Here is a 461373-nt window from a genome sequence, read left to right as displayed (position 1 = left end):
AAAATTGAAAACCTTCATTACACTTACCCAGAGTCGAATTTTGTCCTGGACATCCCGGAGCTGACTTTTTCTCCCGGCTTGATCTGCCTGGTTGGCCAGAACGGGTCTGGCAAATCCACCCTTTTGAAGCTTTTAGCTGACCTCTTGCCAGCTGGCAAGGCTATTTCCGCTGATGGCCAAGTTTTAGCGGATTACCTTGCTTCCGGCCGCTTGAGCAAGATTGCCTATGCCTTTCAAGACCCAAATGACCAGCTGTTCAACTCCAGCGTGGAAAAAGAGCTGGCTTGGTCCATGAGGCAGGCTAAATTGCCGGAAGCTGAAATTGCCAGCCGTACTGAAGCCACCCTTAAAGAATTTGGTCTGGCTGAATTCCGGGACTTGAATCCATATGACCTCTCTCTTTCCGGGAAAAAATTATTGACCATCGCCAGCGCCCTGGTCCTTGACCCAGAGGTCTGCCTGTTAGACGAGCCCTTGATGAGCCTGGATTATCCCGGCCGCTGCCTGGTCACCCAGTTAATCCAAAAAAGGGTGGCCCGGGGCAAAACCGTGATCATGATCACCCACGACATGGACTGGCTGGCTGAAGAAAGCCAGGAGGTCTACGCAATGAGCCAGGGCCGCTTGATCTACCATGGACCAGTTCACCAGCTCTTTAGCGACCAGGAAATGTTGGACCGGCTGGGCCTTTTGCCGGCCAAGACCTGGCAGCTCAGCCAGTTGCTTGGGCTCAAGCCGGAATTGCTTACGTTAAAATAAACCGCCGCATTGACAAAAATATCGTAAATATTATGTATGCGCTTCATCTCACTCTCATTTACCTAACTTCTTCTTAGGCCCGGCACTATAACTTTTAGTTTGCTTTTCCCGCTTTTTAACCTAAAAATCCTCTTAAAGGCAGGTAAAATCAAGCTTAACTTTATACGAAAGCGTTTGCAAAATCATCCCCACTTTCTTACAATTAATTGTGTAAGGAAAGCAAAAGCAAACAAGGAGGATGATTTTGATGCTTTTTCACCGCAGTGGGAGCAAGAAACGCAAGCATGAATTTCCGACCGCTTATTCGGTCATCATTATCGTTTTGGTGCTCGTCCAGCTTTTAACCTTTTTCATACCGGCCGGCAACTATGCCACGGTCTCTTATGACCAGTCGGCCAAGGATTTTGCCATCACCATGCCTTCTGGCAAGGTCAAGCATGAGCCAGCAACGCAGAAGACTCTTGACCGCTACAAGGTCAAGATCGATGCTAAAAAATTAATCGACGGCACTATCTACAAACCGGTGGCTATTCCAGACTCTTACGAAAGAGTCAATGTCAAAAAGCCTAATTTCCGGGAAGCTGTCGTCCAGTTTTTGACTTCCCAGGTGCAAGGGATTGCCGATTCAATCGACATTATCACCTTTATCTTGATCCTCGGTGGGATTATCGGGGTTGTCTACGCCAATGGGGCCATTAATTCTGGGATGCAGGCCTTGTCTGAACATATCAAGGGCAAGCAGATCCTCTTGATCGTCATCGTCATGGGCTTGATCGCCCTGGGCGGGACCACTTTTGGTCTGGCTGAAGAAACCATGGCCTTCTACCCGATGTTGATCCCGGTCTTCTTGGAGGCTGGCTATGACACGATGACCGTGGTCGCCACCATCTTCCTGGGCACGACTTTGGGGACTTTAGGTTCAACCATCAACCCCTTCTCAACCGTTATTGCTTCAAACACGGCTGGGGTCAACTTCGCTCGGGCCCTGCCTTTGAGAATCGTCATGCTCCTGGTTTCCCTGGGGGCCGGGATGCTCTACACCATCATCTATGCGGAAAAAGTCCGCAAGGATCCAAGCAAGTCCTTGGTCTACGACCAATACGAGGAAAACAAGAAGAAGTACCTTGCTTTTGACTCACAAGCCGACAAGGGCAACTTCACCTGGCGGCAAAAATTAACTTTGCTCACCTTCGTGGCCGGCTTTTTGGTCATGATCTGGGGCGTGCAGAGCCAGGGCTGGTACTTTACTGAGATCGCGGTCGTCTTCCTGGCCGTTTCCTACCTGCTTTTCCTGGTTTCCGGCTTAAGCGAGCACCGCTTCATGGAAAGCTTTGTCAGCGGTGCGGCAGACCTTTTAGGAGTTGCCTTGACGGTCGGTTTGGCCCGGGCTGTCTCCATCGTGATGGATGAAAGCCACACCAGCGACACGATCATGTACTTCTTCAGCAAGCAGATCACTGGCATGAACAAGCTGGCCTTCGTCTGGGTCCTCTTCTTGATCTACATCGTCCTCGGCTTCTTCATCCAGTCATCATCTGGTTTAGCTGTGCTGTCCATGCCAATCATGGCGCCGCTGGCCAACATCGTCGGTGTCGACCGGGCCAGCGTGATCGATGCCTACAACTGGGGGCAGGGCTATATCGGCTTAATCGCACCAGTTGGCCTGATCTTGATGTCCCTGGCCATGGTCAACATCAGTTTTGACCGCTGGTTTAAGTTCATATGGAAGCAACTGGTCATCCAGTTCGTGATCTGTCTGATCTTCCTGGGAATCGGCCTCCTGGTCTACTAAACAGTTAACACTTTACAACTGCTTCAAAGAAGCAAGGCAAGGGAAATTCTTTTGCCTTGCTTTTTTGGTCAATATTTGACTTTTTCCACTTTTACCGTTTCACGCTGTCGCAATTTTTTAGCCTTTCTTTTTTAAAGGCCATAAAATGCTTGGTATGACTAGCTTTATCGTTAAATTTATGCTTTTAACAGCCTTGGTGCACAAATGATTTTTGTCCAGTTTTTAAAAGAAAAAGCTTGGTATTACGTGATTTCTTCTCTTTTACTTGTAACCGGTTAAAGTGGCGTTTTTGTTTCACGAGGCCATGACAAAAAGACTTTTTGCTGGTAAAATCGCCCTAAAAGCGTTGAAAACTCGAGGTAAACTATGGAAATTCTTGATATTGTGGATAAAGAGGGCCGGCCAACCGGGCAGACCATTGAACGGAATGAAGCCCACCAGATTGGGGCCTGGCACCGCTGCGCCTCTGTTTGGATCATCCGGCAAAAAGAGGGCAAGTGGCAGGTCCTCCTGCAGAAAAGATCAGCCAATAAGGACTCCTACCCAGGCTGCTTTGACACCTCTTCAGCTGGCCACATTGATGCCGGAGACGAACCCCTGGAGACTATCATCAGAGAGCTGGAAGAAGAACTAGGCATCAAGAGCCAGGCCGCTGACTTCACCTTCATCGGCACCTTCCACAACTGCTATGACGAGGTCTTCCACCATGCCGAATTCAAGAACCGGGAAGTTTCCTTTGTGCATGTCTACTCTAAGCCTGTTGACGAAAAGAAATTGCACTTGCAGGAAGAAGAAGTTTCAGCTGCCTCTTGGTTTGACTTGGATGAAGTCTGGAAAAAGTCTTTGGCCAAAGACCCGGCTTTCTGCACCCCGGTGGGCGGATTAAAGCTTTTACGGGAATACCTGCAAAAACTATCGACGAAAGAAAAGCAAGAAAAGAGAAAAAACTAGCTGATTTTTCAGCTAGTTTTTCTTTCCTATATCAGTTTATTCCATCCGCCAAATGCTGATGCCGACCTTTTTCCCGCTGGCCTTGTCCAGGGTCTTGGCCCACAGCTGCAGGGTAGTTTGATCCGCATACCAGACGGTATGGGTGCCATATTTGAAGTAGAGGGCGCCGCTTTTTTTGTCACGGACGGCCTTGGCCTTGTATTTCTTTTTAATTTGCTGAGCTTCAGGGCCTGTCACGGAAGTTACTTCATCCCCGTTAAAGTCAAAGCCCCCGTTTGACAAGGCATAAGAAATATTGCCTAAGCTGGAGAAGTCCTTGACCGTCTTCTTCAAGAACTTGTAGTCAGCCTTGGGTCCTGGATTCGTCCCGTAGCCATAAAGGTTGTAGCACATCACGACATATTCCGGTCCCTTAGGGAAGTTGATCTTGCTTACCGGCGTTGATGGCTCAAGCACGATCCGCAAGTCCAGTCCTGCCTTCTTAGTCCGGGCGTAGAGGGCTTTTTCAAAGACTAAAAACTTCTTCCACAGGCTGAGATTGTCCCTAATCTGCTCATAGTCGATTTCCACCCCGGTAAAATTGTACTTTTTGGCCAGAGCCACGACTTCTTTAGCATGCTTGTCCGCGTTTGACTTGCTGGACAGGAGGGTCTCCAAGAGCTCGGTGCTCTTGTCTGCCGTCCGGGTGTCATTAACCACGGTCATGTAGCGCTTGATCTTGCTGGTCTTGGCCGTAGTCCGCATTTCCTTGCCCAGCTTCTTGCTGCCATCTGCTAAAAAAAGCTCGTAGTTCTTGTTTTCATCGTAAAAAGCCGCGAAGGTCCCGACCGCGTCGATATTCTGGCTTTCTTTTTGAATGGTCTGCCAAGGCTTGTCTACGTCCCAGTAGACCGTCCAGGCAAACAAATCCCGGCCCTGGCTGAGTTTCGCCAAAGTCCCGGTCGCCTTCTTACTGGTCTGACTGGTCTTTGTCTCAGTTTTGCTCTTAGTCTGCTTTGCCTTTTGCCCCTGGCTGCATCCCCCGACTAACAGGCCCAGGGCCACAATACTCAAAAATTTGCTGATTTTCTTCATGACTGCTCCATTCTTACCGTTAAATTTCAGCAAAAAAGCTCTCCAGCTTTTTTCCTGGAGTAAAATAAAAGTGATATAAGGAGGACTGACACTTTTATGCAAGAACCCAAAATTTCCCGTGACCAGAGCAAGACTCTGGCCGCTACCAAATACGTCAAGCTTTACGACCTGGCTTATGAAAACGGGGTCCACTACTATGACGCTTCCAGAAGAAATCCTGACCAGCTCTTTGCCTTCAAGCAGGACCCAGAGCTTGGCAGCGCCCTGCCCGACGCGGCTTGCGCCTACGTCATCGTCAAAGAAGCAGGCCAGGAAGACAAGCTCCTGCTCTTTTATGAGTACCGGTATCCAGCCGGCAGCTACCTGCTCGGCGTGCCTGCAGGCTTGATTGACCCAGCTGACCTGGCCAGCCCCGACCCAGTCAAAACAGCCATGATCCGCGAGGTCAAGGAAGAAACCGGTTTAAGCGTCGGCGAAAATGACACGGTTGAAGTCATCAATCCCTTGGTCTTCACGGCTTCCGGCTTTAGCGATGAAAGCAACGCCATCGTCAAGGCTGTTATCCATGTCGATGACTTGTCCGCGCTTAACCACAAGGGCGCGGAAGGGACTGAAGTCTTTGGCGATTTCAAATTGGTTGACAAGGAAGAAGCCCGTCGCCTTTTAAAAGAAGGCAGAGACGACTATGGCCACTACCTGCCCTTGGTTGCCTGGGCAGCCCTGTGCTACTTTGTCAGTGACCTCTGGAAATAATTGTAGCAAGCCTTTGTTACATAGATATTACAAGACGAAAGCCACGGCAGAAAATGCCGTGGCTTTTTAGCGCAGTTGTATTTTTGAGAAGAGTTTATCAATGAGTAAGCTATGCCGTCAGCCCCAAATATGCCGTGGCGATGATGCCAAGTACAATAAAAGCAATGATGCTCCAATAAGTCAGCTTGGGCTTGTCCGGTTTGCATAAAACGTACCGTGTCATGCTTTTCCGCCCCCTTTAGTTAACAGAATAAACTAAGGAAGTAAAATCAAGTAAAAGGCTCTTATTAAATTAATGTAAATTTTAGGGCAGAAGGACTTTTTTTGCAAGCTATAAAACTGCCTGCAAGCTGACCTTTTGCTCTGCTACCGCGTCGATAAAGGCCTGGTCGTGGTCGACCAAAAGCATGGCTGGCCGCTCTTTTTTCAGCAGGTCAATCAGCTGGTCCTGGTTGAAAAGGTCCAAGTAGTTGGCCGGCTCATCCCAAAGATAGAGGCTGGCTTCTTCAGTTAAGGACTTGGCCAGGGCCACCCGCTTCTTCTGCCCTTGACTCATCTCCTCAATCTTTTGTTTAAAGGCCTCCCGCTCCAGGCCTAATTTTTTCAGCTGGTTTAAAAAGTTCTCATAATTCAAGTCATGTTCTTTAGCAAAATCCTCCAGCCGGCCCCGGTAACTTGACAGGTCTTGAGGCAGGTAGCTGATTTTAAGCCCCGCTTGCAAATCCCAATCCCCTTGGCAGGTCAAATCTTTATTACCCAGAAGCCAGGACAAAAAGCTGGTCTTGCCGCTGCCATTTGGCCCGGTCAAGGATACGATCCCCCGGCTGGACAATTCCAAATTCAGCCCCTTAAACAAGGTCCGGCCGGCAATCTCTAAGCTTAGATCGCGCCCGGTAAAGATGGTCTGGTGGTAATTGGGGTTAAAATTCAAGTTTAATGCCGGTGCTTTTTCAATATTGGCCAAAAGCCCCTGCTTAGCTGTCTCTTCTTTTTCCTGCCGGCGGGCCACATTTTTCGACCGCTTCATTACTTTTGCGGCCCGCTTGCTCAAAAATCCCTTATCACTCAATTCTGCCCTGCGGTCGGGCTTGATTTTTCCCTTAGCATGGATGCTGCTCTCTGCCTTCTGGGCATTGGCCGCCAGCTGTTTGCGGCTCTTCTCCAGGCTCTTGATCTCCCGGCGCAGCTGCTGGTCTTTCTCTTGATTGGTCTGGTCTCGCTGCTTTTTGGTCACTTGGTAGCCGGCAAAGTCATCCTGGTAAAGGTGAATTTCCCCGTTCTCCAGGGCCAGGACATGGTCGCTGACTTCTTCTAAAAAAGTCCTGTCGTGGCTGACCACGATATAGCCGGTCTTGGATTTTTTCAGGTATTCAGCTACTTCTCGCCGGCTGGCGCTGTCTAAGTGGTTGGTCGGTTCATCCAGCAAGGGAAAGACGCCATCTTGGCTGAAGGCCAGGGCCAAAAGCAGCTTGCTCTGCTCTCCCCCGCTGAGAAGGCCAAAGGGCTGGTAGAGAAGTTCTGGCTCTAAGTTCAGCCGGTTCATTTCTTTTTCCAAGCGCCAGAGTTCAAAACCTGCTTCGTCCATCAAGCTGAAGTAGGCCGCTTCATCTTTTGGCAAAAAGCGAGGATAGTAAGTAAAGGTCAAAGGAGACTTGACTGCTCGCTGGTCTCCCAATTGTCCGGCCAAAAGACGGAGAAAGGTTGTTTTGCCCCGGCCGTTCCGGCCAACCAGGGCCAGCTTCCAGCTAGAGTCTAAATCCAGCGACAAATCACTAAAAATCGCTTCTGCCTGGCTGGGATAAGTGTAGGAAAGGTGCTTAATCTGAATATTTGTCATAATTTATACCTCGAAAAGAAAAAAGAGAGTCTGCACCCCTGCAATGGACAGACTCTCCGCGGCAAAAGCAGCGTCAATCTTGCAAAAGTGCATAGTAACCCCCTTGACCGCGCAACAAATAAAGCTGCTTGAATCATGATGGTTGCCTATGGAAAATGCAAGATTACAGACGCACCGCTTTCGCCTCCTTTTCGATCATTTATTTGCCTTGTATACTACCATAACTTGCGCAGGGCGAGCAAGCACTTTTTTAAACAGTTTTGCTAATATTCTAATTCTAAGGATTATTGCCCTATTTTTTATTTGTTTTATTATATTTCTCTCTACTAAAATTTAAGTAATTTTGCTTTCCTTTTCCGGTGAAAAGTTCTACAATAACGTTAACAGGAGGTATTTATATCATGTGTACAGCAATTACTTTCGCAACTGACGACCACTACTTTGGCCGTAATTTGGACCTGGACTTTTCTTACAATGAAACAGTCACCATCACTCCAAGAAACTATGTTTTCCCAATGCGGAAAGTACCGGACCTGGACAGCCACTATGCCATTATTGGGATGGCAACAGTTGTCGGCGACTACCCGCTTTACTATGACGCCGTCAACGAAGAAGGGCTGGGCATGGCCGGCTTGAACTTCGCGGGCAATGCCTACTACTTCCCTGACCAGGAAGGCAAGGACAACATTACTTCCTTTGAATTCGTCCCATACATTCTGGGGACCTGCAAGAGCGTGGCTGAAGCCAAGGAAGCCTTGAAGAACATCAGCATCTCTGCCGAAGACTTTTCAAAAGACTTCCCAACCAGTACCCTGCACTGGATGATCGCCGACAAGGACGCTTGCATCGTGGTTGAATCAATGGAAGACGGCCTGCACGTTTACGACAACCCAGTCGGCGTCATGACCAACAACCCGCCATTCCCGATTATGAAGTTCGCCTTGAATGACTACTACGCCCTTTCAGCTCACCGTCTGGACCACAAGTTTGCTGACGGCGTTGAACTCACTGAATACTCCCGCGGCATGAGCGGTTTAGGCCTGCCGGGCGACTTGTCCAGCAAGTCCCGCTTCGTCCGCTGCGTCTTCACCAAGTACAACAGTCTCTGCGACAAGGATGAAGCCAGCTCAGTCAACCAATTCTTCAAGATCCTGGGCTCAGTTGAACAAGTCAAGGGCCTGTGTGAAGTTACCCCAGGCGAATATGAATACACCATCTACTCATCCTGCATGAACCAGGAAAAGGGGATCTACTACTACACCACCTATGGCAACCCGGATGTCCACGCCGTAGACATGCACAAGACCGACCTGGACAGTAAGGAACTGACCAGCTACAAGCTGCAAAAGGACCTGCAATTCCACTTCGACAACTAAACTTATTTTTTAAACATATAGTAAAAACCAGTCCACTGCTTACAGTGAACTGGTTTTCTTCTGTCATTCTGCTTTATTTGCTATTTTCTTCTGCTTCCGCTGGCATAGCCGGGAAAATAACCGTAAAGGTTGACCCCTTGCCTAACTCACTTTCCAGGCGGATGGTCCCGTGGCACTGCTGAACGGCATGCTTGACGATCGACAGGCCCAGGCCCGTCCCCCCAGTCTTGCGGCTGTGGCTCTTATCCACCCGGTAAAAGCGTTCAAAAATGCGGCTCTGGGCTTCTTGGGGAATCCCAATCCCAGTATCTGCCACCTGCAAGATTGCCTGGCCCCGGTGCTTCTTAACCGTGACCTTGGTCTTGCCCTTTTCCTTGTTGTAGCGGATGCTGTTGTCAATCAAGTTGTAGGCAATTTCATAGACGAGACGGAAGTTGGCAATAATCATGCAGTCGCCCAAGTCAGTTTCCAGCTTGATTCCGTGCCGGTCAGCTGACCCCTGCAGGGCTTCCAAAGCCTCCGTCACCGGACTCTTCAAATTAAGCTTGATTTCTTCAAAGCGCTGGTTTTCATCCAGGTGGGACAAGCGAATAATGTCGTCAATCAAGGTCAAGAGCTGGGCTGAAGATTCGTGGATCTTCTTGTAAAAGCCGTCCCGGTCCTCTTCTTTGACCAAATGGTTTTCCAAAAGCTCTGCTGATCCCATGATCGACTGGAGAGGCGTCTTCAGTTCATGCGACACGTTAGCCGTGAATTCCCGCCGGACCTGCTCTTCATGGTACTCTTCCGTCACGTCAACCACCAAGATCGAAGTCCCCTTCAAAATCTTGCGACTGGTAATCGGACTGGCGCTGATCTGAATGTTGCGGCCATTTCTTTCAACAATTCCCTCAGCATGGGCCAAGCGGCTGTTTTGATCAATAATCTCCTTGACGTCAGCTGGCAATGGATCGCTGTCGTGCAAACCCAAAAGCGAAACGACAGCTGGGTTAGATAGAAGGATCTTGTCTTCCAGGTCAATCAAGATCAAGCCCTCTTGCATGGCATCAGTCACTGTCTTAAATTCCTTCTCCCGATGGTGCAGCTGTTCCATTTGATCAGCAATCTGCTTGTTTTGGCTGTCCAGCCGGGTCAAAAGCGGCTTAATTTCATCATAGGCCTTGCTTTCCAGCGGTTTGTCCAAATCCATCTCATTCAGCGGCTTGACAATCGACTGTGAGATTGTCTTAGCCAGGAACCAGGAAACCAAAACAGCCAAGAGCATGATCAGCAAAAGTGGCGACAAGAGCCGGAGCAGCATTCGCCAGAAGGAGTTTCTGGTGATTGCCACCCGGATGACCCCGCCGTTTTTGAGCCGCTCCGCGTAGTACATGGTCACGGTTGACAAAGTAGTGCTGTAGCGTTCACTTGTCCCCGTGCCATTTTTCATTGCTTCAGCGACTTCCTCGCGGTGGGCATGGTTGCCCATCTTCTTTGGATTCTCTTCATTGTCGTAGAGAACCTTGCCCTTGGAATTTATCCAAGTAATCCGGTAGTTCTCTCCTTTAAGGCTCTTGAGATACTTCTTGCCGCTGGTATTTACCCCGCTGGCCGCCAGGTCAGCCTGAGAAGCCAGGGCTGCCATCTCATTATGGTCAAAGTCAATGCTCAAGACAATAGCGCTCAACAAGACAGCAAAGAAGAGAACCAGGGAAGTCAGCAAAAAACTTGCTCGAAATATCTTCTTAAACATTAGTCTGCTTCATGGTAGCGATAACCGACCCCGCGCACTGTTTCGATATGCTTACCAGCCTCACCCAGCTTTTGTCTCAAGGTTCTCACGTGAACGTCAACCGTGCGCGTTTCACCGTAAAAACCAGTCTCCCAGATCTGATCCATGATTTCTTCCCGAGAAAAGACGGTTCCCGGATGAGTGATCAAGAGCTTCAAGAGTCCATATTCTTTCAAAGTTAAATCGACTTGGTGGCCGTTTTCGAAAACTTCATGCCGTTTCAAGAGAATCTTGATCCCGTCTTTCTCGATCTTGTCCTCCTTCTTGTGGTTGGTCCGCCGCAAGACGGCCTTGACCCGGGAAACCATTTCCATCATCCCGAAGGGCTTGGTTAAGTAGTCATCTGCCCCAGAGTCCAGGTTCTTGACCTTGTCATATTCAGCCGTCTTAGCACTGGCAATGATGACCGGCAAGTCTTCGGTCGCGGAAGTAGATCTGATCTGGTGGAGGATTTCACTGCCGTCTTCATCAGGCAGCATCAAGTCCAAAATCACCAAATCAGGCCGGTTATTGTCCAGGGCCTTGAAAAAAGATTGTCCATCTTCAAAGCCGCGGACCTTGAAGTTCATTGATTCCAGCGTGTACATTTCGATTTCGCGGATGCTTTCGTCGTCTTCTACGCACCAAATTTCAGTCATAAAAAATCCCCTTAACCTTTCTTAAACTTAATTATAGTTGACAACCATAATCATTCACAAGAGTGGTAAGGGGAATTTCATGGACTTATCTGCCAGCCTTGCCGGTAGTTACAAATAAGGACCATTTAGCAATATTGACGGCGTGATCGCCGATTTTTTCAAAGTACTTAGCGACCATCATCAAATTGATCAAATATTCCGGGTTGCCATCCTTGTTGAAGTTATCGATCAAAAATGCCTTCGCTTTGTCAAAGCTTTCGTCGACTTGGTCATCGCGGCTGATAACCGCCTTGGCCAATTCATCATTTTTCGTAGCCAAAGCAGTTACCGCGTCGTTGACCATGCCAGTAGCGATTTGGGACATGCTCTTCAAGTTCAGCATGTCGTTGGCCACTGAAAGGTGCTCATTAAGTACCAGGTCAGCAATGTCCGCGCCGATTTCACCGATTCTTTCCAAGTCATAAACTGCCTTCAAAGATGCGCTGATTACCCGCAGGTCGGTGGCAACCGGCTGCTGCTCCATCAAAAGGCGCAGGCAGGTGTCTTCAATATCACGCTCACTCTTGTGGATGCGGTGGTGCAGGTTGATCGTGTCCTCTGCTTCATGGTAGTTGCCGGTAAACAGAGTATCAGTTGATTCAGAAATGGTTTCCTTGCAAAGCTGGCCGATTTCTTCCATCGCTTCTTGCAAGTGGTCCAATTCTCTATCAAATCTTGTTCTCATTTTTGGCCTCCTCTAGCCTTAACCGAACCGACCGGTGATGTATCTTTCAGTTCTTTCATCCTTTGGCATGGAGAAGAGCTGGTCAGTTTCACCGAATTCAACCAGGTCACCCAAGAGGAAGAAGCCAGTCTTGTCAGAGATACGTACAGCTTGTTGCATGTTGTGCGTAACGATGACGATCGTGTAGTTCTTCTTCAGTTCCAAGGCCAATTCTTCAATTTTAGAGGTTGAGATCGGGTCCAGGGCACTGGTCGGTTCGTCCATCAACAATACTTCTGGCTTGACAGCCAGGGCCCGGGCGATGCAGAGTCTTTGCTGCTGACCACCGGACAGGCCCAGGGCTGACTTCTTCAACCGGTCCTTCAGATCGTCCCAAATAGCTGCCTGCTTGAGGGAAGTTTCAACGGTTTCGTCCAATTCCTTCTTGTCAGTTATCCCGTGGATCCGCGGGCCGTAGGCAACATTATCGTAAACGCTCATCGGGAACGGGTTTGGTCTCTGGAAGACCATGCCGACTCTTTGCCGCAGGACGGTCACGTCCAGGTCACCATTGTAGATGTCAGTGCCATCCAGCTTAACTGAACCATCGATGCGGCAGCCTTCAACCAGGTCATTCATTCTGTTGAGTGACCGCAAAAGAGTTGACTTCCCGCAGCCTGACGGGCCGATGAAGGCAGTAATTTCATTCTTTTGAATGTGCATGTTGACGTCATGCAAGGCGTGGAAATCGCCGTAGTAAAGGTTCAGATTTTCGATTGTAATTTTGTCTTCCATCATTAATTTCCTCCGTTATTGCGCTTGCGCATCTTGTCTGAAATGCGGCGCGTAACCAAAGTGAAGAGCAGGGCCAAAACGACCAGAACTGCTGAAGTAAAGTTGGCGATCTGGGTAGCTGACGGGTTCAAGGCCCCTTCAGTTCTCATGACCCAGATGTGCAGAGACAGGGTTTCACCACTTCTGAACGGGTTCAGCGGTGAAGTTGGTGAGGTAACCTTCCAGAAGTTCTGCCAGTTGATGTAAGTTGACTGGCCGGAAGTGTACAGAAGGGCAGCGGCTTCACCGAACCCACGGCCGGCAGCCATGATTACCCCGGTCAAGATCTGCGGCATGGCCGCTGGAATCAAGACCTTGCGGATGGTTTCGGACTTGGTCGCGCCCAAGCCCAGGGAACCTTCCTTGTATTCCACCGGCAAAGACCGGATGGCGTTATTGGTTTCAGTAGTGATCAGAGGAATAGAAAGAATTGAGATCGTCAAGGCACCTGCCAAGATGTTCCAAGACATCCCGGTCCACATAATGAAAGCCAGGTAGCCAAACAAACCGATGACAATGGATGGCAAGGATGACAATGATTCAATACTGATTTCAAACATTGTCAGGAACTTGCCTTCCTTGGCGTATTCAGCCAGATAAACCCCAGCCCCGATGCCGATCGGCACTGAGAATAACAGTGAGAGGAAAACTAAGTAAATAGTGTTGAAGAACTGGTTGAAGATCCCGTTCCCGGCCGCTCCCAGGAAGTCCCACTGGAAGCCTTTCAAGCCATCAATAATGATTGAAAGGGTCAAGTAGAGCAGGAAAGCCAGCATAATCCAGCCGATGGCGTAGAAGAATCCCGTCATCAGCCGATCTTTTCTTTTAGCACGGCTCATATTTATTTTTCCTTCTTTCCATTGCCAAGCTTGTGAATCAAGACGATCAAAACGATTGAGATGATGAAGAGCAAGAGGGCCATTGACCACAGAGCTAAGTTGTATTCCCCGCCCTGGGCCGTGTTACCCATGTCGGCGGCGATTGCACTGGTCAAGTTGCTGGTTGGTGACAAAAGACTCGTTGCAAATGATCGGGTCTTACCGATAACCATGGCTACGGCTAAAGCTTCACCGATTGCCCGGGCCAGACCCAGGATGATCCCGGTTAAGATACCGCCAGAAGCGGCTGGCAAAACAACCTTGCCGATGACTTGCCAGCGGGTGGCACCCAAACCGTATGCCCCTTCTCTGTAGCTGTTTGGCACCGCCTTGATGGCGTCAGCGGCCACAGTAGTGATCGTTGGGAAGATCATGATGGCTAAGACGATTGAGGCTGCCAGGACTGAGAAACCGCCCATCTTCGGGTGGAAGATGTTTCTGATCAAAGGAACCAGCTTGGTCAAGCCAAACCAACCGTAAACAACGGATGGGATGCTGACGTAGATTTCAGTAGCCGGGCGGAAGAATCTTTCACCGATTTTCGGTGAGATTTCAGTCATGTAAACGGCTGAGCCGATAGCAAATGGCAGGCAGATGATCAAGCCCAGCAAACAGGTTTCCAGGGAACCAACGATGTAAATAGCAGCCCCGACTTTGCCCCCGAACATGCCGGTCTTGTCAAGTGGTGCCCAATCACTGGTAAACAGGAACTCCCAAACGCTGTGATGAGCCTTGAGGAAGGTCTGGCTGCCTTGGTAGAGCAGGAAGGCCCCCATCAGAAGAGTCAAAGCAACGATCAAGAGACCACAGGCGATGTAGACCGCGCGCCAGCGCTTATCGCTGGCAATTGCTTTTTGAACTACTTTGTCCATAATGCCTTATTTCTCCTTCTTACTTTGTACGGGTGGCTTTAGCGGCAGCCGTCAGCTTGGATGCTAAGCCATAGCCCATGGCTTCGATCTTTTTACCGTATTCCTTGCTGAGCATCTGCTTCAAGAATGCCTTGGCAGCACCCTTTGGCTGGCCCTTAGTGTACATGTGTTCATAGCTCCAGACAGTGTACTTGCCGTTGTAGACGTTCTCCAGAGTTGGCTTGATACCGTCAATTGATACGATGCCAACTTGCGGGTCACCAGTCAGGTATGACAGGGACACGTAGCCAATTGAGCCTTGAACGCTTTGGATCATTTGAATCAAAGTACCTGAGTCGTCAGTTTCCAGAGACTGGTTGGACTGGCTGGCGTGCTTCTTTAAAGCGTATTGCTCGAAAGTTGCCCGGGTACCTGATGAAGATGGTCTTGAAACCAGGACGATCTGGCAGTCATTGCCGCCGACCTGCTTCCAGTTGGTTACCTTGCCAGTGAAGACCTTGATCAACTGTTCCGTGGTCAAGTTCTTGACCCCAGCATCCTTGTTAATGATTGGGGCAATCGCGGTAATGGCCACCTGGTGGTCAACCAGCTTGCTGGCTGACTTCTTATCCAGCTTTTCTTCGGCGAACAAGTCTGAGTCCCCGATGTCGATGGTGCCGTCAGAAACTTGCTGCAGCCCCTGGCCGGACCCACCCCCGTTAGTGTTGATGACACTGTCCGGGTTCTGGTCCATGAAAGTCTTGGCCGCGCTCTGCGCTAAAGGCAGAAGGGCGGATGACCCGGCGATGTTGACTGTCCCGGAAACTCCCTTGGTATCAGCTTTGGAGCTGCCGATTACGCAGCCGGTGACGATTGCCAGCAAAACAAGCGCAACAATAGCGACTTTGGTTTTTTTGCGTGACATGTTTATTCCTCCTTGAATTCTTACTGATTCAATCTTAATGGAGGCAAGTTAAATGCATTCAGTGATGATTGTTAAATCAATGTAAAATACTTAATTTATCTAAAGCTACGGCAGTTTCTTAACAAAATTTCAAAGCTTTCGCAAGGCCCTACTTAACTTTTTCAGTTTATTTTGCTTAATTAACTTATTTTTTACACTGCAAAATAGAAGCGCTTACATCTCTTTTCCGACCGCCTTTACACGAATTTAACTTTACTAAAAAAGGCCAATTTGCCATCCACTTTGGACAGAAATATATGTTAAAATCTATATGTAAACAGTTCTGTTAATAAAGATATTATTTGAGGAAAAACACATGCTAGCCTGGTTTTCAGCCTTCTATTCCCGCAATCACACTTTTCTCCTGCAAGCTTTTTTAATTGCCTTGATTAGTGATCAGTTATTTTTTAAAGAAGAAACCATCCCTAAACGGATTGGCAAAAGTCTTGGAGCCTTCCTTCTGTCATTAAACACGTCCATGATCATGACCGTCTGGCTCTACCAAAAATTGAGTCCCATACTTAGTTTCAATGCTTTGAGCGACTTCTTTTTGGCAACCAGCCTCATCCTCTTGACCTTGCTTTTGGTCATTGCCCTTTATCAACGCTTGATAAATAAGAAGGCTTCCGTGGCCCTCTTCACCTACTGTCAATTTGTCATTGCCGCCGAAATATCCTCTCTTCTGGCCAATCAAGATTGGCAATGGGACTTCTTCACCATTCTTTTAACTCTTGGCCTGTACTTCCTCTTTAGAAAGGAAATTCTCTACATCAGCCAGGAACATACCGTAATCACTGAAGACAGCCGTTTTTTCTGGTCTACCCTGCTTTGCATGGTCCTGGTTGTTGCCCAGGCTGAATTTCCCCGCATGTTTCTTGACGGCAGCAACTCGGCAATGCCCACCCCCATCGGCTACGTGGTCAGCATTTTAGCTCTGATTTCCTGCATCATGTACATCGTGTTCATGAAGTATAATATTTTCAGCATTACACGCTATGAAAACTACCTGCAAAAATACAGCGATGATCCCTTAACTGGTTCCAAGAATCTTTACTACTTTTTGGAACATTCTGACGATATTATCAAGCAGCTGCCCCAAAACAAAGATTTGTTCATTTTTTACAGTTCCCTGGTCAATTTGCATGACTACAACCTGGCTAACGGCTACCAGGCCGGGACCAACCTGCTCAAGCAGGTTCATCGCAAGTTAAAAGAAAATTTTCCTGAAACTGCTATCGTTCGCAGCGGCGGCAGCCACTTTATCGGCGTAATCGTCGGAGATGAAGAGAAAAAATTCCTCTCTATTGCCCAAGATATTGCTACCGGAAGCAGAGGTGAGACACTCCTTTTTAAGGTTGGCCTGGCGCCTTTTACGCCAAGCAGCAAGCTTCTGCGCCGCCAGCGCACTACCGACCTGGTTCATGTTCTCGACCAAGCAGGCAGCGCCTTAAACTCTGTCAAAGATACAACAGATGTAATCGGTGTCTATAATGATGAATTGGCCAAAGCTGATGAAATCCGGGTACATGTTTTGGAAAATATCGATCAAGCCTGCCAGGACAACTGGCTCAAGATTTACTATCAGCCCTTGATTGACATTAAGACCATGAAATTAGCCGAATGCGAAGCGCTGTCGCGCTGGATTGACCCGGCTTACGGCTTTCTTTCACCAGACAAGTTCATTCCGGTCCTGGAAGCAAACCAGATAGTCTACAAGGTCGACTGCCATGTTTTGGAAGGCTATGGCCGGGATACTCAAAAGTTAATGGAAGAAGGAAGAGAGATTTTCCCGATCAGCTTCAACATTTCCAGAACAGACTTAGAAGCTTGCGATATTTACCAAAAAATTGAGCAGACGGTCGCCGAATATGGACTCAGCCGCAGTCAGGTGCACATCGAAATTACCGAAAGTGCCCTTAATGGCAGCCAGGCTATGGTTGAAGCGGTCCAGCGCTTCCACGACTTGGGCTATCAAGTCTGGATGGATGACTTTGGCAGTGGCTATTCCAGCTTAAACGTCCTCAAAGATTACAATTTCGACGTCATCAAGATCGACATGGTCTTCCTCCGGAAGTTCGACGACCGGTCCAAAACAATCGTTGCCAACATCTGCCGGATGGCTAAAGAATTAGGCATCAAAACCGTTTGTGAAGGAGTGGAAACCCAGGAGCAATTCGACTTTCTTAAAGAAGCCGGCTGTGATCTAGCCCAAGGTTTCCTTTTCAGCCCACCAGTTCCTCTAGATGACCTTTACAAGAAAATGGCAGCTTATTTATAGGCAAGACAAAACCGCTAGTCGCGTGACTAGCGGTTTTTACATGTTTATTTTTCAATTACTATTTACCAGAGCCGGCAGCAACCGCAACAAAGCAAACCACGGCCAAGATCAAAAGCAGCCAGAGGACGATCTGCCAAATCAAGGCCAGAGTAATCCAGCCTTGCATTTGATTTAACTGTTCGTCCTTTCGCTTGATAAAAAGGTAAATTGCCGGCACTATCCCGAAGATCGGCCAAACATAAGCCGCAACCAACAGAATGATCAGCCAAACATTGTAAACGAATGAATTTGAGTCCTTCATTTTTTGCTCCCCCTGTTTGCAAAAGTCTTTTATTTCTGACCTCAGTTTAACAAAAGCAAGCCTTTTTGGCAATCGTTCTACCTGTTCCTTTACTGCAAATAAGCGTATTCGAAGTAGTAGCTGCCGTTGTAGATCAGCCCCTTGACCTTGCTATTCAGCATCCAGGCACTGCCGGATTGAACCAGCGGCGTTACCCCTTGGTCGGTCATTAAGATATTTTCCGCCTTGGCCAAAAGCTGCATCCGCTGCTTGGATGAAGAAACAGTCTTGGACTGGGCGATCAGCTGGTCATATTGCTTGTTTGACCACTTGCCGGAATTGTAGCTGTTGGTCGAAGTCATGCAGTCCAAAAATGAAATTGGGTCGGCAAAGTCAGCATTCCAGCCACTCACGCAAGCTTCAAAATTGCCGCTGTCCATCTTGGCAAACTGAGACTTGGTCGGCAGGCTCTGCACCTTGACGGAAATCTGTTTGCCAAAAGCCGTTTCCAAAGCACTCTGGATGTATTCGCCAATTGCCTTTGAGCTGTCGTCATCAGCCGTCAGCAAGGTGAAGGATAATTTCTTCAGCTTCAAGTCCTTGAGAGCCGCTTTAAATGCCGTCTGAGCAGCTTCTTTGTGGTAGCTGGTGATTTGCTTGGTCGTCTTGTCCTGGGCCAGCCGGGTAAAGTCCTGCCCGTCTACCTTGGTCATATCAGCCGCGGTAAAGGTCGTCGCACCGGTAAAGCCGCCGCCCAGGGTCTTAGCCAGGGCCTGCCGATCAAGCGCCATGGACACTGCCTGACGGAGCTTGGTGCTCTTAAATTTAGCCAGTTTGGTATTGAACTGCATGTAGGTCGTGCCGTTGTTCTTTCTGATCACGTAGCCGGCCTGCTTTTGCAGGTTTTTAGCCGCCTGGGCGCTCAAAATGGCCGTGTCCAGCTTGCCATCCTGGTAAAGGTTGTAGGCAGTCGACGGTGACTTTTCAACCGTGAAGTTAATCTGAGACAGTTTGACGGCCGATTTGTTCCAATAGTACTTGTTCTTAACCATCTTCCATGACAGGTTGGCCCCAGTCCAGCCTTTTTGAATGAATGGCCCATTGAAAACAGTGGTCTTGGAAGAAGTGCCATACTTGCTGCCATATTTTTCAACAGCGCTTTGGCTTTCCGGAAAAAAGACCGGGAAGGCCATCAAGAGCTTGAAGTATGGCAGTTTGTGCTCCAATTTGACCTGCAGCTTGTACTTGCCAAGAGCTTTCACGCCAAGGCTTGCCGGCGACTTCTTCCCTGCCACGATCGCGTCAGCGTTCTTGATACCGGAGAAGATATAGCTGTATTGGGACGCGGTTTTTGGATTAACCGTCCGCTGCCAGGAGTAGACGAAGTCTTTAGCGGTAACCGCCTGCCCGTTTGACCACTTGCCGTCTTTACGCAAAGCAAAAGTCCAGGTCAGCCCGTCCTTGCTTTGGACTGCCTTAGTCGCCAGGGCATTCTTGACCTGGTTGTTTTTGCCTAACTGATACAGGCCCTCCATGGTGTTTTCCATCTGAGTGAAAGAAGTCGTGTCAGTTGCCTTAGATGGGTCCATAGTGATGATTTCCGCTGAAGTCATCCAGTTCAGCACCTGCTTTTCACTTACTCCCTTGCTTTGCCCGCAGGCCGTCAAAAACGCCCCAGAAAACAAAACAGCAGCACCAGCCAATAAAGATTTTCCCTTGTTCAATTCCAATACCTCGCATAAACAATTAACAGTTTCCAGTTAACGATGCCATTGGCGCGAACAGAAAAAATCTCACAGCCGTGCTGCTTGAAGATTATTCAAAAATTTTTGCTTTAAGAGCAAAAACATGACAAAGATCGGCTCGCCTTACCAACGACACCGCCAAGCCTGCAAGTATTGATACCAGCTTGAGTCATGCTTTTGCTCCTTTCTAAATAAAAATCGTTCTTCCTAATATGCTTACTATACTAACACACTTTCAGCTTTATGCAAGCCCTTTTGGCAAAAAGAGGATAAAAAGCAGTTTCTTTCATAACTTTCCTGCAAATGAAAGCAAAAAAAGAGCGACTCCTCAGAGTCGCTCCAAATTATAGCGGTGATCGGGGTCGAACCGATACGTCCGTAATGGACACCAGATTTTGAGTCTGACGCGTCTGCCAATTCCGCCACACCGCCATGCTATTCTACTTGGCCGTTAAGCCTAAGGCGGGGATCGGAGTCGAACCGACGATTAAGGTTTTGCAGACCTCTGCCTTACCACTTGGCTACACCGCCACGATTATTCTTTTCTGCCCTTCGGCTAGGGCGGTATGTGGGAATCGAACCCACGTATGCTGGATCCACAAACCAGTGTGTTAACCACTTCACCAATACCGCCATATTCTCTTAACAGGGATAGTAGGAATTGAACCCACACCGACGGTTTTGGAGACCGTAGTTCTACCTTTAAACTATATCCCTATTATGGAGGAAAGTGGATTCGAACCACCGAACTCAGAGAGAGCGGTTTTACAGACCGCCGCGTTTAGCCACTTCGCTATTCCTCCATTTTCAATGGCGCGGGACGGAATCGAACCGCCGACACATGGAGCTTCAATCCATTGCTCTACCAACTGAGCTACCGAGCCATCAAACGGTCCATGCGGGATTTGAACCCGCGATCTCCTCCGTGACAGGGAGGCGAGATAAACCACTGCTCCAATGGACCATATTGCGGGAGCTGGATTTGAACCAACGACCTTCGGGTTATGAGCCCGACGAGCTACCAGACTGCTCCATCCCGCGATAATAAAAAGGAGGATGTGGGATTTGAACCCACGCACGAGTCGCCCCGTCTAACGGTTTTCAAAACCGTCCCCTTAAGCCACTTGGGTAATCCTCCAGATGATGGATAGAAAATATTCAATTCTTGCCTTCCGGCAATGACCCGTACGAGATTTGAACTCATGTTACCGCCGTGAAAGGGCGGTGTCTTAACCACTTGACCAACGGGCCAGATGGAGGATACAGGGCTCGAACCTGTGACCCTCTGCTTGTAAGGCAGATGCTCTCCCAGCTGAGCTAATCCTCCGATGCACCCAGTAGGACTTGAACCTACAACCTTCTGATTCGTAGTCAGACACTCTATCCAGTTGCGCTATGGGTGCATTATTCAATTAAGCATCGCTTGATGCTAAGCGGAAGACGGGATTCGAACCCGCGACCCCCACCATGGCAAGGTGATGTTCTACCACTGAACTACTTCCGCGTATATCTCTTGATCGGGAAGACAGGATTTGAACCTGCGACCCCCTGGTCCCAAACCAGGTGCTCTACCAAACTGAGCCACTTCCGATACTCCGCCTGTCAGACTCGAACTGACGACATCCTGATTAACAGTCAAGCGCTCTACCAACTGAGCTAAGGCGGAATTTTCTTTTGCATCTCGGCGACGCAACAATTAATATTTTACAGGGCTTAGGGAAAATGTCAACACTTTTCGGAGAAAAAATCAAAATCTTTCTTGCAAGGCCTTTCTCACTTATCTTTTTAAAATTATTTTAATTCAGACTTGATTTTTCTCTCATTCGTTTTACAATAGATCTTAATTAAAAAAGCAAGCCATAAAAAGACGAGTAAAGGCGGGCAACCTCCAGTGAGCTGATGACAGTGGAAATTCAGCAGGCTCTGCCCTCCTTGAATAACACTTTTTCAGCTGCCAACCGAAAGGCTTCTGCCCAGTAGACTTGGCCGGTTCTGGTCCGTTACCGCCGGATGAGCATAATTGTGCTCAAGAAGCTGGCTCTATTGACAGAGCAATTTGGGTGGTACCGCGGAACAAAGCCTTTCGTCCCTGACCGGGGAGCGAAGGGCTTTTTCTTTGCTTGGCGACCCTTTTTTCATTAAACAGCAATTTTTACTTGCTTAAATTATTTTTTGCTTAGAAAGAAAGAGGCAGCAAACATGTGCGGATTTTTAGCTATCGACTCCAAAGAATTTGACTTGAAAACCTTCGACGAAGCCCTGGTCAAGTGCCAAGACCGGGGGCCGGACATGACCAGGGTCTTTGATGAAAGAGACATAACTTTCGGTTTCAACCGCCTGGCCATCATGGACTTGACGGAAAGCGGGATGCAGCCTTTTGAAACCCTGGACTGCACCCTGGTCTGCAACGGGGAAATCTACAACTACCCGGAACTGAAAAAGAACCTGGAAACTGACTACGAATTTACTTCCAGCAGCGACTGCGAGGTTCTGATCCCCCTCTACCGCAAATACGGGATCGAGACGATGGTTAAAATGCTGGATGGGGAATTTGCCTTCGTCCTTTATGACCACCTCTCAAAGACGATTTACGCGGCTAGAGACATCATCGGCATCCGGCCCATGTTCTATGGCTTTACCAAAAAAGAAGGCAAGATCGCTTTCGCTTCTACTGGCAAGAACCTGCTTGACCTCTGCGGCGAGATTCACCCCTTCCTGCCTGGCCACTACTATGATGGGGAAAAGATCGTTGCCTACCATGAGCCAGACCTTACGCCGAAGATGAGCACTGATGATTTTGAGGCCGCGACTCACAAGATTCATGACCTGTTGGTTGAATCAGTTGACCAGCGCCTGGCCTCAGACGCCCCAGTCGGCTACCTCCTTTCAGGAGGGCTTGACTCCTCCCTCGTCTGCTCTATCGCTGCCCGCCTGCAGCCTGACACCAAGATCAGAACTTTTGCCATTGGGATGGACCAAAACCCGATCGACCTTAAATATGCCCGGGAAGTGGCTGACTACCTGGGGACTGACCACACGGAATTCATTATGACCAGAGAAGATGTGCTGGGCGTTTTAAGAGAAGTCATCTACACTTTGGAAACTTGGGACATTACCACCATCCGGGCTTCAATCGGTATGTACATTCTTTGCAAGAAGATCCACGAAACGACTGACTTGAAGGTCATCTTGACTGGTGAATGCTCTGATGAGCTTTTTGGCTACAAGTACACTGACTTCGCTCCAAGCCCGGAAGAATTCCAAAAAGAAGCAGCCAAGCGCCTTAGAGAGCTCTATATGTACGACGTGCTGCGGGCTGACCGCTGTATTTCCGCCAACTCTTTGGAAGGCAGAGTACCCTTCGCTGACCGGGAATTCGTCGACTATGTCATGAGTGTTGACCCAGATCTCAAGATGAACCACTACCACAAGGGCAAGTACTTGCTACGGAAGGCCTTTGAAGAAGGCGACTGGCTGCCCCGCGACATCCTTATGCGGGAAAAAGCAGCCTTCAGCGACGCCGTGGGCCACTCCATGGTAGATGACCTTAAGGAATACGCTGAAAGCAAGTACAGCGATGAAGACCTGGCAAAAGCCGGCGAAAAGTACCCATACCGGACTCCATTTACCAAGGAATCTCTTCTTTACCGGGATATTTTTGAAGAATTCTACCCTGGCAAGGCTGACTGGATCAAGGACTACTGGATGCCAAACAGAAGCTGGAAGAGCCTGGAAGGAGTTATGGATCCAAGTGCCCGGGTTCTCAGCAACTACGGGGCCAGCGGTGAATAAGGAAAAAAGAAAAATAAAATAAAAACAAAAAGGACTGGAAGCTAATCCAGTCCTTTTTTGACTTCCCAAAAGGCTAAAGCACTAGCAGCAGCAACATTTAAAGAGTCCACCCCTTCAGCCATCGGAATCTTGATCGTATAGTCGCTCTCAGCGATCGTTTGCGGCAACAAGCCTGGTCCTTCAGAACCCAGAATTACAGCCAGGCGATCTGCTTCTTTTAAGACCGGATCGTCGATATCAACCGTATTGTCTCTTAAAGCCATAGCCGCGGTCTTAAAGCCCAATTCCTGCAAGCTGGCCACGCCCTTTTCCCGCCAAAGGGTTTGATCCAGATAAGTCCAAGGTACTTGAAAGACCGTCCCCATGCTGACCCGGCCACTTCTCCGGTATAAAGGATCACTAGAGTCTGTCGTGATCAAGACCCCATCCATGCCTAGAGCGGCGGCTGAGCGGAAAATGGCCCCGACATTGGTCGGATTAACGACGCTCTCTAAGACCCCAACTCTGGCCTGTTTGGGCAAAGCAGCGGCAAATTCAACCAGACTTGGCCGCTTTTTTCTTCTAAAAGCACAGATGGCGCCGCGAAGCAGATTATAGCCTGGCAGCTGGCGCAAAAGCTCTGATTGGGCAATAAAGATCGGAAAATCAGGCAAGTGATCGTGGTTGGCGGCCAGCTCCCGGTCAAAGTCTGCCAAATCACGTTCTAAGGCCTTTTCCTCCACCAGCATGGCGATTGGCTCATAGCCAGCCCTAATTGCCCGTTCGATTACTTTGGGACTCTCAGCGATGAAAATACCGGCTTCTGGCTCATAGTAGTGAAAGAGCTGGGCTTCATTGTAGTCCGTAAACAGCTTCAGTCTGGGATCATCAAATGCCTTAACTCTGATCAGATTATTTTCTCTGTCAATTCTGTCCATGTCTTTATATCTTTCTTCGTACTTTTACAAGTGTACTTAATCTCTATACCCTCACCTATTTTACTATAGAAAACAAAAAGAGCCAGACTTCCGTCTGACTCTTGATTCGCGCGGCAGCTTCCTATCCTCGCAGGCAGTTTCCCACCAACTACTTTCGGCGTTAAGAAGCTTAACTGCTGTGTTCGGCATGGGAACAGGTGTATCCTTCTTGCCATTGCCACCGCACTCTTGCTTGAGCTTGCACGCTCAAAACTGAATATCTCTTCCAAGTCAAAACCTTCATTGCTTCGCTCTTTTGGTCAAGTCCTCGACTGATTAGTACCGGTCCGCTCCAAAGCTCACGCTTCTTCCACTCCCGGCCTATCTACCTCATCGTCTCTGAGGTGTCTTACTTTCTTGAAGAAATGGGAAATCTCATCTTGAGGGGGGCTTCGCACTTAGATGCTTTCAGCGCTTATCCCGTCCGCACATAGCTACCCAGCGATGCCTTTGGCAAGACAACTGGTACACCAGCGGTGCGTCCATCCCGGTCCTCTCGTACTAAGGACAGCTCCTCTCAAATTTCCTGCGCCCACGACGGATAGGGACCGAACTGTCTCACGACGTTCTGAACCCAGCTCGCGTGCCGCTTTAATGGGCGAACAGCCCAACCCTTGGGACCGACTTCAGCCCCAGGATGCGACGAGCCGACATCGAGGTGCCAAACCTCCCCGTCGATGTGAACTCTTGGGGGAGATAAGCCTGTTATCCCCAGGGTAGCTTTTATCCGTTGAGTGATGGCCCTTCCATGCGGTACCACCAGATCACTAAGCCCTACTTTCGTACCTGCTCGAGTTGTCTCTCTCGCAGTCAAGCTCCCTTTTACCTTTACACTCTGCGAATGATTTCCAACCATTCTGAGGGAACCTTTGGGCGCCTCCGTTACACTTTAGGAGGCGACCGCCCCAGTCAAACTGCCCGTCAAACACTGTCCTCGGTCTGGATCACAGGCCTGAGTTAGAGCATCCGTCAAGCAAGGGTAGTATCCCAACAGCGCCTCAGATAAGACTGGCGTCCTATCTTCTCAGGCTCCTACCTATCCTGTACATGCTTGACAGATACCCAATATTAAACTGCAGTAAAGCTCCATGGGGTCTTTCCGTCCTGTCGCGGGTAACCCGCATCTTCACGGGTATTATAATTTCACCGAGTCTCTCGTTGAGACAGTGCCCAAATCATTACACCTTTCGTGCAGGTCGGAACTTACCCGACAAGGAATTTCGCTACCTTAGGACCGTTATAGTTACGGCCGCCGTTTACTGGGGCTTCAATTCAAACCTTCGCTTGCGCTAAGCTCTCCTCTTAACCTTCCAGCACCGGGCAGGTGTCAGCACCTATACTTCATCTTACGATTTTGCAGATGCCTGTGTTTTTGATAAACAGTTGCTTGGGCCTTTTCACTGCGGCTGATCTTGCGACCAGCGCCCCTTCTCCCGAAGTTACGGGGCCATTTTGCCGAGTTCCTTAACGAGAGTTCTCTCGCTCACCTGAGGATACTCTCCTCGACTACCTGTGTCGGTTTGCGGTACGGGTGCACCGTCTCTGGCTAGAAGCTTTTCTCGGCAGTGTGACGTCGCAGCCTTCGCTACTTTAATTTCGCTCCTCATCACGCCTTGTCCTTATGAAAGCAAGCATTTGACTCGCTCTCAGACTTGACGCTTGAACGTGGTATCCAGCACCACGCGCTGCTAGCCTCCTGCGTCCCTCCATCGCTCATAACGATTCGGTGCAGTACAGGAATCTCAACCTGTTGTCCATCGACTACGCCTCTCGGCCTCGCCTTAGGTCCCGACTTACCCTGGGCGGACGAGCCTGCCCCAGGAAACCTTAGTCTTGCGGCGGACAGGATTCTCACCTGTCTTTCGTTACTCATACCGGCATTCTCACTTCTAGAAGCTCCACATGTCCTCTCGGTCATGCTTCACCGCCGCTAGAACGCTCTCCTACCACGTGCTTGCGCACATCCACAGTTTCGGTATCATGCTTAGCCCCGGTAAATTTTCGGCGCGGCGTCACTCGACTAGTGAGCTATTACGCACTCTTTGAATGATGGCTGCTTCTGAGCCAACGTCCTAGTTGTCTGCGCAACTCCACATCCTTTTCCACTTAGCATGAATTTTGGGACCTTAACTGGTGATCTGGGCTGTTTCCCTTTCGACTACGGATCTTATCACTCGCAGTCTGACTCCCGCACATAAATGTCTGGAATTCGCAGTTTATCTGAATTCAGTAACCCTTGACGGGCCCCTAGTCCAAACAGAGCTCTACCTCCAGCATCCTCTTTGCGAGGCTAGCCCTAAAGCTATTTCGGAGAGAACCAGCTATCTCCAAGTTCGTTTGGAATTTCACCGCTACCCACAACTCATCCCCGCAATTTTCAACTTACGTGGGTTCGGTCCTCCAGCGCGTTTTACCGCGCCTTCAACCTGGTCATGGGTAGGTCACTTGGTTTCGGGTCTGCGTCAGCCAACTGCTCGCCCTCTTCAGACTCGCTTTCGCTGCGGCTCCGTCTTTTCTGACTTAACCTTGCTGACTAACGCAACTCGCCGGTTCATTCTACAAAAGGCACGCCATTACCCCTTAACGGGCTTTGACTACTTGTAGGCACACGGTTTCAGGTTCTCTTTCACTCCCCTCCCGGGGTTCTTTTCACCTTTCCCTCACGGTACTGGTTCACTATCGGTCACTGGTTAGTATTTAGCCTTGCGAGATGGTCCTCGCGGATTCAAACGGGATTTCACGTGTCCCGCCCTACTCAGGATACTGATAGGCCTTCTTTGGATTTCGCTTACGGGGCTCTCACCCTCTCTGGCGCGTCTTCCCAAACGCTTCTGCTATCCTCTGAAGTGCCATGTCTCAGTCCTACAACCCCGGCAGATAAATCTGCCGGTTTGGGCTCTTTCCTGTTCGCTCGCCGCTACTTGGGAAATCGATATTTCTTTCTCTTCCTGCAGCTACTTAGATGTTTCAGTTCACTGCGTGTTCCTTTCTTGTGCTATGTATTCACACAAGAATAGCATGTCTGCACATGCTGGGTTCCCCCATTCGGAGACCTCCGGATCAAAGCCTACTTACGGCTCCCCGAAGACTTTCGCGGTTAGTCGCGTCCTTCATCGGCTTCCAGTGCCAAGGCATTCACCGTGCGCCCTTCTTCACTTGACCTTGCAAGTTTGTTCTTTCGAACTCTCTCGGTCGCTTTGCAATGTTTTCATTGATCTCAATGATTCTCGGTTTTTTCTTGGAATTAAGATATTCAGTTTTCAACGTACAAACTTGGCCTTGCGGCCAATGGAGGCAAACGGGATCGAACCGATGACCTCCTGCTTGCAAAGCAGGTGCTCTCCCAGCTGAGCTATGCCCCCGTAAATATCAACTTTTAAGATGTTACTCCATCTTGGCCGAAATGTAAAGACTTTTCTTCGCATTTCAATGGGCCTGGATGGACTTGAACCATCGACCTCACGCTTATCAAGCGTGCGCTCTAACCAGCTGAGCTACAGGCCCAAGTTCTTATTGTTGGTACTCTCAAAACTGAACAAAGTTTCTTTTGCAGTGTGCTTCCGTAACTGATGGATTTCTCTTAGCATTTCTGCTCTCCATCCATCTGTTTTCCTTAGAAAGGAGGTGATCCAGCCGCAGGTTCTCCTACGGCTACCTTGTTACGACTTCACCCCAGTCATCTGCCCTGCCTTAGGCGGCTGACTCCAAAATGGTTATCCCACCGACTTTGGGCATTGCAGACTTCCATGGTGTGACGGGCGGTGTGTACAAGGCCCGGGAACGTATTCACCGCGGCGTGCTGATCCGCGATTACTAGCGATTCCAGCTTCGTGCAGGCGAGTTGCAGCCTGCAGTCCGAACTGAGAACAGCTTTAAGAGATCCGCTTGCCCTCGCGGGTTCGCTTCTCGTTGTACTGCCCATTGTAGCACGTGTGTAGCCCAGGTCATAAGGGGCATGATGACTTGACGTCATCCCCACCTTCCTCCGGTTTGTCACCGGCAGTCTCTCTAGAGTGCCCAACTTAATGATGGCAACTAAAGACAAGGGTTGCGCTCGTTGCGGGACTTAACCCAACATCTCACGACACGAGCTGACGACAGCCATGCACCACCTGTCACTGCGTCCCCGAAGGGAAAGACTTATCTCTAAGTTTGTCACAGGATGTCAAGACCTGGTAAGGTTCTTCGCGTTGCTTCGAATTAAACCACATGCTCCACCGCTTGTGCGGGCCCCCGTCAATTCCTTTGAGTTTCAACCTTGCGGTCGTACTCCCCAGGCGGAGCGCTTAATGCGTTTGCTGCGGCACTGAGAACCGGAAAGTCCCCAACACCTAGCGCTCATCGTTTACGGCATGGACTACCAGGGTATCTAATCCTGTTCGCTACCCATGCTTTCGAGCCTCAGCGTCAGTTGCAGACCAGAGAGCCGCCTTCGCCACTGGTGTTCTTCCATATATCTACGCATTCCACCGCTACACATGGAGTTCCACTCTCCTCTTCTGCACTCAAGAATGACAGTTTCCGATGCAGTTCCACGGTTGAGCCGTGGGCTTTCACATCAGACTTATCATTCCGCCTGCGCTCGCTTTACGCCCAATAAATCCGGACAACGCTTGCCACCTACGTATTACCGCGGCTGCTGGCACGTAGTTAGCCGTGACTTTCTGGTTGATTACCGTCAAATAAAGACCAGTTACTGCCTCTATCCTTCTTCACCAACAACAGAGCTTTACGATCCGAAAACCTTCTTCACTCACGCGGCGTTGCTCCATCAGACTTGCGTCCATTGTGGAAGATTCCCTACTGCTGCCTCCCGTAGGAGTTTGGGCCGTGTCTCAGTCCCAATGTGGCCGATCAGTCTCTCAACTCGGCTACGCATCATTGCCTTGGTAGGCCTTTACCCCACCAACTAGCTAATGCGCCGCGGGCTCATCCTAAAGTGACAGCTAAAAGCCGCCTTTCAAACTTGAATCATGCGATTCATGTTGTTATCCGGTATTAGCACCTGTTTCCAAGTGGTATCCCAGTCTTTAGGGCAGATTGCCCACGTGTTACTCACCCATCCGCCGCTAGCGTCCAACAAATCATCCCGAAGGAATCTTTGAATTCAGCTCGCTCGACTTGCATGTATTAGGCACGCCGCCAGCGTTCGTCCTGAGCCAGGATCAAACTCTCAATTTGAAAATTGAGCCTTTTTAATCTGCTCCAGATTATTTGCTTGCGAATTGACTTCGCTTATTTGTTTGGATCAAACAATGTTTGACCCGCACACTGCGAAACTTTGTTCAGTTTTCAAAGTACCAACTTGCGTCAAGTGACGCAACGTTTTATATCTTACTCGCTTGTCGACTTCTTGTCAACAAGTTTTCGATATTTATTGTCTTCAATTGCTTTTCATTAAGAAAGCGCTTCGCGTTTTGCTTGAAGACATTTACTACTTTACCCCCATTTGTTAATTTCGTCAATCTTTATTTTCAATTTTCTGCTAATTTTTCTCTATTTTCATTCCTACTCTTCGCTAATCTATTCTTGCCTTGCTGTTTATTTATCATCTATTTTCTAGGTCTAGCCCAGCTTGTAAAAGTGATGTTATTCACTATTTTTGCTTTTTTCTGCGCTTTCAGCATTCTACTCCGACACAGATGTAAGCATTTACATAACTCGAATTCATTGAAATTTATAGCCTTTTTTGCCTTGACAAAGAAAACAAAGAGACTATCATGTTAGGTGAAAAGGTTCACAAAAAAGCAGAACCTCAGAAAAAATGTAGTAGTTTTTATGGAGAGAAAAAATGGTTGATGTAAAGAAAACACAGACCGCTGTTGAAACAGGCAAGGAATTGTCTGCAGAAGAAAAAATGGAAGAAGCCAAGCGTTATACCGGTGAATTAGTTAACAAAGCCCTGGTTGCTGAAGAAGCCTACTCGACTTACAGCCAGGAGCAAGTTGACAAGATCGTGGCTGCCATGGCTCTGGCCGGCAGTGAAGCCTCCCTTGAGCTTGCTCACGAGGCAGTAGATGAAACCGGCCGCGGCGTGGTAGAAGATAAGGATACCAAGAACCGCTTCGCTACCGAAAATGTCTACAACTCAATCAAACACGACAAGACCGTTGGCATTATCGAAAGAAACCAGGTTGAAGGCTATATCAAAGTTGCTGCTCCTCTAGGCGTTTTAGCCGGGATCGTGCCAACCACCAACCCAACTTCAACGACCATGTTCAAGATTTTGGTAGCCCTAAAGACCAGAAACGCGATCATCTTCTCCTTCCACCCAAAGGCGCAGAAATGTTCAATCCATGCTGCCCAGATCTTGTATGACGCGGCAGTAAAGGCTGGTGCCCCAAAGAACATCATTCAGTGGATCGACAAGGCCAGCCTGGAAAACACCACCGCCTTGATCCGCAACCCAAAGATCGCTTCTATTTTGGCAACTGGTGGTCCCGGCATGGTGCACGCAGCGCTGCAGTCTGGCAATCCGTCAATGGGGGTCGGTGCCGGTAACGGTGCTGTTTACGTTGACCACACCGCCTTTTTGGACCGGTCTGTTGAAGACATCCTTTTATCCAAACGCTTTGACAACAGCATGGTTTGCGCGACTGAAAACTCAGCCGTAGTTGAAGCACCAATCTACGATAAGTGGCTGCAAATGATGCAGGACAAAGGTGCCTACCTGCTTCCAAAAAAGGACTACCAAAAGCTGGCCGACTTCGTCTTCAATGACAAGCACGGGGTCAATGGTCCGGTTGCCGGAATGAGCGCCCGCTGGATCTGCGAACACGCCGGCATCACCCTGCCTGAAGGCAAGGATGTCATCCTATTTGAACTGGATCCAAAGAACATTGGTGAAAAACTTTCATCCGAAAAGCTCTCCCCGCTTCTGTCAGTTTACAAGGCCAAGGACCGGGAAGACGGGATCAAAATCGTCAAAGCCCTGCTCGACTACCAAGGTGCCGGCCACAATGCCGCCATTCAAATTGGCTCCCAAGACGACCCATTCATCGATGAATACGGCAAGGCAGTCCAAGCTTCCAGAGTCCTGGTCAACCAGCCAGATGCTTTAGGCGGGATCGGTGACATTTACACTGATGCCCTGCGGCCGAGCTTGACCTTGGGGACTGGGTCGTGGGGGAAGAACTCCCTGTCTCACAACCTGTCAACCAGCGACCTTTTGAACATCAAGACCATTGCCAAGCGGCGCAACCGGCCGCAATGGATCCGCCTGCCAGAGAAGATTTTTTACGAAAAAGACTCCATTACCTACCTCTCAGATGAAAATGAGCAGGAAATCAACCGGGCCTTTATCGTCGCAGACCCAGGCATGGTCAAGTTTCACTTCGTTGACAAGATCTATGAGCAATTAGCCTTAAGAGATAATCACGTCGACACGGCAATCTACAGTGAAGTATTGCCTGACCCGCCGCTGAGCCAAGCGATCAAGATTGCCAAGAAGATGAAGAAGTTTGAGCCCGACACCATTATCGCCATCGGCGGCGGCAGCGCCCTGGACGTCTCCAAGATTGCCCGCTACATCTACGAATACAGCCTGGACCAAGAAGAAGGCTGGCTGGACAACTATGACAATGTGAGCGAGCTCTTTAAGGAACTGCAGCAAAAATTTGTCGACATCAGAAAGCGGATCGTCAAGTTCAAGCATGAGACCCGGACCAGCTTGATCTGCATCCCAACCACTTCAGGGACCGGATCAGAAGTCACCCCATATGCCGTCATTACCGACGACAAGCAGCATGTCAAGTACCCGCTGACTGACTACGAACTGACCCCGCAAGTCGCCATCGTTGACCCGGCCTTTGTCATGACCGTGCCAAAGCATACCGTGGCTTTCTCCGGCTTTGACTGCCTCTCCCACTCTTTGGAAAGCTACGTCTCTGTTGCCGCCAGCGACTTCACCCGGCCATGGTCGCTCAAAGCCATCCAGCTGATCATGAACAACCTGGAAGCTTCTTACAAGTATGATCCAAAGCACCCGACTTATGAAGGCGAAAAAGCCCGGGAAAACATGCACTACGCGGCAACCTTAGCCGGGATGGCTTTTGCCAACGCCTTCTTAGGCCTTAACCACTCTATCGCCCACAAGCTGGGCGGGGCCTTTGGTTTCCCGCATGGCCTCTGCATCTCGATTTCCATGCTGCCGGTCATCAAGTTCAACGGAGCCAGCGGCAATGTCAAGCGGACCCCATACCCAAGATATGAAGTTTACCGGGCCCAAAAAGACTACGCTGATATCGCCCGCAGCTTAGGCCTGCCAGGCAAGAATGACGCTGAACTGGTTGATTCTCTTTGCAAGCGGATCCGGGAACTGATGAAGGCCTGCGACATTCAGCCCTCCCTGTCAGCCAACGGGGTCAGCAAGGAAGCCTTCGACGCTGCCTTGCCAGCCATGATCGACCGGGTCTACGATGACCAGTGCACGGTACAGAACCCGCGCCAGCCAAGCATGGCTGAAATCAAGCAGCTGCTGATCAGCATGTATTAAAAATTCCTTCCCTAGATTTTCTAAAATTTTAGTCATCTGTAATACACCAAAACAAGTCCTGTTTGAGTTCATCAAGCAGGACTTGTTTTTGTAAAAGGAGTTTTCAGTTATTATTGCTTGTCCTTGGCAGCCAGCCAGTATGGCAAGGCCACGAAGACGATACCGCCAACCATGTTGCCCAGGGTTACCCAGAGCAGGTTGTAGAACATGCCGCCAGCTGAAATGGCGCCTGCCCCTTGCACTGGAGCCAGCAAGGCAACGATGAAAGTCGTCATATTGGCCACGCTGTGTTCAAAGCCAGTTGAAAAGAAGGCTAAAAGGCACCAGAAGATCATGATCAGCTTAGCTGAGTCGCTCTTGGTCTGGAAACCTGACCAAACAGCCAGGCAGACCAAGATGTTACAGAGAATACCCCGCAAGAAAAGCTGGCCAGCTGGCGCTGCCATTTTAGCGGCTGCCGCCTTGGTAAAGACAGTTGCCGTAACTGGCAAATCCAAGCCAGACTTGACAAACATCCAAGCCAAGATGCCAGCCCCCAGCAGGTTGCCCAGCCAGCAAAGCAGCCACAAGAGAGCCGCCTGGCTCAGCTTGACCTTCTTTTCCAGCAGACCGGCACTCATTACAAAGTTGTTGCCAGTAAAAAGCTCAGCCCCGGGAATTACCACCAGACTCAAGGCAACCCCGAAGATCAACCCCTTGATCAAGTTGGCAAAGGGGCTTGTCCCTAATTGTCCCCCAACCGTAAAAGCCAGCAGGATCCCAAAGCCGATGTACATCCCTGCCAAAACGGAAAGTAGGACATAGCCAGCTGGATTATTCTTGAGCAGGTTAAATTTCTTTTGTGCCGCGCCCGCAGCTGCGGCAAATGATTCCTTGTACATTATGTTACCTCTTATTCTTTTGCATGAAAGCACTTAATTCCTGTAAATCATTATATCCTTTTCTTCGACTTATGTAAACGCTTTTTTGATATAAATCAAATATTTCTCTAGTCAGAAATATTCTTTACGGGAATAGCGGCGAGTAGAAGCCACAAAAGAAAAAAGCTCAATCCTTGCAGTTATGCAGGATTGAGCTTTTTCTTACAAATTGACAATGAACCAGTCAACCACCTTATTCCAGAAGAGATTCCACTTATATGAGACCAGTTCCCAGCCGTGCAGGCGGTTGTCGTAATAGACCTTTTCCCCGTCCGGGCTGGTGATGACAAGGTCCTTGAAGGCCCCGTCATAAACATCATCCGCGATGTTGCGCTGGCTTTGGCCAAAGCCACCAAAAGCACTTTCCAAAGCTACCCCGCCGGCTGCCTGCGCCTTGATCTGCCGCTGGCAGAGCTTTTTGCCATTAACCGTTAAAGTCAGGCTGCTCCCCTTAACAATCAGTTCAGCTTTGACGTCACCTGGATCCTGGATCTGGATTTCCGGCACGTACTCTTTCGCCCCCTCTTTAACGCTCTTGGCCTTCTGCCGCTTCTTTTTAAAAGCCTTGAGCTTGTATAAAGAAGCCGTGGTGCTGTTTTGGGCAAAGCGGCCGCGGACATTCAGTTCTGAGCTTAAAGCTGCCCGCTTGTCTTCGGGCACGGAAACCGGTTTATCATCCTCCAGCTTGAACATGTCAACCTTATACAGGGTCGTAATTGCCCCGTCCTGCTTTTGCCGCAGGTAGAGAATATTGTTTTCTAAAGACAGTGACAGGTAGCTGGAAAAATTGTGCTTGCCTGAAGCTGTCCCCTGGGTTTTCAAATAGACCGTCTGCTGGCCGATCTTATTGCCCAATAATTCGCAGTTCAGCTTGCAGTCGCCAACTTTTGCCTTTTTCAAAGTCAAAAGACCGTTGCTTTCCGATTCTGAAGTCAAGGCAATCAAATTCTGCTTGAATTCCGCCGCTCCCTTGACCAGCTGCCACTTCTTATAGCGGCGCTGGCTGCCCTTGACGAACTTGATCTGCTTCTGCTCTTTGGCTGGCAGGTCGTCTTTAATCCGCATCAAAAGGTGGTTGGTATACCACCAGGCCTGAGGCTCAAGACGCGTCAGGTCATAGGGCGAGGATTTCCGGGTATTATAGGAAAAGCCTTCCCGGTTGACGTTCAGCTTGAACATTTTTTCCAGACTGGCCGCGTTGGCACTTGAAACATTGGCGTTGTCCCCGTAGCGGCTGGTATTGGAGTGCATGATGCAGTAAAGATCCGGCACTTCTCCCACCTGCTCTTTATAAATCCGGTCCATCAGCTGGTAGTCACGCTTGATCCGCTTACGCATCTCTTTAGTAGTCTCTACCGGCATCCCGTCCTTGTCTCTGATATAGTCCATCAGATAGTGGTTGTAATTCCGGCCGATATACTGGTTGATCTCGACAAACTCCCTTGAGTCCAGCTGGCCCAAAAAGCGGTGATAGCGGTCATAACAGTTGATATAAGACAGGCGGTAGCCGTTGGTCCCCAGTTCCCAGAAGCCTTCTTTTTGTAACTTTTTCAAGTCCTTGGCCGAGATGAATTTCTGATCGTCACGCTGAAATTTTTCCGCGTAGGTTAAAATCGTCGCCTTGTAGTTCAATTTTTCCAGCAATTTTTCCGTAAAAAGAACCGTATCCTTTCTCCCGTCTTCAAACAAGAGAAAAAGGGCTTTTTTAGGCAGGGGCTTGCCCCGGTAATAATAGTCTTCCACGTCTTTTTGGCTGATTGTCACATAGCCCAGCCGCTTTAAAGCTGTCAGCTCTTCTTCCAGTCTTTTTAAGGAAATCAAGCTGTCGCTGCCTTCCCGGTCAACCCCAAAGTAGGCCAGGGAAATAAAGCCATGGTCCTGCCCGTCAACAACTTCAGGATCATTTTTGCTATAGGGCTGGTAGCTTTTGAAAACGAAAAGGGCCTTGACCACCATGACCGCTAAAACAATCAAGCTGATCCATTCCAAAATTGATCTGACTAATTTGACCACATCCTTCTTGGTCTGCAGCCAGGGCCGGCGCTTATTCTTTTTCATTTGCACCACCCTCCATCTTCGCTTGCCGTTTTAGCTTCCGCTGGTCCTTTTTCTCCTGGGCCGCCACATCACTTGGCGTCTGCCGGGTCCCCCAAGTCGACTTCCAGAAGGTAACCCAGGCAATCGGCATCTGCCAGAGCAAGACCAGCTCGTAATAAATGCAGAAGAGGAAGCCAAAGGTCCAGGTCGTGCTCTTTCTCAAGAAGAGCTGGGCAAAAGACATCATCAAGCTCATCAATAGAAGGCCGACCAAAAATGTCCGCGGGAAAATATGCTGGGTCAATGGTACGTAAAGCAAGTTATAAACCACCACAACCGGGGCCATGATCGGCACGATCAAGCCGATATAAAAATTGATGGCCGCGTAAGGCTCCTTGCGCCACATAAAGCGGCCGGCCATCAAAGATTCTCTCAGCCAGGACCGCTTCCAGCGCATCTGCTGCTTTAAAAAGACCCGGTGCTTGCGGGGCACGATCGTCGAGCAGACAGCCGTATCCTGGTAGCAGCAGCGGTGGTGGTTAAGAATAAAGTTGGTCATGGCCCGGTCATCGCCAAAAGTAGCCTTGTGGCCCAAGAAGCGCTGGTTGATCCAGCGGTCCTTGTACTTCATCACGAGTTCGCGCCGGTAGCAGGACAAGGGCCCGCTCAAGCAGGTTACCGCGTCAAAGACCCCTTCAGCTGCCTTCATGATCCGGAAGGCAATGTAGTAGCGGACCGACTGCATTTCGGTCAAGGCATTGGTGTAAGTATTAGCCACGTCACATCTGCCCGCGCAGCCGCCCATCTTCGGGTCCTGAAAGGGCTGGACTATATTGCGGACGGCATCTGGTTCTAAAAAGGAGTCAGAGTCGACAAACATGACCAGGTCAGTGTCAGTCTGCTCCACCCCCCGGACCAGGGCCGCCCTTTTGCCAGCGTTTTTCTCCTGGACAAAAAGCTTCACCCGGTCATTTACCCGGTAACGGTCCCCTTCCTTGTCGTTCAGCCTCTCTAGCAGCTCATGAATTTTAGCCACTGACTGGTCACTTGAACAGTCGTCAACGACATAGACCTTCAGCTTGTCGACCGGATAGGCCTGGTCCAGGCAGGACAAAATCGTCCGCGGAATCCATTTCTCTTCATTAAAACAGGGAATCACGATCGTCACCGAGGGGGTAAAATCAGGATTGATCGGGACCGGCCGGTAGAGGCTGCCAAAAAGGTAACGGGTCAGCAAAAAAGCAGCCGCGATCAAGGAATAGCTGTACAAGATCGCGTTGTATTTGAAGTAGATGACTGATTCTGCCCGCATCAAAACCACGCAAAGGCTGACAAAAGCCAGGAGGATTGCCGCGCAAAGCAATAAATAGCGGTCCTTATGCCGGTCCATGTAGCTGGGCAGGGTCTGGGAAAATTCAATCCCCACTGCCTGGCTGGAGTCGACGCCGCGGACGACTTGCCCGCTGATCCTAAAGCGCATTTCGTGGCCTTCCGGCATGCTGCCGGCCGGAACCTTGAAGTTGAGGTGGACGTTTTTCGCCTCTTTTAAGAGGTCATAGTCGTCTTCTACCGCCAGAAGCATCCCCGTATCCGAAATATCCCGGCACTCCCCGGTCACCTTAAAAGGCCGGCCCTTGCTCTCCGCCTTGACTTTAACTGGGAAACGGCTGATATAGCGGACCCCTAAGGCATGTTCTTTTATCAGGGTCGTCAAGTCTTCATCATTAGTATACTTGCCCCGGCGGTCAAGATTGGTCCGCTGGCCCAGGGGGTCAGGAACGTGCGGCAATAGACGCCGGTCGCTTTTTTCTTTTAAGAGGACTTCCTCCTCTTTTTCTTGGCCCTTGGCCATCTTGCTCACCCCAATTCCTTACAGGCGCCAGTAAGTCAGCCCCAGCGCCTCTTCTTCTTCAGCAGGATACAGGCCCTTGACGTCAACCAGGACCCGGTCCTTATTTGCCAGCTCTTTTTTGTAAAAACTATTCAGATCCAGCTTTTTAAACTCGTCATGAGCCACGGCAATGACCAGACCGTCCAAATCCTTCATCTCGCTCATATCCGTCAAATCGATCCCATACTTTTGCTTGATGTCCCGGGGACTTGCATGCGGATCTGCCACCAAAACCTGGACTCCATATTCTTCCAGGCCCTTGACGATATCAGCCGCCTTGCTGTTTCTGGCGTCAGCTACGTTTTCTTTAAAAGTGATCCCCAACAGGCCGACCCGGGCTCCCTTGACCGGCCGGCCAGTCAATGCCAGCAATTTGATGGTTTTTTCGACCAAAAAGCCCGCCACCCGGTTGTTGATCTCCCGGCTCATCCGCAAAAGACTGGCATCGGCATTGTATCTATCTGCCTGCTGGATCAAATAGTAGGGGTCCACCCCGATGCAGTGGCCGCCGACGAGGCCCGGCTGAAAGCCCAGGGCATTCCACTTGCTGTTCATCCCCTTGAGGACTTCCTGGGTATCCAGGCCCAATTTGTCAAAAATCGCCGTGCATTCATTCATAAAGGCAATATTGACATCTCTTTGGCTGTTTTCCGTCACCTTGATAGCTTCCGCTGCCTTAATTGAGGAAACCGGCACCGTCTCTTCGATGACCAGGTCATAGACTTCCTTGACCGTTTGGCAGGTCTCCTGGTCCATGCCGGAAACGATCTTTTTGATATTGGTCAGGTGGTGCTGGCGGTCACCAGGGTTGATTCTTTCCGGCGAATAGGCGATTTTAAAATCTTGACAAATTTTCATGCCGCTGGCTTTTTCCAAAATCGGCCCGCAAAAGTCTTCCGTCATGCCCGGATACACAGTTGATTCATAAACAACGACCGCTCCTTTTTGCAAATTCCGGCCAACTGTTTGACTGGCTCCTTTTAAAGGCCGGAGGTCAGGCTCATTGTCCTCGTAGACCGGGGTCGGGACCGCGATGATCACAAAATCGGCTTCTTTGATCCGCTTTTCATCGCTGGTAAAGTCGATCCCGCTTTGGCTGACGTCGCCCATTGAATGGGTCGGGTCTGCCCCCTTCCGGTAAGCCATAAGCTTATCCTCATTAATGTCAAAGCCGATCACCGGCACTTTTTTGGCAAATTCCACCGCCAGCGGCAGGCCGACGTAACCCAGGCCCACCACGCAGAGCTTGCCCTGTCCTTTGGTCAGTTTGTCAAAAATCCTCATTATTCCAAGTCCCTCTCTTTTCTCTAATTGCTTTCCTTCGCTCTTTGCCGAGAATAAGCTGCCGTATACTGGTCAACCCGGGCAAAGCTGTAGCCCGCTTTTTTCCAGATGGGAATCATGATGTCCAAAACCTGGGCGGTATACTTGGCATTTTCCAGCATGTGCATGACGATCACGCTGCCGTTTGTCACCTGGTAGTCATTGTCATCCTTGCCCGACCCGTATTTCAGGTCATGCAAGTACTTCTGGAAGCTGGTCTGCTCATAGTCATTGGTTGAAACGTCGCCGGAAACCGCGTACTGGAAGCCGACGTCAAAGACCGCCTCCAGGCCCTTTTTGGAAACTTCCAGAGTTGGCGGCCGGAAGTCCAGGGACAGGGCCTTTTTCCCAGCAACCTGGACGTTACCGACATACTTGTTCAGTTTCTGGTAAGACTGAGCCAGGTCTTCGCGCATGGCCGCGGTCTCCTTAGCCGTCAAATTGCGGTAGCTGCCCTTTTGGCTAGCCGCCAGGGGCCAGTGCGAGTTGGAGTGGCTGGCGATTTCATGACCATCAGCCGCGATTGCCCGCAGCAGGTTGGGATTTTTGTCCACGTTTTCGGTCAAGACGAAGAAGGTTGCCTTGACATGATGCTTTTTCAAAACATACAGGATCTTATTGATGGATTCGTCGCTGCCCCAGTCGTCAAAAGTCAAAAAGAGAACGCGGTCGTTTGTCAAACGGCCAACTTGATCCAGGCGGTTAGTTTCCCAGTAGTCAAAGCCCGGCATCTTGACCGGGGAGGTGACAAAATTGCTGCCAACATAGTGCTGCTCCAGATAAGCAAACTCCCGCCAATAAGGCTTCAGTTTGGTCAAGTTCCGCTTGTCTGCCTCTACCAGCTGGCTCTTTTTGTCGTTAAAGCTGTAGCAGTCTTTAGAAGCCTTAAGCTGGCTGACCGTTTTCAATTTGTAGCGGCTGGCAGCTTCTATCTTTTTGCCCCGGGGATGATAGGCAATGGCATCCAACTTGTCTTTCAGCAGGTCTTGCACCATCTGCCCCATGACGGTTTTCTCCCCCTTTTGCCGGACCTGGTCCGCCTCATAATAGCCCAGGTTGATTCCTTCAATTGCCCCCCGGTTAAAACGGAGCTTGGCAACTTCCTGCCGGTTTTTAGCCAGGCTGGAAAAAGTGCTGTCCTGGCTCTTGGCCTTGATCAAGGCCTGCTTGGGGGCAATGGCCGTCAGCTTGGCCGCCTTGATAGCTTCTAAGACTTCGGCCTTGGACTTTTTGCCAGAAACGACCACTAATTTTGGCTGGTAATTAAAGCGCCATTGGCAGTATTCGAGGCAATTGTGCAAGTACTGGCTGGCTCCCTTGAAAGTAGCTGGAAAAGCCTTGCTCTCCTGGTAAACCAGGGCCAATTCATGCCCCTCTTTTAAAAGCTGCTCAATAGTCAAGGCCTCATCTTGGAGTTCGCCAAAAGAAGCAGCGAAAGTCGCGGCCCCATCCCGGTCCTTGACGATTTGCCCCACTTCCTGGTCAACTGCTGAGTGGCTGAGATTGGTCAAAAGCAAAGACAGGGCCGGCTCAGTCGTCAGCACTTGCGTAAGCGGCTGATCTTTTTGCCCTTGGTTCTCCTTGCGCATTTTAGCTATTTCCTGCTGACTGAGGGCCTTGATAGCAGGATTTTTGACTAAGCTGGCCAGGGTCGTGAAAGAGTAGCCAGCTTTCTTGCCCTGCTTGGCAAAAGCGGCCATTTTACCTGCTTGTCCTGCCTTGAAAAAGATATAGCGGCCGGGTTTCAGCTCTTTAGCTGAATTTTCCGCAACCGGGGTGAGGTCGGTCTGCCAGCAGGCCCGTCTGACGGCGCTGGTCTGGTCGCTCTTTTTCAAAACGTAAGCTGCTGGCTTGGAAGTTTTCGCGAGTCGCTCTTGCCCATTTTTCAAAGTCTGATAAGCCGTCCAATTATTTGTTAAAGCAGTCTGGCTGGCCAGCTGCAGGTCATAGCCAGCTTCCTTGATCTGCTTAATCAATGCATCTGGCGTTTTTTCATCGCTTAAAAATGTTGCCGGGATTCCTGCTTTAACCAATACTTTTTTAAATTTCCGGTAGCTGCTCTCCTGATGCAGCGGCCCAATCACCAAGGCCACTTCTTGCTTATTGGTCAAAGAATAGCGGTAAAGCGTGGCTTGCTGGTCATCGTCAGCCAGCTGGGCCTTGATATAGCTGGAGGACTTAACCGGCTTGAGGCTGCTTAAAGGCTGGCAGGGAATTTTTTCTTCTTTTAAGTCTTGCAAAAGCAAGCGGACGACCTGGTCGATTTCCAGCTCCTTCTTGCTTTTCTTCTGCTGGTCAGCCAGCTGGGCCTGCTTGTCCAGGGCCGGTTTAGCGACCTTGACAGCTGGCTCCTGGTGGACAGGCCCCTTTAAGCCGGCCAGGTTGACCACGATGATCCGCTGGCCGGACAATTGCTGGACATAGTTCTTGACTTGACTTTCCTTGGTAAAAGTCTGCCGGTCAAGCAAGTCAGAATTTTCCGGGCAAACCAGGGCCTCGTAGCCGCAAGTAGCAGCCGCCTTGGCCAAGTAGTCAGCTTTGCCAGGCAAATAGAGCAGCTTGATCTCTTGCCTGCTTTCAGCTTCCAGACTCTTTTTGGCCAGTTGCAGTTTGGGCAGCAAGACTTCGGCTGCCTGGCTGCCTTCTGTTCCCATAATCCCGCTGCCGATCAGCTGCTGGCGGCTTTTTACCAGGTCTTTGATCATCACGTCGTTTTCCCGCGCCCGGGCGGCTGGCAGGGCAAAAGCTGCCGAAACGCCAGCTTTTTTGAGGTAATCCAGAATTTTTTCATTTGTTTCCTGGCTGTCGGTTAAACCAGCAAAGACCAGAACAGCGGACCGCTTCTTCGCGGCAGTTTGGCTGGTAAGAAGGTCAGCGGGCTGAGCCGCCTCATATTTTGCCAGCAGCTTGGCTGAAGCCTTCCCGCTCTTCAGCTCTTTTGTGCCGTCCACCTTGACGTCCACCTGCCGACTGAGGCGGGCTACTTGCACGGCCCGGTAGGTCAGCCAGCCGGCTAAGACCACTGCTATAGCAATAACGATGGTCAAGATCCCCCAGCCGGTCTTGTCCAGCTTTCTCTTTTTCCTTGCTTCCTTGCGCATTTTTCAATCCCCCATTTTATTTTTTGAAAAAATTGCATTCGCTTCAGTCATTCTTATTAGTTAATCGCACTTCTATATATTATTCTAATCCATATTGTATTATGTATACAGCGCTAACAAGGGTAATATCATTTTTGTTTAAAATAGATTTATTTCTTTTGGGTTATCAAAAGTCCTATTTAATCTGTTTAAGAATTATTTGCCGGCGTGGACAAGGGAGCCTTTACTGTCTAAAATAAAAGGGATGAAAATCCAAGAACGAAATAACGGAGGGTGTCATGAAAAAGAAAGTTCTCTTGATTGCCTTTGCTGCCCTGGCTCTGACCGCCTGCTCCAGCAAAAAGACCACGACAGACAGCGAAAGCGCCAAGAAGGCAGCGAGCTCAATTTCCAGCTCAAATGTCGTCAAGCAGACCAGCAACAAAATTAATCTCACTAATTACAAGAAGATCAAGGTCGTTGAAAAGACCGGGTCCACCCCCAGCCAGGTAACTGACCTCCTGGGCCGGGAAGCTGACGCCAAGAGCAAGGCCAACACCAGCAAGCTGAAGGCCACCATTTACACTTGGGAAGGGGTCCAAAACGGCAGCGCCGGCTCCAACCTGGCCGTTGAATTCGCCAACGGGGTGGCGATCGCCAAGCAGATTTCCGGCCTTGTAGTCAACCGGTCCAAAAAGATTACGCCAAAAGACTACAAGTCCCTCAAGAAGGGGATGACCCAAGAAGAAGTCGAAGCCATTGTCGGCAAGCCCAATGGCTACTCAGAATCCGACTATTCCAATTCTGAAGTCGTCCTCTGGCTCTATACCAGTGGCCTCAAGAGCGACGGGCAAGCCAACTTCTACGTTACCTTCCAGAAAAACAAGCTGGTCGCCAAAAAAGCCCATAACTTTAACTAAAGCAAAAGAGCTCCCGAATACCGGGAGCTCTTTTTGGACCTAAAAAATAAAATAGAGATAGAAAGTATGGAGTAGAAGTAAGGAATAAAAGATAAAGTAGAAAATTGAAAAGGAGAAGGAAAAACAGAAAACAAAAAAGCAAGCATTCCTGCTTGCTTAAGTCATGCCCACTAAAGGAGTCGAACCTTCACTCTGTTGCCAGAACAGCGACCTGAACGCTGCGCGTCTGCCAATTCCGCCAAGTGGGCTTTCCGATGACAATATTTATAATAGCAAAAGTTTTCGGAAAAGGGAAGGGCTTTTTACAAAAAACTTGTCTTAATTACTTCCCCGCTGGACCAGGCACTGACCTTTCCGCTTTTTTCCAGCAAGAGCCGGCCCTGGTCGTCAAAGCCGGCGCAAATGCCGGAGATGGTCCGCCCAGCGATTTTCAAAGTAACCACCCGGCCAGGCAAGATGCTCAATTCCCGGTAGCGGGGCAGAAAATCCTGCCGGCGGCCTGCCCGGCAAATGACACAGGCCAAATCATCTGCCAAAAGCGGATCAAAATCCCCCGCGGCCAAGAGGCGGCCGGCCTGGGGCAGATTGGCCGGAAGTTCCGAGCCCAAGTTAAGGCCCAGACCGACTACTATCCCGCCTGCCACCTGCTCAGTCAGAATGCCGCCAACTTTTTTCCCCTGGAAATAGAGATCATTGGGCCACTTAAGGCCGATTTCCAGTCCATACCTGGCCCGTAAAAAATCGGCTGCTGCCGTCCCCACCGCCAGGGTCAGCAAGGGATTCTCTTGCTTTTCCAGGCAAACTGACAGATAAAGGCCATTTTTAGGCGAATAAAAGGCTCGCCCCTGCTTGCCATAGCCTTTCGTCTGTTCAATTGCACTAACGGCAAAAGGCGGCTTTTTCTTTTTGAGCAGCTCCTTGGCCAAATCCTGCGTAGAAGGCAAGACTGGATAGCTGTATATCTCCATCACTGCCTCCTAGGACAGGTGAACGCCCTTGTCAACATAGATGATGTCGCCAGTCAGGCCGCTGGACAGGTCGCTGAGCAAGAAAGCACAGCAGTTGCCCAGTTCTTCCAGGCTCACATTGACCCCGTCAACCGTCAAGGACCGGGACTGTTCTAAGAGTTCCTTGTGCCCGCCAATCCCCGTTACGGCCAAAGTCTTCATGGCCCCGGCGGAAATCGCGTTGACCCGGCTGCCAGTCTTGCCCAGGTCCCGGGCCAGGTAGCGGACGGAACTTCCCAAAGCCGCCTTGGCAATCCCCATCGTATTGTAGTTGGTAATGGCTCTTTCCGACCCGATAAAGGTCAAGGTAACGATTGAAGCCTTAGGGGCCAAAAGTTCCTTTTCCTGGGCGGCCTTGGCCACGGCAATCAAGGAATAGCTGGAAATGTTTTGAGCAGTCAGGTAGCCTTCCCGGCTGGAATTAAGGATGGACCCTTCCAGTTCGTTTTTCGGGGCAAAAGCCACCGCATGGACCAAGCCGTCGATCTGGCCAAACTTTTCTTTCACTTGGTCAAAAGCCGCGTCAATGCTCTCATCGCTGGCTACATCGCATTCAACCAATTTGTCTGCCGCTATCCCCAGCTTGAGCAGGCTCTTTTCCAGGCGGTCATTTTGGTAGCTGTAGACCACTTCCCCGCCCTGGGCCTTGATTTGCTCAGCGCAGCCCCAGGCAATGGACCGCTTGTTGGCCACGCCCATTACCAAAAACTTTTTTCCAGCTAAAATTCCTGCCATCTTCTTCACCTAAAACTTTCTGAAACGTTCATAGCGCCGGTTGAGCAGACTGCTAGCCGGCAGCTTTTGCAATTTTGCTAATTCTTCTTCTAAGACCCGGGCAATTTCCCGGCATTGGGCATCCTTGCTGCCCTCTTGCTTGATCACGCCCTCAATCACCTGCCCCTTTAAGAGGGATTCCGGCGTCAGGCCCAAGAGCTCAGCTGCTTCAGCCGCCCGGCCCGCGTCCTTCCACAGGATAGAGGCAAAGCCTTCAGGAGACAGGACCGAATACATGGAATTTTCCAGCATCCAGACCTCATCCCCGCAGGCCAAAGCTAAAGCACCGCCAGACCCGCCTTCACCGAAAATCACGCTGATAATTGGCGTTTCGGCCTGGCCAATATCTGTCAGACACTGGGCAATCGCCTGCCCCTGGCCGGCATATTCAGCTTCTTTGCCGGGAAAAGCCCCGGCGGTATCGATAAAAAGGAGCACCGGCCGCTTAAAGCGGGCCGCGTCTTTGACCAAGCGGGCAGCTTTCCGGTAGCCGGCTGGTTCCGGCTGGCCAAAGTGCTTGGCCAGGCGTTCTTCCAGCTTATGCCCCCGGCTGGTTGTGATCACCGTCACCGGTTGACCGGCAAAAAGGCCGATCCCGCCCACGATAGCCGGGTCATCTGCCCCCTGCCGGTCACCGTGCAGCTCAATAAAGTCGCTGAACAAGTGACTTCGCAGATAGTGGGCCGACAATTTGTCGCTGGCCCGGGCTGCCCGGACCGTTTCCATTGCATCAGTCATCCTGCATCCCTCCGTACTTTAACAGCCAGGCCAGGGTCTCTTTTTCTTCCTGCCGCAAAACGATCCGGTCGATAAAGCCGTGCTTTAAAACAGTTTCTGCCCGCTGGGCATCTTTTGGCAGCTTCTCATGGATGGTCTGCTCAATCACCCGGCGGCCGGCAAAGGCCACCATGGCGTGGGCTTCAGCCAAAGTAATGTCGCCTTCACTGGCAAAGCTGGCCGTCACCCCGCCGGTAGTCGGATCGGTCAAAACGACCAGGTATAAAAGGCCCGCTGCCTTATGCCGGTTAACGGCGTTAACCACTTTAGCCATCTGCATCAAAGAGTAGATCCCTTCCTGCATCCGGGCCCCGCCGCTGGCCGTGAAGACTACGACCGGCAGCTGTTTCTCGGTAGCTGCTTCAATGAGCCGAGTCAGTTTTTCCCCGGTCATCTGGCCCAAAGAGCCCATGATAAAAAAGGGATCCATGATGGCCAGGGCCGTCTTCTGTCCGCCAATGCTAGCCAGGCCAGTCCAAACCGCTTCATTTAAGCCGGTCTTTTTCTTTCCGCTGGCAACTTTTGCCTCATAACTTGGAAAATGCAGGGGGTCGCTGGGTTTAATGTCCCCAAACCACTCTTCACTTTCCTCGCAGAGCCAGGCCAGGCGCTCTTTAGCGGTCAAGCGGAAGCCGTAGTCGCAGTCCGGGCAGGTCTTGTACTTGTCCAGGCGGCTGGCGAAAAATTCCAGTCCGCAATTTGGGCACCGCTGCATCAAACCACTCGGCACTAAGTCTTCCGCCCTTTTATTGGCCTTGACGTGCCGCTCAGAGATCGTGTTTCTTTTTTTAAACAGCCTCATGCTTGTCTACCTGTTCCTTCCAGCGGGGCAAAAATTCCCTCTCCAAATAAGTATTGGTAAAAGTGCCCTGCTTAAATTCCGGATCGTCCAAGATGGCCAGGTGAAAGTCCTGGTTGGTCTTGACCCCCCGGATCACCAGCTCCTTTAAAAGCCGCCGCATCCGGGCAACGGCTTCCTGCCGGCTGCTGCCTAAGGCAATAATTTTGGCCAGCATGGAATCGTAAAATGGCGAAACCACCATGCCTTGGTAAAGGGCGGAATCGATCCGCATGCCCGGGTTGCCGACTGGCAAAAAGAGGTAGTCGACCTGGCCGGTTGACGGCATGAAATCCCTGCTGGAATCTTCAGCGTTGATCCGGCATTCGATAGCGTGGCCCTTAAAGCTCAAGTCTTCCTGCTTAAAAGGCAATTTTTCCCCGGCCGCGACCAGGATCTGGGCCTTGACCAGGTCAACCCCGGTAACCATTTCCGTCACCGTGTGTTCAACCTGCAGGCGAGTGTTCATTTCCATAAAGTAGAAATTATGGTCCTGGTCCATCAAAAATTCAATCGTCCCCGTATTCAGATAATCAGCTGCTTCAGCAGCCCGGACAGCGATCTGCCCCAGCTTTTCCCGCTCAGCTTTACTGATCAGCTCACAAGGGCTCTCCTCAATCACCTTTTGCTTGCGCCGCTGCAGGCTGCAGTCTCTTTCCGGGAAGTAAACGCAGTTGCCAAACCTGTCCCGGATAACCTGGACCTCGATGTGCTTGACCTTGGTCAAGACCTTTTCCAGATACATCTGGTCATTGCCAAAATCCAGCCGAGCTTCGTTTTGAGCCAGGTCAAAAGCATCAGCCATTTCACCAGGCTCCTTGACCTGCCGGATCCCCTTGCCGCCTCCGCCGGCTGCGGCCTTCAGCAAGACCGGATAACCGACTTCTTCAGCAACCTTTTTGCCTTCTTCTGGCGACTTGATAAAGTCCCGGCTGCCCGGGGTAACCGGCACCTTGTGCTCGATCATCAGCTGGCGGGCATGTTCCTTGTTGCCCATCTGGTCGATGGTTTCCGCCTTTGGCCCGATAAAAGTCAAGCCACAGGCCGCGCAGAGGCTGGCAAATTCTGCGCTTTCTGACAAAAAGCCATAGCCCGGGTGGATGGCCTGGGCCCCGGTCCCAGTAGCCGCGGAAATGATGTTTTTGATGTTCAAGTAGGAGTCGCTGGGGCGGCTTCCGCCCACGCAGACTGCTTCATCAGCCAGCTGGACATGGAGGCTGTCTCGGTCAGCTACTGAATAGATAGCGACGGACTTGATGCCCATTTCCTTAAGGGTCCGGATGATGCGGACCGCGGCTTCGCCCCGGTTGGCGACCAAAACTTTGTCAAACATTTTTCTCACCTGAAATCATGAAGGTCAATTCCGCCGTGCAGGCCTTTTTCCCATCGACCCAGGCAATTCCCTGCCCCAGGCCGATATGGCCCTTAACCTTTTCCAAAGTCACTTCCAGCTTAACCTGGTCGCCCGGCTTGACCATTTGGCGGAACTTGGCATTTTTGATGCCGCCAAAATATGCGGTCTGCCCCTTGAAGCGGTCATCGCTCAAGAGCGCCACCGCCCCGGTTTGGGCCAGGGATTCCACGAGCAAGACCCCGGGCAGGACAGGATTTCCCGGGAAATGTCCCTGGAAAACTGCCTCATTAATTGTCACGTTGCGGATGGCCACCGCCCTTTCGCCAGGAAGCAGGTCAATAACCTTGTCAATCAAGAGCATGGGATAGCGGTGGGGGATGATCTCCTGAATTTGGCTGGAATCCAAAACTGTCATGCTAGGCCTCCTCAATCAAAAAGAGCGTTTGCTCGCATTCGACCAAATCTTCATTTTCCACGCAGACTTCCTTGACGGTGCCGGAAACATCGCTCTTGATTTCCGTCATCATTTTCATGGCTTCCACGATGCAGACGGTTTGGCCGGCCTTGACTTGGTCGCCTGCTTTGACAAAAGCTGGCTTGTCCGGGGCAGGCTGCAGGTAAATCGTCCCGACTAGAGGCGACTTGATGGCATGGCCAGATTCAGCTATTTCTCTTTGAACAATTTCTGCCGCTTCAGCTTTTTTGGCTGGCGCAGGAGCAGGACTTTCAGCTTTTTTGGCTGGCAAAACCGTTTCTGCTTCTGTCTTTTGCGTGTACTCATTTTTGCTCAGAAAAAGTTCCGCATTATCCAAGCTCAGCTTCATTTCCCGGATGCTGGACTTTTCAAACTTGTCCAGCAGTCTTTCAACATCTGTTATTTCCAAAATCAAGCCCACTTTCTAAAAGCTAATACGGCATTGTGGCCGCCAAAGCCAAAGGAATTGCTCAAGGCAAACTCAACGTCTTGTTCCTGCTCGCCCGCTTTAACCAGCTTGACCGGGCATTCCGGGTCCTGGTCAAAGCAGCCGACATTAGCCGGCAAAATTCCTTTTTGCAGGCTGGCGCAGGTGATGACGGCTTCAACCGCTCCCGCGGCCCCTAAGAGGTGACCGGTCATCCCCTTGGTTGAGGAAACCAGGACCTGGTCGCCAAAGACTTCATGAATCGCCTTGGCTTCCCCGCTGTCGTTGGCCTTAGTCGCCGTCCCGTGGGCATTGATGTAGCCGACTTGGTCCGGCTTGATGCCAGCTTCTTCAACTGCCAGCCGCATGGCTCTGGCCGCTCCCTCGCCTTTTGGATCAGGACTGGTGATGTGGTAGGCATCGCTGGTCGCCCCGTAGCCGACTACTTCAGCCAAAATCTTGGCGCCCCGCTTTTGGGCATGGTCCAGGCTTTCCAGGATCAAGGCCCCGGCCCCTTCACCTAAGACAAAGCCATGCCGGTTTTGGTCAAAAGGCAAAGATGCCTCTAAAGGGTCAGTGCTGGTTGACAGGGCGGTTAAAGCCGCAAAGCCGGAGATCGCCGTTTCATTGACGCTGGCTTCGCTGGCCCCGGTAATCATGACCTCAGCCCGGCCTTCCTTGATCTGCCGGTAGGCTTCCCCGATGGAGTTGGTCCCGCTGGCGCAGGCCGTGACGATGGAAGTCGAGATATTTTTGGCATTGAAGCGGATGGAAATGTTGCCGGCTGCCATGTTGGCGATCGCCATCGGGATGAAGAAAGGTGAAATCCGCTTTGGCCCCTTGTCATGCATCTTGATGACCTGTTCTTCAATCGTGGTCAGGCCCCCGATCCCTGAGCCAAAAATTACGCCCATCTCTTCCGCCTTCACCGTTTCCGGCGTGAGGCCAGCCATATCGTAGGCTTCCTGGCAGGCCTGGATGGCGTATTGGGAATACAGGTCCATCCGCTTGCCGTTTTTCTTGCCGACGACCTGGCTGACGTCAAAATCATCGATTTCTCCGGCCACGCTGATGCCGGTCTCACTGGCATCAAACTTCTTGATCGGCTTGATGCCGACCACGCCATTTAAAGTATTTTCAACAAAAGCCTGGCAGCCATTGCCGTTCGGGCTGACTGCCCCCATGCCTGTAACTACTACTCGCATATCTTCTCCTTAAATGGTCATTCCCCCGTCAACGACCAGGGTCTGGCCGGTAACATAGTCGTTTTCCGCCAAAAAGACTGCCGCCTGGGCAACTTCTTCCGCCTTGCCGAAGCGGGCCAAAGGGATCTGGCTAAGCGCCTGCTCTTTGACCTCATCTGGCAAGACAGCAGTCATCTGGCTGGCAATCATCCCCGGCGCGATCGCGTTCACGCGGACGCCCCGCCCGGCGGCTTCCCTTGCCGCGGTTTGGGTCAAGGCAATCACGCCGGCTTTAGACGCCGCGTAATTTGCCTGGCCTGCATTGCCGTGCAGGCCAACGATGCTGGCCATATTGATAATGGCTCCGGACCGCTTTTTCAGCATTTTCTTCAAGGCCTTCTGGGTCACCATAAAAGTTGACCGCAAGTTGACCTTGAGCACCTGGTCAAAGTCGGCCAGCTTCATCCCGATCATAATCTGGTCGCGGGTGATGCCGGCATTGTTAACCACGATGTCGATGTCGCCGATTTCTTTAAAAAGCCGCTTGACCGCGCCTTCGTCACTGACGTCGGCGGAAAAGTACTGGTAGTCTGCCCCGATTTTTTCCAGCTGGTCAGCAATTTCCTCCGGCAATTCCGGCCGCCGACCGTTTAAGAAAAGCTGGCAGCCCTTTTTAGCAAAAGCTAAAGCAACAGCTGCCCCGATCCCTTGCGTTGACCCGGTCACCAGGACACGTTTATTTTGTAAATCCATTCTGCCCCTCCTCTACAAACTGCTGGTATTCATCCAGACTCCCGATCTGCCAGGTCTTCAGGCCCTTGTCCGCCTGCTTGGCAAAAGCTGACAGGGCGTGACCTGGCCCGACTTCCAGGCTGGCCGTCATGCCTAAGTCCAGCAAGCCTTTGACGCAGGCGGCAAAATGAGTTGGCGCCATCAACTGAACTTCCAGGATTTCGGCCAAGTCTTCTTTGACAAAAGGCTGGCTAGTGGTATTGCTGATGACTGGGTAAGTACCAGCATTGAAAGTCTCAGCCTCCAGTCGCTGGCCCATTTTTCGGCTGGCTGCCTGGTAAAGCGGAGTGTGGAAAGCTCCGGCAACATCCAAGGGAATTGCTCTTTTGGCCAGCTTAAGGTCAGCGATTTCTGCCCCAAGCTCTGGCAGAAGCTGCTTTTCTCCGGCAACAACGACCTGCTTGGGTGAATTGTAGTTGGCCAGGTAAACAGCTTGGCCGGCAGCTTGCTTTTTCTGCAAAAAATCTTCCAGGCCTGGAATATCTGGCTTGGTCAAAGCCAGCATCCCGCTGGCCGTCTTTTCTGAATCAAGCTGCATGTATTCGCCCCGGTCAGCGACCAGGGCCAGTCCTGCCGGCCAGCTTAAAAAGCCGCTGGCTAAGAGCGCCCCGTATTCGCCTAAGGAGAGGCCGGCCAGGCCGCAAATAGGCAGGTCCAAGTCCCGGGTAAGCATGCGCCAGATCCCGTTTTCAAAGGCGACTAAAGCCGGCTGCACATATCTGGTTTCATCCAGCTGGCCGCGGTCATTTTTCCAGATTTCCGGCAAGTCCAAGCCGCATGCCTGACTGGCCTGGTCAATCGTTTCTTTAAACAGGGGGTCGCTCAGAAAGTCCAGGCCCATCCCGGCCTGCTGGGCCCCTTGGCCAGCAAAGAGAATTCCGAATTTCATGGTCTGTTCCCGTTAGTCCTTTTCTGCCAGCTGCTTTTGCACCAAAGCCACCACGTCAGCAACCGTCTTGGTATTTTCATCAGCATCCAGTTCGATGTCGTATTCGTCTTCCAGTTCGTTGACGATTTCGAACAAGTCCAGGCTGTCAGCTTCCAGGTCATCCTTGATGTTGGCTTCCATGGTTACTTGGTCTGCTTCAACGTCCAGTTCTTCAACGGCGATCTTCTTTACCTTTTCAAAAATTTCTGCTTCTGACATGTGTCTGCTCCTTTTTTAAAAAATAAAACTTAAAATTTAAATCAACTAATCTCAAACAAGTGAATAAACAAATGCTCTTATAGTTTGACCAGCTGGGCGGCGGCGGTTAAGCCCCCGCCAAAACCAGCCAAGACAACCAGGTCGCCCGCCTTCGCCTTCCCTTCTGCAAGCAGCTCAGCCAAGAGAATGGCTTCACTGGCTGCTGAGGTATTGCCGTATTCGGCAATGTTGCAGGGGAATTTTTCCTCCGGCAAGCCCAGCCTTTTGGCCACCTGCTTGATGATCCGGTAATTGGCCTGGTGCAAGAGGAAAAGGTCAACTTCTGCTAAATCCACGCCAGCTTCTGCTAAACAAGCGTTGATTACTTCCGGCACCTTGTGGGTGGCGAACTTGTAAACCTCCCGCCCCTCCATCTTGAAGGGAGCCAGGCTCGTTACCGGACCAGGGAAGGGCTGCAAACTGGTCTGGCCAGCTGACAGGTACTTGGCCAAGTGGCCGTAACTTCTCAATTGGCTAGCCAAAAAGCGCGGCTCAAGAGCGTCCTTTTTGACCAGGACCCCGCCGGCCCCATCTCCGAAAAGGACAGCCGTTGTCCGGTCCTGCCAGTCAACCAGCTTGGACAGGGTTTCCGCCCCGATCACCAGGGCCATCCCGCCAGGCCGCGTCAGCATTTTTTCAGCCACGTCCAAAGCATAGACAAAGCCTGAACAGGCAGCCGACAGGTCAAAGCAGGCCGCGTTTTCTGCCCCAACCGCTGCTTGAACCAGGGCCGCGGTGGCCGGGGTGTAGGCATCGGGGGACATGGTCGCGACGATGATCAGGTCAACTTCTGCCGGGTCTTCACCGACAAGGAGCTGCTTAGCCACCTGGATGGCCAGGTCAGAGGTATTTTCCCCTTGGCTGATCCGGCGGCTGGAAATCCCAGTCCGGCTCTTGATCCAGTCATCGCTGGTTTCCATGATCTGGCTTAGGTCGTCGTTGCTGACCGTGAATTCGGGCAGGTAACGGCTGCTTTTTGCAATTCTGGCGTAAGTCAAGGCAGGCCTCTTTCCATCTCAAAACTATAATTTTGTTGACATGTATAAAGTATAGTCCTGGCTTAAGAAAAGTCAATACTGTTCACGCATTGTATAGTCTACAAATCCCTTATAAAGCTAGTATTCATAAGGGTTTTTAGATAGCAAAAAACTTTTTATTTTTTACTTTATTGGCCCATGTATAGCTTTTTCTTTTAAGAAATCCCCAAGAAAAACAACAGACCCGGAGTCGCTTGCTCCGAGTCTGTTGACTAATTTATTCTCTTTTTAAAAAATTATGCTATTTTTCCATCCGCTTGTTCTCCAGCCGCTTTCTGGCCTCCTGCAGCTTCTCCTGCTTGCTGTTGATGTTTTTGACACCCAAAATATCCAAAAAGAAAGTAAAGATTGGGACGCTGACGATCAAGCCCCAGGTGCCAAAGAAGTGCTCGCCAAAGAGCAGGACCACGAAGGTGTAGAAAATCGGCAATTCCGTCTTGCTGGACATGAATTTCGGGTTCAAAATATAGGTTTCCAAAGTGTGCAGGACGGCAATCATGATCAAAATATAGATCACGTCCTGCATCCCCCCGACCGTATAGGCCACCAAAGACAGAGGAATCAGGGAAATGATCACCCCGGCCACCGGGACCAGGCTGCAGATGAAGACCATGAGGCCCAGGGCAAAAATCTGCGGCATTTTCATAATGGCCAGGCAAATAATGGTCAAAACCGTATTGCAGATGGCAATCAAAAACTGAGCTTCCAGAACCACCCCAAAAGTATTGGTGAACTTGCGGCCAAAGTAGGCAATGTCTTCAAAAAGCCAGCCAAAAAGGCTTGACTTGAGAAAAGACTGGCTGAAGGTGTGCATTTCTTTTAGCTCGATCGTGTAAAAGAAGCTCAAGACCAGGGCCATGACAAAGGACATGGCTACTGAGCCAAAGCCCTTTAATGCCGCCGTCAGCGCGGTCAGGCTGCTCTTGACCTGATTGGAGATTGTTTTTTCAGAAACATACTTGTGCAGCTGACTCATCAGCCAGCCCACGTCATTGGTCTGGTAAAAATCAATCACCGACTTGGTCATCTTGGTCACCTGCTTGACCAAAACCGGGACATAATAGCGCAGGGCAAAGTAAAGCAGGACGACGATCAAGAGATAGGTCAAAGCGACAATCAATTTGTCAGAAACATGCTTGAATTTCCCCTGCACAAACTTGACCAGGTGCACAATCAAGTAGGTGAAGATAAAGGTGAGCAGGATCGTGTTCATCATTGCCCGCACGCAGTACAGGGCCAGAATGATCATGAGCAAGACCGTTGCCCGCCGCAAATGAGTATTGTTTTTAAATCTGTTCCATAAACTGGCTTCCATAGTGTCTTCCCTAACTATTAATCTCCGGAAAAATTATTTTATCTATTGTAAACTTTTTCACCGGGAAAAACAAATCAGAAGGCACCGCCGCCACTGCCGCCCCCAAAGCCGCCGCTGGAGGCGCTGGAGGCCGAGAAGTTGCCGCCAGAGCCAGCTGAAGAAGAAATTGCCTCGTCAAAGCTGGACGCAAAGGCCCCGTAGCTACTGCCGGCATAGTAGTAGGTCCAGTAAGGATCAGCCTCGATTTCTTCTGGGAATTCCAGCTTCAGCTGCTTGAGGACCTTCTTGGCCAGGCCAAAGGCAATGGCGTAAGGCATAACCTGCTCCCAGAGGGTCAGTTCCCCAATATCGCGCAGCTTAAACTGGCCGATATCATCCAGCATGGCTTCAAAGCCTAAAGCTTGTTCAGTAGCTTCTGCCCCCTTTTTTGTCAAAGATGAGAAGTGGTGCAGACGCAACACGGCAACTGCAAAGGCAGCCAAGATCCAGACAGCAACTGGAAAGAGCCACAGGAAATATTTATCATACAAGAAGAAGCTGACGAGAATAGCCGCGACTGACAGGATCATTACGGCTATGGTGTATAACGACAACATCTCCTCTCTGTCCTGCAATTTCTGGTCGATGTAGCCTTCTTTAATCAAGGCCTTTTGGCTGTCCTCTTGCCAGTTCTTGTAGCTAGAAGTAATCCCCTTGCTGTCGCCATATTTTTTCAAGTCTTTGTTGCTAAAGCTTTGTCCATTGCCGACCTTTTTGAAAATTCTGTTTAAAAGCGGCAGGTCGCCTTTATACTTGTCGGTCTTGGTATAAGTGAAGTTCTTTCCCTTCTTGCCTGGATCAATAGTAATTTCGCCCCGGCCGGCCCGGAGGGCAATTTCGGCTGCCAGGGCCTTGCCGTCTGGATCTTTTTTGGTCACCAGGATCTGGGCCGCAGTCGGGCTGAAACTTGGAATTTCAAAATTGTGGCCAATTTCTTTTTTGGCCTTGACCGGGCTGCCCGACTTTCTGCTCTTGATAAAGACTGGCAGATAGAGCAGCGGCGAGATGGCAAAAAGGACCAGGCCGATCAATTCATAAACATTGTGGCGGGACTTTTTAGCGGCAGTTTCTTTTGCCAGCGCTTTTTCCTGGTCCACGACCTTGGCCGCGATTTCCCCGGAATGCCGCTTTTTATTTTGGCTGACTAAACTGTTTGGGAAAAGCAGATGCAGCTCCAAAAAAGTATTTTCCGGCAAAGTGGCTACTTCTGCCTTGACCAGGCCCTTTTCCTTGTCAACGGTCAAATGACCATTGGCATTGACATGGGCCCAGCCCTTCAAGAAGGACAGATTTTTGCCTTTGAAGCGAACCGCGGCAGAAACATTGGAAATCTCTTTATCCCAGCCGTCCCCAATAATCTTGAAGTTCAATTCTGACGCGTCATCATAAGTGTCAACCGCCCTGGAAATCTTGTAGCGGTAGACCACCTGGACCTTCCCCTCTTCGACATGGTGGTAGACCTTGAACTTGTAGGAATTGCCATCTTTACTGAAGTGGTAGACATTGCCGCCGTCAGCCTGGTTGTTCAAGGCCGGCTTGACCGTCTTCCCGCTGGCCAGGTCCTTAACCTCGACGCTCTGCCCGCTGACCTTCTGTCCGCTGGCCAAGTTCTGGGTATAGTAGACCCCATTGGCTGAATCATCAAAGTCATAAACGATCTTCCGGGTCATCGACAAGGACCCGTCAGAATTGACGACTGCCGTGACATCCATCTTGGTTAGGTCATAATCGGCAAAAACTTTTTCTGGTAAAAAGAGGGCCGCAAAGCTGGCCAGAAACAAGGCTAGGACCCATAAATACTTCCGTTTCATCTTTTTCTCCCTTTCATTTTTTCATTGTTCAGACAAGCAAGGCTGGCTGACACAATTTGAGAATATTTTTTCTTAAAATTATTATAATTCAAGCAGCAATTGCTTGGCAACGCGAAAAATATCAGCATTTATTTATGCAAAACAAGGCTTTCTTATGCTTACATCCGTAAGGCGTGGTATACTGTAGTTACTATCGTGGTCTAATAGACCAAATTGTGTTGGGAGGAAACAAGATGCGCAAACCAATGCTGGCCGGCATCCTTGCCGCTGAGCTCGCCTTAGTCGGGGCAGCTGTCTTTTATCACCAAAGCCAGGCTGACAAGAGCAGCGAGTCCGCTGGCAGCAGCAAGACTTACAAGGTCTACAGCAAGACGGAAAAGACCAAGGCCAAGGCCGACAAAGAAGATGAAGGATCCAAATCATCAAGCAAAACAAAAGCAAAGAAAAAGAGCAAGAAGAAGTCATCCAGTTCTTCAAGCTCTTCAGAAGACGTGAGTCAATCATCATCCAGTGAGTCATCAAGCGACTCTTCAAGTTCTTCAAGCGACGACTCATCCAGCTCAAGCTACAGCTACTCCAGCCAGGCTAAGTCCAGCAAGAAGAAGTCGACTAAGAGCTCAAATGGCTCCAGCTCCACTACTTGGGGCTCTGCCTATAGCAACTCAACTTATAGCTACAACTACTCCAGCCCAAGCAGCTCCAAGAGCTCCTCGTCCAGGTCAACTGGTTCAACCGGCTCTTCAAGCTACACGACCAAGAAGAGTAGCACGACGACCAGTAAGTCCACGGCTGATGATGACGTCAACACGACTGAAGACCTGCCAGAAGAAAATGTCAATAATGACAGCGATAATTAAAAAGTTGGCAAGAAAAATAGTTCAAGATCCTAAATGATCTTGAACTATTTTTTTACGCTTTTTCAGTTTTTTATTCTTCGTGAGACTTAACGTCTTCAGCAGCTTCAGCTTCCAGGGCAGCTTCGTACTTTTCAACGCCTTCCTTGGCTGCTTCAGCTACTTCGATGCCCAAGTCGGTCAACTGCTGGTCGGCAACCGGAGCTGGAGCGTGCATCATTGGTTCGCTGGCGCTGGCGTTCTTCGGGAAGGCAATGACGTCACGGATGTTGTCCTTGCCTGCCAAAAGCATGGCGAAGCGGTCCAAGCCGATGGCCAGGCCGGCGTGCGGCGGGAAGCCCATGTCCAGGGCGTCCATCAAGAAGCCGAATTGTTCATAAGCCCGTTCCTTGGTGAAGCCCAGGGCCTTGAACATCTTTTCCTGGATGTCCCGCTTGTGGATCCGGATGGAGCCGCCGCCCAGTTCGTAGCCATTCAAAACGATGTCGTAGCTGCGGGCGTGAGCCTTGTGCGGATCGGTTTCCAGGAGCTCAATTCCCTTGTCATCCGGCATGGTGAATGGGTGGTGGGCAGCGATCCAGCGCTGGTCGCCTTCGTCGTATTCAAACAGCGGCCAGTCGACAACCCAGAGGTACTTGTAAGTGTCCTTTGGAATAATGCCTGTTTCCTTGGCGGTTTGCCGGCGCAGGTAGTCCAGGGAGTCGCAGCAAACCTTCCATTGGTCAGCGATGAAGAGGAGGAGTTCCCCGCCTTCCAGACCGAATTCTTCAACCAAGCCGGCCTTTTCTTCGTCACTTAAGAAACGGGAAACAGGACCGGAGAAGTCGCCGTCTTCATACTTGACCCAGGCCAGGCCCTTAGCGTGGTAACGCTTGATGTAGTCCTGCATGGCTTCGATCTTCTTGCGGGAGTAGAACTTAGCCCCGCCCTTGACCGCGATCCCGCGGACAAAGCCGCCGTTTTCCAAGGCAGAAGCAAAGACCTTGAAGCCGGACTTGGCAAAGACAGAGCCCAAGTCGTGGATCAGCATGCCGTAACGGGTGTCCGGCTTGTCACAGCCGTACTTGTCCATGGATTCCTGCCAAGTGATCCGCGGCAGCGGCAGCTTTAAGTCGATTCCCTTCACGTCCTTCATAACCTTAGCCAGGAGGCCTTCAGTTACTTCTTGAACGCCTTCTTCATCCATGAAGGAAGTTTCCAGGTCGATCTGGGTAAATTCCGGCTGCCGGTCCCCACGCAGGTCTTCATCTCTGAAGCAGCGGGCGATTTGGTAGTACTTGTCAAAGCCGGCCCCCATCAAGAGCTGCTTGAAGATTTGCGGTGACTGCGGCAGAGCGTAGAAGGAACCTGGGTAAACCCGGGAAGGAACCAGGTAGTCCCGGGCGCCTTCCGGCGTTGACTTGCCCAGGTCTGGAGTTTCAATGTTGATGAAGCCTTGGCCTGACAGGTAAGCGTTGGTAGCGGTCATGATCTGGGCCCGCATGATCAAGGCGTTTTGCAAAGTTGGCCGGCGCAGGTCCAGGTAGCGGTACTTCAACCGGGTCTGTTCGCTGGCTACCAGGTCATCCTTGATTTCAAACGGCGGAGTCTTGGCCTTGTTCAAGACCGTGATTTCGCTGGCGATGACTTCCACGTCACCGGTCTTCATGTCCGGGTTTTTGCTGGAGCGTTCGTTAACGTGACCCTTGACTTCGACCACGTATTCCTGGCCCAAGGAAGATGCTACATCCATCAACTCTTTGCCGGAATCGTGGTTGACAACGACTTGGACAATCCCTTCCCGGTCGCGCAGGTCGATGAAGATCAGCTGGCCCAGGTTCCGGACTCTTTGCACCCAGCCGTAAAGAAGGACGTCTTGGTCCAGGTACTGGCTGGTAATGTTGCCACAATAATCAGTTCTTTTTTCCATTTGCATCATTTTGCTAAAAATCTCCTATTTTTCGATCTTGGAAAGCAGGTCTGCCTTGTCTTCCAAGTCAGTAAATTCCAGACTGAACTGTTCCCCGTCGCTCAAGCGCTTGACGGTTAATTTCCCTTCAGCCAGTTCCTTGGCCCCCAGGGTTACGACGTAGCGAGCTCCGACCCGGTCAGCCTTTCTGAACTGGGCCTTGAGCTTCTTCTGGTCAACGTCGTATTGAGCGCTGAAGCCAAGGGAGCGAAGCTGGCGGGCAACTTCCACGGCCTTGATGTCGGTGCCTTCGCCGATATTGGTGATGAAGAAGTCGATCCCCTGGTCTTCAAACATTTCCGGATTTTGCTTGGAGAGAACCAGCATCAGTCTTTCTTCCCCAATCCCGAAGCCGACAGCTGGAGTTTCCGGGCCGGAAAATTCTTCAACCAGGTGGTTGTAGCGGCCCCCGCCCAGAACAGTAGACGGGCTGGACCACAGGGACTTGTCATCAACCATAAATTCAAAGATCACGCCGGTGTAGTAGTCCAGGCCCCGGACCAGGTCGTCGTCGATGACGTACTTAACGCCCAGCTTGTCCAAGCTGGAGAGGATCTTGTTGAAGTTTTCCTTTGATTCATCGTCCAAGTAGTCCCGGATCTTTGGCGCTTCTGGCAAAAACTGCTGGTCTTCTTCAGCCTTGGAGTCCAGGATCCGGAGCGGGTTCTTGCCCAGCCGTCTTTGGGAGTCTTCTGAAAGCTGGTCCTTAACCGGAGTGAAGTATTCAACCAGGGCATCGTGGTAGGCCTGGCGGACCTCGCTGTCACCTAAAGTGTTGATGTGAAGCTCGTAGTTCTTAACCCCCAGTTCAGCCAGGAGGTCATGGCCCAAGAGGATGGTTTCAACATCAGCCAGGTAGCCGTTTGAGCCGAAACTTTCCACCCCGATTTGGTGGAATTCTCTTTGCCGGCCGGCTTGCGGACGTTCATACCGGTACATTGGGGCAATGTAGTAAACGTTGAAAGGCTTGACATAGTCAGGGCCATAGATCTTGTTTTCGACATAAGCCCGCACTACCCCAGCCGTGCCTTCTGGCCGGAGGGCGATGTGGCGGCCGCCCTTGTCTTCAAAATCGTACATTTCCTTTTCAACCACGTCACTGGTTTCACCAGATGACCGGGAAAAGAGTTCGTAGTTTTCAAAACTTGGCGTTCTTATTTCATGGTAGTTGGCCCGCTTGAAGAGGTCACGGGCGGTTTGTTCCACCTTTTCCCACTGGCCGGACGTTTCCGGGAGAATGTCGACTGTACCTTTTGGTCTTTGAACTCTCATAATTTCACCTTTGTTTCCTTGTTTTGACTAAGATAATAAAAAGCGCCCTTGAATTTAATCAAGGGCGCTTGAAAACAGCACGGTACCACCTTTTGCTTGCTGTCATTAACGCTGACGAAACGAACCATTATCTGCTAAAGGGTCACAGCTAGCAGCCATCTGCTCTTTCACCAAACGGGCAGTCTCTAAAATGGCCGGGCTATCTTCATTCTTTGTCATTGATAATTCTCATTAAGTTTATCCTGTTTTGTCTTCCTAATCAAGTTAGAAAGCGTTTTTTTACAGATTATTCTGCTGGCAGGTCCAAGACGATCGTGAAAGGACCGTCATTTTCCAGTTCGACCTTCATGTCGGCGCCGAATTCCCCGGTTTCCACGGTCAAGCCCCGCTTTTCCAGTTCTTGGTTAAAGTCTTCCCAGAGCTGGCTGGACTTAGGCGGCCGCATGGCGTGAACAAAACTTGGCCGGTTACCCTTCTTGGTATCGGCCAGGAGGGTAAACTGGCTGACGGACAGGATCTGCCCGCCGACATCCTTGATGCCCAGGTTGGTCTTGCCTACTTCATCTTCGAAGATCCGCATTTTGGCGATCTTGTCAGCGGCCTTGACTACCTGCTCTTCCCCGTCGCCTTCAGCCAGGCCGACTAATAAAAGCAGGCCCTTTTGAATCTGGCCGACAGTCTTGCCGTCGATTCTGACGGCGGCATGGTTGACTCTTTGAATTACTACGCGCATTTTTTCTAAAAATCTCCCTGCTTCTAGCCTAGTTGTCCGTCCGCTTGGTGTCGTAAACGTCTGGAATGTCCCGCAGCTTGGCCATGATGTCATTCAGTTGGGCGGCATTCTTGACTTCAACCGTGATGTAGAAGTGGGCAATATTTTCTTCATTGACGCTGGCTGAAACATTGGTGATGTTCTTGGTCAAAGCATTCAAACGGTTGATGACATCACCGAGCAGCTTCTGCCGGTTGTAGCCAAAGAGCTCAAAGTTGGCGTTGAAGCTGGCCTGCTTGCCTTCATCAATATTGTTCCATTCAACATCGATCATCCGCCCTTGAGCAGCCGGGTCAGCGCTAACTACGTTTCGGCAGTCAGCCCGGTGGACAGTGACCCCCCGGCCCTTGGTGACATAACCGACGATCGGGTCGCCTGGAACCGGGTTGCAGCACTTGGCAAAGTGCAGGTCCAGGTCTTCTAGGCCCTGGACGCGGACTAAGCTGTCCGGCTTTTTGCCCTTGACCTTGGACTTGGCGTCGTCTTTTTGTGGAGCGGGCTTTTTAACCACGCTGGAAGCAGCGGCTTGCTGGCCGGCAGACATGATCTGGGCTTCAAACTGCTTCTGCTTTTCTTCTTCCTGCTGCCGGCGTAGGTCGGCCGTCAAGCGGTTGTAGATGGACAAAGCTGACATGTTGCCAAAGCCGATAGCCGCGTACATGTCTTCATCGGTCTTAAAGCTGAAGTGGTCCAGAACCTCGTCGATATGGCTCTTGTCTAAGTAGTCCTTGGCACTTAAGCCGTTTTCCTTAAGCAGGTCGGTCAATTCACTCTTGCCCCGGGCCACGCTTTCTTCCCGGTCAATGTCTCTGAAGTAGCGGCGGATCTTGTTCTTGGCCCGGGAGGTCTTGACCATTTCCGCCCAGTCTCTTGATGGCCGGGCATTGCTTTGGGTCAAGATGTCGACCACGTCACCGTTCTTCAGCTTGTAGTCCAAAGGAACCAGCTTATCGTTAACCTTGGCCCCGATGGCATGGTCACCGACTTGGGTGTGGATGGCGTAGGCAAAGTCCAGGGTGACTGACCCTTTAGGCAGTTCGTAGACTTCGCCCTTAGGCGTAAAGACGTAGACCTTGTCGGCAAAAATATCCGAATGAACGGCTTCCATGAACTCGTCAGCGTCGCTGGAGTCCTTTTGCAACTCCAGGATTTCCCGGCCAATGTCCAGAGCCCCGCCGTCTTTTTCATCAACGCCTTGGAAGTTGCCCCGCTTGTAGGCCCAGTGGGCCGCAACACCATATTCGGCAACCTCGTGCATTTCTTCAGTTCTGATCTGGATTTCCAAAGGCTTGCCGCCAGGGCCAATGATGGTCGTGTGCAGGGACTGGTAGCCGTTAGCCTTAGGCATGGCAATGTAGTCCTTAAAGCGGCCAGGCATTGGCTTCCACTTGGTATGAACTGCCCCTAAGACCGCGTAGCAGTCCTTGACCGTCGGCACGATCACCCGGACAGCCAGCAAGTCGTAGATCTCGTTGAAGTCCTTGTGCTTGTTGACCATCTTTTTATAGATGGAATAGATGTGCTTCGGCCGGCCACTGATGTCGTACTTGATGCCCAAGGAATCAAGAGTCCCCCGCAAGTAGTCGATAGCATCCTTGATGTAGCCTTCCCGTTCGCTTCTCTTGGCGTCCATCATGGAAACAATCTTGTAGTACTCTTCCGGATTCATGTAGTGGAAGGACATGTCTTCCAGTTCCCACTTGATGGTCCCGATCCCCAGCCGGTCGGCTAGTGGTGCATAGATGTCCAGGGTTTCAGCGGCAATGCGGCGCTGCTTGTCCGGACGCAGGTGCTCCAGGGTGTGCATGTTGTGCAGGCGGTCAGCCAGCTTGACCAGGATGACCCGGAGGTCCTTAGCCATGGCGATCAGCATCTTGCGGTGGTTTTCCGCCAGGAATTCCTTGTGAGACTTGTACTCGTACTTGTTTAACTTGGTGACCCCGTCAACGATGAAGGCCACGTCGGCGCCAAACTTTTCCTTGATATCGTCATTGGTGACCGCGGTGTCTTCAACCGTGTCATGTAAAAAGCCCGCAGCTACCGTGTCCGGGTCCAGGCCCAAATTGGCCAGGGTTCCTGCTACCTGGGTCGGGTGGACAATGTAAGGCTGGCCGGAGGCTCTGGTTTGTCCCTCATGGGCCCGGGCCGCGAATTGATAAGCACTTTCGACAAAGGCCAATTGGTCAGCCGTCATGTATTTCTTGCAGGCGGCCATGACCTGCTCGTGAGTCATTTCAGTATACTTTGACATCTAGATCACCAGTTTCTAACTTTTAATTAATCAGTACCTGTTATTTTAGCGCAAAAAGTTCGATTAACACAAGCTTAAACTCTTAAGCTGGACTGCTTATAAAAAAATGAGAGTTTCTTTTACTTTTATTTTAGCGCATTTTTCCTTAAATACTGAAAGAGTTAGTCATGCTTGCGGGAAATTGCCAGGCCGATCCAGCGGCCTGCCCGCATCTTGAGGTCGATTTGGAAGGAATTCTCTGCCAGGGCCTGCTCAATTTTTGGTAGCTGCAGGTAGTCAATCCCGGAGAAGATGACCTGACCGTCTTCGTTTAAGTGGCTGTCCAGCTGCGGGATGAGGTCCAGGAGAATTTCAGCCAGAATGTTGGCCACGATCAAGTCAAACTTGCCGTCAACATCAGCCAGCAAGCTGGTCTTTTGCAAGGCAATGTCGTGGATGCCGTTTAAAGCCGCGTTTTCTTCAGCCGCCGTCATTGACTCATCAGAAATGTCAGTGGCCAAAACGCTCTTAGCCCCCAGTTTGTGAGCAGCAATCGCCAAAATGCCGGACCCAGTCCCCACGTCTGCCACTGTCAAAGGCTTGACCATGGCCCGTTCAATGCCCAGCATGGCTAATTGAGTCGTCTGGTGGTTGCCAGTCCCGAAGGCCAGGCCTGGATCCAGGCGGATGATTTCCTGGTCCTTAAAGGCTGGCTGGTAGTCTTCCCATTCCGGCACGATAGCCAGGTGGCGGGAGAGGTTGATGACGTGGTAGTACTTTTGCCAAACAGTGTTCCAGTCCTGGTCGGCCACGTAGTCAACGGAGATTTCGCCTGGGGCGGTCTTTAAGCCGTAGCCTGCCAGTTCAGCCAGTTTTTCCTTGAAACGCTTAACCGTTTCTTCCGGGTCAGTTTCTTCATCAAAGTAGGCGATGAATTCCAGTTCATCAGGCAGGTTGGGGATGTCGTCCATGTCAACGACCGTTGAGTCGTGCAGCCAGCCGGCTTGTTCAAAGTCGCTTCTGCGCCGGGCTTCCGTCCCCAAGGCCTTTAAGTCTTCCGTGGCAAAATAAGCCAAGGCGTCTTCAACGTCGTAGCTGCTTTCGATCTTGATCTCAAGTAATTTCATGATTTCGTCTTCTTTCTTTAGCTTCTTCTCTTAAAATGGTATCATGGAAAGCGGTGATAACAATGTCAAAAAAGAAAAAGAATAAAGATAAATTAGACAAGACCCTGGTTGAAAAGATCCTTGACCAGCAAAAAATTGCCTATCAGCAGCATATCAGTGAAATTACTGAAGACCACGGAGTTGCCCAAGTCAGTGCCGGCAGCCCCATTTTAGATGGCAACCCGGTTTACAAGACCCTGGCGGTAAATGGCAACAAGACCGGCCCGATCGTCGGCGTTGTGCCGTTAAGCGGCCACTTGGACCTTAAAAAGATTGCCAAGGCTTCCGGCAACAAGAAGTGTGAAATGGTCCCCCTCAAGCAGCTGGAAAAGACTACTGGCTATGTGCATGGGGCCAACACGCCAATTGGCATCTACCACAGCAAGAAGTTCCCGATCTTTTTGGATGAGAGCGTCTTAAAAGAAGACGGGATCTGGGTGTCCAGCGGTGAAGTCGGCCGCAGCGTCATGGTCAACCCGCTTGACTTGCAGAAACTGGTCAAGGCCACGGTGGCTGACCTGCAGGAATAAGACTAAAAACAGCTTTTGTCCTACTTTTCGTTAGGCAAAAGCTGTTTCTTTTTTCTTTCAATTTTTTAATCGACCCGGCGCCACTTCTTGTCAGTCAGGATTCTGGCGGTCAAAAGGCCAGCTGGCAAAGACAAAACCAGCATGATGGCTTCCGTCATCCAGGTAGCCCCGGCCCCAACATTGGTCAAGGCCAAGAGGAAGATCCCCCGGTACATGTAAAGGCCTGGCACCATGATGACGATGGAAGGCACGGTCAAGGCGATCCGCGGGTAGCCGACCTTTTCCCGGACATAGCCGGCCAAGAGGCCAGCCAGCAGGGCTGCTAAAAAGGCTGCCAAGGGAGCCGGGAAATGGGCAAAGTCAACCAGGGACAAGCGCATGGTATTGGCAATCGCCCCCACAACCCCGGCCGCGGCGGCCATACGCCGGTGGGAGTTGAACATCAAGGAGAAGCCAAAGACCCCGCAGAAGCTGGCTAAAAGGCGGCAAGCTGCCAGAAGAGGCCGGGAAAGGCCCAAGGCCGGCAGGTCGCCAGGCTTGATCTGCAAAGCCGTGGCCATCATCCAGCCGGTGCCAGTCGCGATCAAGATAATGAAGATGGCATAAGCCAGGCGCTCGAGGCCAGACCGCATGTCCAGCTTGGCAATGTCCAAACCTGAAGTAATAAAGGGAAAACCTGGAATAACAAAGAGCATGGCCCCGATGTAGCCGCGCATGTGGATCATGTCCACATTAAAGAGCAAGTGGCCCAGCATGAAGGCCAGGTAGTAGGACAAACAAGCCGCTGCTACCCCAACCGCGGTCGTGGCCGCGACCGTAATCCGTCTTTTGCCTAAGCTGCCCCGGGCAAACTGGCCCAGGCCTGCCCCGATGAAGGAGCAGATGATTTCAGGAATCCCCCCGCCCAAGAGGAAAATAAAGCCGCCGCAGGCTAGTGCCGCTGCCAGGCTTGATCCCCAAAGAGGATAGCGCCCTTTGATATGTTCGATTTCCCCTAAGCGCCGGCGAACTGTTTTGATTTCGAAGTCACCGCTGGCTGCTTCAAACTGGCGGACGAATTTCTCCAATTCATTCAGCTTGGCCATGTTGACCCCGGTGGTTGGCAGGGCCAGGCTTTGGGAGTATGACTGGTTGTCAACGTCGAAGTAGGTGCAGACAATGGAGATCAGACCGATGTCAGCGCTGCAGGTCAAGTCCAGGGTCCTGGCCAGGGTGTCCATGGCGTCCCGGACCCGCCAGGCCCCAGTCCCGCAGCTCAGCATCATCAAGCCAACCCGGGAGATGATCGATCCCTTTTCAATCAAAGTTGCATCCTTGATCTTGGTTTCGTCATCGCTTTGGAAGAATTCTTCCCACTGCACCCGCATGTGGTGGTGGTGAGAGAGGTGGTGTTGGTACTCTTGCTCAGTACTTTCGGTTTTCATGTTGACCGTGTTTGCCTTCTTTCATTTTTCTTTGCATTTCTCAACTTTTTCATTTTAGCATAAAAAGAGACTGCTATTTCCCGCCCTCCCCTATTAAAGCGCTTGCCAAAAAGAATATTTTTGCAGAGAAAAACCGTCCCAGCAAGCTGAGGCGGTTAACTTCATATTTACTTTCGCTTGTATTGGCGGACGTAGCCTTCTTGTCCGGCCAAATACCAGGTGCCGTGGTTGGCGTCGCTGGTAAATTCGACATTTTCCGGCAGGTTTTCCAAGCCTTCAGTGAAGATGTCTTCGTATTGGCCAACGCCAAGGCGGATTCTTTCCTTGAGCATGCGGGCGTGCAGGGCTGGGCGCAGGCGCTTTTGGTAGCCTTCGACCACCTTGCCGCTGAAGAATTCAGCCATGGCGCCAGATCCGTAAGAGAAGAAGCCGATTCGGTCACCGGCTTCAAGGTCCCCGTTTTCCAGCAGGCTCAAGACAGACATGTAGAGGCTGGCCGTGTAGATGTTGCCGACCTGCCGGCTGTACTTGGCTGACAGCTGGAAGTTGTCGCTGAGGCGCTTGACGGTTTCGTCATCCTGGCCTTCAATGGCAATCTTGTGGGCCTTGTAACCCATCTTGGTATAAGGCAGGTGGTAACAGATGCCGGCAAAGTCAGAGACTTGCAGCTGCTTTTCTGCAAGGAAAGGCTTGAAGGTGCTCTTGAAGAAGTCCAGGTAGACATCGCGGCTGTAGTGGCCGTCGACCACGGCAGTGGCCATGTTGTTTGGCCGCCAGAAGTCATTGATGTTTTCAGAGTGGGAAGTGTGCCCGTCTTCCAGGGCAATAATTGCCGGATTTTCCTTGATCAGCATGCTGATGGCCCCGGCGCCCTGGGTAACTTCACCAGCCGTAGCCAGGCCATAGCGGGCGATGTCGCTGCCGATGATCATAGCAGAGTGGTGCGGGTGGGCCCGGACGTAGTCGCGGGCAACCTGCAAGCTGGCGGTCAAGGCAAAGCAGGCTTCCTTGATTTCAAAAGTTCTGATCCGGGCTGGCAGGTTAAGTGCTTCCTTGACAAAGAGGGAGGCTGACTTTGACTGGTCAATCCCGCTTTCGGTCGCAAAGATCAATAAGCCTAATTGCTCCAGATCAACCTGGTCAAGGTATTCAGCCGTCGCGTTGATCCCCATGGAAACTGCATCCTGGGTCTTGTCAGCGACCGCCATCCGGTCCTGGCCGATGCCGATCAAAAATTTGTTGGGATCTTGGTTTCTGGCGTTGGCCAGGTCAACCATGTCCACAAACTTGTTAGGAGTATAAAAACCTATCTGATCAATACCGATGTCCATTAATTATTGTCCTCGCAATTCTTTCAAAAAATTCTTGGCTGCTGTTTCGCCATACTTTCCCTGGCTAATCATCATTTGATAAACAGCTTCTTTTTCTTCAGGCGCTGCCGGCAGGGTCTGAACCACGTTGCGGCTCTGCAGGCGCATGTGGCCAGCCTGGATCCCCTTGGTGGAGATGGCATTCAAAGCCGCGAAGTTGTTGGCCAGGGCCACGGCCGCGGTCAGTTCTGCCAATTCAGCTGCTTTTATTTTACCTAAAATGGCATAGCTTTGTCTAATATCAGGCCGCGATGAAATGGAGCCGCCGACGACCCCTAAGGCCAGGGGCAGGGTGACTTCGCCAAGAAGCATATCGTCTTCCAGTTTCCAGGAGCTGAGGCTTTGGTACTGGCCGCTTCTAGCAGCATAAGCATGACTTGCTGCTTCAACTGCCCGGTAGTCATTGCCGGTTGCCAGCATGACAGCGTCCACCCCATTCATGATCCCCTTGTTGTTGGTTACGGCCCGGTAAGGATCATTGGCCCCGATTTTAGCAAGCAGAGCCATCTTTTTAGCAACCTCCCTGCCTTCTGCCGGATCTCCTTTTTTACTCAGGAGACTAACAGGAATCGCCACCTTAGCAGTAGTCAGCTGGCTGGGATAGTTGGACAGGATGGCGAAGAGCTTAGCTTCAACGCCAGGAAAGGCCAGCATTTTCTGGGCCAGGAATTCCAGGATGGCGTTGGTCTTATTGGCCCCCATGGCTTCAGCTGGGTCAACCAGGGCCAGGAGGTAGACCAGGTCAGCTTCCTGGCGAGCGGTCAGTTCTTTTAAGCCGCCCCCGTGGCGGATCAAGCTGGCAAATTCCTTGTTGGCATCCTTAATATAGGCCTGAAACTCCTCTTTAAAGTCAGCCAGGGAAAAAGCTTCCGTGACTTCTAGGACGATTTGCCCATAGATGCCGTCGCGACGGCTGTTTGCTTTTACGCCGCCAGCTTTAGCAAAAACGGACATGCCGTGGTTGGCGGCGGCGACGACGGAGGCTTCTTCAGTCGTCATAGGGATCCGCCATTTTTTGCCATTGACCAGGGCGCCGGTCAAACAGCTCAAGGGGAACTTGACCTCCCCGACCACGTTCTCGCTCATTCCATCCAGGCGGGATAAGTCAGCGGCGGGGATGGCTTCTAAAGAAACCCCGGCATCTTGCAAAAACTGCCGCCTCTCTTCGGGCGGCAACTGATAGAATTTCATTTTATGCCTTCTCAATTTCAAAAGCGATGGCCAGGCCGCCCCCGATGCAGAGGCTGGCGATAGCGCGCTGGCCGTCTCTTTGCAGCTGGCGGGCAGAAGTAGCCAGCAGCCGGGTGCCGGAAGCGCCGAGCGGGTGACCCAAAGCGATCGCCCCGCCCTGCTTGTTGACCTTGTCCAAAGGAATTTCCAAGTCGCGGGCAACAGCCAAAGTCGTAGCGGCAAAGGCTTCGTTGATTTCAAAGAAGTCGTAGTCGGCTACCTGCCGGCCAGTTTCGTTAAGCAGCTTGCGGATAGCGTAGTATGGACCGTAGCCCATGAATTCCGGATCATAGCCAACTTCGGCGTAAGCGCCCAGCTTGGCTAAAGGCGTCAGCTGGTATTCAGCAACTTTTTCGGAAGTAGCCAGGATGATCATGCTGGCCCCATCGGAGATTGGGGAGGCGTTGCCAGCAGTGACCGTCCCGTCTTCTGAGAAGGCCGGCTTCAGGCCTGCCAGGGCTTCCAGGCTGGTATCCGGGCGGACGTTTTCATCTTGCTTGAGATCTTCAATTTGAATGATTTCGTCGGCAAAAAGCCCTTCTGCTTGTGCCTTGACGGCTTTTTGGTGAGATGACAGGCTGAAGGCGTCAGCGTCTTGGCGGCTGATGTGGTCGCGCTTAGCCACGTTTTCGGCAGTGATGCCCATGGATTTGCCTGAGAAGGAGTCAACGAGACCATCGCTGAACATGATTTCCTTTGGGGCGTTGGTCATGCTTTCGCTGCCGCCGACAGCAACCAGGCCCAGGTCACCGATTAACATTTGGGCTTCAGCCAGGCGGGCAGCCTTGAGGCTGGAGCCGCAGACTTCGTTGATGGACACGGCGACAGAGTCCTGCCGCATCCCGGCGTTTAAGGCGATTTGCCGGGCCATGTTTTGGCCCAGGCCAGAAGACAGGACATTGCCCATGAAGAGGGCGTCCAGGGCTTCGGCGTCAAGCCCCGCTTCTCTCAAGGCGCCGCGCAGGGCGATTTGGCCCAGGTCGATGGCGGAAAAGTCAGCCAATTGCTTGTGGTAACGGCCAAATGGAGTTCGCTTGGCCGCAACAATATAAATATCTTGCATGTATTTTTTCTCCTCAACTAAGTTTTGTTTTGGGGATGCTGAGTTTGGCTCAGCTTTTATATAACCAGTATATTTTACTATAATACGCGTGGTGCTAGTTGAAATATAGTTTCAATTTCTTAACAAAAAAGGTCCAACATTGTAGACTCTAGTTGGAAAAAAGAAAGGAGTCCTTACAATGTTGAACCAACTACAGATTAAACGTTATAGTCACCGTTTGCAAGTGGAATTTCGAACTTTGTCGAAAATCTGCAAGAAACTTTATTACAAGTACGCTCCATCTCGGTTAACTCACCGTCGCAATGCCAGTCTGGTAAAGGTTCCAGACTACGAAATTATTGCATTACTTGTCTGGCAAGCTGAGGAAGGTATATCTTCTCAGCGCAGATTTGCTCGCTGTTGGGGACTTTGTGGGCTCTCCAGATCTCGTTTCAATCGCAGAGCTAGAGCGCTTCTTGGCATCACTGTTCAGATCGTCAACGAACTAAACTCAAGAGTCGATCTGTCTGATCAGTACATGATCATTGACAGTCTACCCATGCCTTTGTGTCAGCCAATCAGAAACCGCAGAGCTAAAGTGTTTGAAGGAATTGCCAACATTGGCTATAACTCAACCAAACAGTTTTACTATTACGGCTTTAAAGGCCACTTTGCCGTAGCTCAAGACGGTTATGTTCTTGGCTATGTAATCACACAAGCATCAATACACGATGCAAAAGAAGCAGAAGAGCTGATTCTCACTACCCATCCCGAAGGGCACTTTATTTTAGGCGATGAAGGCTATATAGGCAAGCAGCTGCACGATACTCTCAAGATAAACGGCTATATACTGTGGACACCTTACCGGAAAAATATGAAAGGTGCTAAGCAGCATAACAAAAGAGAGCTAATGGCAATTCGCCGAACGATCGAGAGTGTGTTCTCTGTACTAAAGTACTACGGAATTGAAAATATTCTTGCAAGAAGTACAGACGGTTTCCAACAAACCGTCGAGATAATCGTACTAACTTACAATATCAGCTACATCCTACAGAGATATGGACTCAACTTCTTCAACTAGCACCACGCGTACTATAATATCTTACTGCTTGCTTGGTGAAGCGCTTGATTTAGCGTTTTTTTAAGTTGTTGTGTTCAAAAGGAAAAAGTGCTTCTCAATCATGAAAAGCACTTTTATCCCTTATTGAATAGACAACCTTTTAAAACGATCACCCTCACTTGCGTGGAATGAGTAGAATCGTCGTCTTAGTATTAGGCCATTATGATGGCCACCCCAACATACGTTGGGAAAATTAGACATTATTGAATAAACAACCCTATAAAACTATTTCAATCCACGCATCCAAGTAGCGGTTAAACCTTATTGAATAGACAACCTTCTAAAACAGTACCAGATCGTAGTAGCTGGCCTTCGGAGGGTTAAACCTTATTGAATAGACAACCTTCTAAAACAACTTCAGCGCTTAAAAAGTGAAATGCCATGGGTTAAACCTTATTGAATAGACAACCTTCTAAAACTAACTGCTGGCGTTAAGTCCGTCAAATACATGGGTTAAACCTTATTGAATAGACAACCTTCTAAAACAGACCAGGATTCCAAGCGTGCTGCTGACCTGGGGTTAAACCTTATTGAATAGACAACCTTCTAAAACGGTCAATGCGGATGCTTGCAGACCAGTATCGGGTTAAACCTTATTGAATAGACAACCTTCTAAAACAGTACCTGAAAAGACCCGGCCATAAGTGGTGGGTTAAACCTTATTGAATAGACAACCTTCTAAAACGACCGCTCTATTTTGGGGTTATGGGTTTCCGGGTTAAACCTTATTGAATAGACAACCTTCTAAAACAAGCATTAAGCGGCGTTTCTCAATTCCGTTGGGTTAAACCTTATTGAATAGACAACCTTCTAAAACTCATGGGATTGCGCAGTCCAGTATATTGCAGGGTTAAACCTTATTGAATAGACAACCTTCTAAAACCCGATCAGAAAACCATGCCCCAAAATCATCGGGTTAAACCTTATTGAATAGACAACCTTCTAAAACGGTCTTGGCATCAAATGCTGATGCCGCAAAGGGTTAAACCTTATTGAATAGACAACCTTCTAAAACCGGTCTAGTCTGTACCGGTAGACTAGCAGAGGGTTAAACCTTATTGAATAGACAACCTTCTAAAACTGTGTTGTCTAGCATTCCTTTGATCGCCTTGGGTTAAACCTTATTGAATAGACAACCTTCTAAAACTTCTTCCTTGACGCGATTTCTTTCGGCCTCGGGTTAAACCTTATTGAATAGACAACCTTCTAAAACCCAGTACAAGCGAGCATGAAATCAAGGCCGGGGTTAAACCTTATTGAATAGACAACCTTCTAAAACAAGAGCGACTGATGAGGTCGTAGACCTTAAGGGTTAAACCTTATTGAATAGACAACCTTCTAAAACACGTTGGGCAAGCCGGATCAGGGATCAATTGGGTTAAACCTTATTGAATAGACAACCTTCTAAAACTTGCACCCTCTGCCCGTTGATTGGTTCAGGGGGTTAAACCTTATTGAATAGACAACCTTCTAAAACTAATCAAGTAGTTAATCAGTTTGCTTGGGTGGGTTAAACCTTATTGAATAGACAACCTTCTAAAACCTGGCTTGCCTTGACTCTGTTGTCATAGATGGGTTAAACCTTATTGAATAGACAACCTTCTAAAACATGACGTGCGTGAGTCATACGAAGAAGTGGGGGTTAAACCTTATTGAATAGACAACCTTCTAAAACTGCTTGACGGTCAACTTCTGCATGGCTACTGGGTTAAACCTTATTGAATAGACAACCTTCTAAAACCCATCCATCAACCGCCTTGCTAATCAAGCTGGGTTAAACCTTATTGAATAGACAACCTTCTAAAACCTTGACCCGTCAAGTTACCACTATTACAGTGGGTTAAACCTTATTGAATAGACAACCTTCTAAAACCAGCATCTGGGCCCACAAGGGGCCTAGATTGGGGTTAAACCTTATTGAATAGACAACCTTCTAAAACCCGCATTGGCCGTTTGCGTCACTGTGGAGAGGGTTAAACCTTATTGAATAGACAACCTTCTAAAACAATATTTCTTAACAAAAAGAGAAAAGAGGGGGGTTAAACCTTATTGAATAGACAACCTTCTAAAACGGAGGAAATTAAAAATGGAAACTTATGTCGGGGTTAAACCTTATTGAATAGACAACCTTCTAAAACGCGTCTTGCTGATAGTCGTCACCCCGTTGCTGGGTTAAACCTTATTGAATAGACAACCTTCTAAAACTGCCGGTGGCTACTAACTAGACAACCAACTGGGTTAAACCTTATTGAATAGACAACCTTCTAAAACTCACGGTCATGCTTGTTGTCATAGGGAATGCGGGTTAAACCTTATTGAATAGACAACCTTCTAAAACATGACCAATCGAACGGCGCGGCAACTTGTGGGGTTAAACCTTATTGAATAGACAACCTTCTAAAACCGGAGCTGTCGTGCCGATGAAGAAACCGGTGGGTTAAACCTTATTGAATAGACAACCTTCTAAAACCCTATCATAAACCACAATGATAAAAAAAGCGGGTTAAACCTTATTGAATAGACAACCTTCTAAAACTCGTTTTCAGAAAATCCTGAAAGTTTTCATGGGTTAAACCTTATTGAATAGACAACCTTCTAAAACCTCTTCGTAGTACTTGTCTCGCTCCAAAGTGGGTTAAACCTTATTGAATAGACAACCTTCTAAAACCGAGTGACGAGTGCAAGCCATCAGCGTTCTGGGTTAAACCTTATTGAATAGACAACCTTCTAAAACATGTCCGATTCTCGCATGACTAGAACTTCGGGGTTAAACCTTATTGAATAGACAACCTTCTAAAACCAACGAGTCAAAGAAAATGCTGCCAAGCGAGGGTTAAACCTTATTGAATAGACAACCTTCTAAAACTAAGTACTGCCCCAAGTTGAAACCTGGCTAGGGTTAAACCTTATTGAATAGACAACCTTCTAAAACCGGCAAAAAAGGCAAGGACAAGGGTGGCGCGGGTTAAACCTTATTGAATAGACAACCTTCTAAAACACGGCAACAACTCACAAACCGGTCTTATGGGGGTTAAACCTTATTGAATAGACAACCTTCTAAAACAGTTATTTTTTAATACGGCTTTAATAGAAGGCTAGTACCAATCAACAAGGTCTTCATCAATATAATTGAATTTTGCATCACCATATACAACCTGATCCTTATGGCTACAAAACTCGATAAAAATGATAGACTTTTTTAGCTCTAAGCACAGCTTAGAAATTTCTTCAAACTGTTCTGCATCTAAGTAATGAGCTACATTACTAAAAACAACAGTAGACTTAAGATCTAACCTGTCATGTATCCTAAGTACTGTCTCGATTATACCATATGGATCGCGAGTGAGTGTCTTGTTGAAGTGTAGACCACCAAATTTGAAGAGTTTCTTCAGGTCTGTGTCAAAGCTTATTTCAAGCGTCAAATCTTCCATAAACAGCTCGTCTTGAACAGCATTTAGTAGATCACGATAGAGAGTAATGATTCTGTTTCTGCCATCCGAGCTTAGCTCATCAACAACATAGCTAGTTAATTTGGTCATATACCTTTGAAGCAATGATTCACTGATTAATGGATCTCCAAGCCAGTCCACTGCCTTGCTCAACGGAATAGCATCATAATCTTCATTCACTGCGCACAGTAACTCATTCTTTTCTTGCATCCCTTCGATCAAGTTACAGTAGGCAATTGGACTTGACGTTGCAATGACGTTAGCCTTTCCGTTCTCGATCTCAAAAGATTTGTGTGCCTTGTACGTAATAATCATAAGATTACCGTCCTGTCTGAAGTATTTCTTATGTCCTTCACTGGCTCACCCAACAGAAAATGCATGTCGTTATATTGCTTTTCTGTCAGCATTAAGCTTTGAATAACACCATACTCTGGAACATATCCTCTTATTCTCTTTTCCAAGAGTTCTGCTGCCTTTTTTGAAGCACACACTCTTACGTAAACAGAATATTGAATCATCACGAACCCTTCATTAATTAAGTTCTTCCTAAACTGCCGATATTGCTTTCTGTCTACCGCTGTATCAACCGGAAGATCAAACATTATCATCAATCGCATCATTTGGTACCTCATAGTCAACCCCCAGCTCAATATCCATCTCAAAGAGATTTCCATCTAAATATCTCAAACAGTCATGCACATACTGATTGATCGCATTTCCTAAAATCATTCGATCACCATTGTAGATAATCCTAAGACTTAACAGTTCCACCAAACCATACTTGATATCAGGTGTGAATTCCTTTATATTTTTGTGGTCATAAAGCCAGTAGTCAACAAACGGCCTAAAAGGTTCCATTAAATCTGATCCAAGGTTAAAAGGATTGTGTTCCGATGAATGGTGTACGCCCATATATGTCCGATTACCATCCATAGTAATCTTGCGGTTAACTGCTGACAACAAAATGGAGTATCCATAATTAAGAGCCGCATTTAAGGCATTTGAATCTTCCCTACGCTTGAAGTCTTTACCAAACAATTCCGTGAAATACTTTCTAGCTGTGGTAGCTTCTCGGTTGGATGCATCATTTAGTTCCAATTCCAGAAAATCTTTCTCGATTTCGTCTGTTGGCAAGCCATAAATCCGCAACACATTCATTTGGTTCTGAATCTTCGCTGCCACAATTTTAGTCCAAAGAATCTGTTTTTTGTCTTCGTCCCAATTAAACTGCTTTATCAGCTTTTCAGGATGGCAATTAGTCGAATAGTAATTTTCTGTCTCACAAATTGGCTCTTGTTTTTCATCAACGAAAATTACCTTCGTCTGCTTTTTTGCCAATTCTGCAATTAAAGCACTAGTAATAACTGCTTGTGTTGTTAATACTACCAGCATGTTGATGTCACTTACCGGAATCTGGTTGATCCCATCTCTTGTATGAACGACCATCATATTAGAAGAATACGATAGTTTAGAGTGCTGTGTAATGATCACATTTCTCCATCCCATAATTATCTCCTTGATTATTTTTACCTAAATGCTATAATGAACTTGTCGGGTAGCTCCCGACGTTAGACCTTATTGAATAGACAACCTGATTTAAAATCAAGCAAAGCTCTTCGGAGCGGAGTTTATACATTTGTCCCGCGTATTGCGGGCTTTTTTTATGCAACAAAACAGGGAGTTACACCAACCGCGTAGCTCCCTGTTTCATTTTCCTCAGTTTCCTATTTCAGTAAATCAGAGGCCTTGACTCTTCTTTCAAATAATCCAGTTGGTGATTGATAAATGAATACAGCATCATCTGAAATCTTAATTCCATCTGGTGCTTGCATAAAGCCCAAGGCAGTAGTTAACCCTAATCCAGACGGCTTTGTCATCTCAGAATTTGCGTGAAGACCTCGCAAGACATCCTTGACTACTTCTGCTTCATTTTCAGCAGACATTCTGACAAACTTCTCTCTACCGTCATGAAGCTTCTTGCGGAAGCCATTAATGTCAAATAATGACAGATACTTATCCATCTTATCCAAAATTTCATCATATACTGACAGCAAGCACTTCTTTTCATCCTGGTGATCAATATTTACCATCACATGTTTATTGAAACTAGGATCATCAATGTAGTCAAGAATATATTTCATTGACTCTTGACTCAGAGTAATCTGCTTAAGGCTGTACTTATAAGTAGAGCTCCCTAACATATACAGCGCTCCGCCTTCCAAAACGGGTTGGCGATACGGAATATTGTCCATTAAGATTCTGACACCGTTAACACCTTTTTTAGGTTTCCCGTTCTTTTTGTTAAACATTACCTGCGGCTTAATAATTTCTAACAGCTTTTCAGAATAATTTGTTGAATTCTTCAGAGTGTTTAACGCGCGAATCGGAACACCGACGATCTGCAGCGCATGCCCCTTGTCTTTTACAGCCTCTGCCAAGACAAAGTAGGCATCCTTATTACCACTGTACCCACCGTAGATCTCAGTATCCATTCCTTTCTTTCTAGGAATTAAACCAGACCGTTTCTTCGAGTCTCTTTCTGGTGACGGGTAAACCGTTTGATCAAACAAGGCTGATTTTCTAGTAAAGACCTCCTGCGTTACCAGCATCTGCTTAAAAGAGTATGCTTGCTTAAGCTTAGAGATAATATCGTTCCTGTTGAATACAATTTCACCAGTACTTCTGCAGTAAATATTGTCGCCATGCGTACCACGAAGCAAATCATCCAAGAAGTTCATTGACTTAACGCGTCTAGCCACATCATGGGCTGATTCTTCAGCATTAGAACTAAACTTCTTAAACTCACCGTAGACGAACATTCTGCGCAAGTTTGGATAAACTTGGTAGAGATAATTACCAACAATCGTACTTAAGTAGGCATCAATAGCGTGGTGGTAGTCGTTAACTTCACGACTCTTATACAAATCAAATTGCTTACGGACAATAGAGTTGTATTTCGCTGGAACTTCAATAATCTTACTGTCTGGATACTCACTTTGCAAAATAGTCGCCGTCAGTTTAATAACCTGACTGGTTTCAACCAATTGACGACGAATAAAGCCTTGAGCCCGATATTCACTAAGAACTTTCGGATCAGTAAGAAGATTATTCAATTTTCTCTTGGTAATCATACCGAGCTTTTGCCATCTACCCCACATTTCTCTGACGGTAATTCCTAAATCAAGCACTACATTATTTCCAAAGAGTTTTGCTGGAACATTATCAGACTTTTGATTGTTTACTGCTCTCGCGACCAAAACTCGGTTGTCTAAGGAATCATCTTTAACGAAAGACTGCGGCATAATGTGGTCAATGTCGTAATCTGACAACCGGTCGATGTTCAATCTCTCACCAGTATATGCATCCCTACCGCCCTGCATAAAGTACAGGTAGTAGCGGTCTTTAAGTGACTTCATCCCACTAAGCTGCTCTCTAACACCCTGGCTGACCACTTCATCACTAATTTGATCGTAGACCTTCTGCATTTGATTTACTCTTGCAGTAGTTCTCTTTGGATCATCCTCTTGCGAGCGAGCAAATTCGATGGCAAACTTCGATGGTACGTTGCCGTCACACGCTTTAACAATATCATGAACAACGCGCATTACTTGACGGATAGCCTTCTTATTCTGTGGAGATGTATATGCATCATCCAAAATACTTTCTACTGCATCATCAGACTGGCCCTCACGCAACAGCTTCTGGTTTTCTTGTTCAATCTTGGCCTTGATGTATGGATCACTGACAATTTGACCAAAATTATCATTGCTATTCCAAAGACGTTCAAGAACGTTCTGACCATCCCCATCTGTTAAACGAGTCAACAATTTGTCAGACAAATGGCCCCAGCCTTGCAAGCGCAGACGGCAAAGTTGCTTAATCTGTTCTTCGTTCAGCCAAGCAAAATCAGCCCGTAACTTGTCTTCAAGAATCTTACGGTCTTCAAAAATCGTTGAATACTCAATGATCTTTTCAAAATCATTTTGCCGATTTGCATCATTAAGCTTATCACCGAAGATCTTCTTAAAATCAATGTAAGTTGACAGCGTCGAGTTGAATTTCTCTGGATCAGAAAGGCCCTCTACAGTGACGTCCATACCTATATGCCTTGCTTGCCAATATTTGAGGAAGTTGCTCTTTTTGACAGTCTTCTGCTTCTTGAACAAGCCTTCAATTACTTGTTCTTTTTCCTCACTAGTCAGCTTCTTACCATTAACCTTTATATTGTTCAGCTCATTCAAGACCGTAAACAACTGGTACTTCAAGCTGGATGCTGGCATAACGTCTTCACCGAGTAAATACGTATCCTTTGTTGTCATACGCTTAATAAACTGAGTAGCAGAAGCCATCTTATCAACTTTTTTCTCGAAGTTCCATGGAGTAATCGCCTCATGGTCTTGAGGATCTCTACGAACCATCCAAGCAAAGCTGTGGCCGTCCTGTGCTTCCTGCTCTTCTTTAGTAATCATCGGCCCCACATAGTACGGTACGCGGAAAGTCAACAATGCATCCAACTTAGTTGGTGCCTTCTTTAGGGCTTCTTCTGATTCATCTGGGTTCTTCTCAGCCAAGAATGGGTAGTACTTGCACTGCTTCTTGATAATCTCATCAAGTTCTACTTGATGAAGCTGGTTTGGAATTACACCATTGTTGTTTGATCTTTGCAAAGGCAAAAAGGTCTTTTCTTCGAGTCTTTGCTTAATCTCAACAGCCTCTGGGGAGTCATCCAACAAACTGGAAATTGCTTTCTTGAGTTCCTCAGGATCAAGCAGTTCGCTTCTCTTCTTAATTCCAGTCAACTTCATTGCTTTTGCCAAATCCGCATGGCGGTTGTTGACATACAAGTCATAAATTGCTTGCAGTTTGGCAGCATTCTTTTTGTCCTTGATATTCCGAATAACTGCCTTTAAAGTAATTAAGTCTTCTTTATGCTGATCATACTTATCGATCATCGCTTCAGACAGGGTCATTCCAACTGGAACAATCTCACTCAGAACAATAGCATGCCGAATTACAATAAGGCGATCCACAATATCAGTTTGACTCTGCTCTAACAGGGATTCCAATTCTTGTACTTTGTCCTCTTCATCCCCGCCTTGTAAAGCAAAAGCAAATGTCTTCTTTTTATCCTTGTCAACATTGGAAATATTCAGAATAGTTGAGAAGTCTGACTTATATCCCAACCATGCTTTAGAAATATTCGTTGCCACATTTTTGATCAGCTTCTTGACCTGCTTTTCCTTCGCTTTGTCATCGAAACTTGGGAAGCTGCTTGGCAACAAGAGGTCGGCAATCTCCTTTTGACTATCCAAATTCAAATGGCCACCAGTGAGGATCTCATTAATTTGCTCAGCTGAAGCAACATTCAATTCGACTTCCTCGGTGCCTTCATTTTCAGCAAAGAGTTCATTCAGCTCTTCAAGAGTTTGAACGCTCAAAATGGTTCTTTCGCTTCGACCACCCAATGAACTCATCCCTGAGCGATAAGTTTCTACGGATTCATCGTGCAAGAAATTACCACGAGCTTTGATCATTTGGTGTACGGCAATGTAGATTTCCCGGATGTCATGTTTCTGATCATCCTTCATCAACTTATCGCGCAAATGATAAATCGTCGGGTATGCCTCATGGAACTTTTTGTCTTCTTCTGGACTTGGAAAGACAATTGCTGAGTAGCGCTTTCTCTTGTCTTTAGGTGAAATCCAAGATTCGTGCAATCTTGCGAAAAAACTCGGGTCTACCTTGGCAATTTCTTCATCAAAGAGCTCTTCCAACAGCTTAATCCGCCATCTTCTTCTTGAAAGCCGACGTCTAGTCGTTCTATAGCCTCTTCTTTCTGCTGCCACATTTCCTTCTGCAAATAAACGAGCACCGATTGCTTTCTTACCCTTAATTCGCAGAATATTGTTTTGGTCATCAGTTACAACCCAGCCAACCGAATTAGTACCAATATCAAGGCCGATCGTATAATCTTTTGGCTTAGCCATTTTTCCTTTTCCCCTCTTTTTCTCATTCTCTCGCATCTTAACATAGCGGTTACATTCAAATTATACTATTAACTACAACCTCTTTCCTAACTAATTCGAAATTTAGCCCAAAAAACACTGCAGCAAAAAAGCACTCCGCGAGGGAGTGCTCTTAGTGAACCCGTTTGAAAGTTACCGTGAAGTTCATCACGCCATCCGACCAGCTGGCATTAATTTTGCCGCCAAAGGCCGAAACCAGGTCTTGGGCCATGGACAAACCAATCCCAAAACCATTCTTCTGCTTCCCATCGTAATGGTGGGATTCGTCTTCCCGGTAAAAACGTTCAAAGAAGCGGTTGGTATCAATTCCAGCCCCATTCTTATATGAATTGGTGACCGTTAAAACCGCGTTTTGGTTAAGCCGGCTCTTAGCCAGAATAACCATGACCTCGCCTTTAGGATCGCAATACTTCTGGGCGTTATCGATCAAAATATTGACCAGTTCCAGCAGGCTGCGTTGCTCAGCATTGACATAAAGGTCTGGATCAATGCTGATGACATATTTCTTATTGTCTTTAGCCAAGACCGACTTAAACGAATCCGCTGATTCCTTGGCAATCTCTGAAAAGTTGACCTTTGACAAAACAAGTTCTTCCGGCTCACTCATTCTGGTCAGAGTGATCAGCTGGTTGATTAGTCCGGTCATCCGCACCACCTGTTCTTTGGTGCTTTCATTCCATTCATCATCGTTGCCAAGCAGTTCTTCCATTTCAGCGTTAGCACTAATTACAGCCAATGGCGTCTTCAGTTCGTGCCCGGCATTGGTGATAAAGCGCCGTTGCCGATCGTAAGCATCCTTGATTGGCTCAATCGCCCGATCGGCTAAAAGCGCCATAACAACAACAAAAACCAAAATCCCGCCGAAGGTGAAGATCAAGGCATATCTCACCAGCAATAGGGCTGACTGCATCAGCGGGCTCATGTCAATGAAACAGATATAGTATTTATTGGCGGAGATTTTTTTGGCCAAATAGCGGAAACGCAGCCCTTTAGTACGGACCGTCCCTTTCAGCTGGCCTGACTTCAAGCGCCTGGCAATTTGATTCTTTCGATTTGAAACTGAGTCAATCGAATTGCCAATAATATGATCCGCGTCAATTACGGTCAAAGTCTGTTTTTTCGTATTGACGTTAGCCGTGAAGTAGCGGTATTTGAACATCCCTTCCCTATTGTACTGATCGCCAAGCTTCTTTTTGGCCTGTACCACATCCAGCCGGCCGTTGTTTTTGACAATGATAGACAAAACCTGATCAGCTTCATGGCTTGATTCAAAGATGCTGATGCCAATCAAACTGGCAAAGGAAACGATCATGACTAAGAAAAGCGAAAGAGTGGCCACCCACATGAAGCGGCGCCTAACCTTTTTAATCATCTTCAGGCCCTCTCAAGGCAGAAGTCCCCGCCCTTTTCGCCGGAAATCTGGACATTGGCCCCGATTGAGGCCAACTTGGACCGAAGGAAGGAGACGTATACCCAAACGACGTCTTCACTTTCATCTTCATTTTTCCAAACGTGGTTGAACAGCTCTTCCGTACTGATGGCCTTGCCAGGGTTGAGCAAGAAGTAGCGCATCAAACCAGTTTCCTGCTTGGACAGGCTGATGGAGTTGTTGCTGGACAGCTCCTGGGAGTTAAGGTCCAGTTTGAGGTTGTCGTAGTTCAGTTCTTGAGTGCTGTTGTAGTCCTCGCTTCGGCGCTCTTTTGACCGCAGGCGGGCCAGCAGTTCCTTTAAGGAGAATGGCTTAGTCAAGTAGTCGTCAGCACCAACATCCAAGCCAGTTACCTTGTCGTCGATTTCAGACTTGGCGGTCAGCATCATAATGTAGGTCTTGTCACCGGTTGCGCGGATTTCCTTGACCGCGTCCAGGCCATTTTTGACGGGCATCATGATGTCCATGATGATGACGTCGTAGGGATGTTTTTTGACAGCATCGACGGCTTTCTGGCCGTTAAAAACTGAGTCGACATCATAGCCGCTTTTTTGCATGGCGACCGTCAAAACTCTGTTTAATTGTGCTTCGTCTTCAGCTAAAAGAATTTTCATGAAATTACCCTTCCTTAATCAGTTGGCGGATTGTTTGCATGCTTACATCGCAAGATGCCAGTTCGTCAGCAACCCGCTTGAGTTCCTTACTGATGCGTTCAGGATTCTTGATGTCATGCTTGTACTTCATTTCGTGTTCAAGACTGGCCCAGGTGTCCATGGCAATTGTCCGCAGCTGGATTTCAACGTAGTAGGTGCCAGGCTTATTGCCGTGGACGTCTTCAAAGGGAGTGACTACTTCCATGATCAGGTGGTATGACCGGTAGCCGTTTGGCTTTGCATCGGTAATGTAGTCTTTTTCATTAATAATCTTGAAGTTGTCCTGCTTCTTCAGCAAAGCGATACAAGTGTAGATATCGTCAATAAAGTTGCAGACGATCCTGAGGCCGATCGAATCTCTATTTTCGATCAATGCAGACTCTGGCGTTAGCGGCAAACCTTTTCTCTCGCACTTTTGCGTCATGCTTTCTTCGCCTTTGACGCGGCCCTCCAAGTGCTCGTATAGTTTTTGGCTGTGTTTTGCACTATATTCCTGACCGATGCCTTGGATTTGCTGCAAAACAGAATCCAGGATCTGTGGAAGATAGTCGGCGTACTTTCCGTAGATGCTCATTTCACCACTCCTTCTCTATTACTTCTACTCTACCAAAGATCCTTGAAATTTGCTTGTGCTTTAAGGGAAACTTATGATCATCCCGGCATAGGTGGGGATATCTATTATCTAGACTCGAGAGCAATATATCATGAAAAAAAGGTCCAAAATTGAGAGAGCTATGATCAAAGCCAAAATAAAAAAGGCTAAAACAGCATTCTTAATTATCCAGCCAAATTTATCAACAAAAATGGAAACACAAATAACTGTAACAATCCATGCAATAATATCCCCACGATGTTCATGTAGATACTTTTTCATTAGAGACTACCTCTCGTCAATTTCCCCCTTTACTTACGTGGGGAATACGCGTCAACAGTGCCCAAAGGACAGCACCATCTAGTATAGCCAACGCTTGAATAAGGAATTTACTTTGCTATATTAAAGAAAGTGGCTAAATAGGTCACCGATAACAAGTATCCCGCAAACGAAGCCACCAATGATAATATAGCCAAAATAATCTATAAAGATCGAGGTGAGCCAGCACCCGAAGGCAAAAACTATAACAACGAAAAGTACAAATTCAACGAATGACTTAATTTGATCTTTTTTATCATCATCCATGTTAATCACCTCATTTCTGTTTCTCGTGTATACCTGATTTTTCCGCGAATTTCTTTCCCTGCTCTTTTACTTTGCTTAACTTTACAGTATAATAATAGATGTTCTGGAGAGTTGGCAGAGCGGTAATGCAGCGGACTCGAAATCCGCCGAACCAATGTTGAATTGGCGCGCAGGTTCAAATCCTGTACTCTCCTTAATAGGATAATCAGTTTGAGGCCACCGTGAACGTTTTCTTGGTGGCTTTTGTTATTTTGAAGGGCTGAAAAATGAATGTCTTACAGAAATATCTGGATCAAAACAATGTCACAAAGTATCAAGTCTCTAAACTGTCTGGACTTCCGCAAATGACCTTATCTCACGCAACCGCCGACAGCAAGCCCCTGTCCGGGCAAACCGTCAAAGTCATTAGTGCAGTCGCAAAAGCCTTGGGCAAAACACCTGGCGCGGTTTTAGATGACTTGATTGAACTCGACCAGCAAAATTAATTAATAAGGCAGTGAGTACACACGCTCACTGCCCTTTTTTAATCTATCCACTTGCCATGCTTTCGCGAGCTGACTTTTTAAAATAGCTTGTTGATTATTTTCCAGATAAGCTAAATTGGAGAAATGATAGCACAACTCATCTATTCCCACTTTTTTCTTTTCATGCTAACGTCTCACCGAACATTAGTCGTCGATATTGACCAATGTCATTAAGTTAAGGGATTGAATTTGGTCGCTAAAAGGAGACGTTATGTAAATCAAAAATAACTGGCATTACAATTCTTTCAACCGCTCTTCAAGCATCTGCTGAAGTTCTAGCAAGTCATCCTTATCTGCCAGGTCCCTAATGAACTTTCGGGCTTGGGATCTGTACCGATAGATGCGCTGCCTATCTTTATTTTTCTCTTTCCACTTGGCGTTAGCCCTGGCTTGTGCTTCCGATGTCATATTATTTTACCACCCACGTCAAAATGTTAATGATAATTGCCAACACGGAGAATAAAAGGGATACCTTTCTCTTAAAGGCTCTTGGCATTTCATTTACCCCAGCCTTGCTTAGTCGAAACAGAGCCAAAGTACTCCGTCGATTATCCATAAGATTGCACCCACAACGACAGCGATCTTGGTAATCTTTTTATATTTTTCTTCTTTGCTTGTCATAGTAAACCTGCCAATACTTTCTACAAAACATCTAACCATTTTTTAGAGAAAAAATCTTACACAACCCTGTTCCGCTCAAAGATTTCTAGCAACCTGGTTTCCTGCATCCCTCTGCCTTAATTGTTCTTCCAGCTTCCTGCTGACTTTTTCTGCCCGCTTCAAGCGCGCGTAGTAGTACAACCAGCTGATACCAAGGATTGCAAAAATTATTGCTGCAACTACATCAATGTTCATGTACACATCTGCTATGATTACAGTCAGTGCCATCCAAGCAGGTTACTTGAATAGTTCACCCTTAATCATAGCTCCCTCCTTTCGTATTTTTATTTATCTCTTATTATGACTATAACACATCATTTTTTAAACGGTTATCCTTATTTTCATTTTCCCCTGACAAAGAGCACGCTAATCTTAGCAATAATCCTCTACACCCCATTATTTCCTATCGCGATATAATAACTTCTGCGTTATTATATTCTTAGAATGTGGGAGTGGAGGCTGCCTTCGTAATCCTCTGGATTACCCACGATATATATCTGGTCTTTTTACAAAGAAAGCCGCAGAAGTTAAAAAACGTGCCACAGAAACTGTTGAATAACAAATACTGACAAGAAGGAATAAATCAAATGAATGCACTGCAAGAATATCTCGCTCAAAATAACATCACTCGCTACCAAGTAGCTAAACAAACTGGGATTGCTAATACAACCTTAGCCAACGCCGTTAAAGATACTAAACCCTTGTCCGGACAAACCGTCAAAGTCATTAGTGCAGTCGCTAAAGCCCTAGGCAAAACGCCAGGGCAAGTTCTTGATGATCTGATTGAAATAGATAAGGCTAATTCAAAGTAATATCCACAATTCTCATTTACTTTTCTATGTAAAAAGTCGCTTAGAAGGTCTCTAAGCGGCTTTTTTAACTCCTCAACATTTAATAAATATCGAATGAATCATATCAAATATTCCAATTATAGACAGTACTATTAGTCCTATTATTAAGTCCCCATAGCGGTCAAGGAACCATTTCACAAACCAAAGAACTGCCACTAAGAGGACGATAAACAATATCCATCACAACCAGATTTCTCATCTTTATCATCCTGCTCAGTATCCAATGGATCTTCTTTCATCCTAACATCACCACATTCCTTCTACAAACTTAAAGAGGCCGGCCGCGTCCCACAACAAACTTATTTGTTGGAATTCCTCCCCAACGAGGGTTGCTGTACAAAATAGCCTCTATCTTGACAATTTTATCTAACGGCACAGAATCAATAGTATCATTATTGCTTCTCAGCTTTGCCGTAGACTCATCCAAGTCATATCGAAGAACTTCAATCACATCCGGTAACTCTCCATGCAAAGCCGGAGTATTCCAGAAACCGACATACACTTCTCCATCGCTCGTGGTCACCCTCACTTTTTGGCCAAGCGGGGTTCTATTGATTATGAACTCACCTTCATAGTCAATTTCACCAGATAATTTATAAACGATCAATTTCATATGCCCTATCTCCTTCCTACTTTAAATTCCCCTTACTCCTCAAGCATCTTTCTGCGCTCAACAATATATTCTTCCATGAGCTCCAAATCTTCCGCGGTTGCCAGCTTCAAAATAAAGTTTTTCGCCGCTGACCGCTTAGTAATATAGGCCTTCCGCTCCTTGTTTGCCTCATCCCACTTCTTATTTGCTCTCTTTTGCGCTTCGCTTACTCTAGCCATTCCATTACCTCCTAATTATGCGCTTACTTCCTCCAAATTATACCATCTCCCTGCCCACTTCCTCTACCTAAAAAAGCGGATCAAGCCTTACCGCCTGGTCCGCCTTTTGCGTCTGTTCTAATTTTCTTCTTCCGCGATCTGCTTCTTGTATTCGCTGACGCTGACGCCCTTCCAAATGGTAAAAGCCCGCAGGAAGGAATTCAGTTCCTGGTAGCCCAAAAGGTAGGCAATGTCATTAGTCGTCATGTCAGTATTGCGCAGGTAGTGCAGGGCCAGAATTTCCCTGGTTGAATTTAATTGCTTTTGAAAATTCGTTTTCTCCGCGCTCAATTTTCTTTGCAAGGTCCGTTTGGAATAGCCCAATTTTTTCGCCACGTCGTTAATCGTGAACTCCCCGCTTGGCAAAAGTTCCGTCAAAGCGCTTCTCACCTGGGCGCTGACTGAGTCGTCCACCGTCAAAGCCGCCAGACGCTTGTTCATCTCTGGTTCAAAGTAGTCCCACATGGCCTGATTGTAGGAAATAAACGGCAGCTCCAAATCCTGCTTGGCAAAAGTGATCTTGTTTTCTGCCTCTTCCTTAATCGGGCAGGCAAAAAATTCCTTTACCCCCTCATTTTTCGGCAAGGGAATCGCCAGCTCTACTTCAACCGGCTTGATCTCTTCCTGGCTGGCCCGCCGCAACATGGCAACCAAGAAGGCAAATTCTGACAAAATCACGAATTCCGGCAACTTGTACTCTTCACTGCTCGTCTTCAGTTCAATCGACAGATTATTTTCGCCTTCCGTCACATTGAAGGTCATCGGCCCGATTAATTTCTTGTATTGTGCTAACCGCTTGATAAAAACCTGCCCGTTTCTGCTGCAATAAGCTGCAAAAATTGGCGGGGAGAAGGATTCAATCTGACTGGCACTGGCAATCTTGACCGGCAAATACGGATCTCTCGCCATATCCCCGACTGCTCCCATAAAGTCGTAGTATTCTGCTTCCGTCATAGCAGGGTGCTTTTTCTTAAACAAAATTTCCGGCAAGTCCGCCTTCTTTAAAGCCGCGGCCACGTCAATCCCGTAATGTTCCAATAAATCCTCATAGCGGCCGTCTAAAATAAAGTGGTTCATTGTTTTTACCTTCCTAGTTCGTTTAATGATACACCTAGTATAGCCGGCCAAGGCAAAAGTTAGAAGAGCAAAAGACGCCATTTTCAAAGCAGAAGATGCCAAAAAGCCAGGACAACCCTGTCCTGGCTTAAAAGCGATTAATCCTAATTTTCTTCGGCCAGCTTGCCTCTGACCTCATCAACCTGCTTTTGGACTGAATCCGGCGTCGGTCCGCCCAAAGAAGTCCGCTTAGCCAGGCAGTTATGCAGGTCAATTGCCTGGTACAAGTCTTCATCAAACAAGTCGCTATAGCCCTTGTAAGTTGCAAGAGGCAAGTCTTCCAGTACCGTGTCCTGGTCAATGCACAAGGCCACCAATTGTCCGGAAATATGGTAGGCATCTCTAAACGGCATCCCCTTCTTGGTCAGATAGTCCGCCAAGTCCGTCGCGTTGATAAAGCCCTTCTGCGCCGCCTGGTGCATGGCCTTCTCATTAGCCTCCAGGGTCTTAATCATCGGAATAAAAGTCTCCAGACACAGCTCAACATTGTCGATGGCGTCAAACAAGGCCTCCTTGTCTTCCTGCATGTCCTTGTTATAGGCCAGGGGCAGTCCCTTCAAGGTCGTCAAAATTGCCATCAAATCCCCGTAGACCCGGCCGGTCTTCCCCCGGGCCAGTTCGGCCATGTCAGGATTTTTCTTCTGCGGCATGATGGAAGAGCCAGTCGTATAAGCATCCGCCAGGCGGACAAAGTGGAATTCCCAAGATGACCACAAGATCAGCTCTTCACTTAAGCGGGACAGGTGCATCATCACCAGCGCCAGGTCGCTTAAGTCTTCAACCACGTGGTCTCGGTCACTTACCCCATCTAAACTATTGGCTACCGGAGCCTTAAAGCCCAAAAGTTCCGCCTCATAAACCCGGTCGATCGGGTAAGTCGTCCCGGCCAAAGCGCAGCTGCCGATCGGCGAATAGTTCATCCGCTCTTCCATCTGCCCCAACCGGTCCAGATCCCGCATAAACATGTAGGCATAAGCCATCAACTGGTGGCCAAAAGTGACCGGCTGGGCCCGCTGCAGGTGGGTGTAGCCCGGCATGAGGCTGGACTTGTACTTTTCCGCCTGGTCGCAAAGAGCCGCTACCAAGTCTTTTAAGAGCTGCTTGATCTGCCCGTTTTCTTCCCGCATATACAAGCGGATATCCAGGGCCACCTGGTCGTTTCTTGACCGGGCCGTGTGCAGCATCTTCCCGTCTTGGCCAATCCGGTCAGTCAAGGTTTCTTCGATAAACATATGAATGTCTTCAGCGGCCGGGTCAATTTCCAGCTTGCCGCTATTTAAGTCAGCTAAGATGCCCTCCAGGCCGGCAATAATTTTCTCACTTGCTTCTTTAGGAATAATCCCCTGCTTGGCCAGCATCTTGGCATGGGCAATGGAGCCGGCAATATCTTCTGGATACATTCTTTGGTCAAAACGGATCGATGAATTGAAGTCGTCCGCGATCTGGTCAGTCTTACCGGAAGTTCTGCCGGCCCACATCTTTTTCATATCACAATCACCTAATCTAAAAAACTTGTCCCGTCTTACTTCTTCTTAGCGTCCAGCTTTGCTTGCACCTGGATCGGCAGACCGAAGAGGTTGATAAAGCCTGCAGCTTCCGCCTGGTCGTAGTCGGATTCGTCAAAAGTTGCCAGCTCAGTTGAATAAAGGCTGTTTGGCGAAGTTACCCCGGCCTTGATGATATTGCCCTTGTAGAGCTTCAATTTGACCGTCCCGGTCACGCACTCCTGGGTCTTGTCGACAAAAGCAGCCAGTGCTTCTCTTAATGGAGTGAACCATTGCCCGTCGTAAACCAGTTCCCCGTAAGTAATCGCCAGTTCTGACTTCTTGTGCTGAACCTGCTTGTCCAGGGTGATGGTTTCCAGGTATTCATGGGCAAAGTAGAGAATGCTGCCGCCTGGAGTTTCATAAACCCCTCTTGACTTCATCCCGACCAAACGGTTTTCAACCAAGTCCAAAAGGCCAATCCCATTTTCCCCGCCGACCTTGTTCAGCTTCTCCAGCATTTCCATCAAAGGCATTTCCTGCCCGTTTAAAGCAACCGGCACGCCTTTTTCAAAGTCCAGCTGCAGGTAAGTTGGCTTGTCCGGGGCGTCAAGCGGTGACACGCCCATTTCCAAAAAGCCCGGCTTTTCATAAGTTGGCTCAAGACTTGGGTCTTCCAGGTCCAGCCCTTCATGGCTTAAGTGCCAGAGGTTCTTGTCCTTAGAATAGTTGGTTTCCTTGCTGATCCGCAAAGGAACATGGTGAGCGGCGGCGTAGTCGATTTCATCTTCTCTTGAGACCAGGTCCCATTCCCGCCAAGGAGCAATGATCGGCATGTCCGGGGCAAAGTGCTTGATCCCTAATTCAAAACGCACCTGGTCGTTGCCTTTACCGGTTGCCCCGTGGGCAATCGCGTCAGCCCCTTCCTTAATAGCTACTTCCGCCAAAGCCTTGGCGATCAAAGGCCGGGCGTTGGCCGTCCCCAGCAGGTAGCCTTCGTACTTGGCGTCAGCCTTCAGACATGGCAGCAGATAATCGTTGACATACTCTTCTTCCAAGTTGGCCACAACCAATTTAGCTGCCCCGGAGTTCTTGGCCTTTTCTTCCAGGCCTTCCAGTTCATCTCCCTGGCCGACGTTGGCGGAAACCGCGATGATTTCCGGATTGTTGTAATTTTCCTTCAGCCAGGGAATGATTACGGAAGTGTCCAAGCCGCCGCTGTATGCCAATACGATTTTCTTGATCTTGCTCTTGTCGATGTTCATTAATATTCTCTCCTGTAAAATTCTAACTTGCTTTTAATCTGACTCGTTAATGCGCCTCATTTTTATCACCTTTTCTAGCAAAAAAAGCCGCCCTTTTGCTAATTGCAAAAGGACGACTTGCTCGCGGTACCACCTTAAATTCCCAGCCAAATCCGGCTGGACCCTCTTGATTCTTAACGCGAATCAAACGATGGCCGCTTCTCGGTCATATTCCCGGCTGCGTTCCCCGCGCTGGCTCTGTTTCCTCTCAACTACGAAACTCGCTTGAAGAGTCAGGGGAGCAGGTACTACTTCCTTCGCTTAACTTGTTGAAATTAATTCTAACAGGTCTCTCATATTATGCAAGACCTTTTTACAAACTTTTTTTGTATTTTTCTGCAAAAATCTACATGAAGCGCTTGCTGTTTTCATGCAAAAGCCCGCCCTTATCGCCTTTGTCCAGAATTGATAATATTTTTAGTATAATTGATCAATTTTTTTGCTGATTCTTTGACTTGAGCTAAATAATGGGGTATTCTGTGCTCATAAAGCGAACTAGCAAAATTAATCAGAAAGACTAATACTATCCATGAATACCGATAAAATCAAAATTTTCCTTGATTTGGCGGAAAGCTTGAATTTCTCGCGGACTGCCCAAAACATGAATATTACCCAGTCGGCTGTTTCCCAGTCAATTTCTTCATTAGAGCGCTATCTAAATGTCAAGCTCTTCTACCGCAGCCGCAAAGAAGTCAATTTAACCCCGGCCGGTGAGCTCTTTTACCAGGGGATGCAGCCGGTCATCACCCAGTTCAACAAGGCCGTCACCCACGCCCGGGAAGTAGCCCAGTCGGTCAATACCATGCTCACCATCGGCTTTGCCGGGTCCGGCTATGACCGCTATGTCATTGGCGAGTTGATCCAGGAATACAGGAAGGTCAGGCCTGAGGTCAAGATCTTCTTGGAAAATTACGACCACAGGACTATGGTCGCCCGCTTAAAGCAGGGCTTTTGCGACGTAATCTTGACCAGACCCGAATCAATCGACTCCGGCGTCACCCTTACTTACGACAATCTGCTGGAAGGCCGCTTTTACGCCGTCTGCAGCAAGAGCTACGGCTATATTGGCAATTCACCTGTTACTTTGAAGGACTTGTCCAAAGAGCGCTTGATCTTCCTTGATAACAGCTGGTGCCTGCCCAAGCAGAATTCCCTGCAGAATGCTTTAAGCCGGGACCTGGCCAGCCTGGACTATGCCGTGGCCAACAACATGGCTGACTACACCCAGATGATTTCCGCTGGCCTGGGCATCGGCATCTGCGCCGACTTTGTCGTTGACCCCAGCGACGACCAGCTGGAGCTTTTCCCTTTGGAAAAAGAAGTTACTGACGAAATCGGCTTGGTCACTTTAAAGGACCGGAAATCACCGGCCGCCGACTTTATCGCCTGGGTCAAAGAGCGAGGGCTGCCGGCCACCCACCCTGTCGCAAAGTAAGGAGCTGGAAAGAAAACAATGAACACAGAACACTTGGCAATTTTTATCAACCTGGCTGAAACCTTGAGCTTCTCCGGGACAGCCATGAACATGGGGGTCTCCCAGTCGGCAGTCTCCCAGACTATTTCTTCGATGGAGCGCTATATCGGGGCCGACCTTTTCTACCGGACCAGAAAGAAGGTCTCCTTGACCCCGGTCGGCAAGGCCTTCTATGAAGACATCCGCCCTGTTCACCACAATTACGTGGAGGCTTTAAGACAGCTGGAAAGCTTAAATGCGCAATTTAAGGACAAGATCACGGTTGGCATCAGCAACTCCCCTTACGAGATCTTTGCCCTGGCCAAAAGCATTGGGGCCTACCAGGCTGCTAACCCAAAGGTCCAGTTTGAAATCGAAAGCCACAATTACCGGGACCTGGTTGGCCTTTTAAACGAAGGCGCCTTGGACATCATTTTCTTAAACCAGGACTCCTTGGGTTCTGGCGCCAAGATCAAGTTCAAGCCGCTTTTGACTGGCAAGTACTGCGCTGTTTTCCAAAAAGACTATGATTTTGCTACTCGCGGGTCGGTCAAGCACAGTGACTTGAACAGCCAAAGAGTCATCTTTTTAAATGACAATATTTGCACCCCTGGCCAGTATTCTTTGCAAAAAATCCTCTGGCAGGAGCTTCCCCACCTCAAGGTAACTTCCGCCAACTCCATCAATGCCGCCATGCTCAGCATCCGGGCGGGTCTAGGCATCGGCATCCTGCCCAACTTCCTTTTGCCTAAGCAGATCAAGGACTTAACAGTCGTTCCTCTTTCCGGCAAAAATGAAATCAGCTACGGCACGGCCATTAAAGAACACACCATGTCCGCCGCCAGCCAGGATTTCTATGACTGGCTGGAAACAGACAAATTGCCGGCTATGCACGAACTGGCTTAAATTAAAAGGCTAGAAGCAGTCTCCGCTTCTAGCCTTTTTGCATGCTATTTTAAATTTTCCTTGGCGGTCAAGGCCAGGTCCCAGGCCAGCCAGTCGCCCGTATTGTCTGAGCCCAGCCACTTGTCCAATCTGCCCAGACTGACCCCGGTCAATTTCACCCAGGCCGCCTTGGTCAAGCCCTTAGCCGCCAGACTGCCGGGCGCTACTTTCTTTAAAAAGGCCAGGTCAGCCGGGTCATAGAGGGCGCTGGCCCGCAGATTATAGGCCCGCTCTTTAACCCCCATGAAGACCAGGCTGTGAGCCAAAGCTGCCAGGGGCAGACCGGTCTGCTCGCTCCATTCTTCCAAGCTGAGACAGTGGTCAAGGGGAGTCGGCGCCAGAGGGAAAAAGTAGTTCTTCTTCCAAATTAAAGCCTGCCTTGGCACTTCCTGGCCCCGGTCAGCAAATTCCTCCTGGAGGAGCTTGATGTCCTCATCATACTGGCGGATCAGCTTGGTCTGGTAGGCCTTCAGCTTGATCAAGGTTGGCATCTCTTTTCTGGGAACTGCCGCGTTTTCGGCCGCCGTGTCGGTCAAGAGGGCCCCAAAAACGATCTGCCAGCGGCTTCTCCGCTTCTCGTCCAAAATCTGCTTTAGTTCATCCCCGCCTAACTGGGCCAAGTCCGTCATTGCCGTCCCTCTTTTCTTAAGCCAGAGCTTCCTTCAGCGGCTTAAAGCGCTTGTCGCCCGTGGAAAAATCTCTGACCAGCCACTGGAAGTCGCCTTCATACTTGCAATACAAGAAGCAGCAAGCCAGGTAATCCCCCTGCTCTTCAGTTGCCCGGTCAAAAACTTCCGTGTCCGCGTAATTTTCCAAGACCAATTGGTCTTCATGCTCGTCCCGGTAATAAGCCCTGCTGGTCGCCGCCGTCTTTCCCAGGCTCTTTAAATCGCCCAAATTGACCAGAGCCAAAACTTGCTCATAGTCCTGGTAGTTTTCCTCCAGAATCCGGCCGGCAATTTCCAAGTCCCCGTCATGGTCCAAGACCAGGCTGGAAACGGTATTGTCTTTTTCTTGTACGGCAATCATGCTTTGCGTGTCGGTCATCTTATTCTTCTTTCTAAAAAATTACTTGAAAAAGCGGTCGAAGAAACCCCGCGGCTTCTTTTCCTCGCTCTTGGCGGCTTCAGCTGCCTCCTTGGCCTGGGCCAGCTCATCCTGCAGCTGCTGAATTTTATCCGCCTGCTCCTTCTTCTCAGCTTCCGCCTGCTGCTGCTTTTCAGCCTGGGCTTCTTTTTCAGCCAAAAGCTGGGCATTTTGCTCGGTGACCTTCATCATCCGGTCCATCATTTCCGCGTTCTTCTTGAGGTATGGAGCGATATTTTCGCCCATTCTCTGCCCCTGGACTTCCGCGGCAGCTCTGGCCTTTTCCATTTCAAAGCGCTCAGCCGCGATCCCGGTCTCCTTCTCATAGCGCTCGACCAGCAAGTGGTTGCCCTGCCAGAGGTCCATGTTGGCCATCTTGACCGTCAGTCCCTGGCTGTCAAAAGTCTTGCAGATCTCAGCTGAAGCCGGCAGGTAGGCGAAGTAGCGGTTGATGTCAGCCCCCTTGTTTGGGAAGACCCGGGCCGGAATCATGCATTCCGGATTGTCCCGGGTAAAGGTGATTTCCCGCAAAGTTGCCTCATCGTGCAAAAGAATGCTCCAGTTCCGCCGGCCGAGGTCTTCAACGATATTGTAGTTCTTCATGTTGAAGTAGTACTTGGTTTCCGTGTTGACCAGGCCGTATTCTTCAACCAACTGCCAGAAGGCATGCTTGACTGGGTAGAGGAAGTCCCGCTTGAGCTGCAAGTAGTCTTCATCGTCCATTTCATCCAGCCAGCGGTCGATCTGCCGGGTCAGGTAAAGAAAGAGGGTGTTGTTCAGCCAGTGACCATGGTTGTCGGTATTGCCGTCCAGATATTCAAAAAAGTGAATGTCCGCGTCCGTCTTCTTGCGGAACTGGTTGCCCTGGCTGATCACGTAACCCCGCCGGCCAACTTCAGTCAAAAGCTCGATGTCCTTGCCCTTGCTGTTCATGCTGAAAATGGCTACCGGTTCCACCGCCAGTTTCTCGCCATGCCGGTTGCTCCGCTTTTTCAAAAAGCTCTGGGCCGCGCTGGAAGAAAAGAGGGACACTTCCGGGTCATCGATGCAGATCGGAGTGATGACCTGGTCTTCATCCATGTAGTGGTCGGTAAAGTTCCAAATATTCTTGTTGATGACCTTAGGGTTGGAGCTGTAGGCGCTGACCCGGTCCTGCTTGCTCAAGCTCTTTCCGGCCAGCAGCTTCTTTCTGACGGCTGCCGTCATCCCGAAGAGCTTGTCTTCTGAACTGGCCTGGACGATTTCCTTGGTGTTGCCGATGGTCAAGTTGGAGGCAATCTTAAGCAGAGTCGACTTGCCAGTTTCCCCCTGCCCGACCAGGCCGGCCACGATTGGGACATCTTCCACGATCCCGTTTCTTTCATCGATCGCCTGGCGGATCTTCCAGATGCTGCCGCTTTCCAGGACATACATCAAGAAGGAGAAGGCGGCCTGGGATTCATTGTCCTGCTTGCGGTCCCGGTAGAAGCGGATAATGTCAAAAATCGCTGACACATCCTGCCGGGTCGGCTTCTGGACGGCCACTGGCTCTTCTTGGTAGGAGTCAATCGCCGGCTTCTCCAAAATCGTCCCAGTTACCGGGTCTTGCAGGTAAAGCGGGCGCGGGTAGTGGGCCTTCTCATCTGGCAAAACAATGGCTTCGCCATTTTCGTTGCCCTCGCCAAAGACAATCTGGCTGAGGCGCTTGCTTAATTCCTCGTCAGCCAGGATCTTTTCGCCAGTCAAATCCTGCTTGTCAATCCCGCTCTTAAAGCGCAGAAGCTTGGCCGTCTTCTTAAAGGACACGCCTGCCTGGCTTTGGGCTAATTGCCCCAGCCGGGTTGCTTCTTTGAAGTCCTTTAAAGGCGCTGTCGCCATTTTGTCTGCCAAGCCGCTGACTTCCAGCAGGTACTGGGACCGCTTGTCTTCTTCTTGGTCCAGATAGCCTTGGTAGATCTCCTTGTTTAAAATATCACTGGCCTTGGCCATCAGCTCTTTGACCAGCTGCTGGACCATGGCCCAGTCATCCCCGGTCTTTTCCCCGCTGCTTAAGGCATAAGTCGCCCCCTGCCCCCAGTAGAAGCGGTACTTGTCTTTCCCAGTCAGCAAGAAAAAGCTGCTCTCTTTCTCTGGTAAAAACTTAACAGCCAACTTGCCGTTAAGCAGTTTTTCCTTTAAGTCCGGACAGTCGCCAGCTAAAAGCGGAAAGAGACGGGACAGTTCGCTTGCCGCGGCGAGTTCGGGAACTTCCTCATCCCCAAAAAGCAGGCAAAGGTCTGCCTGCTCAAATAACCCGGTAACTTCCCGGTCCAGCAGGGTCCAGTCAGGAGCAGCCAGGGCGGCCGTCAAAGTCCCGTATTCCTCTCCTGCTTCCTTGATGTCTTCCAGCAAGCCGTGCTGGATCAGTAACTTTCGCTGAGTATCAATAATCCTTGCCATCTGTCTTATTTCCCATTCATGACTTTTTGCCTGCCATATTGCAGACCTTTAACAAGATTATAGCACTATCCGGCCCGTTTTCGGCAGCGTTTACCCGCTTTGCTGGCAAGAATCTGCGGATTTTTGCCAAAAGAAAGCCGGGCGGGAAAAAATAGTTTATCATGAAAAGAGAAAATAGTTGAAAAGAGGAAAAATAATGACCATCTCCCAATACTTTATCCTGGGCTGGATTGGCTGCGGGATCTTCATTCTCTTTGCCTTGATCTGGCTCTTTGGCCTCATCACCAGCCAGCCGCGCCTGCGCTTTGTCTGCGACTTCTTCATGGTCGGCGCCTTGTTCATCATGCTGATCGGCTTTGGCGCCCGGCACAAGCAAATCGTAATCCAGGAGAAAAGGCAGGCAGCCATCGCCCTTAAGCAAAAGAATTACCAACAAACCGGGGAAAAGTTCCGGCAAAACAGCACTAGTATCGCCAAAAGCATTGATGAAGCTGCCTCCAGCGTAACTACTGCCTGGCAGGATGCCTTAAAGGCAAATCAGCAAAAGAAAAAGGGCAAGAGCGAGAAAACTACTGTCTCCCCGTCTAAAGCCGTCAGCCAGGCCTTTAAGGACGAAAAGAGCAAGCTGGCAGAGAGCAAGAAAAAACTGCTCAAGCAGGCCGACCTTCTGGCCTTGCTCAAGCAGTATCAGTATAAAAATGCCAAAGTCAAATATGCCAGCTACCAAGCTGTCCAAAAGACTGAACTGGCCTACTACAACGCCGTCGTCAGCATCAACGGCTTAACCCTGGCCCAATACAAAAAGCAGGTCAGCCGCGCCAAAGACAAGTATGACCAGGCCGCTAGTGAATTAAGCACGCGTTAAATCATGTCCTTGGCAAAATTCCACGATAAAAGTGGCCATCTTCTGGGCCACCTTCGGCTCTTGGGCCAAGTTTCGGCTGGCCAGGCTGATGGTATACGATGTATCTTCCGTCACTGGAACGGTGACCGCACCAGCCGCCTCATGATACTTGGACTTAGGCAAAAGGGCCACCCCTTCGCCAATGGTTACCAAGTCAACCAAGGTCCGCACGTCATCAGTTACGCTGCTGATTTGGGGATGAATGTCGTTTTTGGCAAAAACATCAGCGATGATCCCAGCCAAAGCATGTTCTTCACCAAAAGCCAGGTAGGGATAGTTCTCAATCTGCTTCAAGCTGACTGACTTCTGCTTGGCCAGTTCATGGCCAGCCGGTAAAAGCAGCTCCAGCCTTCTGTGCATCATTGGCACTAAGTCAAAGCCAGCGATCTTTTCTCCTGGCCGGGTGGTAACAATGGCCAGGTCCAGTTCCCCGCTTTGCAGCATGTCCAAAAGCTTGCCGGTCACGTCCCGCTTCAAGTTGAAATCGACCCGGTATTCCGGATTGACCTGCCGGTATTCCTTGATCACATCTGTAATGAACTGGTGGGCAACGATTTCGGCGACCCCGATTGACAGCTTTCCGCTTTCGCCCAAAGCCATCTCGGCTAATTGCCGCCGGCCTTCCTTGATCTGCTGGACTCCGGCTTCACTGTACTCTTTGAAGACCTTGCCGTAGACGGTCAAGCGGATGTTGCGGCCTTCTCTTTCAAAAAGAGGGACGCCCAGTTCCTCTTCCAGTTTCTTGACCGCGTAGCTCAAGGTTGGCTGGGAGATCCCTAATTTTTCCGCCGCCTGGGCCATATACTGGGTCTCAGCCAGCTCGTTGAAGTATTCCAAGTGTTGAAAGTTCATGTCTTTTTCCTCATCAATAAGTCTCAGCTCCTATTTTTGCTAAAATTTTAGTTTTTAGCAAGTTTTTAGCATTTTTTAAATGGATTTTTAGCAATTTTTGAACTTTTTCGCAAAAATTTCCTGCTAAAAACCTTCAACATAAGTTCGGAAACATATGATTTATAATTCCTATACCGCTTTCATTCCTCTTTCTTGAACGGAAAAGTCGCATTTAGCCAAAAAATCAGCGGTAATTATTTGAATTTCGCCGAATATTATGTCAAAATTGAGTAAGCATGATTGGCGTTGACTAATAGGAAAAAGGCGCTATAATAATCGTATTGTAAAATTAATTTTGTAAATTCATTCACTTAAAAGAGAGCATTAAGATGAAACAAGACGTACTTTACCAAATCTTGACAACTGCTGAAGACTGCCAGACGGTCAGCGATATCGCTAAGAAGCTTTTCCTTAGCCAGCCATACGTGAGCCAGGTTCTGAGCAAGGCAGAAAAGAAATACAATGTCGTTCTGCTGGAAAGAAGAACCCTGCCAATCGAACTGACCGAAGCCGGCCGGACCCTTTGCGACGGCTTGGCCAAGCTGCACAGCGACCAGATGAAGATCGAACAGGACCTGCGCCGCTTCACTGAAGAAGAACAGTCCTACATCAAGATCGGTTTCTCCCCAATCTGGGCCCCAGGCGAAAGCGGGAAGATTATCCCTGTTTTGCAGAAGCAATTTGAAACCACCCGCTTTGAACTGATCAAGACCTTCTCCATCAACTCAGCCAAGCGCTTGATCGACAACCGGATGGTTGACATATACTTAGGTCCGCTTCTGCGGGGGGAAAACCTGAAGAACTTCTTCCTCTTCCAGCCGAGGATCTTCCTGATCATCCCTGAAACCAGCAAGCTTTACCAAGAAGGCAAGCGGGATGTTCCGTTCAGCCAGCAGCTTTTGATGGACCTCAGTGAAGAAAAGATGGTTTCCTTGAGCGATGACTCCGGCTTCCAAAAGACGGTTGACCACTTGCTTGAAGACCAGAACCTATCTGTCAACAAGAGCATCAAGGTCAACGACTACGAAGTCGCCCTGCAGATGGCAGTCGGCGGTTTGGGCTGGACGGCAACTTTGGAATACATGCTGCCGGACCTGGACCCAGACCTCAAGTACAACCAGGTTGAACTGCCACGCACTTTGATCCAGTCTGACAACGGTTTGACCATCCACATGGATTCCAACGACCGGGCCAAGGAAGTTGCCCAGGTCATGACCAAGCTGATGAAGGAAGACCTGGTTAAGCGGAAGCTGATCAAGGAATAAGAGCAGAATTTTGGAAATAAACAGAAAAAAAGACGAGCCAGCCGGCTCGCCTTTTTTATTGTTATTCAACTATTTCTAACTATGCTTCTTTTTTCATTTCTCTTTTCTTATTATTCCTAGTCCTTAATTCCTGCAGCCATTCACTGTGACTGACCGCGGCATAGACTAAAATTGCTAGAGCCGTCAAAGCCGAAATTAAAAGCCCGCTTCTCAATCCCGGTGTCCGGTAGACCAAGCGGACCCGATGCTTGCCAGCCGGCATCTCAAAGCCGACAAAGGCTGTATTGGTCTTGAGGACCTTGACAGCCTTGCCGTCTACCGTGGCTGTCCAGCCGCTTGAATACGGGATGGTCGAGGTAACGATACCAGCTTTCTTGCTGGTGAAGAGCCCAGTCAGCTGGTTCTGCGCGAGTTTCAGCTGCTTGACCCCCTGCTTTTGAATCTGGTGCACTTCTTTTGTGTATTCTTGATTCAAAGGAATTGCCACAACTTTGATCTTAAAGCGATAGGTCCCCAGTTTTGAAGGCTGGAAAGTCAGGCTGCTTGGCAGGGTCTGATAAGTCCCCATGTTCATGACCGCGCTGTCGACCAGGCGGTAAAAAGAAGTCATGTCCTGGCTTCTCTGTACGATGGTCTCACTGGTCTTCTTCCCCGTCACCGTCAGCTTGTAGCTGGGATCTGGCGACCCGGCCAAAAGGTGGTAGCGCCAGTACTTGTAGCGGGTCGCCCGCTCGTTAAAGGTCTGACCAGTCAAGTCTGCCTCCTGCTTAGCCTTCTTCAGCTCCAAATCCAGCTGCTGGCTTAAAGTAAAGGGCTGGTAGGAAATCTGGCTGATTTCGACATGGAGCTCGCTTTTGCCCAGTTTCGCCTTTTCTTTATCTGACAGATGCAGCTTCAGCTTGTAGCTGACATCAGAGTCCGTATAAGTCAGTTTATTCTTGCTCAGCTTCTTGCCATTGGCAGCAAGCAGGCTGGCCTTGATAGTCTTGACCCCGATCAATTTAGCTGCTTTGAGGCCGGAGTCCTTGACCACCACTCCGCTGGCCAGAGCCCGCTCTTTTTGGCTCGCTGAGAGCTTTTGGTAGTGGCTGGGGCTAATTGCCTTATTGCTCAGCCAAAGCAGCGGAAAGGCCTCTGTCGTCTTATACAGCTGGGCCTGGTAGACAGTCTCTTGATTTTGGTCCTTTTTCTCCTCACCAGAGGCAATCAAGTCATAGGTCCCAGGCACCTTATTGCCATTTACTGAGTATTTTTGGTTAAAAATATAGCGGACGCCCAGGAAATTGTTCAAAATCGTCCGGTCATCCAGCTGGTGGAAGGGAATATTGTTGTCATACTGCAGGTTGCCCAAGTCAGTTGAAAACTGGCCCAGGTACTGGTTCTGGATTGAATAGTAAGATGACACGTTGGCCAGGCCGCTGGTCAAGTCGTTAAAGAGCTTTTTCTGGCTGACAAACTGGTTGTTTGAGACAGTGTTGACCCGGTAAAAGCCGGTCGGCAAAAGGTGATTCATGCCGCCGTAGCGGTTTTCAGCGATCTGCTCATACTCGCCCCTGGCCAGCATATTGCCCGCGAAGTTCCCGTTATAAGGCAAGGCCGCGTACAGGGCATTAAAGGCTAAATTAGCCGCTACAATAAGCAATAACGACCGCTTTAATGCCCGTCCTTCGTTGACCAGATAAACCGCTCCTAAACTAAGCAAGAGGAAAATAACTGGCAAGAAGAGCTTGTAGTCATTTTCCAAAAAGGACATGGCGACCAGGTAAGCCAGGTAGATCCCGCTGACGATGAAAATCAGCCGCATTTCCTTTTGGCTGACTGCCTGCTCGCTGACGGCCTTGACAAAGGCCATTACGCTGAAGGCAAAAGGCAGGTACAAAAGCAGGGTCCAGCGGTTTGAAGCTGACATCCCCCCGTTAAAGACTGCCCCAACTGCCGGGATCAAGAGCATGACCGCCCCTAAGACAAGTGAAGCAGCAACCGTCTTATACTTGCGCCAATTAGCGAAAAGATAAACCAGAGCCGGCAAAATGATGCTGGCCAGGCCCAGGGCTGACCAGAACATCAACTTCCAGTTGTCCCCGTCAATCAGTTCCTTGGGCAAAAGCAAGTAATAGTAAGCCGGATAAAAGGTCAAGCCGTTGGCAAACTGCGACCCGGTCCGGGTGGAGTTGATTACGCCCAAAAGTTCTGGCAAAAGCAGGCCCGCTGACAAAAGAACTGCTCCTGAACTGGCAAAAAAGAGCTTCTTAATCGTTGGCCAAAAAGGAATCTTTTTCCAATAAGCCAGGCCCCAGCGCAAAAGCAGATAGATGATTGCCCCCAGGCCCAGAACAAAGGCCAGGTAATAGTTGCTGACCAGCATCCAGACAAAGACACCGAATAAAGGCCAGGCGCTTCCTCCCTGCAAGAGCCGCTCCAGCTGGACCACGATCAAGGGAAAAAGAATAAAGGTCGTGGTAAACATTGGCTGGGCCAAGGCCGCGTAAAGCAGGTAGGCATTGACCATGTAGACCCCGCTGCCAATCAGGATTACGCCGTCTTTAAAGTCAAAATGGCGGGCAAAATAAACAAAGGCCAAGCCTACGCAGTAAAGGCGCAAAAGCAGGATCAGCTGATAGGCAAAGACCAGGTGGCTGGTCGGAAACAAGAGGGCCAGGTAGGCAAAGATGTCCCCGATCGTATAGTAAGAAAAGACCGAGAACAGGTCACTGCCCAGGCCCATGGTCCAGGACCACTCGGCCGGTCCCTGGCTTAAATGGCGCAGGAAGTTGAGCACGTATTCCCGGTACTTGACCAGCAAGGGCAGGTGCTGGTTAGCGGCGTCGGTATTCCAGATCAAACTGTGGCCCGTGAGCAAGTAAGGGCCAAAAACACAGGCCGCCAAGAAAAGAAAGAAGACTGAGTACTTCCAGTAGACAGTCCGGTCACGCTTTTTGTTAAAGCTGAATTGCAAATGTCATACCTCCAAAATGTTCAATGGTCTGTCTTTCTATTTTACCGCTTTTCTCTCCTTCCCGCTAAAAGGCTAGAAAATATTAAAAAAGAAAAATGACCAGCAATCCCTGGTCATTATCCAAAATTCTAATTTCTCAGCTGCTCGTAAAGTTCCTGCATCTCCTGGTCATCTGGCACAAGCTTCAAGTATTTTTCCAGAAGCTGCCGGACCAAATCGCCTTGGGCGCTCTCCTGGGCAAAGGAAATCATCCCCCGCAAAAAGTCAGGACTGCCTTGCAGGCTCTGGTAGGCCAAAAGGTATTCCTGCAGAGCCTGGTCATATTTTTCCATTTCCTGGTAGGACCGGGCCATGTTCCAGTGGGCCTGGGGCTCCAGGTCGCTGTCAGCCAAGGAGGTAAACAAGGCCAGGGAGTCTTCTGCCCGCCCCTGGGCCAGGTAGAGGTCGCTTAGGAGCAGCCGGAGGCTGGAGTTATCCGGGTTGACCGAAAGGCCCCGCTTCAAGAGGTCTTCAGCATCCTCTGTCTTGCCTAATTTAGCGGCTGCCTGGGCCCCGATCTGGTAAAGCTCTTCATCCAGCTCATTGTAGCCCAGGCCCGTCTGAGCGGCAAAGAGGGCTTCTTCCGGGTTATCTTCTTCCTGGTAGGCCTTGGCCAGGAAAGGATAAGCGTTGACGTAGTCAGGACTTTGTTTGATGACGTCGTCAAGGAAGGCAACCGCCTTGTCAAATTGGCCGGCTTCTTCCATGATCACCCCTGCCTGGTACTTGGCGTCGATATCCAGGAGGTCTTCCTTATGGTCATTGATAAAAGCTGCCGCTTCTTCATACCGGCCCAATTTGGCCAGGGTCTGGAAGACCCGCTGGTTGAGGTTGACTTCCCCAAACATGGTTTGTCTTTGCCGCAAGTCCTGGTAAAGAGGCAGGGCCTGGTCGTTTAAGTCGCTCATGTAGTCCAGTTCCGCCAAGCCAAAAGTAATGGCGTCTTCATCCGGAGCCAGCTTTCTTGCCTGCTCCATCTTGGCCCGGGCCGTTTCGATCAAGCCCTCGCTTTGGTAGTAGTCAGCCTGGACCAGGAGGCTTTCCAGATAGGCATCTGAATCAGCCGGTACATTGTAAAGCAGGGTCAAGCCGTCGTCCTCCGCCCCGTCATTGAGGAGGATTTCCGCCAGGTAGACCTTGAAGAGGTCTTCATCTGGAAATTCCGCGATCAAGCTGCGGTAGACTTCCTTGGCCAGATCGGTAAAGCCCAGGTCAGTCAAATTTTCCGCCAGAGACGCCAGAATCTCCGGATCATCGTTTTCCAGGGCCTGCTTTAGAAGGGCACGGCTCTCGCTGAAGCGGTGGCCTTGAATCGCGTCCAACAATTGTTCAGAATATGTCATCTTTGTCCTCACTTTCTGCTTACTATTGTACCGTAACTAGTCAGCTAAAAAAGTTTTTTGCCCAAACAAAAAACGCCAGGAAAACCCGGCGTTTCTTTATTTTAAAGCGCGTCAATTACTTAACAGCGTCCTTAAGAGCCTTACCTGGCTTAAATGCAGGAACCTTGCTTGCTGGAATTTCGATTTCAGCACCGGTTTGTGGGTTGCGGCCCTTGCGAGCTGCACGGTCACGAACTTCGAAAGTGCCGAAGCCGATCAGTTGCACCTTTTCGCCCTTAGCCAAGTCTTCTTGGATAGCTTCGAAAACTGCGTCAACAGCTTCTGAAACGTCCTTCTTAGTCAACTTAGTCTTAGCAGCTACTTCTGAAACTAATTCTGCCTTATTTGCCATGTGGAATTCACCTCCTATAAATTAGACTCGCGTCTAATCACTTCATTTCTCTTGCAGAAATGAGGGACACTGAGCGCTTGCTGCATTCAATTAATTCCCTGTTCTCTAAAATATCACAAGAACGTTGTCCCTACAAGGCTTTTAGCCTGCGGCTTAGCACTTTTTCAAGAGAATGTCACAAATTGAAAAAGAAAAGCCCGCTACTATTTACGCTTGCGCGGCAGGATCTTGATCGGAGTCCCGGTGAAGTCGAAATTCTCCCGCAGCTGGTTGATCAAGAAGCGCTGGTAGGAGAAGTGCATCAGTTCCGGATCGTTGCAGAAAACGACGAAGGTCGGCGGATTGGTCTTGACCTGGGTCATGTAGTAGACCCGGAGCCGCTTGCCCTTGACCATTGGGGCAGGCACCAAACGGCTGGCTTCCAGCAGCAGGTCGTTTAAGACGCTGGACTGGATCCGCTGGTTCTTGTTCTCGTAGACTTCCTTAACCATCTTCGGCAATTGGTCGATGTTCTTGCCGGTCTTGGCTGAGACAAAGACAATTGGGGCATAGTCCAGGTAAGAGAATTCTTCCCTGATCACCGCTTCAAAGTCCTTGCCTGATGAAGAGTCCTTCTTTGGCAGGTCCCACTTGTTAACGGCGATAATCATCCCCAGGCCCGCTTCATGGGCATAGCCGGCCACGTGCTTGTCCTGCTCTCTGATACCGGTGCTTGCGTCCAAAACCAGGATAGCCACATCTGAACGCTCCATGGCACTCATGGCCCGCATGACAGAGTACTTTTCGGTCTTTTCATAGACTTTGCCCCGCCGTCTGATCCCAGCCGTGTCAACGACCCGGAACTTGGTCCCGTCCTTGACGAATGGCGTGTCGATGGCGTCACGGGTAGTCCCTTCTTCGTTGGCCACAATCACCCGTTCCTCGCCCAAGAGGCGGTTGACGATGGATGACTTGCCCACGTTTGGCCGGCCGATCACGCTGAAGGAGATAACCCCTTCTTCTGTCTTTTCGGCATCAGCTGGGAAGTTCTTGACTACTTCGTCTAAAAGGTCACCGATCCCGGTGCCGTGCGCTCCGGAAACAGGAATCGGGTCACCTAAACCCAGACTGTAGAAGTCATAGATATCAGTCCGCTGCTCAGGGTTGTCGGCCTTGTTGACAGCCAAAAGAACTGGCTTGTCGGCCCGGTAGAGCAGGTGGGCAATCCGCTCGTCCAGGCTGGTCACGCCCTGGCTGGCGTCAGCCAGCATGACGATAACGTCAGCCTCTTCAATGGCAATTTCTGCCTGGGCCCGGATTTCTTCGTCAATCGTGCTGTCTTCCCAAGTAATGCCCCCGGTATCGATAATGCTGAACTGGTGGCCCATCCAGCTGGCCCGGGCATAGTTCCGGTCCCGGGTCACGCCTGGCCGGTCTTCCACGATCGCCACCCGCTCATTGATGATCCGGTTGAACAGGGTTGACTTGCCTACGTTTGGTTGCCCTACGATGGCAACAATTGGTAATGGCATCTTTTCACCTCTTTTGCTTTCTATTGATTCTTGTCAAACAAAAAGACCGACCAGCGGTCGGTCTTTTTAGTGCTGATTAACGGTTCTTAAGTTGGTCACCGATCATGTCACCAAGTGAGAAGCCGTTGTCGTCGTTGTTCATGTACTTGCGAGCAACTGCATCGTTGTTTGATGAACGACGTGCGCGAGGTCTGTCGTTTGATGAAGAAGCGTTCTCTGGATCAGCTTGCTTAATTGACAGGGAGATTCTTCTTTCACTTGGGTCAATGTTAAGAACCTTAACCTTGACCTTTTGACCTACAGTCAAGACATCGCTTGGCTTGTCAACGTGCTTGTTGGAAATTTCTGAAACGTGTACCAAGCCTTGGATGCCGTCAGCAACTTCAACAAAGGCACCGAAGTTGGTCAAAGACTTAACTTCGCCTTCGATTACATCACCTTCGTTCAAGCTTGAAGTTGCTTGTTCGAATGGAGATGGTTCAGTTTGCTTGATTGACAGGGAGATACGGTGACGGTCATTGTCGATGCCAATAACCTTAACCTTAACATCTTGGCCAACCTTCAAGACGTCGCTTGGCTTGTCAACGTGCTTGTATGAAATTTCGGAGATGTGTACCAAACCGTCAACGCCGCCGATATCAACGAATGCACCAAAGTTGGTCAAACGTGATACCCGGCCTTCAACTACGTCGCCGACAACCAGTTGTGAAGCAACGTTTTCAAAGGCTTGTTCGCGTTCTTCTTCGATCAATTCCTTGTGGGAAAGGATCAGACGGTTCTTAGCCGGGTCGATTTCAGTAATCTTGACCTTGATGGTCTTGCCGATGTATGGCTTAAGGTCTGAAACGAAACGGTTTGAGATCAAGCTTGCTGGCAAGAAGCCGCGGGTGCCGACATCAACGAGCAAACCACCGCGAACTGATGAAGTAACCTTACCTTCGATAGTCTTGCCTTCTTCGAAGTCCTTTTGCAGCTTGTCGTAAGCTTCGCGTTCCTTAACGCGGGTTACTGAGAAGAAAAATTCACCGTTTTCCTTGTCACCGCCTGCACGACGAACTACGTAAGCCTTGAAGGTATCACCTGGCTTAACTTCGTCACGCAAGTTGACACTACGGTCGTTGGTGAAATCACGGCGAGTGATTACACCTTCAACGCCGGCGCCTTGAACACCAACGTTAATTTGGCCATCTTCAACGCTCAAAACGTTAACGTCAACGATGTCGCCCACCTTAACTTCTTGCATTTGAGCAAGAGCATCTAAAAATTGATTGTTTTCTGACATAAATACAAAATGCCTCCCTGTTTATTCGTTCTCTATTTTACCGAAAAATAGATGAATTTGCTACTATTTTACCAGACTTTTTTTGACTTTACTTGCTGGTATTTGTTTTTTTAGCAATTTCGGCCAAGATAGCGTCAACAACCTGGTCAATCGTTAAATTAGTTGAATCGATTTCGATTGCATCCGCTGCCTTCTTCAAAGGTGAAACTTCACGGTGGGAGTCAAGGTAGTCCCGCTTGGCAATGTCAGCTTCGATTTCTTCAACCGTCTGCTTGGCCTCAATCCCCTTCTGCTGCCAGTCCAAAAGCCGTCTTTCCGCTCTGGACCGGGCACTGGCAACTAAGAAGATCTTGACTTCAGCCTTAGGCAAGACCGTGGTCCCGATATCGCGGCCATCCATGATCACGTTGGTTGACCCAGCGAGTTTTCTTTGCAGGTCAACCATCTTGCTTCTGACCCCTGGCAGGGCTGATACCTGGGAAACATTGGCCGTGATTTCCGGAGTCCGGATTTCCAAAGACACGTCTTCACCGGCTACCAGAACCTTTTGGCCCTTTTCACCTGGCTCTAAAACAATGCCATCTTCGTCGATCGCCTTTAAGATCCCGGCCTCATCCCCGTAATCCAGGCCGTGCTTGCGGGCAATAAAAGTACATGCCCGGTACATCGCGCCTGTGTCAATATAAACGAATGACAGCTTATTGGCCACAATCTTGGCCACGGTGCTCTTACCTGCTGAAGCAGGTCCATCAATTGCTACTTGCATAACATCAAAATGAAGCGACTCACATCGCTTCAATCCTTTCCAATAAATTCAGCTATTTGGCTTGCTTGATCTTCAGTTTCTGACCAACCGCCAGGGTTGAGCTGGTATCAAGACCATTCTGCTCAGCCAGCTCTTCAGCGCTTATGCCGTACTTCTGGGCGATCGCGGCCCAACTGTCGCCAGACTTGACCACGTAAGTCTTGACCTCTGGAGTAGCCTTCTTCTTGCTGGACTGTTTGGCAGCCCGCTTGGGCTTGGTCTGCTCTTTCTTAGTTTGCGGGACGGCATAATCGCTGCTTTGACTGGTAACTAGCGGCAAAACCGCCAGGGCTATCATAACCACGATCAAGAGGGCCGTCCACCACGGCGCCTGCTTGTTCTTGCGCTCTTCTCTGACCGCTTGCTGGCGGGCCAGACGTGACAAGGGCTTTTGGGCATTTTGATCCATCTAGCTTCCCCCTTTAAGCTTACATTCTACCATAAATCACCTGCCTAATCGAAAAGAAAAGACTTTCCCTAAGGAAAGCCTCATCAAAAGATTCACTTGTATTTTCAAATTAGTACTTGCTGGAAACGCTGAAGTGCTTGATCACGAATGGCTTGATGGTCTTTAAGACTGATTCAAAAAGGATGTAGACCACAACTGAGTTGATGGCCCCCTTGATCAAGTTGAATGGAACGATGATGCCCATAATGTAGCTGGACATGCTTGGAATGTGCAGCATCTTGCCTAGGTAAGTCTGTTCAGTAAAAGTAAGCAGCTGAGCGTAGTTCATGTGCATCCCCGCTGCCTGCGGCACTGAAGTGTAGGCGTAAACCGGAGTAAGCAGGAACTGGTTGGTCAAAGCCATGACCACCGTCAAAGACAAGACTCCTAAAAGCAGGCCCAAGGCTGGCAGCAGGTAGCCCTTCAGGCTCTTTCTGTCCTCTTCCTTGACTGATCCAGCCAGGAAGTAAAATGGCAGGGCAAAGGCCATTGAGGCCAAAAAGGCAGCCAGTTCACCGACCAATGACGGCAGGGCAAAACCGGCAAAGATCAACGACAAAAGGCACTTGATCGCGGCCACGGCCACCCCGCCGCCAATGCCGAAGATAAAGGTAGTGATGACCACGATGACGTCGGAGAAGTCCATCTTCAAAAAGCTGACGCCTGGCATAATCGGGAATTCAAACTTCATCACCACGAAGGCAATAGCCCCGATCATGGCATAAGCGAGCCAGTTGCTGACTGATTTAGCTGTCCGTTTGTTAGCAGCTTCCATATTAACATACCTCCATTAAAAAAGTCCGTTGCCTTGAAGAGCAACAGACCTTTCTTAGTAAGCATGCTTATTATTCCAGCGTCTGCCTTCTTCCATCTAGACTATAACTATCGGTAGCTTTACAGCATTCAACCATTTGCATGGCTCGCGGACTTGCACCGCCGGTCGGGATTTTCACCCTGCCCCGAAGACAACTTGTATTATTTAACTTTACAACTATATTCTAATCCACCTGCTTGAGCCTGTCAACCTCTTTGTGGTTTAATTCCCGGTACTGTCCGGATGTAAGGCCTTGCAAGTCAAGAAAAGCATACCGCTCTCTGGACAATTTGTCAACCAGGTGGTTAACAGCTTTAAACATTTCCTTGACCTGGTGGTAGTGGCCTTCGTGGATGGTCAGCTGGACGATCTGGGTCTGGGCCCGGGGATTGGTCTTCAAAACCTTGACCTGGGCCGGCTTGGTCTTGTAGCGGCCAATCTGGACCCCCTTCTTCAAGGCCCTGATTTCATCTGGCTGCAAAATGCCCTTGATCTTAGCCACGTAGACCTTGTCGACTTCGTTTCTCGGGTGCATGAGCAGGTTGGCCAGTTCCCCGTCGTTGGTCATCAAAAGCAGGCCTGAAGTGTCATAGTCCAAGCGGCCAACTGGGTAGAGCCGGTATGGCAGGTCACTAAAGTAGTCAGCCACGGTCTTGCGGCCCTTGTCGTCCTTCACCGCGGAAATCACGCCGCGCGGCTTATAGAAAAGATAAGTGTGGTGGCTTTCCCTTTCGATCGGCTGGTTGTCAACAACTACTTGTTCAATTGAGCTGACCTTGGTTCCCAGCTTGGTCACTACTTGCCCGTCGACCCTGACCCGGCCGGCCAGGATCATTCTTTCCGCTTCTCTTCTGGAAGCGATACCCGCCTGGGCGATCACTTTTTGCAAACGTTCTTGCGCCATTATAAATCCTCCATCTTTTGCAATGCTTCATCAGCCGTGCCGTTCTCGGCAAACAGGTCTACCTGGCCGTCGGCATCAAAGCTGCTGTCTTCAAAATTCTCAATTACCGGCAGATCCGCCAGGGACTTGTAGCCAAAGTACTGGAGGAAGTAATCGGTCGTCACGTACAGCTTGGGGTGGCCCGGGGCGTCCTTGACTCCCTGGGCTTTGACCAGCCCTCGCCAGACAAGGGTTTGCAGGGCACCAGAGGAATTAACCCCCCGGATTTCGTCGATCTCAATTCTGGTAATTGGCTGCCGGTAGGCTACGATCGCCAGAATTTCCAAGGCTGACTGGCTGATGTTCTTGGTCAGGTCCTTGTTGAAATATGCTTCCACCAGGTCGCTGACCTCCCCGCTGGTCGTCAGCTTGTATTCGTCGTTGATTTCCAAAAGCTGCAGGCCGCTGTCGGGATCGCTGACTAATTTTTCCTGCAGTCTTTTAGCCAGGGGCTCAATTTCCGGGTCTGCTACCTGCAGCAAGTCCCGCAGCTGCTCTTTCTTGATCCCGCTGTCGCCAGCCACATAAAGGAGGGCTTCCAGCTGGGCTATTTTACTCGTCATGCTTGCTTCTTTCTATTTCCAAGTCGCCGAAGCGGCGCTTTTGCCTAACTTTCAAGTACTGGTCCTTGGCCAGTTCCAAAATGGCCAAAAAGAGGCCAACCAAGTCCGCCAGGTTTTCCACCTGGTCAGTCAAGGCAAAAAAGCTGGCCCGGCCATTTTTCGCTAAAACTTCCTTCAGCCAGGCAATCATTTCCTGGATTGGCCGGCCGGTCAAGGTAACCTGGGCATGGTCATTTCTTTTCTTAAAACGGCGCATGGCCAAAATAAAGCTGGCTGTCAAATCCTGCTGGCTGATTTGCCCTAATGGCAGAGGCTGAACCTTGGCTCCTTCAGCCACGCTGGGCTCTTTGGCGGCCAGGACCGGCACTTCATCATTTCTGACCTTAAAGTAGGCTGAAATCTTTTTGAAGACGGAATACTGAACCAATTGCTCAACCAGTTCCTCCCGGGGGTCGGTAAATTCTTCTTCTGTTTCAACGAAGTCGTTTTTCGGCAACAGATACTGGGACTTGATCCTAAGCAAGGTTGCCGCCATTACGAAATATTCCCCTGCCAGCTGCAGGTTCAGCTTCTGCATCTGCTGCAGATAGTCCAGGTACTGCTGGGTAATCCGGGCAATCGGGATGTCATAGATGTCTAATTCCTGCGACCGAATCAGGTGGAGCAAAAGGTCCAGGGGGCCTTCAAAATTCGGCAGCTCAATGGTCATGCCTTCATTCATCATTGTTCAAGTACTTCATTAAATAGGTATATTCCGGGACCGTCATAACTTTCTGCTTGCCAGCTTCCTGGGCCAGTTCCCGCATGATTTTTGAAAAATGCTCATCATCGCGAAAGCCCGGCGCCAGTGACAAATAGCGCAAGACCAGGCAGCCGGCCCCGGCCTCGCAGCCAGCCAGGCCGACGATATTCTGGTCCTCGTCCCGGTAAAGGTAAAGCTGGTGGGCCGGATCTTCAGCATACAGCTGCATTTCTTCCTTCAAATTCTGCAGGTTCTTGAAATCTGGCAGATAGGATAAGAGGCCCATGGCGACTTTTTCATAATCTTTTTTATATGGTACTAGCATATAATCACCTCTAAATCCGGGGATGGGTCTTTTGGTAAACGTCCAGGATATGCTTCTGGGTCAGATTGGTATAGATCTGGGTCGTTGAAATGTCGGTATGGCCCAGGATTTCCTGGACTACCCGCAAATCCGCCCCATGTTCCAGCAAATGGGTCGCGAAGCTGTGGCGGAGGGTGTGCGGGGTCACGTCTTTAGCTATCCCCGCCTGCTGGCAGTACTTCTTGATTTTCTGCCAGACGGCCTGCCGGGTCAATTGCCCGCCCCGGCTGTTCAAGAACAGGCAGTCACTGCTCTTGCCGGCTTTTAGCAGCTGCTGGTCTCTGACGGGCAGGTAGCGCTTGATCCAGTCCAAAGCCAAATCGCTCACCGGAATCAAGCGTTCCTTGCTTCCTTTGCCCAAAACCTTGATCAATTGCAAGTCGGCATGGACGTCGGCCAGTTTTAAGTTAACTGCTTCGCTGACCCGCATCCCCGTCGCGTAAAGCAGTTCCAAAAGTGCCCGGTCCCGCAGGCCCAAATCCGTCGTTACATCTGGCTGCTCTAAAAGCCGGTTTACTTCTGCCTCAGTCAAAGCCAGGGGCATCCGCTTCTCCCGCTTGGGAGCATCGATCTGGCTCATGGGGTCCAGGGCAATCAGCTGCTGGCGGACCAGCCACTGGTAAAAGCGGCGCAAGGTCGACACCAGCCGGCTGATAGAGCTATTGGCCTTGCCCAAGTCCCGCTCTTTAGCCAAAAAAGCATCAATTTCCACGGCTTCCAGCGGCCAGTCTGCCATCTGCTCTTCTTTGACGTAAGCTAAAAATTCCTGCAAATCCTGCTGGTAGGCCGCGATCGTATTTGGGCTGAGTCCCCGTTCAATCTGGCTGTAGCGCAGGTAATCGTCAATCTGTTCAGCGAGCTTATTCATCCGCCTCATCCTTGACCAGCTTGATCGTGCCGGCTTCCTTGTCCTGGCTGACCAGCCCCCGCTTGATCAAGTTGCCTAAGGCCCGCTTGAAGGCTGACTTAGAGATGCCAAAGTAATCCTTAATTGCCTGGGCATCACTCTTGTCACTAAAGGGCAGGGTCTTATCAGCTTTACGGCGCAAAGACATCATGATCATGGCCGCGTCATCGTCAATTTCTTCAAAAGCCCGGGGCAAAACGCTCATGTTTAAGCGGCCGTACTGGCTGACCCCGATCACCCGGGCCTTGACCTCTTCGCCAAGCCGCAGCGGCTGCTGCATTTGGGATTCGTGGATGAAGCCCAAATAGTAGTCATTGGTCAAGACAAAGCAGCCCAGGGACTTGCTGGAGTAAACCCGGGCAAGCAGGTTCTTGTTGACCAGGTTATTTGGGAAGCGGACGGCGATCTGGTCAAAGACATTTTCGTCAGCTGCCTTGGCCCAGATCCGGTCCTTGTCATCAGTTTCCAGCCTTACCAAAAGGCGGTCGTCTTTTTGCGGCCAGCGGGCCGGGTCAAGCGGCAGGTCGTCCAGTGACATAACTATATCCTTATCAGGCAAGCCGATGTCCAAAAAGACCCCCAGGCCCCGCTGAACCCTGGTAACCGTAGCCCAGCCGTATTGGTCAGCCTGAGCAAAGGGCAAGAACTGGGTCATTTCCCGTTCATGTTTTTGATTATCATAAATAAAGCCCGTGATTTCGCCGCCAATTTTGGGCGGATCTTCCTGGGTGATTTCTTCTTTCTTCAATTTGAACGTTAAGCCGTCAATCTGCACGAAATAGGCTTCAGCGTTGCTGTCAGTAATTTTACCGGTCCGGATTTCTCCAAGCATGTTCTGCCTCCAACTTTACATAATTCTAATGCTAGTATACGGGAACAAAGAAAGAAAATAAAGCAAATAGCAATAGTTTTTCTGCCCAGTCGCTGATTTTTTCAATTCACGCATAGTTTTTTCTATTTTAAAGCAAGTTTTGGCCAAGTTCTTTAATTAATCTAGGTAAGCAATAAATAAGGAGGCTTACATGTCTAAGAAAAAACACCTTTACGAAGTTGACCTGATGCGCTGCTTCTTTATGTTTGGCGTCGTGCTCAACCACGTGGCCAGCACATTTGCAGAGGCACTTGGCAACAAGGCGACCCCTGCGGGCCGCTTTCTAGTATCGACCCACTTAATCCTGCACTTTCCTCGCTTCGGCTTTATGTTCATTACCGGCCTGGTTCTCTTTTTAGGCTACTGGGACCGGCCTGAAAAACAGAACTGGCCGACTTTTTGGAAAAAGCGCTATATCGGCAGCGGGATTCCCTACCTCTTCTGGAACGGCCTCTTTTTAGCCTTCCTCTTGCTGACCAATGGCTCTTTCAGCTGGAACAAGTGGCTGACCGACTGGCTGGAAGCTATCAGCAAGGGCAACCAGTTCTACTTCTACTACATCTTCTTGATGTTCCAGCTCTACTTGATCTTCCCACTGGTGCTCAAGCTTTTTGCATTATTTAAAAAGCAGCTCAACCTGCTCCTGGCGCTCAGCGCGGCTCTCCAGCTTTGCCTGGTCATCTGGGCCAAGTACTACTACCCGCAGGTTAATCATGATTCCTGGCCCTACCTGTTCAAGTACTACGGCAACAACATTCTGTTCTACCAGTTCTACTTCATTTTAGGCGGCTGGGCCTGGATCAACTACGAAGCCTTGACCAAGTGGCTTTTGCGGAAAAAGAAGCTGGTCTTCATAACAACCGCGCTTGCCGCGGCCGGAACCCTGGTCCTTTACCAGTTCAACGTCCAGGTCCTGCAGCTCAGCCAGCACTCAGCCAACTTGATTCACCAGCCATACTTAATGATCTACGCGGTCTGCATGATCGCCACCATCTTCACCCTCTGCCTGCTCTATGAAGAGAAAAGAGACCAGTGGCAACAGACCAAACCGGTCTTTGTCAGCTGGGTTGACCGGTCTAGCGCCATTTCCTTTGGCGTTTACCTGGTCCACTCAATTTCAATCACCTTCCTGGCCTGGCTGTTGAGCCTTGTTCAGCTGAACCAGTGGGTCTTGCTGGCCTTATTTCCACTTGGCTACGCGGTCTGCCTGGCCATCTCCTGGCTGATCGCCGACTTTTTATACCTGACTCCGCCATTCGGCCGCTTGATCGGCCGGCCAAACGGCCGCAAGCTGCTGGCACTTTTTAAGAAGGGAGAAATCTCATGACACGCTTAACTGATGACTTGCAAGAAAAAATCGCCCAGAACCAAAACAGGGAAATCCTAATGGACCTCAGCCGGCACTTATGGTTTACCGGCCAGGACATCGAAGATGACGTGGCCTTGTTAAAAGAAGCTTTTAAGGCTGTGAACTTGGCCGCTGGTGACCGGGTCCTGCTCTGCCTAGCCAACAGCCCGGTCTATATTCCCATCAACCAGGCCATGTGGCGGATGGGGATCACCCCCCACCCCGTCTCAGCTTCAACTCCGGCACCGGAAATCCTCCGCCTTTTAAGCGACCTGGACTACCCGGCCCTCTTGCTTGATGCTGAGCTGGCGGCAGAAATCAACTTGCCAGCTTTTGCAAAACAGATCTTGAATTTAAAGACCAAGCCGGATCTTGCCTTCTTTTATAAAACAGACCTGCCAGCCGGCCGGTCTTGCCTGCCGAGCGAAGACTCCCTTGGCTTGATCTTAAACACTTCCGGCACCACCGGCAAGCCTAAGCAGGTTGGCTTGACCCATGCCATGATGAGAAACGCTGCCCAATATGACAAGGACAGCCACCGCTTAACCGCGGACGACACGGTTTTGGTCGTCATGCCCATGTTTCATATGAACGCCCAGATGATTCTGACAACCAGCAGCCTTTTGGCTGGAGGACGAATCGCCATCGCGCCGAAATTCTCGGCCAGCCGCTTCTGGAACTGGGTTGAAGAAGCTGATGCCTCCTGGTCCTCAGTCGTGCCAACCATTGTCACGATTCTGCTCAAGAACGAAAAAGCCCTGGCCGCCTACAAAGAGCATCCGCAAAACCGCCTCCGCTTTATCCGCTGCGCCAGCGCCATGCTGCCTGTTTCCCGGCACAAGCAGTTCATTGAAACTTACCATGTGCCGATCTTGGAAGGCTACGGGATGACCGAATCATGCTCGCAGTGCACTTTAAACCCGCTTGATGCCATCAAGATCGGGTCATCGGGCAAGCCTTATCACACTGACATGGCAATTTTTGCCGATGGCAAATACCACGAATACGGTAAGGAAAACGGAATTAAAGGCGAGATCTGCATCAAAGGCGACCACGTCATTACTCATTACCTGTCCGGCAGCCAAAAGGACTTCCAAAATGGCTGGTTCCATACCGGGGACCTGGGCTACTTTGACCAAGACGGCTACCTTTGGCTGGACGGGCGAATCAAGCACTTGATCAACCGGGGCGGCGAAAAGGTCAGCCCAATCATCGTCGAAAACGTCATCTCTGAACTGCCTTTCGTCAAAGCCGTCGCCGTTGTTCCAACTCCAGATGACCTTTACGGTGAAGCGGTCACTGCCGCTGTCGTTTTAGACCCACGGGCCGGCCTCTCAGCTCAAAAAGCAAGAGAAGAAATTTCCCGCTACTGCCAAAAGAACCTGGCCGCCTACCGCCGCCCAAGCAAAATCTTTTTCGTTGACCAGTTCCCGCTTAACCCAACCGGGAAGATCAAGCGGCCAGAACTTGCCGCGGAACTGACAGAGCTAGAAAGAAAAGGAGCCTAGTTTTTTATGAAAAAGCACAAGCACTTAGCCAGAAAAATTTTCCTCGCCGTCTTGCTGGTCCTCTGGGCCAGCGTGGTCATTTATTCCCAAGTCGGGCTCAACAAGTCTTCTAGCGCGAAATTGACCACGATCAAGATCGGCTACCTGTCCGGTGACGAAATCGCCATTTCCAAAGCCCGGGGGGTCTTGAAGAAAAAGATGAAGAAGCAAGGCTACAATGTGGTCTTCAAGGAATTCTCCTCCGGGGCTGAAGAAGTCCAGGCCCTGGCTTCCGGCTCAATCGACTACGCCCGCTGCGGGGACACTCCGCCGGTTACGGCTCTTGCCGCCGGCAGCAAGCTGGCCTACATCGCCACTGGCGGGACCAAGGCCAAAGGGACCGGCCTTTTGGTCAAAAAGTCATCCGGCATCAAGACGATTGCTGACTTAAAGGGCAAAAAGATTGCCTACACCAAGTCCACGGCTTCTGAATACTTTATCCGGGCCCTTTTGTCCAAGTACGGCTTAAAGACCAGCGATGTTCAGTTGGTCAACCTGGAAACCAGCGCAGCTTCTATTGCCTACTCCAAGGGCAAGGTCAGCGCCATCGTGGCCTGGGACCCAACTACCTCCCAGCTGGAAGCCAGCGGGTCAACCCTTCTTTACACCGGGGAAGACGTTTCTTACAACAACCGCAGCTACATCATGTCAACGCAAAAGTTTGCCAAGAAGAACCAGGCAGTCAGTCAGCTTTTGATCAAGTACCTCAGCCAAGACATGACTTGGGCCAACAAACACCAAGCCAAGCTGACCAAGATCCTGGTCAAGGCCCTGGGGCTTAAGGAATCCGTCGTTAAAAAGATGATCTCCCGCCGATCATACGACTTCGGCGCCGTCACCCAAACGGCTATCAAGGAATCCCAGTCCATGGCTGACACCTTCTACAAGGCCGGCGTCATCAAGACCGACCCGAAGATCAGCAAGTACGTCATCAGCATTAAGTAAGAAAGAGGCCAAACATGCAAAAGAAAGCGGCTTTTAACTGGAAAAAGGACCTGCTCCCCTGGGCCTTGCCCGTCATCATCATCTGCTTCTGGCAGATCAGCGTGCAGCTGAAATGGATCCAGTCAGAATTCCTCCCGGCCCCATCTGCCGTCCTGGCAACCGCGGTCAAGGACTGGCAAAACGGAACCTTGCAAAAGAACATCAGTATCAGCCTCTACCGGGCAAGCATGGGCTTTTTGATCGGGGGCGGAGCCGGTTTTATCTTAGGAATTTGTTCCGGGACTTCAAAAGTCTTCCGGCAGACTTTTGACACCAGCATCCAAATGCTCAGAACCATCCCTAATATGGCTCTTATTCCCCTCATTATCTTGATCATGGGAATCGATGAAGGGTCAAAAATCACCTTGATTTCCTTGGCTTGCCTCTTCCCAATGTACATCAATACCTACCATGGCATCAGCTCAATTGACCCGGACCTTTTGGAAATGGGCCAGGCCTACCAGCTTTCCAAGTGGCAGATGTTCAAAGACGTCATTTTCCCTGGTGCTTTGCCAACCATCTTGATCGGGGTCCGCTACGCCCTAGGGACCATGTGGGTGGCCTTGATCGTAGCCGAAACGGTCTCAGCTGACTCCGGCATCGGCTACATGTCAACCAATGCCCAGCAATACATGGACGTGACCACCATCTACCTCTGCATCGTCTTATATGCCTTGCTGGGGGAACTGTCCAACTTTATCGCCCACAACTTTGAAGTCATCTTGCTTGACTGGCAAAACAGCCGGTCAGCCCAATAGGAGGTTAAAAAATGCCTTTTCTCGAAATCAGCAACCTGCAACAGTCATATGGCGGCAAGGAAATTTTAAAAAACGTCAACTTAGGCATCTCTAAAGGCGAATTTATCGCCCTGGTCGGGATGAGCGGGGGCGGCAAGTCCACCCTCTTGCGCTTGATCGCTGGCCTGGAAGAGCCGACAGGCGGGGAAATCACCATGAATGGGCAAAAGTTGTCCGGCCTTAACCAGCAAGCCCGGGTCATGTTCCAAGATGACCGCCTGCTGCCCTGGAAAACGGTTCTGGGCAACCTGCTCATGACCGGCAATGACCCGGACAAAGCCAAGCGCCTTTTAGCCCGGGTGGGGCTGGAAGAATACGCTGACGCCTACCCGGCTACCCTGTCCGGGGGGCAGAGACAAAGGGCAGCCTTGGCCAGAGCCCTCCTGTCCTCTCCCCAGCTCCTGCTTTTGGATGAACCACTCGGTGCCCTTGATGCCTTGACCAGAAGCAAGATGCAAGAACTTATCCTGCAGGTCTGCAAGGAAGAAGGCATCACCACGGTACTTGTTACCCACGACGTCCGGGAAGCCACCATCATGGCCAACAAAATCTGGGTCATCAAAAACCAAGGCATCGCCGCGGAAATGATCAACGACTTCCGCGACCAAGACGATGACCAGGCCCAGCTGGCCAAGGACAAGATCGTTCACGACACCTTAAAGATCATCTTGGGTGAAGACGACGCGGCGGCTTAAAAGAAATAATCAAGCAAAGAAAAAGAGCTCAATCGTTTGATTGAGCTCTTTTCTTCTGTGGTTGTCAGACTTGCAATCCTAGATTACAGGTTTGAAACTTCACCTTGGTAAATTGCGCCGCGACGAGCGTCAACAGTCAAAGTTGAGCCGTCAGCGATCTTTGAAGTTGCGTCAGCAGCGCCGACAACAACTGGAATGCCAAGTGATACGCCGACAACAGCTGCGTGGCTGGTCAAGCCAGAAGCTTCAACGATCATACCGCTGGCCTTCTTGATAGCTGGCATGTAGTCCTTGTCAGTAGTCTTAGCTACCAGGATGTCACCTTCGTGAACCTTAGCGTTGGCTTCTTCAGCGCTGTTAGCAACAACAGCCTTGCCGATAACTGAGCCAGTGCCTACGCCCAAACCTTGAGCAAGTTGGTTACCGATGATTTGCAGCTTCATCAAGTTAGTAGTACCTGATTGGCCGAATGGTACGCCGGCAACGATGATTACCAGGTCGCCATCCTTAACAAAGCCGTGTTCCTTGGCTACGCGGGCAGCTTCTTCGAACATTTCGTCAGTGTTTGAAGGTTGCTTTGCCAAAACTGGTTCAACGCCCCATACGATACCCAATGAGTGTTGGATCTTTTCGTCGAAGGTCAAGGCAACGATGGTTGCGTCTGGACGGTACTTGGAGATCATACGAGCTGAGTAGCCGGAGCTAGTAGCAGTGATGATAGTCTTAACGCCCAGTTCTTGAGCAGTCCGGACAACTGATTCACCGATAGCTTCAGTAACGTTTGAACCCTTGTATTCTTCAAAGCGTTGCAGAGCCAGAGTGTTCCGGGTGTCCATTTGCTTTTCAGTCCGAACGTCGATGTCGTGCATAGCTTGAACTGCTTGTACTGGGTACAAACCGTTTGCTGATTCACCTGACAGCATAGTTGCGTCAGTACCGTCAAGAACGGCGTTAGCAACGTCAGTTACTTCGGCACGGGTTGGACGTGGGTTTTCTTGCATTGAGTCCAGCATTTGAGTAGCAGTAATAACTGGCTTGCCCAAAGCGTTGCACTTCTTGATCAAAGTCTTTTGTACGAATGGCACGTTGATGAATGGAATTTCAACACCCATGTCACCACGGGCAACCATCAAACCATCTGAAACTTGCAAGATTTCGTCGATGTTGTCGATACCTTCTTGTGATTCAATCTTTGGGAAGATCTTAACGTATGGTGCGTTAGCTTCTTCGCAAAGTGCGCGGATGTCAAGAACGTCTTGAGCCTTACGTACAAATGAAGCAAAGATGAAGTTAATACCGTGCTTCAAACCAAAGCGGATGTCGTCAGTGTCCTTTTCAGTAATCCCTGGGAGGCGGATTTCAACACCTGGAGCGTTAACACCCTTCTTTGAGCCGATGACACCAGTGTTTTGAGCTTCACAAACCAATTCGCGCTTTTCTTCGTCCTTGGCCTTGATAGTCAAGCCAACAGCACCGTCGTCGATCAATACAGTGCCGCCAACGTGAGTGTCGTCAAACAGGCCTGGGTAGGTAACGTGGATCATGTCCTTGTTGCCGGCCTTGCTTGCGTCCATTGAGATACGGATTTCGTCACCAGTGTTGATAGTGAACTTGCCGCCTTCTTGGTCAGTGGTTCTGATTTCGGCACCCTTGGTGTCCAAAGCGATGCCCAAAAGCTTGCCAGTCTTCTTTTCAACTTCACGAACCATGTTCATTCTTGCCAAGTGTTCTTCGTGGTCACCGTGTGAGAAGTTGAAACGGAATACGTTTGCGCCTGCTTCGGCTAACTTGGTAATAGTTTCAATATCGTTTGAAGCTGGTCCTAAAGTACTAACAATCTTCGTTTTTTTCATCTTGAAAAAATCTCCCTAAATCAAAAACTATAAAAACAACTATCTTGATAAATCTGCGTTGAGCTTTAACAAGTCATAGTCACCCTTGTGAGACTCATCAAATAAATCAAGGATGTCGTGTGAAGTAACCTTGCCGTTTTCAATGCCGACAGCCAGGCCGCCCTTGCCTTCCAAAAGAAGGTGAACGGCTTCGCTGCCCAGCTTGGAAGCCAGCACCCGGTCAGAAACAGTTGGCGTGCCGCCCCGCTGCATGTGGCCCAAAACGTTGGCCCGAACGTCGAAGTCACCATACTTCTTCAGTTCAGCCATGAATTGGTCAGCAGTCATCACGCCTTCGGCAACGACTACCAAACCGTGGTCCTTGCCGCTTTCCTGGGCTTGCTTCAAGCGGTTGGCGATTTCTTCAACATCATATGGTCTTTCAGGAATGACAATCGCGTCCGCACCGCAGGCTACGCCGACGCGCATGGCGATGTCACCGCAGTTGCGGCCCATTACGTTAACAATGAAGACCCGGTGGTGACTGGAAGCAGTGTCACGGATCTTGTCGATCGCGTCCATTGCCGTCATGCAAGCCGTGTCATAGCCGATCGTGGCATCCGTGTAAGGGATGTCGTTGTCGATCGTGCCTGGCAGACCAATTGAGTTGAAGCCGTGGCGGGTCAATTGCAAGGCGCCGTGATAGGAACCATCCCCACCGATAACGACGACAGCATCGATGCCATGCTTCTTCAATTGAGCAATACCAGCCAGTTGCCCTTCTTCTTCTGCGAATTCAGGATAACGCGCAGAGTAGAGGAAGGTACCGGAAACATTGATCAAGTGGGCTACGTCTTCACTTTCCAATGGGAAAATGTCGCCCGCAACCAAACCTGCAAAACCGTATCTGATGCCGAAAACTTCCAAACCGTTCGCGATCGCGACTCTGGTTACGGCTCTTACGGCTGCATTCATGCCAGGGGCGTCGCCACCACTAGTCAAAATACCAATCCGTTTCATGAATTCACCTCATCATGATTTAAATTGTGTAATATCTCACATCACATAAATCATAACATTTTTCCCGCATAAAGTCTTGTAAAATCTGGTTTAAATTCGATTTATTTCTCATTTCGACCTGTTAGGGCTTACAAATCCCAGCCTGGCGTTTATTATTTTTTTCACTAGGACAGATTTTTTTCAAAAAAGCAAATTGGTCAAGTCATTTTCAGCGCAAATTGACCTGCTTGAGGCCATAAATTTTAAAGTCCAGGCTCTCTCTTTGGCCTAAAGCTTCTAACTTGAGCAGGTAATAGTCACCCACCTGTAAATTCAACTTTAAATTTGCCAATTCCCCGGCAAAAAGCCAGCATCTGTAGCGGCCGGAAGAATCGGCCAAGATCAAAGTCGCCATCTTCCGCCCCCGCTTGTCTTCCTGGTAGCGGACAGCTAACAGCTTGCCCAGGGCCGTGCCCCTTTCTTTGACCCGGAAGTCGCCCAGGCGCTTGGTCTGATAGTGCTGGTCAAAATAGCGCTCAAGGGCCAGTTCTTTTGGCTTGACCGTGACCGGCTTGACTTCTTCGACTTGCTCGATCTGTTTTAAGTCCAGAAGGCGGAGGTCCCGCAAGATCAGCTGGTAGCCCCGGCCATCCTCCTGGTCTTCTTTTTTGTCAATCTGCAAAAGATAGACCGCGTCTTCTTTCAGCATTTGGGCAAAGCGGCGGTACTGGCTGGTAAAAATCGTCACCTTTTCACTGGTCTGCCCGTCGCTAAAAACAGCGTTGCTGCCTAGTTCGCCAGCCCGCGCCCCCCGCTTGACCCGCCAGTCGTTTTTCTTGACGAATTGGGCAAGGACCTGCCCGGTCTCGTTTAAGGCAAAAGCAGCAAAGGGCTTGGCCCCGTAGCGCTTGGCCAAGGCCTTGCCGGCAATTTCCAAAGGCGTTGCCGTTATCGCAAAGCCCATGGCCCGCTCTTCCATGGCCGCCTTTTCAGCTGCCGTAGGCATCGGCACGTTTTCTTCTTTGGCGGCCAGAAAGTCCTGCAAGACCAAGCTCTTTTGCGACAGACGGGCGGTATTGAGCATGTTGCCGCAGTTGACCAGAAGGCTTGCCCGGTTGGGGCTGATCTGGTCAAAAAGTCCGGCTTCAATCAAGGGAATCAGCTGCCTTTCTTTTAACTCCTTGGCATCCAATTGCCGCAGAAAAGCCGGGAAGCTGGTTACCGGCCGCTTTATCTTTAAGAGCTGGTCCAAAAATGGCGGAGTAATAGCCATGATGTCCTTTAAGCCCAGGTAGATCCGGCCTTCAAACAGGCGGGCTTCTTCCTGGCTCAAGTTGATGTCCGGGCCTAGGACTTCAACGCCGGCCTTTCTGGCCTGGCGGATGATGGCCCCTTTTTCCTTCCCCCGGCTAGCCCGGATTTTTTCCAAATAGAACTCTCTTGGGAAGTGGACGGACAAGAAGGCCTGCCAGTAAGCCAAAAGGGCATAGGCCACGGCGTGGGAGTGGTTGAAGCCGTAGTTGGCAAAGGGCTCGATTAAGGCATAGACCGCTTCGGCTGCTTGCCGGCTGTGCCCTTTTTTCATTGCTCCAGCGATAAACTTGCCCTTTTCTTCAGCCAAAAGGCCAGCCTGCTTTTTGGAAATCGCGTTCCGGAAGACGTCAGCCTCAGCCAGGCTGAAGCCGGCGAAAATCCGGGCTGTCTGCATGACCTGCTCCTGATAGACGAAGACGCCGTAGGTTGGCCCCAGGACTTCTTTTAAGCTGGGATCGGGATACTGAACCGGACTGGTCCCGTTTTTCCGGGCAACATACAAGGGGATGCTGGCGATTGGGCCCGGCCGGTAAAGGGCCACGGCTACGGACAAGTCGTCAAAAGTCCGGGGCTGGATTTTCCGCAAGACCTCCTGCATCCCGCTGGAATTAAACTGGAAGATCTGCTGGGTCTCCCCACGGGCAAAAAGGGCCAAAGTATCCGGATCATCCAGAGGCAGCCGGGTCAAGTCCAGGGGACCGCTGGTCTTTTTGATTTCCGCCAAAACGCCTTCCAAAAGCTCCAGATTGTCCAGGGTCAGAAAGTCGATCTTAAGGAGGCCGTACTTTTCAACATACTTTTTGGTCTGCTCAACCGTCCATAAAGGCGCTTCTTTCCCGGTCATGAGGCCGATCTGCCTGGACAGGGGCTCCTCACTGATCACTAAGCCAGGGGCGTGGGTGCCCGTGTCTTCCGGCAGGCCCTCCAGCCTTTTGGCGGTTTGATAAAGGAGGCGGGTCAAGGGACTGGCGTTAGTTATGCCTTTAAAAGCAGCCTGCTGGCTGGCCTCTTCCAAAGTTTTGGCTGGGCCCATCGCCTGCTTGAGGTGGGCGATAGCCGGCAAGGTCAGGCCAAAGACCTGGCCGGTCCGGTCAAGGACGCTTTTAGCCTTCATGGTCGTCAAGGCCAAAATCCGGGCCACCAGGTCAGACCCTTGGCCAAAGCGGGCTTTAGCACCGTATTTAGCCTGCACGTAGGCAAAGGCCAGCTTCCGCCCGCTCGTGGTAAAGTCCAGGTCAATATCGGGCATATTGGCCCGGGCCGGGTTTAAGAAGCGTTCAAAAAGCAGGTCGTATTTCAAAGGGTCAATTTGGGTGATGCCTAAGGCGTAGGCGACCAAAGAGCCGGCAGCTGACCCCCGGCCAGGGCCGACCAGGGCACCCTTTTTTCTGCAGTAATTGACGATGTCGCCGACGATCAAAAAGTAGTCGGCAAAGCCCATCTGCTTGATGACGGCCAACTCTTTTTGCAAGCGGGCCTGGTAGATCCCCTGCCTAAGCTTTAATTTTTCCAGGCCGGCGAAAGCCAGCTTTTCCAAATACTGGTCTGAAGAAAGGCCTGTTTCTTGCGGAAAGACCGGCAGCTGGGGCTCTTTAAAGGGAATCTTGGCCTGGCAGTTGTCAGCAATCTTGCCGCTGTTTGCCAAGGCTTCTTCCAGGCCCATTTCCCGGCAGGCAGCTGCCAAGGTAGCCGCGGGCCTAAGCCAATGTGACCCCTGCCCTTCCGCCATCAAGGTCAGTTCGTGCTCATCCAGGACCCGTCTTTCCTTGATGGCCTGCAGCACCTTGCAGAGGAACTGGTCGCCCGGGTCTAAGTAGCGGACGTCTTCAACAACCGTTATGGGCAAAGCGGCAGAATCTGCCAGCTTTTTGACATAAGCATCATAAGCAGCCGCGGATTCAGCCGGGTAAACGCCTAAGTATAAGGGCAAGGCTTTTGGCAAAAAGGCCAGGAGCTTTTTAACATATTCCTCCCCGCTATTACCCAATTTATTAAGCTGGCGCAATTCACTGGTCGGCCCGGCAGGCACGATCACGGTTAAATCAGACAAGTCCGGCAGATCGGCTAAGCCAGGGGCTGATCCAGTAAGGTCGCCAGACGCAATGTTCAAAAAGCTGGACAGGCGCATCAAGGACTGGTAGCCCTTTTGACTTTGAGCCAAAAAGACCAGGTCATATTCTGCTTCTTCCAGCTCGATCCCCTTAAAGCGGCCCTGCAGGCCCAAAAGAGGCTTGATCCCTGCTTTTAATGCTTCCTCATAAAAATCAGCCAGACCGTAAGTCACGTTGATGTCCGTCAGTGCTACGGCGCTATAGCCCCGCTCTTTTGCCCCCTTGACCAGGTCAGCTGTTTTCATCGGGCTGGCCAGAATCGTATTGGCTGAAATCGTCTGCAATGCTGCTATGTTCACCTTGCTCGCCCCGCCTTTCACTTTTTCCTTGTTATTTCAATTATAGCAAAGTCGCCTTTTCACCAATTGAATTTGCTCGCCGATTCTGGTAAAATGCAGAGCGAAAGAAGGAAGATACTATGGGACGTTACATTGTTTGCATCGTCTGGGGGATGATTTTTACCTTCATCATCGGCTTCATCGGAGCCCCTCTGACCCAGAGCACGTATAACCCTGTTACCTTGTTGATCGTCGGTGCCGTATTTGGCCTGCTGTTCTCTTTGACTATTCCAAAGATCACAGCCAAGTCATACAAGGACGACTCCGCGTTCAGCAAATAAAACAGATGACCACAGGCTAGCCGAACTGGCTAGCCTTTTTTTGGCTATTTTTTCTATCCGCGGGCAAAAGATGGTATGATTTACCTAGTCTAAATTTATTAAGGAAGTTGACAATGAAAGATAACCTGATCGTTTTTAAAGTAGGGACCTCCTCGCTGACCAGTCCGGCCGGTGACCTGGATCCAGAGAAGATCAAAAGAATTACCCGGCAGCTGGCCCAGCTGCACCAGGCCGGCTACAAGCTGGTCCTGGTAACTTCAGGATCCATCGCGGCGGGCTTCCGCCGGCTCGGCTTTGACAAACGACCCAGGAAGGTTGCCGACAAGCAGGCTGCGGCCGCTGTTGGCCAGGGGCTCTTGATCGAGGAATACACCCGCAGCCTTTTAGTGCAGGGAGTGGTTTCCGCCCAGATTCTCTTAACCCAGGACGACTTCGCTGACCAGCGCCGCTACCAAAATGCCCAGACAGCCTTGAACGTCCTTTTGAACCGGCGGGTCATCCCCATCATCAACGAAAATGACACCATCGCTATCGATGAACTGAAAGTCGGCGATAACGACACCCTTTCAGCGCAAGTTGCCTCTTTGCTGAAGGCTGACCTCCTGGTCCTTTTGACCGACGTGCCTGGTCTTTACAGCGACAACCCCAGAAAGAACCCCGATGCCCGGCCAATCCCGGTCATCGACGAAATTACCCCGCGGATTTTTGCAATGGCCGGCGGGGCCGGGTCCAGCAACGGGACCGGCGGCATGGCCACCAAGATCAAGGCCGCTGACATGGCCACCAAGTCCGGCGTTCCGGTCTTCATTTGTTCGGCAGATTCTACTGCCCTGGTTGACGCCGTTCACCAAAAGAACCAAGGGACCCTTTTTACGGCCAACGAAAATGCCTTTAACCAAAAGAAGCAGTGGCTGGCCTTCTACGCCCCGGCCAAAGCCCGAGTCTACATCGACCACGGGGCCGTTCACGCCATGGCCAGGGAAGGCTCCAGCCTGCTGATTTCCGGGATCAAGCAGATCCAGGGCAATTTTAAGAAAAATGACATCGTGGAAGTCTACAGTTTGAAGAGCAAAAAGCTGATCGGCAAGGGCAAGGCCAGATTCTCCCGGCCAGTCCTGGAAGAAATTCTGGAGCAAAACCACCCCGAAGGCATCTTCATCCACCGCGACGACTGGGTTACTACCCTTTGATTTGAGAAAGGAAAAAGAAAAAATATGACTGAAAGCTCAACTCAGCAACTGATGGACAGCCTGCTGGCAAACAAGGAGGCTGTCAACCTGGCAACTACCGCCGACAAGAACGAGGCTTTGGCCTTGATGGCTGACAGCCTACTGGACCATGAAGCAGACATCCTGGCGGCCAATGAACTTGACCTGGAAAAGGCCAAGGGGCAGATTCCAGACGTCATGCTGGACCGGCTCCGCCTTAACCCAGACCGCCTGGCTGGCATGGCCAGCGGCATCCGGGCCTTGATCGACCTGCCGGACCCAGTCGGCCGCCTTTTAAGCGAGCACACGGCTGACAACGGACTCAAGATTGAAAAAAGATCCGTTCCTTTTGGCTTAATCGGGATGATCTATGAAAGCCGGCCAAACGTCACTTCTGACGTGGCTGCCCTGGCCCTTAAGTCCGGCAATGCCGCCCTTTTGCGGTCCGGCAAGGAAGCCTTCAATTCCGCCAACGCCATCATGCAGGCCTTAAAGGCCGGCCTGGCCAAAAGCAAGATTTCCCCAAAGGTGATTGAACTGGTGCAAGACACCAGCCGGCAGTCTTCCAGCGAAATGATGACTGCCCGGGGCAAGATCGACCTCTTGATCCCGCGCGGGGGCAAGGGCTTGATCAGAGCAGTTGTTGACAACGCCAAGGTGCCGGTAATTGAAACCGGGACCGGGATCTGCCACATCTACGTCAATAAGGCAGCCAATTTAGCCGAGGCAGTCAAGATCACGGCCAATGCCAAGATGAGCCGGCCATCTGTCTGCAACGCCGCTGAAGTCTGCCTGGTTGACCAGGATGTTGCCGCTGACTTCCTGCCGCGTTTAGCCGAAGTTTTTGCCGGCAAGGTTGAGATGCGGGCTGACGAAAGAGCAAAAGAATTTTTGCCAGAAGCTAAAGCAGCTGGCCCAGACGACTTTGACACTGAATTTTTGGACTACATCATGGCCATCAAGGTCGTTGACGGAGTTGAAGAAGCAATTGACCACATCGCCAAGCACTCAACCCACCACAGTGAAGCCATCGTGACTGAAGACCAAGCAGCCGCTGACCGCTTCACGCAAGCCGTCGACTCAGCTGCCGTTTATGTCAACGCTTCAACCCGCTTTACTGACGGGGGCGAATTCGGCCTCGGCTGCGAACTGGGCATTTCGACTCAGAAGATGCACGCCCGCGGGCCAATGGGCTTAAACGAGCTCAACAGCTACAAGTACATTGTCCGCGGCCAGGGACAAGTCAGAGAATAGCAAGGAGAAAAACACATGAAAGTTGGATTTATCGGTTTAGGCAACATGGGGAGCGCGATCGCCAGAGCAGTTGCCAAGTGTGATGACGTCAGCCTGCTTTTGAGCAATCACAACCCGGAAAAAGCCGCCAAGCTGCAGGCGGAAATCGGCGGCCAGCTGCTGGGCAACGCGGCTGTTGCTGCTGAAAGCGACGTGGTCTTTTTAGGCGTTAAGCCATACCAAGTGGCCAGCACCATCAAGGAAATCGGCGAAGGCAGCAATAACGGCAACATCTGGATCTCCATGGCAACCGGGGTCAGCCTGGAAACTTTGACCAAGCTTCTGCCCGGTCACGACCTGGTCAGAATGATGCCTAACACCCCAGTAGCCATTGGCCAGGGTATGACCAGCTACAGCAGCCAGAGCAGCAAGGCCAAAGAAGTCTTCAAAGACTTAATGACTTACTCCGGCAAGGTCGTGGAAATTTCAGAAAATTTGATGGATGCTGCTACGGCAGTGGCGGGCTGCGGCCCGGCCTTCGTCTACCAGTTTATTGAAGCCTTAGGCGACGCTGGCGTGCAAAACGGCCTCTCCCGGTCCCAAGCCATCGAAATGGCCGCCCAGACTGTTTTGGGCTCAGCCCAGATGGTCCTGGAAAGTGGCCAGCACCCGGCCCAGCTCAGAGACGCCGTAACTTCACCAGGCGGCTCAACCATCGCTGGCGTCGTTGAACTGGAAAAAAACGGCTTCCGCTACGCGGCTATCAGCGCAGTTAACGCGGCTCTTAAGCGGAACCAGGAATTAGGCTAAAAAGCAAATTAAGCTGATAAACAAAGAAATACCCACTGAAGATGGAGAATTCTTCAGTGGGTATTTGTTTTTGAGAAGTAGAAATATATTTAGTAAAAGTTTTTAGTAAAAGTCTTGTAGTAGGAAAAAAAAAACTGTGCTTCTGCAAATTATGCTTTAGGAGAGATCACCCCCATTGCTGGCGAAAACTTTTTTGAACCAGTAGAAGGACTTCTTCGGCACCCGCTTCATGTCGCGCAGGTCGTGGTTGCCGCGGTTGACATAAACCGCCCCGTAGCGTTTTTCCATGTCGGCATGGGAGCTTGGAATGTCGATCAAGCCCCAGCCCAGATAGCCCAAGACCTTGGCCCCGTCTTCAAACATGGCCTCTTCCATAGCCTTGATGTGGGACCGGTGGTAGGCGATCCGGTAGTCATCCTGGATCTCCCCTTTGCCATCCCATTCTTCCCGGCAGCCGATCCCGTTTTCGATCGGAAAGACCGGCAAATGGTAGGCATTATAAGTATGGGTGATGATATTGCGGAAACCCAAGGGGTCGATATCCCAGCCAAAATCAGTTTCCGGCAAAAAACGGTTGTGTTCAAAGCCCCAGTTTAGGTAGCGGTTTGGCGCTTCACCCGCGGGGACCTTGTCGCCGTCCAAGGTAGTGGACCGGTAGTAGCTGAAGGACAAGAAGTCGGTATGAATTCCGGCTAACACTTCCGCGTCCCCTGCTTGAAAATCAGCTTGAATCCCGTGATTTTCAATCCAGGCCAGAACTTCAGTAGAGTACTTGCCAGTCGTATAAAGCTTGTTCAAGTTCTCGTTCAAGAACTCATTTGACTTGCGCGCCAGATAAACGTCAATTGGCTTGGACGTTGCCGGATAAACCGGCGTATAGGCAATCATCCCACCAAACTTAATCTCTGGGTACTTGTCATGGGCGTACTTGCTCAAGTGGGCATGAGCCAGCATGGTGTGATGGAAAATCTGGTACATGTCGTCCAGGCTCTTTTCACCATGGTCGTAGCCGGCAATGTTGAAGACTTCATCAGTAAAGTAGAGATTGTGCTCGTTAAAGACGATCCAGTACTTGACCCGGCCGGCAAAGTGGTCCAGCATCTTTTGCCCGTATGAGACAAAGGCGTCAGTCACCTTTCTGGACATAAAGCCGTTTTCTTCTTTGGCCAGCTTGGCTGGCATGTCAAAGTGGTACAGACAGATCATTGGCTCAATGCCCCGCTGGCGCATCCCGTCCACCAGGCGGTCATAGTACGCCAAACCTGCAGGATTGACCTCTCCGTCACCATCTTTGATCACCCGTGACCAGGAAATCTGGATCCGGTACATGTTCATGTTCATTTCCTTAAGCAGGTCCAGGTCTTCGTCATAGCGGTGATATTCATCAATCGCATCATGCCAGTCTGCCGTCTTGTCAGTAGCAGGCCGGAGGTCATAGACCGATAAACTTTTTCCATCAATATTCCAGGCCCCTTCCGTCTGCATGCTTGAGACGGAATTTCCCCAGAAAAAGCCCTTTGGCATCGTACGCGCAGTCAAAACAATTCCCCCTAAAAAGCTTTGTCATTAGTTTTTGGCAGCAGCTTCAGCAGCCGCGTTTTCTTGTTCCCGCTTCAGCAAAACTTGGTCGTAACGCTTGGCAAATGGGAAGTAAACCAAAGTTGAAATTACCAGAACGCAGAACTGCCAGATGGCAATCTTCCATCCGCCGATGAAGAAACCGGACAGAACAGCTGGTGTGGTCCATGGAGCCGCAACACCATTAAGCGGTGGCAGGATGCCGTAACGGATCAAGCCATAAGTTGACAGGCTGACGATCAGCGGCACGCAGAAGAATGGCACGGCCAGGAATGGGTTCATAACCAGTGGCAAACCGAACAGGAATGGTTCGTTGATGTTGAAGATTGACGGTACGAGTTCGATCTTACCAATTGCCTTCATCTGCTGGGACTTGGCGAACCAAACCGTGAAGACAACCAAACCGATAGTGATACCAGAACCGGTCAAGTTGATGAAGTTGTTGTAGAATTCGTTGGTAATAACGTGAGCCCCTTGGGCAACAGACAATTTGCCCGCGTGGTACAAAGCAGCGTTAGCCGCGGTGTTTGGCAGAAGGAAGGCACCGGCAACTGAACCGACGATCAAACCGCCGTGAACGCCGAAGAACCAGAAGAATGGTACGGCCAGACCGATAACGATGGCCCCGCCCCATGAGTCAGACAGACCCTGCATCGGCATTTCCAGAACTTGGTAGATCCATTGCAGCATGTCAGTGTTGCCAAAAGTCTTGAAGGCAGCAAACAGCAGCATGCAGGCAGTCAAGTCAACACCGGCTGGAATCATGGCTGAGAACTGCTTGGAAACGCTGGATGGCACTTGTTCTGGCAGCTTGATCTTCCAGCCCTTCTTCATCATGGCGCTGTAGCTCCAGCCGACCAAAAGGCCGATGATGATGGCAGCAACCATCCCTTGGCCGCCAAACCAGGTAATGTTCAAAACGTTAGTGACTGGTGAAGCCAGGAAGGTCTGCAGGGCATGCGGCAATTTGTCGATGTTTTGCGTAACGGCTGAGCCGGACAAGACGACCTTGCCGGCAGCGTTGCTGATGCCGCTGGCTTCAGCTGACTTAAGCGGGCTGTCAACCTGCATGAATTGCAAAAGCAGGAAGGCTGACAGAGCAGTCAAAGCAGCCGGAAGAGGCTCAACTTTTTCATTCTTGACATAGACATAGGCAATCCCGACAACTGACCAAACTGAGATCATCCCGAAACTGGCCGTGTAAGCCTGGCTAAAGAAGGCTGACCAGCCGCTGTTGGCCAGGGCCTGGGACACTGCCGGAATTGGGAAGTTGGACATGATCAAGAAGATCGACCCAATAATGATAAATGGCAGCGAGTAGACCATCCCGTCTTGGATGGCCTTAACAGCCTTCGTGTTAACAAACTTCATGATTGGTGGCAGAATCTTTTGATTGACAAAAGCACTGAATCCACCCTGCTTTGTAGTTTCTGTACTCATCACTTTTTCCTCGATTTACAAACGCAAAAGCTCATTACTTGCTCATTACCTTAGTAGCTTGTTGAACAACCTTTTCTCCGTCCATCATGCCGTAAGCAGCCATGTCAATGACATCGACCGGAACATCGGTGCCTTCAACCTTCTTTTGGAAGTCAGCCAGCATGTAGCGGACTTGCGGCCCAAGCAAGATGCAGGAGATGTTCTTGTTTTCCAAGTTTGAATCAGCTTCAGCTGCTGGACAAGCAAAGATTTCGTAGTCCAAGCCGTCCTTCTTAGCAGCTTCTTGCATCTTTTTAACCAGCATACTGGTACTCATCCCTGCTGAGCAGCAAAGCATAACCGTCTTTTCAGCCATTCTAATTACCTCCTAGAACTTCTCTTTACGGATATGTGTTATCGCTTACAAAGAATAGTATAGTACCAAAGATAGATTATGTCCAGTCTATTTAAAGAATATGTTTTATTTTTTGTTAGACTTTACTTACCCATTAATAAGCAAAAAGAAAAGCCAGGTGGAAAATTCCACCTGGCTTTATGTCCAGATTATTAATGATTGGTTTCAACCATGATGTAAGACCGCTTGTTGTAGAGGTTTCTTGACCGGGAATATTCGATGTTGACCCCTGTATTAGTCCAAATGATCTGCTCAATTTCCAAAATCGGCGTGTTTTCGCTGGCGCCAAGGTACTGCAGGTCATATTCATCCGGCAAATCAGCCCGGACCCGGCGGAAGACCCCGCCGAATTTGATATGCAGCTTCTTGTGCAGGTAAGAGTAGATCGACCCCTCCAGAATTTTTTTGGACAAGGCCGGCACTTGGCTGACCGGCATGTTGGTATGCTCAATCACCAGCGGTTCCCCATCCAAAAGGCGCAGACGAACAATGTCATAAACCGGATCATTCTCGTCCAGATTCAATTTCTCACATAAGTCAGCCGAGGGGAAGCAGACTTCGAACTTCAAGATCTTGCTGCTGATCCGGTCATTGCCAACTTCAGATGACAGGCCGGCAAAGGAATTGACCGGTGAGTCGTGTTGACCCAGCAGGGTCAAGTTGGACAAGACCAGAGTCCCCAAGCCTGATTCCTTATAAACGAAGCCTTCCCGCTCAAGCAAGTCCAAAGCACTCTTGATCGTGATCTTGCTAACCGAAAACTCCTCAGCCAGTTCTTCCTGCTTAGGCAAAAAACTTTGCTGGGGATAAACACCGTCGATAATCCGCTGCTTAATTGTGTCTGCGATTAGTTGATACTTCTTCATGAACTGCCACCTTGCTTCTTAATGCGTTAATTAATAACAACGTAATTTTATTTTATCAACATCCGCAAGTTTTTGCTATCAAAAGTTAAGTACCAATAGCAAATCATCTATTATTTTTACAAAAACTTAAACATACTTTTTACATCAAAGACTCATCATAGATGGCCCGCTGGCCGCCGACATACTTTGGCCGGCGGCGGGCGCAGATGATGTTGGCCTCCCCGATCTTATCTAGGGAGATCCTCAAGGGAACTACCACCGGGTGCAGGTGCATCCCGATCAAGGTACCACCGATATCGATCCCGGCTTCCCCCCGGGCGTCAATGTCTTCTACCAGTACCGCGTTGGGCAACTTTTGATAGGCGACGGTCGCGAAGGCCCCGCCGGCATGGTTTGGCTGGGGAATAGCGTTAACCTGCTCCAAGTCATATTTTTCCATTGCTTCCCGGCTGACGACCAGGGCCCGGTTTAAGTGCTCGCAGCACTGGGCTGCCATGTAGATCCCCTTTTCCGCCAAAACTTCATTAATCCCCTGGTAAAGGGCTTCAGCAACGTCAGTGCTGGTATTGGTGCCGATTGCTTCGCCTAAAACCTCGCTTGAAGAGCAGCCAACCACGAAAAACTGGCCGGCCTTGATTCCGGATGCCTCGACGATTTCACTGACGGCCTGCTTGGCCTGTCTTTGAATTTCTGCTAAATCCATCTTTTTTCCTCCAATCTTATTTCTTGCTTTGCCTGCTGCTTTTATTGTAACTCAGTCAGCAGATTCTGCCGCAGGCATAAGCATATCTGCTAAAATATAGGCAAAATAATAAAAATTCCTGTTCATGTTTAGTGAGGTGTCGCTTCCAATGCACAAACAAAGTTTGCCGCTCAAGTTTTCTTTTGTCTTCGTTGCCCTCTCAATGGCCATTTCCCTGCTTACCGCTGCCTGGCAATTAGCAGAAGGCAAGTCCGGCAGCCTGCTCCTGGTCCTTGAGACCGGGGCTGGTCTGATTTTGGTACTCCTGCCGGCCCTGTTAAGCAAGTGGCTGCGCTTTTACCTGCCCTCTTTTTTGTACTTTTTCTTCCTGGCCTTCATCTATTGTGCCATTTACCTGGGGGATGCCTACCACTTCTACTACATCCCTTACTGGGACAAGTTCCTCCACTTGATCAGCGGGGCCCTGCTCTTTGGATTAGCCTGGGCCATCCTGGGCTGCTTCAAGTTCAAGGAAAAGCTGCCAGCCGGCTTTTTATGCCTGTATGGGGTAGCCTTCGCCGTCTTGTGCGGGGTCCTTTGGGAATGCTATGAATTTACCTGTGATGGGCTTTTTAACATGAACCTGCAGCGCTACCTGTCAGCAGGCCGGGCCCTGGCCGGCCGGGCAGCCTTGATGGATACCATGGGTGACTTGATCGCCGACCTGGCCGGCAGCCTCATCTTCAGTCTGGGCAGCTACCTCCGGCTGAAGCAGGATCCTGCCTGGATTGAGAGCTTCTTTTTCAAAAAATACAGCCCGGACGACTAGTTAACCGTCCGCCGGACCGCGGCCAGCAAGGCCTGCTGGGAGAGGTCCTTCTTTTTCAAACTGTCTAAAACATGCCGGTCAATCGTTCCCTTCGTCAAAAGATGGTGAATGATGACCGGCTTTTTCTGTCCCTGCCGGTAAAGACGGCCGTTCATCTGCTGGTACTGCTCCAGGCTCCAGGGCAGGGTAAACCAAATCAAGGTGTGCCCGCCCTCTTGCAGGTTAAGGCCCGCTCCGGCACTGGCCGGCTGGACCAGCATGACCGGGATCTTGCCCTTGTTCCAGCGGCGGATCATGCCGGCAGAGCCGTCAAAAAGTTCTGCCTTGACCCCATTTTTCTGGTAAAAGTCTAAAAGGCGGGCAGCATCAGACTTGAAATAATAGGCCACCAGGCTGGGCGTGGCCGTATTTGCCGTTAAGTAGAAACACCTTTCCAGTTTCTCGGCAAAAATCTCCTGGTAATGCACCCCGTCTTCTTCATAGATGGCCCCGCTGGCTAATTGCCGCAAGCGGCCAGCCAAAACGGCCGCGTTATCGGCGGTAATCTCCTGGCCTGGCAGATCCAGGACCTGTTCTTTCTTCAGCTGCTGGTAGCTCTTTTTGGCTTTTGTGGGCATTTCCACCCAATCCAGGCTCTCTGTCAGTTCCGGCAATTTCAGCCTGGTGTTTTTCATGGAGATGACAATATCGTCGATGGCCTGGTAGATTTTTTCCTCACTGCCTGGCAAAAGCCGCCACTTGACCGGATGATTGTTGACCAGCAGGGTCGGCTCAAAGTACTGCTGCCGGTAGACCGTGATGCTTCTGCCCAGCCTTTTTCCTTGGTCCAAGAGATAGATTTGCGACCACAGGTCCTGGAGGGAATTAGGCGCCGGAGTCCCGGTCAGCTCAATCAAGCGCTGAATCCGCCCCCGCACGCTCTTTAAGGCCTTGAAGCGCTGGGAAGCCGGCGACTTGAAAGACTGGGACTCGTCGATGACCACATTTTTAAAAAGCCAAGGGCCCAGGTCAACCAACTTGCTGACCAGGTCCCGGCTGGCAAAATACAGCTGCCAGTCGCCCTTGGCGGCTTTAGCCGCGGCGTCTTCGTAGAGGGCCTGCCGGTCGGCTGGGGTCAGCTGGCGGCCTTTTTTATCAGTTAAAAAAGACTGGGTCTTAAAAGGCAAGTCCCACTTGTCAATCTCATCTTGCCAGGTTGACTTGGCCACGGTCTTTGGCGCGATCACCAAGATGTGCCCCTTCATCCCCTCTTCGCGTAATTTGGCCAGGGCGGCCAGAGTAGTCAAAGTCTTGCCCAGGCCAATGTCCAGAAAAATTCCGCAGTAAGGATGCTCCATAATAAAGTTCATGCTGTAGAGCTGGTAGTCATGCAGGGGTAAAGTCTGCCCGCCTAATTTGACTTGGGCATCGACCATTTGGCCAGAAAAAGACTTAGTCTTTTCTTTTGCAACTTTTGCTTTTTTAGCTTTTTTAGCTTCTTTAACTTCTGTATTATCTGTTTTTTCCTCATTTGGCTTTTTCGCAGCCATGATGACCCCGTCCAGCTGCAATTGCCAATTGCCTTTTTTCTCGACCTGGCTGAGAGTCAAGGTCACCACTTGCTCGGCCGGGACTTCCTGGCCAAAAATCTGCTTGAGCTTGCCGCCTTCTTCTTTGGCCAGCCAGGGCAGGACCCCTTCGGCCGCCTCAAAAGAAGCGACTGCTCCAGGTAAATTCGCTTCTAAATGGCCGCAGACCAGCTGCCAATCTTTCAAGGTCACGAAAGCATAGGGCTTCTGGTGAACCGGCAGGCCGGCTAATTCTTCTGCTGCCTGCACCTGCCGCAATTCTTCGGCCGAAACAAATGATGTCAAGTGGCTCTTGACCACTTTTCCTTGGACGCGCACGTTTTCTCCTGGCATACTCCACCTCCTTAGCTACTTTTATTTAATTATGCCACAAGGCCATGAAAAAAAGGCCTGGCGGCCTTTTTCTTCGCTATTCGTTACTAATAGAAGCGGTAGTACTTCTTCGTGTCGACCTTGACATCCCCTTGAGTCAAGTATTCGCTGAACATCTGGACATAGTCCTTATCCAAGGAAAATTCGATCTTGTCCAAGCTGTATTCAGGGTAGAAGCCGCCCCCGTTAGCCCGGTAGTTGTTGACGGCCAGGTGGTAGACCTGGTCATCTTGAATATCCTGGCCCTTGAGCTTCAGCTTGGTCAAGCGCTGGCCAACCGGCTTGGAGAGGTCAGCCTCGTACTCCAGTGGATAAAAGACATCAAAGTGGTAAAGTTCCGGCTTTGGCTTCAGATAGCGGTCAATAAAGTGGATCTTGCCATCTTCGTCTTTTTCCAAAAAGCTGGCTGTATGCTCAACGATATGGCGGAGCTCTTTGCCAGTCAATTTGACGCTGACCAATTGGTTGGCGTATGGGTAGTTCAAAAGAATGTCCCGCATGGTCACCGTCTTGCCAAAGCCCTTGGCCACATCGTTCATCACAGCTGTGGCTGAGAGGTCAGCGTGGGTGAAGTAGAGCTGCATCTGCTGGAGCAGGTTGATGAAAGGTGCCCCTTCAATCCGCCCCTTGTTGGCGTCTTCAATTGGCGCCGGCTGGTCCAGGTGGGCAATTGGCTGGTCAAGCCATTTCTGAGTGGCTGCATCAAGTGGCTTAACGATTTCCTCAACTTCTGGATCTGAATCAAAGTCCTTGGTATCGATCAATTCGCTGGTTGCCTGCTTTACCTTGTAGCCTTCTGGCGTCTTTTCCAAGTCCAAAACGACTTCAGCGATTGCCTCGCCCCGGTAGCCCGGCTGCACGCATGGCTTGCCGGACGGGCTGATCATGTTCAGTCTCCGGTGCTGGTGGCCCGTCAGCATCACGTCGACTTCCGGGATCTCGGTCAGAATCCGGTAGCCTTCATTTTCCCCGTTGTGCGGTTCAGTCGCTTCCCCGCTGGCAATGTCGCTTTCAAAGCCGCCATGGTAAAGGACAGCCAGGACATCGACCTGCGGCTTGATGATCTTAGCAAAATGGGCAATCTGCTCGTAGGCCGACTTAAAGGCCAGGCCCTTGATCCGGTCAGCCGCTTCCCAGTGAGGAATGTATTGGGTGGTAATCCCTAAAACGCCAACCTTGACCCCGCTTCTTTCCAAGATCAGGTAGTCCCGGCCCAGAGTCGGCACCTGGGTTTCGGCGTCTAAAATATTGCAGTTGACGAATGGCGCCTTGTTGTTGTCCACGTAGTAGGCCATGTAGTCCTGGCCAAAATTGAAGTCGTGGTTGCCCAGGCAGCGGACGTCATAGCCAACCGCGTTGTAGGCGGCGGTAAAGCGGGCCAGGTTGTCCAAATTCTTGCTGCCATGGGTGTAAGCAGCTAAAGGAGACCCCTGCAGGCAGTCACCGGCATCAGTCACGATCACGTGGTCTGCCCCCCACTTGGCCTTTTCCGCCTTGATGGCGCTGGCTACCCGGCTCAGACCAAAGGGAGCGTCATATTTGCCCGTGGTCTGGTAGTCAGTTGGCAGCAGGTAGCCGTGGGTGTCGCTTGAATGTAAAAAAACCAGTTTCATTTTTTCGAATTCCTCAATCCTAATTTTTGGCATAAAAAAAGACACCAGAAAAAACAGGTGCCTTTTAAATTAGTCGTTATCGCTAGCGCTGTTTTCGCTGACTACTTGACGACCCTTGTAGTAACCCTTAGGGGAAACACGGTGGCTCAAACGGTATTCACCAGTAGTTGCGTCGTAGTGCATTGCTGGCACGCTGAGCTTCAAGTGAGCGCGACGTGAACGTTTCTTTTGCTTAGAAGTATGTCTTGCAGGAACTGCCATTTATAACTGATCTCCTTTATTGTAGTATCACAGTATCAGGTCGTTGACCTAAATACTCAAGTAATTAAATAATACTATTGCCTGGCAAATAAATCAAGAAAAACCTTACTTTATTTATTTGCGGGAGGCAAATTCAAGCGACAATCTGTCCCCAATTGCCGGGAACAAGTTGTACAATTTGGCCAAAGCCGCCAGGCTGACCGGCAGGTTGAGCTCACGCTTGTTTGAGCCGAAGTAGTGGACTACTTCCCAAGCCACGTCGTCTGGATCAAGCATGAAAGCCTGCACATTCTTGACGTACTGGCCACTTGCATCGGCAATGTTGAAAAAGTTGGTGTAAACCGGGCCCGGGTTGACGGTCATAACCTTGACGCCGAAAGGCTTCAGTTCAAGGCGCAGGACGTTGGAGAACTGGATTACGGCTGCCTTGGCGGCGCTGTAAGCAGCTGACTTGGTCGTCGGCACCTTGCCGGCCATGGAGCCGAAGTTGATGATCTGCCCGCTGCCCTGCTCCAGCATGAGCCGGCCGAAAAGCCGGGTCATGTACATCAAGCCCAAGACGTCGACTTGGAACATTTCCGTAGCGTCCTGCATGTCAGCTTCCATGAATTCTTCAAACTTGCCGAAACCAGCCGCGTTGACCAGGTAGTCGATATGCTTGACCTTTTCCTTGACTTGGGCAAAAGCCGCTTCAATGTCGCTGGCCAGGCCCAAATCTGCCTTAACGGCAAAAGCTGCTGAGCCAGACAACTCTCTGGCTTCAGCCGCGATTTCCTCCAGCTTGTCCAGGCGACGGGCCAGCAAAACGACCGTAGCGCCCCGGCTGGCGCTTTCCAGGGCGATTGAGCGGCCAATCCCGCTGCTGGCCCCGGTAATAACTACAACTTTATTGCGTAATGAATCATTCATCTTTAAACACGTTAACCTTTCATTGGAACTACGAAGCTGTCCAGGTCCCTGGCCAGGGTCGTGGCCGGGAAAATCTCCCGGGCCTGCTTGACCATCTGGCTGGCCAGAGGGCCCACGTAGCGGGCCGAAACATGAGTCAGGTACAAATGCCCAACCTGACAGGCGGCGGCCGTCTCAGCGGCTTGTGTGCACGTTGAGTGGTAATAATCCCTGGCCAGCTTGCTTTCGCTGGCGTCAAAAGTTGCTTCATGGACTAAGACGTCGGCATGGTCGGCTAAGCGGCGGATTGAAGGTGTGGACCGGGTGTCGTAAATCACGGTCACCACCCGGCCTTTTTTAGCCGGACCCAGGAAGTCCTTGCCGTTTAAAACCGTGCCGTCAGCCAACTCGACCTGCTCGCCCCTCTTTAGTTTACCAAGGAGCGGCCCGTTTGGCACTTTAAATTCTGCCAATTTATCCATTAACAGTTCACCGGCCTTGTCAGCCTCGACTACCCGAAAGCCCCAGCTGTCGATCCGGTGATCCAGCTTTTCAGTATAGACTTCAAAGCCCCGCTCGCTGACGATCTTGCCCGCCTCTTCCAGGGTAACGAATTTAATTGGATAGGAAATCTTGGTTTTGGAAATCCTGAGAGATGTCTTGACAAACTGTTCAATCCCTGCTGGCCCATAGATGGTCAAGGGGCCAACGTCACCTTGAAAAGACCTGGTTGACAAAAGGCCCGGCAGGCCAAAAATATGGTCGCCGTGGTTGTGTGAGATAAAGATCTTCGTGATTTTGCGCAGGCGGATATTGGTGCGCAGAATCTGATGCTGGGTTGCTTCCCCGCAATCAAAGAGCCAAATCTCGTTCAGCTCATCCAGTAGTTTTAAAGCCAGGCTCGAGACGTTCCGCAATTTTGACGGCTGGCCCGAGCAGGTTCCAAGAAATTCCAGTTCCATTTAACTCCCATTCTTTTCCAATTAAAAAAGGCTAATTCGATTCGCTGGCGCGAACCATTTCTTTGACGACGTACGCGCTATAGTAGTTTTGCCCCACGTCATTCGGGTGGGTCTTGTCGCCGTAAAACCAGCTGGACTGGCTGTGCGCGTAGCCATACCAGTCAATGACGGTCAAGTTCTTGTACTTTTTAGCCAAGGCCTGCAGCTGCTGGTTGACCTGGTTCTGCCAGGACCGGGTCGGCACGACGACATTGATCCAGAAAAGATGACGCTTTGGACCCACAATCTGCATGATCTGCTTAACCTCATCATCAGTAAAAGGCCCGTTGGTCCCAAGGCCGAGCAGGACATTGTCCTGCAGTTCGCCCTTTTGGGCATAAGACTGAAGCAGCTGAGGAGCCACGTCAGCCTGGCGGGAAACCGTAGCATCGATAACCGCGTGCGGCATAAGCTGGTGCAAGATGTCACTTGAAGAAGCCATGACCGAGTCGCCGATTGCCGTAACTTGCAGCTTTTGCGCTTCCTGCAGGTCAGCCTGGCTGATTCCGTACTTCTCAAATTCCTGGTTGACCTTTTTCCCGCTGGTCTTAGACTTAGTCGTTTTTGACTTGGTCTTGGCCTTGGACGTCTGCGTTCTCTGACTGCTAGACGACTTCTTGGCCGCCTTTTGCGAGCTCTTGATTGATTCCAAGGCCTTCTTGTTCATCTCAGCCTGCTGCTTGGAGTTGTCATTGATCGTCTTGATCAAAGCCCCATCCTTGTTGTCAGCCTTGGCCAGCGGGGAGAAGATAATTCCGCCGCTGCCAATTAGGAAGACCAGGAAGAAGGCCGCGGTCTGCAGCCAGCTTTTTGAAACCTTGACCGGCCAATGGAAGAGCTTGGCCAGATTGTAGCGGATGCCTTCCCCGGTATAGCGTCTTTTTTCAAAAAGCCGGTAAGTCAGTTCACTGATCAAGAGAATCAAGACGACTTCGATCACCCGGTAAAGGGCAACGTGGTCGGCCAGGTCACTGACCCAGCTTTCAAAAAAGATCATGACCGGGAACTGGTAGAGGTAGATTTCATAGCTTCTTGACCCCAGCCAGTCAAAGACCGGGTTGGTCATCAGCCGATTCCAGATTCCGACTGGAGCCGCGATCACAGCGGCGAACACCGTCACGAAGAAGCTGAAGATGAACATCCCCCCATAGTACGGGAAAGCCGTCTGCGCATTCATCAAAGGCGAGAACATAAGCAGCAGCATCCCAAACAGCGTGGCTAAACCAGTCCAGTTGAGGACGACCCCATCGCTTTTGGTGAAGCGGTTGTCCAGCTCCTCAAAAGGCCAGAGGATGGCCATGGCGCTGCCCAGGCCCAAAGAGAAGAAGCGGGTGTCGGTTCCATAGTAGATTCGGCTGGTATCCTGGCCTGGCCGGAAAAGCAAGGCCATTTCGACTGCCGACAGAACTGACAGGCCAACCAGAACCCAGAAAATGTTCCGCCGCCTTTTGACGAATTTGACCAAGAGGGCCATCACCAGTGGCCAGAGCAGGTAGAACTGCCAATCGATCGCCATCGTCCACAAGTGAGTAAAAGGCGATTCATTATTGGCGAAACGTTCAAAGTAGCTCTGTCCGTTAAAAATCTGCCACCAGTTATACACGCCCAGCAGGTTGCTGGCGACGATCTGGTAGAGCTTGTTTAAGAGGTTGCGCTGAAAAAGCACGATATATGCGCTAGTCAGCCAGAGCATGGCAATCAGCGGCGGGTATAAGCGCTTAAAGCGGCGTTGGTAAAAAGCCCTAATGTCAAAATAGCCATGATTGTGGTAGGCAGCCATAATCTGGTCAGTTACCAGATAGCCTGTCAAAACCAGAAAGACCGGCACGCCCAGGTAGCCTCCGCCAAAGTGGTCCGGGTCCAGGTGATACAGGATTACCCCAATTACGGCCAAAGCACGCAAACCAGCATAGCCAGTAATGTATCGTTTCTTCATTTTTTCAATTCTCTAACTTTCGTTTCTCTATTCTAAAAATCTCAATCTATCCTTTATTGCACGAACTCGAAGCTGAAGTCGCCAATGTAAACGTCGTCTCCATCGACAGCGCCTTGCGCCCGCAGTTCATCATCAACGCCCAGCTTCTTCAAGCGGCGGGCCAGGCGCATGATCCCGTCCTGGTGGTCCAGGTTGGTCATGGCTACCAAGCGTTCAAGCTGCTCGCCGTGAATTTCAAATTCGTGGTCAGCAAGCTTTTCAACCGTGAATTCCATCTTTTCTGGCCGGTGGTACTTGTAGGTCTTAGTCTTGACCTCTTCTTGCGGCTTGACGGCGGCTTCTGCTTCTTGGGCTTCAACCTCGCTGACCAAGTCAGCCGCCCGGCTCATCAAGCGGTCAACGCCTTGGTGGGTGACGCTGGAGAGTTCGTAAACTTCCTGGTCAACCCCATGAGCAGCCAGGTCCTTTTTGAACTGGGCCAGTTTCTCATCAGCACCTGGAATGTCCATCTGGCTGGCCACGATGATTTCCCGCTTGCTGGAGAGGTCATCTTCCGTGTATGAAGCCAGTTCGTGCAAGATGGTTTCATAGTCTTCGTAGGCATCCCTGCCGTTGTTCGGGTCCATGGAGACCATGTGCAGGATAACCTTGGTTCTTTCCACGTGGCGCAGGAACTGGATCCCCAGCCCTACCCCCTGGCTGGCCCCTTTGATCAAGCCCGGCAGGTCGGCCATGGAGAAGTCCCTGCCGTCTGGCAGCAGGACCATGCCCAGGTTTGGCTTCAAGGTAGTAAACTGGTAAGCCGCGATCTTCGGCTTGGCACTGGTGACGACTGACAGAAGGGTTGACTTGCCGACAGACGGGAAGCCGACCAGACCGACATCAGCCAGGACCTTCAGTTCCAAGCGGAGGGTCCGGAATTCACCCGGTTCCCCGTTTTCCGCGATTTCCGGGGCCGTGTTGACGCTGGTGGCAAAGTGGATGTTGCCCCGGCCGCCCCGGCCGCCTTTAGCAACGACCAGTTCCTGGCCGTCCTTGACCAAGTCACCGATTTCCTCACCGGTGAAAAAATCATAGACGGTCGTGCCGACTGGCACCTTCAGGTAAAGGTCCTTGGCCGCCTTGCCGTATTGGGCCTTGATGCGGCCGTTTTCGCCAGGCTCAGCCTTGAACTTGCGCCGGTAGCGGAAGTCCATCAAGGTTCTGAGGCCATTGTCGGCCACAAAGATGATGGAGCCGCCCCGGCCGCCGTCACCGCCAGCTGGTCCGCCATTAGGCATGAATTTTTCATGGCGGAAGGCCACCATGCCGTCCCCGCCCTTACCGGCTTGGACTTCAATTTTAGTTTGATCAACAAATGTTGAAGGAGTTGGCATTCTTGTTCTAACCTTTTCTTTCTTTCGTTAATTGTTACCATTTAATAATAAGCTATTTTGCCCAATAGCTAAAGGGAAATTTTGACAGCCTGCGCCTGGGTTAAAGTCAGTCCCGCCTTGCGCAGATCGTCGATTGAAGCTTCCTTGATCTTCTTTAAAGAGCCAAACTCCCGCAAAAGCTTGGTTCGGCTCTTAGGGCCGATGCCCTTGATGGAGTCAAGCCGGCTGACCAGGGAATTCTTGGCATGGGTCTGCCGGTGGAAGGTGATGGCGAAGCGGTGGACCTCATCCTGGATCCGGGTCATAAGGTAAAAGCCCTCTGACTTCGGGTCCATTGGGATCATTTTAAAAGGCTGGCCGTTAAAAGGATCACCGTACAAGAGGTGGTTGGTCCGGTGCTTGTCATCTTTTACCATCCCGGCTACCGGAATATCCAGGTTCAGCTCATTTCTTAAGACGTCCTCGCAGGCTTCCACCTGGATCTGCCCCCCGTCCATCAAGATGAGGTCCGGCATTCTTTCGTGCTCTTTTAACAGGCGGCTGTAGCGGCGGCGGACGACTTCCCGGGTGTTGCCGACTTCATCGGCGCTGTTTTGGTGCTCGACTTCCCCCTTCAGCTTGAACTTCCGGTAGCCAGTTTTAACGGGCTCCCCGTCTTTAAAGACAACCAGGGCCGAGACCGGGTCCGCCCCTTGAATATGGGAGTGATCAAAACTCTCAATGTATGACCCGTAAGGCAGACCCAGGGCCTTGAAAATTTCTTCCTGGGCCCCCTTGGTCTTGCGCTGGCCGAGCTCCAGCAGGCGGAACTTGTCATCCAGCTTCAACTGGGCATTTTCTCTGGCCATCTCCATCAAAGAAGCCTTCTGCCCTCTTTGCGGGGTCCGGACCTTGATGCCGATCGCCGCTGCCAGTTCATCCTGGTCGATGCCTTTAGGCACCAGGACCTCCCTGGGCTTAACCCGGTTTTTTTGCGCGTAGAACTGGGCAATAAAGGACATGAATTCGTCTTCCGGATCAGTTTCATCAGTCAAAGGAAACATGTGCGATTCCCGCCGCAAGAGCTTGGCTTGCCGCAAAAAGAAGACCTGGATGGAAATCCAGGACCGGTCCACGTAATAGTTGAAGATGTCTCTTTGGGTGTGGTCGTTGGAGATGATCTTCTGCTTTTCAACCGTTTCTTCAATGTATTTGAGCTGGTCCCGGAGTTCCCCCGCCCTTTCAAATTCCAAATTTGCCGAGGCTTCCAGCATTTTGTCCGTCAAGTCTTTCTTAACAGCCTGGATGTCCCCGTTCAAAAAGCGCTTGATCTTCTTGATCTGCTCATCATATTCGCTTTGCGGCACTTCCTTAAAGCAGCTGCCCAGGCACTGGCCCATGTGGTAGTAAAGGCAAGGCCGGCCAGTATAGCCGCTGCAGCGGCGCAAAGGAAAGACCTTCTGGATGAATTTTAAGGTCGCGCTGGCCGCGTAGACGTTGGGGTAAGGGCCAAAATAGTAGCCCTTGTCTTTGTAGACGATCGAGGTAAGACGGGTCTGGGGATTTCTCTCATTGGTGATTTCAATGTAGGGGTAGCCTGTTCCCGACTTCAGAGCAACATTGTAATAGGGCTGGTACTTTTTGATCAGGGTGATTTCCAGCAAAAAAGCTTCCTTGTCGGAATCCACCACGATGATGTCGTAGTCGGCAATGTTTTTGACCAGCTCGGCTCGGCGGCCTTCCTGGCTGCTCTTGAAGTAGGACCGGACCCGGTTTTTCAGGTTCTTGGACTTGCCAACATAGATAACCTTGCCGTTGACGTCCTTCATCAGATAGCAACCGGCCTTTTCCGGCAGCAATTTCAATTTATTTTCAATCAATTGACTTGCCATGTCTGCCTCCCCGCGATTCATTTACCGTACGATTTTATCACGAAAAGTATTATTCTAACACTGATCCGCCTATAATCTCAAAAATATTTTAATGATTTTTCATGACCAAGGCGGAAGAAAGATAAACATCTTTTAACAATAATTCTTCTACGGCAAAGCTCGTTCGACTTTTAGTGCAAAATAAACTTTTTTTCACTGAAACGGCTGTCTTTCGTCAGCTTATCACGTATAATATTATTGTTAAGACTATAGGATTTTAGGAAGGTAAGATTACATGAAGAACTTCTACTTGAACCATGACAGCAACATGGACGACTTTACTTCACTTTTGCTGATGCTTTTAGCACCCGACATCAAGCTGATCGGGGTCGGGGTAACCGATGCTGACGGCTATGTTGAACCAGGCGTTTCCGCGTCTCGCAAGCTGATCGACCGCTTCAACCAGCGCGGCGACAAGCTGGAAGTGGCCAAGTCTGACTCCCGGGCAGTCCACCAGTTCCCGGAAGCCTGGAGAGTGTCAGCTTTTTCCGTTGACCACTTCCCGATCTTGAATGAAAAAGGCACTGTTGAAACGCCGGTTGCCGCTAAGCCGGCCCACCTGGACATGATCGATAAGATCCACGCCGCTGACGGCCCGGTTACTCTGGTCTTCACTGGCCCCTTGACTGACTTAGCCCGGGCCCTGGAAATCGACCCAAGCATTCAAGACAAGATCGAAGAACTCTACTGGATGGGCGGGTCTTTGAACGCCCACGGCAACGTTTACGCTCCATGCGCTGACGGAACCCAGGAATGGAATGCCTGGTGGGATCCGGAAGCCTGCAAGACGGTCTGGGACTCCAAGATCAAGATCCAACAGGTTGGTCTGGAATCAACTGAAGAACTGCCTCTGACCGATGAAATGCGCCAACACTTTGCGGTTAACCGCAAGTACCCGGCCTTTGAATTCCTGGGCTATGTCTACGCCCTGGTCAACTCCTTTGAAGTCGACTCAACTTACTATCTCTGGGACGTTTTGACCACCATGAGCGCCCTTTACCCGGAAATCGCCACGACCCGGGAAACCAAGTCCGATGTCTACACTGACGGCGACCGGGCTGCCCGCTTCTTTGAAACTGAAAACGGCCGGCCAATGACCCTGGTAACTTCCGCCAACTACGACAAGTTCTGGGAACGCTTTGACGATCTGTGCGAAAAGGCCAAGCTTTTCTAAAAAAATAAAACGATAATAATGACGAAACCTTCAGAAGATTTTCTTCTGAAGGTTTTTTCATCCATATTTTTTGATTACGGCTAACATGGTTTTTCCATAGTTGGCCAATTTTGCATCCCCGACCCCGCTGCACTGGAGCAGCTCCTCCGGCGTTTGCGGCTTCCTGGCCGCCATATCGCGCAAGGACAAGTCAGAAAAGATGACAAAAGGCGGCACTCCCCGCTTCTGAGCCAGGGCCCGGCGGGTCTTTCTGAGCTCTTCAAAGAGGACCTGGTCACCGCCTGTTTCAGCAAGCTGCTCGCTTTTGGCTTCCTGGCGCTTTTTGACCCTGGCCTTGCCGTCCAGAACGTCCCAGCCCCGGTTGGTCACGTGGACCAAGGGATACCGGTCCCCCACCAGCTGCAGGTAGCCCTTTGAGACCAAGTAGTCGACCAAGCTGCTTACATCAGTCTGCTTTTTCCCTTTGAGCAGACCGTAGTGGACACAATCATCTGCTCCGATTTCACTGATTTTTTTGACTTTAGACCCTGTTACTGCCTGGGCAACGATCTTTTTGCCATAGCGGCCGTCTAAGTCATAGACCATGCCGATGATGGCCTGAGCCTCAGCCGTTATATCCTGGAAATCACCCTGGCTGAGGCAGTTGCTGCACTTACCGCAAGGCGGGCAGTCCTGGCCAAAGTAGCGGACGATGAATTGCTGCAGACACTCGTCGGTATTGGCATAGTCGCTGATCGTCTGCAGCTTCTGGTACTGGACCTGCCGGTAGGATTCATCAGCTTCAGAATTGTCGATAAACCAGCGGAACTGCCTAAGATCGCTTGGGTGAAAGAGCATTACTGCCTCACTTTCCAGTCCGTCTCGGCCGGCCCGGCCGGCTTCCTGGTAATAAGCCTCCAGATTCTTGGCGCTGTTTGCGTGAATAACAAAGCGGACATTGCTCTTGTCGATCCCCATGCCAAAAGCATTCGTGGCCACAATCAAGGGAATCCGGTCATATTGGAAGTCGTCCTGGACCTGGGCCCGCTCCTCATTGGACATCCCTGCATGGTAGGCGGCGACGTTAAAGCCCTCCCGGCGCAAAAATTCGGTCAGCCCCTCCACTTTTTTCCGAGTGTTGGAATAAATGATTCCAGCTTCTCCCCGGTGCTGCTTTAAATAGTTGACGATATAGGCCCGGCTGTTTTTGGGCGCGTTGACCAGCTTGAAGCGAAGATTTTTTCTTTCAAAACTGGTGATGACAAAATTCTTTTCAGAAATATCCAGCTGCTGGCCGATGTCTTCTCTAACTGCCTTGGTGGCCGTGGCTGTAAGGGCCAAAACATTAGGACGGGTATGGAGGGCATTAATCCCGTCCTTCAGCTTTCGGTAGGCCGGCCGGAAGTCGTGCCCCCACTGGGAAATGCAGTGGGCCTCATCGATGGCGACCAAATTGACCTCCAAGAAGTTGAGCTGATAGCGGAAATAGTCCATCTCCATGCGCTCCGGCGTCACGTAGAGCAGCTTGATTTTTCCTTCATAGCAGGCTCTTAAGATTGGATTGACGTCTTCCTGGGCCGTGGAGCTGTTAAGTGCCGCGGCCGGAATTCCGTATTCGCGCAGGCTGTCAACCTGGTCCTTCATCAAAGAGATCAAGGGCGAGATGACTACGGTCGTGCCCGGGATCATCAAGGCCGGGATCTGGTAGCAAAGAGACTTCCCGCCACCGGTCGGCATAACGGCCAGGACATTCTCCCCCCGGATAACTTTTTCAATAATTTCTCTTTGGCCTGGCCGAAAACTGTCATAGCCAAAATACTTCTTTAAGACCTGCTGTGGATCAAGCAAGCTCTCTGCCCCCTTTAATTCGCTTTACATTTAATGATAACGAAAAAAAGATGCTTTCGCATCTTTTAGTTGACCCGGTTGACCGGAACTCCGTTGACCAGGAAGGAGACGATATTATGACTGGCTTCTTGCAAGACGCTGCGCCGGGATTCCCGGGTGGCGCTGCCAGCATGCGGGGTCAGGATCACGTTGTCCAGCTGGCAGAATTCCTTGTTGAAGTCCGGTTCTTCTTCAAACACGTCCAAGCCCGCCCCGGCGATCCGCTTGGCCTTTAAGGCCCGCAAAAGCGCCGCTTCATCGACCAGGCTGCCCCGGGAAGTATTGATCAAAAAGGCAGACGGCTGCATCATGCTCAAGGCTGCTTCATCGATCACGTGGTAAGTTTCCGGCGTCGCTGGCGCGTTCAAGCTGACATAGTCAGCCTGGCTGAGCAGGTCAGCCAAAGGGACATAGCTGACCCCCAGGGCCCGCTCTTCATCTTCCGGCAATTGGTGGCGGTTGTGGTAGAGAATGTTCATCCCGAAAGTCCGGGCATAGCTGGCCAGGGTCTTGCCGATTCTCCCCATGCCGAAGATCCCCAAAGTCTTGCCGACCGGGCTCTGCCCCTGGTTTTCCGCCAGGCCCGTGTCCAAGAAGTTCCCTTGCCGCATTTCTTGATTGTAGAGGGCCAGTTTCCGGCTGAGGGCCAAAAGGAGGGTAAAGGCCATTTCCGCCGTCGGCTGCATGACGCTGGCCGGACAGTTGGACACGATGATCCCCTGGCTGCTGGCATAGTCCACGTCGATATGGTCATAGCCAACCCCGGTCGCGGAAACGATCTTGAGCTTTTTACCCGCGTCCAGCAGTTCCTGGTCAACTGGCAGCTTGCCGGTGATCAAGGCATCGAATTCCCCCAAGTTAGCCAGATACCAGTCCTTGCCAGCCTCTTCCGGGGCAAAGGTCACCTCGCAGACTTTTTCCAATTCGGGCAGGCTCTTGACTGCCAAGCCCGCCACCAAAACTTTCGCATTTTCCATCTTATGCATCTCCCTCAAACAGCGGATCGCGGCTGGCTTTTAATGCCGCCACGTGGTCTGCCTTGAAATAGATTCTTTCCGCATTGCCATAGTATATATCTGCCATTTCTGTTTCTGAAAAAATCCCCGAATCTTCCAGCCAGGAATAAAGCTGGCCGTAATCATTGAAAGTGGCTGACCAGGGAGCATCGCTGCCCCATAAAAGTCTTTTTGCCCCAACGATTTCTTTGGCCAGGCCCACCGCTTCCTGACAGAAGGGGTAAGGATAAGTCTGCTCGCCGGCAATGTCTTGCAAAGCCGCCAGATCAAAGCTGATGTTTGGCAAAGGAGCCAACAGGGCCAATTCTTTTTCCAGCAAGGCCAATTGGCCGGGCTTGGGGAAAGACAGATGGCAGAGGACAAAGTCCAAATCTGGGTAACGCTTAGCCAGCCGGGCCAAAGACCGGGGCTGGTGGCTGGCCTGGCTGCTGTCACCATAGTCCACGGCTACCGCGAAGCCCGGATAAGAACTGAGATAGTCCAGAATCTTGCCCAGGCGCTCGTCTTCCGCTAGGTTAAAAGGCAAATGGTAGCCCATGAGGCCGCCGGCCTGGCTGACTTCCAGCTTCAAGGCCCGGAAGCCTAAATCTTCAACATGACGCTTGACGATTTTTTCCGCTTCACTGGCAAAGGGGTCAACGGAAAAAGCCGGGGCAAAATGCTCTGGATCCGCCTTAGCCGCCTGCCAGCTGTAATAGTTTTGAAAGCCGTACAGGCTGCCCTGCAAGAGAACGGCCTTGGCCACATCGTGCTCCTCCATCACTTTTTTCGCGGCAGCTAGTCTAAAAGAGTCATCTCCCCAGCCTGCCGGAAAGAGGCGGGTTTTAAAGCCATTGTCCCAGACCACCAGGCCGCCCCCTAAGGCATTGCTTCTGCCGCTCCCCTTGTAGCTGGCCAGGTCCCGCACCAAGTGCAGGTGGGCATCAATTTTCTTCATCGTTCGTCTCCCAATCTTTTTTACGAAACTCTTACTCTTATTATAGTGAAAGCGGTTCATTTTAGCAAAAATTTCAGAAAAAATAAAAGGCCTTTCACCAAGTAAAAGGCCTTTTCCTCTATTTCTGTTAATTGCTCTTTTCCGCCAGCCGGTCCAAAGTCAGCGCGATCAAGCGGTCAGCCACGGCCTGCTTGCTCATCCGCGGCCAAGGATCAAGCTCCTTGCCTGCTTCCAGGACCGTCACCTGGTCCTCGTCGCCGCCAAAGGCATCCCCGCTGACATCGTTGGCCACGATCGCGTCGGCCCCCTTCTCCGCCAGCTTCCGGCTGGCATTGACCAAAAGGTCGTTGGTTTCAGCGGCAAAGCCGATGACCACTTGGTCAGGCCGCTTCTTTTTGGCCATTGTCTTTAACAGGTCCGGATTCTTGACCAGCTGCAGGGTCATCTCCTCTACCCCGTCCTGCTTCTTCAGCTTGTGGTCAGCTGCTTCTTTTGGCCGCCAGTCACTGACGGCTGCCGCCATCAAAAGGGCGTCAGCAGCTGGGAAAAGTTCTTCTAGCCGCTCCAGCATGGCTTGAGTTGACAAGGCGGGATGCAGGTGGATCCGGGCATCTTTTGGCAAAGAAACTGAAACGTTCCCGTAAATCAAGTCCACCTCGGCTCCTCTTCTAGCCGCGGCTTCTGCCAGGCGGAAACCCATCTTGCCGCTTGACCGGTTGCCGATAAAGCGGACCGGATCAATGGCTTCCAGGGTCCCCCCGGCAGTGACGACGATTCTCCTGCCTTTTGCCGGCAAGTCCAGCTGCTCTTCAAGCCAGGCCAGGATTTCTTCAGCTTCCGGCATCCGGCCCTTGCCAGCGTAGCCTTCAGCCAGTCTGCCCACGGCCGGCTCCATGATCCGGTCGCCGCCTTCTTTTAAAAGGCGGATATTGCGCTGAACAGCGGGATTTTCCCACATGTGGGTGTTCATTGCCGGCACGATCAAGCGCGGGCAATGCAGGGCCAAGAGAGTGGTTGAAATTGCATCATCCCCCATCCCCTGGGCCATCTTGGCCAAAATGTTAGCATCAGCCGGTACAACCAAAGCCAGCTGGCTCCAGTCAGCCAGGTCAATATGGGCGATTTCAGCCTGCCGGCTCGGACTGAACAAGTCGTCTAAAACCGGCCATTTCGTCAAGGCTGCCAGGGTTGCCGGTCCAACAAAATTTTCGCTATTGGCCGTCATTGCTACCCGAACTTCATGGCCCGCCTTTTGCAGGCCGCGAACAACGCTGACTGCCTTATAGGCCGCTATTCCGCCAGTCATATAGACCGAAATTCTTGCCATATCTGCCGCCTTAGTAGATCTTCCGTTCCTTGACGATGGCTTGTGCCCAGTCAGCAAAGCGTTCAGCTGCTTCAGCATCCTTTAAGATGACCAGCAAGGTATCGGTGCCGGCAATCGTGCCGACTACGTCATCGTTGTCAATGTCATCGATTAATCCTGCCAAAATTGGCGCGTAAGTCAGCTTCATGCTGGTTTGAATAACGACCGTGAACTGAACTGCAGTAACAGTAGCCACCCGTTCCCGGATTGCGTCTTTCAGCTGCCTTTCCCGGTTAACAGCAGCTGATGGCGCCTTGACATAGTAACTGCGGCCATCATCATCTGGCACCTTGCTGATGTGCAAGGCGTGAATGTCACGGGAGATGGTGGCTTGGGTTGCGTTTGCTCCATGGGATTGCAGCAAGAGCAGCAATTGTTCTTGCGTTTCAATCTTGTTGGTTTGAATCAATTCGTAAATCAGCTGTCTTCTTTCTTTGTAGTTCATAATTATTGCCCCTTAATCTTATATTTAAGCGTTTTAGATACCTTTAATTTTAGCGCACTTTTATATTTCAATAAAGCTGTTATTTAATTATTCTTGACTTATCCTGCTTTTTTTAATCAAATTTCCCCAAAAATCTCTAACACCATTAGCATTATCCAATAAAAAATGCCTTGAAGCAAATTCAAGGCATTTAATATCATTCAATTTAAATAAAAAACTACATTTCATCTGGTGCCTTAACGTCCAGCAAGTCCAGGGCTGACTTGATGACGTGGCTGACTGCTTGAACAACGGCCAAACGGGCCTTCTTGACATCTTCGTCAACGTCATCAACCAAAATTCTGGTATGAGCGTAGTACTTGTTGAAGCGCTTGGCCAGTTCCAGGGCGTACTTGGCAATCGCGCTTGGGTCGTAGCTTTCCATGGCCTTTTGAATGGTGTCGGCATAGCGGCCCATGAAGGAGACCAAGTCCCATTCTTCAGCGCCGATCTTGGTCAAGTCAACATCTGAGAAGTCGGTAATGCCGCTCTTTCTCAAAAGGCTTTCGCCACGGGCCCGGGCATATTGCACGTAAGGACCGGTTTCGCCTTCGAACTTGACAACTTCTTCCAGGTTGAAGTCGATCGGGTTGCGGCGGTAGTTCTTCAAGTCGTGGAAGACAACCGCGCCGATGCCGACTTGCTTGGCAACTTCGTCAGCGTTCTTCAAGCCGGCATTCTTTTCAGAAATCTGCTTGCGGGCCAGGTCAACGGATTCGTTCAAAACGTCTTCCAGGTTAACGACGTTACCCTTTCTGGTAGACATCTTCTGGCCGTTGATGCTCATCAGACCGAAGCTGATGTGGACAATGTCGTCTGCCCAGTCAAAGCCCATTTCCTTCAAGCAGGCACGCAGCTGCTGGAAGTAGACTTCTTGTTCCTGGCCAACAACGTAGATGGACTTGTAGAAGCCATAAGTCTTCTTCCGGTACATGGCAGTTGCCAGGTCACGGGTGATGTAAGTTGAAGTACCGTTACTCTTGATAACCATCAAAGGCGGCAGGTTGTACTTTTCAAGATCAACGATTTCAGCACCTTGGCTCTTAACCAAGAGGCCCTTGTCCCGGAGGATCTTGATTGGTTCATCCATCATTTGGGCACTGAAGGCCTCACCAGTGAAGGAGTCAAAGTGGACGTCCAGCATGTCATAAACCTTCTTGAACCGTTCCAGGGAAACTTCTCTGAACCAGCTCCACAGGCGCTTGGCTTCTTCGTCGCCGTGTTCCAGCTTGGAGAACCATTCCCGGCCGGCTTCATCGTATTCCGGGTGTTCTTCAGCTTCCCGGTTGATCCGGACGTAGTAGGACAAGAGGGTGTTGATTGGGTCCTTTTCAATGTCGGCGTCGTTACCCCACATCTTGTAGGCAGCCATCATCTTCCCGAATTGGGTGCCCCAGTCGCCAAGGTAGTCAATTCTGATTGGCTTGAAGCCTTCCTTGGCCAGGATGCGGGCAATAGCTTCACCGATCATGGTTGACCGCAGGTGGCCCATCCCCATTGGCTTGGCAATGTTAGGTGATGAGTATTCAGTTGAAACGTTCCGGCCGTGGCCAAGGTCACGGGCACCGTAGTTTTCAGGGTCAGCCAGGATTTCCTGCAAAATAGCCGCCCCAGTCTGGCTCTTGTCCAAGAAGAAGTTGATGTATGGACCAACTGCTTGAACCTTTTCAAAATTCCCCTGGTCAATCTTTTCAGCCAGTTCAGCCGCGATCAAGTTTGGCGCCTTGCGCATGGTCTTGGCTAAAGTAAAGGTTGGAAAAGCGTAATCCCCCAGCTTTTCATCCTTTGGACGTTCGATCTTGACGTCAATATCTTCCAGTGACCAGTCTGGCAAAACCATTTGTAAGGCTTCTGCAACAAGTTGTTTACCGTTCATAAAATACCTTCTTTGTTTCCTATGTCTAAAAAATTGAATAAAAATCACTCAGCGCTTGCTTGCCCCATCGCTGATGCAAAATTTAGTTCATGCTTCCTATTAATCTCATCGAGTGTGACAAAACGCTTTGCAGTCTCATTTATTTTTACTCTGTATATTATAGCAAGAGATTAGCGCCTGTGACAACAGATTTTAATAATTTCATTATACTATTTATACAGACTGCATGCATTCTATGCGTTTTCAGCTTCCATGGTCAAGCGACCGCCAGGATACTGGCGCCTAATCAGCTCATGCACGTTCTTGATCATCTGCCTGGTTGACGGAGCCAGGCGCTGCTGGTTGGAAGTCACCAGGGCAATCTTCCGGTAAAAGGGCGTGCTGAAAGGCAGGATCTTGACCTCTCCCTGCATCTTCTGCAGGGCCAAAGCCGGCAAGATGCCCAGGCCCAGGCCTGCTTCTACCATGGCTACGATTGACTGGTCGTCAATGGAGAACTGGATCGCCGTTGACTTGATGGAATAGTGGTCCAGGGCAGCTTTCGTGTCCAGGTCGTAGTCACTTTGCTGCAGGATAAAATTGTAATTTACCAGATCCTCTTCACTGACGCTGTGACCGTTTTTGACCTGGAAGTTTTTGGGGGCAATGCAGTAGATTTCGTCTTCCAGAATTTTCTCGCAGCTGATCCCCTGCTCATTTTCCGGCAGCATGGTCAAGCCCAGGTCCAGCTGCCCGCTTTTCACCGCCTGGGTGATTTCGCTGAAGCCAGCCTGGCGGACGGAAATTTTGACCTGGGGGTAGTTTTTGGCAAAATTCTGGATCAAAGGCGGCAGCCAGTTGATGCAGGCGGAAGAAAAAGCCCCAATCCGGATCAAACCTGTGTCCAGGCCTTGAATCTGCTGGGCTACCTGCTCCAGCCGGCTCTGGTCATTGATAATTTCCTGGATCAAGGGGAGAATTCTTTCCCCATCAGGCGTCAGCTTGACCCCGTTTCTTGATCTGACGAAGACTGGAAAGCCCAGTTCCGTCTCCAACTGGTTGACCGAGTGGCTGATCGCTGACGGAGTGACGTTTAAGACCAGGGCAGCCTTGTTGAAGGTCCCCTGGTCAATAACCGTCCTGAAGACTAAATATGGAAATGGCAGCATTTGCCCCTCCTTACATGAAATTATTTCACTTAAAATTAAACAAGTTGAATTTTATTATTCTTACTCAAGCAATTATAATATAGTCAACGCACAAATGACAATACAATTAGGAGCAATGAAAAATGTTAAGCAAGCTTTTTGCCAATAGAATCAAAACTGAAAATCCATCCCGCCTGCAAGGGCTCTTCCCGGAAAGCAACTTTTCCGACAACATCTCCTTTGGCGGCGGCTGCCCGGACGAAAGCCTCTTCCCAAGCCAGGCTTTGCAAGCTGCTTACCAAAAAGCCGTTAGCCAGGAACAGGCCCACTCCTTCCAATACCATGACGTTAAGGGGCCGGGCGACTTGCGCGACTATCTGGCAAACCGGGCAAGGCAGCAGGGAATCGAGGCTAACGCCGATGACATTTTGCTGACGGCTGGCGGCCAGCAGGGGATCGACCTGGTAGCCAAGCTTTTCCTGGAAGCTGGCGATGAAATGGCAGTTGAAGCTCCCAGCTATGTCGGAGCCCTGGCTGCATTTGACAATTACGAGCCAGTCTACCACGAAATTCCTCTGGAAGACGACGGAGTCAACCTGGATTACTTTGAAGAAGTACTGAAAAAGCACCCGGCAATCAAGCTTTTCTACACGGTGCCGGACTTCCACAATCCAACCGGAATCACCATGTCCCTGGCCAAGCGCCAGCGCCTGGTTGAACTGGCTAACCGCTACGACTTCGTCATCCTGGAAGACACCCCATACCGGGACCTGCGCTACCATGGGGAAACTTTGCCAAGCATCAAGAGCTTTGACACCGAAGGCCGGGTAATTTTCCTGTCCAGCTTCTCTAAGATTCTTTCCCCTGCCTTCCGCTTAGGCTGGCTGGTGGCCAGTCCGGAAATCAAGGAGCAGCTGGTCAACTTGAAGTTGTCAGCTGACCTGGAAGTACCGTACTTAGCCGCTGGTACTGTTGCTGCCTACCTGGCTGATAATGACCTGGACCAGCATATTGACCAGCTGAAGAAGGTCTACCGGGTCAAGCTGGATGCTATGGCCAAGGCTTTAAAGACTTACCTGCCAGCTGATGCCAAAATCAGCCAGCCGGAAGGCGGCTTCTTCTTCTGGGTTGAACTAGGAGATGAAATTGATACCAGACAGCTCTTGCTTGACGAAGCTGTGCCGAAAGAACACCTCATCTACGTGCCTTCTGCCAGCTTCTATCCTAATTGGGACAAAAATAACGGCCTCCGGGTCAACTTCACTGGTTCCAGTCTGAGCCAGATCGATGAAGGCGCTGAACGCTTGGGCAGAATCCTCAGCCCTGCTCAGCTGAGAATGGCAATCTAAACCAGCTAAATACTATTTGCAACCGTCCAACACTTGGGCGGTTTTTTGCTGCTAAATAACTGTCAATCTATTGTAGGCCATTTTCTGGCTAAAAAGCAATTTCTATCGTAAGAATATAAAACAAAAAGAGCCAGACTTCCGTCTGACTCTTGTCTCGCGCGGCAGCTTCCTATCCTCGCAGGCAGTTTCCCACCAACTACTTTCGGCGTTAAGAAGCTTAACTGCTGTGTTCGGCATGGGAACAGGTGTATCCTTCTTGCCATTGCCACCGCACTCTCTTTGAGCTTGCACGCTCAAAACTGAATATCTCTTTCCAAGTCAAAACCTTCATTGCTTTGCTCTTTTGGTCAAGTCCTCGACTGATTAGTACCGGTCCGCTCCAAAGCTCACGCTTCTTCCACTCCCGGCCTATCTACCTCATCGTCTCTGAGGTGTCTTACTTTCTTGAAGAAATGGGAAATCTCATCTTGAGGGGGGCTTCGCACTTAGATGCTTTCAGCGCTTATCCCGTCCGCACATAGCTACCCAGCGATGCCTTTGGCAAGACAACTGGTACACCAGCGGTGCGTCCATCCCGGTCCTCTCGTACTAAGGACAGCTCCTCTCAAATTTCCTGCGCCCACGACGGATAGGGACCGAACTGTCTCACGACGTTCTGAACCCAGCTCGCGTGCCGCTTTAATGGGCGAACAGCCCAACCCTTGGGACCGACTTCAGCCCCAGGATGCGACGAGCCGACATCGAGGTGCCAAACCTCCCCGTCGATGTGAACTCTTGGGGGAGATAAGCCTGTTATCCCCAGGGTAGCTTTTATCCGTTGAGTGATGGCCCTTCCATGCGGTACCACCAGATCACTAAGCCCTACTTTCGTACCTGCTCGAGTTGTCTCTCTCGCAGTCAAGCTCCCTTTTACCTTTACACTCTGCGAATGATTTCCAACCATTCTGAGGGAACCTTTGGGCGCCTCCGTTACACTTTAGGAGGCGACCGCCCCAGTCAAACTGCCCGTCAAACACTGTCCTCGGCCTGGATCACAGACCTGAGTTAGAGCATCCGTCAAGCAAGGGTAGTATCCCAACAGCGCCTCAGATAAGACTGGCGTCCTATCTTCTCCGGCTCCTACCTATCCTGTACATGCTTGACAGATACCCAATATTAAACTGCAGTAAAGCTCCATGGGGTCTTTCCGTCCTGTCGCGGGTAACCCGCATCTTCACGGGTATTATAATTTCACCGAGTCTCTCGTTGAGACAGTGCCCAAATCATTACACCTTTCGTGCAGGTCGGAACTTACCCGACAAGGAATTTCGCTACCTTAGGACCGTTATAGTTACGGCCGCCGTTTACTGGGGCTTCAATTCAAACCTTCGCTTGCGCTAAGCTCTCCTCTTAACCTTCCAGCACCGGGCAGGTGTCAGCACCTATACTTCATCTTACGATTTTGCAGATGCCTGTGTTTTTGATAAACAGTTGCTTGGGCCTTTTCACTGCGGCTGATCTTGCGACCAGCGCCCCTTCTCCCGAAGTTACGGGGCCATTTTGCCGAGTTCCTTAACGAGAGTTCTCTCGCTCACCTGAGGATACTCTCCTCGACTACCTGTGTCGGTTTGCGGTACGGGTGCACCGTTTCTGGCTAGAAGCTTTTCTCGGCAGTGTGACGTCGCAGCCTTCGCTACTATAATTTCGCTCCTCATCACGCCTTGTCCTTATGAGAGCAAGCATTTGACTCGCTCTCAGACTTGACGCTTGAACGTGGTATCCAGCACCACGCGCTGCTAGCCTCCTGCGTCCCTCCATCGCTCATAACGATTCGGTGCAGTACAGGAATCTCAACCTGTTGTCCATCGACTACGCCTCTCGGCCTCGCCTTAGGTCCCGACTTACCCTGGGCGGACGAGCCTGCCCCAGGAAACCTTAGTCTTGCGGCGGACAGGATTCTCACCTGTCTTTCGTTACTCATACCGGCATTCTCACTTCTAGAAGCTCCACATGTCCTCTCGGTCATGCTTCTCCGCCGCTAGAACGCTCTCCTACCACGTGCATAATGCACATCCACAGTTTCGGTATCATGCTTAGCCCCGGTAAATTTTCGGCGCGGCGTCACTCGACTAGTGAGCTATTACGCACTCTTTGAATGATGGCTGCTTCTGAGCCAACGTCCTAGTTGTCTGCGCAACTCCACATCCTTTTCCACTTAGCATGAATTTTGGGACCTTAACTGGTGATCTGGGCTGTTTCCCTTTCGACTACGGATCTTATCACTCGCAGTCTGACTCCCGCACATAAATGTCTGGAATTCGCAGTTTATCTGAATTCAGTAACCCTTGACGGGCCCCTAGTCCAAACAGAGCTCTACCTCCAGCATCCTCTTTGCGAGGCTAGCCCTAAAGCTATTTCGGAGAGAACCAGCTATCTCCAAGTTCGTTTGGAATTTCACCGCTACCCACAACTCATCCCCGCAATTTTCAACTTACGTGGGTTCGGTCCTCCAGCGCGTTTTACCGCGCCTTCAACCTGGTCATGGGTAGGTCACTTGGTTTCGGGTCTGCGTCAGCCAACTGCTCGCCCTCTTCAGACTCGCTTTCGCTGCGGCTCCGTCTTTTCTGACTTAACCTTGCTGACTAACGCAACTCGCCGGTTCATTCTACAAAAGGCACGCCATTACCCCTTAACGGGCTTTGACTACTTGTAGGCACACGGTTTCAGGTTCTCTTTCACTCCCCTCCCGGGGTTCTTTTCACCTTTCCCTCACGGTACTGGTTCACTATCGGTCACTGGTTAGTATTTAGCCTTGCGAGATGGTCCTCGCGGATTCAAACGGGATTTCACGTGTCCCGCCCTACTCAGGATACTGATAGGCCTTCTTTGGATTTCGCTTACGGGGCTCTCACCCTCTCTGGCGCGTCTTCCCAAACGCTTCTGCTATCCTCTGAAGTGCCATGTCTCAGTCCTACAACCCCGGCAGATAAATCTGCCGGTTTGGGCTCTTTCCTGTTCGCTCGCCGCTACTTGGGAAATCGATATTTCTTTCTCTTCCTGCAGCTACTTAGATGTTTCAGTTCACTGCGTGTTCCTTTCTTGTGCTATGTATTCACACAAGAATAGCATGTCTGCACATGCTGGGTTCCCCCATTCGGAGACCTCCGGATCAAAGCCTACTTACGGCTCCCCGAAGACTTTCGCGGTTAGTCGCGTCCTTCATCGGCTTCCAGTGCCAAGGCATTCACCGTGCGCCCTTCTTCACTTGACCTTGCAAGTTTGTTCTTTCGAACTCTCTCGGTCGCTTTGCAATGTTTTCATTGATCTCAATGATTCTCGGTTTTTTCTTGGAATTAAGATATTCAGTTTTCAACGTACAAGTGAGAGTTGGTACTCTCAAAACTGAACAAAGTTTCTTTTGCAGTGTGCTTCCGTAACTCACAATCGTCTATTAGTGTTCCCACTCTCTGATTGTGCGTCTTTCCTTAGAAAGGAGGTGATCCAGCCGCAGGTTCTCCTACGGCTACCTTGTTACGACTTCACCCCAGTCATCTGCCCTGCCTTAGGCGGCTGACTCCTAAAAGGTTATCCCACCGACTTTGGGCATTGCAGACTTCCATGGTGTGACGGGCGGTGTGTACAAGGCCCGGGAACGTATTCACCGCGGCGTGCTGATCCGCGATTACTAGCGATTCCAGCTTCGTGCAGGCGAGTTGCAGCCTGCAGTCCGAACTGAGAACAGCTTTAAGAGATCCGCTTGCCCTCGCGGGTTCGCTTCTCGTTGTACTGCCCATTGTAGCACGTGTGTAGCCCAGGTCATAAGGGGCATGATGACTTGACGTCATCCCCACCTTCCTCCGGTTTGTCACCGGCAGTCTCTCTAGAGTGCCCAACTTAATGATGGCAACTAAAGACAAGGGTTGCGCTCGTTGCGGGACTTAACCCAACATCTCACGACACGAGCTGACGACAGCCATGCACCACCTGTCACTGCGTCCCCGAAGGGAAAGACTTATCTCTAAGTTTGTCACAGGATGTCAAGACCTGGTAAGGTTCTTCGCGTTGCTTCGAATTAAACCACATGCTCCACCGCTTGTGCGGGCCCCCGTCAATTCCTTTGAGTTTCAACCTTGCGGTCGTACTCCCCAGGCGGAGCGCTTAATGCGTTTGCTGCGGCACTGAGAACCGGAAAGTCCCCAACACCTAGCGCTCATCGTTTACGGCATGGACTACCAGGGTATCTAATCCTGTTCGCTACCCATGCTTTCGAGCCTCAGCGTCAGTTGCAGACCAGAGAGCCGCCTTCGCCACTGGTGTTCTTCCATATATCTACGCATTCCACCGCTACACATGGAGTTCCACTCTCCTCTTCTGCACTCAAGAATGACAGTTTCCGATGCAGTTCCACGGTTGAGCCGTGGGCTTTCACATCAGACTTATCATTCCGCCTGCGCTCGCTTTACGCCCAATAAATCCGGACAACGCTTGCCACCTACGTATTACCGCGGCTGCTGGCACGTAGTTAGCCGTGACTTTCTGGTTGATTACCGTCAAATAAAGACCAGTTACTGCCTCTATCCTTCTTCACCAACAACAGAGCTTTACGATCCGAAAACCTTCTTCACTCACGCGGCGTTGCTCCATCAGACTTGCGTCCATTGTGGAAGATTCCCTACTGCTGCCTCCCGTAGGAGTTTGGGCCGTGTCTCAGTCCCAATGTGGCCGATCAGTCTCTCAACTCGGCTACGCATCATTGCCTTGGTAGGCCTTTACCCCACCAACTAGCTAATGCGCCGCGGGCTCATCCTAAAGTGACAGCTTGCGCCGCCTTTCAAACTTGAATCATGCGATTCATGTTGTTATCCGGTATTAGCACCTGTTTCCAAGTGGTATCCCAGTCTTTAGGGCAGATTGCCCACGTGTTACTCACCCATCCGCCGCTAGCGTCCAACAAATCATCCCGAAGGAATCTTTGAATTCAGCTCGCTCGACTTGCATGTATTAGGCACGCCGCCAGCGTTCGTCCTGAGCCAGGATCAAACTCTCAATTTGAAAATTGAGCCTTTTTAAATCTGCTCCAGATTATTTGCTTGCGAATTGACTTCGCTTATTTGCTTGGATCAAACAATGTTTGACCCGCACACTGCGAAACTTTGTTCAGTTTTCAAAGTACCAACTTGCGTCAAGTGACGCAACGTTTTATATCCTACTCGCTTGTTTGATTCTTGTCAACAAGTTTTTGATATTTTCTTTTTGCCTCCGCGAGACTTGCTTGTCTCACGCGGCAACAAATATTAGTATACTCGTTATTTTTGATTCGTCAAATTTGCTTTTTCATTCGTTTTATGATTGGTGCACCCGGCAGCGTTGTAATATTTTTTAACTTGTATCCTCTTCCTTTTGTTTTGCCTTTTGGGCGTGGATCATTTGTTAAAGGCACAATAGTTCGGAATATTGCTATTTTCACTAGCGAAAATGACAAGTTTTTTTATTTTTCTTTTGTAAAAGAAAAAACAGACCCGGAGGTCTGTTAAATAGTCAAAAGGTAAGAGATAGGTAGCTTACTTTAGTTCCGCCACGATTTTTTCCAAGCATTCCTTGGCTTCTTCCGGCAGCGGCGTCTTCGGATGCTCGCCGTTATAAGCATTCAACCAGTCCAGCCGGTCCTGCATCCGGGCCCGGAGGCTTTGCTTGTAGTCAGCTGAATCTAAGTCAACCGGATAGGCAGCAAGCGGCATATAGCTGACACCGGCAAAATCGCCAAAAGCTTCCCACTGGTCAGTATCATCCACCAGCTTTTCAATGATCTCCAGGGTCAGTTCCTTAGGAATATTTTTCCCGCAAAAAGCATCCGTGTTTAAAACATAGCATTCAGCTCCGCGCTTGGTGAAAAGCTCCTTGAAGTCACCATAGTCGCCAGCTACCGGGTAAGCTCTGAAGGGGTCAGCAAAAGGTTCAATGACCAAGGTGTTCATGTCAAAACCCTTTGGCAGGTTCTCTGCCGAAGTCCGCTTGGTCGCTAAAGTCAAGCCCAGCGTCGTGGCCAAAACCGGATCCGTCACCTTTAATACAGGCGGCAAAGAGTTGTCCTTCATGATCCAGAAGAGGGCTGTGATTGGATTTTCTTCCACATCGACCCGATTGGCTGAAGTATACCGGCTCTTGATGACCCGGCCGTTATTGTTTCGGAGGTCTTCAGTGACTAATACCTTCCGCCCTTCTTCATCCAGAGTAACCGCGCAGTTCATTACGGCGGTGTAGTACTTGGTCTCGTGGTGACCAGCCGGATAGTCGTGGGTCTTGTCAAAGTAAGCGGGCTCCAAAGCTACTGAGCTGCCGTCTTCTCTTGAGATAATGAAAGCATCGTCGTGCAAAACCGTAATGTCGTACTTGCCACCATGATCAGCATGAGTCAAGGTTGATTTGCCCGAACCTGATAACCCGTAAAAGGCGAAAACCTTGTCCTCCTTGTCTTCAAAGTGGAAGGCCTGCTCGCCCCCGTGGCAGGCGGCATAGCCGTGCCGGTGGGCCAGGGCCCAGGCTAAAGTCAAGGTCCCCTTCTTCAGCTCCCCGAAATAGCGGAGGCCAAACACCGCGGCGCAGTTATGCGGAGCGTCAAAAATTGCCAGTCCGTCCGGGTAAGCTGGATCCGTTACATTCGGGTCAAAGTAGAAGTAGAGGTCCCCTTCATCATAAAGCTTGGACTGCTCATACATCTCAGCCGCTTTTTCATCAAAAAATTTGAAGTTGAGCACGTAACTGAGCAGGTTAAAAGCCTGATCTTCCGGCAGCATCAAGTGGGCCTTTAATGTAAATGAAGGATCCAGCCCAACCAAGACCGTCGCCTTTAAATACTTTTGCTCATGCCCCGCATAGATGTCCTCATACAGACAATTAGTTAATGCAGCCGCATCCTCATCTGGGTCATCAACAAAGTGCCGGGCTGACGCCGTCCGGCCCAAGACCTTGCCGTGGTTGTAAACCAATTGCTTGGCCCCGACCGGCAGACCCAAATCACTGGTGTGCAGGATCGGCAGATCTGTCTCAATCACCCCTGGCTGTCTTTTAGCCAGTTCATATGCCTCAGCTACACTCTTGACTTCATGAACATTATTGCCGTAAAAAGCTGATTCAATAGTCGCCCGTACCCGGCTGAACTTCTTATTAGCCTTGACCAGTTCACTCTGCTTAAAACGTTCTCTAGTGCTCATAATCTCTTCCTTTCATCATCACATCATTTATCATAAAGCGGTTTCAACCGTTTTCCTTTATCATAACACAGGTATGTGAAGGAGTGAACTTTAATTTGCTAATTCTTGGTAAAAAAAGACAGCAGCCTGAGAGCTGCTGTCTAAGATAGTATTCTATTTTAGTCTGTTCTTTTTCAGCTTAGTTTTCGCCGCGCACGAACTTGCTTGCCTGGATACCAGCTTGCCGGCCAAAGACTACAGTTTCAGCAACTGAGTTGCCGCCAATCCGGTTGTTGCCGTGCAGGCCCCCGGAAACTTCACCAGCCGCGTAAAGGCCTTCGATAACCTTGTCGTCCTTGCCCAAAACTTGAGTTTCAGGGTTGATGTGCAAACCGCCCATCGTGTAGTGGATAGCTGGGTGAATGTGAATAGCAAAGTATGGAGCAACAGAGATGTCGCGGTCCATCCCGGTAGTCCGGCCAAAGGCTTGGTCGTCTTGGTTCTTGACTGCTTCGTTCCAGCTGGCAACAGTTGCTTCAAGGCCCGCTGCGTCAACGCCGATCTTGCCGGCCAGTTCTTCCAAAGTAGCACCGTGTTCTACCAGGCCGATGTGGTCGTAGAATTCAACTGCCTTAACGTGGTCGCGGACGCCTTGGTCAAAGATGAGGTAGGCACCGTCTTCATTCAAGCCAGTGATGGCTGCTGAAACAACTTTCCGGGTGTCCAGTTCATTGATGAAGCGCTGGCCAGCCTTGTTGACCAAAATAGCGCCTTCGCCCCGGACAGCTTCCCCGATCAAGAAGGTCTTTTCACCATCAGTTTGGGCAGTTGGGTGAACTTGGATAAAGTCCATTTGCACCAGTTCCGCACCGGCTTCTTCACCCAAGATCAAGCCGTCACCAGTTGCACCAGCTTGGTTGGTCGTCTTGTAGCCTTCCAGGTCTGGCCGGTACTTCTTGATGATTTCCTTGGAAGCACCGAAACCACCGGTTGCCAAAATAACAGCCTTGGCCATAACTTGCCGGCGGCCATCTGGACCAACGACGTCAATGCCAGTTACCTTGCCGTTTTCGTCTTGCAAAAGCTTAACAACCTTGGTCTTGTTGAAGACTGGAATCCGGGCTGCTTCAATGCTCTTCAACAGGCCGGTAATCAAGTAGCCGCCAACTGGCGCCATAGATGCTGGCCGGTGAGCCCGCTTCTTGCTCATCCCCCCGGTAATAGTCAAGTCATCCAGCTCAACGCCGTATTGCTTCAGCCAGTCAATTGCCAGAGCAGCGTGGTCAACGAAGTAGGTCAGCATTGCTTCATCGTTCAAGTTGCCGCCGCCCTTAAGGGTTTCTTGGTAGAAGTCAGCCTTGTTGTCGATAATGCCGTGCTTGTATTGAACCAGGGATTCAGCCGCGTTCATCCCAGATGAAGCCTTGCTGGTGTTACCGCCCAAAACTTCGTTCTTTTCGAAAACAGCCACGCTGGCGCCAAGTTCATGTGCCTGCAAGGCAGCAGACAAACCGGTACCACCGGCCCCGATGACTACCAGGTCGTAGCTTGGGTTGACTAAATCGATTGGAGTGGACTTAAATTCGTATTTTGCCATGATAGTTCCTCTACTCAAATTATTTATTACTTACCTCCACATTATAAACTATTTTTTAACTTTTTAAAATTGAAAAGGCTATTTTTTAAAAATGTCAATTTGTTTCTAACTTTGCCAAAAAGAAAAGAATCTCCTGCAATGAGAAGATTCTTTCAAAAAATACTTACCGGTGCTGGTGGTTCAGCTTCTTGGCCAGGAAGTCGCCGACCACTTGCACGATGAAGATCATGATTACGACCAGGAGAGTGGCCAGGAAGGTCACGTCGTTGGCGAAGTCGCGGTAGCCGTATTGGATAGCGGTCGTACCCAGACCACCGGCCCCAACGGCCCCGGCCATAGCGGTCAAGCCGATCAGACTGATGATGGAAACAGTCGATACCCTGATGATTTCTGACCGCGTTTCCTTGAGGTAGACGTCAAAAATAATGTCCCAGTTGCTTGCGCCCAGGCTCTGGGCTGCTTCAACCTTGCCCGGGTCCAGGCTTTCCAGAGCGACTTGCACCTGGCGGGCATAAAATGGGAAGATCCCCAAAGTCAGTGGCACCAGAGCAGCCGTGTCCCCGATTTCCGTCCCCACGATCAAGCGGGTCAAAGGTGAAATGAAGGCCAAAAGAATAATGAATGGAATGGCCCGCAGAACGGAGATCAGCTTGTCGCAGAAGTTGAACCAAAACTTGTTTTCCAGGATCCCGCCTGGTTCGGTCAGAACCAGAACAACCCCGAAGAAGAGGCCCAGAACTCCGCCGAAGATCGACGGCCAGAAGGTCATGTAGATGATCTGCAGAATTGAGGTGCCCCAGCCGGTGTCCCCGCTCCAGCCCAAGTTGTAAATATTTGGAAAGGTCTGCGCGATCCAGTGTACCAAACCATTAATCATAAGCGGTTACCTCTTTCGTCTAATTCCGTTACCGTGACACCCTCGTCGTTTAAGAACTTCAAGGTTGCCTTCTGCTTTTCAGCATCCCCCTTGACCGTGACCAGCAAAGTCCCGACCGGTTCGTCCGCCAAAACTTCCACGTTGCCGTAAAGCATCGATGCTTCCACGCCGACTTCCCGGTAGAGCTCGATGATGATCGACTTGGCCACGTTGTTCAAGCTGTAGACCAGCTGGTAGAGGGCTTCATTTTCAGCCAGGCTGATGTTCAAGCTCTTCAAGGTGTCAACTACGGCCAAAGAGCCACCGACGAACTTCTGGGTCAGTTCAGCCTTTGGCTGAAGGAAGACATCCCGTAAGTTGCCGTTTTCCACGACCCGGCCATTTTCCATAACTGCCACCTTGTTGGCGATCTTCTTAACCGCGTCCATTTCGTGGGTGATCAAAACGATGGTCAAGCCCAGTTCCCGGTTTAGTTTCTTCAAAAGGTCCAGGATCTGGATGGTCGTCTGTGGGTCCAAGGCACTGGTTGCTTCGTCTGACAAAAGGATTTCCGGATCATTGGCCAAAGCGCGGGCAATCGCCACCCGCTGCTGCTGACCGCCGGAGAGCTGGGCTGGATAGGCATTGGCCTTGTCTTCCAGGTCAACCAGCTTCAGAAGCTTGTGGCATTTTTCTTCCAGCTCATCGTCAGAGAGGTCTGAGTGCTTGAGGGCAAAGGCAATGTTTTCAATGACTGTTGTTTCATTCAGTAGGTTGAACTGCTGGAAAATCATCCCGATCTTCCGGCGGCGGGCCTGCAGGTCCTTGCCGCTGATCACCTGCTTGCCGTCTTTGACAAAGTCGACACCCTCAACCACGACATCTCCAGCCGTTGGCTTTTGCAAAAGGTTGATGGTTCTGACCAGGGTAGACTTCCCGGCCCCGGAAAAACCGACGATCCCGTAGATGTCGCCTTTTTCGACGTGCAGAGTCACGTCCTGCACGGCTTGCACATCGGCAGCCTTTTTCCGCTTAAAAGTCACACTGACGTGGTCCAGTTGAATAATGCTCATATGATCAAAGCTTCTTTCTAGGTTAAGTTAAAAATCTTAGAACTTGGCGTCCCAAGCTGCAACTTGCTTGCTGCCGTAGTACTTCTTGTACAGCTGCTTGGTCTTTTCAGTCTGGTAAGCCTTAACGACTTCCTTGTAAGCCTTCTTGTTCTTGTCCTTCTTGCGGGCAACGATGATGTTGATCCATTGGTATGAGTCCTTGTTGATTGGTTCAACGTAGATGGTTTGCTTGTCGCCCAGGCCGGCTGGGTTGGCGTAGTCGTTGTTGACAACAGCAGCGTCAACTGACTTCAAAACTCTGGCAGCTTGTTCAGTAGCAACTTCCTTGATCTTGAAGTTCTTCGGGTTGCTCTTGATGTCAGCAACAGTGTAAAGCTTAGTTGCGCTGGTTCCCTTCAGAGTGATCAGGCCGGCGTTCTTCAGAACCAAGAGAGCCCGGGCTTCGTTGGTCGCGTCGTTTGGAACAGCGATCGTAGCACCCTTTGGCAGAGCCTTCAATGACTTGTACTTAAGTGAGTAAAGACGGATTGGAGCGATGTAGGTCTTGCCGATAGCTACCAAGTTGCTCTTGTTGGCCTTGTTCCAGTTGTTCAAGAAGTTGTAGTGCTGGAAAGCGTTAAGGTCCAGGTCCCCTGACTTCAAGGCGCTGTTTGGCTGGTTGTAGTCAGAGAAGTTCTTGGTCTTGACAATAATACCATACTTCTTCTTGGCCGTGGCAGCCACGCTCTTCCAGATAGCCCGTTCAGCCTTGGTTGCCCCAACGGTCCCAACGGTCACCGTTTCAGTTTTAGCGCTTTGCTGACCGCCCTTCTTGCCAAAGGAGAAGAAGGCGATAACAGCCACAACTACAACGGCCACAACAGCAATAATAATGTTTCTTTGTTTCTTTTTTCTCATGATTAATACCTCCAGAAACACAGCAGCAATCCCGATCAGCGGCAGTCAAATTCGAACAGAAAAGAAAAAGCGCCCGTCCTTGATAAAGGACGAGCGCTCGTGATACCACCTTTAGTTCATTCATTACTTGCGTAATAAATCTCACCAGCTGTCTCCAAACTAAAGCAGAAACAGCTTGCTTGTTTAACGAGAGCAACCCCGGCAGCGGCTAAATATCACCGCAACATATCATTCCAAGCCCATGTTCACCGGAACTCTCCTGGCGGCTTTCACCATCTGCCGCCTCTCTGTAAAGGATCGTCACCCGACTACTCTGCTTTTCGAGATAACTTTTCTTAACTTGATGCTCTAAATTTATCATTATTTTTTAAGTAAGTCAAGCCTTTTTCTAAAAAAATGTTAAAGCTCATTCCGGTCCTTGCCATAAGCGGCCAAAAGATCCCGCAGCTTGGCATCTTTCCCCTTCTCCGTCAGGACGTTGCTGACTTCTTTGATCCCATCGCAGATCCGCGACATGATTCTGAAGAGGGTCATGCCGGCAAAGAAGAGGACGACGACCGTGAAGATGGCCCGGCCAGAGAGCGGACTCAGCTTGAAGAAGCCAGGAATAAAGATGATCGACAAGATGATGCAGACCACTGACAGGGCCAAAACGCCCAGCTTGTACTTGTTGAGCGGCCGTGAGATCCAGAAGAGGACCATCAAGCCCACCAAGACCAGGAGGGCAGTTGACGCGGTCGCGACTTCATTGTCCCCAATATTGGTAAACTTGTTGGTCAAGACCAGGATGCTGACGGCCAGCCAGTCGGTAATCCCGCCAGGGATTGACTTGGTCAGAATGTTGACCGTGAAATTGCCCCGGATCCGGGAATGGTTCTTTTCCAGAGCCAAAAGGAAGGATGGCAGGCCGATCGTAAAGCTGGAGATCAAGGTGATCTGTGCCGGCTTGATTGGGTAGTTAATCGTCAAGATCAAGGAAAAGACCGCCATCAGCAAGGAGAAGATGTTTTTAACCAAAAAGAGGCCAGCTGAACGTTCAATATTGTTGACCACCTGCCGGCCCTCATTGACCACCTGGGGCATCTTGGCAAAATTGGAGTCCAGCAAAACCACCTGGGAGGCCTGGACAGCAGCGCTGTTGCCTGAAGCCATGGCAATGCTGCAGTCGGCTTCCTTCATGGCCAGGATGTCATTGACCCCGTCTCCGGTCATGGCCACAGTCTTACCGATCCTCTGCAGGGCCTGGACGAATTCCTTTTTTTGCTCCGGCTTGACCCGGCCAAAGACATTGTATTCAGCCATAGCCTGCTCGTATTCACCCGGCTTGATCGTCTGAGCATCGATGTATTTTTCCGCCCCGGCAATCCCGGCCTGGCCGGCCACCCGGGAAACGGTAACCGGATTGTCCCCGGAGATGACTTTGATTTCCACCCCTTGCTTGGCAAAATATTCAAAAGTCTCCTTGGCCTCTTTCCGGATCGGGTTGGACAAAAGTACGTAGCCCAGAACTTCGACCTCCTGGGTCAAGGCTTCCTTTTCATCCGCCAGTTCAGCTGGATACTTGGCAAAAGCCAGGACCCGGTAGCCTTCTTCTGGGTAACGGGCAAACTCTTCCTGGCAGGCTTTCAGCTGAGAGCGCAGGATCATTTCCGGTGCCCCCAAAAGCAGAGTGTAGCCGGCAAAAACCGCCCCGCTGTACTTGTTGACTGAAGTAAAAGGAATTACCCTTTTGGCATTGACCAAGGGCTGGTCCTGGCCAAACTTCTGGCTCAAGGCTTCAGCGGTGATATTATCGACAGGCATGTTGGAAACGTAGGCAGCAAGCCGATCTTCCAAATCATTTCCCGGGTAATTTTTTGCCGGGACGACTTTTTCCACCGCCATTTTTGGCTCAGTGATCGTCCCCGTCTTGTCAACGCAGAGAACATTGACCCGGGCCAGGGTTTCCACGCTTTTCATGTCGTGCAGCATGACCTGATTTCTGGCCAGGCGCATGGCAGCCAGGGCCAGGGCCACCGTCGTCAAAAGATAAAGTCCTTCCGGGATCATGCCGATAATGGCTGCTTCCATCGAACTGATCGATTCAGCAAAAGACCGGTGGTTGAGGAAGTATCCTTGGGCAAAAAGGGCTACCCCCATTGGAATGATGATGATGCCGACCCACTTGATCAAACGGTTGATGGCCCGGATCATCTTTGACTCTTCTCCGCCGCCCATGGCTTTGGCTTCCGCCGTCAATTTGGCGATGTAAGACTGGCTGCCCACCTTGACCAGCTGAGCCATGACTTCACCGGAAACGACGAAAGAACCGGACAAAAGCTCATCGCCAACCTCCTTGGCAATTTCGTCGCTTTCCCCGGTCAAGAGCGATTCATTGACCCGGACGCTGCCGTCGACCACCTTGGCATCGGCCGGGATCTGGTCACCGGCTTTTAAGAGGACCAGGTCCCCTTCAACCAGCTGGTCAATTGGCACCTGCCGCCTTTTTCCGCCTCTGAGCGCCAGAACTTTGGTCTGGTTTAAGACCTGCAGCTTGCTTAAAACGGATTTTGCCCGGATTTCCTGGACGATCCCGACGATCGTGTTCAAGATAATCACCGGCAAAAAAGTCAAGTCACGAATATCACCGGCAATTAAAAGCAGGATGGTCAAAACCAGGAAGATCAAGTTGAAGTAGGTAAAGGTGTTTTCAACGATGATCTGCCGGTTGGTCTTGAACTCATCATCAATGGCGGTGTTGACCTTGCCGGCCGCTTTTTTCTGTTCGACCTCCTCCTCGGTCAGCCCCGTCTGCAAATTTGTTTTCATCACTCACATCTCACTTTTCACAACTTGCCCTCCCTGCTATTTTTTGCGCAGGTAGGTCTCAAAGACATAATCATACTTGTTCTTGCCATCAGCCTGGTGGGCTTCTGTATTTACCAGGTCAAAAGCCGCCCAGGCAAGGTCCGGCATGTAGGTGTCAGCTGGAAAAGTCCCCTTAATCCGGGTCACTTCCAGCTTGTCAACCTGGTCAGCCAGCAGGGCAAAGAGGCTGGAGCCGCCAATAACGCAGACTTCCCCGGCTTGCTCCTTCAGCCAGCTGGAAACTTCTTCTTCGCTTTTCAGCTGCAAAACCCCAGCTGGCAGGTCCAATTTTCTGCTGGAAAGGACGACATGCTCCCGGCCTGGCAGAAGACCCGGCAAGGACTCAAAAGTCTTTCTCCCCATCAGCATGGGATGACCCATGGTCTTTTCCTTAAAGTGGGCCAAATCAGCGGGCAAGTGCCAGGGCAGGCGGCCCTGGTAGCCGATGGCGCCTTTTTCATCTTGTGCCCAAACATAGCTAAGCAATTTTTTCACCCTTTCTAAACGGCAACCGGGGCCTTGATCGTGGACCCATGCTGGTAGTTGACCAATTTGATATCGGCCATTTCAAAATCTGCTACTTTTTTCTTCTCTGGGTTCAGCCACAAAGTTGGCGCGTCAAATGGCGTTCTTTTCAGCTGCTCTTCAACCTGGGCAAAGTGGTTCTTGTAAATGTGGGCATCCCCGATAGTGTGGACGAACTCACCCACTTCCAGGCCGGTTTCCCGAGCAATCAACGATAAAAGCAAAGAGTAGCTGGCGATGTTAAATGGCACGCCTAAGAACATGTCACCTGAGCGTTGGTAAAGCTGCAGGCTGAGCTTGCCGTCAGCCACATAAAACTGGAAAAGGACATGGCAAGGCGGCAGGGCGCTGGAAGGAACGTCTTCCGGGTTCCAGGCCGTTACAATCAAGCGGCGGGAGTCGGGATTGGTCTTGATCTGCTCAATCACGTTCGCGATCTGGTCGATAAAGCCGCCATCCCGCTTGCCCCAGTGCCGCCACTGGGCCCCATAGACGTCGCCCAGGTTGCCGTATTTTTGAGCAAAAGCTTCATCATCCAGAATCCGCTGGCAGAATTTCTGCATTTCTTCATCATAGACTGCCTTAAATTCCGGGTCCTTTTGACTCCTGAGGCCAAAGTCAGTCATGTCCGGGCCCTGGTATTCCGGGCTGGTTACCCAGTTCTTGAAGGCCCATTCGTCCCAAATGTGGTTTTTATGTTCAAGCAAGAAGCGGATATTGGTGTCTCCCCGCAAGAACCACAAAAGCTCGCTCTTGATCAAGCCAAAAGGCACCCGCTTGGTTGTCAAGACCGGGAAGCCCTGGCTTAAGTCAAAGCGCATTTGGGCCCCAAAGAGGCTTCTGGTGCCTGTCCCAGTCCGGTCATTTTTGTCATTGCCTTCGGTCATGATCTTTTTCAGTAAGTCTAAATATGCTTGATCTTGATTTGCCATTTCCTTGTCCTTTGCAAAAACTTTTTACTTCACTTCACCTTTAGTCTAACAGAATTTTTTAGCAGGTGTTAATCTTTACAAAAAGCTTAACAGATGGAAAAAGCCCTAGCAGGATTGGCCTGCCAGGGCTTGTCATTGTTCTTCTTTTTTCGCTTTTTAGCTAATTAACCTTGAAAAAGGCCTTTTTCCCGGACAGGGTCCGCTCGATATCAGTCATGCTCTGGAAGAACATGTTCTTGACCGCCATCTTGGTATAGTAGGCTGAGTGCGGGGACATGACCACATTCGGCAGGTTGATCAGCTCCGTGTACTCTTCCGGCAAAGAACCCACGTCCTCAAACTTGCGGCCGAAGATTTTTTCTTCCCCTTCCAAAACGTCCAGGGCAGCCCCGCCGATTTCATGATATTTCAAGGCCACAATTAAGGCCGCGGTATCGACCAGTTCACCTCTTGACTGGTTGACCAGGATCGCGTCGTCCTTCATCTTGGCAAATTCATTGGCGCTGAACATGCCCTTGTTTTCCGGAGTCAGCGGGATGTGCAGCTGAACGATATCGCTTTCCTTGATCAAGGTCTCAAAGTCAACGAAGTCCAAAAAAGGCTCTAAAGAAGCATTATAAACCGGGTCATAGCCGATGACTCTAGCCCCCAGGGCATGGTACATTTCCGCCGCTGCTGCCCCGATCCGGCCCAAGCCGACGATGCCGACCGTCTGGTTGAAGATCTCATCGCTCATCAGCTCCGTTGGCCGGGTAAAGTCCCCCCGCCGCATCTTCCGGTGATAGTAGCCCCACTTGCGCAAAAGGTACATGGCCCCGGTCAAGCCGTTTTCCGCGATTGCCCGCGGCGAATAAGCCGGCACATTAGCGACGGTAATCCCGTACTTAGTGGCCGCTTCCAAGTCGATATTGTCCGCCCCTACCTTCCGCAAGGCCAGGTGCTTGACTCCTCCTTGCGCCAAAGTCTCAAGGTCAGCGGCCGTCAAGGCTTCTGCCTGCTGGGTCGAAACTGCCTCAAAGCCCTTGGCTTCTTCCAGGTTATCTGCCGTCAAGGGGCTGTGGGTATAAGAAATTTTATCGTCTGGGTGTTGGTCCTGCCACTCTTTTAAAAAAGCTTCTTCCACCGGCGTAATGCCGAACAAGTATGCCTTCATCTTTTTTCTCCTCATAATTGACAAATTTTGCCAAACAAGCTCTCGTTTTTTCTGATTCTGGTATCCTAAAGTAAAAGCCTTATGCTTTTCTTTATATTATGACAAAAAAATTAAAAGATTGCTAGAGTGATTTTTAGTTATCGCATTTTTTAACACTTCTGTAATCTTTAAGCTAAAGGCCAGAAAAAACTGAAAAGAAAACATGGAGAAAAAGTATAAAGCAAAAGAAAGGTAGAAAATGATGAATGAAGAAAACGATCCCCGTTACATTCAACCCAAAGACAGTCTGGAAGCCATGGAACTGATTCAAAAGCTCTTCAACCAGTACCGCCGCGCACCCTTAACCTCCGAGCTTCTTGCCTACCATCAGAATTTGATCGAACGCCTGGAAGGTGACATCCACCAGGCTGCTGAAGCAGAAGGCCAGGCCAAAAGAGTCCAGGACTTAGACCGGATGATCAAGCTGATGAAGGACTGGACCGCCATCCGACTTTCCGGCCGCCCCTTTAACGCCAAGATGCGCCACTTCCGCTTCCTGCCAGAGGGCGGCCAGTTCAAGTTCAAACGGCATCCCCACAAAATTAAGGCTAATTCCAGTCACAGAGCTAGCCGGCATTAAAAAAGCGAGACCACTTGTCTCGCTTTTTTGTTTGCATATCTAACTTGCTACTTGCTCAATTACTTGATGTAAGCGTACTTGTAGCTCCATTGGGTACCAGCGTTGTTGTGGATGATCCCCTTAACCTTGCTGTTTTGCAGGTAGGCAGTCGTCTGCTGGTAGATCGGGCTGACTGCCTGGTCGGCATTAGCCACTTGGGCAGCCTTGACCAGGTCTTGCCAGCGCTTGTTAACGTCGTTGGCGTCAGTCGTCAAAGCCTTCTTGATCAAGCTGTTGTATTCAGCATTGTTCCACTTGCCGTAGTTGTAGCTAGTCCCCTTCTGCAGGATCTGCATGAAGGTCATCGGGTCGCTGAAGTCCCCGCCCCAGCCGGAAACGTAGATGTCAAAGTCCCCGCTTGCAGCCTTGGTGTAGGCGTTCTTGCTTGGGATGGAGCTGACCTTCACGCTGATGCCGGACAAAACCTTGGTCCATTGGGACTGCAGGTACTGAGTCAAGGCGTCGGCGTTGGTGCTTTCGTTTGAAGCCAGCAAGGTCAGGTTCAATTTCTTCAAGCCCAATTCCTTCAAGCCAGCCTTCCAGTACTTTTCAGCCAGCTTCTCGTTGTAGTCAACGGTATTAGCCACCTTTTGCTCCTTGGCAAAGTCTTCCTTGTTGGCTGGGTCATAGGCCAAGCCGGAAGCCACGAAGCCAGTCGGCACGCTTGACCCGTCCCCGAAGACCTTGCTGGTCAAGATCTTCCGGTCTAGTGACAGGGACAAAGCCAGGCGGATGTTCTTGTTGTTCAAAGCCTTCTTAACTGTCGCGTCCTTAGCCTGGAAGTTGTAGGCCAAATAAGCAACGTAGGAGTATGGGTAAGTCTTGAAGTCCTTATTCTTCTTCAGCTGCTTGACCTGTTCACTAGACAGCGGAGTGAGGTCCAGCTTGCCCTGCTGGTAGAGCTGGTAGCCGGTGTTGGTGGTCTTAACGACCTGGTAGCTGATCTTGCTCAGCTTAACAGCCTGCTTGTCCCAGTATTGGTTATTCTTGACAAAAGACCAGGTATCATTGGTCCCCTTCCAGCCAGTGATTTTAAAGGGACCAGAGTAGAGCATGTACTTGGAACTGGTGGCATACTTCTTGCCCGCCTTCTTGATGAAGTTTTCGTTTTGCGGCCCAAAAAGCGGATAAGCCATCAAGACCTTGAAGTAGGCAATTGGCCGGTTGAGCTTGACTTGCACGGTTTCCTGGTTCAAAGCCTTGATGCCCAGGCTGGACGGGTCCTTCTTGCCGGCAATAATTTCATCAGCATTCTTGATGCCAGAGAAAAGATAGGCGTAAGGTGAGGCCGTCTTTGGGTTGATCGTCCGCCGCCAGGAGTAGACGAAGTCCTGGGCGGTAATCTTTTCCCCGTTTGACCACTTGGCGTTTGACCGCAGCTTGAAGGTCCAGGTCTTGCCGTCCTTAGACACGGTGCCGGACTTGGCTAAGCCGGCGGCTGGCTGCCCGTTTTTGCCCAAACGGTAGAAGCTTTCAAAAACGTTCCCCGTCTGCCCATAACCGGTCGCCTTGCTGATGTCAATGGTATCCAGCGGAGCGGCCGCGCTGAGCTTTAAGACCTGCTTGTCCTTACTTGATGAGCTTGAGCTCTGCTGACTGCCGCAAGCGGCCAGCAGGAAGGCGGCACTGACGCTGACAGCGGCAAGGGTGAATTTCTTGATCTTTTGCATTTTTTCCTCCTAAGACAAAAAAGCAGCTGCTCCCTAAAGGAAACAGCTGCTTCATTTGCCACTAAGCTAACAATTACTAGGCAAATCACTTGGTCTGAGCTAAATCCAGATTAGGCAACACAAAACGGTCGTATGACATAAGTGACATACAACAAACGCACATAGTTTGGTTTTCTTGCATTGCAAACATGATTTAGCTCCTTTCTCAATTTGATTTAATTTAATCTTACAGATTCACTTACAAAAAGTCAACGCACTTTTTGCAAGTTTTTCAGTTTAATCCTTAACCGTCAAAAAATCAGCCAGATCCCGGCGGGGAGCCTGGTAGCCGTTGACGTACTCATCTTTGGCATAGCCCAGGCCGATCCCCATGGCCAGAGTCTGGTCATCCGGGATCCCCATGATTTCCCGTACGCTGGCCGGGTACTTGACCAGTTCATAAGCCGGCATGGTGTCAATCCCTTTGGCCTTGGCAGCGATTGCCAGAGTTTGGGCAAAAGCACCCAGATCATAGACTGACCAGAGGTTGGAGTGCTTAGGAATGGTCAAATAAGCAATTGCCGGGGCATAGTAAAGATTTTTCTGCAAAATGTTGGTCCTGAGGTCCAGCAATTCCGGCGTGTTCAAATATTCCTGGCTGGCTTGGTTGTGCCGGAGCATGTTTTCCCTTGGATAAGGATCCCAGTCTTCCCGGTGCCAGGTTTCCCAGTCTGGGGACGGAGCCGTCCCCGCTTCAGCCAAAGCCAGGTGGCGGGCATGGATCTTCTTGGCCGTTTCCCCCATGGCTAAATAAACCCGCCAGGGCTGGGAATCAACCCAAGACGGAGCCTGGCCAGCCAAGCGGACTACTTCTTCCAGGTCTGCCCGGCTAGGCTCATTGCTTTGGTCAAAATAGCGCGTGCTGCGGCGCTTTTCAATTGCATCAATCGCATCAGTCATTTTTGCACCTCTCTTAGTATTGCTTACTTTTGTACTTCTTTTTTGTAAGTATAGTTCAAAATTGACTGAATAGCAAAAAAATCGCTATAATTGAGGCAAAAGCAGATATTTTATTTCAATGGAAAGCAGGATATGGACAAATGGGTTTAACCTTTAAAAGACAAGACGACTTAGACAAACTCTTCGACAAATTCGCCAGCATCCCTGACCCCAAGAAAGCCGCTTCCGGCAAGGGCAAGGAAAAAGAAGACGACAAAGCTGCCGGCAAAGAGGCAAAGTAAGCCGCTTGTTGGCGGCTTTTTATATTTTATAAAAGTCGCTAAATTTTCCCGTAAATCTGCCCACCTCTGCCCTATTTAGGCTAAAATTAACTTGTAAGCATTTGCAATTATTTTTCTTTAAGGATGTGAGCACCTTGGACAACAGCAACTTGCTGACCTACCTGGAATGGCGGGGCGACATTCCACTGGAGAAGTCTCCTTTCAACGAAATTGACGCTTTAGTTTTAGCAATTTTTTCTTATCTTAACTTGGAAAAGTACATCCCTTCCGGCAATAAGGAAGTTACCGTACGCGAAATCGCCGAGAAATACTTTGCCTCTTCCTTTACCGGCATAGACGCTAGCCAGTACCAGGAACTCTTCCGCCTAATGAGCGAGGGCGACCGCTTTAAGGATGCCCGCTTGTCCCACTTCAACACTGTTTTGACCGACCAGTGCCAGTTCAGTGCCTTAAAAATCGTCCTTGAAGATGGTACCCACTACGTGGCCTTCCGGGGGACCGACGACACCCTGGTCGGCTGGCGGGAAGACTTTGAAATTTCTTTTAAGGAAACCAAAGCCCAGATCTTAGGCGCCCGCTACCTCAAGGACCTCCTGGCTGATGACACAGCAGACTATATCCTGGGCGGCCACTCCAAGGGAGGCAACCTGGCTGAATACGCTGCTTTGAAGCTGCCTGAGGACTACCGGGCCCGGATCAAGGCTGTCTACACCTTTGACAGTCCAGGTCTGGCCAGTGAGGCCGGAGTTGACTATAACGAGGACTTTTTAAAAAGAGTTCTCCGCCGCTACGTGCCCGACTTTTCCATTATCGGCCGCCTGTTTGAACCCAGGGAGGTCGACCCAGTCATCGTCTATTCAACCAATGGCAACATCGCCCAACATGACACTTATTCCTGGCAGATCAAGGGCAGCCATTTCGTGACCCGCAAGCGGCCCAATCCTGAGTCCCGAGTCTACAACCAGCTGATCAACCAATGGATCGGATCAGCCAGCCTGGAAGAGCGGGAAGCCCTAACCCAAGACCTCTTTGACGCCCTGGCGGCCAGCGGGTCCAGCAAGATCAACCAGCTGGCTAAAAACGGCTTTGGGGGCTTCGGAGCCATCCTTTTATCAGTGACCAACTCTTCAAGGCGGACCAAGTTTATTTTGGGTAACCTCTTTTCTTCTATTTGGCAACTGATCAAAAATCAGCAGATTGGGGCCGCCCTTTTCAGCCGGGATACTCTGACTGGCTGGCTCCTGGTCCTGCTTGGCATCATCAGTCTTACGGCACCAGACTATGCCTTCAAGGCCTTCGGGATTTTGGCCGCGGTCGGGGGGATTATCTTCAGCGTCAACCATATTCTCTCGGTCTCTGTTTCGGCCTTTAAGCCCCAGCAAAAGCGCTTCTTCTTGATCACCTACCTGGTCTTGTTCGCGGCCTCTGTAGCGCTTTTATCGAGCAATCAGCTATTAGTTTTTTTGGCCCACTACTTCTTGGGAGCCTTCCTGCTTTTCTATGCCTATGGCCGGACCCGCAAGATTATTTTGCGCAAGCAGACCGGGGTCTTTAGAACTATCATCACCGTGGCTGAAGCCATCATTTCTTTTGCCTTGGGGATCATCGTCATCATCAACCCAGAATACTTCAACCACCAATCAATCATTGAGATCGGGATCCTCTTGATCATCTACGGAGCCTTCAAGCTGATTGCCGAACTCTTTAACCACCGGCCGCAAATGCCGAAAAAACACCGGTAAACGCAAAATGCTCAAAGGAATAATCCTTTGAGCATTTTTGTTTTGTCTGCTATTCTTCGTCCAGTCTGGCCTCAATCCAGTTCTTGACCTGGTCAACATTCAGCTTGGTCACTGATGAAAATGGCAGGAAGGTCACATTGTCCTTGTTCAAGTTCAAGTGCTTTCTGAAGGCCGCCTCGGTCTTGTTGAAGGCGTTCTTCTTGATCTTGTCCATCTTCGTGGCCACTACTAAAATCGGCAGGTCCAGATACTGGGCATAGTCATACATGGCAATGTCGTCGGCAGTCGGTTCGTGGCGGCCGTCAATCAGCAAAATCAAGCCCTTGAGGTAGGCCCGGGTTTCCAGGTAGTCCTGGATCATTTCCCCGAACTCTTCTCTCTGCTTCTTGGAAACCTTGGCATAGCCGTAGCCTGGCACGTCGACCAGGTAAAAGTCAGCTTGGTCGCTGTCGACCCGGTAGAAGTTCAAGGTCTGGGTCTTGCCCGGCGACGAGGAGGTCCGGGCCAGGTTCTTTCTTTGCAAAAGGGTGTTGATCAAGCTGGACTTACCAACGTTTGACCGGCCAGCCAGGGCTATTTCATCCAAGCCGCCTGCTGGGTACTGGCTGGCTTTAACCGCGCTGACGGCAAATTCTGATTGGTTAATGATCATCGGCAACCTCTTCCAGTTCACGGCGGATCACCTTTGGCTCGCCCATCCCGGTAATCGTTTCCGGCGTGATGATGACCTTGCTGATGTCGCTTTCGCTTGGCGTCCGGTACATGATGTCCATCATAGCATTTTCAATGATGGTTCTAAGGCCTCTGGCCCCCATTTTCCGTTCAATAGCCAGGTCAGCAATCTGCTTGACGGCAGCTGGTTCAAATTCCAGGTCAACCCCGTCAAGGGAGAGCAACTTCTGGTATTGCTTGATCAAGGCATTCTTTGGTTCAGTCAAGATCCGGACCAAATCGTCGCTGTCCAGCCGGTCCAAGGTAGTGATAATTGGAATCCGGCCGATGAATTCTGGGATCAAGCCAAACTTGACCAAGTCACCGGTCGTCAAGAAGCGGTTCCAGTTGTCGTCGTCAACCTTGCCGGATTCTTGTTCTGCCCCGAAACCGATGGTCTTCTTGCCCAGCCGGTTCTTGACGATTTCTTCGATACCGTCAAAGGCCCCGCCGACAATGAAGAGGATGTTGGTGGTATCCATCCGGATCATTTCCTGCTGCGGGTGCTTGCGGCCGCCCTGCGGCGGAATAGAAGCAATGGTCCCTTCCAGGATCTTCAAAAGAGCCTGCTGAACCCCTTCACCAGACACGTCCCGGGTGATTGAAACATTTTCTGATTTCTTAGAGATCTTGTCGATTTCGTCGATATAAATGATCCCCCGCTGGGCTCTCTCCAGGTCGTAGTCAGCATTCTGCAGCAGCTTAAGCAGGATATTCTCGACGTCTTCCCCTACGTAGCCGGCTTCAGTCAAAGTAGTCGCGTCCGCGATCGCGAACGGCACGTTCAAAATCCTGGCCAGAGTTTGAGCCAGGTAGGTCTTGCCTGACCCAGTTGGCCCGATCAAGGCAATGTTAGACTTTTGCAGTTCAGTTGAAGAATCAACATCCATTTGACTGATCCGCTTGTAGTGATTGTAAACCGCCACGGACAGAACCCGCTTGGCCCGGTCCTGGCCAATCACGTACTGGTCCAGTTCTTCTTTAATTTGCATTGGCTTGGGAAGCTCGCGCGCTTCCTTCAGTGAATCCAGACGCAGCTCATCATCAATAATCCGCTTAGCGAGTTCAATGTCCTCGTTGCAGATGTATACGCCGTTGCCGGCAATCATTTTCTTTACTTGGCTGGCAGACTTGCCGCAGAATGAGCATTTCACTTCTTCTGGATCTGTAAACTTAGTAGCCATGTATTCCCTCCTCTATTTGCTAAAGACTAGATTAGCATAAATACGGGCAACTTGCGCGAAATTAGCCTTGTATTTTTTCTTCCATCTTGGCAAAAGAAAACCCCAAAAGGGGCAGGTGCCACTTCTGGGGAATTCAGGCTATTGACAGGCGATTACTTGTCTTCTTCTTCGTCTTCGCTGCCTTCTTCAAGCTTAGCCTTAGCTACTTGCTTAGCGCTGTCAGTGATCAAGTTCATTGCCTTGCGAACGTTGATGTCGTGAGCCAGCATTTCGTCGCTCAAAGCGTTGCGAACTGCCTTTTCGCTCATGTTGTAGCTGTCTGCCAGGTCCTTGATTTCAGCGTCGATTTCTTCCTTGCTTGCTTCGAAGCCTTCCTTGGCTACGATTGCTTCCAAAACAAGGTTGGTCTTAACGCGTTCAGCTGCGTTTGCTGACAATTGGCTGCGCAGTTGGTCTTCAGTCGTGTTAGTCAACTTGAAGTAAGTTTGTGGGTCAATCCCTTGACGTTGCATGTCGCCCAAGTATTGGTTGAGTTGGTTGTCAACGTCTTCTTGAATCATCACGTCAGGAATTTCTTCAACAGTAGCGTTCTTGACTGCAGTAGTGATGGCCGCTTCTTGGATAGCTGCCTTGGCTGCTTCTTCCTTTTCAGACTTCAGTTCAGCCTTGATCTTTTCCTTCAATTCGTCAAGAGTTTCAACTGAGTCGTCAACGTCCTTGGCAAATTCGTCGTCAAGTTCTGGCAATTGCTTTGCCTTAACTTCGTGGATCTTGGTTGCGAAGTGAGCTTCCTTGCCAGCCAGGTCCTTTGCGCCGTAGTCTTCTGGGAAGGTTACGACAACGTCAACTTCTTCGCCAGCGCCGTGACCAACCAGTTGGTCTTCAAAGCCAGGGATGAAGGTGTTTGAGCCCAATTCCAGGGAGTAGTTTTGAGCTGAGCCGCCGTCAAATTCAACGCCGTCAACAGTACCAACGTAGTCGATGGTTACAGTGTCGCCATTTTCAGCCTTGTCGTTCTTCAAAACCATTTCAGCGTTTTGTTCTTGGCGCTTAGTCAATTCAGCGTCGATGTCCTTTTGGTAAACGCGGGTGTTTTGCTTTGGTACTTCGATTTCAGTGTATTGGCCAAGTTCAACTTCTGGTTCAACCGTTACGATTGCCTTCATTTCCCAGGCCTTGTTCTTGTCCATTGATACAGGAACGATTTGAGGTTGGCCAACTGCCTTGATGCCAGTTTCCTTAACAGCAGCGCTGTAAGCTTCTGGCAAAGCAAAGTTCAAAGCGTCTTCGTAGAGAGCTTCTTCACCGTAGTATTGGTTGAAGATTACACGGGAAACGTGACCCTTACGGAAGCCAGGTACACGCAAGCTCTTCTTTACGCGGTTAAAAGCCTTGTCCAGGCTCTTCTTGATTTCATCTTGAGAGATTTCAAAAGAAAGTTCACCAGTAGTCTTACCGGTAGTTTTCCAGTTAGCAGACATTAATCAAATACCTCCAATGTCTATTTTGAGTTTGCTACTTTGCATACTTAAATATCTTACCTTAAAGCCGGTCAAAAAACAATGAAAGTACTACAAAATAGGGCTTTTTTGGATAAAAAAAGGCGTTCTTCTGAGAAGAACACCTTTTTACACTGTTAGAACTAAAATTCAAAAACTAAAAATTAGTCGTCAATTTCAGTAACTTGGCCGGCACCAACAGTTCTACCACCTTCACGGATAGTGAACTTAGTACCAACTTCGATAGCGGCTGGCTTGATCAAAGTAACTGAGAATTCAGTGTTGTCACCAGGCATAACCATTTCAGTACCTTCTGGCAATTCAATTTCACCAGTGATGTCAGTGGTGTGGAAGTAGAATTGTGGACGGTAGTCTGAGAAGAATGGAGTGTGACGGCCACCTTCGTCCTTGCTCAAGATGTAGACTTGACCCTTGAAAGTTTCGTGGGTCTTGATTGAGCCTGGAGCTGCCAAAACTTGACCACGAACGATTTGGTCACGGTCGATACCACGGAGCAATACACCAACGTTGTCGCCGGCTTCACCCAAGTCAAGAGTCTTGTGGAACATTTCCAAACCAGTTACAACTGAAGTCAAGACCTTTTCTACCAAACCAACGATTTCAACGCTGTCGCCAACCTTAACAGTACCACGGTCGATACGGCCTGAAGCAACAGTACCACGACCAGTGATAGTGAAGACGTCTTCAACTGGCATCAAGAATGGCTTGTCAGTTTCACGTTCTGGAGTTGGGATGTATTCGTCAACAACGTCCATCAGTTCTTCGATCTTCTTTTGAGCTTCTTCGTCGCCTTCAAGAGCCTTAAGAGCTGAACCACGAACTACAGGAACATCGTCACCTGGGTAACCGTATTCTGAAAGCAAGTCTCTTACTTCCATTTCAACCAAGTCGATCAATTCTGGGTCGTCAACCAAGTCGCACTTGTTCAAGAAGACTACGATGTAGTTAACACCAACCTGACGAGCCAACAAGATGTGTTCACGAGTTTGTGGCATAGGACCGTCAGTTGCGGCAACAACCAAGATAGCACCGTCCATTTGAGCGGCACCAGTGATCATGTTCTTGATGTAGTCGGCGTGGCCTGGGGCGTCCATGTGGGCGTAGTGGCGCTTTTCAGTTTCGTATTCAACGTGGGCAGTGTTGATAGTGATACCACGTTCCTTTTCTTCTGGAGCTGCGTCGATTTGTGAGTAATCTTCAGCTTGTGCCAAACCCTTCTTAGCCAACACAGTAGTGATAGCTGCGGTCAAAGTAGTCTTACCGTGGTCAACGTGGCCAATAGTACCAATGTTAACGTGTGGCTTAGTTCTAACGTAATGTTCTTTTTCTGCCATTAAAATGACCCTCCTGAAATTTTACAAGAAGTCCGTTGAGACAAAACTAACGGATGATTCTCTGTTGAATATTGTACTACTTTCCTAAGAAGTACGCTAGTAGCAATAGCGCAACTTCTTGAAAATATCCAAAAATGATTATACTAAATGCCGGCAAAAAGTAAAGTGATTTGCAAAAAGATTAATCAGTATTTTTCTGATAGATTTTTTCCAGCAAGTTCTGGCTCTCCCCGCCCCGCTTTTGCCGCAAAAAGCCGGTCAGGTCCCGGGCAAAAGCATCGGGATTAGTGACATAATCCCCCTGGCAGGGGTAAAGCTGGCCAAAAGCGTAATTCCCCTCAGCCAGAATCAAAGGCAATTCGCTGGGGCGGTTTTGGTAGCGGCTGGCCAGAGAAGCGATAAATTCCCGGTAGACCGGGTCCTGCTTAAGCAAATCTGTTTCCGCCGGTACAAAACTCTTCAAGTCCCCCAGGATCATGACCTGCATCTCTTCTTTAACCCCAAGCTTGACCAGGTCCTCGCAAACCGCCAGGCGCAAGGCATAATTGGCCAAAGGATCCAGCAAAAGGCTTCTGGCAAAGGCCAGGTAGGTCGGCAAGTCCAGCTTTAAGAGCTGCTCATACTGACTTTGGCTGACTGCCTGCGTTTTTCTGAAAGCAAGCAGGATTTTCTCTTGTTCTTGCTTTTCTGCTGGCAAAACTGGAAAGTCGATCTCTCCCTCAGTCAAATGCTTGACTTGGAGGGCTTCGATCAAATAATTATTGGCTGCCAGGACTTGGCCATACTCGTCCCGTACTTTATCCCGGGAAAAAAGATCAGGCAATGCCTTGATAAGGGCATAAGCCTGATCTTCCTCCTTGTTTAAGCGCAAAAGGCGGGACAATTCTAGGGCCAGGTCTTCGTCAAAGCCCAGCCTCAGTGCCTCTTCCAGGTGCCCGCAAGCAGCCTGGTAGTCCCCGTCTGCTTCGGCCCGTCTGGCCAATTTCAGCAGGTTCTCTTGGCTAACGCTTGTCATCTGCCTTGTTTTCCTTCTTGCTCTTGTTTACCGGCTTCTTGCCCTTTGCTGCTGGCTTCTTGCCAGACTTGGCAGTCTTATTTGCCGGCTTGGTCTGCTTCTTGCGGTTTGTACGCTTCTTAGCAGTCTTTTCCTTGGTGCCTTCAGCCGCGTCTTCGGCCTTCTTCTGCATTGCCCGGTGCCGGTTCTGGTTGACTTCCATAACGACTGGCAAAACGACTGGCCGGCGGTTGGTCTGCTTGTAAAGGAACTTCTCCAGACTGGAGCGCATGTCCTGCTTGAGCTCAGTCCAGTCGAACTTCTTGTGTTCAAAGTTGGCCTGGATGGCGTCCTTGATGACCTGGATTGAGTCGTTCATCAGCTTGTGGTTGGCCTTGATGTAGACAAAGCCCCGGCTGGTAACTTGCGGTTCGGAAACGATCTTCTTCTTCTTGCGGTCAATCGTGACTACGGCGATGAAGATCCCGTCGTCTGACAAAACTTCCCGGTCGCGCAAAACGATGTTGCCCACGTCGCCGACCCCGGATCCGTCGATCATCGTGTCTTCGCCTGGTACAGCATCCCCGCGGAAGAACTGGCCGCGCTTAGTGTCGTATTCCAGGCAGTCCCCGTTTTGGGTAATGTAGACGTCGTCTGGGTCCATCCCAGTTTCAACGGCTAAGTCCTTGACTGCTTCCAAAAGCCGGTAGTCCCCGATTACCGGAACCAGGATCCGCGGCTTCAAGAGGTCGATCAAGGTCTGCAGGTCCCGGCCAGTCGCGTGGCCGGAAGTGTGCATGTTGCGGCCAAGTTCAATAACCGTGCCGCCAGCCCGGTAAACCATATCGCTGGTGATGGCCACCGTGGTTTCAACGGCATGTGACGGGGTCGTGGCGATAAAGACCAGGTCCCCTTCGTGGATGGTGATCATCCGGTGGCGGTTGTTGGCCATCTTCTGCAGGGACTGGAGCGGTTCGCCCATCCGGCCGGTTTCCAGGATGACCGTCTTTTCATCCGGCACGTCCTTGAGTTCCTTGACCTTCATCAAAAGCCCGTCCGGCACTTCCAGGTATCCCAGCTTCATGGCAGTGTGGACGATCTTGGCCACGTCCCGGCCAGTCAAAAGAACCCGGCGGCCGGTAGCGGCAGCGGCGTTAAAGACCTGCTGAACCCGGTTCAAGTTGGAAGCCTTGCCGGCCACGATGATCCGGCCCTTGGCGTTTCTGAAGACATTGGTGATGTAGGCACCTACTTCATTTTCGCTGGCGTTCGGGAAAACCGCTTCAGCGTTGGATGAGTCCGGCAAAAGGGCCAAAACGCCGTTTTCAGCGATTTCAGCCAGCCGGGTCATGTCAGTCCGGTAAGCTGGCCGGGCTGAAGGATCAAACTTAAAGTCACCGGTGTAGACGATCTGCCCTTGCGGAGCATGGATGACAATCCCCAAAGAGTCCGGCACTGAGTGAGTGGTGTGGAAGAAGGACACGCTGGCATTCTTGAAGTCGATTTCCGTATCGGCGTCGATAACGTTGAAAAGCTGGTTGTTCCGCCGCTTGTTTTCTCTTTGCACGTCGATCTTGGCCAGTTCGATAGTTAATTTTGAGCCGAAAACCGGAATGTCCCAGTCTCGCAGAATGTATGGCAAAGCCCCGATAGAGTCGGCGTGGCCGTGGGTCAAAAAGATCCCCGCGACTTGGTCACCATATTGCTTGAAGAATTCCATGTCCGGAATTACCACGTCGATCCCGAACAATGAGCTGTCCGGGTACTTGAGGCCGGCGTCCAAAACAAAAATTTCATCGTTTACCTGAACGGCAAACATGTCCTTGCCCTGCTCGCGGACCCCGCTGAGAACCATGATTTTTAACTTGTCTGACATAAACCTCTCCTTTTCGTAATCATGTTAAATCAATTCTTTGTCTGATAGATGCTTTATATGGATCTGTCGATCAAAACGCTTATAATCTTTTTAATTTTAACATAAAGGGCATGAGCATGATAGTCACTAAGCCTGCAAAGGAAAAGAAAGAAAAGTGAAAAGCAAAAAAGAGAAAAAGAAAAGAGGCCGGGAAAAGCCCAGCCTCTTGATGAGTCCTTGATTAACGACGCAGACCCAAACGAGCGATCAATGCACGGTAACGTTCCAGGTCGTTTTCTTGCAAGTAGCGAAGCAAGTTACGACGGTGACCGATCTTCTTCAACAGACCAACGTATGAGTGGTGGTCGTGTGAGTGTTCACGCATGTGTTGAGTCAAGTTGTTGATGTCTTCAGTCAAAACAGCAACTTGTACTTCTACGGAACCAGTGTCGCCTTCGTGGGTTGCGTATTCCTTGATGATTTCGTTCTTTCTTTCTTTTGAAACTGCCATGTTTCTGCACCTTTCTTTTAAAAAATTGCCCCGGACAGCGTCAGCCGTTAGGTGAAACGTAAAGACAACGTCCGGGGTTCACATAACAAATATAATCATACCCGATTTTTTAGAAAAAGCAAGCAAAATTTCTTCTTGCATCTGGCGCCGGCTTTCAGTATAATAATTTAGTGAATTTCAATCAGTTATTGGAGGTGAACCTAATGCCACAAATCAAATCTGCTATCAAGCGTGTTAAGACTCAAGCTGTTGCTAACGAACGCAATGCTGCTCAACTCAGCACTATGAGAACTGCCGTTAAGAAGTTCAAGGCTGCTCAAGCTGCTGGTGCGGACAACGCCTCCGAATTACACGTTGCTGCTATCCGTGAATTGGACAAGGCTGCTTCAAAGGGCTTGATCCACAAGAACAAGGCTAACCGTGACAAGAGTCGTTTGGCTAAGCTTGCTAAGTAATTAAACTAGCAATCAACAAAAGAGCGAGAAACAATTCGTTTCCCGCTCTTTTTCTTTTGCCTTTTTCTGTATTTTGTTTCTCTTTTTGCCTAGCAGGTCAAGATAAAAGCCTTTAAAAAGCGGCTGCCCTGGCAGACCCCGCTCTTGTAGCGGTAGTCCAGCTGGATCAGCTGAGCCAGCATCCGCTTCAGCTGGCCGACTTTCGCCCTGGACTTCAAGGCCGTCTTGACCCGGTAAGGGTGGGCGGACAATTCCTTGGCGATCTCGCTTTCACTCCGCCTTCTCTGCCCCATCACCTTCACGCAGAGCAAAAATTCGACCTGGCTGAAAAAGACCGCGACCAGCTGCAAGGGGTAGGTTCCTTCCCGCAGCTGTCCGTCCAGGCGGTCAATCGCCTCTTGGTAGTCACCTTTTAAGGCAGCTTCCAAAATAGCAAAAACATTCTGGTCCAGGCTAAGGTCGATGTTCCGGTCCACCAAGTCCCGGCTGATTTCCTGGCCGTCGCTGATGGCCTTCAGCTTGTTGTAATTGCCCAGGGCCGCGTCCAGAACCTGGTCGCTTCTCTCCATGAGGAGGTCCATGGCCCCCTTGCCAAAGCGGTAGCCTTCCGCCTTGACTAATGCCTGCATGACTCGGCCGCTTTCATAGCTTTTAACCGCGGTAGAGACTGCATTGAAGCTCTTTTCCACCTGCTTGGTCAGTTTCTTGCGCCGGTCCAGCTTCTCATAGCTGGCTACTAAAACGATCACATCGTCGATTTGGTCCAGGTGGCTGAAGATTTCCAGCAATTGGTCCCCTTGCTGCTTATACTTGGCTGGGAATTTCCCCGTCAAAAAAATTGGGTTCTTGACTAAAACCAGTTTTTGCTGGCTGAAGAGGCTAGCCTCCGCCAAAGCAGCGATCAAGTCGTCCAGCGGATCGCTCTCGCAGTCGACCGTCACCTTCTCCAGACCGTGAAAGGCTGCCTGCTGGACATAATTGTGAGCCAGATAGTCATTTAAAAAAGCATCCGGTCCCTGCAACAGGACATTTGGGTTGCCTGCCTGGCTGTTGGGAAACAGGGATATTAAATTTGGCAAGCCGCTTTCCTCCCTCTAAAAGTAAGTCTTTAATAATGATAACATACCCGCCGCCCTTCCAGAAAACTGCTGAAGTATTCCTTGCTGCCGTAATGCCAGCTGATCATCCCTTCCGTTTGGGTATTGAGGTAGGGAATCCCCAATTGGTGCAATTTGGCTAAAGTTTCCGGCTTGGGGTGGTGATAGCGGTTGTTTCGGCCGGCTGAGATAAAGACTAATTTCGGTTGGATTGCCTGCAAAAATACAGTTGAAGAAGACGTATCGCTGCCATGGTGGCCAAGTTTGAAGTAGTCAATTTTTAAATCCGGATACTTCTTGATAATTGCCTCTTCACCTGCCTGGTCCAGGTCACCGGTAAAGCCCCAGTTTTTCCTGGCCAAGCGGCAAGTGAGTGACAAAGAGTCCTTGTTTTCCCCTTTTCCCGCTACTTCTGGGTGCAGAACCTGGAAATTGATCGCTTCTTTTACCTCCATCCCTGCCTTCAGCTCAATCAGCTTGGTCTTTGCCACCCGGCCGGCTATCCTGGCCCGAAAGCTGGGATTTTGAATAAGGCCGGCCCCCATATAAAGGCGTTTGACTGGCATTTCTTCTAAAAGCGGCCCCAAGTCACCAACATGATCAGCGTCCTGGTGGCTGACGAAGACACCGTCAATCTGGCTGATTCCCTGGGATTTTAGCAAAGGAATAGTAATCCGGTCAATCTGGGGCTGGCTCTGCTTCTTTTTGCCAAAAGTCAGCTTGCCCCCGGTATCGATCAAGTAGACCCGGCGCCTAATGGGCGTCGTTAAAAGGATGCTGTCGCCCTGGCCCACGTCGATAAAAGAGACCTGCCCCTCCAAAGGAAAATGGATGCTGACAAAAATTAAGAGATAAACTGCCGCCAGAATATGGCGGTATTTCTTTTTACTCGTAATGAGATACAGGAAGGTCAAAGCAAATAGCAGGGCCAGCTGCCAGCCCTTGACCTGGCCATAGATCAACTGGCCAAAGCCGGTTTTGGCTATATTGGCCAATAGGCCTTCCGCCGTCTCCAGGATTTTTTCAAAAATTGCCGTCAGACCGGGCGGAGCCAGCAAAGCCAGTCCGGTCAAAGGCATGACTATGTAATTGAAATAGGGCACGACCAAAATATTGTAAAAAATCGTACAGACATTGACCTGGTAGAAAAAGTAAAGCAAAAACGGCGTCAGCAGGCCGTTCAGCCAGAAGGCCTGCCTGAAGTTTGGCAATTTCGCCGTCAAGACCAGGCCCAGGGCCAAACAATAGGTCAAGATCCCGCCCGTTTCCAGCAAAAGGCGGGGAGTAAAAAGCTGCTGGCAGCAATAGGTCAAGCCCAGCAAATCCGCCCGGCCGATCCGCCGGCCCTTAAAAGCCAGGCCGGCAGAAAAAAGATAGCTGAGAGTCGCCCGGATAAAACCGGGCTGACCCGCGCTCAAGAAGACCTCAAAAGCCAGCAGGCCGCAGGAGGCGGCAAAAACTTCCTCCTTGGTCATGTGCAGGCAGCTGCCTAAAACTGCCAGGGCAAAGACATAAATACCCACGTGCATCCCCGAAATGCTCAAGATATGGATAACCCCCAGATCCCGGTAGGTATTCAAGTTGGCCTGGTTGTCCCCAGCCGGATTTTCCGCCAAAAGCAGTTCACTGGCAAAAAAGGCCAAGAGCCGCGGCAGGCGCTTAAGATAAGCTTGAATTTTCCAGCGCAGGCCATGCAGGCGGGTCAAAAGACTAACCGGAGCTGGCCTTACCTGATAATTAGCCAGCTTGACCTGCCGGTAGACATGCTGGCTGGCTAAATAGTGGCGGTAGTCAAACTGGCCCGGATTGGTCGCCGGCTCAATCTCGCTGACGGCTCCAGAAACATCCGTTAAGTAAATGCTCTGCCCATTTTCAAGCAGAGCTAGTGCCTCCCTGCTTGCCGGCCCGTAAACCTGCACTTGCTGCGTCGCAGTCTGCCCCCGCCCGCTTAGCCAGCCGTCAGTAATTTTCACCTGGTCAGGATAAAGGCGGATGTCACCTGCCGGCTCGCCCGGCTTCACCTGGTCTTTAGCCAAGACTAAAGCCAGCAGGAGCAAGAAAGAAAGAGCAAATTTAAATAAGCCTCCATATTTTCCCTTGAGCAAAAACAGCAGATAAAGCAAGGCAGCCAAGGCCAAGAGCCTTCCCCATTTTTGCAATTGAAAGACCCCACACAAGCTGACGCTGGCCAAGGCCAAAAGAAAGTAAAAACCGGCTTCCAGGCTAGATCGTAAGCTGATCCTTAATTGCCGCGAAGGTCTTGTCGCCAATTCCCGACACCTCTTTCAACTCATCAATGCTCTTAAAAGACCCTTTTTCCTGCCGGTAGGCAATGATCTGCTCAGCCTTCTTTTCCCCGATCCCGTTCAGCTTCTGCAGATCGGCCGCCGTGGCCGTGTTCAAGTTGATCAAGTCACCAGAAGCTGCGCCAGAAGTTGAAGAAGAAGCTGATGAAGAAGCAACAGAAGAAGCCGGAGTAGTTGCCGAGGCTGAATTAGCGGTCTGGGCCGCTTCCACCTTCTCCCCCTTGCCAGGGATGTAGATCTTGTCCTGGTCTTTTAACAGCTGGCTGCGGTTGATGGCCTTCAATTGGGCATCCTTGGTTAAGCCCCCGGCCTTTTCAATCAAGTCTTCCAGCCTTGCCCCGTTTTTCAACCGGTAGACCCCCTGGTGCTTGACAGCTCCTGAAATATCGCAGACTACTTCGCTATTTGCCGCGGAAGCCGCCGAACTGGCGCTGGAAGCCACTGAACTGACACTGGAACTTTGCAGGCTCTGGCCACTATTCTCACTCATGCTCTGGCTGCTGGACAAAAGAGCTGAATTGTCAGCGGCTGGCTGCCGGTTGACATAGTAAAAGCCCCCTAGCGCCAGCAAAACGATTATGATGTACATTTTCTTTTCGGTCAGCCAGGCAAGCAGGTCCTGCAGCTTTTGCTTGCCTTCCGTTTTTTCGTTTGACTGATTCATTTTTATCACCTCAATAACTAGTACGCCAAATACAGCCTTTTTTCCTAAAAAAGCCGGGAAAATTTACTGAGGCAAAAAAGAACCGAAGACTGGCTTCGGTTCTTTTAATCTGTTTGTTCTTTACTTGTAGTGCTTTTGCAGGTATTTCAAAGCATCGTCAAAAGTTGCCACCGGCACGATCTTCATCTTCGTGCCCAGCTTCTTGGCCGTTCTTTTGGCCACGGCGTAGTTGGTCTGGGACTTCTTGACCCCGGTTTGGTCGGTTGGGGCGAAAAATACTTCTGCTCCTTCCTTATCCGCGGCCACGACCTTCTTGTCCACGCCGCCGATGATGCCGACCTTGCCGCTTGCGTCGATCGTCCCCGTCCCGGCAACCTTATGGCCCTTGGTCAAGTCCTTGCCAGTATAGTTCTGGTAGCAGGCCAGGGAGAACATCAGACCAGCTGACGGGCCGCCGATGTCGCCCGTGCTGATGGTGGTCTTCGGGCTGACTTCAACCTTGACTCTTTCCACCATGCTGATTCCGATCCCCGGCTTGCCGGTGCCTTTAACCTTGACGATTTTCCCGGTAAAAGTCTGCTTTTTCCCGGACCGCAAGACCGTAATCGACACCTTCTGCCCGATCTTCTGCTTTTGCAGGTAGCTCATGAAGCCCTTGACGGACTTGAACTTATGCCCGTTGGCCGCCACGATCGTGTCCCCGATCAAGAGCTTCTTTTTAAAGCTGGAAGTAGACTGCAGATCCATCACATATACGCCCTGATACTTCAGCTTGGGTTTAAGCCCTGCCTTCTTAGCCGCGTAATAGATGGCCGTCTGCTGGCTGGTCTGCATGTACCATTCCTGCAGCTGTTCATATTGTTCAGTGCTTGACCCTCCGGTCACTTCATCCATGGTCAAGCGGTCTTCGTATGGCTGGGTAAAAGACCATAAATAGTCGCCTAAAACCGCCCGTCTTTCGCTCACGGTCACGAAGTAGAGGTTGTTCTTGGGCTTAACCCCGGTGGTCTTTAAATAGTCGCCGACCGGCAGGGCATCCCCTGGCGCCTCAATCACGTACTTGGTCGGCATAAGCAGGACCAGGGCCAGCAGGATGACTGTAAATAAGCCAACCAGGGCCCGGCGCCACTGTTTGCTTTGTCCGTCTTTTTTAACTTTCACTTTGCAGCTTCTCCTTCAAGGCTCTGGCAGCCTTTTTGGGCAAAAAGCGGTCCAAGTCGCCCCCAAACATGGCAATTTCCTTCAGCATGCTCGATGCCAAAGCACTATTGGCCGCTTTAGCCATAAATAACACAGTCGGCAGGTCCGGGGCTAGCTCCTGGTTCAGCTGGGCGATCTGCTGCTCATAGAGAAAATCGCTGCTGTTGCGGACCCCGCGGACCAGGACTCCGGCCCCCAGCTCCTTAGCCAGGTCAACCGTCAGCTGGCCAGGCCGGGCCAGGACCTCAACATTAGCCAGGCCGTGTTCTTTTACCGCGGCCTGGATCAAGTCCACTCGCTCATCTGGCGTGAAAAGCGCCTTTTTTGAGCTGTTGGTCATTACCACGACCAAGAGGCGGTCAAAGACCTTCGCCGCCTGCTCAATGGTATCCATGTGTCCGTTGGTAATGGGGTCAAAACTCCCCGGAAATAGCGCTGTCGTCATCTATTCTGCCCTCTGGTAAATTCTTACGATAGTCTTGCCCATATGGTGGTCTTTCAAAAGGTCAAAGCCTGAAACAGGCGGCAAGTCTGTCTGCTCATCAGTTTCCACGACTATCCTGGCTCCAGGATTGAGCAGGCCCAAGGAAGCAAGAGCGGTCATGTCCTTGATCATCTGCTGCTTGGCATATGGCGGATCCAAAAAGACCAGGTCAAACTTCCTTTCCTGCTCAGCGAAAACCTTCAAGGCCACTTTAGCCGGCATGGTGAAGACCTCAAAGCGGTCCGGCTCCTTGGTTAGGTCCACGTTTTTCCTGATGATCTGGCAGGCCGGCCGGCTGACGTCGTTTAATACCGCATGGTCGCAACCTCTGGAGACGGCTTCAATGCCCAAAGCTCCGCTGCCCGCGTACAGGTCCAGGACCTCTCCTCCAGCAAAAAACTGGCCTAGGGAGTTGAACAAGGATTCCTTGACCTTGTCACTAGTTGGCCGGGTCTTTTGGCTCTTGAGTGTAAACAGATTCCGCTTGGCGTATTTTCCAGAAATGATTCTCACTTGATCCAGTCCTCTTTATCTGTCTGATTTAACTTCTCTTCGGCCTCCTTGGCCATGTCGCTGATCTGCTGCTCAATCTTCTGATTGTCCAGGTCCAGGGCATCATTTTGGGAAAATTCAACCTTCTTGACAAAGCTAAAGCTCCGCAGCTTGCTAGCCGTTTCTTCCGCCTCTTCCTGGTTGACGTACAGAATCAAATAATGCAGCTTTTTGGAAAAATAAACGATGTCCCCGAACCGGCGCAGCTTGAACTGGTCGTTGTTGACATTGCGCAGGTACACGATCAGACTGGTCCGGCTGGGAATCTCCTGCTCTTTTAATTCTTGGTTAATACTCATCAGCTGCTTGCACCTCCTGTCTGATTTTTTCTTCCGCGGTAACATTTAAGACCAGGCCAATAGCGGCCGACAAAACCCAGAGTGATGACCCACCATAAGAGATAAAGGGCAGAGTCACCCCAGTGATCGGCATTAGGCCTAATACCGCGCCAACGTTAAATAAAGTCTGGAAAAAGATAATCGCGGTCACCCCGAAGCAGATCAAGGTGGAGTACTGGGACTGGGCCTTGACCCCCCGCTCCATGATCAAAAGCATCAGGTAAAAGAGCAGGCCCAGAACTAATAACGCCCCCAAAGAGCCGACTTCTTCGGCGATAATCGACAAAATAAAGTCCGTGTAAGGTTCTGGCAGATAGCCCCGCTTCTGGATGCTGTTGCCCAGGCCCAGGCCAAATAAACCGCCGTTGTGGATAGCGTAATAGGAATTGACCAGCTGGGCCCCTTCATTAGCCGCTGTCTTAAACGGGTGCAAAAAAGCGATGAAACGCTTGTAGACGTAAACATCCTGCAAGAAGCTCGGGTTCCAGGCCACAATCAAGCTGAAACCCCCGACGACCAGAACGGTGATGCCGATTAGACTCAAAAGAGCGTAGCCGGTTGGAATACCGGAAACTGAGTACATGATCAAGACCAGGCAAAAAAGAATGGCTGTCCCCCCGAAGTCTGGCTCGATCAAGACCAGAATCATCAAAAAGCCTGCTACTAAAGCCGTTGGCAAAAGCTGGGAAATGATATGCCCGCGCACTAACCGCCCATCGGCTTTAGCCAGCATCCGGGCCAGATACAAGAGCAAGACCAGCTTGGCCAGTTCCAAAGGCTGGATGTTGATCGGGCCCAGGTTGATCCAGCCCTTGGCCCCGTTGACTGCCTGGCCAAAAGCCCTGACGTAGACCAATAATCCAGCCACGATTAACAGCAGCCACAAGAGCAGCTTGCCCCGCCTTAAGTAATCCAGGTTGATGCTGTAACAGGCCAGGCAGATCAAGATCCCGAAAAAGGCGTAAATCAGCTGCTTTTGCCCATAAACCGTGGCTTTAAAACCGTTGATTAGCAGGATTTCTGAACTGGCTGAATAGACCGCGATCACCCCGATCGTCATCAAAAGCAAGTAGACGATGAAGATCCGGTAGTCGAAATATTTGAATGTCTCTTTTATTTTGGCAATTTTGCCAGCTCCCGTTTTATTTTCCTTCACGCTTTTCACTATTTCCCCTCATTAAAAATAATCGTCGCTTTTCATTATAAAACAAAAAAGCCCCTCCTCCTATAAATAGGGGGAGAGACTTACCAAAAAATAACAATTAGTTGGTCTTGGCCTTCTTCTTGTCAAACTTTTGCCGTTCTGAAGTGTTCAAGATCTTCTTCCGCAGGCGCAGGCTTTCTGGAGTTACTTCACAGTATTCGTCATCGTTCAAGAATTCGATTGATTCTTCCAAAGTCAAAGTTTTTGGCGTTCTGATGGCAGCCGCGTGGTCCTTACCAGAAGCACGGGTGTTGGTCAGGTTCTTGCCCTTGGTTACGTTGACAGCGATGTCACGGTCACGGGAAGATACACCAACGATCATCCCTTCGTAAACTTGCACGCCGGCACCGATGAAGAGCTGGCCACGTTGTTCAACTGACTGCAGGGAGTAAGTAGTTGACTGACCCTGGTTGATGGAAACCAAAGCACCGTTGCGCCGGCCTGGGTTCCAGTTCTTAACGACTGGCTTGTATTCGCTGAAGGTGTGGTTCATAATCCCGTAACCACCAGTTGCGGACATGAATTCGTTGTTGTAGCCGATCAGACCACGGGAAGGAACTGAGAATTCCAAGCGGGTCTGGCCGTTGCCCTTGGAAACCATGTTCTGCATTTCACCCTTGCGTTGGGACAAGCCGTCGATAACTGAACCAACGTATTCGTCTGGCACATCGACTTGGACAGCTTCGTATGGTTCGCACATTTGCCCGTCAACTTCCCGGTAGATAACCTTTGGCCGTGACAGTTGCAGTTCGAAGCCTTCCCGGCGCATTTCTTCAACCAGGATGGACAGGTGAAGTTCCCCACGGCCTGAAACAGTCCAGGCGTTCAATTGATCCGTTGGTTCAACCTTCAAGGAAACGTCAGTCCGGGTTTGCCGCAAAAGCCGTTCTTCCAGCTTGGCTGGAGTAACCTGGCTGCCTTCCCGGCCGGCGAATGGTGAGTCATTGGCCACGAAGTCCATTTGCAGAGTCGGCGGGTCGATCCGCAGAATTGGCAAGGCTTCTGGGTTTTCCTTAGAAGCGATGGTTTCACCGACGAAGATGTCATTGATCCCGCTGATGGCGATGATGTCGCCAGCCTTGGCTTCCTTGATTTCGTTTCTCTTCAGACCGAAGTAACCAAAGAGCTTGGTCACGCGGAAGTTTTGCTTGGAACCGTCAAGCTTCATGACAGTAACTTCGTCGCCGACCTTGATCTTGCCCCGGTAAACGCGGCCGACACCGATACGGCCAACGTAGTCGTCCCAGTCAAGCATGGTGATTTGGAACTGCAGAGGTTCGTCTTCGTTGTCAAGTGGAGCCGGAATGGCCTTGATGATGGTGTCGAAAACCGGGTCCATAGTTTCTTCCTGGTCAGCCGGGTCGTCTGAGTAGCTGGAAGTACCGTTCAAGGCAGAAGCGTAAACAACTGGGAATTCAAGTTGTTCGTCGTTGGCGCCAAGTTCGATGAAGAGTTCCAGGACTTCATCCAGAACTTCAGCTGGACGAGCACCAGGACGGTCGATCTTGTTAACGACAACAACTGGCTTAACGCCGGCTTCCAGGGCCTTTTGCAAAACGAAGCGAGTCTGCGGCATTGGGCCTTCGTAAGCGTCGACCAGAAGCAGGGCACCGTCAACCATGTGCATGATCCGTTCAACTTCCCCACCGAAGTCGGCGTGGCCTGGGGTGTCCAGGATGTTGATGGTCGTGCCCTTGTAGCTGACCGCGGTGTTCTTTGACAGAATCGTGATCCCACGTTCACGTTCAATGGCGTTGGAGTCCATTGCCCGGTCTTCCAGGTTCATGTGTTCTGGTAAAGTGTCTGACTGCTTGAGCAGCTGGTTAACCAGGGTAGTCTTACCGTGGTCGACGTGCGCGATGATCGCGATGTTTCTGATGTTTTCTCTTCTCTTTTGATCTGCCAAAAATGTTTCCTCCCCGTTCCTCATAAAAAGAACTGTGACAAAAGCACAGTTCCCTTTAGCCTTAGATAGTAGGCTGGCCGAAGTAATCAGTTTATATTTTTTACAATCATCTATTGTACAACCACTCTTGGACCTGGTCAACAAATTTCCTTTAGTTTACAAAGGCTTTTCAGAGAATGTTTAACCATAAGGTGCGTTTTTGTGGTAAAAATATATTAGCGATTATTTTAAAAGGAGAAACGAAATTGATCTTAATGAAAGATATTGTCCGCGACGGTGATCCCGTTTTGCGGCAAGTTGCTCAAAAATTGACTTTTCCATTGTCAGACCACTACCGCAAGCTGGCCGATGACATGATGGAATATCTGGTAAACTCACAAGATCCAAAGATTGCCGCCAAGCACCAGCTCCGGGCCGGGGTCGGCCTGGCTGCCCCGCAGGTCGGTGAAGGCGTGTCCATGGCTGCCCTCTTGGTTCCAGATGACAAGGGTGAAATTATCTTTAAGGAAGTTTACGTCAACCCGGAAATTATTTCTGAGTCCGTCCGCAAGACCTGCCTGGGCGAAGGCGAAGGCTGCCTCAGCGTCGACAAGGTCATCGACGGCTATGTTCCGCGGCCAAACAAGGTTACGATTCACTACTGGACAGTTGACGGCGAGGAAAAGACCATCCGCCTCAAGGGCTACCCAGCCATCGTTTCCGGCCACGAAATCGACCACTTGAACGGCCACCTCTTCTACGACCGAATCAACAAGAAGAACCCATTTGCCCTGGATGAAGATACCATCGTCATCTACTAGGCCCAAGAGTCCAAGCCAGCCCGCTTCGTCCTGGCTTGGACTTTTTTGTTCTCTTTTTCCTTATAGGCAAGTTCTGTTTCTATACTTGCTTTTCTAATTATGCTAAACTTTAATTAGCTATTGAGTATTTTTGTCAAAATTTCTCAAACAGAGATCGAATTACAATTAAACAATAAGGAGATTTTTTATGATCTACAAAGTTTTATATCAAAAGGACAAGATCGTTAACCCACGCAGAGAAACGACCCAGACTCTCTACATGGAAGCCGACAACGTTGTCCAAGCCAGAGCCCTCGTTGAACAAAACACCCCCTACAACATCGAGCTCATCCAAGAATTAACTGGCAACTCCTTGAAGTACGAACAAGAACACGCCGACTTCAAGCTTACTGCCTTCGGCCAAGCTGACAGTGAAGATTAAGCAAAACGAAGTAGCCGTTTTCGCGATCGGGGGATTACACGAAATCGGCCGTAACATGTACTGCGTCCAATACCAAGACGAAATCGTCATCATGGACTGCGGCATCAAGTTTCCAGAAGACGAGCTGCTGGGGATCAACTATGTTATCTCCGACTACTCCTACCTGGTCAAGAACCGGGAGAAGATCAAGGCCCTGGTTGTCAGCCACGGCCACGAAGACCACATCGGCGGGATTCCCTTCCTGCTGGAAAAGATTCCGGAAATTCCAGTCTACGCCACGCCTTTTGCCCTGGCCCTGATCAAGAGCAAGTGTGAAGAACACGGGATCCTGGACCGGACTGAACTGCATGAGGAACATGAAGACACGGTTTTGACTTTTGACAAGCTCAGCGTGACTTTCTTCAGAACTACCCACTCAATCCCCGACACTTTGGGGATTGCCGTCCACACTCCGCTTGGCGCGGTTGTCTTCACCGGTGACTTCAAGTTCGACTTGACCCCAGTCATGAACCAGCCGGCCCCTAACTTCCAGAGAATGGCCCAGCTGGGTGAAGAAGGCGTTTTGGCCCTCTTGAGCGACTCAACCAATGCGGAAGTGCCGCAGTTTACCAAGTCTGAGCGCTTCGTTGCCGGCTCTTTGCACAACATCATTACCGGCATTGAAGGCCGGATCATTTTTGCCACTTTTGCTTCCAACCTTTACCGGGTGTCAACCGCCATTCAAGCCGCGATCGACACCGGCCGCAAGGTGGCGATTTTTGGCCGGAGCATGGAGAACGGGATCCAAAACGGGATCGATTTAGGCTACCTGGATGTGCCGGAAGGCTTGATCGTTGATGCAGAAACGATCAACTCCCTGCCGCCGGAAAAGGTCATGATCCTCTGTACCGGTTCGCAAGGTGAACCTCTGGCCGCCCTCTCCCGGATTGCCAACGGCACCCACCGGCAGATCAAACTGAAGCCGCACGACACCGTGATCTTCTCATCAAACCCAATTCCAGGCAACACCTTGAGCGTCAACCAGCTGATCAACAAGCTGATGGAAGGCGGGGCCAACGTCGTCCACGGCCGGGTCAACAATGTCCACACTTCCGGCCACGGCGGCCAGGAAGAACTGAAGCTCATGGTCGAATTGTCTAAGCCAAAGTACATGATCCCGGTGCACGGGGAATACCGGATGCAGGTTGTCCACGCCCACCTGGCCCAGCAAGCAGGCGTGCCAGCAGAAAACACCTTCGTCTTGAAGAATGGTGAAGTAGTCTGCTTCAGCCCTGACGGGGCCAGAATTGCCGGTGACATTCACGTCAAGGACGTCTTCGTCGACACTTCCGGTGCCGCTGACGTCGGCAACATTGTTGTCCGCGACCGGCAGATCCTGTCTGAAGAAGGGCTGGTCGTTGCCGTAGCCACTGTTGACTACAAGCACAAGCGGGTCTTGGCAGGTCCTGACATCCTCAGCCGGGGCTTTGTCTACATGCGCGAGTCTCAGGACTTGATCAACGCGGCCCAGAAGCACGTCTACCATGTCTTGAAGACGGAAATGGCTAAGAGCGACAAGCCTAAGGACAGCGAAATCCGCAAGGCGATCGTCGAGAACCTGCAGGACTTCCTATACTCCCGCACCGAAAGACGGCCGATGATCCTGCCAATGCTGATCGAAAAGAAATAAAGCTTGATAGCAAAAAAGAACTCCTGCCGGAGTTCTTTTTTTATGCCCTTTGTCATTTTTTACTTGAAGAGGTCGTTGAAAGCCTCGCTCATGGTCGGGTGGGTGTAGATCTGATCACGCAGGAAGCTGTAAGGCAGCTTGGCCTTCATGGCCAAAGCGATCTGGTTGATCAGTTCATGGGATTCCAGACCGTACAGACTGGCCCCCAGGATCTGCCCGTTTGCCGGGTCAACCAGGGCCTTGAACAAGCCCCGGCTGTCCTTGGCTACTTTGGCCTTGGGGATGGCAGCAACTGGCAGCTTGAAGAGCTGGTAGTCGACCCCGGCCTTTTGGGCGGCTTTTTCATTGAGACCAACGGCTGACAAAGGCGGGGTAATGAAGACACTGGTCGGCAGGATTTGCCGGTCGCTGGCTTTCCGCTTGCCTTCGCCAAAAAGCTGGTCCTTGACAATTCTGAAGTCATCTAATGAAACATAGGTAAATTGCGGTCCGCCCTTGACGTCGCCCAGGGCCCAGACCTGGTCAGCGCTTGTTCTTAAGAAGTCATCAACCTTGATATTGCCTCGGTCGTCAGTTTCTACCCCGGCTGCTTCCAGGTTAAGGTCAGCTGTGTTGGCCTGCCGGCCAGCAGCAACCAGGATCTTGTCAGCCGAAGCAGTCATTTTTTCTTCGCCTAATTGGTAGTCAATTACGACCTTATCAGCTTCGTCGCTGACTTTTTCGATATCGGCACCTAAAATGAATTTAACTCCAGCCGCTTCCAGGTCAGCCTTGACAGCGGCTTTGATATCATCGTCTTCTCTTGGCAAAAATTCCGGACTGTGGTCCAAAACGGTTACCTGGCTGCCATAATTGGCAAACATGGCCGCAAATTCCAGGCCAATGTAGCCCGCCCCCAGGATCAAAAGTTCTTTTGGCAGGTCCTCCAGGTCCATGGCCTGGGTGGAATCCAGCCGCTTTTTGCTCTCTTTTAAGCCAGGAACAGGCGGCAGAACCGGGCTGGCCCCAGTGTTGATAAAGATCCGTTCACCCTTAAAAATCTGCTTGCCAGCCGGACCCATGACTTCAATTTCCTTTTCGCCGATGAAGCGGGCCTGGCCGTCAAGCACGGTCACCGTCTCTTCCTGAGCCAGCATCTGGTAGTTCTTCTCCCGCAGCTGAGCCGTCATCTCATTTTTGCCAGCTACTGCTTCAGAAAAATCGCTGCCGGCTGCTGCTTCCAAAATCAAGCGCTTGGACGGCAGGCAGGCGATGTTGATGCAGGTGCCCCCGTACATTTTCGGTGACTTTTCAACCAAAAGGACTTCTTCGCCCTGCTGGCCCAGGAACTTGGCCAAGGTCTTGCCCCCCTTGCCGAAACCAATGATGATGTTTTTGACTGTCTTTCTTGTTTCTTTTTCCGTCATTTTTTACCCAACTTTCTTCAAGATTAACTAACTTTTTGTAAGTTATGTTTAGTATATCCTATCTCTTCTCTCTTGTCAGTACTTTGCTTACAAAAAGTAACATACTTAAGTTTTAGGCAAAAAAGAAAGGCTGGTCAAGCCAGTCTTTCTGTCAAAAAGTTCATTTAATTAGTTCTGCGGCCCTTTGGTCCGGACGATTTCTACCAGATTCTTGCATCCTTGAACCAGGTCCTCCATGCCGACCATGGGGGAAATCTCCGCCCGGCTGATCCGGGCTCCGGTCAAGATGTAGTCTTCAGCTTTTTCTTCTGAGGAATCATTCTTATCCTTTTCCGTGGCTTCTTGCTCTTTGGCTTCTTCAGGCTTAAAGCGTTCCTTCAAAAGCCAGACCAGGTTGGTCCGCCGCTCATTGCCCTTGACCCGCATGGCCTGGGCAAAAGCCTGCTCCTGGCCGACCATGACCAGCTTCTGGGAAGCCCGGGTGATGGCCGTGTACAAAAGGTTCCGCTTGAGCATGATATAGTTCTGCATGGTTAAACAGAGAATGACCAAAGGAAATTCCGACCCCTGGGACTTGTGGATGGTGATGGCATAGGCCCGGGTCAGATTGTTCAAGTCAGCTTGCGTATAGGCCACTTCCTTGCCGTCAAAATTGACCAAAAGCTTGACCTCATCATCTTCGTCTTCCATTATTTCCGGGTCAACGGAAGCAACCTTGCCGATCTCGCCGTTGTAGATCCCCCGTTCCGGGTCATTTTGCAGCTGCAGGACACGGTCGTTCAAGCGGAAATTTTCGCCATGGGCTTCAACTGCTTGATCATTGCCCTTTTCCGGATTAATTACCTGCTGGAGGGTGTCGTTCAAGCTGTTGATCCCCCCGTCGCCCCGGTACATGGCACCCAGAACCTGGATGTCGTCTGCCGCAAAGCCGCTCTTTAAGGCTGCCCGGGTGATCTGCTCGACAGCGCTAGGCACGGCATGGGGCGGGCAGGGAATAAAGGAGTAGCTGGCCGTTTTTTGCAATAAAACAGCCGGGTTGGCCCCATCGTTAACCGCGTGAGCCAGAGGAATGATCGTTGAATCATCTTTTTGCCGGTGGACCACCTGCAATTGGCAGGTTGGAATGAAGTCCGCCTCAATCAAGTCAGCAAAAACTTTCCCTGCCCCAACGGATGGCAATTGGTCCTTGTCGCCGACAAAGACCAGGTGGCGGACATTGCTGATGGAGCTGAGCAGTTTTTCAAAGAGGTAGATGTCAACCATGGACATTTCGTCGACGATCAAGATCTCCCCTTCCAAATCATTCAGCTCCATCTCCTCGCTGTTGTCGATCCCCAGGCCCAAAAGGCGGTGGATGGTCTTGGCCGGATAGCCGGTCACTTCCCCCATCCGCTTGGCGGCCCGGCCAGTTGGGGCAGCCAGGAGAATTGCTTCTTCAGCTTCTTCTTCGTCCATGTCGGCCAGGTCCTTTAAAGCCAGCAGGATCCCGTCAATGATGGTCGTCTTCCCGCTGCCTGGTCCCCCGGTCAAGATTGATACCGGACTGGTTACCGCGTTCTTGATAGCCTGCTTTTGCTCAGGATCATAGCTGATCCCCAGCTTTTTTTCAGCCCGCTTGATGGCCTGGTCCAAGTCCTTGTCTTTGTAGTCCTCTTCCTTGCCCTTGGCCAAAAGGTCAGCCAGGTCAGTCACGATCTCACTTTCCACTTGAAATGGTCCAAGCAGGCTGGCCCGGCCATCTTCCACGACGACCTTTTTCTTGTCTTGCAGGTCATTGACCGCTTCAGCCAGGCGGTCATAATTGATATTTGTCAGTTCCTTGGCCGCCGGCAAAAGCTGATCCAGTTCCAGATAGGTTTCCCCATCCATAGTCAAGGCCTGGAGCAAAACGGCCAGGATGCCGCCATTAGCCCGCTCCAAACTGTCAAGGTCAATGCCAAAGCCAATTCCCAGATGGTCGGCCTGCTTGAAGGAATAGCCGGTCACCTCGCCTAAAGGCAGGTAGGGGTCAGCCTGCAGCTTTTTCAAGGTCTGGTCATGGTACTTCTGATAGAGGCGGCCGGCCACCTTGCGGGGAATCCCGTAACTGGCCAAAGTCATGGCCAGGTCGTCAAAAGAGTCCATCTGGGCCAGGCCAGACAAGAGACTGTCTTTTTGCTTTTGGGAAAGATCCAGCTTGGCAATCAAGGCCGGATCAGCCTGCAGGCTCTTTAGGCCTCCGCCGCCCAGCTGGTCAACGATTTTTTCCGCTGTTTTGGGCCCAATACCGGGGAACTTGTCAGAAGACAGGTACTTGACCACCCCGCCGGTTTCTTTAGGCAGGGCTGGCTGGCAGCCCGTCGCTTGAAACTGCAAGCCGTACTTGGGGTGAGTGACCAGTTCACCGGTAAAGCTGTATTCCTGGCCAATTTCCAGGTCCCCGAAGGTCCCCGTCACCTTGATTTCGTCATCGTCGTAGCCGGCCAGAGGCGTCTTTACGGCGACCAGCAAGATCTTGTACATATTTTGCGCGTTTTCATAAATCACGCTCTTTACTTCACCGCTAAACTCGGTCATTTCCTGCTCCTTATTATTCTTTACCTGCCCCTGCCTTTCCCTGGCTCAAAAGCTTCAGCAGGGACTCATATTGATCCTTGGCTTTTTGATAATATTTGGGATCCTGCTCCTTGGATTTGGCAAAAAATTCTTCTGCCTTGTCCCGGTCTTGGCTGAAATAAGTGAGACCCAGCAAAAAATTCAGCTTGCTTGTTCTCTGCCCTTCAGCAATCTCCAGGTAGCTGGCCCGGGCAGACTCTAATTCTCCCAGGGCCAGCCAGATGTCACCGATGAGTTCTTTTACCCGGTCGTCGCTCTCTTTGATCGACAAGGCATAAGCCAGAGCCTTCTGGCTTTGGCCCAGCTTAAGGTAGACCAGGGCCTTTTGGTACATGGTCATGTCGTCATCCGGAATCTGGGCCAAGCGGGCCAGGGCCTGGTCAAAGTCGCCCAAGGCGTAGTCACAGACAGCCAGGTCATAGGTCAAGGCCTGGGGGTCTTCCGCGATCCCCCGCGCCTTGGTCAAAAGCTCCCTGGCTTGCTCAGCGCTGCCCTGGTCGAGAAGATAAGTTGCCAGCTGCAGGTAGTTGTCGGTTTCCCGGGGATTATGGTCGATTTTTTCAATCAAGGCATGAATCGCTTGGTCGACTTTTCCTTCTTCATAAAGCTGATTGATCTTTTGCTCCATTACAAACCATCCGTTTCTGACATTTTATGTCCTAAAGGAGTAACGTCTGACCACTTGACCAATTTAAAGTCTGCCCCGGTATCTTGGCTTTCCAAGATTGAAACGCTGGTGTTGTAAATGACTCCATTTTTCCGCAAGTTTGCTAGGTCATAGCCCAAAAGCGCCCCCATGATAGCTGACAAAACTGCCCCGTGGCTGACCACCAGAACCTTGTCGCTGTCTTTCGGGTATTTCTTGGCCATTTCCCGGCCGAAGTCCAGGCCCCTGGCCATGGCATGCTCATAGCTTTCACCCTCTACGACGCTATTGTCATATTTGTCCGGGTGATGCCAAAAATTGTCGATTTCCTGGGGATAGAGCTTCTCCGCCTCTGCATACTTCATTCCTTCCAGCTTGCCCAGGTTCATTTCCCGCAAGCGTTCATCGATATGCAGGGGCAGGCGGATCCCGGCCGCGTCAATCAGCCCTTGGGCCGTCATTCTTGCTCGGTCCAGAGGACTGGCGTAAACAGCCTTAAAATGTTCCCCTTTTAAATAACGTCCCAGCTTCTCAATGTCGGCCAAACTTTCCGGCAGCAATTTTGAATCGCCTTGTCCGCCCTGGAAGCGCTGCTCCAGGTTCCACTGAGTCTTGCCATGTCTTACAAAATATATTTCCATAATTTTTATCGCCTCTCGTAACTATCGCTATTTATTATAGCAAAAGCCTAACCCCAAAAACACGAACAAGGCCAAGTCCGCTGGGACTTGGCCTTGCCGTTAAACTAATTGCAGCTTTTTGTCATCCTTGAAGGCAGCGTCAATGTTCCCGCCGCCCAGGCATTCCTCGCCATTATATAAAACCAGGGCCTGGCCCGGGGTAACCGCCCGAGCTGGCTCGTCGAAGTAGACGTCAGCCGTCTTGCTGTCCGCGTGATACTTGACAGTAACGCCGACATCGCACTGCCGGTAGCGGAACTTGGCGGTCGCCTTAAATTCCGTATCTTGGTCAGGATTGCCGGTAAAGAAAGTCATGCCGGAAGCCTGCAGGCGGTCAGCGTAAAGGCGGGGGCTGTCATAGCCCTGCTCAACGATCAGCTGGTTCTTTGCCAGGTCCTTGCCCACGACAAACCACGGAGCGGTGGACTGCTTGGTTGAACCCAGGCCCAGGCCCTGCCGCTGGCCGATCGTGTAATACATGAGGCCAGCGTGCTGGCCGACAACCTGCCCGTCCGGAGTCACCATGTCCCCGCCTTGGGCTGGCAGGAATTCGCTGAGGAAGTGCTTGAAGTTTCTTTCCCCAATGAAGCAAATCCCAGTTGAATCCTTCTTCTTGGCGTTGACCAGGCCGGCTTCTTCGGCAATCCGCCGCACTTCCGGCTTAGTCAAGTCCTGCAGGGGGAACATGACCCGCTTGATCTGTTCTTGGGTCAATTGACTTAAGAAGTAAGTCTGGTCCTTGTTGCCATCCTTTGGCCGCATCATGTGGGTCACGCCATTTTCATCAACCATGGTCTTGGCATAGTGACCCATGGCCAGGTAGTCAGCGTCCAGGTCCAGGGCATATTCCAGGAAGGACTTGAACTTGATCTCGGTGTTGCACATGATGTCGGGATTAGGCGTGCGGCCAGCCTTGTACTCCTTCAAAAAGTACTGGAAGACCCGCTCCCAGTATTCTTTTTCGAAGTTGATCGAATAGTAAGGGATGCCGATCTTGTCGGCAACCTTTTTGACGTCTTCGTAGTCTTCAGTTGCCGTGCAGACACCATCATCATTGGTATCATCCCAGTTCTTCATAAAAACGCCGACGACGTCGTAGCCTTGCCGCTTGAGCAAAAGGGCTGCTACTGAAGAGTCAACCCCGCCGCTCATGCCGACAACGACTCTGATCTTGCTATTGTCAACCATTAAATCAATCCTTCACTTCGCTTAAAATCTTCCGCTCCTCCAGGTCCTTCAAGATATAGTCCAAAAGTTCAACCGTCGGAGCCAGCTGCTTGTTTTTAAAAATGTTTACCTTCTTCAGGCCGCTTGGATCCGTAACGACCATAGTCAAGCCGGACAAGTCGCTCTTGATCGTCATCTTCAGCTTGGTCGTCGCGTTGTAAGGCGATTCGTTGTAAAGTGGGTGCTCGTAGACGAAGTTGCCCCGGGGGGTCTTCTGGAAGCCAGCGTCAATCAACGCATACAGCTTCACGTCTGGATTAAGCATGAACTTCCGCTTGTCGCCATTGATCATCACAGTATTAGCCATAAAGTAAAACCTCGCTTATTAATTGTAAGTACATTCCTTCAAAAAAGCAACTATTTAGTCTTCCCGCTTCCGGTCCTGCAGCTTGCGGGCCACCTTTACCAAGGCATCCGCGAAAGCTTCCACTTCTTCCGCCGTGTTGTAGCGGCCAAAAGAAATCCGGATCGATTCGCTGACCTTTGGCGAATCCTGGCCAAACATAGCCGTCAAAACGTGTGACGGGGTCAGGCTGCCGGCCGTGCAGGCAGAACCGCCCGACACTTCAAAGCCGGCCAGGTCCAGGTTGGCCAGAAGGACATAAGTGGACAGGCCGTTTAAGCGCAGGTTCAAGACATGGTGAGAAACCAGGCCGGTCAAGGGGCTGTTGACCTCGTAGGCTACCCCGCTTTCATCCAGCCGGCTCAAGACAATCTTCTGGAAGTCAGTGTACTTGGCCTGCAGGTCAGCCTTGGATTCAGCTTGCACTTCAGCTACTGCCTGGCCAAAGCCGGCGATCCCCGGCACGTTTTCCGTACCGGCCCGCCGCTTCAATTCCTGGTCGCCGCCATAAATCCGGTTTGGCAGGCGGATCCCGTCTCTTTCATACAGGAAGCCCAGGAATTTCGGCCCATAGATCTTGTGGGCTGAGGTCGACATAAAATCGATTCCCATTTCTTCAACATCCAGATCGATGTTGCCCAGACCCTGGACAGCGTCAACGTGGAAGAAGGCATTGCTTTCCTTGACGATTTGCCCGATTTCCTTGAGGGGGTTGATGCTGCCAACTTCGTTGTTGACCGCCATGACTGAGACCAGAATCGTGTCGTCTCTGATGGCCTCGCGCAGCTGGTCAAGGGAAATGTGCCCGTCCCCGTCAACGTCCAGGTAGGTCACTTCGTAGCCGAGTTCTTCCAAGTGCTGCATTGATTTTAAGACTGATTCATGCTCGATCTTGGTCGTAATCAAGTGCCGGCCCACGTCTTTCTGCATTTCCGCCACGCCAAAAATTACCGTGTTGTTGCTTTCTGAACCGCCGGAGGTAAAAATAATCTCCTGGTCCTTGGCATTGATGGCCTGGGCAATCGTGTGCCGGGCCGTTTCCACGGTGTTGCGGGCCTTCCGGCCCAGAGTGTGGGTGCTGGAAGCATTGCCGAAGTCATTGGCCATTTCATCAGCGATCACGTCAATGACGGTCGGTGACATCGGTGTAGTTGCCGCGTTGTCAAGATATACCTGCTTCATTTACAAATCATTCTCCCTTAAGTATTCCACGATCAGTTCTGCCGCCTGGGCACCAACCTTTCTGACAAAGGCGGCGAAGTCATTGTCGGCATCTTCATCCCCGTTGTCGGAAATTGCCCGCAAGGCAATCAACGGCACGTTAAAGTGGTAGGCCACTTGGGCAAAAGCCGCCCCTTCCATTTCCACGCACAGGGCAGTTGGGAAATTGTCCAGAATTTCGTCTTTTTGCGCCTGGGAGGAAATAAAGGAGTCCCCGGTCACGACCAGTCCTTCCTTGTAGGCTACGCCCTTTTTGGCCAAAAAGTCCTTGAACTTGTCTCTTTCCGCGCTGTCCAGCTTAAAGCGGGCCGGTTCCTGCGGAATCTGCCCTTCGACATAGTTGCCCGCTGAAGTGTTGTGGGCATCGTGGTAGGCAAATTCGCTTGGCAAAACCAGGTCCATCCGCTGAACATCTTTTTGCAAAGACCCGGCTGACCCGGTCATGATGACCAGGTCTATCTTTTCCTTGGCCAAAAGGCTGGTCAGGTTCATGGCCGCCTGGACCTTGCCGATCCCAGTCAAGCCCAGGTAAAGATCGTTGCCGGCAACGGAAAAATGCTCGAATTCAGTTGAACCGAACATTTCTTTTTTACCTGAGGAAAAGTATTGATGATAAAATTCAGCTTCTTCAGCCATTGGCACAACGATTGCAATTTTCATCGGTAATCCTCAATTCAATTTAAAATTTCAATAAAATTACCCAAACCAGGATGATTAAAAGGCACAGGACCAGGATAGCAAAATTCAGCCTTTTTTTCAGCCTTTCTGCCTTCAGGGCTTTCTGCTCCTGGTTCTGCTTAAAAGCAGGAAAAGCAGCTGAATCAGCTGCTTCCTGTCTATTTGCCTTTTCTGCTTGTTCTGCCTGGCGGCGGCGGTAATCGGAACGTTTCTCTGTCATAGTCTAACCTTCTGAACCGGTCAGCAGCATGTTTTCCCATACGGAAATAGCATAAATGGTCTTCGCGTCGACAATTTTGCCCTCTGTCAACAGGTTCTTTAACTCTTCAAGACTGTACCATTCTGCCGTTAAAAATTCGTCCTCGTCCAGGTCCAGCTTGTCAGCCACTGGGCTGAGCGTGTCACAGTAGAAGAGGTACAGCTTTTCATTGCAAAATCCTGGTGAAGTGTAGAATTCGGCAACCTTTTCCCAGTATTCGGCTTTCAGGCCGCCTTCTTCATTTAACTCCCGCTTCATTGCATCCAAGGGACTCACGTCGGTAGCGTCAACCATTCCGGCTGGAATTTCGAGAGTCAGCTGCTTGATTGCTTCCCGCCATTGCGTAACCAGGAGCATCTTCTTTTCATCGTTGATGCAGATGGCCGCTGAGGCAGGCCGGTGGTCGACCAGCTCTCTGGAGGCGGTTTTCCCATTTGGCAGCATCACGTTTTCAACCCGCAGGTTGATGAAGCTGCCGTGGAAAGCCTCCTTCGTTGAAATTTCAGTTTCCTTTAAATCCATATGTCATTCCTTTGCTTAGTCTTTGGCCAAGTAAACGTTGATGCACTGCAGGCCGTGTTTACCTTGGGCAAGCTGGTATCTCACCCGCTGGCCGACTTCAAGCCTCTTATAGCCCTCCTCCTTGATGGCGGTATAAAAGACAAAATATGATTTGTGATTTTGATCGTCTTCGATAAAGCCGAAACTTGCTTTTTCGGCAAATTGCTTTACAACTCCGGTCCGCATTAGTCTTCCAAGCCTTCTTCAAGTACTTCCGGGTGATCGCTGACCACGATAGATGCGCAGCGGCCGCACAATTGCGGCAGACGGCTGTCAGCACCCAGGTCAGTCCGGTACATCCGGCAGCGTGGGCAGACTTCGCCTTCGGCCCGGCGGACAAGGACGCTGGCGTGGTCAAATTTCTTGGCGTCAGCCGGTACTTCTCCTTGACCCATGACCAAGTTGGACACGATCAAGATTTCCCGGAAGTCTTCACCAGCCAGCTTGTCCAAGGCAGCCTTGGTTTCTTCACTTGGGTAAACGGTCACGCTGGCTTCGAAGGACTTACCGATCAGCTTTTGGTCCCGGGCTTCTTCCAGAGCCTTCAGAACGTCATCGCGGAGCTTCATGAATTCGCCCCAGCTTTCCTTCAAGTCGTCAGCATTAGCGTAGTCTTCGATTTCAGGGAAGTTGGACAGGTAGACGTCTTCTTCGTTTTCCTTCAAGTAGCCCCAAACTTCGCCCATGGTGTGCGGCAAAATTGGTGCCAGGATCTTAGCCAGCTTGACAGCGGCATCGTAGATCACCGTCTGCATTGACCGGCGGGCGTGGCTGTCCTTGCCTTCGATGTAGAGAACATCCTTGGCAAAGTCCAGGTAGAAGGCGGACAGGTCGTTGGTGATGAACTTGAAGACCAGCTTGTAAACGTCAGCGAAGTCATACTTGTCGTAGTTGACGATGCTTTCGGCAACCAAGTCGTTGAGCTTGACTTCCAGGTACTGGTCGATCTTGCGCAGGTCCTTGTAAGCTACCCGGTCCTTTTCCGGATCAAAGTCAGCCGTGTTGGCCAGCATGTAGCGGAAGGTGTTTCTGATCTTCCGGTAGCCTTCTGAAACCTGGCGCAGGATGTCCATTGACACGCCAACGTCACCGGATGCGTCAACGGAAGCAACCCAGAGGCGGATGATTTCAGCCCCCATTTGCTTGATGACATCGTTAGGAGCGATCGTGTTGCCCAATGACTTGGACATCTTCCGCCCTTGCCCGTCCAAAGTAAAGCCTTGAGACAGGACTGACTTGTAAGGAGCCACCCCGTTAGTCGCCACGCTGGTGATCAAACTGGAGTTGAACCAGCCCCGGTATTGGTCGCTGCCTTCCAGGTACATGGAAGTCGGGTAGTGCACGTCTCTGCCCAGAGCCTGAACCCCGCTCCAGGATGACCCGGAGTCAAACCAAACGTCCAGGATGTCAGTTTCCTTGGTGAACTTGCCATTTGGTGAGTGTTCTGAAGTAAAGCCTTCTGGCAAAAGTTCTTCAACCGGGTGGGTGAACCAGGCGTTGGAGCCTTCCTTGGCAAAGAGGTCAGCCACGTGTTCGATCGTTTCATGAGTCACGATAGCCGTGCCGTCTTCAGCGTAGAAGATCGGCAAAGGCACGCCCCAGGCACGTTGGCGGGAAATTACCCAGTCACCCCGGTCCTTGATCATGTTGTAAAGACGGGTCTTGCCCCAGGCCGGGTAGAAGGTGGTCTTTTCAATCTGGTCCAGGATCTGGTCTCTGAACTTGGAGATTGAGGCAAACCATTGAGTAGTTGCCCGGTAGACTACCGGCTTCTTGGTCCGCCAGTCGTGAGCGGCGGAGTGGACAAAGGTGCTGTAGTGCAAAAGGTTGCCGGCAGCTGCCAGTTTTTCCTTAACGATTTCGTTGGTGTCAGTGTAGAACTTGCCAACCAGGTCCGGGTCAGGGATTTCTTCAGTGAAGCAGCCCTTGTTGTCCATTGGTGACAAAACGTCAAAGCCGTAGCGCATGGCGGTGTTGTAGTCGTCTTCACCAAAGCCGGAAGCGGTGTGGACCAGGCCGGTACCATCATCGTCAGTAACGTAGACGGCTTCCATCAAAAGGCTGTCGCGGCCTTCGATGTAAGGGTGCTTGGCCACCATGTATTCCATGTCCGTCCCCTTAAGGTGCTGAACAGTCTTGTAGTCGTCCCAGCCCAAAATTTCGGCTACGGCGCTTAAGCGGTCAGTGCCAACAACGTAGCGGCGGTCGCCGACTTCAACGACTGAGTAGTCAAACTTCGGGTTGACGGCGATCCCTTGGTTGGAAGGAATAGTCCATGGGGTGGTCGTCCAAATCAAGAAGTAAGTGTTCTCTTCACTCAGCTTGCCCTTGCCGTCCTTGACCGGGAAGGAGATGTAGATTGATGGTGATTCCACGTCGTGGTATTCAACTTCGGCTTCAGCCAAAGTTGATTCACTGGACCAGGACCAGTAAACCGGCTTCTTGCCTTGGTAGATGTAGCCATTTTCGTACATCTTGCCGAAGACCCGGATTTCAGCAGCTTCAAATTCCGGCAAAAGGGTGATGTAAGGGTGGTCCCAGTCGCCCATGACGCCCAAGCGCTTGAAGTCGGTCCGCTGCTTTTCAACCTGCTCCATGGCAAACTTCCGGCACAATTCCCGGTAAGCAGCCCGGTCCATGGTCTTGCGGTCAACGCCTTGCTTGGTCAGTTGCTGCTCAATTGGCAGGCCGTGGGTATCCCAGCCTGGAACGTAAGGAGCATAGTAACCTTCCATGTTCTTGCTCCGAACGATGATGTCCTTGGTGATCTTGTTCAAGGCGTGACCCATGTGGATGTTGCCGTTGGCAAATGGAGGGCCGTCGTGAAGGTCGAATCTTTCATGGCCTTCGTTAAGCTTCAAGCGTCTTTCGTAAAACTTCTGGTCTTCCCAGTTCTTTTCCCATTCTGCTTCCCGCTTGGGCAGGTTGCCCCGCATCGGGAACTTGGTCTTGCCCAGGTTCAGCGTATCCTTAACCCGCATATGTAAAAATCCTTTCGCTAAAATAAAAAGCCTCATCCTAAAATAGGACGAGACTATCGTGGTACCACCTAAATTGAGCCCCGAAGGGCCCCACTCCTGCCGGCTTATCGTGCCGGCCCCCGTTCAGACCAATCGGCAGCTGATCGCTCGCCGGCTTGTGTTAATCTTCCACCATCATTAACTCGCTAAGGTCGCCTTTAAGCAGGACTGTCAGTCTGATTTATTAATCGTAATTATGTAAGAGATAAAAAAACAATGAAAAAAGTTTTCTATCTACAGTAAAAGAGTTTAAGGCATCAACCGGCCCTTTGTCAAATATTTATTGCTTTTTGCTGGCCAATACTGGCCTTCCAGCCGGAGGCGGCATTTTTTGCTGGGCTGAGCGGACAAGAGCTTGACCCGGCCAAAGCGGCGCAGGCTCAAGATGTCCCCGACTTTCAGCAGGCTTTCCCCCTTCATTTCTTCATGCCAGTTTAAGCGGACCTCGCCAGCTTCCAAAGCCTCTTTTACCTGGCTGCGGGATTTATTGCTTAGAGCCGCTAAAACCGCGTCCAGGCGCATAGAGGACGCCACAGCAGTAATAGTCTCGGAATTGTCCTCTGCTTCTAAGCGGTCTTTTAACGGCTTCTCTTTGAGGCGGACCTTGACCGGCCCCATCCGGTCGATCTGACTGGCAAAAAAGTCGGCCAGTTCTTTTTCCGCGAAAAACTGCCATCTTCCTTGCCCATCCGTAATGATGTCGCCAAAGGTGCCGGTCTTTACTCCAGAATTGGCTAAACTGCCCAGAATCTGGCTATGGCGGAGACTAGCGAACTTTTGCGGATATTCGATTTCAAAAAGCTGAACCTGGTAGTCATCTGGCTTCAGGTTCTCCCATTCAAGACTAATGTAGAGGCGGCACTTTTCTGCTTCTTCATAGCCGCCAAAAGCCTGAACGATCGCTTCCCCACCAGCGATTGTCTCCATGATCTGCCTTTGCCGGGGGTCCAGGAAGTCGGTCAAGACAGCCTGGCCAGTATACAAGAGACGATTAAAAAGACCAACAAAATGGTCAATTGTTGGTCTTTCTTCAATTGCAAAATGTGGATAAAAGCTGCTGGCCTGGCGCTTGTCCATCACAGGAAAATCCTCCCTAAAATGTTGAAGAGCCAGCCCAAGGCAACGCTTTGGACAAAGTAGATCACAAACAAGGCAATCATCGGTGAGATGTCAATGCCAGTCGCGTAGATCAAGCGCAGGATCGGCCCCTGCCGGAAAAGGTTGACAAAGGGGTTGACAATCCGGTCAATCCAACGGCCAACCGCTGATTCGCTGATCGCTGGAATCCAAGACATAAAGGCATCAATAATGATCAAGAGGCTGTAGGCTTCACAGATGAAGTAGAGCAGCCGGTACAAAAAAACCAAAAATGTTTGCATTAACCTAAAGTATCTTTCTTATCAAGCAGTTCAGTGATCTTGCCGTCAGTTTCAAACTTCGGCGGGGTAGCCAGGAAGATCTTGTCGCCAACGCGCTGGATTTCACCATTGAGGGCGTAAACCGTCCCGGTGATGAAGTCAACTACCCGGCGGGCAGAAGCATCGTCCATTCGGCTGAAGTTGATGATGATCGCCTTTTGGTTGAGCAAGTTCTGAGCTACTTCCTTAGCGTCAGAGTAAACCCGCGGTTCGTAAAGAACGATCTTGCTTGGGCCGCTACCAGCTTGGCCGGACTTGATGGATACGACATTGCTGTCGCGGTTGTTGCTTGGCCGGTAGCTGTTTTGCATCTCTTCTTGTTCTTCGTAGCGGTCTTCGTAGCTGTCTCTTTCCTCGTAGGAATCGTTATCACCGAAGCCGAAAAAGTCTTTCAATTTGTTGTTCATTTATTCTGCCTCCTTTACCGGTCCCGGCGATGCTTGAAGAACGGAATGTCGTCATCATCATCGTCGTAATCGGTGTTGATGTCAATTTGTGAAATCGTGCTGCTTGGATCAGCATCCAGCTTTGCATCTTTTTCTTCAGCCTGCCGCTTCTGTTCTTCTGGGTTCTGCCGTCTTGAGTAGTCATCGTCGTTGAGGCCCCAAACGCTGATTGGGTCCATCATGGCTGGCTTCTCTTCCTTAACCGGGCTGGCCGGCTTGACTTCTTCTTGCACTGGAGCTTCTTGCACTGGAGCAGCTGGAGCTGCTTCTTCTGGATTCAAGATCTTGGGAGCAGCTGGCTTTTCTCTAGGAGCGCTCACCTGGTGGCCGCGACCTGGCAACTGCTTAGACGCAGCTGCTTCAGCTTCGTCGTCAATCCCGGTTGCAATCACCGTAACCACGACTTCATCGCCAAGGTTAGGGTTGATGGCCGTACCGAAAATAATGTTAACGTCTTCGCCGGCAGCAGTTGAGACGATTTCTGAAGCATCTTGGGCTTCAAACAGGGTCAAGTCCGGACCGCCAGTAATGTTCAAGAGGACCTGCTTGGCCCCGTCAATTGAAACTTCCAGAAGTGGTGAGGAGATCGCCATCTTGGTTGCTTCCACCGTCCGGTTTTCACCGCTGGCCCGGCCGATCCCCATCAAGGCTGCCCCCTGGTTTTCCATGACCGTCTTGACGTCGGCGAAGTCCAGGTTCACGTAGTCAGTTGAAGTGATCAAGTCGGAAATGCCTTGGACACCCTGCTTGAGGACGTTGTCGGCTTCCTTGAAGGCTTCCATCATCGGCGTCTTCTTGTCAACGATTTCCAAAAGCCGGTTGTTGGCAACGATGACCAGAGTGTCAACGTATTCCTTCAGCTTGGCGATCCCGTCAGCGGCATTCTTGGACCGCTTAGGGCCTTCAAAACTGAATGGGCGGGTAACCACCCCAACCGTCAAAGCACCGGTTTCCCGAGCAATTTTGGCGATCACCGGGGCTGCCCCGGTACCAGTACCACCGCCCATGCCGGCAGTGATGAAGATCATGTCAGCGCCTTTAAGCGCGTCTTCAATCGTTTCTTCGCTTTCTTCAGCGGCCTTTTGCCCGGTTTCAGGATGTGAACCTGCCCCCAAGCCCCTGGTCAGTTTCGGCCCCAGCTGAATCTTAACTTCAGCGTTGTTGCTGTTCAAAGCTTGTACGTCGGTGTTGGCCGCGATGAAGGAGACGCCCTGCACGCCGTCTTCAATCATCCGGTTGACGGCATTGCCGCCCGCCCCGCCAACGCCAATTACTTTGATAACTGCGTTGTTGTTGTCATCTGAATCAAAAGTAAAATCCAAAGCCATCTACGTTTACCACCCTTAATCAAAGAACTTTCTGAAAAATGCAGCTAAGCCCTTGTTTTTATTTTCGTTATTATTAGTCTTTTCTTCATGCCGGGTTTCAGTGTCTACTTCCCCATCATGCTTAGTCTTATTATAAGCTAATTCAGTGTCATTTTCAGCTTTCCGCGTCACTCTTTTAGCATTTTTTTGACTATTTCCGCCGCTGGCCGGCCGCTCGTTGGAAGCAAGAGCTGAATCATGATAAATCACGGTGTTGGCTAGGTAGCCAATATCGCTCAGCTGGTTGGCATAGTTGACGATCCCGTAAGACACTGAATAAACCGGGTTGCGCAGGCCAATCTGGGCAGGCTGGTAGATCTTGGCCTTGACGTCATAGTCGGCCGCTACCAATTCATCGATCCCGGCCAAAAGCGCGCTGCCGCCAGTAATGATGACCCCGGCCGGCAAGGACAGGGCATCATGGTTGTACAGGCCCCGGCCGACCCGGCGCAGGATCTGCTGCAGGCGGGCGTTGATGATCTCACTAAGATACTTCTCGCTGACCAGGTTGTTTTCGTCCTTGCCCACGGCTTTAACTGCAAATTTTTCATTTTCAGAAGCCAGGTCTGGGTCGGCATAGCCGTAGTCCCGCTTCAAGGCTTCTGCATCGCTCATGGTCGTTGACAAAACCACTGAAATGTCGTGAGTGATGTCAGCTGCCCCCTTTAGGTCAACCGTGGCGTACTTGATCTGGCCGTCGCGGATAACCGTGGCAGTCGTGCTGCCGCCGCCCATGTCCAGCAGAATTGCCCCAAAGGTTCTTTCAGCTTCATCCAGCGCCACGCTGGAAACGGCCATCGGTGCCGGAACAAAGAAGTTGTTCCGGATGCCGGCGTGCTTTAAAACCGTGTTGATGTTGTGAATCTCCGCTGACGGCGCCGTCATTACCAGCCCTTGCACCAAGAGGGAGCGGGCAATCATGGTCCGCGGGTCGTCAACGTCCTTTTCCCCGTCAATCAAAAAGCGGCTTGGGAAGAAGGCAACTGCCTGCCGGTCCTTTTTCTTGGCGGCCTTGATGGCGGCATACATCACCTGTTGCACGTCTTCATTGGCAACTTCTTTGCCAGAATCAGAAATATTGACCAGACCAGTCGCATTTTCCAGCTGCAGCATGCTGACTGGCAAAGCTGTCACCACTCGGTTGATCTTGCTGTTGGTTTTCTCGCTGACCTGCTGGATCGCGTTCTTGACAGATTCGGCAACTTGATCGATATCAACGATCTTGCCATGCCGCATCCCATGCGTTGGCGCGGCAACTGCCCCGTAAACCTGCAGCTCTTGATGAGCGGCGTCGGCAACAACGACTTTGATGCTCGTGGTCCCAATGTCCAGACCAACTAACAAAGTTGAATTATCCAAGTTTCCTTCCCCCAATTCTAATATTTAGATAATATCATAATTCTTTAAAGATACAAAATTAAGACAAGCCGTAGGCCTTTTTTTCCGCGCTGGTCAAAGGACGGGTAAAGGCACCGACTTCCATGTCAATGACACTGTTGGTTGTCAAATCCTGTTTAATCGAGTTATAGTACTTAACCTTGGATTTTATCGTCTCAGTGTTGCCGATTATCACATTGCCATCTTTCATGACCAGAATCATCTGGGTTTTGCGCCTGGTATTGCCAGACAGCATCTTGACCTGCTTTTTGAAATATTCAGGAAAAGAGTTAAAAATTTTAAGGTTGGTCTTCAAGGCCACCTGCTTGCTGTAGCCAATAAAGAGCGGCTTATCATGATCCACCTCGCTCCAAGCCAGGCTCTTGGTGCCTAGTTCCCCATTAGCGAGAATCTTCCGGTAGCTGGACCCATCCTTGATGTAGCCAATCACTTTCCGTTCATGCACCTGCATGTTCAAAGTGTTCAGCCCCTTTACTGATAAAGTAACTGAAGCAACTTCGGGGTATTTAGCGGCCAGCTTCTTGCTGATCTTCTTTTGGATGCGCAAGGCATCGACCACCTTGTCAGAAGCCTTGATCTGGGCTACTTCAACCATGCTTTTGCCATCCAGGTCATCGGCTCCGAGCACCCTGACCGTCGATACGTCAGCCAAAGGCGAAACGTAGTAGGCTAAAAAGGCTATGGCCAAAAGGCAGACGGCCATGATCGAGCCCAGCCGGGTCAAGAGGCCCCGCCTGCGCTCTTTTTTAAGCGAAGTAAGCTGGCTCGACAATTTCCGCCCTTCCTGCCCCTGGCCAGGTTCGTGGCGTAAAAATTTAGAGAGTTCCTCTTCTGGATCTCTGCGGGTTATCCGTTTGCGAGCCATCGCTTCCTCCTAATCTTTTTTCATCAGTTCTTCTTGGCAATTTCCTTCATGACCTTGATGACCTGGTCAGAGGCATCTGGCACGCCCAAGGCTTTGGAAGCCTGCCGCATCTTTTCTGCATAGCTTTGGTCCAAAAGCAAGTGGTCAATTGAAGACACGAAGGTGTTTTCATTCAGATCATCTTCAGCAATCACCAAAGCTGCCCCGGCCTTTTCCAGGTCCATGGCGTTCTTCATCTGGTGGTTGTGGGTGACGTTTGGACTTGGGATCAAGATCACCGGTACGCCTAAAGCCGTGAATTCAGCCAGACTGGTTGCCCCGGACCGGGAAACAACGCAGGTCATTTCCGGCAAAAGGCCTGGCATGTTGGCGATATACGGCACGACCTTGATGGAGTCGCCGTAGTCAACATCAGCCAGCTTTTTCTCAATGGCGTCATAGTAGTAGGTACCAGTGGCCCAGATCACTTGGTAAGGCTTCTTCTTCAGCTCCATCAAGGACTTAAGCATAACCCGGTTGATGGCCAAAGCCCCCCGGGAACCCCCAAAGACCAGGACCGTAGGAATCTGCGGGTTAAGGCCCAAGTCTCCCTCCAGGTCAACCGGCTTGGCGTTTAAGCTCAAAACCTGCTGGGAACGCGGGTTGCCAGTCTTAACCAGCTTCTTCTTTTCCGGAAATTCCTTGGCCGCGTCATCAAAAGTGTAGCAGATCTTGTCCACATAGTGGCCTAAGAACTTATTGGCCACCCCGACCACGGAATTTGACTCGTGGATCATGGTCGGGATTTTCATCTTGCTGGCTTCATAAACGATCGCCCCACTGACGTAGCCGCCCGTGCCCAGGACAACGTCCGGCTTAAAGTCAGCCAGGATTTCCTTGGCCCGCTTGGTGGCCTTCAAAAAGAGCTGGATGGTCTTAACATTGTTCAGCAGGTGCTTTCTGTCAAAGCCCTGGATGTCAATGGTCTTAAAGTTGACCCCGGCGGCTGGCACGATCTTGGATTCCAGCCCCTTCTTGGTGCCGACGAACAAAATCTCATCGTCTTGGCAGATGCCTTCTTCCTTCAGGCGTTCAATCAAGGCCATGATGGGATAAATGTGGCCGCCCGTGCCGCCACCAGAAAAAATAACTCTCATTTTATTTCTCTTCCAATTCTTTTACATACTTGACAAAATATTCGCCGCGTTCTTCAAAGGTCTTGAACTGGTCCCAGGAAGCGCAGGCCGGTGAAAAGAGCAGGACGTCGCCAGCTTCAGCCAGCTTGGCTGCTGCCTTGACCCCGTCATGCAGGTTGTCAACGACCACAATAGTCTTGATCCCGGCCTTTCTGGCCGCGTCAGCCAGCAGGTAGCGGGTTTCCCCATAGGTCACGATGGCCTTAACGTGCTTTTTAAACAGATCGATCAGGGAGTCAAAGACAAAGCCCCGGTCAAGGCCGCCGGCCAAGAGAACTTCCGGCTCTTTGAAGGACTGGATGGCCACGGTGGCAGCCTCGATATTGGTTGACTTGGAGTCATTGTAGACCTTGACTCCGTCAAGGGTCGTCACGTACTGCAGGCGGTGTTCAGCCCCGGTAAAGGTGGACAAAACGGCCGCGATGTCGTCCTTGCCCGCCCCCATCAGGCTGCTGATGCCGATGGCAACCAGGGAGTTCTGCAGGTTGTGGATCCCAGGCAGCTTGATGTCGGCAATCTTCATCATCTTTTCATCGCCATGCATCAAGTAGTCCTGGCCGATGTAGAAGTCAGCTGCTGAATCAGTTTCGCTGAAAGTCAAGATCTTAGCGTGGGTTGCCTTTTCTTCCTTGGCCAGGATGTCTTTTTGGTCAAAGTTGGCCAGGAAGTAGTCGCTATCCTTTTGGAAGCGGCCAATGTTCAACTTGGCGTCAACATAGTTGTCAAAAGTCTTATGGTAGTCCAGGTGAACATTGTTGTAGATGTCAACGATGGCCGCTACCTTTGGCTCAATGTCGGTAACCCCCATCAGCTGGAAGCTGGACATTTCCACGACCAAAAGGTCGTCTGGGCCGGCCTGGTCCAAAACTACTTCAGAAATCGGCCAGCCAATGTTGCCGACCGCGTAAGCGTGGTGGCCCTGCTTTTGCAGGTAGTGGTCCATGATCTGCTGGGTCAGCATGACCGTAGTGGTCTTGCCGTTTGACCCGGTTACGCAGACATAAGGAGATTCGCTGGCGCTTAAAGCAACTTCAGGTTCAGTGATGACAGGAACCCCTTTTTCGCTGGCCTTGGCCACCATCGGGTTCTCGTAAGGGATGCCGGGGTTCTTGACCAGGTAGTCAAACTTTTCCTGGTCAAACAGGTCAACCGGGTGACTGCCGCCAATTACTCTGACGCCCAGGTCAGCCAACTGCTTGGCCTTAGGGTCAGCAGTAAGGTCCGCCTTGTCATTTAAAGTCAGGCGCGCGCCAAGCTTTAAAAGCAGCTTGCTGACCGCGAAGCCGCTCCGGCCCAGACCTAAAACAAGAATGTTTTTACCAGCATATTTATCGATTTCTTTCATCGTTAATTATCCCCAAATCATCAAATAAATTCCGCTGCCAATCAGCCCAACCAGCCAGAAGACCAGGTCGACCTTCCATTCGGACCAGCCCAGCATTTCGAAGTGGTGGTGGATTGGCGTCATTTTAAAAATCCGCTTGCCGGTCGTCTTAAACGAAGCAACCTGCAGAATAACGCTGGCCGTTTCGCAGACAAAGACGATCCCGATCAAAAGCAAGGACCATGGCCGGCCCAAGAAGATGCTGACCGCTGCTAAACCGCCCCCAAGGGCCAGGGAACCGGCATCCCCCATAAAGATCTTAGCCGGCTTGTGGTTGAACATGAAGAAGGTTGCCAGGCCCCCCATTACCGCCATACAGAAGACTAAAACGCCAAAATTCTGGCTCTTGAAGGCCAGCCAGGCGTAAGTGCCGTAAGCGATAAAGGACAGACCGGTTGCCAGGCCGTCCAAACCGTCTGAGAGGTTGACGGCGTTTGAAAAGCCAACCAGCCAGAAAACTTCAAACAAGGTAAACAGGGCCATGTTCTTGACCACCCCGGCAAAAGGCAGGTAGAGGCCAAAGTCAAAGTTGTCACTGGCTGCCAGCAAAACGATCCCGGCGGCTACGACCAGCTGCAGGGCCATTTTTTGCCAGGCTCTAAGGCCCAGGTTCCGCTTGAAAAAGAGCTTCAAGCCGTCATCCAGGAAGCCGATAACCCCGTAACCCAAAAGGGCAACTAACAAAATCCAGACTGTCTTGGTCAGCTGGCCCTTATAAGCACAGATGGCGATCGTTGCCACAGCGGCTGAAAGAACGAAGACCGTTCCCCCCATGGTCGGCGTCCCCGACTTCTTTTCATGCCACTTTGGCCCTTCACCGCGGATCTGCTGGCCTTCGTCGTGGCTTCTCATCCAGATAATCAGCCATGGCAAAAGCAAGGCGCTTAATACCAGTGAAATCATAAAAGCAATCAAACTTGCTTGCATCGATCTATTACTCCTTTAACTCTACTTTCAATTTCGTCCCTGATTTAACAGTTGTCCCCTCAGCCAGGCTTTGCGACTTGACCTTGCCGCTGCCCGACAGCTGCAGCTTGATTCCAGCCAGGGAGGCATAAGCCTCCAATTTGCTTTCGCTCCAGCCAGTCAAATCCGGCAGGGTGATCTTGCCGCTAGTTAAAACAAAGACAGTGCTGCCAACGGATACCGTTTCTCCCGCTGCTGCCTTTTGGCTGAGAACCTTGGACCCGGTCCCCAGCCGAACCAGATTGAGGCCGTTTGAGGTCGCGGTCTTCTTAGCCTTGGCGTAGGTCATGCCAGTGAATTTCGGCACCTTGACCACGGCTGAAGCCGACTTGTCACCCTTGTTCAACAGAACCAGCCGGCTCATCATCGGCTTGAAGATCTGGGCCAGGATGGTTTCCGCCCCGCTGCCTAAACGGCTTGGCTGCTTCATGGTCAAGTAAATGCAGTAGCGGGGATTGTCGGTCGGGGTAATCCCTACGACTGAGAAGATGTAGTTCCGGTCCCCGGTCATGTAGCCGCCGGTTGCCTTGGCAATCTGGGCGGTCCCGGTCTTGACCCCGAAGTCCTTGCCCTTCATGTAGTAGGTGTGGCCCGTCCCAATTTTTTCATCCAGAACCTTCTTCATGTTCTGCATAACTACTTTTCTGGTCTGGGCCGTAAAAATTTTCTTGCCGACCTTCTGAACCTTGTAGCTCTTGACCGTCTTGCCGGAAGAATCGGTAATTTTTTCCACCAATTGCGGTTTGACCATCTGCCCGTTGTTGGCCAGGGCGCTGTAAACCTGCATCATCTGCATGACGTTGACCGTGACCCCTTGACCAAAGGAAGTTACCGCCTGGTCAACTGGGCTGGAGAAGGACAAGCTGCCGGATACCTCACCTGGCAGGGTGATCCCGGTCTTGTGGGTAATGCGGAACATCTTGAGGTACTTGCGCCAGAGCTTGGCCCCCATCTTTCTTTCCAAGTAGACCATCCCGACATTGCTGGAACGAGGGAAGGCCTGGGAGTATGGAATCGTCCCCCATCCGGACTTCTGCCAGTCATAGATGGTGGAGCCAGAAACAGTAATTGACCCTGACCGGTAGTAGGCATTGGGATTATAGTTGCCGCTGTTGACCGCGGCTGCCAGAGACAGGATCTTGAAAACAGAACCAGGCTCATAGCTGGACTGGACCAGGAGGTTGCTGCCCGCCTTGCTGATCCCGGCCTTGGTCTGGGAGTTGAAGGTCGGCCGCTGAGAAGCTGCCAGAATCTTCCCGGTCTTCAAGTCTTCAATGACGGCCGTCATGGCTTTAGGCTTGTAGTTTTTCTGCACCTTGCTCATATATGTTTCAAGGGCACTCTGCAGCTGGGAATCAATCGTCAAGTAAAGATTGTCCCCGTCTTTAGCTGCCTTGTAGGAATGAGACCCGCTTGGCAGCTGATTTTCCGTGGAGTCAACCATGCTGGTCTCATAACCGTTGGTCCCTTTGAGGATCTTGTTAAAGTAGGCTTCAAGCCCCGTGACCCCTTCCAGTTCCGTCGCCTGGCTCTTGGAATTGGTCTTTGAAACCGTGTAGCCGACCACGTTTGAGGCAAAAACCCCATTTGGATACAAGCGGGACGGCGTTTCCATGAACTTGATCCCCGTTAGGTGCATGGCCTGGATCTTCTTTTTCTCAGTCAAGGTTAAACCGGATCCTGCTGTCCCGAACTGTACCTGGAAGGTGTTCTTGTTTTTTGGATTCAGATACTTGAGGATTTTCGCTTTGGAAATTGGCAAAACCGTGGCCAGCTTTTCAGCTGCTTTTTCCTTGTCCTTGACATAGAGCGGTTTCTTATTGGAGTCGACATAAGTCTTGTCCAAAATCGCGTAAACCGTGTAGGTGTGGGAGTCCTGGGCAATCACCAGGCCGTTTTTATCGTAAATCGTGCCCCGGTTAGCCGTCAAAACAGTGTTGCGCCGGTAAATCGCGGCAGTTCTCTTACTGATGTCCTGGCCGTCAATGGTCTTGGAAATCGACAGATAGAGCATGCGGCCAGCAAAAAAAAGAAAAACCAAAGCAACGACTAGCTCTAGAATTCTCCCAACTGTAAAGCGATAGCCGTGTGCTCTGGATTTTATTTTTCTTAAATTAGTGGTCTTCTTCATTAGCGAATTGTCCTAATGTTATTTTCACGCAACTTCAGTCCTTGACTTTGGGCGATCTTGTTCAAGCGGGTATTTGACGATAGCTCGCCAATTTCCTGCTGCAAGTCAGCCGTTGCGTTCTTTTGCTTGGTAATTGATTCCTTGACATTGGTTAACTGCCGCTGGGCGTAAGTCGCCGAAACGCTGGCAGACACGTTCAAGGTAATCAAGGCAGCTGCTCCAAGCAGGCCCAAGGCTGCCAGCAGCTTTTCAAAAGCTGAGTACGGCACCTTCTGCGGGTCAACCACCAAACGAGGACTTTTCCGGGCTTCCTCTTCTGGTTCGTAATTATATTTTCTAACTGTGTTTCCAGCCATTGTGGTCCTCTTTATAATTTCTCTGCTACTCTTAATTTTGCACTGTGTGACCGGTTGTTCTCCGCCAGTTCTTCTTCGCTAGCCGTAATTGGCTTGCGGTTGACCAGGCGTAAAGTTGGCTTGATCCCTTCGGGCACAACCGGCATCCCGCGGGGAATTTCAACTTCTGAATACTTCTTGAAGGTTTTCTTGACGATCTTGTCTTCCAAAGACTGGAAGGTAATGACGCTGATCCGGCCGCCGGGATTAAGCAGGCTGATGGCTTCTTCCAGAGAGGCCTGCAAAACGTCCAGCTCGTGGTTGACTTCCACCCGGATGGCCTGGAAGCTCTTCTTGGCCGGGTGTCCGCCGCTGCGGCGGGCTGCTGCCGGAATGGCTTCCTTGATGATCTCTACCAGTTCAAAAGTAGTTTCGATCGGCTTGACCCGTCTTCTTTCAACGATCTTTCTGGCGATCTGCCGGGAAAACTTCTCGTCGCCATAACGGTAAAGAACGTCAGCCAGCTGCTTTTGGTCATACTGGTTGACCAGCTGGTAGGCGTCAAAGTCCTGGCTCTGGTCCATCCGCATGTCTAATCTGGCATCAAAACGGTAGGAAAAACCGCGCTCAGCCTGGTCCAGCTGCGGGGATGAAACACCCAGGTCATAGTAGATGCCGTCAATGCCGCTGATGCCCAGCTTATCCAGTTCTTCTTTTAAGTGACTGAAGTTGTTGTGGACCAGCTGCAAGCGCGGCTGGCTGTCTTCTTTTAAAAAGTCAGCGAAATTGCTCTGGGCGGTGTTAATCGCGTACTGATCCTGGTCGAAACCGATCAGATTTCCTTTATCCAGCTTACTTAGCAGGTATCTTGCGTGCCCGCCCCCGCCGAAGGTGGCATCCACATAAGTGCCGCCGCTGTGAGGGGCCAGGTTGTCAATTGTTTCGTGCAATAACACGCTAGTATGCTTAAATTCCATCTTTATAACTCGATATCGTCCAAATCTTCCGCAATTTCATCATAGCTTTCATTGGCTTCGTCAGAATACTCTTCCCAGCGCTCCTTGGCCCAGATTTCAATCCGGTTGGAGACGCCGACAATGACGCATTCCTTAACCAGGCCGGCATGCTTCTTCAAGGTGGGGGACAAGTTGATTCTCCCCTGCTTGTCGAATTCACCTTCCATGGCGCCCGAATAAAACATCCGGGTAAAACTCCGCGCGTTCTTCTTCGTCAAAGGAAGCTTGGCCAGCTTGGCCTCGATCTTGGCCCATTCCGTCAAAGGATAGCCAAAAATGCAGCCTTCCATGCCCCGGGTCAAAACCATGGCTGGCCCAATCTGTTCGCGCAGCTTTGCCGGAATGATCAAGCGGCCTTTGGCGTCCAAATTGTGCTGGTATTCGCCCATGAACATGGCAGGCTCCTCCCTTCTGTTAACAATTTACCACAAATCCCCACTTTAAACCACAATATCTGAAAAACACAAGCAGATTTCCGAAAAAATTAAAAAACTGCCAGCCGCCAAGGGCGGTTGACAGTTCTCATTCAGATTAAAACGACCAAAAGCAGTCCGCAGTACCAAAAGAAACTGCAGGCATCAAGATAGGACCAGAACTGGCGGAACATTTTCCCCAGGGAAATGTTCTTATTGATCATGGCCCATCTGATTGCGGCCAGCAGTATCAATATGAAGTAAAGCAGAAAGCCGGCAGGCAAAAAGGAAGGCACGCCCTTTAAATTGGTCATCAGCTGGCAGGCATAGATCAAAAAGAAAGGCATAACGTCGTAGCCTCTAAAAGCGGCCTTGGGCCAGATCAAGTTGACCAGGTAGGCGGCGGCCAGGCCAAAGACCGGCAATAAGAATATCATCAGCATAATTTTCCTCCATCTGCTAGCTAGTTTAACACAATTTTATTTTTCTCTTAAAGTGCAGCAAGCAAATTGCAAATCGCCGCCAAAAAGGTTATAATCACTCTCATATAGGAGGCTTCTATGGCACGTAAAAAGAAAAAGTCGACATTTCAAAAAATTGAGAATTTCATGGTAGTTCTGATGGCTTTAATCACGCTCTTTGGCGTGGCAGCCTCAGTCATTTACTACTTAACTGCCCAATAAACCGGCAATACGCTCAAAAGCGGTCAGCTTCACGCTGGCCGCTTTTTTTATGCGCTTATTAATACCGGTAATTGTCCAAGTCAACCAGGAAAGGATAAGATCTGGCCAGCTTGGCCCAAAGCCAGTAGGTCAACAGGCTGATCCCGGTTGTCCAGCCAGCCGTGTACAACAAGCTGAAACCAATCGCCTTCAAGGTCAGATCCGTCCAGCCAATCAACCGGAAAACCAGCCAGGTATAAAGGCAGGCAACGGTAATCGCCAGAATGTTGCCCAGCAGACGGAAAACGAAGAGTTCGGGAAAGACCCGGGCATACCAGCGGCCAAATGCCGACAGGGCTGGCAGGATAAAGGTATAGATCCCGATGATCCCCCAGAAATAGAGATCAGCAACCACCCCGGCAACCAGAGCCAGCCAGATTTCTTTTTCATTCCGGTCATCTTCATAAGCGATGATCAAAACGGAAATTGGCAGGATCAAGAGCCCTGCCCGGCCATGCTGGTAGGTCAAGGCCGGCTGCAGGTAAACGGACAAAGTCCCTTCCAAAACCATGGCCAGGTAAAGAGCGATTGCCAAAACCCATTGCTTAAAAATCCGCATTAGCCAGCCACGCTCCTTTTGACGACCGTTACCACGGACGCGTCGCTCAAATTGCCGGCCGGCTTGATCTTGATCAAGTCAGACAGACCAAAGCTGTCCTTGGTGGTTTCCGCCACCGTCCCGATCAAGAGCCCTTTTGGCGAAGTCCCGCCCAGGCCACTGGTGTAGACCTTGGTCCCCTTCTTCAGCTTGCTTGAGCTGGAGGCCTGGGTGAAGGTCAAAGTTCCGCCGGACTGCACGCTAATGATCCCGTGAAGAACCTTGCCCGTGTCAGTCGTGGCTTGCACGGCAAAGCGGTTGGCTGAGCTGTCAGTCGTGGTAATCAGTTCCACCTTGCTCGTAGCCGCGTCGACTTCCAGGATCCGGCCAATCACGCCGCCGCCAGACATAACTGCCATGTCCTTCTTTAAGCCTGAGCTCTTCCCCTTGTCAATGGTCAAGACTTCTGACCAGCTGTCGCTTGAGCGGGAAATTACTGAAGCAGTCGTTGTCGTATAGCCGGTCAAGGTCTTCTTGATTCCAGCCGCTGCCTTCAGCTGCTTGTTTTCCTTTTCCAAGGCAGCGTTTCTGGCTTCTACTTGAGCCAGTTCAGATACTTTCTTCTTTAAATGGCTGTTTTCGTCAGCAGCGTTCTTCAAGTCATTGACACTGTCGATTCCGTCAGTAAACCAGGAAACCGGCACGCTCACGATTCTTGAACCAACAGAGACGATATCATTGCCCAAGCGCTGGATTAAAAGCGGCGCGCTCAAGTTATTTCTCAGCATCACCGTTGAGCCAAGCAGGGCTGCTAAAAGCGCCACGGTTCCAAAAGCCGCCAGCATTTTCCTGTTTTGAAAAAAATTCTTCATAGACACCTATCCAAATATAAAAACCGGCCCGGAGGCCGGTTTTCTTATTTCTTATCTGCTAGTCTTCCGCATTACGTCCAGGTGCTTCAAAGATTCACCGGTACCGATTGCTACACAGTCAAGCGGATCTTGAGCGATGAAGACCGGCACCTTGGTCGCGTCAGAGATGACTTCTGGCAAGTTCTTGAGCAGGGCACCACCACCGGTCAGGACGATACCATGGTCAATTACGTCTGCGGCAATTTCAGGAGAAGTCAATTCCAAAGTTTCCTTGATCGCAACAATGATGTCTTGAACAACGTCTTGAATAGCAGTTGCAACGTCAACGGCACTGATTTCCAATGACTTCGGCAAACCTGACACCAGGTCACGGCCGCGGATGGTCATGGATTCGATTTCCTTGGCTGCTTCCACGGAAGCTGAACCGATTTGGATCTTGATGTCTTCAGCGGTTCTTTCACCGATCAGCAGGTTGTACTTGCCATGAACGAAGTTGGTGATTGCTTGGTTGAACTTGTCACCAGCCTGGCGAATGGAAGTTGAAGAAACGATCCCGCCCAGGGAAATAGTGGCTACGTCAGTCGTACCACCACCGATGTCAACAACCATGGAACCAGTTGGTTCCATAACCGGCAAACCGGCACCGATAGCTGCGGCAAATGGTTCTTCAATCACATAAGCTTCTCTGGCGCCTGCCACCCGGGCAGCGTCAATAACTGCGCGCTTTTCAACTTCAGTGACGCCTGAAGGCACGCAGATCATGACTGAAGGCTTGGAATTGCCGACCGTCTTGCCCATGAAGTACTTAAGCATGGCCGCGGTCGTGTCGTAGTCAGCGATAACCCCGTCCTTCATCGGGCGGATAGCCACGATTGAGCCTGGAGTTCTGCCGATCATTTCCTTGGCTTCTGAACCAACTGCAATAACTTCGCCAGTCTTGGTATTCTTGGCAACGACTGAAGGCTCACGCAAAACGATGCCTTTGCCTTCAACGTAGACCAGGGTGTTGGCGGTACCCAGGTCAATGCCGATATTCTTTGAACCTAATCCAAACACGGATATCTCTCCTTATTTACTCGCTTAATCTTGCTTAATTATAGCATAATGCCCGTGAAAGTCATGGATTGGTACAAATTTTAGCTAATTTTAAAACAATTCCCTCTCCCGCAGGCTCAAGTATTCGCCTCCGCCGATGATGAAATGGTCCAGAAAGGTGATCTTCATGATCTTGCTGGCTTTTTTCAAGCCCTTGGTCAGTTCCAGGTCATTGTCTGACGGAGTCAGCGCCCCGCTGGGATGGTTGTGGGCCACAATAATGCTGGCGCAGCCGTAGACCACCGCCCAGCGGAAAATTTCTCTGGGGTGGACCCAGGACCGGTCCAGGGTGCCTTGGAAAAGCATTTTTTCCCCCAACAGATTCTGCTGCTGGTCAAAATACAGGACCCAGAACTGCTCCTGCTTTTGCCCCAGCAGCTTATTGGCCAGGTAATTGCCAATCTTAGAGCTGCTGGCCCAGTCAGAGCTGCGCCGCATGTCAGTCCGCCGCAAACGATCCATGGCCACCTCGATGGTCAAGGCCAGGTCATTGGAACAATCGGGGCCTGAGGCATAGTCCAAGATGTCCTTGAAGCTGGCAATGTGCTTTTGGTCCAGCAAGTGCAACAGATCATCCAGACTCTGGCAGGGCAGCTGGTCAAAGAGCAGCTTGAGCAGGTCACGGTCACTTTCAACATAATAGTAGTTTTGCGTAGTTTCAGTCATTTGACTTTCCTCCTTATTTTTACGCTCTACTACTAATTACGCCAAAAACTAGGAAATTTTTTTCAAAAAGTCAAAAAAGTCCGGACAAATCATTTGGGCCCGCGCCCGGTCTTCTGCTGTAGCAGGCTTAAGGTCCGGAATCATAACGCAATCAATCCCGGCATTTTCCGCTGCCTCGACCCCCATGCTGGAGTCTTCAAAAATCAAGAGCTGGTCTTTACTAAGGCCGCTGCGCTCCTGGGCAGCCAGATAGAGGTCCGGGAAAGGCTTGGAGCGGAGTTTTTTCTCAGCAACTTCATCATGGGTAACGATAAAGTCAAAGCTGTTCCGGCAGCCGGTCACCCAGAGATTGTGGTCAACCACGCTTTTATAGTTGTTGCTGGCAATCCCGATCGTTAAGCCCAGATCGTTAAAGCGCTCCAGGGCCTCCTTGACTCCGGTCTTCAGCTTCAGCTTGCCCTGGTCGGTCCACTCCCAGACCAGGTCGTCAGTCCGCTTGACAAAAGCCTGGCGGACCTCATTGCTTGGAAAGTATTTTTCGTAAAATTCATCCATGGCCTTGACGCTGGCGCCAACCAAGCCCAAGTAAGTATCATCGCTGATGCCCAGCTTGTATTCCCGGGCAGCCTGGATGTTGGCCTTCCAGTAGAGCTCTTCGGAGTTGACCAGGAGTCCATCCATGTCAAAAATAACCCCCTGCTTGTCCGTCTTTAAAGCTTCAACACGCATATTTTTCCTCTTTCATCTTTCATCCTCAGTCCACCTGCAGAAGCTGCAGAACCGCGCTGACCAGGTAAAAAGAACCCGTAACCAAGATCAAGTCTTGGTCGCCAGCTTCCGCCATCACTTGCTTTAAAGCTTGGTTCAAATCACCCTCATAGGCAAATTTTTCCTGGGCCCAGGCCGGAAAGTCAGCCTTTTTGGCAGCCCGCGGGTAGGCCAGGCTGGTCAAGGTTACTTTTTCGTCCTTCAGCAAGGCTAAAAAGTCGCTCAAGTCCTTGTCCTTCATCATGCCGGCTAAAACCAAAAGCCGGCCGCCCTTTTCTTTGGCCAGGCCGCGGGCATATGCCGCAAGCTCGCGGCCAGCCTGGACATTGTGAGCCCCGTCCAGCAAAAAGCTGCATCCCGCCTTTTCCAAGCGCTGGTAGCGGCCAGGAACCGTCGTTTTGGTCAAGGCTTCTTCTGCTGCCTTTTCGCTTAAAGCAAGAGGCAATACGGCAAAAGCCGCCAAAGCCATGGCCGCGTCTTTAGCTTCAGGCAGGGGCCAGGCCGGCAATTGGTATTTTTGTCCGGCAACTAGCAGCTCATAGCCTGTTTTTTCTTCCTTAACCTGGAAGTCCTGGCCCAGCCAGTAAGCAGGACTGGCAGTTTTGGTGATTTTTTCTTCAACGATTCTCCGCACGCTGGCCGGAATATCGCCGAGAATAACTGGGACAGCCGGCTTGATAATTCCGCTCTTTTCTTTAGCAATGTCCGCCAAGGTCGGCCCGATGATCTGTTCATGGTCAAGGCCAATTGTGGTAATCAAGCTGACCGCGGGCGTTATCACGTTGGTCTTATCATGCTCAGCCCCAATGCCAACTTCAATAACCGCGTAGTCGCATTTTTGCTTGGCAAAAAAGAGAAAGGCCATCGCGACTTCATATTCAAAGGTAACCAGGGCAAAATTCGCCTCTTCTTCGCGCAGGCGGCCGACCGCTGCTTCAACTTCGTTGGCAACGGCCAAGAGGTCCTCATCCGCAATTGCCTGCCCGTTCAGCTGGATTCGCTCGTTAAAACGGATGATAAAGGGCGAAACAAAAAGGCCAGTCTGCTGACCGGCCTTTTGGAGCAGATTGCTCAGGTAATATGCAGTTGAGCCCTTGCCGTTGGTTCCCGTAATGTGGCAGCACTTGACCTTGTCCTGGGGATCGCCCAGAGCCTTGAGCACCCGTTTGACATAGGTCAGGTCGCTCTTTTCGTGCAAGCGCGGCAAATGATAGAGGTAAGCGGTAAGTTCATTAACTGTCTTAAATTTCACGTCTTTAACGACTTTCTTTCAATTCCTTGATGCGGTCGCGCACGCCGGCCAGCTGGCTTTCGTATTCAGCCAGCTTGCCCTTTTCCTTTTCAACCACGGCAGCTGGAGCGTGGTCAACAAAGCCCTTGTTGGCCAGCTTCTTGCTTGCCCGGTCGACTTCAGCTTCCAGGCGGGCTTCTTCCTTGCCCATCTTGGCGATTTCTTCATCCAGGTCAACCAGTTCTGAAAGCGGCACGAAGATTTGGGCCCCCGCGATGACAGCCGTCTTGGCTAATTTCGGAGCGTTGATCTTGCCGGAGATTTCCAGCTTCTTCGGGTGCAGGAAGTTTTCCACGTATTCCATGTTATCCCGCAGAATTGCTTCATTCTCTTCGTCATCAAGCTGGATCAAGATGTCGATAGCGCTGGACATTGGAGCGTTCACTTCCATCCGGATGTTCCGGACAGCCTTGATGATTTCGATCAAGAAGGCCATGTCTTCATCAGCCTTGGCGTTGTCAAATTCATCGTGGGCTTTCGGGTAAGCAGCAGTCATGATGGACTTGCCTTCATGCGGCATGGACAGCCAGAGCTTTTCAGTCACGAATGGCATGATTGGGTGGATGAGGCGCAGGATCTGGTCCAGAATCCAGGTCAAGTTAGCCTGTTTTCTGGCCTTCAGTTCTTCATCGTCGCCGTAAAGGGCAACCTTGGAGATTTCGATGTACCAGTCACAGAAGTCATTCCAGATGAAGTTGTACATTTCCCGACCGGCTTCCCCGAATTGGAATTCGTCAAAGAGACGGTTGGTTTCCTTGACAGTGTGGTTCAAGCGGTCAAAAATCCAGGCATCAGCCAGGTCAAACTTGCTGGTGTCCGGCTTTTGGGCAGGCTTGGCGTCTTCCGGCAGGTTCATGATCACGAAACGGCTGGCATTCCAGAGCTTGTTGATGAAGTTCCAGGCAGCGTCCATCTTGGTGTAGCTGAAGCGGGTGTCCTGGCCAGGCGCGGTCCCGTTCAAAAGGAACCAGCGCAAAGCGTCGGCGCCGTACTTGTCAATGACGTCCATTGGGTCGATCCCGTTGCCCAGGGACTTGGACATCTTCCGCCCCTGCTCGTCTCTGATCAAACCGTGCAAAACGACATTGTCAAATGGCCGCTCGCCAGTGAAGTGCAGGCTTTGGAAGATCATCCGGGAAACCCAGAAGAAGATAATGTCATAGCCAGTTACCAAGGCGTTGGTTGGGAAGTAGCGCTTGAAGTCAGCAGAGTCTTCATCCGGCCAGCCCAAAGTTGAGAATGGCCAGAGGGCACTGGAGAACCAAGTGTCCAGAACGTCCTGGTCTTGTTCCCAGTTTTCAATATCTTCTGGCGCTTCCTCACCGACGTACATTTCCCCGGTCTGCTTGTTGTACCAAGCAGGAATCCGGTGACCCCACCAGAGCTGACGGGAGATGACCCAGTCGTGGACGTTTTCCATCCACCGCTCTAAAGTGCCTTCAAAGCGGTCTGGCACGAAGTTGACTCTGCCTTCGCCCTTTTGGTTTTCCAAAACCTTGTCAGCCAGCGGCTTCATCTTGACGAACCATTGAGTGGACAGGCGAGGTTCAACTTGCACGCCGGAACGTTCAGAGTGACCAACTGAGTGGACGATTGGTTCAACCTTGATCAGGTAGCCTTCAGCCTTAAGGTCTTCAACCAGCTGCTTGCGGCAGTCGAAACGGTCCATGCCGGCGTACTTGCCCGCCTTGTCGTTCATGGTCCCATCATCGTTCATCACGTTGATCCGTGGCAGGTCATGCCGGTTGCCGACTTCAAAGTCGTTCGGGTCGTGGGCCGGGGTAATCTTCACCAGACCAGTCCCGAATTCCGGGTCGACGTGCTGGTCTTCAATGATCGGGATCTCCCTGCCAACCAGCGGCAGAATCAGCTTCTTGCCAACCAAGTCCTTGTAGCGTTCATCCCCTGGGGCAACAGCCACGGCCGTGTCACCAAACATGGTTTCCGGCCGGGTAGTAGCAATTTCCACGCTGCCAGAACCGTCAGCCAGCGGGTAGTTGATGTGGTAGAAGGCCCCTTGGTCGTCCTGGTGGACAACTTCGATGTCAGACAAGGCAGTCCGCAGCTTCGGGTCCCAGTTGATGATGTATTCACCCCGGTAGATCAAGCCTTCATTGTAGAGCTGAACGAAAACCCGGCGGACAGCCTTGGATAAGCCCTTGTCCAGGGTAAAGCGTTCCCGGCTGTAGTCCAGGGACAGACCCAGCTTTTGCCACTGGCTCTTGATGATGTTGGCGTATTCGTCCTTCCATTCCCAGACCTTTTCCACAAACTTTTCCCGGCCCAGGTCATAGCGGCTGACCCCTTGTTCACGCAGGCGGGCTTCAACCTTGGCCTGGGTGGCGATGCCGGCGTGGTCCATGCCTGGCAGGTAAAGGGTGTCATAGCCCTGCATCCGCTTGTAGCGGATCAAGGTGTCTTGAATCGCCGTGTCCCAGGCGTGGCCCAGGTGCAGCTTGCCAGTAACGTTTGGCGGCGGGATAACGATTGAGTAAGGCTTGGCCTTCTTGTCGCCGGACGGCTTGAACAGGTCCTCGTCCAGCCATTCTTGATAGCGGCCAGCTTCAACCTCTTGCGGGTTGTATTTTGGTGCTAATTCTGTCATAAATTTCCTCCAATAAAAAAGTCCTAGACAAGTAAATGTCTAGGACGATATATAACCGCGGTACCACCTAAATTGAGCATAATGCTCCGCTTAAACGCGGTAACGGCGCGGATACCGGACCGGCTTACTCCTGCTTCAGCCGGCCAGCGAATCAAGCTACCAGGCGCCTTCCGGTCTCTCAGCTTAAATGACCTTTCTCTGTCATGAAGCGCCACCTCTTGATCTTGGCTTTGTCACAAAGTATAGCATAATTTTTTCAGCCATTAAAGGGAAACTTGCTCTAAGGCCGCCAGCTCTTCTTTCGTGAAAGGCCGGTAGGAGCCAGCCGCCAAATCAGCCGGCAAAGTCAAGGGACCCATGCTGAGCCTTTTGAGCTTTAAAACCTTCATCCCCTGGGAGGCAAACATCCGCTTGACCTGGTGATATTTGCCTTCCGTAATGGTGATCTCGATTTCTGACTGCTCTTGGTCTCTGTCTTGCCTCAAGATCTTCAGATTGCCCGGCTTTAGCTTTGTTCCGTCTTTTAAAGTGAGGCCTGCCGCAATTGCCTTGGCCGTTTCTTCATCAGCCAGTCCGGCCAAAAGAGCGTAGTAGGTCTTGGCCACATGGTATTCCGGAGCCAGGAGCTGGTGGGCCAATTGCCCGTCATTGGTTAAAAGCAAGAGACCAGTTGTGTCCTTGTCCAAACGGCCAACTGGGGCAATTTTTTGATAGCGGTCCTGGTCTTTTAATAGGTCCAGGACGGTCTTTTGCCGGGAGTCTTCCGTTGCTGACAAGACGCCAGCTGGCTTATTGAGCAAAAAGTAGTGGTACTGCTGGTAGACAATGGCCTGGCCCTTGACCAGGACTTCAGCGTCTTCTTTCACCTTCTGCTTGGCTGACCGGCAGACCTTCCCGTTGACCGTCACCTGGCCAGCTTTAATGATCTCATGAACCTGGGACCTTGATCCCACCTTCATGTTGGCCAAAAATTTGTCCAGGCGCAGCATTAAAGCAGGTCCGCGTCTTCTTCAGCCAGGTCATCCAGGAAGCTTTGGCCTGGGTAGATCGGAGTGACCTTGACTCCGGCCAAGGCCCGCTCAATCAAGCCGTCAACGTCCAGGCGGCTTTCGTATTCCCGGGCCTTGTCGATCTTCGGCTTGGTCTTTGGCCGCGGCGGGGCAAAAATGGTGCAGCAGTCTTCAAATGGCTGGATGGACAGGTCAAAAGTCCCGATTTCTTCAGCCTTGGCGATAATTTCGGTCTTGTCCATGGTGGCAACTGGCCGCAATACAGGAGTGGTCGTCACGTCATTGATAGCTGCCATGGATTCCAAGGTCTGGGAAGCAACTTGGCCAACTGATTCCCCGTTGAAGATGGCCAAAGCATGCCGCTTTTCTCTGATGATGTCAGCCAGCCGCAGCATGAAGCGGCGCTGAACGGTCATCAAGTAGCCCTCTGGCAGCTTTTCCTTGATCGTTTCCTGGATTTCAGCAAAAGGCACTTCGATAAAATTGATCCGGCCGCTGTACTTGGCCAAAATGCTGGTCAATTCCTTGGCCTTGGCCAGGGCCTTTTCAGAAGTGTATGGCGGTGAGAAGAAGTGGACCATTTCAATGTTCACGCCCCGCTTCATGGCCAGGTAGGAAGCTACCGGGGAGTCGATCCCGCCGGACAGCATCATCACTGCCTTGCCGGCCGTGCCAACCGGCATCCCGCCTGCCCCATGCAAGAGCTGGTTGGAGATGTAGGCCCCGTCCTGGCGGATTTCCAAAAGCAGGACCATGTCCGGGTGCTTCATTTCCGCCTGCAGGCCTTCCATGTGGTTGTAAAGGTAGTCGGCCACCATTTGGTTCAGCTGATTGGTGTCGTAGATAAACTTGTGGTCGCTTCTTCTGGTGTTGACCTTGAAGGTCATGCCTGGCTTGTAAGTTGCCTGCATCAGTTCCAGGGCAGTTTTTTCAATGGCTTCCAGGCTCTTTTCAGTCTTGATGACTGGTGAGTAGGTCTGGATCCCGAAAACGACCTTCAAGCGGTCATTTACTGGTTCAAAAGGCGTCCCGTTCAAAAGGATGTGCATCCGGTCGTGGTGGGTCTGGATCTTCAAGTCCGGGAAGTCGCGGAGCACCTTTTGGACATTGCTGGCCAGGCGGTTGATAAAGTCCTTCCGGTTCTTGCCCTTAGTGGACAGTTCGCCGTAGCGAATCATGATTTCTGTGTATTGCAAATTTTATTCTCCTAAGTGGTTGATCTTGGCAAAGTGCTGGTAAATCTTGTCAAAAGCCGCGATGAATTCGTCTGCTTCTTCTAAAGTATTGCTTTCATCAAAGCTGAGGCGGACGGCGCTGGTCGCGATTTCATCTGGCGTCTTCATCGCCACCAAAGTGCTGGCTTCGTCCGCCTTTTTTGAGGCGCAGGCGGAAGTGGTGGAAATAAAGATGTCTTGGTCTTCCAAAGTGTGGACCAAAGTCTCGCCCCGGATCCCTTCCAAGGCAAAGCAAAGGATGTGGGGAGCGAAGTCAGCCTGCAAAGGAGAGAAGATGTGGATGCCCGGCTTATCTGCCAGGTACTTGCTGATCTTCTCCTTAATGGCGTATTCTCTGTCAGCCTTTTCCTTTTCATCTGTCAAAAGCAGGCGGGTGGCCTTGGCCATGGCCGCGATGGCCGCCAGGTTTTCCGTCCCGCTTCTTAAGCCTTTTTCCTGGCCGCCGCCTTCACACAAAGGCATCAGCATCCGGCCCCGCTTTTTGTACAAAATACCGATGCCGCGTGGACCATGGAATTTGTGGGAAGAGAAGCTCATCATGTCGACCCGGGAGGTGAAGACCTGGTCCCAGATCCCCTTGCCCAGGGCCTGGACATTGTCGACGTGGAAGTGAACGTTCGGGTAGTCTTCCAGGATTTCAGAAATTTCCTTGATCGGCTGGATAGTCCCGATTTCGTTGTTGACGCCCATGATAGAAACCAAAGTCGTGTCCTTGTCCAGAGCGGCCTTTAAGTCTTCTGGATTGACCCGGCCTTCCTTGTCAACTGGCAGGCGGGTAACCCGGAAGCCCAGGTTTTCCAGTTCGGTGAAGGTATTGGCCACTGAGGCATGCTCAACGGATGAGGTGATGATGTGCTTGCCGAATTCCCGCTTGGCCCAGGCCGTCCCCTTGATGGCCGTGTTGTTGGATTCCGTCCCGCCGGAAGTAAAGTAGATTTCATCGGTATTTACTCCCAGCAAATCCGCGATCTGCTTACGGGAAGCTTCCAGCAAGCCGTGGGCCCGGTCGCCTAACTTGTGCAGGCTGGAAGGGTTGCCCCAGATTTTGGTCACGACCTGGCTGTAGGTCTCTAATGCTTCAGGTGCCATTTTCGTCGTGGCACTGTTGTCAAAATAAATCACTCTTCTTGCTCCTTGAAAAAAGCGGCCATTTAAATGACCGCTTAGTTTTAAATGATATTTTATTTTAGTCCAAAAGCCGCTTGACTTCAATCAATCAGCTCTTTTTGTTCTTGATAGTAGGAATTTTCAATCCGCTGGTAGCTGCCTGGTTCAACCCGCTCCACCGCCGTAGCGATCGTGTCCAGGGCATCCTTGTAGTTGTAGTCCCTGTCATACAGCTTCATAGCGTTTCTGCGGGCCCGTACTACGCCTTCATTGTCCAGGAACTTGTTAGAGTACTGCATGGTCAGCTCAAAAAGATTGGCTGAGCTGATAATATCTTCTGCTTCTCTTTGCAGGCGGTCAACGTCATCTGAGATCTGCACCAGTTCTTCAGAGATCTTTTCCATATTGATCCGGACTTGGTTGAGTTCCCCGCTGGTCTTGCTGATTTCATTGATGACCAGAGTGTACATTTGCAAAAAGCCTTCCGGAATCCCCGGCAGATTCTGCCGGCTGAGGTGGCGGTAGACCAGGGAGACCTGCTGCTTGAATTCCTTGATTGACCGCTGGGCAACTTCTTCAGCCTCGTAAAGGCCGTCAACCGCTTCAGAGAGCTCTTGCTGGCGCTTGCCGATTTCCTGCAGGCGGCCAAGAATTCTGATCCAGTCATCCTGGACTTCAGAGTAAACCGCCCGGCCATCAGCGATCCGCTGGCTGGCCCGGATGTAGTCAGAATCCATCTTATGGACTTCTCTTTCCAGCTCCCGGCTTTCGTCCAGTTCCCCGTGGGTCAGCTCATAGCTTTCGTCGATGTGGCGCAATTTCTTGATCAGCTGCTGGCTGACGGTCTGCTGGTGGGTCAAGAGCCGCTGCAGCTTGTCCTGGTTCTTTTCAACAAAAGGCCGGGCCTTGTATTCCTTCTCCAGGATCCCGTAAAGGGTCTTGATCTCCTTTTCGACCTTCTTCATCCCCTTGCTGGTTTCTTCCAAATCCAGCTGGGCCAAAGAAGCCAGGGACCGGTCAATCTGGTCGTTGCTCTGCTTGATTTCCAGCAAGACGTCCAGGCTGCCGAAACCGTACTTGGCATCCCGCATCTGCTTGTAGCCAGCCGCGATTTCGTCCAGCTGTTCGGCAAAAACGGTCTGCAGGTTGTGCTGGTCTTCCTTAACTTCAGGCAGCTTGGTCTTCAAGGCCGTCAGATCGTCGCGTATTTTCGCCAAAACCCGCTTGGCTTCAACATGGTCGCCTTGAGCCGACAGATTCTTGGCCTGGGCAAAGTCTTCTTCCATGGCGGACAAGTGGTTTTCTATCTCTTCTAACGCCACGCTGTAGTCAAAAGAATCAGCCAGGATTTCCTTGCGGATTTCCCGGTAGCTCTGCATCAATTCGTCATATTGGGCCTTGTTTTCCCGGTTCGACTCCAAAAGTTGGGTAAAGACATCCGATGAATTCTTGACGTCTTCAGAGATGGAGTCGACTAATTCTCTGGCCTGCTTGATGCTTTGGTGGGATTTGACCAGGCGGTAGCGGGCATTTTCGTCTGCCCCGTCTTCAATCAAGCGCTGGATTTCAGGAAAAAGTTCCGCTGCCTTCTGGTAGCTCTTCTTCCAGGTATTGAGGGTGGCCAGGCTTTCCCCGGCCAGTTCCATCTGGTCCAGTTTGCCGATAGCGCGCTCTAAGTGCAAGTCTTCCATATTGCCCAGTTCATTGTCGAGCTCTTCGATCTCGCGCAATTGCCGGCGGTTGATCAAAAGCATGGCCATGACCAGGACGATGATCGTGATAATTAAAGTGATGAGTAGTAGAGATTGTGTTGATGACATATCTTTCTCCTCCGAACTAAAGTTAATTATACCAAACTAGCCTCTGAAATATTTCGACTTTGTCAGACTTTCTGCGTTTTTTTCTTGCTTTCCGGGCCCAAAGCCCTTATAATGGTCAACGTGTAAAATATTTGCAGCCATAAGCGACAAGAACGTCAACATCCCGGGACGTTTAGTGAACGAGTAACCCACGCTGCACGGGCGAAAATGTAAACTCGGGATGCACGAATGTTGAGCCTATATTGTGATTATTTTACTCCAACAATTTTTATTATTTTTATTGGAGGAATTTTAATATGTCAAGATACACTGGTCCAAGTTGGAAGCGGTCAAGAAGATTGGGTATTTCTTTGTCAGGCACTGGCAAGGAACTTGCTCGTCGTTCATACGCTCCAGGTCAACACGGTCCTAACCAACGCGGCCGTCTTTCAGAATACGGCATGCAATTGCACGAAAAGCAAAAGCTGCGCTGGATGTTCGGCTTGAACGAACGCCAATTCCGTACTTTGTTTGCCCGCGCTGGTAAGATCCGTGAAGGCCAACACGGTACCAACTTCATGATCTTGCTTGAACGTCGTTTGGACAACGTTGTTTACCGTCTCGGCTTGGCTACTACCCGTGAACAAGCCCGTCAATTGGTAAACCACGGCCACATCACTGTTGATGGCAAGCGCGTTGACATTCCTTCATACGAAGTTAAGGTTGGTCAAACCATTAGCTTGAAGGAAAAGTCAAAGAACCTGCAACAAGTTAAGGACGCTTTGGAAGCTGTTGCTTCACGTCCATCATTTGTTTCATTTGACGAAGACAAGATGGAAGGTCAATTGGTTCGTTTCCCAGAACGTGACGAAATGGAACCAGAAATTGACGAAGCCTTGGTTGTTGAATACTACAACAAGTTGCTGTAATATCAATTCGGCTTCAAAGTCTTTCCCAGTTTTGGGAAAGGCTTTTTTCTTGCCCAAAAAGTTCAGTTATAATATGCTTTAGACCCAGAAAAAGACAGTTTTAATTTTTAGAAAGGACGAAGCCATGACTGAAGATTTAGCCAAAAGAGTCGAAAATGCTGCTAGCGGCATTACTCCGCAGACCAGACCTGACGAGCGGCGGCGCTTCTTGGGCTCTTTGAGGGAGCGGGTTTTCGTGCGCATGACCATCAAAGACTGTGAAGACGACAAGTTAACCAAGCTTTTCTTGGATCACTTTGCTGACTACAAGGGCTACACCATTTTGATCAACGCCAACACCCCCAACCCGACCTTTGTCGGCCAGATTGAAAGCCGGGCCAGCAAGGAGCAGGTTTCCTTCCGTCTGGTCAATGACGAAACTGCCAGAAAAGGCGATGACGATTCCGCCATTCTGGTCGTCAGCAAGGAAGCCATCAACCGGATGCGGATCGAATTAACCCAGGTCTACGCCCCGCCCCTGCCGGCGGAAGAATTGCCGGTGCCAAAGAAAAAGGGCTTTTTGGCCAGATTCTTTGGGGGCGATAAATGAAGCCCTTAGCCTACCGGATGCGGCCCCAGTCCATCGACCAGGTCGTCGGCCAGCAGCACCTGGTCGGCCCTAAAAAGATCATCCGCCGCATGGTTGAAGCCAAGCAGCTCTCTTCCATGATTCTGTATGGACCGCCGGGCATTGGCAAAACCAGCATCGCCAGCGCGATCGCCGGCAGCAGCAAGTATGCCTTCCGCCAGCTCAACGCGGCTACCGACGGGCAAAAAGAGCTCTCCCAGGTCGCCGCTGAAGGCAAGATGAGCGGGACGGTCGTCCTTTTGCTGGATGAAATCCACCGGCTCAACAAGGTCAAGCAGGACTTCCTTTTGCCGCTGCTGGAATCCGGCCAGGTGATCATGATCGGGGCCACCACGGAAAATCCCTACCTGGCCATCTCCCCGGCCATCCGGTCCCGCTGCCAGATTTTTGAACTGAAGCCTTTGACTGAAGACGAGATTTTGACAGCTGTCAACCGGGCCTTAACCGATGAAGAAAGAGGCCTGGGCAAGTACCATGCCAAGCTGACGGATGAAGCGGGGAAATTTTTGGCCCAGAAAGGCAACGGGGACCTGCGGGCCACTTTAAACAGCCTGGAACTGGCGGTTTTGTCGACCAAGCAGGAACTGGAAGCTGAAGGCAAAGACGCCTCCTCTTTCACGGTTACCTTGGACGACATGGCCGATTCCCTGCAGCTGAAAATCCAGAACTTTGATGCCGACGGGGACGGCCACTATGACCTCTTGTCCGCCTTTCAAAAGTCCATCCGGGGCTCTGACACTGATGCGGGCCTGCACTACCTGGGCCGGCTTCTCGAATCCGGTGACCTGGTTTCAATCTGCCGCCGGCTCAGCGTAATTGCCTATGAAGATATCGGCCTGGCCAATCCGCCGGCCTGTGAGCGGGCTATTTTAGCCGTACAGACCGCCCAGCAGCTGGGCCTGCCAGAAGCCCGGATCCCCCTGGCCAACGCCGTCATCGAGCTCTGCTTGTCTCCTAAGAGCAATTCTGCTATGACAGCTATCGACGCGGCTTTAGCCGATATCCGCCAGACTAATGTCGGCCAGATTCCCGACCAGTTGAAAGACGCCCACTATCAAGGTGCCGGCAAGCTGGGCCACGGAACTGGCTATCTTTACCCCCATGACTACCCGGGCGACTGGGTGGCCCAGGCCTATCTGCCTGACCGCCTGCAGGGCAAGCAGTACTTTGCCCCTAAGGGCGAGAGCAAGTTTGAAGCAGCTTTTAAGAGCCAGTACCAGCGCCTGCATGACCTGCAAAAAGAGGGTCTTAAGAGGAAGTGAAAGCGCTACGATTTTACTTGACAAAGGCTGCCGGGTTCTATATTATAATAAGTGATCTGAGTTGATCGTCAGAAAGCTTATTTGTAAATTAGTTGACCGATCAAACTTAAGGACGTGGTGGCCTGTCAGTAACTACTGAATCGGAATGCTGCTTACGCAGAATCCATATTCACTGCGCGATGGGCCGGATTTTGTGATTTTTTTACGGGATCAACAAGCGCCATTTATGCTTTGGTCAACTCGGATTTTCTTAGACAATAACAGCGGTCCTTCGGGCCGCTTTTTTGTTTATTCCTGCCCCTAGATTACTCAGTGTGTTTTCAGCCCTTTTGAAAACTAGAAAGTTCATTCGATGCTCTACATCCGTATTTTCATGATTATTTTTATCGCCTGCATGCTGCTGACCGCCTGGTACCTCTGGCACCGGAGAAACGGCGCCTTCCTGGTCTTTGACGTTTCCAGCTCCCCGGAGCTTCACAGCTTGATGACCATCTGCGCCTGGACGCTTCTCGCGATCAGCGTTTTGGGGATCATTTTGCTCTTCTTTGACAACAAGTATCTCAACTTGATCACCCTCTTTTTGGGCTCAGCGACGATTTTTATCTTCGCCCTCCTGCTTTCGCAAAACAATCAGTAAATTTATTAAAATGCTTTCATTTTTTTGGTAAAATAGAGACAGGAAGAGGTGGCAAAAATGACTAAACAATACCAATACAAACATATCCAAGTAGCTGTTGACGGTTCCAAGGAAGCTGACCTGGCTTTCAAGAAGGCCGTTACGGTTGCCAAGCACATGAACGCCAGCCTGGAAATTCTCCACGTTATCGACACGCGGTCCTTCCAGAACGTTTCCAGCTTTGACTCAGCCATGGTTGAGCAGGTTTCCAACGACGCCAAGAAGAAGATGGAAAAGTACTACCAGTCTGCCTTAGACAGCGGCGTCAAGGAAGTCCACTACTCTATCGAATTCGGCTCACCAAAGGCCATCATCAGCCGGGAATTCCCGAAGAAGCACGACATCGACTTGATCGTTGTCGGCGCGACCGGTTTGAACGCCGTTGAGCGTTTGCTCATCGGCAGCGTGACTGAATACGTCACCAGAACTGCTGACTGCGACATCCTGGTCGTTCGGCACAACAAGGCTGCTTTGGACTAAGTCCAGCTGAATATCATAAAACCGCCCCGGTCGATTGACCGAGGCGGTTTTCATATGCTCTCAAAAATTCAGTTAAAAGTCGCCAGCCGTGCTGAACATGTAGTCCTTGTTGTGCCACTTCATCGAGAGGATCAAGCCGATCCCGATCATGTTCCCGATCAAGGCAGACCCACCCTGTGAAACAAATGGCAGGGGCACCCCGGTAAGGGGCAGTAAATCAATGCTCATGCCGATATTTTCAAAGACGTGGAACAAAATCATCATGATAATCCCTGTGGACACATATGAATAGAAGGCGTTCTTGGTCGAGAAGGTGATCTTGACCATCTGCACGATCAAGACGAAGTAAATCCCGATCAAGGCCACGCCGCCGACAAAGCCGAAGCTTTCCCCGACCACGGAGAAGATCATGTCTGAGTTCCGGACTGGCACGTAGACTTTAATATTGTTAAAGCCATTGCCAAAAATCTGCCCGGACCCGATGGCCTTCATGCTCTGCCAGAGCTGGTAGGCGCTGTTGGAGTTGTCACCTGAAGGGTCACTCCAGGACTTGATTCTTTCCAGCTGGTAGGTCTTGAAGTAATGGCGCAAAATCGTCTGCCCTTCACTGGTAAAGACCAGGAGGATGACGCCGACGCCAACCACTACCATCAGGATAAAGACAGGAATGATGATTTTCCAGGAGATCCCTGAAACCAGAAGGATCCCCGCGGTAATCGCTACAAAGACCAGGGTGGTCCCGAAGTCAGGCTGCAGCATAAGGAGCATGGCTACTGGCAAAAACCAGGCCATGACCTTGCCGATCAAGAGCCAGTCATTTCTGAGGTTGTGGGAGTAACGCTCATTGTGCTCTCTGACTACTCTGGCAAGCTGCAGGATAAAGGCCGGCTTCATGACTTCCGAAGGCTGGAAGCTGACGGGCCCAACGACAAACCAACTCTTGGCCCCGCTGCTGGCGGCCGTTGTCCGGTCATACAGGAAAAGGACCGCGATCAGCAGGAGGATCCCCAGCCCATACAGGTAGGGGGCCAGCTTGAAGATCTGCTCGGCGTCAAAGCGGACGATGAAGGCTACCATCAGCCAGGAAACCGTGTACCAAACAATCTGCATGGCCACGGTTCTGGTTGGCGTCCCATAGGTCGAGTCGTTAACCGACGCGTTGTAAATTGAATAAAAACTGACGAATGACAGCAACACCACGGGAATTACGACTCCCCAGGCAATGCGGTCATACCATTTGCTTTCTTCTTGAACTTTTGCCATTAACTATCACTTTATTCGTTAAAATTATTTTTCGTGCAAGGTGAAGTAGGCCAGCAGGTCGTTGATGCCGGCATCAAGGCTCTTGGCAAACATCACGTTCTTGGACTTGCTGCTGGTTACCCTGAACTTGCCGTCAACCTGTTCGATCAAGCCGATCTGGCGCTTCTTCGGAATTACTACTTCCCAAGTCGGTACCCGGCGGCCAGACAGTTCGTTGACCTCGATCCCGATGTTTTCTTGATTTCTTGACATATTCCCTCCTCGTTAGTGACTGTGGAATTTTCTGGCAATAATTTCGTCTTCATATTCTTCTGGGTGTGGGTTGCGCAATAGGGTAAACTTGTCCGGCACCGGATCCACCCCGCCGCGGTTAAATGGATTGCAGCGCAGGATCCTTGCCAGACCCATCAGCAGTCCCAAAAGCGGACCATGCTTTTCCAAAGCGGTGATCATATAGCTGGAGCAGGTCGGGTAGAAACGGCAACTGTCCGGCAAAATCGGTGAAATTGCCCGCTGGTAAAAGCGGACTAGAAGAATCATTATTTGACGCATTATTAGTGACGTTCGTGCTTTTCAATATGCTGCAGCAGGATGCCAGTGCCCAGGGCAACTGATTCAAGCGGTGAATCAGCGATCAAAACCGGAACCTGCAGACTGTCGGCAATCAGCTTGTCGATGTTCTTCAGCAGGGCGCCACCACCAGTAATCATGATCCCCCGGTCAATGATGTCGGCAGACAATTCTGGCGGCGTTTCCTGCAGAACCTGCTTGGTAGCATCAATGATGCTTTGCAGGCCATCTTGCAGGGCTTCCGTTACTTCAGAGCTACTTACCTTGATTTGCTTTGGCAAACCGTCAATGGTATCCCGGCCGCGGACATTCATGCTTGCGTCCGGGTCTGGGTCAGTAGCGGCACCAATTTCGATCTTGATGGCTTCAGCCGTCCGCATCCCGATCAAGAGCTGGTGGTTGGCCTTGATGTAGTTGACGATCGCCTGGTTCATCCGGTCACCGGCATAGCGCAGGGACTTGGAAGTCACGATTTCACCCATGGACAGGATGGCGATGTCAGTCGTCCCCCCACCGATGTCGATAACCATATTCCCTTGCGGCTTGAAAATGTCCAGGCCGGCCCCAACAGCTGCTACCTTAGGCTCGTAGTCCAGGTAGACCTTGCCGCCGCCAGACTTTTCCGCGGCTTGGATGATTGCCTTTTGCTCGATTGAAGTTACTCCAGTCGGGGTGCAGACCAGAATGTTCGGCTTGCTCATGAAGCCCTTTACGTTCAGCTTCTCAATAAAGTAGCTCAGCATGGCTTCAGTAATGTCAAAATCAGCAATTACCCCGTCCTTTAAAGGCCGGATAACGCGGATGTTGCCAGGAGTACGGCCAACCATTTCATAAGCTTCAGTGCCGACAGCGACCACCTTGTTGGTGTTCGTATCCACGGCAACCACGGATGGCTCGTCGATCACAATGCCCTTGCCGGAAACGTTGATCAAAACGTTCGCGGTCCCCAAATCAATACCAATATCTTTTGACACGTCTATTTCCTCCATAACATATTAATTTTAATTGTACCATAAAAGCCCTCTGTATAGCGGATTCCGCCTAGCTTTAACCGATTCTTTAAAAGAGATTAGAGAGCTGCAATGAAGTATCTATCAAGGCGATCAAAAATTGGCCGACTGTATAGCCCAGGGCAATCGCCGTGAAAATTAAGAAGACCTGGGCCTCAAAGACCCGGTTAGACCGAATGATTTTCTCGATTCTGACGGCTTTGATCGCCTGAAAGGCTAAGGCAATGCAAACAAAGTAGATCACCAAGCTGATGATTGCGTGAATTCCAAGTTGTCTCATATAAAATCTACCATAAAAAAAGAGCGGAATAAATCCGCTCTTTTCCCTTATTTGTGCAGCGCGTCGTAAACGTGAATCCGGTTTACAGCCCGCCGCAAAGCAATTTGAGCCCGTTCCAATGACTGCTCGTCGTGCTTTTCCTTGGCTTCCTTGATGTGCGCCTCGGCCCGCTGCTTGGCAGCTTCAGCCCGACTGAGGTCAATGTTGCGCGCGCGTTCTGCGTTGTCGGCAATAATCGTCGCCACATTGTCGGCGAATTCGATGATCCCCCCGCTGACGGCGATGTGATCAACCTTGTGGTCGACATCGGCGCCGCGTTGGACCCTGACTTCACCAATCGTGAGCGGAGTTAAAATCGGCAGGTGGTTGTACAAGATCTGCCGGTCGCCGTCAATAGCCCGCATTGAGACGGAGCTGCCACGGTGAGAATAGATTAACCCGTTTGGCGTAACGATATTGATCTTAAACAGTTTCTCTGCTTCTGCCATGATGCATCAACCTACTTTTCTAATAAGGCTTTTGCTTCCGGATCGCTTGGGGTAACCCCCATCTTTTGCGCCTTCTTCAAAACGTCTTCGATCGGACCAACGCCTCTGAAGGCATCTTCAGGCAAGTCGTCAAGATGGCCGTCGAGGATCATCTTGAAGCCCTTGATCGTTTCCTTGATTGGAACGTATGAGCCTGGAACGCCGGTAAAGACTTCGGCAACGAAGAAGTTTTGTGACAGGAAGAACTGAATCTTACGTGCCCGGGCAACGATCAGCTTTTCTTCGTCTGACAATTCATCCATACCCAAAACTGAGATGATGTCTTGCAGTTCGCGGTAGCGTTGCAGAATGTGCTGAACCCGGGTAGCAACGTCGTAGTGTTCCTGGCCGACAATTTCTGGGTCCAGGGCACTGGAAGTTGATTCAAGCGGGTCAACGGCAGGGTAAATACCTTGTTCAACCAAGCTACGTTCCAAGTTGGTCGTCGCGTCCAAGTGGGCGAAAGTAGTCGCTGGCGCTGGGTCAGTGTAGTCGTCGGCTGGCACGTAAACGGCTTGGATAGAGGTAATTGACCCCTTCTTGGTGGAAGTGATTCTTTCTTGCAATTGACCCATTTCCGTTGCCAAAGTTGGCTGGTAACCAACGGCACTCGGAATCCGGCCCAGCAAGGCGGAAACTTCGGAACCGGCCTGGGTAAACCGGAAGATGTTGTCGATGAAGAGCAACACGTCCTGGCCTTCAACGTCTCTGAAGTATTCAGCGATCGTCAAACCGGTCAAAGCGACCCGCATTCTGGCACCAGGCGGCTCGTTCATCTGCCCGAAGACCATGGCAGTCTTTTCCAAAACGCCGGATGCCTTCATTTCGAAGTAAAGGTCGTTACCTTCACGGGTTCTTTCCCCGACACCAGTGAAGACGGAAATACCGTTGTGTTCCTGGGCAATGTTGTGAATCAATTCCTGGATGATCGTGGTCTTGCCGACCCCGGCACCACCAAACAGACCGACCTTACCACCACGCAGATATGGTTCCAGCAAGTCGATAACCTTAATACCAGTTTCCAGGATTTCACGGCTAGTAGTTAATTCATCATACTTAGGTGCTTCTTTGTGGATCCCGGAGCGAGGGTGGTCAGCTGGAAATTCTGGACCACCATCAATCGGTTGACCTAAAACGTTGAAGACCCGGCCCAAGGTATCCGGACCAACTGGTACGGAAATTGAGCTCCCAGTGTCTTCAACCTTCATCCCACGACGAAGGCCATCGGTAGATTCCATCGCGATGCAGCGCAAAACGCCATCGCCTTGTTCAAGAGTAACTTCAAGGATAATCGATTCGTCGTCTGACTTGATGACCTTCAAGGCATTGTTGATGTCTGGCAGGTCTTTGCCAATAGGAAACTTGACGTCGACAACAGGGCCGATTACTTGAACGATTTCACCTTGACTCAAACTTCTACCTCCTTTTCTCTTATTCAAGTGCATTCGCACCACTGACGATTTCAGTCAATTCAGTAGTGATTTGTGCTTGTCTTGCACGGTTCATTTGCAAACTAAGACTAGAAACAAGGTCCTTGGCATTGTCCGTGGCACTCTTCATGGCTGTCATAGAACTTGCGTGTTCGGCAGTCTTGGCGTCCAAAATGGCACCATAGATTTCCGCCCGCGCGAATTGCGGCAGCAAGGTTGCCAAAACGCTATCAATGTCAGGGGCAACTTCAAATTCAATCTTCTTGCTTTCCTTGGCTTCCGCGGTGTCGATGTCAAGGTCGACGATCGGCAGCATCTTTTCGGCCCGGAAGGCTGAAGACAAAGAATTCACGTGGTGGGTGTAGCAAACGTACAGTTCATCATAAACGCCGTTCAAGTACATCTTGATCGCCGTTGAAACGATTGGCAGGGTTTCCTTGAAAGTCGGCACGTCTGAAACGCCGTCTTTTTCATAGACAACGTTCAAGTTGTTCTTCTTGAAGAACTGGGAGCCGACGCTGCCGATTGACAGGATCTTGGACTCTCTGCCCTGCAGCTTGTCGTCGGCTACCAGGCCCATCATCTGCTTAATGACTGAGCTGTTGTAGGAGCCGACCAGACCACGGTCACCGGTAACTACCAGGTAGCCAACGGAATGAACTTCAGCCCGTGGCTTGATCATGTCAGAAATGATCCCCATCCCAAAGACGTCATCGTAGTCGATGGAGTCAATGTTGTCTTGCGTCAGGCGGTAGTTGGCCTTATTCAAGTGATTGATCACGCTGGCACTCATCAGCCGCGACACGGTTTGGTGGAGCAGCTGGTTGTATTCCTGGTAGCCCTTGTCTCTTTTTTCAGTCTGATTCAGTTTAGCTGCTGAAACCATGTGCATGGCTTCAGTAATCTTACTCGTTTGCTTGACAGAAGCAATTCTCTTCTTCAATTCAAGTAAAGATGCAGGCATAGTCTACCTCCTATTTGTTACTTGATGAAAAGCTGGATGCAAATTGTTGAATAGCTTCTTGAAGCTTGTTTTCATCTGGCAATTTGCCAGTTGACTTGATTTCAGCTAACAGATCAGCATGGTTGGCGTCAAAGTCGGTGTAAAGTTCTTGTTCAAAGCGAGCAATATCATCGACTGGTACCGCGTCCATAAAGCCATGCGTCAAAGCGTAAAGCAGGACAACCTGCTTTTCAACGGCAACCGGCTTGTGCAGCGGCTGCTTCAAAACTTCGACGGTCCGCCGGCCGCGGGCCAGCTTGGCTTGCGTTGCTTGGTCCAGGTCACTGCCGAACTGGGCAAAGCTTTCCAGTTCCCGGTATGAAGCCAGGTCGGTCCGCAAAGTACCGGCAACCTTCTTCATGGCTGGGATCTGCGCGGCCCCGCCGACACGGGAAACAGAAGCCCCGGCGTCGATGGCTGGGCGCGTGCCTGAGAAGAACAGGTCACTTTGCAAGAAGATCTGTCCGTCAGTGATGGAAATAACGTTGGTTGGAATGTAGGCGGAGATGTCCCCGGCTTCAGTCTGAATGAATGGCAGAGCAGTCAGTGAGCCACCGCCCAGTTCCTTGCTCAATTTAGCACTCCGTTCCAACAAACGTGAGTGCAGGTAGAAGACGTCACCTGGGTAGGCTTCACGGCCAGGCGGCCGACGAAGCAGCAGGGAAAGTTCACGGTAGGCAACAGCCTGCTTGGACAAGTCGTCGAAGACAACCAGGACGTCCTTGCCGGCGTACATAAATTCTTCACCCATCGCGGTCCCGGAATATGGCGCAATGTAAAGCATTGGCGCTGGTTCTGACGGACCAGCTTCAACGACGATGGTGTAGTCCATCGCCCCCAGCTCCTTCAAGGTTTCAACTTGTGCTCTGACAGTTGATTCCTTTTGACCAATTGAGACGTAAATACAAATTACGTCTTGCCCTTTTTGGTTCAAAATGGTGTCGATCGCTAAACTGGTCTTACCAGTCTTACGGTCACCGATAACCAGCTCACGCTGACCACGGCCAATTGGCACCAGCGCATCAATTGCCTTGATACCAGTTTGCAAAGGCTGGTTGACTGACTGCCGCTGCATAACGCCTGGCGCCTTGGACTCGATCGGCCGAGTCTTGTCAGTCTTAATTTCACCTAAGCCGTCAACTGGCTGGCCCAGTGGATTCACAACCCGTCCAATCAAAGCATCCCCAACTGGAACTTCCATAATCCGGCCAGTTCGCTTGACGCGGTCGCCTTCGCGGATGTCGTCAAACTTGCCCAGAATGATGATACCAACATCATTGCTTTCCAAGTTTTGGGCGATACCGTAGGCACCATTGTCGAACTGCAAAAGCTCACTTGACAAGACATTGTTCAAGCCGTGAGCGCGGGCGATACCATCGCCGACGTAAGTTACGACACCGACTTCATCGATGTCCAGCTTATCGTCGTAGTGTTCAAGTTGCTGCTTGATTAAAGAGCTGATTTCTTCCGCTTTAATGCTCAATGGTTTCACCTCTTTATAATACTTACTTTGTTAATACGGCGCGGATTTTCTCCAATCGATGCTTTACTGAGCCATCGATCACGCGGCCTTCAACCTCAAGGACCACGCCGCCGATAATTTCTGGATCAACTTCATTTTCAAGATGAAGTGCCTGCAAGCCATACTTCTTGGCATAGCTGTCTGCAAGGCGCTGCAGCTGATCTTCATCTAGCTTCACTGCAGTCTTAGCGACACCCGTTCCGATGTGGTTGGCAACATTGTACAGGTGAATGTAGTAATCAATGATGTCAACCAAGTTGTCAAAACGATCATAGCTAAGCAAGAAGTTCAGAACTTCTTGAAGCTCTGCAGAAAAGCCCTGTTCAACCGCCGTCAAAAGATTCTTCTTTTGCTTAGCGTCCAAAACAGGATTGCTCAGAACCTGGACAAAACGGGGCTCTGCTTGAACTGCCCGCTTTAATTCAGTCAGTTCGCTGAACATGAGCTCTGTCTTGCCGCTGTCTTTGGCAAAATCAAAGATCGCCGTTCCGTAGCGTCTTGCCGTTTCTTCTCTACTTAAGGCCATTAATCGTTCAACCCCTTAATGAACTGATCAACTAAATCTTTTTGATCAGCAGCAGATAAGTTCTTAGCAATTACCTTTTCCGCAATCGTCACAGAAAGATCAGCAACTTCGTCGCGGGCTTCGTTCAAGGCGTCAGTCTTCGCTTGAGCTGCATCAGCCTTGGCCTTTTCCCGGATAGCGGAAGCTTCATCGTTTGCTTCGCTGACGATTTGCTTGCCGGTCTTTTGCGCATTACTCTTGGCATCGGAGAGAATCTGGGTTGCTTCTTGTCTTGAATTCTTCAAGGCTGCTTCCCGTTCATTGGCCAAAGTTTCAGCCTTCTTACGGTCGCTGGCAGCTTGATCCAAGTCATCAATGACTTTCTGACGGCGCTTCTCCATCATGTCCTTTACCGGGCCCCAGGCATAGTGCTTGACGGCCAGCAAAAGGATGCTGAATACGATTAAATACCAAAGGGTATTAATGATTGAGATTTCAGCGCCGGCGAATACTGGTTGAAATTCCATCGACAATCCTTCTCTCTCAATTTAGTAACTAATGTAAATTAACGTCTGATTAATTAAGGAACAAAATCAAGAAAGCGATAACGATAGCCAGGATTGGAACGGCTTCGATCAAACCAACACCGATGAACATGGTTGATCTCAAGTTACCAGCACTTTCTGGTTGGCGGGCGATGCTTTCGATCGTCTTTGAGATAACCTTACCGTTCCCCCATGAAGCAGCCAAAGCAGCGATACCAGCAACAAGTGCAGCAGCTAAATCCTTTAAACCTGTAGTCATAATAAAACCTCCGAAAAATTATTCTTGTGTAACCTTCTTGCCAATATAAACCATAGAAAGAGTTACAAAAACATACGCCTGGATAGAGCCAATGAAGACAGAGAAACCTTGCCAGATCATTGCGAGCGGCGCAGCCAGGATTCTGGTTACAATCCCCATGCTTGGCCCCAGCTGGTTCCCGATCAGAGTCAGCAGGACTTCACCCGCAAAGATATTACCGTAGAGACGCAGTGATAACGTCAAGAAGTTGGTAAATTCTTCAATGATGTTAATTGGCAAAAGGAAACCAACAGGACGTGCATAGTTCTGCAGGTAGCCCTTAGTGCCAAATTTCTGAATCCCGAAGGTAAATGACAGAAGCAAGGTCATCATCGCGAACGACATCGTCGTCACTGGATCAGCAGTTGGTGATTTGATGACCATATAGTCACCGACTTTCACTTCCAAGAACAACCCTAGTTGATTCATGCAGAAGATGAAAAGGAACAAAACAAAGGCGTAAAGAGACAGATGTTTTTGCGCAGCCGGGTCTTCGACGTTGTCCTTGACAATCCCGTCGGTAAAATCGATCAGGTATTCCAGGACATTTTGTTTCTTGTTCGGTTTCATTTCAACTTTACGTGAAAGAGCGTAACAAATGGCAAAAACCACAATTGCCATCAAGGTCGAACCGATAATGCCAACCATGTCGACATTCAGTCCGGTACCGTTAATATTGAAGACAAGTGATTTCTCCAATTCTTCGTGACCTCCCTTCTTGTGTTGAATTCTTCGAACACGTCATTTATTGTACACCAATAAAAATGAATTGGAACTTTTGCAATCGCTTTTATTGGCGATTTTTTAATTATTTAGTCCCGAAGATCCGGTCACCTGCATCCCCCAGGCCTGGGAAGATGTAGCCATTTGGCAGCAGCTTGTCGTCAAGGGCAGCCGCATAGATGTCAACGTCCGGGTGCTCGTCTTGCACGGCCTTGACGCCTTCTGGAGCAGCAACCAGGACAGCCAGCTTGATGTCAGTCACGCCCCGCTTCTTCAAGGCTTCGATGGCCAGGTTGGCGGAACCGCCAGTAGCCAGCATCGGGTCAACGACCAGGCATTCACGTTCCGTAACGTCCTTAGGAACCTTGAAGAAGTATTCTACCGGCTTCAAGGTTTCTTCATCGCGGTACATGCCAACGACGCCGACCTTGGCTGACGGAATCATTTCCAAAACCCCGTTGACCATGCCCATGCCGGCCCGCAGGATTGGCACGATGGTCAATTTCTTGCCGGCCAGTTCCTTTTGCACCGTCTTGCCCATTGGCGTTTCGATTTCAACGTCTTGCAAAGGCAGGTCGCGGGTGATTTCGTAGGTCATCAGACCGGCGATTTCGCCAACGATTCTCCGAAATTCATTTGATCCAGTTTCCTTGCGGCGAATAATCGTCAGCTTGTGCTGGATCAATGGATGGTTTAACACAGTGAACTTTCCCATATAGTTCCTCCATTCAAAAATACCATGTCATCTCTATTATAAATAAAAAAAGAAATGGTTTAAAGCCATTTCTTTTTTAAAAGCCGTGAATTGTACAGGTTAGACATGATGGCCGCCAGCAGCCTTGTTTAACCGGTTCATGTAGGCCAGGCTTTCCTCTCCTTGTTCAAAGCCCTCTACATAAATAGTTTTAATTTCTGACCGGTCGTCAAAATAGCGGAGGCCGGCAAATAGGTTGTGGTCAGCCTCGGTCAGATTTTTGCCTAAATTGAATTTATTTTCTGCAGGCAGGGGCAATTCCTCTAAAAGGTCACTGCTTGCCATAACCCCGCAAGAAGCATCCAGGTCCAGCTTGGCAAAAGTTTCCGCCTGGTCAACCACGTAAACCTGGGCACTTGGCGCGTAGTGGCGGTATTTCATCCCCGGCGCCTTCGGCACTTCCTTGTCGCTTACCTGGCCCCGGTTGATCAAGACTTCTTCGCCTAAGACCTGGCTGATTTCTTCTGGGGTAATCTTGCCCGGCCGCAAAACGACCGCTGGGGTAACTGACAAGTCAACGATAGTTGATTCCAGGCCCACTTCAGTCTCGCCCCCATCGACGATCCCGGCAATCTTGCCCTTTAAGTCATGATAAACATGCTGAGCAGTAGTCGGGCTCGGCTTGGTTGAAGTATTGGCCGAAGGCCCGACGATCGGGTAGCCAAGCTTGGCAATCAAGTCATGGGTCAGCTGGTCGTCCGGGCAGCGGAAGGCAACCGTTGGCAGGCCCCCGGTTACAGATTCCGGCAGGGCCCCTTCTTTAGCTAAAAGCAGGATAGTCAAGGGACCTGGCCAGAAGTGCTTGATCAGCTTCTCTGCCCGCTCTGGCACTTCCTTAGCGTAAGGCCGCATCATGGCTTCGTCAGCTACGGTCACGATCAAGGGGTTGTCACTGGGCCGGCCCTTGGCCGCGTAGACCTTCTTGACTGAATCATCCCGGGTGGCCAAAGCCCCCAGACCGTAGACAGTTTCGGTTGGAAAGGCAACTAGCTCCCCTTGGCTGAGCAGGCGGGCTGCTTCATCCAATTGTTCCCGTTTAAAAATCTTGGTTTCCATCATTTCTGCCACTCCCCAAACAGCATCCGCGGCTTGCCGGCCATGTCGCGGCGGAATTCCACCTTGAAGTCCGGCAATTTTTCGGCAAACAGAGCTTTCAGCTCATCTTCCTCGCTGAAGCCAAATTCCATGAAAAAGCGGCCGCCTGGATTCAAGTGGTCTCTGACTTCTTCAGCAAACTTCCGGTAAAAGGCCAGGCCGTCCTGGCCGCCAAACAGGGCTTCTTCCGGCTCATTGGCCAGAACGCTCTTGTCCATCACGTTCTTTTCACTCGGCTTGATGTAAGGCGGGTTGGAAATGATCAGGTCAAACTTGCCCAGGCCCAGCAAAACGTTGGCCTTGCGGGTGGTTACGTCCAGGCCGTAGTCCAAAAAGTTCTCTTCGCTGATTCTAAGAGGCGTGTCCTTAATGTCGCTGGCGTAAAAATGCAGGTCCTTAATCCCCTTGCCTTCGGCTTCTTTAGCCAGGGCCACGGTAATATTGCCTGACCCGGTTCCCAGGTCCAGAACGGTGTCGCCGTCTTTTAAGTGCTCCAGGGCCCATTCAACCAGTTCTTCAGTTTCAAAGCGGGGAATGAGCACGCCTTTAGCGACCTGCAGGCGGTAGCCTAAAAACCAGGCATAGCCCAGGATGTACTGGGGCGAATCCCCTTTAGCCAGGCGCTTCATGTCTTTTCTGACCTGCTTGACTTCAGCGTCAGTCAATTCCCGGTCCTGCTTAAGTTGGTATTCGCTCGGCGTCATCCCCAGCCGCTCAGCCAGCAGAAAGTCGATTTCCTCGCTCCGGGCGCTTTCGGCCAGTTCACTGGCCTCAATCCGCATTTCTCGTAAACTTTTAGGCATTTTCAGCCAGCTCCTCTAATTGCTTGGTTTGGTAGTAAACCGTCAAAGCATCGATGATTTCGTCCAGCTCCCCGTTCATGATCCGGTCCAGCTTGTTCAAAGTCAGACCGATCCGGTGATCAGTCACCCGGTTTTGCGGGTAGTTGTAGGTTCTGATTCTTTCCGACCGGTCACCAGTGCCGACGGCGTTCTTGCGCTTGGCGTCGTACTTGTCCCGGTTCTGGCTTTCGTAGTAGTCGTAAACCCGGGATTTCAGGATTTCCATGGCCTTGGCCCGGTTTTGCTGCTGGGACCGCTGGTCTTGCATGGCCACCACGATGCCAGTTGGCAGGTGGGTCATTCTGACGGCACTGGAAGTCTTGTTGATGTGCTGGCCGCCGGCACCGGATGACCGGTAGACGTCTACCCGGATGTCCTTTGGATCAAGGTCGATGTCAACTTGTTCATATTCTGGCATGACGGCAACAGTGGCGGTTGAAGTGTGCACCCGGCCGGCTGATTCGGTTACTGGGATCCGTTGCACCCGGTGGGCCCCGTTTTCATACTTCAGCTTGGAGTAGACCTTGCTGCCGGTAATCATAATGGCTACCCGCTTGTAGCCGCCAACTTCAGTTTGTTCGCTATCGACAATAGAGACGTTCCAGCCTTGGTTTTCAGCGTACTTTTCATACATTCTTAAAAGGTCGCCCGCGAACAGGGAAGCTTCATCCCCGCCGGCTGCCCCCCGGATTTCCATGATGATGTCCTTGTCGTCGTTAGGGTCCTTTGGCAGCATCAAGATCTTGATTTCGTCTTCCAGCTTGCTGATTTCGTCTTCCAGCTCAGAGTTTTCCATCTTGGCCATCTCAACCAGCTCAGCGTCTGAACCGTCAGCGATGATTTCCTTGTTGCCGGCGATTTCTTCTTTGTCGGCCTTGAACTTGCGGAACTTCTGCACGACTTCCCGCATGTCAGCTTCTTCCTTGGTAATTTCCATGTAGCGCTTGGTGTCAGCGATGACTTCCGGGTCCGCCATCATTTCCTGAATTTCTTCATAGCGCACTTCCAAGCTTTCCAGCTGTGCCATTACATTGTCCATTTAATCAATCCTTCCAATAAAAACTAGTCTCTTGCCTGATCGGGGTGGAAATAGTGGAAGCGGCAGACCGGGTAGTAAGCCTCGTCGCCGCCAATCTGCACCTGCTCGCCCTCATAGACGGGCAAACCGTCCTTGTAGCGCAGGGCCATGGTTGCCTTGTGCCCGCAAAAGTGGCAAATCGTCTTCATCTCTTCTATTTTATCAGCATAAAGCAAAAGATACTCGCTGCCTTCAAAAAGATGATTCTGAAAATCATTCTTTAGGCCAAAAGCCATCACCGGGATGTGCAAGTCATCAACAACCTTGGCGCACTGGATGACCTGGTCCTTTTTTAAAAACTGGGCCTCATCAATCAAGACCGCCGCCAAAGGATGGCCGTCCGCTTCCTGCTCTTGCTGGTTCAAAGCCGCGATGTATTCAAAGAGGTCCAGGTCCGGCTCAATTGGCCGGGCGCTGCGGCTGAGCCCGATCCGGGAGGCCACCACGCCGCGGCCGGACCGGGTGTCAACGCTGCTGGTCAATAAAGCCACCTTGCGTCCTTGAATCTCGTAGTTGTGGGCAACCTTCAAGATTTCAATCGTTTTGCCGCTGCCCATCGCTCCGTATTCGAAAAAAAACTGTGCCATATTCTCCACCTTTGTATTAATCTCGCTCAAATAAGTATAGTGTATTTTGCAAAAGTTTAAAAGCGTCGCATTTTAGCCGCTAAACTTTCCATCTTATGGTAAGATTTATCATAGTTTTAATGCAGAATAGGAAGTTAATCATGAGTTTTAAATCCAACATCGCAACTTTTGCCGGCAAGTCCTCTTACTGGTTCCTGCACAATGTCTTAAAGGGCGGGACCAGTTTCCCCGGCAAGCTGGCCATGAAGCTTGACCCAAACGTCCTTGAGCAGCTGGGCAGGGACTACGAAACTATCATCGTCACCGGCACCAACGGCAAGACCATGACCACGGCCCTTATCACCCAGACTTTGAAGGAAAAATACGGCGACATTTTAACCAACCCGTCCGGCTCCAACATGGCCCAGGGGATCGTAACCGCCTTTTTGGCCCATGGCCAGAAAAAAGTCAGCCGGAAACTTGCAGTTTTGGAAGTTGACGAAGCCAACGTCAAGGCCGTAACCCAGTTGGTCCACCCCAAGGCCTTTGTCTTGACCAACATTTTCAGAGACCAGATGGACCGCTACGGGGAAATCTACACGACCTATGAAAAGATCGTCGACGGCATCAAGCTGGCACCTGAGGCCACCATCATCGCTAATGGTGACGCCAGCATCTTCTCTTCGGTCGACCTGCCGAATCCAAAAGTCTTCTTTGGCTTTGAAACTGACCAGGACCAGCCGCAAAACGACCTCAAGGCCGCCGTCAACACTGACGGGGTCCTCTGCCCTAAGTGCAATCAGATCCTGCACTACCACGCCATTTCCTATGCCAACTTAGGCGACTTCTTCTGTCCGAACTGCGGCTACAAGCGGCCGGACTTGACCTACAAGCTGGAAAAGATCAGTGAGCAGACCCCAAGCCGGATCAAGTTCACCATCGAAGGCAAGGAATTCGCCATCAACATCGGCGGCACCTACAACATCTACAACGCCCTGGCTGCCTTTGCCTGTGCCAGAGAATTCGGCGTTTCCGCCAATGAAATCGCGGCGGCTTTTGCCAAAAACAAGCGCATCTTCGGCCGCCAGGAACTGATCCACTACCAGGGCAAGCAGATCAACATCATCCTGGTCAAGAACCCGGTTGGCTTAAACGAAGTCCTCAGCCTGCTGGATACGGAAAAGGACCACTACAGCCTGGCTGCCCTCTTAAACGCCCACCACGCTGACGGCATCGACACCAGCTGGATCTGGGACGGGAACTTTGAAAGCCTGGACCGGTCCAAGATCGACCAGGTCATCGTCGGCGGCGAGCGGCATAAGGACATGGCCTTCCGCCTGGAAGTTGCCGGCTTTGACCCGGACAAGCTGGTCATTGAAAGTGACTTTGACCAGCTGCCGGCCGCTTTTGAAAAGGCGCCGACCGACAAGATCTACATTCTTTCAACCTACACGGCCATGCTGCACCTGCGGCAGGTCTTCGCTGAAAAAGGCGTCTTAAAGAGAAGAATCAACTAGCATAAACAAGACAAGTAAGGCAAAAAAGAAAAAGACAAAAGAATAAAAAAGCAAATTAAAAATCCCGCGGTCAGCCGCGGGATTTTTTAGATTGCCGTAGTCAAGACGGCGACTACATTGATCAAGGCAACCAAGCCGGCAAAAAAGGCCACCGCCTTGTAGGTCGCGTTTTTGCTGAAGGCAAAAAGCAGACCTTCGATTAGGGCTACGGCGAATGCCGCGATCGCGGTGATGGCATAATAGGGCGACATCCGGCTGTTCACGCGGCCCAGGATGATGATAACCAGGCCGTAAACGGCTAAAAGCAGCCAGCCCTTTTGCTTATTGCTCAATTTCATGTATTGGTCCTCTTTCTAGCGGTTTTCCTGCAAAAAAGCGTTGATGATCCGGCTGCGCATGGTCAAAAAGATCTGGTTGTGCCGGGAGGGGTGGACCCGGTTGGTCAAAAGAATCAAGCCGGACTGCTTGACCTGGTCAAACAAGACCAAGGTGCCGGTAAAACCGGTATGGTAGATGATGGGATAGTTTTCCTTAGGGTCAAAGACCAGGTTCCAGCCCCAGGACCGGGCTTTCAGGCCAGCCGGCGTCTTAACCTGGTAGAGGTCCTGGATTGTCTCTTTCTTTAATGGCAAAAGGTCACTGACCCCCATGTAGCCCTGCCCCATTTTGACCAGGTCGCTGACGGTGCTGAAAAGGCCAGCTGACCCGCACCGCCGGCCTAATTGCTGGCCCTTGGGGTCATGGACGAAGCCCTGAATGACCTGGCCGTCAACTAATTCCGTTGGCACGCACTCGTCTTTTGGCGGGGCAAAGGTCGTCTCAGTTAAGCCAGCTGGCTGAAAAATCCGCTCACTGGCCAAATCCTGGACCGCTTTGCCCGTAATCCGCTCTAAAACCAGTCCTAAGAGGACAAAATTGGTGTCAGCGTAGCGGACGACCCGGTTAAATTCGCTGGTCACCGGCAAGCCCACGATCGCCTTCATCAAGTCCGGACCGGACAAGGCATTCCGGTTTTCAATCCAGCCCCGGATGCCGGATGTGTGGGTCAAAAGGTGGCTGAGGCGGACCCGGCTGTCCTTGAATTCCGGCACGTATTTTTGCAAAGGGTCAGCAAAGTCAACCTTTCCCTCTTCTCTCAGCTGCAAAAAAGCGGCGGTCGTGGCCAAAACCTTGGTGCAGCTGGCTAAATCATAGTAGGCAAAGGGGCTCAGCTGGCTTTTGGCGGGATAGATGCTGGCAAAGCCCAAAGTCGAGGCAAAAACCTGGTCCCCTTTTAAGAGGGCGTAGTTGACTCCGGGAACAATTCTTTCAGAAACCAGGCTTTCAATCAGCAACTGGGTTTTAGGAAAATTAAGCAAGCGGCGACTCCTTTCTAAAAGGCCCGTGCGGGCAATTAGCTCTATTATACGGCAGTTTTCACCCTTTCCAAGCCAGCTTGAAAATATTTAAGACTTTTTTTGCTGGAAGCCTTGACTTTTTCTTGCAAAGAAAGCATAATAATGAATGTCGGTAATTCGAACACAAACTTCGCCCGTTGGTCAAGTGGTTAAGACGCTACCCTCTCAAGGTGGAGTCATGAGTTCAATTCTCGTACGGGTGATTTACTGCGATGTAGCCAAATTGGTAAGGCAGTGGACTCTGAATCCATAATGTTCCGGTTCGAGCCCGGACATCGCAATAATACCGAAAGGCAAGTTCCTCTGGAGCTTGCCTTTTTTTGTCCTTTTCAGAGCAAATGAAAAAGTGCTAGATCTGTCTAGCACTTTTTTACCTGTTCAATTTTCGTTACTTAGTCACGTAGGCTTCCTTGAAATTCCACTCGCTCCGCTTGCAGATCCAGCCCTTGGCGTTTGACCGGATCAGCCAGGCATCGTCTTCGTAGTAAAGCGGGATGACGCCGGCATCATCAAGCAGGATGCTTTCAGCTTCGCTCATGTCCTTAAGCCGTTTTTCCTGGTCATTGGTGTTCTTGGAAGCCGCGATCAGCTTGTCATACTGGCCGTTTTTCCAGGAGCCGTAATTAGAGCTGTTCTTGCTGGTCAAAAGTTCCAGGAAGGAAATCGGGTCACCGAAGTCAGCGATCCAGTCTGACCCGCAGATCTGGAACTGGCCGGATTCCCGCCGGGCCAAACGGGTCTTAAACGGAACACTGGTAACCGTCAATTTCAGCCCTGGCAGCTGGGTTTCCAGCATGCTCTGCAGGGCTTCGCCAGTCTTCTTGCCCCCGTCGCTGTCACTAGTCAAAAGGTTCAAGGTCAAGCTGGACTTGCCAAGCTCACTCAAGCCCTTTTGCCAATATTCCTTGGCCTTGCTTGGCTGGTACTTGTAGAGGTCTTTGGCAGATGAAGAAATCATGCTGGTGTAGTCTTCCCCGTCATATTCAGTCAAGCCCTTGGCCGTGTAGGTATTGGCCACCTGGTTGTTGCCGCCCAGGATCCGGATCAAGTTCTCCCGGTTGATGGCCAGGGAGATGGCCTTGCGGATGTTGCTGTTGGCCAGGACCTGGTTCTTTTCGTTAAGCTCCAGGTAGTAGGTCCCCCCATTAGAGAGGCTGTAGTAGTTCTTCTTGCCTTTGAACTGCTTGGTCAAATTAGAGTCCAGTCCCAAGGCATCGATCTTGTTTGACTCGTAGAGGTTGTAGGCGGTAGTCGCCGTCTTGTTGACCGTGAAGCTGATCTGGTCAAGCTTAACGCTCTGCTTGTCCCAGTAGTCCGGGTTCTTGACCAGTTTCCAGGACAGGTTGGATCCTGTCCAGCCCTTTTGGACAAAAGGCCCGTTATAAGCCATGTACTTGGAAGCCGTCCCGTACTTGTCCCCGTATTTTTTGACAGCTTTTTCTTCCTGCGGGAAAAAGACCGGGAAGGCCATGAGGTCCTTGAAATAGGCCATCCGCTTCTCTAAAGTGACGACCAGCTTATATTTGCCCTCAGCCTTAATACCGAGGCTGGAAACCGGCTTTTTGCCGTTTTGAATGGCATCAGCATTCTTGATCCCGGAGAAAAGATAAGAATACTCAGCCTCGGTCTTGGGATTGACGGTCCGCCGCCAGGAATAGACAAAGTCCTGGGCAGTTACAGGCGTGCCGTCATTCCACTGGGATTTGCGCAGCTTGAAAGTGTAAGTCAAACCGTCCTTGGAGACCTGGGCGCTGGTGGCCAGGCCCGGGCTCTGCCCGTCCTTGCTGTTTCTGTAGAGTCCTTCCATGGAGTTGATCATCTGGCTGAAACTGACCACGTCCGTGGCCTTGGACGGGTCCATCGTAGTGATTTCCCCGCCGACTGACCAGTTCAGATCCTGCTTCTTCTGACTGCTTTCCTGCTTGCTGCAAGCTGTTAACGTTAAAGCAGCTAAAGCAAGTCCAGTCAAGGCAATTTTTCTTGATGACATCTTCCTTTACCCCCTCTTACTAAAACGGTAACATAAGCAATACTCTGCTTGCTCCCCTTAAATTGTAGCACTTAATGTGCTTCTTTTATTATTTTGAGGCAAAAAAAGGTCAAATTGAATAAAAAAAGAACAAGATCCGCGGATCTTGTTCTTCTTAATTTCATTTGTGAAAAATTACAGGCGGCTTGCCAATTCGTCGTGCAAGTCTTCGTAGCCTGGCTTGTTCAAAAGGCCGAACATGTTGCGCTTGTAAGCTTCAACGCCTGGCTGGTTGAATGGGTTGATCCCGTTCAGGTAGCCGGAAATGGCAACTGACAATTCGAACCAGTAGATCAAGTAGCCCAAAGTGTGTTCGCTCTGGTCAGCGATGTTGACAGTCATAACTGGAACCCCGCCGTCAGTGTGGGCCAAAACAACGCCTTCGTAAGCGCGGTCGTTGACATAGTTCATAGTCTTGCCGGCCAGGAAGTTCAGTTGGTCCAGGTTGCTTTCGTCGTTTGGAATTTCCACGTCAGCCCGTGGGCCAGCAACGCGGACAACAGTTTCCATCAAGTTCCGGCGGCCTTCTTGGATGTATTGGCCAAGTGAGTGCAGGTCGGTCGTGAAGTTGGCGCTTGACGGGTAGATGCCCTTTTGGTCCTTGCCTTCTGATTCACCCATCAATTGCTTCCACCATTCGCCAAACATTCTGATGCTTGGTTCGTAGTTTTCCAAAAGTTCAGTAGTGAAGCCCTTGCGGTAAAGGATGTTTCTCAAGGCAGCGTATTGGTAAGGAGAGTCCTTGCTTACGTCAGGGTCAGTGTAAGCAGCCCGGGCGTCAGCGGCACCTTGCATCAAGGCGTCGATGTCGCAGCCGGCAGCAGCGATTGGCAAAAGGCCAACAGCTGACAAAACGCTGAAACGACCACCAACATCATCTGGAACTACGAATTCTTCGTAGCCTTCAGCGTCAGCTTCAGTCTTCAAGGCACCCTTTTGGCGGTCAGTGGTTGCGTAGATACGCTTGGCTGCTTCTTCCTTGCCGTACTTTTCAATCAGCTTGGCCTTCAAAACCCGGAAGGCAACTGAAGGTTCAGTGGTGGTACCTGACTTGGAAATGATGTTCAAGGAGAAGTCCTTGTCGCCCAGCCAGTTGATCAAGTCTGACAAGTAAGTGCCTGACAGACTGTTGCCGCAGAAGACAACCTTAGGATAGTCGCTCTTTTCAGCCATGTAGAATGATGAGTTCAAGAATTCAATGGCTGCTTGGGCACCCAAGTATGAGCCACCGATCCCGATCCCGATCAAAACGTCGGAGTCGCTTTGGATCTTCTTGGCTGCTTTCTTGATACGGGCAAATTCGTCCTTGTCATAGTCAACCGGCAGATCCAGCCAGCCGCGGAAGTCGTTGCCGGCACCAGTGCCTTCGCGCAATTCCTTGTCAGCGGCGTTAACCATTGCTTGCATTTCCTTCAGTTCGTTTTCGTGAACGAAAGGAGTCAATTTACTACTGTCAAAACTTACTACACTATTCATTGATTTATGCTTCCTCACTAGAAAATGTTAAATAAATCATTCACAAGATAATAATATCATTGTTGCCCTTTCATTGCTAGCTTTTATTGCGTTTTTTTACACAAATTTGACCTAGCAAAAAATAGAGCCCATAGCCCAGCAGGACCCCGCAAGCATTGAAGAAGACGTCGTCAATGTCGCTGACCCCTGTCATGAGCAAAAACTGCAGGATCTCGATCGTCACCGACGCCAGGACCCCCAGGAAAAAGACCCGGCCAAAGCAGTGCTTGACTTGGAGCAAATTGGGCAAAAGGGCCCCGAAAGGCACGAAGGCCAGGATATTGCCCAGGGAGTTATAGTAAAAGTCGACCTTGCTCTGGGCATAAACCAGTTTCCAGGTATTCTTCATGAAGACCAGGTTGATGTTGCTGAGAGGCCGGTCCCAGTGAAAATTCAGTTCCCAAGGGAAATATGAAGACCTGAAGGTCGTCAGCATCAGCACCAGGAGAAAGTAAAAGACGAAAAGCCAGAGGCCAAATTCCGACCAGAGCCCGCGCCTTTTACGGACAGCCAAGAGCCAGATGACCCGGACCAGAGCAAAGAGCAAGAAGTAAAAAATCGTCTTGTCCAGGCCCTGCAGGGTTAACTTGATCAAGGCAAAGTGATTGATCCTGGTGGCGTACTGGCTGGCTAAATAATTGTATAAAGGTGCTAAAAACAACATGCTCACTGGGTCCAATCTACTAGAGTCTGCTTAAATTATACAAGCTTTTCCGGGGGAAGAATTTTAAGAAAGCAATAACTCTGGAGAAATGTTTGTCTATTTTTGTCACAACCTTTAAAATTAAGACAGTTATTAAAGGAGAACTACAATTGAAACACAGCAAATTTCTCGGCAAATTTCAAAGCCGGACTGGCTTTTTGGCCCTCCTGGTCATCTGCTACTGGCTGAAATACCTCTTTGTCGCCTACTGCGACTTCAATCTGGGCCTGGCCAATCCTCTCCAGCACATCATCATGTGGTTCAGCCCCCTGGGCATGAGCATCATTTTGATCAGTCTAGGCTTTTACTTTTCCAAGCCTCTGGCCTCCTACATCGCCATGCTGGCCCTTGACTTTGCCAACACGGCGCTTTTGTTTGCCAATGTCCTTTACTACCGGCAGTTTACCGACTTCATCACGGTTAAGACCATGGCCAACATCAGCAAGGTCTCCCAGGGCCTAGGCAAGTCCAGCGCGGCTCTTCTTGCCCCCAGCGACATTTTAATCTGGCTGGACCTGATCGTCATCGTCATCCTGCTGGCGGTAAAAGTAATCAAGATCGACCAGCGGTCATACGGCTTTTCCAGGACTTTTGCCATTACGTCCTTCGGCTTCTTCGTTTTGGGCCTCAACATGATGGTGGCTGAATGCAACCGGCCCCGCCTGCTCAAGAACACTTTTGACCGGACTTACGTGGTCAAGTACCTGGGCATTGACGTCTTTACGGTTTATGATGCCGTTAAGAACGAATCCAGCTCCACCGTGACCAAGAATGCCTCAACCAGCGAATTGAACAAGATCATCAACTTTACCCAGCAGAACTATGCTCCAGCTAATTCCGCGTACTTTGGGGCAGAAAAAGGGAAAAACGTGATCATCATCCACCTGGAGAGCTTCCAGCAGTTTTTGATCGGCTTAAAGATCAACGGCAAGGAAGTCACCCCCTTCCTTAATTCCCTGTATAAAAACAAGCACACCCTGTCTTACAGCAACTTCTACCACCAGGTGGGCCTAGGCAGAACCAGTGACGCGGAAAACATGCTGGAAACCAGCACCTATGGGATTTCCGACGGGTCACTCTTCACTTCTTTGGGCTCCAGCAACACCTTCCAAGCTGCCCCGCAGATCTTGCGGTCAAACAGCAACTACACTTCCGCTGTTTTCCACGGCAATGTCGGCAGCTTTTGGAACCGGAACGACGTTTACAAGAACATGGGCTACAACTACTTCTTTGACAAGAACTACTTCAGCCAGGAAAGCGGGGACAGTGCCGGCTATGGGCTGAAAGACAAGCTTCTCTTCGCTGAAAGCGTCAAGTACCTGGAAAGAATGCAGCAGCCTTTTTACGCCAAGTTCATTACGGTTACCAACCACACGCCTTTTGAACTGGATACAGCTGACCAAGACCCGGACTTCAAGACCAGCTCAACCAGCGACGCGACGATCAACAACTACTTTTTGACCGCCCACTACCTGGACCAGGCCTTGAAGGAATTTTTCAGCTACTTGAAAAAATCCGGCCTCTACAATAAGTCGATGATCGTCATCTACGGGGACCACTACGGCTTGAGCAATGAAGAGTACACCACCCTTGCGCCTTTGATTGGCAAGGATCCAAAGAACTGGTCCAGCTACAACACTGCTCAGATGCAGAAGGTGCCTTTCATGATCCATGCTTCAAACTTAAAGGGCGGGATCAAGTCAACCCTGGCTGGTGAAATCGACGTCCTGCCAACCATCCTCCACCTGCTGGGCATTTCCAGCAAGCAATACATCCAGTTCGGCACGGACATTCTGTCGGCTAAACACAAACAGATCGTCGTCTTCAGAAACGGGACGGTCATCAGTCCAAAATATGTCTTGATCGGGGGCAAGACCAGCAAAGGCAATGTCTATGACGCCAGCGGCAAGCTTTTGACCAAGCTGACTAAAAAGCAAAAGGCCGAAGTCAAGAAACTGGCTGCTTATGGCAAAAAGTCCCTGTCTTATTCCGATACCCTCAACAACAAGAACCTGCTCCGCTATTACACGCCAAAGGGGTTCAGCCCGGTTATCCCAAGCGATTACAACTACAGCACTAATTACCAGCAGATGATGGACCTGATTGCGCAGCTGGGCAAGCAGTCAACAGCCCTCATCAGCCAAAAGGGCGACACCAGCAAGCTCTACAAGACTGATGCCAGTGAACTGGCCAAGCGGCAAAGCGAGATTACCCAGATCCCGGAAAGCGTTCTGTCCTCGTCCAGCTCCGCGAATGAGAGCATGACTTCTAGTTCATCCAGCTCAAGCTCAAGTTCCAGCTCAAGTAAATCCAGCAACAAGGAAACTAAATAGAGCAAAAACAGAACAAGCAAAAAGCTTACCGGCAGCAGCCGGTAAGCTTTTTAGTCGCTATTCTTTATCTTTGGACTCTTTCTTGTCCTTTTTATCGTAGTGCTTCTCATGCCCCTCATCAAAGAGAGTGATCGTAAAGGTCGAACCTTCATGCGGCTTGGAAGTCACCTTGATTTCCCCGCCATGCTGCCGGACCAGGGAAAGAACGATCGACAAACCCAGGCCGGATTCACCGGTGCCGCCGTAGCGGGCCCGGGCCGGATCAGCCTTGTAGAAGCGTTCAAAGATGTACTTGCTTTGCTCCTGGGTCATCCCAATCCCAGTATCCTGGACGCTAAAGGTTGCCCCATGCTGGAAGCGCCGGCCCCTAAGCGTGATCGTACCGTCATTGGTAAACTGGATCGCGTTTTGGGTCAAGTTTACCAGCATCTGCTTGAAGCGGTCCTGGTCAGCATAAACAGGCAGGTCTTCCGGAGCATCGAGGATGATCTTGTCCCCGTTCTTAGCCGCGTTCTGACTCAATTGTTGCTGAACGTCATTCATAATCGTCCGGGCATTGAACTGGGACTTCATCATCTGGATCTTACCGCTTCTGATCTTCTCGTAGTCCAGGTTCTCGTTGACCAGGCGGATCAAGCGCTTGGTTTCCCGGCTCATGAGGTCAATGGACTCCGGAATTGATTCTTCTGGAATGGCGTCGTACTTCATCCCTTCCAAAAGGCCATTGATCGTGGTCAGAGGCGTCCGCATTTCGTGAGCCACGTCCTGCATGAACTGGTCCCTTCGCTCTTCCTGGGCCTTGACTTCTTCATTCGAGGCCTTCAAGGACTGAACCATTTCATTGAAGTTTTCGGCCAGGTCGTCGATTTCATCAGCGTGGCGGTGGTCAACTTGCACATCGAGATCACCGTCAGCGACCTTGCGGGCAGCCAAGGAAAGCTTCTTGATCCGGCCGGTTTGGTAGTAGGCCAGAACAAAGCTCAAGATCAGGCTGACCGCGAAGGTGATCACCAGGGCCCTGGCCAGGTTAGCCTTGGCCTGGCTGACGGTCTGCAGGACGTCCTTGACCCGGGAACCAATCATGATGGCTCCGACCACCTTCTTGTTTGACCCTGATCCTTGGATCTGGGGAACCACGACCCAGGTATAGCTTTCAGCGGCGAAAAGGCGGTTGCTCCGCTTTCTTAAGCCGTCCCGCTTTACCCGGCCCTGGATTTTCGGGGCAAGATCCCGCTGCTCGCTGCTGTGGTCGTCCTTGATCCGGACAACCTGCCCCTTTTTCAGCATCGATTTAGCTGACTTCTTTAAAATGTCATAGCCGCCAAGGGGATATGTCGTCTTAAAGTTCTTGTCCATCAAAAACAGTTTAAGATTTTCATCCCGCATGACGAAAGAAAACTTTTGCAAGAAATCCGCGGAAAAAACTGGCGGTGAATTCTTGCTCTGTGTCTTTTTAGAGTACAGCTGCAGGGTTGAAAGATTTTCGGCATAACTTTCCAAGCGCGTGTAGTTGCTTTGATAAGCTTGTTCCTTCTGGTAATTGATCGTTGAAAAGCCAATGATCATGACCGAAGTCAAGATAACTATCAAAAAACTCAGAATATGCTGATAAATCAGTTTCATGCGTTAACCTGTGAATCGTCAAACTTGTAGCCCACGCCCCAGACAGTTTGAATGATCTGCGGGCCAGACTTTTCCAGCTTCTGGCGCAGCTTCTTGATGTGGGCGTCGACAGTTCTTTCTTCACCGAAGTACTCGTAGCCCCAGACAAGTTCCAGGAGCTGTTCCCGGGAGAAGACCTGCTTTGGCTTTTGGGCCATGGTGTAGAGCAGGTCGAATTCCTTTGGCGTCAAGCCTTCAACCCGGTTTTCGTCGAAGTAGACTTCCCGCCGGCTCTTGGAGATCCGGATGTGGTTGGTTTCCAGGTCGAAGTCGTTGCTTGGGATGTTCTTCGGCAGGTTTCTTGGCTGCCCTTCCAGCATTACCCGCCGGTGCAAGGCCTTGATTCTGGCAATCAAGGCGATTGGGCTGAACGGCTTGGTTACGTAGTCATCAGCCCCGACGCCCAGGCCCAGAACCTGGTCTGATTCACTGTCGCGGGCCGTCAGCATAATAATCGGCACAGTTTCAGAAATCCGGCGGATTTCCTTGGCTACTTGAATCCCGTCCTTCTTCGGCAAGTTCAAGTCCAGAGTGATGATGTCAAAGTCCCGCGGGTGGGTCTGGAAAATTTCGACCGCTTCTTCACCGTCGTAGGCGGAAACTTGTTCCCAGCCTTCCTTCTTGAAGAACAATTCCATCATTTGTGAAACTGACTTGTCATCTTCTACCATTAAGATCTTCATTTTTTAACCCCTTAGCAAATAATTGTGCGTTCTGCACCATATTTTAATCCTAGCAAAAAAGTATCAAAAGCCGCCAATCATTCTGTGAAAAAATATTGAAAAGCCTCTTCACAAGACCGGACTAATTGCCTTAATTATATGTTTTTTTACTTAAAATCCAAAGTAAAAAAACTGCTGTTAATCGTCCTCGCTTGTCAGGAACTTGTAAACAGCCCAGGCAAAGAGAGCCGTTGGCAGCAAGCCCGGTGAAAGTTCAACCTTGAGCTTAGTCCGGCCATTTTCATTGACTTTCTGGCAGCTATATTCGCCCAGCAAAAATTGTTTGAGTTTCATTGTTGCCCCCTGCACTCATAGTGTATTAACAGGCAATAACCATTGTCTCTACTCTTTTTATTATACTCTTGATTTGTTTGCAATTTATTGCATCTGTTATTTTATTCTGAAAAAACAGGAAAAGGCGAAAAAAGACGCGTGCATCAAGCACACGCGCCTTCTTTACTTAAACAGATGGAGATGAGGGGAATTGAACCCCTGTCCAAACGCATCCCGTCACTAATCTCTACGATCATAGTCATATTATTTAAGCTTCACCGGGGCAAAACGCCATATGACAGGGCCAAACAGCCACGGCTAACCTGTTAGTCTCTTCTTGCTTATTCAGGTGTGATAAGCAAGCGTATCCCGTAAGGTTGATACCGCAAGACCGCCACGGGCAGGCAGTCTATTGGCAGCTGGGCTGAACTAAGCAGCTACAGCGTATGAGTTTTCGTTTGCAGTTAATTTAAACTGTTTAACGTTTTAACGTAGACGTAACCTACGAATCGCAACCAGCGCGGGTCTGCGCCTGTCGAATCCCAAAACATCCCCGAAATAGAGAACATGATCATTTTAGCAAAAAATGACCATGTCCTCAAATATTCTGCTTAAAAACTTTTACTTAAGCTTGGCCAAACGGACAACGTCGCGTTCGATCATCAATTCTTCGTCAGTCGGAATTACCAAAGCAGCCAGCTTGGAATCTTCCTTGGTGATGAAGCCTTCGTCGCCAGCCTTGTTGGCTTCTTCGTCAAAGTCAACGCCCATAAAGGACAGGGACTTCATCACGTCTTCACGAACTTCATCGTCGTGTTCACCGATCCCGGCAGTGAAGACAACCGCGTCTGCCCCGCCCATTTCAGCAATGTAGGAGCCAACGTAGCGGACTACCCGGTTGATGAAGATCTCATCAGCCAGCTTGGCCCGTTCATCGCTGCTTTCCCGGATGTCGCGCATGTCGCTGGAGATACCAGAAATGCCCAGAAGGCCAGACTTGTGGTTCAAAATGTCAATCATTTCGTTGAAGTCGGTCATGCCTTCCTTCTTCATGATGTACTGCAAAACTGACGGGTCAACGTCACCTGACCGGGTCCCCATGGTTACCCCAGCCAATGGTGAGAAGCCCATGGAAGTGTCGTAACACTTGCCATCCTTAACAGCAGTAACTGAAGCACCTGAACCCAGGTGGCAGACAACCAGCTTGAGGTCCTTCAGGTCCTTGCCCAGCATTTCAGCGGCTCTGCCTGCCACGTAACGGACGGAAGTGCCGTGGGCGCCGTACTTGCGGGCCTTGTACTTCTCGTAGTATTCATATGGCAATGAGTAGAGGTAGTGAACCGCGTCCATTGACTGGTGGAAGGAAGTGTCAAAGACGCCGACTTGCGGCACGCCCGGCAACAGGTTCATGAAGGCTTGAATGCCGCGGCCTTCTGCAGGGTTGTGCAGAGGAGCGTAGTCAGTCAAGTCAAAAATCTTGTGGATGTTGTCCTTGTCGATGATTGCTGAGTCTGGGAACAATTCCCCGCCGTTCACGATCCGGTGGCCAACGCCGACAATTTCCTTGACGTCTTCAATAACGCCGTATTCCTTCAGCCAGTCCAGCAGGGTTTGCACGGCTGCTTCCTGGTTTGGCAGGTCAACTTCTGCTTCATGCTTAGTCCCATCAGCCAACTTCATTGAAAAGCTTGAACCATCGATACCAATTCGGTCGCCCAGGCCGGAAGCTAAGACACTCTCATCAGCTAATGAGAACAGCTTATACTTAAATGAAGATGAACCAGAGTTGATTGCTAAAATCTTATCCATTATTAAAAAACTCCTTTTACTCACTTCACAAACTTAATTATCTTTTTTAGTATACCACTCGTTCAGTTTAATATTAAGGGCTACCAAAGATTCTTCCTTCTTCAGGTTCTCAAGCTTTGTGAGCAAAACTTCCTTCGGCGGCTTGCTTTGGCCGTGGTTTTGGAAGATAAGGATACTTTTTTGATTTATCTTGCTTTGGAATAAGCTGCTTGGCAATTGCACGATCGCCTGCAGGTAGACCTTGCTGGCCAGCCATGGCATAAAGTCGGCCCCAACCGTCCCAGTCAGCATGTTCTGCGGCACTAAAAGAAAGGCAAAACCGTCTTCAGCCAGATTCTTGACGATCTGCTCAACGAAGAGGACGTGCGCGTAAGCGTGCCCTTCCTTGGTCCGGAGGTCAAAGTTCTTGGCGTTGTCGTCGTTCGCGTAAAAGCCGATCGGCAGGTCGCTGACCACTACGTCTGGCTTGACCGGCCAGTCGGTCAAGGCATCTTGGCAGTAAAAGTCGGCCTTAAGTCCCGCCAAGTGGGCGGCCACGTCGGCTAAATTGAGCATTTCTTCATCATTGTCCAGACCAACCAGGTCAAAACGGTCTTCTGAATGGTTCTGGGCCGCCAATTGCTGGTCAACTGAGAAGAGCAGGTTGCCGCTGCCAACTGCCGGGTCCAGCAGGACTTGCTTTTTCTTAGGCAGGAGCTTGTCCATAAACAGGGTCAAGACCGTGGCCAAAAGCGGCGGAGTCGGCATCTGGTTGGCATCCCGCCCGTCGTCATTGATGGCCTTAAGGACCAGGAGGCCATAGACCTGCTCTTTCTGGGCCTTTGACCAGTTCTTGTAGTCTAAAGCCGCGTAGCGCTCTTTAAGCTCAACCACCGTTTTTTGGTCCGGAGCCCCCATTTCCACGCGGATTTCCCCGCTTTCCAGGTTGTCAAAAGTTTCCACCAAGGCATCAGCCAGGGACACGTTCAAGGCTTCTTGCAGACATTCAACTGCCTCTAAAGTCTGCCCAAACAGTTCTTCAATTCTATTCATGACTTAGTCCACCCTTCTTTGCAATACATACCAATTCTAATGATTTACAAGGAAGGGTGCAAGAAATTTCACCCGTCCCATAAGTAATTTGCCAGCAGCTGGTTGATCCGGATAACGTGTTTATAAGCATCCAGATAGCTTTCAATCAGCAGTATGGTCGTGGCTAGCAGCAGCACGCTGGTCAGCAGGGCGCTCCCCTTTTGCCGGCTTAACCTGATCTGTTTTCTTATCTTCAGTCTTTTTCTCAGCCTCCTTGTCTTTTTCCGGTGCCTTGTCGACTTTAAAATACAAAATTGACCTTTTCCCATGTTCATTGATATGAACCTCCATCAAGCCATCTTTGGCCGCGAACGTTGCCCCCCAGATTGGCAGCAGGGTCATGTTGCCGCCATTTATTCCGGATCTTCTGACCCGAAGATTATTTCCGCTATTGTCCATTTCCAGAACATAGCCAACTTTGTCTATTTTTTCTTCTCCCTTCTTGTCATCCTTTTTCTCTTCTTTGATGAACATGATCTTCAAAGGATTGGAATTCTCTAGATCAATATAAGTCCGCTGGCTGTCTTTTTTCAAAAACTTGGACAACTGGACGTAAGAAAAGGCCAGTTCATTGGGGTCGTGCCGGTCTTTTTCAAAGAGGGTAAAAAGCTTAAGGCATGAGGACAAGAGAGATAGGCAAATCACCGTTACCAGGAGGGCGACCATGGTCTCCATTAGGCTAAAAGCCTTACTTTTGGCAAATCTTCCGCTGGGTTTCATCATACAGGTCTCCTTTGCCGGTCAAGACATACTCATGGTCTCTGACCTTGACCCGCTTGACCGGACACTCTTTCAGCATCCGGTAGGCCAGAGCCTGGTTGGCCCGCTGGCTTGACTCTTGCTCCAGCTTTTTAAGCCCGCTGAGGCAGGTAACCGCGGCAGTTAGTGCAATACAGACAATAGCCAAAGCCACTACTGCCTCCAGGGCTAAAAAGCCTGCCTGCTTACTTTTCATTGATCTTCCCCCATGACAGCAAAAAGGTGTATTTTTTAACATACTCTTCTTTCCCCTTATCCATCTTCGTGACTATCAGCGTAAAGGCTTGGCTGGTAATCCCATCACTGTTGACAATCAAGCCAGTTTTTCCACTGTAAGTTGTAACAACCGTAATCCCATCCGGAATCTTGAGGCTCTCATGTTTTCCGTCTTGAATGACTTCGAGTTTGCCCTGGCTATTTTGGTTGTAGATCACGACTCTCTTTCCCGTAATAGCAGCGCTTCTGATTTTCTCTTGAAAAAGCCCCGCCGCCTGCCGGCAGAAGCGGTCAAAATTGATCTTGTCCTCAAAGCCTTGAAAACTCATCTCCCCAATTCCCAGCAGCATCCCCGCGATGGCCAGCGTGATCACCGTCTCCAGCAGGCTGAAGGCCTTCTGCCTCATTCTCCGCTCTTGGCGAAGTCACCGATCGCCAGCTTCTTGTCTTCAGCCTGCTTCTCCTGCTTTTGCGTCAAGTAGTGGGCATCCACCATTTCCTGGAAAGAGACCGGGGTCTTGCCCGTATTTTCCTCATATAGCTCCACCTGGGTTCGGATGGTCGTGGTAAAAGCATCGTTAGTCCGCTTGTCGGCATGGTCCTTTTGGGCTAGCAAATTTGGCGAAATTAAGAGAACCAAGGTCGCGATGATGGCCACCACGATCACCATTTCAATCAGGGTAAAAGCCCGCTGGCGTTTTGGCCAGAATCGTCTTAAATGTTTCATTTGCTTTTTTCCTCCTCAATAACTAAAGCTGCTGCATGCTGTCGTAGATTGGCAAAAGCAGCTTCAAATACATCCCAATAATGCACAGGCCGATCAAGATAAAGCAGACCGGCTGCACGTTGACAATCAGCTTGGAAAGCTTCTGGCGCAGGCGGTTAAACAAAAGCCGGGACAAAAGCAGGCACTGCCGGCTCAGCTCTCCTCGCTCACTGCCCGCTTGCAGCAGCATCAAGAGGTCCTGGCATAAAAATGGCTCCTTCTGGATGACCTCTTCTACTTTCTTGCCCCGCAAAATCGCGTCTCTTGCCCGCCTGCCCACTTCTTCTTGGAGAGACCCCGGCGCCTGCCGGCAGGCAAAGTCGCACATCTGCTGCAGGGAAAAGCCGCTGGCCAAAAGCATGCCCAGGTCATAGGAGATCAAGTACTGGCCATACAAGGCCACCACCGGCCCTAAAAGCGGCCAGGTCAAGAGCTTTTTAAAAGACTGATAGTCCTGCTTTTTCATGTAAGCTGCCGCGATAACGACTAACATGATGACCAAGACCAGCAAAAAGACTAAAACAAGCAAGAGCAGATCCCCCTGCTTGGCGGAACTGCCGGCAAATTCTACCGACAAAAATTTCTGCATGAAGAGCAAAATCAAGGTCATCATCCCCGCCAAAACAAGTGGATAGGCCAGTTCTCCCTGCAATTTCTTGACCTGCTCATTCTTCATCCGCCCCAAAAGGGCCAGCTGGGCCAGGGATTCATCCAGCCGCCCTTGACTAAGTGCCATGTCCAGCTGGGTCACGGTCGTTTTGTTAAAGCCTAGCCCCGCCAGAAGCCGGCCCAGGTCTTCTCCTTGCCGCATCTGTTCATCCAGCCGGGCCAGCTGCTTTTTCCGCTTGGGCCAAAGCAGGGGCAACAGCTGCAGGCTCTTGGTCAAGGAAAAGCCGTTCTTGAGGCAATTGGCCAAAAAAGCCAGCAGCTCCACCTGCTCACTCTGCTTCAGCCTAGCCGCCCTCATATTGCCTTGCCACATCCTCGCTTATCTCTCCTTTCTCCACCAGCTTGCTTAAGTTTTCCTCCCAAACGGCGAAATTCCCTCTGACCGGCTGCGCTAAGGCTGCCAGCAAGTCCTCCTTGCTGGCCAAGTCCAGCAGGCAGGCCGGGCCTTTTTGGCCTGGCAGAAGGCGCTGGTAGGACACCGCCGTCAAGCAGTTGACCAGCTCGTTATTTTTAACTCCCAGGCTCTCCAGACGGGAAATGGTTTGGTAGGTACTTTTGGCATGCACTGTGGCTAAAACCAGGTGGCCGCTTAAAGCCGCGTCAACCGCCAAATGGGCTGTCTCTTCATCGCGGATTTCCCCGATGATCAAGACGTCCGGCCGGTGGCGCAGGGCCGCCTTTAAGAGGCTGGCATAGCTGATCCCGGCACCGGCATTGACCTGGGCTTGAAAGAAGCTCTCCTCATACACTTCCACCGGGTCTTCAATGGTCATCACCATTTTCGTCTGGCTGAGCCTTCTGGCTAATTCATACATGGTCGTGGTCTTCCCCGACCCCGTTGGCCCGCTGGTCACGATCATCCCCCGCCGCCAGCAGAGGTCCACCAGGTCCTTAAACTGGTCCGGGAAAAAGTACCGGCTCTCCCCCAAAGCATAGATGATCCGGATCACCAATGAGTCCTTCCCCCGGTAATCGCCCACGCTAGAAAGGCGGAGCCAGTAGTCCTGCCCCGCCAAATTGACAGCCATGCTGCCAACCTGGGGGCGGCGGTGTTCAGCAATATCCATTTCGGCTTGGTACTTAAACCAGTTGACTAATTCATTGCCCGCTTCCAAGGTTAGGTCCGGCCTTTCTTCCAAGTCCCCAGCCCGCAGGCGCAATTTATATCCGCCCTTCTTGGGCAGGAAAAAGATGTCACTGGCCCGGATCCTAACCGCTTCTTCCAGCATTTGCCGGGCTTTGTCTTCAACTTCCACAAGGTCCTCCTTTCTTTTTCTCTTTTTCCTCCTCCACTTACTAGTACGCCAAAAGTGCCGATTTTTTTCTGAGAAGTCAAAATTTTTCCAAAAAATCGCAAAAGAGCATAAAAAAACACGGCTTTCCGCAGAAAGTCGTGTCTTGTATAGCTTAATTTACAGCTTGAATTATTCTTCGTCGTCAGCTGCAGCGGTGTAAACATTGGAAACGTCATCGTCGTCTTCCAAAGCGTCAACCAGCTTTTCGAATTGTTCCTTCTTGTCGTCTGGAACTGGAGTGGTGTTTTGCGGCACCATGGTCAGTTCGGAAACTGCCAACTTGTAGCCAGCCTTTTCCAAAGCATCGCGGACAGCAGTAAAGCTCTTGGCGTCAGTGTAGATTTCGTAAGCGTCGTCGCTGGTTTGCAGGTCGTCGCCGCCGGCTTCCATGACGTCCATCAGCATTTGGTCTTCATCCGCGTCAGTTGTTGACCGGTCGATTACAATGTAGCCCTTGCGGTCGAACATGTAGGCAACTGACCCAGTAGCACCAAGACTGCCGCCGTTGCGGGTGAAGGCCACGCGGACGGATGAGGCAGTCCGGTTCTTGTTGTCAGTCAAGGCTTCAACCAGGATGGCAACGCCGCCCGGTGCGTAACCTTCGTAAGTTACTTCATCGTAGTGTTCATCTGAGTTGCCTTCAGCCTTCTTGATGGCCCGTTGGATGTTGTCCTTTGGCATGTTGGCAGCACGTGCCTTGTCCATGACCAAACGCAAGCTTGGATTACCTGAAGGGTCAGGACCACCACTCTTTGCAGCCATGTAAATTTCACGGGAGAGCTTTTGGAAAACCTTCCCTCTCTTAGCGTCTTGCGCATTCTTGCGGCCTTGAATATTGTGCCATTTTGAATGTCCTGACATTTAGGATCCTTCTTTCTGTAATTAATATAATCAACTTTTTTATCATAACTCAGGAAAGGCAGAAATTCAACGGTTTCAGCCCTTAAATGGCCGATTTTTTTCGCTCCCGCCCCTGCTTTATTTGATAAAAAATCACCGCCAAAACAATGGCCAAGAGCGCTCCGCTGGCGTCCAGCATCACGTCGTGTACGCTCGGCGTCCGGTCCCCGGTCAAAAACTGGTGGAACTCATCCATGGCCGCGAAGGCAAAGGCGCTGGCCCAGACAAAGAGGGGCCCGGTCCACTTGATGACAAAAACTCGCCGCAGACCTAGGTAGGCAAAGAGGCCGTAGAAGAAGTAGCTGGTAAAATGGGCCAGTTTCCGGACCACGAACTGGGTAAAGCCGGCCGATCCGTCAGTCTTGACATTGTGCCAGACCCCGCCGTAATAAATGTTGAGCCGGTGAATCAAATCTTCCAGCCAGCCCAGATAGGTATGGATAAAACCTGCCTTCATCTTCTGCTCATGGTAGGTCATCGAGCTTGAGATGAAGAGCATGACCAAAACGGCCAGGGCCAGGAGGAGGTAAACTTTTTCTCTTTTACTAAACTTAAAATCATTCATGTCGTTTATTTTACCATCGATCGAATCCTGCTGCTTGACTTTTACGATTTTTTCCCGTATTCTATTATGATTTGCAGGCGAGCTGCAGATCTTGAAAGGAAAAGACATGAAGAAAAAACACAGACAGTTAATCATCTGGCCAATTCTTTTTTTGGCCACTCTCTTTTTAGCCGGCTGCGCAAAAAATGAAAAGACTTCCAGCAGCCAGATCAAGATTGTGACTTCGACCAACATTTACGCCGACATCGCCCAAAATATCGTCGGCAAATACGGGAAAGCTACCGCCTTGATCGCCAACGGCAACTCCGACCCCCACGACTACGAGCCAACGACCAACGCCGCTAAGACGGTAGCTGGGGCCGACATCATTGTCGCCAACGGGATGGGCTATGACAGCTGGATGGACAACCTGGCCGCCTCCAACGACAAGAAGGCCGTCAAGGTCGGGGAAGACTTGCTGCAGCTGGATTCCAGCGCCAACCCCCACATCTGGTACAACTTGTCCATGCCGAAAAAGTACGTCGCCTACCTGGTCAAGGAGCTGAGCAAAATTGACAAGAAGCACGCCAGTTACTACCAGGCCCAGGCCAAAAAGTACCTGAAAAAGATCGACAAGATCGACCAAGTCGCTGACCAGATCAAGGGCGAAAAGGCCAAGCAGGTCTTTGTCAGCGAGCCGGTTTTTGACTACGCCTTAGAGCGGACCGGCTTTAAGATCGGCAACAAGAACTTTGAAGAAGCTACTGAAAAGGAAACTGACCCAAGCGCGGCCGTGATTGCTAAGATGAATGAGGCCATCAAGAAAAAGCAGATTGCCTTCTTTGTCAACAACACCCAAGCCAGCTCAGACATGGTCAAGTCCTTCGTCAAGAAGGCCAAGAAGCAGGGCATCCCGATCCTGGAAGTCCGCGAAACCATGCCAAACAAGGTGGCTTACGCCGACTGGATGCTGGCTAACTACCAGAAGCTGGCCAAATTGGCTGAATAAGGAATAGAATAATAAACGGTGACTGCATCCTCAGTCACCGTTTTTTGTATGTCATCAATCTTGTAAAAATTCCTTCAAGTCCCCAATCTGCCGGCTGGCATCCCTGACGCCGACCTGGTAGACCGCCTTAAGGCGCCTAGGATCTTTCTCCATGGCGCTGACGTCAATATCTTGGCTGGGCCGGAAGACAAAAAGCCTTCCAGCTGCCTCTTCTCTAGCGATATAAGCCAGGCAGTCATTGTATTCCTGGTGCCGCTGCTTGAGGCGCGCCACGACAGCCGGGTACTTCTTCAAGACCCGGTCAACGACTGGCTGCAGGCGTGACGGCTCTTTCTGGTAGCCGGCTGGCTGGGTCAAAATAACCACAGCTTTATCATAGCCTTTCTCCAAAAGAAAGCGGACCGGGATTGAATCGCTGACGCCCCCGTCCCAGTAGGCGTGGCTGCCGATTTTAACCGGCCGGGCAAAGAAGGGAATCGAGGCTGAGGCCCGGATCCAGGCCACGTCCCGCCCCTTGCCAGTGGTCAATTTGTGGTAGGCTGGCTGGGCCGTCTCTACGTCTGTTGCCACGCACCAGAAGTCCATCGGGTTTCTGGCAAAAGCTGCCGTGTCAAAAGGATCCAGGCGCTCTGGCAAAGTGTAGTAGCAAAAGTCCGCCCCGTAGAGGTCACCTGTTTTGAGCCAGGACCGCCAGCTCTTAAACTGGGGCCGGCCGCCGTAGCGGAGGTTGTAGCGCAAGACCCGACCAGGCTGCAGGGACTTATAGTTGCAGCCAAAGGCCACCCCGGCTGAAACGCCAACCGCCCCGTCAAACTTGATCCCATATTTCATAAGGACGTCGGTCACCCCGGCCGTGTACAGGCCCCGCATGGCGCCGCCCTCCATCACTAAACCTTTCTTCATGCCGTCCCCCCTTGTCATCCTTTTACTTGCCCCAGTGCTCCTTGATAAACTGGGCACGTCCTCCGGCTTCTTCAGCCGCGTAGCGGTCCGGATGCTTCAAATAAAATTGCTGGTGGTAGTCTTCAGCTTCATAAAATGGCGCGGCAGGTTCGATCTTGGTCACGATCGGATCATCAAAGCGGCCGCTTTCCGCCAGTTCCTGCTTGGACTTTTCCGCTGCCGCCTTCTGCTCTGGTGAATTGTAAAAAATCACCGGCCGGTAGTTGTCTCCCCGGTCCTGGAACTGGCCGCTGGCGTTAGTCGGATCCGTCACCTGCCAGTAGTAGCCAAGCAGGTCTTCATAAGACATCAGATCCGGGTCAAAAACGATCTTGACCGCTTCCGTGTGGCCAGTCGTGTGGCTGCAAACCTGCTCATAAGTCGGGTTGGGCACATGGCCGCCCGTATAGCCAGCCGTAACGCTCTCGATGCCCGGCAAAGTGTCAAAAGGAGCGACCATGCACCAGAAGCAGCCGCCCGCGAAAATCGCGCTGTCCAATTTTTTCTCCATAAAATCACCTCGTCATTTTTTCACTTAGCTTTAATTGTACTCCAAAGAAAAAAGATAGGAAATCTTCTGCTCAGAAAATATTCGCCCGGGAACCGCTATCATGGCTAAAAGGCTGTTTTTCCCCTTATAAGTAATGTAAAATAGGTTTTGCTTTTAAAAAATTAAGAATTGCTAGATTGGAGATGAAAATGGTATCGCTGAACAAGTCCCCGGGCCAGACTTCTTGTTAGTGAAATTTGCTTAACAGGAAGGATTTTTTATGGACGAATTAGATAAAAAGGGAAATTATATTTCCTGGCAGACTTTAGCCATGATGGCCTTTGTCACGGTCATCGGGCTGGAAGACATCATGTACAACTTCCAAAACCAAGGGATGGCCGTCATCACCTCCTGGGTTTTGATGATGTTCCTTTACGTGGTTCCCTACGCTTTGATCGTTGGCCACCTGGGTTCAGTTTTCAATCATGAAGGCGGCGGCCTCTCCTCTTGGGTCAGAGCCACTGACGGTGAATTTTTAGGCTACTTCACGGCCTGGACCTACTGGGCCGCTTCGATTCCCTACGTGGTCGACACGGCCAACTGCCTCCTGGTCGACGTTGGCTGGGGGCTGACCGGGACTGACGAGTTTGAGGACCCGAAATTCCTTTCAACCGCCATGTTTACGGCCATCACCTTTGTCATCTTTATCCTTTTGACCCTGCTGGAACACAAATTCTCCAAGTCAATGGAAATTCTGTCCAACATCGGGGGCTGGGCCATGTTCATCATGACTATCCTCTTCGTGCTTCTGGCCTTCGCCGGCCTGGCCAAGTCCGGCGGCAAGACTGCGACGCCATTTACCTGGAAGACCATCATCCCCAAGTTTGACCTTAAATACTTCTCAACCGTGGGGATGCTGATCTATGCCGTCAACGGGTCTGAGCTGGTCGCCCCTTACGTGACCCGGATGAAGGACCCTAAGCGGGAATTCCCTAAAGCCATGATCGCTCTGGCCCTCATGACCTGCTTTTTGACCATCTTTGGCTCAATTGCCCTAGGCATCTACATCGATGCCAACCACATGCCAAATGACTTGAAGATGAACGGTGAATACTACGTCTTCGGTGCTATGGGCAAACAGTTTGGCGTGGGCAACCTGTTTGTCTACATCTATGCCTGGGCCTCATTCTTCTACAACGTGGCCCTCTTGTCCGTTTTGCTCGATGCCATGACCAGAATGCTGATCTCCGACACAGGGGACAAGTACATGCCGAAGTTCCTTAAGAAGACCAACAAGGATGGCCTGCCGATCAACGGCTACATTTTAACCGTCTTTTTGAGCGGCTTCATCATGGTTCTGGGGATTTTCCTGCCAGACATGAACGACATCTTTAACTGGCTTTTGAACTTGAACGGGATCATTTCACCGGCAGTTACCTGCTGGATCTTCTACTCCTTCATGAAGGTCCGGGGCAAAAATTCCTCTAAGTACCCGTCAGTTTACCGCTACATTAAAAACGACACCTTTGCCTGGTGGGTCGGCTTTGCCCTCCTGGCTGTCACGGCTATCGCTACGGTCTTAGGCTTTATGCCCCAAGACGTCAAGGAAGGCAGCTGGGTTTGGTGGTATGAACTTTCCATCAACATCGTGGCCTGCCTGGTCCTGATCGGCCTGGGCGGGATCTTCCCGGGCATCCGCAGAAGAGAAGAAGAATATGGCCTGGCCTTTGACCAGCAGCAATGGGCCTGGATGATCACTATTGTCCTGGGCTCAATCGTCTTCAATGTCTGGCTGGGCGGGACCAATATCAAGCTGCGGGCCCTCTACATTGTCATTGAATCAGCCATTGCCCTCTTAGCTGTTTGGCTGATCGGCCGCCGCTTGCCAAAAGGGGCAAAAGTCAGCCGGTAAAGACAAAAAGGACCAAAAAACAATATTGTTAGACAAAAAAAGATCTGCACGAGCGTGCAGATCTTTTCATTTTGCTTAAATTACAATTTCCGTCTTTAGTAAACTGGCCGGACATAACCCGCCGTTTCCGGCTGGGAGATGCCAACGCTGGCGCGGGAGTACTGAGCGGGATCGGCCATGATCTTCAAGACCAGGTCAGCCACGCTGGCTCTTGAAACAGAGGTGCCGACGAATTCGTCATAGCGGCCGGTCAAGGAATACTTGACATCTGGCCAGTCAGTCAAGGCCGGCATTCTGATCAAGGTGTAGTCCAGGTCAGCTTCTTCCAGGCGGTGGGCAGCTTCTCTGGCTGGCAAAAAACGGCCAGAGCCCACCCATTCGTCAACCCAGGTGCCGAATTCCCCGGGAATTTCGTAGTAAAGGCCGGCCAGGCTCAGTTCGATCACCCGGTCAAAGCCGTTTTCCTTGCTGGCCTTGACCAAGTTCCGACTGATCACCGTGAACTTCTTGTCGTCAACCTTGCCTAAAAAGACCAGGTCAGCATCCCTGGTGACTTCCTTGATCTTTTCCAGGTCAGTCGCTGCCCCTTCGGTCAGCTTGATCCGGTCAGCCTTTGCCAAGTCAGCTAAAAGTTCCGGCCGCTGGGTCAAAAGCTCCAGTTCAACATCGCTGAACTGGGGGTCAGCCAGCAAGTGCTTGATGACCAGGCGAGAAATCCGGCCGGTCGGGTGCAAAATGACATACTTTTTCATAAACAAATCCTTACTATTGCCATAAACAATTAAAAATTTTCTTACAACTTACACCCTTAATTGTACTCGCTTTAAGCGTTTTCGTAAAATCCCGGCCTAAAGCTGGTCTAACAGGCCCTGGCAGCCTCGGCTGATGTCCTCGAAAGCCTGGTCAAAGTCATTTGTATACCATGGGTCATCAATATCATCAAAACTGCCGGCAAACTGGAGCAGCTTGTACTGCTTTCTTTCCGGGTCTCCCCCGCAGATCTGGTTCATGGCCATGAAGTTCTCGCTGTCCATAGCAATTAGGTAGTCATACTTGTCATAGTCTTCCCGGGTCAAGAGTTGGGCCCGGTGCTGACTAAAAGGCACCTCGTGCTTGGTCAGTTCCCTTTGGGCCCGGGGGTCCATCGGATTGCCAACCCCGCCAATGATTTCATCGCTCGTCACGGCTGCTGAAGCAACTTCAACCTGGTCAGCCTTGCCGGCCTGCTCAAGCAGCTGCTTCATGATAAATTCGGCCATTGGCGACCGGCAAATATTGCCATGACATAAAAACAAAATTTTCCGCATTATTATCACCTTTCCCTAAAGTGTAAGAAATATTATAGCATGCAGCTTTTTCAATGAAAAAAGAGACGCCTTGGCGTCTCCTTCTTAATCTTGGTTTACAGCCGCGTAGATCTCAGCTTTCTTGTCGCTTAAAGCTTGGTCCAGCTGCTTGGCCGCGTCCAGGATATGTCTTGGGTAGTCGCAGACCTTCCCGGTCCAGATCAGCTTGATCAGGTCTTCTCCGGCTTGCCGGTCCTTGACTTCCTGCAGCTTAGCATTCAGATCTGCTTCGCTGGCTTCTGGCATGACCGCCACGAACTCTTCCCCGCTGATCCGGTAGAGCTGGCGGATATCAAAGCTTTCAGCCAGCCAGTCGGCCGTCTGCTGCAAAAGCAGGTTCCCTTCCTGCGGGCCATGATCGGCATTGTAGTCCCGCAAATTGTAGAGGTCCAGGTAGAGCAAGGCGGCTCTTTGCCGGTCACTCTTCAGCTTCTCAAGTTTTTCCTGGTAAGCTCCGGCCCCGCCAAGGCCGGTCAAGTGGTCGCTGGCTGCCGGATTTGCCAATTGCTGCAAGCGGCTAACTACGCTGAGCTTGGCTGCCAGATAGCGGGAGTATTCGCCCAGCAAGTCCTTGGCATAAGCCAATTGATCTGCATCGAAGTTTTCTACCCCCAAGTAGCCTAAAAGCTTTTTGCCTGTAAAAAGCGGGTAGAGCAGAATGCGGACATTCTTCCGGTTCAAGTCATACAGTTCCCGGTCAAAGCGCAAGCTTTCCATATCGCTGATGTAAAGGTATGGCTTCTGCCCCCGTAGGCGCTCGCAGTAAGATACGATTTTCTCTGACAGAGCATCTGAAATCTTGCCCATAAGGCTGGACTTCTTGCTCCATTCATATTCAAGCTCTGCCTTATCCTTGCCAGCAGAGAACATGTAAACTCTTTCAGGCTTGATCAAGCTGGCCACTTCAACCAAGGAGAAGTTGATTTCAGAAGCATGGTCTTCTGGCCCGTTCAAAGTCCGGGCCAAGGCCGCGCTTTGCGCTGCCAGGCTGCCGGCCCGTTTAAGGGCGGCCAGGCGCGGAGCATTGTCTTCTATCTTGGTAAAGGCCATAGCCACACAAGCCGGCTGGGCAGCCGGCAAAATCGTGAATTCGCACCAGGCCTCCATATGCTTGCTGTAAAGGCGGTGGCTGCTGGCCCGGCCGGTTCTCAGAACTTCCAAAGGCAGGCTGGACCACTGGACTTCCTCGCCTGCCAGGGCTGCCGTCAGCTTTTTACCCAGCAATTCCTCTTTAGGCAGCTGCAAGAGCTGGCTGAAAATCCGGTTGACAGAGACAAATTCACAGTCTGCCTGCTGGCCGTCCTGGTCATAAAATGGCCGGACAACTACATAAGGCAAAGGCAGGTCTTCAAATTTGCCAGAACTTGCCTGCTTTTCCTGGGCCTGGCTGGATAAGAGCAAGACCTTGAATAAAGCATGCCCCTGCAAATTGACTAGCATCTTAAAGCTCAGCTGGTATTCCCGGGCAGAAACCGTTAAGCTGGTCAGCTGTTCATGGGTTGACCGGGCAGCTGCTTTGGCAAAGGCCAACATTTTCTCCTGGCTGGCCTGGTCTTGCCAGGACAAAGAACGGTCAGTAGCCAGAACGACCCCAATTTGCGCCGCAAAAGATCTAAAGGCTGTATTGAGATAGTAGGCGGTAAACTTTTCTGCTTCCCGGTCATAATCGAGAATGGCCAGAGGCTGGTCAACGTTGACGTCAACTAAGCCGGCGGTTTCAAAGTAGGAGTTTTCATCCAGCCCTTCCCATTCAACGCCTAGTTCTTCCAAGCGGTCAACCACTTCCTGGAAGGTATTCGGCTTGCCATAATAGTAACCTTGAACTACTTCACAGCCCACGTCTTTCAAGAAGGCAATCTGTTCCTTGCTCTCCACCCCTTCACACAAGGTGTGGACTCCCAGGCTCTTGGCCATGGAAATTAGCGGCTTGATAACCTTCTTGCTCCGTTCGTCGAACTTCCGCATGAAGATCATGTCCAGCTTGATTTCATCAAAGCCGTACTCTTTCAAGGTGTTCAAGGATGATGCCCCACTGCCGAAGTCGTCCATCAAAACCTCAAAGCCATTGGCGTGGAAACGGTCGATGGCCTTCTTGATCTTGACCGGGTCTTCCGTCAAGATGGTTTCAGTGATTTCCACCCGCAGCATTTCCCGGGGAATATCATACTTTTTAACTAAATCCAGAAGGACCTGGTTAGGGTCGCTGGTCACGAAGTCAGTCCGGGACAGGTTGAAGGAAATCGGCACGATCTTGCCGCCTGTGTCCAGCTGGTGCTTGATCAATTTAGCCGCTTCTTCCAAGACATACAAGTCCAGCTTGTAGGTCAAGTTGCTGGCTTCCAGGACCGGCACGAAGCGGCCTGGTGACATGAAGCCCCTGGTCTGGTCATTCCAGCGGGCCAGGGCTTCCAGGCCGGCCAGCTTGCCGTTCATCAAGTGTACTTGCGGCTGGTAGTAGACCTGGATGTCACCGTTAGCGATCGCTTCATCAATATGGTCGACCACGAACTTAGTGTAGGCTGATTGCTCACTGAATTCTTCAGTGTAGACCCGGTAGCACTTTTCTGCCCCGTCCTTGACCTCGTCGCAGGCGGTCTTGGCATAGTCGCATTCGGTTTCGATGCTCTTGCTGCCATCAGAATAGTAGATCCCGGCCTTTAGGTAAAGCTTAAAGGACAAGTCGATCTGTCCGACCCGGCGGTTGGCTTCTTCGATCCGGTCCATAACCCCGTCATTGTCTTGATCAAAAACGACAAAGTGGTCGTTCCCGAACCGGGCCAGGTTGTCCGGACCAAAAATATCCCGCAGGATTTCCGCGACCTGCTTCAAGCATTCGTCACCTTTTTCGTGGCCATTGATCACGTTGTAAAGCTTGAACTTGGCCAAGTTGATGTAAACGATGGCCGGCATGATTGACGGGTCTTCTTCCCGTTCTTTGGTGATTTTCTGCGTCAAGTAGTACTGGGTATAAAGGCCCGTCAAGCGGTCATAGTTGACCATCTTTATGTAAGTGTCATCCTGGCCCTTTTGCTGCATGTTATCCAGTTCTGACAAGAAGTACTGTCTGAACATCAGAATCTGGCTGAAAAAGAAGCCATAGCGCAAAGCCGCGTAATCATCTATCGCGTGTTTTAGAGCGAGATAACGGTATGCATCTATGCCGATACATACAAGGATGATGACGAAAGTCGCGAAGTAGGACCAGTGAATTAACTGCCTGGTCTTGTAAGCTGCCTTCACTGATTCCTGCTCGGAGTCATTCTCCTTTTCTCTTTTCGCTTCATTTGCCGCCTTATAAGCCTGGTAGATGTCACCTAAAATCATGGCAATCGCGCTGATAAAAGCAGCAATGATCATAATGATCAAAAAGGGGCCGTCGCTGGCGAGGTCTTCCCCTTTGCTCCAAAAGCGCCAAAGAACATAAAACAGATCCAGCATGCTTAAAGCAAAAGCAAAGTTAGTATACAGCTGCTTAGGATATTCCAACTGCTCATTGATCGCCATGATCAGCAGATATGGCATCAAGATCATCACCGGATAGGTAAACAGGCGCCAGACATGATATTGGCCAAAAAGTACCGTCAGCTGCATTTCTTCCTGCATCTGCATGACAGAAAACAGGATTGTGGCAATTGAATAATAGATCAAGCTTCGCTTAAACTTGCTTTCCAAAGGAGCAAAGAAGGCAAAGAGTAAGAGAGTCAGGCCCAAGACAGCTGAGATGATCCCCATGGCCACCCGCAAGGCATTTTTTCTAACATAATTGGCCAAAAAGGCCCCGTCATTGCCCAGACTGCAGGCCGTAAGCTTGCCAACTGGCTGGTAAAAGCCCTTTAAAGTCAAGCGGACCTGCTTGCCGGCTGAACCTGCTGGCAGGCTGATACTGTTGGTAAAACTCTCATAGTGTTCCGTCAAGCTCAGCCAGTCAGCCGCGATCTCCGGGTGGCTGGAATAGATCCTTTTTTGCCCGATATAAGCATCGATCTGCTTGATATATCTGGAGAAAAAAATGATCTTGTCCTGGCTTTTCACCTTTTTAGGCAGGCGGTAGTAGATCGTCAGCGTCCCATCTTTGCCGGGTTTAAGTTCCCTGGCGTCAACTGCTTTACCGTTCTTATCAGTCCATTTCTGCTCAATGTCAGTCAAGGGGGCCGTTGAGTAAATGCCTTTAAAATTTCCCTGGCCCCGGCCCCAGAAACTGACGATGCCCAGGGCCAGCACGATTATGGCCATGATCAGCGAATAGAAAATGGCATGATTATTTCTCTTCATCACTAAACCTCATTTCTCTTTGCTCCCAGGCGGTATCAGCGGTAGCGCTTGTGCGACTTATAGAAGTCGTTCTTCTGCCGCTGCATCTTCCGGTCGGCTCTCTCGACCGATTCTTGCAGGTAGTGAGAGTCTGGACACCATTCGGCTCCAATTGAGATTGACGGTGTCCCTGGCACGGTCATGCTCTTTTCAAAAGCCGCGCAGTGGGCTTCAAATTCCATCCGGCTGCTCTGGTCATCCAAAACCACGAACTCATCCCCGCCGACCCGGTAAACATGGTCGCGGCCAAAAGCCTGGCTGATAATCTGGCCCGCCGAAATCAGCAGTTCATCCCCGGCATCGTGGCCTAGCTCGTCATTGGCTTCTTTCAGTCCATTCAAGTCCATAAAAGCCACGCCAACGGTTCTTGAGGCTTGCGATTTTTTGTAGTAGTTCAGCTTGGCCAGGTAAGGGTGGCGGTCATTCAGCTTGGTCAAAACGTCAGTATCTCTTTGCTGTACCAAGTTCAAGCCCATGACCTTGGCCCCAACGAAGTCAGCCGCCAGTTCAATCAAGTTGTGAAAGTCCATGTTTAAGCCGGCATCGAGGTTTTCCACCACAACAGTGCCGCGAATCCGGCCACGCTCATAAAACGGCGCCAAAAGAACATTCTTTAACTGGTAATCATCATCATAGGTCGCAACAATTCCTGGAAAGCGCAGACTAATTTCAGCTTGATCAGCCAAAAACATGCTGTCTTGACCAACCAGCTCTTGCAGCTGGCTATCCAGATCTGGCAAGTTGATCTGCTGCTGTCTCTTTTGTGCAGATTTCAAGCCTGGCCGATTCCAGCAATAAGTATTTTTGACAAGGTCATTTTCGCCTTCCATTACGACAACCCGGTCTGCCCCAAGGTCCAGACCCAGCTTGGCCAGCCCCTTGTTGATAGCTGTTTCCATCTGGTCATTTTCAACGTTCAGGATTTCTGAGAGCTGAACGATTTCATTGGTGGTATTCTGCTTTTGCTGAATCTCCCGCTCGCTGCGCTTTTGCTCGTCAATATTGATCATGACCAGAGAACGTGTACCAGGAACCGAAGCCTTGGCTGTAATGTATTCATACCAGTGTCCTGTCTTTGAGTGGAAGATGCCCTTCCGGATCTGTCCAGCATCGCCAGCAAAAATCTCCTTAATCCAGAAATCTAGCTTCAGCTTGACGAAATTAGACATCTTGTTGCCCAGCAGCTTTTCCCGGCTCTGGTCCATGATTTCAGCGTAGGCCTGGTTGACGTAGATGTACTGCATGTCAACGACCTTCTTTTCCCGGTAGATTGGGGACAAAATGATGAAAGGAATCGGCATGTCCCGATACTGGTCGGCATTCAAGCTGAAGTTGGCCGTTACCCCTAGATCGCCCCTGGCGGGGTCATGGTAAACCTGGTTGGCATTATAAGAGGTCAGAACATCAATCAAGGCATAAGCGTCCGTGTGGGGATTGTATGACAGAATCCGCTGGTAGCCCTCAACGTAAAGGTTGTTGGGATAGCTGTGCACGCTGTAGTGCCACTCAGTCTTGTGGCTTTTCCAGTATTCTTCATCAATCCAGCCCTTAAGGTCCTTGAAAAATTGGGGGCCAACTGATTTGAGCTCAGTCGCGAAGGGGTGCTCTTCCATTTCTTCTTTGGTCACTGACCCGCAACTGATCAAGTAGTGGGTATAGCCTTCATTTCCTCTTAAGTAATAGAGCTTGCCGTCCCTGTATTCCAAAAAGCCCAGCGGGGTCCCCTTAAAGTAGCGGTCCAAAACTGGGTCTGGATCATCAAAGGTCAAGTCGCTGTTGTATCTTTCCTGCATGAAGTGGGGCCGCTCCAGGCTCATCATGCCCACGCTGTTGTAGTAGTCTGATTCGCTAAAGCGTTCCATGTTGGCTTCCGGACCCTCGATCCACTTCTTTACCGCCTGGTCAAAAGGCAGTGGCTGGCCGAAATAGTAGCCTTGGGCCGCGGCGCAGCCGATTTCCCTTAAGGCCAGCAATTGATCGGCATTTTCCACCCCTTCGACAATCGTATCGATACTCAGCTCTTCAGCCAGCTCAACCATTTTCTTCAAAACGGTTTTTGACCGCTTTTGGTCGGGATCCTTGATAAAGCTTGCATCAAACTTAATGCAGGAAACAGGAGAATTGTCCTTGATCAAGCCAATTGAGGAGTAGCCTTCACCAAAATTGTCAACCCAGACGGAAAAACCTTTTTCCTTAAACAAGTAGATCTGTTCCCGGATCTTGTCAGCATTGAGATTGCGGGTGTCATTGCTGATCTCAATGACAATGAATTCCGGTGACAAGCCGCTTGCTTTCACCTTCCGGCTGATCTCCTCAGCCATATTGCACTGGTCAAATTCTGAACTGAAGAGGTTGAGGGAAATAGCAACTTCCAGGTAGCCTTTTCCCTGCATCTTTTTCAGATCAGCAATCACCTTGTCAGCCATGTACAAGTCCAGCTGATACAATACCCCTGCTTTATCCAGAATCGGAATAAACTGCTCATTCAGCAGCAGCCCGCCATTCGGTTTGCGCCAGCGGGCCAGGGCCTCCCAGTTTCCGCTCTGCCCGTTTAAAATACGGACGATTGGCTGGTAGAAAGGTTCAATCCAGCCTTCCTTCAAGGCTTGGTCAAAGTTGGAAAGGATGTAGTTCTCCAGTTCCAGTTTTTTTCGGTTCTGGCTGGTGAAATAAGCAACATGGGCATTAACGTCCTTACGGTTGTTGTTGCAGGCCACCGCGGCGTATTCACAGACCTTTTTAATATCTTCATAAACCAGGCTGCCAGCGTCATATACCCCGATGCGGACTGACAGGCTGCGGCCGCCATTGATTTGCCGGCTTTCTTTAAGGAAGGCAGCCAGCCGGTCTTCAAGATTCTCATGCTCCGTAAAAGCATAGAAATTGTCTTCAGTAAAATGACCACAACATTCTTCTCCAAAATTTCGCCTAAGCAAATCAGCAAAGGCCGCCAGAAGGCGGTTGCCTTCAACATAGGAATAGCGGTGGTTGAAATGGCTGAAGCCAATCAGGTTGAAGGCCAGCATGACCGGCTGCTTGCCCTTTTTAAAAAGTTCCCGGCAACCCAGTTCCGCCAGCTCGTAAAAGTAAGCTGCTTGTGGCAAGCCGGTCAAGTCATCACGCAGGGGCTTAGCCTGATTTCTCCCTGCTTTCGGCATTGCCCGGTCGCTAGCCAGCAGCTGCTGAAAGCGGGCTGGTGACATTTCCGTATACCAGACCATGAAGGCAGACTCTTGATCAAGCTCGACCACCTTTCCTTGGGCTTGCAGGAGAGAATATTCCTTCTGCCCTGGCAGCTTGATCCGGTAAAAATTTTCATAGCTGCCGGTCTCCTGCTTGACAAAGGAAGAAAAATCCGCCTGCACCAAGGCTAGGTCATCGGGATGAAGACCCGTAAACAGGTCCTGGCCCAGCATTTTTTGGAGGTAAGCTGCAGGCAGGCCATAGAGCTCGCCCAGGCCCTTGGACACGGCCACGACTTTAATATGGTTATCCTTTAATTGATAAAGTGCTATTGGAGCTTCGCTTTCAGCGATTCTAGCCAGCTCAGCCTGCTCATCATTTTTTCTCATAAACACGCTCCTAAAAACCGATGCTTCCGCCAAAATCAGCCTTTAATTTTTAAACATAAATTAAGCTATAATTAAAGCAACATCGATTATCCAGTATTAACCTATTCTTTATATTATATAAAAGTTGTTATACCAGAGCAAGTAGAGTCACCCTTTCAAAGTAAAACATCATTTTTCCTGCAAAAACAAAAAGCCAAGACTGTCCGTCTTGGCTTAAAAAACTATTTTAATCATTTTTGGCTTCTTGATCAGCACTTGGCTCTTTTTTTGCCCGGTAGCGGCAAATGTCCGCGTAAAGCAGATAGCCAGCCAGGACCAGGGCCAAAAGAAAGCCAACCCAGCTGCCCCAGGAGTAGGTAAAGTACATCTTGGAATAGACTTCCTGCTGGACCATTTCCGTCAGGGTATGCGTGATAAAGACCTGGAAGCCAAAGGCACTGACTGACCCCAGTAAAAATGGCAGCCAGGATAGATAGCGGTTAAAAAACAGCAGGGCCACGCCCAGCAAATACAGGACGCAGATGATCCATAAGGAAAGCTGGTAGATCTGGGTAATCTGCTGCAGCTCTCCTTCATGCACCTTGAGTTCGCTGTTGACCAGGTAAAGGATCAAATCATCCATAAAAAGCTGAACCTTGTTTTTAGCTGGCAGCTTCAAGTCGCTGGACTTCAGCTGCTTGTTTTCCCGGTAGCGGGAAACCAGCCGGTAAAGGCTGAGATAGGACTCACTGATCTCTACCTTGTCTGGCAATTGGGCGACCAAATCTTCCTTCAAGCCCGATTCAACCGCTGCTTTAGCCGCGATCGACATGGCACTGCCATCGCTTTGATTGGCAAAAGTGTCAATCAAGCTGGAAGCATAGTCCTTGGTCTCATCCATTTTAAAAGTAACGGGGCTGCTCAACAGAGCCACCAGGGAGACTATGGCAGCCAGGGTGCACAGGCTTTTGCGCAGTATTAGTTGACTTTTTTTCATAGCAGGCTTCCAAGATAATATCCGCAAGTCAAAAGGACAGCCCCGCCCAGGTAACTAGCCAACAGGTAGCGCTTAAGGACGCGCTTTTGCCCATTTTCAGCCAAAGAGACCATTTCCGTGTTCAAGGTAGAAAAAGTCGTAAAGCCGCCCAAAACGCCGGTGCCCAGAAAAGCATAGACAACCACTGGCAGCTGCAGGGCAAAGGCCAGGCCCAGCAAAAAGGCACCCGTCAAGTTGATCACAAGCGTCGGCCAAGGGAAGGTCGTTCCTTTCATCCAGTGCTTCTTGCCGTAACAGGTCAAGCCGTAGCGGGCTACCGCCCCCAGGCTGGCCCCAAATCCAACCGCGAAAATCATCTTGTTACCTCCTTTCCAAAAGTTTGTCTGCGGCAAAGTTGGCCGCCTCTTTGCCTAACCAAGCAAAAAGGAAACCGACCGCGATCGTGCCGATGAAGTAGACCAAAGCCCCAAAATTCTGTCCGCCGATCAAGAGCTTAAAGGCATCCAGGTTAAAGCTGGAAAAAGTTGTAAAGGCTCCGACAAAGCCCGTTCCCAGGCCCGTTGTCAGCCAAGCCCGCGCGCTTGATTTTTTCAAGAAAAAGTAGGTCAGAAAGGCCAGCAGAAAGCAGCCTGAAAGGTTGGCAATCACCGTCCCGTAAAAAGAAAATGCTGCTGTTAAGCCATAGCGGGCCAGGCCACCGAAAAAGGCAAAAAAAGCCACGCTAAGATAATTTTTTACTGCATCCATTGTCCACCTCATCTTGCACGTAATAACGCACTAATTACTAGATTACATCAGAAAGCGCTTCAAAGGCAAACAAAAAAATGGAAGCGCCTGGCTGGCGTTTCCACTTTTAAGGCTATAAAAGCTTTTTGCTATTTTGCAGATTATCTATTGCCATTCCCGGCAATCTTGCTCCAGTTCAGCATAAGAGATGAAAGCAGGACTGATACTGAACTGAAGGCCATGGCCAAAGCAGCCATTTCCGGACTGAGACTGACCCCAATAAAGGAGAAGAGGCCGGCAGCAACTGGAATCCCAATCAAATTGTAGATCAAGGCCCAGAAGAGGTTTAGCTTGATCCGGGTAAAGGTCTTTTTAGACAAGTCAAGTGCCCGCAAGACCCCAGTCAAGCTGCTGGTCATTAGGACGATTCCGCCGGCTTCTTTAGCCACGTCAGTCCCGCTGCCCATGGCAATGCCGACATCAGCTAGTGACAGAGCCGGAGCGTCGTTAATCCCGTCGCCGACAAAGGCTACTGGCCCTTCTTCTTTCAATTTGGCCAAGCGGTCGGCCTTTTCTCCTGGCAAAAGACCGGCTTCGACCTGGCCGACTCCCAGCTGCCGGCCGATTTTTTCCGCCAGCTGCTGGTTGTCACCTGTCAGCATCACCGTCTTAATGCCGCGGTCTTTAAGCTCACCCAAGACAGCTTTGGCTTCTGGGCGGGGAGCATCTTGCAAGGCCAAGAGGCCAATGACGTCAGCATCTTTTTGGACAAAAACCACCGTCTTGCCAGCTTCAGCCAAGCCGTCTGCCTGCTTCACCCAAGCTTCTGAGGCGCTGACATAGTCAGCCCGGCCGACCTTAACTAAGTGTCCAGCGACTTTGCCTTCCACGCCCCTGCCTTCTTCAGCTGAAAAATCACTGACCGGCAAGAGGGACTGGCCGGCTTCTTTTGCGCTATTTACGATAGCCTGGGCCAAGGGGTGTTCAGAATTTGCTTCCAGACTGGCCGCCAGGCTGAGGCTTTCCTTATCCCCCACCTGGTCAACCACCTTTGGTTGGCCAACCGTCAAAGTCCCGGTTTTGTCAAAAACAATGGTCTTGATTTTAGCCGCTGCTTCCAAAATTTCCCCGTCTTTAATCAAGACGCCCATCCGGGCGCTGCGGCCGCTGGCCACCATCAAGGCCGTCGGCGTGGCCAGGCCCAAAGCACAGGGACAGGCAATCACGATGACGGAAACAGCGTAGAGCATGGCCTGGACTGGCCCTACCGGACTGAAGACTTGCCAAATGGCAAAAGCCAGGATGCTGGTGATCAAAACCGCCGGCACAAAGTAGTTGGCTACCTTGTCAGTCAGTTTCTGAATCGGTGCCCGGGAATTTTGGGCCTGCTTGACCACCTGGACGATCTGGGCCAGCATGGTCTCTTCCCCGACCTGCTCAGCTTCCATCAAGAAGCTGCCGCTGCCGTTGATAGTTGCCCCAATCACCTTGTCGCCCGGCTTTTTCTCAACCGGCATGCTTTCCCCGGTCACCATGGCTTCGTTGACGCTGCTTTGCCCGGAAAGCAGGCGGCCGTCAACCGGCACCTTGCCGCCCGGCCGCACCTTGATTATGTCGCCGGCCTTGACCTGGTCCAGAGGAAGCTTGACAAAGTCTTCTCCCCGCTTGACCTCGGCTTCGCTGGCCTGCAGTTCCAGCAGCTTATTGAGTGAAGCTGCTGCCCGGTCATGCATTTTTTCTTCCAGGGCATCCCCCAGCAAAACGAAAATCAAGATAAAGGCCGCGCTTTCAAAGTAGACCGGCCGGCCAGTGAAGTAGGCAAAAAGGCTGTAGACATAAGTCACGCTGGTGCCAATGGCGATCAAGCTGTTCATGTTGGCCTGGTGGCGCTTAAAAGCTGCCCAGGCGCTTTGGATGTAGGGCCCAGCCGCGACGACCAGCATGATCAAGCTGGTCGCGATCAGCGAATAAGTCTTGACCCCTGGCAGCATGATCCCCCAGACCATCAAAATCATCTGAGCCAGCATCGGGAGCGACAATATCAGAGACAGCCAAAAGCGGCGCCAATTAGTCAATTCCATTATTTAACCACGATCTTTCCATGAAACATGTCCATGCCGCAGGCATAGCCAATTTCCCCGGCCTTGTCAGTCGGGATCTGGACCTTGGTCAGCTTTTCCTTGCTCAAGTCCTTGTCCACGCCTAAAGAAGAAAAGACCACGTGACTGAGGCAGGCTGTCTTGTCTTCCATCTTAAAAGTTACTTCAGCCGGCACGCCCTTTTTTAAATAGAGAACTTCCGGCTCATAGCCGCCCTTGACGACTACCTGGCCTTCTTGGCGGCCATTTGCAAGATCTGCCTGCTGGCTGCTCTGTTGGAAATTGCCGAAAAACCACCAGGCAATCAAGCCGATCAAAGCTGCCGCACCCAAGACTACTAACACATTAACTAACATTCCTGTCCACCTTCCATATGCTCACAAGTACTTAAACAATTGCATTCAACTTTTTCCGGAGCTGTCTTCGCCTTTTCGGCCGCCTTTTTGGCAATTGCCTCAAGGTCGCTTTTGCTTAAAGGCAGGTCGTCCAGCAAGCGCAGAAGCATTTCTCCCTTATGCATGTCGCACATAGCGGCAAATTCCGCCGTCAAGCTCTCATGCATGGCTTCGCCTTCTGCTTTAGCCGCCCGGTATACGAAGCGGCGTTCCTGCCGGTCAACCTGCAAAAAGCCCTTCTTTTCCAAGCGCCGCAGCAAAGTTTTGACCGTTGACGGGCTCCAGGCACATTTTGCCTCCAGCTGATCGATAATCTGGCTGCTATTGGCCTGGCCCAGGGTCCAGACCACCCGCATGACTTGCCATTCAGCAGCTGAAATCCGGCATTCCTCTTCCATCTTCTTCCTCCTTGTTTACATCTGTAACCTTTACAAAAACTATTCTACACTAATGTTTACATTTGTCAACGATTTACTCTTAATTTCCTTCCCGGTAGCCGCAGGCGAAAAAAGTCTTGGCGGCCTGCCGGCGGGCCAGCAGCCAGGCCTCATTGCCCCGCTTAGGGTAAACGGAGCTGGCCAAAATAACCAGAGCCCGCCCATTTTCAAAATCAAAGCCTAATCCAGGTCCAGTAAAGCCGGTATGCCAGAGGAAGCGGCGGCCTTTTTGCCAGCGGATCCAGGCCAGAGTCCGCTCAAAGCAATCATAGTCAAACAAACTGGCAACAAGCGGACTATCCGTCGTCAAATATGCCTGGCTGAAGCAGGCCAAGTCATCCAGCGTTGAAAACAGGCCCGCATGGCCTGCTACCCCGCCCAGCTGCCAGGCGGTTTCGTCATGGACGGTCCCCCAGACCTGTCCTCTTTCTTTAGTTATCTCAGTTTTGGCAAAGCGGTCTCTTTTTCCTTTGAGCAAAAAGCCGGTCTCCCGCATGCCCAAAGGGGCAAAAATTTCCTCCCGCAAAAAGCTGCTCAAGTTTTGCCCACTGACCTGCTCCAGGATTTTGCCCAAGATAATGAAGTTGAGGTCGGAATAAACTGACTCCCGGCCGGGCAAATAAAGGGGCTTAGTGGCTAATACCGCCTGCCAGACCTCCTCCGGGCTTTGGTACTGCCAGACATTGTCCAAGTCTGCCGGCAAGCCGCTGGTGTGCAAAAGCAGGTCTGTTACTGTAACAAACGGAAAAGCCGCTGGAAAAAAGTCTCCTACCCGGTCCTTCAAGCTGATTTTCCCCTCATCTATCTCTTTAAAGATCCCGCTGGCCGTCCCCACTACCTTGGTCAAAGAAGCCAGGTCGTAAAGCTGGCCTGGCTCAGCCTGGCCCAGGTAGTGCCGGCTGATCCTTTCCAGGTCAATTATGGCATAGGAGACCCCATTTACGATTTTTTGCTCAACCGCCTCTTTAAAAATGCCGGTGATTTTCTCTTCAATTTCTGCCGTAGTCATTTTTCCTCCTGAAAAAGAAAAAAGGCAGATCCGCAGATCTGCCCTTTTCTCTTATAGAACTAATTTCCGCAGGGCCTTGGCGATCCCGTCGCGTTCGTTGGTGTCGGTAACGTAGTCAGCCAGGTCCTTGATCTCGTCGATGGCATTGCCCATGGCCACCCGCTTGAAGTCTGGAATTTCAAACATGGACCGGTCGTTGCCCTGGTCACCGAAAATCATGACTTCACTGCCCGAAAGGCCCAGTCTTGAGGCCAGTTCGCTGACGGCGTAGCCTTTTGAAGCGGCCAGTGACCCGACTTCAACGACTTCCGGCCAGCTGCGGACAACCGCGTAAGTCTGGAAGAACCAGTCTGGCAGCCGGTTCCACAGGCGATCAACTTGGTCTGGGTCATCGCACTGATAGACCGCCTTGGCAAAGGTAAAGTCCTTCTTGAAGTCGCTTCTGTCTTGAATCCAAAGCTGGTTCTTGGTTTCCGCCCCGTCGACCTGCATGCGGATGGAAATCTTCTTGTCCAAGGTATAAAAACGCTCTGGAGTTTCAAAATCCAGGTTGACGTCGCTGAGCCGCTGCATATGAAGCAGGGTATTGAAGTCGCCAAAGTCCAGCTCGTGGCTGATCAAGACCCGGCCGTCCAGGTTTTGCACCACGGCCCCGTTGAAGAGGATCGCGTACTCTTCACTGCCACTTAAACCCAATTCTTCCGCGTAGCCCTTAATGCCTGACAGGGGCCGGCCGGAAGTCAGCACAATCTTGATCCCGGCTGCTTTTGCTTCCTGCAGAGCCTTGTAAGTCCCTGGCAAAATCGTCTTGCTGTCTGTCAGCAGGGTGCCATCCAAGTCGATGGCCAGCATTTTAATCGCCATATTTTCCTCCTATGTAGTCCAAAGCCTATTCTTACTTAATTATTGCAGAATTTTTCCCGTAAAAAAAGAAAAAATCCATCCAAAAGAAAAGGAAAGCTCGATTTGAACTTTCCTTGCTCTCAGCTTTACAGCTTCTTAACTTGCTTCTTTTTATTCGCCCATTTCAGCCGTAACTACCTTGACGATCCGGTCAACGTATTCCTGGGTGATTTCCTGGGTTGGGCCTTCAGCCATGACCCGGAGCAGTTCCTGGGTACCTGAAGGGCGAACCAGAACCCGGCCGTCGCCAGCCATGTCCTTTTCGACTGATTCAATAGCATCGACAACTGCCTGGTGGTCCTTCCAGCTGTTCTTGTCCTTAACTGGAACATTGACCAAAACTTGCGGGTATTCCTTGAAGTCGGCCAAAAGTTCAGTCAGGGACTTGCCAGTCTTCTTCATCACCAGCATCAAGTGGATCCCAGTCAGCATCCCGTCACCAGTGTTGTGGTAGTCGCTGATGATCACGTGGCCGGATTGTTCCCCGCCCAGGCTGTAGCCGTTGGCCCGCATTTCTTCAGAAACGTAGCGGTCGCCGACTTGGGTGCGGACATTCTTGATCCCCCGGCGCTCTAAGGCCTTGGTGAAGCCCAGGTTGCTCATGACGGTCGTGACGATCGTATCCTTCTTCAAGCGGCCGTGGTCAGCCAAGTAGGAGCCGATCACGTACATGATGTGGTCGCCGTCGACTTCGTTGCCGTTTTCGTCAACCGCGATGCAGCGGTCAGCATCCCCGTCAAAGGCCAGGCCCAGTTGAGCACCCTGCTTGACTACTTCTTCTTGCAGGCGGTCAGTGTGTGTTGCCCCGCAGTGGTCGTTGATGTTCAACCCGTTCGGGTGGGTTGAAATAGTGGTAAAGTCAACATCCAGGTCAGCAAACAAACGGGAGATGAAGGCACTGGCTGCCCCGTTGGCCCCGTCGATCACGACCTTGATCCCGCTCAAGTCTTCAGGAATGGTGTTTTCCAAGAACTGGATGTACTTATTGCTGCCATCGCGGAAGTCGGTTACCGTGCCCAGGCCTTCTGCTGATGGCCGCGGGAGCATGTCCTGCTTGGCATCGATCAGTTCTTCGATTTCTTCTTCCTTGGCATCAGACAATTTCAAACCATCGCTGCCAAAGAACTTGATCCCGTTGTCTTCAACTGGGTTGTGAGAAGCGGAAATCTGCACGCCGGCATCAGCCCCTTGAGCCCGGACCAGATAGGACAGGCCTGGAGTGGTCATGACTCCGCATTCCAGAACTTCGATGCCGACTGACAGAAGACCGGAAATCAAAGCGTATTCCAGCATTTCACCGGAAATCCGGGTATCTCTTGAAACCAGAACCCGGGCCTGACCGCCGTCTTCCTTTTCCTTGGTCAGCACGTAGCCACCCATCCGGCCCAATTTAAAGGCCATTTCCGGGGTCAAAACCTTGTTGGCTTCACCGCGAACACCGTCAGTACCAAAATATTTAAGCATGTTGCAAAGAACCTTTCTTTAATTTCTAGTTGTTCGAATCGCTGACTTCGATCTGGACGTCCACGCTGCCTGGCGAAACCCAGGCAACCCCGCTTGGAACTGGCAGGCGGAAGGACTTGGTGACCGAAGACTTGATATTAGTCAGATCAACGTCCAAAGTCAGGGAACTGATCTTCTTTAGGGCTTCCTTTTGCCCATAGAGGGTAACTTTTTCCTCTTTGGCAGTCAAGGAGTAAACTTTCTTGCTTGAGCCATGACTGGCATTCAGCTTCAGCTTAACCGTCTTCTTAGAAACCGACAAAGGCAGGGTTACCCGGGCCGTTGCCGGACTGATCACCACGTTGAGCTGGTGGCCCTTGGCGTCATATGCCGCCAAGAGAACATTCCGCCGGACCGTTTCGGTGCTGCCGTTCGGCACGACCAGCTGGGCCTGCACGTGGTCGATCGCTTTCACTTCGCTCTGGGCCCCGGTGACTTCAACCGTCTCCGGGCTGACTGTCGGCGTACCGATGTCATAGCCTTGAGCAACAGCATTCTTATTATAACCTATTTGGACCGGCAAAGTGCGGGACTTTCTCTTTTGAATGTTGACCTTCACGCTTTTCTGCGACAATTTGTAGGAAACCTGGCTGGGCAGGCCGCTAACCTTGACCGGGACCTGGTGGCTGCCGACGCCCAGCTTGCTTAGGTCAATGTAGACCCGGAAATTCTGGGTGTTGACAGCAGAAGTAACCAGGGCATTGGGCCCTTCCAAGGTCACCTTGATCTTAGAAGGATAACCGGTGACATAGTATTTGTCAGCGTCCACTGACACCTGCAGGGCCATCTTCAGACTCTGCTCAGTGCTGGCCGTTTCCTGGACCTTGGTCTGGTTGCTGGTGTTGACCTGGGTATTGTCAACGAAGGCAACCAAGACGATGGCCAAAAGCAGGGAAAAAAGCTTGTAAAACCATTTTTGCTCAATCAGTTTGTGCATTATTTATCCCCCCAGTTCCAGATGCCCCGGGCCAGGCGGATTGGCCATGGCTGCTTCTTCTTTTCTTCAGTGACCAGTTCGGCCCGCAGGTACTTGAGGTATTCCTGCTGGCTGAGGTCGACCATGAACTGGCCGTTTCTGGTGATGGTCACCCCACCCGTTTCTTCAGAAACGACCACAGTGATGGCATCGGTTACTTCAGAAATCCCGACAGCTGCCCGGTGTCTGGTCCCCAGACTCTTGGGAATCATGGCATTGTCAGACAGGGGCAGGTAGGCTGAAGCTACTTGAACCCGGTTATTTTTGATGATGACCGCCCCGTCGTGCAAAGGCGTGTTGGGGATGAAGATGTTGATCAGCAATTCCCCGGTAACCAGGGCATCAAGCTTGATCCCTGTTTCCACATATTCTTCCAGGCCGGTCTTTTGCTCCAGGGTAATCAAAGCCCCGATCCGGCGCTTGGACATGTACTGGATCGCCTTGTCCAGCTCCTTGACCAGCTTCTCCTGCTGCTCGCGCTCGCTGTTTTCCGAATCAGAGAACAGGGAGACCCGGCCCAGGCGCTCCAGACCCCGGCGGATTTCCGGCTGGAAGATGACGATGATCCCGATGACTGACCAGGAAACGATCTGGTCCAAAATAAAAGTAACGGTCGTCAGCTGGGCCCAACCGGCCAAGACCCTGGCTACCATGATCAAAATGATCCCGTTGGCCAGCTGGACTGCCTTGGTCCCCTTGATCAAAAGGGTCAAGTGGTAAATAAAATACCAGGTGATCAAGACGTCCAGAACCACCGACAAGGTATGCCAGGTCCACAGACTTGCAAAATCAAACTGCATAAAATTCTCCCTTTCTACATTCTTCTGTCAACTAATTGCGGGCATACATCTTGAACTCCAGGAAGAGGTCATTGTATTCCTGCACCTTGCTGCTTGGCAGATCCCGATAAACTTCCAAATTCTTGATTGTCGACATTGGCGGGTAGAACTGTGCATCTTCCCGGACGGATTTTGGCAATAGCTTCTGAGCCGCGGTATTCGGGGTCGAGTAGCCGATGTATTCAGCATTTTGCGCCGCGTTTTTCGGATCCAGCATGAAGTTGATGAACTTGTAAGCTGCTTCCTTATTCTTGCAAGTCTTAGGGATGACGATGTTGTCAAACCACAAGTTGGAGCCCTGGGCCGGCACAACATAGTGAATATGTGAATCTTGGTCCATCATCGTGGCGGCTTCCCCGGAGTAAGTGACCCCGATCCAGGCTTCATTTTGCACCATGTACATCTTCAGTTCATCAGCCACGATTGCCTTGACGTTCTTGCCAATTTTGTCCAGCTTGGCCTTAGCTGCCTTAAGGTGGGCAGAATTAGTGTCGTTCATGGAATAACCCATGGAAACCAGGGCCATGCCCATGATATCGCGGGCTGAGTCAACCAGCAGGATCTGATCCCGGTACTTTTTCTTCCAGAGGTCATTCCAAGTCTTGATCTCGCCTTCTTTGACATAGCGGTCATTATAGACGATGCCCAAGGTGCCCCAGAAGTAAGGGACTGAGTACTCATTCTTTTCGTCAAAGGACTTGTGCAAAAATTCCTTGCCGATGTACTTAAAATTACTCAAGCGGCTGGTATCAATCTTGTCTAAAAGATTGTCCCGGCGCAACTTGGTGATCATGTAGTCAGACGGCACGGCCAAATCATAAGCCGTCCCGCCTTGCTTGATCTTGGTGTACATGGCTTCATTGGAATCGAAGGTCTCATAGATGACATGGTAGCCGGTCTGCTTTTCAAACTTGGTGATTAGGTCCGGGTCAATATAGTCACCCCAGTTGTAAATGATCAAGTCTTTCTTGCTTGACGCGGAGCCGCCGCTGGAACTGTCCAATTTCTGCGCCCCCAGGAAAAGGCCGAAGCTGACCAAGAGGATGGCCAGGGCCGCGGAAAGTATTTTTTTCATCGCAGCAGCCCTCCCAGCTTATTAGCCTTCTTGCCTTGCCGCTTGGCCAGGAAATAGTAGACCCCGACTAAAAGCAGGACAAACAAGAAAATGATCGTGCTCAAGGCATTTACTTCCAGGTCAATCCCCTGCCGGGCCCGGGAATATATTTCAACAGACAAAGTGGTAAAGCCGTTCCCGGTCACGAAGAAAGTAACCGCAAAGTCATCCAAGGAGTAGGTCAAGGCCATGAAGAAGCCCGACAAAATCCCCGGCGTAAGGGCTGGCAGGAGGACCTGGCTGAAGACTTGATAGTTGTTTGCCCCCAGGTCCCGGGCCGCGTCAACCAGGGAATTGTCCATTTCCTTTAACTTGGGCAGAACCATCAAAACCACGATCGGTACGGAAAAAGCGATGTGGCTGAGCAAGACGGAGGCAAAGCCCAAGCTGAAGCCCAAGGCGGTAAAGAGGATCAAGAAGCTGGCCCCGATAATAACGTCGGGTGAGACGATCAAGATATTGTTCAAAGACAGGAGGACCTTGCGGGAAGCCTCCTTGCTGCGCTGGATAGCAATGGCCCCAAAAGTCCCCAAAATAGTTGCCGCCAGGCTGGACAAAAGAGCCAGCATGATCGTCTCCAGCAAGATGGCCAAAAGCCGTTTGTCAGCAAACAAGGTCTGGTAGTGCTCCCAGGTAAAATGGCGGAAATGGTCCATGCTGGAACCGCTGGAGAAAGAAAAGTAGATCAGGTAGAAAATCGGCAGGTAGAGGATCAGCAGCACCAGGCCAAAGTACACCCTGCCCCAAATGGTCTTTTTCATAATTCAATTTCCTTCTTGTGCTGCTTGCGCGAAGTCAGCAGCATCACAATTGACATCAAGGCAATCAAGATTACCCCGATAGTCGCCCCCATATTCCAGTTCATCGTCGTCAGGAAATACTCCTCAACTGCCGTACCCAGGGTGATCACCCGGTTGCCCCCGATCAAGCGAGTCAGCATGAAGAGGGACAGAGACGGGATGAAGATGGCCTGGATGCCAGATTCAACGCCCGGCCAGGATAAGGGCCAGATCACATAGCGGAAGGTCTGCCAGAAATTGGCCCCCAGGTCTGAGCTGGCGCTTAAAAGAGCCGGGTCAATTTCCTTCAGCGAGTTGTAGATAGGCATGACCATGAAGGGAATTTCGATATAGGTCGCCACGAAAATAAAGGCGAAGTCGGTAAACATGATTCCTACCGGGCCAATGCCAAAGAGTCCGAGAAACTGGTTGACCATCCCGCTTCGGGAAAAAATCCCGATAAAGGCATAAGCCTTGAGCAAAAGGTTGATCCAGGTCGGCAAAATGATCAGCATCAGCCAGAACTGCTGGTTTTTCAGCCTGGTCAAAACCAGGGCTGTCGGATAAGAGACCAGCAGACAGATAAAGGTGATCAAGAGGGCATACCAAAAGGAATTAGCCATCATCCGCAAAAAAGTGCCATTAGAGAAAAAGGCACTGAAATTCTGCAGGGTCAAATGGCTATGAGCATCAGTCAGTGAATAGCCCAAGATGAGGACCAGCGGGGCAATCACAAAGAGGCCGATCCAAAGCAGGTAAGGCAAAAGAAACAAAAGCCGGTTCTTTTTCATCGCTAGTCCTCACCTTCATAAGTTTCCAGGCGGGCATCGAATTCTTCTTCGGTTTCGCCCAGCCGCATGACGTGGATGTCTTCCGGATCAAAGAAGATGCCGACTTCCTGGCCGATCTGGACACCGTTGGTGGAATGGATCAGCCATTCAAAGCCGTCCTGGCCAATAGCCTTGATTTCAAAGTGGTCGCCCAAGAAAAGCTGGCTCTGCACTGTCACCAGCAGTTTGCCAGCGGCTGGCTCCGTAATGTCCAGATCTTCTGGCCGCAGGACGACTTCAACTTTTTCCCCAGGGGTGATCCCGGCGTCGGCACATTCAAAATTCTTGCCGGCAAATTCCACGGCAAAGTCCCGGATCATCCGGCCAGACAAAATGTTGGAGTCCCCGATGAAGCGGGCAACGAAGTCATTGACTGGTTCGTCGTAAATGTCCACCGGCGTCCCGCTCTGCTGGATCTCCCCGTCGTTTAAGACGAAAATTTCATCACTCATAGCCAGTGCTTCTTCCTGGTCGTGAGTGACAAAAATAAAGGTGATCCCCAGTTTCTTCTGGATAGCCCGGAGTTCAAACTGCATTTCTTTTCTAAGACGCTTGTCCAAGGCTGACAGGCATTCGTCCAAAAGCAGCACCTTAGGTTCATTGATGATCGCCCGGGCGATCGCCACCCGCTGCTGCTGGCCACCGGAAAGTTCGGAAATTTCCCGGTTGGCATAACCATCCAGGCGGACAGTATGCAAGGCATCTTTGACCTTTTCCCGGATTTCGCTTTCCGGCCGCCGGCGCAGTTTCAAGGCAAAAGCAACGTTTTCATAGACATTCAAATGCGGAAAAAGAGCATAATTCTGAAAAACCGTATTGATATGTCGCTTTGAGGCGTCAAGATTGGTAATATCCTGGCCGTCAAAATAGACCTTGCCGGCTGACGCTTCCGTAAAGCCGGCAATAATCCGCAAAATCGTCGTTTTGCCTGAACCTGATGGCCCCAGCAAAGAGTAGAACTTGCCAGACTCAAGCTCAAGGTTGATGTCCTTCAAGGCTACAAAGCCATCATCATACTGCTTGGTGATGTGATCTAACTTAATAATTTCCATTTGCTGTTCCTGTTTTTCTTTTTCTTTTATCTTCTATTCTAATCCATTATTCCTCGCCAATGATGCGGACTTCGGTTTGCAAAGCAATTCCGTCTTTTTCCTTAATCGTCTTTTGAATATAGTGAATCAAATTGAGATAGTCGGTGGCCGTGGCTCCGCCCTTGTTGACGATAAAGCCGGCATGCTTGGTTGACACCTGGGCCCCGCCGATCTGCTTGCCCTGCAGGCCAGCCTTGATGATCATCGGCCCAACAAAGTGACCAGTTGGCCGCTTGAAGACTGAACCGCAGGACGGGTATTCCAGAGGCTGCTTGTAGCTTCTGAGAGCGTTCAAGTAGTTCATCTGGTCCAAGATTGCGAGCTTGTCACCTGCCTTTAAGGCAAAAGTTGCCTCAATGACGATTTCATCATTTTCCTGCAAAAGGGAGTGCCGGTAAGAAAAATGCAACTCGGAGTTCGTGTAGGTCTTGACCTCACCGTCTCTGGTCACAACCGTGGCGCTTTCCAGGCAGTCCTTGGTTTCACCGCCATAAGCCCCAGCGTTCATGAAGACGGCTCCGCCGACTGAACCGGGAATCCCCGCGGCAAATTCCAGGCCAGACAGGCCGGCTTCCCCAGCCGCGAAAGAGGTATCGATGATTCTGGCCCCGGCTTGGGCGTGGACCTTATTAGCTTCGACCTTGATCTCTTTCATTTCCGTCAAGATCAAAACCAGGCCCTTGATCCCCTTGTCGCGGATGATCAAGTTAGACGCGTTGCCAATTACCGTAACCGGCAACTGGTCTTCCTTGGCCGCGGCCAGGGCCCCTTGCAGCTCTGCCAAATTCTTTGGGAAAGCCAGGTATTCAGCCGGTCCCCCAGTTTGGGTAAAAGTATAGCGGCTCAAAGGAATGTTTTCTTGCAAATCAAGTCCTTGCGCTTTTAAGTCATACAGCTTCAATTAAAATTGCCTCCTCTAAATCTTCCTTTTGATATTTTACCGCATTCACGCTGTGTTATACTAGCTTGGACCAAGTTTGCTTGGCTTAATTTGACTTATGTTCAAACGGAGGCTTTTACAAATGATGAATTTTGTCGCCATGGACTTTGAAACTGCCAACCAACACCCGGCCAGCGCCTGCTCTTTAGCCCTGGTTCTAGTGCGGGGCAGCAAGATTATCGACCGCTTCTACACGGTCATCAATCCCCAGATGGCCTTTGACGCCCAGCAGGTCAAGGTGCACGATATTACCGCGGAAGACGTGGCGGGGGCGCCGACCATGGCCGAGGTCTGGCCCAAAATCCAGCCTCTTTTCCAGCCGGGGATGCTGGTGGCGGCCCACAATGCCCGCTTTGACTGCAATGTGATGAAGCAGTCCCTGGCCCGCTACGGGATTGCCGAGCCCCACTACCTGGTGTTAGACAGCCTCAAGGTCAGCCGGGAGCTGGAGCCAGGCCTGGAAAACTACCAGCTCAACACTGTCTCTGACCTTTTAGGCGTTGAGCTTTGGCACCACCATAATGCCTTAAGCGACAGCGAAGCCTGCGCCGGCATCCTCTTAAAAGAAGAGGAAAAGCGGGGCAGCGAGCTTTTGAAGAAATTTGTCTACCAAGTCTAGGCAAAAAAATGGATCAGCAGCAAGCTGGTCCATTTTTGCTTTTGTATTTACTTTTTGTTTTTTCTTTACTGCTTTTCCTGGTAAAGACGGCAGGCGTTTTCTGCCCAGGCAGCCGCTCTTTGCCCGTGCGGGACGAGCTCAACCAAGCGCTTGGTTGAATCCCAGGAGTCGTCAACCCGGGTCAAAACCAGCTCCAAAAAGTCGCTGGGCAGGTCAGCCTGGATCACCTGGGGCCATTCGATGATGACCACGCCTTCTTCAGCCAGGTAGTCATTTAAGTCGATTGAAGCCAGGTCATCGCCTTCCAGCCGGTAAAAGTCCATGTGAAAAAGGGGCAGCTTCCCTTCCCGGTATTCCCGAACCAGGGTAAAGGTCGGACTTTTGACTGGCCGCTTAATCCCCAGAGCCCGGCCAAAGCCTTGGGTCATCGTGGTCTTGCCGGCCCCCAGGTCCCCTTTTAAGAGCAAAAGGTCGTGGGGCTGGGCACTTTGGGCCAGGGCAGCGCCAAAAGCCTGCATGTCAGCAGCGGAATTGATTGCTAATTCTGTCATCTGCTTTTTAACCTTCCATTACGGCTTGAGCCGCCGTCAAAATCCCGATCTTGTAAACATCATCGGCGCTGCAGCCCCGAGAGAGGTCGTTGACCGGCTTGGCAATCCCCTGCAAAACCGGGCCGATTGCCGTAAAGTTGCCAAGGCGCTGGGTAATCTTGTAGGCGATGTTGCCTGACTGCAGTTCCGGGAAAATGAAGACATTGGCCTGACCGCCTACGGCTGAGCCAGGTGCCTTAAGTTCCGCAACGGCTGGCACGAAGGCCGCGTCAAACTGCAAGTCGCCGTCAGCCGGGATGTCCGGGTACTTTTCCTTAAACATTTTGGCAGCTTCCGCCACCTTGTCCACCTGCGGGCCCTTGGCTGAGCCGTGAGTTGAGAAGCTGAGGAAGGCCACCTTCGGGTCGATTCCGATCATCTTGGCCGTAGCAGCTGACTGAGCCGCGAATTCAACCAGCTGGTCGCTGGTCGGGTCGATGGAAATCGCGCAGTCAGCAAAGACATACTTTTCTTCTCCTCTTTCCATGATGAAGGAGCCGGAAATCCGGTGCATCCCCGGCTTGGTCTTCAAAATGAAGAGGGCTGGCCGGACCGTATCCGCCGTTGAGTGGGCCGCTCCGGACACCATCCCGTCGGCCTGGCCGGTGTAAACCAGCATGGTCCCGTAGAAGTTGGCGTCACGCAAGGCTGCTTCAGCTTCTTCCATGGTCTGGAAGTGCTTGCCCCCGGCCATCCGGTCGTGGAACTTTTCCACCATCTGGTCAAAGTCCGGGCTGTTTTGGTAGTCCACGATTTCGATCCCGGTCATGTCCAGGCCTTCTTTTTCCGCCAGGGCCAGGACCTGGTCCTTTTGCCCCAAGACGATCGGTTCAACCAAGTCATCTTGCTTCAAGCGGCTGACCGCCGTCAGGATCCGCGGGTCCTCCCCTTCCGGGAAAACGATCCGCTGCTTGTCTTTTTGCTTAATCAATTGCTTTAATTGTTCAAAAACTTCCATCAATAATCTCCTCAAAAAATCATGCTTCCGGGTTTTGCGGCAATTGCCAGTCAACCGGAGCCAGGCCGAACTCCTCTAAGGCCGCGTTGCATCTTGAAAAGGGCCGGGAGCCGAAGAAGCCGCGGTTAGCCGAAAAAGGACTCGGGTGGGCTGACTTGATAATGACGTTCTTTTCCTGGTCGATCAAGGGAATCTTGTTTTGGGCAAAACGGCCCCACAGGATAAAGACGACCTGTCCCCGCTCACTCAAGGCCTTAATAGCAGCATCTGTCACCGCCTCCCAGCCCTTGCCCTGGTGGCCGTTAGCCTGGCCATATGGCACGGTCAAAACGGCATTGAGCAAGAGGACGCCCTGGTCAGCCCAGCGCTTGAGATAGCCGTGGTTTACCGGCTGAGCCCCAACGTCGTCATAGAGTTCTTTATAAATGTTGCGCAAGGACGGCGGCAGGGGCGTGCCCGGCATGACGGAAAAGCTCATGCCATTGGCCTGGCCGGGATTGTGGTAGGGGTCCTGGCCCAAAATGACAACCTTGGTATCTTTAAAAGGAGTCAATTTGAAGGCCGTAAAGATATGGTACATGTCCGGATAGATCTGCTTGGTCTGGTATTCTTCTTTCAAAAAATCATGCAGCGTGTGATATTCATCACTTTCAAAAACCGGGGCAAGGACCTGGTCCCAATCATTTCCAATAAAATGTTTCATCTGTAATTCACCTTAGTCAATCTTACCATGATTGCCCCTTGATTTAAAGGAACTAGTGAAATTATTCACGACAACTTTTTTCAAATAAAGAAATGTATTCCTATAATCAAACTTCCTCCTTTATGTTATTATGAAATCGATAACAACAAGGAGGTAATAACATGATTAAACTGATCGCCTGTGACTTGGACGGGACCCTGCTGAACTCTTCAATGGAAATTTCTGACGCCAATGTGCAAGCCATCAAACGGGCTCAAGAAAACGGAATTGAATTCATGGTCGCCAGCGGCCGGGCACCCCATGAATCCCAGCCCATGCTTAAAGAATACGGAATTAACTGCGGCTTTATCAACTTAAACGGGGGCTTGGTCTTCGACACGGCTGGCAACCTGATCGTCAAGAATCCCCTGAAGCTGGAAACCGCCAAGAAGATCTGCCGCCTGCTTAAAAAAGAAGGCTTCTACTTCGAACTGGTCACCAGCAACCACGTCTACTCAGAAGACTTGAGCCAGCGGATCACCAACGTGGCCCACTTGATGGTGGAACTGAACCCTATGCTGACCTTCAAGCAGGCCGTTTTGGTTTCAGCCAGCAAGCCAGCCATCGTCAGCATCCAGCAGGTGCCAAGCTATGAAGACTTGATGGATGAACCAGGCACTGAAGTCATGAAGATCCTGGTCTTCGATTCCCGGGGCCAGTACGCTTTCACTGACGTCATCAAGGAAATTGAACAAATCGACAAGCTCTCAATTACTTCCAGCGCGGCCGACAACATCGAAATCAACGCTGCTAATGCACAAAAGGGCCAGTCCCTGCTGGACTACGCGGCGGCCAAGGGCATCCAGCGCGAGGAAATCGCGGCCATCGGCGACAACATGAACGATGAAAGCATGATCCAGGCTGCCGGTACCGGGGTGGCCATGGGCAATGCCGTTCCGCAGATCAAGACGATTGCCAGCTTCGTCACCAAGAGCAACAATGAAGACGGGGTAGCTTGGGCTATCGACAAGATCATTGCTGACAACCAAAAAGAGCAGGACCAATGATTTACACTCTCTACCTGACCCAAGAAGGCCGCACGGGCCAGATTCCAATCACTGACGAGGAAGGCAAGCCTTTTGGATCAATCCGCGGCCGCCTGGACAATCCAAACCACACCCTTTACCTGCTGGACACCAGCGGTGAAGAAATCGGCCGCCTTTTTAGCGATGGCACAGGCCTAATTGCCTCTTACACCCTGGACGTGATTCATCACTCCCTGGTCCACGTCAAGAAGGTCAACAGCCGCCAGACCAACCTGTTCTACATTACCCGGCTCAACTACTGGGTCAATGGCAGCGTCAAGCAAGGCAGCTACTCCTTCCGCGGCGGCTTCAAGAAGGTTGCTTCCGTTGACACGGTCGTTGCCGACAAGGGGATTACCTTGACTTGCCAGATCAGCCGGGAGGAAGATACTCCCTTCATCCTTTTGATTGCAGTTCTCTTTACCCAGTGGCACGTTACCCCGCTCGATTTGCCGGACTTGTTCCCGAATATCAACCGGCGGGCGACCAGCACGGCCAGCTTCTTCAGACTGTTTTTACCATGTGGTCGTAAACGCGGTCGCCAATAGTCATTGAATTAGTCGTTGCGAAACCCTTGCGCAAGTATAACTGCTGTGCGCGAGGGTTTTCTAGATCCACATTCAAGCTGATCTTCTTGTAGCCATGCTTCTTGGCCAGTTTCGGAGCCAGTTCCAGCAAGCGGCTGGCAATCCCCTTCCCCCAGTCCTTAGGCGAAACCGCCAAGGCATCGATGTACCATTCGCCCTTTTGGGCTTCCTTGTCGGTGAAGATATCAGTGGTCATCGGCAGGCCGACCTTGGCCATTTCTTTTCTAAGAACCACATCGATAATGCCCTGGGCCTTGTCCGGGTACATGCAGATCATCCCTCTGACCCGGTCATTTTCGTCAGTCTCGACCCAGATCCGGTTGTAGGAATAGCGGTAGTTTTCTGAGATAAAGCCCAGCCGCATCAAGTCGTAGAACTGGCTCTCCGGCAGGCGGTTGATGGTGTCCATGTCCATCTCGTCAAAGATCTGGTTCAAAATCGGGTAAATTGCTTCAAAGTCGCTTTTCCTTGCCTTGCGGATCATATTTTTCTCCTTTTCTTCTGAATTCTTGTTTTCTTTGTATTTTCTATATAACTTTTGATCTTACAATTCATGTTACTATAGTCAGAAGAAAAATGATAATCTACCGCTTTTTTGGGCAAACAAAAAGTTCCTAACAGTTAATCTACTCACGTACTTAACCGTTAGGAACTTCTTCTATCTTCAATTGTCGACTGCATTTTATGGTGGTCTCAGTCCTTTCTCGAGCCTAATTTAGTTATGCTCTGCGAATTTAAGCTAAACTTTCTGGTGGAGTATCCTCCTTGAATATTAACTCTTTCCTTTTGTTTACACTTATATAATACCACCTTTGTAAGCGGTGTCAACAAATAGGCTGAGATTTTTTAGAAAAAAACTTTAAAAAGCAAAAGGAACAAAAGAGAAAGAAGATAGAGAAGTAAAAAAGGCAAAAAGAAAAACGCTCCCGAGGGAGCGTTTTTGATATGACAGTCAAAAATTAGTCTTGGTAGTTTACCAAAGCCAGGTATGAGTCTGGCTTAAGTGAAGCACCACCAACCAAGCCACCGTCGATGTCTGGCTTAGCCATCAATTCCTTAACGTTGGCTGGCTTTACTGAACCGCCGTATTGGATGCGGACGTTTTCAGCAGTTTCTTCATTGTACAAGTCCTTAACAGTTTCACGGATAGTCTTGCACATTTCTTCTGCTTGGTCGCTTGAAGCAGTCTTGCCAGTGCCGATCGCCCAGATTGGTTCGTAAGCGATCACCAGCTTGGAAACTTGTTCACTAGTCAAGCCTTCCAAGCCAGCCTTGATTTGGCTGACAACCCATTCGTTTTCCTTGCCGGCTTCACGGGTTTCCAGTGATTCACCGCAGCAAAGAATTGGAGTCATGCCGTTGGCAAAGATAGCCTTAGCCTTCTTGTTGATGTCTTCGTCAGTTTCGTGGAAGTAGCCACGGCGTTCTGAGTGGCCGATGATGACGTATTGCACGCCCATTTCCTTCAAAACTGCTGGAGAGTTTTCACCAGTGAAGGCACCGGAGTTTTCCCAGTAGCAGTTTTCTGCACCGACGTGCAGGTTTGAGCCTTCGGCAGCCTTCAGCAAAGCGTCAAGGTCAACAGCTGGTGCACAGATCAATGATTCAACCTTTGATGGGTCTGGCAATTGGTCCTTAACAGCGTTTACGAACTCAACAGTTTCCTTTGGGTTCATGTTCAGCTTCCAGTTACCAGCAATAATTGGGGTACGTGACATTTGAAAAATCCTCCTAAACTACTTGTCTGAAACGCAAGCGATACCTGGCAATTCCTTACCTTCAAGGTATTCAAGAGATGCGCCACCACCAGTTGAGATGTGAGTCAACTTAGGAGCGATCCCCAATTGCTTGGCAGCAGCAGTTGAGTCACCACCGCCGACAATAGTAGTAGCGTCTGGCAAGTCAGCCAAAGCACGGCCAACTTCCAAAGTACCCTTGGCGAAGTTTGGCATTTCGAAGACGCCCATTGGCCCGTTCCAAACAACAGTCTTGGCACCTTCAAGAGTCTTCTTGAAGAGTTCAACAGTCTTAGGACCGATGTCCAAGCCCATTTCGTTGTCTGGGATGTCTTGGCCAACAACTTCTGAAGCTGCATCGTTGTTGAATTCAGTTGCAGCTACGTTGTCGATTGGCAGAACCAGCTTGTCGCCAGCCTTTTCCAACAATTCCTTGGCAAATTCAACCTTGTCGTCTTCAACCAGGGACTTGCCGATCTTGTGGCCTTGAGCCTTCAAGAAGGTGTAAGCCATACCACCACCGATGATGATGTGGTCAGCCTTTGGAATCAAGTTGGTGATAACGCCGATCTTGTCAGAAACCTTAGCACCACCAAGGATAGTTACGAATGGGTGAACTGGGTTAGCAACAGCGTTGCCCAGGAACTTGATTTCCTTTTCAAGCAGGAAACCAGCAGCTGCAGGCTTGCCGGCAGCCTTCATGGCAGTAGCGATACCAACGTTTGAAGCGTGGCTTCTGTGAGCAGTACCGAAGGCGTCGTTTACAAATACGTCACCCAATGATGCCCAGTATTCACCCAGCTTAGGGTCGTTCTTTGATTCGCGCTTGCCGAAGTCGTTGTCGATGTCTTGGAAACGAGTGTTTTCCAAAACAACTACGTCGCCGTCCTTCATGTTGTTGATAGCGTCTTCAACTTCCTTGCCTTCGTTTGAAGGTACGAAAGTTACAGGCTTTTCAAGCAATTCGCTCAAACGCTTGGCAACTGGAGCCAGGCTCAAGCTCTTCTTGTCTTCATCGCTCTTGATCCGGCCAAGGTGGGAAAGCAAGATAGCCTTGCCGCCGTTTTCGATGATGTACTTGATGGTTGGCAAAGCAGCTACGATACGGTTGTCGTCGCCAATAACGCCGTCCTTAATCGGCACGTTGAAGTCAACGCGAACCAAAACCTTCTTGTCCTTAACGTCTACGTCAGAAACAATCAATTTAGCCATTGAAAAAAATCTCCTATATTCATCGAAAAAAGACGGAAGGAAGATATTTCCCTCCGCCTTCTTTCACACTACTAATTCAATTTAGAGAACTTTAAATTAAAGAGTAGCAAAGTGCAACAAAGTACGAACCATTTGGCAAGTGAATGAGTATTCGTTGTCGTACCAAGCAACAGTCTTAACAAGTTGCTTGTCGCCTGCAGTGATAACTTGGGTTTGAGTTGGGTCGAAGATTGAACCAGCAGTCATGCCCAATACGTCAGTAGAAACGATTTGGTCTGCGTTGTAAGCAAATGATGGGCTTTCGTACTTCTTCATAGCTGCGTTAACTTCTTCAGCAGTTACCTTCTTGTCCAAGATAGTAACAAGTTCAGTTTCTGAACCGTCCTTAACTGGAACACGTTGTGCGTGGCCGTCAAGCTTGCCGTTCAATTCTGGCAATACCAGACCGATGGCCTTAGCTGCACCAGTTGAGTGAGGAATGATGTTTTCAGCAGCGGCACGAGCGTTGCGGAAGTTGTTGCCTCTGTCAGGACCATCCAAAACCTTTTGAGTTGCAGTGTAAGCGTGGATAGTAGTCATAGTACCAACTTCGATACCGAATTCCTTGTTCAAAGCGTTAGCCATTGGAGCAAGTGAGTTGGTAGTGCATGAACCAGCTGAAACGATAGTGTCGTCAGCAGTCAAAGTGTCTTGGTTTACTGAGTAAACGATAGTCTTCAAGTCGTTGCCGGCTGGAGCTGAGATCAAGACACGCTTTGCACCAGCGTCAAGGTGGGCTTGTGACTTAGCCTTGCTAGTGTAGAAACCAGTACATTCAAGAACGAAGTCAACGCCGTCGTTCTTAACCCAAGGAATGTTTTGAGCTTGTGGTTCAGCGTATACGCGGTACTTCTTGCCGTCTACAACCAGTGAGTCTTCAGTAGCTGAAACTTCGTGGTCGAAAGTGCCGTGAGTTGAGTCGTACTTCAACAGGTGAGCCAACATAGCTGGAGTAGTCAAGTCGTTGATAGCAACAACTTCGATGTCCTTGGTTTCTTCACCCAAGTCCATGATACGACGGAATGCCAAACGACCAATACGGCCAAAACCGTTAATACCAATCTTAACTGTCATATTCGAAAAGTCCTCCTTAAGAACTATAAACAACATTTTATTTTAAGCGGGAAGACCCGTTTAAAATCTGATTTGCGGCTGCCTCATCAGTGATAAGCCAGGTTTGATGAGGAGCGTTGCGCATATAGGCCTTGATAGCCTTGGCCTTTCTCGTGCCAAGGGCAATTGCCAGAATATGCGGGACGTTCGTTAGGTTCTCGAACTGCAATCCAACCTGTCTGATGCGTTCGACAACGTGGCCTTCTTCATCGAAGAAACATCCAAAACATTCGGTGACGGCCTTGTTCTCCCGCAGACGGGCCAGGGCAACAGAATCGTAGCCCCGCCTCCTGGCCATTTCACTGGCCAGGCCAATGCCATGAATCACGACATCGCTTTGGGAGATATCCTGCAGCACCCCACTGATTTCCGGATCCCGGACCAAAGAACGGTAAGCGTCCTTGGAAACATGTTCCGGCAAAAAGAGGGATTCGTAGCTGCCGCCAGTCGCCCGGGCCATTTCCTGAACAACCGCGTTGCTTTCCGTGTTGACCCGGCCGCCCAGCGCCCCTCTGCCAGGGACGAAGATCAAGCTCCGGTTCTCACTCAAGCTGCGGTTCAGCTTCTTAGCCACTTTGGCGATTGTCTTGCCACCCATGACGGTGACAATGCAGTCTGCCAGAGGCAAGAGCAAATTCAAGGCTGAATTCAGCTCTTCGCCCGCCAGGTCATAAACCCGGCTCTGCAGGTCCGCGTCGCCAGCCACGATAATTGTCCGATCAATTCCTAAAGCCTGGGCCAACCATACTTCTGCTTGGCTGGCATTAAAAAGTCGATCAACAATCGGTGCTGCATCTTTTACAACACTCTCTCCTTTTTCAGTCAAGAACATCCCGAAATTCTTGATTTCGATCAGACCCTGGTCACGCAGGTAATCAGTTTCGGTCCGGATGTTCCGTTCGCTCAGCCCCAGCTGCTTGGCCACCGTCCGGCGGCCGATCGGAGCATGCAGGCTAACCTGTTCAAGGATGAGATATCTTTGTCGAAAGATCTTTAAAGCATCGGGAACAAGCAGTTCGAGCAGGGATAAATCCGTGTTCAAAGTAACCATCCTTCTAGTGGGACGTTTTCCGACCATGTTGTTGTCGTTTCCTGTCCCACATTGCTTAAAAATATAAGAGAAACAAGACTTCGCTTCAATCTCCATTTCTCTCTCGACACTCTTAGTATAACAGAATTCGCTCCGTATGCAAGTTTTTTTCTGGCCCTGCCCGGGCAAAAAGCCTGTTTTATAACTTTCTTGAGCTTTTTCGCAGATACTTTACAAGTTTTTACAATTTTTTTGCTTTTCCCCCTTCCCATTCTCTGAATCTCTGCTATAATTAATAACTGTGATTGGGACCCTTAGTGTAATGGATCGCACGCAAGATTCCGGTTCTTGAAATCTGGGTTCGACTCCCAGGGGGTCCATCATATTAAAACCGCTGCTTTTCAGCAGCGGTTTTCTTTTTGTCTTTTTTATCTTTTTCTGTTTGTTTTGCCTTCTCTTTATCAGTCAAAGAGAGCGGCTAGATCCTGCAAAGTCAGGTCCTGCTTGGCCTGGCCCTGGTAGTCATGGGTGATTTGACCATGATCCAGAACCAAAAGGCGGTTGCCATACTTCAAGGCATCTTCCATATGGTGGGTAATCATCACCGCGGTGATCTTTTGAGCCCGAATCTGCTCATCGGTTGCCTCCATCAGCTTGCGGCTGGATCTGGGGTCTAAAGCCGCGGTGTGCTCGTCTAACAGCAAGAGCTCTGGCTTGTTGTAAGTCGCCATAACGAAGCTCAAGGCCTGCCGCTGGCCGCCTGAGAGCTGGTCAACCGGCAGGTTCAGCTTGCCGGCCAGGTCAGGGTTGACCTTCTCCAGGGCCTTTTTGAAGGCCGGAATGTTTTCTTTCAGCCGGCGCAATTTCAGTCCCCGCTTCTGCCCTCTTTTTGACGCCAAAAGCAAATTCTCGGCTACAGTCATCCGGGGCGCCGTCCCCATCTTGGGATCCTGGAAGACCCGGGCGATGTAGCTGCTGCGCTTGACCTCGCTTTCCTTGCTGATGTCTTTGCCGGCATGCAGGATCTGCCCGCTTGTCGGCTGGATGGCCCCAGCCAAAACGTTGAGCAGGGTGCTCTTACCGGCCCCGTTGCCGCCCAGCAGGCAGATAAAGTCGCCTGGCTTGATCTTGAGGCTGAGCTTGCCCAGGATCTTGTTTTCCTCACTCGTGCCGCGGCCGACGACCACTTCCAAATCGGTCAGTTCCAGTAAATTTTGACTAGTCATGCTTAAGTCCTTTCATAAAAGTCTGCTTGAGGCGGAGTTTTTCTTCAACTTGCGGCAGCATCATGCAGGCGGCCAGAACCAGTGAAGAAATCAAGTTCAAGTTGTTTGAAGACAGACCTACCTGCAGGACCGCCAATAAAAGCAGGCGGTAGATAATGCTGCCCAGGGTCACCGCGAAAAGGCGGCTGGCCAGGCCCAGGTTTCTGAAAACAACCTCACTGATAATAATAGAGGCCAGGGCGATAACGATCGTCCCCATCCCCATGTTCACGTCAGCATAGCCATTGCTTTGGGCGACAACTGCCCCGCACAGGCCAACCAGGCCATTGGAGATCATGAGGCCTGCCACCGTCATCTGCTGGGGGCTGATCCCCTGGGACTTGGCCATCTGCGGGTTGTCACCCGTAGCGATGAAGGCCTGGCCAAAGTCAGTTGACAAGAACCAGATCAAAGCGCAAGTTACCAGAACCATCAAGATGGTGCCGGCAGCAACACTGTCAAAGTACTGGGGCAGTTTTTGTAAAAACGGCAGGGAGTAGATGGTTTTTTTGCCCAAAAGGGAAACATTGGACTTGCCCATGACCATCAAGTCAATGGAGTAAATCCCGGTCATGGTCAAAATTCCGGCTAAAAGGCTGGGAATCTTGCCCTTGGTGATCAAGAGGGCAGTGACCAGGCCAGCTAAAGCCCCGGCCCCAAAAGCGGCCAGAGTGGCCAAAAAGGGGTTGGTCCCCTGCACGATCAAGCTGACTGAAACGGCAGCGCCTAAAGGGAAAGTCCCTTCCACGGTCATATCCGTGGTGTTCATGATTCTGAAACTGAGAAAGAGGCCCAGGCCCAGAAGCCCCCATAAGAAGCCCTGGCCGATTGCCGATACGATCAAATTCATAAAAATCCTCCTTGCAAATTACTTGTAGATGGTCCCCTTGGACTTGGCTTCTTTTAAGAAGCTGGCCGGAACCTTGATGCCCAGCTTCTTGGCTTCCTTAAGGTTAAGGTATGGCGTGCCGTGTTCAACATAGCGGATGGCCATGTCGCCGGGCTTTTTGCCCTTTAAGATCTGGACAGTCATCTTGGCCCCGATCAGGCCCAGCTGGTACTGGTCCACGCTGTAGGTGGCCAGGCCCCCGTCTTTAACCATGGTGCCAGCAGCCGGGAAGACCGGCTTTTTAGCCGCGTTGGCGTTTTTAACCAGGGTCTGCATGGCCCCGGCAATCGTGTTGTCAGTTGGCACGATCACCGCGTCAACCTGGGTCAGCATCTGCTGGGAGACCTGGTTTAAGTCATTGCTGTTGGAAATGGAGTAAGCCTTGTAACTGATCCCCATCTGCTTGCAGTAGCTGACGATCTGCTTGTAGCCAGACACGGCTGAGCTGTCGCTTGAGGTGTAGATGATCCCCAGGGTCTTCAGCTTGGGCAAAAAGCGCTGGATCAGCTTGAGCTGCTGCTTGATCGGCGCCCGGTCGCTGACCCCGGTGATGTTGCCGCCGGGACGCTTGTTGTTTTTCACCAGGCCCGCCCCCTTAGGGTCAGTCACTGCCCCCAGGACGATCGGCTTCTTTTTGGTCGCGTTGGCCAGGGCTTGAGATGACGGGGTCGTAATCCCGAAGAGGACATGGTCCTGGCTGTTGACTAATTTTTCCGCCATGGTCTTCAGATTGCTCTGGTCATTGTTGGCGTTTTGGTAGTCGATCTTGACCTTGTAGCCCGACTTGGCCAGGCCCGCCTTGTAGCCCCGGTAAATTTCGTCCAGGGCCGGGTGGCGCATCAGGGTCAAGACCCCTACTCTGACTTCCTTGCTCTTCTGCGCTGCCGGCTTGATGTTGATAAACAGGGCAGCTGCCAAAAAGAGATAGATTGCGGCAAAGGCCGCGAGCACCTTTTTCATTCCATTACCTCGCAAATTAAAGCAAAAACTATTTTTTGAAACAAAGGGAAAAATAAAAAAAAAACGAACCGAAAACAAAAGAAAAAGGAGGATCCGCCTGGATCCTCCTTTTCTGCCTGTAAAAGAAAAATCCGGATAGATTATTTACTATCCGGACCCTGATCAACTTTCAGCAATTCAGACAGCAATTCAAGCCAAAACAGATTGAATCGCCCCGCGAAACAATCTCTACTTGAATTGCCAGCTTTCTTTTACCATTGCTTGAAAGTTCATCTTTTTTACCTCTCGGTTAACATTTAATTTATTTTTAACTAATCTTACTGGAAAGCCTTTCCCCTGTCAAGGGGATTTTTTATTTCTTTTTACCAGTGGCCGGAAAGAATTTCCCCTCTTTGGGCCAGTTGGACATAAAGCTGGCCGCCATCGCTGGCCAGGCCCTCGATTTCCCGGTTGGAGACATGCTTCCAGGTCTTCTGGTAAGTCCCGTCAGTCTTCAGCTTGAAGATCAAGTTGTTGAAGGCCAGGTACATGTTGCCGCCGCCCACGCTGAAGCCTTGGACTGGAGAATTGCCAGCCTGCTGCTTGACAAAGTGGCTCTGGCTGGCCGTTACCTGGCTGACCTGCCAGCGGTCGTTGACCAGGTTCAAGCGCCAGAATTCATAGCGGCCGTAAGCTGCATTGTGGAAGACCCCGTACATGGTATTGTCGCCCACAAAAGCCGCGTTGTGGAAGTAGCGGCCGGAAGTGCCGACGTCAACCCGGATGGTCCAGACCTTATTGAGAGTCAAGTCGCTCTTCTTCAGCTGCAGGATTTCTTCAGAGTAAAAGCCATTGCTTGCCCCGCCCGGCAGCTTGTTTTCGTTGGCCAGAACATAGATGTACTTTGCGCTTGCCCCCAGGGACTGGCCGTGGCCCAGGCGCAGGTACGGACTCACCTTGACATTTTGGGAGTAAGTCTTGAACTTGCTAAAACTCAGCTTCTTGTAAAGGTAGCTGCGCGGTGACAGGTACTGGGCCTGGTACTTGTTCAGCTTCTTCATGTTAAAGGCTACGATGTTGCCTTTAAGCTGGTCACTGGCCACGGCAGACCGGTACCAGCTGCTGTAAGCCCAGCCGCCGTTTACGGCCAACCCTTCCATAACGGGGCCGACCTGCTGCCAGTCATTGGTCTCCAGGCTCAAGTTGCGCGGCTCCCAAAGCTGGGTAGCCAAAGTCAAGCCGCCGCTACTCCAGCGGTTGCTGCTGGTCTCTACGCCGTAGCGGTGAGCGGCATTCCAGTTCTTGGAGCTGCCGGAGTGGCTTCTCGTGCTGGCTACTTCCTTAGGCCCCTTCTTGGCAGTGACGGCCAGCTTAAGCTCCCGGTTCGGGTTGGCCGTCTTCACTACTTGAACAACCGTCTTGGCCTTGCCATAGGTAAAAGTCAGCTTGTCTCCGGACAGACTGGCCTTAACCGCGCCATTTGCCGGGTCCACCATGGTCCCGTGAGCGTCAGTGACATAGCTGATGGCATCCTTGTAGTTGAAGCGGTTGTCGTCTTTAACTAGACAGACCTGCTTGGCCGCCGAAATCTTGTTTCTGACGAACCATTTTTCACTAACCCAGCCTAATGGACGGCCGTTGGCATAGATGTAGGCATAAGTCCCCTTCTTGGTCTTCTTGCTGGCCGTTGACTGGATCTTGCTGTATTTGAAGTACTTGGTGGTCGTCAGCTTCTTGCTGGCCCCCTTGCTTGTCACTTTGGCATAGATCCCCATGTTTTTCGTCCCCGGCATCTTGCTGACCGTAGCCGCCTGGGCCGTTTTGGCCTGGCCGGCAAAGGCTGCCGCCAGCAACAGAGAGCAAAGCAGTTTCTTATTCATTTCTTTTTCCACTTTCTACATAAATCAGATTTTTCCCGGCTAAAAAAGCCTTTCCACACAAGGACATTATAGCACCGGTTTATTTTTCGAAAAAGAGTGCTCCAAGTTTGACAGACCGGGCCAGGAGTGTTTTAATTAGCACTGTATCCAAATGAGTGCTAATCAAATTCACTAGGAGGAAAATTATGTTAGTACCTACAGTTATTGAACAAACGGCCCGCGGCGAACGCGCTTATGACATTTACTCCCGCTTGCTGAAGGACCGGATCATCATGTTGAGCGGTGAAGTCAACGACCAAATGGCCAACTCCATCATCGCCCAGCTGCTTTTCCTTGACGCGCAAGACAACACTAAAGACATTTACATGTACATCAACTCACCAGGCGGCGTAATCACTTCCGGCATGGCCATCGTGGACACCATGAACTTCATCAAGTCCCCAGTTTCCACCATTGCCACCGGTATGGCAGCTTCCATGGCCTCAATCATTTTGGCCGAAGGCGAAAAGGGCAAGCGTTTTGCCCTGCCGCACGCTACTGTCCTCATCCACCAGCCTTTGGGCGGGGCGCAAGGGCAAGCCACGGAAATCCAGATTGCCGCTGAAGAAATCCTGAAGACCAGAAAGATGATCAACGAACTTCTGGCTAAGGACTCCGGCCAGGACATCGAAACCATCAAGCGCGATACTGAACGCGACCACTACATGACCGCCCAGGAAGCCAAGGACTACGGCTTGATCGACGACATCATGGTCAACCAAAACAAGTAATCCGCTTTTTAGCGGAAAGAAAATCCAGACGACTGCTATAGCCGTCTGGATTTTTCTTTTGTCTTCTATTAGCGGAGGTTTTCCGCGATCTCATGCAGTTTCTTCAAGCGGTGGTTGACCCCGGACTTGGAAATCGGGCCATCGGGAACCTGCTCAGCCAATTCCTTAAGGGAGAGTTCCGGGTGCTGCAGGCGGAAGCGGGCCAGGCTGGCCAGCTTTTCCGGCAAAGACTCCAGGCCTTGCTTTTCTTCGATCAGTTCAATGTCTTCCACCTGCTTGGCCGCCGCGCTGGCCGTCTTGCGGAGGTTGGCCGTGTCACAGTTGACCAGGCGGTTGACGGAATTGCGCATGTCCCGCATGATCCGCAAATCCTCAAAGGCCAGCATGGCATTGACCGCTCCGACCACGTGAAGGAAGTCGCCGATTTTTTCCGCTTCTTTCAAGTAGACGATGCTGCCGCTTCTGCGGGCCGTCACCTTGGCGTTGAGGTCGAAGTACTTGTTCATGATCTCCTGCAAGTCCTGGCAGTGGTTGGCATAGGTGCAGTAGATTTCCAAGTGGTAGCGGCTGGTTTCCGGATTGTTGACGCTGCCGCTGGCCAAAAAGGCCCCCCGCAAGTAGGACATCGATCGCTGCTCTGAATGCTTGATCTTGTCCGGCACCCCAGTGATAAAGCCTTTTTCCGGGGAATAGATCTCCAGATCCGCCATGATCTCGCTGACCATCTGGGCCACTCTGACCAGGTACTGGTGGTTCTTCTTCAGCTTCATCTTCCTGGTCACGATCAGCTGCGGCTCAAAACCGTAGGCCGTCTTGATCAGGGAAAAAATCCGCCGGGCAATGGCCGGGTTTTCCGTCACGATGTCCAGGCTCATCTGCCCGTCATGCCGGCTCAAAACCGCGTTCATCCGCAGAAAGGCCGCCAGCTCTGCCTTGGCGTGCTCGGGATGGACCTCGATTGAAGTCAGCTCTTTTTTTACCTCACTGGCATAACTCGCCATTAACTTCCTACTTTCTCTTAAACATTTCCTGCAGGGCCAGGTCGATGATTTCCCTGGCCACTTTGTCGCCGTCATGGAAGACCAGGCCACTTCTTTGGTCGATAAAGTCATCCGTGATCACCCGGCAGTTCTGCGCCTTCAAGCCGGCAAAATCGTTGGCGACCGGCTTTAAGTATTCATCATAGTCTTCCGGGTGGAACTTGCTCATGTCAATCTGGGCCCCGTTGACCAGGGCCGTGTCGATATAGTTGCCGCCCAGGTGCTGGTTGATGACCCGGACATGGTCAGCATCGCTTAAGCCGACAGTTTCCCCGGCCTGGGTCATGATGTTGCAGACGTAAACTACTTCTGCCTTGGTCTCCCGGACTGCTTGCCCGACATTAGGGATCATCAGGTTGGGCAGAATTGAGGTAAACAGTGACCCCGGCCCCAAAACGATGGCGTCAGCCTGCATGATGGCCTCAATCACCGGACTGGGAGCCGCCGGTTCACCGTCATCGGCCGTTACCCAGACCCGCTTGATCTGCTTGTGCTGGCTGGTAATTTCCACTTCCCCGCTGCTTTGGCTGCCATCCATGAATTCCGCGTTCAAGGTCAAAGGCTCGTTAGCAGAAGGATAAATGTGGCCGTCGACTTCCATCATGGCCGATAAGGTCTGGACAGCGTCAAAAATATTCCCTTGCATCTCACTTAAGGCCGCGATAATTAAGTTGCCAATCGCATGGCCGGAGAAAAAGGAGTCCTTTGAGTCAAAGCGGTATTGGAAGATCTGCTTTTTTTCTTCCGACAGGTCGCTCAAAGAAACCAAAACATTGCGGATATCGCCCGGGGGCACGACGTTGATATAGTTGCGGATGATCCCGGATGAGCCGCCGTCGTCAGAGACGGTCACGATTGCCGTGATCTCCGCGTCCTGCTTTTTCAAAGCCTGCAAAATAACCGGCAGGCCGGTCCCCCCGCCAATAACGACCACCCGGGGCCGGCGGCGCTTGATGATGCGGATGATCTTGTTTTCGCCTAAAGACATGCTGAATTCCTACTTTCTGAGATAACGGCTGATTTCCCGGTGGGTAATGTCAACCGGATATTTTTCAGACAAGTCGCGCGCCAGCTGCTGGGCAATCGAGACGCTGCGGTGCTGACCGCCCGTGCAGCCGATGGCAATCGTCAGTTTTTCCTTGCCTTCGTTGATGTAGCCTGGAATTGCCGTCAACAAGAGGTCCAGCAGCTTGCCATAGAAGACCTTGGTTTCGTCCTTGTCCATGACATAGTTGAAGACCCGCTTGTCCAGCCCCGTGAAGGGACGCAGTTCCGGAATGTAGAAGGGGTTGGGCAAAAAGCGAACATCCATGACGATGTCGGCGTCGATCGGCATCCCGTACTTGAAGCCGAAGGACATGACCTCAATCCCGAATTTTGGCTTGTGGAGGGCCCCAAACTTGCTCTGCAGCTTCTGCTTCAGCTCCTTTGGCGTCATCTTGGAAGTGTCCAAAATGTAGTTGGACCGGTTTCTCACCGGGGTCAAAAGGCGGCGCTCATCCCGGATCCCGTCCAAAAGGCGGCCGTTTTCCGCCAATGGCGGCAGGCGGCGAGTTTCCTTGTAGCGGGCCACCAGGGTGTCATCAGAAGCTTCCAAAAAGACGATCGTGGCCTGGGTCTGGCCGCTGTCTTCCAGGGAGTTGATTTCGTCGATCAGGTCCTTGTAGAAGGACTTGACTCTGAGGTCGATCACCACGGCAACTTTTTCAAAATCTTCCGAGGTGTTCATCAGGTCCCAGAAATTGCCCAGCAATTCCGGGGGCAGGTTGTCGACCACGAAGTAGCCGACGTCCTCCAGTGAGTGGGCGGCGACAGTCTTGCCGGCCCCGCTCATCCCCGTCAAAATCAACAGCTGTTTCTTGTATTTTTCATGCATGATTCCGTATTGCTCCCTTAAAACGTTAAATTCTATCATACCGGGCGTGCCGCGTCTTGGCAATCAATTAGCCCTGCCTGCATTCCTATTCTTCACTCTTATTATAAAAAATCCCGCAGACCATAGACCGTTCTCCCCTTAAATCCAGTCAAGGTCTCCGCGTGCACCAGAGCACTTAAAACCGCTTCTTCGATCGTCTCCGCCCCGGCTTCAAAGACCGGGTCCAGCTGACTGTCTGGCAAAAAGCTGAAGCTTTCTGCTGCTTTGGCGAAATGGCTGACTCTTTGCGCCGTGGAAAAAGCCAAGGCGATATCGCCGGACCCGTCCCCAATATACGACCCGGTCCTGGCTAAGCCAACCGCGCTGCGGCGGGCCAAGCGGCCAAGTTGCCGGCTGGAGAGGGGCAGGTCGGTGGCGATCACCATCACGATTGACCCCTGGTCTTTTTGATAGCGGTCATAAAGCTGGTTATTTTCTGCTTTTGCCCGGGCCAAAACGGCGGCTTTTAGTTCCTGGCCCAACAGCCGGCCTCCGGCCCGCAATTTGCCAAAAGCCCCGAAATTAGCGCAAACCAGGCTGGCCAAGTGATATTTTTTGCCCCCCAGTTCCAAAAGCCTGGAGGCAGACCCAATGCCGCCCTTAAAGCCTAAACAGCGCATCCCGGTGCCAGCACCAACGTCGCCCTCTTGCAAGGGCGGATTCTCTTCAGCCAAAGCCAGGGCCGCCAGAGCATCACTTTCTTTAACCGGCAGGGATCTGATATCGTTCAAGTCCCCGTCGTTGCACTCCATCACGACCGGATTGACCGTCCCGGTTGTGAGACCGATCTCCGGATTGCGGTCCAGCATATAGCGGGTCAAGGCCGTCCAGCAGGTCCCCACGGCCAGGGTGTTGGTCATCAGGATCGGGGTCTCCAGACTGCCCAGCTCGCCGATCTGAACTAAACCAGTCGTTTTGCCAAAGCCATTGATCACCTGGCCGCTGGCCAGCATTTTTTGCTTGAAAATATCACTTCCGGGAAAAATTGCCGTGACGCCGGTATTGACCCCGCCCTTTCGCAGGGTTACCTGGCCTACCTTAATCCCCGGAACATCGGTTATGTCGTTTTTTTCTCCGGTTCGATAGGCCCGGGGCAAAAACAGTTCTCCTTTTAAGCCCATCTTCCACCTCAGATTTCCGTCATGAACATTTTCGCCGTCAAAAGCTCCATAATGCTCTTGGCCCGGTAGGACACGACCCGCTCGCCTGCTCTTTCAGCTCCTGGATAAAAAGAGGCGGCTCTGGCCCGGCCAGCTGAAGAAAAGCAGAATTCCAGCAGGTATTCGTCAGCTAAAAGCGGCAGACCGCCCGCACCCGCCAAGGCTTCCTTGATCCCGGTCATGATGGCCGCTTCTATTTCCTCCGGGCTCTTGTTGACAGTGGCGCTGCCCACCCCTTTTTTGGTAGCACAGGTCACGATGCCCGGGCAAAATTCTTCCGCCCGCCGGCAGATGCCGGCATCCCCAGCCAGGAAAAATGAAGGCACCCCGTACTGGGCCGCGCAAAGGCTGTTGAAGGTAAATTCCGAAGCCAATTCCCCGTTCAGCTTGACCCAGGAATACCAGCCATGTTCCACCGTGTGATCCAGGGGCGTTTCACTGGAGCCAGCCGGGGAATGGCTGCCAATATGGATTGCCCCGGCATAGTCAGCGGAAATGCCAGCCATCATTTCTTCTGGTGAAGAGTCCCAGCCCTGGATCAGTTCTGTTCCTGCCGGCAAAAGGGCCAGGTCCAGGTTGATCCCGTCTTCGTGCCCGTCTTTGACCGTCACCTTATAGCCGGCCTGCTGGCAGGCTTTGACCGCGGCCACGGTTTCCCTGGTCATTTCTTTTAGGGCCAGGTCGTAGCCTTTATGCCCATAATGGGTCTGCTCCCAGCTGGTAACGCCGGCGCAGCCCTCCATGTCACAGGAAATATAAATCTTTTTCTCCATTTGCCTAACCTCCCCTGCTTTTGCTTTTTCCTTACACTTTTTTACTGCTTGCTTACATTTTACCATCAAAAAAACTGCCAACACTTAAACAATCTGTTAAGTATCGGCAGTTTGACATGCTTAACGGTGCATGAAGGCCAAAGCAATCTCATTGATCCCGAAGATCATCAGGTAGATCGCGATCAAGTAGACCGTGCTCATCCCCGCGATAACCGGACTAAACAAAAGCATAATCCCGACAACCAGGCCCAGGATGTTCAAGAGCAGGTTGAAGAAGAAATACCAGCCGGTCTCAAAGAAACGCAGGTGCCAGGCAAAGACAATCCCGATCACCGAGTCAACGATGAACCAGATGGAGACCACGATAGCAATCGTGTACGCCCCCACCTTGTTGTTCCACAGGAAGAAGATCCCGATCAAAATGTCAAAGATCCCCGATAACAGGGTGGTCCAAGACGGGCCAAAAATCCCATGAAAGCCAGCATACATGGAGATCCAAGCGATCCCCTGCATGATCGACAAGACGGCCAAAATGATGACCAGGCCCCGCAAGCCCTTGCCAGGGTTGGCAAAGAGAAAAATGCTCAAAACGACGGAGACAACCCCCGCGATAAAAACGCCCCAGTCAAAGCCGCGTTTTTCGTTAAAGCCGGAATCAAACATAAGAATCATCCTTTCACACTAATGCAAAAATTCTGACAATTATTTTGGCTTCCGCTTTCATTTTACAATATTTTGCGAAAAAGGTTTAGGGGCGAATTAAGATTCTTTTTCTTTATTTGCAAGGCTCTTTTCAGTCAAAGCCTTGTCCCGGTCCAAAACCGGCTTAAGGTATTTGCCAGTCCAGGACTCTGGGCAAGCCGCAACTTCTTCCGGCGTCCCCGTGCAGACCACCTGGCCGCCCCGCTCACCGCCGTCCGGCCCCAGGTCGATCAGCCAGTCAGCCGTCTTAATTACGTCCAGGTTGTGCTCAATTACCAAAACAGTGTTGCCCTGGTCAACCAGGCGCTGAAGGACTTCCAAAAGGCGCTTGATGTCATCGGTATGCAGACCGGTAGTCGGTTCATCCAGAATATAGAAATTCTTCCCAGTTGACAATTTTTGCAGTTCGCTGGCCAGTTTCATCCGCTGGGCTTCCCCGCCGGATAAAGTGGTCGCCGGCTGGCCCAGTTTGACATAACCCAGACCAACATCAACGATGGTCTGCAGCTTGCGGTGGATCTTTGGAATATTGACGAAGAAGTCGCAGGCTTCACTGATGGTCATGTCCAGAACTTGGGCAATGTTCTTTTCCCGGTAGGTCACTTCCAGGGTTTCAGAATTATAGCGCTGGCCGTGGCAGACCTCACAAGGAACGTAGACGTCTGGCAGGAAGTTCATTTCGATCTTGAGGATCCCGTCCCCGTGGCAGGTCTCGCAGCGCCCGCCCTTGACGTTGAAGGAGAAGCGGGCCTTGGTGTAGCCCCGCATTTTGGCTTCATTGGTCTGGGCAAAAAGGGTCCGGATATCATCAAAGACACTGGTGTAGGTCGCCGGGTTGCTCCGCGGGGTCCGGCCGATTGGGCTCTGGTCAATGTCGATCACCTTTTCGATATTCTTCCAGCCAGTCAGTTTCTCATACTTGCCCGGCTTGGCGGAATTATGATTGAGCTTCTGGGCCAGGACTCGCTTTAAGATCTGGTTGACTAGGGTAGACTTGCCGGACCCGGAAACCCCGGTCACGACCACGAATTCGCTCAAAGGAAATTCAACGGTAATGTTCTTCAAGTTGTTTTCCGCTGCCCCGGTCAGCTTCAGCTTCTTGCCGCTGCCCTTGCGCCGCTTCAATGGAACTGGGATAAACTTTTCTCCCCGCAGGTACTGGCCGGTCAAAGACTTTGGATTGGCCATGACTTCTTCCGGCGTGCCAGCCGCCATGACTTCCCCGCCAAAACTGCCGGCGCCTGGTCCCATGTCGATCAAATAGTCAGCTGCCCGCATGGTTTCATCATCGTGTTCAACGACAATCAAGGAGTTGCCCAAATCCCGCATCCGCTTCAAAGATGCAATCAAGCGGTCATTGTCCCGCTGGTGCAGGCCAATAGAAGGTTCGTCCAAAACGTACATGACCCCGGACAGGTTGGAGCCAATCTGGGTGGCCAGGCGGATCCGCTGGGCTTCCCCACCGGACAAAGTCCCGGCTGATCTGGACAGGGTCAGATAATCCAGGCCGACGCTGACCAAAAAGTTCAAGCGGTCGCAGACTTCTTTCAAGATCGGCTTGGCAATGGCTGCTTCCTGCTCGCTTAAGTCAACTTCCTTGAAAAAGGCCAGGGCATCCTTGATCGACAAATCGCTGGCCTCAGCCAAATTCTTGCCATTTACCTTGACTGCCAAAGCCTTCTCATTGAGCCGCTTGCCGCCACAGACCTCACAGGGCAGCTCGGTCATGTACTTGCCCATGACTTCCTGCATGAACTTGGACATTGGCTTGGCATAGCGGCGGTCGACATTGTTGATCACCCCTTCAAAAGGCTGCTTGGTGTCGTTGACCCCAAAGTCGCCTTCCAAGTGGAAGTGAATTTCCTTGTCTGACCCGTTCAAAATGATGTCTCTTTGCCGCTTGGTCAGCTTTTTAAAAGGCTTGTCCATCGGGATCTTCAAGGCCTGGCAGGCCTGCTCCAGCATCCCCATGTAGTACTTTGACCCTGCCCAAGGAGCCAGGGCACCATCAGCTAAGCTCTTGTCCTTATCCGGAACCACCAGGTCCGGGTCAACCGCCAATTTCATCCCCAGGCCATCGCAGGCCGGGCAGGCCCCAAATGGCGCGTTGAAGGAGAAGAGGCGGGGCTCCATTTCCCCAACCGTGAAGCCGCAAAGAGGACAGGCATAGTATTCAGAAAAGCTGAGCTTTTCGCCCCCAATTACGTCAACATCCATGTAGCCTTCAGACAGGCGCAGGGCCGCTTCAGCCGAGTCAAAGAGGCGGGACCGGATCCCGTCTTTGATAACCAGGCGGTCAACCACGATTTCAATGTCGTGGCGCTTGTTTTTCTCCAAGGCAAACTCTTCGCTGGCATCGTGCATCTCACCGTCAACGATCACCCGGACATAGCCGGCCCGGCGGATTCTGGCAAAAACTTCCTTGTGCTCGCCCCGCTTGCCCCGGATGACCGGAGACAAAAGCTGGATCTTGCTTCTTTCCGGCAAATCCAAGATCCGGCTCACCATCTGGTCCACCGACTGCCGCTGGATCAAGGTGCCGTCATTTGGGCAGTAAGGGTGGCCGACTCTGGCCCAAAGCAGGCGGAGGTAGTCGTTGATTTCAGTAACCGTGCCGACTGTTGAGCGGGGGTTGTGGGAGGTCGTCTTCTGGTCGATGGAAATAGCCGGGTTGAGGCCATCGATTGAGTCAACGTCCGCCTTGTCCATCTGGCCCAGGAACTGACGGGCATAGCTGGACAGGGATTCGACATAGCGGCGCCGGCCTTCAGCGTACAGGGTGTCAAAAGCCAGTGAGCTCTTGCCTGAACCGGACAGGCCGGTGATAACAACCAGCTGGTCTTTGGGAATGGTTACGTCGATGTCTTTTAAATTGTGCTCACGGGCACCGCGGATGACGATTTTTCTATCTGCCATTGAAGTCCTTGCCTTTCTTCTTAATCGGTTTTCTCACTGAGCCTTCCAGCTCGATAATCGCGTCGCGGAGGTTAGCCGCGCTTTCAAAGTCCAAGCGCTTGGCCGCGTCTTGCATCTGCTCTTGCAAGTTGCTAATCATCTGCTTCTTCTGCTTAGCCGTCAGTTCATCGAAATTGAGGTCGGCGAAGGAATCTGACTTTTCTGCTTCCTTGTCGGCCTTGACCACGGAGATCATGTCCCGAACCGGCTTGATGATAGTCTTTGGCACGATCCCGTGCTCTTCGTTGAATTTCATCTGAATGGCCCGGCGGCGGTTCGTTTCATCAATCGCCAGCTTCATGGAATCGGTGATCCGGTCAGCGTACATGATGACCTCACCATTGGCGTTCCGGGCAGCCCGGCCCATGGTCTGGATCAGCGGCCGGTAAGCTCGCAGGAAGCCTTCCTTGTCCGCGTCCAAAATGGCAACCAGGGAAACTTCCGGCACGTCGATCCCTTCTCTGAGCAGGTTGATCCCGATCAAAACGTCAAACTTGCCCAAGCGGAGGTCCCGGATGATCTGCATTCTTTCCAAAGTCTTGATGTCCGAGTGCAGGTAGCGGACCTTGATGCCCAGGTCTTTCAAGTAGTCGGTCAGGTCTTCAGCCATCTTCTTGGTCAAAGTGGTGACAAAAACCCGCTCGTTTCTTTCAATCCTCAGGTTGATTTCAGCAACCAGGTCGTCGATCTGCCCTTCAATTGGCCGGACTTCGATTTTCGGGTCCAAAAGCCCGGTTGGCCGGATGACTTGTTCCACGATCCGGCTGGTGCGGTTTAATTCGTAGTCACCCGGGGTGGCTGACACGTACATGATCTGGTTGACGTGCTGCTCAAATTCCTCCAGCTTCAAGGGCCGGTTGTCCAAAGCTGACGGCAGGCGGAAGCCGTAGTCGATCAAGGTCTGCTTTCTGTTCCTGTCCCCATTGTACATGGCCCGGATTTCCGGCATGGTAGCGTGGGATTCATCGATTAAAATCAAGGAATCCTTGGGGAAGAAGTCCAAAAGGGTGTAAGGCGGCTCACCGGCCTTGCGGTTTTCCATCTGCCGGGAGTAGTTTTCAATCCCGTTGGTGTAGCCGACTTCTCTCAGCATTTCCAAATCATAGGTGGTCCGCTGCTTGATTCTTTCTGCTTCCAGCAGCTTGCCCTCTTTTTCAAACTTCTTGACCTGCTCATCCATTTCGGCCTTGATCCGGTCGATAGCGCCGGCCAATTGCTCATCATTGGTCATGAAGTGGGTAGCCGGGAAAAGGGAGATGCTGTCTCTGACCCCGTGCACTTCCCCGGTCAAGGGGTCGACTTCGACAATCCGGTCGATTTCGTCGCCAAAAAATTCAATCCGGTAGGCCCGGTCAGAATAGCCGGCCGGGAAAACTTCCACGACGTCACCCCGGACCCGGAAGCGGCCCCGCTGGAAGTCGATGTCGTTTCTGTCGTACTGGATGTTGACCAGGTCCCTAAGCAGGGTGTTTCTTTCGTATTCCTGGCCGGTGTAGACGTTTAAGACGCTGGCCGCGTATTCTCTTGGGTCACCCAAGCCGTAGATGCAGGAAACAGAAGCCACCACGATGACATCGTTTCTGGACATCAAGGCGCTGGTAGCCGCGTGCCGCAACTGGTCGATTTCATCGTTGATCGAGGCGTCTTTTTCAATATAAGTGTCTGACTGGGGCACGTAGGCTTCCGGCTGGTAGTAGTCATAGTAGGAAACGAAGTATTCCACGGCATTGTTTGGGAAAAATTCCTTAAATTCATTGTAGAGCTGGCCAACCAGGGTCTTGTTGTGGGTAATGACCAGGGTCGGCTTGTTCATTTTGGCAATTACATTGGCCATGGTATAGGTCTTCCCCGTCCCCGTTGCCCCCTTGAGGATCTGCTCTTTATCGCCGGCCTTAAAGCCGGCCACGAGCTGGTCGATGGCCTGCTGCTGGTCACCAGCGGGCTTATATGGTGAGACGAGTTCAAATTTGTTGTTGTCTTGCCGCTTGATCACGGTTCTTCCCCCTTAAACTTGCAATAATCAGTCGTACTCTATTTTACTACCCGAACATAGATTCTAACAATATTTTGCTCAAAGAAAAAAGCAGCAGACTTTTTGTCCGCTGCTTTGAATATCTATTTCAAAAATCCCTTGGCTTGCAGGTAGTTGTAAGCTTCCTGCCCGGCCACGCTGCCTTCGCCAACGGCGGTCGTGACCTGGCGCAGGTCCTTTGGCCGCACGTCGCCGGCCGCGAAAATCCCTTCCTGCCGGGTCCGCATCAATTCATCAGTTGGAATCCAGCCGTTTTCGTCCAAGATGTCCAGGTCTTCCAGGGCCTTGGTCACTGGCAAAACGCCCACGTAAATGAAGACGCCCTTGGTGGCAAATTCCTTCTCTTCCCCGCTGACCTTGTCCTTGTAGCGGATCCCGCTGACCTTGCCGTCTTCACCGACGATTTCTTCGGTCAAGGCGTTCCAGACGAACTTGATCTTCGGGTGCTTGAAGGCCTTCTCCTGCAGTTCAGGCTTGGCCCGCAGCTGGTCTCTTCTGTGAACGACCGTGACTGACTTGGCAGACTGGGCCAGGTAGAGCCCTTCCTGGATGGCTGAGTCGCCCCCGCCGATCACAGTCACGTCTTCATCTCTGAAGAAGGCTGCATCGCAGACGGCGCAGTAAGAAACACCATGGCCGGAATAAGTTTCCTCCCCCGGCACGTTCAAGTGCTTGTGCTCTGAGCCAGTCGCGATGATCACGGCTGGAGCCAAGTATTCCTCGCTGTCAGTAATCACCCGCTTGTAGTCGCCTTCCAGCTTGACGGCCTGGACGTCGCCATATTCATAGCTGGCCCCGGCGTTTTGCACGGTCTGGTACATCTTTTCGCCCAATTCCGGCCCCTGGACTTCCACAAAGCCCGGGTAATTGTCGATGTCGGCAGTATTGTTCATCTGCCCCCCGTAAATCCCCCGGTCTAAGAGCACCGTCTTCAGGTTGGCCCGGGCCGCGTAAACCGCCGCCGTCATGCCGGCTGGACCGGCACCAATGATTACTACGTCAACTTCTTTGGTCATAAACAGCCTCCTTGTTACTTACTTTTTACAAGTAATATAATACAGGATTTTCAAAAGATTGCAAGCCCCCCTGCTTAGATTCTGATTTCCGGTCCCATCTGCCGGCTCATCATCAGCTTGATCTCATCGTCGATCTGGGCTCCCTCATAGAGGACCTTGTAGATGGAAGCTGAAATCGGCATGTCCAAAGAATACTTGTCACAAATTTCGTGGACGGCCTTGACGGTTGTGGCCCCTTCAACGACCTGGCCCATGTTGGCCAAAACTTCATCCAATGGCTTGCCCTGGCCCAGCTGGTAGCCGCAGCGCCAGTTCCGGGAGTTAACGGATGTACAAGTGACGATCAAGTCGCCGATCCCGGACAGGCCGCTGAAGGTCCAAGGTTGGCCGCCAAAGGCCACGCCCAGGCGGGTAATTTCCGCCAGCCCCCGGGTCATCAAGGCCGCCTTGGCATTGTCCCCGTAACCCAGGCCCGCCAGGATCCCGGCCGCGATAGCGATGACATTTTTAACGGCTCCGCCGACCTGGACCCCGATTGGGTCGTTGCTGGTGTAGAAGCGGACGTAGTCATTTGAAAAAATCTGCTGCATCTTGGCCGCGTTGTCCAGACTGGTTGAAGCTAAGGTGATGGCCGTCAGGTCCTTTTGGGCGGTGTTTTCCGCGTGACTGGGGCCGGACAGGACGATCATCTTGTCAAAGCCGTCCGGGTAGATTTCGTCTTTAAAAATCTGCAAAACCAGCTTTTTAGTCCCCGGCTCAATCCCCTTGGTGGCCGAAACCAGGTAAGGCTGGCGGCCACTTTCGTCCAAAACCTGCCGGACTGCTTTAGCCACTGACCGGATTGCGCTGGTCGGTACGGCAAAGAGGATAATGTCACAGTCTTTCAGAACCTGGCCCATGTCGGTGCTGGCCCAGACGCTCGGGTTCAAGGTCCAGTCCTTCATATAGTGCAGGTTGGTGTGGTCTTGGTTGATCTCATCAGCAATAACTTGCCGGTGGGCGTAAAGGGCCACCTCGTGGCCGTTGTCAGTCAGCATGGAGGCCAGGACTGACCCCCAGGAACCGGCACCTAAAACGGAAATTTTTGTCATTTTTTCTACCTCTCGTATGGATATTTTAAACCGCTTCCTTCAAGATACCACTTTGGCTTGACTTTGACACGCCGGTAGACAAATAAAATAGCCACAGCTATTAAAAGCACGAGGCTGAGGGCCTGGGAAACCCGGATGACGCCGAAGATATAAAGGCTGTCCGTCCGCATCCCTTCCACGAAAAAGCGGACCACGGAATACCAGGCCAGGTAGAATATGAAGACTTCCCCTTGCTTAAAAAGATGCTTCTTGTGGCGCAAGGAAAGGATGATGATCAAGCCGATCAGGTTGAAGAAGGATTCATACAAGAAGGTCGGCTTGTAGTAGCTGCCATTAATATACATCTGGTCGATGATGAACTGGGGCAAGTGAAGGTTTTGCAGATACTGCAGGCTGCACTTGGCCCCGTGGGCTTCCTGGTTCATGAAGTTGCCCCACCGGCCCAGGACCTGGGCCGCCATCACGCCAGGTGCCACGATGTCCAGGACCAGAAATGGCGGCAAGAAGCGCCGGTAGCAGAAGACCAAGAGGACGATTGCCCCGGCGATCAAGCCCCCGTAAATGGCGATCCCCCCGTTCCAGATGGCGATAATCTCATCCGGGTGCTGGGAGAAGTAGCCCCATTCAAAAATGACGTAATAGATCCGGGCCCCGATAAAGCCGATCGGCACGCCCCACAAGAGCAGGTCGATGAAGTCGTCGCTCATAATCTGCCGTCTTTGCCCTTCTCTGATGGACATGAAGGTGGCCAGCAGGATTCCGCAGGCGATGATGATTCCGTACCAGCGGACATGAATGTTGCCGATACTGAAGGCAATTGGATTCAGTGCTAAAGTCACTAGTCGTCTTCACCCCGCTGTTCTTCTTCGGTATTTTCCGCGATCAAGCTAGTCAAGTTTTCGTCAAAAGTCTTGGCCGCGTCAAAGCCCATGGCCTTAGCTCTAAAGTTCATGACGGCCACTTCCACGATATTTTCCATGTTCCGGCCGACCTTAACCGGGATGGTGACCTGCGGCACCGCGATGCCGCAGATGATCCGGGTGTTTTCCTGGAAGCCCAGGCGGTCGTAATTGGCCTTGGAGTCCCAGTTGGTCAGGTTAATGACCAGGGAAATCTCTGTTTCGTCCTTGATGGCCCCAATCCCAAAGAGCTTAAGGACATCAATAATCCCGATCCCCCGGATTTCCATCAAGTGCTTCAAAATGCGTGGGGCTTCCCCGACCACGGTCTCGTGGTCCCTCTGGTAGACGTCCACCCGGTCGTCAGCGATCAAACGGTGACCGTGCTGAACCAGGGCCAGGGCAGTTTCGGACTTGCCGACCCCGGATTCCCCGGTTAAGAGAACCCCCATCCCAAAGACTTCGACCAAGACCCCGTGGACGCTGCTTCTTTCGGCCAGCTTCACGGCCAGGTACTGGGTAATCATGCTCATCAAGTAGGTCGTGGTGTCGTTGGAAATCAAAATCGGAGTCCCGGCTGCTTCCGCCGCCTCCTTCAGTTCAGCTGGCACCGGCAGATTGCGGGAAACCAGCAGGCAAGGAGTTTCTTTCTGGCAGATTTTTTCAAAAACCCGCCGGCGCAAATCGTGATCCAGGCGGGCAGCGTATGAAATTTCTGTTCTGCCCAAAAGCTGGACCCGGTCAGCCGGGTAAAAATCAAAGTAGCCGCTTAATTCCAGTCCCGGCCGGTAAACGTCGGAAACCGTAATCTTCTTGCCGGCCACATATTCTTGTCCCTGCAGAACCCGCAGGTTGGAATTGTCATTAATGAGTTCAGTTAGTTTTACCTTGTTCGTCATCATGTGCCTCACTCTCATCAACATCTCGCACTGTCACATCTTGCGCCTGTTTCCGCGGCCGCTCCGGATCTGCTGGGCCTGGCTTGAACCAACTGGATTCCGGCCGGCTGGGCAGCTGGTATTTTTTCCGCCAGTAAAAGCGGTAGTAGAGCCATAAAAGCAAAATTACGACCAGGCCCACCGGCAGCAAGGCGATCAAGGCCTTGAAGAAAACCGAGAGCAGGGCCAGGGCAACTACAGCCGCCAAAACCAGCAGTACAATAGTGATAAATGACATGTTTTTCCTCTTATTCTGGGTTCTCCTGGCTCAAACGCCACTGAAGGTATGCATAGATGAAGGGATCCAGCTTCCCGTCCATGACTCCGCTCACATCAGCAGTTTCATAGCCGGTCCGGTGGTCTTTAACCATGCTGTAAGGGTGGAAGACGTAAGACCGGATCTGGGAACCCCAGGCAATATCCAGCTGCTCGCCCTTCAAGGCCGCCTTTTCCTTGCGCTTCTTTTCTTCTTCCAGGTGGAAAAGCTTGGCCCGCATTTCATTCATGGCCGTATCCCGGTTCTGGAACTGGGAGCGCTGGGCCTGGGAAGTCGTCACGATCCCGGTTGGAATGTGGGTGATCCGGACGGCACTGGAAGTCTTGTTAATGTGCTGGCCGCCCGCCCCGGATGACCGGTAGACGTCGATTCTGAGGTCCTTCGGGTCAATGTCGATTTCAATGGAGTCATCGACTTCAGGGATAACTTCAACCGAGGCAAAAGAAGTGTGCCGTCTTTTGGCTGAATCAAAAGGCGAAATCCGGACCAGGCGGTGAACTCCGTGTTCAGACTTGAGCAGCCCATAGGCATTCTTGCCGGAAATCCGGACGCTGACGCTCTTTAAGCCGGCTTCATCGCCTGGCTCAAAGTTGTTGACTTCAAATTTCAGACCTCGGGAGTCACAATAGCGCTGGTACATCCGGAGCAGCATGTTGCCCCAGTCCATGGCTTCAGTACCGCCGGCGCCTGGGTGGATTTCCATCAAGGCATTGTGGTCATCATACTCGCCCGACAAGAGCAGGTTCAGTTCATACTGGTGGAACTCTTCCTGCAGCTTGGCCAGCTGGTCTTCGGTGTCCTTTTGCAAGTCTTCATCTGCTTCCAGGCGCAGCAATTCCAGGGCGATTTCTTCGTCGGTCAGGTCTTTTTCCAAGGCCAGGAAGGAGTCCCGCTTTTCCTTAAGCAGGTTGGTCTCACTGATCAATTTCTGGGCCTTTTCCTGATTGTCCCAAAAGCCCGGTTCCGCCATTTTAGCTTCGTTGATTTCAATGCTTTCGCTGATATTATCGAAGTCAAAGAGACCCCCTGAAGTGGTTAAGCCGGGTCCGCAACTCGTCTAAAGCATTTTGAATTTCACTGATTTCCATTGTCTTTTTCCTTTGCTAAAAATTCTTGTTTTGACTTACTTAGATTATAACCAAAAAGAGGAGGCTCCCGCCCCCTCTTTTATAATTTGTTAACGACTCAAGTTGTTTCTGATCTGAGCCTTCATGAAGAGGCGAGTCACGTCAAACTCGATGTCGCTGATCATTTCTTCAAACATGTTGTATCCGGAGTCCTGGTATTCAACCAGTGGGTTAAGCTGGCCATAGCCCCGCAGGCCGATTGACTGCCGCAATTGGTCCATGGCGTCGATATGGTTGGTCCAGTGTTCGTCAACCACGCGCAGGATAACCACCTTTTCAAATTCCAGCATTTGTTCCGGGTCAGCCAGGGCAGCTTCTTTTTCCTGGTAGTTGTCTTCAACCAGTTGGTAAAGCTGCTTCTTAAGAGCATCTGGCGTGAAGGTCTTAAAGTCGATTTCTGAATCAACGTATTCTTCACTGGCCAGGCTGGACACGATGAAGTCACGCAAAGAGTCCAGGCGCCAAGTTGACCGGTCGCCTTGGGTGAACATGTCCACTTGGTGGTCGATGGTCCGGTGGATCATTGGCAGCAAGACGCTCTTCAAAGACTTCTGCTCATCGATGACCTGCATCCGTTCCTTGTAGATAATTTCACGCTGGATCCGCATAACGTCGTCGTATTGCAGGGTCTGCTTACGGGTGTCGTAGTTGTTCCCTTCAACCCGCTTCTGGGCAGATTCAACCTGGCGGGTGATCAAACGGCTTTCGATAACCTTGTCGTCGTCATTGTCGGACAGGCGGTCAAGGAAGTCCTTGACCCGGTCGCCCCCAAAGCGCTTCATCAAGTCGTCTTCCAGGGACAGGTAGAAGCGGGTGTAGCCCGGGTCACCCTGCCGGCCGGACCGGCCCCGCAGCTGGTTGTCGATACGGCGGGATTCGTGTCTTTCAGTCCCGATTACGGCTAAACCGCCCAGTTCCTTGACGCCAGGCCCCAGCTTGATGTCAGTCCCACGCCCGGCCATGTTGGTGGCAATCGTGACTGCCCCTCTTTGGCCGGCATTCATGATGATGGCTGCTTCTTTGGCGTGGTTCTTGGCGTTCAAGACAGCGTGCGGGATGTGTTCCTTGTCCAGCATGTGGCTCAAGCGTTCAGAAGATTCAATGGCCACCGTGCCGACCAGGATTGGCTGGCCCTTGGCGTGCCGCTGCTTGATTTCGTCAACCACGGCCTTGAACTTGGAGTCCAGGGTCGGGTAGAGCAGGTCTGGCATGTCCTGTCTGATGACTGGCCGGTTGGTCGGGATAGTGATGACTTCCATGTTGTAGATTTCACGGAATTCTTCTTCTTCAGTCTTGGCCGTACCGGTCATCCCGGCCAGCTTCTTGTACATTCTGAAGTAGTTCTGGTAAGTAATCGTGGCCTGGGTCTGAGATTCTTCCTGGATCTTGACCCCTTCCTTGGCTTCGATGGCCTGGTGCAGGCCGTCTGAGTAGCGCCGGCCTTCCATAACACGGCCGGTAAAGGAGTCGACGATCAAGACTTCACCGTCTTGAACCACGTAGTCGATGTCCTTGAGCATGATGTAGTTGGCCCGCAGGGCTTGGTCGATGTGGTGGACCAGCTTCTGGTTTTCAACGTCGTAAAGGTTCTTGAGGCCAAAGTGGTCACAGGCCTTCTGGATCCCGGTTCTGGTCAAGGAAATGGTCTTGGTTGGCCAGTCGATCTTGTAGTCGCCGTGATCTTCATCGTCATCAGCGTCATTGTCGCTCTTGTCTTCAACCAGCTTCTTGACAAAGCGGTCAGCCCGGACATAGTCGGCGTTGGCTTGTTCAGCTTCACCGGAAATGATCAAAGGCGTCCGTGCTTCGTCGATCAAGATGGAGTCAACTTCGTCGATGATGGCGTAGTTAAGCGGCCGCTGAACCATTTGTTCCTTGTAGACAACCATATTGTCCCGGAGGTAGTCAAAGCCCAGTTCGGAGTTGGTTGAGTAGGTTACGTCGCAGGCGTAAGCTTCCCGCTTTTCTTCCGGAGACATGGTGCTGACGTTCAAGCCAACTGTCAGACCCAGCCAGCGGTAGAGCTGGCCCATTTCAGTTTCGTCACGGCTGGACAGGTATTCGTTGACAGTAACAACGTGCACGCCCTTGCCGGACAAAGCGTTGAGGTAAACCGGCATGGTGGCCGTCAAGGTCTTACCTTCACCGGTCATCATTTCGGCAATGTTGCCCCGGTGCAGGGCAATCCCACCCAGGATCTGCACGCGGAACGGGTACAGGCCCAAGACCCGCTTGGAAGCTTCCCGGGATACGGCGAAGGCTTCCGGCAGCAGGTCGTCTAAGCTTTCGCCCTTTTCGATGCGGCTGCGGAATTCCGGCGTCTTGGCCTGTAATTCTTCGTCAGAAAGAGCGGCCATTTGGTCAGCGTATGACTCTACTTGGTCAGCAATTTTTTCAAAACGCTTAAGTTCTCTTTTGTCAGCGTTGTATAACTTCTTTAAAATGTTTGCCATCTAATCGTCCTTAATTCTGATATTTAGTCTAAAATCACAGAATAATTTTAACATGTAACTGCCAAAAATTAAAATAATCTACAAAAATAAGCAGGGCACAATAATTATCGTGCCCTGCCTGGCTTGCTGCCTTAGTATTCAGTTAGATATCCGGCAAAACTATTCGTTAGTTTCAATCAAGCCGTAGCTGCCGTCGTTGCGGCGGTAAACTACGCTGGTGCCGTTGGTTTCAGCGTCTTGGAAGACGAAGAAGTCGTGTTCCAGCATGTCCATTTGCAAGATGGCTTCTTCTGGGTCCATTGGCTTCAAGTTAACCCGCTTGTTGCGGACGATCTTGAACATTGGAGCCTTTTCTTCCTTCTCTTCTTCAACCGGAGCTTCTTCAGGAACAAAGAATTCTTCTACGCCCTTTTCCCGGCTCTTGCGGTTGACGCGGGTCTTGTACTTTCTGATTTGGCGTTCAAGCTTTTCGGAAACAAAGTCAATGCTGCGGTACATGTCATCCGTAGTTTCTTCAGCTCTCAAAACCAGGTATGGAAGCGGGATAGTTACTTCAACCTTAGCTGAGTGGTCACGGTATACCTTCAGATTTACATGAGCGATTACGTCCTGGCTCAGATCAAAGTACTTTTCCAACTTGGTCAAGCGCTTTTCAACATAGTCTCTCAAAGCTTCAGTGACTTCAATATTTTCGCCACGAACATTGTACTTTAACATAATAATTATCTCCTTTCCCGCTTGCGCGGTTTCTTTACACCCATATTATACCAAACTTGAAAGCGCTTTGTGAAAATATTTAGCGACTAATTGAAAAACTTTCGACCTGGCATTCAGGAAAAGCCGTTTCAATTGCGTCGCGCGCGTGGTAAAGCGTTCGGCCTGTGGTGTAAATGTCATCCAAAAGGATGATCTTGCCTGTTATTTTACCCCTAAATTCCGGATTTAGAAAGAAATTTTGCTTGGCCTGCATCCGGGCTTTTTTGTCCTTTTCTCCCTGGGCCCCAGCACCTGCCTTCTTGGCTAAAAGCGGAGTTAGAGGCAAAAGAGGATTAAAAATTTCCCAGACTGTATCGTAGCCCCGCTTCTTCCGGTGCTCAGGTGAAGTTGGGACAGGCACGTAGTAGTCAGCTGCTAATTTCTGGGCAGCCGGGGCGGCTAATTCCTGCAAGACTTGGCAGAGCAGGTAGTCCCCGTAGCGCTTGTAGCGGACCATCAAGTCGTGAAAGGCCTGGTTGTAGCAGTAGATGGCCTGGTTTTGCAAAAAATCTCCTTGGTAGATCCGCCGCCACTTCTGGCAGTCCTGACAGATTTCCCCATTAGTCTGCTGGCGGCCGCACTGGGGGCAAAAGACGGGGCCGATTTGGTCAAACTGCTTGCGGCAGGATGGACACAGGCAGGAAGTCTTAATTTTGCCCGGCAAAAGCAGGCGCCTGATATCCAGGTCTTCGGTAAAAGCCTGGTCGCAAAAAAGGCAAAGGCTCATCCCCGGTTCATCTCCTTGATCTGCTTGACCGCGCTTCTGATCTGCCGGCTGTAGCGCCGGTAGCAAAACAAGACCAGGCCGTCCGGGTCCTGCTTGTCTCTGCCCACCCGGCCGGCGATTTGGACCAGGCTGGCGGCGGAATAAATCTCATCGTCAGCCGCCACGATGATCACCCAGACATGCTTGAAGGTCACCCCCCGCTCCAAGATTGTGGTCGTCAAGAGCAGGTCCAGGTCTCCTTTTCTGAATTTCTCCACCTTCTCCAGCCGGTCCGAGTCCTGGGCGTAGACTGTTGCCAGGCGTTTATTTGGCAGGAGCTTTTTGACGGCGGAAAAATACTGGGGCATCTGGGAAATTCTGGGCAAAAAGACTAAAAGGGGGTGGCCGCTTTCCGCGGCCATTTTGATCCGCCGGGCCAGCTTGGGATGCAGGCGGCCTTTGGCCAAAAAGGGCTTGATGTAGAAGTCAAGCCGGGGTACGGGCAAGGGGTAGCCGTGAAAGCGGCGGTTGAGCCTGACAATGGCTAGTTTCCCCTGCTTGACTTTTTTCAGCAGGTCCTCTGGCGGCGTCGCCGTCAAAAAGACCCGGCTGCCCGTTTTCTTAACGGCATTTCCCGCAGCAAAATGCAGCTGAGGATTGCCGGCATAAGGGAAGGAGTCGATCTCGTCGATGATCAAAAGATCAAAGGCCTGGTAGTACTTAAGCAATTGGTGAGTCGTGCAGATGACCAGCTGCTCATTGGCAGGCTGCTTTTCCTCCCGGCCATGATACTTGCCGATCTCCACTTCCCCAAAGGCGGCCACCAGGCGGGGATAAAGCTCATTGACCACGTCGATTCTGGGCGTGGCGATAGCCACCCGGCAGCCGCGGCTGAAAGCCTCAGCCAATAAGGGAAAAATCATCTCCGTTTTCCCCGCCCCAGTCACGGCCTCGACCAGGCAGTCCTCTTTAGCCGCGAATTTTTCCAGCAAAAAGCGGCTCACGCCCTCCTGGCGCTCTTGCAGCTGCCCAGTCCAGGTCATCCCCGCTTTAGCCGGATAAGAGCCGCTAGCGGCTTGCCGGACCAAAAGCTTGCCCTCATCCAGCCGGCCCAGGCCCACGCAAGCGCGGCAATACAAAAATCCCGACGGCAGACGCGCCCAGCAGGAGCTGCCGCAGCGCTGGCAGATGCCATTTTCTATGGCAGGAATTGCCGTCTGCCCCTCTTTTATGCTATTATCCACTTTGTCAACCAGCCATTGGCGGCCGGCCAGAGATTCTTTTTCTTCTGTCACTTTTTTCGCCTCCACTAACTAATACACCAAAAAGGGATGATTTTTTGTCAAAAGAAGCAGATTTTTTAACGATCAAAGAAAACGGCCAGCATGAGCTGGTCATCAAGAAGAGCCGCTTTATCGCGACTTTTGCCCGGGTCCAGGATGAAGAAGAAGCCCGGGACTTCATCGCCGCTACCAGCAAAAAGTACCATGACGCCACCCACAACACCTATGCTTACACCTTGGGCATCAATGATGACCGGGTCAAAAGCAGCGACAACGGCGAACCAAGCGGGACAGCCGGGGTGCCGGAATTAAAGACTCTGCAATTGATGGGCCTAAAAAATGTCGCCGTCGTCGTGACCAGGTATTTTGGCGGAATCAAATTAGGGGCCGGCGGCCTCATCCGGGCATATTCTTCCAGCGTCAGCGAAGCAGCTGAAGCAATCGGCATCGTCAAGCGGGTCAAGCAACAGGAATTGATTTTTACCATCTCCTACAACCGCTATGACAAGGTCGACCACTTCCTCAAGGAGAAAGAGGTCTATGTTGCCGGCACTGAATACGGCGTAAACATCACCATTTCCGTCTACCTCGACCTGGACCAGATTGACCCCTTCATCAGCGATTTGACCGAGCTCTTAAACGGGGAACCCGACCTGATCAAGGGCGACCAGCGCTATAACGAAATTCCCGTCAAAAGCGGAGAAAAAAGATTCTGACCAAAAATGACCAAGCATTTCTGCTTGGTCATTTCTTTTATCTGTTCAGTTTTATTGTTTTTTATCTTTATCGCTATTTTTACCAGTAGCCTTTTTGTCAGCCGGCCGGTGGCCGCCCTTAGACCGCTCCTGCCACTTCTGGGGCTTGGCCTCACCCTGGTGCCAGACTTCAACGTCTGGCTCCTTGGTGTGGGTGCTATGCAGGACCAAGCGGTTAATCAAGTGACTGAGGGGCTTGTATTTTTCCCCTAAAAGGCCAATCGATTCCACAAAGAGCTCAACAGCGATCAAGAGACCGACCAGCAAGAGGGCCATGGCCCAGAGCGGCGACAAAAGGAAGAGCATGGACACAAAAGAGAAAATCAAAGACAGGGCGTAAATCACCAGCACCGTCTGTCTTTGGGTCAAGCCCAGGTTCATCAGCTGGTGGTGAAGGTGGTGCTTGTCCGCCTGGGAAATCGGCTTCTTGTTCAGCTTGCGGCGGATCATGGCATAGACCGTGTCAGAGATCGGCACGCCCAAGATGATCACCGGCACCAAAAGAGAAATGAAGGTCACGTTCTTCAAGCCTTTTAAGGCTAATACCGAGATCATGAAGCCCAAGTAGAGGGCCCCAGTGTCCCCCAAAAAGATCTTGGCCGGGTTGAAGTTGTAAGGCAGAAAGCCCATTAGGCAAGCCGCCAGCATGAAGCAGGCAATCGGCACGTACAGGCCCTGGTTGCGCAAGAAGAAGTAGCCGACAATCCCCATGGTCAAAAGGGAGATGCAGGAGACCCCGGCGGCCAGGCCATCTAAGCCGTCAATCAAGTTGACCGCATTAGTCAAGGCCAGGATCCAGAAGATGGTAACCGGCAGGCTGAGATACCATGGCAGGTTGATAGTCTGGCCGGTAAAAGGAATGTTCAGCTCTGTCATCCTGACTTCGGCCAAGTAGTATGTGATCATGGCCGCGACAAAGATCCCGGCCATTTTTTGCCCGGGCTTGAGTTCTAAAATGTCATCAATCATCCCGGTCAAGACGATCACGCTGGAAGCCAGCAGGAGGGCAAAAAGCTCGTGGGTCGGGAACTGCTCTCTGAGCAAAATGAAGGTCCCGATGTTGTAGGTCACGAAAATTCCCAGCCCCCCGATAGTCGGCATAGGCTTCTTGTTGACCCGGCGGGCGTTAGGATTGTCCACTGCCCCCAGGACAAAGGCCAGGCGCCGGATGAAAGGCGTGATCGCCACTTGGATGATCACCAGTAAAAAAAGGTCAACGATAATCTTAAACATGAAATTCTGCTTTCTGAGTCTAGTTGAATTAATTATACCGGGCTTTAAGGCGATTTGCCAAATGGTAACAAAAAAGTCCAGAATTCAATCTGGACTTTCTTTATTATTTGGCAACTGCCACGGCACGTTTCTCCCGTATTACGGTGATCTTGATATTGCCTGGGTAATCGAGTTCTTTCTCGACCCTGTCTCGGATTTCATGGGCCAAAACCGTGGTCTCATCATCTGAGATCTTGGCCGGCTCAACCATTACGCGGACCTCCCGGCCGGCCTGGATGGCATATGCCTGCTTGACGCCGTCATAGCTGCCAGCAATGTCTTCCAGTTCGGTCAAGCGGCGGATGTAGTTCTCCAAGCTTTCGCTTCTGGCCCCAGGCCGGGCGGAGGAAATCGTGTCCGCCGCCACAACCAGGTCAGCAATAAAGGAGAGCTTCGGCACGTCGCCGTGGTGGGCAGCAATCGCATTGACCACCAAGTCCGGTTCATGGTATTTCCGAGTCAATTCAACACCGATTTCTACGTGGGAGCCTTCGATATCGTGGTCAATTGCCTTGCCAATATCGTGTAATAATCCCGCGCGAACCGCTAATTTTTCATCCAAACCAAGTTCAGCTGCCATGGTCCCGGCCAGCTTCCCGACTTCAATCGAGTGCGCCAGCACGTTCTGGCCATAGGAAGTCCGGTACTTTAACCGGCCCAGGATCTTGACCAGTTCCGGGTTCATCCGGTGGATGCCCAGTTCCATCAAGGCACTTTCGCCGGCCTCGTAAATATCGTCGTTGACTTCCTTGCGCGCCTTGTCAACCATCTCTTCGATCCGGGCCGGATGAATCCGCCCGTCCTTGATCAGTTTCTGCAGGGCCCGCTTGGCAACTTCCCGTCTGATGGAGTCAAAACCGCTCAAGGTAACCGTCTTTGGCGTATCGTCAATGATCAGGTCAACCCCAGTCATGGCTTCAAAGGAGCGGATGTTCCGGCCTTCACGGCCAATGATCCGCCCCTTCATGTCATCATTTGGCAAATCCACGACTGACACGGTCGTTTCCGCGACCGTATCCGCCGCGCTGCTCTGGATGGCATCCACGATGATTTGGTGGGCAAAGCGGTCGGCTCTGGCACTGATTTCTTCCTCGTTAGCCCGAATCATCTCCGCCTTCTCCTTGGTCAGGTGATCGGAGACCTGGGCCAAGACGATCTTCTTGGCCTCTTCTTCGTCTAAGTGGGAGATTTCCAGCAGCTTGTCATTCTGCTTCTCTACCAGCCCGTGCGCTTCTTCCAGCAAACCAGCAGCTTTTTCTTCCTGCTGTTTGATTTGGTCTTTCCTTTGTGTGAGTTGTTTCTCCCGGTCATCGAGCAGGCTGCTGCGGTGATCCAGGGTATCTTCTTTCTGCTGAAGGCGGTTTTCCTTGCGGGCCGCTTCATCGCGGCGCGCGTTCAGCTCGTCTTCAACCTTCTGCCGGTAATCCCTGATTTCTTCCTGGGCCTCCAGGATCTTGGCCTTCTTCTCCGTTTCAGCATCCCGCTTAACGGCTTCGGCGGCCTGTTTCTGCGCCTGGACTTCGGCCTTGGCTACTTCGACTTCGGCTTTCGCCTTGGCCAAAATTGCCTCCCCGCTCTGCCGGGCGTTTTCTGCCTTGGTTTCCCAGGCATTCTTCCGGATGGCATAACCAATCAGGCATCCCACGACAAGTGAAATAAGAAAAATTACAGCGACTGTTGCGAGAAAAAATATAGTATTATTCATCATGAGTTACGTCGCCTTTTTATTTAGAATTATTCACACATTACTAATCATATGTTACATTTTTGGTCAAGTCAATTCCTTAGCTGCATTTGAAGAAACAAAAAAAGATTGCCGCGCTCTTGCTGGCAATCTTTCTTTTCGGCAAAAATGGCCTATTTATCAGTCTTTTCCGGGCTTGCAGCCGCTTCTTGCTTGTCTTCAGCAGGGGCAGCTGCCTTCTTAGCCCGCTGCTCCTTGATCTTCTCTGGATTTTCCTTTTCTTCCAGAGATTCAGCATCGATCCCGTAAGCCTTGCGGACCTGGGACTGGATGTCCTCGTAGATGTCCGGGTGCTCTTCCAGGTACTTCTTGGCGTTTTCCCGGCCCTGGCCGATCTTTTCGCCATGGTAGGAGTACCAGGCCCCGGCCTTGTCGACGATGTCCTGGTCAGCGGCCATGTCCAGCAGTTCGCCGGACTGGGAAATCCCCTGCCCGTACATGATGTCGACTTCAGCTACCTTGAATGGCGGGGCAACCTTGTTCTTGACCACCTTGATCTTGACCCGGTTCCCGATAACGTTGGTGGACTGCTTGATCTGCTCAGCCCGGCGGACTTCCAGCCGAATGGTTGAGTAGAACTTCAGAGCCCGGCCACCTGGGGTGGTTTCGGGATTGCCGAACATGACGCCGACCTTTTCCCGGATCTGGTTGATGAAGATGGCAATGGTCTTGGTCTTGGCAATCGTGCCGGAGAGCTTGCGCAAGGCCTGGCTCATCAAGCGGGCCTGCAGGCCGACGTGGGAGTCGCCCATTTCACCTTCGATTTCAGCCCGCGGCACCAAAGCAGCAACTGAGTCGACCACGACAATGTCAATGGCCCCGCTGGAAATCAAGGTGTCCGCAATCTGCAGCCCTTCTTCCCCAGTGTTTGGCTGAGACAGGATCAGCTGGTCGATGTCCACGCCCAGGGCTTCAGCGTAAGCCGGGTCCATGGCGTTTTCCGCGTCGATGTAGGCAGCCGTGCCGCCCCGCTTCTGCACTTCGGCTACGGCGTGCAAGGCAACAGTGGTCTTACCGGAAGATTCCGGCCCGTAGATTTCCACGATCCGGCCCCGCGGGTAGCCGCCCACGCCCAAAGCCGCGTCCAGGGCCAGTGAGCCTGATGGAACAGTTGAGATCTGGGTGTCGACCTTCTCGCCCATCCGCATGACCGCGCCTTTACCGAAATTCTTTTCAATTTTCTTTAAAGCAGCTTCAAGAGCAGCTTGTTTTTCATCTTTAGCCAAATTTTTTCCCTCCTGGAAACTTACTAATAAACATTATACTTTGAAGGCCGGGTAAAAAGCAAGAAAAATCCGAACTAACGTTCAAATTATTTCTCCTCTACTTACTAGTACAAGAAAAAAGCCCTTTTTTCCCAAAACTTGCCTGAAAAAATAAAAAATGAGTACCTCGCTGATACTCATTTTTAAAGAATAGTGATTTTCTAAATGCTTACATTGACCCCTTGAAGACGTCCCATGATGAATGGAAGTAGTCGTAGCCGGAGTAGATCGTGAAGATCAGAGCCAGGTAGAGCAAAATGGTGCCCAGGTGGAAGATGTCGCCAAAGAGCAGGAAGATGATTGACAGCATCTGGCAGGTGGTCTTGATCTTGCCAGGCATGGCTGCAGCCATAACCTTGCCGTTGTTTTCAACCACGATCAAGCGCAGGCCGGTAACAGCCAGTTCCCGGCAGACAATGATCGCTACAACCCAGGCTGGGGCAAGCTTCAATTCAACCATGAAGATGAAGGCTGTCATAGTCAGCATCTTGTCAGCCAGCGGGTCAGCAAACTTACCAAAATTGGTTACCAGTCCCCGAGACCGGGCAATGTGGCCGTCAAACCAGTCAGTTGCTGAAGCAACGGCAAAAACGATCATGGCAACCACCCGGCTCCACAGAATTTCAGTCCCTGCCAGGGTGAATGAGCCGGCTGGCCATTGGGCGATCAGCAGGATCATGAAGACAGGAATCAAGAAGATTCGGAAAACAGTCAGTTTATTTGGTAAATTCATTGCTTTAAATTCCTCACTTTTCAGACTTAATGGTCATTCTTCTCTTATTGCTTGCTGCTGGAAGCGGCAGATGATGACGGAGCAGCTGATGACTGGCTGCTTGGAGCAGCGCTGGATGAAGCTTGAGAGCTTGATTGAACGCTGGAGCTGGAAGCAGCTGGCCGGCTTGAAGCTGAACTTTGAACGCTAGAACTGGTCCGGCTGCTGTAGCTTGTGCTGGTGCTGGTATTGGTGTTAGTGTTCGTGCTGCTGCTTGCGGCAGAGCTAGTTGATGATGAAGCAGAGCTGTCACCCAGGTAGATGGTCAAGCGGGTAGTGCCGTTGATTGGGGTGAATGGAATCTTCTTGCCGCTAACGGTTACCGTAACGCCAGTGTCAGTACCCAAGTAGACGATCAAAGTCTGCCCCTTCTTGACAGTTTCCGTGTGCTTTTCACCGCTTTGCAGGGTCCCCTGGTTGGTGATCACATTGTCAACGGAAACGTAGTAGTAGATGCTTTGCTTGCTTGAGCGGACTACCAAAGGAGTGCTGGACTTGATGCCAGTTACCCGGTAGCTTGAGCCGCCAAGTGAAGCAACCTTGATTGAGCTGGTCTTCTTCTTGGATGATGAAGAAGCAGATGAGCTCTTCTTGCTGGAAGATTTCTTGGAAGTGATCGTGACACTGGAGCCAGCATTTTCCTTCTGGCTGCTTGACCCGGTCTTTCTCATGTTGGCAACGACCATCCCCCCGATCAAAAGCAGGAGAGCAATCCCGCAGCCCAGGGCCAGGCGCGGAACCAGCTTGCGCCACTTGGCGTCCTTGGCAGGTTCTTCAGCGATTTCCCGCTTGGCTGGACGGCTGACTGGACGGACTGTTTCCTTTTCCGCCGGCTCTGCTGGAGCTGGCACTTCAGCTTCTTCATGAACTTCTTGGGCCGGGCTTTCTGCCGGCTGACTGACTTCATTCGTGACTTCGTTTGCAACTTCGCCTTGGTACTGGCTCAGCAATTCCTTGCCGTCCAAGCCGACGATTTGCGCGTATTGCCGGATGAAGGCCCGGACATAAAAGTCGCCTGGCAGCTTGTCGAATTCGTTGTTTTCGATCGCTTCCAGGTAGCGGCTCTGGATCTTCGTAGCCTTCTCAATATCGGAAATTGAAAGGCCCTTGGCCTCTCTTGCTTTACGTAATTGTTCTCCAATGCCTGACATTATTAACCTCTTCAATCACTTTAAAATTCGTTTATAAATTATAGCACAATGGCCCAGGCTGTGTCGCCCTATTCCAGCCAGCCGCCACTGACGTAAATCGTTTGCCCGGTCAGGTAGTCGCTTTCCGGATTCAGCAGGCAGTCGACCCAGTAGGCAATTTCCTTGGGCTTGGCCAAGTGGCCGGCTGGAATTTCTTCTGCCAGTTCCTTCAGGGTCTCCGGGGAAAACATGGCATTCATGGCTGTGTTGACCGCCCCTGGCGCCACGACGTTGACCGTAAAATGGCTGGCGGCAACCTCCCGGGCATAGGCCTGGGCAAAGCGGCTGATCCCACCTTTTGTGGCGCTGTAGACAGCTTCCATGGCGCTGCCCTGGCCCCCATAAACTGAGCCCAGGTAGACGATCCGGCTGTGTTCTTGCTTTAGGAGCTGGCCTTCCAGAAGCTTGGTCAGTTTGATTGGATTCTCCAAATTGACCTTGATGATCTGGTCGATGACCTGGGAGCTCTGGCTGCCCAGAAAGTCATAGTTGGTGATTCCTTGGGCAAAAACAACCGCGTTGACTGGCAAAAGTCCGCTGGCAAAAGCCCTAAGCTGGTCGTCGCCTGCTAAAAAGTCCAGCTTGATCGGCATGAAGTCCTGCAAGGGATGCTTTTCAGCCAATGCCTCAGCTAATTTGCTGGCCTCTTCCCAGTTGCTGTTGCAGTGCAAATACATCGACCAGCCAGACTCAGCCAGACGGGTGGCAATTGCTTGGCCAATGCCGCCGGTTGCCCCGAAAATCAATGCTCGCTTCATTCTTCCTCCCCCTCAAGCAGGCGGGCAGTGTTAATGCTGGCGCCCTTGCAAAGTTCCTGGCAATAAGCCCGGTAATCAGCAAAATTCATGGCCTGCATCTGCTCAACATTGGCAAACAGGTCTTCCTCATCCAGGCTTTCTTCGGCCATTTCCACGGCAAAGCCGGACAAATTGTCCAAGCTGCGCACGGTTTGGGCCAGCCAGCTTCTTTTATGAATCTCAAAGAGCTGCCGCATTGCCTTTTCCTGCTTTGGGGCAAAAAGACTGCCTGGCGCCAGTTCTTCTTTGATCTGGCTTAAAACAGTTTCTGCTTCCTGGCTCATCCCCAATAAGACCGCGTAGGCCCCTTGCCGGGTATAAGTCACGCTGATCTGAAGCGGCTGGCTGACCAGGCCGGCTTTTCTGGCACCGGCAAACCATTGGCTGGCGGCACCTAGCTTTGATTCTAGCATGATTTCCAGCAAAATTTGACTCATATCCCGACTTGCTAAGACTTTCTTAAAGTTTGGCAAAGGAATGGCTGCCGCAAACAGGGGCACTTCCCCGCCTGGCAAAACCCAGTCCTGGCCGCTTGATAAAAGCGGCACTAAGTCTGCTTCTTTTTGCGGGCTCCCGGGGCGCAGGTATTGGTCTGACAGTTTCTTGGCCTGGCGGAGAATAGTCTGAACCTGGTTGTCGGAAAAATCCCCGCAGGCAACAAAGGACATGCGGGAGGCTACATAGTTTTCGTCATAAGCCGCCTGGAGCTTTTCCTTGGTCACGCTGGCAATCGATTCCTTGGTCCCGGCCACGTCAATGGCCAAGTTGCAGTCTCCGTAGCTGCCCCGCAAAAGCTGGTCACCCAGGATCCAGTCAGGCTCATCCTGGTACATGGCCAGTTCCTGCTGGATGATGGGAATTTCTTTTTCCACATTCTCATCAGTAAAGTAAGGCTGGCCAACCAGCTTGAAGAGCAGGTCGATCATGGGGCCGACATTTTTTACCCCGCTGGCGTAGTACATGGTTTCATTGAAAGAGGTAAAGGCATTGACGCTGGCCCCCATTTTTTCAAATTCCAGGGACAAGTCGCCTTCTTCCGCGGCAAAAAGCTTGTGCTCCAAAAAGTGGGCCAGGCCGGCCACGGGCTGGGGATCAGCGCTGCCGAAGTCGACGATGATGCCGAAAAAGCGCTGGTTAAAGCCCTTGCGCCTGATCACCTGGGCCTTGAAGCCGGAAGGGAAGTCTTTTCTGATAATTTCTGGTTTGATCATTTTAATACATAGCTTTCATTCAGATACAGCTTCTTGGCAAAGTCGGCCAGCCGGCCGCTTGTCACCCGGCTGACGGCAGCCATCATGTCGAAGTCCTCGTAATCGGCATGAAGCTTGTAGCGGAGGTCTTTAGCCAAAAGCCAGCTGGCATGGTCCTGGTTGAGCAAGTGGCGGTTGGCCAGAGCCTGCCGGCTCTGCTTGAGCAGGCCCGGGTCAATCCGGCCGTCGGCCACCATCTGCATTTCCTTGCCGATGATCTGCCCGGCCAGGTCCAATTTGTCCGGGTCCAGACCGGCATTGACCAAAAAGAGGGCGTTGTCGGCATACCAGTTGCTTTCCACCGCGTAAGCCGCCCCGTTTTCTTCTCTTACCTTGCTGAAGAGCCGGGAAGACTGGTCGCCGGTCAAGTATTGGCGCAAAACTGTCCCGGTCGCCAAGTCCTGCAGGCTTGGCTGGCCCTTGTAGGCATAGCCCAGGAAAAGCTGGGCCTGCTGCTTAGCCTGCTTGTCTTCTTTCTCAATCCGCAAGTCAGGAGCCGGAATCAACAGATCCCGCTTGCCAAATTCCAAGGCCAGCCCCGGCCAGCCTTCTTCTTGCAGCTTTTTGGCTAAGAGCCGCTTGACCTGGCGGGCATCGTAGACATGGCCAAAGACGCAGCTGGCTTGAGTCTTGATAGCGTCAGCAAAGCGGCGGACATCCTGGCTAGTGGCGGCCTTAATATCTGCAATTGAGCCGATGAAGCTGGCCGCGTAATCTGGCTGATCCGCGTACCAGTTGTTGAAAAAAGCGCTTAAGGCCGCGTTGCTTGGCTCAGCCATGAGCTCCTGGTATTCTTCTTCCAGCTGCCTTTGGGCCAGCTGGACGGAATTTGGCGTAATCAAGGGTCTGGCTGCCAGGCCGGTAAAAGTTTCCGCTATCTGCCGGTAGTTGTAGTCCGGATCCAGGATTTCCTGGGGCTCAACGAAATTAGCCAGGTAGGAAATGATCATTTCCTTGCCAAAAAGCTGCACGACTGCTTCAAACTGGAAGGAATAGCGCTGCTGCAGTTCAAGCTGCTGGATGGCGGGATCTGGAAAAAGCTCGCTTTCGTTCATCTGCATGCGGCAGAGCAGGCTGGCCATGGCCATATTGTGCTTGGTTAGCGGCAAACGGACAAACAGGCCCAGGTTGCCGCTGGTAAATTTTTGATTGCTTTGAATGCTGATATTTTCTTCGTTCATTATTTTTATTCTTCTTGTCCTTCAGGCGGCAAAAGCACCTTGCGCGGCTTTGAGCCTTCTGGCGGGCCGACTACCCCGTGCTCTTCCAGCTCGTCAATCAGGCGGGCGGCCCGGTTGTAGCCGATTCTGAACCGCCGCTGCAGCATTGAGGTGCTGGCTGACTGCTGGCGGCGGACCAGGTCCACGGCCTGCTGGTAGTACTCGTCGTCAACGTCGTCATCGCCCTTTTCGTCATCATCCCCGGCCTGTGGAATCATTTCCTCATCATATTCAGCGCTTTGCTGGCCCTTGACCCAGTCAACGACAGCTTCCACTTCGTCGACGTCGATGTAGGCCCCTTGAATCCGTTCCGGCTTGGAAGCTCCGATCGGCAGATAGAGCATGTCCCCTCTGCCCAGCAATTTTTCAGCGCCGACTTGGTCCAAAATAGTCCGGGAGTCGACCCCACTGGAGACGGCAAAGGAAATTCTTGACGGCACATTGGCCTTGATCAAACCGGTAATGACGTCCACACTCGGTCTCTGGGTAGCCAGGATCATGTGAATGCCGGCAGCCCGGGCCATCTGGCCCAGACGGACGATGGAGTTTTCCACGTCGTGGCCGCCGACCATCATCAAGTCGCTCAATTCATCGACAACGACTAAGATATACGGCAAAGGCTCCATTACTGGCCGGCTGGCGTCCTGGTTGTTCTCAGCCACCTTGCGGTTGTATTCGCCCATGTTGCGGACGCTGCCGGCAGCAAAAAGCTTGTAGCGCCGCTCCATTTCGTCGACGACTTTTTTGAGGGCCTTGGAAGCCAGGCGGGAGTCAGTGACAACTGGGATCATCAAGTGGGGTACCCCGCTGTAAACAGACAGTTCGACCATCTTCGGGTCGATCAAAACCAGCTTGACTTCATCCGGCCGGGCCTTCATCAAAATGCTGGTCAAGATCGTGTTGATGGCCACGGACTTGCCGGACCCGGTTGACCCGGCTACCAGCAGGTGGGGCATCTTGGTCAAGTCAGCGCTGATGATCTGCCCGGTCACGTCCTTGCCTAAAGGCACCATCAAAGGATGGTCCTTGGCCTTTTGGTCCTGGTGCTCCATGGCGTCTTTAAAGGCCACGGACTGGGCCTTTTGGTTGGGCACTTCGATCCCGATATAAGGCTTGCCAGGAATCGGGGCTTCAATTCTGATATCCTTGGCGGCCAGGGCCAGAGCTAAATCATCGGCCAGGTTGACGATCCGGGAGACCTTGACCCCGACGGCTGGCTGGACTTCATAGCGGGTGATGGTCGGACCCAAGATGGCCTTTTTAACATTGACTTCCACCCCGAAGCTCTTGAAGGTTTCCTCCAAGATAGCCGTATTTTGCCCGATTTTATCCTTGTCGCTCGTCTGGTCGCTGGCTTGGACAGCCTTTAACAGAGACAGGGGCGGGAACTGGTAGTTGTCGTCATAGCTGACCGTGCCCTTGTCCAGTCCATGGTCAAGCTGCTGGTCAGCCAGAATCATTTTCTGGTCGTCTTCAGCCTGGCTGCGGGGCTTGGGCAGGTCATCCAGTTCCAGTGAATGGGTAACTGGCGGGTCAGGATGCTGCTCAGCCACCTGGATTTCCGGCAGGGAAGGCTTGGCTGCCTTCTTCTCTTGCTTCTCTTCTTTTGCTTTTTTCTCTGGCTTTGCGGGCCTAGCTTCTTCCTGGCTGGTCCCCCAAGGGTCGGTCAACTTCTCCCGGTTGTTGGGCTGACGCCTTTGCTGCTCTCTATACTCAGAGTACTTTTCCCTCAGCTGGCCGGCTCCGTCCTTGCTTTGCTGGATGAAGGCCCGGCTGATTTTTTGAAAAGCAGCGACCAGGTCACGGAATTTGACGTCAAAGAACATCAAGACCCCGCTGATTATGTTCAAAATTGCCAGGCACAGGCCTCCAATTTGACCTAAAAGCTGGTAGAAGATCCCGTACAAAAAGCTCCCGATCCAGCCCCCGCCGACACTGACAGTGACATTGGCCCGGGCTAATTCTTCAAAGATCACATTCTTGAAGGCCGGCAAAAATTCGCTGTGGATGCTTCTGATATTGAAAAAGCGGCTGGCCAGAATGTACAAAAGGCCCAGGTAAGCCAAAGTCAAGCCACTGGTCCGCTTAAAGCCAAAGCGGGGCGGCTGCCCGTAAATCAGCATGACCAGGCCCAAAATAGCCAGAAACGCGCCGCCCAAAAGGTAGCTGTCCCCAATCAAGAGCCGCAAGAGGTTGGCCAGCTGCTTGCCCAGCCAGCCAAAGCGCAATAACGCCAAAATGGCTACCAAGATCAAGACGATCCCGGTAACCACCCAGCTCAAAGATTCTTCTGTTTTCTTTTTATTCTTGTTTTTACGATTAGCCTGCCTTTTCTTTCGAGGCATTTTTTCACCTGCTCAATTCTTAGAAATTAGGTTCAAAGTCCAAGTTGATCGGTTCATCCAAGGCAACCTGGCTAACTTCGTAAGTCAAGGTTTCGATGTATTCAACCAGCGGCCGGCTGAGCAGACGGTAGGTTTCCTGGTCCAGGTCCTGGCCGTCGCCGTGGTAGCCTAAAAGCTGAACGACTTGGGTGTTGACCCCGCTGATTTCGATGATATTGTCTTCGTCTGGCGTAACGTCGTAGACAACGGCTACTTCGTAGTAGCCGCCTGCTTCACCGGCATCTTCAACACCGTCTTCGCCGGTAGCAACCACTTGGCGGATAGCTACGTTGACTTCGTTCTTTTCTTCTGGTTCGTCGAGCAGGTCATAGTGAAAGGCACGAACGATGATTGGGGTCTGCTTGTTAAATTCCATGATTTTACCTCATTAAATTTCTTTTTTAATCACTAATGCTTGGGCAAGTTCCGCTGGTAGCGGCCAGGACGGTTGTAGTCGTCCTTAAGCTTGTCGTTGTCATAGTGGTGGGACTTTTCCATGTGGGGAAAGCCTTGCTGGCGCAGGGCTTCAAAAATTACGATTGCCGCCGAATTGGACAAGTTGAAGGCCCGGATCTTGTCAGACATGGGGATGCGCAGGTTGCGGTCCTCATATTGCCGCATGAAGGTTTCCGGCAGGCCGGTCGTTTCCCGGCCAAAAACAAAGTAGTAGTCCTTGCTTTCGTCCGTGTAGTCAACGTCAGTGTAGGACTTGCTGGAGAACTTGGAGATCAAGTACATCTCGGCATTGTCCGGCAAAGAGGCCAGAAAGGCCCGCAGGTCGTCATGGCGGCGGATTTCGACTTCACCGCCGTAATCCAGAACGGCCCGCTTGAGGTGCTTGTCATCCAAGCAGAAGCCCAAGGGCTCGATCAAGTCCAAGACCGTGTTGGTTCCCGCGCAGGTTCTGGCAATATTGCCAGTATTGTCGGGAATTTCCGGCTCAAACAAAACAATATGGTTGGTCATTTATTTCCTTTCTTTTCTTCTTGTTCAGCCTGGCCTTCATCCTGGAAACTGTCGTCATACAGGTGGGAAACCTTCCGGTAGTACTGGTAGATATGGGTCAAGAGGATCTTCATCACCGCGTAGGCGGGAATCCCGCCGACCACGCCCCACAGGCCCCAGACTGAGCCCGCCCCCAGCATGACGATAATTGTCGTCGCCGGGTGCATCTTCAGCCGGTTACCGACAACCAGCGGACTGATGACCCGGGTTTCGATGATCTGCTCGATAAAGAAGACAGCCAGAACTTTCGCCACCATCGGCAAATTAGTTACTAAAGCAATGATCAAGGCCGGAATCAAACCAATAAAGGTCCCAAAGTAAGGGATCAGGTTCAAAAAGCCGGCGCAGATTGCCAGGGCTGCCCCGTAAGGCTCGCCGATAACCGTATAGCCGATGAAGAACATGATCCCTACGCAGATGGCCACGGAGACCTGGCCGATCACGTAAGAGGACACGGCCTGGTTGACTTCGTGGAGCAGGTTGCTGGTTGCCTGCTCCCAGCGCTGGGGAGCAAACTTGACCAGAAACGGCCGCAATTTGTGCCCGTCTTTCAGCATAAAGAAGAGCAAAAATGGTGCCGTGGCCAGGGTCGTGAAGACGGCCGTCGCCACGCTGACCGCGCTGGTCAAATTGCCCAGGGCACTGGAGACGGTTGATCCCATGCTTTTGCTAAAGTTCTTCTGCAAAGATGTCATCTGCTTTTGCAAAGAATCACGCAGGCCGCTGAACTTCGGGCTGTGCAGGAGGTCGTCAACCGCGTTGGTCGAATTCTTCCAAATTGATGGCCAGTTCTTGACCAAAGAATCAATCTGGCTCTGGACGACCGGGATCAAGGAATTGATTGCCCAAATCAAGAAGACCGTTACTATGGCAAAAATCACCAGGATGGTGACCGTCCGCGGCACCTTGAACTTCTCTTCCAGCTTGTCCACCAGCGGCTCCATCAGATAGTACTGGACCATGGCCACCAAGACTGGCGGCAGGATGGCGTTGATGAAGGTGTTGACCGGATTCAAGACAAAAGAGATCTTGTTGAAGACCAGCACGATCACCAGAGCCAAAAGCACGTTGATTAAGCCGACGCTGAAGCGGTTGTTGAGCACCCATTCCGTAAAGAGGCTCGTGTCTCTTTTCTTCATCAATCCAGCCTACAGGTGTTCGTAAACGATTTCGTCGTTGACTCTGAACTTAGGCATTTCCTGGTCTTCTGGCAAGTCCAGGTAGAGGGCGTTGGACATTGGCTTCTTTGGCAGCTTGTCAGTGAAAAAGAGGCTGGCGTGTTCCAAAGCCCGCAGGTTGCTGACCGCCATAGGGCCAACATAGTTGATCAAAAAGGTCGTTCCGTCGATGGTTACCGTGTCACCCTTTTTGAGCACGATCGCCTGGGCAGCCTGTTCATCGTCAAAGGCTTGAATGACGGAAACGTCCTGCAGTTCATCATTGGCCGTCTGGCCAAACAAAATTACAACGCGGTCTTTTTCGCTGATCGCGTTTGGTCCGATTTCTTTAATTGTAGATATCCATTTCATTTTTATCACCTGGTTAAATTCTAACATACTCCCTGCTAACTTAAAGCAAAGAAGGACAGAATTGTTAATTATTCTTTACGGACGACTATCTCTTATCGACATTTGCCAAAGATAAGCTTAATATTTAAACTAGACTTATTGTGGAGTAAATAAGGAGGTTTAAATTGCATATTTTAATTGGCGGCTACACCAAGCACGAGTCAGCCGGGATCTACCAGTTCGACTTTATCGGCTCCGGTGACCAAGCCCATCTGGAACAAAGAAGAAACGTCGTCGAAGTTGGCGGGCCAACCTATTTCCAAAAAGACGGCCAGTTCATTTTTACTATTAAGAATGAAAACGGCCAGGGGGGCATCGCGGCCTTTCAAAACGGCAAGCTGGTCAGCCAGCTGCTGCACGAAGGCTCTTCACCAGCCTACATCGGCATCAACAAGGAAAAGAAGCTGCTCTACACGGCCAACTACCACACTGGCGTCCTGGCCGTCATCAGCTATGATGACCAGGGCCAGCTGACCCTGCTTGACCAGGTCAAGCACGAAAACAAGGCTTTAGGGCCGCGGCCTGAACAAGCCGGCGCTCACCCACACTACTTTGACGAAACTCCGGGCGGGCACCTGGTTTCCTGCGATTTGGGCCAAGACAGAGTCGACTTCTACGGCTTTGACGGGCAAAAGCTTGAACATCTGGCCAGCTACCAAAATGAAGACGGCTTTGGTACCCGCCACCTGGCCTTTTCACCAGACGGCAAGTACTTCTACGTGGCCGGTGAATTGTCCAGCCAGGTCAACGTGGTCAAGTTTGACGAGGAAAACTGGATGTTCCGGTCCCTGGCAACCTATTCAACTATTCCGGAAAGCTGGGACCAGCATAACGGGGCAGCAGCCATCCGCCTGTCAAGTGACGGCAAGTTCCTTTACGTGTCCAACCGCGGCCACGACTCAATCGCTGTCTTTGCCGTTTTGCCAGACCAGGCCTTGAAGATGGTCCAGCGGGTGTCGACTTTTGGCGAATTCCCACGGGACTTCAACTGGGATGAAGAAGAAAAGTACGTCGTTGCCGCCAACCAAAACAGCAACAACGCCACCCTTTACCAACGGCAAAGTGATGGGACTTTGACCCCGCTGGAAAAGGACATCGCGGTCCCAGAAGGCACCAGAGTTTTATTTACCGATTAAGTTAGGAGTATTTTTTTAGTAACATGCTAGACATTTTCAAAGCCATCATTCTCGGCATCATCGAAGGGGTTACGGAATTTCTGCCGATCTCCTCAACTGGCCACCTCTACCTGGCCGACTACATCATCAAATTAGACCAGCCGACCAGCTTCATCAACATGTTTATGGTTGTCATCCAGCTGGGGGCCATCTTGAGCGTCATCGTAATTTACTTTAACAAGCTGAATCCTTTTGCCTCATCAAAAAGCAAGCGGGAAAAAGGACAGACTTGGCAGATCTGGTTCAAGGTCATCGTGGCCGTCCTGCCGTCAATCATCATCGGCCTACCGCTGAATGACTGGCTGGAAGAAAACATGACTTCCTGGCAGGTAATTTCCGCCACCTTGATCATTTACGGTGTCCTCTTCATCATCTTGGAAAACTACTACGCCAAGCGTCAGCCAAGCTTGACCGACTTAAACAAGATGAGCTACAAGACGGCTCTCTTGATTGGCTGCTTCCAGGTCTTGTCCATGATCCCGGGGACTTCCCGGTCCGGGGCAACCATCCTGGGGGCCATGCTGATCGGCTCAAGCCGCTACGTGGCAACTGAGTTCTCCTTCTTCCTGGCCATCCCGACCATGTTCGGGGCTTCACTTTTGAAGCTGGTCAAGTTCTTCAAGGCCGGCCACGTCTTTGTCGGCAACCAGCTGGCCATCCTCTTGGTCGGCATGGTCGTCTCCTTCATCGTGGCCTACCTGTCAATCAAGTTCCTGCTGAAGTACGTGCAGACCCACGATTTCAAGCCATTTGGCTGGTACCGGATTGTTTTGGGGATCATCGTCATCATCTGCGGTCTGGTCTTTGCGTAATACTTGTATTCACGCGAAAATATGCTATGATTATTGCTTAAGGATAGCAAGCTAGAGGACGGTGAATAAACATGTTAAGTTTGCTTTGCTTACTATTTATTTTGTGGCTCTGCTGGAAGATGGGCGTGGCCCTCTGGCGGGTTCTGATCTTTTTGATCGGGGTCGGCCTGGCCATTGCCTTGATCAGCTCAGTAGTTTTGCCGCTGCTGGCCATCTGTGCCCTTGGGGGCCTGGCCTGGGCAGTAATCTCAAACGCGTAAAAAATAGATACAGACAAATAACAAAAGGAGACAGGACTGCCTGTCTCCTTTTTTGGTATCTGGATTATTATTCTGCTTCCTGCTTGAGCTGGCGCCACAAGCCCTGCATGTCTTCCGGGTCTGGAATTTGGATTTCCCGCTCTTCCCCGCTGAAGGGGTTGGGAAAGGCCAGGTAGAAGCAGTTTAAGGCCTGGCGGGCAAAAGCATCCCTGGCCCCGTAAAGGTCGTCTCCATAAAGAACGTGGCCGATAGACGCCATGTGGATCCGGATCTGGTGGGTCCGGCCGGTCAATAGGCGGAGCTCAACTAGGCTGGCTCCTGGGACCTGGTCGATCACCCGGTATTCAGTCAAGGCCCTTTGCCCGTTCGGGTTGACCTCCCGCTTGACCGTGTCGCCCACCCGGGCCAGGGGCTTGTCGATCAAGCCGCTTAAATCTCCTTCAGCGAAGTTGCCATGTACGATTGCGTGGTACTTTTTGATAAAAGCATCCTTGCCCAGCTTGCTGAAGCGGTCATGGGCGATGGCGTTCTTGCCTAAGAGGACCAGGCCAGAAGTGTCCTGGTCCAGCCTGGTCACGATGTGGGGCTTGACATAGGCTGGGTTGACCCCTTGCTTTTCAAAATAAGCCAGCACCCGGTTGATCACCGCGTCTTCAGCATGAAAGCCGGAAGGAATCGATAATAGGCCAGCGGGCTTGTTGATTACCAAATAATCGGCCGTTTCTTCAACGACGGCCAGAGGCCGGCGGGAGACCTTCAGCCAGGGGTTGACTGGCTCTTGCCCCATCAAGAAGTGGACCACGTCCCCTTCTTTTAGCCGATAGCTCCCGTTTCTGCGGTGATGGTTGACCAGCATCATCCCGCCGTGGTTCTTGCAGTTGTTGACGGCCCGGCGGGAAAAGCCTTTTTTCAGCAAAAAATGACTCAGCTGGCCTGGGTCATTTTTCTCAACAATCATTTTGTATACTTGCACTATCTGTCACCAATGAAGGCGTCGTTGACCCGCTCCCAAAAATGGTGGTGGCCATACTGGTAAAAGCGAATCTCTTCCGCCGCTATTCTGTAATCTACTTTCTGCACATCGGTCAGGTTGATTCTTTCCCCATCGACGATTACAACCGCCCGGTCGGAAATCTTCGGCACGATGGTGATCCATTCATCCGGTGCGATAACAACGGGCGAGCCCACCGTCCGGAAGACCAGGTTGTTGATCGAAGCGATTTCCGTCAGCTGCAGGGCCTTGAGGCGGGGGTGGATCACCGCTCCGCCCAAGGACTTGCTGTAGGCCGTTGACCCGGTCGGAGTTGACACGCAGAGCCCGTCACCCCGGAAATTCTCAAAGCGCTCGCCCCCGAGCCAGACCTCAGCTTCCATGGTCTTGGAAATCCGCTTGATTGAGGCTTCGTTTAGGGCCAAAAAGCGCCGCTCCCCGCAGCTGGTGGTTACCTTCATGTCCAAAAGCGGGTAGCCCACCTCATTTTCTTCAACGGGGTGGCTGGCCAAGGCATCAACCAGCTTCTCCATGTCATAGTTCCGCCAGTCGGTATAAAAGCCTAAGTGGCCGGTGTGAATGCCGGCAAAGCAGACCTTGTCCAGCTGCTGCTTGTACTTGTGAAAGGCAGAGATCAAAGTCCCGTCACCGCCGACGGAAATTACCAGGTCGGGATGCTGCTGGTCCTGCAAAATGCCTTTTTCCGCGAGCAGCACCTGCAGGTGCCGGACCGCCACCTGGGTGGTCACGCGGTCATTGTGAACGATAGCTACTTTCATGACTTTTCCTTGCCCTTGTTCTTGGTGAAGATCTTCTGGGCTTCCTTGACCTCGTTTCTGATCGAGGACATCTCTTCATCCAGCTGGTAGGCCGCTTCCGCCGTCCGCTTGAGCCGCTCAGAAATATCTTCCGGGTAGGCCCCCTGGTACTTATAGTTCAAGGTGTGCTCTACCGTGGCCCAGAAGTTCATGGCCAAAGTCCGGATCTGGATTTCCGCCAAAAGGCGCTTGGACCCTTCTGGCAAATAAACCGTGTAGGCCACCACCATGTGGTAGGACCGGTAGCCGGACGGCTTGGCGTTTTGAATATAGTCGCGCTCTTCGACGACTTCCAGGTCGTCTCTGGCGTGAAGCAGGTCAACGACCCGGTAGATGTCGTCGACAAACTGGCACATGATCCGGATGCCGGCAATATCCTGCATGTCGGTTTCGATCACGTCCGGGCTGATGACCCGCCGCTGCATTTTCTCTTTAATGGAGTCGACCGTTTTCACCCGGCCAACCACGAATTCTATTGGTGAATGCTCTCCCTTGGTCAAGAAACTCTGCCGGAGAGCTCTGAATTTAACTTTTAGTTCATTTACGGCTTCATTGTATGGCCATAAAAAAGTATCCCAATCAGTAATCACAGACATTTTCCTTCCATCTCAAACAAATTCATTTTAACATAGATGTTAGCGAAAGCACCAACGCAAGCCTTTTAATTTTTATCTAACAAAGGAGTTATCAAAAATGAGCAAGAACCGCGAAATTGAAGCCAAAGTCGCCCTGGACCAGGCTAGCTACGATGCTATTACCAGCGCCTACCCGGTCAAGAGCGATTTCAAGCAGAGCAACCATTATTTTGACACCCCGGACTGGCAGCTGAAAAAAGACCACAGCGCCCTCAGAATCCGCTGCTTTAAAGACCGGGCCGAGGAAACCATCAAGGTCCCGGTCAAGAAGCTGCAGGAAACCTACCATGAAAGCCTGGAAATCAATGATGACTTGACCCTGCCTGAAGCCGAAGACTTTTTGAAAGAAGGCAAGCCGAGCCTAGTTGGCAATGTCGGCAAGTATCTTTTGGAGCATTACCCGGACAAAGCCGGTCAGCTGACCCTTTTTTCCTGGAGCAAGACCCGGCGGATCCTTTTGGACGGGCCGAAGGGCTGCGAGCTGACTTTAGACCAGACCAGCTACCCGGATGGCTACCAGGATTGGGAAATGGAAATTGAAAACGACTCCCCGGCTGCCATCAAGGAAGCCCTGGAAGAAATCAAGACCCGCTTTGCCTTGTCGGTCAAGTCAGCCAACAACATGAGCAAGATTGCCCGGGCCAGCCTGCATGCCAAGCAAAAATAGCCGTAAGCTTTTCTTTTGTTTTCAAGTAAAAGTTTTGTTAAAGTAGCAGATGAAGCAAAAATTGGAGGTCGACCATGTTCGAACTTTTTCTGTTTATCAATCCGTTAGGCTTGTCCTGCTACCAGCTTGAAAAGCGCATCCGGCTGCTGGCGAAAGACTTGGAGCTTGAAATTTCCGTCAATTACATCCCCCTGGTAACCATGGAGGCCATGAAGGCTGACATGGTCAAGCGGAACTGGAATTTCAACACTTCCATCAATTTGGCCAATTACCATAATGCCTCAGTCAGCGCCCAGAGCTTTTACTATGCCGTCCAGATTGCTTATGGCAAAAAGAAGGCCAGGAGCTTCCTGTTTAAGCTGCAGGAAAGCTTGAGCGACGGCCAGCGGTCTTACTCTCCGGCCTTGGCTGAAGAATTGCTGACAAGCCTGAATATCAAGCCAGAGAAAATTTCATCTACTTTAAACGACACTTGCTTAAAAGACGTCATTGCCCAGGACCAGCAGCTGGCCCGGAAATTCCAGGTCACTGCCCTGCCTTCAACTGTGGTTTTTGACGACCAAATTGACGACAGCGGCATCTTGCTTGACGGCGAACTAAGTGACGACGACCTCCTGCAGATTTTTCAAAATAGCGCTGACAGCTGCCTTGAACCCTTGATGCAGCTGACGGAGAATGCTCCGCTTTACTGCCCAGTCAGCCACCTTCATCTCTTATAGCCAGCCTCACCTTTAGGGGCTGGCTTTTTGCTGCAAAAATTTCAAGAGCCAGCTTTTCTCCCCTGGCAGCCGCCAAGTGGAAAAAGCCTCCCTGGGCAAGGTAAAGACGGTATAGCCGGTCAAGTACATCAATTCCCCCAGTTTCTGGCCCAGCTTGCTCTTTTCCTTCAGCTGCTGGTCCAAATAGTCCCGCTCCTTGACCCAGTCATCAGCCAAAGGCGGGGGCAAAAGGGGCCTAAAGTGCCACAAGGCAGCGATTCCTTCAGCGTCCAAAGCAAAATCTACCTGCCGGTAGAGCAGGGTCTGGCTGATGGGTGCCTGCTTGATCTGGTATTTTAGCCTGATTAGGCCTTCTTCTTGGTGGATTTCCAGATAATAGCTCCCCCAGGCCGGGTTTTCCCGAAAGAAAATCAGCTGGGTCTGCTTTAATTTTTCCCCTAAAAAATGCCGGCGGCCAACCAGCCAGACATCCTTGATCCCGATCGCCCGGTAAAGGGCATGCCGGTGGGCAAACTCTTCCTTGCTTAAGGGCGCGCACTGGACTTCAAAGGCCAAAAGCGGCGTGGCCAAAACGTCAGCCCGCAAGGCACCTTCAGCCAGCGGCACCTCAGTTTTCGCTGCCAGGCCCGCCGCGGTCAAGGCAGCTTTCAGGAGCATTTTCCCCTGCCGGTGCTCCTCTTGTTCCCCCAGCCCCCGGTAAGCCTGGTAGTGCTTGAAAAAGGGCTCAGCCTTCTGCGACAAAACCAGGATCACCGGCTTTTGGCAGCGCGGGCAGCGGTAGACTTCCTGGTTGAGATAGGCCGGGTTTTCCCGGACCTTGCCAGCCTCGCTGACGGCCAGGACCAGTTCTTTGTTTAATAAAGCTGCGTACAAAATAATCCCCCATTAACTAGTACGCCAAAAGGGGGAGATTTTTTTAAAAAAGCTGAAAAAAGGAAAAGGACTCCCGAAGGAGTCCGCAAATTATAGTCTATATTCTTATGCCCACTTGCTGGCAAACTGCCGGCGCAGAGCACCCAGAGCATCCTGCTGGAAGAGGCACTGGCCGTGGTCTTGGGCCTGCTGAAATTCGTCAGCGGACACCTGGCAGCCAAATTCATTGGCGATCGCCCAGGCATCAGCCGGCTTGATTTCCGCGTAGTTCTCGTCCATAAAAGCCAGCTTGAGATAGAACTTCTGCTTGTAGTAGTAGACGCTGGAAGCCAGGTCGCTGACCTTGAGGCTGTCAGCCAAAGCCAGGAGATCATCGATGTCGTCAAAGGCCAGGACATGAGTCTCCTGATAACTCCAGTAGTCCTCGTAGTCATCATCATCAGTGTTGCCCAGGTCCTGCATGATCACCGGGTCCATCTCAGTGTTGGCGTCATCAGCCGGATCCAGGTCAGAAAAGGCCCAGTACCCTTCCTCAACTGGCTCAGCTATATCGCCTCCGACCCCGTTAGCTTCAGGATCAAAGAAGCGCCGCATTTCTTCCGGCAGGTCGCTGTTATTATTCATCTTGGTAATCAAGAGATCGATCCCGCCATCGTTGGGCATGACTTGGAAAGTCACCGGCGCATCGCTGGCAAAGTCATTGTCCTCGTCTACTTCGCGCAGAACCGACAGGAAGAATTCCTGGACTCTTTCCCGGTTGCCGAGCAAGTCCAGAATCTTCAAGCCCCGCTGATTCAGATCCTCCCGGGTCATGCTTACGCGGAGCGTGTTCTCATTTACCTTTTCAACGCGCATTCTCAATCCCTCCTTTGTGTGTACTGTTATTGTAACCTAAAAAGCCGACAAAGCAAAAGCGTTAGCTTCTAGAAGCCAACGCCTTCAACTTTCTATTCTGAAATTATAAATCCTGGTCTGCCAGGCGCTTAGCCCGGGCCATTTCCAGCCGGCGCACGCTACGCGGCAGGAAGCGGCGGATTTCATCTTCATTGTAGCCGACCTGCATCCGGCGGTCATCCAAAATAATTGGCCGTCTCAGCAGGCTTGGGTTCTTTTCAATCAAATCGATCAGTTCGTTCATTGAAATGTCGTCCAGGTCGATGTTCAGCTCTTGGAAAGCCTTCGACCGCGTTGACACGATTTCTTCCGTGCCTTCTTCAGTCATTCTCAGAACATGAATGATTTCTTCCCGGTTCAGAGGATCAGAAATGATGTTTCTTTCCTTGTAGGGAATATTGTGCTGTTCAAGCCATTGCTTTGCCTTGCGGCATGAGGTGCAGCTTGGAGAAACATATAAATCTACCATTGTTACCACGCTCCTTTAAAATGAGATTGCATGAACACACATTCGTTACTTACTATATAGTTTAACATGGATACTTACAAAAAGGAAGGGGGTAATTGGCTTTCTTTTAAATTTCTTAATTAATCGGACAAAAAAAGCGGTCAGCTCACGCTAATCGCTTTTAATTTGCTCTTTACTTGTCAGCCATCAGGTTCTTAACCAATTCGATGTTGTCTTCGTTGGTCAATGATTCCTTGGTAGCCTTGTCAGCCAGGCTGGCGAGTTCTTCAGTTGAGAGCTTCTTCATTTCGTTTCTGATCCGCAGAATTGAAGTTGCGCTCATTGAGTATTCGTCCAGACCCATGGAAAGCAGGATTGGGAACATAGTTGAGTCACCAGCTGCTTCACCACACATCCCGCACCAGATGCCAGCTTCGTGAGCTGAGTCGATCGTGTGCTTGATGAGACGGAGAACTGACGGGTTGTATGGTTGGTAGAGGTAAGAAACGTTTTCGTTGCCCCGGTCAGCAGCCATAGTGTACTGGATCAAGTCGTTGGTCCCGATTGAGAAGAAGTCGACTTCCTTGGCAAATTGGTCTGCCAAAACAGCAGCTGCTGGAACTTCGATCATCATGCCGACTTGCAGGTCGTCGCCAACCTTGACGCCTTCCTTGACCAGCTTGTCCTTTTCTTCAGCCAAAACAGCCTTGGCTTGGTGAAGTTCGTCCAAAGTACCGATCATTGGGAACATGATCCCCAGCTTGCCGTAAGCTGATGCTCTCAGTAAGGCCCGCAGCTGGGTCCGGAAGATTTCCTTGTTCTTCAAGGACAGACGAACGGCACGGATACCCAGGAATGGGTTCATTTCTTCTGGCAGGTCCCAGTATGACAGGTGCTTGTCGCCACCGATGTCCATGGTTCTGATGATAACCTGCTTGCCGTTCATGCCTTCCAGAACCTTCTTGTAAGCTTCAAACTGGTCTTCTTCAGTTGGGAAGTCGTTTGAGTTCATGTACAAGAATTCAGTTCTGAACAGGCCGACTGCTTCAGCACCGTTTTCCAGAACGCCGGCCAGGTCGTCTGGAGTACCGATGTTGGCAGCAATAGTGAAGTGCTTGCCGTCAGCAGTTACTGATGGTTCGTCCTTCAGCTTCCGCCATTCAGCCTTTTGCTTGGCGAAGTCGTCGCCCTTCTTGCGGTAGTCAGCCACTTGTTCTTCGCTTGGTTCAACGATGGCAACACCATCCAAACCGTCAGCGATCAGCATTTGGCCGTTTTCTACAGAAGTGGTGATCTTTTCAGTCCCGACAACAGCTGGGATTTCCAAAGACCGGGCCATGATGGCTGAGTGAGCAGTCCGGCCGCCCAGGTCAGTTACGAAGCCCTTAACGTACTTCTTGTTCAATTGTGCCGTGTCACTTGGAGTCAAGTCTTCAGCAACCAGAACTACTTCGTGGTCGATGCTTGCCAAGTTAGGCAATTCCTTGCCCAGCAAGTGCGCCATGATCCGCTTTGAAACGTCGCGGACGTCAGCGGCACGTTCTTGCATGTAGGCATTGTCAGTCATGCTTTGGAAGATAGTGATGAAGTTTTGGGCAACTTCGTCCAAAGCTGCTTCACTGTTGACAGCGTCGCTCTTGATCTTGGCGCTGATCTGGCCAGTGAATTCAGGGTCTGACAGGAACATCAAGTGGGCGTCAAAGACTTGCGCTTCTTCTTCACCCAAGCTTTCAGCTGCAACCCTGCGGATGTTTTCCAATTCAGCTTGTGATTCGGCAACTGCCTTGTCAAAGCGGGCTACTTCAGCTTCCGCGTCGGCAACGGACTTCTTTTCAAAAGAAAGGTCCGGTTCGACCAGGAGGTAGGCTGGAGCAACAGCAACGCCGTCACTGGCTGCGATACCCTTCAAAGTTTCAGTCATTATTCAGCCAAACCTTCTTTTGACATAGTTTCAGCAACAGCTGCGATAGCTTCCTTTTCGTCGTCGCCTTCAGCGCTGATAGTAACGTCTGCACCTTGGCCAACACCCAATGACATTACGCCCATGATTGACTTAAGGTTAACTGACTTGCCGTTGTATTCAAGGTTGATGTCTGAACCAAACTTTGAAGCAGCTTGTACCAACAAGGTAGCTGGACGAGCGTGAATACCAGTTTCAGCGATAATGTGAAATTCTTTCTTTTCCATCGTAAATTATCTCCTTTAAAAATCAAGAATTGGGTACCAAAGTACCGTTTCCCTTAAAGAATAACATGTTTTCGAGGTCATTACAACTTAATTTGTAAATGTTTTCATTAATACTTGGGCTTATTCTCGATCGAAGTATAGGTAATAACCCCGCCGCGACCAGCCCGGCCGGTAATTTTCTTGTTTTTCCCGTAATTGCGCAGGCTTTGCTGGAAGGCAAAAGCATCTTCCGGGTCCTTCTGCGGGTCGATCTGGTACTCAAGCAAGTCGCCTGAGACCAATTGCTCCAAAATATCAGTATAGTCCATATTAATGTTACACCCCCCTTGTCCATTATTTTAGCGCATTTTTTTGTCAAAATTAAAGGAAGAAGACTCAAAGGCAAGCTATGTTCTTCCCAAGGCTTAGCACTTGACTAATCAGAGTGCTAAGCCCTATAATTTAGGCAGAACTTTGATGAAAGGCGGTATTTTAACATGTTGTGTCAAAACTGCCACCAACGGCAGGCCTCGATACATCTTTACACGAAGATTAACGGCCAAAACAAAGAAATCGACTTATGTCAGCAATGCTACCAAGAATTAAGGAATCAACAAGGCAATCAAATGAACAATGACAACTTTTTCGGCGACTTTGACGACCTCTTCAATGCTTTGAACGGGCGGCCAAATGGCGCAAACCGTGACAACAACCAAAATCCATCCGGGCAAAACCCGGGCCGGGGCGGCAATGGCGGCGGCCAGTCCCTGCTTGACCAGTTCGGGACCGACTTGACCGCTTTGGCCAAGAAGGGCAAGATCGACCCGGTTATCGGCCGGGACCGGGAAATCGCCCGGGTGATCGAAATCCTCAACCGGCGGACCAAGAACAACCCGGTTCTGATCGGGGAAGCCGGGGTCGGCAAGACCGCGGTTGTAGAAGGCCTGGCCCAAGACATCGTGGACGGGTCCGTTCCAGCTAAATTGCAAAACAAGCGGATCATCTCCCTCAACATGGTTTCCATGGTGCAAGGGACCGGGATCCGGGGCCAGTTTGAACAAAGAATGCAGCAGCTGGTCAAAGAGCTGCAGAGCCAGCCAGACATCATCCTCTTTATCGACGAAATCCACGAAATCGTCGGCGCCGGCAATTCTGAAGGCGGCATGGATGCCGGCAACATCATCAAGCCGGCTCTGGCCAGAGGCGAGCTGCAATTAGTCGGGGCCACGACCATCAAGGAATTCCGGGAAATCGAAAAGGACTCCGCCCTGGCCCGGCGTTTCCAGCCAGTTGAAGTCAAGGAACCAAGCATCGACGAAACCATCAAGATCCTCAAGGGGATCCAAAAGCGCTACGAGGACTACCACCACGTCAAATACACTGACGATGCCATCGAAGCTGCCGTCAAGCTGTCTGCCCGCTACATCCAGGACCGCTTCCTGCCAGACAAGGCCATCGACCTTCTGGACGAAGCCGGGTCAAGAATGAACCTGACCATTCCTTACATCGATAAGGAAAAGATCCAGGAAAGAATCGACGCGGCTGAGAAGCTCAAGCAGGACGCCTTGAAGAATGAAGACTACGAAAAGGCTGCCTACTACCGCGACCAGATCGAAAAATACGAAAAGCTGAAGGACCAGAACGTCGACCCGGACAAGACCCCAACCATCACGGCCAAGGTCATGGACAAGATCGTCGAAGAAAAGACCAACATCCCGGTCGGCGACATCCAGGCCCAAGAAGAAAACCAGCTGGCCAACCTGGCCAGCGACCTCAAGGCCAAGGTTATCGGCCAGGACGAAGCCGTTGACAAGGTGGCCCGGGCCATCAGAAGAAACCGGATCGGCTTCAACAAGTCCGGCCGGCCAATCGGCTCCTTCCTCTTCGTCGGCCCGACCGGGGTCGGCAAGACCGAGCTGGCTAAGCAGCTGGCCTTGAAGATGTTCGGCAGCGAAGACGCCATGATCCGCTTCGACATGTCCGAATTCATGGAGCAGTACTCTGTTTCCAAGCTGATCGGGTCAGCTCCGGGTTATGTCGGCTATGAAGAAGCCGGGCAATTGACTGAACGGGTCCGCCACAACCCTTACAGCCTGATCCTTTTGGACGAAGTTGAAAAGGCCCACCCAGATGTTTTGAACCTCTTCTTGCAGATTCTTGACGACGGCCGTTTGACTGACTCACAAGGGCGGACTGTCTCCTTCAAGGACACGATCATCATCATGACCTCAAACGCCGGCCAGGGGATCAAGACGGCCAGCGTGGGCTTCGCAGCGGAAAACAACAAGAACGAAGCTGAAGAAACCCGCAAGGTGATGAGCCAGTACTTCAAGCCGGAATTCCTGAACCGTTTTGACGACATCATCCAGTTCCACCCATTGACCAAGGGCAACCTCCTGCAGATCGTCAACCTCCTTTTGGACAAGACCAACGCCATGGTCAGCGACCAGGGCCTGCACATTACGGTTACTGACGCGGCCAAGGATAAGCTGGTTGAAGAAGGCTACGATCCGGAAATGGGCGCTCGTCCGCTTCGCCGGGTAATCCAGGAAGAAATCGAAGACAAGGTGGCCGACTACAAGCTGGACCACACTGAAGCCAAGCAATTAGTCGCCGACTTAAAGGATGGGGAAATCGCAATCTCTGAAGAAGTCCCTGCCCTGCCGGCAGCTGAAGCAAGTGAAGAAAAATAACTATCTCTGAACAGAAAAAACAAGGATTCTCCAAAAAGGATCCTTGTTTTTTTCTTGAATGCGTTATAATGAAAGTGAGGGGAATATCAGAGACAAATAGAAACGGGTGAAGTTTTATGCACTTAATTGATGTTACTAATAGCTATGCCGAATTAGTTCACAGTCAGCTAAATACTACGAGCGTGAACTACGTTAAAGTTTACTCCTTAGGCAACACTACCGTAGTTTATACCGAAAGCCCAATCGCCATCGGGATTGTATTAGAAAACCACCACCGCAAGATCCGCGAAGAAGAACTCGAATTCGTGGCCAAGCGGCTGATTCCCGACCGGACCAGCTACCAGCTTACAGTTGACAAGCACCGCCGGGTGGTTGAAATCCACGTTGACAAGTAATCCCTGCAAAAGAGCCCTGATGGGCTCTTTTTTACTCTCTTTCACTTTGTCGCCTTTTTCCTTTTCTTCTTTAGCTCCCTATTTCTTTTATCTTCCTTTTTTCTTTTCTGCGAAAAATTCAAAAAATACCCGTTTTTTAGCAAAATTGCAGATTTACTTGCGAAAAATAGCCTTTTTTTCAAAAAATCCGCCAGAATTGATCTATGTCAATTTTTTTATTAAGAAATAGTTCTACAATTTGCTTTGAGCACTGGAAAGCGCTTTTAGAAAAGAAAGTGAATGTGTAAAAAGCAGCAATTTTAAACTGTTGATTTGGTAAAAACAAGGAGGTACTAAACATGACAGTTTATCCGGATTACTTTTATGCTGAAAAAGACTTTGACAAGAGCCACATGGGCTACAAGCCGCTGACGATTCCAGCAGGCGTTGAGGCCCAGCCTTTGGCCGTTCCCCCGCTTTTAGCGCCGGACAAGGTTGATGGCAATGACATCTACTACACCATCGAAGCTCAGGAAGGTGAAAGCCAGATCCTGCCAGGCAAGAAGACCAAGACCTGGGGCTACAACGCTCCCCTTTTAGGCCAGACCCTGGTAGTCAAGACCGGGCAAAGAGTCCACGTGCGCCTCAAAAACAGCCTGCCTGTCCTCACTTCATTCCACTGGCACGGCATGGAAGTTCCGGGACCAATTACTGACGGCGGCTGCCACGCCCCAGTTTACCCTGGTGAAGAAAAAGATATCGAATTTACGGTCAAACAGCCTGCCGCTTTGACCTGGCTGCACGCCCACCCATGTCCGTCAACGGCCATGCAGGTCTGGATGGGCCTGGCCATGGGGGTCGTGGTTACTGATGACAATGAAGCCCGCCTGCCGATTCCAAAGAACTACGGGGTCGATGAATTCCCAATTATCCTGCAGGACCGGACCTTCCACGACAACCAGCTTGACTACCGGGCCGACTACGACCCAATGGGCGTCTTTGGTGAAGTTCCTTTGATCAACGGCGTGGTTCGTCCTTACGTTGACGTAACCACCCAAAAGGTCCGCCTGCTCTTCTTGGGCGGGTCTGACCGCCGGGAATGGCGCCTGCACTTTGAAAACGACCTGACCATGACCCAAATCGGCGGGGACGACTCCTTCCTCAGACACCCGATCGACGTCAAGAAGCTTTTGATCGGGCCAGGGGAAAGACAGCAGGTCATCGTTGACTTTGCCGGCTACAAGGAAGGCGACGTTGTCAGCCTCTACACTGACGACTTCAAGCTGGTTGAATTCCGCATCCACGCCTTTGAAAAAGACGACCGGGAGCTGCCATTCAACATCTTTACTCCAGATGACCCGGCCGTAAATAGCGAAGCACCAGTCCGCCACGTGACCATGGACGATCACGACAAGATCAACGGCCTCCGCTTCTCCATGGAAAGAATCGACATGAAGCAGACCTTGAACTCAGTTGAATACTGGGACGTAACCAACACCAACAACTCTGCTTCGGGGATGCTGCACCCCTTCCACATCCACGGTGCCCACTTCCTGGTCGTTTCCCGTAACGGGCAAAAGCCAAACCCAAACGAAATCAATGTCTACAAGGACACTATTGAAGTCGGCCCAGGCGAAACTGTCCGCTTGAAGGTCTACTTCCAAAATGCCGGGGTCTTCATGTACCACTGCCACATCATCGAACACGAAGATGCCGGCATGATGGCCCAGATCCAAATCGTTGACCCGAAGGACCCGGACAAGACCTACAAGCTGATGGACATGGAAACCATCACCAACGCCTTTGCTGAAGAAATGGGCGTTGAACCAGGTGAAGTCTTCATGCCAGGGATGGACGTTGAAGACATGGACATGGGTGCCTGCTTCCACGCGGCTGAAGCCGAAACCAGCCGCCGCTTGGTTGAAGCCGTTACTGCCGCTTCAAGAGCCGGCCACGGCCACGACGCTTCATCAGGCGCCAGCCACCACGACGCGACCCGCGGGGCCAGCCATCACTAAGAAGTAATTGGAGGAAAAGAATTATGATGAACAACAACCTTTACTTGAAGATTTTGTGGGTCTTGCTGTACGGGATCGTCGTCTTCTACACCTTTACGGATAAGATGATGATGGCCATGTACTGGATGGCCGGGGTAATGTTTGCCCAGTCCGTCATTGACCTCGTTTACTACTTTTTGCCAAAAAGCAAAACAGAAATGACTGAATGCTAGTCAGTCAAAACCAATCATGCACTAAAAAAACGATGCCTCGCGGCATCGTTTTTCTTGTTTACTTGCTTCTTTGCATTACAGCTTTTCCGTCAGTTCCACATCCGGGTACTTGTCGTGGAACCAGCGTTCAGCAAAAGCATTTTCAAAGAGGAAGAGTGGATTGCCGAAGCGGTCCTTGACCAAGAGGTTCCGGCTGGAAGACATCTTCGGGTCCAGCTGGTCAGGATTGATCCAGCGGGCTACCCGGTGGCCGATGGAAGTCATTTCAACTTCGGAGTTGTATTCATTCTTCATCCGGTACTGGAATACTTCAAACTGCAGCTGACCGACCGCCCCCAAAATGTAGTCGTCGGTCTGGTAGTTGCGGTAGAGCTGGACGGCGCCTTCTTGAACCAGCTGGTTCATCCCCTTGTGGAAGGACTTCTGCTTCATGACGTTCTTTGGTGAAACCCGCATGAAGAGTTCCGGGGTAAATTCCGGCAGCGGCGGGAATTCCAGCTTGCGCTTGCCAGCGTAGATGGAGTCCCCGATCTGGAAGTTGCCGGTGTCGTACAAACCAACAATGTCCCCGGCCACGGCTTCAGAAACCTGAACCCGGGCACTTGATTCAAATTCAACGGCATTGTTCAAGCGGACCGGCTTGCCGGTTCTGGCCAGGGTTACGTCTAGACCCTTGCTGAATTCCCCGCTGCAGACCCGGACAAAAGCAATCCGGTCTCTGTGCTGGGGGTTCATGTTGGCCTGGATCTTGAAGATAAAGCCGGAGAATTCATCATCATCTGGCTTGAGTTCTTCATCCCCGTTGACTTCGTGCTCGCCTGGCGCTGGAGCTAAGTCAACGAATTGTTCCAGGAAGGTCTCCACCCCAAAGTTGGTCAAGGCTGACCCAAAGAAGACTGGCGTCTGCTGGCCGGCTAAAACTTTTTCCCGGTCAAAGCTGGCTCCGGCCCCTTCCAAAAGCTCGATTTCACCCAAAGTTTCTTCAAACTGCGGATCATCAGCCAAAGGACTGCCTGCTGGCGCCTTCCCGTCTTCTAAAGCGATAAAGCGGTCTTGCCCTTCTTCCGGATGGTAGAGTTCAACCCGCTGGTTAGCCAGGTCATAAAGGCCCAGCAGGCTCTGCCCCATCCCAATTGGCCAGTTCATGGCCACGCCTTCAATGCCCAGGACTTCTTCCAGTTCAGCAACCAGGTCCAAAGGTTCACGGCCATCTCTGTCCAGCTTGTTCATGAAGGTGAAGACCGGAATCCCTCTTTGCCGCACGACCTTGAAGAGTTTCTTGGTCTGCGGCTCAATCCCGCGGGCGGAGTCGATGACCATGACCGCGGCGTCAACCGCCATCAAGGTCCGGTAGGTGTCTTCTGAGAAGTCCTGGTGGCCTGGGGTGTCCAGGATGTTGATCCGCTTGCCCTGGTATTCAAACTGCATAACGGATGAGGTAACGGAAATCCCACGCTTCTTTTCGATTTCCATCCAGTCACTGGTGGCGTAGTTCCCGGTTTTCCGGGCTTTAACCGTCCCGGCGCTCCGGATCACCCCACCCAAGAGCAGCATCTGTTCCGTAATCGTCGTCTTACCGGCGTCGGGGTGGGAGATGATCGCGAAAGTCCGCCGCTTATTTACTTTGTCTAAAAGTTCTTTGTTCATTATTCTTCAGTTTCTTCCTCGTAATTTTCTTCTGGCAGGGTCAACAAGACCGTCAAGAGCCGCGACCCCCGCATTCTTCTGGTCGTCAAAACCATGCCGTTGTCCAGGGGCACCTCCAGCTGCTCGCCTCTGCCCGGGATCACGCCCAATTTGGTGATCATGTAGCCGGCCAGGGTGTCGACATCTTCCATTTCCAGGTCAGTGCCAAAGCGTTCGTTGAAGTCAGTCAAAGGCATCTTGCCATAAATGACAAACTGGTGCTCATTCAGCTGCCGGACCAAAACTTCGGCCTTGTCGACCTCGTCATCGATATCGCCGACAATTTCTTCGATCAAGTCTTCAATGCTGGCCAGGCCAGTCACCCCGCCATATTCATCAGTTAGGATGGCCAATTGCTGCTGGCTGGTCTGCATCTGCACCAGCAAGTCATCCAGCTCAATCGTTTCCGGGGCAAAAAGGGGCGGGGAAATCAAGCGGTCATAAGTCAGCTGGTCAAAGCCGTGCTGGCGGGCCTCTCTAAGAATGGTGCGGATGTGGATGACGCCCACGATCTGGTCCTTGTCCTGGCGGTAGACGGGAATTCTTGAATAAGGCTGGCGGAGAATGTCATCCAGGTTTTCCTCCAGGTCATCCTCAATGTCGATCATGAAAGCGTCAGTCCGCGGCACCATGACTTCCCGGGCTACTTTATCGTGGAAAGCCATGCTGCCCTCAATCATCGAATATTCGGTATCAGTCAAAACATTGCCAGCATGCAGCTGGTCAATTTCAGCCTGCAGCTGGTCCTTGCCGCCTTCTTCATTGCTGGAAAAGCGGCTTCTCAATTTGTCAAACAGGCTGCCGGTCGCAGGGTCGCTTGTCATTTTGTTAACTCTCTTTCGTAAAATCCTTAAATATTTACATTATAGCATATGACCTTACTGTAATATGTTAAAATACCCCAGTAGAAAGAGGTGTTTTACCAATGAAAATGCGCCGCATTATGTTAGTTTTCGTCTTCCTGCTCTTGATTCCCTACATCTGCAGCCTGGCCATCATCGGGATCGGCTACAATGCCCTGGTCCTGCACTCGACAGACCCCTTCCGCACGGCTGTAGGGGCCTTTGTCGGGGCCATCATCATGCTGGCCGTCAAGGCCACCATCCAGCGGCCCTTGAATTTGCTGGCCGGAGACATCTATGACAGCTTCCTGCAGCAGATTCTCCGCTTCTTCAGCATCCGCCGCCGGCCGCTCTTGCAGGTCGCCAACTTCATCCTGGACTTTGTCCTCTGCACCCTGGCCACGATCGTGATCCGCCTGCTTTTGCCCCTGGAATGGATCGTCGGCACCTCCATGGGCTTCGTCATCTTGATCATGTTCATCTCAACTTGCCTGGGGGCCTACATCGAGTACGACAACCTGTCCATTGATGCTGAAATCAATCAATCCTAATTCTGACTGACCGGGAGGTAAAGGCTCTTGGTCAGTTTTTTATTGCCTAAATCCAGCTGGCGGAGGATGTAAGGGTTAGGATTCTCTTCCAGCTGAGCCTGGAAGTCGCTGCCTAAATCGCCGGCTTCATCCAAAAAGCGGGGCAGTTCGAAATTCAGCGGCAGGTCAAAGTAGGCGGCATTGGCCGTCTCTTCTTTTTGGAAAACCTGGGCGCTTGGCAGGGAAAATTTAAGCAAGCCGCTAACTTCGCTGCCTTTAGGCGCGATCACCCCGTACCAGTACATGAAGTTTTCCGGGCCAAAAACAATCAAAGACGCCCGCTGGTCGTCAAGGCCGGCTGATTTAACAAAGTCTTGAAAGGCCGGGTCGGCTTCCAGTTCCTGGTTGGCGGCCGCGAAGGTTCCGTTCGCGTCCATCATCCGGTCAGGAAAAGCCTTGCCGATAAAAGTAAGTTCGTTGATTTCTGTCTTCATTTCTCTGCTTCTTTCTATTGCTAGTATTCTTCCAGTTCTTCTAAAGGAATGATCTCCCCGGCCAAAAAGGCGCTGATTTCATCCCCGGAAAAGCCGTGGCTGTACAGGTACTGCCGCATCTTCTGCTCTCTTACGCCCGGCTCATAGCGCTTGAAGCGCTTGTAGGCCTTAAGGCCCTGCTTGGCCAAAGCTTCACGCTCCTGGTCCTCGTCAGCTTCCGGGACCAGTTCCTGGACTACTTCCTGGGCCAGGGAGCTGGAGAAGCCATGGCTGAGCAGTTTAGTCTGCATCTTGCGGTCAACTTCCCGCTTGGCAATCTTTCCCTGCTGGCCTAAAAGCGACTTGACCAGGCGCTGGCCAACCTCGGCCCATTCCTCATCAGTCACGTCCGCCAGGGCAGCTTCGATTAAGTCATCGTCAACGCCCTTTTTCTTTAAATCCCGGCGGACAGCCCCTGGTCCGTTCTTGCCGACCTGAAGGTCATTTTTGACAAAAAGGCGGGCATAAGCCTCGTCGTCCAGGTAGCCAAGGTCAACCAATTCTCCTACCGCCCGCTTGGCCGCTGACCGGGAAATTTCATGCTGGCTGAGATAGTCAGTCACTTCCTTGACCGTCCGGGGCTGGTAGGACAGGTATTTGGCCGCCAGGTCACTGGCCTTGGCAACAGCCTCAAAGTCCAGGATCTCATTGACCTTCTGGGGGGTAAGCTCCTGGCCCTTGAGCAGGACAAATTCCGCCAAGGTCTTTTCGCTGACGGAAAAAGCATATTCCTGGTCCAAAAAAATATTGTAGCGCCCCTGCCGCTTTTGTGCACTAACTTTCGTGATAATGGCCATTTTTTCCTCCTTATTTGGCAAATCTGGCAACTCTATCTTAGCAAATTGCCGCAAAAGCTGCGAAAAACTTGCGTCCCTTTTAAAAAGCCCGGTATAATAGTATGTCAAAAAGTTTCCAGTTTTTTATTGTAGAAAGAATAAGCAAGAAGAAGGCATCACATGCAGAAAAAACATTTTTCAAAAAATGCTCCTCAAGAGCGGCACGTCATCATCACCATCAAACGGCTGGGGATCAACGGTGAAGGGATCGGCTACTACAAGCGCAAGATCATCTTCATCCCCGGCGCCCTGCCAGATGAAGTCGTGGTGGCCAAGATCGTCAAGGACCACCCCCAATACCTGGAAGGCGAATTAGTCCGGATCAAGGAAGCCAGCCCGGACCGGGTTCCCTTCCCATCCGGCGTTGACCCGAGAATCGGCGGCCTTGAACTGGCCCACCTGTCCTACGAGGGCCAGCTCAAGTTCAAGAAGGACAACCTGGTCTCTGCCCTTGAAAAGTACCACCCGCGGGGCTACAAGAATTACAAGATCAAGAACACCATTCCGGCGCCGGATCAGTGGCACTACCGGGCTAAGGCCCAGTACCAGATCGAACGGGAAAACCATCATGTTTCCCTTGGTCTGTATGCCCCTAACTCCCACCAGTTGATCGACCTGCCGGAAATGCCAACGCAAAGCAAGGACACCCAGGATACTGAACGGGCCATCCGGGATTTGATCATCAAGCTCCGCGTCCCGATTGCCAACCGCCGGCGCAACTTGCCAGGCGTTAAGACCATCGTGGTCCGGCAAGCAGAAGCCAGCCAGGAAATGCAGGTAACCTTGATCACCGTTGGCCACAAGCTGGACAATCTTCTCCAGCTGGCTGATGAAATCATGCGCCTGCCAAAGGTCGTTTCCGTCTACCAAAATGAAACTGACTGGCAGAACCCGCAAGTCTGGGGGAACAAGACCAGCAAGCTCCGGGGCAAAAACCAGATCACGGAAGAAATCATGGGCAAGAAGTTTGCCTTGAGCCCCCGGGCCTTCTTCCAGCTGAACCCGGTCCAAACGGCAACCCTGTATTCTGAAGCCTTGAAGCTGCTCAGCTTAACGCCGGACATGACCTTGATTGACGCTTACTCAGGGGTTGGTACCCTGGGGATCTTAGCCGCTGACCAGGTCAAGCAGGTAGTCGGGATCGAAAGCATCCCTGAAGCCGTTTTGGACGCCCAGCACAATGTTGAGCTCAACCATGTCAGAAACGCTGAATACTTGCAGGGCAGCGTGGAAAAGCTCCTGCCCCGCTTAAAAGAAGATGGCCTGCCAATCGACGCCTTGATCGTCGATCCGCCGCGGACCGGCCTGGCCAAGTCTTTGATCAAGACCCTGCTCAGAGTCAAGCCAGCCAGCTTCGTCTACATTTCCTGCAACCCGTCCACCCTGGCCCAGGACCTGGTGCTTCTCAGCGAGGCCTATGACGTCCGGGTCATCGAAAACGTCGACATGCTGCCGCAGACGCCACGCTGCGAATGCATCGCCAAGCTGACCCTACGCAAAAAGTAAAAAGAAAATAAGCATTAGAAAAGGCGAGAAGATCAAATCTTCTCGCCTTTAAACTGCCCCCGGCAGTCTTTCCAAGTGGATGAGGTAGCTCATCAAATTAATAGTCACGATATTCAATTTTAAGAATTCACCAATGGCTAATACCGGCTAAGATAAAACAGTCACTTGTTCGAGTTTTACGTGCTAGCGTATGAAATGAATTAGACTATTGTGTATCGCCACTTGGTTAAAAGCTTCAAGCCTTTATTTTGGTCTCAATAAGAGAGACAGCGAATAATAATTACAATCTGGAGATAAAAACTTCTGTTCAGTTGTTTTCTACCTCTTCCACGCCTTCAGTATAGCATGAGATGCAAACGCTTGCAAGAGACTATTTGCCGTATTTTGCTAAAAATTGCTTGACCGTGCGTGCATACAAGGCCGGATTGTGCTCATAGGACTTGGCGTGCTGGGCCCCTTTGACGATCAAGAGCTGCTTTGGCCCCCGGCTGGCCCGGTAATTTTTATAAACCATTTCGGTCGGCACGAAAGTATCCTTGCTGCCATGGATAAAAAGCATGGGCCGGGTATTCTTCTTCAGCTGCTTAATGCTGGAAGCCTGGGCCAAAAAGTAGCCGGCTTTTAACTTGGTAATTCCGCTCAAGATTTCCACCAGGGGAAAACGCGGAAAGGCCGGCATATTGTAAAGAGCTTTGGCTTCGTGCTCAATTTCGTTTTTGGCACTGGTGTAGCCGCAGTCTTCGATGAAGCACTTGACCTGCTTGGGCAAGGTTAAGCCGGAAGTCATCATGGTCGTGGCCCCGCCCATGGAGACCCCGAAAATCACGATCTTGCTCTTTTGGCCATTTTTCTTGATTACCTGCTCGGCCCACTTTTTAACGTCGTTTTTCTCCAGCCAGCCGTAGCCGACATACTTGCCCTGGCTTTGCCCATGAGCTTCCGCGTCCGGCAAGAGGGTGTTGTAGCCCAGGGAGTGGAAAAGCTGGGCGTAGGCCCCCATATTTTCCTTGTTGGACATGTAGCCATGCAGGATGATCACGGTCTTGGCCGAGTTTTTGGCTGGAATATAATTGGCCCGGAGGAGATAATTGTTCTTAGCCGACCGTATCTGCCAGTGCTGCTTTTTCACCTGCTTGTACCAGAGCTTCTGCTTGTACTGGGGCGTGGACTTGGTCAACTTCACCGTCCCGTTGGTCACGAAGCTTTTCTTGCCCGGCACCACAGCCATGTTGAAAAAGTAGTAGCCGGCCCCGGCAAGGGCCAAGGCTAAAACAGCCAAAATGCCGGCCAGGATTTTGACCAGCCGGCTGGACTTGGATTTCTTTTGCTTCTTCTTATTCACCTGTTTTTTGTCCTCTTCCCTCATTATCTATAGTTTCTGTTATTTCTATCGCTTTGTAGCTTTATTTTTAGTAATATGAACAGTATACCACAATAAAAAAAGAAAGGATTATTTATGCTGCTCGCAGATTTTTTACAGCTTCTGACTGACCTGGGCGGGCAAAACGCCCTTTACCTGCAGGTAAAAGACCAGACCCTCCCCCTCAGCAAGTTCGTCCTGGCCCGGGAAGACTGCCAGCTCTTGTGCGGCAAAAAGCCCCTGACCCTGGCCAAATTCCGTCAGCTGACCGGCAAGGGGAGCAAATCCATCCCCCTCAGCTTCTATTGCCAGGAAAAAGAAATCTCCGTCTACGGAATCCAAATCCTGCCGGCTGAGAGAAAAATCGTCTGCAAGTGACATATAAAAAGAAGCTGCCTGATCTTCAGACAGCTTCTTTCTTTGCTTAGATTACTTAGCGGCTGGCTTCTTGCCTTCGCTTTCCAGCTTCTTGCCCAGGTCAATGATGTACTTGCGCAAAGCATCCTTGGTTTCTGGGTGACGGAGGCCGTATTGGATGGAAGTTTCCATGTAGCCTTCCTTGTTGCCGACGTCAAAGCGATCGCCCTTGAATTCATGGGCGAAGACCCGCTGGGTCTTGTTCAAGGCGTCGATGGCGTCAGTCAATTGGATTTCACCGCCAGCACCGGCCTTTTGCTTGTCCAGCATGTCAAAGATTTCCGGAGTCAGCAGGTAGCGGCCAATGATAGCCAGGTCACTTGGGGCCTTGTCAACGTCTGGCTTTTCCACGAAGGCCTTAACGTTGTACAGGCCTGGAGCAGTTTCGCCGATTGGGTCGATGACACCGTACTTGTTGACTTCTTCATGTGGCACCTTCATGACCGCGATGGTTGAAGCGTGGGTTTCATCGTAGCAGTCGATCAGCTGCTTGGTCAAAGGCGTCTTGTCTCTCATCAAGTCGTCGCCCAGCATAACCACGAAAGGTTCGCCGGCGATGAAGCTGCGGGCCCGGTTGACGGCATCCCCCAAACCGTTTGGATGCGGCTGGCGGGTGAAGTAAAGGTTGACCTTCATGTTGGACATGGTGGTTTCCCGGACCAGCTTCAAAAGCGCGTCCTTGTGCTTTTCAGTCAAGTTGTCTTCCAGTTCCGGGTTTGAGTCAAAGTGGTCTTCGATTGACCGCTTGCTTCTGCCAGTAACGATCAGAATGTCTTCAATCCCTGAAGCCATGGCTTCTTCAACGATAAATTGAATAGTTGGCTTGTCGACGATTGGCAGCATTTCCTTAGGCATGGCCTTGGTTGCTGGCAAAAATCTGGTTCCCAAACCGGCAGCTGGGATGATCGCTTTTCTGACTTTCATGTATTTACATCCTCTTTTCTTAACTTCGCACATTAATGAAAGCATTTTAAATGCAAGCGTATAATAACATATTTCTAGAGAAGAATCTAGTAAAGCTAGACCAATCTCCTAGAAAATGGACAATTACTTTTTCCGCCGCTTGGCAATAAACTCGGCCAAAGGGCCGTTGGAATAGGTCGCTGGCCCGTAGCGCAGCTGGTCCAAGCTGACGTTGACCGCCGTGCCAAAAAGCAAAAGAATGGCCAGGAGGTTGAGCCAGAGCATAAAAATGATAAAAGTTCCAACTATACCATAATTTTCCCATTTGACCGGAAAATTTTTCAAATAGAAGGAAAAAAGATAAGACAAGGCTTCCCAGCCGGCTACCGTCACGATGGTCCCGGGCAAAACCGCCTTCTTGAAGTGAACATTGGGCGCTACTGCGTTGAGGTAATAGACCCCGATCAGCATCAAGACCAGCAGAACCAGCCAGCGGTAGCTGAAGAGCCTGTCGATCCAGTCCAGAGACAAATTGAGGTAGGGCGCCAGAAAATGCAGGACTTCCTGGCCAAAAACCACAACCAGTGCCAAAAGGATAAACATGGTGACCATCAAAGCGCTGAAGATCACGGTCAAGGTCCGGTTCCAGATAAAGTGCCAGAAACCAAGTTTCAGTTCCTTGTTGTGGACGCCATACAGGCGGTTCATCCCGATTCTGACCGCGTTCACCATACAGGACATGGACCACAGGGCCAAGATCGCACCGAAGGAGAAATAGCTGGTCGAATTCGACTTAAGCAGGGTCTCGACGATCGGTATGATATAGCGGGCCACGTCACTTGGAAAAATCATTTCTACATAATCGACAATCGGGCCCGTGTCCAAGTGAAACCAAGGCAGGGCGTTACCGATAATGATGACGATGGGAAAAATTGAAAACAGGATGTAGTAGGCAATCACGATGGAACTTTGAAAAATCTCCCCTTGGGAAACGACCGAGGAAAGAGTTGCAAAAAAGCGCCGGACCCCCTTTTGTCCTGGCTCAACTTTTTCCGTCATGCCTAGTCTTCCATTTCGTCAAAGTGCGGGATGTACTTTTCCAGGCCGTCGTATGGCTTTTGCAAAGTCAAGATCTTCGGGCCGTCCTTGGTGATGGCAAAAGTGTGCTCGAACTGGGCTGACTTGGACCCGTCCGGAGTAGCGTAGAAGACCCAGTCATCATTCGGGTCGTCAACCGTCTTTTGCAAAATCCGCCAGTCCCCGCCGGCTTCAACCATTGGTTCAACGGTGATGGTCATGCCTTCGCGCAGACGCAAACCGTGACCGGCCTTGCCCCAGTGAGGAACTTCCGGGTCTTCGTGGATAGATGGCTGGATGCCGTGGCCGATCAGTTCCCGGACGTCACCGTAGCCTTCTTCATCTTCAACATAATGCTGAATGACAGCGCCGATGTCCCCGATACGGTTGCCGACAACTGCCTGGTCGATCCCCATGTACATGGCCTTCTTGGTCACGTCCATCAAGTGCTGGTCTTCTTCTGAGATCTGGCCAACCCCGTAAGTGGTGCAGGAGTCTGATTCGTAGCCGTTCAAGTTGCAGGTTACGTCAACCTTGACCAGGTCGCCTTCCTTTAAGAAAACATTCTTGCGGGGAATGTTGTGGGCAATTTCATCGTTGACTGAGATGCAGGTACCGTACTTGTAGCCTTCAAAACCTTGTTCTGACAAGCGGCCGCCCCGGCTGGAAACGAATTCCTGGCAGAATTCTTCAATGTCCCAGGTGGAAATGCCCGGCTTGATCACGTCACGCAGGGCCTCGAACATAGTTGCCAGCAAGTGGCCTGAAGCCTGCATGCCCTTCAATTCACGAACAGATTTAATAGTAATCAATTTATTTTTCCTTTCATAATGAAGTAGTTTGTCTTCACCATTATAACCTTTTTTAAAAGTTTGCTAAAGTAGCAAAGCGCCCAATTCGCCAAGCTCGGGCAAATCGTGTATAATACTCTAGAAATTGTTTTTTGGGAGCTTAACTTATGAGAGCAAAGATTGTTTTTGCCAGCATGACCGGCAACGACGAGGATATGGCTGAAATCCTGGAGGAAGACCTGCTGGACCAAGGCCTGGAAGTAGATTCTTCTGACGTCAGCTTTACTGACGCCAGCGATTATTTAGACAGCGACCTGTGCGTCTTCATCACCTATACTTACGGCGAAGGCGCCATGACTGACGAAATTGCCGACTTTTACGACCAGCTCAAGGAGCTGGACTTGACCGGCAAGTCTTTTGCGGTCATGGGTTCAGGCGACAAGACCTATAAGGAACACTACTGCGAGAACGTTTATGACTTTGAGAAGGCCTTTCTGGCCTGCGGGGCCAAGGAACTGATTCCCCCGCTCACGGTTGAAAACGCACCAGACGATGAAGACATCGCCCGCATCGATGAAGCTGCTGAGGAGTTGGCGGACAAATTAAATGGATAAAAATTTTAACCGGCGGCGGGCTTTAGGTGAACGGATCTTCAAGCGCCACCGCAATTTATGGGTCTACATGTTCTTCGGCTTCATCGCGGCCTTGATCAACACGGTTGTCTTCATGTTCATGCATGACGTTTTGCACACCGTCTTGGTCATCGACAACACGGTTGCCTTTATCGTATCCAACCTGGCCTCCTTCTGGTTCAACCACAAGGCGGTCTTTACCAAGAACGTGGACCATGAGCACAGTTTGTGGCAGAAGCTGCTGTCCTTTTTTGCCTACCGGATCATCAGCCTGCTGCCGGACACCTTGATCATGTGGCTGGGGATGAGCATCTTCGGCTGGCCGGCCTTGATCGTCAAGATCATCGACCAAATCCTGGTCGGCATCTTCAACTACCTGACCACCAAATCCGTCTTCGAGCAACAGGAAAGAAGCCTCAGACGGAAACTGGAGAAGAAAATTAAAAAGCGGTGAAGCTGAGCTTCACTGCTTTTTTCATTCATGCAAGTTGTTTAATTAGGCAAAGTCGGCAGGTTTTTGCTCCTTTTTGCCGGCAAAGTACCAGGCAATGTCATTTAAGATCCGGTCGCTGGCCTGGCCATCGCCGTATGGGTTCTTGGCTTCAGCCATCTTCTTGTAGGCAGCTTTGTCATTCAAAAGCTCCAGCATGGCTTCCTTAACCGCGTCTTCTTCAGTGCCAACCAGTTTCAAGGTTCCGGCCTTGACCCCTTCCGGCCGCTCGGTCGTGTCCCGCAAGACCAAAACCGGCTTGCCTAAAGACGGAGCTTCTTCCTGGACCCCGCCAGAGTCGGTCATAATAAAGTAGCTGCGCTTGGCCAGGTTGTGGAAGTCGACCACGTCTAAAGGCTTGATCAAGTGAATCCGGGGGTCACCGCCTAAAACTTCTTTGGCAGCGTCCTGGACTCTTGGCGAAAGGTGGACCGGGTAGACGACTTCAACGTCATCAGTCTGGTCAACCACGTCCTTCATCACCTTGAAGACCCGCCGCATAGGCTCGCCCTGGTTTTCCCGCCGGTGCATGGTGACCAGGATAATCCGCTTGCCCTGGCCGATCTTGTCTAAGACTTCATGCTGGTAGTCGGCCTGGACGGTCTGGGCCAGGGCATCGATGGCCGTGTTGCCCGTGACAAAAATATTCTCTTCCGGGTGTCCTTCCTTTAAGAGGTTGGCCCGGCTGACTGAAGTCGGGGCAAAGTAAAGGTCGGACAAGACGTCGGTCAGTTGCCGGTTCATCTCTTCCGGGAAAGGTGAGTACTTGTTCCAGGTTCTCAGGCCCGCTTCAACGTGGCCCAGGGGAGTCTGCTGGTAAAAGGCAGCCAGGCTGGCGGCAAAGGAAGTCGTCGTATCCCCGTGGACCAGGACGATATCCGGCTTTTCTTCCTGGATGATTTGGCTCAAAGAGGTCAAAACCCGGGTGGTAATATCAGCCAAGGTCTGCTGGGGCTGCATAATGTTTAAGTCGTAATCCGGCTTGATTTTAAAAATCTCCAGGACCTGGTCCAGCATTTCCCGGTGCTGGGCGGTAACCACAGTAACTGGCTGGAAGCGGTCGTCACTGATCAGCTTGAGGACCAAAGGGGCCATCTTGATGGCTTCTGGTCTGGTCCCGAAAACGGTCATTACTTTAATTTTCTGCATACTGGGTTTATTGCCTCCTTAGCAAATTGCTAACTTAATCATAGCAAAAAAGGCGCGAAGGCGGCGAATTTTTCATAAAATAATCGAGAAAACAATTTTGAGGTGCACTATGACAGTTAATATTTTCCCCCTCCTGGGCGACAGCCTCTTGATCATCCTGGCCGGCTTCAGCCTGGTCTACTCTTTTGACAGGTCCTTAGGGCAAAAGGCGCGGCGGATTTTGCGGATTACCAGCCTTATTTTGCTCCTGGTCATCATCCCCTTGACCATTTGGCTCTTGAAGAATCCACTGCTTGTAAATTGATGAAACAAAAATAAGGAATCAGCCAGACTGATTCCTTATTTCTTTACTCTATTTTATTGTTCTGCATTAGCCTTTAGCCTTGGCTTGGTGCTTTACTTCCAGCTTTCTGAGCCATGGCAGAAGGAAGCCAGTCCCGAAGAGGACGATAACGGTGATGATGTTCATCCAGAGCTGCTTGGTCCATTGCGGACTGTCAAAAGTAACATCCTGCGGCAGGAAGCCCATCGTCGCGCAGATGAAGGTGAAGATGAAGCACCACCAGCCGACCGCCAGGGCCCCCTTGTGGTTTCTGATGAAGACGAAGTCGCCGTCGGCAAAAGTCTTATGCCGGTAGCGGAAGGCCAAGAAGGCCAGGAAGACAACGGAAGTCTTGTACGGTGAGACGATCCCGTTCAAGTTCAAAAGCCAGTTGAAGATATCGTTGATTTCCGGCAAGGTCCCTGACAAAAGCAAAAGGAAAAGCGTGATGCTGCAAGTCAGCACGTAACTGTTGACTGGCAGGCCATCCTTGTTCTTCTTTCTGAGCCAGCTTGGCATGTACTTTTCTGAAGTGTCAGAGGCAAAGACCCGGCTGGCAGCATCAATCAAGGCGGCCAGGTCGGCCATGAAGTTCAAGAGGCAGACGATGGCGTACATGTACATGAGGCTCTTGCCCATGCCGGCTTCTTCACCCAGAAGCTGGAAGGCGTAGAAGGCCCCGTTCATCTTAAAGTCGTGCGGGATGTGCTTGGCGTCAAAGAGGACAGCCAGACCGAGAGTTTCAGTCAAGGTCATGAAGACCGTCATGGCAAAAAGCATCCACATTGACTTTGGAAATTCCTTGCGGGGATTCTTGAGACGCGTCACGTAAGGCGCGGCCAGTTCCGCCCCGGACATGGCAAAGATCAACAAGCCAGTCGTGGAGAAGTAGTGGACACTGAAGTTCGGCTTAAAGCTGGACCATTCCATCTTGGTGGCAATGTGGCCGCCGTGCATGAGGGCCCAGATGATCAAGATCACGAAGATCACGGACATGGCGAACATGGCAATCCCCCCAATCAAGGACAAAAGATCCAGGGAATTTTTATATGCACTTTCACACAAGATAAAGATCAAAATAATGACAAAGGTCAAAAGACCGAACATGAAGGGCGACATGTGCTTGCCTAAAGTGTTGTTGCCCAGGATCATCCAGGAAATGGAGACGATGATGGAGTTGGACACGTCCACCAGGTAGGGCACGGTTTGGGCCCAGTACATCCAGCTGGTAGCATAGCCTAATACGTCGCTGCCCGTCCCCCGCCGGATCCAGGAGGCCAGGCCACCTTCTTCAGTATCCTTGTAGGCCAGGCCCAACTGGGTAGCGATCAAGGTATACGGCAATTGGTAGCAAATCAAAAGGAAAATCCATGAAAAGATTACGGACAGACCTTGGTTTTGGTATGGGTAGAAAACATCTTCAAAGCGGATGATGGTGACGAAGTCGAGCATCGCCAAGGTCATCCAGGCCATGTAGTGTTTCTTTGGGGTTTCTTCAATCATTCTGTAAATCAAGCTCCTTATTGGTCAAATTGTCTTAAGCGGCAATTTGCCAGCACGGGGGCTTGTTCTGGCGCTTTAAAAAGCTGGTCACTGCACCGTCTCCAATCAAAAAAGTATCGTTTCCATTTTATTCCTATTGTTTTGAAAATTCTATAGGTTTTTCAATTCAATGAAAATTCTTTCAAATGTTAAGCAGAAGTTATCCGCATACCGGTCATTAGCCAGCTTTTAGTAAAAAATATTTGGTTAATCTGCCCTCGGCAAGAGAAACTGGCCTTTTTCGTGCAAGTAAATGCGCAAAAAGGAAACATCACTAAGGGCGGCGATTAAGAATGCTTTTTGGCAAAAAAAGCTTGAAAGTGTATAATCTACCTATGCCTACTACAATTTTTTATAAAGGCACTGAATCAAGCGGTAAGCGCTTTTATAAAAATACCAAGTAACAGAAAGGGATCGATATGAAAAAGTTTTTGCGAGTAACGGCGACGCTTTTGTCCGCGATAGCTATTCTTGACTCTTTGTATTGGCTGTTTGTTGGCCATTCCTACTTGAGAGCTGCTTTTCTTAAGCTGACCAGAGATTATGGCATCACCGTCTGGCTTCAAGTCGCGGCTGGCATCGGCATTCTCATTTTTATCTCTCAATACGACTGGCTCTTTGATCACTTATTCCGCGATGAACGTGACCGCAAGTACAAGTAGCAACTTCCATCTATCCATAAAACAGAAAGGAATTTTTCAATGCATTATCTAGCAATCGCTGCTAAAAAAGAGCTTCTGCCCTATCTACCAATCAACTGGCCCAAAACTGAACTGACCGAGCTGGTCAACCCGGCCAGCCTGGCTGCCGTCGTCATCGACGAAAAAGACAGCCGGTCCCGGGGCATCTACCAGACCATGAAGGAAAAGCTGGGCCTGGACCTGCCCTTGATCGAATTTGGCCCTAAGACAAGCCCAGCTGCAATCAGCCGCTTGGCCCAGGCCTACGAAGAAGCCAATGTTCCCCGCTTCATCCGGGAGCTGACGGTTTTTTCTGATCAAGATGACCTGGTCTTCGATACTCCTGGCCACCACAACGGCCGCTTCTATGACCGCCACCCAGCCGGAGCAGTCTTGCGCAACTTCTTCGGCGACAACTACTTCAGAGCCGACACTTCCGACTGCGTCTCAGAACTCGGCGACATGATGAACCACACCGGAGGACCCTTAGAAGCCCAGCAAGAAGCTGCCAAGGCCTTCAATGCCGACAAGGTCTACTTCTGCACCAACGGCACGACCAGCGCCAACACCATCTGCACCACCGCCCTTTTAGATGAAGGCGACCTGGTCCTTTTTGACCGGAACAACCACAAGTCCATCTACAACAGTGCCTTGGTCATGACCGGAGCTAAGCCGCTTTACTTGCCGACTGACAGAAACGCCGACGGCTTGATCGGGCCATTAACCGCCGCCAGTCTGGACGAAGACTTGATCCGCCAAGAAATCGCCAAGGTCGACCCTGACCGCGCCAAGGCTGACCGACCTTTCCGCCTGGCAGTCCTGCAGCTGGAGACCTATGACGGCATCTTCTATGACGCCAAGCTCATCTTGCAAAAGCTCGGCCGTCTCTGTGACTACATCCTCTTTGACTGTGCCTGGGGCGGCTATGAACAATTTGTCGACGTCCTTAGAGACTACTCTCCTTTCCAGCAGACCTACGGTCCCGATGATCCCGGCATCCTGGTCACCCAGTCCATCCACAAGCAGCAAGCCGGCGTGGGCCAAGCTTCCCAGATTTTGAAAAAAGACAGCCATATCAAGGGGCAAAAGCGCTACGTCGACCACAAGCACTTCAACCACGCCTACATGAAGTACGTTACGACCAGCTACTCCTACCCGGTCTACGCTTCCTTGGTCGCCAACAGCGCCATGGCTGCTTCACCGGCCGTTAACAACTGGTGGAGCGACACGGTTAAATTAGGCATCGACTTCCGCAAGCGGCTCTTAAAAGAAAGCAAGCTTTTTAAGCCCCTCGTTCCGCCAACTGTCCGCGGGCAAAAGTGGGAAGAGCTGCCAACCGATGTCCTGGCCCACGATCCAGAAGCCTGGAAACTGTCCCCAGACGATGATTGGCACGGCTTCAAATTGATCGCCCCAGGTGAAGTTGCCTTAAGCCCGGTCAAGGTCACCTTGATGACGCCCGGCATTGACCTGGCAAAAGCTGCCTTTACTGAAGAAGGCATCCCCGGCGCGGTCGTTTCCCTCTACTTGCACGAAAAGCACATCATCCCGGAAAAGTCCGACAGCTACTCTACCCTCTACCTCTTAACGCCAGGCGAAAGCCAGGTTGACATGAACGGCCTCTTCTCTGCCTTAATGGCCTTTGAAGATGCCTATTTGACTAAGGCGCCTCTCTCTTCCATCATGCCGGAATTGGTAAGCCAGTATCCTGACCGCTACAAGGATTACACCCTCTACCAGCTCTGCCAGGAGCTCCACCACTATTACCAAGAGCATGACATCTTTAAGCTGCAGCAGGCCCTTTTCTTAAAAGGCAGCTTCCAAAATTACGAGATGACGCCAAAAGAAGCTGACCGTGAATTCGTCCACGGCAACAGCGAACTGGTCAAACTGGCTGACGCCAAAGGCCGGGTAGCTCTAGAAGGCGCCCTCCCTTACCCGCCTGGCGTCTTCATCGTGGCACCTGGTGAGCGCTGGCAGGACCTGGACATTGCCTACTTCCAAGTCTTGATCGGCGCTGCCCAAAAGTTCCCGGGCCTTGATCCGGAAATCCAAGGGGTCTACCAAGAAGGCGGCGAAGTCTGGGCTGAAGTCCTCAAAGAATCTTAGAATGACAAAAACGTTGACACAAGCCAGTGTCAACGTTTTTTATATCTTGAACTATTTTCTTTATTTGGCCTTTTTGCTTATTCGCCAAACAAGGTTGCCTTAACCGCGTTAGTTACGGCAATCTTGTCGTGAGCATAGGTCAAACCGCCCTGCATGTAAACGGCGTAAGGCGGGCGAATCGGGCCGTCAGCTGAGAATTCAACCGTTGATCCGGACACAAAGGTCCCCCCAGCCATGATGACTTCATCTTCATAGCCCCGCATGTGGCTTGGAATTGGCGTGACGAAGGAGTCAACCGGCGAATTCTTCTGCACTTCCTGGCAGAACTTGATCATCTTTTCCTTGTCGTTGAAGGTGATCAGTTCAATGAGGTCAGTCCGCGGCGCGTCCCACTTAGGAGACACGTTGAAGCCCAGCTTTTCCATCAAAGCAGCTGAATAGATCATCCCCTTGATGGCTTCCCCGGTCACGTTTGGCGCCAGGAAGAAGCCCTCGTAGAATTCATGCAGGCTGTTTAAGGTTGGGCCTTCTGAGTCGCTGATCCCTGGGGCAAAAAGCCGGCTGGCTGCCCGGTGGATCAAGTCTTTTCTGCCGACGATGTAGCCACCAGTTTGGGCAATCCCGCCCCCGGCGTTCTTGATCAATGAACCGGCCATGAAGTCGGCCCCGTATTCAGTCGGCTCATGCTTTTCAGAAAATTCCCCGTAGCAGTTGTCAACGAAGATTAGAGACTTCGGGCTGACTTCCTTGATGAAGTCGATCATTTCCTTGACCTTGGCAACTGGGAAGCTTTCCCGGGTATCGTAGCCCCGGGAGCGCTGAATAGCAACAATCTTAGGCTGGTCCCGCTTTAAGATCTTTTCCCCTGCTTCAAAGTCGACGCTGCCGTCTTCTTTCAGCGGCACGTAAGAGAACTTAACCCCTTTTTCAATCAAGGTGCCGGCCTTGTCTGCAGTAAGGCCGATGGCGTGCTGCAGAGTGTCGTACGGCATCCCCGTCAGATAAGTCAAGGTATCGCCTGGCACCAGGTTGCCGTCAAGGGCAGTTGCCAGGGTGTGGGTCCCGGAAACGAATTGCGGCCTTACCAGCGCGTCTTCAGTATGGAAGACCTGGGCGTAGACCCGCTCCAGCTTGTCTCTGCCTTCATCGTCGTCCCCGTAGCCGTTGGTCCCCTTAAGGTCTGATTCAGCGACCGCGTTGTCGACAAAGGCCTCCAGGACCTTGGCCTGGTTGTAGATAACTTGTTCATCGATTTCTTGGAGACGCCCGGCGATCTGCTCGTCGACTTCCTTGACAATTTTTGCTAATTCTTCTGGTAAATTGTTCATCAAAAAATCCCTCTGTTTGTTCTTTGTTACTTACCTATCTTAAACCAAATTGCCGCCTTTTTAAATAAAAAATAGCCTTCCATGCAATTATGGAAAGCTATTTGCAAAAATTCTACTGTTCGCTGGCTGCTTTTTCCGGCAAGATCAGGTTCAAGACAATCCCGAAGACCGTGGCCAAGGCGATGCTGGTCAGCTGGAAAGAGCCGATCTTGAGGTAGGTGCCCCCGATCCCGATAACCAGAATGACAGAAGCAATGACCAGGTTCCGCTTCTTTTCAAAGTCGACCTTGTTGTCAACCAGGATCCGCAGGCCGTTAGCCGCGATCATCCCGAAGAGCAGGAAGGAGATCCCCCCGATGACCGGGGTTGGAATGGATTCAATCACCGCTGAAACCTTGCCGACAAAGGAGAAGACGATGGCGAAGAAGGCCGCCCCGCCCAAGACGAAGACGCTGTGGACCTTGGTCATGGCCAAAACGCCGATGTTTTCCCCGTAGGAAGTAGTTGGCGGGCCACCCAGAAAGCCGGCGATGATGCTGGAAAGACCGTCGCCCAGCAGGGTCCGGTGCAGGCCTGGGTCTTCAAAGAAGTTCCGCTTGGTCAATTTGTTTAAGACCATGATGTGGCCCATGTGCTCAGTCATGGTGACAAAAGCGATCGGGGCCATGGTGATAATTGCGGCCGGGTACCACTTGAACTTGTAGTTGACCCCCATGACGTCAAAGGCTGGCAAAGAGAACCACTTGGCGCTTTCAACGCCGGACAGGTCAACGATCCCGCAGAAAAGCGCCATAAGATAGCCGCAGATGATCCCCAGCAAAACCGGGATCATGCTCGGGAAGCCCTTCAAAAACATGTTAAAGATAATCGTGATGACCAGGGTAAAAATCGCCACCCCGAAGTAAGTCAAGCTGTACTTGCCGCTGGCATTGAACATGGCATCGTTAGCCGCGGTCGTAGCTAATGACAGGCCGATGACGATGATGATCGGGCCAACCACGATTGGCGGCAGGATCTTGTCCAGCCAGCGCGAGCCAAAGCGGGCAATCAAAAGGGCTACGATAACGTAGACCAGACCTGCCGCGATGGCCCCCTGCCCTACGGCCGGGTAGCCGTAATTTTTCATCAAGGCCTGCATGGTCGCGATAAAGGCAAAAGATGAGCCCAAGTAGGCTGGAATCTTCGCCTGGGTGCAAAGGATGTAGACCAGGGTCCCTACCCCTGAACAGAAGAGGGCGATGCTTGGCTTTAAGCCGATTAAAAGCGGAACCAGGACGGTCGAGCCGAACATGGTAAAGAGGTGCTGGATTGAGAGCAGCAGCCAGGGACCAAACTTCGGCTTGTCCTGGACGTCCAAAACCGCTTCAGGGTTCCGGAATGTCTTGTTTTCTTTCAAAAGAAATCTTCCTTTCCAAATACTGGAACCCGGAACAAAATGTCCTTGTCAGCCTCACGGGACTGAATTTAAAGGTTCCTTAACAATTGACTTACTTTAGCCTACTAATAATATTATTTTTTGTCAAGGAAGGTCAAAAAAAGCCGCGGCTGACAATGCTTCAGCCGCGGACTTGAATTATATAAGGAAAAATATGGTTTATTGGAATAATTTAAGGAGATTAATGACAATTAACGGGCCGGAGTGACGAAGTATTCCGGCTTGCAGACCTTGGTCCAGTCGACGAAGATCTTCTTCATCAGGTAGCCAACCGCAAATGGTACGACTACCCAGACGATTACCAGCACCAGCACGTTGTGGAAGCCGGCATTGTAAGAAGCCAGCGGTGAAACTGCCCCGATCAGGCCGAAACCACCAGATGCCGGAGTACCTTGCAGGCCAAGGATTGGCACGGACAGGGTTGAGATAGCCGCCGTCAAAGCGATTGGCACCCCGATCACTGGGTATCTCAGGAAGTTTGGCATCATCATCTTGATAGCGCCTAAGAAGATGGCAACTTGCACACCTGGCTTGTCAACCTTCAGGGTTGCCCAGATAAGGAAGGCTGCGGTACTTGCCAGACCGAAACCAGCAGCGGCAGAACCCATGCCGGCCAGGCCGATAGCTACGGAGATCGCTACAGTTGACAGTGGGGTAACGATGATGATCGCGAAGGACATGGCGATCAGGACACACATTGGGAATGGAGCCAGCTTGGTGAAGGTGTTGATGACGTCACCGATAGCCGTGGTTACCAGGGATACGTATGGCTTGGTCAAGCTGCCCAGGAAACCAACGCCGGTCCCGGCCAGGATTGGGAAGAAGACGATCCCCAGTGAGCCGAAGCGGTTGCCGACCCACTTGATGAACAGTACGGCAACGGCTGCCGTCAGCATGGTGTTGATAACATCACCCATCCCGGCTAATTGGAAGCTGGTGGTAGTCACGCCTTTAATAGTGGTAGTTACCGCGGTTACACAGCCGGAGCCCAGGAAGGCAGCACCGCCCACACAGGCAGCTTCAGTGTAGCCCAGGTTAAACTGCTTGGCAGTTGAGAACCCACACATTACAGCGAAGAAGTATTGGAAGACGGTCACAATGTGCAAAAGATTGGCCACAATCGCGTTGCTCCCGGCAAAAGGAGTCAAGAAGGTTGACAAAATGGCACTTGGAAGAAGTGACACGATAATGGCAGTCGCTGAACCATTGAGGACTTTCATCGTAAATGATCCAACTGTTTCTTTTGTTTGAGTTGTTTCAGACATATAGTCTCCGCCTCCTAACGGTAGAAAAATATAATTACATTGACGCAGATTATGAGATATCTAATAGCGTTTAATCTCTCTCTCATAAACTGATGTCTTGAATTATAGAGAAAGATCTCAACCTTTGCAATCCTTTTCCGCAACACTTTCATAATTTTCTTATCAAAAGCAAAAAATCCGCTTTCTTTTTCAATCAACTTTACTTTCTTTAAACTTTTGTTAAAAAGTCGTCCGTTTTTGACAAAGTTAAAGGCAAAAGGCAATAAGTTCGGAAGAAAAAATAGAGAAAAATAGCAAAAAAACAGAGAAAAAGCAAAAAGAAAACCCCTCACTTCCGTGAGGGGCAGGCAATGACCCGGGCGAGATTTGAACTCGCGACAACCTGGTTTAGGAAACCAGTGCTCTATCCAACTGAGCTACCGGGCCATGCAACACATTTAATTCTACAAAAAATGTGCTGAAAAAGCTAGTGCTTTAGCTTAAGTCATTAGTATTGGGGCATGAAAAAGCGCCGTGGTTCATCATTGCTGCCAATCCGGTCAGCCGCCTTGACAAAAGGCAGCCAGATTAAGACAGCAATGACCAGGTTGACTAAAGAAAGAACCAAGGCCCGCCAGTCATAGTTGCAAGCCAGGTAAGGGCCGACTATCGGGGGCATGATATTTGGAACAGAGGCCTGGACCCGGTTGATCCAGCCCAGCCTGGTCGCTAAATATGCAACAGAGACATTGGCAATAGGAGCCAGGGTAAAGGGCAAAAAGTAAACCGGGTTCAAAATAATCGGCAGCCCATAAAGCATGGGTTCATTGACATTGAAAACGGCCGGAGCCAGGGCCACCTTAGCCAAAGTCCGGTGGTCGCTGCGCTTGGAAGTCAGCAAAATCGCGATCACCAAAGGCAGGCAGGCCCCGCTGACACCAAAGATCATAAAAGAAGTGTTGGTCCATAAATACGGGATCTTGTGGCCATTAGCTGCCGCCAATATATTGGCATTTTGGGCCGTGGCCCAGATTGACCCAACGACCGGAGCCAGGGCACTGGCCCCATTGATCCCGAAGAACCAGAAAAGCTGGGTTAAGGCCGTAACGGCAATCACCATGATGAAGCCCTGGCCCAGTTTCAAAAGGGGCAGCTGGATGATCTCCAGAAGCCAGTCACCAAAATACTGGCCAGTAATGGTCTGGAAAAGATAGTTCAGCCCGCCCACGATAAAAAGGGCCAGCATGACTGGAATTGCCGCCTCAAAGGCCGCAATCTGGGCCGGCGGCATGGCAGTCTGGATGTGCAGGCCCAGTCTGGCCTTGACCCCCAGGATGTAAAGGGCCACGCCCAGACCGCCAAAGAGGATGGCGGTAAACATCCCCGTCGTTGACAGCTGCTTGGTGTTAAAGACCTGGTCCAGCTTGATCCGCTTACTCCCCTGCATGAGATAGGAATAGTTGGCAATGCTCATCATAAAAGAGCACAGAGCCGTCATGGCTCCGGCCAATGGATCCACCTCGCAGGCCTTGGCCAATTGGTAGCCCCAGCTGAGGACAAAGAAGAGGGCAAACATGGCCACGCTCCCCCGCCAGACAAAGTTGCAGATGGAGATCGCCGGCTGCATGAGCTGGTAAAAAACATGCCAGCCTAAATTTCGATTAGCAGCGACAATCAAGCTCTTGATCAAGACCGCTGCTGATCCGGTCAAACTGATCGGCAAGGTGGAGATAAAAGCATCCCTAAGGGCCACCAGCCAGCGGACTGAGGCCAGATTATTGGCCAGGGGCAGCAGGTGCCGCTCCAGCCAGTCAATCACGTTATTCACTCTGCTTCTTCCCCTTCAAGTAATGTGGATGATAACCCTTGTTCTTGTTTTTCTTCTTGGACTTCTTTTTCTTCTTGACCGGCTGGGCAAGGGCGGTTGTCTTTTTATCCTGCTTGTCTTTTGCTTCAGCCTTTTCCTTTTTGACCGGCTTTTCTTTACTTAAGTGGTAGCCGGCAAAGTAGACCCGGTCGACCGTTACTTCCCCTTTCAAAAGCTTCTTCAGCTTGCGCAGGTCGTGGTCATTGCCCAGAGACACCACCTTGCCCTCCTGCTGCATCCGGCCGGTCCGGCCAGCTCGGTGCATGTATGTGTTGGCGTCAGTCGGGATTTCATAGTTGACCACGTAGGTCAGTTTCGGAATGTCCAACCCCCGGGCCGCCAGGTCGGTGGCTAAGAGCAGCTTGACCTTGCCCTTGGCCAAGTCCCGGATAGCCTGCTGGCGCTTGTCTTTTGAGAAATTGTTGGCTAAAACTTCAAAGCGGGTCTTGCTGTGGGCAAAAATTCTGGCAAAGCGCAGCATCCCCTCGTTTGAGTCAAAGAAGAGCAGGCCTCTAAAGCCGTCCAGCTTGCACAGGCGCTGCAGGTATTCCAGCTTGTGCTCATTGTCCACCTGCAAAAAGACGTGTTCAGTCCGGCTGCCCTGGTCCGGGCGGACGTCGACTAAGAAGAAGTGGCGGGCAAAAATTTCTTCCGCTTCCTGGGTGATCTGGGATTCCGTAGCCCCAAAGAGCAAAATCTGACTAGTAGAAGGCAGGTTCTGGCCCAAAGAACTCAACAGCTCCAGCTTGGCAAATTCCAAAATATCGTCGGCTTCATCGATGACCAGGGTCTTGATCTGAACCAGTTTGATCCGGCCAGAAGAAAAGAAGTCAAAGAAGCGGCCCGGGGTGCAGACCAGGACTTCACAGTTGTCCTTCTTCAGCCGCTCGTCCTGTCTTTGCCGGTTGCCGGCCCCAACTAAGGCCAGGGTCTTGAGGCCCAGGGCCTTGGCAAAAGGCAGGATGGCATTTCTGATCTGGACGGCCAGTTCCGTCGTCGGGGCCAAAATTACCAGGGAATTTTTCTCCCCAGGAACAACCCGCTCTAAAGCCGGCAGGGCATAGGCCAGGGTCTTGCCCGTCCCCGTCTTGGCCAAAGCCACCAGGCTGGCCCCGTTCTTGATGGCCTCATAAGTTTCCTTTTGAATCAGGGTTGGCTGGTCCTTATGTTCCTTCTTTAAAACTGCTTGAATCTGTTCTGTGTAAATCATTGTGCTAATTGTCCGTACTTTTCTTTATATTGCTGGCTGGTCCCGATGTAGGCATACATGACGTTCTTGTAGCCGATCCCGCTGACTCCGGCCACGTGGCCTTTTTCTGTATAGCGCCAGAAGCAGTAGTCCAGTTTGCTTGGCGCTGACGTCGACGTGGCCAGGAACTTGCATCCCGCTGGAAAAAGCTTCTTATACTTCACCGGCGCGTTGACCATGACCTCATGACTTTTGACCAAAGAAGCGGCCAGCTGGCTCATGGCAGTCAAATTGGCCGCGCTTGGATCATCTTGTCCGCTGTCCAGCAGAATTGGCAGAGCGCCCCAGTGGCCGGCAGACAGGCGCTTGGCCCGGGCTAGCTGCTTCTTGGCGCTTTTCTCCCCTGCTACTTCAAGTACGCTGCCATAGGCTAATTTGGTCTTGGCAACTTCCTTGCGCCTAGCAGAAAAATTCTGGTCAACCGGCAGATAGACGAAAGACAAGCCGCCCTTTTGAAGGCGGCTGAGGTCAATATCCTCTTGGCTTTGGTCAACCTTAAGGCCCACCGCGCTCTGACTGGCCCCTTTTGGCAGGGTGGTCTGGCTGGCATAATTGTACAGGCCATAAGCCAAAAGGCCGATAATCGCGGCCAGCAGAATCAAAAGAGCCGGCAAAGTTGCCGGATGCTGAAAATGCTTCTTTTGCCCCATCGCCCAAAACCTCCTTCTACCATTTTAGCCGAGAAATCCGCCTAGACCAAGTAGAAAGATTTCCTGTATAATTGAATAGTTAGACTTGTATTACTGGAGGGATTTCGTGAAAAAACAGATTTCTTTTGGCCAGGCACTGGCGACCGTCATCGGCTCAGTCATCGGAGCCGGAGTCTTCTTTAAGATCGGCAGTATTTCCCAAAGCACTGGGTCAGCCTCAGCCACTATCCTGGTCTGGCTTCTGGCCGGCGTTATCTCAATCTGCTCAGGTTTGACCGTGTCGGAAATCGCGGCAGCTTTGAACGTCAACGGGGCCATTGAATACCTGGACTACAGCTATGGCAATATCTGGGGCTTTCTCTTCGGCTGGGCGGAAATGACCGTCTACTTCCCCGCTCAAATCGCGGCCCTGGCATCGATTTTCGGCCAGCAGTTTGTAGTTTTGGCGGGCCTGCCAGCCTCCAGCAGCAAGTGGATTGCCGCTGGGGTGGTCCTTTTGCTCTTTTTGATCAACATGCTGGGCACCAAGGCTTCAGCTTGGATGCAGTCGGTGATCACGGTCATCAAGCTGATCCCCCTCTTTTTGATCATCGTCTTCGCCTTAATCCGCCCGCAAGTCTCCGTCAGCCTCTGGCCAGTTACGGTGGCTAGCAGCGGCGGCTGGCTGGCCGGGATCAGCCAGGGCCTGCTCTCCGCCCTCTTCGCCTTTGAAGGCTGGATCGTGGTGACCAATCTGGCCAAGGAAATGAAGAATCCCGAAAAGGACCTGGCCCGGGCCATCATCCTCGGCCTCTCCCTGGTCACTGTCGTCTACATCCTGGTCAACTACGCCTTTATGACTGCTTTGCCTTTTGCCAAGATCATCGGAAATGACAATACCGCCTACTATGCTTCTTTGAAGCTTTTTGGCCAGGCCGGGGGAAAAATCGTCACGGTCGGCATCCTCTTGTCGGTCTACGGGGCCTGCAATGGCTTTATGCTGACGGGGATGCGGACGCCTTACATCCTGGCCCAGGCAAACCGCCTGCCCGGCTCTGAGAAGTTGGCTAAGACTTCTGCCAGAAGCGGGGTCCCGGTCTTCTCCGCCCTTTTGGTCAACGCCATCGCCTTGATCATGATCGCCCTGGGCAACTTTGAAATCTTGACCAACATGCTGGTCTTTGTCATGTGGACCTTCACCACCCTCCTGTCTGTGGCTGTTATTTTGCTGAGAAAAAGAGAGCCAGACCTGGCCCGGCCTTTCATGACGCCAGCCTACCCGGTTATCCCTTTGATTTCCATTATTGGCGGTTTGTTCATCATCGTGATGACCGTCATCAACCAGTTTGCCCTCTCCGTGATCGGCCTGGGCATCACCCTCCTGGGCCTGCCAGTCTATTACTGGAAAAAACTTCACTAGAGCAAAAAATGGACCATCCACATGGATGATCCATTTTCTTTTAGGAAAAATTAGTCGTGTTCGTGCTTGCTGCTGAATTCTTCGACAACTTCCGGCTTGATGACGCCGATGTAAGGCAGGTTCCGGTAAAGGCCGGCAAAGTCCATCCCATAACCGATGACGAATTCGTTGCCTACGTGAGTGCCGTAGTATTCAACATCTACTTCAGTAGTCCGGCGGGCCGTCTTGTTAAGCAAGACGCAGCACTTGACTGAGCTTGCCCCGCGGCGGAGCATTTCATCCTTCATGAACTTCAAAGTGAGGCCAGTGTCCACGATGTCTTCAACGATCAAGACGTCCCGGCCCTTCACGTCAGCTTCCAGGTCGTGAGTCACGGTAATCTTACCGCTGGATTCAGTCCCGTTGCCGTAGCTGGAAACGTCGATGAAGTCAATGTCGCAAGCCAGGTCCATTTCCCGCAGGAGGTCGGTCAGGAAGAAGATGGCACCCTTCAAGGCACCGACAACCAGCACCCGCTTGCCAGCGTAGTCCTTGGTCAATTGCTGGCCAAGCCGCTTGGTCATTTCCGCGATGTCTTCTTCGCTGTACAACTTGTGATCAACTGCGTCATGAATACTTTTCATTAGGTTTCCTCGATTACTAATTGCTTTCAAAATGATACATTCAGATTATAACATTATTTTGACAAAAAAGAACGGCTTTTGCCTAAAAACCGTTCCTTTTTAAGAATCTTATTCTTCTTTTTCGGCTTGATCGTTTGTCTTTGGCCCTTCAACGATAAACCAGCGCATGAAACCCTGCTGAATATCGTCCAAGGTAAAGCGGAAGCCTTCTAGTTCTACTGACTCTTCCTTCTTCAAGTTAGGATACCGCTCCATCATGTAACCACCGATGGTGATGATATCGCTGTTTTGGAAGCTCTTCAGATTCTGGTGGAAGTAGCGTTCAAAGTCATACAGGGTCGTCTTGCCGGAAACATGAATATTGCCTTCAGCGTCCTTGATAATATAGTCGTCGGAAACATCATCGATTTCATCCTTGACTGACCCGAAGAGCTCTTCGTAAATGTCTTTGTCAGTTACGATCCCGCTGGTGCCGCCGTATTCATCAACTACCAAAACGATTGGGGTGTGCTTGCTGATCATGAGACGCAGAATGTCTTGGATCGGCATGGATTCAGGCACCGTGATGATCGTCCGGTTGACCCGGGTCACCGGCACCTTGTCATCCACCCGGCTCTGCTGAACGATGTCGTAGGCATAAACGTAGCCGACCACGTCGTCCTTGTCATTTTCCCGCACGACCGGAAAGCGGCTGTAGCCGTCTTCCAGGTACTTGGCCAGGGCAGTCTTGATGTTTTCGCTGGCATCTAAAACCGTCAGCCGGGTCCGGTCGGTCATAATGTCTTTGGCCGTCTTGTCATTTAACTGGAAGGCTCTTTCCATATAGGTCAAGTCTTCCTTGTCCAAGGCCCCGCCATGCACCGCGTTCTTGCTCAAACGGATGATTTCCGACTGAGAATAGACCTGGTTTTCCTCATCGGCCGGGTTAAAGCCCATTATCTTCAAAATACCAGATGAGCTGGCGTTCAAGAGCCAGACGAAAGGATAAACCAAAGTATGGAAGAAGTGGAGGGGCGTTACGATCCACATCAGCATCTTGACTGGGGCGTCAATGGCGATATTTTTCGGCACGACTTCCGTCAAAACAACTTCTAGATAAGTTAGGAAAATAACCCCGATCAAAGCTCCGACTGAGTTGACCAGACTCTTGGACATGGGAGTCAGAGCCAAAAGCCTTTCAAAGATGGTGGCCAAAGTATCAGCCCCGAACCAGCCCAGGATAACCCCAACTAAGGTAGTGCCGACTTGGGTAGTTGACAGGTACTCATTCAAATTATGCGACATGTGCAGGGCCCGCTTAAGTTTCTTCACGTTCCCCTGCCCATTGGCGATCATGTCCTCCAGCTGGCTGGGCCGGACCTGCACCAGGGCAAATTCCGCCGCGACAAAGAAGGAGGCAAAAACAAAGATTACAAGTATTGCTAGTAAATTAATCCAGATTTGTGTCGTAGTCACTGTAATTCACCTAAATTACTCTAATTGAACTATTTACCTTTATTCTATCATTATTTGCAGAATTTTTTTCACAAAGGAGTTCATTCTAGAAAAATATTAAACGGGCCGCCCGCGTGAATCCGGACGGCCCGTTTTTATCTGCTTATTCTTGTTCTTTCTTTTCTGCCGCTTTACCTTGCTTTTTCTTCTTCCGCTTCTTGTGCCAGAAGAAAATAATGATGGCCAAAACTGGCAAAAGGATGGCGATGATGATCCAGACCAGGCGGTTGCGGCTTCTTTCCTTGGCCTTGGCTTCCGCCTTTGGATTGTATGGAATCCGGTGGCCGGTCACTAGCAGCCGGTGGGTGTTGATCATGTATGGCGTGCAGGTCATCAAGGTGCAGAGGTCCTTGCCCTTGACGATCTTGAGCTGGTCAACCTGGGTCGGCTTGATCACCTTGATCTGGTCAACCTTGTAGGCCAGGGTCTGGCCCAGATTGTGGACGTAGAAGACATCCCCTTTTTTCATCCGGGGCAAGTCAGTAAAGAGGCGGGAGTTTGGCAGGCCACGGTGGCCGGTAAGAACCGCCCGGGTGCTCTTGCCCCCAACTGGCAAGGATGAACCTGGCAAGTGGCCAATGCCCTTTTGCAGGACTGATTCACTGGTTCCGGCATAGATTGGCAGCTCCTGGTGAAGCTTGGGCAAGTCGATATAGCCGATATTTTCCTCTAGTTCCAGCATCTTGGCATAAGCCGCCACGCCTGCTTGTTTCTCCTTCTTACTGAAAGGATCACTGAAGCTGGCCTGCTGGCCTGGTGACAAGAGCGAAGCGTTATAGGCCCGGGCCAGGCGGAGGCGCTTTTTTACTTCAGCTTCTGACAATTTACCGGCCGCTTTTTGGAAAGACTGGACCTTCTGGTGAGACAGCCAAAAGTTGTAGACCTGAGTCGACAAAGGATAAGCCAAAAGACCCAAGCCGACCAATAAAAGCAAAATAAAGGGCCAGATTGGCCCCTTTTTCTTATTTTGCTGTTTTTGTTTATTTGCCTGCTTTTTTGCTACTTTTTTCATTTCCGTAAATCCTATTGGTCATTTTTCCGCCGGCTCTTCACAGCTAAGAAGAGGCCAAAGACGAGGAGGACCAGGCCGGCAAAGACGGCCAGCCAGCTGACGATTTCCCCGGTCTGCGGCAGGAAGCCCTTCTTCTTTTGGCTAGGAACGTTAGGCTTTTGCGGCTGAGTCGGTACCTTTGGCTTGCTTGAGCTTGAGCTTGAGCTGGAACTTGAACTAGAGCTCGAGCTAGAGCTGGAACTCTTTGGCACGGTCGGCTTCTGCGGCTGAGTCGGCACGGTCGGCCGGTAGTTCTTTACAGTCACGTAGGCCGTTTCCCCGGCTTTGACCGTAAAGTGCTGCGGGCTGGAATTTTTCACGTATCCAGACAGGGTCGCCTGTTCAACGAAGTAGTAGTTGCCGGCTGGCAGGCCGGTCACCTTGATCAGCCCATTTTTGTCAGTCAAAAGGAGGCGGGAATCCCGGTCGTCTGTTGACAATTTGCCTAAAGCATCAACTCGCAAGGGAAGATTATTGCCTTCTTGATAAAGGTAGAAACTAACTCCGGCCAGGGCCTTGCCTTTGGCTGAAGCGCTGGCATAGCCCAGCTTGGTCAGCTGGACCTGGCCAGTGATGGCTTCAGTCTTTAAGTAGACCGTTAGCTGGTTACTGCCGTTTCTAGGTAAAGTCAAAAGAAGCGGCTGGACCGTCACCCCTGGCTTGGTCAATTCTCTTATGTAGTAGCGGCCGGGATCCAGGGAAAGCTTTAATTGGCTCTGGCCGGCAGTCATTTTTTCCTGGAAAACGGCCTGGCTGGACTGGTCCAGTTCTTCGCTGGTCTGCTTGTTTAGGTCCGCCAGCTTAGCCTGGTCATCAACCTTCCAGCCTTTAAAGACGAAACTGGTCGCTTGGTTTGGACTAGGGTTGACCAAGGTCAGGTCTTGGCTGGCGGCCTGAGCCCGGCCAGCCGTAAATAGCAGACTGAGCAAAGCCAAAAGCCAGGCAAAAGCCAAGTGGCCGCGCCGTAAATGAGTCGCCATAAGTTGTTCTCCCTTCTCGCCCTTCTTATACTCTACACTCTGCACTGTTTTTCTTCCACAATGCAGCCATTTATTATTTTTAAAGACTAACCTTTCTAAAGCAGGCAAGCTCAGGGCCAGCTCCCCTGCTTTAGAAAAGCGGAAAGCCAATTGAATTTCCAATTGACTTTCCCGCTTCAAAAAGTAACAAATTGTGATCAACAAATCAACTAAGTTTAGTCAATTAGGCTTGACGACGCTTCTTGATTTCGTAGAAGGCGAAGCCTACAGCTGCCAAACCAGTCAGAGCGAAGATCAGGGCACCGATGCCACCAGTCATTGGCAGGTTTGGAGTCTTGTTGTTCAGGATTTCTACAGGATCAGCTGCTACAGCATCAACTGCAGTTGGGTCCTTGTAGTAGGAAGTTGCGTTGACAGTCACAGTAGTAGTGGCATTGTCTGGCAGGTTGTAGCCTTCTGGGGCTTGAACTTCCTTAAGAACGTACTTAGTTGCAGAATCATCGTTGTTCTTGCCAGTTTCGCCGTACTTCAGGCCCTTGATTTCAAAAGTGCCGTCTTTCTTTGAAACAAGCTTAACTTGGTTGCCAACTGCTTGGTCCTTGAAGCCAGTTGAACCGTTGGCATCGATCATGGCTTGAGTCCACTTAACTGGAGTAGTGCCGTCTGCTTCGTACAGTTCGAATACTGCGCCTTCCAGAACGTTCTTGTTAACGGCGTCCTTCTTAACGAAGCGGATACCACCGGTGTGAACTTCTGGAGTGTCAGATTCTGGCTTGCCAGAAACGCTGCCGCCGTTGTGGTAGTTCAAGACAACCTTGTTGTCGATGGTCTTGCCCATTACGGCCTTTTCGTTGATAGTAGTTGCAAATTCAACTTCGATGAATGGGTTTTCGGCAGTGTTCTTGGCGATGTCCTTGATTTCTTCAGCGCTTGGAGTTTGGCCAGCTGCTTGGTAAGCTTCGTAGGCCATCTTCTTACCTGATTCAGTCAAGGTAACCTTGAAGACATTGCTGTCAGCAGTTGGTTCAGTTACCGTGTAATCTTCGCCGGCAGTCAAAGTCTTAGTGCCGACAGTAACTACTGGAGTGAAGGACTTGTCGTAAGTCAAAGCTGAATCCAAAGTATCGATAAATTCGTAAGTTTGGTAAGTGTCGATATCGGCAGGAATAGTACCCTTCAAGTACCACTTAACTTGGTCGCCGACCTTGGCTGAGTCGTCGTTGTTGCCCAGGCTGCTGACGTCCTTGCCCGGAGTTGGGGTGGTAACCTTGTTCTTCGGGTAAACGTTCATGGTCTTAGCGTAACCCTTGCCGGAAATGTATGATGGAACTTCCAGCAGGAATGGTGCAGTTTCAAAGGCTGAGTCAGTCTTGGTTACTTCGACAAAGTAGTACTTGCCGTAGTCAGCTTCTGGAATAACCTTAGTTGCCAAACCAGAAGCGTCAGTAGTCATCTCGCCGTTAGTTGAGTAAGCTGCTTCCAGTTCCTTAACTGACTTCTTGGCCAAGTCTGCCAGCTTGTCGCTGTCATTGACCTTGAAGTATTTAAACTTGACATTAGCCATTGGCTCCAGGTTGTCACTGTCGCTAAGGCCCAGCAAGTTCTTCAAGTCGCTGGTTGACTTGGTGTCAAAGTCAGCGTTTTGCTTGGTCTTGCCTGACAAGTCACTGGTGGTCTTGTACTTGTGGATGGCCACAGTTACTTCGTTAGGCTTAGTAGTCGTATAGTTGTCTTCGGCGGCGCTTACCAGGCCAGCGCTAGACAGGATAGGTGCGGCTGCCAAAGTAAAGGCAGCCAGCAAAGTTGCTAATTTTCCTCTTTTCATGGTCTTTTCTCCGTCTCTTTTAATTCACACTAATTATCAGCAATCTCCGTCTTTTTCCTAAAAGTCCTGTCACCTCCTAAAAGTGGCTTAGTGCTTGGTCTAGCGCGGGCGTGTGATGGAAAATACCCGCCAATGGCATCTCGTTTTCGTGAACAAGTTGGATCAGCAATTCTGCTTACCTGCGATTGCAGGCCGAAAGCCACCAGCTAGATCTTTCGCTAATTGTTCTTTTGTTATTTCTTCATTTCCTTGAATCTATCATAATTATATCATCGGGTTATAAAAAGTTCAATATAAGATCATTAGTTTTTCTATACTTCTTTACTAATAGGGCAAAAAAGCGTTGCGCCTTAGAGGCACAACGCTTTCAGTCCATTTTGTACATTAGTGTTTTGTAATACTATAATTTCTTAAGCCCAAACCAGCCAGCAAGAGCATGATCAAACCTAACAAGATAAAGATCAAAGCACCTGGTCCACCGGTTTGCGGCAGAATTGGCTGCTTTTGGTTGTATACCGTGACAGCCGCTTGACTGGTCTGGTAGCTGGCCTTTACCGCGTGCGGGGTAGAATCCAGCTGGTAGCCGTCTAACGCCTTCGTTTCTACTGCATAGTAGGTCTGGCCGCTCTTAAGGCCGGTGAAGAGCAATTGCCCGTTGTCATCACTCTTTAAGACATAGTCCTGGCCGGAAGAGTAGTTAGAATCACTTGGCGCGACAACCTTGCCGTCTACCAGACGGAGGAACTTGCCTGCCTTGGCGTTAGCTTCACTGTCCGCCAGCTTAAATTCAACGCCCGACAGAGTCTTGCCGGAAGCAGCGTCCTTCTTGATGATCGCCGCTGACGCGTCCTCAAGTACCACCCCAACTCTGGCTGGTTCAACTGGAAGCAGGTTGTTGGTAGTGACCGCAAAACTATTCCAGGCTGCCCGGCTGCTTTCATCCGTATTTGGATTAAGCAAAGTCTGCAGCTGACTTGCTGTTAAGTCAGTCCGCTTTGGCGCCTGCATGGTGAACTCGATGGTTGTGGTTTGGCCTGCCTTGATCATTTGCCCGCTCTTCAAGCTGATCGTAAAGGACCGGATCTTGGACCAGTCAGTCACTTGATCTTGTGTCAGCCAAGTTGGGCTTTCAGCCCCGGATGGGTCCTGCAGCTTTTGGGCGCCAGATGGCCAGTTAGCTACTGAGTTGTTCAAAAGCTCCCGGCTTGGCTTACTGGAAGTTGAGTACTTGATCTCTAGGTTGGAGTTGCTCAAGGTAATTGGGCCGGTCAATACCGGAGTAAATTGGCTGCCCCGGTCAACATTGTCAGTAATGCCTAAGTCGCCAGTAGTTGGCAAAACGTCCAACAGGGTCAGCTTGGTGATGGCTTGGCCATCAGTATTGCTAAACTTGAGCCGGTAGGAAATCTGCCCGCCCAAGCTGGCATGAGCCATGCTGGAGTAGTCTGAGTCCAAGTCACCCTTGACTTCTTTTTGAGTCTTCAACTCATCATAGTTTGACACGCTGTAAGATTGCTGACTGGCAACAGCCACCTTCAAGTTGCCATCCCCAAAGAGGTCGGCGACTTCTCTGTAGGCTTCGCCGTCTTTGACCTTATCAGAACCCTTGTCCGTGATCAGGGAGTAACCCGTTGGAGCCAGCAGCTTCTGGCTATAGGAAGCACCGTAAGCCTTCAAGGTTACTGGTCCACTGACATCTCCAACATTGACGTTGAATTCACCACGGATGTGGTAACCCGGCTGCAGGCCCCCTTGTCCTTCACCCATAACAAACTTAACGTATTGCTGGCCAGTATCAACGCTGTCCGCATTTTTCAAGGTCTGCTTGTAATTGAAAGCGCCAGACCAGTTGCCGGCTGAACCCCATCTCTCTAAGAGCGTCTCTTGGCCGGTGGCGTCATTGACCAGGTACATCTTGACATCGGTATTGGCGTTGTCAACCGTCACCCCTTTTGGCAAAAGAACTGACAAAACCGTTGGTGACTTCGTAGCGATCGGGGAGTTGGTCACATTGTAGAAGTCAGCAATAACCCGGTTGGAGGAGTTCTTCTGAATAACAGTTTCTCCGTCTTTAGCATGTTGAGCAAAGGAAACGTCAGTCCGACCGATCGGCGTACTGCTTGGCTTTTCAATGACTTGAACTGACCGTGGACCAATCGGGCTGAATTCGCCGCTGCTGGTCTTCTGGTTAGTCGTTGACTCGTGGACATACTTGGTCCCGTCTTTGGTTACGATGTAGGCTTGGGTAGTTATCGTAGCCTTGCCAACATAGCCTTCCTCAACGCCGCCACGCATGTAGACCGCCCCAGACGTTTTGGTATTGATCAGCTGGCTGGTATCTTCGTACTGAATGCTGAAATCTGCGCTAACCAGGCGTTCATTGTCTTTAACGCCAAAGTCTGACAGTGGAATCTGGCCGTTTTTAGTCACATACTTGGTGATCGTTCTAAGAGCCCCAGTTTCCATATTTCTGACATACAAAGTTGCCAGAGTCCCCGGAGCCGTCCCGCTTGGGTAGCTGGTTGAACCTTCAGAAACATAAAGTTGCAGCCATGGGGTAGCGAATTCCAAGGTCTTGATGATAATGTGGGAATCAATGTCGTAGTGAACGACTGACTTTTGCAAGCCAGTGTTAAGCAGACCATTGATAATTGAACCGTTAAAAGTTCCAGAATCGATATTGCTTTTAATTTTTCTGCCGTTGCTGTTGTATTGGTCAGTAGTTGCAATCCCATCAGTTCCAGTAAAGTACTGGCTGGCAAAAAGCAGGCTGGCCGTGTCATAAACAGTCGTTAGGGCATTAAGGCCCATATTGCCTTCACCATCGCTTGGCCCGTAGAAGTTCGGGTAAAGAACATCACCGTTAGAATTTACATTACCGTTGATGACTTGGCCGATTTGACCAGTTGCGCTGCTTTGAACCGAAATCGTATTATTCTGCAGATTTTTCGCTGTCAGTGTTGCCGTATTAGTAATTACTTCATTGGCAGTCCATCTGGAAAAAATACTATTGCCAGGCTTGGTGTAAACAATAAAGGACCCTGACACCAGTGGCTGGCCGCTGGCTAGGCTGGCTGCCTGTTCCTCAATAGATGGCGTTGGTATTTCCCAGGTAATAGTTTTTCCGTTAGTGCCAACATATGTCACATTGCCATCCGGATCCGTAATGCCGGCATAAACGCCATCCTGCATCAAATAGCTGATTTGCAGTTTTTGGGTTGGGTCTAAGAAGTTGAGACCAGTCTTATTCGGAATCGAGTAGCTGATCCGCCAAGCCAGAGTGTCCCCTCTGCCAGGAGCAGTGTTCAATGAGCCATTCTTTGCACCCAAAAAGGTCGTGCTGATTGAGGCACTGGTAGTTGCGGCAACTTGGGTGTAGGCACTGGCTTTTGTTTCATAGCCAGTGTTGTCCTTGAAGCTGCCGGCGAGTTCTAATGAAGTAGCATGATTGATGTAGCCGTTGTCAGTGTTGACAGCCAGTTTGAAGCTGTAGGACTGACCTGCCTTAAGGTCGGACTTTTGGAAAGTATAGATGACCTTGCCGTCAGAAACAGTCGGCTTAACGCCAGCAACTTCTGGCAGGACATCAGTTTTCAGCTTCAAGTGACCATTGGCATTGCCCGTCAAATTAAAGGTCAGCGTGGCCGGCCAGCGGTCAGCCTCATCATAGCGTGAGCCAGAAACCTTGAAGTTGATCGTAAACAAAGCCGTATCGCCTGACCAAACCATGTACCCGTTGTTATCAGACGAAATTGCCAAGTCAGCGTTAGCCTTGCTTGTTACCGTAGTGCTGGCCAGCAGATTGCTGGTAAACAGACGAGCGTTGATAGCGCTGAAGGCAGACTTCGCCTGGCTCAGGTTGGTAGTCAGCGTATTAGTAGAGTCAGTGACTGTTTTTTCAGAATTAATTGAACTAGTTGCAGATTTTTCTGAACTGGATGTACTAGTTGCTGTCTTTGCTGAAGAAACTGAGCTGCTAGAAGTACTTGCAGAACTCTTTGAACTGTCTTTTGCAGAAGACTGCGTGCTTGAGCTCTGAGTTTGTGAGCTTTGTTTTTCTTCTGCAGAACTAGCTGAAGAAGTACTTACTGAAGTATTACCTGCTGCTGATGATGAAGAAGCAGAAGATGACGTAGATGAAGAAGATGATGATTCTTCAGTATCTTCATTCTCCACCTTGACCACCAGCGGATAGCTGGAATAGTCCTTGCCATCTTCCTGGTAAGTCGCGATCAGCTGACCGCTGCCGACTTCTTTGCCAGTCAGCGTAAACTTCAGCTCGCTCTGCCCTTTGGCAAAGTGCAGCAAAAGGTGCCGGCTTTCTTTTTCAGAAGCGGCTACTTCTTTGACAGCCTCTTCCGGCTTGTCAATCTTCAATTCTTTATTGGCCTTGTCCGTGGCGGTTTTATCCAAATCTACCAAGTCTGGCAGACTGACTTTTACCTCCAGGTCGGCCTCATCTTTGCTCCGCTTGAGCGTGAGTGTTTCTTGACCACTCAGCTTCAAATTTAAGGGATCATTTTTATCTTTACCAGTCAGCTCTTTCTGTCCTTGCATGAAGACGAGCTGGTCACTGACCTCACTGGCAGCGGCCTGACTCACTCCCGCAAAGGAAGGCAAAATAAGCTGCAGAATCAACACTGCAGCCAGCAAAAAAGCTCTGGATTTTTTCATAATCTGCATCATGTTAGGTTCTCCCGTTGCAATTTAATATTTCCTGTACCAATTGGCACGTATTAATTGCATCCTTCCATCGAGATGCCAGATCCGTTTGCCTATCCTTATTAAAGTTTAAAAATAAGAATATAGCTATCTTGTTCAAACTACATTTTATCACATTTAATCCTTTTCAGCTAGTAAAAATAAAAATATCGTCCCTTTTGGAACGATATCTGCTAATTCTGTAATTATTATTTTTCTCTTCTTACTTGTCCAGGCCAGTCCACTTCCAAGAAGTTACTTCTGGAATGTCTTCACCGTGGTCCCGGATGTAAGCGTGGTGCTTAGACAGCAGGCTGTCCATCTTGTCAATGAAGGCCGCGCTCTTGTCCTTCAAGGCTGGAATTTGCTCAACCGCGTCCTTGGCCAGGTCGAAGCGGTCAAGGTGGTTCAAGACCCGCATGTCAAATGGCGTGGTAATATCACCATTTTCTTCATAGCAGTGAATTGAAACATTGTAACGCTTGCGGGCAAACCAGATGGATTCCATCATGGTCTTGTAGCCGTGCCATGCGAAGATGGTCGGTACGTCAGTTGGGAAGAGGCGGTCAAATTCTTCTTGAGAAATAGCGGCCGGGTTATCCTTCGGTGCCATCAGCTTCATCACGTCAACCACGTTGATATAGCGGATCTTCAAGTCTGGGAAGTTCTGGTGCAGGATGTCGATAGCTGCCAAAGTTTCCATGGTCGGTTCAGTTTCAGTTGAAGCGAAGACCACGTCCGGCTTGGCATCCTTGTCAGTTGAAGCCCAGTCGATGTAGCCCAGGCCATTGTCAACCAGCTTGGCTGCTTCTTCAGGAGTGAACCATTGCGGCCGTTCCTGCTTGGAAGTTACCAAAAGGTTGATCCCTTCCCGGTCGCGGAAGGCCTTGTCAGCAACAGCCAGCAAGGTGTTGGTGTCACTTGGCAGGTATTCGTGGATCATGTCCGGCCGGTTCTTTTCAAACAGGTGGGTCAAAAGACCTGGATCCTGGTGAGTGTAGCCGTTGTGGTCCTGCTGGAAGACAGTTGAAGTAGCAACGAAGTTCAATGACGGGTAATCGCGGCGCCAGTATTGTTCCTTAGCCTTCCGCAGCCACTTCATGTGCTGGGTCAGCATAGAGTCAACCACCCGGCCAAAGGCTTCGTAAGTCGCGAAGAAGCCGTGGCGGCCAGTCAATACGTAGCCTTCCAGCATCCCTTCGTCTTGGTGCTCTGACAATTGCGAGTCAATCAAGCGCCCTTGCGCAGCCAGGTTTTCATCATTTGGCTCATGGATTTCGCTTTCCCATTGCCGCTTTTCGCTGTCCAGGAAGTCAAAGAGCCGGTTGGACTTGGATTCATCCGGACCAAAGCCGCGGAAAGTAGTCGGGTTCAGTTCTGCCACCTTGGTCAAGTACTTGGCCCATTCCACCATGTCCTGGGCATTCTTTGAACCAGGCTTGCCAACTTCAAAGGCAAAGTCGCGCCAGTCTGGCAGGTTCAAGCGCTTAGGGTTGATCCCGCCGTTGGTGACCGGGTTCATGGCCATTCTCTGATCGCCGTGAACCGCGTTTTCCAGAACCAGTTCAGTTGGGTAGCCGTTTTCGTCAAACAGTTCTTCTGGCTTGTAGCTCTTCAGCCAGTCAAGCAAAAGTTCCTTGTGGTCCATGTGCTTCTGGTCAACCGGAAGCGGAATCTGGTGGGCCCGGAAGGAGTTTTCAATCGGGTTGCCATCCAGATCGGCCTTAGGACCAGTCCAGCCCTTCGGGCATTGGAAGATCAAGAGCGGCCAGTGGGCAAATGATTCATCACCGTTTTCACGGGCGTTCTTTTGAATGGCCTTGATGTCTTCAATGATAGCGTCCAGAGTCTTGGCCATTTCTTCGTGAATCTGGTCAATGTCCTTCATCCCGTCAAAGCGTCCGCCCTTGAAGGTTGAAACGAAGTAAGGCTTCCAGCCCATACCTTCAAAGTACTTGGTCAGTTCTTCGTCACTCATCCGGGCAGTAATTGTTGGGTTGGAGATCTTAAAGCCGTTAACCTGCAGGATTGGCAAAACAGCCCCGTCCTTGACTGGGTTGATAAAGCGGTTGGAGAACCAGCCAGCGGCAAGCGGGCCGGTTTCTGCTTCCCCGTCGCCGATTTCCGTAGCCGCGATCACATCCGGGTTGTCCAGGATCGCGCCAGTAGCGTGGGAAAGGGAGTAGCCCAGTTCCCCGCCTTCGTGGATTGAACCTGGGGTTTCTGGAGCCGCGTGGGAAGCTACCCCGCCCGGGAAGCTGAAGCGCTTGAAAAGCTTGGTCATCCCGGCTTCATCTTGAGTAATTTCCGGGTAGATTTCAGTGTATGACCCATCCAAGTATGAGTTGGAAACCATAACCTGGCCGCCGTGACCGGAACCTTCAATGTAGAACATGTTCAAGTCATACTTCTTGATGACCCGGTTTAAGTGGGCGTAGATGAAGTTTTGCGGCGCGATCGTGCCCCAGTGACCAACTGGCTTGATCTTAACGTCATCAGCCGTCAGTTCTTCCTTAAGCAAAGGGTTCTTAAGCAAAAAGAGTTGCCCGACTGATAAGTAATTTGCGGCCCGCCACCAAGCATCAACGCTCTTTAAGTATTCTTTTGAATCGTAATCTACTGCCATCTTTTTACTCCTTTGAGGAAACTTGTTTTCTTTATTTGCTTTAATCATACCATTTGCTAAAAATAAGTCAACTAATTTATTAATTGGATCCTACCAATTTTACAAATCCTTAAAATACTTTGCAAAGAGAAAAAATAGTGAAGTGAAGAAAAATAGATAGAGAAAATAGAAATAGTGAAAAATAAAACGGACAGGTATCACCTGTCCGCATATATCTTTTGCTCTTAATTCAAATTGACAAAGCTGTTGAAGCGCATGTACTTGTAGTGAACCCGCATGCTGGAGACTTCAAATGGCGTTCCGTCATCCAAAAAGAAGATCCCGTCCATCACGCCGACTGGCTCTGTAGCCTTGAGCTGCAGCTCTTCTTGGTCTTCCGCGCTTGATGGGGAAACCGTAATGGTCAGATAAGACCGGGTAACCGCCTTATTTTGCGCGTCTTCCAAGTAGTTGAACAAGGATCCCTGCAGAATCTCTTCTTTAAGCTCCGGCAGGATCTTGATCGGCACGAAGCCTTCTTCAATCAAGAAGGGCTGGCCATCCAAAAGGCGGAGGCGCTTAAACTGGTAGACGAAGTCATTTTCACTCAAGAAGAGGTCCTGGGCCGTTTCAGGACTGGCCTTAACCACTTTAAATTCCAGCAGCTTGATCCCCTGCTTCTTGCCTGGAACCAAAAAGCTGTCCGTAAGGCCCAGGTTGGACCCTTCATAGCGAAACATCGCCTGGTTCTTCAGGTACAAAGGATTGATAAAAGTCCCGCTGCCCCGCTTCTTAAACACAATGCCCTGCTGGGCAAGGAGTTCCAGGGCCCGCTTCATCGACGACCGGCTGACCTGGTACTGTTCGGCCAGGCTGCGCTCGTCGGGCAGCCGCATCCCCTCATATTCGCCCGCTAAAATCCGGCGCTTGATGTCATGCATGACCGTCTTGTAAACATAATCAGCCATTCAGTTCACCTACTTTGCCTGGGCAATCGCGGCCAGGAACCAGTCCTTGAAGGCCTGGCGGTCAACCTTGACCGCGATCTTGGCATTGGCCTTTTGCCCAAAGAAGCCATCAAAGTCCATGACTGAAGCCCCATAAGTGTATGGGCCCTTGGTGTCTACCGCCACGTATGCTTCCTTGACTTCAAACAGGTCTGGCGCCAGCAGCATGGCCGCCGTCAAGGCGTCATAGATCCGCTTGCCCTTGTCCGCGTCAGCATCGTTTAATTCGTATTGAGAGTTAAGGCCGTAGATCATTTCCCCGACCCGGCCCAAAGCCTTGATTTCTTCCAGGCTGGCCGCGTCAACGAAGGCCTGGTTGCCGACTTCCAGAGGAGCCACATAGATATCCAGGCCCTTGGCGCCTAAGTCAAAGACGATCTTAGCTGCTTCCGGGTCCCCGGAAACGTTGTATTCGTCGTAAGGACCGTAGTTGCCCCGGCCCAAGGCCCCGCCCATGATGTAAAGGCGGTCGATCTTGTCCAAGTCTTCCGGATATTGGCGGAAGTAAAGGGCAAAGTCCGTAGCTGGCCCGATCTGCATCAAGGTCACCTTTTCTGAACTTTGACTGACTACTTCGTGGATCTTGGTAGCGGCCAGGCCCTCTACCAAAAGGCTCCGGTCAGCTTCCGGGAAGTCAAAGCCGTCCATCCCGCTTGCCCCGTGCACTTCAGAAGCATCGATGGCTTCCTTGACCAAAGGCAGCTTGGCCCCAGCCACAACCGGCACCTTGGTGCCCAGGAAGGCTTGCAGGCGCAGGGTGTTGTTCAAGGTCTTCTCCAAAGAAACGTTGCCCCAGGTTGGCACGATCATCTTTACGTCCAGTTCCTTGGCGAACAGGGCGATCGTTAAGCAGACCGCGTCGTCGATCCCGGGATCAGTTGAAATAATTAAGGGTTTCTTGTTCATTAATCGTTCTCCATTTTTCAGAATAGCTTTATTCTATCATTTCGCCCGGCAAATAAAAAGAAAAGAAGCGGTTGCTTCTTTTCTAAAAAATTTTCTTAGCGGCTGCGGACTTCGATCTCCCCGTTGTCACGGGCAATAATGACCTGATCGCAGATGTTCAAAAAGAGCCCGTGCTCAACTACCCCGACCGTGTGATCCAAGTAGTCAGCCAGACCGCTTGGCACCGGAATCCGGTCCAGCTTGAGGTCCAGAATGTAGTTGCCGTAGTGGGTCTTAAGGCGCTGGCCATCTTCCGCCAAGCGGAATTCCGGCTTAAGGCCTTCATCTGCCAGGCGCTTTTTAACCTGCATGCAGGAGATTGGCAAAACTTCTACTGGCAGGGCAAAACCGCTGAGGTGGTCAACGACCTTGCTTTCATCCACGATCCAGACATTCTTCTTGGAGTTGACGGCTACGTTCTTTTCCAAGGTCAAGGCGGCCCCGCCCCCCTTGATCCCGTTTAACTGGCTGTCCACCCTGTCTGCCCCGTCAACCGTCAGGTCGACCTGGTCAACTTCGCTGAGGGGGCTGACGGTAAAGCCATAGCCTTCCAGCTGCTTTTGGCTGCGGCTGGAGGTGGTCACGACCGCCTTAAGAGTCAAGCCGGCTTCTTTTTTCTTGCCCAGTTCATCGATGAAAAACTTCACCGTTGACCCGGTGCCAACGCCCAAAACCATGCCGTCTTCCACCAAGGCAGCTGCCTTCTTGGCAGCAGCCTTTTTCAATTCATCTTGCTTTGCTTGGTCCATTTTTTGCCTCCGCTATTTTTCCAAAATGCTTGTCAGTTCAGCCACTTGCTTAGCCACTGAGTCTCGGCCGAAGATGTAAGAGCCAGCGACAAAGACATCAGCTCCGGCATCTTTAGCAAGCTTAGCCGTCTGATCATTAATCCCGCCATCTACTTCGATTGGAAGATCTGGCAGAATTGCCCGGGCGGCCTTGATCCGCTCTGGCGCTTCTTCCATAAACTTCTGCCCGCCAAAGCCCGGGTAAACCGTCATCAAAAGAACTTGGTCAACCTTGTCTTTGTAGCGCTCCAGCACCTTAATATCAGTGTCCGGGCTAAGGACTAACCCGCGGGAGACGCCCTGCTCCTTTAAGTAGTCCAGCCAGTGGTCAATTCTGTTTGGATAGTCAGCTTCATAGTGAATTTCAATCAAGTCGCTGCCTGCTTTGACAAAAGCCGGCAAAAGGTCGGGCAGGTTGTTGCTCATCAAGTGCACTTCCGCGGTCAAGTCCGGGAACTGCTTTTTAAAATCACTCACCAGCTGGGGGCCATATGACAAGTTAGGCACGAAATGCCCGTCCATCACGTCGATGTGGAAGCGGCTGATCCCGCTGTCGGCTGCTTCTTGAATCTGCTGGCCCAAATGCAGGTTGTCGGCGTTGAGAATTGATGGTGCAATAATCATTTTTTCACCCATCCTTTACTCAGCTAAAGCAGCTGCAACGCTGGCCCGGTCCGGAATTGACGGCTGAGCCCCCATCTTCTGGACAGCTAAAGACGATGCCCGGTTGGCAAAGCGGGCTGCCTCATGCAGGTTGCTGAAGTCGCTGGCCAATTCCCCAGCCAAAAAGCCTAAGAAGGTGTCGCCAGCCGCCGTCGTGTCCACCGCCTTGACCTTGAAGGCTGGTACTAAGCCCGTAAAGACTGGGGAAGACAGGTAAGCCCCCTTGCTGCCGTAGGTGATGATTACGTGCTCAACGCCTAATTCATGCAGCTTGGCCGCGTTTTTTCCCAAATCAGCCTCTTCTGCAACTGGCAAAGAAGTCAAAAGAGCACTTTCCGTTTCGTTTGGCGTGATCAAGTCAGTCACGGCTAAAAGATCAGCTGGCAGGTCCTTGATAGCGGGAGCCGGGTTCAAGATGGTCACCTTGCCAGCAGCCCTAGCCAGCTTGAAGGCAGCGGTAGTTGCTTCAAGCGGTGTTTCCAGCTGGGCGATGACGCAGTCGGCACCTTCAATGACGTCTTTAGCCGCCAAAACATCTGCTTCAGTCAAGCTGTAGTTGGCCCCGTGGTCGATGATGATGTCGTTTTGCCCTTCAGCGTTCAAAGTAATGTAGGCATGGCCAGTCTTAACGCCAGCGGTTGGCAAAACATAGTCTGTCTTGACCCCGTAGCCGGCCAGTTGCTCCTTCATCCAGCTTCCGTATGAGTCTTCGCCGACTCTAGAGATGAAGATGGTCTCCGCCCCGCTCTTAGCAGCCGCGACTGCTTGGTTGGCCCCCTTGCCGCCGCCAGCCTCGCTGACCTTGTTGGCGTTGATAGTTTCGCCTGGCTTTGGGAAGTTTTCTACATGCAGGGTCGTGTCCACGTTGCTGGACCCGATTACTACGATTTTTTTCATGTAAGTTTTCTCCTTGCTTTAATCCTAAGTCAATTATAACTATTCCCGCTCTTTTAAAAAAGCGCTTTAGCCGACCAGCTGGTAGGCAATCTTGAAGCGGCTGAGATTATAGCGGTCATACAGATCAGCCAGGACAACGTTAAAGTTCTGGATCCTGGTATTTGGGTCTGGATTCTTTGAGTCAAAACGCTCTGCTAAAGAAGCTAAGGCCTGGCTTCTGACCGCCTCGTAGTCGCTCAGCTGGTCCACCCGGCCGCGCAAGTCCCGGCAAAGAGCGCTGAGGGTGAAGTCTGACTCCGCCGCTAAAAAGTTCAGCTTGCTGTCAAAGACTAACTTGTAACGGTAAGCCTTCCGGCCGGGGAAGTCCTGGGAATTGAACAAGTCCAGATACAAGACCAGTTTCTGCTTTGCCAGGCTGGCCAGGTCCTTACCTTGACTGAGGCACTTAAACTTCAGAAAGTTGACAAAATAGTCGTAAAAGTCCCCGTAAAAATCTTCCTCAAAGCGTTCGATACTGGGATCTTCCGCCAGCAGCTGCCTTGCTAGTACTTCTTCAATCGTCATTTGCATGGCTCCTCTTCTAATTTTTCTCTTGTTCCTGCTACGTTTACAGTCATCTAAGAAAAATTATACCCGGGCTGCTGCTTGAAATATAGTTCCAATTTTCTAACAAAAAAGCGCGTCAACTGACGCGCTTCTTTAATCAACTATCTTATGGATTTAATTTAATGTAGATGCATAAGCCGGCAATCAAGAGTAAAAAGCCAACACAAGCCAGAAAAACTGCTTTTTGCCAGCCCTTTGCCAAGTGATCACTTGCAAAGGAAAACAGCCACCAAGCTAATGTAGCAACAGCTGACATCCACAAATTGTGCTGGCCGCTCGCAAAATCAATAATCATGAATACTGCCACTAAAAGTACCGGTGGTAGCAAGTACCAAGTCAACTTTTTACTCATTCAAATTCCCCCCTTATTAAAAATTAATACGACCATTCTTAGGGTATTTGTCATGTGCGTCCCAGTACTTAGCAATATAATATCCTGGACTTCCTGCATAGTCTAATGCTTTCCCAACTACTGTAGACGTTACCTTTCCAGCTGCTCCTCCTACAATGGCTTGAATTGCTTTTACTATAACTTTTTTAGCAGCTGTTTTACCAATTTTCTTAATAGCGAACTTCACTCCTAGAGAAGCGGCACCACCTGAAGCACCGATTATCGCTGCGTCAATAGCTGCACCCATTTGCGAGACAGTTATTCCTTTCCAATTACTTTTGGAAAGCATAGCACTACGCGCTCTAGTAGACGAAGGCTGCGGTTCTGATGGCAAACTATAGTTTCCATGACGTTGATTATTTACAATCTCTCGAAGATAATCCTCACTTAAATCAGGATATTCACCCTTCAGTACCTCTACCACTGCATCAACATCTTCAGCTGCTAACCTATTTTTAACAGTCTCATCTTGGCTGCTTGAACTTTGTTTAGATTTTTCATACACCGTATGAATTGTAGCAGCATCGACAGTCTCAGTTACTACTGGTGCAGTGGTGCTTAGTAATGTTGTTGAAAAAAGTACTACTGAGATATATTTTGGTATTTTTTTCATTACAGCTCCTCCATATCAATTTTATTAAAAAATAATAGCAAAAAAATGTGAGAGCGTCAACCCTTTAGTTATAAAAATATAGTTCCAATTTCCTAACAAAAAAGCGCGTCAACTGACGCGCCTTTTTGATCAACTGTTTTATTGTTCTTGATCATCTTTTGACTTTTTGTCTTGCTCATTGAAGTCTTGCAAAAAGCTGTGGTTAAACAATTCTTCCTTAATCTGTTCCATCCGCTGCTCAGACTGCTTCTGCCAGTCCGTCTGCAGGTTCCGGTGATACCTCAAGTAATTGGCCATTCGCCCGGTCCGGCTCAAAAAAGCCTGCTGCATTTTGCTGGAATCCAGGAAACGCTGGTCAACTTCTTTTTCAAGCAAATTCCCTTGGTCGTCAAAGCGGTAGCCGCCCCACATGTGCTGCTTGATGGGGTTCATGGGCAGGCTGTCAACATAGTGCAGCTTGCCAACCATCCGCTTGCTGGCCGTATAACCCAAAGTCACCGGATCATAGATGTCAACATAGCTGTTGATTTTGCCCCGCAACTGAGCCACTAGTTGCCGCTCTTTATGAGTCAAAAGCCGCCAGATGTTGGTGCCTTCATAAAGATAGGCTCCGGCGATCTGATCTGGAAAGCGGCAATTTGCCAAGGCATATTCAGCATTGATCGCTCCCAGGGAATGCCCGTAGATGTAGAAACGCCCATCTGGGAATTCCTCCAGCCAGCGGTTAAGATAGCGGCTGGCCGTTATCAAAGCGCTGGGCACCTGCCTTTGGTCGGTCAGCATGGCCAGAAAAATCGGCCAGTTGGTCTTCAGCCACTCGTCGCGCCAGGTAGTCGCGTTGCCTTTTTTAAAGCCGTAAGAGCCCTTAAACAAGACTGTGATCTCGTTTCCGTTTTCGATCAAAAAAGCCTGCATCCCGTCCTTGGCATAAACGTCCCGGGTCAACTGCCCGATCGTCTTACCAGCGACTTTGACTGTCTCGCCCACGTTCAGCGCCTCATAAGACAGCTTGGTCAGTTCAACCCGGTCCAGGTCGGTCAATTCTTCATTGATCATTCTTCGTCTTCCTCGCCTTGCAAGTACTTGGCAAAGCGGGCATAATCGGCTTCCATTTGGTCGGCATACTTGACGGCCCACTGAGCCAGACCGGTGTCCAGCTCTTTTTGCTTATGAACATAGCCATAGATCATCGGTGCCGTCGGGCTTTGGTAGTGGGCAACGGCCAAAATGAAGGAGCACATCTGACAATAGGCGGAAAAGCTTTCCTGGTCCAGCTTGAGCGGGTCAATCGAGTCTTTCATGTCCCGGAATTGGCGGACGTAAAAGCTTCTGCCGCCAGCTTCCATGGCCCCTAAGAAAGGATCATGGTAGGTCTGCAGAACCCGCTGGGCAGTGATGATCCGCTTGCCTTCGCCCTTGCCTTGAGCCTGGCTTTCTTCAACCGTCAAGGCCGACAGGTTGTAGCGAAGCGGCAGGGCTTCTTTAATCTGCAAGACCAGGTGGCTGCCATCCTTGCCGGTGAGCAGGGCCAGGTAGCAGCGGGTTCCCCAGCTGCCAACGCCCACGCTGTAGCGAATGATGTCAGTCACTTCATAATTGATCAAAAGGACACGGACATCGTCATTTACGCTCTTCTGGTACTCTTCCAGACCAGCCAAAAGCTCGTCATAGATTTTTTGAGTGACATGCCGGGCCCGGGGCGGATTGTCCTTGAAGCGCAAACGCCCGTCTTCCGTCTTTTCCGTGAACTTCTTGACAACGGCATCAGAATTGTTCTTCGGTGCCCGATTGGCCACCTTCAAGAGAACCCGCTTCATTTGTTCGTTATCCGTCATTTGGCCTAAAAGGTCATCAACGCTGTAAGACAAGTTGAAACGTTCAAGCAAGGTCAAGGAATTAGCGTACTTGATCCCCCGCCGGTAAGCGTGGACGCTCTCCGCCAAAATGCCATCCAGCTGCTCTTTTGGATAGCCATTGATCCGGCCGGTCAAAACCACGCTGGTTAAAAGGCGCTTGAGGTCAAATTCCCAGTTGCCGATCCTGGCTTCGTCAAAATCGTTCAAGCCAAAAAGGAGCTGACGCTCCGGAGAAGCAAAAAAGCCAAAATTGGTCAAGTGGGAGTCCCCGCAGATGATCACTGGAATATGGGACTGGCCTTCTGGAAACTGGCGCAGGTCCTTTTCCATGATCCCGGCCGTGGCCCGGAAATAGGAAAAGGGGTTCTGCATCATCCGCTTGTGCCGCATGCCGAGCAGCTCAGGGATCATTTTCTCCTCAGTCAGCTTGATCAGCTGGACCACGTCTCGCTTGACCGGGTTGAAGGTACTGATCGCCGCGATTGGATGTTCCTTAAGACGGCCTTCTCCCTGCTTGATCAGCTCTTCCTGGCTGTCGCCGATAAACATTTGATCGATTTTAAAAGTTTCGATTTCGTGGCGGTCTTTTTCCATTTTTCAGCCTACTTTTCTTCGTCTTCCAATTCGCTTTCCTGCGGCTTCATGGCCTCAAAAGCGTCTTTCTTCTTCGCCTTCTCTTCTTCTTCCTCTTCTTCAACGATCCGCACCTTTTCAGCTGCTTCAGCGATGAAGTATTCCTGGCTGTTAAATGGCGTCTGCCCCCGCCGGTCGGCATGAACCCACTCGGTCTTGTGCAGGATCCGGGCCTGGACATTGTCCTGCCACATCTTGGCAAAAATGTCCAAAACTCTTTCCTTCAAGTCTTCTTGCAAAACCGGGAAGAGGGTTTCCACCCGCCGGTTCAAGTTCCGCCGCATCATGTCGGCGCTGGCCAGGTAGACTTCTTCCTTGCCGTCATTGTAGAAGTAGTAGATCCGGCTGTGTTCTAGGAAGCGGCCGACAATCGAGTGCACCTCGATGTTGTCGCTGACGCCTGGAATTTCCGTCTTCAAGCAGCAGATCCCCCGGACGATCAAGTGGATCTTGACCCCGGCAGCGGAAGCTTCATAGAGCTTAGCGATCACATCCGGGTCAGACAGGGAGTTCATCTTCATGTGAATTTCAGCATGCCGGCCAGCCTTGGCGATGGCAATTTCATTGTCGATCTTTTCGTAAATAAACTGCCGGATCAGCTTTGGTGAAATCCGCAGCTTGCTGAAGTAAGGCGGCTTGGAGTAGCCAGACAGCATGTTGAAGAGGTTGGTGGCGTCAACGCCCAGGTCCCGGTCACAGGTGAAGAGGCCCAGGTCGGTGTAGAAGTGAGCAGTAACATCGTTGTAGTTACCAGTCCCCAAGTGCAGGTAGCGGCGGATTCCGTCTTCATCGCGGCGGATGACCAGGGTTACCTTGGTGTGAGTCTTCAGGCCCACCAGCCCGTAGATAACGTGACAGCCCATCTGTTCCAGGGTTCTGGCCCAGTGAACGTTGTTTGATTCATCAAAACGAGCCTTGACTTCCACCAGAACCGTGACCTGCTTGCCGGCTTTAGCCGCCTGGCCCAGGTACTTGATGATCGGAGAATTGCCGGAAACCCGGTACAGGGTCATCTTGATAGCCAGAACATCTGGGTCCTTGGCTGCTTGCTTGACAAAGTTCAAGACAGCATCAAAGCTGTCGTAAGGGTGCTGAACCAGGTAGTCTTTTTCCCGGATTGAGTCAAAAATATTGTGGTCGCTTCGCAAAGCCGGGTCGATAAAGGCCTGCATTGGCTTGTAGCGGAGGTCTTCATGGCCTTCAACCATCCCTGGCAGCTTCTTGAGGAAGGTCAAGTCGATCGGGCCGTTGATGCTGAAGACGCTGCTTTCTTCCACGTTCAGCCGTTTCATCAAGTGCTTGAGCAGCTTGGTGTTCATGCTGCTTTCAACTTCCAAGCGGGTTACGTGGCCGTGCTCGCGGTCTTCCAGCTGCTTTTTAACCGCCAAAAGGAAGTCGGAAGTGTCGCTTTCAGAAACGTCCAGGTCCATGTCCCGGGTAACCCGGTAGCAGGCTGCCTGGCGGATTTCGTAGCCGTCAAAAAGCCGGTCGGCAAAGACCTTGATAATGTCTTCCAGCATGATGAAGTCGTTGTCGCCATCCGGCAATTTGACCAAGCGCGGGAAAATGTTCGGCACTCTAAGCGTGGCAAACTTGTGCTCGCCGCTTTCCCGGTCCTTAAGACGCAAAGCGATGTTCAAGGAGTTGTTGTTGATAAACGGGAATGGTCGGGACTGGTCGTCAGCCATCGGGGTCAAAACCGGGTAAAGCTCATTTGCAAAGTAGCGGCGGATGTATTCTTCTTGGTCTTCAGAAAGTTCGTCGCCTTCCAAGATGTTGATGCCATTCTTGCGCAAAAGCGGCATCAAGGACCGGGAATAAGTTGAGTAGCGCTTCTCAACGACTTCATGTTCCTTTTGGTTGATGGCCGTCAATTGTTCAAGCGGTGTCAAGCCGCTGGCATCGTGGCTCTTGACCCCGGCAGCCACCAGCTTGCTCAAGGAAGCCACCCGGACCATGTAGAATTCGTCGACGTTGGACTGGGTGATCCCCAGGAAGTTGGCTCTTTCCAAAAGCGGCTCATCAGGGTTTCTGGCTTCGTCCAGGCAACGGTCGTTGAAGTCCAGCCAGCTCAGTTCCCGGTTGGCATAATAACTAGGATCGGTGAATTTATTCTTGTTCTTAGCAATCGTCATTTTTTACTTTCCCCTCTTCTGCTTCATGGCAATCTTCATGCCGAAGACGGCTTCAGCCAAATTGACATTCTTTTCAAAAACCCAGCGTTCCAAGGTCAAGTCCCGCTTGCTAGTCACCGTGATCAGCATCTGGTCATCCTTGATGGAAACCACAATCTTGCTGATCTTCTGCTTGCGGGAAGCATCCAGGCTGTTGGCCAGGCGCAGGATGGCAGCCAATTTGGCTACCCGGACCTGCAAAGCTGGATCAAGGTGGCGGTATTCACGTTCATCAGCATTCAGGTTGGTAATGTCCTGGTGTTTCAAAATGCTCAAGAGCATTTCATTTTCCCGGTCAGACAGGCCGATGATCTGGTTGGCCCCCACAATGTAAGCAGCATGCTCATAGTGGTTGTGGAAGTTGATGAAGTTGCCGATATCATGCAAGCGGGCCGCGATTTCCAGCAGCTGCCGGTCGCGGCGGTCAACCATGCCGGCGTGGGCCAGGCGGTCAAAAATATGCAGGGCAAACTTGTTGGACAAGTTGCTGTGCTTGCCGCCTGATTCGTAGCGGCGGGCGATGTTTTTGGTCGCCGTCAAAACGATAGTTGAGTATTCGTCCGGCCGGTACTTCAATTTGGCAGCTTCCTGGATCATCAAACCGGTGATGGCTGAAGACTGAGTCAGTGTCATCATGTGCGGCTTGATGATCTTGACCAGCTGGTTGATCAAAACGATAGTCGGCTTCATCCGGGCCAGGGAGTCAGTATCCAGCTGGTACTTTTCCATCAAGTACTGGTCTGGGGCTTCTCTGAAGTCATCATAAACGCCGGCAAATTGCTCTAGGTCGATGAGCCGGGCCTTTTCTTGCGGCCGCAGGCTCTGCTCACCTCTGCCGGAGACATGCTGGATGATGATCCGGGCCTTGCCAGTCGGCTTTTCAATCGTCTTGAAGCTGACCAGCTTGCGGGAGATGTAGTCGCCGATAATGTCGATCGGATCGCTTGGCGTGTCCCGGGTCATGGCTGACATTTCTTCAATTTCTTCCGGGCCCAGGGCAAAGTTCCAGGTTGACAGGTAGTGCTGGCCCTTGAACAAGGTGAGGTTGAGCATGGCGCTGCCCATGCTGAGCAAGTAAGTAAATTCATCATCCTTCAGTTCTGAGAACTGCGGCAGGGCCATCCCGGCAATGATCTTGTAGTAAGCAATCTGGGCCCCGTTCAGCCATTCGATTTCCAGACCAGTTCTGACCTTGATCTGGTCGGCCAGATAGCGCGCCGAAATCTTGTCCAAAAGCTGCCGGTTGCCGTAAACCTTGTAGTTGTCGATCCCGTATTCCGCGATCTTCCGCTTGAAGCCGATCAAGGCGTCAGTCAAGCGGGGCAGTTCGCTTTCATAAACTTCAAACTTCTTGCCGCCTTGGACAAACTGGGCAGAGCTCAGCTGCTCAATGATTGACAGTTTCTTCAAGTCAACGATAAACAGACGGGCTTGATATGATGATATGTAAATTAGACCAAATTGTCTTTTGCTCATATGTCTCTCCTCTGGTTGTTTTCACATAGTTTTCAAAATGAGCTTTAAAATTCAGCTGTAAGCGCTGAGTCACCTATTTCAATTGTACAAAAAATCTGCCCCTTCGGCTTATTTTTCCAGGTAAAAATCCATTTTTTAACACAATTTAACCTGGAAGTAAAAAAACAGCGCGTTCAAAAACGAACGCACTGCTTAAGTTGCTTTAAATTATTCGCTTGCCTTCAAACGAGAAGAAGCTTTGATATTGAAGCCTGGAACGCCGCTAAACCATTTCTTCATCAAACGGGCGTAAGTCCCGTTCTTGCGGAGTTCTTTCAAGGCCTGGTTGACCTCAGCCGTAAACTTGTCTTCCCCCTTCTTGATGCCGATCCCGTACGGCTCAACCGTAAAGGTGTCGCTCAGCATCTTGAACTTGTCCTTGTCATTGGAAATCAAGCCGGCCAAAACGGCATTGTCGCTGACCATGGCATTGGCCTTGCCGGCCTTTAAGGCATTGTAGCAAGAGCCATAGTCATCATAGAAGATAACCCGGGCTTTTGGGGCATACTTGTGGACGTCACTGTCAGCAGTTGACCCCTTGACGGCCGCGATGGAGTACTTAGAAGTATTGAAGTCCTTGATGGAATTCAGCTTGCTCTTTTTCGGCACGATCAAAGTTTCCCCGGCCATAAAGTAAGTGTCGGAAAAATTGATGATCTTGCGCCGGTCAGCCGTGTTGGTCATGGTAGCCATAACGGCATCGACGTTGCCGATCTTGAGGTCCATGATTCGGGATTTTTCACTGATGTATTCAATCTTCATCTTGCCTTTAGGGCCCAGAATCTGCTTGGTAATGGCCCGGGCCAGGTCGACTTCAAAGCCGGTGGCCTTGCCGCTGTCCACGTCCATCATGCTGAACAGGCGGGTGTCGGCCCGCATCCCCCAGGTGATGGTGTTTGTTTGCTTAACCCGGTCATAGGTGCTGCTGGATTGACTATGCGAACAAGCGGTAAAAACTAATGATAACAGCAAAACCGCCATAAAGGCGGTCAGCTTCCTCAGTTTGCGTGCCATTTTTCCTCCTTGGCAAAAAAGCTGCTAATACTTGATTCTCTTGCTCAAGTAGTTGGCAAAGCTGGACAAGGCGAAGCAGATGATAAAGTACATCACTGCCACGGCCAGGTACATTGGAATCATGTAATTGGTGTTTTGGTTGTAGATGATTTCAGCGTGGTAGAGCAGTTCCGGCAAAACGATGATCGTCGCCAGGGAAGTATCCTTGATCAAGGACACGAACTGTGACAAAAGGGCCGGAATCATTTTGGTTAAGGCCTGGGGCAAAACGACGTGGGTCATGGCCTGCATGTAGGTCATCCCGTTTGACCGGGCCCCTTCCATCTGGCCAGGGTCAACGGCCATGATCCCTGAGCGGACAACTTCCGCGATCATGGCTGATTCAAAGACCACCATGGCGATTACTGAAGCCTGGAAGGCGTCAACTCTGATCCCCATGACCGGCAGGCCAAAGTAGGAGAAAAAGATGATCAGCAAAAGGGGCAGGTTTCTGATGATGTCGATGATCACCCCAACCACTTTGGAAATCCGCGTGGTCTTGGCGTCAATTCTGGTAAAGCGGATCAAGCCCAGGGCCAGGCCGATTACAAAGCTCAAGATGATTGAAATCACTGAAACTTCGATCGTGACCCAGAATCCCTGCAACAAAAAGCGGAGGTTGATCCAGGATAATGCTTCTGTAAGATTTTCCATTTATGTGCCTCCTAAACGCCCTTCTTTTCCAAGTACTGCATGTAGTAGCTCAGCGGCAGGGTCAAAATCAAGTAGAACAGGCCAACCAAGACATAGCTTGGAATAGTCTGGAAAGTGTTGGATGCCACGATGTCCCCTTGGTACATCAAGTCAAAACCGGCAACAAAGGCCAGGATACTGGAGTTCTTGATCAAGTTGACAAACTGGTTGCCCAATGGCGGAATCACGATTCTGAAGGCCTGGGGCAGGATAACGTAGCGCATGGCCTGCCAGTAGGTCATCCCGTTTGACCGGGCCCCTTCCATCTGGCCGGTGCCGACAGATTGGATCCCGGAGCGGACAGTTTCAGCGATGAAGGCTGATGAATAGATGGACAAGCCGATTGTCCCTGCTTGAAAGCCAGTCAGCTTCAGCGGCGTGTAGGTCGGCAAGACCAGGTAAAAGACCATGGTGACAACCAGGAGGGGAATGTTCCGGAAAATTTCGACATAAACCTTGGCTACCCCGCGCCAGAACTTGTTAGGCACGGTTTCCAGGATGGCAAAGCCGGATCCGATAATCAAACTGAAAAACAAGGAAATCAGACTGCAGAGAATCGTATTCCAAAAACCGAGCAAAAAGGTGGACCAGTTTGCTCCAAGTAAACTCAACATTAATATTCAGCCTCCTTAACACTGAATCCTGGAATGTTGCCAAACCATTTCTTGACAAGCTTGTGGTAGCTGCCGTCTGCCTTGGCTTCCTTCAAAGCCTTGTTGATGGCTTCCAGCATCTTGGTCTGCCCCTTTTCAACGGCAATCCCGTAAGGTTCAACGGCAATCGTGCCGCCAACCAGGTGCAGGTTCTTGTGCTGCTTAGCGATCCCGGCCAAAATCCCGTTGTCAGTGGCCACCGCGTCCCCCTGCCCGGCTAAGAGGGCATTGGTGCAAGAGCCATAGTCATTGTATTGGCGGATCGTGGCCTTTGGCGCCAGACGCGCGATATCGGCTGCCGCGGTCGTGCCCTTAGCGACAATGACCACCCGGCCCTTGTGGTTAAGGTCTTTGATCGACTTGATAGAACTGCTGGTCTTGGTCATAAGGGAAGTCCCCGCCTTAAAGTAAGGGGTGGAGAAGTCAACTGACTTCTTTCTTTCGTCAGTGATGGTCATGGTCGCCAGAACTGCATCAAGGTTGTTGTTCTTGAGCTGCGGGATCTTGGTCTGGGCCGTGACCTCAATAAATTTTGCCTTGCCGTCCTTGCCCAGGATCTTCTTGGTCAAAAGGCGAGCCAGATCAATTTCAAAGCCTTCCAGCTTGTTGGTCTTGACGCTCTTGATCCCAAACAGAGCCGTGTCATATTTGACGCCCCAGGTAATTGTCTTGCTGCTCTTGACGTGGTTGTAAACGCGCACGGAGTCGTCACTTTCAACCGCGCAGGCAGAAAGCGAAACAGTGGTCAGCAGCAGAAAAAGCAGGGCGGCAACTTTGCGGAATAGTTTCTTGCTTTTCATGTAACCGCTCCCTTCTTCTCATTAGTGGTCAATTACCTTGCTGAGGAATTCCTGGGCCCGCAGGTTGCGCGGGTGTTCGAAGAAGTCCTTCGGGTTGTGGGAGTCTTCCAGGACTTGCCCCTGGTCAAAGAAAATAACCCGGTCGCTCACTTCTCTGGCAAAGCCCATTTCGTGGGTAACGACCACCATGGTCATCCCTTCAGCGGCAATGGTCTGCATGACGTCCAAGACGTCCTGGATCATTTCCGGGTCAAGGGCACTGGTTGGTTCGTCAAACAAAAGCACCTTTGGCTTCATGGCCAAAGATCTGGCGATGGCCACCCGCTGCTTTTGCCCACCGGACAATTGTCTTGGGTAAGAGTCTTCCTTGTCCAAAAGGCCGACTTGCTTGAGCAGCTTTTCAGCGATTTCCCGGTTTTCCTTTTCGTCCCGGTGCAAAACGATTCTTGGGGCCAGCATGACATTCTCCAAGACAGTGTGGTTTTCGTAGAGGTTGAAGTGCTGGAAAACCATGCCGACGTCCCGGCGGATCTTGTTCAAGTCAGTCTTCTTGTCCCCCAGGTCATAGCCGTCCACGTCCAAGACGCCGGAAGAAATGCCTTCCAAACCGTTCATGGTTCTGATCAAGGTACTCTTGCCCGCGCCAGAAGGGCCGATGATGGAAACGACTTCGCCTTCGTCAATGCTTAAGTTGACGTCTTTCAAGGCATGGTAGTCGCCGTAGAACTTGTTGACTTTCTTGAACTCAATAATTGCTGCCATAGTGGTCCTCCTTGTTTTTATTAATGCTTAATTAAATAGCCACCTGTTTGACTCAGTATCTGCACTTTAAGGCCTGTCTGCCAAGCTGGTCCTCTCACGCGAAAAAGGTTCGATTATTAGTCGGTAGTTTGGTAAAAAAACCGGGATTATTTCCTCTTTCAAAGCGAGAACCGAATCATCTCAAAAGTGCCATTGCTTTTTTCTTTCCAGGACGCTTGTTTTTTATTTAAGTATGATTAATTTTTTATTAAATTTACCAGAAAACAAGCTTTCACGCAAGCATTTTGTCAGTTCCAGCTCAGTTTTTTATCTTTTTTTAATAAAAAGAGCAAGAACTGCCTTGCTTATCTTAACCAGCTGCCAGTTTTCACTTCATTTTCTTTTGTTTCATTTGATATATTCTTAATTATATTAGATCTTACCCCAATTAGCAACAACTGTTTCTGAGCCAGGCACGCGTAACCGCTTTAAAGCCCGTTTTTTCACACTTTGACTAGACCAGGCCCTTGCTGACCTCTATAATTAATAACTAAAGGAGTTTTACAATGTCAAAAAAGCAACATCCCATCATTATTGGTATCGCCGGCGGCTCCGGCTCTGGCAAGACGACCATTGCCCACGAATTATATGACCAGTTCAAAAACGACCGGATCCGGATCATTACGGAAGATTCTTATTATAAAAACCACCCGGAAATGACCATGGCCGAAAGAAACAAAATTAACTTCGACCACCCGGATGCTTTTGATACCGAGCTCTTGATCAGCCAGCTGCAGGACCTGCTAGCCGGCAAGGCCATCGAGATGCCGATCTATGACTTCACCACCCACCTGCGCAGCCCGGAAACCGTCCACGTTGAGCCAGCCGACATCATCATCCTGGAAGGGATACTGGTCCTGGCTTCAGAAGAATTGCGGAACTTGATGGACATCAAGATCTTCGTTGACACTGACGACGACATCCGCTTGATCCGCCGCCAGCGCCGGGACATGGCTGAACGGGGCCGGTCCTTTGACTCAATCATCGACCAGTACCTGGCAACGGTTAAGCCAAGCTACCACCAATTTGTTGAGCCAAGCAAGCGTTACGCCAACATCATCGTGCCAGAAGGCGGGGCCAACGACGTCGCTTTAGACATGCTGACCACGAAAGTCCGCGACATTCTCCGCCGCAATGATTTAGCAGAAAAAGAGGCGGAATAATGGCTAAGCAGAAACCACTTGTTATTGGGATTGCCGGCGGGTCCGGCTCAGGCAAGACGACTGTCTCCAAAGAAATCAGCCGGCGCCTGCCAGCTGACCGGGTGCTCATTCTGACTGAAGATGCCTACTATAACGACAACTCAGCCCTCAGCATGGATGAACGCAAAAAGATCAACTACGACCACCCCAATGCTTACGACACTGACCTTTTGATTGAGCAGCTGCAGGATTTGCTGGAGGGCAAGGCAATTGAAATGCCGACCTACAACTTCAACATCCTCTCCCGGGCTAAAGACACCATTCATGTTGAACCAGCCGATATCATCATCCTGGAAGGAATCCTGGTTTTGGCTTCAGAAGAATTGCGGAAGTTCATGGACATCAAGCTTTTCGTCGATGCTGACGACGATATCCGCTTCATCCGCCGCTTGCAGCGGGACACCCAGGAACGGGGCCGGTCAATTGACTGGATCATCTCCCAATACCTGGCAACGGTTAAGCCGAGCTACAACCAGTTCGTTGAACCAAGCAAGAAGTATGCCGACATCATCATTCCGCAGGGCGGGGAAAACCAGGTCGCCATCGACATGGTTTCCTCCAAGCTCTTGTCAATTATCAACGGCTAAGAGAGCAAACTAGAGATAAAAAGTCCAGACTGAAATGAATAAGCGTGAACCAAGTGGTTCACGCTTATTTCTTTGGCATATTTTGATTTAGAGATTCATGTAAGCAAAAACAGATAATAAATGATGGTTAACTACTTGGCCATGACCCGGTCAAAAAGCTTGGTGATCAGCTTGACCAAGACCGCGTCAAAGACAACGGATGAGATCAAACCGGCAATGAACATTTCGATCAAAAGAGCCGGCTTGTAGGCGCTCCAGCCATAAGTGAAGTAGCACATCACAAAAGCCGCCACGTGGCAGCAGATGGCCCCGATGATCAGGCTGCCCCAGCCAAAGCGTTCATAGTTTTCCTTCTTCGGGAAAAAGCCGATTTCGTTGAAGGCCCCTTGCACCAGCCCTTGCAGGATGGTCATTGCCCCCCACTGGCCGCCGAAGGCCATTTCAACCGTGGCTGCCAGGGTTTCACCGACAATGCCGGAGCCAAAGGTCGGCACGAAGTACATGGCCAAAGGCGCGGCCATGTACCAAAGGCCAGAATAGATTTCATCAGCCAAAGGCCCCAGACCGACAAAGTTCAAAGCAAACTTGGTCGAGTTGTAGAGGGGGTTGAAGACGTAGGTGTAGATAACTCCCATGATAATCCCAATCAAAGCCATCAAGATAATGGCTTTCACATTCCACTTGCTCTCTCTTTTAAGCATTAAAAAACTCCTATCCAACAAAATTGCCGGCTAGGAGTTTGAACTCATGTTAAAGAAACACTTCCCTTGCGCAAGAATTACCTTGGTCAGGTTCAAAGGGTCGACTTTCGTCATCTCAGCTTTCGCTCCCCTAGTGGCATTTATTCAATTTGACTTAATCTAGTTTAGCAGATCCTTAAAGCGTTAACAAGGCAAAAAAGTCCCTTAATTAATTAAAACTTTTAAAGGATTCCAACTTTTCCTTATCGATATCTCTAATAATCGCCAAGGCCAGGTCAACGGCTGCCTTATAGTCCTTGTAGCTGCTGAAGCAGTATGGAGAGTGCTCATAGCGGACCGGAATCCCGATCACGATGGTTGGGGCCCCGTTTTCATAGTAGATGGCAGCCCCGTCCTGTCCGCCCCCGGTTCTGACTGACCGGGTGTAAGGAATCCCGTTTTTGTCAGCCAAGTCACAGGCATATTGCTGGAACTTCGGGTTTGGCAGGAAGGTGACGTCCATGTCCCGCAGCATTGGTCCCCGCTTAAGGCCAGTTTGAGACAGCCAGTCCGGTTCAAAAGTGTCATCAGCCGGGCAGCTTTCCAGAACCAGGCAGAGGTCTGGCTTGATCTTGCGGGCCGTGACATAGGCCCCCCGCAGGCCGACTTCTTCCTGGCTGGACAAGGCGGCAACCAGGTCAAAGTTGACTTCTTCATCCTTCAGATTTTCCAGGATGTCTGCCATGGCAGCGGCGCCGAAGCGGTCGTCAAAGTCCTTGCCGAAGAAAAGGCCGGTCTTTTCATTGTACTGACAGTCCACGTCGACGAAAATCGGACAGCCCGTGTCGATCTTGTAGTCATTGATCGTTTCTTCCCGGCTGGAGGAGCCGACGTCGATGGACAAGTCAGCTACCTGAGGGACAGACTTTCTTTCAGCTTCAGACATGAAGTGGGGCGGCTTTAAAGCCACAACGCCGGGGATGTATTCCCCGTCCCGGTTTCTGACCTTGACCTTGAGGGCCGGCAAAACGACATTGTTCCAGCCACCCAGGGTCACGAACTTGATCAAGCCGTTTGGCCGGATAGCTTGGGTCAAGAAACCAACGGCGTCTGAGTGGGCGTCCAGCTGGATCACCGGCCGCTTGCCAGTGTTTTGCTTCTTGGAAGCATAGACGTTCAGCATCCCGTCGACTTCAAGGTCGGCATAGTCTTTGACCGTCTTGGTGAAGAGGTCAACGAATTCATTTTCAAAGCCGGAAGTGGCGTTGGCGTTTGAAAAATCCTTCAGCATTTGAATTTCAGCGGCTTTTTCCATCAGTAATCTCCGTTAATCCAGCAAATCGTACTTCAGCTTCATCAAGGTGTGGCCGCCCTTGACCATTTCCCCGGTCAAGGCAACCGTCTGCTCGTAAGCCAGGTCAGCCATCTTCTGGTTGGCTTCTTCCAGCTTCTCTTGCAAGTCGCGGCCAGTTAGGCCCTTAACGGCCCGGTCGGTTTCGTTTTCGATCTGGCGCAATTTAGCCATGGTCTTTTCTTCAAAAGCCTGTTCCAAAGCGCTGTAGACCTTGTAGTTGGTGTCGCCAAGCTGGGCGTTCAGCTTGTTAAGCCAGAAGATCTTGGTCAAGTCAAAGTCCGGACCGGTCTGGAAACTGGCTGGAGTAGTCGTGACATTGGTGTAGAAAGGCACGAAAACGTTGAAAGTGTTCGGGCCAAAGGCCAGCCATTGCACGCCGGCAAGGCCTTCTTCAACGTCATTTCTGATCTGCAGGATGTGGGTTTCGAAGTTCCGGTTGATCCCGATTGGGCGGAAGAGCTTCTTTTCAGCTTCAGTGTTGGTCGTGCTGTAGACATCGTACTTGGTGTCCTGGTAGTGGGAACTTTCCAGGAACTTGATGTCTTCCGGGCTGATCTTCTTCTTGGCGTAAGTGATGAAAGGCTGGTCCTGGTCCCCTGGCTCGCCTTCCCATTCAGGGTCAAAATAGCGGTGGATGTACCAGGCCCGCGGGTTGTTGTAGTGGGCGTCCTTGATAGTGGATGAACCGAAGATGTGGCGCAGGTTGTAGCCTTGGTAGTCCGGGTTCAAGTGGTATTCATTGATGATGTCCAGCAAGTCGCTTGAGCACATGAAGTTTTCTTCATCGTTAAAGTCGAAGAAGTCGATGTTCAAGCGGTTTGGCGCTGCCACGTAGGCATCGTCTGGAATCCGGCGGGCAGCCCAGTGGTGGCCGCCAATGGTTTCGATGTACCAGACTTCGTCATGGTCGGCAAAGGCTGACCCGTTCATTTCGTAGGTCCCGTACTTTTCCACCAGGTAGCCCAGGCGCTTAACCCCTTCTCTGGCTGAATGGATGTATGGCAAAGTCAAAGTGACAAAGTCTTCTTCACCCAAGCCGCCCTTTTCAACTAAGGGGTCAATCCCTTGGATCCGGCTGTTGGTGGTGATGGTTTCCGTGGCCGTCATGGCTACCGTGGCATCGTTGATCCCGGCAGCTGCCCAGATCCCGTTCTTGCCGGAAGCATCTGGCGCGCTAGTATAGCGCAAGGGGTTTGGCAACAGGTCTTCGTCATCGATTTCCTGGCCGCTGATCACAGCCTTGTAGTGCTTTGGCTGCTCTTCCGGGTTTACCGCGATAAAGGCTTCAGGAATAATGGTGCTGCCGCCGTCTTCGCTGCGGGCAATCATCGTGGAGCCATCAATAGTGGCATCCTTGCCGACTAAAATGGTCGTGCATTCTGCTGGCTTTTGCATAAGTCCTCCTCTAATAATCTAAAACTAATTGTCTGCTTTCTTACTATTATTCTAGCTGAAAAAATGCCTTTTGCCAGCTACTGCTTTTGCCGGTAAAGGGCATAGAGGCGCTTGCTCAAATCGACGCCGCCCGGCGCGCTGTTTTCAAACAGGATTTTGCCTGGCTCAGTGCCGGTATTTAATTCATCCCGGCTGGCCAGTTGCCGCTTGACTTCAGCGGCTGCCCCGATGGCCCCGTCGTAGACCTTGGTCTGGGGACCTAAGATCTCTTGAATGGCCTGCTTGGCAAAAGGAAAGTGGGTGCAGCCCAGAACCACTCCGGCAGCCTTGCCGGCATAAGGGGCCAGCAAGTCTTCCAGGTACTGGTAGATGGCCGGGCTGTCGGTTTCACCTTTTTCAATTAATTCGACCAGTTTCGGGGCGGGCACCTTGACCACCTGGCCAGGTTCAGCGCAGTCTTTAACCAGCTGCTTAAACTTTTCCTGCTCCAAGGTCAAAGGCGTGGCCATGGCAACTACCTGCCCGCCGGGATTTTCTTCCGCTGCCGGTTTAATGGCCGGTTCGATCCCGATGATCGGCAGGGAGTATTCCTGGCGCAGGCGGTCAGCCGCCGCGCTGGTTGCCGTGTTGCAGGCAATCATGACGGCCTTGACATGGTGTTTGTCAATCAGTTCATCAACTACCCGCTTGGCCAGCTGGTAGACTTCTTCCTTGCTCTTTACACCGTAAGGAGCATTGGCTGAGTCGCCATAGAAGACATAATCTTCGTTTGGCATCAGATCAACCAGACGGCTGAGGACCGTGAGGCCCCCCTGGCCGGAATCAAAAACGCCGATTGGCCGATCAGCATATTCTTTTGGCATATTATGACCTCCTCTAGCTATTAATTTTGAACTTTTTATCCGCTTTCTTCAATCGATACGCCACTTTATTTTTGCCCAAGGCGGACTTTCTTGATTTTTTCTTTAGATTTTTGCCGGAAAAACCGTCCGGCTTGCTTTTTTTAAGGGCTATGTTATTGTTATATCTAAACCCTGGATATCACGTTGATTACCGGAATAAAACGGCAATCTGGGAATAATTCTGTACACAGTTTTTTTAGAAAGAGCAAAAGAAATTATGTTTAACGTTTCGCCTGAACAAGAGCGCCGCCACATCGTTGACGACTCAGCACTCAATGGCTTTTTAACGAAAATGTATTCCATCATGGGCCTGGCAGTTCTGGTCTCAGCCTTGACCGCCTACTTGACCTTAACGGTCTTCTCTGGCAGCTTGCTGCCGCTACTCACCAACCGGGTCTTCCTCTGGGTCCTGCTTTTACTGCCGCTGATCTTGAGCGTGGGCATCAGCTTTAGAGCTAACCGCAAGCCTACGACGGCTTTCTTCATGTTGATGGCTATCGCTGTTATCTACGGGCTGGAATTCTCCCTCCTGGCTTTTGCCTACACGGGCGCCCAAATCGGCGGGGCCTTCATCTCAGCTTCAGCCGTCTTCATTGGGATGGCGGCTTACGGCAGCGTGACTAAGAAGAACCTGGACACCATCGGGGCTTACGCTTCAGCTGCTGTTTGGGGCTTGATCGTGGCCAGCCTGGTCAACATGTTCTTGAAGAACACGCCAGCCAGCTTCATCTTCTCCATCATCGGGGTCATCATCTTCACGATCTTGACTGCCTGGGATGCCCAGAAGATGAAGGCCATCTACGCTAACTACGGCGACCAGTTGCCAGAACTTGGCCTGGCCGTTAACGGGGCTTTGCTGCTGTACTTGGACTTCATCAACCTCTTCCTGCAATTCCTGCAGATCTTCGGGATCGCTGACAACGACCGGTAAAGCAAAGTTTAAGATATGTCTTTTAAAAAGGCTTTCTTCTTATTAGAAAGCCTTTTTTTCTTGACTATTTTTTTTGCAAGAGTAAGGTAAAAGATATGTAAAGTTTTTTATCAGTAGAGCTTAGAAAAAAAGAAGGTCAAACATTGCAAAAGAAACCGGTATGGAAAAGAAACCTGCAAGTCTCGGCAGTCAGCGTCTTTTTGGCGGGGATCGCCTTTTCAGAAGTCACGCCTTTTTTATCCCTGTACATTGACACCTTGGGCAAGTTCAGCCACCAGCAGCTGAGTTTTTGGTCCGGGATCGTCTTTTCAGCGGTTTACGTTGTAGCGGCCCTGGTTTCACCGATCTGGGGCAAGCTGGCTGACAAGAAGGGACGCAAGCCAATGATCCTGCGGGCTTCTTTGGGGATGGCGGTTGTCTTTACCTGCATGGGGTTGGCGCAAAATGTCTGGCAGCTGCTCTTCCTGAGAGGGATGCAGGGGGTTTTTGCCGGCTTCATCTCCAACTCTAACGCTCTTATCGCGGCAGAGACGCCAAAGAACAAGTCGGGCAAGGCGCTGGGGATCATGATTTCCGCCCAGACCGGGGGGCAATTGCTGGGGCCCTTTGCCGGTGGGGCCTTGTCGCAGGCTTTTAGCTACCGGGTCACCTTCTTTATTACCGGGGCCCTGCTTTTCACCTGCTTCGTCTTGTCTGTCTTCTTTATCCATGAAGATGACTTCGTTCCAGTTAAGAGCGAGCAGCGGGCCAGCTTTAAGGATACGATGAAGCAATTTAAGAGCGGGCAATTGATTCTGGGGCTGCTGCTGACGACCTTGATCATTCAAGCGGCCAACAACTCCATCAATCCAATCGTTTCCCTCTATGTCAGAAGCTTGATGCACAATTCTGGCCAAGTCGTCTTCGTCAGCGGGATCATCGCTGCTTTGCCAGGGATTGCCACGGTAGCTGCAGCTTCCTACTTTGGGGGCCTGGGTGACCGGATCGGGACCCACAAGATCATCTTAGGCGGCTTGATCGGCTCGATCATTCTCTTCTTCTTGACGGCTTTTGTCCGCAATACGATTGAGCTGGGTGTTTGCCGTTTCTTGATTGGTTTTACCGACGCCTGCCTCTTCCCGCAGGTGCAGACCATGCTGACCAAGTACAGCCCGAAACAATTGACCAGCCGGGTCTTCAGCTGGAACCAAAGCGCCATGTACGTCGGCAATATTTTTGGGCCGCTGTTGGGCTCAACGGTTTCCGCCCACCTCGGCTACAGCGCCGTCTTCCTGGTAACCAGCGGGATCGTCGTGATCAACCTGCTTCTTTATCGGACCAATATTTTGAAAAACATTGCCTAGTTTAGGCGCGAAAAAAGCTCCAAGATTCATTCTTGGGGCTTTTTGCTTGGAGATTAGTAATCCTCGCTACTGTAATCTTCGTTGGTATCGACTGAATCAGAGTAATCATTTTGGCTGTCTTCACTGTAGTCTGAACTTGAATCATAATCCGCGTCAGAATTGCTGTCATCACTCTCATTATAGTCTGAGCTTGAGTCATAGTCTGAACTGCTGTCATCAGTATTATAGTCTGAATCTTCATCCGTGTTGCCGTTGGATTGATGTTTTTTAGCCCAGTCAATTTGTCCTTGGACCCAAGGATCTGGATTGCCGTAAACATCGCTGCCAGGGGCATGATCTTGGCCAGGCATAACGCGATTTCCTTTGGGATCATAACCGCGTTCCCGGTTGATTTCACCCTGGCTTTTAGCAGTTGACTGACTGCTTGCCTCTTGCTGGTTTGCCTGGCTGGAACACTGCTTTGCTTTTAAGGCAGTCTTTTTTGAACTAGTTGATGCTGCCTTTTCAGATGATGACTTTGCTTGCTCCTTCTTAGCTTTGCTTGCAACTTTAGACGATTTAGCTGAACTCGAACTGCTTTTGGCTGAACTGGCAGTACTGTTGGAACAGGCAGTGAGCATCAGCCCCGCTAGCAAAACAACCCCTATCACATTTTTTCTCATAAAAACACTCCACAAACATTCCTAATTTTTCCATTGTAAACTAAAAGGCTCCATAAAATGGGGCCCTTTTGCTTGATTTACTTGTCGATTTTTACAGGATCTAAGAAAGTATAACCGCCGTAAGAATACGTTACAGAGTGATCAGTGATGTAGACCTTATTCCCTTTGACAATGAATTCAAGCTTACTTGGATCATAAGATATAATTTTCAAGATACTCTTATTATCCTTAGATTGTGCCTTATAGATCTTCTTTTTAATGGTCTTCTTATTACCCTTGATCAAGTTGGTTAACTTGAGCTTCTTGCCAGTTTTCAGCGAATAAGTTGCGGCTTCAGCCCATTCATGGCCCGCTTGATAAGCAGCATCCGTTTTATGGTAGCCGACAGAAAAGTATTTCTTGCTAGTGTAAACATGTGTGAGCGTAAATTCCCCCATCTGATAAGCCAGATACTTATTATAAAAATCGGGGTCAGTGTCATACCAATTAGAAACGCTCTTGGCCATCTCATAGCCACCCTTTTTGTAGTTCTTTAAGTCCTTCTTGTAAGCACTGGCTAAAGACTTGTTAATCTTTTTAACCGTGGCAGATTTCCCTTGTAAAACCGGCTGCTGGTAAGAATAGCTGATCTTTGCATGCGGGTAGTACTTGGTCTGCTTATGCTTAACGATCTTGTATTTTACATTGGCAGCTTGAACTTTGGCAGCTGGAGCACCTAAAGTAAGCAGCATCCCGGCCGCGGCCAATGCAGGAACTAATTTCTTCAGTTTCATTTTAAATCCTCTTATAAATTCAAATAGAACAAACACTTTATAAACTATATTCTATTCTTGACTATCTCAAAGGGCAAGCGCTTCTTCGTCTGTATTCTCACCTATATTTACCCCAATTTTACAAAAATAAGGATGTCATTAAGCGAAAATAACAATTTTCAACAATTCCTATGCGTTTGCTCAAAAAAATTCTTCGCATTATACTGAAGAAAAATATTCTTTGAAAATCGAGGTGTTACTTTGAAAGTCATTACCAAAATTTTGCAAGCTGTCAGCTTCCTGCTCAGTCTCATTCTCCTCTGGGTCTCCCTGGCCAGCTTGATTGATGTCTGCAACTCTGCCAGACTAATGGGCTGGTCTTCCTTTATCCCTTCAATCGCCGCTGGTCTGGTCTTCATCATCATGCTGGTCTGTGAGGCCTGGCTCAGCTTGCGGATAGACAAGCTGGATGACCGCGGAATCTTCTTTTTCCTGGCTGCTCTCCTACTTTTGACAGCCGGTGAAATGATCTCGCCCATCGCCTTGGGCTCTGGCTTTCTCTGGCTGAACCTCCTGCAGTTGCTTCTGATCCTTTTAGCCCGCTTTGCCATCGACTTTCATGAGTAGCAGGTCAAAAATTGTACGAAAAAATGGTGAAACTCGTTTTCTCGAGCTTCACCATTTTATTTTTTTCGTTTCATGGACAAGTCATCCGGCAAGACAAAGACGACAAAAACATCGCCGTAATAATTGTCTTCCACATACCGGCCTAAAGTGCTGAGCTTGAGGAGCTCCCCGCTCTTAGCCTTGACCCGGTAGTTCAGCAGCAGGCTCTTGTCTGGATCCGTCACTTTTTTCTGTCGCTGCAGCTTGATGGCCTTTTCCGCTTCCGCAAAGTCGGCCTGATAGACAAAGTTATTATAGCTGGACTTGGTATATGCCAAAAAGTCCTCGTAGCTCTGGCAGCCCAGCAAATGAACGAGATAGTCGTTGGCGAAAAGTATCTCCCGCTCATTATCGTCAGCCCGGTAGATCAAAATCCCGCCTGGCAGGCCCTGAGCGACGTTCTTGACGTTGAAGCCCAGCTGGGCCCGCTTGACCCGCTCCATTTCCGGCTCATAACGCTTAGCCGCGTGCTTGCCGTGCATCTTAGCCGCGTAAAGTGCCTCATCAGCAAAAGTCACCAGTTCTTTGATGCTGGCCGCCTGGCTTGGGTAAGCAGCATAGCCGGCTGAAATCGTATATCTGACCGTCGTTTCGCCGCTCTTGAATTCTTGCACGCCATCAATCGCGTCTTCAACCACTTGCTTAATATAGTCCGGCCTGCCGGTCACCGCGACGCAGAACTCGTCCCCGCCTGTCCGGCCAACCAAAGCATCAGGCGGAAACTTTTTCAGTAAATGATCAGCCAAATGCTTCAAGGCCAAGTCGCCAATCACGTGTCCATAAACGTCATTGACGAACTTAAAGTCATCCAGGTCAATAAAGGCCAAAGTCAGCGGCTCTTTCCCCTTTATTTCTGCTAATTTTTTTAACTGTTCAAAAAATCCCCGCCGGTTGTCCAGTCCCGTCAATGGATCTTTAAAAGCCAGCTGGTCCAGCTCCACTTTCTGCTGCCGGGTACCGAGGAAAAGATACAAGAGGCAGCTCAGTGATATGTCGATCAATACGGCAAAAATCAGCAAAAGTACTGTTTCGCCGCTGCACCAGCCTGCTTTAGGAACGATGTTTAAAGTCCACCAGCAAGAACCATAATTAAAAGTATAGCCAACCGCGTCCTTAAGCTTCTCTCCTTTCCCTAAAGACGACTCGACCTGGGTCTTCTTCTGGGTTAAAGGCGACTTGTTGGTATTAATGCAATAGTCATAGCCCATGGTCGTCAAGTTCTTCAAGGTGTGCTGGTAGACGTCCGGCAATTTGACCGTCATGATAACATAGCCCCAGAACTTGCCATTTTTCAAGGTTACCGGAGTCATGACTACGACGCATCTCTTGGCATTGAGCAGGGGCATTGGGCCATATAAGACGGCCTTGTCTTTCTGCTTGACGAAATTGAGAACCTGCTTAGCCTCTTTAACCTGCATTAAGTCATTATTCTTTTTCTGCTTTGACTGATATGGATAGGTATTAGTGACTACTCCATTAGGCACCAGTTCAATCAAGCTGATGTAATCTTTCTTTAACAGCTTGGCAGCATTCGTGAATTCTTCTTTTTCTACCTTGCCGTTTTTGGCAACCACCAGCTTTTCCATGGCCGCGTTGCTGCTGGCCGCGTATTGGAAGTCTCTCTTCAGCTCAATAGCATAGGCTTCAGCAATCTGGTATGCCTTGTCCTTTCTGCTGGCAAGACTCTGCGAGTAAAAAACAGCTGCAATGAGAAATGACGCAACGACAAAAAATATGGTTAAAGTCGCCCAAACCGCTTTATTTTTCAGATTCAGTTTCATTGCATTCCGCCACCTTCCAAGGCCATTTCTATATAACCATACCTATATGTTTTAGTTTAACACGCTTACTTCGTATAGCCTATAAGAAAAGGCTTTTTGTTTAAAAAAGGCTGCTTAATATGCAGCTAGCGCCCCAACAACTTAATTTAGTAAAGTGTAGCTCCCGTTATCCCCCTAAGTGCAAGAGAATAAGCTTAAGAATATTAAGCAAAGGCGGTATTTTTCCTATTTTTCGCTATTTGCCTTCCCTTTATCGCTTATTTTCTATCTTGTTATAGCTTACCCCTTGTCAACCCTTTCCAAAGCTCCTATAGTTACAGTCATCAGCAAGAGCTGATCCATTATTTATCTTTTAGAAACGGAGGGAAACATGATGGAAGTTCCTGGTAAAAAAGTTGGCATGTTGTCTGGCGAATGGCAGATCGCCTCAAATATCTTCAAAGGTTCACTGGGAAACATGATCGAGTGGTTCGACTGGTACGTTTACGCCTCATTCTCAATCTACTTCTCAGCCGCCTTTTTCCCGGCCAGCAATCAGACCGCTGAACTTCTTTCAACGGCTGCCGTCTTTGCGATCGGCTTCTTGATGCGGCCCCTGGGTTCCTTGATCATGGGCCAGTTCGCTGACAAAAAAGGGCGTAAGGCAGCCTTGACCTTGTCAGTCACAATCATGGCCGCCGGCTCCTTGATCATCGCTTTTGCCCCAACCTACGCGCAAGTTGGGATCATCAGCCCCATCATCCTGGTCGTCACCCGGATGATTCAAGGCCTCTCCCTTGGCGGGGAATACGGCACCAGCGCCACCTACATGTCAGAAATGGCCAGCCGGGGCCGGCGGGGCTTCTACTCATCTTTCCAATACGTGACCCTGATCGCTGGCCAGCTCTTCTCCTTGCTGGTCCAAATCATCCTGCAGCAGGTCTTGACCGACGCCCAGCTCTACGCTTTTGGCTGGCGCATCCCCTTCATCATTGGTGCCCTGGGCGCCGTAGCCGTCCTTTGGCTGCGCCTGTCTATGGATGAATCTGCCCAGTTCACTGCCAAAAACAAGCAAAACAAGCAGGCCGGCAGCTTCACCCTTTTGATGAAATATCCTAAGCAAGTTGCCATCGTCGTTGGCATGACCCTGGGCGGCACGATCAGCTTCTATTCCTACACCACCTACATGCAGCAGTTCATGATCAACACAGCTGGCCTGGACAAGGAAACGGTCGCCATGATCAACTTCTTGGTTCTCTTGGTCATGGTCGCCCTGCAGCCAATCTTTGGCCACTTGTCTGATAAAATCGGCCGCCGGCCCCTCTTGATCTTCTTTGGTATCGGCGGGACCCTCTTGACCGTTCCAATCTTTACCCTGCTCTCTCATGTCACTACTGCCCTGCAGGCATTTCTGCTAATGCTGACCGGCGTGGTTATCGTCTCTGGCTATACCTCAATCAACGCCATTGTCAAAGCTGAACTTTTCCCAAGTGAAATCCGGGCTTTAGGCGTTGGCCTGCCATACGGTTTGACCGTCGCACTTTTTGGCGGCACTTCCCAATACGTCGCCTTGTACATGCGGTCAGCGGGCCACGAAAGTCTCTTCTTCTACTACGTTTCATTAGCGGTCTTCATTTCTCTTATGGTCTATGTCTTTGCCTTGAAAGGTCACCGGTCAGCACTTGACGAAGAAGCATAGGCATATATAAAGGAGATATGCAAAAAAGCTTATCCAGGACGGATAAGCTTTTTCTTTGGAATTTTCTGCTTTTAGTAGATCTTTGCGACTTGTTCTTGAACAGTCGGGTGGGCCAGGAAGTCGTCGTAACTGATGTCGGCCCGGGCCACCACACCCTTTGGACCAACTTCAATAATGTGGTTGGCAATGGTCTGGATGAACTCGTGGTCGTGGGAAGTAAAGAGAATTGAGCCTGGGTAGTTTTCCATGGCTTCGTTCAAGGCCGTGATGGATTCCAGGTCCAAGTGGTTGGTCGGATCGTCCATGACCAATACATTGGCTGCTTCCAGCATCATTCTGGACAGCTGGCAGCGGACCTTTTCACCCCCGGACAGGACCTTGATCTGCTTGTTGATCTCGTCGCCGCTGAAGAGCATTCTGCCCAAAAAGCCCCGCAAGAAGGTGTTGTCGTCGTGCTCCTTGTCAGCGTATTGGCGCAGCCAGTCCAGGATCGTCAATTCGTCATTGTCGAAGTTGGCGTTAAGGTCTCTGGACATGTAGTTAAAGGAAGTCGTCTGCCCCCAGGTAACAGTCCCGGAGTCTGGCTCCAGGCGGCCAGCGATGATTTCCATCAAAGCGGTCGTAGCCCGGGTGTTTCTGGACAAGAAGGCTACCTTGTCACCCGGCCGAACGATAAAGGAGACATTGTCCAAAAGCTGTTCGTCGCCAGACTTGTAGGACACATTGTCCACTCTGAGCAAGTCGTTGCCCAAATCCCGGTTCATCTCAAACTTGATGTAAGGGTACTTGCGGCTGGATGGCTTGATGTCGTCCAAGCTGATCTTGTCCAGCTGCTTCTTTCTGGAAGTGGCCTGCTTGGACTTGGAAGCATTGGCTGAGAAGCGGGCGATGAATTCTTGCAGCTGCTTGATCTGTTCTTCCTTCTTGGCATTTTGCTGGCGGGCCAGTTCCGTGGCCAGCTTGCTTGATTCGTACCAGAAGTCGTAGTTGCCGACGTAAAGCTTGATCTGCCCGCGGTCAACGTCACACATCTGGGTGCAGACCTGGTTCAGGAAGTGACGGTCGTGGGAAACGACCAAAACGATGTTTTCATAGTCAGCCAGAAAGTTTTCCAGCCAGGCCGTGGTGTGCACGTCCAGACCGTTGGTCGGTTCGTCCAAAAGGAGGATGTCCGGGTTGCCGAACAGTGCCTGGGCCAAAAGGACCTTAACCTTGTCGCTTTCCGCCAGCTCGCTCATCTGCTTTTGGTGCATGTCTTCCGGGATGCTCATGGACTGCAAAAGCTGGGAAGCGTCAGCTTCAGCGTTCCAGCCGTCCAGTTCCGCAAATTCAGTTTCCAGTTCAGCCGCCTTGACCCCGTCTTCTTCACTGAAGTCGGCCTTGGCGTAAAGGGCGTCGCGCTCCTTCATGACCTGGTAGAGCTTTTGGTGGCCTTGAATCACAGTTTCCATAACGGAAAAATCTTCAAAGGCAAAGTGGTCCTGGTTCAGGCTGGACATTCTTTCGTTAGGGCCCATGCTGATTGAGCCCGTGGTCGGTTCCATTTTTCCTTCCAGCAGCTTTAAGAAAGTCGACTTGCCGGCCCCGTTGGCCCCAATGATGCCGTAGCAGTTGCCCGGCGTGAACTTAAGGTTGACGTCGCTGTAAAGGGTGCGACTGCCGATTTGCAAACTTAAATCTGTTACTGTGATCAATAGATTTTCCTCTGTTTCTTAAATTTTCTACTGCAATTATGACTAAATCAGTATAACAGGTTTGGCCTTTGCCCACCAAGCTTTTCACCCATTTTCTCCCCCCTTTTTTAAAGTTCTTTCTTTTTAAAGAATAAATTGGCTTATAATCTGTTAAAAAGAACTGATTGATAGGAGTATTTTTATGGCATTTTTCATCTCACTGGAGCAGATCTGCATCATGTTCATCCTCATGGCCATCGGCTTCCTCTGCCGGAAGAAGGGCATGATCCATGAAGAAACCGGCAAGGACTTAACCGCCATCCTGGTCTACATCGTCGGCCCCTGCCTGATCATCAACGCCTTTGAGCGCCCGGCCAGCGCCAGCCTGGTCAAGGACTTTGGCTTAACCTTCCTGGCGGGATCGCTCAACTACCTCTTCCCCATCGCCTTCAGCAGTCTCCTGCTCCGCCTGCCTCGGTTAAAAAATGACCCGGACAAGCAGCTGATTGCTTTTGGCGCGGTCTACAACAACTGCGGCTTTATCGGCATCCCCCTGATTCAAGCTCTTTTAGGCAGTAAGGGGACCTTCTTCGCCGTGCCCATCCTGGTTTTGAACAACATCTTCATTTGGTCTCACGGCATCGGCACCTTTAAGAAGCGGCAGCCTTTGGCCGATACCCTCAGAACCGTCCTCTTAAACCCAAATATCATCGCCACGGCCATTGGCTTCATCCTTTTTATCACCGGCGTCAGCCTCAAGTTTCCTGCCGTGATCTCCCGGTCAGTCAGCTACGTGGCTTCTTTGAACACTCCCTTAAGCATGATCGTCATCGGCTCCAACCTGGGAACAATTTCGGGGGACTTCTATAAAGATGGCAAAGCCTGGCTGATCTGCTTCTTGCGGAACTTCCTTATGCCGGCCTGCATGAGCGTGATCCTGCTCCTGGTTCCCTTGTCAATGACCGCTTACCTGGCCGTAGTCATCATGGCGGCCGCCCCGGTTGCCGGCTTTATTGTCATGCTCAGCCTCCTGGCCAACCGCCCTGTTGCCTTCCCTATGCGCTGTCTGTGCCTGTCGACTCTGATGTCGGTGGTCAGCGTGCCCTTGATTATCATGCTGGCCAGCTGGCTCAAGCAGCTGGTATAGTTCACCCTTACCCGAAATGTATCATTTTTGTCAAGAAAATTGTTCGACTTTTTAGAAAAAGTTACGGAAAAAGAGCCCAAGCTAATTCAATTTTCAGCAAAAAAGGCGTATGATAGATAAAAAGCATAAGCAAGCATAAAGCATTAGTTAAAAGAAAGAGGAAGTTAAGCGTGACTGCCAAGAAATTAGAGAACAACAGTAACCACGCGGTTATTGCTGAAGAGGTCAAGATCCTGACTGACTTGCTTGACGAAAGCACCCGCCACCTGGTTGGCGACGAAGAATTCGCCAAGATCAAGGGCCTGGTCAAAATCGCTGCCAGCAACGACCACAGCCAACTGGAAAGCCAGATTGCCTGCTTGAGCAATCAAGAAATGATCGTTGTTGCCCGCTACTTCGCGACCCTGCCGCTTTTGATCAACATTTCAGAAGACGTCGACCTGGCCAGTGAAGTCAACCTGCTCAACAACACGGACAAGGACTACCTGGGCAAGCTGGAATCAACGGTTGACCTGGTGGCAAGCAAGGACAATGCCGCTGAAATTCTGAGCCATGTCAACGTCGTTCCTGTTTTGACCGCCCACCCAACCCAGGTGCAGCGCAAGACCATTCTGGAACTTACCAATAAGATCCATGATCTGCTCCGCCGCTACCGGGACGTCAAGGCCGGCACCATCAACCGGGAAGAATGGACTGGGGAACTGCGCCGCTACATTGAAATCATCATGCAGACGGACATCATCCGGGAAAAGAAGCTGAAGGTCTCAAACGAAATCAAGAACGTCATGGTCTACTACCCTGACTCCTTGATTCCGGCCATCACCAAGCTCACTGCCCGCTACAAGGAACTGGCCCGGGAAAAGGGCCTCAACGTTGCCGGGGCAACGCCGATCACCATGGGCATGTGGATCGGCGGGGACCGGGACGGCAACCCTTATGTAACGGCGGAAACCCTCCGCTTGAGCGCGACGATTCAAAGTGAAGTCATTTTTGAATACTACATCAAGGCCCTCAACGACCTCTACCGGACGGTAGCTGTCTCAACTTCTTACGTGCAGCCCACGCCGGAAGTTGCGGAACTGGCCAAATTGTCCGCCGACAACTCCCCATTCAGAGAAAATGAACCTTACCGCCGGGCCTTCTACTACCTGGAAAGCCGCCTGGCCCACACTGAAATGGAACTTTTGGACGTCTTCTCCAAGGAAGCCGTAGTTAAGAAAGAAGCTGCTTTAAAGGCCCCAGTCTACAAGGATGCCTACGAATTCAAGGAAGACCTGGAAGCCATCAAGCGGTCATTGATCCAAAACCATGACCGGGCAGTAACCGGCGGCCACTTTGATGACCTGCTGGAAGCTATCGATGTCTTTGGCTTCCACCTGGCCACGATCGACATGCGGCAAGACTCCAGCGTCAACGAAGCCTGCGTGGCAGAACTCTTAAAGAGCGCCCGGATCTGCGACAACTACAGTGACTTGAGCGAAGAAGAAAAGATTCAGATCCTGCTCAGCGAATTAAACAATGACCCGCGCAGCCTCCACTCATCCAACTCACCGAAGTCAGAGCTTTTGCAAAAGGAACTGAAGATCTACCACACCGCCCGGATTCTCAAGGACACTTTGGGCGAGAACGTGATCAAGCAGCACATTATTTCCCACACCGAAAGCATCTCCGACATGCTGGAACAAGCCATCATGCTGAAGGAATACGGCCTGCTTGATTCTGAAAAAGCCCGGGTACAAGTCGTGCCTTTGTTTGAAACGGTGGAAGACCTGCAGAACTCCCGGGAAATCATGAAGCGCTACCTCAGCTTCGATATCGTCAAGCGCTGGATTGCTTCCAAGGGCAACTACCAGGAAATCATGCTGGGCTACTCCGACTCCAACAAGGACGGCGGCTACCTGGCGTCCTGCTGGAGTTTGTACAAGGCCCAAAAGGAACTGACGGCCATCGGCGAAGAACGTGGCATCAAGATCACCTTCATGCACGGCCGGGGCGGTACGGTTGGCCGGGGCGGCGGCCCATCATATGAAGCCATCACCTCCCAGCCATTCGGCTCTATCAAGGACCGGATCCGGACTACTGAACAAGGGGAAATCATCCAGAACAAGTACGGCAACAAGGACGCTGCCTACTACAACCTGGAAATGCTGGTTTCCGCCGCGGTTGACCGGATGGTCTCCAAACAAGCCGTCAGCCAGGACCACATCCAGGACTTCACGGCCTCAATGGACGGCATCGTTGCAGACAGCAACCGGGTTTACCGGGAACTTGTTTTTGACAACCCGCACTTCCACGACTACTTCTTCCAGGCGACGCCGATTAAGGAAGTCTCCAGCTTGAATATCGGCTCCCGGCCGGCAGCCAGAAAGAAGATTACTGAACTGTCCGGCTTGCGGGCTATTCCTTGGGTCTTCTCCTGGTCACAGAGCCGGGTCATGTTCCCAGGCTGGTACGGGGTTGGTTCAGCCTTCAAGCACTTCATCGATGCTGATCCTAACAATTTGAAGGAATTGCAGGAAATGTACCAGGGCTGGCCATTCTTCCACTCCCTGCTTTCCAACGTTGACATGGTTTTGTCCAAGTCCAACATGGAAATCGCTGAAAAGTACGCTGGGCTCTGTGAAGACGAAGCTACCCGGTCAGTCTTTGACATCATCAAGAAGGAATGGGAACTGACCAAGGAAGTCATCTTGCAGATCGAAGGCCACAGCAAACTTTTGGAAGACAACCCGTCTTTGGAAAGCAGCTTGGACTACCGCCTACCTTACTTCAACGTCTTGAACTACGTCCAGCTGGAAATGATCAAGCGGGGCCGGCAAGAAAAGCTCAGCGGCATCTACGAATCGATCATCCACATCACCATCAACGGGGTCGCTTCAGGCCTACGTAATTCGGGCTAATCGCCACGGGTTTACACTTTAATAAGAAGCAAAAAAGCATGTTTTTTCAAACATGCTTTTTCTTCTTGCTTTTGCTTCGTGTTGTTTTAGTTTTTGATTCGGATTTTAATTTGCTTTAGTTTTTTAGCCTTAATCAGCCGCCTTGATTGAAGCGATGATTTCTTCAACCAGGTCAGGGTCATCCTTGAGGCCGGTCGTTTCCAAAACGACTTCCTTGACCGGTTCATCCTTGAGCATCTGTTGCAGCTTTTGGCTTTCAGCGTCTGCCGGCTCGTCAAAGTGGTAGATCTTGCCAACCGTTTCCAAGAGGGCGCTGTAGTCCAAGCCCCGGGCCTTCAGTTCTCTGATCGGCCGGATGAAGCGTTCATTGTAGCCCAGCTTGCGGATAGGCGTCCGGCCTACCCGGGCGATGTCGTCGGAAATGTAAGGGTTCTTGAAGCGGTTGATGACTTGGGCGTGGTATTCTTCCAGTTCTTCCTTAGTGAAGTCCCACTTGGCCAAAAGGAGGGAACGGGTTTCAGCCAATACGCGGGTTACCTGGTCAACGACCCGGTCATCCTTAACGGCTTCCCCAATCGTTTCATAGCCCAGAGCCTTGCCAGTGTAAGCAACAGTGGCGTGACCGGTGTTGACCGAGAACAGCTTCCTTTCAATGTATGGTTCAAGGTCTGGCGCGTAGTGAACGCCTTCCAAGCGAATCTTCGGATTCTTCATCTGGCTTTCGTCGATGACCCACTCCTTGAAGTCTTCAACTGAAACGAAGAGCGGGTCTTCATTGTGCTGAATTGGCACGATCCGGTCAACAGCGGCGTTCGGGAAGCCAACATACTTGTCAACTTCAGCCTTGTCTTCGTCGCTCAAGTGCTTGTAAACTTCTTCCTTCAAGAACTGGGAACCGCCGATCATGTTTTCACAGGCAATGACATCCAAAGGTTCGTGATTTTCCTTGACTCTCGCGCTCAAGCCTTGGGCGATCAGAGGAGCAATGATCTTCAATACCTTGGGGCCGATAGCCGTGGTGACCATGTTGGTCGTCTTGATGGCTTCGACAACCTTTTCAGGGTTTTTGGCGTTGTTGATCCCGGTCACGTTGCTGATGTGAATCTTCTTTTGCCCCGGGGCGGCCAGTTGAATATCGTATTCACCCCGCTCGACCAAGGCATCAATGATCGTTTCGTTAACGTCGACAAAATCAATTCCAAAACCGTTGGCTGCCAAAGTTTCGCCAATAAAGCCGCGGCCAATATTACCTGCACCAAAGTGTACTGCTCTCATTTTTATTTTTCTCCTACTTTGTCTAACAAACCGATAATTTCTTCTGGCGTTTGCGCGTCGGCTAATTTTGCTACGTTGGCAACGTCGCTGCAGAACAGGGCAATCTGGGACAAGAGCGCTAAGTGCTCATTGCCCAAGCCCGCGATTCCGAAGACGACAGTCACCAGCTTCTCCTGCTGGTCATCGGGTTCGCTGAAGTCGACCCCCATCGGGATCTGGACGACCGAAATTCCAGTTTTCTTGATGTACTTCTTGCCTTCATCAGTGCCATGCGGAATGGCAATAAAGTTGCCCATGTAGGTTGACACATCCGCGTTCCGGGCGAGCATGGCATCAATATATTCCGGCTCTACGCAGCCGTGGTCCACCAGAAGCTGCCCAGCCATGCGGATTGCCTCCTCACTGGTGGCAACATTCTGGTTCAACTTGATCATATCTTTTTCCAGTTTCATGCTTCTGCTCTCCTTACTTCAGCTTGTCAATCAGACCGCTGACTTCGCCGGCCTTGAGCAAGTCGTCAACCGTGATGACTTGAATCTGGTCATAGCGGATAGCCAGGTTCTTGCCAGCCATTGGCGTAACGATGACCAAGTGGCTTGGATCATTGTCCAGTTCATTGATTCTTACGGCCTTGACCGGAGTTTCCTTGCCGGCCTTCTGCATCTGGTCCTTGAACAGGCTGGAAGCCATCGTTACCGTACCCAGGTGCTGGTCGTGCCGGATGAAGTCGACTTCCTTGACCTTGCTGAAGTCGATAGCTGCCAAGCCGTCGCTCTTAGCGGCTGCCTTTTCATTCTTCTTGACCTGGTCTGCTTCTGGCAGGGTTTCACCGGCTGCCTTCAAGCGGGCAACGACCTGGTCGTATTTTGGCGTGCTGAGGAAGTTGCCGACTGATACGTGAAGCGCGTTTGGCGTCTTTTCCTTAGCCCGTTCTGCCAATTCTTCTTGGGTGATAACCAAAAGTCCTGGTTCATCCTTCAAGTTGCGGACAGCAGTGTTAGTAACTGGCAGCTTCAAGCCCGCCTTCTTCACCTTGTCTCTCAAAAGCGATGCCCCCATAGCGGATGAACCCATGCCGGCGTCGCAGGCAAAGATGATTCTTTGTACGTCCTTGTAGCTTTCAACTGTTTCAACAGCTGAAGCACCGTTTTCTTCTTCAGTCAAGCCCTTGGATTCTGCCTTCATGGCTGCCATTTGCCCTTGAGCAGCAGCCAGGTCGCCATCGCCACTCTTGTCCATCTTGTAGATGACAGCAGCTACGATAAAGGAAACGGCAGCTGAGCCAAGAACACCAACAATGTTGCCGAAGTAAGCATCCTTAGCTGAAACCAGCAAGATGGCGATAATTGAGCCAGGGCTGGCAGCAGCAGTCAAGCCACCGCCCAAGACACTGAAGAGGAAGGTCCCGGTAATCCCGCCGGCCATGGCGGCCAGGATCAAGATTGGCTTCATCAGAACATACGGGAAGTAAATTTCGTGCACCCCACCGAGGAAGTGAACGATAATGGCACCCGGAGCAGAACTCTTGGCTGAACCTTTGCCAAAGATTGAGCAGGCCAGCAGGATCCCCAGACCAGGGCCAGGGTTTGATTCCATCAAGAAGAGGACCGACTTGCCGATCTTAGCGGCTTGCTGGATCCCCAAAGGCACCAGGACACCGTTGCCGATCGCGTTGTTCAAGAACAAGACCTTAGCTGGTTCAATCACCAGGTTGGCCAGTGGCAGCAGGTGGTGGGCGATGATCCAGTCAACCCCGTTGGCGATCCAAATCGTGGATACAACCAAAATAGGTCCGATCAAGAAGTAGCTGATGGCTACAAAGATCATCCCCATGATCCCCTGGGAGAAGTTGTTGTAGATCATTTCAAAGCCGGCCTTGACCTTGCTTTGGAAGGCCTGGTCAAACTTCTTAAGGCACCAGGCGCTGAGCGGCCCCATGATCATGGCCCCCAGGAACATTGGAATCCCCGTAGCCTTGTTGGCAGCGTATGGGTAAAGAGCCGGATAAACGATGCCTTGCGCTACCGGGTTGGCCCAAGGGAAGGCCAGGACGATGGTCCCGACAACGGAGATGGCACCAACTACGCCCCCTCTTTCCTCATAAACGCTCTTGCCGCCCGTGTAGGCGATCAAGATTGGAATCATGAAGTACAGCATCGAGCTGGTAAAGCTGTTGATGTACTTGTTCGGGAACCAGCCATTTGGCGACATGAAGATCGCGGTCATGAAGCCCCAGGCAATAATCGCGCCGATGTTTGGCATGATCATGCCTGACAGGAAGGTCCCGAATTTTTGGATCTTTGCCTTAGCTGAGCTCTTGCTCTGAGTTTCAGACATTACTTTTCCTCCTAAACACTAAAAACTACTAAAAACAATAAAACTTACTCTACTTAACTTTTACTTACATTTTTATCTTATTATCAATTGTTTTCGCTTTCAACGGAAAGAAAATAGAACTCTGGCACTGAAAACGGTGCCAGAGTTCCATTTGTGATTTTTGCATTATCGTTGGCCGCGAGCCTGGTTCAACTGCTGGGTCACTTGCCCCAAATACTGCTGGGCAATGCCAGCCGCGATTTCCGGGCAGTTGCCTTCTTCAAACAAGCGAAGCGTCTGATCGCTCATAACCAAAAAGCTGCTGATCATTCCCAGGATATTGGCGCTGGCTTCTGGCAAATCCTCCGGTGCCAAAAGCAGCAGCTGCCGCTTGACCATGATCTGGCTTTGATCCATCGCCACCATAGAAATTGGCTCTGCCAGCTCATAAATGGCAAAGAAGCATTTTTTGACAGCCGGCGTCCTTGTGTGCAAGAGGGCCAGATGACTGCCGGGCAGGCCCAACGGGGCCAGGTCCAGCCGTGACTTCAGCCGGCGGGTAACTTCCAGCCGGTCTTTAACATACTCGCTTGGCACGGCGTTGACAATGGCGGCCAGAATGTCTTCCATATCCATCCCTTGGCTGGCCAGCGGCTGCAAGGTCATCTCCCGCAAGAGCTGCTGGCAAAATGAACTTTCCTGGGCCAGCTTGGTCAGCATGGCTGAAGGATTTTTGAAGCGGCGCGGCTGTTCGACTTCGTTTTTTTCCGGATATTTGGCTACGTAGGCAGCCACCTCGCTTTTAACCCGGTCCAGTTCCCCGCCTAAAAGCAAGGGACTGACCAGGTGGTACTCACGGGGGAAGCCAGGCAAATCTAAAGTAGAAAAGATGATGTCATAGTCTTCCAGTTTTAATTGAGCCAGGCCAGAAGCCCGGGCGGTCTTGACCTGCTTGATTTCCGGAAGCTCTTTTTGCAAGCGGGTCGCCAGAATGGCTGATGTTCCCAAGCCGTTGTCACAAATCACCAGAGCCGACAGGTTGCGGCGTGGTTGCCGGTTGCCGTATTCATTAGCAAAATACAAAAGCAGCAGCTGCAGCTCCGCGACATTTAGTTCCTCTGAAAAGTCCAGCTTCCAAGCAGCTGTGATTGCTTCGTAGAGCTTTGGAAAGTGCATGGTCAACTGGCTTAAGGTCTCAATTCGCACGTTAGGCAGCCGCTTGACCTGGTGCTGGAGCAAACCGGAAATGTGTTTTTGCAGCCGGCGGGCAAAGGCCGGGTTCTTGCTAAAGTCAAAATGTACCTGGTCAGAAACATCTTGAATAAATTGGCCAACCCGCAAATTGACAAAGACCTCCTGGTCGTCATTGGCAAAAGGCACCCGTTGGCCAGCATAAGCTTGCAGCTGGTTGGCCAAAAATGCCACTTCATTTTGTGTCAATGTGACTTCTTCATCATCCAGCTTGGCGAAAATTTGGTAAACATAACTTTGGTATTTCAAAGAATCTGGCTTAGCCGCCGTGTTTTCCACGCTTTTGCCCTGCCGCTGGCGGTCCAGGCTGATGGTAAACAGAAGGATCATTTCAATCAACTGGTAGTCGGTTTCAAAATTGAAAGACGGCAGCAGCCCTTTGACAGCCTGCCAACATTTCTGTAAGTCCTTTTTTGGTAAAAGATCGATGAAAAAATTGCCTGACTTTTCCTGGCCCGGCTTATTGAGGTAGGCAAAAAAGACATAGTCATTGCTTTCACTGAGCAAAATACTGTTAAGAATTCTCCGCCGCTGGCTTTCCTTGCCGCTGATCTGAACCCCCAGACCCTTGGTCCGCTTGAGCAGCACTTGATACTTGGCCAAGGACCCATCTACCGAGTCCAAGTCGGTTTGAACGGTAGCTTCGCTAACACCCAATTGACCAGCCAAGGCAATGATTTTTTCCGGTTCGTCTTTCAATAAAAGCATGGCGGCCAGAGCATTGCCCCGGTCTTCGGCCTTCATCTCTCCTTGACTCTTGCTTTCTTGCACTTCAGCGCGCAGGTCGGCAATCGCCTCAGTCGGCCCAGTCAGCTGCAGATAGCCCTTCTTGTTGGTCAAGGTCAAGTCTGATTTAGCTAGTTCTGGCCTCAGCAAGCCAAATTCCCGGTAGAGGGTCCGTCGGCTGGTCGCCAGCCTTTTTTCCACTTCCGCCAAACTGATGCCGTCTTCGTTTTCTAGCAGAATCTGTAAAATCCTTTTCTGCCGGTCGGTCACAATCATTGCTCTGCCCCCTCTGTCAAAATTACGCCACTATTGTAGCAAAAGTAAATTACTTTTGCTAATGAATAATAATTACTTGCTTTTTTCAATAAAAATAGACAGACGCCTAAGCGCCTGTCTGTTTTGCGTATTTGCCTGTTACTAAAAATTATTCAACCGTGACGCTCTTAGCCAGGTTACGTGGCTTGTCAACGTCCAGGCCCTTGTTCTTGGAAGCGTAGTAAGCCAAAAGCTGAGTCGGCACTACTGACAGCAAAGCTGACAGGTAGTAGTCGATTTCCGGCAAAACGATGTTGTCGCCTTCCTTGGCAAATTGCTTGCCAACAATAGTGATCACGTTGGCCCCGCGGGAAGCTACTTCCTGGATGTTGCCCCGGGTGAGGTCAGCCGTTACCGGGTCGTTGATCAAGGCGATAACCGGCGTGCCGTCTTCGATCAAGGAAATCGTCCCGTGCTTCAGTTCAGCAGCGGCGAAGCCTTCAGTTTGAATGTAGGAAACTTCCTTCAGCTTCAAGGCTCCTTCCAAGGCAACGGCGTGGTCAATCCCCCGGCCGATGTAGAAGGCGTTTCTTGATGGAACCAGGTACTTCTTGGCCAGTTCTTCGATCTTTTCCTTACCGTCAACGATTTCCTGGATGCCTTCAGCAGCCAGGCTCAAGCCTTGCTTCAAGTTCCAGTCCTTAGCTTCCTGGTCGCCCAGCTTTTCACCAACGGCCTTGGCTAAAATTGCCTGCAGGGCAACTTGAGCGGTGTAAGCCTTGGTTGAAGCAACGGCAATTTCCGGACCAGCATTTAAGAGCATGGTATAAGTTGCTTCTCTTGACAAGGTTGACCCTTCAACGTTGGTCATGGTCAAGCTTGGAATCCCCCGCTTGTTGGCTTCAGTCAAGACCACGCGGGAGTCGGCAGTTTCACCAGATTGGGTCAGGAAGATGAAGAATGGGTGCTTGGACATCATTGGGAAGTGGTAGCCAGCTTCTGAAGCATAGCCAACTTCAGTTGGGATGCCCGTAAACTTCTCAAAGATCTGCTGGCCAACCAGACCTGCATGGTAGGAAGTACCAGCCGCGAAGATGTAGATCCGGTCAGCCTGGCTGACAGCGTCGACGATCTTTTCGTCAACAACTGGCTTGCCTGCTTCATCCAGGTAGTCAGTTGACAGGCGGCGCATTACAGCTGGCTGTTCATCAATTTCCTTGAGCATGTAGAATTCGTAAGTGCCCTTAGAAGCGGCATTCGGGTCGATGTCCAAAACGTGAGCTTCTCTTTCAACCTTGTTGCCGTCGTAGTCTTGGATTTCGATTGAGTCCTTGGTTACGTCAGCACAGTCGCCGTCGTTCAAGGCGATAAAGGTCTTGGTTTGGTCCAGAACGGAAATCGCGTCTGACGCGATAATGTTGAAGCCATCACCCAGGCCCAGCATCATCGGGCTCTTGTTCTTAGCAATGTAAATGTGGTCTGGCTTGGTGTTGTCTACCAGCAAGAAGGCGTATGAGCCCTTGACCAGCTTCAAAGCCTTCTTGAAGGCGGTAAAAGCATCCAGATTGTCGTCCTTGGCAAACTTAGCTACCAATTGCACGATAACTTCAGTGTCGGTTTCAGACTTGAAGTGAACGCCTGCCAAATACTTTTCCTTCAATTCCAGGTAATTTTCAATAACGCCGTTGTGGACCAGGTAGAAGCGGCCGTCTTCTGAGTAATGCGGGTGGGCGTTTTCTACTGTCGGATGGCCGTGGGTTGCCCAGCGGGTGTGGCCGATCCCGGTCGTCCCTTCTTCTTCTGGCGTCAGCTTCTCTTCCAGATTGGCGATCCGGCCGACTGCCTTGGTCAAGTATTCATGCCCTTGTAAATCATTGAGGTAGATACCGGCTGAGTCGTAGCCGCGGTATTCCAAGTTCTTCAAACCGTTCAAAACAACTTCTCTAGCTGGCTTGCCAACTACACCGACAATTCCGCACATATGTCTTCTCCTTTGGTCTAGTTCAATTTAAGTGATTGGACTAATTTGTATTTTTGCGCTTGCAATAGGAATCATAGCTGTTTTTTTGGCCCGGGTCAAGTCTTTACTCTCAAATTGGTATAATTGTAAGCGGTAAATTGGCCAGCTTAACTTTTTCTTTGCAAAAAGGTCTAAAAAAAGCCCCCATCTTGCCAGATGGAGGCTTAAAATCAATCTTCTTTCTTGTCTTCTTCCTCGTTGCTCTCCGCGCTGACCGGGATTGGCCGGTGCTCAATCGGAGTTGAGAAGGCGATTTCGGTCTTGGTGCGGCCAAATTTCTGCAGCTCGTTGACTAAGTGGTCCAGTTCTTCTGGCCGCCGGTAGGCCGCCTGGATCAGCATGGAGTAGTCCCCCGTCACGCAGTCGCACTGGATGACGTTTGGGATCTTCTCGATGAAGGGGTAGAACTCGCTCTTGTCTTCCGGCTTGACTTCCAGATTGATGAAGGCCTTGACCACGTAACCCATGGACGAGTAGTCGATGTCCGCATAGTAGTGCTTGATAAGATCGTTGGCCTCCATCCGTCTGATGCGGTTGGCTACGGCCGGAGAAGACATGAAATTGGCTTCCGCGATATCCTTGACGGAAATGCGGGCATTCTTTTCCAACATTTGTAAAATGCGTCGGTCGGTTTTATCGATTTTGTATTCAACCATTTCGTTCTCCCACCTATTCAACAGCTGCACTGGTTATTTTAATCGTTTTATTAAAAATATTATATTCCTACAAGAACTCAGTGCAAGACTTTTTCTGAAAAAAGACTTATAGCTTGCATCCCGCCATTAAGCAAAGAAGCTGACGATCAAGGTCAAGATCGGCAGTCCCCCTTGCATCAAAAGGATCTTCGGCTGGCTGGTCACGGCCCCGTAGGCCGCAACCAGAATCATGTAAGCCAAGAGCAGCTGCAAAACGATCTTGCTCAAGGCGAAGGCGGCAATCAAGGTCAAGACTGCCAACAAGCCGTTGTAAATCCCCTGGTTCTTAAAAAGGACGTTCAAAGCCGGACGGCGCAGTTCCTCTTGGCTGATCTGAAAGACTTCCGCGGTTTTCTTGGAAGTCGTTGCAAAAGTTTCCAAATACATGATATAGAAGAACTCCGCCGCCACCAGGCAGGCTAAAATTTGTAAAGCTATTTTCATTGTTAACTCCTCACTTTGTCAAATCAGCATAAGCTGATAGTGACATTTTACTTAAAACTGAATGATAAAGTCAAACCATATGTTGCCGATCATTCACAGTCGTTGCTTAAATCCGCGATTTTCCTGGCCGGTATGCCGGCAAATACCCCATTGGCTGGCAGATCCTGGTCAACCACGGCTCCAGCTTCCACGACAACGTTGTCGCCGATTTTGACCCCGGCTAAAACCGTGACTCTTGCCCCAAGGCAGACGTCATTGCCAATTTCAACCCCCTTGGCCTGGGCCAGGCGCTGGCGGCGCTGGTGGGTTGACCGGGGATGGGCAATTGTCGTTAGCAGGCAGTTGGGGCCAAAAGTCACGTAGTCGCCAATGTGGACCTCGCCGGCATCTTCGATGGTTAAACCGCTGGCCGCAAAAAAGTGGTGGCCGATATAGATGTTGGGCCCATTCAGGCAGCTGAAGCTGGTTCCAAAGACGGCCTGGTCCCCCAAAGCTCCCAGGTGCATCTTTAAGCGCAAGAGCTGGGCCGGCCGGTCCAGGTTGTTGCCCTGCCTCAGTTCATCGTTCCAGATGATCCCGGCTTCTTGATAATACTCAACTTCCGGGGCGGTCAACTGGTAGAAGCCGCCAGCGCGCATTTTTTCTAATTCATTCATGGTCTTTTTCCTTTAAGCTTTTTCTCAACAGTTAATTATAAGCGAAAACGTTTATTAAAAAAGCTTTCAACAGAAAAAATGCTCTGAAAAATCAAACCATATTCGTGCTGGTCACATAGGCCCGCTGGCCTGGCATCTCTGCTACCAGCTGCAGGCGGAGGCGACCAGAATAATTCTTAATCCGGAAATTCTCTTCAACGATTTCGCCATCAGCTTGGCTGCCCAGACGCCTCAAGAGGGCATAAAATTCCTTCTTATAGATGGTCTCAAAAGCTTCGCCCTCCAAGCGCAAAGACTTGATCAAATTCTGGGAGGCCTTGTTGGCATAAATGAGCTCAAGTTTTCCCTTCCGATCCAGGACAACCATGACCGGAACAGTTTCCACCAGCTCTTGGTTATTTCTCCCGCTGAAAGGATACAAGGCGTTCAAAACATTGACCTGGCCGATCTTTTGGTAAAAGTCGTGCTCAGCCTGGCTTTCAAATTCCAGGCCACGCTCCTTCCTTTTGGCCGCAATCTTGTCTTTTGGCAGGGGCTGGGAGAAGTAGAAGCCCTGAGTCAAAACGCAGCCGATAGAATGGAGGAAGTCGTATTCATCCTTGGTCTCCACCCCTTCTGACAAGGTTTCGATCCCCAGCCGCTTGGCCATGTCGATCACGTCCATCAAGATAGTTGGCGTTTTTTCATTGGCGTGACGAAGAAAGGCCATGTCGATCTTGAGCAGGTCAAAGTCAAAGTTCTGCAGACTGTTTAAAGATGAGAAGCCGCTGCCGAAGTCGTCCAGCCAGACCTGGTAGCCGTCTTCGTGGAAGCGGCTGATGTGTTCCCGGATGACGGCTTCGGTATTGCTGAGCAAGGCTGACTCGGTAATTTCAATTCTGATCTGATTGCTCTTTACTCCATGCTGGTTCAAAATGGCGTTGATTTTTTCATGCAGGTCGGGCAGCTCCAGGTCATAACGGGACAGGTTGACTGAAACCATTGGATAATTTTCGTCTTTTTGCATGGCTTCTGCCAAGTCCTGGCAGACCAGGTCCAAAATGTGCAGGTCCAGCTTGTGGATAAGGTGCCCCCGCTCCAGGACTTCAATGAATTCGCCAGGGTTCAAAAAGCCATACTTGGGGTCGACCCAGCGGGCCAACGCCTCATAAGTACTGATCTTGGAGCTGAAGGTGTCCACGATTGGCTGGTAGTAGACCTTGATCCAGCCCTTGGCCACAGCTTCATCAATGTGACTGAGGAGGTAGTTTGCCAAAGTCAGGTCAGCTTCCATTTTCGGATCATAACGGCAATAGTAGTTCCGGTAGTTGCCGACGGCATTGTTGGCCGCGATTCTGGCCCGGTCCATGACAAAAGAAACCTGCTGGTCATTGGCCGACAGCGGGTAGATCCCGGCTCTGATCGAAGCCCCGAAGGCTTCATCCCCGATAATGGCGTCATGAATATTCCTAATGGCTTGATCTACTTTGTTATCGGGAACCAAAGCGTAAAAGTGGTCAGCAACCGGCCGGACCAGCCAGGGGCTGCCCACTTCCTGGCCAATTACTTGAGCCAGCCGCTTTAAAAGCTCATCGCCGGCTTTCAGCCCATGCTCTTTGTTAAAAAACTTGAAATTGCTGATGTCAAAGTGGACCAGGTCCAGTTTCATACCAGGATCAGCCTTGATTTCGGCTAATTCATAGGCAACATGGTGGCGGAAGGCCGTCACGCTGCACAGGCCAGTCACGCTGTCAGCTGAAGAGCCTTTTTCCACGTAAAAGGACTTTTGCAAAAGCCCTGACATGTGGCTGGAAACAATCTGCATGACCGGAAGGGCCAGATCCATGTCTTTAGGTTGGTCTGCCCCGACAAAGCCGACCAGGTCATTTTCAAAGTAAAATGGGCACAAGACCAGACTGCTGATCTCCTGGCGGGAAAATATCCCATATAACACGGGATCAGCCTCCTTGAAAGCAGCCATGTCGCTGATATAGTAACCAGAATTTTCCCTAAAGGCCTGGGCAAAAGGCGAGCCAAGATCAGCCCGCGGCATGTCCTGCAGGGTCGCCCGCTCGGAAACAACTCCCGGCGCGCACCATTCATAGGTGTTGTCATAGAGCTGCTTGTCATTCAGCTGGAAGATATAGGTCCGGGCAGCCCCCAGCTTTTCCCCGATTTCACCGAGGAAGATCATGATCGCGTCGCTAGGATCCCCATCCTGCATGGCCCGGTCCATACAGTGGTTCATCATTCCTACATAGCCCATCATTTTATTTGCTTCCGCGGGAGAAAGACTGCTGAAATCAAAATTCCTCTTAAAAGCACCAAATTTTTCCAAGCTTTACCTCACAAGCAAAACACGAATTTCCTAGTCAAAACACCGTTAACTGAAGAAGGCACTCGCGGCTTGGCCGGAGTGTCTACCTTTTAAAGCAAAAAATACTATAAAGCATTCGATTAGTAAAATCAAGTTATTAGCGTGAGATAATAAAATACTTATTGATAAAACTGAGAAACGTTGTTTTTTATTGTTTTCATATGATATTTCATAAATCATTTATTATCTAATTTGTCTTTTTTCTCCAGGTATTCCAGCAAAAAAGCCTGGGCTAAAGAGTTCGGCCGGATCTGCCGGCGGGCTTCTTCTATGCTCAGCCAGTTCCAGGCATCAATTTCTTCGTTGGGGATAACCCTTTCCTTCTGGTCAACGGTCACCGTATAGTTGAGCATCAAGGTG

The 461373-nt window shown here is 50.8% G+C and carries 405 protein-coding genes, 23 tRNA genes, 6 rRNA genes, 1 other RNA gene, 1 pseudogene, 1 CRISPR repeat array and 2 riboswitches (3 of these 439 running past the window's edge); of the genes and pseudogenes, 83 read left to right on the top strand and 353 right to left on the bottom strand.

Annotated elements, in window-relative coordinates; genetic code table 11:
- Positions 1–2, top strand: a 2-nt sliver of a protein-coding gene (locus ACYVUU_RS04730; RefSeq protein WP_439775907.1) for an energy-coupling factor ABC transporter ATP-binding protein. 817 nt of this gene lie to the left of the window's left edge; only 2 of the gene's 819 nt are visible here; its start codon lies beyond the left edge, outside the window; only part of the stop codon is in view: it crosses the left edge, with 2 bases visible at positions 1–2.
- On the top strand, positions 1–759 hold the 3' portion of the coding sequence (locus ACYVUU_RS04725) for an energy-coupling factor ABC transporter ATP-binding protein (RefSeq protein ID WP_439775908.1). The gene continues 9 nt to the left of window position 1, outside the view; only the last 759 of its 768 coding nucleotides appear in the window; the start codon falls outside the window, past its left edge; the stop codon is at positions 757–759. Before ACYVUU_RS04730 ends, ACYVUU_RS04725 begins: the two co-directional genes overlap by 11 nt.
- 247 nt (positions 760–1006) lie before the next feature.
- A complete protein-coding gene (locus ACYVUU_RS04720; RefSeq protein WP_484500103.1) occupies positions 1007–2551 on the top strand; it encodes a YfcC family protein in 1545 nt (514 codons plus the stop codon).
- Between the two features lie 366 nt (positions 2552–2917).
- The gene (locus ACYVUU_RS04715) at positions 2918–3502 is read left to right on the top strand and encodes an NUDIX hydrolase (protein ID WP_484500102.1); all 585 of its coding nucleotides are present in this window, start codon (positions 2918–2920) and stop codon (positions 3500–3502) included.
- A 36-nt stretch (positions 3503–3538) separates the two neighbouring features.
- Here ACYVUU_RS04715 and ACYVUU_RS04710 read toward each other — a convergent pair whose 3' ends face one another.
- Entirely contained in the window at positions 3539–4576 is a 1038-nt protein-coding gene (locus ACYVUU_RS04710; protein WP_484500101.1) for a glycosyl hydrolase family 18 protein, read from the bottom strand.
- Positions 4577–4672: 96 nt separating this feature from the next.
- On the opposite strand from ACYVUU_RS04710, the gene ACYVUU_RS04705 reads away from it, so the two are divergent.
- The gene (locus ACYVUU_RS04705) at positions 4673–5329 is read left to right on the top strand and encodes an NUDIX hydrolase (protein ID WP_484500100.1); all 657 of its coding nucleotides are present in this window, start codon (positions 4673–4675) and stop codon (positions 5327–5329) included.
- Between the two features lie 331 nt (positions 5330–5660).
- Here ACYVUU_RS04705 and abc-f read toward each other — a convergent pair whose 3' ends face one another.
- Positions 5661–7166 carry a ribosomal protection-like ABC-F family protein gene (gene abc-f, locus ACYVUU_RS04700; RefSeq protein WP_484500099.1) on the bottom strand — a complete coding sequence of 502 codons (1506 nt, stop codon included), beginning with the start codon at positions 7164–7166 and terminating at the stop codon, positions 5661–5663.
- A 401-nt stretch (positions 7167–7567) separates the two neighbouring features.
- Between abc-f and bsh the strand changes: the two genes are divergently transcribed.
- Entirely contained in the window at positions 7568–8542 is a 975-nt protein-coding gene (gene bsh, locus ACYVUU_RS04695; RefSeq protein ID WP_439775914.1) for a choloylglycine hydrolase, read from the top strand.
- A 73-nt stretch (positions 8543–8615) separates the two neighbouring features.
- On the opposite strand, the gene ACYVUU_RS04690 is transcribed toward bsh, so the two are convergent.
- The 7 genes from ACYVUU_RS04690 to ACYVUU_RS04660 form a co-directional block, all read right to left on the bottom strand.
- On the bottom strand, positions 8616–10274 hold the full coding sequence (locus ACYVUU_RS04690) for a sensor histidine kinase (RefSeq protein ID WP_439775915.1): 1659 nt from the start codon (positions 10272–10274) through the stop codon (positions 8616–8618).
- Positions 10274–10951, bottom strand: a complete 678-nt coding sequence (locus tag ACYVUU_RS04685) for a response regulator transcription factor (RefSeq protein WP_439775916.1) — start codon at positions 10949–10951, stop codon at positions 10274–10276. Before ACYVUU_RS04685 ends, ACYVUU_RS04690 begins: the two co-directional genes overlap by 1 nt.
- An 85-nt stretch (positions 10952–11036) precedes the next feature.
- A complete protein-coding gene (phoU, locus tag ACYVUU_RS04680) occupies positions 11037–11675 on the bottom strand; it encodes a phosphate signaling complex protein PhoU (protein WP_439775917.1) in 639 nt (212 codons plus the stop codon).
- Positions 11676–11693: 18 nt separating this feature from the next.
- Complete coding sequence (pstB, locus tag ACYVUU_RS04675) at positions 11694–12452, bottom strand: phosphate ABC transporter ATP-binding protein PstB (RefSeq protein ID WP_484500098.1); 759 nt, start codon at positions 12450–12452, stop codon at positions 11694–11696.
- On the bottom strand, positions 12452–13327 hold the full coding sequence (gene pstA / locus ACYVUU_RS04670) for a phosphate ABC transporter permease PstA (RefSeq protein ID WP_484500097.1): 876 nt from the start codon (positions 13325–13327) through the stop codon (positions 12452–12454). Before pstA ends, pstB begins: the two co-directional genes overlap by 1 nt.
- A 2-nt stretch (positions 13328–13329) precedes the next feature.
- The gene (gene pstC / locus ACYVUU_RS04665; RefSeq protein WP_439775920.1) at positions 13330–14238 is read right to left on the bottom strand and encodes a phosphate ABC transporter permease subunit PstC; all 909 of its coding nucleotides are present in this window, start codon (positions 14236–14238) and stop codon (positions 13330–13332) included.
- A gap of 19 nt (positions 14239–14257) precedes the next feature.
- Complete coding sequence (locus ACYVUU_RS04660; RefSeq protein ID WP_484500096.1) at positions 14258–15142, bottom strand: phosphate ABC transporter substrate-binding protein; 885 nt, start codon at positions 15140–15142, stop codon at positions 14258–14260.
- Between the two features lie 355 nt (positions 15143–15497).
- Here ACYVUU_RS04660 and ACYVUU_RS04655 point away from each other — a divergent pair, with 355 nt between their 5' ends.
- Positions 15498–17459, top strand: a complete 1962-nt coding sequence (locus tag ACYVUU_RS04655; protein WP_484500095.1) for an EAL domain-containing protein — start codon at positions 15498–15500, stop codon at positions 17457–17459.
- Between the two features lie 58 nt (positions 17460–17517).
- Here the strand turns inward: ACYVUU_RS04655 and ACYVUU_RS04650 are convergent, their stop codons facing one another.
- The 17 genes from ACYVUU_RS04650 to ACYVUU_RS04570 all read right to left on the bottom strand — a co-directional run bounded on the left by ACYVUU_RS04650 (position 17518) and on the right by ACYVUU_RS04570 (position 21150).
- Positions 17518–17760, bottom strand: coding sequence for a hypothetical protein (locus ACYVUU_RS04650; RefSeq protein WP_439775923.1), 243 nt, complete (start codon positions 17758–17760; stop codon positions 17518–17520).
- 89 nt (positions 17761–17849) lie between these two features.
- Positions 17850–19469, bottom strand: a complete 1620-nt coding sequence (locus ACYVUU_RS04645; protein WP_484500094.1) for a peptide ABC transporter substrate-binding protein — start codon at positions 19467–19469, stop codon at positions 17850–17852.
- 362 nt (positions 19470–19831) lie between these two features.
- Positions 19832–19916: transfer RNA gene (locus ACYVUU_RS04640), tRNA-Leu, on the bottom strand.
- Positions 19917–19944: 28 nt separating this feature from the next.
- Positions 19945–20015 (bottom strand) — tRNA-Cys (locus ACYVUU_RS04635).
- 29 nt (positions 20016–20044) lie between these two features.
- Positions 20045–20117, bottom strand: a tRNA-His gene (locus ACYVUU_RS04630).
- 13 nt (positions 20118–20130) lie between these two features.
- Positions 20131–20201: transfer RNA gene (locus ACYVUU_RS04625), tRNA-Trp, on the bottom strand.
- Between the two features lie 4 nt (positions 20202–20205).
- Positions 20206–20287: transfer RNA gene (locus ACYVUU_RS04620), tRNA-Tyr, on the bottom strand.
- 8 nt (positions 20288–20295) lie between these two features.
- Positions 20296–20368, bottom strand: a tRNA-Phe gene (locus tag ACYVUU_RS04615).
- A 6-nt stretch (positions 20369–20374) separates the two neighbouring features.
- Positions 20375–20448: transfer RNA gene (locus tag ACYVUU_RS04610), tRNA-Asp, on the bottom strand.
- Positions 20449–20451: 3 nt separating this feature from the next.
- Positions 20452–20525 (bottom strand) — tRNA-Met (locus ACYVUU_RS04605).
- A 9-nt stretch (positions 20526–20534) separates the two neighbouring features.
- Positions 20535–20622 (bottom strand) — tRNA-Ser (locus tag ACYVUU_RS04600).
- Positions 20623–20663: 41 nt separating this feature from the next.
- Positions 20664–20735 (bottom strand) — tRNA-Glu (locus ACYVUU_RS04595).
- Between the two features lie 3 nt (positions 20736–20738).
- Positions 20739–20811, bottom strand: a tRNA-Val gene (locus tag ACYVUU_RS04590).
- A 2-nt stretch (positions 20812–20813) separates the two neighbouring features.
- Positions 20814–20887 (bottom strand) — tRNA-Arg (locus tag ACYVUU_RS04585).
- Positions 20888–20916: 29 nt separating this feature from the next.
- A tRNA-Gly gene (locus ACYVUU_RS04580) sits at positions 20917–20988 on the bottom strand.
- Between the two features lie 12 nt (positions 20989–21000).
- Positions 21001–21075, bottom strand: a tRNA-Pro gene (locus tag ACYVUU_RS04575).
- A 2-nt stretch (positions 21076–21077) separates the two neighbouring features.
- Positions 21078–21150, bottom strand: a tRNA-Asn gene (locus ACYVUU_RS04570).
- Between the two features lie 533 nt (positions 21151–21683).
- Between ACYVUU_RS04570 and asnB the strand changes: the two genes are divergently transcribed.
- Positions 21684–23276 (top strand): asparagine synthase B, encoded by a 1593-nt coding sequence (asnB, locus tag ACYVUU_RS04565; protein WP_484500093.1) that lies wholly within the window; start codon positions 21684–21686, stop codon positions 23274–23276.
- A 41-nt stretch (positions 23277–23317) separates the two neighbouring features.
- On the opposite strand, the gene ACYVUU_RS04560 is transcribed toward asnB, so the two are convergent.
- From ACYVUU_RS04560 to ACYVUU_RS04535, 6 genes are all read right to left on the bottom strand, one after another.
- Positions 23318–24193, bottom strand: a complete 876-nt coding sequence (locus ACYVUU_RS04560) for a TrmH family RNA methyltransferase (protein ID WP_484500092.1) — start codon at positions 24191–24193, stop codon at positions 23318–23320.
- 108 nt (positions 24194–24301) lie between these two features.
- Positions 24302–24418: ribosomal RNA gene (gene rrf, locus ACYVUU_RS04555) — 5S ribosomal RNA — on the bottom strand.
- 70 nt (positions 24419–24488) lie between these two features.
- A 23S ribosomal RNA gene (locus ACYVUU_RS04550) occupies positions 24489–27394 on the bottom strand.
- Positions 27395–27521: 127 nt separating this feature from the next.
- Positions 27522–27594: transfer RNA gene (locus tag ACYVUU_RS04545), tRNA-Ala, on the bottom strand.
- Positions 27595–27662: 68 nt separating this feature from the next.
- A tRNA-Ile gene (locus ACYVUU_RS04540) sits at positions 27663–27736 on the bottom strand.
- A gap of 113 nt (positions 27737–27849) precedes the next feature.
- Positions 27850–29413 (bottom strand): 16S ribosomal RNA (locus ACYVUU_RS04535).
- Together the 16S, 23S and 5S rRNA genes with 2 tRNA genes alongside form the textbook arrangement of a ribosomal RNA operon.
- 610 nt (positions 29414–30023) lie before the next feature.
- Here ACYVUU_RS04535 and adhE point away from each other — a divergent pair.
- Entirely contained in the window at positions 30024–32726 is a 2703-nt protein-coding gene (gene adhE, locus ACYVUU_RS04530; RefSeq protein ID WP_484500091.1) for a bifunctional acetaldehyde-CoA/alcohol dehydrogenase, read from the top strand.
- A 110-nt stretch (positions 32727–32836) separates the two neighbouring features.
- On the opposite strand, the gene ACYVUU_RS04525 is transcribed toward adhE, so the two are convergent.
- The 5 genes from ACYVUU_RS04525 to ACYVUU_RS04505 all read right to left on the bottom strand — a co-directional run bounded on the left by ACYVUU_RS04525 (position 32837) and on the right by ACYVUU_RS04505 (position 41998).
- Entirely contained in the window at positions 32837–33607 is a 771-nt protein-coding gene (locus ACYVUU_RS04525) for a formate/nitrite transporter family protein (RefSeq protein WP_439775495.1), read from the bottom strand.
- A gap of 201 nt (positions 33608–33808) precedes the next feature.
- On the bottom strand, positions 33809–35704 hold the full coding sequence (locus tag ACYVUU_RS04520; protein ID WP_484500090.1) for a hypothetical protein: 1896 nt from the start codon (positions 35702–35704) through the stop codon (positions 33809–33811).
- The gene (locus tag ACYVUU_RS04515) at positions 35691–37535 is read right to left on the bottom strand and encodes a glycosyltransferase (protein ID WP_484500089.1); all 1845 of its coding nucleotides are present in this window, start codon (positions 37533–37535) and stop codon (positions 35691–35693) included. The genes ACYVUU_RS04520 and ACYVUU_RS04515 overlap by 14 nt, the downstream gene beginning before the upstream one ends.
- Before the next feature lie 18 nt (positions 37536–37553).
- Positions 37554–38858, bottom strand: coding sequence for a nucleotide sugar dehydrogenase (locus ACYVUU_RS04510; protein WP_484500088.1), 1305 nt, complete (start codon positions 38856–38858; stop codon positions 37554–37556).
- A 23-nt stretch (positions 38859–38881) separates the two neighbouring features.
- Positions 38882–41998 (bottom strand): polysaccharide deacetylase family protein, encoded by a 3117-nt coding sequence (locus ACYVUU_RS04505; RefSeq protein ID WP_484500087.1) that lies wholly within the window; start codon positions 41996–41998, stop codon positions 38882–38884.
- Between the two features lie 278 nt (positions 41999–42276).
- Between ACYVUU_RS04505 and ACYVUU_RS04500 the strand changes: the two genes are divergently transcribed.
- Positions 42277–42897, top strand: coding sequence for a DUF3862 domain-containing protein (locus ACYVUU_RS04500; protein ID WP_484500086.1), 621 nt, complete (start codon positions 42277–42279; stop codon positions 42895–42897).
- A gap of 164 nt (positions 42898–43061) precedes the next feature.
- Here the strand turns inward: ACYVUU_RS04500 and ACYVUU_RS04495 are convergent.
- From ACYVUU_RS04495 to ACYVUU_RS04425, 15 genes are all read right to left on the bottom strand, one after another.
- Positions 43062–43145: transfer RNA gene (locus ACYVUU_RS04495), tRNA-Leu, on the bottom strand.
- 54 nt (positions 43146–43199) lie between these two features.
- Complete coding sequence (locus ACYVUU_RS04490; RefSeq protein ID WP_484500085.1) at positions 43200–43865, bottom strand: biotin--[acetyl-CoA-carboxylase] ligase; 666 nt, start codon at positions 43863–43865, stop codon at positions 43200–43202.
- A 9-nt stretch (positions 43866–43874) separates the two neighbouring features.
- Positions 43875–44639, bottom strand: coding sequence for an enoyl-ACP reductase FabI (gene fabI, locus ACYVUU_RS04485; protein WP_484500084.1), 765 nt, complete (start codon positions 44637–44639; stop codon positions 43875–43877).
- Positions 44640–44648: 9 nt separating this feature from the next.
- Positions 44649–45416, bottom strand: coding sequence for a carboxyltransferase subunit alpha (accA, locus tag ACYVUU_RS04480; protein ID WP_484500083.1), 768 nt, complete (start codon positions 45414–45416; stop codon positions 44649–44651).
- Positions 45409–46257, bottom strand: a complete 849-nt coding sequence (locus ACYVUU_RS04475) for an acetyl-CoA carboxylase carboxyltransferase subunit beta (protein WP_484500082.1) — start codon at positions 46255–46257, stop codon at positions 45409–45411. The genes accA and ACYVUU_RS04475 overlap by 8 nt, the downstream gene beginning before the upstream one ends.
- A complete protein-coding gene (gene accC, locus ACYVUU_RS04470; protein ID WP_484500081.1) occupies positions 46244–47626 on the bottom strand; it encodes an acetyl-CoA carboxylase biotin carboxylase subunit in 1383 nt (460 codons plus the stop codon). Before accC ends, ACYVUU_RS04475 begins: the two co-directional genes overlap by 14 nt.
- Positions 47619–48062, bottom strand: a complete 444-nt coding sequence (gene fabZ / locus ACYVUU_RS04465; RefSeq protein WP_484500080.1) for a 3-hydroxyacyl-ACP dehydratase FabZ — start codon at positions 48060–48062, stop codon at positions 47619–47621. Before fabZ ends, accC begins: the two co-directional genes overlap by 8 nt.
- A 1-nt stretch (position 48063) precedes the next feature.
- On the bottom strand, positions 48064–48531 hold the full coding sequence (gene accB / locus ACYVUU_RS04460) for an acetyl-CoA carboxylase biotin carboxyl carrier protein (protein ID WP_439774817.1): 468 nt from the start codon (positions 48529–48531) through the stop codon (positions 48064–48066).
- Positions 48532–48533: 2 nt separating this feature from the next.
- Positions 48534–49754 (bottom strand): beta-ketoacyl-ACP synthase II, encoded by a 1221-nt coding sequence (gene fabF / locus ACYVUU_RS04455; protein WP_484500079.1) that lies wholly within the window; start codon positions 49752–49754, stop codon positions 48534–48536.
- 9 nt (positions 49755–49763) lie between these two features.
- Positions 49764–50486, bottom strand: a complete 723-nt coding sequence (locus ACYVUU_RS04450; protein WP_484500077.1) for a 3-oxoacyl-ACP reductase family protein — start codon at positions 50484–50486, stop codon at positions 49764–49766.
- Positions 50470–51414, bottom strand: coding sequence for an ACP S-malonyltransferase (locus ACYVUU_RS04445; RefSeq protein WP_484500076.1), 945 nt, complete (start codon positions 51412–51414; stop codon positions 50470–50472). Before ACYVUU_RS04445 ends, ACYVUU_RS04450 begins: the two co-directional genes overlap by 17 nt.
- A gap of 12 nt (positions 51415–51426) precedes the next feature.
- Positions 51427–51672, bottom strand: a complete 246-nt coding sequence (locus ACYVUU_RS04440) for an acyl carrier protein (protein WP_439774813.1) — start codon at positions 51670–51672, stop codon at positions 51427–51429.
- 77 nt (positions 51673–51749) lie between these two features.
- The gene (locus ACYVUU_RS04435) at positions 51750–52709 is read right to left on the bottom strand and encodes a beta-ketoacyl-ACP synthase III (RefSeq protein WP_439774826.1); all 960 of its coding nucleotides are present in this window, start codon (positions 52707–52709) and stop codon (positions 51750–51752) included.
- A 280-nt stretch (positions 52710–52989) separates the two neighbouring features.
- The gene (locus tag ACYVUU_RS04430) at positions 52990–54063 is read right to left on the bottom strand and encodes an AI-2E family transporter (RefSeq protein ID WP_484500075.1); all 1074 of its coding nucleotides are present in this window, start codon (positions 54061–54063) and stop codon (positions 52990–52992) included.
- Between the two features lie 74 nt (positions 54064–54137).
- Positions 54138–55913, bottom strand: coding sequence for a DUF2207 family protein (locus ACYVUU_RS04425; RefSeq protein WP_484500074.1), 1776 nt, complete (start codon positions 55911–55913; stop codon positions 54138–54140).
- A gap of 233 nt (positions 55914–56146) precedes the next feature.
- Here ACYVUU_RS04425 and ACYVUU_RS04420 point away from each other — a divergent pair, with 233 nt between their 5' ends.
- Complete coding sequence (locus tag ACYVUU_RS04420; RefSeq protein ID WP_484500073.1) at positions 56147–56770, top strand: hypothetical protein; 624 nt, start codon at positions 56147–56149, stop codon at positions 56768–56770.
- Positions 56771–56840: 70 nt separating this feature from the next.
- Here ACYVUU_RS04420 and aspS read toward each other — a convergent pair whose 3' ends face one another.
- The 5 genes from aspS to prmA all read right to left on the bottom strand — a co-directional run bounded on the left by aspS (position 56841) and on the right by prmA (position 64116).
- Positions 56841–58685, bottom strand: a complete 1845-nt coding sequence (aspS, locus tag ACYVUU_RS04415; protein WP_484500072.1) for an aspartate--tRNA ligase — start codon at positions 58683–58685, stop codon at positions 56841–56843.
- 15 nt (positions 58686–58700) lie between these two features.
- The gene (gene hisS / locus ACYVUU_RS04410) at positions 58701–59987 is read right to left on the bottom strand and encodes a histidine--tRNA ligase (RefSeq protein ID WP_439774896.1); all 1287 of its coding nucleotides are present in this window, start codon (positions 59985–59987) and stop codon (positions 58701–58703) included.
- A gap of 286 nt (positions 59988–60273) precedes the next feature.
- Positions 60274–60720: a D-aminoacyl-tRNA deacylase gene (gene dtd, locus ACYVUU_RS04405; protein ID WP_484500071.1), complete on the bottom strand. Its 447-nt coding sequence runs from the start codon at positions 60718–60720 to the stop codon at positions 60274–60276.
- Positions 60721–60748: 28 nt separating this feature from the next.
- Complete coding sequence (locus ACYVUU_RS04400; protein ID WP_484500070.1) at positions 60749–63010, bottom strand: RelA/SpoT family protein; 2262 nt, start codon at positions 63008–63010, stop codon at positions 60749–60751.
- 161 nt (positions 63011–63171) lie between these two features.
- Positions 63172–64116, bottom strand: a complete 945-nt coding sequence (gene prmA / locus ACYVUU_RS04395; protein ID WP_484500069.1) for a 50S ribosomal protein L11 methyltransferase — start codon at positions 64114–64116, stop codon at positions 63172–63174.
- Between the two features lie 62 nt (positions 64117–64178).
- Between prmA and ACYVUU_RS04390 the strand changes: the two genes are divergently transcribed.
- Positions 64179–64685 (top strand): aminoacyl-tRNA deacylase, encoded by a 507-nt coding sequence (locus ACYVUU_RS04390; RefSeq protein ID WP_484500068.1) that lies wholly within the window; start codon positions 64179–64181, stop codon positions 64683–64685.
- A 65-nt stretch (positions 64686–64750) separates the two neighbouring features.
- On the opposite strand, the gene ACYVUU_RS04385 is transcribed toward ACYVUU_RS04390, so the two are convergent.
- The 4 genes from ACYVUU_RS04385 to ACYVUU_RS04370 form a co-directional block, all read right to left on the bottom strand.
- A complete protein-coding gene (locus ACYVUU_RS04385; RefSeq protein ID WP_484500067.1) occupies positions 64751–66109 on the bottom strand; it encodes a threonine/serine exporter family protein in 1359 nt (452 codons plus the stop codon).
- A gap of 167 nt (positions 66110–66276) precedes the next feature.
- Complete coding sequence (locus ACYVUU_RS04380; RefSeq protein WP_484500066.1) at positions 66277–67440, bottom strand: hydroxymethylglutaryl-CoA synthase; 1164 nt, start codon at positions 67438–67440, stop codon at positions 66277–66279.
- 3 nt (positions 67441–67443) lie between these two features.
- A complete protein-coding gene (locus ACYVUU_RS04375; protein ID WP_484500065.1) occupies positions 67444–68670 on the bottom strand; it encodes a hydroxymethylglutaryl-CoA reductase, degradative in 1227 nt (408 codons plus the stop codon).
- Between the two features lies 1 nt (position 68671).
- Positions 68672–69772: a thiolase family protein gene (locus tag ACYVUU_RS04370; RefSeq protein WP_439774904.1), complete on the bottom strand. Its 1101-nt coding sequence runs from the start codon at positions 69770–69772 to the stop codon at positions 68672–68674.
- A gap of 181 nt (positions 69773–69953) precedes the next feature.
- Here ACYVUU_RS04370 and ACYVUU_RS04365 point away from each other — a divergent pair, with 181 nt between their 5' ends.
- Positions 69954–70832: an IS982 family transposase gene (locus tag ACYVUU_RS04365; protein ID WP_484499368.1), complete on the top strand. Its 879-nt coding sequence runs from the start codon at positions 69954–69956 to the stop codon at positions 70830–70832.
- A gap of 290 nt (positions 70833–71122) precedes the next feature.
- A CRISPR array of direct repeats spans positions 71123–73935; the repeat unit is 36 nt; unit sequence GGGTTAAACCTTATTGAATAGACAACCTTCTAAAAC.
- 31 nt (positions 73936–73966) lie between these two features.
- On the opposite strand, the gene csn2 is transcribed toward ACYVUU_RS04365, so the two are convergent.
- From csn2 to ACYVUU_RS04325, 8 genes are all read right to left on the bottom strand, one after another.
- Positions 73967–74635, bottom strand: a complete 669-nt coding sequence (gene csn2, locus ACYVUU_RS04360) for a type II-A CRISPR-associated protein Csn2 (RefSeq protein ID WP_484500064.1) — start codon at positions 74633–74635, stop codon at positions 73967–73969.
- A complete protein-coding gene (cas2, locus tag ACYVUU_RS04355) occupies positions 74632–74937 on the bottom strand; it encodes a CRISPR-associated endonuclease Cas2 (RefSeq protein ID WP_035162685.1) in 306 nt (101 codons plus the stop codon). The genes csn2 and cas2 overlap by 4 nt, the downstream gene beginning before the upstream one ends.
- Positions 74915–75826: a type II CRISPR-associated endonuclease Cas1 gene (gene cas1 / locus ACYVUU_RS04350; protein WP_484500063.1), complete on the bottom strand. Its 912-nt coding sequence runs from the start codon at positions 75824–75826 to the stop codon at positions 74915–74917. The genes cas2 and cas1 overlap by 23 nt, the downstream gene beginning before the upstream one ends.
- A 218-nt stretch (positions 75827–76044) precedes the next feature.
- Positions 76045–80307, bottom strand: a complete 4263-nt coding sequence (gene cas9 / locus ACYVUU_RS04345; RefSeq protein WP_484500062.1) for a type II CRISPR RNA-guided endonuclease Cas9 — start codon at positions 80305–80307, stop codon at positions 76045–76047.
- 151 nt (positions 80308–80458) lie between these two features.
- Complete coding sequence (locus ACYVUU_RS04340; protein ID WP_484499201.1) at positions 80459–81718, bottom strand: sensor histidine kinase; 1260 nt, start codon at positions 81716–81718, stop codon at positions 80459–80461.
- Between the two features lie 2 nt (positions 81719–81720).
- Entirely contained in the window at positions 81721–82389 is a 669-nt protein-coding gene (locus tag ACYVUU_RS04335; RefSeq protein ID WP_484500061.1) for a response regulator transcription factor, read from the bottom strand.
- A gap of 4 nt (positions 82390–82393) precedes the next feature.
- A complete protein-coding gene (locus tag ACYVUU_RS04330) occupies positions 82394–83002 on the bottom strand; it encodes a GTP pyrophosphokinase (protein ID WP_484500060.1) in 609 nt (202 codons plus the stop codon).
- 420 nt (positions 83003–83422) lie between these two features.
- Entirely contained in the window at positions 83423–83605 is a 183-nt protein-coding gene (locus tag ACYVUU_RS04325; protein WP_484500059.1) for a hypothetical protein, read from the bottom strand.
- 105 nt (positions 83606–83710) lie between these two features.
- Between ACYVUU_RS04325 and ACYVUU_RS04320 the strand changes: the two genes are divergently transcribed.
- Together ACYVUU_RS04320 and ACYVUU_RS04315 are read left to right on the top strand one after the other, a co-directional pair.
- Positions 83711–83799, top strand: a tRNA-Ser gene (locus ACYVUU_RS04320).
- Positions 83800–83949: 150 nt separating this feature from the next.
- Positions 83950–84090: a hypothetical protein gene (locus ACYVUU_RS04315; RefSeq protein WP_484500058.1), complete on the top strand. Its 141-nt coding sequence runs from the start codon at positions 83950–83952 to the stop codon at positions 84088–84090.
- Positions 84091–84825: 735 nt separating this feature from the next.
- Here ACYVUU_RS04315 and ACYVUU_RS04310 read toward each other — a convergent pair.
- A complete protein-coding gene (locus ACYVUU_RS04310) occupies positions 84826–84984 on the bottom strand; it encodes a hypothetical protein (protein ID WP_484499207.1) in 159 nt (52 codons plus the stop codon).
- A gap of 392 nt (positions 84985–85376) precedes the next feature.
- Here ACYVUU_RS04310 and ACYVUU_RS04305 point away from each other — a divergent pair, with 392 nt between their 5' ends.
- Positions 85377–85601 (top strand): helix-turn-helix domain-containing protein, encoded by a 225-nt coding sequence (locus ACYVUU_RS04305; RefSeq protein WP_484500057.1) that lies wholly within the window; start codon positions 85377–85379, stop codon positions 85599–85601.
- A 307-nt stretch (positions 85602–85908) separates the two neighbouring features.
- Here ACYVUU_RS04305 and ACYVUU_RS04300 read toward each other — a convergent pair whose 3' ends face one another.
- The 5 genes from ACYVUU_RS04300 to ACYVUU_RS04280 all read right to left on the bottom strand — a co-directional run bounded on the left by ACYVUU_RS04300 (position 85909) and on the right by ACYVUU_RS04280 (position 90375).
- Positions 85909–86253: a hypothetical protein gene (locus ACYVUU_RS04300; protein ID WP_484500056.1), complete on the bottom strand. Its 345-nt coding sequence runs from the start codon at positions 86251–86253 to the stop codon at positions 85909–85911.
- Positions 86254–86285: 32 nt separating this feature from the next.
- On the bottom strand, positions 86286–86471 hold the full coding sequence (locus ACYVUU_RS04295; RefSeq protein ID WP_484499210.1) for a hypothetical protein: 186 nt from the start codon (positions 86469–86471) through the stop codon (positions 86286–86288).
- A gap of 117 nt (positions 86472–86588) precedes the next feature.
- Complete coding sequence (locus ACYVUU_RS04290; protein WP_484500055.1) at positions 86589–87587, bottom strand: AraC family transcriptional regulator; 999 nt, start codon at positions 87585–87587, stop codon at positions 86589–86591.
- Positions 87588–87730: 143 nt separating this feature from the next.
- Positions 87731–89113, bottom strand: a complete 1383-nt coding sequence (argH, locus tag ACYVUU_RS04285) for an argininosuccinate lyase (RefSeq protein WP_484500054.1) — start codon at positions 89111–89113, stop codon at positions 87731–87733.
- Positions 89114–89148: 35 nt separating this feature from the next.
- Entirely contained in the window at positions 89149–90375 is a 1227-nt protein-coding gene (locus ACYVUU_RS04280; protein WP_484500053.1) for an argininosuccinate synthase, read from the bottom strand.
- 568 nt (positions 90376–90943) lie between these two features.
- On the opposite strand from ACYVUU_RS04280, the gene ACYVUU_RS04275 reads away from it, so the two are divergent.
- Positions 90944–91849, top strand: coding sequence for a LysR family transcriptional regulator (locus ACYVUU_RS04275; protein WP_484500052.1), 906 nt, complete (start codon positions 90944–90946; stop codon positions 91847–91849).
- Positions 91850–91867: 18 nt separating this feature from the next.
- The gene (locus tag ACYVUU_RS04270; RefSeq protein ID WP_484500050.1) at positions 91868–92773 is read left to right on the top strand and encodes a LysR family transcriptional regulator; all 906 of its coding nucleotides are present in this window, start codon (positions 91868–91870) and stop codon (positions 92771–92773) included.
- A 44-nt stretch (positions 92774–92817) separates the two neighbouring features.
- On the opposite strand, the gene ACYVUU_RS04265 is transcribed toward ACYVUU_RS04270, so the two are convergent.
- The 3 genes from ACYVUU_RS04265 to ACYVUU_RS04255 are packed head-to-tail and all read right to left on the bottom strand — an operon-like array spanning position 92818 to position 96316.
- The gene (locus tag ACYVUU_RS04265) at positions 92818–93441 is read right to left on the bottom strand and encodes a hypothetical protein (RefSeq protein WP_484500048.1); all 624 of its coding nucleotides are present in this window, start codon (positions 93439–93441) and stop codon (positions 92818–92820) included.
- A gap of 16 nt (positions 93442–93457) precedes the next feature.
- Positions 93458–93859 carry a hypothetical protein gene (locus ACYVUU_RS04260; protein ID WP_439775681.1) on the bottom strand — a complete coding sequence of 134 codons (402 nt, stop codon included), beginning with the start codon at positions 93857–93859 and terminating at the stop codon, positions 93458–93460.
- Between the two features lie 21 nt (positions 93860–93880).
- Positions 93881–96316, bottom strand: a complete 2436-nt coding sequence (locus tag ACYVUU_RS04255; protein WP_484500047.1) for a hypothetical protein — start codon at positions 96314–96316, stop codon at positions 93881–93883.
- Between the two features lie 196 nt (positions 96317–96512).
- Here ACYVUU_RS04255 and ACYVUU_RS04250 point away from each other — a divergent pair, with 196 nt between their 5' ends.
- Positions 96513–97181 carry a hypothetical protein gene (locus tag ACYVUU_RS04250; RefSeq protein WP_484500046.1) on the top strand — a complete coding sequence of 223 codons (669 nt, stop codon included), beginning with the start codon at positions 96513–96515 and terminating at the stop codon, positions 97179–97181.
- Here the strand turns inward: ACYVUU_RS04250 and ACYVUU_RS04245 are convergent.
- Positions 97167–98072, bottom strand: a complete 906-nt coding sequence (locus tag ACYVUU_RS04245; RefSeq protein WP_484500045.1) for a LysR family transcriptional regulator — start codon at positions 98070–98072, stop codon at positions 97167–97169. The genes ACYVUU_RS04250 and ACYVUU_RS04245 overlap by 15 nt on opposite strands.
- A gap of 368 nt (positions 98073–98440) precedes the next feature.
- Between ACYVUU_RS04245 and ACYVUU_RS04240 the strand changes: the two genes are divergently transcribed.
- Positions 98441–99376 (top strand): LysR substrate-binding domain-containing protein, encoded by a 936-nt coding sequence (locus ACYVUU_RS04240; protein WP_484500044.1) that lies wholly within the window; start codon positions 98441–98443, stop codon positions 99374–99376.
- A 79-nt stretch (positions 99377–99455) separates the two neighbouring features.
- On the opposite strand, the gene ACYVUU_RS04235 is transcribed toward ACYVUU_RS04240, so the two are convergent.
- The 14 genes from ACYVUU_RS04235 to ACYVUU_RS04170 all read right to left on the bottom strand — a co-directional run bounded on the left by ACYVUU_RS04235 (position 99456) and on the right by ACYVUU_RS04170 (position 113316).
- Positions 99456–102332, bottom strand: coding sequence for a YfhO family protein (locus ACYVUU_RS04235; protein WP_484500043.1), 2877 nt, complete (start codon positions 102330–102332; stop codon positions 99456–99458).
- Between the two features lie 128 nt (positions 102333–102460).
- A complete protein-coding gene (locus tag ACYVUU_RS04230; protein WP_484500042.1) occupies positions 102461–103714 on the bottom strand; it encodes a tetratricopeptide repeat protein in 1254 nt (417 codons plus the stop codon).
- 115 nt (positions 103715–103829) lie between these two features.
- Positions 103830–104105: an HU family DNA-binding protein gene (locus ACYVUU_RS04225; protein WP_002877566.1), complete on the bottom strand. Its 276-nt coding sequence runs from the start codon at positions 104103–104105 to the stop codon at positions 103830–103832.
- 203 nt (positions 104106–104308) lie between these two features.
- Positions 104309–105616, bottom strand: a complete 1308-nt coding sequence (der, locus tag ACYVUU_RS04220; RefSeq protein ID WP_439776032.1) for a ribosome biogenesis GTPase Der — start codon at positions 105614–105616, stop codon at positions 104309–104311.
- Positions 105617–105692: 76 nt separating this feature from the next.
- Positions 105693–106898: a 30S ribosomal protein S1 gene (rpsA, locus tag ACYVUU_RS04215; RefSeq protein WP_439776033.1), complete on the bottom strand. Its 1206-nt coding sequence runs from the start codon at positions 106896–106898 to the stop codon at positions 105693–105695.
- An 88-nt stretch (positions 106899–106986) separates the two neighbouring features.
- Positions 106987–107664: a (d)CMP kinase gene (cmk, locus tag ACYVUU_RS04210; protein ID WP_439776034.1), complete on the bottom strand. Its 678-nt coding sequence runs from the start codon at positions 107662–107664 to the stop codon at positions 106987–106989.
- A gap of 52 nt (positions 107665–107716) precedes the next feature.
- The gene (locus ACYVUU_RS04205; RefSeq protein ID WP_484500041.1) at positions 107717–108112 is read right to left on the bottom strand and encodes a LysM peptidoglycan-binding domain-containing protein; all 396 of its coding nucleotides are present in this window, start codon (positions 108110–108112) and stop codon (positions 107717–107719) included.
- A 109-nt stretch (positions 108113–108221) separates the two neighbouring features.
- Positions 108222–108926 (bottom strand): ECF transporter S component, encoded by a 705-nt coding sequence (locus ACYVUU_RS04200; protein ID WP_484500040.1) that lies wholly within the window; start codon positions 108924–108926, stop codon positions 108222–108224.
- 80 nt (positions 108927–109006) lie between these two features.
- Positions 109007–109122: riboswitch (FMN riboswitch) on the bottom strand.
- Positions 109123–109149: 27 nt separating this feature from the next.
- Positions 109150–109869: a pseudouridine synthase gene (locus ACYVUU_RS04195; RefSeq protein ID WP_439776037.1), complete on the bottom strand. Its 720-nt coding sequence runs from the start codon at positions 109867–109869 to the stop codon at positions 109150–109152.
- A complete protein-coding gene (scpB, locus tag ACYVUU_RS04190) occupies positions 109869–110471 on the bottom strand; it encodes an SMC-Scp complex subunit ScpB (RefSeq protein ID WP_484500039.1) in 603 nt (200 codons plus the stop codon). Before scpB ends, ACYVUU_RS04195 begins: the two co-directional genes overlap by 1 nt.
- Positions 110461–111195, bottom strand: coding sequence for a segregation and condensation protein A (locus ACYVUU_RS04185; protein WP_439776039.1), 735 nt, complete (start codon positions 111193–111195; stop codon positions 110461–110463). Before ACYVUU_RS04185 ends, scpB begins: the two co-directional genes overlap by 11 nt.
- Positions 111185–111538, bottom strand: coding sequence for a reductase (locus ACYVUU_RS04180; protein ID WP_439776040.1), 354 nt, complete (start codon positions 111536–111538; stop codon positions 111185–111187). Before ACYVUU_RS04180 ends, ACYVUU_RS04185 begins: the two co-directional genes overlap by 11 nt.
- A 10-nt stretch (positions 111539–111548) precedes the next feature.
- Entirely contained in the window at positions 111549–112445 is an 897-nt protein-coding gene (xerD, locus tag ACYVUU_RS04175; protein ID WP_484500038.1) for a site-specific tyrosine recombinase XerD, read from the bottom strand.
- On the bottom strand, positions 112438–113316 hold the full coding sequence (locus ACYVUU_RS04170; RefSeq protein WP_484500037.1) for a CvfB family protein: 879 nt from the start codon (positions 113314–113316) through the stop codon (positions 112438–112440). The genes xerD and ACYVUU_RS04170 overlap by 8 nt, the downstream gene beginning before the upstream one ends.
- A gap of 190 nt (positions 113317–113506) precedes the next feature.
- Here ACYVUU_RS04170 and ACYVUU_RS04165 point away from each other — a divergent pair, with 190 nt between their 5' ends.
- The 5 genes and pseudogenes from ACYVUU_RS04165 to ACYVUU_RS04145 form a co-directional block, all read left to right on the top strand.
- Positions 113507–114682 carry an acyltransferase gene (locus tag ACYVUU_RS04165; protein WP_484500036.1) on the top strand — a complete coding sequence of 392 codons (1176 nt, stop codon included), beginning with the start codon at positions 113507–113509 and terminating at the stop codon, positions 114680–114682.
- Entirely contained in the window at positions 114679–116211 is a 1533-nt protein-coding gene (locus ACYVUU_RS04160) for an AMP-binding protein (RefSeq protein ID WP_484500035.1), read from the top strand. The genes ACYVUU_RS04165 and ACYVUU_RS04160 overlap by 4 nt, the downstream gene beginning before the upstream one ends.
- Positions 116212–116217: 6 nt before the next feature.
- Positions 116218–117195, top strand: coding sequence for an aliphatic sulfonate ABC transporter substrate-binding protein (locus tag ACYVUU_RS04155; protein ID WP_484500034.1), 978 nt, complete (start codon positions 116218–116220; stop codon positions 117193–117195).
- Positions 117196–117209: 14 nt separating this feature from the next.
- Complete coding sequence (locus ACYVUU_RS04150; protein WP_484500033.1) at positions 117210–117992, top strand: ABC transporter permease; 783 nt, start codon at positions 117210–117212, stop codon at positions 117990–117992.
- 11 nt (positions 117993–118003) lie between these two features.
- Positions 118004–118466, top strand: a pseudogene (locus ACYVUU_RS04145) (ABC transporter ATP-binding protein); the annotation flags it as partial.
- 343 nt (positions 118467–118809) lie between these two features.
- Here ACYVUU_RS04145 and pyk read toward each other — a convergent pair.
- The 3 genes from pyk to dnaE form a co-directional block, all read right to left on the bottom strand.
- Positions 118810–120579, bottom strand: coding sequence for a pyruvate kinase (gene pyk, locus ACYVUU_RS04140; protein WP_439776047.1), 1770 nt, complete (start codon positions 120577–120579; stop codon positions 118810–118812).
- A gap of 39 nt (positions 120580–120618) precedes the next feature.
- On the bottom strand, positions 120619–121578 hold the full coding sequence (pfkA, locus tag ACYVUU_RS04135) for a 6-phosphofructokinase (protein ID WP_439776048.1): 960 nt from the start codon (positions 121576–121578) through the stop codon (positions 120619–120621).
- A 208-nt stretch (positions 121579–121786) separates the two neighbouring features.
- On the bottom strand, positions 121787–125281 hold the full coding sequence (dnaE, locus tag ACYVUU_RS04130) for a DNA polymerase III subunit alpha (protein WP_484500032.1): 3495 nt from the start codon (positions 125279–125281) through the stop codon (positions 121787–121789).
- Between the two features lie 119 nt (positions 125282–125400).
- Between dnaE and ACYVUU_RS04125 the strand changes: the two genes are divergently transcribed.
- The 4 genes from ACYVUU_RS04125 to proC all read left to right on the top strand — a co-directional run bounded on the left by ACYVUU_RS04125 (position 125401) and on the right by proC (position 128852).
- Positions 125401–125601 (top strand): YjzD family protein, encoded by a 201-nt coding sequence (locus ACYVUU_RS04125; RefSeq protein WP_270448977.1) that lies wholly within the window; start codon positions 125401–125403, stop codon positions 125599–125601.
- 113 nt (positions 125602–125714) lie between these two features.
- The gene (gene proB / locus ACYVUU_RS04120) at positions 125715–126791 is read left to right on the top strand and encodes a glutamate 5-kinase (protein ID WP_484500031.1); all 1077 of its coding nucleotides are present in this window, start codon (positions 125715–125717) and stop codon (positions 126789–126791) included.
- A gap of 24 nt (positions 126792–126815) precedes the next feature.
- Positions 126816–128063: a glutamate-5-semialdehyde dehydrogenase gene (locus ACYVUU_RS04115; protein ID WP_484500030.1), complete on the top strand. Its 1248-nt coding sequence runs from the start codon at positions 126816–126818 to the stop codon at positions 128061–128063.
- Between the two features lie 15 nt (positions 128064–128078).
- The gene (proC, locus tag ACYVUU_RS04110; protein WP_484500029.1) at positions 128079–128852 is read left to right on the top strand and encodes a pyrroline-5-carboxylate reductase; all 774 of its coding nucleotides are present in this window, start codon (positions 128079–128081) and stop codon (positions 128850–128852) included.
- Positions 128853–129008: 156 nt separating this feature from the next.
- Here proC and ACYVUU_RS04105 read toward each other — a convergent pair whose 3' ends face one another.
- The 5 genes from ACYVUU_RS04105 to ACYVUU_RS04085 all read right to left on the bottom strand — a co-directional run bounded on the left by ACYVUU_RS04105 (position 129009) and on the right by ACYVUU_RS04085 (position 133833).
- On the bottom strand, positions 129009–130376 hold the full coding sequence (locus ACYVUU_RS04105) for a glycoside hydrolase family 1 protein (protein ID WP_484500884.1): 1368 nt from the start codon (positions 130374–130376) through the stop codon (positions 129009–129011).
- A gap of 42 nt (positions 130377–130418) precedes the next feature.
- Positions 130419–131870: a PTS sugar transporter subunit IIC gene (locus ACYVUU_RS04100; protein ID WP_484500028.1), complete on the bottom strand. Its 1452-nt coding sequence runs from the start codon at positions 131868–131870 to the stop codon at positions 130419–130421.
- Positions 131871–131904: 34 nt separating this feature from the next.
- On the bottom strand, positions 131905–132225 hold the full coding sequence (locus tag ACYVUU_RS04095; RefSeq protein ID WP_484499337.1) for a PTS sugar transporter subunit IIB: 321 nt from the start codon (positions 132223–132225) through the stop codon (positions 131905–131907).
- Positions 132226–132416: 191 nt separating this feature from the next.
- Positions 132417–133130 (bottom strand): GntR family transcriptional regulator, encoded by a 714-nt coding sequence (locus ACYVUU_RS04090; protein ID WP_439774852.1) that lies wholly within the window; start codon positions 133128–133130, stop codon positions 132417–132419.
- A gap of 139 nt (positions 133131–133269) precedes the next feature.
- Positions 133270–133833 carry a TIGR01440 family protein gene (locus ACYVUU_RS04085; protein ID WP_439774851.1) on the bottom strand — a complete coding sequence of 188 codons (564 nt, stop codon included), beginning with the start codon at positions 133831–133833 and terminating at the stop codon, positions 133270–133272.
- Positions 133834–133981: 148 nt separating this feature from the next.
- On the opposite strand from ACYVUU_RS04085, the gene ACYVUU_RS04080 reads away from it, so the two are divergent.
- Entirely contained in the window at positions 133982–134641 is a 660-nt protein-coding gene (locus ACYVUU_RS04080; protein WP_484500027.1) for a DUF2238 domain-containing protein, read from the top strand.
- Here ACYVUU_RS04080 and ACYVUU_RS04075 read toward each other — a convergent pair.
- The 8 genes from ACYVUU_RS04075 to uvrC all read right to left on the bottom strand — a co-directional run bounded on the left by ACYVUU_RS04075 (position 134638) and on the right by uvrC (position 145527).
- Positions 134638–136542: an SNF2-related protein gene (locus tag ACYVUU_RS04075; protein WP_484500026.1), complete on the bottom strand. Its 1905-nt coding sequence runs from the start codon at positions 136540–136542 to the stop codon at positions 134638–134640. The two genes, ACYVUU_RS04080 and ACYVUU_RS04075, sit on opposite strands and share 4 nt — an antisense overlap.
- Positions 136543–136628: 86 nt before the next feature.
- Positions 136629–138194, bottom strand: a complete 1566-nt coding sequence (locus ACYVUU_RS04070; RefSeq protein ID WP_484500025.1) for a bifunctional metallophosphatase/5'-nucleotidase — start codon at positions 138192–138194, stop codon at positions 136629–136631.
- 69 nt (positions 138195–138263) lie between these two features.
- Positions 138264–138455: a 50S ribosomal protein L32 gene (gene rpmF / locus ACYVUU_RS04065; protein WP_003614010.1), complete on the bottom strand. Its 192-nt coding sequence runs from the start codon at positions 138453–138455 to the stop codon at positions 138264–138266.
- 114 nt (positions 138456–138569) lie between these two features.
- A complete protein-coding gene (locus ACYVUU_RS04060) occupies positions 138570–139364 on the bottom strand; it encodes an SDR family NAD(P)-dependent oxidoreductase (RefSeq protein ID WP_439774847.1) in 795 nt (264 codons plus the stop codon).
- Between the two features lie 11 nt (positions 139365–139375).
- A complete protein-coding gene (rnz, locus tag ACYVUU_RS04055) occupies positions 139376–140305 on the bottom strand; it encodes a ribonuclease Z (RefSeq protein ID WP_439774846.1) in 930 nt (309 codons plus the stop codon).
- Positions 140306–140336: 31 nt separating this feature from the next.
- Positions 140337–142280, bottom strand: a complete 1944-nt coding sequence (locus ACYVUU_RS04050; RefSeq protein ID WP_484500024.1) for an acyltransferase family protein — start codon at positions 142278–142280, stop codon at positions 140337–140339.
- A gap of 53 nt (positions 142281–142333) precedes the next feature.
- Positions 142334–143656, bottom strand: coding sequence for a GTPase ObgE (gene obgE, locus ACYVUU_RS04045; RefSeq protein ID WP_484500023.1), 1323 nt, complete (start codon positions 143654–143656; stop codon positions 142334–142336).
- Between the two features lie 68 nt (positions 143657–143724).
- Complete coding sequence (gene uvrC, locus ACYVUU_RS04040; RefSeq protein ID WP_484500022.1) at positions 143725–145527, bottom strand: excinuclease ABC subunit UvrC; 1803 nt, start codon at positions 145525–145527, stop codon at positions 143725–143727.
- Positions 145528–145801: 274 nt separating this feature from the next.
- On the opposite strand from uvrC, the gene ACYVUU_RS04035 reads away from it, so the two are divergent.
- A complete protein-coding gene (locus ACYVUU_RS04035) occupies positions 145802–146740 on the top strand; it encodes a nucleoside hydrolase (protein WP_484500021.1) in 939 nt (312 codons plus the stop codon).
- A gap of 57 nt (positions 146741–146797) precedes the next feature.
- Here the strand turns inward: ACYVUU_RS04035 and recQ are convergent, their stop codons facing one another.
- The 7 genes from recQ to ACYVUU_RS04000 all read right to left on the bottom strand — a co-directional run bounded on the left by recQ (position 146798) and on the right by ACYVUU_RS04000 (position 155433).
- Entirely contained in the window at positions 146798–148567 is a 1770-nt protein-coding gene (recQ, locus tag ACYVUU_RS04030; protein ID WP_484500020.1) for a DNA helicase RecQ, read from the bottom strand.
- A 65-nt stretch (positions 148568–148632) separates the two neighbouring features.
- Positions 148633–149583 (bottom strand): 2-hydroxyacid dehydrogenase family protein, encoded by a 951-nt coding sequence (locus ACYVUU_RS04025; RefSeq protein WP_484500019.1) that lies wholly within the window; start codon positions 149581–149583, stop codon positions 148633–148635.
- A 1-nt stretch (position 149584) separates the two neighbouring features.
- Positions 149585–150559 (bottom strand): amidohydrolase family protein, encoded by a 975-nt coding sequence (locus tag ACYVUU_RS04020; protein ID WP_484500018.1) that lies wholly within the window; start codon positions 150557–150559, stop codon positions 149585–149587.
- A 127-nt stretch (positions 150560–150686) separates the two neighbouring features.
- Entirely contained in the window at positions 150687–151886 is a 1200-nt protein-coding gene (gene coaBC, locus ACYVUU_RS04015) for a bifunctional phosphopantothenoylcysteine decarboxylase/phosphopantothenate--cysteine ligase CoaBC (protein WP_484500017.1), read from the bottom strand.
- A gap of 10 nt (positions 151887–151896) precedes the next feature.
- Positions 151897–152370: an arginine repressor gene (locus ACYVUU_RS04010; RefSeq protein WP_439775157.1), complete on the bottom strand. Its 474-nt coding sequence runs from the start codon at positions 152368–152370 to the stop codon at positions 151897–151899.
- A gap of 217 nt (positions 152371–152587) precedes the next feature.
- Positions 152588–154285, bottom strand: coding sequence for an arginine--tRNA ligase (argS, locus tag ACYVUU_RS04005; RefSeq protein ID WP_484500016.1), 1698 nt, complete (start codon positions 154283–154285; stop codon positions 152588–152590).
- Between the two features lie 233 nt (positions 154286–154518).
- A complete protein-coding gene (locus ACYVUU_RS04000; RefSeq protein ID WP_484500015.1) occupies positions 154519–155433 on the bottom strand; it encodes a LysR family transcriptional regulator in 915 nt (304 codons plus the stop codon).
- Between the two features lie 122 nt (positions 155434–155555).
- On the opposite strand from ACYVUU_RS04000, the gene ACYVUU_RS03995 reads away from it, so the two are divergent.
- On the top strand, positions 155556–156761 hold the full coding sequence (locus ACYVUU_RS03995) for an aminotransferase-like domain-containing protein (protein WP_484500014.1): 1206 nt from the start codon (positions 155556–155558) through the stop codon (positions 156759–156761).
- Between the two features lie 156 nt (positions 156762–156917).
- Here ACYVUU_RS03995 and rrf (ACYVUU_RS03990) read toward each other — a convergent pair.
- From rrf (ACYVUU_RS03990) to ACYVUU_RS03935, 12 genes are all read right to left on the bottom strand, one after another.
- A 5S ribosomal RNA gene (gene rrf, locus ACYVUU_RS03990) occupies positions 156918–157034 on the bottom strand.
- 70 nt (positions 157035–157104) lie between these two features.
- Positions 157105–160011: ribosomal RNA gene (locus tag ACYVUU_RS03985) — 23S ribosomal RNA — on the bottom strand.
- Positions 160012–160229: 218 nt separating this feature from the next.
- Positions 160230–161792: ribosomal RNA gene (locus tag ACYVUU_RS03980) — 16S ribosomal RNA — on the bottom strand.
- Positions 161793–162301: 509 nt separating this feature from the next.
- On the bottom strand, positions 162302–163951 hold the full coding sequence (locus tag ACYVUU_RS03975) for a phosphoenolpyruvate carboxykinase (ATP) (protein WP_484500013.1): 1650 nt from the start codon (positions 163949–163951) through the stop codon (positions 162302–162304).
- 178 nt (positions 163952–164129) lie between these two features.
- Complete coding sequence (locus ACYVUU_RS03970; protein ID WP_484500012.1) at positions 164130–165527, bottom strand: flavocytochrome c; 1398 nt, start codon at positions 165525–165527, stop codon at positions 164130–164132.
- A 163-nt stretch (positions 165528–165690) separates the two neighbouring features.
- Positions 165691–166404, bottom strand: a complete 714-nt coding sequence (locus tag ACYVUU_RS03965; RefSeq protein ID WP_439776212.1) for a methionine ABC transporter permease — start codon at positions 166402–166404, stop codon at positions 165691–165693.
- On the bottom strand, positions 166401–167456 hold the full coding sequence (locus tag ACYVUU_RS03960; RefSeq protein WP_439776211.1) for a methionine ABC transporter ATP-binding protein: 1056 nt from the start codon (positions 167454–167456) through the stop codon (positions 166401–166403). The genes ACYVUU_RS03965 and ACYVUU_RS03960 overlap by 4 nt, the downstream gene beginning before the upstream one ends.
- A gap of 36 nt (positions 167457–167492) precedes the next feature.
- Entirely contained in the window at positions 167493–168353 is an 861-nt protein-coding gene (locus ACYVUU_RS03955) for a MetQ/NlpA family ABC transporter substrate-binding protein (protein ID WP_439776210.1), read from the bottom strand.
- Positions 168354–168752: 399 nt separating this feature from the next.
- Positions 168753–171161, bottom strand: coding sequence for an HAD-IC family P-type ATPase (locus tag ACYVUU_RS03950; RefSeq protein ID WP_484500011.1), 2409 nt, complete (start codon positions 171159–171161; stop codon positions 168753–168755).
- Positions 171162–171197: 36 nt separating this feature from the next.
- On the bottom strand, positions 171198–171686 hold the full coding sequence (locus ACYVUU_RS03945) for a dihydrofolate reductase (RefSeq protein WP_484500010.1): 489 nt from the start codon (positions 171684–171686) through the stop codon (positions 171198–171200).
- 14 nt (positions 171687–171700) lie between these two features.
- The gene (locus ACYVUU_RS03940) at positions 171701–172657 is read right to left on the bottom strand and encodes a thymidylate synthase (RefSeq protein ID WP_439776207.1); all 957 of its coding nucleotides are present in this window, start codon (positions 172655–172657) and stop codon (positions 171701–171703) included.
- Positions 172658–172817: 160 nt separating this feature from the next.
- Entirely contained in the window at positions 172818–173810 is a 993-nt protein-coding gene (locus ACYVUU_RS03935) for a D-2-hydroxyacid dehydrogenase (protein WP_484500009.1), read from the bottom strand.
- Between the two features lie 241 nt (positions 173811–174051).
- On the opposite strand from ACYVUU_RS03935, the gene ACYVUU_RS03930 reads away from it, so the two are divergent.
- The gene (locus tag ACYVUU_RS03930) at positions 174052–174429 is read left to right on the top strand and encodes a hypothetical protein (RefSeq protein ID WP_484500883.1); all 378 of its coding nucleotides are present in this window, start codon (positions 174052–174054) and stop codon (positions 174427–174429) included.
- 59 nt (positions 174430–174488) lie between these two features.
- Here the strand turns inward: ACYVUU_RS03930 and ACYVUU_RS03925 are convergent, their stop codons facing one another.
- Together ACYVUU_RS03925 and ACYVUU_RS03920 are read right to left on the bottom strand one after the other, a co-directional pair.
- On the bottom strand, positions 174489–176138 hold the full coding sequence (locus ACYVUU_RS03925) for a peptide ABC transporter substrate-binding protein (protein ID WP_484500008.1): 1650 nt from the start codon (positions 176136–176138) through the stop codon (positions 174489–174491).
- A 276-nt stretch (positions 176139–176414) separates the two neighbouring features.
- A complete protein-coding gene (locus tag ACYVUU_RS03920; RefSeq protein ID WP_484500007.1) occupies positions 176415–177077 on the bottom strand; it encodes a nitroreductase in 663 nt (220 codons plus the stop codon).
- Between the two features lie 140 nt (positions 177078–177217).
- Here ACYVUU_RS03920 and ACYVUU_RS03915 point away from each other — a divergent pair, with 140 nt between their 5' ends.
- The gene (locus ACYVUU_RS03915) at positions 177218–177358 is read left to right on the top strand and encodes an SPJ_0845 family protein (RefSeq protein WP_002879072.1); all 141 of its coding nucleotides are present in this window, start codon (positions 177218–177220) and stop codon (positions 177356–177358) included.
- Positions 177359–177492: 134 nt separating this feature from the next.
- Positions 177493–179100, top strand: a complete 1608-nt coding sequence (locus ACYVUU_RS03910) for an Mbeg1-like protein (protein ID WP_484500006.1) — start codon at positions 177493–177495, stop codon at positions 179098–179100.
- A gap of 49 nt (positions 179101–179149) precedes the next feature.
- On the opposite strand, the gene yihA is transcribed toward ACYVUU_RS03910, so the two are convergent.
- The 7 genes from yihA to rpsO all read right to left on the bottom strand — a co-directional run bounded on the left by yihA (position 179150) and on the right by rpsO (position 187209).
- Positions 179150–179752: a ribosome biogenesis GTP-binding protein YihA/YsxC gene (gene yihA / locus ACYVUU_RS03905; protein WP_484500005.1), complete on the bottom strand. Its 603-nt coding sequence runs from the start codon at positions 179750–179752 to the stop codon at positions 179150–179152.
- Positions 179742–180995: an ATP-dependent Clp protease ATP-binding subunit ClpX gene (gene clpX / locus ACYVUU_RS03900; RefSeq protein ID WP_300616115.1), complete on the bottom strand. Its 1254-nt coding sequence runs from the start codon at positions 180993–180995 to the stop codon at positions 179742–179744. Before clpX ends, yihA begins: the two co-directional genes overlap by 11 nt.
- Positions 180996–181147: 152 nt before the next feature.
- Positions 181148–182476 (bottom strand): trigger factor, encoded by a 1329-nt coding sequence (gene tig, locus ACYVUU_RS03895; RefSeq protein ID WP_439776201.1) that lies wholly within the window; start codon positions 182474–182476, stop codon positions 181148–181150.
- Between the two features lie 182 nt (positions 182477–182658).
- Positions 182659–183849 carry an elongation factor Tu gene (gene tuf / locus ACYVUU_RS03890; protein WP_300616111.1) on the bottom strand — a complete coding sequence of 397 codons (1191 nt, stop codon included), beginning with the start codon at positions 183847–183849 and terminating at the stop codon, positions 182659–182661.
- A 181-nt stretch (positions 183850–184030) separates the two neighbouring features.
- Positions 184031–184864, bottom strand: coding sequence for a tetratricopeptide repeat protein (locus tag ACYVUU_RS03885; RefSeq protein ID WP_484500004.1), 834 nt, complete (start codon positions 184862–184864; stop codon positions 184031–184033).
- Entirely contained in the window at positions 184851–186719 is a 1869-nt protein-coding gene (locus ACYVUU_RS03880; RefSeq protein WP_484500003.1) for a ribonuclease J, read from the bottom strand. The genes ACYVUU_RS03885 and ACYVUU_RS03880 overlap by 14 nt, the downstream gene beginning before the upstream one ends.
- A gap of 220 nt (positions 186720–186939) precedes the next feature.
- The gene (gene rpsO, locus ACYVUU_RS03875) at positions 186940–187209 is read right to left on the bottom strand and encodes a 30S ribosomal protein S15 (RefSeq protein ID WP_002879084.1); all 270 of its coding nucleotides are present in this window, start codon (positions 187207–187209) and stop codon (positions 186940–186942) included.
- Between the two features lie 203 nt (positions 187210–187412).
- On the opposite strand from rpsO, the gene rpsT reads away from it, so the two are divergent.
- A complete protein-coding gene (gene rpsT / locus ACYVUU_RS03870; protein WP_270448164.1) occupies positions 187413–187664 on the top strand; it encodes a 30S ribosomal protein S20 in 252 nt (83 codons plus the stop codon).
- 89 nt (positions 187665–187753) lie between these two features.
- Here the strand turns inward: rpsT and holA are convergent, their stop codons facing one another.
- The 9 genes from holA to typA all read right to left on the bottom strand — a co-directional run bounded on the left by holA (position 187754) and on the right by typA (position 197439).
- Positions 187754–188743, bottom strand: a complete 990-nt coding sequence (gene holA / locus ACYVUU_RS03865) for a DNA polymerase III subunit delta (RefSeq protein WP_484500002.1) — start codon at positions 188741–188743, stop codon at positions 187754–187756.
- Between the two features lie 29 nt (positions 188744–188772).
- Positions 188773–190983 (bottom strand): DNA internalization-related competence protein ComEC/Rec2, encoded by a 2211-nt coding sequence (locus tag ACYVUU_RS03860; RefSeq protein ID WP_484500882.1) that lies wholly within the window; start codon positions 190981–190983, stop codon positions 188773–188775.
- 1 nt (position 190984) lies between these two features.
- On the bottom strand, positions 190985–191731 hold the full coding sequence (locus ACYVUU_RS03855) for a helix-hairpin-helix domain-containing protein (RefSeq protein ID WP_484500001.1): 747 nt from the start codon (positions 191729–191731) through the stop codon (positions 190985–190987).
- 120 nt (positions 191732–191851) lie between these two features.
- Positions 191852–192892 carry a SepM family pheromone-processing serine protease gene (locus tag ACYVUU_RS03850; protein ID WP_484500000.1) on the bottom strand — a complete coding sequence of 347 codons (1041 nt, stop codon included), beginning with the start codon at positions 192890–192892 and terminating at the stop codon, positions 191852–191854.
- Positions 192882–193376: a pantetheine-phosphate adenylyltransferase gene (gene coaD, locus ACYVUU_RS03845; protein ID WP_484499999.1), complete on the bottom strand. Its 495-nt coding sequence runs from the start codon at positions 193374–193376 to the stop codon at positions 192882–192884. The genes ACYVUU_RS03850 and coaD overlap by 11 nt, the downstream gene beginning before the upstream one ends.
- Positions 193377–193928 carry a 16S rRNA (guanine(966)-N(2))-methyltransferase RsmD gene (gene rsmD / locus ACYVUU_RS03840; RefSeq protein ID WP_484499998.1) on the bottom strand — a complete coding sequence of 184 codons (552 nt, stop codon included), beginning with the start codon at positions 193926–193928 and terminating at the stop codon, positions 193377–193379.
- Positions 193925–194266: a YlbG family protein gene (locus ACYVUU_RS03835; RefSeq protein WP_439774751.1), complete on the bottom strand. Its 342-nt coding sequence runs from the start codon at positions 194264–194266 to the stop codon at positions 193925–193927. The genes rsmD and ACYVUU_RS03835 overlap by 4 nt, the downstream gene beginning before the upstream one ends.
- Entirely contained in the window at positions 194256–195461 is a 1206-nt protein-coding gene (locus ACYVUU_RS03830) for an FtsW/RodA/SpoVE family cell cycle protein (protein WP_484500881.1), read from the bottom strand. The genes ACYVUU_RS03835 and ACYVUU_RS03830 overlap by 11 nt, the downstream gene beginning before the upstream one ends.
- Positions 195462–195567: 106 nt before the next feature.
- Positions 195568–197439, bottom strand: a complete 1872-nt coding sequence (gene typA / locus ACYVUU_RS03825) for a translational GTPase TypA (protein ID WP_270448173.1) — start codon at positions 197437–197439, stop codon at positions 195568–195570.
- 221 nt (positions 197440–197660) lie between these two features.
- Here typA and def point away from each other — a divergent pair, with 221 nt between their 5' ends.
- The 3 genes from def (at position 197661) to rnjA (ending at position 200305) form a co-directional block, all read left to right on the top strand.
- Entirely contained in the window at positions 197661–198215 is a 555-nt protein-coding gene (def, locus tag ACYVUU_RS03820; protein WP_484499997.1) for a peptide deformylase, read from the top strand.
- Positions 198216–198402: 187 nt separating this feature from the next.
- The gene (locus ACYVUU_RS03815) at positions 198403–198636 is read left to right on the top strand and encodes a DNA-dependent RNA polymerase subunit epsilon (protein WP_439774754.1); all 234 of its coding nucleotides are present in this window, start codon (positions 198403–198405) and stop codon (positions 198634–198636) included.
- A complete protein-coding gene (gene rnjA / locus ACYVUU_RS03810) occupies positions 198626–200305 on the top strand; it encodes a ribonuclease J1 (protein WP_439774755.1) in 1680 nt (559 codons plus the stop codon). Before ACYVUU_RS03815 ends, rnjA begins: the two co-directional genes overlap by 11 nt.
- Before the next feature lie 59 nt (positions 200306–200364).
- On the opposite strand, the gene ACYVUU_RS03805 is transcribed toward rnjA, so the two are convergent.
- From ACYVUU_RS03805 to ACYVUU_RS03680, 26 genes are all read right to left on the bottom strand, one after another.
- Positions 200365–201711 carry an FAD-dependent oxidoreductase gene (locus tag ACYVUU_RS03805; RefSeq protein WP_484499996.1) on the bottom strand — a complete coding sequence of 449 codons (1347 nt, stop codon included), beginning with the start codon at positions 201709–201711 and terminating at the stop codon, positions 200365–200367.
- A 168-nt stretch (positions 201712–201879) separates the two neighbouring features.
- On the bottom strand, positions 201880–204267 hold the full coding sequence (gene recD2, locus ACYVUU_RS03800) for an SF1B family DNA helicase RecD2 (protein ID WP_484499995.1): 2388 nt from the start codon (positions 204265–204267) through the stop codon (positions 201880–201882).
- 13 nt (positions 204268–204280) lie between these two features.
- Positions 204281–204934, bottom strand: a complete 654-nt coding sequence (locus ACYVUU_RS03795; RefSeq protein WP_439775537.1) for a tetratricopeptide repeat protein — start codon at positions 204932–204934, stop codon at positions 204281–204283.
- The gene (locus tag ACYVUU_RS03790) at positions 204934–205593 is read right to left on the bottom strand and encodes a histidine phosphatase family protein (RefSeq protein WP_484499994.1); all 660 of its coding nucleotides are present in this window, start codon (positions 205591–205593) and stop codon (positions 204934–204936) included. The genes ACYVUU_RS03795 and ACYVUU_RS03790 overlap by 1 nt, the downstream gene beginning before the upstream one ends.
- Before the next feature lie 99 nt (positions 205594–205692).
- Entirely contained in the window at positions 205693–206820 is a 1128-nt protein-coding gene (gene mnmA, locus ACYVUU_RS03785) for a tRNA 2-thiouridine(34) synthase MnmA (protein ID WP_484499992.1), read from the bottom strand.
- Between the two features lie 4 nt (positions 206821–206824).
- A complete protein-coding gene (locus ACYVUU_RS03780; protein WP_270448187.1) occupies positions 206825–207166 on the bottom strand; it encodes a DUF1831 domain-containing protein in 342 nt (113 codons plus the stop codon).
- A gap of 54 nt (positions 207167–207220) precedes the next feature.
- On the bottom strand, positions 207221–208384 hold the full coding sequence (locus tag ACYVUU_RS03775) for a cysteine desulfurase family protein (protein WP_484499991.1): 1164 nt from the start codon (positions 208382–208384) through the stop codon (positions 207221–207223).
- Entirely contained in the window at positions 208385–209083 is a 699-nt protein-coding gene (locus tag ACYVUU_RS03770; protein ID WP_484499989.1) for a 5'-methylthioadenosine/adenosylhomocysteine nucleosidase, read from the bottom strand.
- A gap of 19 nt (positions 209084–209102) precedes the next feature.
- Positions 209103–209321 (bottom strand): hypothetical protein, encoded by a 219-nt coding sequence (locus ACYVUU_RS03765; protein ID WP_484499987.1) that lies wholly within the window; start codon positions 209319–209321, stop codon positions 209103–209105.
- Between the two features lie 3 nt (positions 209322–209324).
- Positions 209325–209882 carry an NUDIX hydrolase gene (locus tag ACYVUU_RS03760; protein ID WP_439774638.1) on the bottom strand — a complete coding sequence of 186 codons (558 nt, stop codon included), beginning with the start codon at positions 209880–209882 and terminating at the stop codon, positions 209325–209327.
- Between the two features lie 15 nt (positions 209883–209897).
- Complete coding sequence (locus ACYVUU_RS03755; protein WP_439774637.1) at positions 209898–210107, bottom strand: cold-shock protein; 210 nt, start codon at positions 210105–210107, stop codon at positions 209898–209900.
- On the bottom strand, positions 210107–212902 hold the full coding sequence (ileS, locus tag ACYVUU_RS03750; RefSeq protein WP_484499986.1) for an isoleucine--tRNA ligase: 2796 nt from the start codon (positions 212900–212902) through the stop codon (positions 210107–210109). The genes ACYVUU_RS03755 and ileS overlap by 1 nt, the downstream gene beginning before the upstream one ends.
- 288 nt (positions 212903–213190) lie before the next feature.
- Positions 213191–214018 (bottom strand): YlmH family RNA-binding protein, encoded by an 828-nt coding sequence (locus tag ACYVUU_RS03745; protein WP_484499984.1) that lies wholly within the window; start codon positions 214016–214018, stop codon positions 213191–213193.
- On the bottom strand, positions 214018–214320 hold the full coding sequence (locus ACYVUU_RS03740; RefSeq protein WP_300615333.1) for a YggT family protein: 303 nt from the start codon (positions 214318–214320) through the stop codon (positions 214018–214020). Before ACYVUU_RS03740 ends, ACYVUU_RS03745 begins: the two co-directional genes overlap by 1 nt.
- Positions 214320–214766 carry a cell division protein SepF gene (locus tag ACYVUU_RS03735; RefSeq protein WP_484499983.1) on the bottom strand — a complete coding sequence of 149 codons (447 nt, stop codon included), beginning with the start codon at positions 214764–214766 and terminating at the stop codon, positions 214320–214322. The genes ACYVUU_RS03740 and ACYVUU_RS03735 overlap by 1 nt, the downstream gene beginning before the upstream one ends.
- A gap of 14 nt (positions 214767–214780) precedes the next feature.
- Positions 214781–216133, bottom strand: a complete 1353-nt coding sequence (gene ftsZ / locus ACYVUU_RS03730) for a cell division protein FtsZ (RefSeq protein WP_484499982.1) — start codon at positions 216131–216133, stop codon at positions 214781–214783.
- 15 nt (positions 216134–216148) lie between these two features.
- Complete coding sequence (gene ftsA / locus ACYVUU_RS03725; protein WP_484499981.1) at positions 216149–217531, bottom strand: cell division protein FtsA; 1383 nt, start codon at positions 217529–217531, stop codon at positions 216149–216151.
- A gap of 58 nt (positions 217532–217589) precedes the next feature.
- Positions 217590–218435: a cell division protein FtsQ/DivIB gene (locus ACYVUU_RS03720; RefSeq protein WP_484499980.1), complete on the bottom strand. Its 846-nt coding sequence runs from the start codon at positions 218433–218435 to the stop codon at positions 217590–217592.
- A 23-nt stretch (positions 218436–218458) separates the two neighbouring features.
- The gene (gene murG / locus ACYVUU_RS03715; protein WP_439775581.1) at positions 218459–219571 is read right to left on the bottom strand and encodes an undecaprenyldiphospho-muramoylpentapeptide beta-N-acetylglucosaminyltransferase; all 1113 of its coding nucleotides are present in this window, start codon (positions 219569–219571) and stop codon (positions 218459–218461) included.
- Between the two features lies 1 nt (position 219572).
- Positions 219573–220955 (bottom strand): UDP-N-acetylmuramoyl-L-alanine--D-glutamate ligase, encoded by a 1383-nt coding sequence (murD, locus tag ACYVUU_RS03710; protein WP_484499979.1) that lies wholly within the window; start codon positions 220953–220955, stop codon positions 219573–219575.
- 6 nt (positions 220956–220961) lie between these two features.
- Complete coding sequence (gene mraY / locus ACYVUU_RS03705) at positions 220962–221921, bottom strand: phospho-N-acetylmuramoyl-pentapeptide-transferase (RefSeq protein ID WP_484499978.1); 960 nt, start codon at positions 221919–221921, stop codon at positions 220962–220964.
- A gap of 7 nt (positions 221922–221928) precedes the next feature.
- On the bottom strand, positions 221929–224091 hold the full coding sequence (locus ACYVUU_RS03700; RefSeq protein ID WP_484499977.1) for a peptidoglycan D,D-transpeptidase FtsI family protein: 2163 nt from the start codon (positions 224089–224091) through the stop codon (positions 221929–221931).
- Positions 224091–224447, bottom strand: coding sequence for a cell division protein FtsL (gene ftsL / locus ACYVUU_RS03695; protein WP_439776254.1), 357 nt, complete (start codon positions 224445–224447; stop codon positions 224091–224093). Before ftsL ends, ACYVUU_RS03700 begins: the two co-directional genes overlap by 1 nt.
- An 11-nt stretch (positions 224448–224458) precedes the next feature.
- Positions 224459–225403: a 16S rRNA (cytosine(1402)-N(4))-methyltransferase RsmH gene (gene rsmH / locus ACYVUU_RS03690; RefSeq protein ID WP_484499976.1), complete on the bottom strand. Its 945-nt coding sequence runs from the start codon at positions 225401–225403 to the stop codon at positions 224459–224461.
- Positions 225404–225405: 2 nt separating this feature from the next.
- Positions 225406–225837 (bottom strand): division/cell wall cluster transcriptional repressor MraZ, encoded by a 432-nt coding sequence (gene mraZ / locus ACYVUU_RS03685; RefSeq protein ID WP_003619156.1) that lies wholly within the window; start codon positions 225835–225837, stop codon positions 225406–225408.
- A 131-nt stretch (positions 225838–225968) separates the two neighbouring features.
- A complete protein-coding gene (locus tag ACYVUU_RS03680) occupies positions 225969–226298 on the bottom strand; it encodes a DUF3397 domain-containing protein (protein WP_439776256.1) in 330 nt (109 codons plus the stop codon).
- Positions 226299–226415: 117 nt separating this feature from the next.
- Here ACYVUU_RS03680 and ACYVUU_RS03675 point away from each other — a divergent pair, with 117 nt between their 5' ends.
- Complete coding sequence (locus ACYVUU_RS03675) at positions 226416–226538, top strand: DUF4044 domain-containing protein (RefSeq protein ID WP_439774665.1); 123 nt, start codon at positions 226416–226418, stop codon at positions 226536–226538.
- Between the two features lie 58 nt (positions 226539–226596).
- Here ACYVUU_RS03675 and mreD read toward each other — a convergent pair whose 3' ends face one another.
- From mreD to ezrA, 11 genes are all read right to left on the bottom strand, one after another.
- Positions 226597–227136, bottom strand: a complete 540-nt coding sequence (gene mreD, locus ACYVUU_RS03670) for a rod shape-determining protein MreD (RefSeq protein ID WP_484499975.1) — start codon at positions 227134–227136, stop codon at positions 226597–226599.
- Positions 227136–227987, bottom strand: coding sequence for a rod shape-determining protein MreC (gene mreC / locus ACYVUU_RS03665; RefSeq protein WP_439774667.1), 852 nt, complete (start codon positions 227985–227987; stop codon positions 227136–227138). The genes mreD and mreC overlap by 1 nt, the downstream gene beginning before the upstream one ends.
- 51 nt (positions 227988–228038) lie before the next feature.
- Positions 228039–229043: a rod shape-determining protein gene (locus tag ACYVUU_RS03660; protein WP_004560533.1), complete on the bottom strand. Its 1005-nt coding sequence runs from the start codon at positions 229041–229043 to the stop codon at positions 228039–228041.
- Between the two features lie 90 nt (positions 229044–229133).
- Positions 229134–229748: a JAB domain-containing protein gene (locus ACYVUU_RS03655; RefSeq protein ID WP_439774668.1), complete on the bottom strand. Its 615-nt coding sequence runs from the start codon at positions 229746–229748 to the stop codon at positions 229134–229136.
- Between the two features lie 48 nt (positions 229749–229796).
- A complete protein-coding gene (locus ACYVUU_RS03650) occupies positions 229797–230477 on the bottom strand; it encodes an HAD family hydrolase (RefSeq protein ID WP_484499974.1) in 681 nt (226 codons plus the stop codon).
- Positions 230478–230502: 25 nt separating this feature from the next.
- Entirely contained in the window at positions 230503–231768 is a 1266-nt protein-coding gene (locus tag ACYVUU_RS03645) for a bifunctional folylpolyglutamate synthase/dihydrofolate synthase (protein WP_484499973.1), read from the bottom strand.
- A 4-nt stretch (positions 231769–231772) separates the two neighbouring features.
- A complete protein-coding gene (locus ACYVUU_RS03640) occupies positions 231773–234412 on the bottom strand; it encodes a valine--tRNA ligase (RefSeq protein ID WP_484499972.1) in 2640 nt (879 codons plus the stop codon).
- A gap of 263 nt (positions 234413–234675) precedes the next feature.
- The gene (locus ACYVUU_RS03635) at positions 234676–235401 is read right to left on the bottom strand and encodes a pseudouridine synthase (protein ID WP_484499971.1); all 726 of its coding nucleotides are present in this window, start codon (positions 235399–235401) and stop codon (positions 234676–234678) included.
- On the bottom strand, positions 235401–236618 hold the full coding sequence (gene thiI, locus ACYVUU_RS03630; RefSeq protein ID WP_484499970.1) for a tRNA uracil 4-sulfurtransferase ThiI: 1218 nt from the start codon (positions 236616–236618) through the stop codon (positions 235401–235403). Before thiI ends, ACYVUU_RS03635 begins: the two co-directional genes overlap by 1 nt.
- Positions 236619–236621: 3 nt before the next feature.
- Positions 236622–237779: a cysteine desulfurase family protein gene (locus ACYVUU_RS03625; RefSeq protein WP_484499969.1), complete on the bottom strand. Its 1158-nt coding sequence runs from the start codon at positions 237777–237779 to the stop codon at positions 236622–236624.
- 86 nt (positions 237780–237865) lie between these two features.
- Positions 237866–239584 (bottom strand): septation ring formation regulator EzrA, encoded by a 1719-nt coding sequence (ezrA, locus tag ACYVUU_RS03620; protein ID WP_439774675.1) that lies wholly within the window; start codon positions 239582–239584, stop codon positions 237866–237868.
- 296 nt (positions 239585–239880) lie between these two features.
- Between ezrA and rpsD the strand changes: the two genes are divergently transcribed.
- From rpsD to ACYVUU_RS03595, 5 genes are all read left to right on the top strand, one after another.
- Complete coding sequence (rpsD, locus tag ACYVUU_RS03615; protein WP_201331551.1) at positions 239881–240492, top strand: 30S ribosomal protein S4; 612 nt, start codon at positions 239881–239883, stop codon at positions 240490–240492.
- 124 nt (positions 240493–240616) lie between these two features.
- Positions 240617–241081 carry a YueI family protein gene (locus ACYVUU_RS03610; protein WP_484499968.1) on the top strand — a complete coding sequence of 155 codons (465 nt, stop codon included), beginning with the start codon at positions 240617–240619 and terminating at the stop codon, positions 241079–241081.
- Positions 241078–242382, top strand: a complete 1305-nt coding sequence (locus ACYVUU_RS03605) for a replication-associated recombination protein A (RefSeq protein ID WP_439774677.1) — start codon at positions 241078–241080, stop codon at positions 242380–242382. The genes ACYVUU_RS03610 and ACYVUU_RS03605 overlap by 4 nt, the downstream gene beginning before the upstream one ends.
- Before the next feature lie 352 nt (positions 242383–242734).
- A complete protein-coding gene (locus ACYVUU_RS03600; RefSeq protein ID WP_484499967.1) occupies positions 242735–243019 on the top strand; it encodes a hypothetical protein in 285 nt (94 codons plus the stop codon).
- A 57-nt stretch (positions 243020–243076) separates the two neighbouring features.
- Positions 243077–243538 carry a universal stress protein gene (locus tag ACYVUU_RS03595; protein WP_439774679.1) on the top strand — a complete coding sequence of 154 codons (462 nt, stop codon included), beginning with the start codon at positions 243077–243079 and terminating at the stop codon, positions 243536–243538.
- A 72-nt stretch (positions 243539–243610) separates the two neighbouring features.
- Here ACYVUU_RS03595 and ACYVUU_RS03590 read toward each other — a convergent pair whose 3' ends face one another.
- The 18 genes from ACYVUU_RS03590 to ACYVUU_RS03505 all read right to left on the bottom strand — a co-directional run bounded on the left by ACYVUU_RS03590 (position 243611) and on the right by ACYVUU_RS03505 (position 257570).
- Positions 243611–244801 carry an FtsW/RodA/SpoVE family cell cycle protein gene (locus ACYVUU_RS03590; RefSeq protein ID WP_484499966.1) on the bottom strand — a complete coding sequence of 397 codons (1191 nt, stop codon included), beginning with the start codon at positions 244799–244801 and terminating at the stop codon, positions 243611–243613.
- 24 nt (positions 244802–244825) lie between these two features.
- Entirely contained in the window at positions 244826–245053 is a 228-nt protein-coding gene (locus tag ACYVUU_RS03585; RefSeq protein ID WP_002880076.1) for a DUF2969 domain-containing protein, read from the bottom strand.
- Between the two features lie 12 nt (positions 245054–245065).
- Positions 245066–245353 (bottom strand): membrane protein insertion efficiency factor YidD, encoded by a 288-nt coding sequence (gene yidD / locus ACYVUU_RS03580; protein ID WP_003617406.1) that lies wholly within the window; start codon positions 245351–245353, stop codon positions 245066–245068.
- Between the two features lie 2 nt (positions 245354–245355).
- On the bottom strand, positions 245356–246345 hold the full coding sequence (gene mreB, locus ACYVUU_RS03575; RefSeq protein ID WP_484499965.1) for a rod shape-determining protein MreB: 990 nt from the start codon (positions 246343–246345) through the stop codon (positions 245356–245358).
- Between the two features lie 85 nt (positions 246346–246430).
- On the bottom strand, positions 246431–246661 hold the full coding sequence (locus ACYVUU_RS03570) for a DUF1146 family protein (RefSeq protein WP_439775772.1): 231 nt from the start codon (positions 246659–246661) through the stop codon (positions 246431–246433).
- A 47-nt stretch (positions 246662–246708) separates the two neighbouring features.
- Entirely contained in the window at positions 246709–247149 is a 441-nt protein-coding gene (locus ACYVUU_RS03565) for a F0F1 ATP synthase subunit epsilon (RefSeq protein ID WP_296228114.1), read from the bottom strand.
- Between the two features lie 11 nt (positions 247150–247160).
- Positions 247161–248600: a F0F1 ATP synthase subunit beta gene (gene atpD, locus ACYVUU_RS03560; RefSeq protein WP_439775773.1), complete on the bottom strand. Its 1440-nt coding sequence runs from the start codon at positions 248598–248600 to the stop codon at positions 247161–247163.
- Between the two features lie 19 nt (positions 248601–248619).
- Positions 248620–249582 (bottom strand): F0F1 ATP synthase subunit gamma, encoded by a 963-nt coding sequence (locus tag ACYVUU_RS03555; RefSeq protein WP_439775774.1) that lies wholly within the window; start codon positions 249580–249582, stop codon positions 248620–248622.
- Positions 249583–249592: 10 nt separating this feature from the next.
- A complete protein-coding gene (gene atpA / locus ACYVUU_RS03550) occupies positions 249593–251104 on the bottom strand; it encodes a F0F1 ATP synthase subunit alpha (RefSeq protein WP_484499964.1) in 1512 nt (503 codons plus the stop codon).
- A 22-nt stretch (positions 251105–251126) separates the two neighbouring features.
- Positions 251127–251669, bottom strand: coding sequence for an ATP synthase F1 subunit delta (atpH, locus tag ACYVUU_RS03545; protein ID WP_484499963.1), 543 nt, complete (start codon positions 251667–251669; stop codon positions 251127–251129).
- The gene (atpF, locus tag ACYVUU_RS03540; protein ID WP_439775777.1) at positions 251669–252175 is read right to left on the bottom strand and encodes a F0F1 ATP synthase subunit B; all 507 of its coding nucleotides are present in this window, start codon (positions 252173–252175) and stop codon (positions 251669–251671) included. The genes atpH and atpF overlap by 1 nt, the downstream gene beginning before the upstream one ends.
- A 49-nt stretch (positions 252176–252224) precedes the next feature.
- The gene (gene atpE / locus ACYVUU_RS03535; RefSeq protein ID WP_412135881.1) at positions 252225–252452 is read right to left on the bottom strand and encodes a F0F1 ATP synthase subunit C; all 228 of its coding nucleotides are present in this window, start codon (positions 252450–252452) and stop codon (positions 252225–252227) included.
- Between the two features lie 18 nt (positions 252453–252470).
- Complete coding sequence (gene atpB, locus ACYVUU_RS03530; RefSeq protein WP_270448249.1) at positions 252471–253190, bottom strand: F0F1 ATP synthase subunit A; 720 nt, start codon at positions 253188–253190, stop codon at positions 252471–252473.
- 109 nt (positions 253191–253299) lie between these two features.
- Positions 253300–253929 carry a uracil phosphoribosyltransferase gene (upp, locus tag ACYVUU_RS03525; RefSeq protein WP_002880062.1) on the bottom strand — a complete coding sequence of 210 codons (630 nt, stop codon included), beginning with the start codon at positions 253927–253929 and terminating at the stop codon, positions 253300–253302.
- Positions 253930–254028: 99 nt separating this feature from the next.
- On the bottom strand, positions 254029–255024 hold the full coding sequence (locus ACYVUU_RS03520) for an L-threonylcarbamoyladenylate synthase (protein WP_439775791.1): 996 nt from the start codon (positions 255022–255024) through the stop codon (positions 254029–254031).
- A complete protein-coding gene (gene prmC / locus ACYVUU_RS03515) occupies positions 255024–255866 on the bottom strand; it encodes a peptide chain release factor N(5)-glutamine methyltransferase (RefSeq protein WP_484499962.1) in 843 nt (280 codons plus the stop codon). The genes ACYVUU_RS03520 and prmC overlap by 1 nt, the downstream gene beginning before the upstream one ends.
- Complete coding sequence (gene prfA / locus ACYVUU_RS03510) at positions 255859–256944, bottom strand: peptide chain release factor 1 (RefSeq protein ID WP_439775779.1); 1086 nt, start codon at positions 256942–256944, stop codon at positions 255859–255861. Before prfA ends, prmC begins: the two co-directional genes overlap by 8 nt.
- A 23-nt stretch (positions 256945–256967) precedes the next feature.
- Positions 256968–257570 (bottom strand): thymidine kinase, encoded by a 603-nt coding sequence (locus ACYVUU_RS03505; protein WP_439775780.1) that lies wholly within the window; start codon positions 257568–257570, stop codon positions 256968–256970.
- A 140-nt stretch (positions 257571–257710) separates the two neighbouring features.
- Between ACYVUU_RS03505 and ACYVUU_RS03500 the strand changes: the two genes are divergently transcribed.
- Positions 257711–259066 carry a MurT ligase domain-containing protein gene (locus ACYVUU_RS03500; protein WP_484499961.1) on the top strand — a complete coding sequence of 452 codons (1356 nt, stop codon included), beginning with the start codon at positions 257711–257713 and terminating at the stop codon, positions 259064–259066.
- Positions 259067–259152: 86 nt separating this feature from the next.
- On the opposite strand, the gene ACYVUU_RS03495 is transcribed toward ACYVUU_RS03500, so the two are convergent.
- Together ACYVUU_RS03495 and ACYVUU_RS03490 are read right to left on the bottom strand one after the other, a co-directional pair.
- The gene (locus ACYVUU_RS03495; protein WP_484499960.1) at positions 259153–259404 is read right to left on the bottom strand and encodes a hypothetical protein; all 252 of its coding nucleotides are present in this window, start codon (positions 259402–259404) and stop codon (positions 259153–259155) included.
- Between the two features lie 15 nt (positions 259405–259419).
- A complete protein-coding gene (locus ACYVUU_RS03490; RefSeq protein WP_484499959.1) occupies positions 259420–260424 on the bottom strand; it encodes a serine hydrolase domain-containing protein in 1005 nt (334 codons plus the stop codon).
- Between the two features lie 170 nt (positions 260425–260594).
- On the opposite strand from ACYVUU_RS03490, the gene ACYVUU_RS03485 reads away from it, so the two are divergent.
- A tRNA-Glu gene (locus tag ACYVUU_RS03485) sits at positions 260595–260666 on the top strand.
- Between the two features lie 5 nt (positions 260667–260671).
- A tRNA-Gln gene (locus tag ACYVUU_RS03480) sits at positions 260672–260744 on the top strand.
- 107 nt (positions 260745–260851) lie between these two features.
- On the opposite strand, the gene ACYVUU_RS03475 is transcribed toward ACYVUU_RS03480, so the two are convergent.
- The 3 genes from ACYVUU_RS03475 to ACYVUU_RS03465 form a co-directional block, all read right to left on the bottom strand.
- Positions 260852–262453 carry a peptide ABC transporter substrate-binding protein gene (locus ACYVUU_RS03475; protein ID WP_484499958.1) on the bottom strand — a complete coding sequence of 534 codons (1602 nt, stop codon included), beginning with the start codon at positions 262451–262453 and terminating at the stop codon, positions 260852–260854.
- 174 nt (positions 262454–262627) lie between these two features.
- Positions 262628–263968 carry a glucose-6-phosphate isomerase gene (locus ACYVUU_RS03470; protein WP_439775785.1) on the bottom strand — a complete coding sequence of 447 codons (1341 nt, stop codon included), beginning with the start codon at positions 263966–263968 and terminating at the stop codon, positions 262628–262630.
- 76 nt (positions 263969–264044) lie between these two features.
- The gene (locus ACYVUU_RS03465) at positions 264045–264671 is read right to left on the bottom strand and encodes a VanZ family protein (protein WP_439775786.1); all 627 of its coding nucleotides are present in this window, start codon (positions 264669–264671) and stop codon (positions 264045–264047) included.
- 149 nt (positions 264672–264820) lie between these two features.
- On the opposite strand from ACYVUU_RS03465, the gene ACYVUU_RS03460 reads away from it, so the two are divergent.
- On the top strand, positions 264821–267043 hold the full coding sequence (locus tag ACYVUU_RS03460) for an LTA synthase family protein (RefSeq protein ID WP_484499957.1): 2223 nt from the start codon (positions 264821–264823) through the stop codon (positions 267041–267043).
- A gap of 57 nt (positions 267044–267100) precedes the next feature.
- Here ACYVUU_RS03460 and ACYVUU_RS03455 read toward each other — a convergent pair whose 3' ends face one another.
- The 14 genes from ACYVUU_RS03455 to ACYVUU_RS03390 form a co-directional block, all read right to left on the bottom strand.
- Positions 267101–268666 carry a sensor histidine kinase gene (locus tag ACYVUU_RS03455; RefSeq protein WP_439775788.1) on the bottom strand — a complete coding sequence of 522 codons (1566 nt, stop codon included), beginning with the start codon at positions 268664–268666 and terminating at the stop codon, positions 267101–267103.
- Positions 268663–269388: a response regulator transcription factor gene (locus ACYVUU_RS03450; RefSeq protein ID WP_003613569.1), complete on the bottom strand. Its 726-nt coding sequence runs from the start codon at positions 269386–269388 to the stop codon at positions 268663–268665. Before ACYVUU_RS03450 ends, ACYVUU_RS03455 begins: the two co-directional genes overlap by 4 nt.
- A gap of 177 nt (positions 269389–269565) precedes the next feature.
- Positions 269566–269721, bottom strand: a complete 156-nt coding sequence (locus ACYVUU_RS03445) for a hypothetical protein (protein ID WP_439775790.1) — start codon at positions 269719–269721, stop codon at positions 269566–269568.
- Positions 269722–269893: 172 nt separating this feature from the next.
- Positions 269894–270255, bottom strand: a transfer-messenger RNA (tmRNA) gene (ssrA, locus tag ACYVUU_RS03440).
- Between the two features lie 66 nt (positions 270256–270321).
- Positions 270322–271509 carry an acetate/propionate family kinase gene (locus tag ACYVUU_RS03435; protein WP_439776420.1) on the bottom strand — a complete coding sequence of 396 codons (1188 nt, stop codon included), beginning with the start codon at positions 271507–271509 and terminating at the stop codon, positions 270322–270324.
- Positions 271510–271542: 33 nt separating this feature from the next.
- Positions 271543–272541 carry a class I SAM-dependent methyltransferase gene (locus ACYVUU_RS03430; RefSeq protein WP_484499956.1) on the bottom strand — a complete coding sequence of 333 codons (999 nt, stop codon included), beginning with the start codon at positions 272539–272541 and terminating at the stop codon, positions 271543–271545.
- Positions 272542–272682: 141 nt separating this feature from the next.
- A complete protein-coding gene (locus tag ACYVUU_RS03425) occupies positions 272683–273300 on the bottom strand; it encodes a type IV pilus modification PilV family protein (protein WP_484500880.1) in 618 nt (205 codons plus the stop codon).
- Positions 273269–273535 carry a type IV pilus modification PilV family protein gene (locus ACYVUU_RS03420; protein ID WP_484499955.1) on the bottom strand — a complete coding sequence of 89 codons (267 nt, stop codon included), beginning with the start codon at positions 273533–273535 and terminating at the stop codon, positions 273269–273271. Before ACYVUU_RS03420 ends, ACYVUU_RS03425 begins: the two co-directional genes overlap by 32 nt.
- Entirely contained in the window at positions 273525–273962 is a 438-nt protein-coding gene (locus tag ACYVUU_RS03415; protein ID WP_484499954.1) for a pilus assembly FimT family protein, read from the bottom strand. The genes ACYVUU_RS03420 and ACYVUU_RS03415 overlap by 11 nt, the downstream gene beginning before the upstream one ends.
- A complete protein-coding gene (gene comGC / locus ACYVUU_RS03410; protein WP_484499953.1) occupies positions 273959–274282 on the bottom strand; it encodes a competence type IV pilus major pilin ComGC in 324 nt (107 codons plus the stop codon). Before comGC ends, ACYVUU_RS03415 begins: the two co-directional genes overlap by 4 nt.
- Positions 274283–274304: 22 nt before the next feature.
- Positions 274305–275303: a type II secretion system F family protein gene (locus tag ACYVUU_RS03405; RefSeq protein WP_484499952.1), complete on the bottom strand. Its 999-nt coding sequence runs from the start codon at positions 275301–275303 to the stop codon at positions 274305–274307.
- Complete coding sequence (comGA, locus tag ACYVUU_RS03400) at positions 275275–276246, bottom strand: competence type IV pilus ATPase ComGA (RefSeq protein ID WP_484499951.1); 972 nt, start codon at positions 276244–276246, stop codon at positions 275275–275277. The genes ACYVUU_RS03405 and comGA overlap by 29 nt, the downstream gene beginning before the upstream one ends.
- 168 nt (positions 276247–276414) lie before the next feature.
- A complete protein-coding gene (locus ACYVUU_RS03395; RefSeq protein ID WP_484499950.1) occupies positions 276415–277146 on the bottom strand; it encodes a YebC/PmpR family DNA-binding transcriptional regulator in 732 nt (243 codons plus the stop codon).
- 82 nt (positions 277147–277228) lie between these two features.
- Positions 277229–277750, bottom strand: coding sequence for a VanZ family protein (locus ACYVUU_RS03390; protein ID WP_484499949.1), 522 nt, complete (start codon positions 277748–277750; stop codon positions 277229–277231).
- A 106-nt stretch (positions 277751–277856) separates the two neighbouring features.
- Between ACYVUU_RS03390 and ACYVUU_RS03385 the strand changes: the two genes are divergently transcribed.
- A complete protein-coding gene (locus tag ACYVUU_RS03385; protein WP_439775329.1) occupies positions 277857–278738 on the top strand; it encodes a metal ABC transporter solute-binding protein, Zn/Mn family in 882 nt (293 codons plus the stop codon).
- 54 nt (positions 278739–278792) lie between these two features.
- On the opposite strand, the gene ACYVUU_RS03380 is transcribed toward ACYVUU_RS03385, so the two are convergent.
- Complete coding sequence (locus tag ACYVUU_RS03380) at positions 278793–279641, bottom strand: patatin-like phospholipase family protein (RefSeq protein ID WP_484499948.1); 849 nt, start codon at positions 279639–279641, stop codon at positions 278793–278795.
- A 22-nt stretch (positions 279642–279663) separates the two neighbouring features.
- Complete coding sequence (msrA, locus tag ACYVUU_RS03375; RefSeq protein ID WP_484499947.1) at positions 279664–280191, bottom strand: peptide-methionine (S)-S-oxide reductase MsrA; 528 nt, start codon at positions 280189–280191, stop codon at positions 279664–279666.
- A gap of 259 nt (positions 280192–280450) precedes the next feature.
- On the opposite strand from msrA, the gene ACYVUU_RS03370 reads away from it, so the two are divergent.
- Positions 280451–282082, top strand: a complete 1632-nt coding sequence (locus ACYVUU_RS03370; protein WP_484499946.1) for an APC family permease — start codon at positions 280451–280453, stop codon at positions 282080–282082.
- Positions 282083–282177: 95 nt separating this feature from the next.
- On the opposite strand, the gene ACYVUU_RS03365 is transcribed toward ACYVUU_RS03370, so the two are convergent.
- The 20 genes from ACYVUU_RS03365 to murB form a co-directional block, all read right to left on the bottom strand.
- On the bottom strand, positions 282178–282834 hold the full coding sequence (locus tag ACYVUU_RS03365) for an NAD(P)H-binding protein (RefSeq protein ID WP_484499945.1): 657 nt from the start codon (positions 282832–282834) through the stop codon (positions 282178–282180).
- A 96-nt stretch (positions 282835–282930) separates the two neighbouring features.
- Positions 282931–283389, bottom strand: a complete 459-nt coding sequence (locus tag ACYVUU_RS03360) for a low molecular weight protein-tyrosine-phosphatase (RefSeq protein WP_484499944.1) — start codon at positions 283387–283389, stop codon at positions 282931–282933.
- A gap of 84 nt (positions 283390–283473) precedes the next feature.
- A complete protein-coding gene (locus tag ACYVUU_RS03355) occupies positions 283474–287700 on the bottom strand; it encodes an EAL domain-containing protein (protein WP_484499943.1) in 4227 nt (1408 codons plus the stop codon).
- Between the two features lie 35 nt (positions 287701–287735).
- Entirely contained in the window at positions 287736–291311 is a 3576-nt protein-coding gene (locus ACYVUU_RS03350; protein ID WP_484499942.1) for an EAL domain-containing protein, read from the bottom strand.
- Positions 291312–291537: 226 nt separating this feature from the next.
- The gene (locus ACYVUU_RS03345; protein ID WP_484499941.1) at positions 291538–292287 is read right to left on the bottom strand and encodes a hypothetical protein; all 750 of its coding nucleotides are present in this window, start codon (positions 292285–292287) and stop codon (positions 291538–291540) included.
- On the bottom strand, positions 292284–292643 hold the full coding sequence (crcB, locus tag ACYVUU_RS03340) for a fluoride efflux transporter CrcB (RefSeq protein ID WP_484499940.1): 360 nt from the start codon (positions 292641–292643) through the stop codon (positions 292284–292286). The genes ACYVUU_RS03345 and crcB overlap by 4 nt, the downstream gene beginning before the upstream one ends.
- A 4-nt stretch (positions 292644–292647) precedes the next feature.
- Complete coding sequence (locus ACYVUU_RS03335; protein ID WP_484499939.1) at positions 292648–293034, bottom strand: fluoride efflux transporter FluC; 387 nt, start codon at positions 293032–293034, stop codon at positions 292648–292650.
- A gap of 140 nt (positions 293035–293174) precedes the next feature.
- A complete protein-coding gene (locus ACYVUU_RS03330) occupies positions 293175–295094 on the bottom strand; it encodes a copper-translocating P-type ATPase (protein WP_484499938.1) in 1920 nt (639 codons plus the stop codon).
- Positions 295094–295468 (bottom strand): cupredoxin domain-containing protein, encoded by a 375-nt coding sequence (locus tag ACYVUU_RS03325; RefSeq protein ID WP_439775341.1) that lies wholly within the window; start codon positions 295466–295468, stop codon positions 295094–295096. Before ACYVUU_RS03325 ends, ACYVUU_RS03330 begins: the two co-directional genes overlap by 1 nt.
- Positions 295462–295905, bottom strand: a complete 444-nt coding sequence (locus ACYVUU_RS03320; RefSeq protein ID WP_439775342.1) for a CopY/TcrY family copper transport repressor — start codon at positions 295903–295905, stop codon at positions 295462–295464. The genes ACYVUU_RS03325 and ACYVUU_RS03320 overlap by 7 nt, the downstream gene beginning before the upstream one ends.
- Before the next feature lie 79 nt (positions 295906–295984).
- Positions 295985–296953, bottom strand: coding sequence for a serine hydrolase domain-containing protein (locus tag ACYVUU_RS03315; RefSeq protein ID WP_484499937.1), 969 nt, complete (start codon positions 296951–296953; stop codon positions 295985–295987).
- Positions 296954–297004: 51 nt separating this feature from the next.
- Positions 297005–297817 carry a Cof-type HAD-IIB family hydrolase gene (locus ACYVUU_RS03310; RefSeq protein WP_484499936.1) on the bottom strand — a complete coding sequence of 271 codons (813 nt, stop codon included), beginning with the start codon at positions 297815–297817 and terminating at the stop codon, positions 297005–297007.
- Between the two features lie 150 nt (positions 297818–297967).
- On the bottom strand, positions 297968–299320 hold the full coding sequence (gene glmM / locus ACYVUU_RS03305; protein ID WP_484499935.1) for a phosphoglucosamine mutase: 1353 nt from the start codon (positions 299318–299320) through the stop codon (positions 297968–297970).
- Positions 299321–299345: 25 nt separating this feature from the next.
- Positions 299346–300296, bottom strand: coding sequence for a CdaR family protein (locus ACYVUU_RS03300; protein WP_439775346.1), 951 nt, complete (start codon positions 300294–300296; stop codon positions 299346–299348).
- Entirely contained in the window at positions 300296–301135 is an 840-nt protein-coding gene (gene cdaA, locus ACYVUU_RS03295) for a diadenylate cyclase CdaA (protein ID WP_270447548.1), read from the bottom strand. Before cdaA ends, ACYVUU_RS03300 begins: the two co-directional genes overlap by 1 nt.
- Before the next feature lie 31 nt (positions 301136–301166).
- Entirely contained in the window at positions 301167–302249 is a 1083-nt protein-coding gene (locus tag ACYVUU_RS03290; RefSeq protein ID WP_484499934.1) for an ABC transporter substrate-binding protein, read from the bottom strand.
- Positions 302246–303049 (bottom strand): ABC transporter permease, encoded by an 804-nt coding sequence (locus ACYVUU_RS03285; protein WP_439775348.1) that lies wholly within the window; start codon positions 303047–303049, stop codon positions 302246–302248. The genes ACYVUU_RS03290 and ACYVUU_RS03285 overlap by 4 nt, the downstream gene beginning before the upstream one ends.
- Entirely contained in the window at positions 303046–303858 is an 813-nt protein-coding gene (locus tag ACYVUU_RS03280) for an ABC transporter permease (protein ID WP_439775349.1), read from the bottom strand. Before ACYVUU_RS03280 ends, ACYVUU_RS03285 begins: the two co-directional genes overlap by 4 nt.
- 2 nt (positions 303859–303860) lie before the next feature.
- Positions 303861–304949 (bottom strand): ABC transporter ATP-binding protein, encoded by a 1089-nt coding sequence (locus tag ACYVUU_RS03275; RefSeq protein ID WP_484499933.1) that lies wholly within the window; start codon positions 304947–304949, stop codon positions 303861–303863.
- Between the two features lie 46 nt (positions 304950–304995).
- Positions 304996–305889, bottom strand: coding sequence for a UDP-N-acetylmuramate dehydrogenase (murB, locus tag ACYVUU_RS03270; protein ID WP_484499932.1), 894 nt, complete (start codon positions 305887–305889; stop codon positions 304996–304998).
- Positions 305890–306013: 124 nt separating this feature from the next.
- Between murB and ACYVUU_RS03265 the strand changes: the two genes are divergently transcribed.
- Positions 306014–306547, top strand: coding sequence for a 3'-5' exonuclease (locus tag ACYVUU_RS03265; protein WP_439775360.1), 534 nt, complete (start codon positions 306014–306016; stop codon positions 306545–306547).
- Positions 306548–306612: 65 nt separating this feature from the next.
- Here ACYVUU_RS03265 and tsaE read toward each other — a convergent pair whose 3' ends face one another.
- Genes tsaE through ACYVUU_RS03250 form a run of 3 tightly spaced genes read right to left on the bottom strand, consistent with a single transcriptional unit; the run spans position 306613 to position 308798 of the window.
- Positions 306613–307098, bottom strand: a complete 486-nt coding sequence (gene tsaE, locus ACYVUU_RS03260) for a tRNA (adenosine(37)-N6)-threonylcarbamoyltransferase complex ATPase subunit type 1 TsaE (protein ID WP_484499931.1) — start codon at positions 307096–307098, stop codon at positions 306613–306615.
- 7 nt (positions 307099–307105) lie between these two features.
- Complete coding sequence (pta, locus tag ACYVUU_RS03255) at positions 307106–308095, bottom strand: phosphate acetyltransferase (protein WP_439775353.1); 990 nt, start codon at positions 308093–308095, stop codon at positions 307106–307108.
- A gap of 19 nt (positions 308096–308114) precedes the next feature.
- Positions 308115–308798 carry a uracil-DNA glycosylase gene (locus ACYVUU_RS03250; RefSeq protein WP_439775354.1) on the bottom strand — a complete coding sequence of 228 codons (684 nt, stop codon included), beginning with the start codon at positions 308796–308798 and terminating at the stop codon, positions 308115–308117.
- 161 nt (positions 308799–308959) lie between these two features.
- Here ACYVUU_RS03250 and ACYVUU_RS03245 point away from each other — a divergent pair, with 161 nt between their 5' ends.
- Positions 308960–309844 (top strand): Cof-type HAD-IIB family hydrolase, encoded by an 885-nt coding sequence (locus tag ACYVUU_RS03245; RefSeq protein ID WP_439775355.1) that lies wholly within the window; start codon positions 308960–308962, stop codon positions 309842–309844.
- Complete coding sequence (locus tag ACYVUU_RS03240) at positions 309841–310410, top strand: LURP-one-related family protein (protein ID WP_484499930.1); 570 nt, start codon at positions 309841–309843, stop codon at positions 310408–310410. The genes ACYVUU_RS03245 and ACYVUU_RS03240 overlap by 4 nt, the downstream gene beginning before the upstream one ends.
- On the opposite strand, the gene ACYVUU_RS03235 is transcribed toward ACYVUU_RS03240, so the two are convergent.
- The 5 genes from ACYVUU_RS03235 to ACYVUU_RS03215 all read right to left on the bottom strand — a co-directional run bounded on the left by ACYVUU_RS03235 (position 310367) and on the right by ACYVUU_RS03215 (position 315591).
- A complete protein-coding gene (locus ACYVUU_RS03235) occupies positions 310367–310933 on the bottom strand; it encodes a GNAT family N-acetyltransferase (protein ID WP_484499929.1) in 567 nt (188 codons plus the stop codon). The two genes, ACYVUU_RS03240 and ACYVUU_RS03235, sit on opposite strands and share 44 nt — an antisense overlap.
- A gap of 475 nt (positions 310934–311408) precedes the next feature.
- Complete coding sequence (gene tpiA, locus ACYVUU_RS03230; RefSeq protein ID WP_439775358.1) at positions 311409–312167, bottom strand: triose-phosphate isomerase; 759 nt, start codon at positions 312165–312167, stop codon at positions 311409–311411.
- Between the two features lie 18 nt (positions 312168–312185).
- Positions 312186–313397 (bottom strand): phosphoglycerate kinase, encoded by a 1212-nt coding sequence (locus ACYVUU_RS03225; RefSeq protein ID WP_439775359.1) that lies wholly within the window; start codon positions 313395–313397, stop codon positions 312186–312188.
- A 96-nt stretch (positions 313398–313493) separates the two neighbouring features.
- Entirely contained in the window at positions 313494–314510 is a 1017-nt protein-coding gene (gene gap, locus ACYVUU_RS03220) for a type I glyceraldehyde-3-phosphate dehydrogenase (RefSeq protein ID WP_201330120.1), read from the bottom strand.
- 37 nt (positions 314511–314547) lie between these two features.
- Positions 314548–315591 carry a sugar-binding domain-containing protein gene (locus ACYVUU_RS03215; RefSeq protein WP_439775932.1) on the bottom strand — a complete coding sequence of 348 codons (1044 nt, stop codon included), beginning with the start codon at positions 315589–315591 and terminating at the stop codon, positions 314548–314550.
- 296 nt (positions 315592–315887) lie between these two features.
- On the opposite strand from ACYVUU_RS03215, the gene ACYVUU_RS03210 reads away from it, so the two are divergent.
- Positions 315888–315959: transfer RNA gene (locus ACYVUU_RS03210), tRNA-Arg, on the top strand.
- Between the two features lie 81 nt (positions 315960–316040).
- Here the strand turns inward: ACYVUU_RS03210 and ACYVUU_RS03205 are convergent.
- The 4 genes from ACYVUU_RS03205 to ACYVUU_RS03190 form a co-directional block, all read right to left on the bottom strand.
- Positions 316041–316805, bottom strand: a complete 765-nt coding sequence (locus ACYVUU_RS03205) for an ABC transporter ATP-binding protein (RefSeq protein ID WP_484499928.1) — start codon at positions 316803–316805, stop codon at positions 316041–316043.
- On the bottom strand, positions 316798–317694 hold the full coding sequence (locus tag ACYVUU_RS03200) for an ABC transporter permease (protein WP_439775930.1): 897 nt from the start codon (positions 317692–317694) through the stop codon (positions 316798–316800). Before ACYVUU_RS03200 ends, ACYVUU_RS03205 begins: the two co-directional genes overlap by 8 nt.
- Before the next feature lie 18 nt (positions 317695–317712).
- Positions 317713–318693 (bottom strand): tryptophan ABC transporter substrate-binding protein, encoded by a 981-nt coding sequence (trpX, locus tag ACYVUU_RS03195; RefSeq protein WP_484499927.1) that lies wholly within the window; start codon positions 318691–318693, stop codon positions 317713–317715.
- A 362-nt stretch (positions 318694–319055) separates the two neighbouring features.
- A complete protein-coding gene (locus tag ACYVUU_RS03190) occupies positions 319056–320552 on the bottom strand; it encodes an SH3-like domain-containing protein (protein WP_484499926.1) in 1497 nt (498 codons plus the stop codon).
- A 185-nt stretch (positions 320553–320737) separates the two neighbouring features.
- On the opposite strand from ACYVUU_RS03190, the gene ACYVUU_RS03185 reads away from it, so the two are divergent.
- On the top strand, positions 320738–321322 hold the full coding sequence (locus ACYVUU_RS03185; protein WP_008461710.1) for an ATP-dependent Clp protease proteolytic subunit: 585 nt from the start codon (positions 320738–320740) through the stop codon (positions 321320–321322).
- A gap of 68 nt (positions 321323–321390) precedes the next feature.
- Here the strand turns inward: ACYVUU_RS03185 and whiA are convergent, their stop codons facing one another.
- The 18 genes from whiA to ACYVUU_RS03095 all read right to left on the bottom strand — a co-directional run bounded on the left by whiA (position 321391) and on the right by ACYVUU_RS03095 (position 342457).
- Positions 321391–322323, bottom strand: a complete 933-nt coding sequence (whiA, locus tag ACYVUU_RS03180) for a DNA-binding protein WhiA (RefSeq protein WP_439775318.1) — start codon at positions 322321–322323, stop codon at positions 321391–321393.
- 7 nt (positions 322324–322330) lie between these two features.
- Positions 322331–323350 carry a gluconeogenesis factor YvcK family protein gene (locus ACYVUU_RS03175; protein ID WP_439775317.1) on the bottom strand — a complete coding sequence of 340 codons (1020 nt, stop codon included), beginning with the start codon at positions 323348–323350 and terminating at the stop codon, positions 322331–322333.
- Positions 323351–323359: 9 nt separating this feature from the next.
- Positions 323360–324238, bottom strand: a complete 879-nt coding sequence (gene rapZ, locus ACYVUU_RS03170; RefSeq protein WP_439775322.1) for an RNase adapter RapZ — start codon at positions 324236–324238, stop codon at positions 323360–323362.
- A gap of 101 nt (positions 324239–324339) precedes the next feature.
- Positions 324340–325398, bottom strand: a complete 1059-nt coding sequence (locus ACYVUU_RS03165; RefSeq protein ID WP_484499925.1) for a DmpA family aminopeptidase — start codon at positions 325396–325398, stop codon at positions 324340–324342.
- Positions 325399–325406: 8 nt separating this feature from the next.
- A complete protein-coding gene (locus ACYVUU_RS03160) occupies positions 325407–326210 on the bottom strand; it encodes a M55 family metallopeptidase (protein WP_484499924.1) in 804 nt (267 codons plus the stop codon).
- A 120-nt stretch (positions 326211–326330) separates the two neighbouring features.
- On the bottom strand, positions 326331–326873 hold the full coding sequence (locus ACYVUU_RS03155) for an HdeD family acid-resistance protein (RefSeq protein ID WP_484499923.1): 543 nt from the start codon (positions 326871–326873) through the stop codon (positions 326331–326333).
- Positions 326874–326969: 96 nt separating this feature from the next.
- On the bottom strand, positions 326970–329828 hold the full coding sequence (gene uvrA, locus ACYVUU_RS03150; RefSeq protein ID WP_439775313.1) for an excinuclease ABC subunit UvrA: 2859 nt from the start codon (positions 329826–329828) through the stop codon (positions 326970–326972).
- Positions 329818–331860 (bottom strand): excinuclease ABC subunit UvrB, encoded by a 2043-nt coding sequence (gene uvrB, locus ACYVUU_RS03145; RefSeq protein WP_484499922.1) that lies wholly within the window; start codon positions 331858–331860, stop codon positions 329818–329820. The genes uvrA and uvrB overlap by 11 nt, the downstream gene beginning before the upstream one ends.
- Positions 331861–331982: 122 nt before the next feature.
- Positions 331983–332915, bottom strand: coding sequence for a thioredoxin-disulfide reductase (trxB, locus tag ACYVUU_RS03140; RefSeq protein ID WP_439775311.1), 933 nt, complete (start codon positions 332913–332915; stop codon positions 331983–331985).
- Between the two features lie 74 nt (positions 332916–332989).
- A complete protein-coding gene (locus ACYVUU_RS03135; protein ID WP_484499921.1) occupies positions 332990–334006 on the bottom strand; it encodes an NAD(P)H-dependent glycerol-3-phosphate dehydrogenase in 1017 nt (338 codons plus the stop codon).
- Between the two features lie 5 nt (positions 334007–334011).
- The gene (gene lgt, locus ACYVUU_RS03130) at positions 334012–334845 is read right to left on the bottom strand and encodes a prolipoprotein diacylglyceryl transferase (protein ID WP_484499920.1); all 834 of its coding nucleotides are present in this window, start codon (positions 334843–334845) and stop codon (positions 334012–334014) included.
- Positions 334845–335804, bottom strand: a complete 960-nt coding sequence (hprK, locus tag ACYVUU_RS03125; RefSeq protein WP_439775321.1) for an HPr(Ser) kinase/phosphatase — start codon at positions 335802–335804, stop codon at positions 334845–334847. Before hprK ends, lgt begins: the two co-directional genes overlap by 1 nt.
- On the bottom strand, positions 335779–336081 hold the full coding sequence (locus tag ACYVUU_RS03120; protein WP_484499919.1) for a hypothetical protein: 303 nt from the start codon (positions 336079–336081) through the stop codon (positions 335779–335781). The genes hprK and ACYVUU_RS03120 overlap by 26 nt, the downstream gene beginning before the upstream one ends.
- A 10-nt stretch (positions 336082–336091) precedes the next feature.
- Positions 336092–337208, bottom strand: a protein-coding gene (gene prfB, locus ACYVUU_RS03115; protein ID WP_484499918.1) for a peptide chain release factor 2 whose coding sequence is annotated in 2 segments (ribosomal slippage) — positions 336092–337135 and positions 337137–337208 — 1116 coding nt in all. Because the reading frame shifts where the segments join, the coding sequence is not laid out codon by codon here.
- An 89-nt stretch (positions 337209–337297) separates the two neighbouring features.
- Entirely contained in the window at positions 337298–339700 is a 2403-nt protein-coding gene (gene secA, locus ACYVUU_RS03110) for a preprotein translocase subunit SecA (RefSeq protein ID WP_484499917.1), read from the bottom strand.
- Between the two features lie 159 nt (positions 339701–339859).
- Positions 339860–340417 (bottom strand): ribosome hibernation-promoting factor, HPF/YfiA family, encoded by a 558-nt coding sequence (hpf, locus tag ACYVUU_RS03105; RefSeq protein WP_439775305.1) that lies wholly within the window; start codon positions 340415–340417, stop codon positions 339860–339862.
- A 79-nt stretch (positions 340418–340496) separates the two neighbouring features.
- Positions 340497–341183, bottom strand: a complete 687-nt coding sequence (locus tag ACYVUU_RS03100) for a ComFC family protein (protein ID WP_484499916.1) — start codon at positions 341181–341183, stop codon at positions 340497–340499.
- The gene (locus ACYVUU_RS03095; protein ID WP_484499915.1) at positions 341180–342457 is read right to left on the bottom strand and encodes a DEAD/DEAH box helicase; all 1278 of its coding nucleotides are present in this window, start codon (positions 342455–342457) and stop codon (positions 341180–341182) included. Before ACYVUU_RS03095 ends, ACYVUU_RS03100 begins: the two co-directional genes overlap by 4 nt.
- A 44-nt stretch (positions 342458–342501) precedes the next feature.
- Between ACYVUU_RS03095 and ACYVUU_RS03090 the strand changes: the two genes are divergently transcribed.
- A complete protein-coding gene (locus ACYVUU_RS03090; protein ID WP_484499914.1) occupies positions 342502–343161 on the top strand; it encodes a YigZ family protein in 660 nt (219 codons plus the stop codon).
- Positions 343162–343212: 51 nt separating this feature from the next.
- Here the strand turns inward: ACYVUU_RS03090 and ACYVUU_RS03085 are convergent, their stop codons facing one another.
- The 13 genes from ACYVUU_RS03085 to ACYVUU_RS03025 form a co-directional block, all read right to left on the bottom strand.
- Complete coding sequence (locus tag ACYVUU_RS03085) at positions 343213–344433, bottom strand: glycosyltransferase family 4 protein (protein WP_439775301.1); 1221 nt, start codon at positions 344431–344433, stop codon at positions 343213–343215.
- A gap of 103 nt (positions 344434–344536) precedes the next feature.
- Positions 344537–346180 carry a ribonuclease Y gene (gene rny, locus ACYVUU_RS03080; protein ID WP_484499913.1) on the bottom strand — a complete coding sequence of 548 codons (1644 nt, stop codon included), beginning with the start codon at positions 346178–346180 and terminating at the stop codon, positions 344537–344539.
- A 149-nt stretch (positions 346181–346329) separates the two neighbouring features.
- Positions 346330–347442 (bottom strand): recombinase RecA, encoded by a 1113-nt coding sequence (gene recA / locus ACYVUU_RS03075; protein WP_439775299.1) that lies wholly within the window; start codon positions 347440–347442, stop codon positions 346330–346332.
- Positions 347443–347650: 208 nt separating this feature from the next.
- On the bottom strand, positions 347651–348214 hold the full coding sequence (pgsA, locus tag ACYVUU_RS03070) for a CDP-diacylglycerol--glycerol-3-phosphate 3-phosphatidyltransferase (protein WP_439775298.1): 564 nt from the start codon (positions 348212–348214) through the stop codon (positions 347651–347653).
- Between the two features lie 44 nt (positions 348215–348258).
- Positions 348259–349404, bottom strand: a complete 1146-nt coding sequence (locus ACYVUU_RS03065; protein WP_484499912.1) for a helix-turn-helix domain-containing protein — start codon at positions 349402–349404, stop codon at positions 348259–348261.
- A 68-nt stretch (positions 349405–349472) separates the two neighbouring features.
- Complete coding sequence (ymfI, locus tag ACYVUU_RS03060; RefSeq protein WP_439775296.1) at positions 349473–350201, bottom strand: elongation factor P 5-aminopentanone reductase; 729 nt, start codon at positions 350199–350201, stop codon at positions 349473–349475.
- Positions 350198–351451 (bottom strand): M16 family metallopeptidase, encoded by a 1254-nt coding sequence (locus ACYVUU_RS03055; protein ID WP_484499911.1) that lies wholly within the window; start codon positions 351449–351451, stop codon positions 350198–350200. The genes ymfI and ACYVUU_RS03055 overlap by 4 nt, the downstream gene beginning before the upstream one ends.
- Positions 351448–352671 carry a M16 family metallopeptidase gene (locus ACYVUU_RS03050; protein ID WP_484499910.1) on the bottom strand — a complete coding sequence of 408 codons (1224 nt, stop codon included), beginning with the start codon at positions 352669–352671 and terminating at the stop codon, positions 351448–351450. Before ACYVUU_RS03050 ends, ACYVUU_RS03055 begins: the two co-directional genes overlap by 4 nt.
- A gap of 5 nt (positions 352672–352676) precedes the next feature.
- Positions 352677–355055, bottom strand: a complete 2379-nt coding sequence (locus ACYVUU_RS03045) for a DNA translocase FtsK (protein ID WP_484499909.1) — start codon at positions 355053–355055, stop codon at positions 352677–352679.
- 19 nt (positions 355056–355074) lie between these two features.
- Positions 355075–355470 (bottom strand): DUF1149 family protein, encoded by a 396-nt coding sequence (locus ACYVUU_RS03040; protein WP_002877037.1) that lies wholly within the window; start codon positions 355468–355470, stop codon positions 355075–355077.
- A gap of 32 nt (positions 355471–355502) precedes the next feature.
- Positions 355503–356060, bottom strand: coding sequence for a tRNA (cytidine(34)-2'-O)-methyltransferase (locus ACYVUU_RS03035; protein ID WP_484499908.1), 558 nt, complete (start codon positions 356058–356060; stop codon positions 355503–355505).
- On the bottom strand, positions 356057–357238 hold the full coding sequence (locus ACYVUU_RS03030) for an AI-2E family transporter (protein ID WP_439775291.1): 1182 nt from the start codon (positions 357236–357238) through the stop codon (positions 356057–356059). The genes ACYVUU_RS03035 and ACYVUU_RS03030 overlap by 4 nt, the downstream gene beginning before the upstream one ends.
- 9 nt (positions 357239–357247) lie before the next feature.
- Positions 357248–357628, bottom strand: a complete 381-nt coding sequence (locus ACYVUU_RS03025; RefSeq protein WP_439775290.1) for a PTS glucitol/sorbitol transporter subunit IIA — start codon at positions 357626–357628, stop codon at positions 357248–357250.
- Positions 357629–357792: 164 nt separating this feature from the next.
- On the opposite strand from ACYVUU_RS03025, the gene ACYVUU_RS03020 reads away from it, so the two are divergent.
- The 3 genes from ACYVUU_RS03020 (at position 357793) to ACYVUU_RS03010 (ending at position 359914) form a co-directional block, all read left to right on the top strand.
- Positions 357793–358803, top strand: a complete 1011-nt coding sequence (locus ACYVUU_RS03020; protein ID WP_484499907.1) for a lactonase family protein — start codon at positions 357793–357795, stop codon at positions 358801–358803.
- Positions 358804–358826: 23 nt separating this feature from the next.
- Positions 358827–359654 (top strand): undecaprenyl-diphosphate phosphatase, encoded by an 828-nt coding sequence (locus tag ACYVUU_RS03015; RefSeq protein ID WP_484499237.1) that lies wholly within the window; start codon positions 358827–358829, stop codon positions 359652–359654.
- Between the two features lie 71 nt (positions 359655–359725).
- Complete coding sequence (locus ACYVUU_RS03010) at positions 359726–359914, top strand: hypothetical protein (protein WP_484499906.1); 189 nt, start codon at positions 359726–359728, stop codon at positions 359912–359914.
- 67 nt (positions 359915–359981) lie between these two features.
- On the opposite strand, the gene ACYVUU_RS03005 is transcribed toward ACYVUU_RS03010, so the two are convergent.
- From ACYVUU_RS03005 to yjbM, 3 genes are read right to left on the bottom strand one after another with little or no spacing between them, the layout of a single operon-like run.
- On the bottom strand, positions 359982–360872 hold the full coding sequence (locus tag ACYVUU_RS03005; protein WP_439775057.1) for an RluA family pseudouridine synthase: 891 nt from the start codon (positions 360870–360872) through the stop codon (positions 359982–359984).
- 14 nt (positions 360873–360886) lie between these two features.
- On the bottom strand, positions 360887–361684 hold the full coding sequence (locus ACYVUU_RS03000; protein ID WP_439775058.1) for an NAD kinase: 798 nt from the start codon (positions 361682–361684) through the stop codon (positions 360887–360889).
- Entirely contained in the window at positions 361681–362313 is a 633-nt protein-coding gene (gene yjbM, locus ACYVUU_RS02995) for a GTP diphosphokinase (RefSeq protein WP_412135955.1), read from the bottom strand. Before yjbM ends, ACYVUU_RS03000 begins: the two co-directional genes overlap by 4 nt.
- A 103-nt stretch (positions 362314–362416) precedes the next feature.
- On the opposite strand from yjbM, the gene ACYVUU_RS02990 reads away from it, so the two are divergent.
- Together ACYVUU_RS02990 and ACYVUU_RS02985 are read left to right on the top strand one after the other, a co-directional pair.
- Positions 362417–363025 (top strand): CYTH domain-containing protein, encoded by a 609-nt coding sequence (locus ACYVUU_RS02990; RefSeq protein ID WP_484499905.1) that lies wholly within the window; start codon positions 362417–362419, stop codon positions 363023–363025.
- A 74-nt stretch (positions 363026–363099) separates the two neighbouring features.
- Positions 363100–363744 (top strand): DsbA family protein, encoded by a 645-nt coding sequence (locus tag ACYVUU_RS02985; protein WP_439776054.1) that lies wholly within the window; start codon positions 363100–363102, stop codon positions 363742–363744.
- A gap of 12 nt (positions 363745–363756) precedes the next feature.
- On the opposite strand, the gene ACYVUU_RS02980 is transcribed toward ACYVUU_RS02985, so the two are convergent.
- The 6 genes from ACYVUU_RS02980 to ACYVUU_RS02955 form a co-directional block, all read right to left on the bottom strand.
- Positions 363757–364617 carry a competence protein CoiA family protein gene (locus tag ACYVUU_RS02980; RefSeq protein WP_439776055.1) on the bottom strand — a complete coding sequence of 287 codons (861 nt, stop codon included), beginning with the start codon at positions 364615–364617 and terminating at the stop codon, positions 363757–363759.
- A 105-nt stretch (positions 364618–364722) separates the two neighbouring features.
- Complete coding sequence (locus ACYVUU_RS02975; protein ID WP_484499904.1) at positions 364723–365472, bottom strand: adaptor protein MecA; 750 nt, start codon at positions 365470–365472, stop codon at positions 364723–364725.
- Positions 365473–365575: 103 nt separating this feature from the next.
- On the bottom strand, positions 365576–365980 hold the full coding sequence (spxA, locus tag ACYVUU_RS02970; protein ID WP_270447465.1) for a transcriptional regulator SpxA: 405 nt from the start codon (positions 365978–365980) through the stop codon (positions 365576–365578).
- Positions 365981–366152: 172 nt separating this feature from the next.
- On the bottom strand, positions 366153–367880 hold the full coding sequence (gene ptsP / locus ACYVUU_RS02965) for a phosphoenolpyruvate--protein phosphotransferase (RefSeq protein WP_484499903.1): 1728 nt from the start codon (positions 367878–367880) through the stop codon (positions 366153–366155).
- The gene (locus ACYVUU_RS02960; protein WP_003614073.1) at positions 367880–368146 is read right to left on the bottom strand and encodes a phosphocarrier protein HPr; all 267 of its coding nucleotides are present in this window, start codon (positions 368144–368146) and stop codon (positions 367880–367882) included. The genes ptsP and ACYVUU_RS02960 overlap by 1 nt, the downstream gene beginning before the upstream one ends.
- Before the next feature lie 107 nt (positions 368147–368253).
- On the bottom strand, positions 368254–368454 hold the full coding sequence (locus ACYVUU_RS02955; RefSeq protein ID WP_296225879.1) for a hypothetical protein: 201 nt from the start codon (positions 368452–368454) through the stop codon (positions 368254–368256).
- Between the two features lie 168 nt (positions 368455–368622).
- On the opposite strand from ACYVUU_RS02955, the gene ACYVUU_RS02950 reads away from it, so the two are divergent.
- From ACYVUU_RS02950 to ACYVUU_RS02935, 4 genes are all read left to right on the top strand, one after another.
- Positions 368623–370818, top strand: coding sequence for an ATP-dependent Clp protease ATP-binding subunit (locus tag ACYVUU_RS02950; protein WP_439776058.1), 2196 nt, complete (start codon positions 368623–368625; stop codon positions 370816–370818).
- 116 nt (positions 370819–370934) lie between these two features.
- The gene (locus ACYVUU_RS02945; RefSeq protein ID WP_439776059.1) at positions 370935–371213 is read left to right on the top strand and encodes a DUF1827 family protein; all 279 of its coding nucleotides are present in this window, start codon (positions 370935–370937) and stop codon (positions 371211–371213) included.
- Positions 371214–371551: 338 nt separating this feature from the next.
- Complete coding sequence (locus ACYVUU_RS02940; RefSeq protein ID WP_484499902.1) at positions 371552–373210, top strand: multicopper oxidase family protein; 1659 nt, start codon at positions 371552–371554, stop codon at positions 373208–373210.
- A 23-nt stretch (positions 373211–373233) separates the two neighbouring features.
- Complete coding sequence (locus tag ACYVUU_RS02935; protein ID WP_439776061.1) at positions 373234–373422, top strand: hypothetical protein; 189 nt, start codon at positions 373234–373236, stop codon at positions 373420–373422.
- A gap of 75 nt (positions 373423–373497) precedes the next feature.
- Here ACYVUU_RS02935 and ACYVUU_RS02930 read toward each other — a convergent pair whose 3' ends face one another.
- A complete protein-coding gene (locus ACYVUU_RS02930; protein WP_439776062.1) occupies positions 373498–375069 on the bottom strand; it encodes a peptide chain release factor 3 in 1572 nt (523 codons plus the stop codon).
- Complete coding sequence (locus tag ACYVUU_RS02925; protein ID WP_439776063.1) at positions 375069–375932, bottom strand: hemolysin family protein; 864 nt, start codon at positions 375930–375932, stop codon at positions 375069–375071. Before ACYVUU_RS02925 ends, ACYVUU_RS02930 begins: the two co-directional genes overlap by 1 nt.
- Before the next feature lie 101 nt (positions 375933–376033).
- Between ACYVUU_RS02925 and ACYVUU_RS02920 the strand changes: the two genes are divergently transcribed.
- A complete protein-coding gene (locus tag ACYVUU_RS02920; protein ID WP_439776064.1) occupies positions 376034–376501 on the top strand; it encodes a hypothetical protein in 468 nt (155 codons plus the stop codon).
- On the opposite strand, the gene ACYVUU_RS02915 is transcribed toward ACYVUU_RS02920, so the two are convergent.
- Together ACYVUU_RS02915 and recX are read right to left on the bottom strand one after the other, a co-directional pair.
- The gene (locus ACYVUU_RS02915; protein WP_484499901.1) at positions 376498–376974 is read right to left on the bottom strand and encodes a hypothetical protein; all 477 of its coding nucleotides are present in this window, start codon (positions 376972–376974) and stop codon (positions 376498–376500) included. The two genes, ACYVUU_RS02920 and ACYVUU_RS02915, sit on opposite strands and share 4 nt — an antisense overlap.
- A gap of 20 nt (positions 376975–376994) precedes the next feature.
- Entirely contained in the window at positions 376995–377810 is an 816-nt protein-coding gene (gene recX, locus ACYVUU_RS02910; RefSeq protein WP_439776066.1) for a recombination regulator RecX, read from the bottom strand.
- Between the two features lie 159 nt (positions 377811–377969).
- Between recX and rlmD the strand changes: the two genes are divergently transcribed.
- A complete protein-coding gene (gene rlmD, locus ACYVUU_RS02905; RefSeq protein WP_484499900.1) occupies positions 377970–379355 on the top strand; it encodes a 23S rRNA (uracil(1939)-C(5))-methyltransferase RlmD in 1386 nt (461 codons plus the stop codon).
- A gap of 370 nt (positions 379356–379725) precedes the next feature.
- Here the strand turns inward: rlmD and ACYVUU_RS02900 are convergent, their stop codons facing one another.
- Entirely contained in the window at positions 379726–380721 is a 996-nt protein-coding gene (locus ACYVUU_RS02900) for an alpha/beta hydrolase (RefSeq protein ID WP_439776068.1), read from the bottom strand.
- 90 nt (positions 380722–380811) lie between these two features.
- Here ACYVUU_RS02900 and ACYVUU_RS02895 point away from each other — a divergent pair, with 90 nt between their 5' ends.
- Positions 380812–381093, top strand: a complete 282-nt coding sequence (locus tag ACYVUU_RS02895; protein WP_439776069.1) for a hypothetical protein — start codon at positions 380812–380814, stop codon at positions 381091–381093.
- A 51-nt stretch (positions 381094–381144) separates the two neighbouring features.
- Here the strand turns inward: ACYVUU_RS02895 and galU are convergent, their stop codons facing one another.
- The 3 genes from galU to map form a co-directional block, all read right to left on the bottom strand.
- Entirely contained in the window at positions 381145–382056 is a 912-nt protein-coding gene (gene galU, locus ACYVUU_RS02890) for a UTP--glucose-1-phosphate uridylyltransferase GalU (RefSeq protein WP_439776070.1), read from the bottom strand.
- Between the two features lie 123 nt (positions 382057–382179).
- The gene (locus ACYVUU_RS02885) at positions 382180–383094 is read right to left on the bottom strand and encodes a YihY/virulence factor BrkB family protein (RefSeq protein ID WP_439776071.1); all 915 of its coding nucleotides are present in this window, start codon (positions 383092–383094) and stop codon (positions 382180–382182) included.
- Positions 383095–383096: 2 nt separating this feature from the next.
- Positions 383097–383924, bottom strand: coding sequence for a type I methionyl aminopeptidase (gene map / locus ACYVUU_RS02880; protein ID WP_003612256.1), 828 nt, complete (start codon positions 383922–383924; stop codon positions 383097–383099).
- 146 nt (positions 383925–384070) lie between these two features.
- Here map and ACYVUU_RS02875 point away from each other — a divergent pair, with 146 nt between their 5' ends.
- Together ACYVUU_RS02875 and ACYVUU_RS02870 are read left to right on the top strand one after the other, a co-directional pair.
- Complete coding sequence (locus ACYVUU_RS02875; RefSeq protein WP_439776072.1) at positions 384071–384517, top strand: flavodoxin; 447 nt, start codon at positions 384071–384073, stop codon at positions 384515–384517.
- A complete protein-coding gene (locus ACYVUU_RS02870; protein WP_439776073.1) occupies positions 384510–384989 on the top strand; it encodes a GtrA family protein in 480 nt (159 codons plus the stop codon). The genes ACYVUU_RS02875 and ACYVUU_RS02870 overlap by 8 nt, the downstream gene beginning before the upstream one ends.
- 42 nt (positions 384990–385031) lie before the next feature.
- On the opposite strand, the gene wecB is transcribed toward ACYVUU_RS02870, so the two are convergent.
- Complete coding sequence (wecB, locus tag ACYVUU_RS02865) at positions 385032–386174, bottom strand: non-hydrolyzing UDP-N-acetylglucosamine 2-epimerase (protein WP_484499899.1); 1143 nt, start codon at positions 386172–386174, stop codon at positions 385032–385034.
- A gap of 109 nt (positions 386175–386283) precedes the next feature.
- Here wecB and ACYVUU_RS02860 point away from each other — a divergent pair, with 109 nt between their 5' ends.
- Positions 386284–386478, top strand: a complete 195-nt coding sequence (locus tag ACYVUU_RS02860) for a hypothetical protein (protein ID WP_439774714.1) — start codon at positions 386284–386286, stop codon at positions 386476–386478.
- 66 nt (positions 386479–386544) lie between these two features.
- On the opposite strand, the gene ACYVUU_RS02855 is transcribed toward ACYVUU_RS02860, so the two are convergent.
- Positions 386545–387999 (bottom strand): APC family permease, encoded by a 1455-nt coding sequence (locus tag ACYVUU_RS02855; RefSeq protein ID WP_439774715.1) that lies wholly within the window; start codon positions 387997–387999, stop codon positions 386545–386547.
- 458 nt (positions 388000–388457) lie between these two features.
- On the opposite strand from ACYVUU_RS02855, the gene ACYVUU_RS02850 reads away from it, so the two are divergent.
- Positions 388458–388700, top strand: a complete 243-nt coding sequence (locus ACYVUU_RS02850; RefSeq protein WP_439774716.1) for a hypothetical protein — start codon at positions 388458–388460, stop codon at positions 388698–388700.
- Between the two features lie 39 nt (positions 388701–388739).
- The gene (locus ACYVUU_RS02845) at positions 388740–390827 is read left to right on the top strand and encodes a putative ornithine decarboxylase (RefSeq protein WP_484499897.1); all 2088 of its coding nucleotides are present in this window, start codon (positions 388740–388742) and stop codon (positions 390825–390827) included.
- A 77-nt stretch (positions 390828–390904) separates the two neighbouring features.
- Here the strand turns inward: ACYVUU_RS02845 and ACYVUU_RS02840 are convergent, their stop codons facing one another.
- The 7 genes from ACYVUU_RS02840 to ACYVUU_RS02810 form a co-directional block, all read right to left on the bottom strand.
- The gene (locus ACYVUU_RS02840; protein WP_484499896.1) at positions 390905–392155 is read right to left on the bottom strand and encodes a methionine gamma-lyase family protein; all 1251 of its coding nucleotides are present in this window, start codon (positions 392153–392155) and stop codon (positions 390905–390907) included.
- A gap of 112 nt (positions 392156–392267) precedes the next feature.
- Entirely contained in the window at positions 392268–393551 is a 1284-nt protein-coding gene (locus ACYVUU_RS02835) for a uracil-xanthine permease family protein (RefSeq protein WP_484499248.1), read from the bottom strand.
- Between the two features lie 230 nt (positions 393552–393781).
- Positions 393782–394855, bottom strand: a complete 1074-nt coding sequence (locus ACYVUU_RS02830) for a PTS sugar transporter subunit IIC (RefSeq protein WP_439775747.1) — start codon at positions 394853–394855, stop codon at positions 393782–393784.
- Between the two features lie 351 nt (positions 394856–395206).
- Positions 395207–395281: transfer RNA gene (locus ACYVUU_RS02825), tRNA-Arg, on the bottom strand.
- A 61-nt stretch (positions 395282–395342) separates the two neighbouring features.
- Positions 395343–396662: a PTS sugar transporter subunit IIC gene (locus ACYVUU_RS02820; protein WP_439775748.1), complete on the bottom strand. Its 1320-nt coding sequence runs from the start codon at positions 396660–396662 to the stop codon at positions 395343–395345.
- Entirely contained in the window at positions 396655–397911 is a 1257-nt protein-coding gene (locus ACYVUU_RS02815) for a DEAD/DEAH box helicase (RefSeq protein ID WP_484499895.1), read from the bottom strand. Before ACYVUU_RS02815 ends, ACYVUU_RS02820 begins: the two co-directional genes overlap by 8 nt.
- On the bottom strand, positions 397908–398600 hold the full coding sequence (locus ACYVUU_RS02810) for a 1,4-beta-N-acetylmuramidase (protein ID WP_484499894.1): 693 nt from the start codon (positions 398598–398600) through the stop codon (positions 397908–397910). Before ACYVUU_RS02810 ends, ACYVUU_RS02815 begins: the two co-directional genes overlap by 4 nt.
- 106 nt (positions 398601–398706) lie before the next feature.
- Here ACYVUU_RS02810 and ACYVUU_RS02805 point away from each other — a divergent pair, with 106 nt between their 5' ends.
- Complete coding sequence (locus ACYVUU_RS02805; RefSeq protein ID WP_484499893.1) at positions 398707–399999, top strand: APC family permease; 1293 nt, start codon at positions 398707–398709, stop codon at positions 399997–399999.
- Positions 400000–400049: 50 nt separating this feature from the next.
- Here the strand turns inward: ACYVUU_RS02805 and hpt are convergent, their stop codons facing one another.
- From hpt to ACYVUU_RS02685, 24 genes are all read right to left on the bottom strand, one after another.
- Positions 400050–400622, bottom strand: coding sequence for a hypoxanthine phosphoribosyltransferase (gene hpt, locus ACYVUU_RS02800; RefSeq protein ID WP_439775752.1), 573 nt, complete (start codon positions 400620–400622; stop codon positions 400050–400052).
- 108 nt (positions 400623–400730) lie between these two features.
- Positions 400731–402077: a hemolysin family protein gene (locus tag ACYVUU_RS02795; protein ID WP_439775753.1), complete on the bottom strand. Its 1347-nt coding sequence runs from the start codon at positions 402075–402077 to the stop codon at positions 400731–400733.
- Positions 402078–402219: 142 nt separating this feature from the next.
- On the bottom strand, positions 402220–403128 hold the full coding sequence (locus tag ACYVUU_RS02790; protein WP_484499892.1) for a class C sortase: 909 nt from the start codon (positions 403126–403128) through the stop codon (positions 402220–402222).
- Positions 403129–403139: 11 nt separating this feature from the next.
- Positions 403140–404147, bottom strand: a complete 1008-nt coding sequence (locus tag ACYVUU_RS02785; RefSeq protein ID WP_484499891.1) for an MSCRAMM family protein — start codon at positions 404145–404147, stop codon at positions 403140–403142.
- Between the two features lie 223 nt (positions 404148–404370).
- Positions 404371–405972: a SpaH/EbpB family LPXTG-anchored major pilin gene (locus tag ACYVUU_RS02780; protein WP_484499890.1), complete on the bottom strand. Its 1602-nt coding sequence runs from the start codon at positions 405970–405972 to the stop codon at positions 404371–404373.
- A gap of 384 nt (positions 405973–406356) precedes the next feature.
- Positions 406357–410658, bottom strand: coding sequence for a prealbumin-like fold domain-containing protein (locus ACYVUU_RS02775; RefSeq protein WP_484499889.1), 4302 nt, complete (start codon positions 410656–410658; stop codon positions 406357–406359).
- Between the two features lie 238 nt (positions 410659–410896).
- On the bottom strand, positions 410897–413299 hold the full coding sequence (locus tag ACYVUU_RS02770) for a phosphoketolase family protein (protein ID WP_484499888.1): 2403 nt from the start codon (positions 413297–413299) through the stop codon (positions 410897–410899).
- A gap of 224 nt (positions 413300–413523) precedes the next feature.
- Positions 413524–414246: a GntR family transcriptional regulator gene (locus tag ACYVUU_RS02765; RefSeq protein WP_484499887.1), complete on the bottom strand. Its 723-nt coding sequence runs from the start codon at positions 414244–414246 to the stop codon at positions 413524–413526.
- Between the two features lie 9 nt (positions 414247–414255).
- A complete protein-coding gene (locus ACYVUU_RS02760) occupies positions 414256–415191 on the bottom strand; it encodes a nucleoside hydrolase (RefSeq protein ID WP_439775760.1) in 936 nt (311 codons plus the stop codon).
- Between the two features lie 95 nt (positions 415192–415286).
- Entirely contained in the window at positions 415287–415979 is a 693-nt protein-coding gene (gene rpiA, locus ACYVUU_RS02755; protein WP_484499886.1) for a ribose-5-phosphate isomerase RpiA, read from the bottom strand.
- Between the two features lie 12 nt (positions 415980–415991).
- Positions 415992–416642, bottom strand: coding sequence for a ribulose-phosphate 3-epimerase (gene rpe, locus ACYVUU_RS02750; RefSeq protein ID WP_484499885.1), 651 nt, complete (start codon positions 416640–416642; stop codon positions 415992–415994).
- A 15-nt stretch (positions 416643–416657) separates the two neighbouring features.
- Positions 416658–417578, bottom strand: coding sequence for a ribokinase (rbsK, locus tag ACYVUU_RS02745; RefSeq protein ID WP_484499884.1), 921 nt, complete (start codon positions 417576–417578; stop codon positions 416658–416660).
- Between the two features lie 66 nt (positions 417579–417644).
- Positions 417645–418142 (bottom strand): hypothetical protein, encoded by a 498-nt coding sequence (locus tag ACYVUU_RS02740; protein WP_484499882.1) that lies wholly within the window; start codon positions 418140–418142, stop codon positions 417645–417647.
- A 148-nt stretch (positions 418143–418290) separates the two neighbouring features.
- Complete coding sequence (locus ACYVUU_RS02735) at positions 418291–418536, bottom strand: hypothetical protein (RefSeq protein ID WP_484499881.1); 246 nt, start codon at positions 418534–418536, stop codon at positions 418291–418293.
- Positions 418537–418552: 16 nt separating this feature from the next.
- Positions 418553–419188 carry a hypothetical protein gene (locus ACYVUU_RS02730; RefSeq protein WP_484499879.1) on the bottom strand — a complete coding sequence of 212 codons (636 nt, stop codon included), beginning with the start codon at positions 419186–419188 and terminating at the stop codon, positions 418553–418555.
- Between the two features lie 138 nt (positions 419189–419326).
- A complete protein-coding gene (locus ACYVUU_RS02725; RefSeq protein WP_484499877.1) occupies positions 419327–420244 on the bottom strand; it encodes a hypothetical protein in 918 nt (305 codons plus the stop codon).
- Entirely contained in the window at positions 420241–421638 is a 1398-nt protein-coding gene (locus ACYVUU_RS02720) for a DUF2252 domain-containing protein (RefSeq protein ID WP_484499876.1), read from the bottom strand. Before ACYVUU_RS02720 ends, ACYVUU_RS02725 begins: the two co-directional genes overlap by 4 nt.
- A gap of 8 nt (positions 421639–421646) precedes the next feature.
- Positions 421647–423812, bottom strand: a complete 2166-nt coding sequence (locus ACYVUU_RS02715; RefSeq protein WP_484499875.1) for an RNA degradosome polyphosphate kinase — start codon at positions 423810–423812, stop codon at positions 421647–421649.
- A gap of 3 nt (positions 423813–423815) precedes the next feature.
- Positions 423816–425327 carry an exopolyphosphatase gene (locus ACYVUU_RS02710; protein ID WP_484499874.1) on the bottom strand — a complete coding sequence of 504 codons (1512 nt, stop codon included), beginning with the start codon at positions 425325–425327 and terminating at the stop codon, positions 423816–423818.
- A 207-nt stretch (positions 425328–425534) separates the two neighbouring features.
- A complete protein-coding gene (locus ACYVUU_RS02705) occupies positions 425535–426380 on the bottom strand; it encodes a transporter substrate-binding domain-containing protein (RefSeq protein ID WP_439774731.1) in 846 nt (281 codons plus the stop codon).
- A gap of 24 nt (positions 426381–426404) precedes the next feature.
- Positions 426405–427073, bottom strand: a complete 669-nt coding sequence (locus ACYVUU_RS02700) for an amino acid ABC transporter permease (protein ID WP_439774730.1) — start codon at positions 427071–427073, stop codon at positions 426405–426407.
- A gap of 11 nt (positions 427074–427084) precedes the next feature.
- Entirely contained in the window at positions 427085–427726 is a 642-nt protein-coding gene (locus ACYVUU_RS02695) for an amino acid ABC transporter permease (RefSeq protein ID WP_439774729.1), read from the bottom strand.
- A complete protein-coding gene (locus tag ACYVUU_RS02690) occupies positions 427726–428565 on the bottom strand; it encodes a glutamate ABC transporter substrate-binding protein (RefSeq protein ID WP_484499872.1) in 840 nt (279 codons plus the stop codon). Before ACYVUU_RS02690 ends, ACYVUU_RS02695 begins: the two co-directional genes overlap by 1 nt.
- Before the next feature lie 21 nt (positions 428566–428586).
- Positions 428587–429327, bottom strand: coding sequence for an amino acid ABC transporter ATP-binding protein (locus tag ACYVUU_RS02685; protein ID WP_439774727.1), 741 nt, complete (start codon positions 429325–429327; stop codon positions 428587–428589).
- A 545-nt stretch (positions 429328–429872) separates the two neighbouring features.
- On the opposite strand from ACYVUU_RS02685, the gene udk (ACYVUU_RS02680) reads away from it, so the two are divergent.
- Positions 429873–430529: a uridine kinase gene (gene udk / locus ACYVUU_RS02680; protein WP_439774726.1), complete on the top strand. Its 657-nt coding sequence runs from the start codon at positions 429873–429875 to the stop codon at positions 430527–430529.
- Positions 430529–431155 (top strand): uridine kinase, encoded by a 627-nt coding sequence (gene udk, locus ACYVUU_RS02675; RefSeq protein ID WP_439774725.1) that lies wholly within the window; start codon positions 430529–430531, stop codon positions 431153–431155. The genes udk (ACYVUU_RS02680) and udk (ACYVUU_RS02675) overlap by 1 nt, the downstream gene beginning before the upstream one ends.
- A 131-nt stretch (positions 431156–431286) precedes the next feature.
- Here udk (ACYVUU_RS02675) and ACYVUU_RS02670 read toward each other — a convergent pair whose 3' ends face one another.
- From ACYVUU_RS02670 to murI, 4 genes are all read right to left on the bottom strand, one after another.
- Entirely contained in the window at positions 431287–431856 is a 570-nt protein-coding gene (locus tag ACYVUU_RS02670; RefSeq protein WP_439774724.1) for an ECF transporter S component, read from the bottom strand.
- A 45-nt stretch (positions 431857–431901) separates the two neighbouring features.
- Positions 431902–431998, bottom strand: a riboswitch (TPP riboswitch).
- 66 nt (positions 431999–432064) lie between these two features.
- Positions 432065–433150 (bottom strand): M42 family metallopeptidase, encoded by a 1086-nt coding sequence (locus ACYVUU_RS02665; protein ID WP_439774723.1) that lies wholly within the window; start codon positions 433148–433150, stop codon positions 432065–432067.
- Positions 433151–433162: 12 nt separating this feature from the next.
- Positions 433163–434584: a C69 family dipeptidase gene (locus ACYVUU_RS02660; protein ID WP_484499871.1), complete on the bottom strand. Its 1422-nt coding sequence runs from the start codon at positions 434582–434584 to the stop codon at positions 433163–433165.
- Between the two features lie 77 nt (positions 434585–434661).
- Positions 434662–435447, bottom strand: coding sequence for a glutamate racemase (gene murI, locus ACYVUU_RS02655; protein ID WP_484499870.1), 786 nt, complete (start codon positions 435445–435447; stop codon positions 434662–434664).
- Positions 435448–435703: 256 nt separating this feature from the next.
- Here murI and ACYVUU_RS02650 point away from each other — a divergent pair, with 256 nt between their 5' ends.
- Together ACYVUU_RS02650 and ACYVUU_RS02645 are read left to right on the top strand one after the other, a co-directional pair.
- Complete coding sequence (locus ACYVUU_RS02650) at positions 435704–436417, top strand: Bax inhibitor-1/YccA family protein (protein ID WP_484499869.1); 714 nt, start codon at positions 435704–435706, stop codon at positions 436415–436417.
- A gap of 143 nt (positions 436418–436560) precedes the next feature.
- On the top strand, positions 436561–437760 hold the full coding sequence (locus ACYVUU_RS02645) for an MFS transporter (protein WP_439774719.1): 1200 nt from the start codon (positions 436561–436563) through the stop codon (positions 437758–437760).
- A 53-nt stretch (positions 437761–437813) separates the two neighbouring features.
- Here the strand turns inward: ACYVUU_RS02645 and ACYVUU_RS02640 are convergent, their stop codons facing one another.
- On the bottom strand, positions 437814–438422 hold the full coding sequence (locus ACYVUU_RS02640; protein ID WP_484499868.1) for a hypothetical protein: 609 nt from the start codon (positions 438420–438422) through the stop codon (positions 437814–437816).
- Positions 438423–438499: 77 nt separating this feature from the next.
- Positions 438500–439195, bottom strand: a complete 696-nt coding sequence (locus tag ACYVUU_RS02635) for a hypothetical protein (protein WP_484499867.1) — start codon at positions 439193–439195, stop codon at positions 438500–438502.
- Positions 439196–439435: 240 nt separating this feature from the next.
- Between ACYVUU_RS02635 and ACYVUU_RS02630 the strand changes: the two genes are divergently transcribed.
- Positions 439436–439801, top strand: coding sequence for a hypothetical protein (locus tag ACYVUU_RS02630; protein WP_484499866.1), 366 nt, complete (start codon positions 439436–439438; stop codon positions 439799–439801).
- 56 nt (positions 439802–439857) lie between these two features.
- Here the strand turns inward: ACYVUU_RS02630 and ACYVUU_RS02625 are convergent, their stop codons facing one another.
- Positions 439858–441621, bottom strand: a complete 1764-nt coding sequence (locus ACYVUU_RS02625; protein ID WP_484499865.1) for a sensor domain-containing diguanylate cyclase — start codon at positions 441619–441621, stop codon at positions 439858–439860.
- Between the two features lie 370 nt (positions 441622–441991).
- Between ACYVUU_RS02625 and ACYVUU_RS02620 the strand changes: the two genes are divergently transcribed.
- Positions 441992–443299, top strand: a complete 1308-nt coding sequence (locus ACYVUU_RS02620; protein ID WP_484499864.1) for an MFS transporter — start codon at positions 441992–441994, stop codon at positions 443297–443299.
- A gap of 71 nt (positions 443300–443370) precedes the next feature.
- Here ACYVUU_RS02620 and ACYVUU_RS02615 read toward each other — a convergent pair whose 3' ends face one another.
- Positions 443371–444993, bottom strand: coding sequence for an ABC-F family ATP-binding cassette domain-containing protein (locus ACYVUU_RS02615; protein WP_439775520.1), 1623 nt, complete (start codon positions 444991–444993; stop codon positions 443371–443373).
- 181 nt (positions 444994–445174) lie between these two features.
- Here ACYVUU_RS02615 and ACYVUU_RS02610 point away from each other — a divergent pair, with 181 nt between their 5' ends.
- Complete coding sequence (locus ACYVUU_RS02610; RefSeq protein WP_484499863.1) at positions 445175–446119, top strand: AEC family transporter; 945 nt, start codon at positions 445175–445177, stop codon at positions 446117–446119.
- A 170-nt stretch (positions 446120–446289) separates the two neighbouring features.
- A complete protein-coding gene (gene ppc / locus ACYVUU_RS02605) occupies positions 446290–449019 on the top strand; it encodes a phosphoenolpyruvate carboxylase (protein WP_484499862.1) in 2730 nt (909 codons plus the stop codon).
- Between the two features lie 129 nt (positions 449020–449148).
- Here ppc and ACYVUU_RS02600 read toward each other — a convergent pair whose 3' ends face one another.
- The 10 genes from ACYVUU_RS02600 to ACYVUU_RS02555 form a co-directional block, all read right to left on the bottom strand.
- Positions 449149–450294 carry a mannitol-1-phosphate 5-dehydrogenase gene (locus tag ACYVUU_RS02600; protein ID WP_439776219.1) on the bottom strand — a complete coding sequence of 382 codons (1146 nt, stop codon included), beginning with the start codon at positions 450292–450294 and terminating at the stop codon, positions 449149–449151.
- A 2-nt stretch (positions 450295–450296) separates the two neighbouring features.
- Positions 450297–450746, bottom strand: coding sequence for a PTS mannitol transporter subunit IIA (locus ACYVUU_RS02595; protein ID WP_439776218.1), 450 nt, complete (start codon positions 450744–450746; stop codon positions 450297–450299).
- Between the two features lie 13 nt (positions 450747–450759).
- Positions 450760–452631, bottom strand: a complete 1872-nt coding sequence (locus ACYVUU_RS02590; RefSeq protein WP_484499861.1) for a PTS mannitol transporter subunit IIBC — start codon at positions 452629–452631, stop codon at positions 450760–450762.
- 165 nt (positions 452632–452796) lie between these two features.
- A complete protein-coding gene (locus ACYVUU_RS02585) occupies positions 452797–454863 on the bottom strand; it encodes a BglG family transcription antiterminator (protein WP_484499860.1) in 2067 nt (688 codons plus the stop codon).
- 148 nt (positions 454864–455011) lie between these two features.
- Complete coding sequence (glmS, locus tag ACYVUU_RS02580; protein ID WP_484499859.1) at positions 455012–456823, bottom strand: glutamine--fructose-6-phosphate transaminase (isomerizing); 1812 nt, start codon at positions 456821–456823, stop codon at positions 455012–455014.
- 209 nt (positions 456824–457032) lie between these two features.
- Positions 457033–457518, bottom strand: a complete 486-nt coding sequence (locus ACYVUU_RS02575) for an Lrp/AsnC family transcriptional regulator (protein WP_439775698.1) — start codon at positions 457516–457518, stop codon at positions 457033–457035.
- A 126-nt stretch (positions 457519–457644) separates the two neighbouring features.
- The gene (locus tag ACYVUU_RS02570) at positions 457645–458001 is read right to left on the bottom strand and encodes a DUF1304 domain-containing protein (protein WP_484499858.1); all 357 of its coding nucleotides are present in this window, start codon (positions 457999–458001) and stop codon (positions 457645–457647) included.
- Between the two features lie 89 nt (positions 458002–458090).
- Complete coding sequence (locus ACYVUU_RS02565) at positions 458091–458657, bottom strand: DapH/DapD/GlmU-related protein (RefSeq protein ID WP_484499857.1); 567 nt, start codon at positions 458655–458657, stop codon at positions 458091–458093.
- Positions 458658–458748: 91 nt separating this feature from the next.
- Positions 458749–460905, bottom strand: coding sequence for a sensor domain-containing diguanylate cyclase (locus ACYVUU_RS02560; RefSeq protein WP_484499856.1), 2157 nt, complete (start codon positions 460903–460905; stop codon positions 458749–458751).
- A gap of 284 nt (positions 460906–461189) precedes the next feature.
- Positions 461190–461373, bottom strand: partial view of an NAD(+) diphosphatase gene (locus ACYVUU_RS02555; protein WP_484499855.1) — the 3' end only. 329 nt of this gene lie beyond the right edge of the window; only the last 184 of its 513 coding nucleotides appear in the window; its start codon lies beyond the right edge, outside the window — the gene reads right to left on this strand; the stop codon is at positions 461190–461192.

Source organism: Lactobacillus sp. WILCCON 0058, assembly GCF_057198005.1.
This window is presented reverse-complemented; position numbering and strand designations above follow the sequence as displayed.

Bases quoted from the DNA above. Each gene is read 5' to 3' on its own strand.
- atpF (WP_439775777.1), bottom strand. From the start codon at position 252,175: ATGGAATTTCAACCAGTATTCGCCGGCGCTGAAATCTCAATCATTAAT.
- ACYVUU_RS03415 (WP_484499954.1), bottom strand. From the start codon at position 273,962: ATGAGGCAGAAGGCCTTCAGCCTGCTGGAGACGGTGATCACGCTGGCC.
- ACYVUU_RS04525 (WP_439775495.1), bottom strand. From the start codon at position 33,607: ATGTACAAGGAATCATTTGCCGCAGCTGCGGGCGCGGCACAAAAGAAA.
- rny (WP_484499913.1), bottom strand. From the start codon at position 346,180: ATGATGAATAATACTATATTTTTTCTCGCAACAGTCGCTGTAATTTTT.
- ACYVUU_RS02785 (WP_484499891.1), bottom strand. From the start codon at position 404,147: ATGGCGACTCATTTACGGCGCGGCCACTTGGCTTTTGCCTGGCTTTTG.
- ACYVUU_RS02860 (WP_439774714.1), top strand. From the start codon at position 386,284: ATGACAGTTAATATTTTCCCCCTCCTGGGCGACAGCCTCTTGATCATC.
- ACYVUU_RS02715 (WP_484499875.1), bottom strand. From the start codon at position 423,812: ATGACGATTGCTAAGAACAAGAATAAATTCACCGATCCTAGTTATTAT.
- rpmF (WP_003614010.1), bottom strand. From the start codon at position 138,455: ATGGCAGTTCCTGCAAGACATACTTCTAAGCAAAAGAAACGTTCACGT.
- ACYVUU_RS02695 (WP_439774729.1), bottom strand. From the start codon at position 427,726: ATGTTGAGTTTACTTGGAGCAAACTGGTCCACCTTTTTGCTCGGTTTT.
- ACYVUU_RS04270 (WP_484500050.1), top strand. From the start codon at position 91,868: ATGAACACAGAACACTTGGCAATTTTTATCAACCTGGCTGAAACCTTG.
- asnB (WP_484500093.1), top strand. From the start codon at position 21,684: ATGTGCGGATTTTTAGCTATCGACTCCAAAGAATTTGACTTGAAAACC.
- ACYVUU_RS04445 (WP_484500076.1), bottom strand. From the start codon at position 51,414: ATGAAATTCGGAATTCTCTTTGCTGGCCAAGGGGCCCAGCAGGCCGGG.
- ACYVUU_RS03500 (WP_484499961.1), top strand. From the start codon at position 257,711: ATGAGTTTTAAATCCAACATCGCAACTTTTGCCGGCAAGTCCTCTTAC.
- coaD (WP_484499999.1), bottom strand. From the start codon at position 193,376: ATGACGACAGCGCTATTTCCGGGGAGTTTTGACCCCATTACCAACGGA.
- ACYVUU_RS04490 (WP_484500085.1), bottom strand. From the start codon at position 43,865: ATGGAGATATACAGCTATCCAGTCTTGCCTTCTACGCAGGATTTGGCC.
- rnz (WP_439774846.1), bottom strand. From the start codon at position 140,305: ATGGAACTGGAATTTCTTGGAACCTGCTCGGGCCAGCCGTCAAAATTG.
- ACYVUU_RS04685 (WP_439775916.1), bottom strand. From the start codon at position 10,951: ATGACTGAAATTTGGTGCGTAGAAGACGACGAAAGCATCCGCGAAATC.
- ACYVUU_RS03135 (WP_484499921.1), bottom strand. From the start codon at position 334,006: ATGACAAAAATTTCCGTTTTAGGTGCCGGTTCCTGGGGGTCAGTCCTG.
- ACYVUU_RS04275 (WP_484500052.1), top strand. From the start codon at position 90,944: ATGAATACCGATAAAATCAAAATTTTCCTTGATTTGGCGGAAAGCTTG.
- cas1 (WP_484500063.1), bottom strand. From the start codon at position 75,826: ATGGGATGGAGAAATGTGATCATTACACAGCACTCTAAACTATCGTAT.
- ACYVUU_RS03045 (WP_484499909.1), bottom strand. From the start codon at position 355,055: ATGCCTCGAAAGAAAAGGCAGGCTAATCGTAAAAACAAGAATAAAAAG.
- recX (WP_439776066.1), bottom strand. From the start codon at position 377,810: ATGGCCATTATCACGAAAGTTAGTGCACAAAAGCGGCAGGGGCGCTAC.
- ACYVUU_RS03495 (WP_484499960.1), bottom strand. From the start codon at position 259,404: ATGAAATTGAGCAATAAGCAAAAGGGCTGGCTGCTTTTAGCCGTTTAC.
- ACYVUU_RS02590 (WP_484499861.1), bottom strand. From the start codon at position 452,631: ATGTCTGAAACTCAGAGCAAGAGCTCAGCTAAGGCAAAGATCCAAAAA.
- ACYVUU_RS03720 (WP_484499980.1), bottom strand. From the start codon at position 218,435: ATGGCTCGCAAACGGATAACCCGCAGAGATCCAGAAGAGGAACTCTCT.
- ACYVUU_RS04450 (WP_484500077.1), bottom strand. From the start codon at position 50,486: ATGGATTTACAAAATAAACGTGTCCTGGTGACCGGGTCAACGCAAGGG.
- scpB (WP_484500039.1), bottom strand. From the start codon at position 110,471: ATGACGAGTAAAATAGCCCAGCTGGAAGCCCTCCTTTATGTGGCTGGC.
- ACYVUU_RS03590 (WP_484499966.1), bottom strand. From the start codon at position 244,801: ATGGCAAAAGTTCAAGAAGAAAGCAAATGGTATGACCGCATTGCCTGG.
- ACYVUU_RS02665 (WP_439774723.1), bottom strand. From the start codon at position 433,150: ATGGAAAAAGCCGCTGAAATTCAAATGCTGAAGGATTTTTCAAACGCC.
- dtd (WP_484500071.1), bottom strand. From the start codon at position 60,720: ATGCGCGTAGTAATTCAAAGAGTCAACCATGCCGCCGTCAGAATCGAC.
- bsh (WP_439775914.1), top strand. From the start codon at position 7,568: ATGTGTACAGCAATTACTTTCGCAACTGACGACCACTACTTTGGCCGT.
- tuf (WP_300616111.1), bottom strand. From the start codon at position 183,849: ATGGCAGAAAAAGAACATTACGTTAGAACTAAGCCACACGTTAACATT.
- ACYVUU_RS03165 (WP_484499925.1), bottom strand. From the start codon at position 325,398: ATGGGCTTAAAAGGAGAACTGTTTTTGCCCCGGGCCTATCGAACCGGA.
- pstA (WP_484500097.1), bottom strand. From the start codon at position 13,327: ATGAGCCGTGCTAAAAGAAAAGATCGGCTGATGACGGGATTCTTCTAC.
- ACYVUU_RS03425 (WP_484500880.1), bottom strand. From the start codon at position 273,300: ATGAAACCCAGCGGAAGATTTGCCAAAAGTAAGGCTTTTAGCCTAATG.
- ACYVUU_RS04245 (WP_484500045.1), bottom strand. From the start codon at position 98,072: ATGAACTTTCAACACTTGGAATACTTCAACGAGCTGGCTGAGACCCAG.
- aspS (WP_484500072.1), bottom strand. From the start codon at position 58,685: ATGATGCAAATGGAAAAAAGAACTGATTATTGTGGCAACATTACCAGC.
- ACYVUU_RS03250 (WP_439775354.1), bottom strand. From the start codon at position 308,798: ATGAAACATTTTATTGGAAATGATTGGGACCAGGTCCTTGCCCCGGTT.
- hpt (WP_439775752.1), bottom strand. From the start codon at position 400,622: ATGAAAAGTATTCATGACGCAGTTGATCACAAGTTGTACAGCGAAGAA.
- prmC (WP_484499962.1), bottom strand. From the start codon at position 255,866: ATGCCTAAAAGTTTACGAGAAATGCGGATTGAGGCCAGTGAACTGGCC.
- gap (WP_201330120.1), bottom strand. From the start codon at position 314,510: ATGACAGTTAAGATTGGTATTAACGGTTTTGGCCGTATTGGTCGTTTG.
- ACYVUU_RS03055 (WP_484499911.1), bottom strand. From the start codon at position 351,451: ATGATCAAACCAGAAATTATCAGAAAAGACTTCCCTTCCGGCTTCAAG.
- ACYVUU_RS04050 (WP_484500024.1), bottom strand. From the start codon at position 142,280: ATGAAGAAACGATACATTACTGGCTATGCTGGTTTGCGTGCTTTGGCC.
- ACYVUU_RS02885 (WP_439776071.1), bottom strand. From the start codon at position 383,094: ATGACGGAAAAAGTTGAGCCAGGACAAAAGGGGGTCCGGCGCTTTTTT.
- ACYVUU_RS03635 (WP_484499971.1), bottom strand. From the start codon at position 235,401: ATGCTGCGCCTGGACAAATTTTTGGCCAACATGAAGGTGGGATCAAGG.
- obgE (WP_484500023.1), bottom strand. From the start codon at position 143,656: ATGCCAACTCCTTCAACATTTGTTGATCAAACTAAAATTGAAGTCCAA.
- ACYVUU_RS04385 (WP_484500067.1), bottom strand. From the start codon at position 66,109: ATGAAAACCGAAAGTACTGAGCAAGAGTACCAACACCACCTCTCTCAC.
- udk (WP_439774726.1), top strand. From the start codon at position 429,873: ATGTCAAAAAAGCAACATCCCATCATTATTGGTATCGCCGGCGGCTCC.
- ACYVUU_RS04155 (WP_484500034.1), top strand. From the start codon at position 116,218: ATGAAAAAGCACAAGCACTTAGCCAGAAAAATTTTCCTCGCCGTCTTG.
- ACYVUU_RS03780 (WP_270448187.1), bottom strand. From the start codon at position 207,166: ATGGCTAATACTGTGATGATCAATGGCGACAAGCGGAAGTTCATGCTT.
- hprK (WP_439775321.1), bottom strand. From the start codon at position 335,804: ATGACGAACAAGGTAAAACTAACTGAACTCATTAATGACAATTCCAAC.
- tsaE (WP_484499931.1), bottom strand. From the start codon at position 307,098: ATGACAGAATTAGCAATCAATTCCGCTGCTGACATGCAGGCTTTTGGC.
- ACYVUU_RS03930 (WP_484500883.1), top strand. From the start codon at position 174,052: ATGAATGAAGAAAACGATCCCCGTTACATTCAACCCAAAGACAGTCTG.
- ACYVUU_RS03290 (WP_484499934.1), bottom strand. From the start codon at position 302,249: ATGAAAAAAATACTTTCCGCGGCCCTGGCCATCCTCTTGGTCAGCTTC.
- ACYVUU_RS04180 (WP_439776040.1), bottom strand. From the start codon at position 111,538: ATGCTAGTACCATATAAAAAAGATTATGAAAAAGTCGCCATGGGCCTC.
- ACYVUU_RS03520 (WP_439775791.1), bottom strand. From the start codon at position 255,024: ATGGAAACCAAGATTTTTAAACGGGAACAATTGGATGAAGCAGCCCGC.
- ACYVUU_RS02840 (WP_484499896.1), bottom strand. From the start codon at position 392,155: ATGAACAATTTACCAGAAGAATTAGCAAAAATTGTCAAGGAAGTCGAC.
- ACYVUU_RS02900 (WP_439776068.1), bottom strand. From the start codon at position 380,721: ATGAGGGAAGAGGACAAAAAACAGGTGAATAAGAAGAAGCAAAAGAAA.
- ACYVUU_RS03275 (WP_484499933.1), bottom strand. From the start codon at position 304,949: ATGGAAATTATTAAGTTAGATCACATCACCAAGCAGTATGATGATGGC.
- ACYVUU_RS03185 (WP_008461710.1), top strand. From the start codon at position 320,738: ATGTTAGTACCTACAGTTATTGAACAAACGGCCCGCGGCGAACGCGCT.
- ymfI (WP_439775296.1), bottom strand. From the start codon at position 350,201: ATGAAGCGAGCATTGATTTTCGGGGCAACCGGCGGCATTGGCCAAGCA.
- ezrA (WP_439774675.1), bottom strand. From the start codon at position 239,584: ATGTCATCAACACAATCTCTACTACTCATCACTTTAATTATCACGATC.
- ACYVUU_RS04080 (WP_484500027.1), top strand. From the start codon at position 133,982: ATGCACAAACAAAGTTTGCCGCTCAAGTTTTCTTTTGTCTTCGTTGCC.
- rapZ (WP_439775322.1), bottom strand. From the start codon at position 324,238: ATGCATGAAAAATACAAGAAACAGCTGTTGATTTTGACGGGGATGAGC.
- ACYVUU_RS02625 (WP_484499865.1), bottom strand. From the start codon at position 441,621: ATGAAACTGAATCTGAAAAATAAAGCGGTTTGGGCGACTTTAACCATA.
- ACYVUU_RS03450 (WP_003613569.1), bottom strand. From the start codon at position 269,388: ATGAAGATCTTAATGGTAGAAGATGACAAGTCAGTTTCACAAATGATG.
- ACYVUU_RS03835 (WP_439774751.1), bottom strand. From the start codon at position 194,266: ATGAGTATTAACCAAGAATTAAAAGAGCAGGAGATTCCCAGCCGGACC.
- ACYVUU_RS03745 (WP_484499984.1), bottom strand. From the start codon at position 214,018: ATGGACAAGCGCCAGGCCAGCAGCTTTTATCCACATTTTGCAATTGAA.
- ACYVUU_RS04425 (WP_484500074.1), bottom strand. From the start codon at position 55,913: ATGAAACGGAAGTATTTATGGGTCCTAGCCTTGTTTCTGGCCAGCTTT.
- ACYVUU_RS04075 (WP_484500026.1), bottom strand. From the start codon at position 136,542: ATGCCAGGAGAAAACGTGCGCGTCCAAGGAAAAGTGGTCAAGAGCCAC.
- ACYVUU_RS03035 (WP_484499908.1), bottom strand. From the start codon at position 356,060: ATGACCAACCATATTGTTTTGTTTGAGCCGGAAATTCCCGACAATACT.
- ACYVUU_RS04500 (WP_484500086.1), top strand. From the start codon at position 42,277: ATGAAAAAGAAAGTTCTCTTGATTGCCTTTGCTGCCCTGGCTCTGACC.
- ACYVUU_RS03155 (WP_484499923.1), bottom strand. From the start codon at position 326,873: ATGTTTGATTCCGGCTTTAACGAAAAACGCGGCTTTGACTGGGGCGTT.
- ACYVUU_RS04260 (WP_439775681.1), bottom strand. From the start codon at position 93,859: ATGACCGACACGCAAAGCATGATTGCCGTACAAGAAAAAGACAATACC.
- ACYVUU_RS04690 (WP_439775915.1), bottom strand. From the start codon at position 10,274: ATGTTTAAGAAGATATTTCGAGCAAGTTTTTTGCTGACTTCCCTGGTT.
- ACYVUU_RS04705 (WP_484500100.1), top strand. From the start codon at position 4,673: ATGCAAGAACCCAAAATTTCCCGTGACCAGAGCAAGACTCTGGCCGCT.
- ACYVUU_RS03325 (WP_439775341.1), bottom strand. From the start codon at position 295,468: ATGTTAGTTAATGTGTTAGTAGTCTTGGGTGCGGCAGCTTTGATCGGC.
- ACYVUU_RS03285 (WP_439775348.1), bottom strand. From the start codon at position 303,049: ATGAAAAAGACCATTTGGGGCAGGGTGTACTTTGGCCTGGTGCTGCTG.
- ACYVUU_RS04300 (WP_484500056.1), bottom strand. From the start codon at position 86,253: ATGAAATTGATCGTTTATAAATTATCTGGTGAAATTGACTATGAAGGT.
- ACYVUU_RS02740 (WP_484499882.1), bottom strand. From the start codon at position 418,142: ATGACGATTGAAGAAGTACTAGCAAGGCAGCTGCTGGCGGAAGATCCC.
- ACYVUU_RS03015 (WP_484499237.1), top strand. From the start codon at position 358,827: ATGCTAGACATTTTCAAAGCCATCATTCTCGGCATCATCGAAGGGGTT.
- ftsZ (WP_484499982.1), bottom strand. From the start codon at position 216,133: ATGGCTTTGGATTTTACTTTTGATTCAGATGACAACAACAACGCAGTT.
- ACYVUU_RS04280 (WP_484500053.1), bottom strand. From the start codon at position 90,375: ATGAACATCGACAAGAGCAAGATCAAGAAAATCGTATTGGCATACAGC.
- ACYVUU_RS04165 (WP_484500036.1), top strand. From the start codon at position 113,507: ATGTCTAAGAAAAAACACCTTTACGAAGTTGACCTGATGCGCTGCTTC.
- mraY (WP_484499978.1), bottom strand. From the start codon at position 221,921: ATGCAAGCAAGTTTGATTGCTTTTATGATTTCACTGGTATTAAGCGCC.
- ACYVUU_RS03390 (WP_484499949.1), bottom strand. From the start codon at position 277,750: ATGAATGATTTTAAGTTTAGTAAAAGAGAAAAAGTTTACCTCCTCCTG.
- ACYVUU_RS02685 (WP_439774727.1), bottom strand. From the start codon at position 429,327: ATGGCAGCAATTATTGAGTTCAAGAAAGTCAACAAGTTCTACGGCGAC.
- ACYVUU_RS02770 (WP_484499888.1), bottom strand. From the start codon at position 413,299: ATGGCAGTAGATTACGATTCAAAAGAATACTTAAAGAGCGTTGATGCT.
- cas2 (WP_035162685.1), bottom strand. From the start codon at position 74,937: ATGCGATTGATGATAATGTTTGATCTTCCGGTTGATACAGCGGTAGAC.
- ACYVUU_RS04420 (WP_484500073.1), top strand. From the start codon at position 56,147: ATGCGCAAACCAATGCTGGCCGGCATCCTTGCCGCTGAGCTCGCCTTA.
- ACYVUU_RS03355 (WP_484499943.1), bottom strand. From the start codon at position 287,700: ATGAAGAGAAATAATCATGCCATTTTCTATTCGCTGATCATGGCCATA.
- ACYVUU_RS03595 (WP_439774679.1), top strand. From the start codon at position 243,077: ATGACTAAACAATACCAATACAAACATATCCAAGTAGCTGTTGACGGT.
- accC (WP_484500081.1), bottom strand. From the start codon at position 47,626: ATGTTTGACAAAGTTTTGGTCGCCAACCGGGGCGAAGCCGCGGTCCGC.
- spxA (WP_270447465.1), bottom strand. From the start codon at position 365,980: ATGGTAGATTTATATGTTTCTCCAAGCTGCACCTCATGCCGCAAGGCA.
- ACYVUU_RS03405 (WP_484499952.1), bottom strand. From the start codon at position 275,303: ATGTGGCAAGGCAATATGAGGGCGGCTAGGCTGAAGCAGAGTGAGCAG.
- rpsA (WP_439776033.1), bottom strand. From the start codon at position 106,898: ATGTCAGAAAACAATCAATTTTTAGATGCTCTTGCTCAAATGCAAGAA.
- ACYVUU_RS03790 (WP_484499994.1), bottom strand. From the start codon at position 205,593: ATGGAAATATATTTTGTAAGACATGGCAAGACTCAGTGGAACCTGGAG.
- ACYVUU_RS03050 (WP_484499910.1), bottom strand. From the start codon at position 352,671: ATGAACGAAGAAAATATCAGCATTCAAAGCAATCAAAAATTTACCAGC.
- ACYVUU_RS03330 (WP_484499938.1), bottom strand. From the start codon at position 295,094: ATGGAATTGACTAATTGGCGCCGCTTTTGGCTGTCTCTGATATTGTCG.
- ACYVUU_RS02780 (WP_484499890.1), bottom strand. From the start codon at position 405,972: ATGAAAAGAGGAAAATTAGCAACTTTGCTGGCTGCCTTTACTTTGGCA.
- rpsT (WP_270448164.1), top strand. From the start codon at position 187,413: ATGCCACAAATCAAATCTGCTATCAAGCGTGTTAAGACTCAAGCTGTT.
- ACYVUU_RS03675 (WP_439774665.1), top strand. From the start codon at position 226,416: ATGGCACGTAAAAAGAAAAAGTCGACATTTCAAAAAATTGAGAATTTC.
- ACYVUU_RS03885 (WP_484500004.1), bottom strand. From the start codon at position 184,864: ATGACAAGCGTTAGCCAAGAGAACCTGCTGAAATTGGCCAGACGGGCC.
- ACYVUU_RS03880 (WP_484500003.1), bottom strand. From the start codon at position 186,719: ATGTCAGACAAGTTAAAAATCATGGTTCTCAGCGGGGTCCGCGAGCAG.
- trxB (WP_439775311.1), bottom strand. From the start codon at position 332,915: ATGACCAAAGAAGTTGACGTAGTAATCATTGGTGCCGGTCCAGCCGGC.
- ACYVUU_RS03740 (WP_300615333.1), bottom strand. From the start codon at position 214,320: ATGCAAACATTTTTGGTTTTTTTGTACCGGCTGCTCTACTTCATCTGT.
- typA (WP_270448173.1), bottom strand. From the start codon at position 197,439: ATGAGGAACGGGGAGGAAACATTTTTGGCAGATCAAAAGAGAAGAGAA.
- ptsP (WP_484499903.1), bottom strand. From the start codon at position 367,880: ATGACTGAAACTTTGAAGGGTATCGCAGCCAGTGACGGCGTTGCTGTT.
- ACYVUU_RS04095 (WP_484499337.1), bottom strand. From the start codon at position 132,225: ATGGCTGAAAAGACGGTTATGCTTTGCTGCTCAGCAGGGATGAGTACC.
- ACYVUU_RS04400 (WP_484500070.1), bottom strand. From the start codon at position 63,010: ATGTCAAAGTATACTGAAATGACTCACGAGCAGGTCATGGCCGCCTGC.
- ACYVUU_RS03455 (WP_439775788.1), bottom strand. From the start codon at position 268,666: ATGAAACTGATTTATCAGCATATTCTGAGTTTTTTGATAGTTATCTTG.
- ACYVUU_RS03265 (WP_439775360.1), top strand. From the start codon at position 306,014: ATGAATTTTGTCGCCATGGACTTTGAAACTGCCAACCAACACCCGGCC.
- ACYVUU_RS03760 (WP_439774638.1), bottom strand. From the start codon at position 209,882: ATGGATTTAAAGGAAACTGAAATTTCAACGAAGGAGGCTTTCCACGGC.
- mraZ (WP_003619156.1), bottom strand. From the start codon at position 225,837: ATGTTCATGGGCGAATACCAGCACAATTTGGACGCCAAAGGCCGCTTG.
- ACYVUU_RS03805 (WP_484499996.1), bottom strand. From the start codon at position 201,711: ATGACGGAAAAAGAAACAAGAAAGACAGTCAAAAACATCATCATTGGT.
- ACYVUU_RS04510 (WP_484500088.1), bottom strand. From the start codon at position 38,858: ATGAGGATTTTTGACAAACTGACCAAAGGACAGGGCAAGCTCTGCGTG.
- ACYVUU_RS03770 (WP_484499989.1), bottom strand. From the start codon at position 209,083: ATGAAAATTGCAATCGTTGTGCCAATGGCTGAAGAAGCTGAATTTTAT.
- ACYVUU_RS03120 (WP_484499919.1), bottom strand. From the start codon at position 336,081: ATGTCATTTATCACTATTGTACTGCTGGTTTTGGCGGCTGTAGTTGCC.
- trpX (WP_484499927.1), bottom strand. From the start codon at position 318,693: ATGAAAAAGGTGCTCGCGGCCTTTGCCGCAATCTATCTCTTTTTGGCA.
- ACYVUU_RS04070 (WP_484500025.1), bottom strand. From the start codon at position 138,194: ATGAAACTGGTTTTTTTACATTCAAGCGACACCCACGGCTACCTGCTG.
- ACYVUU_RS02875 (WP_439776072.1), top strand. From the start codon at position 384,071: ATGAGAGCAAAGATTGTTTTTGCCAGCATGACCGGCAACGACGAGGAT.
- uvrC (WP_484500022.1), bottom strand. From the start codon at position 145,527: ATGGCAAGTCAATTGATTGAAAATAAATTGAAATTGCTGCCGGAAAAG.
- ACYVUU_RS03040 (WP_002877037.1), bottom strand. From the start codon at position 355,470: ATGGAATTTAACAAGCAGACCCCAATCATCGTTCGTGCCTTTCACTAT.
- csn2 (WP_484500064.1), bottom strand. From the start codon at position 74,635: ATGATTATTACGTACAAGGCACACAAATCTTTTGAGATCGAGAACGGA.
- ACYVUU_RS03970 (WP_484500012.1), bottom strand. From the start codon at position 165,527: ATGGCAAAATACGAATTTAAGTCCACTCCAATCGATTTAGTCAACCCA.
- ACYVUU_RS03465 (WP_439775786.1), bottom strand. From the start codon at position 264,671: ATGTTGTTTTTAGCACCTTTATACAATTATTTAGCCAGCCAGTACGCC.
- ACYVUU_RS03350 (WP_484499942.1), bottom strand. From the start codon at position 291,311: ATGAGAAAAAATGATGAGCAGGCTGAGCTGGCTAGAATCGCTGAAAGC.
- ACYVUU_RS04370 (WP_439774904.1), bottom strand. From the start codon at position 69,772: ATGCAAGATATTTATATTGTTGCGGCCAAGCGAACTCCATTTGGCCGT.
- fabF (WP_484500079.1), bottom strand. From the start codon at position 49,754: ATGCGAGTAGTAGTTACAGGCATGGGGGCAGTCAGCCCGAACGGCAAT.
- pstB (WP_484500098.1), bottom strand. From the start codon at position 12,452: ATGATGGAAGACAAAATTACAATCGAAAATCTGAACCTTTACTACGGC.
- ACYVUU_RS03160 (WP_484499924.1), bottom strand. From the start codon at position 326,210: ATGGAGAAAAAGATTTATATTTCCTGTGACATGGAGGGCTGCGCCGGC.
- comGC (WP_484499953.1), bottom strand. From the start codon at position 274,282: ATGAAACATTTAAGACGATTCTGGCCAAAACGCCAGCGGGCTTTTACC.
- ACYVUU_RS02855 (WP_439774715.1), bottom strand. From the start codon at position 387,999: ATGATTGAAGAAACCCCAAAGAAACACTACATGGCCTGGATGACCTTG.
- ACYVUU_RS04000 (WP_484500015.1), bottom strand. From the start codon at position 155,433: ATGCTGCCATTTCCATATTTAGTCTTCAGGACGGTTATTGACCAGGGG.
- ACYVUU_RS04170 (WP_484500037.1), bottom strand. From the start codon at position 113,316: ATGCTTGGAGAAATCCGGACCGGTAAAATTACTGACAGCAACGCTGAA.
- ACYVUU_RS02660 (WP_484499871.1), bottom strand. From the start codon at position 434,584: ATGCAAAAGCCAGCAGAATGCACGACCATTTTAGTCGGCAAGGATGCC.
- ACYVUU_RS03940 (WP_439776207.1), bottom strand. From the start codon at position 172,657: ATGGCAAATCAAGATCAAGCATATTTAGACTTACTGAAAAAGATCATG.
- adhE (WP_484500091.1), top strand. From the start codon at position 30,024: ATGGTTGATGTAAAGAAAACACAGACCGCTGTTGAAACAGGCAAGGAA.
- ACYVUU_RS02620 (WP_484499864.1), top strand. From the start codon at position 441,992: ATGATGGAAGTTCCTGGTAAAAAAGTTGGCATGTTGTCTGGCGAATGG.
- ACYVUU_RS04035 (WP_484500021.1), top strand. From the start codon at position 145,802: ATGAAGAACTTCTACTTGAACCATGACAGCAACATGGACGACTTTACT.
- hisS (WP_439774896.1), bottom strand. From the start codon at position 59,987: ATGAGAGTTCAAAGACCAAAAGGTACAGTCGACATTCTCCCGGAAACG.
- ACYVUU_RS02790 (WP_484499892.1), bottom strand. From the start codon at position 403,128: ATGAAAAAAGTAGCAAAAAAGCAGGCAAATAAACAAAAACAGCAAAAT.
- ACYVUU_RS04250 (WP_484500046.1), top strand. From the start codon at position 96,513: ATGACCATCTCCCAATACTTTATCCTGGGCTGGATTGGCTGCGGGATC.
- rlmD (WP_484499900.1), top strand. From the start codon at position 377,970: ATGCAGAAAAAACATTTTTCAAAAAATGCTCCTCAAGAGCGGCACGTC.
- ACYVUU_RS02575 (WP_439775698.1), bottom strand. From the start codon at position 457,518: ATGGTTGAATACAAAATCGATAAAACCGACCGACGCATTTTACAAATG.
- murD (WP_484499979.1), bottom strand. From the start codon at position 220,955: ATGAAAGAAATCGATAAATATGCTGGTAAAAACATTCTTGTTTTAGGT.
- ACYVUU_RS03600 (WP_484499967.1), top strand. From the start codon at position 242,735: ATGCTCTACATCCGTATTTTCATGATTATTTTTATCGCCTGCATGCTG.
- ACYVUU_RS04715 (WP_484500102.1), top strand. From the start codon at position 2,918: ATGGAAATTCTTGATATTGTGGATAAAGAGGGCCGGCCAACCGGGCAG.
- mreD (WP_484499975.1), bottom strand. From the start codon at position 227,136: ATGCGGATTTTTAAGCAATGGGTTTTGGCAATCGCTCTTTACCTGGCC.
- ACYVUU_RS04330 (WP_484500060.1), bottom strand. From the start codon at position 83,002: ATGAGCATCTACGGAAAGTACGCCGACTATCTTCCACAGATCCTGGAT.
- ACYVUU_RS03380 (WP_484499948.1), bottom strand. From the start codon at position 279,641: ATGAAGAAAGGTTTAGTGATGGAGGGCGGCGCCATGCGGGGCCTGTAC.
- ACYVUU_RS02975 (WP_484499904.1), bottom strand. From the start codon at position 365,472: ATGCGCGTTGAAAAGGTAAATGAGAACACGCTCCGCGTAAGCATGACC.
- ACYVUU_RS03310 (WP_484499936.1), bottom strand. From the start codon at position 297,817: ATGGCGATTAAAATGCTGGCCATCGACTTGGATGGCACCCTGCTGACA.
- ACYVUU_RS04295 (WP_484499210.1), bottom strand. From the start codon at position 86,471: ATGGCTAGAGTAAGCGAAGCGCAAAAGAGAGCAAATAAGAAGTGGGAT.
- ACYVUU_RS03505 (WP_439775780.1), bottom strand. From the start codon at position 257,570: ATGGCACAGTTTTTTTTCGAATACGGAGCGATGGGCAGCGGCAAAACG.
- phoU (WP_439775917.1), bottom strand. From the start codon at position 11,675: ATGAGAACAAGATTTGATAGAGAATTGGACCACTTGCAAGAAGCGATG.
- xerD (WP_484500038.1), bottom strand. From the start codon at position 112,445: ATGAATAAGCTCGCTGAACAGATTGACGATTACCTGCGCTACAGCCAG.
- ACYVUU_RS03200 (WP_439775930.1), bottom strand. From the start codon at position 317,694: ATGAATTTGATCGTATCGGCAATCGGCCAGGGCTTCTTATGGGGGCTT.
- ACYVUU_RS03175 (WP_439775317.1), bottom strand. From the start codon at position 323,350: ATGTCTTTAGGCGAAAACAAGATCATCCGCATCATCAAGCGCCGCCGG.
- ACYVUU_RS02670 (WP_439774724.1), bottom strand. From the start codon at position 431,856: ATGCTTAAAAGAGAGAGCAAGTGGAATGTGAAAGCCATTATCTTGATG.
- ACYVUU_RS03445 (WP_439775790.1), bottom strand. From the start codon at position 269,721: ATGAAACTCAAACAATTTTTGCTGGGCGAATATAGCTGCCAGAAAGTC.
- ACYVUU_RS02690 (WP_484499872.1), bottom strand. From the start codon at position 428,565: ATGAAAAGCAAGAAACTATTCCGCAAAGTTGCCGCCCTGCTTTTTCTG.
- ACYVUU_RS02705 (WP_439774731.1), bottom strand. From the start codon at position 426,380: ATGGCACGCAAACTGAGGAAGCTGACCGCCTTTATGGCGGTTTTGCTG.
- ACYVUU_RS03815 (WP_439774754.1), top strand. From the start codon at position 198,403: ATGATCTACAAAGTTTTATATCAAAAGGACAAGATCGTTAACCCACGC.
- ACYVUU_RS04090 (WP_439774852.1), bottom strand. From the start codon at position 133,130: ATGAAGAAGTATCAACTAATCGCAGACACAATTAAGCAGCGGATTATC.
- ACYVUU_RS04720 (WP_484500103.1), top strand. From the start codon at position 1,007: ATGCTTTTTCACCGCAGTGGGAGCAAGAAACGCAAGCATGAATTTCCG.
- ACYVUU_RS02870 (WP_439776073.1), top strand. From the start codon at position 384,510: ATGGATAAAAATTTTAACCGGCGGCGGGCTTTAGGTGAACGGATCTTC.
- ACYVUU_RS02810 (WP_484499894.1), bottom strand. From the start codon at position 398,600: ATGGGGCAAAAGAAGCATTTTCAGCATCCGGCAACTTTGCCGGCTCTT.
- ACYVUU_RS02700 (WP_439774730.1), bottom strand. From the start codon at position 427,073: ATGGAAAATCTTACAGAAGCATTATCCTGGATCAACCTCCGCTTTTTG.
- murI (WP_484499870.1), bottom strand. From the start codon at position 435,447: ATGCCAAAAGAATATGCTGATCGGCCAATCGGCGTTTTTGATTCCGGC.
- ACYVUU_RS04105 (WP_484500884.1), bottom strand. From the start codon at position 130,376: ATGCCAAAGGGCTTTTTCTGGGGAAATTCCGTCTCAAGCATGCAGACG.
- wecB (WP_484499899.1), bottom strand. From the start codon at position 386,174: ATGCAGAAAATTAAAGTAATGACCGTTTTCGGGACCAGACCAGAAGCC.
- ACYVUU_RS04265 (WP_484500048.1), bottom strand. From the start codon at position 93,441: ATGACGGACTTGGCCCAGTTAGGCGGGGATGAACTAAAGCAGATTTTG.
- cmk (WP_439776034.1), bottom strand. From the start codon at position 107,664: ATGCAAGTAGCAATTGATGGACCTGCTTCAGCAGGTAAGAGCACCGTG.
- ACYVUU_RS03190 (WP_484499926.1), bottom strand. From the start codon at position 320,552: ATGAATAAGAAACTGCTTTGCTCTCTGTTGCTGGCGGCAGCCTTTGCC.
- ACYVUU_RS02565 (WP_484499857.1), bottom strand. From the start codon at position 458,657: ATGAATGAATTAGAAAAAATGCGCGCTGGCGGCTTCTACCAGTTGACC.
- ACYVUU_RS04205 (WP_484500041.1), bottom strand. From the start codon at position 108,112: ATGGATCAAAATGCCCAAAAGCCCTTGTCACGTCTGGCCCGCCAGCAA.
- ACYVUU_RS04125 (WP_270448977.1), top strand. From the start codon at position 125,401: ATGGGACGTTACATTGTTTGCATCGTCTGGGGGATGATTTTTACCTTC.
- rpe (WP_484499885.1), bottom strand. From the start codon at position 416,642: ATGATTATTGCACCATCAATTCTCAACGCCGACAACCTGCATTTGGGC.
- ACYVUU_RS03335 (WP_484499939.1), bottom strand. From the start codon at position 293,034: ATGGATGCAGTAAAAAATTATCTTAGCGTGGCTTTTTTTGCCTTTTTC.
- ACYVUU_RS02925 (WP_439776063.1), bottom strand. From the start codon at position 375,932: ATGACAAGCGACCCTGCGACCGGCAGCCTGTTTGACAAATTGAGAAGC.
- ACYVUU_RS03235 (WP_484499929.1), bottom strand. From the start codon at position 310,933: ATGATCCGCAAGGCAAGGAAAAGCGACTTTGAAGCAATTTACCCGATT.
- ACYVUU_RS02730 (WP_484499879.1), bottom strand. From the start codon at position 419,188: ATGAAAAAAATACCAAAATATATCTCAGTAGTACTTTTTTCAACAACA.
- ACYVUU_RS02650 (WP_484499869.1), top strand. From the start codon at position 435,704: ATGTTTAACGTTTCGCCTGAACAAGAGCGCCGCCACATCGTTGACGAC.
- ACYVUU_RS04025 (WP_484500019.1), bottom strand. From the start codon at position 149,583: ATGGAAAATGCGAAAGTTTTGGTGGCGGGCTTGGCAGTCAAGAGCCTG.
- yihA (WP_484500005.1), bottom strand. From the start codon at position 179,752: ATGATCATTAACCAATCAGAATTTGCCGTCAGCGCGGTTAAAGCCAGC.
- ACYVUU_RS03795 (WP_439775537.1), bottom strand. From the start codon at position 204,934: ATGGAGCAAAAGATCAATCAGCTTTATGAAGAAGGAAAAGTCGACCAA.
- ACYVUU_RS02640 (WP_484499868.1), bottom strand. From the start codon at position 438,422: ATGAGAAAAAATGTGATAGGGGTTGTTTTGCTAGCGGGGCTGATGCTC.
- proB (WP_484500031.1), top strand. From the start codon at position 125,715: ATGAAAGATAACCTGATCGTTTTTAAAGTAGGGACCTCCTCGCTGACC.
- ACYVUU_RS03205 (WP_484499928.1), bottom strand. From the start codon at position 316,805: ATGACTAGTCAAAATTTACTGGAACTGACCGATTTGGAAGTGGTCGTC.
- ACYVUU_RS04200 (WP_484500040.1), bottom strand. From the start codon at position 108,926: ATGGAAGCTGCTAACAAACGGACAGCTAAATCAGTCAGCAACTGGCTC.
- ACYVUU_RS04010 (WP_439775157.1), bottom strand. From the start codon at position 152,370: ATGAACTACAAAGAAAGAAGACAGCTGATTTACGAATTGATTCAAACC.
- ACYVUU_RS03240 (WP_484499930.1), top strand. From the start codon at position 309,841: ATGATTTACACTCTCTACCTGACCCAAGAAGGCCGCACGGGCCAGATT.
- cdaA (WP_270447548.1), bottom strand. From the start codon at position 301,135: ATGCAGTTTGATTTTGCAAGTCTGTGGACCTGGCATACCTTGTCGGTG.
- ACYVUU_RS04305 (WP_484500057.1), top strand. From the start codon at position 85,377: ATGAATGCACTGCAAGAATATCTCGCTCAAAATAACATCACTCGCTAC.
- ACYVUU_RS03280 (WP_439775349.1), bottom strand. From the start codon at position 303,858: ATGAAAAAGAACCGGCTTTTGTTTCTTTTGCCTTACCTGCTTTGGATC.
- fabZ (WP_484500080.1), bottom strand. From the start codon at position 48,062: ATGACAGTTTTGGATTCCAGCCAAATTCAGGAGATCATCCCCCACCGC.
- ACYVUU_RS03370 (WP_484499946.1), top strand. From the start codon at position 280,451: ATGGACGAATTAGATAAAAAGGGAAATTATATTTCCTGGCAGACTTTA.
- ACYVUU_RS03680 (WP_439776256.1), bottom strand. From the start codon at position 226,298: ATGCTGATGATATTCTTATTGCCGGTCTTTGGCCTGGCCGCCGCCTAC.
- ACYVUU_RS04440 (WP_439774813.1), bottom strand. From the start codon at position 51,672: ATGTCAGAAGCAGAAATTTTTGAAAAGGTAAAGAAGATCGCCGTTGAA.
- prfA (WP_439775779.1), bottom strand. From the start codon at position 256,944: ATGGACAATGTAATGGCACAGCTGGAAAGCTTGGAAGTGCGCTATGAA.
- ACYVUU_RS03960 (WP_439776211.1), bottom strand. From the start codon at position 167,456: ATGAGCATTATTCAACTGGACCACGTCAGTGTGACTTTTAAGCGGAAA.
- rsmH (WP_484499976.1), bottom strand. From the start codon at position 225,403: ATGGAATTTAAGCATACTAGCGTGTTATTGCACGAAACAATTGACAAC.
- ACYVUU_RS03470 (WP_439775785.1), bottom strand. From the start codon at position 263,968: ATGAATAGTGTAGTAAGTTTTGACAGTAGTAAATTGACTCCTTTCGTT.
- ACYVUU_RS04100 (WP_484500028.1), bottom strand. From the start codon at position 131,870: ATGAGTACAGAAACTACAAAGCAGGGTGGATTCAGTGCTTTTGTCAAT.
- ACYVUU_RS02845 (WP_484499897.1), top strand. From the start codon at position 388,740: ATGCATTATCTAGCAATCGCTGCTAAAAAAGAGCTTCTGCCCTATCTA.
- ACYVUU_RS03300 (WP_439775346.1), bottom strand. From the start codon at position 300,296: ATGCACAAACTGATTGAGCAAAAATGGTTTTACAAGCTTTTTTCCCTG.
- hpf (WP_439775305.1), bottom strand. From the start codon at position 340,417: ATGTTAAAGTACAATGTTCGTGGCGAAAATATTGAAGTCACTGAAGCT.
- ACYVUU_RS04340 (WP_484499201.1), bottom strand. From the start codon at position 81,718: ATGATTAAAAAGGTTAGGCGCCGCTTCATGTGGGTGGCCACTCTTTCG.
- whiA (WP_439775318.1), bottom strand. From the start codon at position 322,323: ATGGCGAGTTATGCCAGTGAGGTAAAAAAAGAGCTGACTTCAATCGAG.
- ACYVUU_RS04515 (WP_484500089.1), bottom strand. From the start codon at position 37,535: ATGGCCAAGGGCCAAGAAAAAGAGGAGGAAGTCCTCTTAAAAGAAAAA.
- fabI (WP_484500084.1), bottom strand. From the start codon at position 44,639: ATGGCAGGAATTTTAGCTGGAAAAAAGTTTTTGGTAATGGGCGTGGCC.
- abc-f (WP_484500099.1), bottom strand. From the start codon at position 7,166: ATGACAAATATTCAGATTAAGCACCTTTCCTACACTTATCCCAGCCAG.
- ACYVUU_RS02950 (WP_439776058.1), top strand. From the start codon at position 368,623: ATGTTGTGTCAAAACTGCCACCAACGGCAGGCCTCGATACATCTTTAC.
- ACYVUU_RS04085 (WP_439774851.1), bottom strand. From the start codon at position 133,833: ATGGATTTAGCAGAAATTCAAAGACAGGCCAAGCAGGCCGTCAGTGAA.
- ACYVUU_RS03420 (WP_484499955.1), bottom strand. From the start codon at position 273,535: ATGAAAAGTAAGCAGGCAGGCTTTTTAGCCCTGGAGGCAGTAGTGGCT.
- ACYVUU_RS03430 (WP_484499956.1), bottom strand. From the start codon at position 272,541: ATGAATAGAATTGAAGAACTGTTTGGGCAGACTTTAGAGGCAGTTGAA.
- clpX (WP_300616115.1), bottom strand. From the start codon at position 180,995: ATGGCTACTAAGTTTACAGATCCAGAAGAAGTGAAATGCTCATTCTGC.
- ACYVUU_RS04655 (WP_484500095.1), top strand. From the start codon at position 15,498: ATGCTAGCCTGGTTTTCAGCCTTCTATTCCCGCAATCACACTTTTCTC.
- tig (WP_439776201.1), bottom strand. From the start codon at position 182,476: ATGTCTGCTAACTGGAAAACTACCGGTAAGACTACTGGTGAACTTTCT.
- ACYVUU_RS02930 (WP_439776062.1), bottom strand. From the start codon at position 375,069: ATGAACAAAGAACTTTTAGACAAAGTAAATAAGCGGCGGACTTTCGCG.
- mnmA (WP_484499992.1), bottom strand. From the start codon at position 206,820: ATGGTTGACAATAGCAAGATCAGAGTCGTTGTCGGCATGAGCGGCGGG.
- prmA (WP_484500069.1), bottom strand. From the start codon at position 64,116: ATGAAATTACTTGAGATCAAGATCGAAAGCAGCTACGACGTTGAAGAC.
- rbsK (WP_484499884.1), bottom strand. From the start codon at position 417,578: ATGAAAAAAATCGTAGTAATCGGGTCCAGCAACGTGGACACGACCCTG.
- ACYVUU_RS02765 (WP_484499887.1), bottom strand. From the start codon at position 414,246: ATGGCTGATTATGTTTACAAGACGGTCATGCATGACATCAAGCGCCGG.
- ACYVUU_RS03755 (WP_439774637.1), bottom strand. From the start codon at position 210,107: ATGCGGACCGGAGTTGTAAAGCAATTTGCCGAAAAAGCAAGTTTCGGC.
- ACYVUU_RS04290 (WP_484500055.1), bottom strand. From the start codon at position 87,587: ATGAACCACTTTATTTTAGACGGCCGCTATGAGGATTTATTGGAACAT.
- ACYVUU_RS03030 (WP_439775291.1), bottom strand. From the start codon at position 357,238: ATGAAGAAAAGAGACACGAGCCTCTTTACGGAATGGGTGCTCAACAAC.
- ACYVUU_RS04315 (WP_484500058.1), top strand. From the start codon at position 83,950: ATGACCTTATCTCACGCAACCGCCGACAGCAAGCCCCTGTCCGGGCAA.
- ACYVUU_RS02775 (WP_484499889.1), bottom strand. From the start codon at position 410,658: ATGATGCAGATTATGAAAAAATCCAGAGCTTTTTTGCTGGCTGCAGTG.
- ACYVUU_RS02915 (WP_484499901.1), bottom strand. From the start codon at position 376,974: ATGAAGACAGAAATCAACGAACTTACTTTTATCGGCAAGGCTTTTCCT.
- ACYVUU_RS04380 (WP_484500066.1), bottom strand. From the start codon at position 67,440: ATGGACATCGGTATTGATCAGATAGGTTTTTATACTCCTAACAAGTTT.
- ACYVUU_RS02940 (WP_484499902.1), top strand. From the start codon at position 371,552: ATGACAGTTTATCCGGATTACTTTTATGCTGAAAAAGACTTTGACAAG.
- ACYVUU_RS03915 (WP_002879072.1), top strand. From the start codon at position 177,218: ATGGGTTTAACCTTTAAAAGACAAGACGACTTAGACAAACTCTTCGAC.
- argH (WP_484500054.1), bottom strand. From the start codon at position 89,113: ATGAAAAAGATGTGGGCCGGCAGAACTTCCGGTAAGACTGACCAGATC.
- ACYVUU_RS02585 (WP_484499860.1), bottom strand. From the start codon at position 454,863: ATGATTGTGACCGACCGGCAGAAAAGGATTTTACAGATTCTGCTAGAA.
- cas9 (WP_484500062.1), bottom strand. From the start codon at position 80,307: ATGGCTAAGCCAAAAGATTATACGATCGGCCTTGATATTGGTACTAAT.
- ACYVUU_RS03385 (WP_439775329.1), top strand. From the start codon at position 277,857: ATGAAGAAAAAACACAGACAGTTAATCATCTGGCCAATTCTTTTTTTG.
- ACYVUU_RS04185 (WP_439776039.1), bottom strand. From the start codon at position 111,195: ATGATGAATGAAGGCATGACCATTGAGCTGCCGAATTTTGAAGGCCCC.
- ACYVUU_RS03005 (WP_439775057.1), bottom strand. From the start codon at position 360,872: ATGATTGTTGAGAAAAATGACCCAGGCCAGCTGAGTCATTTTTTGCTG.
- mreC (WP_439774667.1), bottom strand. From the start codon at position 227,987: ATGAAGAATTTTTTTCAAAACAGGAAAATGCTGGCGGCTTTTGGAACC.
- ACYVUU_RS03555 (WP_439775774.1), bottom strand. From the start codon at position 249,582: ATGCCTGCATCTTTACTTGAATTGAAGAAGAGAATTGCTTCTGTCAAG.
- ACYVUU_RS04060 (WP_439774847.1), bottom strand. From the start codon at position 139,364: ATGAATGATTCATTACGCAATAAAGTTGTAGTTATTACCGGGGCCAGC.
- rpsO (WP_002879084.1), bottom strand. From the start codon at position 187,209: ATGGCAGTTTCAAAAGAAAGAAAGAACGAAATCATCAAGGAATACGCA.
- ACYVUU_RS04335 (WP_484500061.1), bottom strand. From the start codon at position 82,389: ATGAAAATTCTTTTAGCTGAAGACGAAGCACAATTAAACAGAGTTTTG.
- rpiA (WP_484499886.1), bottom strand. From the start codon at position 415,979: ATGGACCAAGCAAAGCAAGATGAATTGAAAAAGGCTGCTGCCAAGAAG.
- ACYVUU_RS02560 (WP_484499856.1), bottom strand. From the start codon at position 460,905: ATGATGGGCTATGTAGGAATGATGAACCACTGTATGGACCGGGCCATG.
- ACYVUU_RS03925 (WP_484500008.1), bottom strand. From the start codon at position 176,138: ATGCAAAAGATCAAGAAATTCACCCTTGCCGCTGTCAGCGTCAGTGCC.
- ACYVUU_RS03700 (WP_484499977.1), bottom strand. From the start codon at position 224,091: ATGAAGAAGACCACTAATTTAAGAAAAATAAAATCCAGAGCACACGGC.
- upp (WP_002880062.1), bottom strand. From the start codon at position 253,929: ATGGGAAAGTTCACTGTGTTAAACCATCCATTGATCCAGCACAAGCTG.
- ACYVUU_RS03655 (WP_439774668.1), bottom strand. From the start codon at position 229,748: ATGACTGAAACTACGCAAAACTACTATTATGTTGAAAGTGACCGTGAC.
- ACYVUU_RS04560 (WP_484500092.1), bottom strand. From the start codon at position 24,193: ATGGACAGAATTGACAGAGAAAATAATCTGATCAGAGTTAAGGCATTT.
- ACYVUU_RS02895 (WP_439776069.1), top strand. From the start codon at position 380,812: ATGCTGCTCGCAGATTTTTTACAGCTTCTGACTGACCTGGGCGGGCAA.
- pgsA (WP_439775298.1), bottom strand. From the start codon at position 348,214: ATGAATTTACCAAATAAACTGACTGTTTTCCGAATCTTCTTGATTCCT.
- ACYVUU_RS03955 (WP_439776210.1), bottom strand. From the start codon at position 168,353: ATGAGAAAAAAGAAACAAAGAAACATTATTATTGCTGTTGTGGCCGTT.
- der (WP_439776032.1), bottom strand. From the start codon at position 105,616: ATGCCATTACCAATTGTTGCCATCGTAGGGCAACCAAACGTAGGCAAG.
- ACYVUU_RS03360 (WP_484499944.1), bottom strand. From the start codon at position 283,389: ATGCGGAAAATTTTGTTTTTATGTCATGGCAATATTTGCCGGTCGCCA.
- ACYVUU_RS03765 (WP_484499987.1), bottom strand. From the start codon at position 209,321: ATGACAGAGAAACGTTCCGATTACCGCCGCCGCCAGGCAGAACAAGCA.
- ACYVUU_RS04390 (WP_484500068.1), top strand. From the start codon at position 64,179: ATGTCAAAAAAGAAAAAGAATAAAGATAAATTAGACAAGACCCTGGTT.
- ACYVUU_RS02595 (WP_439776218.1), bottom strand. From the start codon at position 450,746: ATGAAACTGGAAAAAGATATGATCAAGTTGAACCAGAATGTTGCCACC.
- ACYVUU_RS04430 (WP_484500075.1), bottom strand. From the start codon at position 54,063: ATGGAAGCCAGTTTATGGAACAGATTTAAAAACAATACTCATTTGCGG.
- ACYVUU_RS03565 (WP_296228114.1), bottom strand. From the start codon at position 247,149: ATGGCAGAAGCAGAGAAACTGTTTAAGATCAATATCGTTACGCCAAAC.
- ACYVUU_RS03025 (WP_439775290.1), bottom strand. From the start codon at position 357,628: ATGAAATGGATATCTACAATTAAAGAAATCGGACCAAACGCGATCAGC.
- ftsL (WP_439776254.1), bottom strand. From the start codon at position 224,447: ATGGCTGGAAACACAGTTAGAAAATATAATTACGAACCAGAAGAGGAA.
- ACYVUU_RS03065 (WP_484499912.1), bottom strand. From the start codon at position 349,404: ATGTCAGGCATTGGAGAACAATTACGTAAAGCAAGAGAGGCCAAGGGC.
- ACYVUU_RS04195 (WP_439776037.1), bottom strand. From the start codon at position 109,869: ATGGCGCAAGAACGTTTGCAAAAAGTGATCGCCCAGGCGGGTATCGCT.
- ACYVUU_RS03100 (WP_484499916.1), bottom strand. From the start codon at position 341,183: ATGAGCCTTTGCCTTTTTTGCGACCAGGCTTTTACCGAAGACCTGGAT.
- argS (WP_484500016.1), bottom strand. From the start codon at position 154,285: ATGAACGGTAAACAACTTGTTGCAGAAGCCTTACAAATGGTTTTGCCA.
- ACYVUU_RS02710 (WP_484499874.1), bottom strand. From the start codon at position 425,327: ATGAGCAAAAGACAATTTGGTCTAATTTACATATCATCATATCAAGCC.
- ACYVUU_RS03605 (WP_439774677.1), top strand. From the start codon at position 241,078: ATGAAGCCCTTAGCCTACCGGATGCGGCCCCAGTCCATCGACCAGGTC.
- ACYVUU_RS02920 (WP_439776064.1), top strand. From the start codon at position 376,034: ATGAAAATGCGCCGCATTATGTTAGTTTTCGTCTTCCTGCTCTTGATT.
- udk (WP_439774725.1), top strand. From the start codon at position 430,529: ATGGCTAAGCAGAAACCACTTGTTATTGGGATTGCCGGCGGGTCCGGC.
- ACYVUU_RS03775 (WP_484499991.1), bottom strand. From the start codon at position 208,384: ATGAAGCAGGTATATCTTGACAACGCGGCAACTACACCGATGTCACCG.
- murG (WP_439775581.1), bottom strand. From the start codon at position 219,571: ATGAGAGTTATTTTTTCTGGTGGCGGCACGGGCGGCCACATTTATCCC.
- ACYVUU_RS02610 (WP_484499863.1), top strand. From the start codon at position 445,175: ATGGCATTTTTCATCTCACTGGAGCAGATCTGCATCATGTTCATCCTC.
- crcB (WP_484499940.1), bottom strand. From the start codon at position 292,643: ATGATTTTCGCGGTTGGATTTGGGGCCAGCCTGGGGGCGGTAGCCCGC.
- msrA (WP_484499947.1), bottom strand. From the start codon at position 280,191: ATGGAGAAAAAATTGGACAGCGCGATTTTCGCGGGCGGCTGCTTCTGG.
- ACYVUU_RS04225 (WP_002877566.1), bottom strand. From the start codon at position 104,105: ATGGCAAATAAGGCAGAATTAGTTTCAGAAGTAGCTGCTAAGACTAAG.
- ACYVUU_RS03965 (WP_439776212.1), bottom strand. From the start codon at position 166,404: ATGATTAATGGTTTGGTACACTGGATCGCGCAGACCTTTCCAAATATT.
- ACYVUU_RS04255 (WP_484500047.1), bottom strand. From the start codon at position 96,316: ATGGCAAGGATTATTGATACTCAGCGAAAGTTACTGATCCAGCACGGC.
- ACYVUU_RS02815 (WP_484499895.1), bottom strand. From the start codon at position 397,911: ATGATTTACACAGAACAGATTCAAGCAGTTTTAAAGAAGGAACATAAG.
- pyk (WP_439776047.1), bottom strand. From the start codon at position 120,579: ATGAAAAAAACGAAGATTGTTAGTACTTTAGGACCAGCTTCAAACGAT.
- ACYVUU_RS03395 (WP_484499950.1), bottom strand. From the start codon at position 277,146: ATGTCAGGACATTCAAAATGGCACAATATTCAAGGCCGCAAGAATGCG.
- ACYVUU_RS02635 (WP_484499867.1), bottom strand. From the start codon at position 439,195: ATGAAACTGAAGAAATTAGTTCCTGCATTGGCCGCGGCCGGGATGCTG.
- proC (WP_484500029.1), top strand. From the start codon at position 128,079: ATGAAAGTTGGATTTATCGGTTTAGGCAACATGGGGAGCGCGATCGCC.
- ACYVUU_RS04115 (WP_484500030.1), top strand. From the start codon at position 126,816: ATGACTGAAAGCTCAACTCAGCAACTGATGGACAGCCTGCTGGCAAAC.
- ACYVUU_RS03085 (WP_439775301.1), bottom strand. From the start codon at position 344,433: ATGTTTAAGATTATCGTTGACCTTTTTTTACTGGTGATCATCCAAGTG.
- atpE (WP_412135881.1), bottom strand. From the start codon at position 252,452: ATGACTACAGGTTTAAAGGATTTAGCTGCTGCACTTGTTGCTGGTATC.
- ACYVUU_RS03995 (WP_484500014.1), top strand. From the start codon at position 155,556: ATGTTAAGCAAGCTTTTTGCCAATAGAATCAAAACTGAAAATCCATCC.
- ACYVUU_RS03345 (WP_484499941.1), bottom strand. From the start codon at position 292,287: ATGAAAAAAAGTCAACTAATACTGCGCAAAAGCCTGTGCACCCTGGCT.
- ACYVUU_RS02760 (WP_439775760.1), bottom strand. From the start codon at position 415,191: ATGAACAAGAAACCCTTAATTATTTCAACTGATCCCGGGATCGACGAC.
- ACYVUU_RS03610 (WP_484499968.1), top strand. From the start codon at position 240,617: ATGACTGAAGATTTAGCCAAAAGAGTCGAAAATGCTGCTAGCGGCATT.
- ACYVUU_RS04475 (WP_484500082.1), bottom strand. From the start codon at position 46,257: ATGAGGCTGTTTAAAAAAAGAAACACGATCTCTGAGCGGCACGTCAAG.
- ACYVUU_RS02735 (WP_484499881.1), bottom strand. From the start codon at position 418,536: ATGAGTAAAAAGTTGACTTGGTACTTGCTACCACCGGTACTTTTAGTG.
- ACYVUU_RS03320 (WP_439775342.1), bottom strand. From the start codon at position 295,905: ATGGAAGAGGAATGCCGGATTTCAGCTGCTGAATGGCAAGTCATGCGG.
- ACYVUU_RS04660 (WP_484500096.1), bottom strand. From the start codon at position 15,142: ATGTCACGCAAAAAAACCAAAGTCGCTATTGTTGCGCTTGTTTTGCTG.
- ACYVUU_RS03935 (WP_484500009.1), bottom strand. From the start codon at position 173,810: ATGAAGGCATACTTGTTCGGCATTACGCCGGTGGAAGAAGCTTTTTTA.
- coaBC (WP_484500017.1), bottom strand. From the start codon at position 151,886: ATGGCAAGAATTTCGGTCTATATGACTGGCGGAATAGCGGCCTATAAG.
- ACYVUU_RS04505 (WP_484500087.1), bottom strand. From the start codon at position 41,998: ATGCGCAAGGAAGCAAGGAAAAAGAGAAAGCTGGACAAGACCGGCTGG.
- ileS (WP_484499986.1), bottom strand. From the start codon at position 212,902: ATGCGGGTTAAGGATACGCTGAACCTGGGCAAGACCAAGTTCCCGATG.
- ACYVUU_RS03365 (WP_484499945.1), bottom strand. From the start codon at position 282,834: ATGAAAAAGTATGTCATTTTGCACCCGACCGGCCGGATTTCTCGCCTG.
- ACYVUU_RS02570 (WP_484499858.1), bottom strand. From the start codon at position 458,001: ATGAAAATAGCTTTACAAATTTTAGCCTGCCTGGTGGCGGCGGAGTTC.
- pstC (WP_439775920.1), bottom strand. From the start codon at position 14,238: ATGGACAAAGTAGTTCAAAAAGCAATTGCCAGCGATAAGCGCTGGCGC.
- ACYVUU_RS02725 (WP_484499877.1), bottom strand. From the start codon at position 420,244: ATGATCAATGAAGAATTGACCGACCTGGACCGGGTTGAACTGACCAAG.
- ACYVUU_RS04710 (WP_484500101.1), bottom strand. From the start codon at position 4,576: ATGAAGAAAATCAGCAAATTTTTGAGTATTGTGGCCCTGGGCCTGTTA.
- ACYVUU_RS04520 (WP_484500090.1), bottom strand. From the start codon at position 35,704: ATGAAAAAGAATAAGCGCCGGCCCTGGCTGCAGACCAAGAAGGATGTG.
- ACYVUU_RS03000 (WP_439775058.1), bottom strand. From the start codon at position 361,684: ATGAAAGTAGCTATCGTTCACAATGACCGCGTGACCACCCAGGTGGCG.
- secA (WP_484499917.1), bottom strand. From the start codon at position 339,700: ATGGCAAACATTTTAAAGAAGTTATACAACGCTGACAAAAGAGAACTT.
- ACYVUU_RS04240 (WP_484500044.1), top strand. From the start codon at position 98,441: ATGAAACAAGACGTACTTTACCAAATCTTGACAACTGCTGAAGACTGC.
- ACYVUU_RS03640 (WP_484499972.1), bottom strand. From the start codon at position 234,412: ATGACAGAATTAGCACCAAAATACAACCCGCAAGAGGTTGAAGCTGGC.
- ACYVUU_RS04020 (WP_484500018.1), bottom strand. From the start codon at position 150,559: ATGAAGAAAATTGATGCCCACCTGCACTTGGTGCGGGACCTGGCCAGC.
- ACYVUU_RS04375 (WP_484500065.1), bottom strand. From the start codon at position 68,670: ATGAAATTCTATCAGTTGCCGCCCGAAGAGAGGCGGCAGTTTTTGCAA.
- ACYVUU_RS03475 (WP_484499958.1), bottom strand. From the start codon at position 262,453: ATGTCATCAAGAAAAATTGCCTTGACTGGACTTGCTTTAGCTGCTTTA.
- ACYVUU_RS02600 (WP_439776219.1), bottom strand. From the start codon at position 450,294: ATGAGAGCAGTACACTTTGGTGCAGGTAATATTGGCCGCGGCTTTATT.
- yidD (WP_003617406.1), bottom strand. From the start codon at position 245,353: ATGCGTCAAATAATGATTCTTCTAGTCCGCTTTTACCAGCGGGCAATT.
- ACYVUU_RS03735 (WP_484499983.1), bottom strand. From the start codon at position 214,766: ATGAACAACAAATTGAAAGACTTTTTCGGCTTCGGTGATAACGATTCC.
- ACYVUU_RS02990 (WP_484499905.1), top strand. From the start codon at position 362,417: ATGAGCAAGAACCGCGAAATTGAAGCCAAAGTCGCCCTGGACCAGGCT.
- galU (WP_439776070.1), bottom strand. From the start codon at position 382,056: ATGAAAGTCAGAAAAGCGATCATCCCAGCTGCCGGTTTGGGAACCAGA.
- ACYVUU_RS02935 (WP_439776061.1), top strand. From the start codon at position 373,234: ATGATGAACAACAACCTTTACTTGAAGATTTTGTGGGTCTTGCTGTAC.
- ACYVUU_RS03315 (WP_484499937.1), bottom strand. From the start codon at position 296,953: ATGACTACGGCAGAAATTGAAGAGAAAATCACCGGCATTTTTAAAGAG.
- ACYVUU_RS04230 (WP_484500042.1), bottom strand. From the start codon at position 103,714: ATGACATATTCTGAACAATTGTTGGACGCGATTCAAGGCCACCGCTTC.
- ACYVUU_RS02960 (WP_003614073.1), bottom strand. From the start codon at position 368,146: ATGGAAAAGAAAGAATTTCACATTATCGCTGAAACTGGTATTCACGCT.
- ACYVUU_RS03435 (WP_439776420.1), bottom strand. From the start codon at position 271,509: ATGGATAAGATTTTAGCAATCAACTCTGGTTCATCTTCATTTAAGTAT.
- ACYVUU_RS03975 (WP_484500013.1), bottom strand. From the start codon at position 163,951: ATGAGCACTAGAGAACGTTTTAAGCAGAGTGAACTGGTCAAGGCTAAT.
- accA (WP_484500083.1), bottom strand. From the start codon at position 45,416: ATGACTGATGCAATGGAAACGGTCCGGGCAGCCCGGGCCAGCGACAAA.
- ACYVUU_RS02985 (WP_439776054.1), top strand. From the start codon at position 363,100: ATGTTCGAACTTTTTCTGTTTATCAATCCGTTAGGCTTGTCCTGCTAC.
- ACYVUU_RS04160 (WP_484500035.1), top strand. From the start codon at position 114,679: ATGACACGCTTAACTGATGACTTGCAAGAAAAAATCGCCCAGAACCAA.
- rpsD (WP_201331551.1), top strand. From the start codon at position 239,881: ATGTCAAGATACACTGGTCCAAGTTGGAAGCGGTCAAGAAGATTGGGT.
- glmS (WP_484499859.1), bottom strand. From the start codon at position 456,823: ATGTGCGGAATTGTCGGTGTAGTTGGCAAGCCAGCTAGAGAAGTTGTT.
- ACYVUU_RS03245 (WP_439775355.1), top strand. From the start codon at position 308,960: ATGATTAAACTGATCGCCTGTGACTTGGACGGGACCCTGCTGAACTCT.
- ACYVUU_RS03225 (WP_439775359.1), bottom strand. From the start codon at position 313,397: ATGGCTAAATTGATTGTTTCTGACGTAGACGTTAAGGACAAGAAGGTT.
- ACYVUU_RS03570 (WP_439775772.1), bottom strand. From the start codon at position 246,661: ATGAGACAACTTGGAATTCACGCAATCATCAGCTTGGTGATCTACTTT.
- ACYVUU_RS03855 (WP_484500001.1), bottom strand. From the start codon at position 191,731: ATGAATCAGTCAAACGAAAAAACGGAAGGCAAGCAAAAGCTGCAGGAC.
- ACYVUU_RS04650 (WP_439775923.1), bottom strand. From the start codon at position 17,760: ATGAAGGACTCAAATTCATTCGTTTACAATGTTTGGCTGATCATTCTG.
- recD2 (WP_484499995.1), bottom strand. From the start codon at position 204,267: ATGACCGAGTTTAGCGGTGAAGTAAAGAGCGTGATTTATGAAAACGCG.
- ACYVUU_RS04325 (WP_484500059.1), bottom strand. From the start codon at position 83,605: ATGGATGATGATAAAAAAGATCAAATTAAGTCATTCGTTGAATTTGTA.
- ACYVUU_RS02720 (WP_484499876.1), bottom strand. From the start codon at position 421,638: ATGGAAAAAGACCGCCACGAAATCGAAACTTTTAAAATCGATCAAATG.
- ACYVUU_RS02830 (WP_439775747.1), bottom strand. From the start codon at position 394,855: ATGTCTGAAACAACTCAAACAAAAGAAACAGTTGGATCATTTACGATG.
- ACYVUU_RS02850 (WP_439774716.1), top strand. From the start codon at position 388,458: ATGAAAAAGTTTTTGCGAGTAACGGCGACGCTTTTGTCCGCGATAGCT.
- pta (WP_439775353.1), bottom strand. From the start codon at position 308,095: ATGGAAGTTTTTGAACAATTAAAGCAATTGATTAAGCAAAAAGACAAG.
- uvrA (WP_439775313.1), bottom strand. From the start codon at position 329,828: ATGGCAGATAGAAAAATCGTCATCCGCGGTGCCCGTGAGCACAATTTA.
- glmM (WP_484499935.1), bottom strand. From the start codon at position 299,320: ATGCTTAAATATTTTGGTACTGACGGTGTTCGCGGTGAAGCCAACAAG.
- ACYVUU_RS04310 (WP_484499207.1), bottom strand. From the start codon at position 84,984: ATGAACATTGATGTAGTTGCAGCAATAATTTTTGCAATCCTTGGTATC.
- atpH (WP_484499963.1), bottom strand. From the start codon at position 251,669: ATGGCCTTAAGTAGAGAAGAAACGGCAAGACGCTACGGAACGGCGATC.
- pfkA (WP_439776048.1), bottom strand. From the start codon at position 121,578: ATGAAACGGATTGGTATTTTGACTAGTGGTGGCGACGCCCCTGGCATG.
- ACYVUU_RS03950 (WP_484500011.1), bottom strand. From the start codon at position 171,161: ATGAAAACAAATTTGCAGACGGGGCTGACCGAGGAGGAGGTCGAACAG.
- ACYVUU_RS03920 (WP_484500007.1), bottom strand. From the start codon at position 177,077: ATGACTGATGCGATTGATGCAATTGAAAAGCGCCGCAGCACGCGCTAT.
- ACYVUU_RS04150 (WP_484500033.1), top strand. From the start codon at position 117,210: ATGCAAAAGAAAGCGGCTTTTAACTGGAAAAAGGACCTGCTCCCCTGG.
- ACYVUU_RS02945 (WP_439776059.1), top strand. From the start codon at position 370,935: ATGCACTTAATTGATGTTACTAATAGCTATGCCGAATTAGTTCACAGT.
- tpiA (WP_439775358.1), bottom strand. From the start codon at position 312,167: ATGTCACGTACCCCAATTATTGCTGGTAACTGGAAGCTGAACATGAAC.
- ACYVUU_RS03585 (WP_002880076.1), bottom strand. From the start codon at position 245,053: ATGTCAAGAAATCAAGAAAACATCGGGATCGAGGTCAACGAACTGTCT.
- ACYVUU_RS03650 (WP_484499974.1), bottom strand. From the start codon at position 230,477: ATGCGTGTTGAAGCTTTAAAGACGGACAAGCAGGGGGTTATTTTTGAC.
- ACYVUU_RS03010 (WP_484499906.1), top strand. From the start codon at position 359,726: ATGTTAAGTTTGCTTTGCTTACTATTTATTTTGTGGCTCTGCTGGAAG.
- ACYVUU_RS02955 (WP_296225879.1), bottom strand. From the start codon at position 368,454: ATGGACTATACTGATATTTTGGAGCAATTGGTCTCAGGCGACTTGCTT.